385 protein-coding genes, 11 tRNA genes and 2 pseudogenes (1 of these 398 cut by a window edge) are annotated in these 461,373 nt (G+C 47.9%); 254 read left to right on the top strand and 144 right to left on the bottom strand.

Going from position 1 to position 461,373, the window contains the following annotated elements; translation table 11 throughout:
- The first annotated feature begins 11 nt into the window (after positions 1-11).
- The 10 genes from cysM to ACJJI3_RS00875 all read left to right on the top strand — a co-directional run bounded on the left by cysM (position 12) and on the right by ACJJI3_RS00875 (position 11,450).
- A complete protein-coding gene (cysM, locus tag ACJJI3_RS00830) occupies positions 12-908 on the top strand; it encodes a cysteine synthase CysM (protein ID WP_444941154.1) in 897 nt (298 codons plus the stop codon).
- A 639-nt stretch (positions 909-1,547) separates the two neighbouring features.
- A complete protein-coding gene (gene relA / locus ACJJI3_RS00835; protein WP_444941155.1) occupies positions 1,548-3,794 on the top strand; it encodes a GTP diphosphokinase in 2,247 nt (748 codons plus the stop codon).
- Between the two features lie 19 nt (positions 3,795-3,813).
- Positions 3,814-4,641 (top strand): nucleoside triphosphate pyrophosphohydrolase, encoded by an 828-nt coding sequence (gene mazG, locus ACJJI3_RS00840; RefSeq protein ID WP_444941156.1) that lies wholly within the window; start codon positions 3,814-3,816, stop codon positions 4,639-4,641.
- A gap of 176 nt (positions 4,642-4,817) precedes the next feature.
- The gene (adk, locus tag ACJJI3_RS00845) at positions 4,818-5,471 is read left to right on the top strand and encodes an adenylate kinase (RefSeq protein ID WP_444941157.1); all 654 of its coding nucleotides are present in this window, start codon (positions 4,818-4,820) and stop codon (positions 5,469-5,471) included.
- Between the two features lie 169 nt (positions 5,472-5,640).
- Positions 5,641-6,639: a ferrochelatase gene (gene hemH / locus ACJJI3_RS00850; RefSeq protein WP_444941158.1), complete on the top strand. Its 999-nt coding sequence runs from the start codon at positions 5,641-5,643 to the stop codon at positions 6,637-6,639.
- 266 nt (positions 6,640-6,905) lie between these two features.
- Positions 6,906-7,703, top strand: a complete 798-nt coding sequence (locus ACJJI3_RS00855; protein WP_444941159.1) for a hypothetical protein — start codon at positions 6,906-6,908, stop codon at positions 7,701-7,703.
- Between the two features lie 160 nt (positions 7,704-7,863).
- Complete coding sequence (gene tsaB / locus ACJJI3_RS00860) at positions 7,864-8,562, top strand: tRNA (adenosine(37)-N6)-threonylcarbamoyltransferase complex dimerization subunit type 1 TsaB (RefSeq protein ID WP_413662734.1); 699 nt, start codon at positions 7,864-7,866, stop codon at positions 8,560-8,562.
- Positions 8,563-8,568: 6 nt separating this feature from the next.
- Complete coding sequence (locus tag ACJJI3_RS00865) at positions 8,569-9,366, top strand: undecaprenyl-diphosphate phosphatase (RefSeq protein WP_282931976.1); 798 nt, start codon at positions 8,569-8,571, stop codon at positions 9,364-9,366.
- Between the two features lie 5 nt (positions 9,367-9,371).
- Entirely contained in the window at positions 9,372-10,253 is an 882-nt protein-coding gene (locus ACJJI3_RS00870; protein ID WP_413662732.1) for an NAD(P)-dependent oxidoreductase, read from the top strand.
- 66 nt (positions 10,254-10,319) lie between these two features.
- The gene (locus ACJJI3_RS00875; protein ID WP_444911197.1) at positions 10,320-11,450 is read left to right on the top strand and encodes a tRNA-queuosine alpha-mannosyltransferase domain-containing protein; all 1,131 of its coding nucleotides are present in this window, start codon (positions 10,320-10,322) and stop codon (positions 11,448-11,450) included.
- 105 nt (positions 11,451-11,555) lie between these two features.
- Here the strand turns inward: ACJJI3_RS00875 and ACJJI3_RS00880 are convergent, their stop codons facing one another.
- Positions 11,556-14,579, bottom strand: coding sequence for a cellulose binding domain-containing protein (locus tag ACJJI3_RS00880; protein WP_444941160.1), 3,024 nt, complete (start codon positions 14,577-14,579; stop codon positions 11,556-11,558).
- 757 nt (positions 14,580-15,336) lie between these two features.
- Here ACJJI3_RS00880 and ACJJI3_RS00885 point away from each other — a divergent pair.
- From ACJJI3_RS00885 to ACJJI3_RS00930, 10 genes are all read left to right on the top strand, one after another.
- On the top strand, positions 15,337-17,418 hold the full coding sequence (locus tag ACJJI3_RS00885; RefSeq protein WP_444941161.1) for a neutral/alkaline ceramidase: 2,082 nt from the start codon (positions 15,337-15,339) through the stop codon (positions 17,416-17,418).
- A gap of 857 nt (positions 17,419-18,275) precedes the next feature.
- Positions 18,276-22,268, top strand: coding sequence for a DUF6531 domain-containing protein (locus ACJJI3_RS00890; protein WP_444941162.1), 3,993 nt, complete (start codon positions 18,276-18,278; stop codon positions 22,266-22,268).
- 1,296 nt (positions 22,269-23,564) lie between these two features.
- Complete coding sequence (locus ACJJI3_RS00895; RefSeq protein WP_444941163.1) at positions 23,565-24,536, top strand: GlxA family transcriptional regulator; 972 nt, start codon at positions 23,565-23,567, stop codon at positions 24,534-24,536.
- A gap of 1,082 nt (positions 24,537-25,618) precedes the next feature.
- Positions 25,619-26,104, top strand: coding sequence for a hotdog fold domain-containing protein (locus tag ACJJI3_RS00900; protein ID WP_444941164.1), 486 nt, complete (start codon positions 25,619-25,621; stop codon positions 26,102-26,104).
- A gap of 167 nt (positions 26,105-26,271) precedes the next feature.
- The gene (locus ACJJI3_RS00905; RefSeq protein WP_444941165.1) at positions 26,272-26,739 is read left to right on the top strand and encodes a hypothetical protein; all 468 of its coding nucleotides are present in this window, start codon (positions 26,272-26,274) and stop codon (positions 26,737-26,739) included.
- Between the two features lie 103 nt (positions 26,740-26,842).
- The gene (locus tag ACJJI3_RS00910) at positions 26,843-27,241 is read left to right on the top strand and encodes an MAPEG family protein (RefSeq protein ID WP_444914306.1); all 399 of its coding nucleotides are present in this window, start codon (positions 26,843-26,845) and stop codon (positions 27,239-27,241) included.
- A 215-nt stretch (positions 27,242-27,456) separates the two neighbouring features.
- Positions 27,457-27,855: a BlaI/MecI/CopY family transcriptional regulator gene (locus ACJJI3_RS00915; RefSeq protein WP_444941166.1), complete on the top strand. Its 399-nt coding sequence runs from the start codon at positions 27,457-27,459 to the stop codon at positions 27,853-27,855.
- A 3-nt stretch (positions 27,856-27,858) separates the two neighbouring features.
- A complete protein-coding gene (locus ACJJI3_RS00920; RefSeq protein ID WP_444941167.1) occupies positions 27,859-29,346 on the top strand; it encodes a M56 family metallopeptidase in 1,488 nt (495 codons plus the stop codon).
- Positions 29,347-29,355: 9 nt separating this feature from the next.
- A complete protein-coding gene (locus tag ACJJI3_RS00925) occupies positions 29,356-30,735 on the top strand; it encodes a M23 family metallopeptidase (protein WP_444941168.1) in 1,380 nt (459 codons plus the stop codon).
- 129 nt (positions 30,736-30,864) lie between these two features.
- On the top strand, positions 30,865-31,734 hold the full coding sequence (locus tag ACJJI3_RS00930; protein ID WP_444941169.1) for an alpha/beta hydrolase: 870 nt from the start codon (positions 30,865-30,867) through the stop codon (positions 31,732-31,734).
- 68 nt (positions 31,735-31,802) lie between these two features.
- Here ACJJI3_RS00930 and ACJJI3_RS00935 read toward each other — a convergent pair whose 3' ends face one another.
- The 7 genes from ACJJI3_RS00935 to ACJJI3_RS00965 all read right to left on the bottom strand — a co-directional run bounded on the left by ACJJI3_RS00935 (position 31,803) and on the right by ACJJI3_RS00965 (position 37,663).
- Positions 31,803-32,390, bottom strand: coding sequence for an endonuclease dU (locus ACJJI3_RS00935; RefSeq protein WP_444893254.1), 588 nt, complete (start codon positions 32,388-32,390; stop codon positions 31,803-31,805).
- Positions 32,390-32,950: a DUF1415 domain-containing protein gene (locus tag ACJJI3_RS00940; RefSeq protein WP_413662718.1), complete on the bottom strand. Its 561-nt coding sequence runs from the start codon at positions 32,948-32,950 to the stop codon at positions 32,390-32,392. The genes ACJJI3_RS00935 and ACJJI3_RS00940 overlap by 1 nt, the downstream gene beginning before the upstream one ends.
- Positions 32,951-32,958: 8 nt before the next feature.
- Positions 32,959-33,492, bottom strand: a complete 534-nt coding sequence (locus ACJJI3_RS00945; protein WP_413662717.1) for a DUF2058 domain-containing protein — start codon at positions 33,490-33,492, stop codon at positions 32,959-32,961.
- Positions 33,493-33,626: 134 nt separating this feature from the next.
- The gene (locus tag ACJJI3_RS00950; protein WP_413662716.1) at positions 33,627-34,721 is read right to left on the bottom strand and encodes a PaaI family thioesterase; all 1,095 of its coding nucleotides are present in this window, start codon (positions 34,719-34,721) and stop codon (positions 33,627-33,629) included.
- A 123-nt stretch (positions 34,722-34,844) separates the two neighbouring features.
- Entirely contained in the window at positions 34,845-36,314 is a 1,470-nt protein-coding gene (locus ACJJI3_RS00955) for an alpha/beta fold hydrolase (RefSeq protein ID WP_444941170.1), read from the bottom strand.
- 813 nt (positions 36,315-37,127) lie between these two features.
- Positions 37,128-37,568, bottom strand: a complete 441-nt coding sequence (locus ACJJI3_RS00960; RefSeq protein WP_444942532.1) for an alpha/beta hydrolase-fold protein — start codon at positions 37,566-37,568, stop codon at positions 37,128-37,130.
- Positions 37,487-37,663 carry a hypothetical protein gene (locus tag ACJJI3_RS00965; protein ID WP_444941171.1) on the bottom strand — a complete coding sequence of 59 codons (177 nt, stop codon included), beginning with the start codon at positions 37,661-37,663 and terminating at the stop codon, positions 37,487-37,489. Before ACJJI3_RS00965 ends, ACJJI3_RS00960 begins: the two co-directional genes overlap by 82 nt.
- A 968-nt stretch (positions 37,664-38,631) precedes the next feature.
- Here ACJJI3_RS00965 and ACJJI3_RS00970 point away from each other — a divergent pair.
- The 3 genes from ACJJI3_RS00970 to gnd all read left to right on the top strand — a co-directional run bounded on the left by ACJJI3_RS00970 (position 38,632) and on the right by gnd (position 45,247).
- The gene (locus tag ACJJI3_RS00970; protein WP_444907717.1) at positions 38,632-39,147 is read left to right on the top strand and encodes an RNA polymerase sigma factor; all 516 of its coding nucleotides are present in this window, start codon (positions 38,632-38,634) and stop codon (positions 39,145-39,147) included.
- Between the two features lie 318 nt (positions 39,148-39,465).
- A complete protein-coding gene (locus ACJJI3_RS00975; protein WP_444941172.1) occupies positions 39,466-42,453 on the top strand; it encodes a TonB-dependent receptor in 2,988 nt (995 codons plus the stop codon).
- 1,273 nt (positions 42,454-43,726) lie between these two features.
- Complete coding sequence (gnd, locus tag ACJJI3_RS00980; protein WP_444941173.1) at positions 43,727-45,247, top strand: NADP-dependent phosphogluconate dehydrogenase; 1,521 nt, start codon at positions 43,727-43,729, stop codon at positions 45,245-45,247.
- 60 nt (positions 45,248-45,307) lie between these two features.
- On the opposite strand, the gene rdgC is transcribed toward gnd, so the two are convergent.
- From rdgC to ACJJI3_RS01015, 7 genes are all read right to left on the bottom strand, one after another.
- Positions 45,308-46,300: a recombination-associated protein RdgC gene (rdgC, locus tag ACJJI3_RS00985; RefSeq protein WP_444941174.1), complete on the bottom strand. Its 993-nt coding sequence runs from the start codon at positions 46,298-46,300 to the stop codon at positions 45,308-45,310.
- Between the two features lie 186 nt (positions 46,301-46,486).
- Positions 46,487-47,611 (bottom strand): alkaline phosphatase family protein, encoded by a 1,125-nt coding sequence (locus ACJJI3_RS00990; RefSeq protein ID WP_444941175.1) that lies wholly within the window; start codon positions 47,609-47,611, stop codon positions 46,487-46,489.
- A gap of 172 nt (positions 47,612-47,783) precedes the next feature.
- Positions 47,784-50,141, bottom strand: coding sequence for a TonB-dependent receptor domain-containing protein (locus tag ACJJI3_RS00995; protein ID WP_444941176.1), 2,358 nt, complete (start codon positions 50,139-50,141; stop codon positions 47,784-47,786).
- A gap of 283 nt (positions 50,142-50,424) precedes the next feature.
- Positions 50,425-50,763, bottom strand: a complete 339-nt coding sequence (locus ACJJI3_RS01000) for a hypothetical protein (protein WP_413662708.1) — start codon at positions 50,761-50,763, stop codon at positions 50,425-50,427.
- Positions 50,764-50,773: 10 nt separating this feature from the next.
- The gene (locus tag ACJJI3_RS01005) at positions 50,774-51,199 is read right to left on the bottom strand and encodes a hypothetical protein (protein WP_444941177.1); all 426 of its coding nucleotides are present in this window, start codon (positions 51,197-51,199) and stop codon (positions 50,774-50,776) included.
- A 185-nt stretch (positions 51,200-51,384) separates the two neighbouring features.
- The gene (locus ACJJI3_RS01010; protein ID WP_444914295.1) at positions 51,385-52,479 is read right to left on the bottom strand and encodes an alpha/beta hydrolase family protein; all 1,095 of its coding nucleotides are present in this window, start codon (positions 52,477-52,479) and stop codon (positions 51,385-51,387) included.
- Between the two features lie 435 nt (positions 52,480-52,914).
- Positions 52,915-53,313, bottom strand: a complete 399-nt coding sequence (locus tag ACJJI3_RS01015) for a VOC family protein (protein ID WP_444941178.1) — start codon at positions 53,311-53,313, stop codon at positions 52,915-52,917.
- 406 nt (positions 53,314-53,719) lie between these two features.
- Here ACJJI3_RS01015 and ACJJI3_RS01020 point away from each other — a divergent pair, with 406 nt between their 5' ends.
- Genes ACJJI3_RS01020 through ACJJI3_RS01030 form a run of 3 tightly spaced genes read left to right on the top strand, consistent with a single transcriptional unit; the run spans position 53,720 to position 56,557 of the window.
- A complete protein-coding gene (locus tag ACJJI3_RS01020) occupies positions 53,720-54,754 on the top strand; it encodes a bile salt hydrolase (protein ID WP_444941179.1) in 1,035 nt (344 codons plus the stop codon).
- Between the two features lie 31 nt (positions 54,755-54,785).
- Positions 54,786-55,658 (top strand): GNAT family N-acetyltransferase, encoded by an 873-nt coding sequence (locus ACJJI3_RS01025; protein ID WP_444941180.1) that lies wholly within the window; start codon positions 54,786-54,788, stop codon positions 55,656-55,658.
- Positions 55,658-56,557 carry a polysaccharide deacetylase family protein gene (locus ACJJI3_RS01030; protein WP_444941181.1) on the top strand — a complete coding sequence of 300 codons (900 nt, stop codon included), beginning with the start codon at positions 55,658-55,660 and terminating at the stop codon, positions 56,555-56,557. The genes ACJJI3_RS01025 and ACJJI3_RS01030 overlap by 1 nt, the downstream gene beginning before the upstream one ends.
- On the opposite strand, the gene ACJJI3_RS01035 is transcribed toward ACJJI3_RS01030, so the two are convergent.
- From ACJJI3_RS01035 to ACJJI3_RS01045, 3 genes are all read right to left on the bottom strand, one after another.
- On the bottom strand, positions 56,550-57,347 hold the full coding sequence (locus ACJJI3_RS01035) for a class I SAM-dependent methyltransferase (protein ID WP_444941182.1): 798 nt from the start codon (positions 57,345-57,347) through the stop codon (positions 56,550-56,552). The genes ACJJI3_RS01030 and ACJJI3_RS01035 overlap by 8 nt on opposite strands.
- Before the next feature lie 159 nt (positions 57,348-57,506).
- The gene (locus ACJJI3_RS01040; protein ID WP_444941183.1) at positions 57,507-58,979 is read right to left on the bottom strand and encodes an aminoacyl-histidine dipeptidase; all 1,473 of its coding nucleotides are present in this window, start codon (positions 58,977-58,979) and stop codon (positions 57,507-57,509) included.
- A 124-nt stretch (positions 58,980-59,103) separates the two neighbouring features.
- The gene (locus ACJJI3_RS01045; RefSeq protein ID WP_444941184.1) at positions 59,104-61,071 is read right to left on the bottom strand and encodes a VacB/RNase II family 3'-5' exoribonuclease; all 1,968 of its coding nucleotides are present in this window, start codon (positions 61,069-61,071) and stop codon (positions 59,104-59,106) included.
- Between the two features lie 519 nt (positions 61,072-61,590).
- On the opposite strand from ACJJI3_RS01045, the gene ACJJI3_RS01050 reads away from it, so the two are divergent.
- Both ACJJI3_RS01050 and ACJJI3_RS01055 read left to right on the top strand, forming a co-directional pair.
- Entirely contained in the window at positions 61,591-62,679 is a 1,089-nt protein-coding gene (locus tag ACJJI3_RS01050; protein ID WP_413662699.1) for a Glu/Leu/Phe/Val dehydrogenase dimerization domain-containing protein, read from the top strand.
- A 218-nt stretch (positions 62,680-62,897) separates the two neighbouring features.
- Complete coding sequence (locus tag ACJJI3_RS01055) at positions 62,898-65,714, top strand: M16 family metallopeptidase (RefSeq protein ID WP_444941185.1); 2,817 nt, start codon at positions 62,898-62,900, stop codon at positions 65,712-65,714.
- 41 nt (positions 65,715-65,755) lie between these two features.
- Here the strand turns inward: ACJJI3_RS01055 and ACJJI3_RS01060 are convergent, their stop codons facing one another.
- Complete coding sequence (locus tag ACJJI3_RS01060) at positions 65,756-66,367, bottom strand: glutathione S-transferase family protein (protein ID WP_444941186.1); 612 nt, start codon at positions 66,365-66,367, stop codon at positions 65,756-65,758.
- Between the two features lie 90 nt (positions 66,368-66,457).
- Between ACJJI3_RS01060 and ACJJI3_RS01065 the strand changes: the two genes are divergently transcribed.
- Entirely contained in the window at positions 66,458-67,822 is a 1,365-nt protein-coding gene (locus tag ACJJI3_RS01065; RefSeq protein WP_444941187.1) for a metal-dependent hydrolase family protein, read from the top strand.
- 184 nt (positions 67,823-68,006) lie between these two features.
- On the opposite strand, the gene ACJJI3_RS01070 is transcribed toward ACJJI3_RS01065, so the two are convergent.
- Together ACJJI3_RS01070 and ACJJI3_RS01075 are read right to left on the bottom strand one after the other, a co-directional pair.
- On the bottom strand, positions 68,007-68,717 hold the full coding sequence (locus ACJJI3_RS01070) for an SIMPL domain-containing protein (protein WP_282932019.1): 711 nt from the start codon (positions 68,715-68,717) through the stop codon (positions 68,007-68,009).
- 161 nt (positions 68,718-68,878) lie between these two features.
- Positions 68,879-70,045, bottom strand: a complete 1,167-nt coding sequence (locus ACJJI3_RS01075) for an aminotransferase class V-fold PLP-dependent enzyme (protein WP_444941188.1) — start codon at positions 70,043-70,045, stop codon at positions 68,879-68,881.
- 75 nt (positions 70,046-70,120) lie between these two features.
- Between ACJJI3_RS01075 and ACJJI3_RS01080 the strand changes: the two genes are divergently transcribed.
- From ACJJI3_RS01080 to ACJJI3_RS01115, 8 genes are all read left to right on the top strand, one after another.
- Positions 70,121-70,561 (top strand): VOC family protein, encoded by a 441-nt coding sequence (locus ACJJI3_RS01080; protein WP_444941189.1) that lies wholly within the window; start codon positions 70,121-70,123, stop codon positions 70,559-70,561.
- A 56-nt stretch (positions 70,562-70,617) separates the two neighbouring features.
- Positions 70,618-71,721, top strand: coding sequence for a hypothetical protein (locus tag ACJJI3_RS01085; RefSeq protein ID WP_444941190.1), 1,104 nt, complete (start codon positions 70,618-70,620; stop codon positions 71,719-71,721).
- A gap of 2 nt (positions 71,722-71,723) precedes the next feature.
- A complete protein-coding gene (locus ACJJI3_RS01090) occupies positions 71,724-72,389 on the top strand; it encodes a GntR family transcriptional regulator (RefSeq protein ID WP_444941191.1) in 666 nt (221 codons plus the stop codon).
- 210 nt (positions 72,390-72,599) lie between these two features.
- Positions 72,600-73,949 carry an aspartate aminotransferase family protein gene (locus ACJJI3_RS01095; RefSeq protein WP_444941192.1) on the top strand — a complete coding sequence of 450 codons (1,350 nt, stop codon included), beginning with the start codon at positions 72,600-72,602 and terminating at the stop codon, positions 73,947-73,949.
- 116 nt (positions 73,950-74,065) lie between these two features.
- Entirely contained in the window at positions 74,066-75,451 is a 1,386-nt protein-coding gene (locus ACJJI3_RS01100; RefSeq protein ID WP_444941193.1) for a glutamine synthetase family protein, read from the top strand.
- 462 nt (positions 75,452-75,913) lie between these two features.
- Positions 75,914-77,290: a glycosyltransferase family 4 protein gene (locus ACJJI3_RS01105; protein WP_444941194.1), complete on the top strand. Its 1,377-nt coding sequence runs from the start codon at positions 75,914-75,916 to the stop codon at positions 77,288-77,290.
- Positions 77,290-78,051, top strand: coding sequence for a class I SAM-dependent methyltransferase (locus ACJJI3_RS01110; RefSeq protein WP_444941195.1), 762 nt, complete (start codon positions 77,290-77,292; stop codon positions 78,049-78,051). Before ACJJI3_RS01105 ends, ACJJI3_RS01110 begins: the two co-directional genes overlap by 1 nt.
- Positions 78,048-79,160 (top strand): prenyltransferase/squalene oxidase repeat-containing protein, encoded by a 1,113-nt coding sequence (locus tag ACJJI3_RS01115; protein WP_444941196.1) that lies wholly within the window; start codon positions 78,048-78,050, stop codon positions 79,158-79,160. Before ACJJI3_RS01110 ends, ACJJI3_RS01115 begins: the two co-directional genes overlap by 4 nt.
- Here ACJJI3_RS01115 and ACJJI3_RS01120 read toward each other — a convergent pair.
- A complete protein-coding gene (locus ACJJI3_RS01120) occupies positions 79,089-79,706 on the bottom strand; it encodes a class I SAM-dependent methyltransferase (protein ID WP_282932028.1) in 618 nt (205 codons plus the stop codon). The two genes, ACJJI3_RS01115 and ACJJI3_RS01120, sit on opposite strands and share 72 nt — an antisense overlap.
- Before the next feature lie 116 nt (positions 79,707-79,822).
- Between ACJJI3_RS01120 and ACJJI3_RS01125 the strand changes: the two genes are divergently transcribed.
- Together ACJJI3_RS01125 and ACJJI3_RS01130 are read left to right on the top strand one after the other, a co-directional pair.
- Complete coding sequence (locus ACJJI3_RS01125; protein WP_444941197.1) at positions 79,823-80,545, top strand: acyltransferase; 723 nt, start codon at positions 79,823-79,825, stop codon at positions 80,543-80,545.
- Between the two features lie 19 nt (positions 80,546-80,564).
- Entirely contained in the window at positions 80,565-81,080 is a 516-nt protein-coding gene (locus ACJJI3_RS01130) for a shikimate kinase (RefSeq protein ID WP_444907744.1), read from the top strand.
- A 63-nt stretch (positions 81,081-81,143) separates the two neighbouring features.
- Here ACJJI3_RS01130 and ACJJI3_RS01135 read toward each other — a convergent pair whose 3' ends face one another.
- The gene (locus ACJJI3_RS01135; protein ID WP_020413378.1) at positions 81,144-81,614 is read right to left on the bottom strand and encodes an Lrp/AsnC family transcriptional regulator; all 471 of its coding nucleotides are present in this window, start codon (positions 81,612-81,614) and stop codon (positions 81,144-81,146) included.
- A 277-nt stretch (positions 81,615-81,891) separates the two neighbouring features.
- Between ACJJI3_RS01135 and ACJJI3_RS01140 the strand changes: the two genes are divergently transcribed.
- A complete protein-coding gene (locus ACJJI3_RS01140; RefSeq protein ID WP_444941198.1) occupies positions 81,892-85,449 on the top strand; it encodes an indolepyruvate ferredoxin oxidoreductase family protein in 3,558 nt (1,185 codons plus the stop codon).
- Between the two features lie 53 nt (positions 85,450-85,502).
- Here the strand turns inward: ACJJI3_RS01140 and ACJJI3_RS01145 are convergent, their stop codons facing one another.
- Together ACJJI3_RS01145 and ACJJI3_RS01150 are read right to left on the bottom strand one after the other, a co-directional pair.
- Positions 85,503-86,777, bottom strand: a complete 1,275-nt coding sequence (locus ACJJI3_RS01145; RefSeq protein ID WP_444911172.1) for an OprO/OprP family phosphate-selective porin — start codon at positions 86,775-86,777, stop codon at positions 85,503-85,505.
- Between the two features lie 135 nt (positions 86,778-86,912).
- Positions 86,913-87,803: a TraB/GumN family protein gene (locus ACJJI3_RS01150; protein ID WP_444941199.1), complete on the bottom strand. Its 891-nt coding sequence runs from the start codon at positions 87,801-87,803 to the stop codon at positions 86,913-86,915.
- Between the two features lie 170 nt (positions 87,804-87,973).
- Between ACJJI3_RS01150 and ACJJI3_RS01155 the strand changes: the two genes are divergently transcribed.
- Positions 87,974-89,071 (top strand): glycosyltransferase, encoded by a 1,098-nt coding sequence (locus tag ACJJI3_RS01155; protein ID WP_444941200.1) that lies wholly within the window; start codon positions 87,974-87,976, stop codon positions 89,069-89,071.
- 54 nt (positions 89,072-89,125) lie between these two features.
- Here ACJJI3_RS01155 and ACJJI3_RS01160 read toward each other — a convergent pair whose 3' ends face one another.
- The 3 genes from ACJJI3_RS01160 to ACJJI3_RS01170 form a co-directional block, all read right to left on the bottom strand.
- Positions 89,126-89,563, bottom strand: coding sequence for an acyloxyacyl hydrolase (locus tag ACJJI3_RS01160; protein WP_444941201.1), 438 nt, complete (start codon positions 89,561-89,563; stop codon positions 89,126-89,128).
- A 246-nt stretch (positions 89,564-89,809) separates the two neighbouring features.
- On the bottom strand, positions 89,810-90,958 hold the full coding sequence (locus tag ACJJI3_RS01165) for a sigma-70 family RNA polymerase sigma factor (RefSeq protein ID WP_444941202.1): 1,149 nt from the start codon (positions 90,956-90,958) through the stop codon (positions 89,810-89,812).
- Between the two features lie 209 nt (positions 90,959-91,167).
- A complete protein-coding gene (locus ACJJI3_RS01170; RefSeq protein ID WP_444914271.1) occupies positions 91,168-91,590 on the bottom strand; it encodes a hypothetical protein in 423 nt (140 codons plus the stop codon).
- A 239-nt stretch (positions 91,591-91,829) separates the two neighbouring features.
- Here ACJJI3_RS01170 and ACJJI3_RS01175 point away from each other — a divergent pair, with 239 nt between their 5' ends.
- Positions 91,830-92,138, top strand: coding sequence for a hypothetical protein (locus tag ACJJI3_RS01175; RefSeq protein WP_444941203.1), 309 nt, complete (start codon positions 91,830-91,832; stop codon positions 92,136-92,138).
- An 82-nt stretch (positions 92,139-92,220) separates the two neighbouring features.
- On the opposite strand, the gene ACJJI3_RS01180 is transcribed toward ACJJI3_RS01175, so the two are convergent.
- The 4 genes from ACJJI3_RS01180 to ACJJI3_RS01195 form a co-directional block, all read right to left on the bottom strand.
- A complete protein-coding gene (locus ACJJI3_RS01180) occupies positions 92,221-92,979 on the bottom strand; it encodes a YciK family oxidoreductase (RefSeq protein WP_444941204.1) in 759 nt (252 codons plus the stop codon).
- A 52-nt stretch (positions 92,980-93,031) separates the two neighbouring features.
- Entirely contained in the window at positions 93,032-93,691 is a 660-nt protein-coding gene (locus tag ACJJI3_RS01185; protein WP_413662676.1) for an HAD family hydrolase, read from the bottom strand.
- 12 nt (positions 93,692-93,703) lie between these two features.
- Positions 93,704-94,405, bottom strand: a complete 702-nt coding sequence (ubiG, locus tag ACJJI3_RS01190) for a bifunctional 2-polyprenyl-6-hydroxyphenol methylase/3-demethylubiquinol 3-O-methyltransferase UbiG (protein ID WP_444893285.1) — start codon at positions 94,403-94,405, stop codon at positions 93,704-93,706.
- Between the two features lie 66 nt (positions 94,406-94,471).
- The gene (locus tag ACJJI3_RS01195) at positions 94,472-95,797 is read right to left on the bottom strand and encodes a TRZ/ATZ family hydrolase (RefSeq protein WP_444941205.1); all 1,326 of its coding nucleotides are present in this window, start codon (positions 95,795-95,797) and stop codon (positions 94,472-94,474) included.
- A 192-nt stretch (positions 95,798-95,989) separates the two neighbouring features.
- Here ACJJI3_RS01195 and gyrA point away from each other — a divergent pair, with 192 nt between their 5' ends.
- From gyrA to ACJJI3_RS01260, 13 genes are all read left to right on the top strand, one after another.
- Positions 95,990-98,551, top strand: coding sequence for a DNA gyrase subunit A (gyrA, locus tag ACJJI3_RS01200; RefSeq protein WP_108733855.1), 2,562 nt, complete (start codon positions 95,990-95,992; stop codon positions 98,549-98,551).
- Between the two features lie 167 nt (positions 98,552-98,718).
- Complete coding sequence (serC, locus tag ACJJI3_RS01205) at positions 98,719-99,798, top strand: 3-phosphoserine/phosphohydroxythreonine transaminase (protein ID WP_444941206.1); 1,080 nt, start codon at positions 98,719-98,721, stop codon at positions 99,796-99,798.
- A 46-nt stretch (positions 99,799-99,844) separates the two neighbouring features.
- The gene (pheA, locus tag ACJJI3_RS01210; protein WP_444941207.1) at positions 99,845-100,948 is read left to right on the top strand and encodes a prephenate dehydratase; all 1,104 of its coding nucleotides are present in this window, start codon (positions 99,845-99,847) and stop codon (positions 100,946-100,948) included.
- Positions 100,948-103,179, top strand: a complete 2,232-nt coding sequence (locus tag ACJJI3_RS01215) for a bifunctional prephenate dehydrogenase/3-phosphoshikimate 1-carboxyvinyltransferase (protein WP_444941208.1) — start codon at positions 100,948-100,950, stop codon at positions 103,177-103,179. Before pheA ends, ACJJI3_RS01215 begins: the two co-directional genes overlap by 1 nt.
- Positions 103,180-103,253: 74 nt before the next feature.
- A complete protein-coding gene (cmk, locus tag ACJJI3_RS01220; RefSeq protein WP_444941209.1) occupies positions 103,254-103,943 on the top strand; it encodes a (d)CMP kinase in 690 nt (229 codons plus the stop codon).
- Between the two features lie 168 nt (positions 103,944-104,111).
- Complete coding sequence (gene rpsA, locus ACJJI3_RS01225) at positions 104,112-105,791, top strand: 30S ribosomal protein S1 (protein ID WP_444914264.1); 1,680 nt, start codon at positions 104,112-104,114, stop codon at positions 105,789-105,791.
- Between the two features lie 141 nt (positions 105,792-105,932).
- A complete protein-coding gene (gene ihfB, locus ACJJI3_RS01230; protein WP_282932044.1) occupies positions 105,933-106,241 on the top strand; it encodes an integration host factor subunit beta in 309 nt (102 codons plus the stop codon).
- Positions 106,242-106,326: 85 nt separating this feature from the next.
- A complete protein-coding gene (locus tag ACJJI3_RS01235; protein ID WP_413662669.1) occupies positions 106,327-106,635 on the top strand; it encodes a lipopolysaccharide assembly protein LapA domain-containing protein in 309 nt (102 codons plus the stop codon).
- 1 nt (position 106,636) lies between these two features.
- Positions 106,637-107,830 carry a lipopolysaccharide assembly protein LapB gene (gene lapB, locus ACJJI3_RS01240; protein ID WP_444907757.1) on the top strand — a complete coding sequence of 398 codons (1,194 nt, stop codon included), beginning with the start codon at positions 106,637-106,639 and terminating at the stop codon, positions 107,828-107,830.
- Positions 107,831-107,900: 70 nt separating this feature from the next.
- Entirely contained in the window at positions 107,901-108,608 is a 708-nt protein-coding gene (gene pyrF / locus ACJJI3_RS01245) for an orotidine-5'-phosphate decarboxylase (protein WP_444936272.1), read from the top strand.
- Positions 108,609-108,749: 141 nt separating this feature from the next.
- Positions 108,750-109,058, top strand: a complete 309-nt coding sequence (locus tag ACJJI3_RS01250) for a ComEA family DNA-binding protein (protein WP_444907759.1) — start codon at positions 108,750-108,752, stop codon at positions 109,056-109,058.
- Positions 109,059-109,415: 357 nt separating this feature from the next.
- Positions 109,416-110,297: an MraY family glycosyltransferase gene (locus ACJJI3_RS01255; protein ID WP_444942533.1), complete on the top strand. Its 882-nt coding sequence runs from the start codon at positions 109,416-109,418 to the stop codon at positions 110,295-110,297.
- Positions 110,298-110,350: 53 nt separating this feature from the next.
- Entirely contained in the window at positions 110,351-112,303 is a 1,953-nt protein-coding gene (locus tag ACJJI3_RS01260; RefSeq protein ID WP_444941210.1) for a polysaccharide biosynthesis protein, read from the top strand.
- 116 nt (positions 112,304-112,419) lie between these two features.
- Here ACJJI3_RS01260 and ACJJI3_RS01265 read toward each other — a convergent pair.
- A tRNA-Asn gene (locus tag ACJJI3_RS01265) sits at positions 112,420-112,495 on the bottom strand.
- 46 nt (positions 112,496-112,541) lie between these two features.
- Positions 112,542-112,617: transfer RNA gene (locus tag ACJJI3_RS01270), tRNA-Asn, on the bottom strand.
- 241 nt (positions 112,618-112,858) lie between these two features.
- On the opposite strand from ACJJI3_RS01270, the gene uvrB reads away from it, so the two are divergent.
- From uvrB to ACJJI3_RS01325, 11 genes are all read left to right on the top strand, one after another.
- Positions 112,859-114,868 carry an excinuclease ABC subunit UvrB gene (gene uvrB, locus ACJJI3_RS01275; protein ID WP_444941211.1) on the top strand — a complete coding sequence of 670 codons (2,010 nt, stop codon included), beginning with the start codon at positions 112,859-112,861 and terminating at the stop codon, positions 114,866-114,868.
- A gap of 176 nt (positions 114,869-115,044) precedes the next feature.
- Positions 115,045-115,121: transfer RNA gene (locus ACJJI3_RS01280), tRNA-Val, on the top strand.
- Between the two features lie 110 nt (positions 115,122-115,231).
- Complete coding sequence (gene thrS / locus ACJJI3_RS01285; RefSeq protein ID WP_444941212.1) at positions 115,232-117,160, top strand: threonine--tRNA ligase; 1,929 nt, start codon at positions 115,232-115,234, stop codon at positions 117,158-117,160.
- A gap of 27 nt (positions 117,161-117,187) precedes the next feature.
- On the top strand, positions 117,188-117,727 hold the full coding sequence (infC, locus tag ACJJI3_RS01290; RefSeq protein ID WP_282934667.1) for a translation initiation factor IF-3: 540 nt from the start codon (positions 117,188-117,190) through the stop codon (positions 117,725-117,727).
- Between the two features lie 146 nt (positions 117,728-117,873).
- Positions 117,874-118,068, top strand: coding sequence for a 50S ribosomal protein L35 (gene rpmI / locus ACJJI3_RS01295; protein WP_020413351.1), 195 nt, complete (start codon positions 117,874-117,876; stop codon positions 118,066-118,068).
- Between the two features lie 36 nt (positions 118,069-118,104).
- Positions 118,105-118,464 carry a 50S ribosomal protein L20 gene (rplT, locus tag ACJJI3_RS01300; RefSeq protein WP_108733840.1) on the top strand — a complete coding sequence of 120 codons (360 nt, stop codon included), beginning with the start codon at positions 118,105-118,107 and terminating at the stop codon, positions 118,462-118,464.
- A 193-nt stretch (positions 118,465-118,657) separates the two neighbouring features.
- The gene (gene pheS / locus ACJJI3_RS01305; protein WP_282932052.1) at positions 118,658-119,671 is read left to right on the top strand and encodes a phenylalanine--tRNA ligase subunit alpha; all 1,014 of its coding nucleotides are present in this window, start codon (positions 118,658-118,660) and stop codon (positions 119,669-119,671) included.
- A gap of 129 nt (positions 119,672-119,800) precedes the next feature.
- Positions 119,801-122,176: a phenylalanine--tRNA ligase subunit beta gene (gene pheT, locus ACJJI3_RS01310; RefSeq protein ID WP_444941213.1), complete on the top strand. Its 2,376-nt coding sequence runs from the start codon at positions 119,801-119,803 to the stop codon at positions 122,174-122,176.
- 129 nt (positions 122,177-122,305) lie between these two features.
- Positions 122,306-122,611, top strand: coding sequence for an integration host factor subunit alpha (gene ihfA, locus ACJJI3_RS01315; protein ID WP_108733837.1), 306 nt, complete (start codon positions 122,306-122,308; stop codon positions 122,609-122,611).
- Positions 122,592-122,960, top strand: coding sequence for a MerR family transcriptional regulator (locus ACJJI3_RS01320; RefSeq protein ID WP_108733836.1), 369 nt, complete (start codon positions 122,592-122,594; stop codon positions 122,958-122,960). Before ihfA ends, ACJJI3_RS01320 begins: the two co-directional genes overlap by 20 nt.
- 114 nt (positions 122,961-123,074) lie before the next feature.
- Positions 123,075-123,151 (top strand) — tRNA-Pro (locus tag ACJJI3_RS01325).
- A 99-nt stretch (positions 123,152-123,250) separates the two neighbouring features.
- Here the strand turns inward: ACJJI3_RS01325 and ACJJI3_RS01330 are convergent.
- The 11 genes from ACJJI3_RS01330 to ACJJI3_RS01380 form a co-directional block, all read right to left on the bottom strand.
- On the bottom strand, positions 123,251-124,468 hold the full coding sequence (locus tag ACJJI3_RS01330; protein ID WP_444897931.1) for a site-specific integrase: 1,218 nt from the start codon (positions 124,466-124,468) through the stop codon (positions 123,251-123,253).
- 14 nt (positions 124,469-124,482) lie between these two features.
- On the bottom strand, positions 124,483-124,767 hold the full coding sequence (locus ACJJI3_RS01335; RefSeq protein ID WP_444941214.1) for a hypothetical protein: 285 nt from the start codon (positions 124,765-124,767) through the stop codon (positions 124,483-124,485).
- Between the two features lie 8 nt (positions 124,768-124,775).
- Positions 124,776-125,390: a hypothetical protein gene (locus ACJJI3_RS01340; protein ID WP_444901213.1), complete on the bottom strand. Its 615-nt coding sequence runs from the start codon at positions 125,388-125,390 to the stop codon at positions 124,776-124,778.
- A 271-nt stretch (positions 125,391-125,661) separates the two neighbouring features.
- Positions 125,662-125,886 (bottom strand): hypothetical protein, encoded by a 225-nt coding sequence (locus ACJJI3_RS01345; protein ID WP_444941215.1) that lies wholly within the window; start codon positions 125,884-125,886, stop codon positions 125,662-125,664.
- 406 nt (positions 125,887-126,292) lie between these two features.
- Positions 126,293-126,811 (bottom strand): single-stranded DNA-binding protein, encoded by a 519-nt coding sequence (ssb, locus tag ACJJI3_RS01350; RefSeq protein WP_444941216.1) that lies wholly within the window; start codon positions 126,809-126,811, stop codon positions 126,293-126,295.
- Positions 126,811-127,050, bottom strand: coding sequence for a hypothetical protein (locus tag ACJJI3_RS01355; RefSeq protein WP_444941217.1), 240 nt, complete (start codon positions 127,048-127,050; stop codon positions 126,811-126,813). The genes ssb and ACJJI3_RS01355 overlap by 1 nt, the downstream gene beginning before the upstream one ends.
- Positions 127,051-127,052: 2 nt before the next feature.
- Positions 127,053-127,208: a hypothetical protein gene (locus ACJJI3_RS01360; protein WP_444941218.1), complete on the bottom strand. Its 156-nt coding sequence runs from the start codon at positions 127,206-127,208 to the stop codon at positions 127,053-127,055.
- Positions 127,209-127,290: 82 nt separating this feature from the next.
- On the bottom strand, positions 127,291-127,974 hold the full coding sequence (locus ACJJI3_RS01365) for a hypothetical protein (RefSeq protein ID WP_444941219.1): 684 nt from the start codon (positions 127,972-127,974) through the stop codon (positions 127,291-127,293).
- A 19-nt stretch (positions 127,975-127,993) separates the two neighbouring features.
- Positions 127,994-128,494, bottom strand: a complete 501-nt coding sequence (locus tag ACJJI3_RS01370; RefSeq protein ID WP_444941220.1) for a siphovirus Gp157 family protein — start codon at positions 128,492-128,494, stop codon at positions 127,994-127,996.
- Entirely contained in the window at positions 128,494-129,234 is a 741-nt protein-coding gene (locus tag ACJJI3_RS01375) for a hypothetical protein (RefSeq protein ID WP_444941221.1), read from the bottom strand. The genes ACJJI3_RS01370 and ACJJI3_RS01375 overlap by 1 nt, the downstream gene beginning before the upstream one ends.
- Positions 129,235-129,280: 46 nt before the next feature.
- Positions 129,281-129,985 carry a hypothetical protein gene (locus ACJJI3_RS01380; protein WP_444941222.1) on the bottom strand — a complete coding sequence of 235 codons (705 nt, stop codon included), beginning with the start codon at positions 129,983-129,985 and terminating at the stop codon, positions 129,281-129,283.
- Positions 129,986-130,167: 182 nt separating this feature from the next.
- Here ACJJI3_RS01380 and ACJJI3_RS01385 point away from each other — a divergent pair, with 182 nt between their 5' ends.
- The gene (locus ACJJI3_RS01385; RefSeq protein ID WP_444941223.1) at positions 130,168-130,791 is read left to right on the top strand and encodes a hypothetical protein; all 624 of its coding nucleotides are present in this window, start codon (positions 130,168-130,170) and stop codon (positions 130,789-130,791) included.
- Positions 130,792-130,803: 12 nt separating this feature from the next.
- On the opposite strand, the gene ACJJI3_RS01390 is transcribed toward ACJJI3_RS01385, so the two are convergent.
- Positions 130,804-131,511 (bottom strand): LexA family protein, encoded by a 708-nt coding sequence (locus tag ACJJI3_RS01390; RefSeq protein WP_444941224.1) that lies wholly within the window; start codon positions 131,509-131,511, stop codon positions 130,804-130,806.
- Between the two features lie 74 nt (positions 131,512-131,585).
- Between ACJJI3_RS01390 and ACJJI3_RS01395 the strand changes: the two genes are divergently transcribed.
- From ACJJI3_RS01395 to ACJJI3_RS01585, 39 genes are all read left to right on the top strand, one after another.
- Positions 131,586-131,885 carry a transcriptional regulator gene (locus ACJJI3_RS01395; RefSeq protein ID WP_444941225.1) on the top strand — a complete coding sequence of 100 codons (300 nt, stop codon included), beginning with the start codon at positions 131,586-131,588 and terminating at the stop codon, positions 131,883-131,885.
- A gap of 343 nt (positions 131,886-132,228) precedes the next feature.
- Complete coding sequence (locus tag ACJJI3_RS01400; RefSeq protein ID WP_444941226.1) at positions 132,229-132,438, top strand: hypothetical protein; 210 nt, start codon at positions 132,229-132,231, stop codon at positions 132,436-132,438.
- A gap of 2 nt (positions 132,439-132,440) precedes the next feature.
- Positions 132,441-133,154, top strand: coding sequence for a helix-turn-helix domain-containing protein (locus ACJJI3_RS01405; RefSeq protein WP_444941227.1), 714 nt, complete (start codon positions 132,441-132,443; stop codon positions 133,152-133,154).
- Between the two features lie 27 nt (positions 133,155-133,181).
- Positions 133,182-133,427, top strand: a complete 246-nt coding sequence (locus ACJJI3_RS01410; RefSeq protein ID WP_444941228.1) for a hypothetical protein — start codon at positions 133,182-133,184, stop codon at positions 133,425-133,427.
- A gap of 113 nt (positions 133,428-133,540) precedes the next feature.
- On the top strand, positions 133,541-134,038 hold the full coding sequence (locus tag ACJJI3_RS01415) for a hypothetical protein (RefSeq protein ID WP_444941229.1): 498 nt from the start codon (positions 133,541-133,543) through the stop codon (positions 134,036-134,038).
- The gene (locus tag ACJJI3_RS01420) at positions 134,031-134,480 is read left to right on the top strand and encodes a NinB/YbcN family protein (protein WP_444941230.1); all 450 of its coding nucleotides are present in this window, start codon (positions 134,031-134,033) and stop codon (positions 134,478-134,480) included. Before ACJJI3_RS01415 ends, ACJJI3_RS01420 begins: the two co-directional genes overlap by 8 nt.
- Positions 134,477-134,764 carry a nuclease domain-containing protein gene (locus ACJJI3_RS01425; protein ID WP_444941231.1) on the top strand — a complete coding sequence of 96 codons (288 nt, stop codon included), beginning with the start codon at positions 134,477-134,479 and terminating at the stop codon, positions 134,762-134,764. Before ACJJI3_RS01420 ends, ACJJI3_RS01425 begins: the two co-directional genes overlap by 4 nt.
- 3 nt (positions 134,765-134,767) lie before the next feature.
- Positions 134,768-134,983, top strand: a complete 216-nt coding sequence (locus ACJJI3_RS01430) for a hypothetical protein (protein ID WP_444941232.1) — start codon at positions 134,768-134,770, stop codon at positions 134,981-134,983.
- Positions 134,980-135,615: a hypothetical protein gene (locus ACJJI3_RS01435; RefSeq protein WP_444941233.1), complete on the top strand. Its 636-nt coding sequence runs from the start codon at positions 134,980-134,982 to the stop codon at positions 135,613-135,615. The genes ACJJI3_RS01430 and ACJJI3_RS01435 overlap by 4 nt, the downstream gene beginning before the upstream one ends.
- Positions 135,616-135,826: 211 nt before the next feature.
- A complete protein-coding gene (locus tag ACJJI3_RS01440; protein WP_444941234.1) occupies positions 135,827-136,891 on the top strand; it encodes a nucleoid-associated protein in 1,065 nt (354 codons plus the stop codon).
- 27 nt (positions 136,892-136,918) lie between these two features.
- Positions 136,919-138,136, top strand: coding sequence for a hypothetical protein (locus tag ACJJI3_RS01445; RefSeq protein ID WP_444941235.1), 1,218 nt, complete (start codon positions 136,919-136,921; stop codon positions 138,134-138,136).
- A 307-nt stretch (positions 138,137-138,443) separates the two neighbouring features.
- Positions 138,444-138,932 carry a signal peptidase I gene (gene lepB, locus ACJJI3_RS01450; RefSeq protein ID WP_444941236.1) on the top strand — a complete coding sequence of 163 codons (489 nt, stop codon included), beginning with the start codon at positions 138,444-138,446 and terminating at the stop codon, positions 138,930-138,932.
- 395 nt (positions 138,933-139,327) lie between these two features.
- Positions 139,328-139,705 (top strand): D-Ala-D-Ala carboxypeptidase family metallohydrolase, encoded by a 378-nt coding sequence (locus ACJJI3_RS01455; RefSeq protein ID WP_444941237.1) that lies wholly within the window; start codon positions 139,328-139,330, stop codon positions 139,703-139,705.
- Positions 139,705-140,073, top strand: a complete 369-nt coding sequence (locus ACJJI3_RS01460) for a 3TM-type holin (protein WP_444941238.1) — start codon at positions 139,705-139,707, stop codon at positions 140,071-140,073. Before ACJJI3_RS01455 ends, ACJJI3_RS01460 begins: the two co-directional genes overlap by 1 nt.
- Positions 140,070-140,333, top strand: a complete 264-nt coding sequence (locus ACJJI3_RS01465) for a hypothetical protein (RefSeq protein ID WP_252472118.1) — start codon at positions 140,070-140,072, stop codon at positions 140,331-140,333. The genes ACJJI3_RS01460 and ACJJI3_RS01465 overlap by 4 nt, the downstream gene beginning before the upstream one ends.
- Entirely contained in the window at positions 140,333-140,791 is a 459-nt protein-coding gene (locus ACJJI3_RS01470) for a hypothetical protein (RefSeq protein WP_444941239.1), read from the top strand. The genes ACJJI3_RS01465 and ACJJI3_RS01470 overlap by 1 nt, the downstream gene beginning before the upstream one ends.
- Positions 140,775-142,076: a terminase large subunit domain-containing protein gene (locus ACJJI3_RS01475; protein ID WP_444941240.1), complete on the top strand. Its 1,302-nt coding sequence runs from the start codon at positions 140,775-140,777 to the stop codon at positions 142,074-142,076. The genes ACJJI3_RS01470 and ACJJI3_RS01475 overlap by 17 nt, the downstream gene beginning before the upstream one ends.
- Complete coding sequence (locus ACJJI3_RS01480) at positions 142,076-143,497, top strand: DUF4055 domain-containing protein (RefSeq protein ID WP_444941241.1); 1,422 nt, start codon at positions 142,076-142,078, stop codon at positions 143,495-143,497. The genes ACJJI3_RS01475 and ACJJI3_RS01480 overlap by 1 nt, the downstream gene beginning before the upstream one ends.
- Complete coding sequence (locus tag ACJJI3_RS01485) at positions 143,490-144,554, top strand: minor capsid protein (protein WP_444941242.1); 1,065 nt, start codon at positions 143,490-143,492, stop codon at positions 144,552-144,554. The genes ACJJI3_RS01480 and ACJJI3_RS01485 overlap by 8 nt, the downstream gene beginning before the upstream one ends.
- A gap of 87 nt (positions 144,555-144,641) precedes the next feature.
- Complete coding sequence (locus tag ACJJI3_RS01490; RefSeq protein WP_444941243.1) at positions 144,642-145,316, top strand: hypothetical protein; 675 nt, start codon at positions 144,642-144,644, stop codon at positions 145,314-145,316.
- Between the two features lie 12 nt (positions 145,317-145,328).
- Complete coding sequence (locus ACJJI3_RS01495; RefSeq protein WP_444941244.1) at positions 145,329-146,294, top strand: major capsid protein; 966 nt, start codon at positions 145,329-145,331, stop codon at positions 146,292-146,294.
- A gap of 46 nt (positions 146,295-146,340) precedes the next feature.
- Positions 146,341-146,481 (top strand): hypothetical protein, encoded by a 141-nt coding sequence (locus ACJJI3_RS01500; RefSeq protein ID WP_444941245.1) that lies wholly within the window; start codon positions 146,341-146,343, stop codon positions 146,479-146,481.
- Between the two features lie 8 nt (positions 146,482-146,489).
- Positions 146,490-147,008: a DnaT-like ssDNA-binding protein gene (locus ACJJI3_RS01505; RefSeq protein ID WP_444941246.1), complete on the top strand. Its 519-nt coding sequence runs from the start codon at positions 146,490-146,492 to the stop codon at positions 147,006-147,008.
- 3 nt (positions 147,009-147,011) lie between these two features.
- Positions 147,012-147,392 (top strand): hypothetical protein, encoded by a 381-nt coding sequence (locus ACJJI3_RS01510; protein WP_444941247.1) that lies wholly within the window; start codon positions 147,012-147,014, stop codon positions 147,390-147,392.
- Positions 147,389-147,769, top strand: a complete 381-nt coding sequence (locus ACJJI3_RS01515) for a hypothetical protein (RefSeq protein ID WP_444941248.1) — start codon at positions 147,389-147,391, stop codon at positions 147,767-147,769. The genes ACJJI3_RS01510 and ACJJI3_RS01515 overlap by 4 nt, the downstream gene beginning before the upstream one ends.
- A gap of 3 nt (positions 147,770-147,772) precedes the next feature.
- Positions 147,773-148,177 carry a phage tail terminator-like protein gene (locus tag ACJJI3_RS01520; protein WP_444941249.1) on the top strand — a complete coding sequence of 135 codons (405 nt, stop codon included), beginning with the start codon at positions 147,773-147,775 and terminating at the stop codon, positions 148,175-148,177.
- Between the two features lie 12 nt (positions 148,178-148,189).
- Complete coding sequence (locus ACJJI3_RS01525) at positions 148,190-149,101, top strand: phage tail tube protein (protein ID WP_444941250.1); 912 nt, start codon at positions 148,190-148,192, stop codon at positions 149,099-149,101.
- Positions 149,101-149,583, top strand: a complete 483-nt coding sequence (locus ACJJI3_RS01530) for a phage tail assembly chaperone (RefSeq protein ID WP_444941251.1) — start codon at positions 149,101-149,103, stop codon at positions 149,581-149,583. The genes ACJJI3_RS01525 and ACJJI3_RS01530 overlap by 1 nt, the downstream gene beginning before the upstream one ends.
- 38 nt (positions 149,584-149,621) lie before the next feature.
- On the top strand, positions 149,622-149,789 hold the full coding sequence (locus ACJJI3_RS01535) for a phage tail assembly chaperone (RefSeq protein WP_444942534.1): 168 nt from the start codon (positions 149,622-149,624) through the stop codon (positions 149,787-149,789).
- Positions 149,779-152,403: a tape measure protein gene (locus tag ACJJI3_RS01540; protein ID WP_444941252.1), complete on the top strand. Its 2,625-nt coding sequence runs from the start codon at positions 149,779-149,781 to the stop codon at positions 152,401-152,403. Before ACJJI3_RS01535 ends, ACJJI3_RS01540 begins: the two co-directional genes overlap by 11 nt.
- A gap of 5 nt (positions 152,404-152,408) precedes the next feature.
- Positions 152,409-152,789 (top strand): hypothetical protein, encoded by a 381-nt coding sequence (locus ACJJI3_RS01545; protein WP_444941253.1) that lies wholly within the window; start codon positions 152,409-152,411, stop codon positions 152,787-152,789.
- 1 nt (position 152,790) lies between these two features.
- Positions 152,791-157,815, top strand: coding sequence for a hypothetical protein (locus ACJJI3_RS01550; RefSeq protein ID WP_444941254.1), 5,025 nt, complete (start codon positions 152,791-152,793; stop codon positions 157,813-157,815).
- Positions 157,816-157,827: 12 nt separating this feature from the next.
- Positions 157,828-158,211, top strand: a complete 384-nt coding sequence (locus ACJJI3_RS01555; RefSeq protein WP_444941255.1) for a hypothetical protein — start codon at positions 157,828-157,830, stop codon at positions 158,209-158,211.
- Positions 158,212-158,668: 457 nt separating this feature from the next.
- Positions 158,669-159,406, top strand: a complete 738-nt coding sequence (locus ACJJI3_RS01560) for a hypothetical protein (protein WP_444941256.1) — start codon at positions 158,669-158,671, stop codon at positions 159,404-159,406.
- 73 nt (positions 159,407-159,479) lie between these two features.
- A complete protein-coding gene (locus ACJJI3_RS01565) occupies positions 159,480-160,220 on the top strand; it encodes a hypothetical protein (RefSeq protein ID WP_444941257.1) in 741 nt (246 codons plus the stop codon).
- Between the two features lie 560 nt (positions 160,221-160,780).
- Positions 160,781-161,431 carry a hypothetical protein gene (locus ACJJI3_RS01570; RefSeq protein WP_444941258.1) on the top strand — a complete coding sequence of 217 codons (651 nt, stop codon included), beginning with the start codon at positions 160,781-160,783 and terminating at the stop codon, positions 161,429-161,431.
- 638 nt (positions 161,432-162,069) lie between these two features.
- Entirely contained in the window at positions 162,070-162,246 is a 177-nt protein-coding gene (locus tag ACJJI3_RS01575; protein WP_444941259.1) for a hypothetical protein, read from the top strand.
- Between the two features lie 278 nt (positions 162,247-162,524).
- The gene (locus tag ACJJI3_RS01580; protein ID WP_444941260.1) at positions 162,525-162,806 is read left to right on the top strand and encodes a hypothetical protein; all 282 of its coding nucleotides are present in this window, start codon (positions 162,525-162,527) and stop codon (positions 162,804-162,806) included.
- 98 nt (positions 162,807-162,904) lie between these two features.
- Entirely contained in the window at positions 162,905-163,450 is a 546-nt protein-coding gene (locus ACJJI3_RS01585; protein WP_444941261.1) for an HNH endonuclease family protein, read from the top strand.
- 29 nt (positions 163,451-163,479) lie between these two features.
- Here the strand turns inward: ACJJI3_RS01585 and ACJJI3_RS01590 are convergent, their stop codons facing one another.
- Together ACJJI3_RS01590 and ACJJI3_RS01595 are read right to left on the bottom strand one after the other, a co-directional pair.
- Complete coding sequence (locus ACJJI3_RS01590; RefSeq protein WP_444941262.1) at positions 163,480-164,058, bottom strand: hypothetical protein; 579 nt, start codon at positions 164,056-164,058, stop codon at positions 163,480-163,482.
- Positions 164,058-164,777 (bottom strand): AHH domain-containing protein, encoded by a 720-nt coding sequence (locus ACJJI3_RS01595; RefSeq protein ID WP_444941263.1) that lies wholly within the window; start codon positions 164,775-164,777, stop codon positions 164,058-164,060. Before ACJJI3_RS01595 ends, ACJJI3_RS01590 begins: the two co-directional genes overlap by 1 nt.
- A gap of 339 nt (positions 164,778-165,116) precedes the next feature.
- Between ACJJI3_RS01595 and ACJJI3_RS01600 the strand changes: the two genes are divergently transcribed.
- The gene (locus tag ACJJI3_RS01600) at positions 165,117-165,314 is read left to right on the top strand and encodes a hypothetical protein (protein WP_444941264.1); all 198 of its coding nucleotides are present in this window, start codon (positions 165,117-165,119) and stop codon (positions 165,312-165,314) included.
- Between the two features lie 6 nt (positions 165,315-165,320).
- Positions 165,321-165,710: a LexA family protein gene (locus tag ACJJI3_RS01605; protein ID WP_444941265.1), complete on the top strand. Its 390-nt coding sequence runs from the start codon at positions 165,321-165,323 to the stop codon at positions 165,708-165,710.
- A 345-nt stretch (positions 165,711-166,055) separates the two neighbouring features.
- On the opposite strand, the gene ACJJI3_RS01610 is transcribed toward ACJJI3_RS01605, so the two are convergent.
- Positions 166,056-166,187, bottom strand: coding sequence for a hypothetical protein (locus ACJJI3_RS01610; protein ID WP_444941266.1), 132 nt, complete (start codon positions 166,185-166,187; stop codon positions 166,056-166,058).
- On the opposite strand from ACJJI3_RS01610, the gene ACJJI3_RS01615 reads away from it, so the two are divergent.
- Both ACJJI3_RS01615 and ACJJI3_RS01620 read left to right on the top strand, forming a co-directional pair.
- Positions 166,186-168,375 (top strand): ATP-dependent nuclease, encoded by a 2,190-nt coding sequence (locus tag ACJJI3_RS01615; RefSeq protein WP_444941267.1) that lies wholly within the window; start codon positions 166,186-166,188, stop codon positions 168,373-168,375. The genes ACJJI3_RS01610 and ACJJI3_RS01615 overlap by 2 nt on opposite strands.
- Before the next feature lies 1 nt (position 168,376).
- Positions 168,377-170,176, top strand: a complete 1,800-nt coding sequence (locus ACJJI3_RS01620; RefSeq protein ID WP_444941268.1) for a UvrD-helicase domain-containing protein — start codon at positions 168,377-168,379, stop codon at positions 170,174-170,176.
- A 758-nt stretch (positions 170,177-170,934) separates the two neighbouring features.
- Here the strand turns inward: ACJJI3_RS01620 and ACJJI3_RS01625 are convergent.
- From ACJJI3_RS01625 to ACJJI3_RS01635, 3 genes are all read right to left on the bottom strand, one after another.
- A complete protein-coding gene (locus ACJJI3_RS01625; protein ID WP_444941269.1) occupies positions 170,935-171,921 on the bottom strand; it encodes a transposase in 987 nt (328 codons plus the stop codon).
- A 192-nt stretch (positions 171,922-172,113) separates the two neighbouring features.
- Positions 172,114-172,437, bottom strand: coding sequence for a hypothetical protein (locus ACJJI3_RS01630; RefSeq protein ID WP_413662658.1), 324 nt, complete (start codon positions 172,435-172,437; stop codon positions 172,114-172,116).
- A 136-nt stretch (positions 172,438-172,573) separates the two neighbouring features.
- Complete coding sequence (locus ACJJI3_RS01635; protein WP_444941270.1) at positions 172,574-172,708, bottom strand: hypothetical protein; 135 nt, start codon at positions 172,706-172,708, stop codon at positions 172,574-172,576.
- 217 nt (positions 172,709-172,925) lie between these two features.
- Between ACJJI3_RS01635 and ACJJI3_RS01640 the strand changes: the two genes are divergently transcribed.
- From ACJJI3_RS01640 to ACJJI3_RS01665, 6 genes are all read left to right on the top strand, one after another.
- The gene (locus ACJJI3_RS01640) at positions 172,926-173,549 is read left to right on the top strand and encodes an IQM protein middle domain-containing protein (protein ID WP_444925421.1); all 624 of its coding nucleotides are present in this window, start codon (positions 172,926-172,928) and stop codon (positions 173,547-173,549) included.
- Positions 173,550-174,903: 1,354 nt separating this feature from the next.
- A complete protein-coding gene (gene csrA, locus ACJJI3_RS01645; RefSeq protein ID WP_444941271.1) occupies positions 174,904-175,083 on the top strand; it encodes a carbon storage regulator CsrA in 180 nt (59 codons plus the stop codon).
- Between the two features lie 2,021 nt (positions 175,084-177,104).
- Positions 177,105-177,512: a hypothetical protein gene (locus tag ACJJI3_RS01650; RefSeq protein ID WP_444941272.1), complete on the top strand. Its 408-nt coding sequence runs from the start codon at positions 177,105-177,107 to the stop codon at positions 177,510-177,512.
- Positions 177,513-178,858: 1,346 nt separating this feature from the next.
- Entirely contained in the window at positions 178,859-179,389 is a 531-nt protein-coding gene (locus tag ACJJI3_RS01655) for a DUF6882 domain-containing protein (RefSeq protein ID WP_444941273.1), read from the top strand.
- Between the two features lie 97 nt (positions 179,390-179,486).
- Positions 179,487-179,933: a GNAT family N-acetyltransferase gene (locus ACJJI3_RS01660; RefSeq protein WP_444941274.1), complete on the top strand. Its 447-nt coding sequence runs from the start codon at positions 179,487-179,489 to the stop codon at positions 179,931-179,933.
- A 101-nt stretch (positions 179,934-180,034) separates the two neighbouring features.
- Positions 180,035-180,379: a hypothetical protein gene (locus tag ACJJI3_RS01665; protein ID WP_444941275.1), complete on the top strand. Its 345-nt coding sequence runs from the start codon at positions 180,035-180,037 to the stop codon at positions 180,377-180,379.
- A gap of 550 nt (positions 180,380-180,929) precedes the next feature.
- On the opposite strand, the gene ACJJI3_RS01670 is transcribed toward ACJJI3_RS01665, so the two are convergent.
- Positions 180,930-181,802, bottom strand: a complete 873-nt coding sequence (locus ACJJI3_RS01670; RefSeq protein ID WP_444941276.1) for a LysR family transcriptional regulator — start codon at positions 181,800-181,802, stop codon at positions 180,930-180,932.
- A 175-nt stretch (positions 181,803-181,977) separates the two neighbouring features.
- On the opposite strand from ACJJI3_RS01670, the gene ACJJI3_RS01675 reads away from it, so the two are divergent.
- The 4 genes from ACJJI3_RS01675 (at position 181,978) to ACJJI3_RS01690 (ending at position 186,722) form a co-directional block, all read left to right on the top strand.
- Complete coding sequence (locus tag ACJJI3_RS01675; protein WP_444941277.1) at positions 181,978-183,399, top strand: aromatic amino acid lyase; 1,422 nt, start codon at positions 181,978-181,980, stop codon at positions 183,397-183,399.
- Complete coding sequence (locus ACJJI3_RS01680) at positions 183,396-184,253, top strand: TauD/TfdA dioxygenase family protein (protein WP_444941278.1); 858 nt, start codon at positions 183,396-183,398, stop codon at positions 184,251-184,253. Before ACJJI3_RS01675 ends, ACJJI3_RS01680 begins: the two co-directional genes overlap by 4 nt.
- 19 nt (positions 184,254-184,272) lie before the next feature.
- The gene (locus tag ACJJI3_RS01685) at positions 184,273-185,595 is read left to right on the top strand and encodes a phenylacetate--CoA ligase family protein (protein WP_444941279.1); all 1,323 of its coding nucleotides are present in this window, start codon (positions 184,273-184,275) and stop codon (positions 185,593-185,595) included.
- Positions 185,596-185,852: 257 nt separating this feature from the next.
- Positions 185,853-186,722 carry a hypothetical protein gene (locus tag ACJJI3_RS01690; RefSeq protein WP_444941280.1) on the top strand — a complete coding sequence of 290 codons (870 nt, stop codon included), beginning with the start codon at positions 185,853-185,855 and terminating at the stop codon, positions 186,720-186,722.
- A 539-nt stretch (positions 186,723-187,261) separates the two neighbouring features.
- Here the strand turns inward: ACJJI3_RS01690 and ACJJI3_RS01695 are convergent.
- Positions 187,262-187,849 (bottom strand): hypothetical protein, encoded by a 588-nt coding sequence (locus ACJJI3_RS01695; RefSeq protein ID WP_444941281.1) that lies wholly within the window; start codon positions 187,847-187,849, stop codon positions 187,262-187,264.
- Positions 187,850-188,881: 1,032 nt separating this feature from the next.
- On the opposite strand from ACJJI3_RS01695, the gene ACJJI3_RS01700 reads away from it, so the two are divergent.
- The gene (locus ACJJI3_RS01700) at positions 188,882-189,997 is read left to right on the top strand and encodes a manganese-dependent inorganic pyrophosphatase (protein ID WP_444941282.1); all 1,116 of its coding nucleotides are present in this window, start codon (positions 188,882-188,884) and stop codon (positions 189,995-189,997) included.
- 361 nt (positions 189,998-190,358) lie between these two features.
- On the opposite strand, the gene ACJJI3_RS01705 is transcribed toward ACJJI3_RS01700, so the two are convergent.
- The 3 genes from ACJJI3_RS01705 to ACJJI3_RS01715 all read right to left on the bottom strand — a co-directional run bounded on the left by ACJJI3_RS01705 (position 190,359) and on the right by ACJJI3_RS01715 (position 194,011).
- Entirely contained in the window at positions 190,359-190,580 is a 222-nt protein-coding gene (locus tag ACJJI3_RS01705) for a hypothetical protein (protein WP_444911163.1), read from the bottom strand.
- Between the two features lie 104 nt (positions 190,581-190,684).
- Positions 190,685-191,662, bottom strand: a complete 978-nt coding sequence (locus ACJJI3_RS01710; protein ID WP_444911162.1) for a trypsin-like serine peptidase — start codon at positions 191,660-191,662, stop codon at positions 190,685-190,687.
- 771 nt (positions 191,663-192,433) lie between these two features.
- The gene (locus ACJJI3_RS01715) at positions 192,434-194,011 is read right to left on the bottom strand and encodes a phytoene desaturase family protein (RefSeq protein WP_444941283.1); all 1,578 of its coding nucleotides are present in this window, start codon (positions 194,009-194,011) and stop codon (positions 192,434-192,436) included.
- Between the two features lie 573 nt (positions 194,012-194,584).
- Here ACJJI3_RS01715 and ACJJI3_RS01720 point away from each other — a divergent pair.
- Positions 194,585-195,721, top strand: a complete 1,137-nt coding sequence (locus ACJJI3_RS01720; protein ID WP_444941284.1) for a serine hydrolase domain-containing protein — start codon at positions 194,585-194,587, stop codon at positions 195,719-195,721.
- 127 nt (positions 195,722-195,848) lie between these two features.
- On the opposite strand, the gene ACJJI3_RS01725 is transcribed toward ACJJI3_RS01720, so the two are convergent.
- Positions 195,849-196,958 (bottom strand): oxidoreductase, encoded by a 1,110-nt coding sequence (locus tag ACJJI3_RS01725; RefSeq protein WP_444941285.1) that lies wholly within the window; start codon positions 196,956-196,958, stop codon positions 195,849-195,851.
- A gap of 100 nt (positions 196,959-197,058) precedes the next feature.
- Here ACJJI3_RS01725 and ACJJI3_RS01730 point away from each other — a divergent pair, with 100 nt between their 5' ends.
- The gene (locus tag ACJJI3_RS01730; protein WP_444941286.1) at positions 197,059-197,955 is read left to right on the top strand and encodes a LysR family transcriptional regulator; all 897 of its coding nucleotides are present in this window, start codon (positions 197,059-197,061) and stop codon (positions 197,953-197,955) included.
- Positions 197,956-198,063: 108 nt separating this feature from the next.
- Here the strand turns inward: ACJJI3_RS01730 and ACJJI3_RS01735 are convergent, their stop codons facing one another.
- Genes ACJJI3_RS01735 through ACJJI3_RS01750 form a run of 4 tightly spaced genes read right to left on the bottom strand, consistent with a single transcriptional unit; the run spans position 198,064 to position 200,679 of the window.
- Positions 198,064-198,672, bottom strand: a complete 609-nt coding sequence (locus tag ACJJI3_RS01735; protein WP_444941287.1) for a DNA-3-methyladenine glycosylase I — start codon at positions 198,670-198,672, stop codon at positions 198,064-198,066.
- A 9-nt stretch (positions 198,673-198,681) separates the two neighbouring features.
- Positions 198,682-198,984, bottom strand: coding sequence for a YciI family protein (locus ACJJI3_RS01740; protein ID WP_444941288.1), 303 nt, complete (start codon positions 198,982-198,984; stop codon positions 198,682-198,684).
- A gap of 26 nt (positions 198,985-199,010) precedes the next feature.
- Positions 199,011-199,583, bottom strand: coding sequence for a TetR/AcrR family transcriptional regulator (locus ACJJI3_RS01745; protein ID WP_444925391.1), 573 nt, complete (start codon positions 199,581-199,583; stop codon positions 199,011-199,013).
- Between the two features lie 10 nt (positions 199,584-199,593).
- The gene (locus tag ACJJI3_RS01750; protein WP_444941289.1) at positions 199,594-200,679 is read right to left on the bottom strand and encodes an alkene reductase; all 1,086 of its coding nucleotides are present in this window, start codon (positions 200,677-200,679) and stop codon (positions 199,594-199,596) included.
- A 174-nt stretch (positions 200,680-200,853) separates the two neighbouring features.
- Here ACJJI3_RS01750 and ACJJI3_RS01755 point away from each other — a divergent pair, with 174 nt between their 5' ends.
- Positions 200,854-201,561: an alpha/beta hydrolase gene (locus ACJJI3_RS01755; RefSeq protein WP_444941290.1), complete on the top strand. Its 708-nt coding sequence runs from the start codon at positions 200,854-200,856 to the stop codon at positions 201,559-201,561.
- A 739-nt stretch (positions 201,562-202,300) separates the two neighbouring features.
- Positions 202,301-203,785 carry an APC family permease gene (locus tag ACJJI3_RS01760; RefSeq protein ID WP_444941291.1) on the top strand — a complete coding sequence of 495 codons (1,485 nt, stop codon included), beginning with the start codon at positions 202,301-202,303 and terminating at the stop codon, positions 203,783-203,785.
- Positions 203,786-204,186: 401 nt separating this feature from the next.
- Here ACJJI3_RS01760 and ACJJI3_RS01765 read toward each other — a convergent pair whose 3' ends face one another.
- The 8 genes from ACJJI3_RS01765 to ACJJI3_RS01800 all read right to left on the bottom strand — a co-directional run bounded on the left by ACJJI3_RS01765 (position 204,187) and on the right by ACJJI3_RS01800 (position 210,971).
- Complete coding sequence (locus ACJJI3_RS01765; RefSeq protein WP_444941292.1) at positions 204,187-204,834, bottom strand: MOSC domain-containing protein; 648 nt, start codon at positions 204,832-204,834, stop codon at positions 204,187-204,189.
- Between the two features lie 584 nt (positions 204,835-205,418).
- On the bottom strand, positions 205,419-206,579 hold the full coding sequence (locus ACJJI3_RS01770; protein ID WP_444941293.1) for a patatin-like phospholipase family protein: 1,161 nt from the start codon (positions 206,577-206,579) through the stop codon (positions 205,419-205,421).
- A 621-nt stretch (positions 206,580-207,200) separates the two neighbouring features.
- Positions 207,201-207,743 carry a hypothetical protein gene (locus tag ACJJI3_RS01775; RefSeq protein ID WP_413662627.1) on the bottom strand — a complete coding sequence of 181 codons (543 nt, stop codon included), beginning with the start codon at positions 207,741-207,743 and terminating at the stop codon, positions 207,201-207,203.
- Complete coding sequence (locus ACJJI3_RS01780; RefSeq protein ID WP_413662626.1) at positions 207,743-208,057, bottom strand: hypothetical protein; 315 nt, start codon at positions 208,055-208,057, stop codon at positions 207,743-207,745. Before ACJJI3_RS01780 ends, ACJJI3_RS01775 begins: the two co-directional genes overlap by 1 nt.
- 157 nt (positions 208,058-208,214) lie before the next feature.
- Entirely contained in the window at positions 208,215-209,198 is a 984-nt protein-coding gene (locus ACJJI3_RS01785) for a right-handed parallel beta-helix repeat-containing protein (RefSeq protein ID WP_444941294.1), read from the bottom strand.
- A gap of 119 nt (positions 209,199-209,317) precedes the next feature.
- Positions 209,318-209,394: transfer RNA gene (locus ACJJI3_RS01790), tRNA-Arg, on the bottom strand.
- Between the two features lie 190 nt (positions 209,395-209,584).
- Positions 209,585-210,103: a hypothetical protein gene (locus ACJJI3_RS01795; RefSeq protein ID WP_444941295.1), complete on the bottom strand. Its 519-nt coding sequence runs from the start codon at positions 210,101-210,103 to the stop codon at positions 209,585-209,587.
- Between the two features lie 70 nt (positions 210,104-210,173).
- Positions 210,174-210,971, bottom strand: coding sequence for a potassium channel family protein (locus tag ACJJI3_RS01800; protein ID WP_444941296.1), 798 nt, complete (start codon positions 210,969-210,971; stop codon positions 210,174-210,176).
- A gap of 333 nt (positions 210,972-211,304) precedes the next feature.
- On the opposite strand from ACJJI3_RS01800, the gene ACJJI3_RS01805 reads away from it, so the two are divergent.
- On the top strand, positions 211,305-211,499 hold the full coding sequence (locus ACJJI3_RS01805) for a hypothetical protein (RefSeq protein ID WP_444897850.1): 195 nt from the start codon (positions 211,305-211,307) through the stop codon (positions 211,497-211,499).
- A 274-nt stretch (positions 211,500-211,773) separates the two neighbouring features.
- Here ACJJI3_RS01805 and ACJJI3_RS01810 read toward each other — a convergent pair.
- From ACJJI3_RS01810 to ACJJI3_RS01850, 9 genes are all read right to left on the bottom strand, one after another.
- Positions 211,774-211,850 (bottom strand) — tRNA-Arg (locus ACJJI3_RS01810).
- A 311-nt stretch (positions 211,851-212,161) separates the two neighbouring features.
- On the bottom strand, positions 212,162-212,803 hold the full coding sequence (locus ACJJI3_RS01815; protein WP_444941297.1) for an outer membrane beta-barrel protein: 642 nt from the start codon (positions 212,801-212,803) through the stop codon (positions 212,162-212,164).
- 303 nt (positions 212,804-213,106) lie between these two features.
- Positions 213,107-213,748, bottom strand: a complete 642-nt coding sequence (locus ACJJI3_RS01820) for an outer membrane beta-barrel protein (RefSeq protein ID WP_444941298.1) — start codon at positions 213,746-213,748, stop codon at positions 213,107-213,109.
- A gap of 300 nt (positions 213,749-214,048) precedes the next feature.
- Positions 214,049-214,546 (bottom strand): DUF1993 family protein, encoded by a 498-nt coding sequence (locus ACJJI3_RS01825; RefSeq protein WP_444941299.1) that lies wholly within the window; start codon positions 214,544-214,546, stop codon positions 214,049-214,051.
- Between the two features lie 61 nt (positions 214,547-214,607).
- Complete coding sequence (locus ACJJI3_RS01830; protein ID WP_444941300.1) at positions 214,608-216,827, bottom strand: ATP-dependent helicase; 2,220 nt, start codon at positions 216,825-216,827, stop codon at positions 214,608-214,610.
- 66 nt (positions 216,828-216,893) lie between these two features.
- The gene (locus ACJJI3_RS01835) at positions 216,894-218,624 is read right to left on the bottom strand and encodes a SulP family inorganic anion transporter (protein ID WP_444941301.1); all 1,731 of its coding nucleotides are present in this window, start codon (positions 218,622-218,624) and stop codon (positions 216,894-216,896) included.
- A gap of 95 nt (positions 218,625-218,719) precedes the next feature.
- Positions 218,720-219,154 carry a DUF6691 family protein gene (locus ACJJI3_RS01840; protein ID WP_444941302.1) on the bottom strand — a complete coding sequence of 145 codons (435 nt, stop codon included), beginning with the start codon at positions 219,152-219,154 and terminating at the stop codon, positions 218,720-218,722.
- Positions 219,154-219,597: a YeeE/YedE family protein gene (locus tag ACJJI3_RS01845; protein WP_444941303.1), complete on the bottom strand. Its 444-nt coding sequence runs from the start codon at positions 219,595-219,597 to the stop codon at positions 219,154-219,156. The genes ACJJI3_RS01840 and ACJJI3_RS01845 overlap by 1 nt, the downstream gene beginning before the upstream one ends.
- 4 nt (positions 219,598-219,601) lie before the next feature.
- Positions 219,602-219,916: an ArsR/SmtB family transcription factor gene (locus ACJJI3_RS01850; protein WP_282932131.1), complete on the bottom strand. Its 315-nt coding sequence runs from the start codon at positions 219,914-219,916 to the stop codon at positions 219,602-219,604.
- 92 nt (positions 219,917-220,008) lie between these two features.
- Between ACJJI3_RS01850 and ACJJI3_RS01855 the strand changes: the two genes are divergently transcribed.
- From ACJJI3_RS01855 to ACJJI3_RS01910, 12 genes are all read left to right on the top strand, one after another.
- A complete protein-coding gene (locus tag ACJJI3_RS01855; protein WP_282932132.1) occupies positions 220,009-220,887 on the top strand; it encodes an MBL fold metallo-hydrolase in 879 nt (292 codons plus the stop codon).
- Between the two features lie 55 nt (positions 220,888-220,942).
- Entirely contained in the window at positions 220,943-221,356 is a 414-nt protein-coding gene (locus ACJJI3_RS01860; RefSeq protein WP_444941304.1) for a protein tyrosine phosphatase family protein, read from the top strand.
- A 97-nt stretch (positions 221,357-221,453) separates the two neighbouring features.
- Entirely contained in the window at positions 221,454-223,181 is a 1,728-nt protein-coding gene (locus ACJJI3_RS01865) for a SulP family inorganic anion transporter (protein ID WP_444942535.1), read from the top strand.
- A gap of 319 nt (positions 223,182-223,500) precedes the next feature.
- Positions 223,501-224,520 carry a hypothetical protein gene (locus ACJJI3_RS01870; RefSeq protein ID WP_444941305.1) on the top strand — a complete coding sequence of 340 codons (1,020 nt, stop codon included), beginning with the start codon at positions 223,501-223,503 and terminating at the stop codon, positions 224,518-224,520.
- An 88-nt stretch (positions 224,521-224,608) separates the two neighbouring features.
- On the top strand, positions 224,609-224,923 hold the full coding sequence (locus ACJJI3_RS01875) for a hypothetical protein (RefSeq protein ID WP_444941306.1): 315 nt from the start codon (positions 224,609-224,611) through the stop codon (positions 224,921-224,923).
- 497 nt (positions 224,924-225,420) lie between these two features.
- Complete coding sequence (locus tag ACJJI3_RS01880; protein ID WP_444941307.1) at positions 225,421-225,933, top strand: hypothetical protein; 513 nt, start codon at positions 225,421-225,423, stop codon at positions 225,931-225,933.
- Between the two features lie 97 nt (positions 225,934-226,030).
- Positions 226,031-226,486, top strand: coding sequence for a hypothetical protein (locus ACJJI3_RS01885; RefSeq protein ID WP_444941308.1), 456 nt, complete (start codon positions 226,031-226,033; stop codon positions 226,484-226,486).
- A 1,518-nt stretch (positions 226,487-228,004) separates the two neighbouring features.
- Entirely contained in the window at positions 228,005-228,631 is a 627-nt protein-coding gene (locus ACJJI3_RS01890) for a hypothetical protein (RefSeq protein WP_444941309.1), read from the top strand.
- A 558-nt stretch (positions 228,632-229,189) separates the two neighbouring features.
- Positions 229,190-229,678, top strand: coding sequence for a hypothetical protein (locus ACJJI3_RS01895; protein WP_413662605.1), 489 nt, complete (start codon positions 229,190-229,192; stop codon positions 229,676-229,678).
- A gap of 357 nt (positions 229,679-230,035) precedes the next feature.
- Entirely contained in the window at positions 230,036-230,578 is a 543-nt protein-coding gene (locus ACJJI3_RS01900; RefSeq protein WP_444933713.1) for a hypothetical protein, read from the top strand.
- A gap of 732 nt (positions 230,579-231,310) precedes the next feature.
- Positions 231,311-231,679 carry a hypothetical protein gene (locus ACJJI3_RS01905; protein ID WP_444941310.1) on the top strand — a complete coding sequence of 123 codons (369 nt, stop codon included), beginning with the start codon at positions 231,311-231,313 and terminating at the stop codon, positions 231,677-231,679.
- 58 nt (positions 231,680-231,737) lie between these two features.
- Entirely contained in the window at positions 231,738-232,154 is a 417-nt protein-coding gene (locus ACJJI3_RS01910) for a hypothetical protein (RefSeq protein ID WP_444941311.1), read from the top strand.
- A 472-nt stretch (positions 232,155-232,626) separates the two neighbouring features.
- Here the strand turns inward: ACJJI3_RS01910 and ACJJI3_RS01915 are convergent, their stop codons facing one another.
- Complete coding sequence (locus ACJJI3_RS01915; RefSeq protein ID WP_444941312.1) at positions 232,627-233,868, bottom strand: patatin-like phospholipase family protein; 1,242 nt, start codon at positions 233,866-233,868, stop codon at positions 232,627-232,629.
- A 320-nt stretch (positions 233,869-234,188) separates the two neighbouring features.
- Here ACJJI3_RS01915 and ACJJI3_RS01920 point away from each other — a divergent pair, with 320 nt between their 5' ends.
- On the top strand, positions 234,189-234,509 hold the full coding sequence (locus ACJJI3_RS01920) for an SDR family NAD(P)-dependent oxidoreductase (RefSeq protein ID WP_444942536.1): 321 nt from the start codon (positions 234,189-234,191) through the stop codon (positions 234,507-234,509).
- Positions 234,510-234,676: 167 nt separating this feature from the next.
- On the opposite strand, the gene ACJJI3_RS01925 is transcribed toward ACJJI3_RS01920, so the two are convergent.
- From ACJJI3_RS01925 to ahpC (ACJJI3_RS01975), 11 genes are all read right to left on the bottom strand, one after another.
- Entirely contained in the window at positions 234,677-235,960 is a 1,284-nt protein-coding gene (locus tag ACJJI3_RS01925) for a condensation domain-containing protein (RefSeq protein WP_444941313.1), read from the bottom strand.
- Between the two features lie 117 nt (positions 235,961-236,077).
- Positions 236,078-236,581, bottom strand: a complete 504-nt coding sequence (locus tag ACJJI3_RS01930; RefSeq protein WP_444941314.1) for an ester cyclase — start codon at positions 236,579-236,581, stop codon at positions 236,078-236,080.
- A 282-nt stretch (positions 236,582-236,863) separates the two neighbouring features.
- Positions 236,864-237,580 carry a LytR/AlgR family response regulator transcription factor gene (locus tag ACJJI3_RS01935; RefSeq protein ID WP_444941315.1) on the bottom strand — a complete coding sequence of 239 codons (717 nt, stop codon included), beginning with the start codon at positions 237,578-237,580 and terminating at the stop codon, positions 236,864-236,866.
- A gap of 3 nt (positions 237,581-237,583) precedes the next feature.
- Positions 237,584-238,690: a sensor histidine kinase gene (locus ACJJI3_RS01940; protein WP_444941316.1), complete on the bottom strand. Its 1,107-nt coding sequence runs from the start codon at positions 238,688-238,690 to the stop codon at positions 237,584-237,586.
- A 65-nt stretch (positions 238,691-238,755) separates the two neighbouring features.
- Positions 238,756-240,174: an alpha/beta hydrolase family protein gene (locus tag ACJJI3_RS01945; RefSeq protein ID WP_444941317.1), complete on the bottom strand. Its 1,419-nt coding sequence runs from the start codon at positions 240,172-240,174 to the stop codon at positions 238,756-238,758.
- A gap of 389 nt (positions 240,175-240,563) precedes the next feature.
- A complete protein-coding gene (locus ACJJI3_RS01950; RefSeq protein WP_444941318.1) occupies positions 240,564-241,496 on the bottom strand; it encodes a hypothetical protein in 933 nt (310 codons plus the stop codon).
- A 354-nt stretch (positions 241,497-241,850) separates the two neighbouring features.
- Positions 241,851-242,804 (bottom strand): right-handed parallel beta-helix repeat-containing protein, encoded by a 954-nt coding sequence (locus ACJJI3_RS01955; protein WP_444941319.1) that lies wholly within the window; start codon positions 242,802-242,804, stop codon positions 241,851-241,853.
- A 500-nt stretch (positions 242,805-243,304) separates the two neighbouring features.
- Positions 243,305-244,282, bottom strand: a complete 978-nt coding sequence (locus tag ACJJI3_RS01960) for a right-handed parallel beta-helix repeat-containing protein (protein ID WP_444936217.1) — start codon at positions 244,280-244,282, stop codon at positions 243,305-243,307.
- A 301-nt stretch (positions 244,283-244,583) separates the two neighbouring features.
- Complete coding sequence (ahpF, locus tag ACJJI3_RS01965) at positions 244,584-246,134, bottom strand: alkyl hydroperoxide reductase subunit F (protein WP_444933702.1); 1,551 nt, start codon at positions 246,132-246,134, stop codon at positions 244,584-244,586.
- Positions 246,135-246,210: 76 nt separating this feature from the next.
- Positions 246,211-246,777 (bottom strand): alkyl hydroperoxide reductase subunit C, encoded by a 567-nt coding sequence (ahpC, locus tag ACJJI3_RS01970; protein WP_444884410.1) that lies wholly within the window; start codon positions 246,775-246,777, stop codon positions 246,211-246,213.
- Positions 246,778-247,108: 331 nt separating this feature from the next.
- Positions 247,109-247,675: an alkyl hydroperoxide reductase subunit C gene (gene ahpC, locus ACJJI3_RS01975; protein WP_444941320.1), complete on the bottom strand. Its 567-nt coding sequence runs from the start codon at positions 247,673-247,675 to the stop codon at positions 247,109-247,111.
- 243 nt (positions 247,676-247,918) lie between these two features.
- Between ahpC (ACJJI3_RS01975) and ACJJI3_RS01980 the strand changes: the two genes are divergently transcribed.
- From ACJJI3_RS01980 to ACJJI3_RS01990, 3 genes are read left to right on the top strand one after another with little or no spacing between them, the layout of a single operon-like run.
- A complete protein-coding gene (locus ACJJI3_RS01980; protein ID WP_444941321.1) occupies positions 247,919-249,235 on the top strand; it encodes a DUF2157 domain-containing protein in 1,317 nt (438 codons plus the stop codon).
- Positions 249,232-249,759, top strand: coding sequence for a GDYXXLXY domain-containing protein (locus tag ACJJI3_RS01985; RefSeq protein WP_444941322.1), 528 nt, complete (start codon positions 249,232-249,234; stop codon positions 249,757-249,759). The genes ACJJI3_RS01980 and ACJJI3_RS01985 overlap by 4 nt, the downstream gene beginning before the upstream one ends.
- Positions 249,760-249,778: 19 nt before the next feature.
- On the top strand, positions 249,779-250,390 hold the full coding sequence (locus ACJJI3_RS01990) for a CPBP family intramembrane glutamic endopeptidase (protein ID WP_444941323.1): 612 nt from the start codon (positions 249,779-249,781) through the stop codon (positions 250,388-250,390).
- Between the two features lie 162 nt (positions 250,391-250,552).
- Here the strand turns inward: ACJJI3_RS01990 and ACJJI3_RS01995 are convergent, their stop codons facing one another.
- Positions 250,553-251,137, bottom strand: coding sequence for an exopolysaccharide biosynthesis protein (locus tag ACJJI3_RS01995; protein ID WP_282932146.1), 585 nt, complete (start codon positions 251,135-251,137; stop codon positions 250,553-250,555).
- A gap of 382 nt (positions 251,138-251,519) precedes the next feature.
- Here ACJJI3_RS01995 and ACJJI3_RS02000 point away from each other — a divergent pair, with 382 nt between their 5' ends.
- Positions 251,520-252,119 (top strand): CPBP family intramembrane glutamic endopeptidase, encoded by a 600-nt coding sequence (locus ACJJI3_RS02000; protein WP_444941324.1) that lies wholly within the window; start codon positions 251,520-251,522, stop codon positions 252,117-252,119.
- 109 nt (positions 252,120-252,228) lie between these two features.
- Here the strand turns inward: ACJJI3_RS02000 and ACJJI3_RS02005 are convergent, their stop codons facing one another.
- Together ACJJI3_RS02005 and ACJJI3_RS02010 are read right to left on the bottom strand one after the other, a co-directional pair.
- Entirely contained in the window at positions 252,229-252,876 is a 648-nt protein-coding gene (locus ACJJI3_RS02005; RefSeq protein WP_444897822.1) for an oxidoreductase, read from the bottom strand.
- A 217-nt stretch (positions 252,877-253,093) separates the two neighbouring features.
- Positions 253,094-253,522 carry a DUF4174 domain-containing protein gene (locus tag ACJJI3_RS02010; RefSeq protein ID WP_444916751.1) on the bottom strand — a complete coding sequence of 143 codons (429 nt, stop codon included), beginning with the start codon at positions 253,520-253,522 and terminating at the stop codon, positions 253,094-253,096.
- Between the two features lie 279 nt (positions 253,523-253,801).
- Here ACJJI3_RS02010 and ACJJI3_RS02015 point away from each other — a divergent pair, with 279 nt between their 5' ends.
- The 14 genes from ACJJI3_RS02015 to ACJJI3_RS02080 all read left to right on the top strand — a co-directional run bounded on the left by ACJJI3_RS02015 (position 253,802) and on the right by ACJJI3_RS02080 (position 287,625).
- Positions 253,802-255,196 (top strand): MFS transporter, encoded by a 1,395-nt coding sequence (locus tag ACJJI3_RS02015; protein ID WP_444941325.1) that lies wholly within the window; start codon positions 253,802-253,804, stop codon positions 255,194-255,196.
- Positions 255,197-255,440: 244 nt separating this feature from the next.
- Positions 255,441-255,950: a hypothetical protein gene (locus tag ACJJI3_RS02020; RefSeq protein WP_282932151.1), complete on the top strand. Its 510-nt coding sequence runs from the start codon at positions 255,441-255,443 to the stop codon at positions 255,948-255,950.
- A gap of 2 nt (positions 255,951-255,952) precedes the next feature.
- Positions 255,953-257,983: a tetratricopeptide repeat protein gene (locus tag ACJJI3_RS02025; RefSeq protein ID WP_444941326.1), complete on the top strand. Its 2,031-nt coding sequence runs from the start codon at positions 255,953-255,955 to the stop codon at positions 257,981-257,983.
- Positions 257,980-261,114, top strand: coding sequence for a tetratricopeptide repeat protein (locus ACJJI3_RS02030; RefSeq protein WP_444941327.1), 3,135 nt, complete (start codon positions 257,980-257,982; stop codon positions 261,112-261,114). The genes ACJJI3_RS02025 and ACJJI3_RS02030 overlap by 4 nt, the downstream gene beginning before the upstream one ends.
- Positions 261,115-261,146: 32 nt before the next feature.
- Positions 261,147-261,731, top strand: a complete 585-nt coding sequence (locus ACJJI3_RS02035) for a tetratricopeptide repeat protein (protein WP_413662567.1) — start codon at positions 261,147-261,149, stop codon at positions 261,729-261,731.
- Positions 261,728-262,048, top strand: a complete 321-nt coding sequence (locus ACJJI3_RS02040) for a hypothetical protein (protein ID WP_444941328.1) — start codon at positions 261,728-261,730, stop codon at positions 262,046-262,048. Before ACJJI3_RS02035 ends, ACJJI3_RS02040 begins: the two co-directional genes overlap by 4 nt.
- A gap of 69 nt (positions 262,049-262,117) precedes the next feature.
- Entirely contained in the window at positions 262,118-262,849 is a 732-nt protein-coding gene (locus ACJJI3_RS02045) for a MotA/TolQ/ExbB proton channel family protein (protein ID WP_413662566.1), read from the top strand.
- Positions 262,849-263,439 (top strand): ExbD/TolR family protein, encoded by a 591-nt coding sequence (locus ACJJI3_RS02050; protein WP_444941329.1) that lies wholly within the window; start codon positions 262,849-262,851, stop codon positions 263,437-263,439. Before ACJJI3_RS02045 ends, ACJJI3_RS02050 begins: the two co-directional genes overlap by 1 nt.
- A complete protein-coding gene (locus ACJJI3_RS02055) occupies positions 263,436-263,975 on the top strand; it encodes an ExbD/TolR family protein (protein ID WP_444941330.1) in 540 nt (179 codons plus the stop codon). Before ACJJI3_RS02050 ends, ACJJI3_RS02055 begins: the two co-directional genes overlap by 4 nt.
- Before the next feature lie 9 nt (positions 263,976-263,984).
- A complete protein-coding gene (locus ACJJI3_RS02060) occupies positions 263,985-265,364 on the top strand; it encodes an AgmX/PglI C-terminal domain-containing protein (protein ID WP_444941331.1) in 1,380 nt (459 codons plus the stop codon).
- 305 nt (positions 265,365-265,669) lie between these two features.
- Entirely contained in the window at positions 265,670-278,719 is a 13,050-nt protein-coding gene (locus tag ACJJI3_RS02065; RefSeq protein WP_444941332.1) for an isopeptide-forming domain-containing fimbrial protein, read from the top strand.
- Entirely contained in the window at positions 278,719-283,911 is a 5,193-nt protein-coding gene (locus ACJJI3_RS02070; RefSeq protein ID WP_444941333.1) for an OmpA family protein, read from the top strand. Before ACJJI3_RS02065 ends, ACJJI3_RS02070 begins: the two co-directional genes overlap by 1 nt.
- Positions 283,912-284,226: 315 nt before the next feature.
- Positions 284,227-285,600 carry an MFS transporter gene (locus ACJJI3_RS02075; RefSeq protein WP_444941334.1) on the top strand — a complete coding sequence of 458 codons (1,374 nt, stop codon included), beginning with the start codon at positions 284,227-284,229 and terminating at the stop codon, positions 285,598-285,600.
- Between the two features lie 246 nt (positions 285,601-285,846).
- Complete coding sequence (locus ACJJI3_RS02080; RefSeq protein WP_444941335.1) at positions 285,847-287,625, top strand: sulfatase-like hydrolase/transferase; 1,779 nt, start codon at positions 285,847-285,849, stop codon at positions 287,623-287,625.
- Between the two features lie 180 nt (positions 287,626-287,805).
- On the opposite strand, the gene ACJJI3_RS02085 is transcribed toward ACJJI3_RS02080, so the two are convergent.
- The 3 genes from ACJJI3_RS02085 to ACJJI3_RS02095 all read right to left on the bottom strand — a co-directional run bounded on the left by ACJJI3_RS02085 (position 287,806) and on the right by ACJJI3_RS02095 (position 291,156).
- The gene (locus ACJJI3_RS02085; protein ID WP_444941336.1) at positions 287,806-289,032 is read right to left on the bottom strand and encodes a hypothetical protein; all 1,227 of its coding nucleotides are present in this window, start codon (positions 289,030-289,032) and stop codon (positions 287,806-287,808) included.
- Positions 289,033-289,381: 349 nt separating this feature from the next.
- Entirely contained in the window at positions 289,382-290,605 is a 1,224-nt protein-coding gene (locus ACJJI3_RS02090) for a hypothetical protein (protein ID WP_444897801.1), read from the bottom strand.
- A 197-nt stretch (positions 290,606-290,802) separates the two neighbouring features.
- The gene (locus ACJJI3_RS02095) at positions 290,803-291,156 is read right to left on the bottom strand and encodes a hypothetical protein (protein WP_444941337.1); all 354 of its coding nucleotides are present in this window, start codon (positions 291,154-291,156) and stop codon (positions 290,803-290,805) included.
- Positions 291,157-291,472: 316 nt separating this feature from the next.
- Between ACJJI3_RS02095 and ACJJI3_RS02100 the strand changes: the two genes are divergently transcribed.
- Genes ACJJI3_RS02100 through ACJJI3_RS02110 form a run of 3 tightly spaced genes read left to right on the top strand, consistent with a single transcriptional unit; the run spans position 291,473 to position 295,710 of the window.
- The gene (locus ACJJI3_RS02100) at positions 291,473-292,858 is read left to right on the top strand and encodes an MFS transporter (RefSeq protein ID WP_444941338.1); all 1,386 of its coding nucleotides are present in this window, start codon (positions 291,473-291,475) and stop codon (positions 292,856-292,858) included.
- Positions 292,859-292,898: 40 nt separating this feature from the next.
- Positions 292,899-294,278: an MFS transporter gene (locus ACJJI3_RS02105; protein WP_413662552.1), complete on the top strand. Its 1,380-nt coding sequence runs from the start codon at positions 292,899-292,901 to the stop codon at positions 294,276-294,278.
- Positions 294,279-294,330: 52 nt separating this feature from the next.
- Positions 294,331-295,710: an MFS transporter gene (locus tag ACJJI3_RS02110; RefSeq protein ID WP_444941339.1), complete on the top strand. Its 1,380-nt coding sequence runs from the start codon at positions 294,331-294,333 to the stop codon at positions 295,708-295,710.
- 10 nt (positions 295,711-295,720) lie between these two features.
- Here the strand turns inward: ACJJI3_RS02110 and ACJJI3_RS02115 are convergent, their stop codons facing one another.
- Both ACJJI3_RS02115 and acnB read right to left on the bottom strand, forming a co-directional pair.
- Positions 295,721-297,532, bottom strand: coding sequence for an alginate lyase family protein (locus tag ACJJI3_RS02115; RefSeq protein ID WP_444941340.1), 1,812 nt, complete (start codon positions 297,530-297,532; stop codon positions 295,721-295,723).
- A 610-nt stretch (positions 297,533-298,142) separates the two neighbouring features.
- Complete coding sequence (acnB, locus tag ACJJI3_RS02120; RefSeq protein ID WP_444907834.1) at positions 298,143-300,758, bottom strand: bifunctional aconitate hydratase 2/2-methylisocitrate dehydratase; 2,616 nt, start codon at positions 300,756-300,758, stop codon at positions 298,143-298,145.
- Between the two features lie 304 nt (positions 300,759-301,062).
- Between acnB and ACJJI3_RS02125 the strand changes: the two genes are divergently transcribed.
- Positions 301,063-301,512 (top strand): DUF1289 domain-containing protein, encoded by a 450-nt coding sequence (locus ACJJI3_RS02125; RefSeq protein WP_413662547.1) that lies wholly within the window; start codon positions 301,063-301,065, stop codon positions 301,510-301,512.
- A gap of 44 nt (positions 301,513-301,556) precedes the next feature.
- Here ACJJI3_RS02125 and ACJJI3_RS02130 read toward each other — a convergent pair whose 3' ends face one another.
- Positions 301,557-302,492: a hypothetical protein gene (locus ACJJI3_RS02130; protein WP_444941341.1), complete on the bottom strand. Its 936-nt coding sequence runs from the start codon at positions 302,490-302,492 to the stop codon at positions 301,557-301,559.
- 220 nt (positions 302,493-302,712) lie between these two features.
- Between ACJJI3_RS02130 and ACJJI3_RS02135 the strand changes: the two genes are divergently transcribed.
- Positions 302,713-303,339 (top strand): MiaE family protein, encoded by a 627-nt coding sequence (locus ACJJI3_RS02135; protein WP_444893381.1) that lies wholly within the window; start codon positions 302,713-302,715, stop codon positions 303,337-303,339.
- Between the two features lie 2,314 nt (positions 303,340-305,653).
- A complete protein-coding gene (locus ACJJI3_RS02140; RefSeq protein ID WP_444941342.1) occupies positions 305,654-305,872 on the top strand; it encodes a hypothetical protein in 219 nt (72 codons plus the stop codon).
- A 301-nt stretch (positions 305,873-306,173) separates the two neighbouring features.
- Here the strand turns inward: ACJJI3_RS02140 and ACJJI3_RS02145 are convergent, their stop codons facing one another.
- On the bottom strand, positions 306,174-306,434 hold the full coding sequence (locus ACJJI3_RS02145; protein ID WP_444941343.1) for a DUF3081 family protein: 261 nt from the start codon (positions 306,432-306,434) through the stop codon (positions 306,174-306,176).
- Between the two features lie 70 nt (positions 306,435-306,504).
- Between ACJJI3_RS02145 and ACJJI3_RS02150 the strand changes: the two genes are divergently transcribed.
- The 3 genes from ACJJI3_RS02150 to ACJJI3_RS02160 all read left to right on the top strand — a co-directional run bounded on the left by ACJJI3_RS02150 (position 306,505) and on the right by ACJJI3_RS02160 (position 308,708).
- The gene (locus ACJJI3_RS02150) at positions 306,505-306,969 is read left to right on the top strand and encodes a DUF3429 domain-containing protein (RefSeq protein WP_444917663.1); all 465 of its coding nucleotides are present in this window, start codon (positions 306,505-306,507) and stop codon (positions 306,967-306,969) included.
- A 54-nt stretch (positions 306,970-307,023) separates the two neighbouring features.
- Positions 307,024-307,653: a malonic semialdehyde reductase gene (locus ACJJI3_RS02155; RefSeq protein WP_444941344.1), complete on the top strand. Its 630-nt coding sequence runs from the start codon at positions 307,024-307,026 to the stop codon at positions 307,651-307,653.
- Positions 307,654-307,727: 74 nt separating this feature from the next.
- Positions 307,728-308,708: a hypothetical protein gene (locus ACJJI3_RS02160; RefSeq protein WP_444907840.1), complete on the top strand. Its 981-nt coding sequence runs from the start codon at positions 307,728-307,730 to the stop codon at positions 308,706-308,708.
- Between the two features lie 17 nt (positions 308,709-308,725).
- Here ACJJI3_RS02160 and ACJJI3_RS02165 read toward each other — a convergent pair whose 3' ends face one another.
- A complete protein-coding gene (locus tag ACJJI3_RS02165) occupies positions 308,726-309,181 on the bottom strand; it encodes a DUF2269 family protein (RefSeq protein WP_444933666.1) in 456 nt (151 codons plus the stop codon).
- A gap of 129 nt (positions 309,182-309,310) precedes the next feature.
- Between ACJJI3_RS02165 and ACJJI3_RS02170 the strand changes: the two genes are divergently transcribed.
- Complete coding sequence (locus tag ACJJI3_RS02170; protein WP_444941345.1) at positions 309,311-309,781, top strand: YpsA SLOG family protein; 471 nt, start codon at positions 309,311-309,313, stop codon at positions 309,779-309,781.
- Between the two features lie 2 nt (positions 309,782-309,783).
- On the opposite strand, the gene adiC is transcribed toward ACJJI3_RS02170, so the two are convergent.
- From adiC to ACJJI3_RS02195, 5 genes are all read right to left on the bottom strand, one after another.
- Positions 309,784-311,277, bottom strand: a complete 1,494-nt coding sequence (gene adiC / locus ACJJI3_RS02175; RefSeq protein WP_444942537.1) for an arginine/agmatine antiporter — start codon at positions 311,275-311,277, stop codon at positions 309,784-309,786.
- A complete protein-coding gene (locus ACJJI3_RS02180; RefSeq protein ID WP_444941346.1) occupies positions 311,274-313,577 on the bottom strand; it encodes an Orn/Lys/Arg family decarboxylase in 2,304 nt (767 codons plus the stop codon). Before ACJJI3_RS02180 ends, adiC begins: the two co-directional genes overlap by 4 nt.
- Positions 313,578-313,618: 41 nt before the next feature.
- Positions 313,619-315,331 (bottom strand): thiamine pyrophosphate-dependent enzyme, encoded by a 1,713-nt coding sequence (locus ACJJI3_RS02185; RefSeq protein WP_444911097.1) that lies wholly within the window; start codon positions 315,329-315,331, stop codon positions 313,619-313,621.
- 25 nt (positions 315,332-315,356) lie between these two features.
- Positions 315,357-317,039: an FMN-binding glutamate synthase family protein gene (locus tag ACJJI3_RS02190; protein ID WP_282932184.1), complete on the bottom strand. Its 1,683-nt coding sequence runs from the start codon at positions 317,037-317,039 to the stop codon at positions 315,357-315,359.
- Between the two features lie 98 nt (positions 317,040-317,137).
- On the bottom strand, positions 317,138-318,298 hold the full coding sequence (locus tag ACJJI3_RS02195; protein ID WP_444941347.1) for a saccharopine dehydrogenase family protein: 1,161 nt from the start codon (positions 318,296-318,298) through the stop codon (positions 317,138-317,140).
- Between the two features lie 210 nt (positions 318,299-318,508).
- Between ACJJI3_RS02195 and ACJJI3_RS02200 the strand changes: the two genes are divergently transcribed.
- Genes ACJJI3_RS02200 through ACJJI3_RS02210 form a run of 3 tightly spaced genes read left to right on the top strand, consistent with a single transcriptional unit; the run spans position 318,509 to position 321,614 of the window.
- Positions 318,509-319,813 (top strand): condensation domain-containing protein, encoded by a 1,305-nt coding sequence (locus ACJJI3_RS02200; protein ID WP_444941348.1) that lies wholly within the window; start codon positions 318,509-318,511, stop codon positions 319,811-319,813.
- Between the two features lie 34 nt (positions 319,814-319,847).
- Positions 319,848-320,648, top strand: a complete 801-nt coding sequence (locus tag ACJJI3_RS02205; RefSeq protein WP_444941349.1) for a glycosyltransferase — start codon at positions 319,848-319,850, stop codon at positions 320,646-320,648.
- Positions 320,649-320,672: 24 nt separating this feature from the next.
- Positions 320,673-321,614 (top strand): NAD-dependent epimerase/dehydratase family protein, encoded by a 942-nt coding sequence (locus ACJJI3_RS02210; RefSeq protein WP_444925332.1) that lies wholly within the window; start codon positions 320,673-320,675, stop codon positions 321,612-321,614.
- Here the strand turns inward: ACJJI3_RS02210 and ACJJI3_RS02215 are convergent.
- Together ACJJI3_RS02215 and ACJJI3_RS02220 are read right to left on the bottom strand one after the other, a co-directional pair.
- On the bottom strand, positions 321,611-322,336 hold the full coding sequence (locus ACJJI3_RS02215) for a UDP-2,3-diacylglucosamine diphosphatase (RefSeq protein ID WP_444941350.1): 726 nt from the start codon (positions 322,334-322,336) through the stop codon (positions 321,611-321,613). The two genes, ACJJI3_RS02210 and ACJJI3_RS02215, sit on opposite strands and share 4 nt — an antisense overlap.
- 35 nt (positions 322,337-322,371) lie before the next feature.
- Positions 322,372-322,881, bottom strand: coding sequence for a peptidylprolyl isomerase (locus ACJJI3_RS02220; RefSeq protein ID WP_108733726.1), 510 nt, complete (start codon positions 322,879-322,881; stop codon positions 322,372-322,374).
- Between the two features lie 213 nt (positions 322,882-323,094).
- Between ACJJI3_RS02220 and ACJJI3_RS02225 the strand changes: the two genes are divergently transcribed.
- The 11 genes from ACJJI3_RS02225 to ACJJI3_RS02275 all read left to right on the top strand — a co-directional run bounded on the left by ACJJI3_RS02225 (position 323,095) and on the right by ACJJI3_RS02275 (position 336,346).
- Positions 323,095-324,768, top strand: a complete 1,674-nt coding sequence (locus tag ACJJI3_RS02225) for a glutamine--tRNA ligase/YqeY domain fusion protein (protein WP_444941351.1) — start codon at positions 323,095-323,097, stop codon at positions 324,766-324,768.
- Positions 324,769-324,855: 87 nt separating this feature from the next.
- The gene (cysS, locus tag ACJJI3_RS02230) at positions 324,856-326,232 is read left to right on the top strand and encodes a cysteine--tRNA ligase (protein ID WP_444893395.1); all 1,377 of its coding nucleotides are present in this window, start codon (positions 324,856-324,858) and stop codon (positions 326,230-326,232) included.
- A 114-nt stretch (positions 326,233-326,346) separates the two neighbouring features.
- Positions 326,347-326,535, top strand: a complete 189-nt coding sequence (locus ACJJI3_RS02235) for a DUF3012 domain-containing protein (RefSeq protein ID WP_108733723.1) — start codon at positions 326,347-326,349, stop codon at positions 326,533-326,535.
- Positions 326,536-326,550: 15 nt separating this feature from the next.
- Complete coding sequence (locus ACJJI3_RS02240) at positions 326,551-327,978, top strand: Wadjet anti-phage system protein JetA family protein (protein ID WP_444941352.1); 1,428 nt, start codon at positions 326,551-326,553, stop codon at positions 327,976-327,978.
- Complete coding sequence (locus tag ACJJI3_RS02245; protein ID WP_444941353.1) at positions 327,971-328,735, top strand: DUF4194 domain-containing protein; 765 nt, start codon at positions 327,971-327,973, stop codon at positions 328,733-328,735. The genes ACJJI3_RS02240 and ACJJI3_RS02245 overlap by 8 nt, the downstream gene beginning before the upstream one ends.
- Positions 328,736-328,890: 155 nt before the next feature.
- Positions 328,891-332,538 (top strand): ATP-binding protein, encoded by a 3,648-nt coding sequence (locus tag ACJJI3_RS02250; protein WP_444941354.1) that lies wholly within the window; start codon positions 328,891-328,893, stop codon positions 332,536-332,538.
- Between the two features lie 42 nt (positions 332,539-332,580).
- Positions 332,581-333,783, top strand: coding sequence for a Wadjet anti-phage system protein JetD domain-containing protein (locus tag ACJJI3_RS02255; RefSeq protein ID WP_444941355.1), 1,203 nt, complete (start codon positions 332,581-332,583; stop codon positions 333,781-333,783).
- A gap of 168 nt (positions 333,784-333,951) precedes the next feature.
- Entirely contained in the window at positions 333,952-334,413 is a 462-nt protein-coding gene (locus ACJJI3_RS02260; RefSeq protein WP_108735279.1) for a hypothetical protein, read from the top strand.
- 131 nt (positions 334,414-334,544) lie between these two features.
- Positions 334,545-335,018 carry a free L-methionine (R)-S-oxide reductase MsrC gene (gene msrC / locus ACJJI3_RS02265; RefSeq protein ID WP_413662523.1) on the top strand — a complete coding sequence of 158 codons (474 nt, stop codon included), beginning with the start codon at positions 334,545-334,547 and terminating at the stop codon, positions 335,016-335,018.
- Complete coding sequence (locus tag ACJJI3_RS02270; RefSeq protein ID WP_413662522.1) at positions 335,018-335,764, top strand: spermidine synthase; 747 nt, start codon at positions 335,018-335,020, stop codon at positions 335,762-335,764. Before msrC ends, ACJJI3_RS02270 begins: the two co-directional genes overlap by 1 nt.
- Before the next feature lie 126 nt (positions 335,765-335,890).
- Positions 335,891-336,346 (top strand): hypothetical protein, encoded by a 456-nt coding sequence (locus ACJJI3_RS02275; protein ID WP_282932198.1) that lies wholly within the window; start codon positions 335,891-335,893, stop codon positions 336,344-336,346.
- Between the two features lie 49 nt (positions 336,347-336,395).
- Here ACJJI3_RS02275 and ACJJI3_RS02280 read toward each other — a convergent pair whose 3' ends face one another.
- The 3 genes from ACJJI3_RS02280 to folD are packed head-to-tail and all read right to left on the bottom strand — an operon-like array spanning position 336,396 to position 338,963.
- Positions 336,396-337,412 carry a class I SAM-dependent methyltransferase gene (locus tag ACJJI3_RS02280; RefSeq protein ID WP_444941356.1) on the bottom strand — a complete coding sequence of 339 codons (1,017 nt, stop codon included), beginning with the start codon at positions 337,410-337,412 and terminating at the stop codon, positions 336,396-336,398.
- A gap of 8 nt (positions 337,413-337,420) precedes the next feature.
- On the bottom strand, positions 337,421-338,125 hold the full coding sequence (gene rsuA / locus ACJJI3_RS02285; RefSeq protein WP_444941357.1) for a 16S rRNA pseudouridine(516) synthase RsuA: 705 nt from the start codon (positions 338,123-338,125) through the stop codon (positions 337,421-337,423).
- A complete protein-coding gene (folD, locus tag ACJJI3_RS02290) occupies positions 338,118-338,963 on the bottom strand; it encodes a bifunctional methylenetetrahydrofolate dehydrogenase/methenyltetrahydrofolate cyclohydrolase FolD (protein ID WP_108733712.1) in 846 nt (281 codons plus the stop codon). The genes rsuA and folD overlap by 8 nt, the downstream gene beginning before the upstream one ends.
- Positions 338,964-339,303: 340 nt before the next feature.
- Here folD and ACJJI3_RS02295 point away from each other — a divergent pair.
- The 3 genes from ACJJI3_RS02295 to ACJJI3_RS02305 all read left to right on the top strand — a co-directional run bounded on the left by ACJJI3_RS02295 (position 339,304) and on the right by ACJJI3_RS02305 (position 339,666).
- Positions 339,304-339,380 (top strand) — tRNA-Pro (locus ACJJI3_RS02295).
- Between the two features lie 18 nt (positions 339,381-339,398).
- A tRNA-Arg gene (locus tag ACJJI3_RS02300) sits at positions 339,399-339,475 on the top strand.
- A 115-nt stretch (positions 339,476-339,590) separates the two neighbouring features.
- Positions 339,591-339,666 (top strand) — tRNA-His (locus ACJJI3_RS02305).
- Between the two features lie 347 nt (positions 339,667-340,013).
- Here the strand turns inward: ACJJI3_RS02305 and ACJJI3_RS02310 are convergent.
- Entirely contained in the window at positions 340,014-340,604 is a 591-nt protein-coding gene (locus ACJJI3_RS02310) for a hypothetical protein (RefSeq protein ID WP_444941358.1), read from the bottom strand.
- 86 nt (positions 340,605-340,690) lie between these two features.
- Here ACJJI3_RS02310 and ACJJI3_RS02315 point away from each other — a divergent pair, with 86 nt between their 5' ends.
- The 5 genes from ACJJI3_RS02315 to ACJJI3_RS02335 all read left to right on the top strand — a co-directional run bounded on the left by ACJJI3_RS02315 (position 340,691) and on the right by ACJJI3_RS02335 (position 343,822).
- Positions 340,691-341,053, top strand: a complete 363-nt coding sequence (locus tag ACJJI3_RS02315) for a DUF2190 family protein (RefSeq protein WP_444941359.1) — start codon at positions 340,691-340,693, stop codon at positions 341,051-341,053.
- Positions 341,054-341,453: 400 nt separating this feature from the next.
- Positions 341,454-342,170 (top strand): abortive infection system antitoxin AbiGi family protein, encoded by a 717-nt coding sequence (locus ACJJI3_RS02320; RefSeq protein WP_444941360.1) that lies wholly within the window; start codon positions 341,454-341,456, stop codon positions 342,168-342,170.
- A 31-nt stretch (positions 342,171-342,201) separates the two neighbouring features.
- The gene (locus tag ACJJI3_RS02325) at positions 342,202-342,669 is read left to right on the top strand and encodes a hypothetical protein (RefSeq protein WP_444941361.1); all 468 of its coding nucleotides are present in this window, start codon (positions 342,202-342,204) and stop codon (positions 342,667-342,669) included.
- Positions 342,670-342,764: 95 nt separating this feature from the next.
- Positions 342,765-342,941 carry a hypothetical protein gene (locus ACJJI3_RS02330; RefSeq protein WP_444941362.1) on the top strand — a complete coding sequence of 59 codons (177 nt, stop codon included), beginning with the start codon at positions 342,765-342,767 and terminating at the stop codon, positions 342,939-342,941.
- A gap of 218 nt (positions 342,942-343,159) precedes the next feature.
- Positions 343,160-343,822 (top strand): hypothetical protein, encoded by a 663-nt coding sequence (locus ACJJI3_RS02335; RefSeq protein ID WP_444941363.1) that lies wholly within the window; start codon positions 343,160-343,162, stop codon positions 343,820-343,822.
- 174 nt (positions 343,823-343,996) lie between these two features.
- On the opposite strand, the gene ACJJI3_RS02340 is transcribed toward ACJJI3_RS02335, so the two are convergent.
- Positions 343,997-344,674, bottom strand: a complete 678-nt coding sequence (locus ACJJI3_RS02340; protein WP_444941364.1) for an outer membrane beta-barrel protein — start codon at positions 344,672-344,674, stop codon at positions 343,997-343,999.
- Between the two features lie 587 nt (positions 344,675-345,261).
- On the opposite strand from ACJJI3_RS02340, the gene ACJJI3_RS02345 reads away from it, so the two are divergent.
- The 11 genes from ACJJI3_RS02345 (at position 345,262) to ACJJI3_RS02395 (ending at position 353,991) form a co-directional block, all read left to right on the top strand.
- On the top strand, positions 345,262-345,438 hold the full coding sequence (locus ACJJI3_RS02345) for a hypothetical protein (RefSeq protein ID WP_444941365.1): 177 nt from the start codon (positions 345,262-345,264) through the stop codon (positions 345,436-345,438).
- Between the two features lie 357 nt (positions 345,439-345,795).
- Complete coding sequence (locus tag ACJJI3_RS02350; protein ID WP_444941366.1) at positions 345,796-346,320, top strand: hypothetical protein; 525 nt, start codon at positions 345,796-345,798, stop codon at positions 346,318-346,320.
- Positions 346,321-346,703: 383 nt separating this feature from the next.
- The gene (locus ACJJI3_RS02355; RefSeq protein WP_444941367.1) at positions 346,704-347,531 is read left to right on the top strand and encodes a hypothetical protein; all 828 of its coding nucleotides are present in this window, start codon (positions 346,704-346,706) and stop codon (positions 347,529-347,531) included.
- A gap of 991 nt (positions 347,532-348,522) precedes the next feature.
- Complete coding sequence (locus ACJJI3_RS02360) at positions 348,523-348,966, top strand: hypothetical protein (RefSeq protein ID WP_444941368.1); 444 nt, start codon at positions 348,523-348,525, stop codon at positions 348,964-348,966.
- A gap of 1,377 nt (positions 348,967-350,343) precedes the next feature.
- On the top strand, positions 350,344-350,598 hold the full coding sequence (locus ACJJI3_RS02365) for a hypothetical protein (RefSeq protein WP_444941369.1): 255 nt from the start codon (positions 350,344-350,346) through the stop codon (positions 350,596-350,598).
- Positions 350,599-351,136: 538 nt separating this feature from the next.
- Complete coding sequence (locus ACJJI3_RS02370) at positions 351,137-351,745, top strand: hypothetical protein (RefSeq protein WP_444941370.1); 609 nt, start codon at positions 351,137-351,139, stop codon at positions 351,743-351,745.
- Entirely contained in the window at positions 351,709-352,089 is a 381-nt protein-coding gene (locus ACJJI3_RS02375; protein ID WP_444941371.1) for an exonuclease/endonuclease/phosphatase family protein, read from the top strand. The genes ACJJI3_RS02370 and ACJJI3_RS02375 overlap by 37 nt, the downstream gene beginning before the upstream one ends.
- Positions 352,090-352,389: 300 nt before the next feature.
- Positions 352,390-352,713 (top strand): hypothetical protein, encoded by a 324-nt coding sequence (locus ACJJI3_RS02380; protein ID WP_444941372.1) that lies wholly within the window; start codon positions 352,390-352,392, stop codon positions 352,711-352,713.
- Between the two features lie 181 nt (positions 352,714-352,894).
- Positions 352,895-353,017 (top strand): hypothetical protein, encoded by a 123-nt coding sequence (locus ACJJI3_RS02385; protein WP_444941373.1) that lies wholly within the window; start codon positions 352,895-352,897, stop codon positions 353,015-353,017.
- A 270-nt stretch (positions 353,018-353,287) separates the two neighbouring features.
- Entirely contained in the window at positions 353,288-353,689 is a 402-nt protein-coding gene (locus ACJJI3_RS02390; protein WP_444941374.1) for a hypothetical protein, read from the top strand.
- A gap of 122 nt (positions 353,690-353,811) precedes the next feature.
- Entirely contained in the window at positions 353,812-353,991 is a 180-nt protein-coding gene (locus tag ACJJI3_RS02395; protein ID WP_444941375.1) for a hypothetical protein, read from the top strand.
- Positions 353,992-354,716: 725 nt separating this feature from the next.
- Here the strand turns inward: ACJJI3_RS02395 and ACJJI3_RS02400 are convergent.
- On the bottom strand, positions 354,717-354,995 hold the full coding sequence (locus tag ACJJI3_RS02400) for a hypothetical protein (protein WP_444941376.1): 279 nt from the start codon (positions 354,993-354,995) through the stop codon (positions 354,717-354,719).
- Between the two features lie 931 nt (positions 354,996-355,926).
- Between ACJJI3_RS02400 and ACJJI3_RS02405 the strand changes: the two are divergent.
- Positions 355,927-356,621: pseudogene (locus ACJJI3_RS02405) on the top strand (glycerophosphodiester phosphodiesterase family protein).
- Positions 356,622-357,841: 1,220 nt separating this feature from the next.
- Entirely contained in the window at positions 357,842-358,237 is a 396-nt protein-coding gene (locus ACJJI3_RS02410) for a universal stress protein (RefSeq protein ID WP_444941377.1), read from the top strand.
- A gap of 55 nt (positions 358,238-358,292) precedes the next feature.
- Here the strand turns inward: ACJJI3_RS02410 and nhaA are convergent, their stop codons facing one another.
- A complete protein-coding gene (gene nhaA / locus ACJJI3_RS02415) occupies positions 358,293-359,723 on the bottom strand; it encodes a Na+/H+ antiporter NhaA (protein WP_444941378.1) in 1,431 nt (476 codons plus the stop codon).
- A gap of 1,032 nt (positions 359,724-360,755) precedes the next feature.
- Here nhaA and cysC point away from each other — a divergent pair.
- The 13 genes from cysC to ACJJI3_RS02480 all read left to right on the top strand — a co-directional run bounded on the left by cysC (position 360,756) and on the right by ACJJI3_RS02480 (position 377,056).
- Positions 360,756-361,385, top strand: coding sequence for an adenylyl-sulfate kinase (gene cysC, locus ACJJI3_RS02420; protein WP_282932285.1), 630 nt, complete (start codon positions 360,756-360,758; stop codon positions 361,383-361,385).
- 197 nt (positions 361,386-361,582) lie between these two features.
- Positions 361,583-363,949 (top strand): DUF6351 family protein, encoded by a 2,367-nt coding sequence (locus ACJJI3_RS02425; RefSeq protein ID WP_444941379.1) that lies wholly within the window; start codon positions 361,583-361,585, stop codon positions 363,947-363,949.
- Between the two features lie 100 nt (positions 363,950-364,049).
- Positions 364,050-364,125 (top strand) — tRNA-Val (locus ACJJI3_RS02430).
- Between the two features lie 27 nt (positions 364,126-364,152).
- Positions 364,153-364,229, top strand: a tRNA-Asp gene (locus ACJJI3_RS02435).
- A 302-nt stretch (positions 364,230-364,531) separates the two neighbouring features.
- A complete protein-coding gene (locus ACJJI3_RS02440) occupies positions 364,532-365,515 on the top strand; it encodes a 1-aminocyclopropane-1-carboxylate deaminase/D-cysteine desulfhydrase (protein WP_444941380.1) in 984 nt (327 codons plus the stop codon).
- Between the two features lie 178 nt (positions 365,516-365,693).
- Positions 365,694-366,566, top strand: a complete 873-nt coding sequence (locus ACJJI3_RS02445; protein WP_444941381.1) for an NAD(+) kinase — start codon at positions 365,694-365,696, stop codon at positions 366,564-366,566.
- A gap of 20 nt (positions 366,567-366,586) precedes the next feature.
- Positions 366,587-367,996 carry a mannose-1-phosphate guanylyltransferase/mannose-6-phosphate isomerase gene (locus tag ACJJI3_RS02450; protein WP_444941382.1) on the top strand — a complete coding sequence of 470 codons (1,410 nt, stop codon included), beginning with the start codon at positions 366,587-366,589 and terminating at the stop codon, positions 367,994-367,996.
- A gap of 125 nt (positions 367,997-368,121) precedes the next feature.
- Positions 368,122-368,907 carry an ABC transporter permease gene (locus ACJJI3_RS02455; protein WP_444941383.1) on the top strand — a complete coding sequence of 262 codons (786 nt, stop codon included), beginning with the start codon at positions 368,122-368,124 and terminating at the stop codon, positions 368,905-368,907.
- The gene (locus ACJJI3_RS02460) at positions 368,904-370,127 is read left to right on the top strand and encodes an ABC transporter ATP-binding protein (RefSeq protein ID WP_444941384.1); all 1,224 of its coding nucleotides are present in this window, start codon (positions 368,904-368,906) and stop codon (positions 370,125-370,127) included. The genes ACJJI3_RS02455 and ACJJI3_RS02460 overlap by 4 nt, the downstream gene beginning before the upstream one ends.
- Positions 370,127-372,484: an FkbM family methyltransferase gene (locus tag ACJJI3_RS02465; protein ID WP_444941385.1), complete on the top strand. Its 2,358-nt coding sequence runs from the start codon at positions 370,127-370,129 to the stop codon at positions 372,482-372,484. Before ACJJI3_RS02460 ends, ACJJI3_RS02465 begins: the two co-directional genes overlap by 1 nt.
- The gene (locus ACJJI3_RS02470; RefSeq protein WP_444941386.1) at positions 372,481-374,805 is read left to right on the top strand and encodes a sulfatase-like hydrolase/transferase; all 2,325 of its coding nucleotides are present in this window, start codon (positions 372,481-372,483) and stop codon (positions 374,803-374,805) included. The genes ACJJI3_RS02465 and ACJJI3_RS02470 overlap by 4 nt, the downstream gene beginning before the upstream one ends.
- A 36-nt stretch (positions 374,806-374,841) precedes the next feature.
- Positions 374,842-375,969: a glycosyltransferase gene (locus ACJJI3_RS02475; protein ID WP_444941387.1), complete on the top strand. Its 1,128-nt coding sequence runs from the start codon at positions 374,842-374,844 to the stop codon at positions 375,967-375,969.
- Positions 375,962-377,056: a glycosyltransferase family 4 protein gene (locus tag ACJJI3_RS02480; protein ID WP_444941388.1), complete on the top strand. Its 1,095-nt coding sequence runs from the start codon at positions 375,962-375,964 to the stop codon at positions 377,054-377,056. Before ACJJI3_RS02475 ends, ACJJI3_RS02480 begins: the two co-directional genes overlap by 8 nt.
- 622 nt (positions 377,057-377,678) lie before the next feature.
- Here the strand turns inward: ACJJI3_RS02480 and ACJJI3_RS02485 are convergent.
- Positions 377,679-378,682: pseudogene (locus tag ACJJI3_RS02485) on the bottom strand (IS3 family transposase).
- A 329-nt stretch (positions 378,683-379,011) separates the two neighbouring features.
- Entirely contained in the window at positions 379,012-379,257 is a 246-nt protein-coding gene (locus ACJJI3_RS02490) for a hypothetical protein (RefSeq protein ID WP_444941389.1), read from the bottom strand.
- A 1,268-nt stretch (positions 379,258-380,525) separates the two neighbouring features.
- Between ACJJI3_RS02490 and ACJJI3_RS02495 the strand changes: the two genes are divergently transcribed.
- The 4 genes from ACJJI3_RS02495 to ACJJI3_RS02510 all read left to right on the top strand — a co-directional run bounded on the left by ACJJI3_RS02495 (position 380,526) and on the right by ACJJI3_RS02510 (position 384,405).
- Positions 380,526-381,395 carry a glycosyltransferase family 2 protein gene (locus ACJJI3_RS02495; protein WP_444941390.1) on the top strand — a complete coding sequence of 290 codons (870 nt, stop codon included), beginning with the start codon at positions 380,526-380,528 and terminating at the stop codon, positions 381,393-381,395.
- Positions 381,396-381,477: 82 nt separating this feature from the next.
- Positions 381,478-382,593 (top strand): GDP-mannose 4,6-dehydratase, encoded by a 1,116-nt coding sequence (gene gmd, locus ACJJI3_RS02500; protein ID WP_444941391.1) that lies wholly within the window; start codon positions 381,478-381,480, stop codon positions 382,591-382,593.
- A 3-nt stretch (positions 382,594-382,596) separates the two neighbouring features.
- Positions 382,597-383,553, top strand: a complete 957-nt coding sequence (locus ACJJI3_RS02505; RefSeq protein ID WP_444941392.1) for a GDP-L-fucose synthase family protein — start codon at positions 382,597-382,599, stop codon at positions 383,551-383,553.
- 81 nt (positions 383,554-383,634) lie between these two features.
- Positions 383,635-384,405 carry a glycosyltransferase family 2 protein gene (locus ACJJI3_RS02510; protein ID WP_444897711.1) on the top strand — a complete coding sequence of 257 codons (771 nt, stop codon included), beginning with the start codon at positions 383,635-383,637 and terminating at the stop codon, positions 384,403-384,405.
- 38 nt (positions 384,406-384,443) lie between these two features.
- Here the strand turns inward: ACJJI3_RS02510 and ACJJI3_RS02515 are convergent, their stop codons facing one another.
- From ACJJI3_RS02515 to ACJJI3_RS02540, 6 genes are all read right to left on the bottom strand, one after another.
- Positions 384,444-386,213 carry a BatD family protein gene (locus ACJJI3_RS02515; protein WP_444941393.1) on the bottom strand — a complete coding sequence of 590 codons (1,770 nt, stop codon included), beginning with the start codon at positions 386,211-386,213 and terminating at the stop codon, positions 384,444-384,446.
- Positions 386,207-388,090 carry a VWA domain-containing protein gene (locus ACJJI3_RS02520; RefSeq protein WP_444913393.1) on the bottom strand — a complete coding sequence of 628 codons (1,884 nt, stop codon included), beginning with the start codon at positions 388,088-388,090 and terminating at the stop codon, positions 386,207-386,209. The genes ACJJI3_RS02515 and ACJJI3_RS02520 overlap by 7 nt, the downstream gene beginning before the upstream one ends.
- Positions 388,091-388,092: 2 nt before the next feature.
- Positions 388,093-389,133, bottom strand: coding sequence for a vWA domain-containing protein (locus tag ACJJI3_RS02525; RefSeq protein ID WP_444941394.1), 1,041 nt, complete (start codon positions 389,131-389,133; stop codon positions 388,093-388,095).
- Complete coding sequence (locus ACJJI3_RS02530) at positions 389,126-389,671, bottom strand: DUF4381 domain-containing protein (protein WP_444941395.1); 546 nt, start codon at positions 389,669-389,671, stop codon at positions 389,126-389,128. Before ACJJI3_RS02530 ends, ACJJI3_RS02525 begins: the two co-directional genes overlap by 8 nt.
- A 127-nt stretch (positions 389,672-389,798) precedes the next feature.
- The gene (locus ACJJI3_RS02535; protein WP_444941396.1) at positions 389,799-390,776 is read right to left on the bottom strand and encodes a DUF58 domain-containing protein; all 978 of its coding nucleotides are present in this window, start codon (positions 390,774-390,776) and stop codon (positions 389,799-389,801) included.
- Positions 390,776-391,747, bottom strand: a complete 972-nt coding sequence (locus tag ACJJI3_RS02540; protein WP_444897706.1) for an AAA family ATPase — start codon at positions 391,745-391,747, stop codon at positions 390,776-390,778. Before ACJJI3_RS02540 ends, ACJJI3_RS02535 begins: the two co-directional genes overlap by 1 nt.
- Positions 391,748-392,062: 315 nt before the next feature.
- On the opposite strand from ACJJI3_RS02540, the gene ACJJI3_RS02545 reads away from it, so the two are divergent.
- Together ACJJI3_RS02545 and ACJJI3_RS02550 are read left to right on the top strand one after the other, a co-directional pair.
- A complete protein-coding gene (locus ACJJI3_RS02545; protein WP_444942538.1) occupies positions 392,063-396,952 on the top strand; it encodes an NAD-glutamate dehydrogenase in 4,890 nt (1,629 codons plus the stop codon).
- Positions 396,953-397,056: 104 nt separating this feature from the next.
- Positions 397,057-398,094 carry a quinone-dependent dihydroorotate dehydrogenase gene (locus ACJJI3_RS02550; protein ID WP_413662444.1) on the top strand — a complete coding sequence of 346 codons (1,038 nt, stop codon included), beginning with the start codon at positions 397,057-397,059 and terminating at the stop codon, positions 398,092-398,094.
- A 63-nt stretch (positions 398,095-398,157) separates the two neighbouring features.
- Here the strand turns inward: ACJJI3_RS02550 and rmf are convergent, their stop codons facing one another.
- Complete coding sequence (rmf, locus tag ACJJI3_RS02555) at positions 398,158-398,409, bottom strand: ribosome modulation factor (protein ID WP_444941397.1); 252 nt, start codon at positions 398,407-398,409, stop codon at positions 398,158-398,160.
- A gap of 434 nt (positions 398,410-398,843) precedes the next feature.
- On the opposite strand from rmf, the gene rlmKL reads away from it, so the two are divergent.
- A complete protein-coding gene (gene rlmKL, locus ACJJI3_RS02560) occupies positions 398,844-401,042 on the top strand; it encodes a bifunctional 23S rRNA (guanine(2069)-N(7))-methyltransferase RlmK/23S rRNA (guanine(2445)-N(2))-methyltransferase RlmL (RefSeq protein WP_444941398.1) in 2,199 nt (732 codons plus the stop codon).
- A 152-nt stretch (positions 401,043-401,194) separates the two neighbouring features.
- On the opposite strand, the gene ACJJI3_RS02565 is transcribed toward rlmKL, so the two are convergent.
- Genes ACJJI3_RS02565 through ACJJI3_RS02575 form a run of 3 tightly spaced genes read right to left on the bottom strand, consistent with a single transcriptional unit; the run spans position 401,195 to position 404,960 of the window.
- Complete coding sequence (locus ACJJI3_RS02565) at positions 401,195-401,608, bottom strand: hypothetical protein (RefSeq protein WP_444914130.1); 414 nt, start codon at positions 401,606-401,608, stop codon at positions 401,195-401,197.
- 26 nt (positions 401,609-401,634) lie between these two features.
- Positions 401,635-404,025 carry a bifunctional serine/threonine-protein kinase/formylglycine-generating enzyme family protein gene (locus tag ACJJI3_RS02570; protein WP_444941399.1) on the bottom strand — a complete coding sequence of 797 codons (2,391 nt, stop codon included), beginning with the start codon at positions 404,023-404,025 and terminating at the stop codon, positions 401,635-401,637.
- Positions 404,026-404,042: 17 nt separating this feature from the next.
- Complete coding sequence (locus tag ACJJI3_RS02575) at positions 404,043-404,960, bottom strand: PP2C family protein-serine/threonine phosphatase (RefSeq protein WP_444941400.1); 918 nt, start codon at positions 404,958-404,960, stop codon at positions 404,043-404,045.
- A 319-nt stretch (positions 404,961-405,279) separates the two neighbouring features.
- On the opposite strand from ACJJI3_RS02575, the gene ACJJI3_RS02580 reads away from it, so the two are divergent.
- Together ACJJI3_RS02580 and ACJJI3_RS02585 are read left to right on the top strand one after the other, a co-directional pair.
- A complete protein-coding gene (locus ACJJI3_RS02580) occupies positions 405,280-406,140 on the top strand; it encodes an FHA domain-containing protein (protein ID WP_444941401.1) in 861 nt (286 codons plus the stop codon).
- The gene (locus ACJJI3_RS02585; protein WP_444941402.1) at positions 406,137-406,391 is read left to right on the top strand and encodes a glutaredoxin family protein; all 255 of its coding nucleotides are present in this window, start codon (positions 406,137-406,139) and stop codon (positions 406,389-406,391) included. The genes ACJJI3_RS02580 and ACJJI3_RS02585 overlap by 4 nt, the downstream gene beginning before the upstream one ends.
- A 1-nt stretch (position 406,392) precedes the next feature.
- On the opposite strand, the gene ACJJI3_RS02590 is transcribed toward ACJJI3_RS02585, so the two are convergent.
- Positions 406,393-408,399 (bottom strand): transglycosylase SLT domain-containing protein, encoded by a 2,007-nt coding sequence (locus ACJJI3_RS02590; RefSeq protein WP_444941403.1) that lies wholly within the window; start codon positions 408,397-408,399, stop codon positions 406,393-406,395.
- Positions 408,400-408,555: 156 nt separating this feature from the next.
- Here ACJJI3_RS02590 and ACJJI3_RS02595 point away from each other — a divergent pair, with 156 nt between their 5' ends.
- The gene (locus tag ACJJI3_RS02595) at positions 408,556-410,421 is read left to right on the top strand and encodes an ATP-binding cassette domain-containing protein (protein ID WP_444941404.1); all 1,866 of its coding nucleotides are present in this window, start codon (positions 408,556-408,558) and stop codon (positions 410,419-410,421) included.
- 53 nt (positions 410,422-410,474) lie between these two features.
- Here ACJJI3_RS02595 and ACJJI3_RS02600 read toward each other — a convergent pair whose 3' ends face one another.
- Positions 410,475-410,918 (bottom strand): universal stress protein, encoded by a 444-nt coding sequence (locus ACJJI3_RS02600; RefSeq protein ID WP_282932316.1) that lies wholly within the window; start codon positions 410,916-410,918, stop codon positions 410,475-410,477.
- A 144-nt stretch (positions 410,919-411,062) separates the two neighbouring features.
- Between ACJJI3_RS02600 and ACJJI3_RS02605 the strand changes: the two genes are divergently transcribed.
- The 4 genes from ACJJI3_RS02605 to ACJJI3_RS02620 all read left to right on the top strand — a co-directional run bounded on the left by ACJJI3_RS02605 (position 411,063) and on the right by ACJJI3_RS02620 (position 415,595).
- Entirely contained in the window at positions 411,063-411,593 is a 531-nt protein-coding gene (locus ACJJI3_RS02605) for a hypothetical protein (protein ID WP_444941405.1), read from the top strand.
- Positions 411,594-411,800: 207 nt separating this feature from the next.
- Positions 411,801-414,488, top strand: a complete 2,688-nt coding sequence (gene topA, locus ACJJI3_RS02610; RefSeq protein WP_282932318.1) for a type I DNA topoisomerase — start codon at positions 411,801-411,803, stop codon at positions 414,486-414,488.
- Between the two features lie 3 nt (positions 414,489-414,491).
- A complete protein-coding gene (locus tag ACJJI3_RS02615; protein WP_444911030.1) occupies positions 414,492-414,983 on the top strand; it encodes a DUF6586 family protein in 492 nt (163 codons plus the stop codon).
- A 354-nt stretch (positions 414,984-415,337) separates the two neighbouring features.
- Entirely contained in the window at positions 415,338-415,595 is a 258-nt protein-coding gene (locus tag ACJJI3_RS02620) for a hypothetical protein (RefSeq protein WP_282932320.1), read from the top strand.
- Between the two features lie 63 nt (positions 415,596-415,658).
- Here ACJJI3_RS02620 and lexA read toward each other — a convergent pair whose 3' ends face one another.
- The gene (lexA, locus tag ACJJI3_RS02625) at positions 415,659-416,264 is read right to left on the bottom strand and encodes a transcriptional repressor LexA (protein WP_413662434.1); all 606 of its coding nucleotides are present in this window, start codon (positions 416,262-416,264) and stop codon (positions 415,659-415,661) included.
- 160 nt (positions 416,265-416,424) lie between these two features.
- On the opposite strand from lexA, the gene ACJJI3_RS02630 reads away from it, so the two are divergent.
- The 5 genes from ACJJI3_RS02630 to ACJJI3_RS02650 all read left to right on the top strand — a co-directional run bounded on the left by ACJJI3_RS02630 (position 416,425) and on the right by ACJJI3_RS02650 (position 420,730).
- Positions 416,425-417,063 (top strand): LOG family protein, encoded by a 639-nt coding sequence (locus tag ACJJI3_RS02630; protein ID WP_282932322.1) that lies wholly within the window; start codon positions 416,425-416,427, stop codon positions 417,061-417,063.
- Between the two features lie 284 nt (positions 417,064-417,347).
- Positions 417,348-417,977 (top strand): TetR/AcrR family transcriptional regulator, encoded by a 630-nt coding sequence (locus ACJJI3_RS02635; protein WP_282932323.1) that lies wholly within the window; start codon positions 417,348-417,350, stop codon positions 417,975-417,977.
- Between the two features lie 33 nt (positions 417,978-418,010).
- Positions 418,011-419,027 carry a beta-N-acetylhexosaminidase gene (gene nagZ / locus ACJJI3_RS02640; RefSeq protein WP_444941406.1) on the top strand — a complete coding sequence of 339 codons (1,017 nt, stop codon included), beginning with the start codon at positions 418,011-418,013 and terminating at the stop codon, positions 419,025-419,027.
- Between the two features lie 81 nt (positions 419,028-419,108).
- On the top strand, positions 419,109-420,215 hold the full coding sequence (locus tag ACJJI3_RS02645; protein WP_413662432.1) for a mechanosensitive ion channel family protein: 1,107 nt from the start codon (positions 419,109-419,111) through the stop codon (positions 420,213-420,215).
- 299 nt (positions 420,216-420,514) lie between these two features.
- The gene (locus ACJJI3_RS02650) at positions 420,515-420,730 is read left to right on the top strand and encodes a cold-shock protein (RefSeq protein ID WP_020413094.1); all 216 of its coding nucleotides are present in this window, start codon (positions 420,515-420,517) and stop codon (positions 420,728-420,730) included.
- A 510-nt stretch (positions 420,731-421,240) separates the two neighbouring features.
- On the opposite strand, the gene ACJJI3_RS02655 is transcribed toward ACJJI3_RS02650, so the two are convergent.
- Complete coding sequence (locus tag ACJJI3_RS02655) at positions 421,241-422,236, bottom strand: CsiV family protein (protein ID WP_444941407.1); 996 nt, start codon at positions 422,234-422,236, stop codon at positions 421,241-421,243.
- 123 nt (positions 422,237-422,359) lie between these two features.
- Positions 422,360-425,839, bottom strand: a complete 3,480-nt coding sequence (mfd, locus tag ACJJI3_RS02660) for a transcription-repair coupling factor (RefSeq protein WP_444941408.1) — start codon at positions 425,837-425,839, stop codon at positions 422,360-422,362.
- A gap of 304 nt (positions 425,840-426,143) precedes the next feature.
- Between mfd and ACJJI3_RS02665 the strand changes: the two genes are divergently transcribed.
- From ACJJI3_RS02665 to ACJJI3_RS02730, 14 genes are all read left to right on the top strand, one after another.
- Positions 426,144-427,604: a glyceraldehyde-3-phosphate dehydrogenase gene (locus ACJJI3_RS02665; protein WP_444894742.1), complete on the top strand. Its 1,461-nt coding sequence runs from the start codon at positions 426,144-426,146 to the stop codon at positions 427,602-427,604.
- Positions 427,605-427,978: 374 nt separating this feature from the next.
- Entirely contained in the window at positions 427,979-429,319 is a 1,341-nt protein-coding gene (locus ACJJI3_RS02670) for a Na(+)-translocating NADH-quinone reductase subunit A (RefSeq protein ID WP_444941409.1), read from the top strand.
- A 2-nt stretch (positions 429,320-429,321) separates the two neighbouring features.
- Positions 429,322-430,533 (top strand): NADH:ubiquinone reductase (Na(+)-transporting) subunit B, encoded by a 1,212-nt coding sequence (locus ACJJI3_RS02675; RefSeq protein ID WP_108733655.1) that lies wholly within the window; start codon positions 429,322-429,324, stop codon positions 430,531-430,533.
- A complete protein-coding gene (locus tag ACJJI3_RS02680; protein WP_282932330.1) occupies positions 430,526-431,308 on the top strand; it encodes a Na(+)-translocating NADH-quinone reductase subunit C in 783 nt (260 codons plus the stop codon). Before ACJJI3_RS02675 ends, ACJJI3_RS02680 begins: the two co-directional genes overlap by 8 nt.
- Positions 431,309-431,310: 2 nt before the next feature.
- Positions 431,311-431,967 (top strand): NADH:ubiquinone reductase (Na(+)-transporting) subunit D, encoded by a 657-nt coding sequence (locus ACJJI3_RS02685; protein ID WP_282932331.1) that lies wholly within the window; start codon positions 431,311-431,313, stop codon positions 431,965-431,967.
- Positions 431,968-431,970: 3 nt separating this feature from the next.
- The gene (nqrE, locus tag ACJJI3_RS02690; RefSeq protein ID WP_020413086.1) at positions 431,971-432,579 is read left to right on the top strand and encodes an NADH:ubiquinone reductase (Na(+)-transporting) subunit E; all 609 of its coding nucleotides are present in this window, start codon (positions 431,971-431,973) and stop codon (positions 432,577-432,579) included.
- Positions 432,580-432,596: 17 nt separating this feature from the next.
- Positions 432,597-433,820, top strand: a complete 1,224-nt coding sequence (nqrF, locus tag ACJJI3_RS02695) for an NADH:ubiquinone reductase (Na(+)-transporting) subunit F (protein WP_108733652.1) — start codon at positions 432,597-432,599, stop codon at positions 433,818-433,820.
- A gap of 14 nt (positions 433,821-433,834) precedes the next feature.
- Complete coding sequence (locus tag ACJJI3_RS02700) at positions 433,835-434,896, top strand: FAD:protein FMN transferase (RefSeq protein ID WP_444933530.1); 1,062 nt, start codon at positions 433,835-433,837, stop codon at positions 434,894-434,896.
- Complete coding sequence (gene nqrM / locus ACJJI3_RS02705) at positions 434,893-435,135, top strand: (Na+)-NQR maturation NqrM (protein ID WP_282932334.1); 243 nt, start codon at positions 434,893-434,895, stop codon at positions 435,133-435,135. Before ACJJI3_RS02700 ends, nqrM begins: the two co-directional genes overlap by 4 nt.
- A 147-nt stretch (positions 435,136-435,282) precedes the next feature.
- Positions 435,283-436,680 (top strand): Si-specific NAD(P)(+) transhydrogenase, encoded by a 1,398-nt coding sequence (sthA, locus tag ACJJI3_RS02710; protein ID WP_108733649.1) that lies wholly within the window; start codon positions 435,283-435,285, stop codon positions 436,678-436,680.
- Positions 436,677-437,141, top strand: coding sequence for a thioesterase family protein (locus ACJJI3_RS02715; RefSeq protein WP_282932335.1), 465 nt, complete (start codon positions 436,677-436,679; stop codon positions 437,139-437,141). Before sthA ends, ACJJI3_RS02715 begins: the two co-directional genes overlap by 4 nt.
- A gap of 96 nt (positions 437,142-437,237) precedes the next feature.
- Positions 437,238-437,876 carry a LysE family translocator gene (locus ACJJI3_RS02720; RefSeq protein ID WP_444941410.1) on the top strand — a complete coding sequence of 213 codons (639 nt, stop codon included), beginning with the start codon at positions 437,238-437,240 and terminating at the stop codon, positions 437,874-437,876.
- Positions 437,877-438,621: 745 nt separating this feature from the next.
- Positions 438,622-439,323 carry a YopT-type cysteine protease domain-containing protein gene (locus ACJJI3_RS02725; RefSeq protein WP_444941411.1) on the top strand — a complete coding sequence of 234 codons (702 nt, stop codon included), beginning with the start codon at positions 438,622-438,624 and terminating at the stop codon, positions 439,321-439,323.
- A 660-nt stretch (positions 439,324-439,983) separates the two neighbouring features.
- On the top strand, positions 439,984-441,567 hold the full coding sequence (locus tag ACJJI3_RS02730; protein ID WP_444941412.1) for a bifunctional AfsR/SARP family transcriptional regulator/alpha/beta hydrolase: 1,584 nt from the start codon (positions 439,984-439,986) through the stop codon (positions 441,565-441,567).
- Between the two features lie 99 nt (positions 441,568-441,666).
- Here ACJJI3_RS02730 and ACJJI3_RS02735 read toward each other — a convergent pair whose 3' ends face one another.
- Positions 441,667-442,002: a hypothetical protein gene (locus ACJJI3_RS02735; RefSeq protein WP_444917555.1), complete on the bottom strand. Its 336-nt coding sequence runs from the start codon at positions 442,000-442,002 to the stop codon at positions 441,667-441,669.
- A 1,046-nt stretch (positions 442,003-443,048) separates the two neighbouring features.
- Here ACJJI3_RS02735 and ACJJI3_RS02740 point away from each other — a divergent pair.
- Together ACJJI3_RS02740 and ACJJI3_RS02745 are read left to right on the top strand one after the other, a co-directional pair.
- Complete coding sequence (locus ACJJI3_RS02740; RefSeq protein ID WP_444941413.1) at positions 443,049-444,002, top strand: helix-turn-helix transcriptional regulator; 954 nt, start codon at positions 443,049-443,051, stop codon at positions 444,000-444,002.
- Between the two features lie 125 nt (positions 444,003-444,127).
- Entirely contained in the window at positions 444,128-444,577 is a 450-nt protein-coding gene (locus ACJJI3_RS02745) for a GyrI-like domain-containing protein (protein WP_413662422.1), read from the top strand.
- Between the two features lie 32 nt (positions 444,578-444,609).
- Here ACJJI3_RS02745 and ACJJI3_RS02750 read toward each other — a convergent pair whose 3' ends face one another.
- Complete coding sequence (locus ACJJI3_RS02750; protein WP_444941414.1) at positions 444,610-446,577, bottom strand: DUF3604 domain-containing protein; 1,968 nt, start codon at positions 446,575-446,577, stop codon at positions 444,610-444,612.
- Between the two features lie 282 nt (positions 446,578-446,859).
- Here ACJJI3_RS02750 and ACJJI3_RS02755 point away from each other — a divergent pair, with 282 nt between their 5' ends.
- Complete coding sequence (locus ACJJI3_RS02755; protein ID WP_444941415.1) at positions 446,860-448,539, top strand: NAD-dependent malic enzyme; 1,680 nt, start codon at positions 446,860-446,862, stop codon at positions 448,537-448,539.
- Positions 448,540-448,583: 44 nt separating this feature from the next.
- Here the strand turns inward: ACJJI3_RS02755 and ACJJI3_RS02760 are convergent, their stop codons facing one another.
- From ACJJI3_RS02760 to ACJJI3_RS02785, 6 genes are all read right to left on the bottom strand, one after another.
- Positions 448,584-449,888, bottom strand: a complete 1,305-nt coding sequence (locus ACJJI3_RS02760; RefSeq protein WP_444893513.1) for a patatin-like phospholipase family protein — start codon at positions 449,886-449,888, stop codon at positions 448,584-448,586.
- A 520-nt stretch (positions 449,889-450,408) separates the two neighbouring features.
- Positions 450,409-451,029, bottom strand: a complete 621-nt coding sequence (locus ACJJI3_RS02765; protein ID WP_444941416.1) for an NHL repeat-containing protein — start codon at positions 451,027-451,029, stop codon at positions 450,409-450,411.
- Between the two features lie 673 nt (positions 451,030-451,702).
- Complete coding sequence (locus ACJJI3_RS02770; RefSeq protein WP_444941417.1) at positions 451,703-451,891, bottom strand: hypothetical protein; 189 nt, start codon at positions 451,889-451,891, stop codon at positions 451,703-451,705.
- Positions 451,892-451,993: 102 nt separating this feature from the next.
- The gene (locus tag ACJJI3_RS02775) at positions 451,994-454,129 is read right to left on the bottom strand and encodes an acylphosphatase (RefSeq protein WP_444941418.1); all 2,136 of its coding nucleotides are present in this window, start codon (positions 454,127-454,129) and stop codon (positions 451,994-451,996) included.
- A 526-nt stretch (positions 454,130-454,655) separates the two neighbouring features.
- Positions 454,656-455,249 (bottom strand): hypothetical protein, encoded by a 594-nt coding sequence (locus ACJJI3_RS02780; protein WP_444941419.1) that lies wholly within the window; start codon positions 455,247-455,249, stop codon positions 454,656-454,658.
- A gap of 97 nt (positions 455,250-455,346) precedes the next feature.
- Positions 455,347-455,592 carry a hypothetical protein gene (locus tag ACJJI3_RS02785; protein WP_444917548.1) on the bottom strand — a complete coding sequence of 82 codons (246 nt, stop codon included), beginning with the start codon at positions 455,590-455,592 and terminating at the stop codon, positions 455,347-455,349.
- A gap of 392 nt (positions 455,593-455,984) precedes the next feature.
- Here ACJJI3_RS02785 and ACJJI3_RS02790 point away from each other — a divergent pair, with 392 nt between their 5' ends.
- Positions 455,985-456,554 (top strand): hypothetical protein, encoded by a 570-nt coding sequence (locus ACJJI3_RS02790; protein WP_444941420.1) that lies wholly within the window; start codon positions 455,985-455,987, stop codon positions 456,552-456,554.
- A gap of 46 nt (positions 456,555-456,600) precedes the next feature.
- Here the strand turns inward: ACJJI3_RS02790 and ACJJI3_RS02795 are convergent, their stop codons facing one another.
- From ACJJI3_RS02795 to ACJJI3_RS02805, 3 genes are all read right to left on the bottom strand, one after another.
- Positions 456,601-457,347: a siderophore-interacting protein gene (locus ACJJI3_RS02795; RefSeq protein ID WP_444941421.1), complete on the bottom strand. Its 747-nt coding sequence runs from the start codon at positions 457,345-457,347 to the stop codon at positions 456,601-456,603.
- Positions 457,348-457,352: 5 nt separating this feature from the next.
- Positions 457,353-457,802 (bottom strand): MarR family winged helix-turn-helix transcriptional regulator, encoded by a 450-nt coding sequence (locus ACJJI3_RS02800; RefSeq protein WP_444941422.1) that lies wholly within the window; start codon positions 457,800-457,802, stop codon positions 457,353-457,355.
- Positions 457,803-457,970: 168 nt separating this feature from the next.
- The gene (locus ACJJI3_RS02805) at positions 457,971-459,695 is read right to left on the bottom strand and encodes a hypothetical protein (RefSeq protein ID WP_444941423.1); all 1,725 of its coding nucleotides are present in this window, start codon (positions 459,693-459,695) and stop codon (positions 457,971-457,973) included.
- A 438-nt stretch (positions 459,696-460,133) separates the two neighbouring features.
- Here ACJJI3_RS02805 and ACJJI3_RS02810 point away from each other — a divergent pair, with 438 nt between their 5' ends.
- Positions 460,134-460,526 (top strand): hypothetical protein, encoded by a 393-nt coding sequence (locus ACJJI3_RS02810; RefSeq protein ID WP_444941424.1) that lies wholly within the window; start codon positions 460,134-460,136, stop codon positions 460,524-460,526.
- A 185-nt stretch (positions 460,527-460,711) separates the two neighbouring features.
- Positions 460,712-461,373 carry the 5' portion of a type 1 glutamine amidotransferase domain-containing protein gene (locus ACJJI3_RS02815; RefSeq protein WP_444941425.1) on the top strand. Its footprint extends 112 nt past the window's final position, so the window shows 662 of its 774 coding nt (coding positions 1-662); the start codon lies at positions 460,712-460,714; its stop codon lies beyond the right edge, outside the window.

Here is a 461,373-nt window from a genome sequence, read left to right on the forward strand (position 1 = left end):
TTTATTGCATTATGGATTATCCAACAATTGCTGACTGCGTAGGCAATACCCCGCTGGTTAAACTACAGCGCCTGCCAGGTGATACCAGTAATACTGTTTTGCTCAAGCTGGAAGGCAATAACCCTGCGGGTTCGGTAAAAGACCGCCCGGCACTTTCAATGATCAACCATGCGGAAGCTGCAGGATATATTTCTCCAGGAGATATCCTGATTGAAGCGACCAGCGGTAATACGGGAATTGCCCTGGCAATGGCTGCAGCGATTAAGGGCTATCAAATGATATTGATTATGCCCGACAGTGCTACCGAGGAGCGCAAGGCTTCAATGACAGCTTATGGCGCTGAGTTGATATTGGTTAGCGCTGAAGAAGGTATGGAGGGTGCGCGGGACTTAGCTTTGCAAATGCAAGAGGATAAAAAAGGATTGGTACTGAACCAGTTTGCCAATAGCGATAATCCCCTGGCTCACTATGAGGGAACCGGTCCGGAGATTTGGCAGCAGACCTCTGGAACGGTGACTCACTTTGTCTCCTCAATGGGTACAACCGGTACCATTATGGGATGCGGGCGTTACTTGAAGGAGCAAAACCCCGATATTCAAATCGTTGGATTGCAGCCAACTGAAGGCTCCAGTATTCCGGGGATTCGCCGTTGGCCGGAGGCATACTTACCTAAGATTTTTGTTCCTGAGCAAGTGGATATGGTCATGGATATGGACCAGCGAGAAGCTGAGGATATGACTCGCAGGCTGGCGAAAGAAGAGGGTATTTTTTGTGGCGTTTCCTCTGGAGGGGCGGTAGCCGGTGCTTTAAGGCTGTCTGCGCAGCTAGAAAATGCGACGATTGTTGCAATTGTCTGTGATCGTGGAGATCGTTATTTATCTTCAGGACTTTTTGCCTCCCTAAAATAGCTCTTACTTTTATTCTCTAATTTATCTTATTTTATTGGTCAATGCTGGAAATAAAGTGCTTTAACTCCAGCATTGTGCCTGATATCTACTAGCAAAAACTTTGTGAGATTCGCAGCTTTGTAAAGTGATTCGCCAATCAATTTACAATCATCTCTTTTGCCCCTTTTTTTGGGGGGAGCCTCTAATCCTCCTGCTATATGTGTATTGCCAGTTAAAAAAGCAATAACTAAGCCGGTAAATACAAAAAAACTGATAGTTTGTAAAGTTCGGTAAAGCCTTGTTTTGTGTTCATGTAGAGGTGGAGAAATTCACTTTTAAATAACAAATGCAACCTGTTCACTTCTCTCGATATTCCCCAATATCACAATTTTAGTTTTCTATAGGCATTGGTTTTGCAGGTTTACTGTTGGTTAAAAGGTCAACAAGCTGGACAAGACTTATACCCTCCCATTCAAATTGGTACGAAAAACTGCTGAATTTCGCGCAGCTTATTGAAATGTATACAGAAAATCATGGACTTTGGTGAGTTCAAACCTATGATAGAGAAGCGCTTAATCCAGCATGAGCACTGAGTAAATGTGCTGCTAAGCCAGGTAACGACAAAATTATGCCAATAACACAAATGACTCTTGTTAAAAGATGGTTCAAGTAAGAAAGCATCATTCCTTTGGTGGAGAAGGTGAACTCGACCTTGAATCCTGGTTGCGCCATGTACAGAAGCTCGCGGGCCTGGATGGTTCTGCGATAGTAACTTTGCGGCGCGCAGCTGAGATGAGTGCCGAAGCAGAACAGCGCGCAATTGAGGCGGAAAATATCTGGGCTGAGGGCGCTAGCAGTTTTGCCACAGGCCTTGAGATGGCTGAGATTCTCGCCGACTTACAAATAGACTCAGAAGCACTTGTCGCGGCGGTGCTGTACCGTGCCGTACGTGAAAAACGCCTGCCACTGCAAGCTGTGGAAAAAGAATTTGGCGAGCGAGTTGCCAAGTTGATTCGTGGTGTTTTGCGTATGGCTGCGATTCGCAGTCGCAGCGCAGATACCGGAGAAGAAAGCCCGAGTGGTGCGGTAGAGGAACATTCAGAGAATATCCGTCGTATGCTGGTAGCATTGGTCGACGACGTGCGAGTCGCTTTGATCAAACTCGCTGAACGTACCTGTGCCATTCGTGCTGCAAAAAACTCAGAGCCGGCTAAACGCCAGAGAGTTGCTCGTGAAGTGGCCGATGTTTATGCACCCCTTGCCCACCGCCTGGGAATTGGTCATATCAAATGGGAATTGGAAGACCTATCTTTTCGTTATCTTGAGCCGGAAGATTACAAGCAGATTGCTCGCTTGCTGGATGAGAAAAGACTGGCTCGGCAGCAGTATATCGACGAGGTATTGGAGCTATTGCGCTCTGAACTCGAGCGCGCCCATATTGAAGGTGATGTCTACGGGCGAGCAAAGCATATCTATAGTATCTGGCGGAAAATGCGCCGGAAAAATATCGGCTTCTCCCAGGTTTATGATATTCGCGCAGTGCGTATTCTTGTCCCAACTGTAAGGGATTGCTATGCGGTTCTGGGTATAGTGCACAACCTCTGGCGCAACATACCGAATGAATTCGATGATTATATCGCCTCCCCCAAAGAAAACGGTTATCGCTCTCTGCACACGGCTGTAATTGGCCCCGAGCGAAAGGTGCTCGAGGTTCAGATCCGAACTTTTGCTATGCATGAAGAGGCGGAATACGGTGTTTGTGCTCACTGGCGTTACAAGGGCACTGATCTTAAGAGCGAGAGTAAAGATAGCTATGAGCAAAAAATATCCTGGTTGCGTCAGGTGCTCGACTGGCATGAAGAGGTGGGGGGGAACCCACTACAAGATGATTTGCGCTCCAGTGAGGCAGATTCACGTATTTATGTATTTACCCCCGGCGGTCATGTTGTAGACCTGCCTCGGGGTGCAACTCCATTAGATTTTGCCTACAAGATCCATACAGAAATTGGTCACCGTTGTCGCGGGGCTAAAGTAGATGGCCGAATCGTGCCGCTCAACCACCGGTTGGAGACAGCCAATCAGGTTGAAATCCTTACAGGAAAACTCGAAGCGCCGAGTCGCGATTGGCTCTCTTCGGGCATGGCCTATATCACTACCTCCCGTGCCCGAGCCAAGATTATTCACTGGTTTAAGCAGCAGGCTCGGGATCAGAATATCGCCGATGGCCGCAGTATTCTCGACCGGGAATTTAAGCAGCTGGCGCTGAGTGATTTCGATTTCGATAAGTTGGCAGCCAAGCTCAACATGCATTCCCTAGAGGACCTCTATGCGGCAGTGGGTGCCGGTGATATAGGCGTGGGTCAGGTTCTCAACGCAGCCCAGCGAATGGTGAAGGTCGACAATGTGCCTCGGGTACCATCGCTGACGGCTCCAGTTGCCCGGGGAGAAGGCAAGGCAGATGTCTATATCGACGGAGTGGGTAATTTGCTCACCCACATTGCCGGCTGTTGTAACCCCGTTCCAGGCGATGAAATTATGGGGTATATCACCCTTGGGCGCGGGGTTTCTATACATCGTAAAGACTGCGCAAATATGCTGCGTATGCAGGTTGAGGAGTCTGAAAGGGTACTCCAGGTAAGTTGGGCGGAAAAACCCCGTGAACTTTACGCCGTTGAAATTATGATCGAAGCCTACGATCGCCAGGGCCTGTTGCGGGATGTCACGGTGATGCTGGACAGTCAGAAAATTAATATTACCGCTATGCAAACCCGCTCTAATAAGAACAAGCATACGGTAGAAATGATCGTGACTGCTGAGATCCACAACTTTGAAGAGTTGAGCCAAGTTTTACATCGGATCAATCAACTGCCCAATGTGGCAGCGGCAAAGCGGCGAATTCTGCGCTGAACGTTGAGTAAGGAATAACGTGGAAAAGAATTACTCTGTGGAGGACCTCCTTCACTTGATGGCTCAGCTTCGCAGCCCTGAGGGCGGTTGCCCTTGGGACCTGAAACAGGACTTTGCCAGTATTGTCCCCTCTACGATTGAAGAGGCCTATGAGGTAGCAGAGGCTATTGAGCGGGAAGACTTTGAGCACCTGCACGAAGAGCTCGGAGATCTGCTCTTCCAAGTCATTTTTTATGCCCAGTTAGGGCGTGAGAAAGACCACTTTGATTTCCCCCAGATTGTTGACACTTTGGTACGCAAACTGGTGCGCAGGCATCCCCATGTCTTTCCAAGTGGAACCCTCTACGGCGACCGCTCTGTCGAAGGTCTTGATGAAGCTGAAGTAAAGAGGAATTGGGAGGCGATTAAAGAGGCCGAACGCACTGCCAAAGGGGATGCAGGAACCCTGGCAGGAGTAGCTGTGGGTCTTCCGGCTTTGACGCGTGCGGCCAAATTACAGAAGCGCGCCTCCCGTGTCGGTTTTGACTGGCCCAATATTGATGGTGTCCTCGATAAGATTGAGGAAGAGGTTGCAGAGTTGCGGGAGGCTGTGACAAATGGGGATACGGAGCATGCAAAGGAGGAGCTGGGGGATCTGCTTTTCTCTTGTGTGAATGCATCCCGCCACCTGAAGGTTGATCCTGAGGCAGCTTTGCGGGGGTGTAGCAGGAAATTTGAGCGGCGTTTTGGTTATGTTGAGTTCAGTTTACACAGTGAAGGTCGGCAAGTATCAGAGGCAACGCTGGAGGAACTGGACAGGCTTTGGGACAAGGCCAAAGTTCAGCGGAAGCCCGGTGCTGATAGCTAGGGATCTTAACAGGCTTACATAGAGCGGAGCTTTGTGCCCCTTTTAGTACTCTGTGGTTTGTATGGATTGTGGGGGTATCGGTAGCAATCTTGCCCAATCTGAGGTGTGAGTGTAAGGTAGCGCTCTTTTAGCGCGGCGGCTTTTGGCTCGTCGATAGTATTGGAGGCTTACTGAACATGCGAATTATTCTCTTGGGCGCGCCGGGAGCCGGCAAGGGCACTCAGGCTCAATTCATAACAGAGAAGTTCGGCATTCCGCAGATCTCCACCGGCGATATGCTTCGCGCTGCGGTGAAGGCGGGTACCCCTCTTGGCCTACAGGCCAAGGATGTTATGGACGCGGGAAAATTGGTTTCTGATGACCTGATCATTGCGTTAGTTAAAGAGCGCATTGCCCAGGAAGACTGCGCTAAAGGGTTCCTATTCGATGGCTTCCCTCGCACCATTCCCCAGGCTGAAGCCCTTCTGGAAGCCGATGTACATATCGATCATGTTCTGGAAATCGCTGTTGACGATGAAGAAATCGTAAAGCGTCTCTCGGGCCGCCGGGTTCATGAAAATTCTGGTCGCGTCTATCACATCGTATACAACCCGCCCAAGGCTGAGGGTGTCGATGATGTGACTGGCGAGGCACTGATCCAGCGTACAGATGATACTGAAGAAACTGTTCGCAACCGTTTGGCGGTTTATCACGAGCAGACGGCACCACTGGTAGGCTTCTACCGCGAGCTGGAAGTACGCTCTCCTGAAGCGGCTCCCAAGTACAGCAAGGTAATGGGTGTTGGCGGTATGGATGAGATTCGCGAGAAAGTGTTGGAAGCACTCAGCTGAGATCATCGCTAACATTTTTTAAAAGCCCCCACTTGGGGGCTTTTTTGTATCTCCAGAAGTGATATTGAGCGAGTTGATCACGGCGGTATTGGCCTGGCAGTATGCGCTCTTCCCTGCCTGATAACTGGCAGGATTTCTTGAAGGGATAAGATTTCTAACGGGGCGGTTTATGTCTACGGCAATAATTTTGATGAATTTGGGTACTCCAGCTGAGCCCACACCTACAGCAGTAAGAAGTTTTTTGCGGGAATTCCTTTCAGATCCGAGGGTTGTCGAGATACCGCGGCCAATCTGGCTGACCATATTGAACTGCTTGGTACTGCCTTTTCGTCCACAGCGTATTGCCCCTGCCTATGCGGAAATATGGAATAGCAGTGCTGATGAAACAAAAGTGGAAGGATCGCCGCTTCTCTACTATACGCAGAAGCAAGCAGAGCTGTTGCAGCAGCGTTTAAAAGCAAAAGGTTGCGATGTCGCTGTTGAATATGCCATGACTTATGGTGAGCCCCGCCTCGACAACACCATAGAAACTCTGCGCGAGAAAGGTTTTGAGTCTTTTATAGTGCTTCCCCTATATCCCCAATATTCGGCTACCACAACTGCAGCAATTTATGATCAGGTGGCGCAAATTTTTCGCAATAGTCGCGATATTCCGGATATTTCTCTGATTCGAGATTATTACCAAAATCCGCTCTACATAAAATCCCTGGCCAATTCAGTAAAAGAACACTGGGAAAAAGCAGGGCCAGCGGAAAAATTGTTACTTTCATTTCACGGTATCCCAAAAGCCAGTGTTGATAAGGGGGACCCCTATTATCGCCATTGCATGGAAACCGCACGGTTATTAGCGGATGAACTAGAAATCAGTGAGGATAAGTGGCAAGTCACATTTCAATCGCGCTTTGGTAAGGCAGAGTGGCTACAGCCATACACCGATAAGACCCTTATTGAATGGGGTAAAACAGGAGTTAGTAGTGTCGATGTAATTTGCCCGGCTTTTTCTGCGGATTGCCTGGAAACATTGGAAGAAATTTCGGTAGAGAATCGCGCTAATTTTATTGATGCTGGGGGCAGTGACTACCGATATATTCCTGCATTAAATTTGCGTGAGGATCATATAGAGGCGCTTGCGGAAATTGTGCAAACTAAGCTCAATGGGACAAAATAATTTCTACCAAAGTGCTAAAACGGGACCCAAAAGTGAAAATTGATAAGAAAAATATACTTTTTTTATAAAAAGTTTCTCATTTTTCGCTTTTTTACTTGCAATGCCGGGTATTTTTATTAACTTTGATAAAGTTGTATCGAAATAGGCGGTGCGGCGCTCTGCATAAGTAATAAAAACGGCCGATTCCAGTTTTTATTCGATAGCTAAAAGGCAATGCTGCCGGCACACTTTTGGATGTACTTCTTCTTTCAGTGAGGAGACAAGGGATGGCAAGAGTAGTAAAAAAAGGTACACGCGCGAAACGAGTAACTAGTGCGACCGCAGCGTCGCCAGCGGTCGTGAAAGCGCAGAAGGCGGTAGATTCAGCGACCAAATCGCTGGATGCGCAAATGGACCGTGTTGCTAAGGCTAAGGCTCGAGCGCAGAAAAGTAATGCGGCAACAGCGAAAACTTCGCTGGCCAGTGCCAATAGTAAGGCAAAGGATTTGCGCGCCAAACTGGCAGCGGCAAAGATGGATCTTGCCAAAGCTAAGGCTATGGATGCCGTACATATGGCTGAAGCTGCTGCAAAAGAAAAGGTGGAAAGTCTCTCTAAGAGCCTCTCCAGCAAAGCAGATAAAGAGTTAGCTGTCGCACTCAAGGCATTTGAAACACGCTGGGTAAAAACCAAAGAAAAGGCTCATGCCAAGAAATTGAAGGCTGCTGAGAAGAAGGCTGAAGCTAAGGTTAAAGCAGCTGCAAAGAAAGCTGCCGCTAAAGTTAAAGAGTTAGAGAAGAAGGCTAAAGCCAAATTAAAAGCCGAAACTCAAAAGGCCAAGAAGAAACCTGCAGCCAAGGCCACAGCAGCGAAAAAGCCCGGACGCCCCAAGAAGGCCGCTACAGCGACGGCGAAAAAAGCCGGCCGTCCAAAGAAGGCAACTTCAGCGGCTAAGCCAGCAAAAAGAGTCGGACGACCCAAGAAAGCGACTGCGACAGCAGCTGCTAAGAAGGCTCCAGCCCGTCGCGGCCGTCCACCGAAGGCTGGTGCTGCCCGTCGAGGTCGGCCACCGAAAAAGGCCGCCTAGGGTCATATATATGGGCTCAACGATGTGAACTTTGGCAGGCTCCTCATAAACCCCGGTTAGTCCGGGGTTTTTTAGTTGCGGGTTGCGATATTGGGCATGACTCCCCTCCGCTCCCGTGCCACAATTCCCTCCCTTTTTTATGACCAGGATTAAGAACGCTGTGAAAATACTTGCCCTGGATACAACGTCGGGCGCCTGTTCTGTTGCTCTCATATCTGATGGCCAGCTGATTGAGCGTTTTGTACAGGCAGAGCGCGATCACACCCGTCGCCTTTTGCCAATGGTGGATGACGTTCTCGCAGAAGCCGGCATAAAGCTGGCAGGCCTGGATGCTCTTGCTGTCAGCCGCGGGCCGGGGTCATTTACTGGTCTCCGTATAGCAATTAGTAGTGTGCAGGGGTTGGCTTATGCTGCAGATCTACCGGTGGTTCCGGTTTCCAGCCTCGCAGCCCTAGCACTTGGAGCTCGGCGATCGCACCCGGACTGGGGAAAGTCACCCGTCGTGGCAATGCTGGATGCTCGTATGCAACAAGTATATTGGGGGGTTTACTCCAGTGACTCTCCCTGCGATAGCTTGATCCCGGAGGCGGTACAGAACCCGGAGGAGGTTCTGCTGTCTCTAGAGAAATCGGAGATTTGTACTCCGATCTATGGGGCGGGCCCGGGATTACATTATGAGGCTTTTGAAGGGGCGTCATTGGCTGCCGTTGATCAAGCCAGCCTCATTCACGCTCGGGATATAGCGCAGCTGGCAGTACCACTATGGGAGCAGGGTCATACAGTGACCGCTGAAGAGCTTGAGCCTGTTTATTTGCGCAATGAAGTGACTTGGAAGAAAAGACAAAAAATCCGATCTTAATAACACATGGAAACATTTCAGATTGTAATTTTGGCCCTGATACAGGGGCTGACAGAGTTTCTGCCCATCTCCAGTTCCGCGCACTTGATCTTACCTTCTGAGGTATTGGGTTGGCAGGACCAGGGGCTGGCCTTCGATGTTGCTGTTCATTTTGGCTCTTTACTGGCAGTAGTTTTCTATTTCCGCAAAGATATTTGGGTGCTGATTAGGGATGGTCTAGGAGGATTTACGGATAAACAATTTACCGATGAGGGGCGGCTGGCCTGGTTAATTGTTCTCGCTACTATACCTGTGGGACTGATAGGCCTGGTATTCAAAGGGTTCATAGAAACTCACCTGCGTTCAGCCGGTGTTATCGCTGCTACGACTATTGGCTTTGGTATTTTACTCTGGTGGGCTGATGCAAAGGGGCGCAGGGTCGAATCTCTAGCCCAGTTAAATTGGAAAAAAGCACTTCTGATTGGCTTATCACAGGTGTTGGCGCTAATCCCTGGCACCTCCCGCTCTGGTATCACAATGACTGCTGGTTTGATGCTTGGCATGAAGAGAGAGGCTGCAGCGCGCTTTTCGTTCCTGATGTCTATTCCTGTTATTGCCCTCAGCGCTATTTTGTTAACGATTGAATTACTTGCACTGGAAAGTGTTCCATGGAATGACTTGCTGCTTGGTACCGTTTTATCTTGTATTAGTGCTTATTTGTGTATTCATTTTTTCCTTCAATTTATTAGCCGCATTGGGATGGCTCCATTCGCGATTTATCGCTTGGTTCTCGGTGTAATACTTATTTGGATGGTATGGGGGTAGAGGAAATGGCAACAGTTGCATTTATTGGCTTGGGGGTGATGGGATATCCCATGGCGGGGCATCTTTCTAATGCTGGCCACATGGTGCGAATTTACAATCGCACTGTTAGCCGTGCGGATCAATGGCTACAAGAATATGATGGAGAGAGCTTTGCAACGCCCGCTGAAGCCGCAAAGGGCGCGGAGGTTGTTTTTGCCTGTGTAGGCAATGACAACGATCTCCGCCAAGTGGTGACAGGAGAGCAGGGGGCATTCACGAGTATGGATGACGGGGCTTTGTTTGTAGATCATACAACAGCCTCTGCCGATGTTGCTCGGGAATTGGCAGTTGCAGCTGGCGAAAAGGGAATCGGTTTTCTGGATGCCCCTGTCTCTGGAGGCCAGGCCGGCGCTGAGAATGGTGCTTTAACGGTTATGTTTGGGGGAGATAAGGCAGACTTTGATAAAGTGCAACCTCTTATCGACTGTTATGCGCGGGCGAGCAACCTGATGGGGCCAGTAGGTAGCGGCCAGCTGTGTAAAATGGTCAATCAAATTTGTATCGCGGGTGTCGTTCAGGGGCTTGCTGAAGGTTTACATTTTGCCAAGGCAGCTGGCCTCGATGGAGAGCAGGTTGTCAATGTGATATCCAAGGGGGCGGCACAGAGCTGGCAAATGGAAAACCGCTCAAAAACTATGTTAGCTGGCGAGTATGACCACGGTTTTGCTGTGGACTGGATGCGTAAGGATTTGGCTATAGTCCTTCAAGAGGCACAACATAACGGAGCTTTACTGCCCGTAACTGCCCTGGTAGACCAGTTTTATAGTGAGGTACAAGCTATTGGTGGTGCTCGTTGGGATACTTCCAGCTTGTTTGCACGATTAATGAATGTGCGCTCTTTCGATTAATCCCTCCAATCAATAGCTACCGGGGTTAAGTTTGATCCCGGTGCCGCTTCTTCTTGTTACTATTTAATGAAAGTTTTATTACTCTCCGCTTATGATGCGGACAGTCACAAGCGATGGCGTAAAGGGCTGGTAGCGGCATTTTCTGATTGGCAATGGACCGTACTAACCTTACCACCGCGATACTTTAGCTGGCGAATTCGCGGTAATAGCCTTTCCTGGGGCCGTGGGGAAACTGCGCAAATATTGAAGCAGCGTTGGGACCTTATTGTTACAACCTCAATGACCGATCTAAGTGCCTTGTGCGGTTTAGTTCCTGAAATCGTTAGGGTGCCTACAGTTGTATATTTTCATGAGAATCAATTTGCTTACCCAGTGAGCTCTGATGCGTTTCGATCGGTAGAACCCCAGTTGTTGAATATTTACACGGCCTTGTCCGGTGATCTGGTCTTGTTCAACTCTGAATACAACCGCAGTACCTTGTTAGGAGGAGTAAAGAAATTACTCAAGCGCTTTCCTGATTGTGTTCCTCCCGGAATTTGTGAGGAGATTGAGGAAAAGTCGCGAGTTCTTCCTGTGCCAATAGAAGACATCGTTTTTGATAGTGCGAAAACTGAAGAGGCCTTTTCCTGGAGCTCCTGCGCAGAGAGCATTTATGGGGGCGAGATAGGTCAAGATACTTTGATTATCAGTTGGGCGGCCCGTTGGGAATATGACAAAGGCGCGGACCGATTGCTGGATATCCTTCGGGGCTTGAAAGCCAGAAATGTTAAGTTTCTTGTTAATCTAATGGGGCAGTCATTTCGTAATAGCCCTGCTGAGTTTGCTCAAATACAAGAAGAGTTTGCCGACCATTTATTGGTACTCGGGTATCTCGAAAGCGCTAAAGACTATCGTCAAGTACTGCGACATAGCCATATATTCCTTTCTACGGCTTACCATGAATTCCAGGGGCTGGCGGTGATGGAAGCAGCTATTCTCGGTGCGACTCCACTGGTGCCAGATGAACAGTGCTACCCAGAGTTCTATTCCGAAAACTTCTGTTATTCAGACTGTAATGATGCAGTAAAAAAGCTGGAATCAATGTTTTTGTCAATTCTATCGGGTTCAAAATTAAAAAAAGTTGATTTAAGTAATTTCTCAGGGAAAGTGATTTGGGCAGAATATAGGAAGCAGTTCTTAAATCTGGTTCAGAGTTAGGCCGGCTACTATAGAAGGCGGGTTTATAAAGGCTCCCAAAGTTATTGGTGAGTAAAAGCAGCGCCCTGAAAATTTCTAATCAGGGCCTGTTAAGCGAAATCCTAGCTAATTGGATACATGATCTATTGCTTTCAATAGCCCTTTATCTGGGATGTTACTGGGAAGAATGCAAGAAGGAATATCTGAATGGCCAAGATTTTTACCATAAAGTAAGTTGCAAGCCATAATCTTGTGGCCCTCAGTTGTAGGGTGTACCGGGTCTCCAGTTGGGACAATATTTTCTTGGTCTGCTAAGAAAATATTTTTGGTATTGGAGGCCTCTGATAGTGACTTCCTGATTTTTTGATTATAAAAGTCCGTACAGTAATTTTTCGGATCTTGTCCGTCTAAATCACTTCGACGAGGGATAGTTGAAATTACGAATGCAATTTTCTCTGTTGGAATATCTATGCTCTCAAAGTAATTTTGTATTCTATCTGTTATTGATATGCCTTGAATATTATTGGGTGATGATATTATCTTACTAACGACCATATTTAGCTTCTGGGCGGATTCACTATTTTCTTCTATAGGAAGGCTACAATCAATCGCATTATTCATGCTAAGGAAGGTGATGTCGTTAGTCCCGAGCTGTATAGGTATAACAACGCTATCCTCAGAGGTTATATCCCGCGTTAAATTGCAGGCTTGACTAGTGAGCCAGCCAGAACTAGTTTCGCCCTCCATGCACATTTCGCTGAGAAATTGATTGAAGTTCTTGATGGAATTGAGGCAGTTGGTGAAATTGTAGCCAAGGGTGATTTGATGGCCTATCGGATCAAGGTAGCAAAGTAAATCGCTGGTTGTAGCTCCAGGTATCCCAGAGTGCCAGTAATTCTTGGTCTGTTGAGACATATCATCAGGGCCTGTTGGTCCAGTGATAGTGCCAATCGTTTCTAGTTGTTTTCCATTGTATTTTAGAATTAGCTGCTCACTGGTAGATTCTTGATCTATAGGAAAGATTGAGTTGCCATCGGCTGCTTTGGCAAGATAGTCCCAGATCTGGCTACGAAATCCGTTTGAATTATAAGGGAGTGTTGTCATGCCGTAAGTAATCGAATCACCAATAAACCATAGCTTAATACTGCTATTATCTGAATGTTCATTGGGCTGATTGGGGGGCTGACTAGGTTGTGAAGGTTCAGTTGTGAGTGTACCCGTGCAGTTGCCAATTATAATTGGTGGGATGTTTTCTCCAGAGTAATCTGCATTAAACCCAAAAGCCTGGGCCTCTCCTGGCGGAATAGATGATTCACTAGTAACAGTTATTGTCCCGTTACTTTCTGCGATTTGTGCATTCCAGAAGTGTGTGATTGATTGGTTACCTTGCCAGTTCCACTGTAGCTGCCATTTATCAAGAGAAGTCTTTCCTTTATTATAAATAACCACATTTGCCATAAAGCCACTTCCCCAATCGTTTTGCACTGCATATTCCACATTACACTGGCCTGAAGGTTCACTGGGTTCTTCCGGTATAGTAGGCGGAGTGTCAGGTTTGGGTTGTTTTGGTGGGATTTTCGATGATTCAAACCATTTTAAGGCATAGGTTCGAAATTCACTTTCTGACGGAAGGGAGGAGTTTTCCATATAATAGTTATCTAAGAATGCTCTCGCATCCTTATAGTACTCTTGGTGAGTCTTATAAATCTCCTTTTTATTACCATCCTTGTCAATCAGCCAGTAGCCAGTGAATTCATTGATCCAGCTATCATATTCATTGTCATACATTTGCCAGTACAAAATAAATGGAGCACCCCACTGGAGCGCCGTTTTTATTACATTGCGTGATAGCAAATCCTGGGCTTCGCCAGAGCGGGCTCCCCAATCCTTAAACCAGGACTCTCCGTAACCATATTCGCCAATGAAAACCCGCTTTTCAAATGGCAGCCCAGATTTTTTGGGAAGATTTGAGTTGATAAATTCTAGAGCTGAAGTCAACTCACTATGTAGAGTGGCAAAATCTGAATGCTTTTCTTTGGTAGTGAGATCGTAAGCTGAATAAGACACTAAATCTACATTAGTATGGGGAAGTACGGCATTGGTTATCCGTTCTTTGCCCTGTATTGCAGATTCAACCCTATTGACCTCAATATAGTGATATAAGTTAACGTCAGAGTGGGTGATATTTGCTTTGGCATCGTCAATGGCTTTTTGTCGAATATTGATCCAGTCAATTAGACCCTGTAAACGCTTAGGAGGGATAGTTTCCTGACTGTCATCTCTAGTACCATCAGTTTTTTGAACCAGGTTCCAATCGCCTTCCCAATGCCCGATCATGAATGTCTTACCGGAGCCGTTATATTCAGTTAGTAAATATTCAGCCAACGAATAAATTTTGTCATATTGCCAGTTTAGCTCTTCTTCACTCATTCCTTTGTTATCCATCCAGGAACCGGAGTCCTCAACCCAAAACATGTAGATGGAGAAATCCATTTCCAAGACTTGCTGAAATTCTGGTATTTCTTTCAGTATTCGCTTGAATTGATAGTCGAGTCCAGAGTTACTTAGCTCGCTATATAGGCTCGGAGAAAGGGCAATCTTGAGTAAGTTAGAGCCCATTGAGTAAATGGCTTCAGCACTTTCAACAAGTGATCCCTTATCTGTAAATGTATACCTAGGGTTTATCGTTTGAGTGCCTAAAATTAAATTGTATTGTGAAAGGGGGTCTAACAGGTCTCGTGAAGGTGGGGTCGGATCTGGTTTATTGATGGTGTTGTTGCAACTAGCGTTAATATGAGCAGGCTTCTGTTTACCACCCGAGTAGCGAATATTAAAACCAAAAGATTGGGCTTGGCCAATGGGTACTCCTATAAAGCCTTGTTTTCCAACTACAGAGATCAGGTTTTCATCCTGCGCCGAAGTAGCATTCCATATATGCATGACTTCTTGGTCTGAAGGCCATTGCCATGAAAGTTCCCAATCACTTATTGGCTCGGTACCTGTATTACGTACAACCACTGAAGCCATATATCCGTCTTCCCATTCACTCTGTATCGTCATTTGTATATCGCACTTTTGACCGGCCAGGGATGGCAGGGATAAGAGGATCAATATGGAAAAAGTTGAGAGGGGGAGAAGTTTAGCGTGCATTATTTATGTATCTATATGGATTACTGCAGAACAGTCAGATATTGATAGCTACGTAAAGTTCACATATTTATAGTCAGGGGCATCAAATGCTAAAAGGGCCGATTATTAATGTTATTCAACTTCCACCTTATTTCCTGTCAAGACAACTTTGAATGTTAAGTACAGGTGTTTGCCTAATTAATTGCTAATTTAATTGTTTTTGTGAACAAGGGGTCAATCTATGGAATATAATTGGAAACTGATTGAGTGCTAATTTTGAATGGCGAAAGTTTTTTACATTTCCTCTCTAAACGTAATTCAATTCCCCTAATCTATCCTTTCTTTACACTCATTTTTAGATTGTACTTGCTTGAATTGTAAATATTTAGGTTTGCCGTAGTTCAGAAAATCTTCGCATATTTAAAATTATTTAATTTTCGACTCTAAATTAACGGATTTATGGCGGGCAATTACTCTGCGGGTGCTACCAAATACAGCCAGTTAGGGTATTCTGAACATGCGTACTAGAGCTGTATTCTCAGTTCCAGTGTTCTGACAGCAAGGAAGTTATGGCTACTATGTGTATTTTTAAAATAATAAAGCCGCTTTTCAGGATGAGATAATAAAAGCCAAGATTACATTGGCTAACTATCTAGAGAGCCGCGTCCGAGTCGATCGGAAGTGGCTTATTCAGGTATCAATTTTCAACGAAAAGGATACGCCTTCACTTCTGTGAACTGGCGAATGTACTCCTGCGTGTATAGATTCTGGAGAAAAAATGAAAAAAATAATTAATGGTTACGTCATTGCTTTAATAGTATTTATTGGAGCTTCTTCCACTGTTAAAGCATCTGACTGGCGTGTTGGTGTTGGTAAGTATGATATAACTGGCCCGGCAGCAGATGTTGGAATGGTAGGATATGGAGAAACGGGGCAGACAACCAAGGGAATTCATACCCGTTTATGGTCCCGCGCATTCATAATTTCTGATAGCTCTGAAAATGAGCGTTTGGTATTCGTATCAGCAGATTTGCAAGGTATTCCGCAGGGCGTGAAGCAGGGTGTCGTAGATAAATTAAAAAATCTCTATGGTAATAGTAAGTACACCGAAAAGAATGTAATGCTGACTGCTACACATACCCATGTAGGTCCTGGGGGGTATGATCATTATGTCATGTTGAATATGAGTGCTCTTGGGTATGCGGAAGATAACTATGACGCTATTGTTGATGGTATTTTTCAGTCAATCGTTGAAGCGGACAGTGGACTAACACCAGGTGACATCTTTATTGAGCAGGGGATCTTGCTCGATACCAGTATCAATCGAAACCCAGACCCTTATTCAGAAAATACTGATACAAGCGACTATCAATACGATACCAATAAAACCATGACCCAACTCAAGTTGGTTGATGCTAACAACAAAGCACTGGGAGTTATTAATTGGTTTGCAGTACACAATGTCTCTTTAGGGACAGGGCAGCGGCAACTTAGCGGGGATAATAAGGGGGCGGCGAGTCAATTGCTGGAGTCTTGGGCTGCCGAGCAGGGTGCTGCAAGTCAATTTACTGCGGCATTTGCCAATAGTAATTTAGGTGATGTGTCTCCGAATATTTGTGGCCCTAGGGATGGATGCGGAAATTCTGAGTATGAAAGTTTACTTTTATCTGCTGAAAAGCAAGTTGCAAAAGCTCAGTCTCTTTACCAATCAGCTACTGTGAAACTTGAAGGTGGATTAGATTATCGACATCAACATATCTATTTCCCTGGCTATACCGTAGCAGGTGAATTTACCGGTGAGGGGCAAATAGATATTTGTGAAGGTGCTGTCGGCTGGTCATTTACTGCAGGATCAAGTTGGGACGGTCCCAGCAATATTGATGGTATTTTTGAGGGAATGTCTGTTGAAAATGAGGGGGTGGATTGGGATAGAGATGTGGGACTATTCGAATCGGCGATTAATGGTTACCCCCTTTTTGGCCTGATGAGTGCATTCTCTGCAGCCGCTGTATATGAGGATACTGAGGATGACCCCTGCCAGTACCCCAAACCTACATTTGTAGAGCGTGAGGTAATAGGTCAAGCACTTTATACCCCTTACCTACCTTTCCAAATGTTTCGCATAGGCTCACTTACTTTGGTCGCCGCGCCGGGTGAAATGACGACCATGGCAGGCCGACGTCTTGAAGCAGAAGTCTTGTCAGCTTTTGAAGGAAGCGGTGTAAATACTGTGGTGATTGCCGGTTTGGCAAATGCCTATTCCGGTTACATAACCACTCCTGAAGAGTTTGATAGGCAGCACTATGAGGGAGCACATACCATATACGGCCCTAATACCCTTGCTGCCTATAGACAGATTTATACCGAAATGACATATGCTATGGTCAATGGCGTAGATATTACTGCAGGGCCCACTCCGGAAGATCTATCTGATGACCAAATCATTAATGTAATCGGGGTTGTTTATGATGATAAACGCCTGTGGGAGACTTTTGGTCAAGTCTGGGATGATGTAGGTACTAGCTACAGTGCTGGCGATACTGTATCTGTCACTTTCCGTTCTGGCCATCCCCGTAATGACCTGAAGACTGAGAGTACGTTCATTGAGGTACAGCGTAAAGTTAATGGTAGTTGGGAAACTTATCTTACCGATGATGATTTGGATACACGCTTTATTTGGACGCGAGATACAGCTATTGATTGTATGGCCTGTTCTTTTGCTGAAGGACAGTGGATCATTGGAGAGGATACGCCATCAGGCACTTACCGAATAAAGCACTTCGGTAACTGGAAGAGTGGTTGGACTGGAAAGATTTCCAGCTATTCAGGTAAGTCGAGTAGTTTTACTGTTAGCAATTAGTGCTCATTACAGATCGGTTGGATAATCCAGCCGATCTATTATGTCTATACCCATAACAGACGTACCTTTATATATAAATATTCGACTGCTGAATCGTTATCAATTTTGTATTATATTATTTGAGCGAATACTATAATTTACGCTGACAATTTAATGGGACTCAAGTGCTCTCTTTGAGATTATTTTACCATCCATAACTTTAAACTATATTTAATGTCGCTAAATGGTACTTTTTTGTCAGAATATGCTGCCATATATCGCTTGACTGTGATTTTCTTTCTTTGACCCTAGTCAAATTTAATTGCACTATATGCAGTGTACTCTCCTGTAATCGTTTTTTCCTATCGCAACAATACAAATTAAGTTAGCTTTCACCTAATTTCTAGTTACTCCGAAAGATGGTGGTATGTTAGGTATCTTGGAGGATTGGCTTAGTAGCTATTAGATAGGGATTATAACTATTTCGTTTAGATCATTTGAAAAGTCTTTAGATGTGGATGAATTATGGTTTTCCTATTGGTATAGCCTTTGATGTTGCTATTTTGACTTTTAATATTTTGCTTGTGATAGTGAAGACTTGAATGTGAATCGAGAGCTTATTGTTCCCGGCTTTGAAACACGCACTACTAAACTTCACACTCATTGTCAAAATTTTGGACGTAGAAACTATTCTTGGTTCAGCCGATTTTTTAAAACCGATGTAAGAAGGCTGAAATATATTTCTTTGTCCTTTGAAAGAAAAATCGTCCCAGTAGAAATGATTATGTCGAAGTTGAGCACCTAGTTTAGGTGCTTTGAATGGATTCGTTTTTTGATGACCGCAGAATAGTCGGTCAGCGGTTGATAGGATTTAACTTTTGATACAGCTCTATATCGAAAACTCTCAGGGCTCTCGTTATGCGGTGCGGCCTGGATGGATATGCCAGACGGGTCCCTCTAGAAAGATTGATGCTGCTGAATTATTGAGGATGTTCGATACTAACACTCTTCAGTTAGTATATGACCAGTACCTTGGCTTATACACAACCTTTGCGCCAGATATAGACCCTGAGCAAGAGCGTCCCCCATCTCAATCGCGATTAAGTAATGTGCCTGGCTATCTTAATGAGCGGGATAAAGCCATTTATCGGGCATTGGCTCAGAATCAACTGATTATTGAAGAGGCCCCATTGCCATATTCGGCATTGGGGGATCTACAAACAGAGTTGGTTGCTAAGATTCGTATGGGCTTGCAGAAAATTATTACGCAGGAAGTTGCAGATAAGGCTTTTATTAGCCAGCAAACTGATTGGAGTTGGGTGAAGCGTGTAACAACTGCAAAAAAGAAAGTAAAAGAAACTGACAGCTCTGTGTGGCGCTTATCGATTTGGTCAAAGAGTGCTGTTGATGTTGAGAAGATAGTAAGTCCAGCACGTCAATCATTTGAGTTTAGCTCTGCAGCAATCAATTATGTCTTATATGAAGAAACTCCAGAAGAAGAAGCTGATGAATGTGTAACCTCCCTGTATCGAGGTGTGATTGATGTACTAGGCTTTAATCCCAGTTCTGTTTCAAAAAAGCAGCTCCGCTTGAGTTTCAACATAGCCGAGGTTATTTATAGTGACCCAACTCTTCGGGGAGCAGTTTTTCATTTTGCCCAGGACTACATCAAAACACAACATAGCTTGCAGCACACAAACTTAACTGCAAGTGGTACTTTTGAGATCATTTTGACTATAGCACTTGCGGCATTGACTGAGGGAGATGTAGCTATAACATCCTTAACTAAGAATAAGCGCTTAGTGAATGCTTTCCGTAATATTGGCGATTTAATGTTTGATTTTGCCAGGACAAAAAAGCAAAGGAAAATACTTGCTAAAAATTCAGGATATCCGACAGTAGGCAAAAGCACTGCTGTATCCGCAAAGAAAACCCCCAAAATAGCTGCATCCCGAAAAAATAGTCGAAATTTAGTGCAAGTCAAAGTGGGTAACGAGCTGCGAGAAAATAAAAGGGGTAGTGAACAAGCTTTCACAGTGTCCCATGATGTAAAGTCTGAATTTTATAAGATAAATTGTGTCAGGGATTATTCATATGATACTGATAACCACATTAGCGAAGTAGGTGAAAATTATAACTCCGATATATGTCAGAGCGATAATGTTACTGGTGAAGTAACTAGGTCTGTAAATCTAAAAACTGGAGAGGTTCAGTTTACTTTAGAAGATTTGGTATTGGAGGGGGCACTACCCTTATCGGTAACTCGTACCTATCGCAGTAGTAATTCAAGAAATTTCGGATTGGGTTGTGGCTGGACTCATACATTTAGCGAGCGCTTGGTTTGGCGTCCAGGCAAACCCATTCTCTTCTTTGATTCTGAAGGTAGAATAATTAGCTTGCCAGCTCCCGGAAATAGCTCGCGCAGTCATAATATTTATGAGAGATTAACTCTCACGCGAGTAAACGATGAGCATTGGATCATTACGACATATGGAATTTCCAATGGAGTACAAAGACATTTTAAAGCTACTGGTGAAACTGGTGCGTTAAAGCTCGCTGAGATTCGGGATGATAACGATAACTTTTATTTATTCAACTACTCAGGGGAGTATTTAAGATCGGTCGAGAGTAGTTCCGGTGAAATTTTATACATTAGCTCGCTTGATGAATCTCCTGAAAGTCACCTTATAAATACTTTGACAAAAGAAAATAATTCGGGAAGTTCTGAAGTAGTAGCTCAATATGTCTTTGATAGTGAAAATAATCTGACTGAAGCTGTAGACAGTGTTGGCAATAATGAAAAGTATGTTTATCACAAAGGCCTTATTAAACAAAGAACTTTAAAAACTGGTTATAGTTTTTATTTTCAGTGGGATGCTGAGGGTAGTTCAGCGCATTGTATACGGCAGTGGGGGGACCCTATTGGCGAAAAAGCTGCTTACAGTTATCAATTTATCTGGGAGGAAAGTGGTCACGGAGCAACGATGTGTGACACGAGAGGCGGGCGGCAACGTTTTCACTTCAATAATCGCGGATTACTCACGTTCCATCAAGATGCTGAAGGTGGAGAAACGTGGTATGAATACAGCGATCTAGGTCACGTTACAAAAGTACGGCTACCCAGTACTGATGGGACTATACGTGAGGAGTTATTCCGATATGACAATCAGGGTCGCTTGACCGAGAAGATAGATGTGGCCGGTAATAATTATCAAATTGAATATAACAATGAAGGTCTCGCCACAAAGTATACTGATCCATCAGATAGCAGTTGGCAGTATAGTTACAACAAAAAAAGACAGCTGGTGCTAGCTGAAGACCCGCTCGGCAACCAAGTGAAATATGACTATACCTCTGCTGGCATGATTAATTCTATTAGTGACTCATTAGGTAATGTTACGAGTTATCTGTGGGGAAGCAGCAATAAGCTATTAAGAATAAGTTGCCCCTTCGGACGATCTATTGATTGTAGATATGATGTTGATATTCGCACGGAATTGTTAACGCCTGCTGAGACGAAAGAGGCTTCTTGCAAGAATGAGGATCAGGGTCGGATCAATGTTAAGGTTGCTCAAAAAGATACAGATATTCAGTGCAGATTTAACCAGCATGGATTAGTTTCAGAAATATTAGATAAGGATGGGAATTATACGCGTTATTCTTATAACGCACTCCATCAAATAAAGAGCAAGACTAGTTCCAGTGGCAGTCAATTAGAATATCATTATGATGGAGAGGGCAATTTAATTTGCCTTATAAATGAAAAGGGTGAGTGTTATCGGCTGAAATATGATCTCAATAACCGATTAATAGAAGAGGAGGATTTCTATGGTCGTGTTACCCACTATGCATATAATGTCGCTGGCCACTTAGTAAATTCTACGGAAGTAATTGCTTCTCAATCAGGTATTGGTACCGATATCTACTTTGAACGTGATTTGCTGGGCCAGTTAATAGAAGAAACTACGCTAGAGGGCGTTAATAGCTTTAGATATAATTGCCTAGGGCAACTGATCGAAGCTAAAAATAATTACTGTAGTCTGAAGTGGGAATATGATGCTAGTGGTCGTATTGTAGCGGAATGGCAAGATGATAGTAAGCTCAGTTATAAGTATGATATTTTAGGTAATCTTACGGCAACTTCACTATCCAGAAAAGAAGATGTTAAATTTATCTTTGATCATTCTGTGGAATCTGAGAATTCACCCTTCTCCTCAGTAAATGGAAATTTCAATTCTTTGTTGATAAAAACAACCGAAGGGTTGAAACCTCTGGACAATTATGATCCTCAGGTTTATGTGCAAGGCTTTATTGTCAGTAAGTTTGAAAGGCCAATTGATACAGTTACAAATATTTTGAATTTATTGCCGAATAGTAGCTGTTCACTTGCCAGAGTTAATCATTCCGGCAAGGTTAATAAAAATATCTTTAATGTTCATAACTTTTGTAAGAGTGATTCAGATCAGTTTCTTGCCTTCTTAATTTATGACCCCGCTGATAGTCTCCTAGGTAAGCTTAACTCGACGAGTAAGCTTGATAGTCAGATTCCTGGCAAAGAAGTTATTGAGAATAGAATCGTTGATAATGGCAATATATCCCGTGGTTATACCTCTTCTACAGGTCGTGTTGAAGAAGTTGGAGGGGAGGGGGCACAGAGGATTCGATACCATTATAATTGTCAGCAAAAGTTGATAAAAATAGAAAATCTAAAAGTAGAAAAAGGTGTAGAGAAATTTCAGGATGTGATTCGGTATCAATACGACCCCTTGGGGCGATGTGTAAGAAAAGAAAATTATGATGGTTGTGTCAGATTCTTTTGGTCTGGTGATACGCTTATTCAACAGCTTAAGAATGACGATCAAAGTAAATGAAGTATTATTTCGTAAAGGCTTATAAGTTGTCTGTGATATAGGGGGTTAACTCGAAAGCTTGAATACGTTAATTTGCGTAAGTTTTTACAGCAGTATTGCATTTTGAGATAAATCATATTCAGTGCTTCTTTACATGAAGACAAGTTGCTGTCCTTTTTAGCTTATATAAGTCTATGCGGGTTAAATTGCTAGATAGGGCTTTCGGCAACATAAAGGGCAATAGCTTTAGTGTGTTATTTTCCATAAATAATGAAAACTCACTTTCTGAAGTCTTGGCTATCCTGCCAAGGTTGTCGGTAGTCATTGCTTATCCGCCCTGGAAGTAGCAGATTACCATGCGTAGCCTGAAACCTATCTATATTTAATAACCCTCGAAAGTCCCAGCTATGGGGCTCAGCACCCAACCGACTGTAACAATATGTTAGAGAGCTTACTAAGCCTGAGGTTATTTGAGTCGATAAATTATTTAAATTTCTATGAGATTATCAATATTTTGATGCTCATATGAGCGAATAAGTAAGTGGTACGGCGGTGCACTTCTTGCGGGCTTTTAGGTCGTTATACGATAGAGCGAAGGCTTTAGGCGATAAATGTGAGTTTCTTTTGTTTCTTGCCTTGAATCAATTCATATTAGCTGAGATGAATAGGACTTTAGATATTTACAGCTCCTTTTATTAGGAATGATTATCTTTTTCCTTTAATGGCGTTAGGTCTTTGAAGTGGCTCTTCTGTTGATGTGGCTGGGTAGTGTTTCTTTGTTGTAATTATTGGCCGCAATCAAAGTTTATTTGGCAGGATGCAAGGCTGTTTCATATACGACTATATATTCCGAAAAAAAATATCGTTATTACTTTACAGAATAGAAAAAGCTGGTACCTTAGGGGCAGGATTGCTTAATAATACAGGATTAACAGTTTGTGATATTGGTTCTGAAGGTGCCTTATTAAATAGCATTTCTATGTATATGGATGATGAGAGTGTGGCTGATGGATAGTGTGTTTGCCTGTAGTCTCTAATTGGGGTTAGAATCATCGTGTGATCAATTCTCACTATTGGGTAGTAGCCACCTGGTATATTACTCAGATCAAGTGAAGAATTAACTTATTAGTAGTGTTTCCAGTTAATCTGGATTTTATTTAGGTTTTATTCAGCTTCCGCTATGGCGTTTTTTCACCTTCCTCTGAGGTGGTTGGGCTACCCAAGATAGTATTCCTGAAGTTTCTTTTAATAAGTTAGTAATCCGCACAGTGATTTTTGAGTTTGGTATATAGTTTTACGCTTATTCTGCAATTTAAAATGAACTGTAAAAAGAAAGTATCTATCGTATTTTACCCTGGGGCACACTCATTAGATGTAATGGGGCCCGCAGAAGTGTTTTCGCTGGCAAATCAGCAGCTAAAGGATAGGGGCTTTAGTTGTAATGATCAGTATGAGGTTGAATTCTTAGCCGAAGATGGAGATACCAAGGAAATCTCATCAGGTTTAAGGATATGCTCAGATAGATGTTTTACTGATTCAAGAGGAATTCATACTCTCCTTGTGAGCGGTAATCTTAATGCTGCTGATGATTTGAATATCAGTGAATGTTTGAATAGATGGCTTTCTCTTCAGTCTGGTTTAGTTAAGCGTATAGGCTCTATTGGCAATGGAGCTCTGATTCTCGCAAAAGTAGGTTTGCTAAATGGTCGGCGTGCCACTACCCATTGGAGATATATTGATCAGCTGAAGAGATTCCCAGAAGTGGATGTCGATTCAGAATCTGTATTTGTCAAAGATGATCATATATATACTTCTGCAGGTGTTAGTGCGGGGGTTGATATGGCTTTGGCAATGGTAGAGGATGATTTTGGTCGGGGTATTGCTTTAGCTGTTGCTCAATTAATGGTCTTATATCTCAAGAGAGATGGAGATCATAAACAGAGTAGCACTTATCTTATGAGCCAGTTAAAGAGTGATCGTTTTTTAGAGCTGGTGCAATGGATTCATAGTAATTTGGATAAAACTTTATGCGTTAATAGTCTCGCGGAAAAGACATCTATGAGTCCGAGAAACTTTGCTCGCTGCTTTACTCGGGATATGGGAGTAACTCCAGGTCGATTCGTTGAGAAAATTCGCATTGAAAAGGTTTGCCAGCTTTTAGCAACTCAAGCGTTAACTCAGGAGCGTATTGCTACTATCTGTGGTTTTAAGTCTCAAGAGCAGCTTAGAAGGGCATTTCGCCGAAATAAGGGTATGTTGCCGAGGGAATACCGTCGAAAGTTGTCGTGAGATAATTTATGGGACAGTCTATTCGGTAGGGCTGTCTCATTTTCAGAAAAGATATTTTTATCCTTGGATGCAAATATAGATAACATTTTCTGCTAGAGATTTTTGTTCTTCTTACCTAATGCTTGTTTTGTCTTTCCTTTTGTAGATACCTCCACTAGATTTGCATTTGGGAGAAAATCTTTTCGCTGACTTTTATTCTTACACCAAAGCTTGGTTCTCTCCATTATGGTTCATTGCTAGGGCTGATTGAGTCGGTCCCATGAATAGGAATTAATTTGTTGTGTTAACTAGAATCTCTAATTTTCGCGGGTAGAGTGCGAGCTTCTCGGTCTCTATTAGGAACAGGCCGGTAGTAATTGGCAAGTGATATAGCCTTAAAATTATATCCAGATATCTATATATGTGTGGCGAAAAAATAGTGATAGATTTGTGGCCTAATAAAATTAGGCTCATGAAAGGGATCCCTTTAGAGGTGTAAATATTCTGGGAATCTAATATTGTTGGTGCGTTGTGGGGGCGCGACCATACCCTTTGCAATATTAAATTTCTGACAGATTTATAATGTACCCTTAATTATGGTGGATATATTGAAAGTTAGATGTCTTAGAAATGGATAAAGCAGGTACCGCAGCGAGAAGTATAGTTAGAATTTAATCTAAGATTTTCTGGTCTGGCAATTTTCGATATCTAATCTTCAGTATTAATTGACATATAATTAGATACTCAATCTAAGCTTTTTTGTAAAAGATTGTCTGAGTGAATTTTTTGGACATCAAAAACAATCTTTCAATGTGCGCAGTAGCGATTGCCATTTAGTATGCCTCTCAGCTTGCAGATATACTTACTTTACCTATTAATGGATATGCTTTTAGGGAATACAAATTATTAGCTTTAGCCCTATTAGTTGCACTCGCTTATGAACCAAACCTCCTCTTGGGCATTTCTGCGCTTGGAATAGCCCATGTCAATAAAACTGATAGATCTGATTATCCTGGACTACCGGAAGTTGATATATAGTGGCCTAAATAGCTTAAGACCGCCCATATAGAGTGGCGGTTCGATGTATAGGATGGAGAGGTAAGATGGACTATCAATCTTCTAAAAGCCCAGTACTTAATCTTTGGGGGCGATTTGGCGGCTCGGCATTGGGCCGCTGGCTGGTGTCTAAATTAGTGGCACTTAAGGCACCGTATTTTCGTTCAATCAAGCCACGTTTCCTGGAATTATCACCGGGTAAAGTGGAGGTTTTACTGAATAAGCGTTGGAGCGTGACAAATCATATCGGTACTGTACATGCTATCGCTATGTGTAACGCCGCTGAATTAGCTGGCGGTGTTTGTTTGGATGTGTCTTTGGATCGACGCTTTCGCTGGATACCAGTAGGGATGGAAGTCAAGTACTTAAAGATGGCGAAGACTAATCTGCGAGCCGTTTGTGAGTATCCAGGGTTTAAAACCATTGAGACTGGCGATGTTGTTATGCCTGTGAGCGTTATTGATACTAATGGAGAGGAAGTATTTCATGCCGATATTACCATGCGTGTATCAGAGCGCCCCAACGCGAAGTAGTAGAGTTGTCATTTGAGGTCAACTCTTGGTGTATTTTCAAGGGGAATTGCCTTACTTTGAGCTTGAATATGGAGAAGAGTATGCAGGCTGGGAGGGGATGAAGTGTGCTCTACTCATAAATCTCGTAGAATATTTCTTTGTTCAGTCTTGATGTATTTGGAGGGTTTATGAGATTGGCTTGGCAGATAGAAAAGTCGACATGCCTCTTTGGTGGTGAAAATAAAACTGCTACGGAGCATGAGTTACACCGATCGGAAAGTACTGCCTTGGCGAATAATGATATTTATCAGGACCTTTCCGAGGTATTACAGCTCGCAATTTCCAAGCTTGATGAAAATGTAAGTGATACTTCTCTGTACTTCCTGATTAGTTGGGAGTCTGTATCTGCTTCTATGACTGTATCTGTAGTTGATGATAGTCGGAGCAATGACTCTAAAGTAGTTGTGCACTGTCACTTTGCTGGACTGGCTTCCCAATATGATGCTGAGCCGAAGAGGCAGGAAGCTTTGGTTAAATGGTCGGATGAACTTAGGTTTTGGTGTAAAGAGTATTTATCTACTGATCAAGGTTTTTCACAGTTTTCTCTGGTTGCATTGTTCGCGGCAGGCTCCAGAGATACTGCTGTGATTCTTTAAAATGTAGCTGAAAATGATGCTTATATAGTGTGAACAACTAGGGCGGGGAGGCGAGGCTTAAAATGCCTTCCCTGTACAAATAACATAGAAAATGGAGATTTCTATGAATGTTTACTATTTGTGTATTGGGCTCTTAGCGGCATTATCCCTTCTGCTCGGCGCCTTGGTTACTGTTGGGCGCGGTAAGTATGAGGTTTTAGTTGGGCATTCTTTCGACCCCGATAATACCCTGCACAAATGGGTAAGGGCCCATGCAAATACAGCAGAATATGCTCCCCTTTTGATGGTACTTATTTACTTAGTGAGCTTAGGGCAGTCTTCTACCTGGGTTTGGTGGTTTGTTATTCTGCTGACCGCTTGTCGATTTCTTTTTGTTGCAGGCATCTTATTTCCCTCCACTATGGCAAAGCCTAACCCAATGCGCTTCTTGGGTGCCGTAGGCACTTATATCTTTGGATTGGGGCTTTGCTTGGCGCTGGTGCAGCAAGCCCTGAGGCTTTGAGTTGGTTGCAAGCGCTTTCAAACCTTATATTGGTTGGTGCTTAAACTGATCAAAATCGATTGGTCTATCGATAGCTTTTAACTTTTTGCCAGCCGGCAAGAACTGTTTACGATCTTGGCTGTATAAAAAACAACCTTACAAGTTTCCCTGCAGGGTGGTTGACCGAATGCGACACTTGTCGCACACTAGCCCTGACTGTCACACGGGAAGATAAAATGAAAAAGGTAAAACCGTCCCCATCAGAACTTGCGCTGTTGAAAGCCCTTTGGAGGCGAGAACCGCTGAGTGCCAGAGAGTTACATGATCGGGTGGGACCTGAATTGGGTTGGTCATACTCCTCTACTCGAAAGACACTAGATCGGATGCGGGATAAGTCGTTTGTGGCTCAATCTGAGATCCATGGAATCCATGTTTATAGCCCTGCGATTGAGAAGGTGGAAACTTTGGCGTCATATGCAAGAGATTTCGCTGAAAGAGTATTAGAGCTTGATGGTCCCTTTCCTGTGTCGATGTTTGCCAGCAGTAAGTTAATGAGTGATAAAGATATCGAGGAGCTTCAGGCAGTACTCGATTCCTGGCCTGACTCTGAGCCGGTCAGCAAGGATGGTGAATAGGCTATGGCCGAGATAGTCTCTACAGTTCTACCATTTGCACTGGATTTTCTAGCTACTTCTTTCTTCTCAATATTGTGGGCGGGGTTGGTTTTTATTGTTATTTGGCTGGCAACAGCTAGAAATAAAGACAGCTTTAATGCGATATACCATTGGCGAAGTTTCTGGTTGTGTGCAATGGTTGCTGCCGGTTCCCCATTTTTTCTTGCGCAATTGAGCGACCAGTTAACGTTGGGTATTGCTCCGGATCTGAATTTTGAATTACCGCCAGCTTATGAGGCTACCTCTATACCACCAATTAACATAGTTCTGCATGAGTATGTATCGACCTCTTTGAGTTCTGTTGAATTACTGGCTTTTCTTTGGTTGCTTATATATCTGTCCGGGGTGTTTTTTACCTTATCTAAAGTGGTAGTGAGTCAGTTTTTCTATGGCAAGAAATTGCGTTTAATAGCAAATAATAAGCTTTCTGTTGTTAAATTTGACCAGTTTTTTACTTCATCTCAAAGTGATTTTCTAATCGGAAGTAAGACTCAGGTGTTTATAACACACTCAACGATTACACCATTTGTGATGCAGCTATTCAGTCGTAAATTGGTGCTTCCCTCCTATATTTTATCAATGAATGAAACGGAGCGTCATCTAATCATTGAGCATGAAATTATGCACTTGAAAAGGCTTGACCCCTTGTTGATTCTGATTGTGCATATATTTACTTGCATCCTATGGTTCAATCCCTTCTTAGGTTGGATGAAGTCTCGATTCAGCTGGGCGATAGAGTTGGGGTGCGATCGCGAAGTTCTAAAGTCATGTAAGCGAGAATTGCACCGTGTTTATGCACAAGCAATGATTGACGCTCTTCGACGGAACTCTTCACAAAGAACAAGTGACTGGGTTGTAGCTTTCTCTTTCTCTGGTGGTACGAGTCAGGCTCCTTTTTTCCGACGCAGACTTTTGAATATTATGGAAGCCTCAAGGGCGGGGTCTAATAATGGCGAATTAGGTGTCTATTTACGCGCTATGCTGTTCTGCAGTTTTTCAACCATTTTAATACTCGGAGGGCTACTGTTAAAACCGGGATTAACAATGGCTTCAGTGGAGATTACCAAATTGACAGTCCCGGTTGAGAGTGCCCGTATTAGTAGCCCTTTTGGTGATTTCAGTAAAATTCGCAAAAAACCCCATGAAGGTACTGACTTTGCGGCACCGATTGGTACTCCGGTGGTATCAGCTGAAAGTGGTGTTGTAATAGTCTCTACTGATGATTATAAGCATAAAAATTATGGGAAAATCATAATTATTGACCATGGTAATAATACGAAAACTCTGTACTCCCATTTAAATCAGCGGGAGGTTGAGGCAGGGCAGTCAGTACGTGCCGGCCAAGCGATAGGAACTGTGGGTATATCAGGGCGTGTAACAGGACCACATCTTCACTTTGAACTTATCAAAGAAGGCAAGCGAATCAACCCAGACACTTTGCTTGCGAAGTAAGGGGGGAGTGTGATTTATTACTTAAGAAAAGTAGGGTTACCTGTGAGGCGATTAACTATTTTCTTTCTGATCGATATCTGGAGGATGGCTTTGTTGCTGGTTCTTTTATCGATTCAATCACTGGCGATAGCAGGGCCGTTATTGGAAAACCATTCCAATGTTAAATCGGTACAATATGATTTATCTTTTACATTGCCCCTACTCAATGATCTATCCTTGGTACATCAAGATGAAGGGATGCAGCGTAGGGAGGTGGCCCCTCCATATAGAGTTGAGGAAGAATATCTAGAGCGCACAAAAAAAGTTCAACTAGCTAAAAACCAAGGGGTTTTATCACTATTGGTGGATAGTGGAGTCGATCGTGCAGAAGCGTATAAAATAATTCAGGCTTTGTCGGAACATGTCAATGTCAGTATCCTACCAGTTGGTAAGGAATTTAACTTAACAATAGATACCACTGGAAAGCTTAATAAGCTTACCTTGGTTGTTGGCTTTGCAGAGAGTTTGGAGTTGGTTAGACATGGAGACAATTATAGAACTAGTCAATTTGAATCTCCTGTCGATGCCAGGAAATACTACGTTAAAGGTGAAATTTCGGGCAGTTTATACCAAAGTGGAAAAGAGTCTGGCCTATCTAATTCTGTGCTCACAAAACTAAATGAAATATTTAGTTATTCCGTAGATTTTCAACGGCAGATTCGAGCAGGTGATCAATTCTCTGTTTTCTATGATACCTTGTTCAATAGCCAAACTGGAAAGGAAAAACTAAATAGAATTTTATTTGCTGAGCTTATTCTTAGTGGAGAAAAGATAAGTTTATATCGGTTTTCTACTGAGGGACCTCAGGGGGTGGATTATTTTTACCCTGATGGCCAAGGCTCTAGAGGGTTTCTAATGCGTACTCCGTTAGAGAATGCAAGGTTGTCATCTTATTTTGGGCGCCGCAAGCACCCAGTCCTAGGGTATACCCGAGTACATAAAGGTTTGGACTTTGGAGCCCCTTTGGGCACGCCGATATTGGCTGCAGGTGATGGTATTATTGAGCGAGCTTCTTATTTTGGTAGTTTCGGCAACTATATTCGTATTCGCCATGGCTCCGGGATAAAGACTGTTTATGCGCACCTTAAGGGGTACGCGAAAGGAATTAGTAAAGGGGGAAGAGTAAAACAGGGGCAGGTAATCGGTTACCTTGGCGCTACAGGTCGTGTGCAGGGGCGTCACTTGCACTATGAGATTCATAAAAATGGTACGGCTGTTGATCCATTAAGGCTTGACCTCCCTATTAGTAAGGGGCTGGTAGGAGATTCTTTAAATCAATTTTCTCAACAGGTTCAAAAGATTCAAGATGAATTGATAAAGTACGCTCAACCAAATCAGTTTGATTCATAATTAGGCTTTTCTTTATCTTTTTTATTTCTCTCTCTCCTTATTATATTCAGGGTTTAACTGACTTACATTTTGTTGGTAGCGAATTTTTTCTTAAAGCAATATTGAGTATAAAATTAAACTAGGTTAAATATGATTAGAGCTATTCTGCTGATAGCCATTCTGGTGCTGTCTAATTCACTAATTGCAAAGCCCCTCATTACCAAGGTTTCTGAATCTTTTGAGTTAAGTGGATCTAAAATATACACAGTTGACTCTGATATTCTCAAACGCAAATACGACTTGTACGTGAAGTTACCATCAGGTTACTCGAACGATGACAATAAAAATAAGACCTACCCGATAATTTACCTTAATGATGGGCCTCATACATTTAAGGTTGCCTCGGGTGTTACACACTTTAAGGATATGGATAAAGCCATCGTAGTCGCTATTTCATTCGCTCACGGAGAAAACGGGCAGTATAGTCGAGTTCGAGATCTCACGCCCGTAGTCGATAGTGGGTGGAAGCGTTATACAACTGGTGGAGCCAGTAAGTACTTACAGTTTATTGAAAAAGAAGTAATGCCCTTTATTGAGGTGAGCTTTAGGGGGGATCCCACACGTAGGATTCTTTCAGGTCATTCATTGGGTGGATCTTTTGGTGCTTGGGTATTACTTACCAATCCACAGTTGTTTTCCACTTATATCCTGACAAGTCCCTCTCTTTGGTTTAAGGATGAAATGATCTTTGATTTGGAGGATAAATATGCAAGCCATAACAACACACTGCCTGTAAACGTCTATATTGCCACTGGCGCTTTGGAGACAATACAAAAGAGCCACATGCGTAATGATATGGTAGATGGGCATAAGAGATTTCTTGCTAAATTACAGTCGCGTAATTATCGTGGATTAAAGCTTAGTGGAGAGGTGGTGAGCGGTACGGACCACTATTCCACTTTCCCGGTGGGGTTGACAAAAGGTTTAAGGTGGGTATATCAGGATTTGTGGGCAATATAATAATTTTCGCGGTAAAAGAAGAGCTATAGCTGCCCGCGACAAATGGTAGATCTATTATGCTATTGGAATTATGCGCGTTTGCCACTTTGTCCGGTCATTACTGCCGCGCCAATCATATGGGCTAAACGTAGAGCTTCAGGGACATACCCAGTGTCAGTGGTTTGCTCTAACACCTGGGCGGCAATCTCCGGTTCACATCCCTGCACTTGAAAATGGAAGTTATTGTAGTTATGGATACTCCCAGCTTTCATCAGGGTTTCTTTACGCAGTAGATAGTCAGGAAAATTTTGCAGCGCTTTATCAATGGCTTGAATGTCTGGTGGTTTTCGCATTAAGGCGATACAAGGGCGCTGTAAGATATCGGCCAGCTTGGGTAGATCAATAATATTGAAACCACCCACTGCTACTCCATCGGTCAATACGACATTTACCTGGCTGTAGAATTTACTTTCTTTCAGCAGTGTGGCAAGTGTTTCTGTAGCTTCCATCCCATCTTTGCTTACCTGCCCCCAAAGCATTCCCTCAAAGCGAGTTTTGGTGCAGACAATACCGCTTACTTTTACCGGCGCGCCCCTTCGTTTTTCAAAAGGGGCGTCATCAAAACCGATAACTCGGATCTGCTTCCTTAATCGTAATAATTCTGCCAGAGGCTTCATTATTTCTTGTTGCCCTGAAGAAATAAGTAGGGAAATAACTTTAGTTTTTCCTCATGGCTTAATGATTCCATACGACGGATATTATTTTCTGGAATACTCTCTGGATCTGGATATAGATCTATCATTTTTTCCAGGTTTTCTTCTCTCAGCAGGTGTAAGATAGGATAGGGTGCGCGATTAGTTAGGTTTTCCGCATCGGCGGCTGCAGTGCCAGCAAATTGATAATCTGGGTGGAAGCTGGCTAATTGATAGGTGCCTACATAGTCGTTGCGTTCCAGTAACCACTCTGCTAAATCCAGGAACTGGTTGTAGTCGCTGAATTTCCCTAGGTGATTAGGGATAATCAATAAGGTGGTAAGCAATTCAGATTCCGAAGTGGTATCGAGCCGACGTAATTCCGACAATAGATCACTGAGTAGCGCCTCGTCTCCTGTGGCAGGACTCACCTTGAGTCGAATTTGCCCTGCACGCAGAGGTTTGCGTGCGAAAGGGCAGAGGTTGAGACCGACAACCACATCAGTAAGCCATTGTTCTACCGCCTGAGTAACAGCTTTTTCCATTTGACTGCTTACCACATAAGATCATCGGGGATCTGAAAGTCTGCATAGGGATCATCTTCATCTACCACTGCTGAACTTTCAGCAGGCCTGATTACGATATCGCTATTGCGCTCCGCAATTTTCTCGGCAATAACCCGTGGAACCAACTCAAATTGTTCTCCCTGGACAACAATCATCAGGCGCCCCGCAATTAAGTGATCCCTTAATTCTTCGCTGACATAGATGGTTTTGATTTTTTTGTCGAAAGTGAAGTTATAAGTAATTTCACCAGAATAAGGTTGGCGATTTTTTTCCACCAATTGCTTGATTTGCGCGGCAATAGCTTTCTGCTGTGCAGCCGCATCGCGCTCAGCATTGAGGGCGCGATCACGAGCGGCTTTCTCTGCTTGAGCCTTTTGTGCTGCTAGCTTTGTTTCATCAATCTGGGGTTGTGAAGACTTCTTCGCAACTTTCTGTTGCTTCCGTTTATCTTTGCTGATTTGTTTGGCTTTCTTTTTATCGACAAGTCCTGCTTGGAGTAGTTGGTCTTGCAATGAGGCCATAGTCTCTTCCCCGTGAAAGTCTAAAGTTTCGGCAGCCTTTACAGGTATGCCTGATCAAATTTTCACCAACCATATGGGTTGATAGTTTGTGAGGGTATTTTACCTGAAGACGGTCCAACTACCGCTAAAGATTTTTATGGTGTCCAAGGCTTACCGGAGGTAGCAGTTGCGATGATTTCATCGGGTTCCTTGCCGTCACTCAGCATTTGAGCACCCCCTGGAATTACCAGGGCTGAGCCAGTAGCAATAGCCACCCGCTTGCCACTGGGAGTATCAATGTTACAAGAGGATACCCTCAGCTGCCGGCCGCGGTGGAGTACCTGTGCCTCCAGAATCAAGTCGCCACTGTTGAGCTTGGCTGGGCGAGCAAAGCGGATATGCATGTCCAGAGTAGCGAATATAGATCCTGCAGGCAGTGTGGAGTAGACCGCGCCTCCCATGGTGAAATCTGCGGCCCATGCCAAAAGTCCACCATATATAGAAAGGGTCCCATTGGAGAACCAGGGAGAGGAGGGCATAGTCGAGATACAGCGACCATTTTCAACCTCTATAGCGCGGTAACCTGTGAGCATCCAGATAGGGTGAGTTCGCCCCTCACTAATCGTGGTTCTCTGCAATTCGATAGGGACTTGCTCCGGTAAGTGTGCCATGTCGCAAAAGAACGTTTTTGGAGGAGGGCGAAGATAAGGGTCAGGTGTATCTGTTGGTCCTAGGTCGGGAATTGGAAGCTCCTGATCTGGGTTGACTGGAAAGTCGGCAATAAGGCAGCGAGTGCTACCGAAAGCGAGGGTTCTCCCCTCCTGATCGTTAATCTGAATACTTGAGAGCCCCACCTGGTTGCCTGAATGAACGGTCGTAGCTCTACCAACAATATTTTGTGTACTGCTAGTGATGGGTCGAATAAAGCACATATTTAATTCTGATGTGCTCAAGACTTTACCAGCGGGCAAGGTTGTCCATATTGCGGAGGCCAAGGGGGCGTCTGCAAACATGGCATAGATCCCCCCCCAATAGATCCCGGTCCCATCAGCTAGCCACGGCGTAATAGGCATAGAATAGGTGGCCTTACCAAGGCCGGCCTCGGTGGGAGTCATACCCGTTAGTCGCCAAAAAGGGGGCCCGGGTAAGCTGCCGCGAATGTAACGTTTAAAGGTGTCGAGACCAGGTTGCTGCAACGCCCTGAGGTCACAGATGGCACCACGATGGACTTCGTCGGTGATATTGGTCATCCCCCAGCCTCCAGTTGCTTCTAGGACAAGGGTAATGTGAGGGTTTGTTGGATGCGAAAAAGGGAGAAAGCTGCGGAAGAGTCTTCTACCCTAACAGCGCAGCTATCGATCGGCGGATACTGGTTATGGAGCTAAGTTGGGTAGTTTGGCTACGATATGGGTATTCGGGATAGGCTGCCCTTCCATGAATAGGTTTATCGCATCCTGGACTTCAGGGGAAGCCATTAATAAATTATGCCCTGCATTTTCGACTGTTATTTTAGTGGCGTTTTTGAACCCTGAAATGGCTTCATATTGACCTTCCAGGTAAGTTCTTCCGTCCAAGGTCCCGCTAAATAGTAATACCGGAATATTGCTGACTGGCTTTTCCCGAAATTTATCCCCAAGATCCAACTCTGGCGCTAAATTATCGTAGTGCAGAGAGAAATTTAGGTAGTCTTTCAGTAGAGATTTTTGTGCCTGTTCTACAACCTGTGCTTTACGCTTCATATCAATTCCAGAGGCTATATCCATCGCCGTAGGCATCGGGCGCAGGGATATGGGTATGCCTGGTTGCAGAAATTCATCGGGGAAGTAACGTCTGGGCACCTTGTCGAAACTTAATGTAGCTCCTTGGTCCAAATCGCGATAAAACCTGAGTAGATGGCTGACACTTTTAGGGTCCGCAATGAATGCCGAGGCTAGTTGTTGCATATCCCTACGCTGTAGGAGGGATTCGACTTCCCTGCCATCCCGTTGAGGGATTTTAATTTTCAATGGTTGTGACTCAAGTTTTTTATGGACTCGGCTTATAAGTGCTTTAATATCTGGATAGGCTTTTTTTGCTGCGGGTTGCTGATTGACTGCCTGTTGTAGACGGTTTAGATAGTAATCTGTTCGGGCGGGCAGCTTGATGGTTTGGTCCAAACCCTCTGCACTGGATAAAATTAGCTTACCAATAGAACCTTCGATCTCCTTTACCGCTGCCAAAGAGAGATGGCTTCCATAAGATGTTCCCCACAATACTATTTTCTCTGCACCCAAATGGCTCCGTATGGCATCAAGATCTCGGGCATTTTCGAGAGTATTATAGGCATTTAGGTTTACACCACTAAGTTCCCAAAAATGTAAGCACTCTTTTAGGGCTTTGCGGTGGTAGTTGATATACTGGGTATCGGTGATTGGTTCAAGGGAAGGTACAATTTGCTTGGATTCACAATTGGGAAGGTCATTGGAACGGCCGCTACCACGTTGATCTAATGCGATAACATCACCAAATTGTCGCAACTCCATAAACATATCAAAGCGATAGTTAACGGCCGTAATTCCTGAGCCACCAGGGCCGCCTGCTAGGTAGATTATTGGTGGGCCCACTTTCTTTCCTGTTGCAGGAAACCTTACATATTGGAGGGTGATATTACGGCTATCTTTCTTAGTGCGATCTTCTGGTACCTCAATAAAGCCTTGATAGCCCTCTGCAGTTTGTTTGCTCCATGTAGTAAAGGTGTGCGGTTTTTCATTGTTAATGGACTTTGCTGATCCGCTGACAGGGCTCAGTGATAGCATTATTATTAGCGGAGCGAAAAGATGTGCTTTTTTGGCATTATTTTTCATTGTTTCGATACTTCCTTATTGTCGAACTTAGGCGAATGTTATTGTTTTAGATTGGGCTCTTATTTTCAAGTGGATAAAAAGTTTATTCGAGAGCTCATGGGGCTTTTCTCGATATAGATACCCCGTGAATATCGGTAATATAAGCTATTAACCTCTCACTAGGGATTTCGGTTTAATTAGGCTGTCAGACAGAAGTCCGAAAAATAGTAGGTGGATGTTTAAACCCCAGTACTAATGGGCTTATGGGGTCCGTGCAAGGTTATAATCAATGACAGGCAATATTGCAACTCTATGAAAGCTAGCTTTCCTTAAATTCACTATTTAGCAATTAAGCTCTTGCTCTAAAATAACTAAAAAATGGTTCTACGCCTGGGGTGGCAAGTGTTCAGGTATTATGGGTTGTTATATAAAATCATTATGCTCAGATTCATGGGGCGCCTCTGATGTAGATATTTTACCTGAAGTAGGGTGTCTGAGAGCGAATCGTATGGCGATTTGAAATTCATCATCCCTAGATAATAGCTTTGGTAAAGTGAGGCTATAGTGTCAATGAAAAAATGCCAGCTATAACAATAAGGATAGCCTTTTTATCTTTGGTTTGTTCATCACGCCTATGAGATTTTTATAAATTTTAGTGGTTGTATATCGTTGATATAAAAGACCTTTGTATTGATAAAACTGTCATCTAGTAGTTCATATTATTATTGCTCTTACATTCTCGTTCTGTATAGCAAGCCAAGTCCTAAATGGCAGTAGTTGGAAATGAAGTGCCATGATTTGCTTCTGGAATAATGAGCAGTCGGGGGCTTATCTCTAGCCTTCTTCAATGACTAATTTTCTTTGGGGCTGCCTCGCTCCCCTTACCATGTCGTTGCGAATTTGGCTTTTTTCTGGAGTTTCTATGGCACCAACTCCAATAAACACCTTTCGGTGATTAGAGCTGAAAGTAGCTTTCATATTAAAGATTCTTGCACGATCGTGCCACACCGATAGACTGCTGAGTATATAGTTATCAAAGCTGCTTAGCCTGGTAAGCAACATATATATGCCAAATAGCCCGCCTAGAGAGTGCCCTATAAACGTGTGTCCACTGTCAGATAGGCGATGTGATCTTGCTAGGAGGGGCAAAATGACGTCATGAATAAAAGTGGCATACTCATAGGCCTTGCCAGTTAAATATTTCCAGTTTTTATCGCTGATGGGGGTAAAGTCCCGAATACGGCTGGCATGATTTTTGACCCTTTTGAGTAAGATAGTCCAACTAAAATGACTTCCTGCAATTTGCCAAAATCCATCGGCACTTGAGTTGTACCTGAAGTGGCCTGAAAGGCTGAGTCTGCATCTGTCATAAGCACTAAAGGATATCGTTAGTCGAGGGTACTTTCGTAACTCTTAGGTAACTTAACGTAAAGTGAATAGGACCTAGTACTGATAGGATCTTTAACTCCAGGCTGCTGCTTCGAGGAATTTGGAACGGTGAGATGTCTGCGTTCACTGAAAGTGAAGGGGCTGAACAAAGGCTGAGAGTGCAAAACAAGGTTGCTTAGGGCCCTCTCAGGGCTTTAGCACGGGTAAAACGCTTGTACTTTTTGTATAGTGGCTTGACAGGCTCTATAAACGAAAGTGTCATTTTCTTTCCCAGTTGCGACTATGCCGGCGTGAACAAAAAGTCAGGAAAGTACTCTAGCATATAGAAATGATTCATCTTGAAAACTGTTCGCATAAGATTTATTCAAAAGATAGCAATTTTTTTTGTAATAAGATAAAGAGTATGAAGCTCTCAATGTTTCTGTGGAAGTGTAAAAATCTACTTTACTACTACAAAAACGGAAGAAGTAAGTAATTCTATTTTTATATTTCGTAATGTAACTTTTTCATATCTACAATTATCCAAGTACTTGTTCCATTTTCCCCTCTTTTATTTTCCCTCCTTTTGAAGGTTAATAGTCTACGATTTGATTAGCCTTTAGGCGCTGAAGTTCATAGTAATACCTCTCTATGCTTGTAATTTAGGCGTTACTTTTTTCCAGTCACTGGAGGTGGTCGTTTATCGTATGTTTTTTGTCTACTCTCTGTGTTTTTAGGGGAAGTTAACTTTAGTAAAACTAAAGACTTATATTGGTTTAGCTAGTTGATACTCGATTTTGAAAATAAGGCTGGTTTTGTACTACAAAAATAATTTGACCAAAAAATAATTGATCGATGGTTTGTTTTGTTCATTGTCTCTAGAGAGCCTCTGTAAGTTGTACTAAGTATTGCAAAATTTTCCAGAAGCTCAGGGAAACCGGTCGGTCACACGAGATGGTTTACTAGAAAAATGGAAAACTTTTATCAGGATGATGTGACGCAGTGGGTTGGTGAGTATGGATTGGATTTGAAACGTTACTTTTCTTCCCGAGTTAATCTATCTGATGTTGATGATCTAGTTCAGGAGGTTTTTATTCAGTTATATATTCGTATCAAAAAGTATGGAGGGCAAATCGAAAACCCAAGAATTTACATTTATGCCATGGCAAGAAATCTTTTGATTAGTCATGGTAGGCGTCAAAAGTCTAGGTGTGGAGGGTTACATGACTCTATTGATCACAAAGTCGATATCCCTTACATGATTAGTCCGGAACGGACGGTGATGGGAATACAGGCTTATACCCGAGTTCTGGAAGCTATTTTAGGATTGCCGCCAAGAGCTGGTACAGCTTTTCGCTATCATCGCTTTGAGGGAATGACTTATCAAGCAATTGCGGAGCAAATGGGAATCTCTAAGGATTCGGTTAAAGAGTTAATACAGCGTGCTTTGACCAAGGTTAGGCAGGTGGCAGAGGAAGCTCCTTGATGGCGCAAAATAGGTCATATTGTGCTGTAGGTTGTGACCTTTTTTCGAGTAGATGTCTAACGAGACAACAAGCTCAACTAGAAATTTTTTGGTGAGTGATTCTGCTAGCGCTACGCCAGAGGTTTGGCTTTTTAGTTCTAACTGTTGCGGATTTCGAAATATTTAGCTAATAATTCTGCTTTAACCCTCAAAAAATCAAGTTTATTTTTTATCCCCCCTTTCTTTTAGCTCTCGCGTCTTAAATGTTGTTGAGCCTGAAATAGGTTTATATCAGGTCAATAACCCAATAATACCGACAATAAAGAGAGACGTAGTGTGATGATGAAACCTGTCAAAAAGAAAACATTGATTGCACAAGCGATTTACCAATCTGGATATTCATGCCAAATTACTCCCTGGTACAGCGCCATTGTTGCCTCCTTGGCATTTGCAGTTGTTCCTACCATTTCCAGTGCCCAGGAGAGTGAAGAAGGTAAACACTCAAGACAGGTGATTGAGGAGATCACGGTTACTGCGCAGAAGATTGAAGAGAGTATTCAAGATGTGCCCATTGCAGTATCTGCACTCAGTGGTGACAGTATGGATGACCTTAAAATTGAGCGGGGGGAAGAGTTGCTACGAGCTGTCCCAAATGCCAATTTTTCTAAATCCAACTTCAGCACTTATAACTTCTCTATTCGCGGTATAGGCACTAAAGCTGTTTCTGCTGCTTCAGACCCGGCGGTTGCTGTGAGCTTCAACAATACTCCTTTAATTCGCAATCGATTATTTGAGCAAGAGTTCTTTGATGTGCAACGGGTTGAAGTCTTGCGTGGTCCCCAAGGTACACTTTATGGCCGCAACGCGACAGCTGGCGTAGTTAATATGTTGCCAATTATGCCTGGAGATGAGTTTGCCTCTGAGATCAAGGCGGAGGTGGGCAATTATAATACTAAGCGCGCCAGCGGAATGCTTAACATGCCATTGGGGGAGACCATGGCGTTGCGTTTCTCCGGAGCCATGACAAAGCGTGATGGTTTTGATTACAACACTTATACCGGTAACGATGTTAATGACCGCGATCTATATTCTACTCGTGCAATCTTTGAGTGGGAGCCCAGTGAATCCTTTAGTGCCAATTTAATATGGCAGCACTTTGAAGAAGATGATCGACGCTCGCGCACGGGTAAGCAACTTTGTACAAAAGATCCGGGCCGAACACATATTGGTGATACTGAACTAACAGGCTTTACGCCAGTGTTTTTTAGTCAGGGTTGTCTGCCCAGCTCGATTTATAGTGATGACGCTTACAGCGCACCCAATGCCCAGGGTTTTGCGAGCGTTTTGGCTACCGGGTTAATTGTCACGAGCTATGGCCAGGTTATTGACTGGTTTACTGACCCTTATGCGAATTCAACGCAGTCACGTGATCTTCGTAAAATTGAAACCAGTTATGATCCGGTATTCCGCGCAGAGAATGACTTAGTGCAACTGAACTTCGAATGGGGCCTGACAGACTCTATCACATTTTACTCTCAGTCGACTTATGCTAAGGACGATTACTATTCATCCCAAGATTATAATCGTTATGTTTCAGATCCCATCTTTAATGATGGGGGTAATTTAGAACCTACACCGGGGGGAGTTTTTACTGATCCACAGTTGGGACCCTCTGAAGGACTGTTGGCGGTTGATATTAGTCGATCAGATAATAAACAGTGGAGCCAGGAATTCCGATTGCAGACATCCTTCGATGGTCCTTGGAATTTTTCAGTGGGCACAAACTATTTAGACTTTAAAACCCAAGATGACTATTTTGTATTCAATAATATATTTAGTATGGTGGCGCAATATCTATATAATGCCGACCGCGATGAAAATTTCAACTTACTATTTCAAAACTGTACTGATCCAGAAGTAAATGTTGGTTCAGATTGTATTTATGTTGACCCTAATTCGATAGAAAACATTGATGAGGAAGGACATAACTATTTCTTGAGCCGAAATTTGGTGGAAGTTAATTCTTGGGCATTATTTGGTGAAACTTATTGGCAAATTAATGATGATGTAAAGCTAACTACTGGCCTTCGCTATACAAATGATCGCAAGCGCTCTACTCCAGTACCCAGTCAGCTGTTGTTAGGTACTTTTTATGATCCGGTAACGGGGGAAGTCTCCTCCGGTGAAGTCTCCGGGGGGCTTGTCCATCGAGGCTATCCGGAAGGTGATCCGGCTACTCAGAACTGGAAGGAGTACACCGGGCGTGCAGTTTTGGACTGGAGAACGGATCTGCCCTTTACGGATGAAACTATGCTCTATATGTCCTTTGCCCACGGCTATAAAGGTGGTGGTACTAACCCTCCCCGAGCCGAGGTTGATCCAGCAATAGTACAGTTTCAGCCCCTGGAAGATTCTTTTGAGCCGGAGTTTGTCAACGCAATTGAGTTTGGCAGTAAGAACATTCTTTTCGATGGTAGCTTATCGCTTAATGCTAGTGCCTTTTACTACGATTATACCGACTATCAAGTCTCTCAAATTGTTGACAGAATTTCTCTCAATGAGAATTTTGATGCGGAAACTATGGGGCTTGAGCTTGAGCTGGCTTGGCAGCTTACAGATGCAACACGAATAGATATGAATTTAGGGTACCTTAAAACCCGAATTGCAGATGGAGAGGAATCTGTTGACGTGATGGATCGTACTCAGGGCAATGAAGATTGGGTACTGGTTCGTCCTAGCATCCAGGTGCCGTCTAACTGTATTGCACCTGTGGATTTAGTTGAAGCGGTTATGGCTGCGCCTAATATTTTCGCTATTTGGTCGCTTTGTGCGGGCTCCGCCCAGTATGGTTCATTCTCTCCAGAAATCGAAGTCTCGGATGCATTGCGCCATGATATCAATTATGGAGTTGATCCCTACAACCCGCTAACCGATGCACCTAATGGGGGGCGTGGTTTTGCTGCTGATTTAAGTGGAAATGAGTTGCCCAACGCACCACGTTTCACCGTTAATTTCGGAGTGGAACATACGATTCCTATTGAGAATTGGGATTTAACTCTACGAGCAGATTACTACCGCCAGTCGGAAAGTTATGCTCGTGTATATAATACTGAGTATGATCGTTTGAAGGCTTGGAGTAATCTCAATGCTTCAGTTAGCCTCAGCAATCCTGACTCTGATCTATATATGCAGCTCTACGTGAAGAATATTTTTGATGATGCGCCTATCACTGATATGTTCACTAATAGTGATGATTCAGGTCTTACTACTAATGTGTTTACATTAGAGCCTCGTATTGTTGGCTTAAGTGTTAGTAAAGGGTTTTGATTAATCCGGTGAAATCTGTGATTCATTGTTTAGATTTGATTGAATGAATATGTAGGTTGGTGAGAGGATTTCTTGCCAACCTTTTTTTTGCATTTTTATAGATGTCTTCTGAAGTCTAGCGGTCTTGGCTTTAGGGGCGCTGCCAGTTTTCGTACTGCATATGAGTTTTGGGTTACAAAAATAGTCATTGATTATTGTTGGCAGGTATATAAATTAACTGTTTCCGTAATGCTAGTGTTGTTAGCATCTAGGGCTATTAATTAAGGCGGGATAGACTTGGAGGCTGTATAGGTGAAATGAGAGCTTGTTGAAATTACACTATTAATTTCCCTCTAGCTGTCTGAACCTGCGCTGGGAGTTTTGGCGCTGTTGAAGGTAGTTTATCCATTGGCTGATTCAATGATCTTATGAGGTCTCCAGCATATTCACCGGCTGTCGTCTTAATAAGTCTATTTTTAATGAATATGGTATTGCTCATGCACTTATAGGATAAATCGTGAGGTTCCATCTTGCTGAAAAACTCAATTTATTTTCATCGTTTACTTCTTGCTTTCAGTAAGGTTAAGAGCTTTTATTTTGCGCTTTGCTGTAGTGAAGCGAATGTTGAAATTCCAGTATCTAGGTATCGGCGATAAATCCTGGAAGGCCAAATAATGGATTGATTGTATTTTATGGTTTATTTTATTGTTGGCTTTCATTTGTTAGTAAGCTCAGTTAAGTAGGGTGTCCAAGGTCATCCCTCTCAGTCAAATTTCCAAAGAATATGGGTTTTGCTTTATTAAAATTCACTTGCCTTTATTTAGTTAAAAATTCAATTTAATCGATAAAATGGATTTATAGGCAGATTAAGTAGTTGTGATGGAGAATTGTGGGTTAGTAAAGATAGTGCCACTTACGGTGCATGGGAAACCGGTTGCGTTATTGTGAGGAAGCTCAGTCTCATCGGAAGCGATTTCCCCAATTAGAGTATTGAGCGGATATGTTCTTACTCTTCCAGTTCGTTATAAGTTTTTTTGTAAAGCGTCAGAGACTTGAAATAACTTATGGAGCTCTGGTGTCGAGGCAATTGAATTGCCGGCTGGCACCAAAAGATAAAGCGCGCAGGTCGGGAGTATTTGCCCATAGCGGACTACCTGCTATCGGCTTCTACACCTTGTAGGCTGTATTTGCTGCCCTCTGGGCAATTTTGTTTGGTTTTTGCTCTCCCTGCTCCAGATTCATATTGCTATACTCCGCGCCCTTGAAAGCCCCCTGTCTTTATATGGAGAACTTGATGTCTGATTCACAGTGCGATATTGGCTTTATCGGCGCCGGTGTGATGGGTAAGAACCTGATCCTGAACCTGGCCGACAATGGCTATAGGGTCTGTGCCTTTGATTTGGATCACAACCGGCTGAATGCGCTGCTGGAGCAGGACAAGAAAGAGCGTGGAGACCTGCCTGCGCGTGTTGAAGCCTGCAACTCATACACAGAGCTGTTGGCGAAGGTTAAAGCCCCGCACTTGATTATTCTCTCGGTTCCGGCTGGAGCCCCCGTTGATGACGTATGCAGCAAGCTGCTCGATGCGGGCTTGAAGGCTGACGACATCGTTGTTGATACTGGTAACAGCCTGTGGACCGACTCTGTAGAGCGGGCTAAACGGTATGAAGGCAAATTGATTTTCTTCACCACCGCAGTATCCGGTGGCGAAGTGGGTGCTCGTTTTGGGCCATCCCTTATGCCCAGCGGCGACCGTTATGCCTGGAGTCGTATTGAGCCAGTTTGGCATGCTATTGCCGCCAAAGTGGATAAAGCCAGCGGCCAGCCGATTGAGCGCTTTGAGCCTGGCAACCCGGTTCGCGAAGGTGAGCCCTGTGCGGCTTATATCGGCCCGATAGGCTCAGGCCACTATGTGAAGATGGTGCATAACGGTATTGAATATGCCGATATGCAGATGATCTGTGAGGCCTACCATGTGATGCGCACGGCGCTGGGTATGGCCCCAGAGGAAATTGCAGAGGTATTCCGCGAGTGGAATCGAGGCCCGCTGAACAGCTATCTGATCAATATCAGTGCGGAAGTGCTCTCTACCTTGGACTCCGTGACAGAACAACCGCTGGTAGATGTTATCCTCGACCGAGCAGGGCAAAAAGGTACTGGTCTCTGGACAGCCATGAGCAGTCTGGAAGTGGGCTGTCCGGCTCCGAGTATTGCCGAAGCGGTTTACGCCCGTTCATTATCTACCCGGAAGGTATTGCGCACCCGCGCAGCGAAGAAGCTGCAAGGGCCTGAGTTGACACCAGTGGCTTCAGAGCAGCGGGAAGAGGTGATTGCACAGCTACACGACGCTCTCTACTGCGCAAAAATCTGTGTTTACGCCCAGGGCTTCGATTTGATGAAGCTGGCTGCGCGGGAGCAGGGATGGCAGTTGAACTTCTCTGAAATTGCCAGAATTTGGCGTGCAGGCTGCATCATTCGAGCAGTGTTCCTGCAATCTATTAGTGATGCTTACGATCGAGATTCCAAGCTTTCCAACTTGCTGCTGGATGATTTCTTCACCCAGCAGATTGCCGATCACCAGGCCAACTGGCGCCAAGCGGTGGCGAGCGCCACTCTGAATGGTATTCCGGTACCGGCCCTGTCATCGGCGCTCAATTACTACGATGCCTTCCGCACCGAGTCGCTGCCGGCGAACCTGCTACAAGGACAGCGGGATTTCTTTGGAGCCCATACCTTTGCGCGTGTGGACCAACCTGAGCAGCGCAAGTACCACGTTCAGTGGACCGAACCAGGCCGCCCAATGGTTGAGATCTGATTGATGGGGTAGGGGGGAGGTGATACGTGCCTTTCAGGTACGTATCACTATCTGAGTTCCCTAAAGAACAACCTCTTCTACCTCTTTGGCCAGGGCCTCCACCTCTTGGCGGCTGGCTTTGGCCACCAGTTCCTCTACGCTAGCTGACTCGGTGTTTACGCCACCGAAGGCAGAGAGCAAGTCCTTGGTCAGGGCTGAGATTTCCAGAGTCATCACCGCAAAATCTGCATCAAATCGCTGGGCTGCACTTTCTGCATCGGCACTATCGGCCTTCTCCAGAAGCTCGTCACTGAATTTGATGCGCTTTAGGGACAGCTGATCATCTACCAGGAATTCAACGCCCCCACGCCAGGTCAGTCCCAGCTTGTGCACTTGTAGTCCCGCCACCAAGTGATTATGAATTTCCTCGGCACAGAGGTCCTGGTTTTTACAGCGGATAACACTGCCGCTGTCTTTGGGATCGCGCAACTCGCATTCGTGGCCAAAATCAAATTGAAGCGGTGCTTCAGGGGCACTGAGCCAGTGGGTCATCGTTTGCTGAGGCAGGTTCTTAGCGGAGAGTGGTACCACGGCAAGGCTACTGATAGCCTCGCGGAGGTTCTCCAGCAGTTCCTCGGCGGCGGAGGCAGAAGAGGCGTCAACCACTACCCAGCCATCCTGAGGTGCAATATAGGCATATTGCAGACGGGAGCGAGCGAATGCCTTGGGGCGCATTTCAAGGAGAATCTCGTCTTTAAGGTTTTGCCGCTCCTTGCGACCTACCTGCCTGGCTTCTTTTTCAGAAATAGCTTGTGCCAGCTCTTCAACTTTCTCATTGACTACCGCAGCAGGAATCACTTTTTCTTGCTTCTTAGCACAGACCATTAGGTAGCCATTCGTTGCGTGCACCAACTGGCTGCCGTGGCGCCCTAGTGGAGGCACCCACCCATAGCGAGTGCTGTCCTGACTGCCACAGGGAACAAATGCATGGGGCTCCAGCAATTCGTTCAATTTTTCAGCATCCAGGGAAAATTCTTTCGTCAAACGATAAATACGGAGGTTTTTAAACCACATACATCAGGCCATCTGTTTTCAGTTGCGAGTGCGGCCTGCATTATGCGGAAACCGGGGCGGGGCAGCTAGAGCCTGTTAACACTAAATTGATGGGTTCTTTAAGTTGTTATCAGGCTCCAGAATATTATTGCCTAAGGTGGTGAAAATTTGTTCAGCCGAACTTGTCAGGCCTGGCTGAACAAAGGTTTATTTGAGAATACTGTCTATTGCTTTGCCACTATCCTGCGAGAACTCTTCTGACTTATGGCCGAGCAGTTGTAGTGCGGTTGCGGCTATCTGATCCTGAAAAATGGCTTCTCCCCTGGATACTTCCCCCAAGGCCTTAATGTCTGGGCCCAGTGCGGCAATCCAGATTTCATTGGAGCCGGGTATACCCGCTTTGTGGGGGTGGTCTTCTTTACCGAAGTATTGGGTCAGTGCAGGGCCACTGGCGTGGTGCGGCCAGGATTCAGCGGTGTTGCCACGCCCGTGGTCAACGGTAATGAGTAGGTTGGTATTGTCTCGGTATTGATCAAGAGATTGCAGTGTCTGCCAGAGTTTGGCGAGTATCATGTCGCTCCGATGTGCGGAGTGGAGATACTGGTGATATTCCTCATCGTGGGCAAAATCGTCAGTTTCACCCAGGGCAATGTACATTACCTTGGGCTTTTTGCTAATTAAGTACTCTTTTGCAAATCCATAGGTAAATGCATCGGGCCGCACGTTTTCCCAGAAAACCGGCAGTTGCCCCTGCAAGTCATTGAGAAACTCTGCTCTTTGGCTCAATTTTGGCCAATCGGCAGCTTCCAGGCCCGCGTTAATGTAAATACCACTGCGATCACGATTAAGTATCGAGGAGAATACTCCCCAGCTACCGAATGCAGCGATTTGGTCTTTGTACTCAGATTTGCTGTTTAGCCACTCGAGAAAGGTGGTATTGGCATTGGGAGTTGGGTCGTTACTATTGATTTTGGGGTCGGCAGAGCCGGTTAAAATCTCATTGTAACCGGGATAGGAAAACCACCAGCTATTGGTAACTTGTGTTTTAGACCCCTTGTCGCGATTGCCAATTAAAACCCCTTCTTTAGCCACTGTTTGCCAGATAAAAGGCAATAATTTTTGACGTTTTTCGATGAGTGAATCGCCGTGAAAGTGATTGATAAGGTCTTGTTTATTTTCAGTGAACTCTGTGTGGTTGAGAAGTTCAGGGTCATAACCGGAGAACACTTCCTGCCAGCGCAAGCCGTCGATAGTAACTAATACGAGGTTGTCTGCGGCAAGGGATTGAGTAGAAAGAAACAGGGTCAGGATTGCTGTAGTCAATCTGTTCATTGAAAGAGCTCTTTGCATATTTTTGGATTATTTATATTTGTCGCAAATAATCAAAATTATTTTTCGACTATATTTATTATTTATTGCACTTTATTTTTGAATCTACTGCTTGACTAAACATACGCACAATCGGCTAGCATTTCCAGCCGATTGTGTGGCTGCCAAAAAAATCTTAGAAATCAATAGTTGCAGAGAGTGAGGCTGTCCGTGGAGCACCTATCCAGGCACCGCCAGAAACGACAGTTCCTAAGTAATCCTCATCCAGTAAATTATTTATCACTAAATTCAGGTTGGCTCCCCGTAGTGCCGGGCTAAATTCTCCCAGATTCATGCCCAGGTAGGCATCGACAACTACATAGGAGTCAGCTGTCCAGCTATTGTCTAAGTCGACAAAGCGATCTCCGGTAAACTTACTGGAGATGCCACCGTAAAATATTTCAGAATTCCAATCCAGGCCAATCACATAGAGTTGATCAGCTTTTCCGACTACGTCATTCCCTGGTGTTATTCCTTGAGTTTCATCTACTGCTGAGTTTCCTGAGCCAATATAGGTAGTGTCCAGCAGGGTATAGGATGTATAGAGATTTAGAGTTTCTGATAAATCGTAGTCCAGGAAAAGTTCCAGACCATCAGATTCGATTCCGCCGGCATTAAAATAGGTCCCATTGGTACCTATCAAATAGTTATTACCTGCGGAAGTATTGTTATCCAGGAAAATGATCCGGTTTTCAAAATCATTTTGAAAATAGGTGGCAGTTGCCGAGAAATTATCGGCGGTATAGCGAAGCCCTAGCTCTGTGGTCTCTGAGGTTTCCGGTTCGATATTGTCGAGATCTGAATCGGGCCGCTCTAATACGCTGTCTCCAATCGCCTTAAAGTTTTCAGCGTAGCCTGCGAACAGCTCTGCACCTTCCAGGGGTGTTTCCCAAATCAAACCGGCGGAGAGCAGGATATCTGAATCAGAGTCAACACTTGCATCGGAAGACTCCTGAAACAGATCTTCCCTTTCAACATCGACAAAGAACTGCTTGGCGCCCAGTGTCAAAGTGAGAGTGTCGATGGTCAGGGAGTTCTGTAAATACCACTTTGTGCTGCTGGAGGGGTAACTGCGGTCGTATTGCACCCAATAGGGTGTTGAATTGAAACTGGCACCTTGAGTTGCATCAATGATTTTGTGCCAATCGCGGTGTTCGTCACGGGTGGAGTCTTCATACCAGAGGCCGCCTCGTAGCTCATTGTCTAACCCGGCGATGGTGGTAGCGTATGTAAAGTCTAGAGTCAGTCCGGCACGCTCTTTCTCATAGTGAGTGTGCCGATAAGACATCGTGGGTATAGCACCCTCTGCATAGCAATCTGGATTGTAGGCCGGTCCTGAATCGCCATAGATATTGGTGACTGACGCTGTACATGTTTCATTGTAAGTAAGGGCATTGCCATTAGCATCAACAAAATAAATGATGCCCGACTGGCTACCGCCATAGGCAGTTGAGCCGCCGAGGAACTCGGACTCGCCCTGTTCGCTGTCATCTGTAATATCAACCAGGTAAGGGGGAACCCAGTCCCCACGGCCTTCGTTGCTGTGGTAATAGAGTCCGGCCTGTAGATTGAATGAGTCTGTCAGGTCAAAATCGAACTGGGTGTAGGCCAGCAGGTTCTCACGCAAGGTAGACCAGCCACGGCGATAGAGTTGATCGATATAGGGAATACCGGACCAGTTACCGGTAAGGAAATCGTTTTCAGGGTACTCTTCAAATTGGGCGTCCGAATAGACTCGTTGATAATTATCTTCGTGGATATCGTCGTAAGATATGTAGGCCTTGATGGTACCAGCTTCCAAGCTGGTCACTAGTTTTGCCGCGATGTGCTCTCGTTCATTCTCAGCAGTTTCAGTAATCCAGTCGGTCGCTTCCTGGTTAGAGTATGAGATCCAGGCTTTGCTGTTCCCGGCAAAAATACCAGTGTCATAGCGAAAATATACTCTCTGTGCATCAAATTCGCCTGTGGACAGTTCTATTCGACTGCGCTGTGTGTCCAAAGGATCATCAGTGCGATAATCAATAGTGCCTCCCAGGGCTTCGTGGGAACGTGAAGCGATATCTGAAGTACCCTGTGATACTTCTACTGAACCGATATTACCCGGATCAACAAAGCGGTTTGCTTTTGAGCCTCCACCGTAATTCGAACCGCCATTGGGAATATCATCGATGGTGGTGCCAATTTGCTGTTCATCTAAGCTGTTAGTAAATCCGCGAATACTGATATTGGTTGACCAGTCGTCAAAGCCGTAAGTATCTCCTTCATTGACTGAGACACCGGGGAGGTTATCGATCAATGCATTAACGCTGGTGATAGAGGACTGTTGCTTGCGCATTGCCTCAGATACTTCGCTGCTGTTAAAAGTGCTACCGGAGCCCAGAACCATTACTTCTTCAATTTGTGCGTTGCTGAGGTCTTCAGCGGTCACGGGACTGGCACTCATTATTGTGGCCACTGAAATGGCGGCTGCCAGGTAGGTCTTTTTAGTATTCATCGGGATACCCCAGTTTGTAGTGATTCAGCAAGTGTTAACCAGCCTGGTTAGTGGCTTGGGTTATTTGCGCGCGTACATTGACGCGTCTTGATGAATAATTCTTTACAGGGGGGTTAAACTCTTTTTACCCGTTGGTGAATGCTCAATAAATCCTGAGAGCCAGAAACATGAGCTGTTTCAGACTGACTGAATAGTGTCCTTAGTAGTGGGGGTGATCCGGTGAGTAATCTTGATTGAGTGTAGGGGGGAGGGCTGAGTTACCCCAGCCCAATTTAAACAGAAATCAGATAGCAGCTTTCAAGGAAATGCCGGTGCAAGCTTCAATTGTTCCCCAAAGAACTCCCAGAACTGCATTCCAGACTTTCTCAATGGTGACTAACAGGAGTCCACGTAAAGTGTTGGCGAAGTTCTTGGCCATATCCTCCAGGGAGTCGAGAAAGTAATCTTGCAGGTCGCCAGATATTTCATCAGATGCAATTGCTTTAGCAATCATTTTTGTTTGCTGGGCCATTGCGGATAACTGGCGCTCGGAAAATCCCCTGAGTTCAGAAATATCACTGTTAATTACCGCAGAAGCTGCCCCTTTGATATCGGCAACGAGTTGGTTAACGTCAATAGACATAGTAATTTCCTCAGCGATTCAGAAAAGACTCATAGGTGAGTGCTTGGTCCATGGAAACAACAATTTCATTTTTGAATAGAGAAACAGCGGTTGCGTTTAGGCCCTTATCTTCATCTACCGTGCGCATCATGTTCAAACTCTCTGAAATTTTCTCCAGTGACGCAACACTGGGGGGTTCCCGCTCAAAGCTAATATTCCTGCCAGAGGATTCCAAATAGTTGTTAATCTTTTTGAGTAGTTTACTTTCAGGCGCAGGGCGGGTTTTCGATTGCATTGCCAGCGCATCTACTTTGCCGATCAATGCATGGTATCTCTCATCTCTTTTTGAGTAAGAATCTTTGTTGGTTCCACTGGAAACTGAAGAGAAAAATTCCATTATCTCTACATTGACAGTGGTTAAATCTGAGTATAGCGCGGCATCATAGCGCGGCGCCATTTGTGAGCATCCGCTAACTAGAATGGTAAGAAAGGCTAAAACTGCAAAGATTGCTTTTGGCTGCCTTATCATGACAACTCCCCCTTTAATTTTCATTTTAATAGTTCAATTCGGCTCTTTTCAGCCGCCTAAGGGGTGGCTGAGAGATATTCAGTTATTTCCAATTTTCTCGTCTGGGTACCCATTTATACTGGTTCCAATATCTCGTGCGAGGTCGGCGAAATACTGGGATCATTTTTCTTTTCAAAGTAAGTCAGCAGTAAGCGAACAGCCTCCTGATTATCGAAATATCGGGAGTGAACTCGAGCTGCCAGTTTGTCCGGAAAAGTACCGTAAGACCCGATAATTCTCTCATAACAGTGGTGGCGTGCTGGGACCGCAGAACCACTAGCAAACCAGTCTGAGTGAGACTTGATATCAATCCACTCGATTAGATCTTTTCTTTGTGACAGTTGTTCTACTTCATTCTGCAGCCAAGGAGCTTGCTTACCCAGAACTTCGATTAGGGACCCCATTGTTAGGATACGGATAGGTTTACCGATTGGCGGAAGATCGGCAAAAAGGTCTACAGTAACAACACTGCCAAAACTGTGTCCGACGATAGTTACGGAATCGTAGTCGTATAGTTTAATACTGTTTTCGAGCTGTTCCCTGACCCGTCGGATAATCTCAAAGCGGACTGCAGGCTTGCCCTTGGCGGCCGGCTCGTTGGTGAGATAGCGCTTACAAAAGTCAGAAATATCTACTAGTAAGGCAACCGGCATCACGGCAACTACGGCAGTCGCAATCAGCCAGATCCGCCAACCCCCGATATACTCAACACCTTGCTTGAGCTGTTGTACTGCGGGATAAAAGGGACTATCGCTGGTGGGCTCAACAGCTTCGACAAATAAGATAATGGTACCTATGTACCAAACAATAAAGGCTAATGCTGAAAGGGTAAGACCAAATGTCAGGTACTTTCGTTTAAGCACTCCTTTCCAAATATGGAGGTTGGCCAGCCAGAACCAGATTAGGGAGAAGCCTCGGGCTAAGCGGACTTTCAGACTCTGCTGCGTGATACTGGGAACCAAGTCGTTCCAGTAAGCTTCAGCCAGGTCAAGCTCCTGTTTATCGTTGACCCTCAGGCGGTTGATGCCGGCAGGGACGGTAGGATCAGAAATCTGAGTGAGAGGCATACGCTCACTGGCTGCGATCATTCCCTCGGTGAACTCTGACAGTTGGGCGGTGCTGGTGACTCGCGTCAATCCGGGCACCAGCATAATTAAGCTTCTTTTCATTGTTATTCCAATTGGCTCTACTCTGGAGATATAACCTTCTGCCAAGGTTTGCTCCTGCCTTTGTTTTTTCTGTGTGAAAATGGTTTCAGTAAGTGAGTATTTCCATATATAAGTACGCGAGCCAGTAGCTAGCTGTGGTGTATCTCAGTGGTGAAATTTTGTGCGGTAGTCAGCTTTACACTAATCGAAGGACATTGGACATAGAGATATGTCAACTGAGTGTTACTCGATTTATATGTGATACAAAGCGAGATGTAAATATAGAAAAGAAAAAGATTTATTGATTGGAGGGGGAAAAGCCGCTTCGTGGCTCTTTTCTTAAATTGCTTACCGGAAGTTATCCCATCGCGGCTAAGGGGGGAGACTAGCGAAGGTGAAGAACTGTCGCTGCTTACACCGCACTCTATGGGGGAATCAGAAGCGACAGGTTAAAATTTACTCTACGGTTTCTTTTTGTAGTTCAACTAAAATAAATTCGTTGCCGTAGAGATCTTCAAAGTGGGCAAACTCTGCACCCCCTTCAGAAGTGGGTGGCTTGCTGAAGTGAACGCCATTTTTTGCAAGTTTTTTATATTCTCTGTCAAAATTATCTGTATAAATAACGGCACAAGGCTGCCCTGCAGTTTGTGCTCCCACTTTCTTTTGCTGGTTTTCAGAAGTTGCCTGAAGTAGCCATATACCCATATCTTTTTGTTCCGGAAGTCGAATATGAACAAATCGATGCGGTGCTGCTTGAGAGTCAATAAATACTTCAAACCCCAATTTGTCACGATAAAAGGCAATAGCTTCTTCATAGTTGTTGACTAGGATTACCAGTCTGCCAATTGAGTTCATTAGGGGCTCCGTGATTGGCCTTATTGCTACTTCGAAAAGAGGGATTAATTCTTTTTGGTTAATAGGTGTACAGTTTTTCAAATAGTTTTTATTTGAGTAGCCTATATCAAAATGAATGCTTTTAGCGTGAAGCTGATTAGCTGTAAAAGTTTACTGAAGTTACAAGATATTTGAACTGTACATGTTGAAAGCGGTGTCAGTTTCTGGACCTTTACGCCAAGGTTGCCAAGTATTGGAATGAAAGACAGTCTCACCATTGTTGGCCATCTATGATGGAAGCCGGACTTTCTATTGTTTATAGCCGATTATAGTGACTGTAAACGATCAGTATATTAATTAATGATTTCGAGGGATGGTTGGCAAAGTGAAAAGGATTTCATGTTTTTCTAAAGCTATAAACTCCGTTATGGTTTTTGTTGTTGTAGTGCTGTGCCTACTCGAGCCCAGGTCTTCGATTGCTTGTACCCGAATACTCTATGAAACTGGTGATAAGACCTATATTACTGCCCGTAGCATGGACTGGAGTGATACAGATGCAGCTATGGCATTTTGGGTTTTCCCTCAGGGGATGGAGCGCAATGGTGGCTTGGGCCCAAAATCTATTACTTGGACATCGAAGTTTGGCTCAATTGTTATCAGTATTTACGATGCGGCTACAACTGATGGGCTCAATGAAAAGGGCCTCGTAGGCAACCTTTTATACTTGGCTGAGGCAGATTATGGGAGTTCTGCCGATAGGGGTAAGCCGACTATCTCTGTTGGGGCCTGGTTGCAATACATCCTGGATAACTACGCAACGGTTGATGCTGCGGTAAAGGGGTTAAAGAGTGATCCATTCACGGTGGTTGGCGCAGATCTTCCCAATGGGAGACCGGCAAGTACACATATTGCAATTTCAGATCCCAGTGGTGATTCCGCTATTTTTGAATATCTTGATGGTGTGCTAAAGATCCATCACGGTAAGCAGTTTGCGGTAATGACTAATTCACCTCCTTATGATCAGCAGCTGGCAATCAACTCCTATTGGAATTCAATTGGAGGCCAAAACTTTTTACCGGGTACAATTAGTGCTGCGGACAGGTTTGTACGGGCGAGTTATGCTTTAAAAACATCGCCAGAATATAAAAAGTATCGCGATGCATTAGCATCCGCATTCTCCCAAATTCGTGCTGTCAGCGTGCCGCTGGGAATGGATGATCCAGATAAACCCAATATAGCCTCAACATTGTGGCGGTCGGTTATTGATCAAAAAAGTAGCCGCTACTATTTCGACTCTGTTATTAATCCATCAGTAATTTGGTTGGATATGGATAGTGTTTCTATTGAGCCGGGATCTAAAGTAATGACAATGAAATTAGATACTCCAATGGATACTGGTGGGGAAGTGGCATCTAAGTTGAGTCCTTCAGAACCCTTTAAGTTCCTCGCTCCAGGTAGCTGAATAAATACGATAACGAGAAGAGTCTAAGTCAATGCATGAATCATTTACTGTTCGGGAGATGACACGTAAAGAAGTGGATTTACTGGTTGACTGGGCTGCACTTGAAGGCTGGAATCCGGGGTTGCACGATGCAGAAATTTTCTGGAAAACAGATCCAGAAGCCTACATTGCGGCGGAAGTTCGGGGTGACTTGATCGGTGGAGGGGCAATTACTGCGTACGGTGATGATTTCGGTTTTATGGGATTCTTTATCGTTAGGCCTGAATTCAGGGGTCATGGGTTTGGTAACAGGCTTTGGTATATCCGACGGGACCGATTAAAAACCCGGTTGAGACCTGATGCAAGCATCGGTATGGATGGGGTATTTGCGATGCAGGATTACTATGCCCGCGGCGGTTTTAACTTCTCCCATCGTAATCTCCGTTATCGAGTCGAGCTTTCTGCTTTTGAGGGTGTGAGTACTCAATGCCCTGATGAAGTTATCCCGCTTAGTGAAGTTTCTTTCGATCAAATAATTGCTTACGACAGGACCTGCTTTCCCGCAAGTAGACGGGTATTTCTGAAAGCATGGTTTTCCCAGCCAGAGGCTCTGAGTTTGGGCTATGTCCAATTTGGAAGTCTTTGTGGTTATGGTGTAATCAGACGTTGCCGCAATGGATGTAAAGTCGGTCCTCTGTTTGCAAATAGCTATAAAGTGGCAGATATGTTGCTGAAGCGACTGGTCTCATTTGCAGATGATGGGCCTATCTTTCTGGATGTGCCGGAAAATAATCCTGCGGCTATGTCGCTGGCCAAGCACTATGGAATGGAGGAAGTTTTTGGGTGCGCAAGAATGTACCTGGGACCAATGCCGGATATTGCGCGGGATCGAATTTTTGGTGTAACGACATTTGAGCTGGGTTGATGCACAAGAGAAATCTGGAGGGTTACGCTGGGCGTCCGCCTCATCCCCGCTGGCCTGATCAGGCCCGCATTGCAATTCAGTTTGTCTTGAATTTAGAGGAGGGGTCAGAATCCACCAAGCTAAACGGCGATACCCAATCTGAATCTTACCTGCATGAACTTCCTGGCAGGCCTGCACGGGTTGGAGGGCGGGATTTCAGTGTAGAGAGTATGTATGAGTATGGTTCTCGCGCTGGTGTCTGGCGGCTTCTCGATATCTTTAATACTTACAACGTACCTTTAACAGTTTTTGCTACCGGTCAGGCGTTAGAGCTTAATCCGAATTTAGCGCTGGCCCTGGTTGAAGCGGGACATGAGATTGCTGGCCATGGATACCGGTGGATTGATTATAAAGATACTCCTAAGAGTCGGGAGAAACACGATATTCAGCTCACTGTTAAGATAATCGAACAATTAACGGCTAGGACTCCGTTTGGGTGGTATACAGGTCGGGTAAGCTCCCATACTAGATCACTGGTACGAGAAATTGATGGATTACTGTATACGTCAGATTCCTACAGTGATGATTTACCATTTTGGGAACAGAAATCAGATTCATTGTTGGTGATTCCCTACACCTTAGTGAATAACGATATTCAGTACCTGCTGCCCAGTGGGTGCACGACTGCCGATGATTTCTTTTTGTTGCTAAAAGGTGCTTTCGATCAGCTTTGGCGGGAAGGGAGCGTGAGTCCTAAGTTGATGAGTGTTGGACTACATGGGCGAGTCAGCGGCCACCCTGCCAGGGCTGCTGGAGTTTATCGTTTCTTGAAATATATCCAGGGATTCGAACCCATTTGGCTTTGTCGCCGCAACGAGGTAGCGCAACATTGGGTCTCCAATTTCTCTACCGCTAGATAACTTGGGCGGTAGCTTTCCAAAGCGTTTGTGTGTGGAAAGTGTATGCGGTAACTATACCGGCCTCTTGTTGTGCAGATTTCCATTCTTCAGGGGTGATTTTTCTCTGTGCAATTAACTCTTCGGATACAGGCTCTATAAGTCCAATGATATTTTCTAGTAAGTTTTTACACCTAATCCCGTCACTTTTTCCATTGGCATTGATCACATGGGGTGAAACTACAACTTCGCTGATCTTTAGGGAGGATAGTACTGGAAAAAGATTAACGGCTATTTCAGGAGAACCGCGCCCATTGCCGTAGGCCAGCGTATTACGTGCACGGAAGCATTTCATTAGGTTGAACTTGTCGGGGCCGGTGTAATAGGTTGCGTCGTAAGGCTCGTGAATAATAAGTCTTCCACCGGGGCGTACAACGCGAATCATTTCTTGCAGCATGGTTTTTGGGTTTGGAAGATGTATCAAAACCAAGCGTGTAAAAGCTGCATCTACCGATGAATCTGCTAACCCTGATTTTTCTGCATTACAGAGCTTAAATTCTGTGTTGCAAAGCCCCAACATTTGGGCTGTTTGCTCGGCTTTGTTTAACTGGGCAGGCTGGATATCGAGGCCAATATAACTACCAGCGGATACCTCTTGCGCAATCCAGAGATTGGCGCCTGCACCACAACCAAACTCTGCTATTTGATAGTTTGAAGGAAAATGTATGTCTTCTGTATCCCCGTAGATTTTCCTCTGTAACAGCAGGCGTTTCTGCTCTGAGGTTTTTGCACCAAGTGAATAACTCTCCTTCATTTTCCCAGGGCACCTGCGGAGTTAAGAAATATTAAAATAGCCCAGTGGCTCTCTAACAATAGCTAGAAAGCAGTTTTTAGTGTGATTGATAGTAATTGGAGGGCGGAGTGGAAAGGCAAGGTGTCGGGCCTCGGGGAAAGCCGAGGCCCGATTGGGCGATTAGTCGCGAGTGGGAATTGCCTGGACCACTTTAATAAAGTAATCCCAGAAATTGGCGACACTCTGGATATGAACCTTCTCTTCAGGAGAGTGAGCGCGGCGAATAGTTGGGCCAAAGGAAACCATATCCCAGTTGGGGTAGGGTTTGGCCAGCAATCCGCATTCCAGGCCGGCGTGAATGACTTTTACTTCAGCTTCCTCGCCAGTCATATCTTTATAGACATCCTTCATCATCGCCAGCAGCGGCGAATCGGGATTTGGTGTCCAGCCAGGGTAGTCGTTGTCCAGTGTTGTTTCTGCACCTGCCAGCTGGAAGGTGGCGGCGACATTGAGGCCGTGTTGGTCGCGGGCAGTATCAGAGAGGCTGCGTACAAGACATTGGATTTTTACTCGATGCTCACCGTTTTCCTCCATTGTTACAACACGGGCCAGATTGTTGGATGATTCAGCAATGCCTTCGAGAGCAGTGCTCATTCGCTCAACACCATTGGGGCAGCAGCGGATTGCGCGAATAAGGGTCAATTGGCTATCTGCGTCCAGGGTGTTGGCTGGAGTTTCGGTAGCTTCCAGGGTGATGTCCAGTGCCGCTTCATTGTCCAGTTCACGGGCAATTTGAGCGCTTTCGCTTTTTACAATTTCCTGTACTTTATCGACCGCTACTGAAGGCACGACCAGGGTTGTGAAGGATTCGCGGGGAATCGCATTGCGCAGGCTACCGCCATCCAGACTGGCAATACGCAGCTCAGGGACCTGGGTTAGAGCGGCGTGGATAATGCGGTTTGCGATCTTGTTGGCATTGCCTCGGTCTTTGTCGATATCCAAGCCTGAATGCCCGCCACGGAGGCCGCGAACAGAGAGTTTTACTGCTTCGGCACTGGGCAGGACCGCTTCTGGCGTATAGGGCAGGCTGACATTGACGTCGACACCGCCGGCACAGCCGATATACAGCTCGCCTTCATCTTCAGTATCCAGGTTGAGGAGCAGGTCAGCTTCAAAATAGCCAGGCTTAAGATTCTTGGCGCCGGTCATGCCCGCTTCTTCGTCAATTGTCAGCAGGGCTTCCAAGGCGGGGTGGGGAATATCAGTAGATTCCATCAGGGCCAGGATTGCGGCAACACCAATACCATTGTCTGCGCCGAGCGTGGTGCCTTCCGCAGTTACCCAGTCTCCATCCACGTAGGGTTTGATTGAGTCGGTGAGAAAGTCGTGCTCAGTGTCGGCATTCTTCTGTGGCACCATATCCACATGGCTCTGCAGGGCCAGTGTCTTGCGGTTCTCCATACCTGGAGTGGCCGGCTTCTTGATAACAATATTGCCGATTTCATCCAGCTGAACACCTAGGCCGCGTGCTTTAGCGAAGTTAACGATATGCTCCACTACGCGGTCTTCATGCTTGGATGGGCGTGGAATTTCACAGAGCTTGGAAAAGTGTGCCCACAGTGGAGTTGGGTTCAATTCAGCAATGTTGCTCATGAGTGGCCTCGATTTATTCTATTGGTGCCGGAGCTGTAAGCTAGCTGGCCGATCAAAGGCGGTGGGCTTTGGCCCCCGGCAGGAAAGCCCGGCGAGCGCCGGGCTTGGGTAAATGTGCAGGAATTTATTTTTGAGCCGCGTCGGCAGCCTCAGTTTTTTCAGCGCTCAGTTCAAAGGCGATGCGTCGTTTGTCTACATCGACAGACGCTACTTTAACTGAAACTTCCTGTTCTAGGTGGAAGCGTTTTTCATTGTGCGTAAGAACCAGGTGCTTGCCATCGAAGGTGGGCAGATTCTTCTTATCGCCATTCATGCGCACAAAGCCGTCAATACCAAAGTCGTCGAGTCGCACGCCGATGCCTGCGCCGTTTACCAGGGTAATTTTCCCTGTAAATTCCTGGCCAACTTTCTTCTCGATAAATTGAGCGTAGAGCCATTGCTCCAGGGCTCGGTTGGCCTGACGACCGCGAATCAGGCTTTCCTGCAGGGATTCAATTTTATCATCGGCCAGGGTGGAGGCTTTCTCTCCCTGCGCAGCAGCGCGCAGAACACGGTGGTTGTGCAGGTCGTTGTACTTGCGTATTGGAGAGGTGACGGTGGCGTAGGCCTCGAGGCCCAGTCCCAGGTGAGCCCCTACCTTGTTATCGAGCTGGCCCGGGCGCAGCATACGCTTGAGCACGGCGAGCAGGTTGTTCATCTGCGGCTCTTCATGGTTTTCCAGGTGCTTAACCAGTGCAAGGTAATGCTCCAGTTGCCCCAGATCGGCCTCTGCATGCTCAGGCAGCAGTTCTTTCAGCAGGCTGCGAACTTCTCCCATGCGCTCTTCGCGGAAGCCCAAGTGAACAGAGAAGCAGCCCTGCTCAATCTCGGCGAGTTTGCCACCCATGCTGATATTGGTAGCGAGCATGGCTTCCTCGACCATTCGCTGAGCGATATTGCGTTCCTGCTTTTCGATACGCTCGATCTTGCGCTGATCGTTCAAGCGGATTTCATAGTCCGGGCGATCTTCCATTGCCAGTGAGTGGCTGGCACGGTATGCGGCGCGCGCTTCGTAGATCGCCGCCAAATTACGCAGACTGTCCTGTTGCTCCTGGGGCACGGCGGAGTCGTCACCCTCAATAAAGCGGCTGACTTGTTCATAGCTCAGTTTGTGCTGGGAGCGAATAGCGGCAAATTCATAGCGGCTATTGCCAATGGTGCCATCGTTATCGATATCGATATGGATAACCAGGGCGGGGCGCAGCTCGCCGGGAACCAGGGAGAACAGGTTCTCACACAGGTTGCGGGGCAGCATGGGTAGGGTTTCGCCCGGTAAATACTGGCTGTGGGCCCGATTAAACGCCTCTTTATCCAGGGGGCTGTTCTCATCAATTAGCGACGATGGGTCTGCAATAGCAATGTGCAGGGTCCAGCCCCCGTCACGGCTGCTTACGGCCAGAGCGTCGTCCATATCGCGAGTGGTTTCCGCATCGATAGTTGCGAAGCCCAGCTCGGAAAGTTCGGTGCGCTCACCGGTAACTGTTGTCAGTTTCTCCGCAATTGTGTCCGCCTGCTTTTGTGTAGCGGCACCAAATTGCTCAGGCAGCTTGAATTGGGCGACAACATAGGCGTGTTCGATACCGGGCATATCGGGCTTGCCGATAACGGTTTCCACCTTGGCCTGGGCTCTGCCGTCTTTAAATGGATGGCGGTTTACTTTGCAGGCAATAAACTCTCCCGGCTGGGCCTTGCCGCGAGCCTTGGGGGGGAGAAAAATCCAGCGGGACAGGCCATTTTGCGTGGGCTGGATAAAGTGGCCCTGGCCGCGCTGTACATACTGGCCAACAAGGTAGTCGAGCTGGCTGTCGATCAATGCATCGAGCTCCGCCGCGAGTTTACCCTTGTTCTCCTCTGAGAGACTTACTCGAACCCGGTCACCGGGAAATACACGCTCCATTTCATTGGGAGGCAGGAAGGCTTCCCTCCCGTCATCCAACTCAACGAAGCCAAACTTGCCGTTACTGCCGCGAACCCGGCCTTCGGCAAACTCCTTACTGGAGCGAATATCTGTTTTCAGTTGCGAAAGTTGTTTTAGAGCGTCGGCATTCAGCATCGAGTTTATCTCTATGGGTCGATTTGGGCGCGGATTCTACCAGACCATACGCAGAGGATGTAACGCGCTTAGGCGGTGGAAATGATCTTAGTTGTCAGTGTTGTGAGGTTTTCAAAAATTTTTGAAAAAGTAGACATATTAAGGAAGGCTTCAAAAGGTGGTTCTTTGCCAGAAGATTTATACAGGAATCGTGTTCTCTTGAGGGGCAGTTATAGGAAATTTATAAGAGGGCCGCCAGCGGTAGGAGAGGGCCCGGTATTCAATGCCAATTGATGAAGAAATAAGAGCGTAGAGCCAGCCGCCTAGATTAATGACTGGGTGGCCCAAGTTATTCCAGGGCAAACGAATATCCTAAAAATAATATTTTGGTGTGATGTTTTAGCTATTCTAATGCTCATGTGTGCAAAATATGCAAACTTTGTCTGTGGGAGCTGGATATAATCTTATTCCAGATAAAAACAGATAAGGGCTGTGGTTGTTCCCCAGCTGTAGAACCGGCCTTCCGGAGAGGAACAGTTAATGAGTATTTTTTCCCATTCCGCCTACGATAAACACGAACAAGTGGCGTTTTACCAAGATGCAAAGAGTGGCTTGAAGGCCATTATCGCGGTACACAATACGAATTTGGGTCCCTCACTGGGTGGCTGCCGTATGTGGCCCTACGCCGACGATGGCGAGGCCCTGAATGATGTTCTCCGTCTTTCCCGGGGTATGACTTACAAGTCCGCAATGGCCGGCCTCAAGCTGGGTGGTGGCAAGTCCGTAATTATTGGTGACCCGCGCAAGGAAAAGACTCCTGAGTTGCTGCGCGCTATGGGTGAATTTATTAATACCTTGGGCGGCCGTTATATCACTGCTGAAGATTCTGGCACGAGCGTGGCGGATATGAGTGTTATCGGTGAGACAACCGAGTTTGTCTCCGGCCTGTTTGCGGGCTCCGAGTATGGTGGTGATCCTTCCCCTTCGACTGCTTACGGTGTGTTTGTCGGCCTGAAAGCTGCGGTAGAACACCGCTGGGGCAAGACTGACCTGACCGGCTTAAAAGTCTCTATTCAAGGCGTAGGCAACGTCGGTTTCCGCCTGGGTAAACTATTGAAGGATGCCGGTGCGGAACTGTTTGTCACCGATATTTTCCAAGACAATATCGATCGCGCGGTTACAGAGCTGGGTGCCATAGCCGTAACTGCCGACGAAATCTTTGACCTGGACGTAGATCTGTTTGCCCCCTGTGCGATGGGTGCAATTCTCAACGATGACACCATCAGCCGTTTGAAGGTTCAGGCGATCGCTGGCGCGGCCAACAACCAGTTGGCGGAAGAGCGCCATGCTGAAGTGCTTCGCGAGAAAGGTATTTTGTACGCACCGGACTATGTCATTAATGCTGGCGGTATTATCGATGTTTACTACCAGCAGAAAGGCGATTACGACGCTGCAGAAGTGCGCGCTCATATCGAAGAGATTGGCAACACTATGAAAGAAGTGTTCGAGCGTGCCGATGAAACCGGCCAGACTACCGCTCACGTAGCGGACCGGGTTGCCGAGGAGCGCTTTGGTCACCATACGGTTGTAGGCGAGGCCGAAGATAAGTCTGGTACTGTGGCAGCGTAATGTTTTCAGCGCAGGAGTAGAGCTGGTGACCTGATTCCTTGGGCGATTGTCATCTCGCTTCTCTCTGTGATGTATTGATTTGGGCACTTCGGTGCCCATTTTTTTGCCTGGAATATTTGCTAAATTGCGGTTGGTAAAAGGTTTTGCTGACACTCTGGAGGAAAGCTGGCCTAAACTTGCCATCCTGAAATTGCGGTTTTTTAAAAGGGAGTGACAATATGGACTTGCGTCCGCTACTTATCAGCGTTGCCATCGCTATTACTGGCCTTACCGCTTGCGGAAAGTCTACCGATGATACGCCTCATGCGCTTTCGGTGGATAAGGAAGCAGCAGCCAGTAGTAAGGCTGCTGCATCCGATAAAGAGGCGTATGTCCCGCCACCCAAGTTGGAGATTCCTTTCCATAAGGAAGTATTGCCCAATGGCCTGACGGTGATTGTGCATGAAGACCACAAAGCCCCCGTTGTTTCTACCAATCTTTGGTACAAAGTAGGCTCTAAGGACGAGCCGCCAGGTAAAACCGGATTTGCTCATTTATTTGAGCACTTGATGTTTAACGGTAGCGAAAACTTCCCAGGGGAATATTTCGAACCCTTCCAGCGCTCTGGGGCCACCGATATGAATGGCACCACCAGCAATGACCGCACCAATTATTTTGTCACCGTGCCCAAAGGCGCCCTGGATATGGCGCTGTGGATGGAGTCCGACCGAATGGGGCATTTTAAAGGTGCAATTACCCAGGAGGTTTTGGATGAGCAGCGGGGTGTTGTAAAGAATGAAAAGCGCCAGGGGGAGAATGCACCTTATGGCAAAGCGTTCGATATTATTGCCAAGAGCACCTTCCCCAAAGGACACCCCTATTCGTGGACGCCGATTGGCTCGATGGAGGACCTGGACAACGCCAGTCTTGCAGATGTCAAAAAATGGTTTGAGGACCATTATCAGCCCGCTAATGCAGTTTTGGTAATTGCGGGTGATGTTACGGTCAAAGATGCGATGGCCAAGGTACGCAAGTATTTTGGTGATATCCCTAGCACTGGTGTACAACCGCGCATTAAGAACTGGGAATTACCCACCCAAGTGAAAAAGAGGGAGGTGGTTTACGATCAGGTGCCCCAAACTCGAATCTACAAGGTTTGGAATGTGCCTGCAGTGGGTAGTGAAGTGGAAGATGCGCTGGAATTAATGACTTCCCTTCTCGCCAATAGAAAAAACTCTCTTCTTTACCGCCGTTTAGTTCGCGATGAGCAAGTGGCCACCAGTGTCAGCGCTTTTTATTACGGCCGTCAGCTTGCAGGGCAGTTGATGATTATCGTCGACGTGAAACCTGGGCAGTCTGTAGAAAAAGTTGAAGACTTACTGAATAAAGAATTAAAGCAATTCGCAAAAAATGGTGTGAATGCGGATGAGCTGCGCCGGGTTAAACAGAGTGAGTTTGCCGGGCTGGTAAAGGGATTGGAAAAAACCGGTGGTTTTGGTGGTAAGAGTGACATCCTTGCCCAGTCGGAGTTTTATTTTGGCGATCCCGGAGCCTTGATAGAAGGCGTGGAGGATTATGCAAAAGTATCCGCTCTCGAAGTTCAAGAAGTGGCTGAGCAGTGGTTGAAAGAGGACTCCTACACCTTAATTATGGAGCCGAAGCAGAAGTATACGGCAGCGGCGGAGGGTGCTGACCGCAGCAAGCTCCCCGAGGTAGACAAAAATGTAGAGTTGGAACTGCCAAAACAAAAAGAATTTACCCTCAAAAATGGATTAAAGGTTGTTCTGGCTGAACGCCATGACACTCCCGTGGTACTGATGAATCTGCAATTTCGCAGTGGTGCCTCCGCAGATAAAAATAAACCGGGTCTGGCTTCAGTTGCGGCGCAAATGCTGAACGAAGGTGCGGGTGATCTGGATAGTCTGGAATTTAGCTCTCGCTCAGAAGAGCTTGGCGTAAACATTGGTGGTGGTAGCGGCCTTGATTATAACAATATCAGCATGAGTGCCCTTAAGACTCAGCTGGAGCCATCGCTGGAGCTATTTGAGAAAGTGGTTACTGAACCTCGTTTCCCTGAGTCCGATCTGGAGCGGGTTAAGTCCAATCGCCTGGATGCAATAGCCCAGGAAAAAGCCCAGCCTCAGGGCTTGGCTATGCGTGAACTGCCGCCGCTGCTATTTGGAGAAAACCACCCTTATGGCTCTCCCTTGACGGGATCGGGTACTCCCGAGGGTATTAAGTCCATAACCCGTGAGGATCTGGTTAACTTCCAGAAAACCTGGGTGCGTCCGGATAATGCAACCCTGACGATCGTGGGGGATGTTACTGAAAAAGAAATAGAGCCTCTGCTGAATGAAACACTCGGAAAGTGGACTGCTCCTAAATCAGAGCTTCCCAAAATTGAAGTTGCCAAGGTGCCCCGTCCGGAAAAAGCTCGAGTTTATTTGCTTGACCGCCCCGGCGCACAACAGAGTTATATCATGGCGGGTTTGCTGATGCCGCCTTGGCAGCCGCAGGGAGCTGAAGCTTTTGATGCGATGACAAATATTATTGCCGGAAAGTTCACTTCCCGGGTCAATATGAATCTTCGTGAGAACAAGCATTGGTCCTATGGTGCCCGCGCGGTTTCCCTCGATACAGAAGGGCAGCGTCCTTATATCCTCTTTGCTCCTGTGCAAACTGATAAAACAGCTCCAGCGATTAAGGAATTGGTAAAAGAGTATGAGGAATACTTAGGAGAGCGTCCTATTACTGCAAAAGAGCTTGAGGACTACCAGAATGATGAAGTCCTAAAGCAAAGTGCTCGATTCCAGACCAAAGGGCAATTGCTTTCCAGTATTAATTGGCAGGTGGAGAAGGGGCTTCCAGAGGATTACATTGCCGAATATCCACAGCGGGTTTCAGCACTGAATAAGGAAAAAGTGGAGGCCTCCGCGAAGGAGTATCTTGCGCCAGATCAATTCACCTGGGTGATTGTTGGGGATCTGAGTAAGATTAAAGGCGAGGTTGAAGCCTTGGATATTGGCCCCGTTGAGGTGCTTCCTGCAAAGGACTGATTGAAATTATTTCCCCGCCCTGTTGGGCGGGGAAATAGGGTTTAAGCTTTAAAACTGGGGCGCTCTTTAAGTTGTTCACGCCACCTGATTAGGTGAGAGTGCTTGGACGGATCGGGTCGAAGGTTTTGAACTTTGCCGAAATCCAGTCCGCAAACCATGCTGATATCGGCCACTGAAAAATAGTCACCAACCAGGTATTCATGGTCTGAAAAGTGATTGTCGAGGGTATCCATAAACTTCAGGGCTCGTTTGCCTGAATCCTCACCAAATTCGGGGTAAACATTCATCCGATCCTTAAAGAAACCGGAAACGTGCTGGAAACACATCCCGACAGGAAACATAAGGTTAAAGTCGGCACGGCGATTCCACATTTCCACCAGTGCTTTTTCCTTGGGGGTGCGGCCGAAGAGTGGTGGCTCTGGGTGTAGCTCCTCAAAATAACGCTGAATGGCCACTGATTCCGCAATGTAAGTGCCGTCATCCAGCTCCATTACGGGTACTTTTTTATTGATATCTTTGCTTCGAAACTCTGAGCTAAGATTTTCCCCTTTTGTAATATCTATTCCGACATATTCTGCATCTAACCCCTTTTCTGCCATAAACATGCGAACACGTCGACAGTTTGGTGCTGCTGAGAACTCATAGATTTTCATAGAGGCTTCCTCTCGCCTGGGTAATTGCGTAGATTGTGCGATCTTGGTAAAGGACGTTAAGAATCTAAAAGAGATCTACTGGGGACGACAATGACAACAAAGACCAACCGAAGCTACTTTGTCAACCGCGCAGCCGCCGTGGCTTTGTCGGTATTTGCCGGGCTTTTTAGTTTACAGGCTGGGGCGGAGAGCACCGCAATTTACGCTGGCAAATTATTTGATAGCAGTAATGGAAAATTATTGGAAGACCGCACCATTCATATTGTCGATGGACGGGTTGAGTCCGTGCAGAAAGGGTTTGCCAAGCGCGATCGAGAGCGCTTGGTCGACTTGAGAGAATATACGGTATTACCGGGTTTGATGGATATGCACAGCCATCTCACTTACGAGTTTGGGCCGCGTGCTTATATGGAGTCTTTCAGTTGGAATACTGCCGATTTTACCTTGCGCGGCGTGGATGCTGCTCATCGCACTCTGCAGGCTGGATTTACCACGATTCGAAATCTTGGTGATCACGACAATGTGACTGTGAGTTTACGTAATGCAATCAACAAAGGCCTGGTGGAAGGTCCGCGTATTTATACGGCGGCAAAGACAATCGCAACTACCGGTGGGCACGCTGACCCCACTAATGGGCTCAGGCAGGACTTGATGGGGAACCCTGGTCCGGTGGATGGTGTTATTGATGGGCCTATCAGCGCGCGCAAAGCGATTCGTCAGCGCTATAAGGACGGCGCTGATCTGATCAAGATCACAGCGACTGGTGGGGTCTTGAGTGTGGCAAAGAGCGGCCAGAACCCTCAATTTATGCAGGATGAGCTGGAGGCAATTGTTGAGGCTGCTAAGGACTATGGTTTCACAGTTGCAGTACATGCCCACGGTAAGGAGGGAATGATTCGCGCAATTCGCGCTGGAGTGGACTCCATTGAACACGGCACCTATATGGATAATGAAGTGATGGACCTGATGCGCCGTAACAACACCTGGTTTGTGCCGACTCTAATGGCTGGCGAGTGGGTGACAGAAAAATCGGCGATCGAAGGCTTCCTGCCGGACCTGGTGCGCCCGAAAGCTGCGACAATGGGGCCTTTAATGCAGGACACTTTTAGTCGCGCTCACAAGCGCGGAGTAAAAATTGCATTTGGAACCGATACCGGTGTTACCCGTCATGGCGATAATGCCCGTGAATTCTTATTGATGGTGCAGGGTGGAATGAGCCCGGCCGATGCACTGCGTTCAGCGACTTGGAACGCGGCCCAACTACTGCAAGTACAGGATGAGCTGGGTAGCATTAGCGAGGGCAAGATAGCTGATATTATTGCTGTGGCTGGAAATCCCTTGGAAGATATTTCGGAAATGCAACGGGTTCTGTTTGTAATGAAAGAAGGCGTTATTTACAAAGAATCCAGCGAGCTGCCAAACGATGTGTTTCTTGAGCAAGATATTAGCGGTTAGCCAGTAGGGAAGAACGGCAGTGAAACAGCAAGGCTGTTGGTGCTGTTTCACTGCTGACAAGACATTAGCTATTACGGGGCAGCAGGGAAGAATCGAAATGCACTGTGAATATATTCAAGTTCCGAATGGCCCCAAGCGCCGTGTATCCTTCCTGCCTTCGTATGTGAGTAGCTATTGCTCCGTATTAGTCTTCGAGTTCATATACCAGATCCAGATTGACGGTAAGAGTGGTTTCTCCCGGCGATATAGGGGTGGAAGCGCTGTCTGCCATCCTGGCCTTTTCAGCGAACATCATGGGGCGTGGCATACCGCCGTTGCCATTTTCTGAAATACTGACAATGCGACGCACTTTTGTACCCAGCGCTTTGGCGTACATTTCTGCACGTTCCTGGGCGTCTTCAAGGGCTTTTTCCCGGGCTTTGGCTTGAACTGGAGCAGGTTCACCAATTTCGAAGCTCGGACCGTTGATCTGGTTGGCGCCAGCGGCAGTAAGATTGTCCAAGACCTTGCCGAGTTCATCCAATTTGCGAACCTTCACGCTGACGGTATTTCGCGCGGTGTAACCAGTGATTCGGGGTTTTTTGTTTTGCTGGTACTGGTAGCGCGGAGACAGGTTAACGCCTGTGGTTTGAATATCTTTCTTGTTGATACCCGATTTTTTGATGGCGGCCATTAAAGACTCCATCTGATTGGCGTTATCGCGCATTGCCTGTTTGCTGTCCTCTGACTCGGTTACCACTCCGACAGAAATTTTTGCGATATCAGGAACCTGGCTTGCCTCCCCCCGTGCAGCGATGGATACCATGGTCCCCCGGTCTTCTGGAGCCCGCTCGTTACCACAGGCGGTGGCGAGCAGGGCGAGAAGGGAAATTACTGAAATTTTTACTGCTTTCATAACGCTTCCTTATCCATTGAGTGCTGATTGTTGCGACGAAAATGGCGCCATTATTTTATAGATTGAATTCTGAACCGCAGCTGAGCCGGTGTGCCTTTTAGGTGTTAAATATGCTCTAGCGGCGGTGGTAAAAATCACTCTGTCCTCTTAGCCCTGAAGCTTTAAGAGTTAAAAACCTGCTGGTAAGTTTCATCCTTATCGTGATAGATGGCGAATCCCAGCCTGAGAAACTGTTGTCGGCGATCACACAGAACTGCTCGAGCCTTGAGTTCTTCCTGAACCCTCTGTGAGATTTCTGGTTGTGAGCAGTTAAATGTGAAAAAGTGGCCGTGACCTTCTTCCAGATCATGACAAATCAAGTTGTTGCGATTCAAGATGGAATGGTCTGAGTTATCCATGCTATTCAGGAATCGGGTTTGCGCATTGAGAACATAGCTGTGTATTTTCTCGATGGTAATGCCTTCGCGATGGAATAAATCGAAAATAGCCAGGGCTTTGTAGAGTGTTGAATAGTCCATGGTCGCCCCGGCAAAGCGCAGCCAATTGTCGCTATATCCGACTTCTCCCGAGCGATTCTCCAGCTCAGCCATTTCTGCGAACCAGCCGGTATTTACAGGGCGCAGTGTACAGTTCGCAGGAATTGTCATAAAGCACAGGCCTTCGCCGGCGCCTAGGTACTTGTATGATCCTGCTGTAAAAAAAACCTTGTCTGCAACGGTTGAAAGATCGATTGGGCGAGCAAAAAAACCGTGATATCCGTCGATAACGAATTGTGTGTCATGCGGTTTCTGTGCCGCAACCTCCAGCAGCCGAGGAAATACCACACCGGAGTCAAAAAATACCAGGCTGGCATAGGCCAGATGGTATTCATTTTTATGTAGCTCGGTCTCAAATCTCTCTGCCAGGGTGGCGTAGGGTTCTTTAGCAACTCTCGTTACCTCTACTTGAGGAAGCTCTTCCAGACGTTGTAATTGGCGAGTAAAACTGTAGAACTCTCCGTCTGTAGTGAGAATGCGCAATGGTTTACTGGGATCGAATGAACTCAGTAGCCGATACACTAGTTCATGGGTATTTGGGGCTATAGCGATCAAGTCTGCCCTGGGTAGGTTGAGGGATTTTGCGATCGCCGCTTGCCATGAGGGTATCTTCTCCTCAAAAATTGGCCCCCATTTTTCATCGGCCAGAAGTGCTGAATCGCGCCAGTACTGCTGTACTGCATCAAGGGTAACATCGGGCCAGTAGTGGTGGGAGTGGCAAGCCATGTGCAGCATGGAAGAGGGACTGCCACTGGGCGCCTGAAGGAACTCGCGATAGAATTTTTTATACATATGCGTTTAGCTTTAAAAAGCCGATTTATTTGTTATGGGCTGATTGTAGAGCTTGGCAACAAGAAGGAGTAGAGGGTGAAGTACTTACATACCATGGTTCGCGTAACCAATCTGGATGAATCTCTGGCGTTTTACTGTGAAAAGCTGGGCCTGCAGGTCGTTAGTCGAAATGATTATGATAAAGGGCGTTTCACCCTAGTGTATCTCGCAGCCCCCGAGGATCTTGAAGCGGCCAGGGAGAATAAGGCCCCGACACTGGAACTCACTTACAATTGGGACCCGGAAAGCTACACTGGCGGGCGGAACTTCGGACACCTGGCATATCGGGTAAATGATATTTACGAGGTGTGCCAACGCATGATGGATCAGGGAGTGGTTATCAATAGACCCCCGAGAGACGGCCATATGGCATTTCTTCGCTCCCCAGATGGGATTTCCATTGAGTTGCTGCAAAGTGGAGAGCCTCTCCCACCACAGGAGCCCTGGATGTCTATGGAAAATCAGGGTGAGTGGTAGTCCGGGATAGTTGAAACCTGAGATAAATTCTGACGGCCAAGAAAAAGAGAAAGTGAGTGAAAAATACCAGTTGTATTCTACTGGCCGGAGAGACGGCTGCGCGGCGCATACGTGAAGAGGGATTGTCCCAGAGGCAATTTTCGACGCTGGTCGGCGCTTCCGGCGGTCCCAAGTGGCTGGTGATTAGCCAGTTGGATCGGGTATTGATGGGGGAGTTCTTCAACGGGCGGAGCGAACCAATTGTCACCTTGGGATCATCTATCGGTAGTTTTCGCAACATGTGTTACGCAATGGCAGAGCCGCTGTCAGCACTTGAGCGATTAGAGCATCACTACATTTACCAAACCTATTCAGACAAACCTTCCCCTGAGGAGATTACTGCCGGCGGTCGCAAGATGCTACAGGCAGTGTTGGGTGCTGAAGGTGCTCGCGAGGTAGTGGAAAATCCCATTTGGCACAGCCACTTTGTGGCGGTCAGGGGCAGGGGGCCACTGGCCAGTGAAAACAAGGCACTGTTGGCGCCGGCATTACTCGCCTCGGCACTGGCAAATGCTGTATCCCGCAACAGCCTGAGCGCTTTTTGGGAGCGGGTGGTTTTTCATTCGCAAGAGTCGGCAGGCATTCACTTCCAGAACCTGAGCACCGAAAATATTCCGCTGACCGAGCAGAATACCTGTGCTGCTGTACTGGCCAGTGGCTGTATCCCTTTGGTTATGACAGGGGTGCAGACACCGGAGGGAGCTCCACAGGGTAATTATCGCGATGGCGGTATCACCGATTACCACTTTGATCTGCGCTTCCGCCACCCCCAGGGCCTAGTGCTCTACCCGCACTTTTTCCACTATATGGTGCCCGGCTGGTTTGATAAAGGGCTCTCCTGGCGACGGGTTCGCGGAGATGCCATGCAATCCACTCTGGTTGTGGCTCCTTCGCCCAAATTCGTTGCCTCCTTGCCCTATGGCAAAATTCCAGACCGCAATGATTTCTACAAGCTCGACCGTGAAGACCGTTTGAAGTACTGGGGGCGGGTGGTTGATCTCAGTCGCCGGGTGGCAGATGATTTTTATGAAATTTGGCAAAGTGGCCGGGCAACTGAACATCTAATTGAGGTGGGTGCGGAGGATGTCCCTCATATGTTGGAGCAGGTCAGGGCAGCATAGGTATGGTGCAGGAATTTAACAGTCCCCAGGAAGAGTACCGCACAACTCAGGAGAGGGTTTATTTTCAGGTGCGGGATGCCATTCTGCGGGGAAAGTTTTTGCCGGGTAGGGCGATTACTATTCGGGGCCTGGCCTCGGAGCTTAATTGCAGTCCAATGCCGGTTCGCGAAGCGTTGCGTCGCCTGACCTCGGAGCGGGCCCTTGAGCTGTCAGATACCCGCCGGGTCAGGGTGCCGACAATGACCCCGGAAAAACTGGCAGAGATTTGTGCCGCTCGCGTGGCCCTGGAGTGTCAGGCCGCTGAACAGGCACTGCCATTGGTGGGGGATGTTGAATTAGCGCAACTTCGGGAGTTGGATGAGCGTGTAACTGAAGCTCTCTCCCAGAAAGACATCGAGCGCTATGTAACCACCAACCTGGAATTTCACTTTACCCTTTATCGCCTGGGGCAGCCCCATATCATCCTGTCCCTGATCGAGAGCCTGTGGCTACAGACTGCTCCACTCCAGCATCTGGTTTTCCAGCGCTTTGGCGTGCAGGAGTTGCCGGATCGGCATCAGGATCTGCTTGAAGCCATTGCCAGTAAAGATGAGTTGAAGGTGCGCAAAGCCATTCAGCAGGATATTGAAGAGGGGCTCGGCTCTATCTCTGCAGAGGAGCTGCTGTAGCGGCTCCTCCCCCCCAGTTGACCATTTAGTTTCCACTTTTTCTCCTCGCACTGGCGCAATTCGACCTTATGTTTTCGGTAAGGGCAGATAGACCTTGCGCTTCTGTCGATGGCCCCACTAGAATGTGATCACAAATTAGTGGTAACGATTTGGCCTTTTGAGCCCGATTGGTGGGCGCTGAGCAAGGCCTGTGAAAGCCAGGAGAGAAATATGAACAAGACTGAGCTGCAGCAACACGACCGTGAGCACCTGCTACACCCATTTACTGACTTCCATGACTTGGGCCAGCAGGGGACCCGTGTGATTACCAGCGCCGAGGGCGCTTACATCACCGATATTGATGGCAACAAAATGCTTGATGGTATGTCAGGCCTCTGGTGTTGCAACCTCGGCTACAGCCGCAAAGAAATCAGCAATGCGATCTACGAGCAGCTGAATACCCTGCCTTTCTATAACAGCTTCTTCCAGTGCACTACGGTGCCCTCGATTGAACTGGCCGACGCCCTGGCTGAAGTGACCCCGGCGCATATGAACAATGTGTTCTTCACGGGTTCCGGTTCCGAGGCAAATGATACTAACCTGCGCCTCATCCGCCGTTTCTGGGATATCCAGGAAAAGCCGGAGAAGCGCATCGTTATTTCCCGTAAGAATGGCTATCACGGCTCTACCATTGCCGGTGCCAGCCTGGGTGGTATGAGCGGTATGCACAAGCAATTCCAGCCGCTCGACTACATTGAGTACGTACAGCAGCCCTACTGGTTTGGTGAGGGCGGCGATATGTCTCCGGAGGAGTTTGGTATCCAAGCGGCTCGCAGCCTGGATGAGAAAATTCAGGAGCTGGGCCCGGATAATGTTGCGGCGTTTATCGCTGAGCCAATCCAGGGGGCTGGTGGCGTAATTATCCCGCCGGAAACCTACTGGCCGGAAGTCAAGAAGGTGCTGGACCAGTACGACATTCTGCTGGTGATGGATGAAGTGATTTTTGGTTTCGGTCGTACCGGTGAGTGGTTCGGTGCCGACTATTACGGCATGAAGCCCGACCTGATGACTTTCGCCAAAGCAGTAACCAACGGTTACTTCCCCCTGGGCGGTACCATGGTGAGTGATCGTGTCGCTGAGGTGATCAAAACCAAAGGTGGCGAGTTTACCCACGGTTACACCTACTCCGCGCATCCGGCTGCCTGTATGGCAGGTCTGGCAACTATCAATATTCTGCGCAACGAGAAGATTATCGAGAATGTCCGCGATGTAACCGGCCCCTACCTGTCCAAGCGCTGGGCTGAACTGGCGGAGCATCCGATCGTTGGCGAAACCCGCAGTTTGGGTATGGTCGGTGCCTTGGAGCTGGTAAAAGATAAGGCTAGCCGCGCTCGTTTTGATGATGACTGCACCGCTGGTGCGGTATGTCGTGACCTGAGTATCAAGCACGGTTTAGTGATGCGCGCCGTTGGCGATGCCATGGTTATCGCACCACCGCTGATTATGTCCACTGAACAGGTCGATGAGCTAGTAGAAAAAGCGCACCGCGCCCTGGACGACACTGCTAAAGCACTGGCGTAACATAGCGGCAAGATACTCTGTTGCAGAGGCGGTCTGATACCCCGTTTTTCATGATTTGAATGGAAAAGGGATGCCGGGCCGTCTCTGCGTTTAGATTGGATCACCCCAGGCACCTTATGTCTCAAGAAAAAGAATTCACTGCCCAGCCCGATCTGCTGGAGCAGTCGCAAAAATTCCTGGCAGAGCACTCGGACCTAAAGTGGATCGAAGGCTTTATGTTCGATATCAATGGCGTGCCGCGAGGGAAGTGGTTGCCGGCAGAAGCTGCGGAGAAATTGCTCAAGGGCAGTCTGCAAATGCCGCGTAGCGCGGTCTGTCTCGACATCTGGGGGCGGGATATCGAAGACAGTCCGCTGGTATTTGCCAGTGGAGACAGCGATGGCGTTTGTCTGCCGGTTTCGCCTATTAGCCTGGCGCCCTGGCATCGCGAGTCCACCGCCCAGCTGCATATGCAGTTGCATGAGGCAGATGGCTCCTCTCTCTATGCCGATCCCCGCAGCCAGTTGCAACGTGTGGTAGAGCGTCTCGGCAAACTGGGTTATACGGCCGTGTGTGCGACCGAGCTGGAATTCTATCTGCTCCGCGATGAGGTGGATCATCTGGCGCGTCCGCGCCCGGTTAGTGATAACGACGCCGAGCTGGTGCCTTCCACCGACGTTTACGATCTGTCCGAGCTCAATGCACAGCGACACTTCTTTGCCGATGTGCGAGCTGCCTGCGAGGCACAGGGTATTCCCGCAGATTCAGTATTGTCGGAGTGTGCGCCGGGACAGTTTGAAATCAACCTGTTGCACAGTGCCGATCCCGTTAAAGTGGCCGACCAAACATTACTGTTTAAGCGCTTGTTAAAAGGGGTGGCGCGCAGTCACGGCTTCCGCGTGAGTACCATGGCCAAGCCTTTCGGGGATCAGGCGGGTAACGGAATGCACGTGCATATGAGTTTGATCGACGCCAATGGGAAGAACGTTTTTGATGACGGTTCTGACACTGGCTCCGATTTACTGCGTTATGCCGCAGCAGGAATGTTGGCGACTGCCAACGATGCGATGGCGTTTTTCGCACCTCACAGCAACTCCTATCGCCGCTTCCAGGAGAGTTCTCACGCACCGCTGAATCTCTGCTGGGGCTACGATAATCGCACTACAACTTTGCGAGTGCCCGCCAGTGATCCTGTGGCGCGGCGTATCGAGCACCGTATTGCCGGGGCGGATGTAAACCCCTATCTGGTGTTAGCTGCGATTCTCACTGGTGTGTGTCATGGCATTGAGAATCAGATGGAAGCGCCTGCACCCGTGGAAGGCGATGCCTATCAGGTGGAGAGTGAGAAGTTGATCAATACCTGGAGTGGTGCACTGGAGCGCTTTGAGCAGAGCCCTTTGTGGCGCGAGTATCTTGATCCGCGCTTTGTGGAATTGTTCTCTCTGTTGAAAAGACAGGAGCAAGCAGAGATAGCTGCTCGCGTTACCGATGTTGAATACCAGAGTTATCTGCATCGGGTATAAAGATTGGCGGTGTGCTTTAGCGCCGATTGCCGTTTTAGTGAACGGCTTTCACGACAGGAGAGTTAGTGGGGGTATTTCCTCTGCTATACCTAAATTTAAGTGCGTAATGTGCTTGAAACTCTCCTCCTGAAAGTGTGTTCGAGAAATCTGGCCCGTCTTTTGGCGGGCATTTTTTTATTCTCGATTGACTTATTTCCACTTCCTGTTCGTATTAATCCCTTCTTTTAAAGTCGCCATGGCTTGAGTGTATCGAATGACACGGTGTGCGGTTGCTGGGCTTTTGTTGCTATTTTGGCTTGCGAGCACACATCCTTGGGCCAGGATACCAAGAGTGTGGACCGCTTCCGCCTAGCAGTCATTTCTCCGCCAGTGTATTCTTCCGCTTTACCAGCGAGACACCCCAGACGGTCGGCTCTTAGACGTTGGCATTCGCAGAATGTCTGTGCGAGAGCGGATAATGTTATGGGGTATAAGAATATTGCAGATGGGGAAACTATGACCGCCTTGGGAAATTGTGCAGACGGTCCAACGGCTGGCGAGACGCAGCCACTAAAAATATGCCTTTTGGGGTATCGCAGCAATCCACACAGTGGTGGTCAGGGCATCTACCTGCGCTACCTGAGTAAAGCACTGGTTGATGCTGGTCACTCCGTGGATGTTATTTCTGGTCAGCCCTACCCAGAACTCGATGAGCGCGTAAAACTCATCAAAATGCCAGGGTTGAATCTCTATGAAGTTGAGCGTCCGGCGCGGGCCTTGAAACCTCGCCACCTGCTGTCGTGGGCGGATTTTTTTGAATGGTGGAGTAAGCTTACCGGCGGTTTTGCCGAGCCTTATACCTTTGGCCGTCGGGTAAATAAATACCTGCGCAAGCACGGCAAACAATACGACATTGTTCACGATAACCAATCACTGTGCTACGGCTTGCTGGATATCGAGAAAAATGGATTGCCTGTTGTCGCGACAATTCATCACCCCATTACCCGGGATCGCCAACTGGCATTAGATGCCGCCCCCGATTGGCGTTTTCGTTTGCTGGTACGTCGCTGGCATAATTTTTTGAATATGCAGATTAAAGTATCGCGGAAGCTTCGCCATATCGTGACAGTTTCCAAGCAATCTGAGCGGGATATTATCGAGCAGTTTGGCGTAGCTCCCGAGCAGATTCACCTGATTTACAACGGTATTGATACCGAATTATTCAATCCAGGGGCAGAAAATAAGCGCTTGCCTCTGCGAATTATGACCACCGCATCGGCAGACCAGCCCCTCAAAGGTCTGCGCTTTTTATTACAGGCGTTGGCGGAATTGCGCCAGGAATATGAAAACATAGAGTTGTTGGTGGTTGGCAAATTACGCGAAGGTGGCGCCACGGAACGCTTGCTTCACGATCTGGATCTTCAGGATAGGGTTCAGTTTGTCTCCGGTATTTCTAACGAAGAACTGGTCGATAATTACCGCAAGACTACAGCGGTAGTTTGCCCATCGCTCTACGAAGGATTTGGTTTACCTGCCGGAGAGGCAATGGCATGTGGTGCTCCGGTAGTATCCAGTGACGGGGGTGCTTTGCCTGAGGTGGTTGGGGATGCAGGAATCGTGGTCCCTGCAGGAAATCACGAAGCTTTGGCCAATGCCCTGCGCCAGGTTTTATCCAGCGAAGCGCTGCGAATAGAACTCAGTGAGAAAGGTCGCCAGCGCATTGAAAATAAATTTTCCTGGAAAATCGCTGCAGAGAGTTTGGTGAAATATTACCGGGAAATTCTCGGACATACATTGGCGGAACAGCCCAGTAGTCATGAAATAGAAACTCCGAATATGCGCAGTGCGGAGGCGGCTTGATGATTACTGTAGATCCGCAGCATTTAAATCTTCGCCCTGGCCAAAAAGTCCTCGACTTGGGGTGCGGTGAAGGGCGCCATTCCATCCACTTGATGATCACCGATGAGGTTGATGTTTACGGCATTGACCTGTGTTTTGATGATGTGCGCACTGCCAGTGAGCGAGCGGAACCTTTCCGCTCTCCCGAGCATTCAAAGGGTCGCTTGCAGTTCGGAGTTGCCAATGGCCTGCAACTACCATTTGCCGATGGGAGTTTTGATGTGGTTATCTGCTCAGAGGTACTTGAGCATATCCCCGATTACAAGTCTGTCCTGGCTGAGATTAACCGGGTATTAAAGCCCTCTGGTATTTTTGCCGCGACAGTACCGTCATTTTTTCCCGAGTGGGTGTGCTGGAAACTCAGCGATGAATACCACCAGGTTGAGGGTGGGCATATCCGAATATTCCGCGAGCGCGAGCTGCGAGAGGATATTGAAAAACTGGGACACCATTATTTTGCCCGGCATAAGGCCCATGCGTTACATGCACCTTACTGGTGGTTAAAGTGTTTGTTTTGGGACAAGCCCGATTCCCGTTTGGTCTCTGCCTATCATCGCCTGTTGGTGTGGGATCTGATGAAGAAACCAGCCTTTACCCGGATTCTCGAAAAACTATTGAACCCGCTGTTGGGAAAAAGTATCGCTCTCTATTTTGTGAAACCTGCTGGTTCGACACAACGAGTAGATACGCCTCTCTCCCTGCCTGAGGGAGCTGAAGCATGAGTAAAGTTTCTGTGCCGGCAAAAGCTTCTGGTTTTTTCCCTGAAGGATTTATCCATGATAGCGCCGCCTATATTCTCTCCCAACAGCTCCCCGATGGTTCAATTCCCTGGTTTAAAGGGGGCTATGCCGACCCCTGGGATCATGTTGAAGCTGCTATGGGACTCGCCATTGCCGGAGAGTTCAGTGCTGCTGAAAATGCTTATTGCTGGTTGGCTGAGATTCAGCTGGAAGACGGCAGCTGGTGGGCCGCTTATAAAGATGGCGATATTGACAACCGGGAGCGCCGTGAAACCAATTTTGTTGCCTATGTGGCAACAGGAATTTGGCAATACTTTCTGGTTAGTAGAGACACGCTGTTTTTACAGCGCTATTGGCCGATGGTGGAGCGTGCAATCGAGTTTGTATTGCGCTTGCAAACGGAATTTGGCGAAATTCATTGGGCGGTAGATTCAGAGGACGCCCCTATGAAAGATGCCCTGATCACCGGTTGCTCTTCCATCTATAAAAGTCTGGAATGCGCAATTAATATTGCCCACCAGCTAGGGGTTGCTCGCCCTCAATGGATACTTGCCCGGGAAGCTCTGGGCGATGCGCTGCGCAATAAACCGGAGCGCTTTGATCGCACCTGGGAAAGCAAGGCGCGCTTTTCAATGGACTGGTTTTATCCCGTATTAACCGGTGCCTTTTCTGGTGAGGCAGCGCAGTTGCGTCTTCAGCAGCGCTGGGATGAGTTTGTCGTGGCCGGTTTGGGTTGTCGTTGCGTTAGTGATGAGCCCTGGGTGACGGTGGCTGAATCCTGCGAACTCACCATGTCCCTAATCGCTGCTGGCCAGCGTTCGCGGGCGGAAATTTTGTATCGCGGCTTGCACCGCTGGCAGGATAAAGATGGGGGCTACTGGACCGGTTATGTCTACCGGGATGAGGCCATCTGGCCGGAGGAAAAAACCACCTGGACTGTAGGAGCCATGCTTCTGGCTGCCGATGCACTCGCCGGATTAACGCCAGCGAGCGAGCTGTTTACATCGGTGTGCCTGCCCTCAAATACGGCGCAGGATTCCCAGGGTGTCGACAGTTTCGACGAGCTCGAATTGAGCGGAAGCCAGGGCTAGCTTATAAATATCGTAGGGCGCCTGGCCGCCATCGGCGGGGTCCGGGAAAATGTCGTGGATAGCCAGGTAGCCGCCGGGCACGATATGGCGGGACCAGCTGCGATAGTCGGTCATGGCCGCTTCCAGGGAGTGGCCGCCGTCAATAAATACGAGACCCAAAGGGGTATTCCAGCAGCGTGCAGCTGTTGCGGAGGGGGCGACGACGGGAACAACCCAGTCATCCAATTCAGCCGCGCGAATATTCGCGCGGAAAGTGCGAAAACTGTCCATTAAATTGGCTTGGCCATCAAACAGTTCGGGATCGTGATACTCCTCTCCTGGCTGGTGCTCTTCAGATCCACGATGGTGGTCTACGGCGAACAGGACGTTATCGGTCAGCTTACAGGCACTGGCCAGGTAAATTGATGATTTGCCGCAGTAGCTGCCCACTTCAAGACAGGGACCCAGTGAGCTGGCTTCAGCTGCCAGGTGGTAGAGAGCTTCCCCTTCATGGGCAGCGAGGAAACCTTTAATTGCTCGAATATCAATAGGTAGATTTAGGGACATGGGTAAACGCTTGCTATTTTTCGTGGCCGAAACACTAAACTGCCGCTAATACAAAAGCAATTGGGTTTTTACTCAAGGCTCCGAAAGTCCCAGAGAATATAAGTAGAAATTAAAATATGCGTAAGGATCACAGGCCCTATTGGCTCAAGCGACTGCAGCTGCGTTGGCGCAAATGGCGAACAGAGTATTTCCTTCTGCCGCAATTCGATGCGGTTGGGGTTGAGCCGGAAGTTATGGACCCGGGTTCTGTCCATGTTTTTGGCGGAAATGTTCGGCTCGGAAATTACCCTCACTTAATCTCCAATAACGAGAAATGTATTCGCTTTACCACTTTTGGACACAAGGGGGGAGAGGCATTTATTACTATTGGGGATTTCGTATTGATCTCTCCAGGGGTACGTATTTCTGCGGCTCAATCTATTGAAATTGGCGATGCCTGTATGGTCGCAGCCAATGTGTATATTTCCGATTCTGATTGGCATGGGCTCTACAATCGCACGCGGCCCTTCCGTTGTACCTCCCCGGTGCGCCTGGGTAACAATGTTTGGATTGGAGATAGTGCAACCATCTGCAAAGGTGTCACTATCGGTGATAATTCTGTAGTGGGAGCCGGCAGTATCGTCACCAAGGATGTCCCCGCAAATACGGTTGTTGCAGGCAATCCGGCAAAACCCATTAAATCAATTAATCCCAAGCGGCGAATGATTACCCGCGAGGCATTATTTGCCGATGCCTTTCGCCAAGCGCATAATCTGGATGAATTGGATAAGATGATGTTGGGTGGGAACACCTTATTGGGCTGGTTGCGCTCGGTATTCTTTCCCCGCCGTAGCGATTGAATGTGCAAGTATTAATAAAATGAAAAAAAGAAAAAGTATTGTCCTGATTGGAATGCCCGGCGCCGGTAAAAGTACGCTGGGGGTGTTGTTGGCAAAGGAGCTGGCACTGGGGTTTACAGATACCGATGTTCTGATCCAGTCCAGAGAGGGCAAGACTTTGCAGCAAATTATGGCTGAAAGTGACTATCTTAATCTCCGCGCCATTGAAGGGGAGGTATTAGCTGAGGCCACCCTCCCCAGTGATGTTATTGCCACTGGCGGAAGCGCAGTCTATAGCGATGAGGGTATGGCGAATCTACGCAGTCAGGGTGTGGTAGTTTTTCTTCAGTGTTCAGCGGAGGAACTGCGCCGGCGTATCCACAATTATGAAAGCCGTGGCATAGCGAAGGCGCCCGGGCAGTCTTTTGCGGACTTATTTGAAGAGCGACAGGCCCTTTACCGGCAATATGCAGAAATAACGGTGGATTGTGACAGTAAATCACTGCAGGAAACGCTTGATCATTTACTTAATGCGCTGCGGGAGCTTGCAGAGTAACCGAAATTTTCTCAGTAAGCCCCATGCGTTAAAGCAAGGGGCTTTACTTTTCACACTTTTGGCTTAAAGTGGCAGCTGGGTGGTGTACTTCACCTGCTTGAGGGCAAAAGTGGAGTTGACTGAGGCCACGTTTGGCAGGTGTACCAGGGAGCGTTTCAGTAATTGCTCATAGTGCTCCACGCTATCCACTACAACGCGCAGGACATAGTCTTTGTCTCCGCTGGTGGAATAGCACTCTACCACCTCCTGGACATCCTGAACTGCTGATTCAAAGTTGTTCAGGGATTCCTCATCGTGATTGTGGATGGTAACGTAGCAGTATACCGTGACACCCAGATCCAATTTGCGTGGGTCCAGCAAGGTAACACGGCCACGGATAATACCTTCGGCTTCCAACCGCTTGATTCTACGCCAGCAGGGAGTGTGCGAAAGACCGACTTTGTCGCCCAGCTCTGCCATGGAGTAATCTGCGTTCTCCTGCAGCGCTCGCAGAATCTTACGGTCAAAATCATCCAGGTCTGTCGAACGCTTCATAAAGACTCCTATCCTATAAAAATTATCTAAATCGAAACTTCCATCACAAATTTACGCATATTTGCGTGAATAAAGCAATGCTCTATTGCGCTTAACGAACTAGTATGACCTGACTAAACCGTTTCGGGATAGGTGCAGTGTGCCCTCAGCCGCTCTGGGACTTTGCGGCAAATATAAAAACAGGCGCATCTGACCACAGAAAACGGACTATTCGGAAGAATAATGACTAATAACTCGAACCGGGTTTCGAGAAGAATAATTAACCGGAAGTAGGTGTATGACTGAAAAAGTAACCAGTCCTCAAAGTACGGCGGATTCCCAAGTAAAAAAACAGGTTTCATTGGACGACCGCTACACCATGCTCAAGGGCCGTGTGCTCCTTTCAGGTATCCAGGCCCTTGTGCGCTTACCCATAGACCAGATGCGAATGGACCGGGATCGCGGCCTCAATACCGCGACGTTTATCTCCGGTTATCGTGGGTCGCCCTTGGGTGGCTACGACCTGCAGTTATCCAGGGCGAAAAAACTGCTGGGAGAGTACAACATCCGTTTCCAGCCTGGCGTCAATGAAGAGTTGGCGGCTACGGCAGTTTGGGGGTCCCAGCAGGTGGGCTTGTTCCAGGGCGCAGAAGTGGATGGCGTCTGCGGGATTTGGTACGGCAAGACACCGGGTGTCGATCGCTCCTGCGATGCATTTCGCCATGCCAACGCCGCTGGCTCCTCTCCCAAAGGTGGCGCACTGATCGTTGCTGGCGATGACCACGGTTGTAAGTCATCCTCCTATCCAGGGCAGTCTGAATTTGCCTTTGTGGATATGCATATTCCAGTACTTAACCCCGCCACCGTGCAGGAAGTGTTGGATTATGGTCACTACGGGCTGGAGCTGTCTCGCTTTAGCGGCTGCTGGGTGGCAATGATCACCCTGGCGGAAAATATGGATAGCTCTGCGACCGTGGAAGTGGAACCTGAGCGGGTCAAATTCCACTACCCGGATATTGAACGTCCCGAGGGCGGCCTGAATATTCGCAAGCAGGATAACCCTCTCGAGCAGGAAGAGCGCCTGTGGCGCTACAAGCGCCCTGCTGCGCTGGCTTTTGCCCGCGCCAATAAGCTCAACAAGGTTGTACTGGAAAATCCTGAGGCGAGCCTCGGCATCGTCACCACCGGTAAGGCCCATCTGGACTTGATGCAGGCCTTCGAAGACATGGGTATCGATGAGCAGAAGGCCAAGCAGCTCGGTATCCGAATTCTTAAAGTGGGTATGACTTACCCGTTGGATGTACCGGGTATCCAGGAGTTTGCTCGTGGCTTGGACACGTTGCTGGTGCTTGAGGAAAAACGCAGTTTGATGGAAGTACAGCTGAAAGAAGAGCTGTACAACGTCCACGTGAAGGACCCAAATTTCCCGCGTATTCTCGGTAAAGTGGACGATAGTGATCAGCCGCTGATGCCCGCTTATGGCGAGCTGTCGCCAGCGATTATTGCCCAGGTATTGGGTTTTGTTTTGGGTGAGGACAAGTTGGATGAAGGCGGCAAGCACCGCTTGATGCGCCTCAATGCCCTGGCTGAACGTATTTCCCAGCAGACGGGCTCAAGTGTGTCTCGCTTGCCCATGTTCTGTGCCGGCTGCCCCCACAACCGTTCCACCAAGGTGCCAGAAGGAAGCAGAGCCTTAGCAGGTATTGGTTGTCACTATATGGCTCAGTGGTTGGATAGGGAGACTTATACCTTCACCCAAATGGGTGCCGAAGGGGTCAACTGGGTAGGGCAGGCGCCGTTTACCAGTGAAAAGCATGTCTTTGTAAACCTGGGTGATGGTACCTATTTCCACTCCGGTATTTTGGCGATTCGCGCTTCCGTGGCTGCCAAGGTCAATATCACTTACAAGATCCTGTTTAACGATGCAGTCGCCATGACCGGCGGCCAGCCCCACGATGGTGAGTTGGCTCCGGATATGATCTGTCGCCAAGTTTTGGCGGAAGGGGTGCAGAAAGTTGTCCTGGTGATGGATAACCCGGATAAATACAAGGGTGCACTGTCCTTCCCTAGTGAAGTTGAAATTCATCACCGGGATTACTTGCCCGTTGTAATGGATGAGCTGCGTGAGGTTGAAGGTTGTACCGTTATTATTTACGACCAGACCTGTGCCACCGAACTGCGCCGCAAGCGCAAGCGCGGGCTACTGCCTAAAGCCGAGGGGCGCCCCTTTATCAACGAGCTGGTGTGTGAAGGCTGTGGGGACTGCGTCCAGCAGTCGAGCTGTATCGCTGTTGAGAAAGTGGAAACGGCGCTGGGAGATAAACGCAGGGTGAACCAAACCGGCTGCAACCAGGATATGTCCTGCGTTAACGGCTTCTGCCCCTCATTTGTCACTGTGAAGGGTGGCAATATTGCCAAGGGCGCCGGGGTAGGTGACGTGTTGCGAACTGAAGCGGCCAAGCTGCCCTCGCCACAGCTTCCGGGCTTACAGCAGCCGTATAACTTCCTGGTTACCGGCGTTGGCGGTACGGGTGTAGTGACCATTGGCGCCTTGCTAGCGATGGCGGCACATATCGAGGACAAAGCGTGCAGCACCCTTGATCAGACCGGATTGGCTCAGAAGGGCGGTGCGGTTTACTCCCATATTCGCTTTGCGGCTGCGCCCGAGGCTTTGCAGGCGGTACGTATTTCCGACGGTCGTGCCGATGCCCTAATGGCCTGCGATCTGATTGCAGCCGGCAATGTAGCAGCTTGTTTGGTTAAACTGGATAAATCGCACAGTCGCGCGGTAGTGAATACCCACTTGAGCCCAACGGCGGCAACGGTTCTCGGGCGTGAGGATGTCCATTCACCGCAAGCGGTATTGGATACGGTGAGTGGCGCGGTTAATGAGCTCAGCTCTGTAGAAGCGCATCGCCTGACCAAAGCAGCTCTGGGTGATACGCTCGCCGCCAACATTTTTATGCTCGGCTACGCCTGGCAGAAAGGGTTGATTCCGCTAACTGAAGCCTCCCTACTGGAAGCGATCCGCTTAAACGGTGTCGCTGTGGAAGGTAATCTGCAGGGATTTGCTGCAGGGCGGTTGGCGGCAGAAAATCGCAACGCTCTGGACAAACTGTTAACCCACGAAAAAGTTGCAGTAGAAGTACCACAAACTCTTGAAGCGATCGTGGCTCACCGGGTGGGGCACCTCACCGGTTATCAAAATGCGGACCTCGCCGAGCGTTACCGCAGTTTGGTCGATACGGTGAAATCTGCTGAGATCTTAAAAGTGCCCGGGAACGTGCAGTTGGCTGAGGTGGTTGCGCGCAATTATGCAAAGTTGCTTGCCTATAAGGATGAGTACGAGGTGGCCCGCTTATACACCGATAGCCGCTTTATCGAATCGCTAAAAGAGAACTTCAGTGGTGACTTTACCCTGGAGTTCAATTTGGCTCCCCCGTTATTGGCGCGCTTCGATAAAGGCTTGGGGCGTCCCCGCAAAATGAAATTTGGCGGTTGGATGTACAAGGCATTTGGTGTTTTGGCGAAGCTGAAGTTCTTGCGCGGATCGGCGCTTGATATTTTTGGCTATACAGCTGAGCGAAAAATGGAGAGGGCACTGATTAGCGAATATGAAGAATTGGTTAAGAAAGTTCTGGGCCAATTAAATTCGCAGAATCACGCTGCTGCTGTTGAGCTACTTCAATACCCGGATATCATCCGGGGCTACGGCCCGGTGAAGGAGGCCAATATTGAGAAAGCGAAAGAACAGCGAAATATCGCATTAAATCGATTTGAAAACCCGGTTCGGGATATAAAACTATCAGCGGAGGTTGAGGTTTTTGACCCAGCTAAGGCACAGCAAGTAGGTTAATTGCCCGTTTGGTAAAGTGGCTCAAGGACTGTCTTGAGCCACTTTATAATCCCCTACCAAACCCCTTGTAGTCGTATGGCGAATTGGTTGGTTTTGTCTCCAGTAAAATCGTTGTCGCCTAGGGTGATGTTCATCATCACCCGAACTTTGGGGTTGAAGTAATAGTTTACCCCTAACGTAAGGTTACTTGCTCGAAGCTGGTGGAAATCGCGATTTTCGATGGTTTGGTATCTTGCGGCAACTTCCCATGCGCCTTCTGGGGGGGATGGTTTAATTGACTTAAAAACCCCTTTCTTGTCGTCATATGGCTTGTGCTGCCCGGTAATTGCCCAGCTTCCCAAAATGTACCAGGAGTGGACATCCTGTCCGCCAATAAAGCACCCGGTGATAGGATCACAGAAAAAATTCGGAGGCAAACCGAAAAACTCTTCATAGACCAATTCTGAGAGATATATTTTTCCTGAAAAGTGCCCGTAGGCGTATTCCGCCTGACCAAATAAGGGACCGTAGGTTGCAGCCAGCTCGAAACCGGTAATATTGACCCGCCCCCCACCGTCGCCGAGAAAAAATTCATCGTCACCAAAATCGCCAAAAAAATTAATTGATCCACCAGGTGAGATGGCTATAAGTTGCTCTGGCCCTCGCCGGCCCGCATAGGCGACCTCAGCAATAATATCAGGTGTATCTTGGTTAGCTTTTTCGTAACTACGGGATACGCCCAGGTGAACGGTTGATATGGAGTCGCTGATTGGAGCCCAGGTTAATCGAGTTGCGGCGCCAAACCCCGAATTGCGTGGGTCACCGGGGTTTCGCAAGTTGAACAGGGTAAAACCGAAGGTATGGCAGCACCATTGTTTATCCCATTTGATCCCCTGTAAGTAGCCTCGTCCGTCGTAAATACCTGCAGAGCTGGTAAATGCTCGCTCCATAAGTACGAGGTCGTTTGAGCTGGTTAGTTGACTCATTGATCGACTGGGTTTGAAATTGCCAATAGTCAACTTTCCTGTATAGAACTTTGTACTTAAATAAACGTCACGCAACCCTGCGGTTCCACTGGTGGCAAAGTCTCTCTGAAGTTTGTATTCCCACTCCCAGATTTTGCCCCTCATTGTCAATCTAACCCGACGGAAGTCGGTTGTATTGACCGGATCTTCTAGGTCTTTGTCAAAAATGTATGTATCGAAGTGAATCCTTCCGCCGAGTTGTGCGGAGAAATCCCCATCGTCAGAGACAATTTTCAGTCCGCCTTTTGTCTCGGCTTCATCAGCAATAGCCGGGAAGCTAAATAAAAGAATTGATATGGCACAGTATGCTCCCCAGCATTTCATCGGACGCCTCTAGTTGAGAGTTGTCATTGGTCACGGGAAAAGTGCTATTCGAGTTTAGCAATAGAAAAGACTTTGGACGGGGAGGGGGGATGGGACGGCGCAGAAAATCTGCGCCGGGGGTTACTGGACAGTTGATTAAAGGCGTTCTAATTTGTAACCAGTGTCGCCTAGAAACTCGATAACACTGCGTTCGCCCACCAAGTGGCCAGCGCCGACAATGACAAACAGAGACTGGTAGTTTGGCCCCTTAAGGGCAATTTTCTCAGCCATCCTTTCATTGCGATTAAAAAAAAGTGTGTCATAGAGCGGCTTATATTCAGGGTTTTCAGTTAGGCCGTCGAGGATAATAAGGCGATTCAAAGCTTCTTCATCTCCTCGCTTCCATGCACTGGTAAGTTTGGGTAAAAAGGTTGAAATATCCCCAATTTGCTCAAGGGTTTGCTGGAAGAGGAGCGCAGGGTTGTCCAGGTCATTTAACATCTTGAATTGTTGCAAGACACCTTCTAGCTCCAGAACGGATTTCCCATCCTTTTTTGCTTTTTGTAAAAAGTGCCTATCAATGCCTAGTTCTGGGTTGAGGCCGTGGGCCTGCATCTCAATCATACTCATAGAGATCATGGCTATGGCGGGACGCTGCCGGATAAACATAGCCTCGGGCATACTACGCTTGTGCATCCACGACTTCAGTTGGCTGTATATCGCGGGTGGAAGTTCGTCTTTTAAAGTTCGTTCACCTTGGTAGATAGACTCCATCATGATTCGCTGCTGTAACAGGCTGTCGCCTTCTGCAGCGAGAATGTCAGCCTCGACGGCAATGGCATCACTATTGGAGTAGGCCTGTTCAATTTTTGGTCTAAGAGGGTAAAAGTCCTCAGTTGCCAAGTGAACCGAGCCTAATAAGTAAACGGTTTTATCATCTTTAGTTGCTTTCCAGAAAATGCCTTTATCGCTCTCAGCGGCTGAAGCTCCTATTGTTAGTAGAAGCAGTGTAAAGGCGAGAAAGTAACTTATTTGTCGCTGAAGCATTGTCGGGTCCCTGAGTAATTTGCCTTTGCAAATACTATCACTAACACCTTCAGGTACCAGAGGGGCTTTTAGGCATCAAGTCACTGACTTGTAAATTAGTGATGATTTACTGGGAAATTATCTTATTGGAAGTCAAAATAGACCTTTTGGTCTGTTTCACGGAAGTCAAATTGAAAGTTGTACAGTTTTTGCCCAGTCTAGAGCCTGGGATCACAGCAACTCTTGCGCTTGAGTTTGCAAATGAACTGGTCAAAAAAGGCCACGAATCCCTGGTAATTTCTACTGGTGGACCATTGGAGGCGCGGTTTCGTTTGCACGGTAGTGACTTTATTAGCTTTCCAAAAATCAGTGAGTCAATTTGGTCTTTGCGGCACAAATCCCGCCTGCGTAAGATTCTCGCAAGGTTGCAACCGGATATTGTCCATACCTATGGTCGCTCAACGGCTTTTCTAGCTTGGCGCGCCTTAAAGAGTGAGTCAGCTACAAGTCGCCCTAAGCTGGTGCCCCTCGTGGATCAAGATTTCCCCGACAGTTATTTTAATAAAGGTATGCTGTCAGGAGATGGAATTATCGCAAGCTCCCGAGGGGTTGCAGAGAACCTGAAGAAGTTCTCCCCCAAAATTGCAGAAGACTCGATAGAGGTTATTTATCACGGTATCAATATTCGCGAGTTTGATCGTGAAAAACCGGTAGCGAGCCAGTGGCAACTGAAGCTTTTAAATAGTTATCCCCAGCTGGAAGGGAAAAACTGGTGGTTAATGCCGGGAGAGATCTCTGCAAGTGGGGGCCAGGAGGAGTTTTTACACCTGTTGGCCCAGGCGGCGGCACAAAGCGATGATTTTCACGGAGTGATTATAGGAGCTTTGGCTGAAGATAATTTACGTTATCTGAAAAAACTTGAAGGGCTCGCACAAGATTTGGATCTCGGTAGTAAGGTTACATTCCTCGGTGAACGCCGTGATATGCGTGAACTGTACGCAACTTCTCAGCTGGTTTTTCAACTCGCCAGCGAGAAAGACGGGAACGCAAAGTATTCCAAGGAGGCATTGGCGATGGGGCGCCCGGTAATTGCTTATTCCGAAGGTTGTACGGGGGAGGTTTTGCAGAAACATTTTCCTGAAGGGCTGGTGGAGAAAGGTGATCTGAAATCTTTAATGGAAGCGAGTTTGAATTTGGTGAGCAAGCCAAATAACCCGAATCCACAAGAGTTTAGCTATGCAGTTTCAGCTGGAAAAACCATAGACTTTTTTCAGAGCTTGCTTAATTAAATTAAAAGCAATCTTAGTCGTTAGCAACCTGGAAAGTATTAAAAGGTTGAATTTCTAAAAGTTAAGGTGCCCGTTCAAAGAGGCGAAATCAAAACCGGGATTGGGTGTATTGGTTCTGGCGTTTGAAAAATGACTGTATCTTAAAGAAAGGACGTGGCCTCTGGAAAAACGGTACCCGAAAGCAAAGTGCAGGGCAAAATTTAGTTTGGTGCTCAATCCGATATCACCGAAGTTCTTTTGGCTTAAGTAGGATGCTCCTGCGCCTGCTTCAGCAAAGCCGCCCCGTAATTCACCTCGGGGGTACCAGCGTAGAATAGGTTTAATTTCGAGAATATTTTGTTGCTGTTTCTCGCTGTGGTGTTCAATTCGCATATGGGAGTAGCTGCCTTGACCCCACCATTGAAGTGAATTGTCGCCAAGGCTAAATGAAGACAGTAGATAGGAGTAGCTGAATCCAGCCATTTCTGAGGCCGAAATGGAGCGATACTGCATTAACTCATTTCCTAACCCTTTACCTGCGCTTGCAATGAGCTCGGATTCTGCTTGGGTCGGTGGGGCTAGAAGTAGTCCGCCGACAAAAAAATAGGTACAGCATTTAAAGGCACAGTATTTTTCGTTGAAGACCGCTAACTTACGCATAACTTCGCAGTACTAACTGATAGAACTGTTTTAAAGACTAGTGGGAAAGGGTTCGATGGCAAGCTCTAAGGAGAGGCTTGCCATCGACTTCCTCCTTTTCTAGCGCCACTGCCGCTTCAGTTGTCGAAGTGCGTCAGAATGAAGTTGTCGCGCGCGCTCCTGGCTAAGCCCCAATTGCTCGCCAATAACTCGAAAAGAGCAGTCTTTGTCAGAAATTAATCCATACCGCAAGTTGAGGACTGTCCTTTGTCGTGCGGGGAGGCGGGCAACAGCTTCACGGAGGCGTTGAGCTAGCTCCTGGTTGGTTACAAGCTCATCCGTATTGTAAAGTTCATCAGCAGGTGCGTAGTCCAGTCGGGTACTGCTCTGGTCGTCTGCGACTGGGTCATCAAGGGACCCTGTTGGTCCTGGGAGTTTTAATAAGCTCTGGATTCTCTCAATATCTAGTCCTGTGTGGCGGGCCAGATTGTCATCGGATGCAGGTTGCCCCTGAGCGCGTACTTCACCAATGGCTCTGTAAATCGCTCTTAAGTCATCCTGGACATTGGCTGGTTGTCGGACAAGATCTTCGTTGCGCCTTAAAGCTAATTGAATTTCTTGCTGAATCCACCAGTAGGCATAGGTGGAAAAGCGGTATCCCATTTGTGGTTTGAATCGCTCAATGGCTTTCATTAATCCAACATTGCCTTCTTGAATTAAATCGATAAAGGGAACTGATGGGTTGCGAAAGCGTTTTGCGATGGCAATAACTAGGCGCAGATTACATTGGATCAATTTTTTCCGCTGTTGTTGAAAGCGCTGTAGGAGTCCGGTTAGCCTGCTGCGGCCGCGCCTATCCAGGAACTTGCTGGCAAGTAGGATTTCAGTGTGGGCAATTATAAGCCCATGGTCGTAGGCGCCTGTGCTTCCACGCTGCTCCACTCCTTCGCTGCGAAGCTGGACCAACTCGGTGCCGCTTTCCTGAAGGTTGGAAATGAGCTTCTCTTCCAGGTCGCGTAATAGACAGGTGGTACTGTGCTCTTCCTCCGGAGTTAATAGCTCAAGCCTGTAAAGGTGCTTGAGATAGCTCTGCATTGGGGTGGTGCCGCTCTCGGAGAGGGTATCACCCGCTGCGTGAATCTCTTCTGTGTCAGGGTCTCGCTCGACCTGGGGGTCGGGTTCGCTGGCACCCTGGCAGGAGTCAGAGAGTGGTTCGCCTGTATCCTTCAGCCATTCTTCATCCCTTGAGTAAAAATGTTCTCGGGACAAGTGCTTAAACCTTCTGTTGGCTGTGTAAGTACTACACGCTGATTAGTCTCTCAGGCGCTTTTGGCGCCTATTCCTTTCTCACTATAGAAGAGTGTGTAGAAATCTGCTGGAGATGGAAGTGGCTAATAGGTCACTATAATTGAGGTGGGAGAGGCAGGTGGGACGGGTGCATGAGGGCACCCGTGGAGGCTATGTGGAGGCTATAAAGATTATTTAATACGTTTTACACGGAGTTTTCGGCTGCCGTCGGCTGGCTTCATAAAGAATGAGCCCAGCAAGGCCCTTTCAACAATTACAGAATCACCAACGTTCCAAAATACTCTACTTGAGTCATTTTGCTTCCACACTTGACCGTTATCAAGGGTAATGAATCGCTTGTTATAAGCACCCATTTGAATAGCCGTTATCTTGGCGTCAATTTTTTCAGGTGCTTCCTCGCTTGCAAGTTTCTGTTCGCGGCCGAAGTCTCTAACCGCATGTTGCTCCAAAGAAGCGGCGATCTGATCATAGCATGAGAGACGCTTATCCTGCGGCTTGGTCTCGGAACAAGACTTGATTTGGCTGGCGACTGATTGTGCGAAGATTGATGGGGAAATGAGTACGAGCATGCTGAAAATAAGTGCTGTTTTCATGATTCAGGACACTGGCTTATTTGCTAACTATGAGTTCATTCTGCCTGACAAGATTAGGCTGGACAAATAAATTTGAGAAGATGTTCACACATTTGGGGGAAACAACATGAAAGAATTTATGGGGTTAATTGTGTAGGCTTGGGTGTCGTGGTATTGGACGTGCCGTGCTGAGACAGAAAGATGACTAAAACCTGCCGATACAAGCAAAACTATAAGGCTAATTATCCGGGGGCGGAAAAATGAAGGGGTTGCTAACACCTGCAGCACTGTTTGCTGTTGTGGTTGGGTACGTGTCTTGCGAAGGGATAAGCCTTGCGGTATCTGATCGATCTGCAGCTTATGCTGTGGGGGTCGCGCTTAGTGAGCGGGATGATCAGTCCGTTGACTACAACCAGTACTCGGGAGATGCTCAAGATGTAGAGCTGTTTGATGGCTCCAACATGATGGAGTTTGAAGGCGATGTATTTGCCGATGCTCCCGAGCATATGCCTCCAATTGGAGAGGGGGCGGACTCAAAAGACAGTGATGAAAAGGGCTTCGGTGAGTAGCTATCAAGTGCAATGCCAATAGGACTTACATGGACAAGTACCCGAGATCGAAGCCCGGATTCTTGTCCAGGAGACAGGGTAACTATTTCTTCTGAGCGCTAAAATGCTTCCCACTAACTCCGTTACTGTCTCTACCCATTAAATAGAGGTAGGTGGGCATAATATCTTCTGCAGAGGTTACCGACTGTGGGTTTTCTGCTGGGTAGGCAGTTGCTCGCATTGTTGTACGGGTTGCCCCTGGGTTTAGGGAGTTGACCCGGGTATTGGAAACCCCTTCCAGTTCATCGGCGAGTACCTGCATCAGTCCTTCAGTGGCAAACTTCGATACTGAATAGGCCCCCCAGTAGGCTCTCCCTTTAACCCCAACGCTGGAGCTTGTAAAGACAACAGAGCCTGCTTCTGATTCCTCTAGCAGGGGCAGCATTGCCTTTGTTAGTCCAAACGCTGCATTAACATTCACCTGCATTACTTGTTGCCAAGTGTTGAAATTGTAATTGCCGATAGGGGTGCGTTGCCCGAGTAGGCCGGCATTGTGCAGGAGTCCATCCAGGCGACCAAACTCGTTGCGAATAGCTTCTGCGAGGCTCTCGAAATCCTCTATTTTTGCCGCACCCAGGTCCATGGGGAAAATAGCCGGCTGTGGTCCGCCGGCAGCCTCGATTTCGTCATAGACCGCTTCTAGCTTGGGGGTTGTACGGCCTAGCAAAATTACTGTCGCCCCGTGAGCAGCAAAAGTCTTTGCTGCAGTTTTACCTATGCCGTCTCCGGCACCGGTGATAAGAATAATTTTGCTCTTTAATAGGTCGGAGGGCGCTTGATAGTCGCCAACAAAGTCTGACATGAAATATCCCGATACTGTCACCGGGCTTGGGTGCCCGGTATTACTTCAAGTTTCAAAAATAGTGTTGTTCTAGAAGGGGCCAAATTTCATTGGCGGAATTTACCAGGTGGTCTGCCCCCCAATTGGCGGGGTTATCTGTAGAGTCAATATAACCATACCCGCAAGCGATAGTTGGCATACCAGCCTTTTGGCCGGCGATGATATCGCGCTTGTGGTCGCCGATATAAATTGCTTCAGCGGGCGCGCAGCCAATCTGGCTGCAGGCTAAAAATAGGGGCTCGGGGTCTGGCTTGGATTTGCTGACGTGGTCAGGGCAAACAATTGCAGAGGCCGGTGGTAAATGGGTAAAGGCTTCCATCAGAGGAGTGGTGTAGGCCTCCGGTTTATTGGTGACAATCCCCCAGGGAAGGTTTTTTTCAACCAGGTTGTCGAGCAGGTTGTCGATACCGGGGAAAGTAGTCGTCTTCTCTGCAAGATGTGCCAGGTAGAGGTCCAGTAACCTTTGCAGTAATCCTGGGAAGGCGGGGTCACCTTCTTCTTTGTTAAACCCCAATGTGACCAGCGCCCTGGAACCATTGGATACAGTTCCCCGGATCGTCTCGTCAGGCAGTGGAGGTAACTGTTCCTGTTGGCGCAGTTGATTTAATACAACAATAAAATCTGGCGCTGTATCAAGCAGGGTACCATCCAGGTCAAATAAAACGGCTTTCATTTTGCAGTTCACTTATTCTGGTTTGCTGGCATACATCAAATAATTGACGTCGACATCCCGGGGGTTCAATTTGTAGCTTCGGGTAACCGGGTTATAAGTCATACCGGTTATATCGTGCGCTTCCAGGGACTCATCGCGCAGCCAGGCGCCCATTTCTGAGGGGCGGATAAACTTACTGTATTCATGAGTGCCCTTGGGCAGTAAGCGTAGGACATATTCTGCTCCGACTACGGCAAACAGCCACCCTTTAGGGGTGCGGTTGATCGTAGAGAAAAATAGCTTGCCGCCAGGTTTTACAAGTTTTGCGCAGGCGCGAATGACAGAAGAGGGGTCTGGTACATGCTCAAGCATCTCCAGGCAGGTAACAATATCAAAGCTCTCGGGAGCTTCTTCTGCCAGTTCCTCTACTGCCACTTTGCGATAATTGACGCTGACGCCACTTTCGAGGGCGTGGAGTTTGGCGACATTGAGTGGGGCTTCCCCTAGATCGATACCAGTGACATCGGCTCCCCTCTGCGCCATGGCCTCAGCCAGGATACCGCCACCGCAGCCCACATCGAGGAGCTTCTTACCGGCAACCGGAGCATACCCGTCAATGTAATTTGCACGCAGTGGATTGATTTCGTGTAGTGGTTTGAACTCGCCTTCCTTGTCCCACCAGCGGCTGGCAAGTTGCTCAAATTTGGCGATTTCTGAGGGATCTACATTGCTCATGAACTTCTCTGCAAACTCCGTCGCTCGTAACCGGCACTTTTCAGTGATTGGGCCGGAATCAGTTATCTAGCGTAAATTTCCGCTGATTCTATCACGCCATATTTGCGCCCGCTGGATAACCTCAGTTTCGTTTAAGGTTTGTAGCTGGCGCTCCTTTAAAAGTTGTCGCCCGGCAACCCAGACATCACTGACATTGTGTCCTCCGTTGGCATAAATCAACTGGGACACTGGGTCATGCAAAGGCTGCTGTTCTAGACCGCCGAGATTGATAGCTGCAATGTCTGCGCTTTTACCTACCTCCAGGCTTCCGGTTATATCTTCAATTCCCAGTGCTTTGGCTCCGTTGATGGTTGCCATGCTCAGTGTCTGATGCGCGGGTAGGGCTGTTGCGTTCCCGCTAACAGCTTTTGCCAGTAGTGCGGCTGTGTTGGCTTCGGAGAACAGGTCTTGGGTGTTATTGCTCGCAGCGCCATCGGTGCCAAGGGATACGTTGATACCGGCTTCCAGCATGTCATAGGTCGGGCAAAAGCCTGAGGCGAGCTTGAGGTTGGATGATGGGCAGTGAGAAACATGGGCGCCACTTGAACTCACTAGCTCAATGTCTCGTTGATTAGTGGCCACCATATGTACGCAAAGTGTCTGGGGTCCTAGCAGTCCAAGGCGGAATAGTCGCTCGGTGGGCCGCTCTCCATTAGCGTTCAGGGCGCTTTCAACTTCAGCGTGGGTCTCGTGGAGGTGCATTTGCATGGGGATCTGCGCTTCGGCAGAGCAGACTGCAATTTTCTCTAGTGTTTTATCCCCTACGGTGTAGGGGGCGTGGGGTGCAAATACCACCTCAATCCGATCGTGCGCACGGTAATCATCGCGTAACGCCAATCCTTTGTGCAGGGCCTCGTCGCTATTGCGGCTCCAGGGGGTTGGGGCATCCAGCACGGGGAAGGCGATATGGGCCCTGATTCCGCTTTCCCGCGCAGCAATGGCGACAGCTTCCGGGAAGAAGTACTGATCAGAAAAAGTAGTAGTACCAGAGCGCAGCATCTCGGCAATCGCTTGCCGGCTGCCGTCAGCTACAAATTGCGGACCAACCCAGCGTTGCTCTGTCGGCCAGATGTGCTGCTCAAGCCACTCTTTAAGGGGGCGGTCATCAGCGTAGCCGCGCAATAGCGTCATGGGCGCATGGTTGTGAGTATTAATTAACCCTGGAATTAGTGCGTGTTGCCCCAGGTCGACTTCATCTGTTGCCTTAAAACGAATTGAGGCCTCAGCTGTGGGTACCAGGGCAGAGATTTTGCCCCTTTCTATTGCGAGTGAACAATTTTCGTACACTTTTTTCTCGGGTACGACGGGTATGATCCAGCGTGCGTGGATCAGGGTATCGACAGCTTGTTGCATGAGGAGTTATCTGGTGGCTGCTGTGGGGGTGTTTTACTGTAGCCGCAGTCAATGGGGGCGACAACTGTGGTTTGTGCCGCAGTTGTATATCTCCGAGTCCTGCAGCTCCAAACATCTCAAACTATGGTAGAATCGCCCGCTTATCCCGGGCACAGTACGTACGCCCGCGCTATAAAAGGAACGCCGTAAGCCATGGGCGAATTAGCCAAAGAAATCTCTCCGATTAATATCGAAGAAGAACTCAAGCAGTCTTATCTCGACTATGCCATGAGCGTGATTGTCGGGCGCGCACTGCCGGATGTACGCGATGGCCTCAAGCCGGTACACCGCCGCGTGCTCTACGCGATGAGCGAGCTTAAAAACGACTGGAATAAACCTTACAAGAAATCAGCGCGTGTCGTTGGTGATGTAATCGGTAAATATCACCCGCACGGAGACACTGCGGTCTACGACACTATTGTGCGTATGGCGCAGCCGTTTTCTATGCGTTACACCTTGGTAGATGGCCAGGGTAACTTCGGTTCTATCGATGGTGACAGTCCAGCTGCCATGCGATACACCGAGATTCGTATGGATAAGTTGGCCCACGAGCTGCTGTCCGACCTCGATAAAGAAACTGTTAATTTTGTCGATAACTACGATGGTTCTGAGCAAATGCCGGAGGTATTGCCTTCGCGTGTGCCGAACCTCTTGGTCAATGGTTCCTCCGGTATTGCGGTGGGCATGGCCACCAATATCCCTCCCCATAACCTGGGTGAGGTGATCAAGGCTTGTCTGGCTCTGATCAATAATTCCGAGTTGACCGTCGACGACCTGATGGAGTACATCCCCGGGCCGGACTTCCCCACCGGCGCCATCATCAATGGCCGCGCCGGTATCCTGCTGGCCTACCGCACTGGCCGTGGGCGCATTTATGTGCGTGCCAAAGCAGATGTGATCCGCGATGACAAGACCAATCGCGAAACCATCATCATTACTGAGATCCCCTTCCAGCTGAATAAGGCGCGCTTGATTGAGCGTATAGCTGAGCTGGTGAAAGAGAAAAAGATCGAGGGTATCTCTGAGCTGCGCGACGAGTCCGACAAAGACGGCTTGCGCGTAGTGATTGAGCTTAAGCGGGGAGAGCTGGGTGATGTGGTTCTGAATAACCTCTATTCCCAGACCCAGCTGGAAAGCGTCTTCGGTATCAATATGGTGGCCCTGGTCGATGGCCAGCCCAAGGTATTGAACCTCAAAGAGCTGCTCGAGCACTTTATTCGCCACCGCCAGGAAGTCGTTACCCGCCGTACGGTCTACCTGTTGCGCAAAGCCCGCGAGCGCGGTCATATTCTGGAAGGTCTGGCGATTGCCATCGCCAATATCGATCCGGTAATCGAGCTGATCAAATCTTCCGCCACACCGGCAGATGCCCGCGAGGCGTTGCTGGCTAAAGGCTGGCCTGTGGGCAATGTACAGCAGTTCCTGGAGCGGGCTGGTGCTGATGCCTGCCGTCCAGATGATCTGCCGCAAGAATTTGGTTTGCGCGACGATTCTTACTACTTGTCCCCGGCCCAGGCTCAGGCAATTCTCGAATTGCGCCTGCACCGCCTGACGGGCATGGAGCACGACAAGCTACTGGCAGAATACCAGGATCGACTGGAGCAGATTGCTGAATATCTGCATATCCTCGGCAGCTTCGAGCGTCTGATGGAAGTGATCCGCGAAGAGTTAGAGCAGCTGTCAAAGGACTTTAACGATGAGCGTCGTACCGATATCGTTGCGTCTCGCCAGGATCTGACTGTTGAAGACCTGATTACCCCGGAAGACAAGGTAGTAACTATCTCCCACGGTGGTTACGCCAAGAGCCAGCCTCTGACCGATTACCAGGCCCAGCGCCGTGGCGGTATGGGTAAATCCGCGACCCAGGTAAAAGACGAGGACTTCGTTGAGCATCTATTGATCGCCAACTCCCATGACACCCTTTTGTGCTTCTCCAATAAGGGCAAGGTGTACTGGTTGAAAGTCTACGAAGTGCCTACCGCTGGCCGAGCCTCCCGTGGTCGCCCAATGGTTAATATGCTGCCCCTGGAAGAGGGCGAGCGTATCAGTAGCATGATGCCGGTGTCCGAGTACGACGAAAATCACTTTATCTTCTTCACCACTGCCAATGGCACCGTGAAGAAAACCCCCCTCACCGCTTTTGCCCGCCCCCGCAGTGTTGGTTTGCGTGCAATTGAGCTGGAGGAGGGCGATCGCCTGGTAGCCACTGCGATTACCGATGGTGAGCGCGATGTAGCGCTGTTTACCAGCGCCGGTAAGGCAGCGCGCTTCTCCGAGTCCAATGTGCGCTCTATGGGCCGTGTTTCCCGTGGTGTTCGCGGTATTCGTATGCAGGAAGGTCAGCAGGTTATCGCTATGGTTATCCCTGAAGAGGGTGGCTCTGTGATGATGGCTACTGAGAATGGTTACGGTAAGCGCACAGCTATCAGCGAATTCCCCACCAAGGGACGCGGTACCCAGGGTGTTATTGCGATCGCGGAAAGTGAACGTAACGGTGCCTTGGTTGGGGCCTGTCAGGTGCACCCAGGTGAGGAGATGATGTTGATCTCCGACCAGGGCACTCTGGTGCGTACCCGTGTTGATGAAGTGTCTGTACTTGGGCGCAACACGCAGGGGGTGCGAGTGATTCGCCTGAAGACTGGCGAGAAGCTGGTTGGTCTCGGTCGCATTGAAGAGACCGAAGATGACGGTGAAGAAAATGGTGGGGAAGAGTGACCCACCGCTCCAGACCACTAAGAAAGGCTGCGTTTATCGCGGCCTTTCTTGCCTTTGGCTCCCACGAAAAACGCTAAAGGCGCGATATCTATCCCTCTGAATGGCAATTTGTGCGTAGACACATCTAGTTGTATTTGAAACCTTTTTTGTATTGTGGAAATCAGCTCATGAGGAAGTTTAATTTCTGTGCAGGCCCTGCCGCTTTACCGCAGCCCGTACTGGAGCAGGCGCAAAGGGAGTTGCTCAATTGGCAAGGGCTCGGTTGCTCTGTAATGGAAGTCAGCCACCGCTCTCCAGAGTTTGTTGAGGTAGCTGAGCGGGCCGAACAGGATCTCCGCGATCTGCTCAGTGTGCCGAGCAACTACAAAGTATTGTTTCTTCAGGGTGGGGCAACTGGGCAGTTCAGTGCTGTGCCCTGGAATCTTCTCGGTGCCGGCTCTACCAAAGCCGAATTCATTCATTCCGGTAGCTGGGCGGCCAAGGCGATTAAAGAAGCTCGCCGCTACGGTGAAGTAAATGTGGTCGCCTCCAGTGAAGATCGCAACTTCAGCTATGCACCTGCAGCAGACAGCTGGCAGTCGAGCGGGGATGCGGCTTATTTCCACTATACCCCCAACGAGACGATTGGCGGTGTTGAGTTTGGCTATGTGCCGGAAGTGGAGTGCCCGTTAGTGGCGGATATGTCCTCAACTATTTTGTCTCAACCGATTGAGGTGGAAAAGTTCGGCGTTATCTATGCCGGTGCGCAGAAAAATATTGGCCCCTCAGGTATCGCTGTAGCCTTGGTTCGGGATGATTTACTCGATCGCTCACTGGAAAATATTCCTCGCAGTTTGAGCTGGAAGGTGGCTGCAGAAGCGGGCTCTATGGATAACACGCCACCTACTTTCGCTTGGTACTTATCTGGTCTTGTCTTCCAGTGGTTGAAAGATCAGGGGGGGGTTGATGCGATGGCTAAGCAGGCCGATGCTAAATCCAAAATGCTGTACGACTTCCTCGATAGCAGTGACTTTTTCTCCAGTCCGGTTGAGGAGGGAAGTCGCTCCCGCATGAATGTGCCCTTTGTATTGGCTGACGATCGCCTGGATAAGCAGTTTTTGATTGAGTCAGAAGAAGCGGGTTTGTTGAGCTTAAAGGGGCACCGCTCTGTGGGTGGTATGCGCGCGTCGCTATATAACGCCGTTCCCATGGAGGCAGTGGAAGCGCTTGTGGCATTTATGGCGGATTTTGAAGCGCGTAAAGCTTAGGTGGTTAATTCAATTTTGATGATTTCTAGAGAAAGTAGATAGACGAATGGCAGAGGAAACTGTGAGTGGCGACCAGCGACTGCTGGAGCTGCGCAATCAGATCGACAGTATTGATGGAGAGATTGCTCGCTTAATTAGTGAGCGGGCTCGCTGTGCCCTGGAGGTTGCAGAGGTTAAGAAAGCTACTGGCGAGGATGCTCTCTATTATCGGCCGGAGCGTGAAGCACAAGTGCTGCGCAAGGCTATGGAGCGCAATAATGGCCCGCTGACTGATGAAGAAATGGCGCGACTGTTTCGCGAAATTATGTCGGCCTGCCTGGCCTTGGAAGAGCCCGTCAAAGTGGCCTACCTGGGCCCTGAGGGTACCTTTACCCAGCAGGCGGCATTAAAGCACTTCGGCAACTCTGCCCAGAGCCGGCCGCTGGCGGCAATTGATGAAGTTTTCCGTGAGGTAGAAGCAGGGGCCGTCAGTTACGGTGTTGTGCCGGTAGAAAACTCTACCGAAGGGGTGATCAACCACACCCTGGACAACTTTATGCACTCCAACCTGAGTATCTGCGGTGAGGTGGAGCTGCGTATCCATCATCACTTGATGATCTCAGATGTAACGCGCCCAGAGTCAATCACTCGTATTTATTCCCATGCGCAGAGCCTGGCGCAGTGCCGCAAGTGGCTTGATGCCCATTATCCCAATGTGGAGCGTGTGGCGGTTGCCAGCAATGCGGATGCGGCCAAGCGCGTTAAGGGTGAGTGGAATGCTGCGGCGATAGCTGGCGATATGGCAGCGGAACTCTACGGGCTGAAGGTGCTGTCGGAGAAAATAGAAGATCGCCCGGATAATTCCACCCGCTTCTTGATTATTGGTACCCAGCAAGTGCCTGCGAGTGGGGATGATAAGACCTCATTGATGGTATCAATGCGCAATGAGCCAGGTGCTCTGCACGATCTCCTGGAGCCGTTTCGTCGCTACAGTGTCGATTTGACTCGGGTAGAGACCCGGCCATCGCAGTCTGGCAATTGGACCTATGTGTTCTTTATCGATTTCAGCGGTCACCGCGATACCAAGGGAATTGCTGAGGCGCTAAAAGAGGTTGGAGGCTGTGCCTCAGATCTGAAAGTGCTGGGGTCCTACCCTCGCGGAGTGCTGTGATGGCGCAAGCTCAAATTGGCCGACTGCTGGTTGTTGGGATCGGTTTAATTGGGGGGAGTTTTGCCCTTGCACTGAAAGCTGCCAGGGCTTGCCGAGAGGTTATCGGGGTCGCTTTGGAAGAGAGTGTCTGCGATGAAGCTAGGGCGCTCGGTATTGTTGATCGGGCCAGCACCAGTCTCGAGCTGGTATTGCCGCAGCTGGAGCCGGGCGATTTGGTGTTTGTGGCTGTGCCGACACTGGCGATTGAGTCTGTATTCGCGCAGCTGAAAGAACACCTGCCGGCGGGAGTCACTGTGACAGATGGCGCCAGCGTAAAAGGTAGCGTGGTGACAGCGGCAGAAAAAGTGTGGGGGAGTGCTCCAGATTTTTTGGTGCCAGGGCATCCAATTGCTGGTTCTGAAAAAAGTGGTGTTACCGCGGCGAGAGATGACCTCTATAGGGATCACCGCATTATCCTGACGCCGCTTGCGAATACAGGAGCTGCTCATTTGCAGCTCGTGGAGCGAGCATGGCAGGCTGTGGGAGCTGAGCCCCTGACAATGTCAGTGGAGGAGCACGACGAGGTTCTGGCTGCTACGAGCCATCTTCCCCATGTCATCGCTTTTAGCCTTGTGGACACTTTGGCCCACGATGCGGAAAACGAAAATATCTTCCGCTATGCGGCGGGAGGCTTCCGTGACTTTACTCGTATAGCTTCCAGTGACCCGGTTATGTGGCGAGATATTATGCTCGCCAATCGGGATGCCATCTTAAAGGCCATCGACCTATACAGCCTCAACCTTTCTTCCCTGCGCGACGCTATTGCCTCCGGTGATAGCGCTGCCCTGATGGGGGTTTTTACTCGCGCTAAAGCGGCACGGGATCACTTCACCAAAATGTTGGCAAAACAAGCGTATTCGGAACCTATGCAAGAACAAGAGATTACTTTTATCGTGCAGCCGGGCGAGGCTGTAAATGGCAAGCTCAGGGTGCCGGGAGACAAATCCATGTCGCACCGCTCAATTATGCTGGGCTCCCTGGCCGAGGGAGTTACAGAAGTTGAGGGTTTCCTGGAGGGTGAGGATGCACTGGCAACCCTGCAGGCTTTCCGCGATATGGGGGTCGTGATTGAGGGGCCGGACAATGGTCGGGTTGTAATTCATGGTGTGGGCCTTAATGGCTTGCAGGCACCGCCCGGACCGCTATATCTCGGTAATTCCGGGACCTCCATGCGCCTGTTGGCTGGATTGCTTGCTGGGCAGGATTTCGACGTAACACTCACTGGCGATGAGTCCCTGTCAAAGCGCCCGATGAATCGCGTGGCTAATCCCCTGCGTGAGATGGGTGCAGATATTGAGACTGGCCCGGAAGGCCGTCCGCCGCTTTTGATTAAGGGTGGTAGTGCATTGAAAGGGATCGATTACCCGCTGCCGATGGCCAGTGCCCAGGTGAAATCAGCGGTATTGCTGGCTGGGCTCTATAGTGAGGGTCAAACGTCTACCGTTGAGCCAGCGCCCACAAGAGACCATACCGAGCGCATGCTGCAGGGCTTTGGTTATAAGGTGGAGCGGGATGGTGCCCAGGCTAAGTTAGCGGGCGGCGGCTCACTGAAATCCTGTCGCATCGATGTGCCTGCCGATATTTCTTCAGCCGCATTCTTTATGGTTGCTGCCGCTATCTCTCCCGGTTCTGATGTTGTACTGGAGCATGTGGGGATCAATCCGACCCGCGATGGGGTTATCAATATCCTCCGTGCAATGGGCGGCAATGTTGAATTGCTGAATATGCGCGAAGTGGGGGGTGAGCCGGTGGCGGATATTCGTGTTCGCTATGCGCCCTTGAAGGGAATTCGCATCCCTGAGGATCAGGTACCCCTGGCGATTGATGAGTTTCCCGCATTGTTTGTTGCGGCAGCTTGTGCAGAAGGTGAGACCGTCCTGACTGGTGCGGAGGAGTTGCGGGTCAAAGAGAGTGACCGGATTCAGACGATGGCAAATGGCTTGATTGCACTTGGGGTGAAAGCTGAGCCAACACCCGACGGTATCGTGATCCAGGGCTGCAAAGAGGGTGCGGTATTTTCTGGCGGCACCGTCGATAGCTTGGGGGATCACCGTATTGCTATGGCGTTTGCAGTGTCATCGCTGCGCGCAAAGGATACAATCCGCATCCTTCACTGCGCCAATGTGGCGACCTCATTCCCGAACTTTGCCGAACTGGCAACGGGCGCGGGTCTCAAGTTGCAGTTGGCGTGACACGGGCATTCAGGTTTGGGCGGTTGTGGTTCGCTTGAGTGCATCCGCCAGAGATGTTGAGTTGTAAAGAAAATATGAGTGATACAAACGGGTTGCCACCAGTAGTTACCATTGATGGTCCCAGTGGTTCGGGTAAGGGGACCATTGCAAAGCTTTTGGCTGATCGCCTGAGCTTTTCCTTGTTGGACTCCGGGGCCCTTTATCGGGCTGCAGCTTTGGCCGCAGTTAATAAGGAAGTTGACCTCTCCAATGACAAGTTGCTGACCGAATTGGCGAAAGATCTCGATGTGCGCTTTACCGTGAGTGCCGGTCAGTTGCAGGTGTGGCTGGAAGAGAGTGACGTCACCGCAGATATCCGTATGGAGCGGGTAAGCATGGCTGCTTCCAAGGTTGCGGCAATTCCCGGTGTGCGGGCAGCGCTACTGCAGCGCCAGCGGGACTTCCGCCAGGCCCCCGGCTTGGTTGCCGATGGTCGGGATATGGGCACTACCGTGTTTCCCGACGCGCCGGTCAAGGTTTACCTAACCGCCAGCGCCGAGGAGCGCGCTAACAGGCGTTTCGCTCAGTTGCAGGAGAAGGGGGTTTCTGTTAGCCTCCGCGACCTGCTGGAGGACATCCGTGCCCGAGATGCACAGGATATGAATAGAAAAGCCTCCCCCCTGGCTCCCGCTGAGGATGCGGTTGAGCTGGATAGTACGGGGGTGAGTATCGATGAAGTCCTCGGAAAAGTGCTCGATTTGGTTCAGGACCGCATTTTATCCTGAAGTTCGGGCAGTAAATAGTTTTCTAACGACAGCGGCCGGGATCAGCCAGAATCGCCCGGCCGTTATCGTAATCCGACCCGCGTGCTGGCAGCGCGGTTGGGGTCGCGGCTGGCGGTTGACTAGACTTAACAGTTACCAACGGCTGGACCCAGCACTATAGGTAATGTAATGAGCGAGAGCTTTGCTGATCTATTTGAAGAGAGCCTGAAAAGCGTTGAAATGGCACCGGGCGCAATTGTTACTGGTGTTGTAATCGACGTAGATAAAGACTGGGTTACCGTTCACGCGGGCCTGAAGTCTGAAGGCGTTATCCCTGCTGCACAATTCGCCAACGATAAAGGTGAAGTTGAGCTGCAGGTGGGCGACGAAGTACAGGTTGCCCTGGAAGCTGTAGAAGACGGTTTCGGTGAAACCCGTCTGTCCCGCGAAAAAGCCAAGCGCGCTGAAGCCTGGAAAATCCTCGACGCAGCTCACGCAGCTGACGAAGTGGTTAAAGGCGTTATCAGCGGTAAGGTTAAAGGTGGCTTTACTGTTGATGTTGCCAATATCCGTGCGTTCCTGCCCGGCTCTCTGGTTGACGTTCGTCCGGTTCGCGACACCGCGCACCTGGAAGGTAAAGAGCTCGAGTTCAAAGTTATCAAGCTGGACTCCAAGCGCAACAACGTAGTTGTTTCCCGCCGCGCCGTTATGGAAGCTGCCACCTCCGAAGAGCGTGAAGCTCTACTGGAAAGCCTGCAGGAAGGCATGAGCGTCAAGGGTATCGTGAAGAACCTGACCGACTACGGTGCTTTCGTAGACCTGGGCGGCATCGACGGCCTGCTGCACATCACCGATATGGCTTGGAAGCGCATCAAGCACCCGAGCGAGATCGTGAACGTTGGCGACGAGATCGAAGTAAAAGTACTGAAGTTCGACCGCGAGCGCAGCCGTGTATCCCTGGGCCTGAAGCAGTTGGGCGAAGATCCTTGGGTATCCATCAAGCAGCGTTACCCAGAGAACAGCCGCGTGAAGGCGGTTGTAACCAACCTGACCGACTACGGCTGCTTTGCCGAGCTGGAAGAAGGTGTGGAAGGTCTGGTACACGTTTCCGAAATGGATTGGACCAACAAGAACATTCACCCGTCCAAAGTTGTCCAGGTTGGCGACGAGGTAGAGGTGATGATCCTGGATATCGACGAAGAGCGTCGTCGTATCTCCCTGGGTATCAAGCAGTGCCAGGAAAATCCGTGGGATGCCTTCGCGCGTAAATTCGCTAAGGGCGACAAGATTTCCGGTAAGATCAAGTCCATCACTGACTTCGGTATCTTCATTGGTCTCGACGGCAGCATCGACGGTCTGGTTCACCTGTCCGACATCTCCTGGAACGAAGCTGGCGAAGAAGCTGTTCGCAAGTTCAAGAAAGGCGACGAAATCGAGACTGTTATCCTGGGTATCGATTCCGAGCGTGAGCGCATCTCCCTGGGTGTCAAGCAGTTGGAGTCCGATCCGTTCTCCGACTACGTTACCACCAGCGATCGCGGCAGCATCGTTGTAGGTACTGTTAAGGAAGTTGACGCTAAGCAAGCAGTAATCATCCTGGCGGACGAAGTAGAAGGCGTACTGCGCGCTTCTGAAATCAGCCGCGACAAGGTTGAAGATGCTCGCAACGTTCTGAAAGAAGGCGAAGAAGTAGAAGCTAAGATCACCAGCGTGGATCGCAAGAACCGCGTGATCAGCCTGTCTATCAAAGCCAAAGACCAGGACGACGAGAAGCAAGCTATCAAGGATCACAGCAAGAAGCAGTCTGAACAAGTTCAGCCCGCTACTATCGGTGACCTGATCAAGGCTCAAATGAATAACAAAGACTAATCGTCTTTGAGTGTTCATAGCTCCAAATGGATCATTTGGAGCGACCCGAAAGCCGGACTGGGGTTGCCCAGTCCGGCTTTCTATTAGATGATTGGTGCTCTACTCCAGAATAATCAATGACTTACAAAGGTTGCGGAGCGCATGACCAAGTCCGAACTGATCGAAAGGATTGCGTTGAGGTTGGATCAGCTGCCAGTTAAGGATGTAGAGCTGGCGGTGAAAGTGGTGCTCGACACCATGTCAGATGCCCTGTCCCAGGGTGAGCGTATAGAGATACGCGGCTTTGGTAGCTTTTCTCTTCACTATCGAGCCCCGCGTACGGGCCGGAACCCCAAAACTGGGGATGCGGTTGATCTCGCCGGGAAATATGTCCCGCATTTCAAGCCTGGCAAAGAGTTGCGCGACAGAGTGAATCGAAGTATGCACGATGAGGCGAGTATCGAAGTATGATTAGATTCCCTGGCAGCAGTATAAATACTGCCATTAGAGCTTCGTCGTTAATCGATAAAGTTTTTTGTGGAACGTGGAGGTTCCCTTGTCATTTTTGCGTTGGCTGACACGCATCGTCTATGGGGTCGTCGCCCTGCTTTGCATCGCCTTGGGGATTTATTTCGCAGTTGCCAATCCGGAGACTATCAAACCAAATATTGTGGGCTATCAACTGCCGGCGGGAAGTGTAGGCTTTTGGTTGATTGGTTTCTTGTTGCTGGGGTTGTTGCTGGGTTTTGTCGTTAGTCTGCAGCCTGTTTATGCCAAGCGTCGCCAAGTGCGGTCGCTCGAGAAGCAATTGAAGAAAATGGAGCGGGAATTACACACCGCCCACCGCAAGGCTTCTGGAGACTGATTTGCTCGATTTTACCTATTTCTTTTTCCTGCTTGCGGCAATCGCGATCGGCTGGGTGCTGGGGCGAGGCAGCGCCAAAAAGAAAGTGGCGGATTATAGTGAGCAAGAGCATGCGCTGGTGAGGTCTTACGCCCAGGGCTTAAACTATTTATTGAGTGAGCGCCACGACGATACCATCGATAAATTTATTGACTCTCTGGAAGTAAGTCAGGCTACTTTTGACACCCACCTGGCTCTTGGAAGTCTGTTGCGCCGAAGAGGAGAGTACGATCAGGCGATTCGAGTCCATCAAAATTTACTCGGGCGCCCGAGCTTGTCCAGGGTTAGTCAAAACAAAGCTCAACTTGAACTTGCCTGTGACTATATTTCTGCTGGCTGGCTGGATAGAGCTGAACGTCTGCTACAAGAGCTGGTTGAGACCTCTCAGGAGTTAAAGGCTGTTAGCCTGGAGCGTCTGATTGAAGTCTACCGGGATGAAAGGGAATGGGCTAAAGCGATTCATGCTGTAAACCTATTGCATGGCCGACGGTTCAAGCGCCTCTCGGCTGACTGGGCCCCGGTTCAAGCTCATTTTTGTTGCGAATTGGCAGAGGAGTCAATAGCGGCAAAGGATTACCTAAGTGCGAGGAAGCATATCGATTCTGCCTTGAGTTATGAGCGCAGCTCAGTGCGGGCAAATTTGCTGTGGGGTCGCCTCGAATATCTGCTTGGCAAGCCGAGAGAGGCCATTAAGGTTTTACAGCGGATCCCCAAGCAGAGTCCGGACTATATTCCTGAAATCCTTGAGTTGTTGATTACTTGTTATGGGGATTTAGGGGATGGCAAGGGGTTGGATCGCTATCTTGAATCCCTTTTGAAAGAGCACCCCTCTAATAGCGTATTGATTGCCCTGGCTGAGCGTATTCAGCAGCAGGATAGCGAGGCTGCAGCGGCCGCATTTATGGGGAAGCAGCTGGCGCTGCGCCCGTCTTTGAGGGGGTTGGGACGCTTTCTCGACCTCCATATTGATAGTACAGAGGGTAGGGCGAGAGAGAATCTCTCTCTGCTCAAGACGCTAATCGATCAGCTAATAGCGAGCCGCCCTCACTACCGGTGTAGCAATTGTGGGTTTTCGGGCAATCAGTTGCACTGGTTGTGCCCGAGCTGCAAGCACTGGGATTCGGTACGCTCCGTTAAGGGGATTGAGGGCGAGTAAAGTAATGACTGTCCTATTCACCGGGCTGGCGGCCTGGTCGGGACGGCTTTTGAAATAAATGAGGTTTTTCTTGCAGTCTAAAGTTTCTTCTCCGGTTATCGTTGCTCTGGATTACGACAATGCTGAGTCTGCACTGGCAATGGCAGATCAGCTCGATCCGTCACTGTGTCGGGTTAAAGTTGGTAAGGAGCTGTTTACTGCTGCTGGTCCAGACCTGGTGAAAACGCTGGTTGACCGGGGCTTCCAGGTATTTCTGGATCTTAAATTTCACGATATCCCCAATACTGTTGCGAAGGCTGTTAAAGCTTCTGCGAAATTGGGTGTATGGATGGTTAATGTTCACGCAAGTGGTGGTGAGCGGATGATGTCGGCTGCTGCCGAGGCTCTGCGGGAATTTGGCGAAGATAGGCCTCTATTAATTGCGGTTACCGTACTTACCAGCACAACTGAAGAGGAGCTGGCTGCAGTTGGTGTGGCTGCTCCGCTGGAAAAGCAGGTGTTGCACCTGGCCTCTCAAGCTAAATCCTGCGGTCTCGACGGTGTAGTCTGCTCCGCACGGGAGGCCCAACTGCTGCGAAGTGAATGCGGAGCCGATTTCTCCCTGGTGACGCCAGGAATTCGTCCCGCGGGCTCTGATGCCGGGGATCAGCGACGCACTTTGACGCCTGCTGAAGCTTTGGCGCAAGGTTCTGACTATTTGGTTGTGGGTCGTCCCATCACCGCGGCTTCTGAACCCCTAGCGGCCCTAAAGTCAGTACTGGCTGAAGTGGCAGATTAGGATGGTTATCTTGCTTCGCAGTTTGTAATGATGTGTAATTAGGCCTGAGCCGACAGAAAGTCGCCTGTTGATATCATGGCGTTGCTTAGGGGAGGTAATTGCAGTCCCAAAGTGAAACTGATAATTCACTGGGAGTTGACCATGAAATTGACCTACCGATTGTTTTCTGTTGTTTTTGCACTAGCTGTTTCGCTCTTTCTAAACCCCTCTACATATGCGGAGGAGTTGGAGAGTGTTGATGCCAAGGAAGTTGTGCTGTCAGTCAATGTTAATAGTGCTTCAGCCATTGAGCTTGCTGAGAAATTGGATGGTATTGGCGAGGCGCGAGCGCAACTGATTGTTGAGTATCGAGAAGAGCACGGCCCGTTCACATCTGTAGAGCAGTTGTTGAATGTTAAAGGTGTAGGTGCAGCAACCCTGGACAAGAACAGGGGTATAATTCGGCTCTGAAGATTTACGGGTCCCGACTGGTAGGTCCATAGTTGCCTCCGGTCGGGGTTTTGAGTTGATAGACAAGAGAGTCGCGATAGATGAGCCCCCTTGGTACCGTTCAACTGCTTCCCCCGGTAAGATGTAATTCTTGGATTACATTAGTCACAAAGCTTCGTAATTTATTGTGTTCTGTCCCCCGCTCTGATCTTCCTTTAATCATTAGCGAATGTTCTCTGCTTGGACGACCTCTAGGGTTTTCCTTTAGGGGTGTGTAGAAAGTTGTAATTGCTTGCGGTGCAAATATTTGTCTGTGTTAAGAGTGGCTGGAGGGATTGGCTTGCGTGAAAGTGATAAGGGGTTGGTTGGTTGAGTAGTGTGGCTTGGGAGTGGGTAATTCCACTGTTGCTTGCTGTGGTTACAAGCTATGGCGCTACATCGGTGTTTATTGTAAGAATGCGCAATTTTGCGCTCGACATACCAAATAATCGCTCGATGCACTCGGTGCCGGTTCCTCGTACAGGTGGGTGGGCTTTCCTGCTTGGCTGCTTGGTCGCGGTAGTTGCTAGCCCACTTGATTTGTCCCCGCTGGTTTTGGGGGCGTTTGCGTTACTGTTAGCTGTGTCCGCCCTGGATGACTTGAGGAGTGTGGCTATACATTTTCGCTTTTCAGCTCATCTTCTGGCGGTAGCCTTGCTGTTAATTGCGCTACCGGGAAGGTTGGACTGGTGGCTCTACCCAATATTCATTTTGGCTGGAGCCTGGGCTATCAACCTCTATAACTTTATGGATGGGATGGATGGCTTGGCGGGGTCAATGACGCTTATCGGCTTTTCTTCTCTGGGGTTGGTTTGCGCTTTAAATGGAGATGCTGAGCTAGCTTGGCTCTGTGCACTGCTGGCTGTATGTGCGTCTGTTTTTTTGGTCTTCAATTGGCCTTCGGCGAAGATTTTTTTGGGTGATGCCGGTTCAACAGGTATAGGTTTGGCGGTGGTTGCTCTCAGTTTGTATGGCTGGCAACGGGGAGCGTTTGAGCTTTGGATGCCGGTGCTAATATTTGCACCTTTTTGGCTGGATGCTACTTATACGTTATTAAAGCGAATGTTGGGCGGTCAGCGTTGGTGGGAGGCTCATCGCGAGCACTTTTATCAAAGATATGCGATTCGGGTTGGAGCAAAAAAAGCGCTCGTTGTGCAGTTGGGCGTGATGGTGCTCTTCTCTTCAGTGGCATTAGCAGTTGCCGTACTTGAGAAGGTCTGAGTAGCCTCTGTAGAGGATGGTTTTTTGTTTGTAGGTAGATTCCGGGGAGTCATGTGACAAGGGTTTGGCGAGGCGTAAAGAGAATCCAAAAGCCGGTATTGATGTTGGCATTTGATATGCTGATGTTAAGTTTGGCCTTTCTGTTGGCTATGGCAATCCGGCTCAATGGTGTCGCACAATTTCTTGAGTGGCGAATGTTTGCCTGCCTGGGTTTAACGTTAGCCGCTACTAGTTTTATTTTTCTTCGGCTAGGTTTGTACCGGACAATTATCCGGTACATGGGGCAAAAAGCTATTATTGCGGTTCTGCAAGGGGTAACCCTTTCTGCAGTGATGCTGGCGCTCTTTTCCTACTTGACTACTGCAGGGGTTCCTCGTTCTGTCCCTGTGATCTATTGGTGCTTTGCATTTATTGCCGTGGGTGGGTCCCGCTGGTTGGTCCGCCTTTACTATCAGACAGCGCTCGAAATTCATAAAACCCGGGTGGCCATTTATGGTGCTGGTACTGCGGGTCTGCAAATGTATAAGGCGTTGGTTCACGGGCAGCTATATAAGCCCGTTGCTTTTTTTGATGATAACGCCTCCAAGCAAAAGACATTTATTGATGGGTTGTTGGTGTATAACCCTGCAGACATTCTTGAAGTGGTTGCAGGTAAAGATATAGCAGAAGTTATTTTGGCTATGCCCGGAGTACCTAGGCGTCGCCGCAGGGAGATAACCAAGGCACTCAGAGAACGAGGTCTGGTGGTAAAGGCGATTCCTGGAGTGGAGGAGCTGCTCGACGGTGTGGGGCGGGCAGAGGATGTTTCGCAGACCTATGAAAATATCCTGGGGCGCGCTCCTGTTGAGCCGCAAAAGGAGCTAGTTTCTGGCTCCATCAGTGGCAAGGTGGTTTTGGTTACTGGTGCTGGTGGGTCCATCGGGTCAGAATTGTGCAGGCAGATATCGCAATGGAAGCCTGCCAGGCTGGTTGTTGTTGAGTCCTCTGAATATGCTCTCTATCAGATAGAGCGCGAGCTGCGACAGCAGCATCAGGATGACGGGGTCCAGTTTGAAGTAACCGCGCTGCTTGGCGATGTGCGTAACACTGAGCGTATGGCGGAAATCATTCAGGGCTTCTCCGTGCATACAATTTACCATGCGGCCGCATACAAGCATGTGCCCTTGGTTGAGCAGAACGTTGTTATTGGTGCCGACAATAATGTTCTGGGCACTCTCTCTGTACTTGAGGCTGCGGAGCAGTGTGGGGTTGAGCAGTTTGTGCTTATCTCTACTGATAAGGCTGTCCGGCCAACCAATGTTATGGGGGCCACTAAAAGATTTGCTGAGCTGATTTGCCAGGATTTTGGTCGCCGCTTCAACAAGATGCGTGTGTGTATGGTCAGGTTTGGTAATGTTATCGGCTCTTCCGGCTCGGTAATTCCCTTGTTCACGGATCAGATCAATGCCGGTGGTCCGGTAACTGTGACCCACTCAAAAGTAACCCGTTACTTTATGACAATTCCCGAAGCGGCTCAGCTGGTATTGCAGGCTGGGAGTATGGGGCGCAATGGGGATGTATTTGTTCTCGATATGGGTGAGCCGGTGCGCATCTACGATCTGGCTGAGCGCTTGATTCGTTTGATGGGGCACACGGTAAGGGATGAAGAAAACCCTGATGGTGATATTGAGATTCAGCTCACTGGACTGCGTCCCGGGGAGAAGTTGTACGAAGAACTGTTGTTGGGGGATAACGTGCTGGGCACGGACCATCCAATGATTATGCGCGCTGAAGAGGAACGTCTCGATAGCGAGGCTTTGCAGCTCCTGGTTTCGGAGCTCAGGGATGCGTGCGGCTCTCATGATTGCGAGCAGGTCCGCAGGATTCTATGTCGGGCAGTAAAAGGCTATTCACCCAAGCAGGGGCTGGTCGATGTTGTCTGGTCGAGGCAGGGGCAGGTGCGAAAACCAAGTGGAGGAGCGACGGTAGAGAGGTTGCCGTTAGCTGGGGAGGCTGGCTCCCGCTAGCTGGTTATTTTGAGCGGCTAACCAGTACGGCTGGCCGCTAGCTCTATGCAGATTAAAAAACATTTGAGCAGAAAAGAAAAAAGCCCGGATAGATGGAATCTATCCGGGCTTTTGTTTGGCTCCGCCTGCTGGGCTCGAACCAGCGACCCAATGATTAACAGTCATTTGCTCTACCAACTGAGCTAAGGCGGAATTTAATCTAATTTATAGAGCGCAAATTAAGCTGCGCTTTGAAATTTGGCTCCGCCTGCTGGGCTCGAACCAGCGACCCAATGATTAACAGTCATTTGCTCTACCAACTGAGCTAAGGCGGAATATCTTTTCGGCTGTGCCGTTGAGATGGCGCGTATATTATAGAGCACTTCCGAACAGGTCAACCCCTTTTTTCATCTTTAACTAATTGATTTGTCAGGAAATTATTTTTTGGGGTCATGCGCAAAATGCCGCAGGTCAGAGTTAGGAAGGGTAGGACGCTATTCTCTTGTAATTGTGGGTCGTATGACGACAGCCTACAATCCTGTGTTGCATGAATGATTAAGCGGTTGGGGGAAGTGTATGGAGTCGCGACCTTTTAAGGTGGAATCCAAGTATCAGCCAGCGGGCGATCAGCCTCTGGCGATAGAGCAGTTGTCAGAAGGGATTGATGATGGTCTGAGCCATCAAACGCTGCTGGGTGTTACCGGTTCGGGTAAGACCTTCACTATGGCGAATATTATTGAGCGCCTGCAGCGGCCGGCCATTGTGATGGCCCACAATAAGACACTGGCGGCTCAGCTCTACGGGGAGTTTAAAGAGTTTTTCCCCAAGAACGCGGTGGAGTATTTTGTCTCTTACTACGACTACTACCAGCCGGAAGCTTACGTTCCCTCTTCGGACACCTTTATCGAAAAGGATGCATCCGTAAACGAGCATATCGAGCAGATGCGCCTCTCGGCCACCAAGGCACTTATTGAACGGCGCGACGTGGTTGTGGTCGCCACAGTTTCGGCAATTTACGGCTTGGGTGACCCCGACAAATACTTGAAGATGGTACTGCATTTGGATCGCGGTGATCTCGTTGATCAGCGCACTATCCTCAGGCGCCTGGCAGAGCTGCAATATACCCGCAATGATGCGGATTTCCGTCGCGCTACTTACCGGGTGCGCGGCGATATTATCGATATCTACCCGGCAGACTCCGATTTGGAAGCGGTGCGCTTGTCTCTTTTTGATGAAGAGATCGAAGAGATCACCATATTTGACCCGCTCACCGGAGAGCAGCTCAGGAAGGTGCCCCGGGTGACCATCTTCCCCAAGAGCCACTATGTGACGCCGCGAGAGACCATCGTCAGTGCCATCGATGAAATCAAAGATGAGCTGCGAGGGCGACTCGAGCAACTGCGTGGCAACAACAAGCTGGTCGAAGCGCAAAGGTTGGATCAGCGCACCCGCTACGATGTGGAAATGATGCAGGAGTTGGGTTACTGCAACGGGGTGGAGAACTATTCCCGCTATCTCTCTGGTCGTGAATCTGGCCAGCCGCCGCCCACGCTATTCGATTACTTGCCCAGCGATGCGTTGCTGTTTATCGATGAAAGCCATGTAACGGTGCCGCAAATCGGCGGAATGTATCGCGGAGACCGATCGCGCAAGGAAACCCTGGTGGAGTATGGCTTCCGCCTTCCATCGGCCCTGGATAATCGCCCCCTCAAATTTGAGGAGTGGGAAGGCTTGGCACCCCAGACGGTTTTTGTGTCCGCAACCCCAGGGGCCTATGAGCAAGAGAATGCGGGGCAAGTGGTCGAGCAGGTGGTTCGCCCGACAGGGTTGGTGGACCCGGAAGTCGAAGTTCGCCCAGCATTGACCCAGGTAGATGATGCCCTGTCTGAAATTCACCGTTGTGTGGATGCCGATCAGCGAGTACTGATTACCGTATTGACCAAGCGGATGGCGGAAGACCTGACTGAATATCTCTCCGAAAGTGGTGTTCGTGTCCGCTACTTACACTCCGACATTGATACTGTCGAGAGGGTGGAAATTATCCGGGACCTGCGTATCGGCGAGTTTGACGTGCTAGTTGGCATTAACTTGCTGCGAGAAGGCCTGGATATGCCGGAAGTTGCCCTGGTGGCAATTTTCGATGCCGATAAAGAGGGCTTCCTCCGTTCCGATCGTTCGCTGATCCAGACCATCGGACGGGCTGCGCGAAATCTGGAGGGGAGGGCGATTCTCTACGCGGACAAAGTCACCGGCTCTATGGAGCGAGCTCTCGAAGAGACTCGTCGCCGCCGCGAGAAGCAGCTGGCCTTTAACGAGGAGCACGGCATTACTCCAAAAGGTATCCGCAAGAGTGTGGCGGATATTCTGGAGGGAGCGGTGGCCCCCGGCGTGCCCAAGAAGGGGCGCCGCAAAGTTGCCGAGGGTAAAGGCGAATACAAGGTGGATGTTGAGGCCCTTACCGATAAGCAGCGCTGGGCCCGAATTGCCGAGCTGGAAGAGCAAATGTACCAGCATGCGAAAAACCTGGAATTTGAAGCAGCAGCAAAATTGCGCGATGAGATTACCCACTTAAAAGGTGTGGAATAATCCTTGCTGGAGGGCGGGACTTGGATCTACATTTTGATAGTCCCGCACTGCCTTGTTGGTGCTTGGTAGCTCTTAAAAAATTTCACACAAAAGTTCAGTAAGTTGTTGAAAACACTGAAAAGCGGTGCTAAAGTTCGCGCTCTTCACAGCACAGGGTTCCCCCGCTGTAGAGCTTTAGACCCGTAGCTCAGTTGGTTAGAGCGCTGCCTTGACATGGCAGAGGTCGGCGGTTCAAATCCGCCCGGGTCTACCACCTTTCAAAAGGATGGATTGCCCATCCCGATCAAGAGTTCCATGAATAAATTCATGGATAGTTTCATGCGGTCTTTGGTAGGGATCGCCACTGAGAACAAAGGATAAACAATGCCCGTTGTTACTCTCCCCGATGGTTCCCGTCGAGAATTTTCTGCTCCGGTTTCCGTACACGATGTAGCCGCTGATATCGGCCCTGGTTTGGCAAAAGCCGCACTTGCTGGCGTTGTAGACGGCAAGGAAGTCGATACCAGTTACGTTATTGATACCGACGTAAATCTGGCAATTATTACTGATCGTCAGCCCGAAGGCCTGGAAGTGATCCGTCACTCCACAGCCCACTTGCTAGCACAAGCAGTTAAACAACTGTACCCGACAGCCCAGGTCACCATTGGCCCGGTTATCGATGATGGCTTCTACTACGACTTCGCCTACGAGCGCCAGTTTACGCCAGAAGATCTCGAGAAGATCGAAGAGCGTATGGAAGTGCTAGCCAAAGAAGATATCACTGTCAGCCGCCGCCTGATGCCGCGCAAAGAAGCGGTTAAGTACTTCCGCGAAATGGGTGAAGAGTACAAGGCTGAGATTATCGACAGCATCCCCAGCGATGAAGATATTTCTCTCTACCGCCAGGGCGACTTTGAAGACCTGTGTCGCGGTCCCCACGTACCCTCCACAGGCAGATTGAAAGCGTTCAAGCTGACCAAAGTGGCCGGTGCCTACTGGCGCGGTGACTCCAGCAATGAAATGTTGACCCGTGTTTACGGCACTGCCTGGGCCAACAAAAAAGAACTGAAAGCTTACCTGCGTCGCATCGAAGAGGCAGAGAAGCGCGATCACCGCAAGCTGGCGAAGAAATTTGACCTTTTCCATATCCAGGAAGAGGCCCCCGGCATGGTGTTCTGGCACCCGAACGGCTGGACCATTTACAGCACTATCGAGCAGTACATGCGTCGCCGTCAGCGCGAATTTGGTTACAAAGAAATCAAGACCCCGCAGCTGGTAGATTTCAGCCTGTGGCGCAAGTCCGGTCACGCCGATAAGTTTGGCGATGACATGTTTACCCTAACCAGTGAAGAGCGTCAGTTCGCCATCAAGCCGATGAACTGCCCCTGTCACGTACAGGTATTCAACCAGGGCCTGCGCAGCTACCGCGACCTGCCGTTGCGTCTGGCGGAGTTTGGTTCTTGCCACCGCAGTGAGCCTTCCGGTTCCCTGCACGGCCTGATGCGTGTGCGCGGCTTTGTACAGGACGATGGCCATATATTCTGTAGCGAAGACCAGATCCAGTCAGAGGTTTCTGACTTTATGGATCTGCTGCACTCCGTTTATAAGGATTTCGGCTTCCAGGACGTTATCTACCGTCTCTCCACTCGCCCGGAGAAGCGCGTAGGTTCCGATGAAAGCTGGGACAAGGCTGAGAAAGCCCTGGCCGACGCACTGGATGCCGCTGGCCTGCCCTGGGAAGAGTTGCCGGGCGAAGGCGCCTTCTACGGACCCAAGATCGAATTCTCCCTGAAAGACTGTCTCGGCCGTGTATGGCAGTGCGGTACTATTCAGGTGGATTTCTCCATGCCGGGCCGTCTGGATGCCCAGTTTGTAGCGGAAGATGGCTCGCGCCAGTCCCCGGTAATGCTGCACCGTGCAGCCCTGGGTTCCTTCGAGCGCTTTATCGGAATCCTGATCGAGCACTACGAAGGCGCGTTCCCCACCTGGCTCGCGCCGCAGCAGGTGGCGATCATGAATATCACCGATCGCCAGGCCGAATATTGTCGCAATTTGCAAGATCGTTTGGGTGAGCTGCAATACCGCGCCACAGCTGACTTGAGAAACGAGAAGATCGGCTTTAAAATCCGCGAGCACACGCTTCAGCGTGTTCCTTATCTATTGGTAATTGGCGATAAGGAAGTAGAAAGTCAGACCGTGGCAGTACGTACCCGTAGCGGTGAAGATCTTGGTACAATGACGTATGAGTCATTCCTCGAGATCCTCGAGCAAGACGTAAATCGTCGCGGCCGTTTGACAGAAGATAATGCATAACAACTTGGCAACTGGGAGACCATAGCTATTAAACGAGACACTAAGGGACGGTCCAAAAAGGCCCGCATAAACGATCAGATTGAAGCGTCAGAACTCCGCCTGATAGGCGCTGATGGCGAACAGGTAGGCATTGTCTCCCTGGATGAAGCGCTGGAAGCTGCACAGAAAGCTAGCTTGGATCTCGTTGAAATTGCCTCGGACTCCACGCCGATAGTCTGTAAGATCATGGACTACGGCAAGCACGTATTCGAAGCTAAAAAAGCTAAGAATGCCGCCAAGAAGAAGCAGAAGCAGCAGCAGATCAAGGAAATGAAATTCCGCCCGGGCACCGATGTCGGTGACTACCAGATCAAGCTGCGCAACCTGGCCCGCTTCCTGGAAGCGGGTGACAAGGCCAAAGTATCCCTGCGTTTCCGTGGCCGCGAAATGGCTCACCAAGAGCTGGGCATGGAAATGATGCAGCGCATCGAAAAGGACCTTGAAGAGCTGGGCACCGTAGAGCAGCGACCGAAAATGGAAGGTCGTCAAATGCTGATGGTGATTGCTCCGCTCAAAAAGAAAAAGTGAGGTTTGGGGAAGTCATTCCCGGGATCTCCTTTGAGAAGTGGTTGGGCGACGGCTGCCTCCCCACTCTCGCAGTGCCGGTAACTTCGGTTGTCGGCAGTTACTAAAGGTGCCTGTTTTACAGGCGAATATTAACTTTGGAGTACAAAATGCCGAAAGCAAAGACTCACAGTGGCGCTGCCAAGCGCTTCAAGAAGACGGCTGCGGGCTACAAGCACAAGCACGCTAACAAGAGCCACATCCTCACCAAGATGACCACCAAGCGCAAGCGTCAGCTGCGTGGCACCCAGACTATGAACAAGTCTGATGCTGGTCTGGTCGATCGTATGCTGCGCGCCAAGTAATTGGCCCAAATCGCAAAGGTTTAAGAGGATAGAAGTATGGCCCGTGTAAAACGTGGTGTAGAGGCGCGTCGTCGTCACAAGAAGATTCTGAAGCAGGCTAAAGGTTACTACGGTGCGCGTTCACGCGTATTCCGCGTTGCCAAGCAGGCAGTAATTAAAGCTGGTCAGTACGCATACCGTGACCGTCGCGTTAAAAAGCGTAACTTCCGCGCTCTGTGGATTACTCGTATTAACGCCCAGTCCCGTGCTGAAGGCCTGAGCTACAGCCGCCTGATCGCAGGTCTGAAAAAAGCGGACATCGCACTGGATCGCCGTGTACTGGCTGATCTGGCTGTTTACGATAAAGTCGCTTTTGCTGCCGTAGTTGAAAAAGCTAAGGCAGCCCTGGCAGCGTAAGCTGTCACTTCAGTTGTAAAACTGAATACTCAAAATAGGGAAGGGCTGTAGTGGCCCTTCCCTATTTTTTTATGGAGTTTCCGCTATTTTTTACCGGTGGCGGTGCCTGGGGAAATTCCCTCCGGTACAGAGAGTACCGGCCGAACAAAGCAGAAAAAATTAATCGAAGTTGGATTCAAACGGGAACAGTTCGATGCAAGATTTGCAGTCCCTCACCGAGCAGGCTATGGAGCTGGTGGAGAAGGCCGATGGCCTCGCCGCACTGGATCAGGTGCGTGTTGATTACCTGGGCAAAAAGGGCCAGCTGACGGCACTGCTGAAAGGCCTTGGCAAGCTGTCGGCTGAGGAGCGTCCGGCGGCGGGTGCCAAGATCAACGAAGCCAAGCAGCAGGTTCAGGAAAAAATTAACGCGCGCCGCACTATGCTGGAGCAGGCCGCTATCAACGCGAAGTTGGCCGAAGAGACCATTGATGTCACTCTGCCGGGGCGGGGCGAAGAGCAGGGCAATGCCCACCCCATTACGCGCACCTTAAAGCGCGTGGAAGAATTCTTTGCGAGCATTGGCTTCTCCGTTGAAAACGGCCCGGAAGTCGAACAGGACTACTACAACTTCGAAGCGTTGAATATTCCCGCGCACCACCCCGCGCGCGCGATGCACGACACCTTCTACGTGGACCCCACCACCGTACTGAGAACCCACACCTCCTCAGTGCAGATCCGCACCATGGAGAAAAAGTCTCCACCGCTGCGTATTATCTGCCCGGGCCGCGTATACCGCTGCGACTCCGATGTCACCCACTCGCCCATGTTCCACCAGGTAGAAGGCCTGGTAATCGGCGAGAACATCAGCTTCGCCCACCTGAAAGGCACCATCGACCAATTCCTGCGCGCCTTCTTCGAAGCGGAAGTACCGGTGCGTTTCCGTCCGTCTTACTTCCCGTTCACCGAGCCTTCCGCAGAAGCGGACATCCAGTGTACCGCCTGTTCCGGTGAAGGCTGCCGCGTATGTTCCGGCACCGGCTGGCTGGAAATTCTCGGCTGCGGCATGGTGCACCCGAATGTCTTCGCCGCCTGCGATATCGACAGCGAAAAATACTCCGGCTTTGCCTTCGGTATCGGTATCGAGCGCCTCGCCATGCTGCGCTACGGCGTCAACGACCTGCGCTTGTTCTTCGATAACGATCTGCGCTTCTTGAAACAGTTCTAAGCCAAGTGACAGCGCGAATGGCAATGGCCCTTCGCAACAGCAGTCGAATTGTGGAGGCCTGGGAGGCGAAATAGCCCCAGGCGAAATGCGCACCAAGTTGCGCTGACGGAATACAGAAAGAGATCAACTATGAAAATCAGCAACTCCTGGTTGCGGGAATGGGTAAACCCGGAACTCACCACGCAGGAACTGGCCGATCAAATCACCATGGCCGGCCTGGAAGTGGATGGTATAGAAAAAGTTGCGGGCGATTTCTCCGGAGTGGTTGTCGGTGAGATTGTCGCCTGTGAGCAGCACCCGGATGCGGACAAGCTGCGCGTGTGCAAAGTCGCTGGCCACCCCGACGGTGAAATGCAAGTTGTGTGCGGTGCTCCCAATGCGCGCACCGGAATCAAAATTCCTTTTGCCCTGGTAGGCGCCAAGCTGCCGGGCGATTTTAAAATCAAGAAAGCCAAGCTCCGTGGTGTAGAGAGCTTCGGTATGCTCTGCGCACAGACCGAACTGGAACTGGGCGAAGACAATGACGGTATCTGGGAACTGCCAGAAGACGCACCCACCGGTACCGATCTGCGCGAATACTTGCAGCTGGACGATGAGACCATCGAAGTGGATCTCACCCCGAACCGTTCCGACTGCCTCGGTGTTGCCGGTATTGCTCGCGAAGTGGGTGTATTGAATCGCTGCGCCGTTCAGGGCCCGGAAGTTGCTCCGGTACCCCAGCAGATCGACGAGAGCATGCCCGTATCCCTGCTGGCCGAAGCCGCTTGCCCGCGCTACGTAGGTCGTGTTATTCGCAATATCGATATCAAAGCGGTAACACCTCTATGGATGCAAGAGCGCCTGCGTCGCAGCGGCCTGCGCAGTATCGACCCGGTAGTAGATGTTACCAACTATGTTTTGCTGGAACTGGGCCAGCCCATGCACGCCTTCGACCTGGAGAAACTCTCCGGCGGCATCAAAGTGCGTATGGCGGAAGCCGGTGAAGAGCTGACCCTGCTGGACGGCCAGGAAGTCAAACTGAAAGAGGGCACTCTGGTAATTGCCGATGAGGAAAAACCTCTGGCGATGGCCGGCATAATGGGTGGCCTGGATTCCTCCGTGACCGCAGGCACCCAGCATATCTTCCTGGAGAGCGCCTTCTTTAGCCCGCTGGCCATTGCCGGTAAGGCTCGCTCTTACGGCCTGCACACCGATTCCTCCCACCGTTTCGAGCGCGGCGTGGACTACCACCTGCAAGAGAAAGCGGTGGAGCGCGCTACTCAGTTGCTGCTGGATATCGTCGGCGGTGAACCCGGCCCGGTACACGTGCGTGAGCTGACTGAAATTATGCCCGCCGAGCGCCACATTACCCTGCGCCGTGCGAAAGTAGAATTAGGCCTGGGCATCAAGCTGGCCGATGACGAAATCGTCGATATTCTCACCCGCCTGGGCCTGGAAAAAATCGACCAGAACGACGAAGGCTGGACCTTCCTCGCCCCCAGCTTCCGTTTCGATATCGCCATCGAAGCAGACCTGCTGGAAGAGCTGGCCCGTGTATACGGCTACAACCGTATCCCCAGCGAAAGCTTTACTGCCGAACTGGAAATCGCCCCGCGCCCGGAGAGCACCATTGCCCAGGACAACCTGGAGCAAACCCTGCTGAGCCGCGGTTACTACGAAGCGATTACCTTCAGCTTTATCGATAGCGACAGCGCCGCGCTGTTTGATCCGGAAGCCGACCCGGTGGCCCTGCAAAACCCGATCAGCGCCGAGCTGGCGGTTATGCGCACTACCTTGCTGCCAGGCCTGTGCAAAGCGTTGCAGTACAACCTGAATCGCCAGCAAAACCGCGTGCGCCTGTTTGAAACCGGCCTGCGCTTTGTGCCGGGTGCAGAATTGCACCAGGAGCAAATGATTGCCGGGCTTGCCTACGGCAGCCGTTACGCAGAAAACTGGACTGGCAGCAAAGACGCCGTGGACTTCTTCGACGTGAAAGCCGATGTAGAAGCCCTGTTGGCTCGCACTGGTGTAGCCGATGAATTCCGCTTTGTCGCTGGCCAACACCCCGCGCTGCACCCCGGCCAAACCGCCAAGATTATGCGCGGCGACTGCGAAGTGGGGGTTATCGGAGCCCTGCACCCGCAGTTGCAGAAGAAGTTGGACCTGTCCAAGCCCGCGTTCGTATTTGAACTGAGCCTGGAAGCGATCGGCGAGGGCAAAACCCCCGCATTCCGTCCGCTGTCCAAGTTCCCGGAAGTGCGCCGCGATCTGGCCCTGCTGATTGATGCAGAGGTTCCTGCCGCCAGCCTGGTGGAAACTGCTGTCGAAGTTGCAGGTGAAACCTTGACGGACCTCAAGATATTTGATGTCTACCAGGGCAAAGGTATTGATTTAAATAGAAAAAGTGTCGCTTTGGGGTTGACGTTTCAGCATTCGTCACGCACCCTTAATGACGACGAAATCAATGCCGCTGTAGATGCGGTGGTCGGAAAACTAGAAGAAAAATATAACGCTAGTCTGCGCTAGTAGAGCATGATGCTCTCGGGTGCAGGCTGAATTGCACCCCGAGAGCGTCTGCTACCGGGTTGAAAGCCGCCGCGGTTTGGGCCGCTTCCGATCTGGAGTCGACGCCTCTGAATCAATTGGTAGGATCCAATGACAGAGGCACTGACCAAGGCCGGGCTCGCCGAGAAACTGTACGAAGAGCTGGGCTTTAACAAGCGCGAAGCGAAAGAGATCGTCGAATATTTCTTCGAGGAGATCCGCAATGCGTTGGAAAGTAACGAGCAGGTCAAGCTCTCCGGCTTTGGCAATTTCGACCTGCGCGATAAAAGCCAGCGTCCCGGTCGCAATCCCAAGACAGGTGAGGAAATCCCCATCTCGGCCCGCAGGGTAGTCACTTTTAAACCCGGGCAAAAACTCAAGACACGAGTAGAAGAGCATGCTGGAACCGAGCAATAACGCTCAGCTGCCTGCAATCCCCGGTAAGCGCTATTTCACCATTGGTGAGGTGAGTGAACTGTGCGCCGTTAAACCCCATGTCCTGCGTTATTGGGAGCAGGAATTCCCCCAGCTGAAACCCGTCAAACGTCGCGGCAACCGCCGTTACTACCAGCACCAAGATGTCATCATGATCCGCCAGATTCGTGCGCTCCTGTACGAAGAGGGCTATACCATTGGTGGAGCCCGCCAGCAGATCGAAACCGGCAGCGAGCGGGCAGAGGTGGTACAGCTACAGCAAGTACTGCCAGAAGTGATCGCAGAACTAAAGGACGTGGTGGCCCTGTTGGAGGGGAAAAATAATTTATAAAAAACTGTAAACCTGGGCTTGCAATCCAGCCGCACTCAGGTATGATTCACGCCACATCGAGACACGATGTCTTTAAAAATCAATCACTTAGCGAAGTGAACGATTTTTTAAAATCGGAGCGTAGCGCAGCCTGGTAGCGCACCACACTGGGGGTGTGGTGGTCGTCGGTTCAAATCCGGCCGCTCCGACCATCTTTCTTCATATCTCATGCGGCTTTCAGCCACTTTTCCCGATTGAGCGTACAAAAACCAATTCTCAAGCGTACAAAAACCCCGTACAAAAACTCTCAATCACTTCCGCATCAGTAATTTCGGGTCGATACTGATACCCACTTCTTTGTATTCTCGCTCATGCCCTCCGAGATAAAACTTCTCAGTAATTTCCGCATCCGTATGGGCGCATATTTCTGCAATCTCTTCCGGGCTGTGACCGGATTTCTTGAGCAGGTGAGAGGCTAGGGCGCGCACCTCGTGAAATGTCGGCCTGGCACTGCTGGGTAAGTCCTGGCGAACCTCTGCGGCGTCTCGTGCATCTTTAAATTGATTTGATAGCCTTGCTGGCATCAATCTACACCAATGCTCATCTTGCTTCGCTCGGGGTTGTCTTTTCTTTGGTTGATATGAAACTGCAAAAGGGCATCGGTAGTTTTGTAGGGAGAGCTGTCGGGCTTGGTTAATTACTTGACGTAATCCAGGGTGATGATTGTAAGACCAACGCAAATATGTAGCCCTTTCTTCGCCGCGTTGATTAATTGATTTCTCTACACCTTTATCAATCCCTGCATCGGTTACATGCTTGTCCAGCCTTAAGCTGCACACATCACCGCGGCGCATAGTTGTAAGCAGTGATAAATCCATAGCAATTTGCAGACCTGTATAACCCAGCTCGCCAGCTGCGTCGTGTATGCGCCAAAAATCTTGCAGGGTAAGCCGTTGACGTACTTTTTCCGGTCGTTGCCTTGGAATTAATTTAGGGGCTTCGTCACTGGTGTTAAATGGATTAAATGTAAGTTTTGGAACCGAGCCCTCCAGCATTAAATAATTAATAAAGCTGCGCAGGGCAGCACGGCTATTTCGTTGGGGATGATAATCTTGCGATTCCCACCAGTCGCGAACCATTGTCAGCGTTAGCTCATGTGGCATAGGGTTTTTAAGCTGTTCGCACATACGCTCAACATAGCGGCGCTTTTGGCTCCAGCGTGCAGCTGTGGCCTGTTTGGGGTGGTTTAGTTCCATCCAGGCAACCCAGTCGCTGTAGCGGTCCAGCAGGCTTCCTGCTCGCGCAGTCCAAACGGTATCCGTTGTTGCTGGCTGACGCTCATAGAGGTCGCGCTGCCGGTTGGCTTGTTTTGCCTGACGAATCGCTTCGGCTGTTGTGCCGTGGAATGTGAGACTAGAGCCATCTGGGCGTAAATAGCGCCAATAGTTTGCCCGCTTTTTGGGGTCGGTATAAAGGTTTTCTGGCAACTCCAGACCGTCTACATATCTAGGTTTTTTTGGTCTAGCCATTATTTTCTTCCGTGTTATCTGCGTGCGAGTAGCGGTGAGATTGGCTCTGCTTCTACCGCTGTCCGCTCTTCCGTGCGTATTGTGTAAGGGTCATGAAACCCATTTCGGTAAATATATAATCTATCGCCTAACCAGCGCCCAGCAACTTCACCAGTTGAAACCCACTTTATAACGGTCTCGCGTGCGGGCTGAGTTCCGGCAAAGCTCTCTCTAACCCAATCTTTCCAGTACATCAGTTGATTGATGCTTTGGGGCGCCCTTTGCTGGCCGCCCTCAACAACTCCGGTTTGTGCTTTCATACCGTCACCTATGATATGGTTGAGTTGGATTCCGCAGGATTGCAATCAGGGCAGGGCTCCGAATATCCACATGGATGTTCTTGTGTTATTCCACCGATTTCACCACGCCCGCAGCATGTACTGCATGAGCCATTATTTATTTCATAAAGTGGGGTGAGGTCCGTTAAATGGCCATCATCGCGTGACATCGATTCAATGCTTGCAGTCTGCTCTGCTTCCTCTTTTGAGGGAAAATATCTATATGACGCTCTTCTGGTGCCGGTATCTCTCATGCGCCAGACAGCTAAGTTATATTCTGTGGGTCTGTTTCCAGTTGATTCAGTGGCCACCTGAAACTGCGAAAACATCCAATGCAGGAATTCATTAAATTCTGGGTCGTAGAAGGTGAACCCTTCGCTGGTTCCGGCTATTTCCGTGGCTTTTTGCTTCCACCGCTCCAGGAGGTTTTCAAATCTAACGGGGGCGACAGAGAGTTGAGCTTGTAATTCCTTGCACTTGCTCTCCCAAAGCTCTGCTCTTTGGTCTTCCCATCCTGAAACGGCCGCCCAGCCCTCGGGGTCTTCGTTTGAAAATGCAGGCTCTAGGGGTCTTGGCCCTATTTTTTCTATGATTTCCTGTTCCATTGCATATCCCTCGATATTGTCTTTCACCCGCAAAACCCGCACTGGGCGGGCTGGGGGAGTTATTTGGAGCTTGCAAATTTGTTGGTTCGCTTACTCAGATCAACTCTAGGGGCGTTACCCCTTCGTTATCATTTTCTTACCCTCGGTTGAGTTGAATTATTAATTGGTTAAATGGGCTAGGCCCTGCACCTACCTAGCCCCAATTAAGGGGCTCAGTAAGAGTTGAAATTAGTTCAGGCTGCAAACGGGTAGATATCGACCCCCTCAACACTCAGCACATCGGGGGGGGGGTAATCTCCTTTGCGGATGCGGCCCCTTTTTTCTGTCTTCGCAATTCGGCAACTATTGCGCGTTGAACCATTTTGAATTTATCGGTATCAACTGCCACGCCTGTGGGTTTTCTGTTCTTTATCCTTTCGAATGCGGAAACAAACTTTTTAACTTCTGCTATTACTGCTGATGCTTGTTTATTTAGAGGAAACTTTGAAATTTCCATTTGAACCCCCTTGGGGGCCCTGAACTAGCGGCCCAGATTGGTGTGATTATTTACGAGCAGCTTCAACAGCCTCTTCCATGGTTGGGTGTCGCTCATACATTCGGCCCGTCCTGCTTCCTCGGAAGTGAAGGACTAGCCTTAGCAAGCCTGGGCCACTTGGTTCAATTGCAAATCTGATTGCTCGGTCATGAGCCATTACAACCGCGCGAGTAAGATGGTTGAAATCAAAGGTCGCGAGTCTATTGTGAGTAGGTTCATTTATCTCGATTCCGCTGCCGCAAGGCTTTACTTTGTTCCTTATATGGTGAGGGCCACCAAACAAGTCGCAGAGCATTTCAAAGCACTTCCATTGCCCACCCGACATCCATGAATAGTGCTTTCTCCAAAAGTCATCCATAGCTATCTCCTAAAAGGGAATGTCGTCATCAAAATTCTGGTTAAAATCATTCCTTCCACCCATGGAGTTAGGTGGCTGCTGTCTGTTTGGGTGTGCCCCCTGACCTTGCGCCGGTCTTTGTTGCGGTTGGTTTTGCGGGGCCATAGGGGAGGGCGGCTGAAATCCCTGGCCCTGCTGAACGCCATTCTGCTGACCATCAAGCATCTGCATTTCAGCTGCGACAATTTCTGTAGTGAAGCGGTCCTGACCACTGTTTTTGTCTTGCCACTTCCGTGTGCGCAGTGAGCCCTCGACATAAACCTTCGCCCCTTTGCGGAGGTATTCACCGGCTATTTCTGCAAGGCGATTGAAAAAGACTACGCGGTGCCATTCGGTGCGCTCTTGCTGTTGGCCGGTTTGCTTATCCTTCCAGCTTTCACTAGTGGCTAGGCTGATATTGGTTACCGCTCCACCACTGGGCATATATTTGGTCTCTGGGTCATTGCCTAGATTGCCAATCAATATGACTTTATTAATACCTCTTGCCATCACTTGCACTCCTGTTCCTTCAGCTCACCATCGACTATGGTGTAGGTGGTAAGCTCATCAGCTTTCTTGTCAAAGATTTGCACCCACTGCTTAAACACTTCTGTCTTGGCGATTTGCTTCGCTACTTTATGGGCGGCTTCCAGTGTTTCTACTGACTCACGAAAATCCTTAGCCCCACCCATTAACAGGTTGTAAGTGCCGCAAAATATGGCGAATCTCTTCATTTTTTGGATTTCCATAGTTAATTCCACTTAGCCCGCTTACGCCTTGCCTTTTGACTTAGTTTGTTTGCTTTTCCTGCATAATGATTCGGTTCTGACTGAATAATGCTGTTCCATTCTCTGCTGATAAGGCTTAGTTGCAGTGCAGCCAGCGATAAACCTCTTCCTGAAAACATATCTTTCTCCCTAAAAATGCGCCCCGTACCAGCGGCGCTAGCCTCGCGCGTCAACGTATCTGTGGTGCAGGTTTAGCTTCCGCTAATTGCAATCAAGATAAATAGACTCGTCGTAGATCTCTTCTAGGTCCGTTATCATTGTTCTGCGGGCATACAGCTTGAAAAGTTCACCGGGAAGCCCGTAATTAACTGTGTGGGCCTGCACTCCTCTTCTAAAGTTTTTGCCATCCTCTCGGATAATCGAGATGTAGTGATGCTCTTCATCGCGATCTTTATAAAGTGAAATCTCAATATTATTGAATGAATATTCACCATGGAGGATTGTTACACATGTGAAATATTCGGATCGCTCCCACTCCAGTATTATTTCTTCATGCCCATTATGAAGGTGCTCCTCTTGCCATTCCTTTTTAATGAGCTCCAAGAACTCTTTAGATGTCATTACGGATGGAACAGGTTTTAGAGCCTTATCAAGTAGTGGTTTTAAATGTGCGCCTGCTTGCTCATGGAGAGCTTTGATGTACAGCTCACCGATCATGTCGGTAATATATTTGTTGTACTCGGGCAGGGTTATTTGGTTTGTACAGATAGAGATTTTATCTTCAATAGCCTTTTTTAAAGACTGTCCAAAATCGCTGTACTCTCTAAGTACTGAATCCAGAATTCCAACAATGGTTGCTTCAACTTTCGAATCGATTGATTCTTCCAGTTTTCCACTATCAATGTATCTGCCAAGACTTTCGGTGACGAGTTTCTGTAGTTCCATTTTCCTATCCTTGAGAGTTCTAGCGAATTTGTAGTGCTGGTTTAGCTTCAGCTAATCGAGCCCCTGGAATTTCTTGACCTTCTTTAAGGGCGGACAAAATGGCTTTCTTGTCGGGTGTGAATGTATTTTTCACAGTGACGTATTCGCCGGGCAGGGCGTCTTCGTTTTCAATCTCAACTTTGGCTATTGGCTTTTTCAGGGAGATGGTGAACACCGGGCATTCGATTTTCTTTATGCCGCACTCCTGCATATTTGAGCGGAGATATTCGGTGATTGAATTGCGGCGGTTTTGCAGAGCTTTTTTCTTGGCTTGCAACCGCTTAATTTCATCATCAAGTCCCTTTTCGAAGGGGGTGAAGTTCATGAGAAGGTTGCCTATTTGAATAGCCTTCTCATTGAATTCAAGCTCGATACCTTCCAGCGTGTCGGCAATATCCGCTGGGGTTAAATCGTTATCTTCGGCCAGTTGCTTCAGATCGCGGGCTTGGTCGGTGATTTCGTACAGCTTTAATGCGGTCATTATGCAGCTCCTTGGAGTTGTTCCTTTTGTGCTTCGTAGGTTTGGGTTAGGGCGGTAATTCCTTTATTGGCAACGTCAGTTAGGTGCGGCATATTTCTTTGCCGCTCAAGATGCTTGATTGAGGTTTTAAATATCCCGGCGGCTTCATGCAGGCGGCGGGAACTTTTCAATGTTTTCAGGTGTTTCTGTACGTACTCAGTAAGCTCTTTGGTTTGTTTGTCTCGGGCGGAGTCTTTGTCTTCCGCTTTGTCGATCTGGCTTTCCAACTGGCGCTCTTGACGGTACTCGGGGTCATCCCATTCACCGCTGTAAATATCTGCGGAGAAGCCGAGGAATGAAAAGCACTTTTTTAAAGCGTCAGAAAGTGATTTCTTGGCCGCCTCTTTATCTTCGACAAAATACTTGTTTTTATGTGACCAATAGATGCGGGGTGTGTGGCCATAGTTCTCTATGTGGCCGCGCTCTCCGTCAATTTTGTACCAGAGGCGCAGCCTGATTGTGTGGGTGAGGTTACGGCCAATTTCCTGGCCTTCAAGAATTACCGGCGCGCCCTGGTCGTCTCGTTCTTCAATAATTTCATAACCCCAGCCAATTCCAATTGGCCCCCATATTTCGGTAGCTTTCTCAACCATGGCGATGTGGTTAATGCTTGCAGTTTTGCGGCCATCTACAGTTGACTCTTTTACAAAGCGAGCGTCAGTTTTCTTTACTCGCTGCCAGATGCTTAGATTCTCAGACATTTTTCTCGCTCCTGTGATTAGAGGGGGCTTAGTAATTTTGAGTTATTTAAGAACTTGGCAACTCAAGGTAACCAGCATCACGGGCAGCGTGCGCGAATCGCCAGAAATATTTTTCAGCAATAAATCTCACAGTTTCCATCGCTATGGAGTGATATTGGTAACCCGCCTCTGTGTGGTCGCCGCCGATGGCAATTTCAGCAATTTTTCCGTTTCCGGTTGAATCACAATCTTCAGCGTATTTTTCGAGAAACTTTCCAATGTGCTTATCAAGTAGATTCCGAGCTAGCGCCGACTCATTGCTGAGTGCTCCCGTTTCGCGGAATAGGTGCATCTCAATGAAAAATACGGTGTTTTCAATTTCGTCTTGTGTGGGCTTTCGGCGGGAAAGTGGGTGGCCTTCGATGTGCCCCTCTTCTGCTGCGCGCGGTTCAAGTTCCTCGCGGTACTCCCTGGCCAGCTTTAATGCACAGCTCCGAGAGAATTTCTCGTTTGCGGTCGCGCACTGGAGGATGTCCTTTAACTGGAACTTGTCGAGTTCATCGAGAGCGATCTCAAGAAAGCGGCGGCGATACATGGCTTCAATGAGTGGGCGACCGTTATCACCAGAGAGAATGCACTCCAGGACGTATTCAGCAATGCCAGCCTCAACGCGCCCTACATCAGCTGCGGTTTCGTCCGGCAGAGAGTCTTGGTGATTCTCATGGGCGTTGAGAGCGTCTTCGGCGGGGGCGGTTGAGCTGCTTCCAAACATGGGGGTTCTCCCTAAGTTGTTAAAGCAAATGTAAAGCAATGCTTTATATAAAGCAACGGCAATGCCTTATTTTTGGCGTCATTTACCTTATCTGGAGCTTTATTTGATTAGAGGGGGGCTTTCTTTCTTGCGAGGAAGGCAACTGGTACTCTCAGTGTTTTAAAAGCGTAAGGGATTACAGAATGAAAATGATAAGTTATTGCTTATTGGTCTTCTTGGCAGTAATGGCGCTGAGCGGGTGCACAGGAATGGCAGATGCGATGTCTAAGATGGGCGGGCAGGGCGTAGTTACTGAGAAAGTTTCCACTTTCGATGGCGCAAAAGTCGTAGAGGTTACACCGCAATTCCTCTATAACCCTAAACGACTAATGGGGAACTCATATAAGCTTGGTGCTCGCTGGAACAGTTTGTCTCCAGGGTATTTGGCCCTAATTATGGAGTATAGCTCTAGCAGTTCTATGGACTCTGCACACGTAAATCTAACTGGGCTAGAGGTAAATATCTCTGGAAGTATCTACTCATTCAAGACAGCTGAACTCACGGACCATTCGAACAGTGGATGGAATAGTGTTTCTAGGACAATTTACACCACAAGCACTAACTCAGTTGCCGTGCCTATTGGGCTGCTGGAAGAAATGTTAGCCGCTGAAGATGTGCGGATAAGAATCCATAGCGGAGATGGCTACGAGGACTCCGTTTTTTCAGAAGAGCGCATTCCTGGGGGGCAACCAACAGCATTACTCTCTTTGAGGGAGTTTATGGCCCGAGTGCAGGCGATAAAAGCTGGTGCCCCTATTTCAGGTTAACCTTCTTTAGCGTTAAAGGTCATACTCTACCTTTTTGGCTACTCCAACAATTTGGCAGTTGCCATTTATAGGTATTGGAGAATAAGCAGGGTTTAGTGGTTTAAGGTATTTGTTTGGGCCATCTACGACCAGCTTCTTTAGTGTCGCTTCCTGAACGTCCATCAATTTGGCAACTACAATTGACCCGTTACAGTAAGCGGCATCAGGGTCAACAATCACTATTGACCCGTGGGGTATGCTAACGCCTGCTAAGGATGTCATTGAATCACCCACAACGCGGAGCGCAAATGCGTTTGGACCTACATTAGCAGTTGTTTCACGCCACTCTTCGGCATCGCCCGGTTGGAAATTGTCTATTACTTCCATCCACTTGCCGGCCTGAACGGTTGAGATTAGCGGAACCTTCCCCCTTATCGGAGGGCCCTCCCGCAAATTCAAATCGTAGGGGCCGCGTTCTTCACCAATATTGGTTTGGCTTTTTGAGCCTGAAGTAGGGTAGCCAAGCGGGGCTTTGGTTAGCCCCCAATGTTCCGGGCTAACATCCTTACCGAAGTAAGCAATGAGCTCTAAAAGTGTTGATTTCTTTATTCGGCCAGTTTTCACCCAGCCTTGAACAGACTGGCTCGAGACCCCGAACTGGCGTGCCAGTTCTGCCTTATTAATGCCCTTGATTTTCCGGGCCTCTTCTATAGCTCTTCCGAGCTTTTCACCTTCAAGCATTGCCTGATTTAAGTGGATAACATGCCTGAAAGGCAATGCTTGATAAAAGTAAAGCATTGCCTTATATTTGAGTTATGAAAACGCACAAAGCTCATAACAGCGTCAACCTAGAAGCCCTGGAGAGGGCTGTTGCAATTGTGGGTAGCAAATCAGGTCTGGCGAGGAGTATCGGAGTTAAGCCACCTGTAATAACCCAATGGTTTAAAAATGTGAGACCAATCCCTCCAGGTCGATGTCGCCCTATTGAAGCGGCCACAGGCGGTGCAGTCACTCGATATGAGCTACGCCCGGATATTTATGGTGCCTCTTCACTCCCAGAAAAATACTTTCGACCTACAGAGAGTGTAAGTGAAAACCCTGAAGGTGAAAGCTAGCCGAAGAGCTGAAAACAACGTTAACTCAAGGATGGTTTAGGTAATAGCAATGGAGACCAGCTTAAGAAAGTGCAATTTAAGAATTAAGCAGTCGGACTTCGATCAACTTAAGTCCAGGGCGACGGAGCTGGGTATCGGCCATGAACAGCTTTTACGAATCATGGTTGAAGCATGTTTACCTGTTTACGTTGCTCAGACTCCGGCAGATTTAAAAGAAGCCCTTACGAGTATGGCGGTCCTCTCCAAAGTCCGCGCGTTTTAGAAAGATCTAAATTCCCTGCTGTAGAAGTGCCATAAAAAATAAAACGGTTCACACATCAAGAGCAAAAGAAAGGGGCATTGTATGTCTGATAAAACTTCTAATGCGCTAACTCAAAATGAGCCGCGTAAAACAATTCCTGCCCAGCTGCCGAAAAATTACAGTGAATTACAAACTGACGAGAGCCGGCGCCAGCAGATAGCTGAGCTGTGTGGTGATGTTGTCGACTCAGTTTTTAATCCTCAGAGAGCCTCAGAGACTCCCTCTGACTTTATTGAAGTGAAGGAGAGTTAGCCGTGAGCGCTGAGGCCACTTTCTGGGCATGGCAGCAGGGCGTGAAGTCTACGCACAAGTTAGTGCTGCTATCTCTTGCCAATTGCCACAATGAGGCAAACGGGCAGTGCAATCCATCCATTGCGTACATTGCTCAAGCTACTGGCCTCAACCGCAAAACTGTAATTTCTGCAATGGAGCAGTTGGAAGAATCTAGCCTGATTATTCGCCTCAAATCGAGCGGCTCCAGCAATCAATTCACTTTGAATTTTGGCCAAATCACCAGTACCAAAAACGGTACTAGTCCCAAAAACGGACCAGGCCCAAAAACGGACAAAACCAGTACCAAAAACGGAACTGGACCAGTACCAAAAACGGACCACGAATCTAAAAAGAATCTAAAAGAACCTAAAAATATTAATAGGGGATTAGATTTTTCATCTTGGCCAACTGAGCCAGGGAAGGAAGTTCTGGAGGATTGGAAAAAAGTTCGCAAGGCGCCGCTCACTCAAACCGCTGTCAACCAGATTGCTAAGCAGTTTCATCTAGCCAGCCAACACGGCTACAGCGTTGACCACTGTCTTGCCATTTGCTGTGAGCGCGGTTGGCGAGGATTCCAATTCCAGTGGCTGCTAAATCACGAGAACCAAGGACAGCAGCCGCACGCTCAATCCATGCAGCAGGGGCGGACCCGAGACCGATCTGTGACCGAAATACTCACTGATACCAACTGGTAAACCTAGAACCATCAAGGAGTGATACCCATGACCGTAGCCACCATTCCAGAAGCCCTTCAGCGAATCTCAACCACTGAGCCCTGCAGCCCGCTAGCAGTATTCCGCACTAAGCGAGACGACCAAGTGGATGTGATGTTTGCAAACACCATCCGCACCCAGCAGCGCATCGAGTGGGGCGATATCAACTACCTGGGTAGCTTTCACAAGGAGAGCTTGAGCGAGGCTCGCCAGCGGCTTCAAGAATACTCAGAAAGTATGCGAGAAGTCGCGTGAGGAATGAGCCAGTCCCAACCAAAGCAGTTTTCTTTCTGGAGCTCTTTCTCTGGATGGTGGCGGTTGGCTCAGGTGTTTGGTTTTTGATTGGGCTGGAGTAGGGGGGAGAGTGGATGGCTGAGCAAGTTACTACACATGCAGAGCTAGTTAATCGCGCAGAGCATTGGCTCAAGTCTCAAGGGTGCGGAGTTGTCTTCCGTGATGAATTTCGGGCGACTACTTATACCGGCGAGCAACCTGACGCAATTGGTTGGCGTGATGGTTTGTCGCTGCTTATTGAGTGCAAAGCTAGCCGTTCTGACTTCCTTGCTGATAAGCGTAAAAAATTCCGGCAAGACCCAGCACAAGGTATGGGTGATTGGCGGTTTTACATGTGTCCACCTGACGTAATTCGCGAGGAGGACTTGCCAGAGGGTTGGGGACTTCTATACGCATTGCCGAGGCAGATTAAAAAAGTCCACGGTTGTCCAGGAAATTGTGACTGGTGGAACAAAAAGCCATTTGAGGGTCACAAGCGAGCAGAGACGCAAATGATGTATTCAGCTCTGCGCCGAATGGAGGTACGAGGGCACCTTAAGGGAATATATGAAGGAGATCCAAGGTATGCCTAGCGAAGAGTTGGTTCGTGATGAATTCAGTAAGTCACGCTTGATTCAGTTCATTGAGAGCTTGGACTTGGAAGGTAGGCCTTGGCTGTTCAAGTGGCATCAGCACAACCCCAACAGCTGGCCCATGAAGAAAACTTGGCGCATGTGGATGAGCGAAACAGCCGAATGGATGGCAGCGAGAGGTGCAACCATGCCTCTCTGCATGAAAGGAGGTAAGCCGTATGGGCAGCGCCCATTCAATGCTCAAGACGCGCACGAGTTATTTGTCAGTCAGCATGTAGGGCTTGATGCAAATGGTGAGCGCTACAAGACCGCCAGTGGTGACAAGGGAGTGATGCTCCAGATGATGGACCAGCACCTAGCCTGGGCAACCGAGCGGGGATTATTTCTAACCGTGCCAGGGGAAGGTGAATTCATGAAGCTAATGCAGAGGGGGGAGCAATGAACAAAATTCGCAAGTCTGCCAGAGGCGAAGATTGCACCTTGAGGTTGTTTCCTCACTGCAACAGCAATCCTGAAACGGTGGTGCTTTGCCATCTGCCTAGCAATGCAGGTCTAGCCCGCAAGTCTCCTGATTGGTGGGGTGTATATGGCTGTAGCAATTGCCATGACGTTATTGATGGTCGGAGCAAGACGGACATCTCAAAGGCTGAGGTGGAGCGCAGCAAGCTTAGAGCGCTATACGAAACCCAAAGCAAGATGCGGGAAAAGGGATTGATAAAGGAGTAACCAATGCCTAGCTGGGGAAATACAGAACTAACTCGCAACCAGCAGAGTGCCTTGTTCGAGCCATCTCCGTGCGATGCGTGTAAGCAAAGGGACAGGTGTGCAGTAGAAGAGCTCGCTTGCAGTGATTACCTGCGCTGGCAAGACACAGGCAAGGCCAGGTATCGAGACAGAGAGCCCACATCAAAGATATTCCAGAAAATCTTCAAGGTGAATCAATGAATTTTCACTCAGCTCGACAGGCTTGGCATGATGCGTTCGATACGGCCACTCAGCAATCTGATTATGCGGCAATGCTCGGTGGGCAGACGGTACGGAGCCGGGGGCCGAAGCATTATGTTGATGAAATTCGGGATGAGAATGGAAAAGTTACTGCACGTTTGGCAGGTCAGACTGTTTATGCAACTGAAACCAGAGTAGGGAAGGGCAGTAGCGGGCGAATAATGGATGCTTGTGAAAAGGGGTTGGTGCAGCATGCTATTGCAAAGCTGAGAGAAACTGATGAGCTTGCTTACTGCTGGGGTATGGCTGCCTATGCGCCGCCTGGGAATCGGTATAAGGAACGGGCTTATCTACTCAGCTATATGATGGAACGTTTCAGAACCTGGGGTGAGTCGCATGATCCTTTGAAGGTTGGGCAGCTGGCCCTATTTTGTATTCACTCATTCGTAATTCGTGATGTGACGGGGAGGAGAATTGATCTTCGGCAGGCGCGACGATTATTGGATTGCAATAAGGTGCGGTGGGATGGAGATTGGCGCAGAGTATGGGTTCGACTGGAAAGGTTAATTGACCCTCTTCCTTTTCGTGCGCTCAGGTGTGTAAGTGAAATTATTGTTTGCGACAATATGTAATATTTTATTACTGAACACTAGTGCTAGATGTGAAAAGAAATTACCAAAGAATTTTTCAATAGAAGCGCAAGCTTGCTTCTTTTTGGTATTTTGGTTGCTTTTTAGTCGGTTTCTGCATAAGCAGTATATACGTTCTATACATACTTATTTAAAACATTTATAAAGAGTAAAATGGATTTGTAAGTAATATTTTGGGGATGAGGACCGGGAATTGGATATTTTACACTCAATAATTCATGCCGTAATTAAAGAAAAAGATACTCATGGTCCTGATTGTGTTCAGGTTAAATCTAGAGATAAGCTTTTGCCCGTTGATGAGCGGTTGAATAAGTTAGGTCTTGACATATTAAAGCTGTATGGAAGCCTAAGTAATGGGTATGGAATGTTGGGTAAGGATTTTGCCCAACATCGTTTTCCTAGGTTTCTGTCAGAATTTAATGGTGATGATGAGAGTTTCGTAGATTTATCTGAAAAAACAATTTCTCTTATTGCTGAAGCTATGTCTGGGCAACGGTTTGCTACAACAAGTTATCCAGTGTTCATAAGGTATACACGTCAGGGTCGAGAGTGGCTCTTAATTGCCGTTCTAAAATTAAAGGAAGGTGTGGGGCTTGATGAGAGTACGCTTGACTTGAATGATTCACTCTCCTTTGATGTTACTAATCTTCGGGAAGCGGCTAGAATTGACATTCAAAAGTGGGTGAATGATGAGCAGCCTTATTTATCTTTTATAAAAAGAGGTTCTGGATCAGATGCTGAATCATCAAGATATTTTAGAAGCGCGCTCTCCTGTCTAGAGTATACAGATGCAAAGTTCAATACAGATGCAACCTTACGAGCTATGGGTGATTATTGTGAAAGTCAGAAGTATGATGCTGGAAGGAAGCAAGTAGTTCGTTCTGCTGTGTATGATTACCTTAAAGATAAAAAGGTATCAGGGGAGCCTGCGAACTTAACATCCTTGTCGGCATATTTTGATGACCAAAACCCAGAATCTTTTGTTAATTTTGTAAGGGAGGGTAACTATGGGGTGAATGAGACATTTTCACCTCACCCTGCAAGTTATAGACGACTTCAACGCTTACGTAGAAAATTTAGAACAATTAGCCTAGGGTTTGATGTGGCGGAGCTTTACTCTGAACAGGTTGCGTACGATTCTGAGCTTCAAGCAATTTTGTTGAAGGAGCCACCAGAGGACTTAATTACCGAAATTAGAAGCCTGCAGGAGGTTCAGGAAGAAGAGCAGGAAGAAACGCAGGAAGAAGTTGCGTTGTAAACATAGGAATGTAAATAGATTCTTGTTATGGATAGGTTAAAGCTTGCAATAGACGTATTTAAGTGCTTATCTGATAAGGAAATAGTTTCTCGCCAAGTATCTGGTATTTTGCCGGCGGACCGATTTTTAAATTTTAAGAGTGAGCTTGATAGTGCTGGGTTACTTTTTAGTAGTCATGATGAAGCGTACAAGGTTGATTTCCATCTGCCTTCGGAGCCAAATGAAGTTTTTGCTTTAAGCATCAACGAACTTCTACAGGCATCTAAAAGGAAGCTCAACCCTCCAGCCAGATTTTATTTGGCTGATGAGGATTATTTGTATGAAGGGGTGTGTCCAGAACTACCTGAATTTATACGAGGTTACCTGGATGTGTCTTTGCTGGCAAGATGCTTTCTTAGCTTGGCTGATCACGATGTGCCTTCTATTCCAAAAGCAATTTTTCTCCATGGTGAAAAATTAGAGCTCGTTCTTAAATATCAACAATGCGACTTAAAGCCTTTGGTTGGTTTGGCTGGTTTTGTATCTGAGTTTGTAAACGCTGAGATACATAAGGACCAAAAAATAACCATTATAAAGAGTGTCCTTTTTGAGATGCTCAAAAGTAATGAAATTGATCGTTTCAATTTAGCATCGTTGGTAGGCAGATTTTCTGAATTTTTAGAGAGGATTCATTCTAGTTACCAGCTGTATGTTTCAGAGTTTTCTTTTGATAAGGTTAAAGCTCAAATTGAGCATGAAAAATTTGAATTTACAATTAAACTAAATACGGTCTTCTCGAGTATTCAGAATCAACTACTTGCAATTCCTGTGGCATTGGTTTTAGTTGGTGGTCAGATGAAGATGTCAAGTGATGTCACATTGAAAAATGTATCTATTTGGCTTGGGTCCATTGTTTTCGCTTTACTTATGTCTCTATTAATTAGAAATCAGAGAAGTAATCTTGAGGCAATTAAGTTAGAGGTAGATTCTCAGTGGGCAAATATCAAAGATAAACATCAGCTAGTTGTTAGTCAGCTATCTTTACACTATGGTCAGATCCAGCAAAGGTACACTGCACAATACAGATTTTTAAGTGTTGTGAGTTTTATTGTTGCCGCCTCAGTGGTTGGTAGTACGGCGTTGCTTTTATATAATTCGTCGATTTTTAATTTATTTTCTGAGGTTCTCATATGTGGTGGTCTTGGAGCATATGTATTATGGTTAATTGTAAAAGCCCTTGACTTTTTCTCTATTAGAACTGTATAAAAACCCTATACTGTGATAACCGCGTAGATTTTCCATTCCCCCCGAAGCCTGCCTTATGCAGGCTTTTTTATGCCCGTCCTTTGATTGAAGTCAGGGGGCGTTATGGTAGGCCAATGATTATGAATCCCGGCTACCACTGCATGGCTATAATGTCAGGTTTAGCGTAAGCGTGATGCAGACTACAAGTCAGGCTATTAATATGAGTTGGCAGAGGGTAATGCAGACGAATTGCTTCCCAGCCAGCAATCAGGATAATAGTGATTAGGGTAACCACTATATAAATGTTAACTCCTCATATGGGCGAATCATGAAATACAAAATGATCTTTCTAGTTTTAACGATAATGCTTGGAGCAGCATCTAGCGATGCCTTATCTTGGGGTGATAAGTACAAAGCGTTAACGGAAAGCATGGTCCCCGCAATTCCGGTCGGGTCGAGCGTAATAGTTGACGATAAGGCATACATCGATGCAGAGGTTGCGAGAGGAGATATTGTAGTTTTTACACCACTGTATTATGAAACAACTTTCATAATTATGAGGGTTGTGGGGTTGCCTGGGGAAACGATTGAGATAAAGGGAGAGCGTGTGTATATCGATGGCTCCGAATTAAAAGAAGATTACGCCTATTATGAGAATGCTCGCCCTTCAGTTTTCAGTGATGTAGGTCCAAGCCGTATTAAGTCCGATAGTTATTATTTGATGGGTGATAACCGATACAATAGTCTTGATAGTAGAAATTTCGGTACTATTTCAAAAACACACATTGTTGGGAAAGTCACAAAGATAGTCGAGTAAAGTTTCAGATATAGGGGTGTAGAGTTAACCTAATCATGAAGGTCCTTCTTTGAACGCTAGGTTTTCAGAAAGCTGGCAATGTACATCCACCATGTTGGAAAGTTGAAAACCCTTGACTTTCTCTGTGTCAGAACTGTATAAAAACCCCATGCTGGGATAAATATGCAGATTCCTAGCGAAACGCCCTAAAGCCCGCTCAATGTGGGCTTTTTTGTGCCAGATTGACTGAATGGCGCACAAATTAGTGTAACTGTATATATATACAGCTGTATATATTGACAGTATTTGTGCCCGAGAGTAGTATGTTCACAGCTGCTTTGGTTTTCATGCAGCGACCATCCTTTCTTAAGCCGGCCCCCAAGCCGGTTTTTTTATGCCTGAAATTTGAGACTCCTATGTTCCAAAACGACTACTTCAAAGAGTCGGAGTTGGCCTGTCGTTGTTGTGGCAAAAATCATTTTAAAGATGAAACGTTAAAGCGCCTGATTAGAGTTAGAGAGCGCTTCGGCAAGCCAATGGTCATCAATTCCGGTTACCGCTGCCCAGCACACAACGCTCGACTGAATGCCACCATGACCCACGCCACCGGGCAGGCTGTTGATGTTCAAGTGGCCTTGGGTCGAGCCTATCGGTTAATTCAAATCGCCCAAGAGGAAGGGTTTACCGGCATAGGAGTAAAGCAGAAGGGGTCATTCAAAAGGCGATTCCTCCACCTGGATGACCTTGAATCAATACCCGGTGAGCGCACCCGCCCCACAGTGTGGAGTTACTAATGATTTCAGCCATATCAAATCTACTCGGCAAGGTCATAGACAAAGCATTCCCAGATAAGACAGAAGCCAACCGCCTAAAAGCTCAGGTTGATTCTCAGCTGATTTCAATGGATCTGGAAGAGCTAAAAGCGGCAACCCAGGTAATCACGGCAGAAGCCTCGGGGGAGTCATGGCTACAGAGAAACTGGCGGCCAGTAACAATGCTCACGTTCGTCGGGTTGATTGTATTTCATTGGCTAGGCTGGACAGCTCCAAATCTGAGCGAGGAGCAAACCCTGGCCCTGCTGGAGATAGTAAAAATCGGCCTCGGTGGTTATGTCGTGGGGCGCAGCGCTGAGAAAGCGATGAAGGCTTGGAAGCAATCATGACCCAACAAACAGAACACTGGCACCTCAGCAAAAGCATCTCTATCACTCAGATAGCTAGCATCATACTTTTAGCTGCTGGCTTATTTACCTGGGGCTCAGATGTAGAAAAACGGGTAGGGGAGAACGCACAAGCAATTAAGCACGAATCAGCTATGCGCGCCCTGGAGCAAAAACACATAGCTGAATTCAAAGACGAAATCAGAACCCGGCTCCAGCGTATTGATAGCAAGCTGGAGCGGTTGATAGAGCGGGGGGAATAGTGGCAAGGCTGACCAGCTATAGACAAGAGTTTGCGGAGCAGGCCGAAAAGCTTTGCAAACTTGGACTTACAGACAAAGAGTTAGGCGAATTTTTTGAGGTAACAGAGCAAACAATCAACAATTGGAAGAATAAGCATCCCGAATTTTTTGAGTCCATAAAAAAGGGCAAAACTTTAGCTGATGCCAACGTGGTCGAGAGTCTTTACCGAAGAGCCTGCGGCTACAGCCATGAAGCTGTAAAGATCATGCAGCACAACGGCAGTCCTATTGTTCAGGGGTACACCGAACACTACCCACCAGACACTACAGCGTGTCTAGCCTGGCTTCATAACCGGCAAAGAGAAAAATGGCAACGAAACCCTGACCCAGCCGGTGGCGGTGCCGACATACCACCGACAAAAGTCGTATTCGAGGTCAAGGATGCAAGAACGCGGGAGGGAAGTGAGAGCGGCACTTAATGTTCCGCAAAGTCGGTTTCTTAATTTACCGCACAAGTACAGGGCCTATGTCGCGGGGTTTGGGTCTGGGAAAACCTGGGTTGGCTGTTCAGGACAGCTGGCCCACTTCTACGAGCATCCCAAGATTAATCAGGGCTACTTTGCTCCAACCTATCCACTAATTAGGGATATTTACTACCCCACAATCGGCGAAGTTGCTGAGACTATGGGGCTGCGGGTTAAGGTCAAGCGAGGTGACCACGAAGTTGAGGTATACAGCGGTAGTCGTTATCGAGGCTCTGTAATCTGCCGGTCGATAGATGACCCGGCTAATATTGTTGGATTCAAAATCGGCCACGCTCTGGTTGATGAGCTGGACTTGCTTGCTGAGAAGAAAGCAGAGCAGGCTTGGCGGAAAATCATGGCGCGCATGCGCTACAAGGTCCACGGTGTCAAAAATGGCATCGATGTAACGACCACTCCGGAAGGGTTTAAGTTTGTCTACCGCCAGTTCGTAAAGGCACTTCGGGATAAACCAAAGCTTCGCGAGCGATACGGGTTAATTCAGGCCTCGACCTTCGACAATGAGTCGAACTTGCCTGATGACTATATCGATTCAATGCTTGAGGCCTATACGCCCGAGCTTATCCGGGCATATCTCAATGGTCAGTTTGTAAACCTACTGACCGGAACGGTCTATCACCAGTTCGACCGTAAGCTAAACCACTGCAATGACTCAGTGATACCCGGTGAGCCTTTATTCATCGGCATGGACTTCAATGTCGGGAAGATGGCGGCAATTACTCATGTGAAGCGAGAGAGTAAACCCCGGGCTGTTGATGAAATTCTTGATGGTTACGATACCCCGGACATGATTCGGAGAATCAAAGAGCGATACTGGGAATACCGAGACGGGGACTATCGCAAGTCTTGCGAGGTTCGTATTTACCCGGATGCCTCTGGTGATTCTCGCAAGTCTGTGAACGCCAGCACCACGGATTTAGCCTTGCTAAGAAATGCTGGGTTTTCGGTACACGCTCCGAAAGCCAATCCCCCGGTGAAAGACCGGGTCAATGCAATGAACGCGATGTTCTGCAATGCCAAGGGTGAGCGTCGATATCTCGTGAATACAGATAAGTGCCCGGGTTATTCCGATTGTCTCGAGCAGCAACCCTGGGCAGAAAATGGCGAGCCGGACAAAAGCGGCGGCCTCGACCATGCTCCAGACGCTGGTGGTTATTTTATCCATCACGATTACCCACTTATCAAACCAGCATTAACCATCAACATGGGAATGGCCTACTAATGGCAAATGACGTTACCTATCAGCGCGACGACTTCGCCAAGGCGCTGCCAGACTGGACTCTGGTTGATGATATCTGTGCGGGTGAGCGGGTTATTAAGGCTAAGGGCACTACCTACCTGCCCATGCCCAACCCAAAAGACCAGAGTGAAGCAAATAGAGCTCGTTATCAGCAGTACACAGACAGGGCAGTTTTCTATAACGCAACCGGTCGCACATTGCAGGGCCTGGTTGGTGCCGTATTTCGCCGAGCGCCTACGGTAGATATCCCGGCAGGTCTGGAATACCTGACTTCAGATGCTAATGGCAATGGGGTAAGCATTTATCAACAGTCTCAGTCTGTTGTTGCTGCGGTGCTTAAGTCTGGCCGGCGCGGCCTACTGGTGGATTATCCAAAAACAGAGGGGCAAACCTCTAAGGCTGAACAGCAAGCCGGCCTACTACGCGCATCGATAGTGAGCTATTCCGCGAATCAGATTATCAATTGGCGGACCATCAAGGTTGGCGGTGTTCACCGGCTGGGGCTGGTTGTTATCCGTGAGAGCTATGAAGAAACCACCTCAGATGGTTTTGGCATAGAGGAGAAAACTCAGTACCGCGCACTCAAGCTGATTGATGGTCGCTACACAGTGGAGATATGGCGCAGTGGAAACACTGGCACCTGGGTTATTCACGATACTTACACACCGTTAGATGGAGTAGGGAAGGCCTGGGACATTATCCCGTTTACCTTTGTTGGTGCCGAGAACAATGATTCGAGTATCGATCGGTCACCATTGTTAGACCTGGCAAACCTCAACAAAGCTCATTACCGCAACTCAGCAGACTATGAGGATTCAGCGTTTTTCGTCGGTCAGGCTCAGCCTTGGATTTCAGGATTGACTGAGAACTGGCGTGACCATATGGAGAAGCAGGGCATTTATATTGGTTCCCGCTCTCCAATTTTGCTCCCCGATGGCGGAGCCTTTGGATTTGCTCAAGTTGAACCTAATACCCTGGTCAAAGAAGCAATGGACCAGAAAGAAAAACAAATGGTTGCCTTGGGTGCTCGATTGATTGAGCGGGGTTCAGCAGTAAAGACGGCCACTGAAGCCCAAGCCGAAAACGAATCAGAGCACTCTGTTCTATCCCTAGTCGCCGAGAACGTCAGCGAGGCTTTCACCCAGGCTATTCAATGGGTGGCCCAGTTCCAGAGTGTACAGGCTGATACCGAGTACAAACTCAATCAGGACTTTGCTGAATCCAATCTTGATGCGCAGATGCTTATCGCCCTGGTGCAGGCCTGGCAATCTGGTCGCTTACCGAGTTCTGACCTCTGGGCGAACCTGCGGAAGCATGGCGTTATTAATGCTGAGAAGACTGACGAGCTAATTCGCGAAGAGTTGGATAGCGAGGAGCCTGAGCCGGGGTTAAACGATGAGTGAAGCTCTCGCCACCTCAAGCACTCGCCATGCTGTCTACCTGGAGCGATTAAAGTCTGGAGAGGTAAATCAGTTTGCGGCATTCCTGCAGCAGATAGACCGCTCCATAAAGCAACGCCTATCAAGCCACGATTTAACTGAGTTCTCCCGGGCAAGGCTGGAGCGGTTGCTTTCCGTTGTTGATAGCGATCTATCCGAGATATTCAGCAAGTATTACGACCAGCTTGCTGGCCACCTGCTGGACCTAGCCGAGTATGAATCGGAATTTGAGGTCCGAAACCTGCAGGCTGCATTGATTGCCGGGGTAGAGACTGTAATTCCTGCACCGGCTCAAGTTCGCGCGGCTGTTCTGTCCACTCCACTCTCTGTACGTGGTCCCGATGGCGGGCAGTTGATTGAGCCATTTATCAAGGATTGGACTAGCAGCGAGAGAAAGCGGGTTACCGGGGCAATCCGGCAGGGTTTCTTCGAGGGGCAAACTACTCATCAGATTATTCGTAACATTCGGGGGTCCAAGGCGAATAAATACCGCGACGGGATTCTGGCGATAACCCAGCGTAATGCCGATGCGCTAGTTCGAACAGCGATTGCCCACACGGCCACCACGGCGCGGATGGAGACGCTGCAGAATAACTCAGATTTACTTGAGGGGCTGCGCTGGGTTTCGACTTTGGATAGCCGTACATCGATTCAATGCCGAAGCCTGGATAATGAAGTTTTTCCCCTCGATAAGGGGCCGCGCCCACCGGTTCACATACGCTGCCGCAGCACAGTTATTGCGGTCCTGAAGGAAAAGTATCAGGCACTAAGTGAAGGGGCTACTAGGGCTAGCAAGGATGGTTATGTCGATGCTGGCCTGACTTATTACCAGTGGCTACAAAAGCAGCCATTGAGCTTCATACAAGATGCTATTGGTCCAACTCGGGCAAAGCTCCTCCTTAACGGGGGGCTATCGGCAGAACGATTTGCAGCTTTGAATCTGGGGCGTAACTTCAAACCTCTCACTCTGGCAGAAATGAAACTGAAAGAGCCCATCGCATTTGAGCGAGCAGGGCTCTAGCTACCACTCAAATTAATTAACAGGCTCGCTTCGGCGGGCCTTTTTTATATCTGCCGGAAATCCCGGCGAAATGTCTCAGGAGACACCATGCTGAAATACAGGCTCAAAACCCTGGAGGGTTTAGATGAGGCCGTCGCCGCGATGTATGAGAAGGATGGCGATGGATACAAGCTGAAAGTTGATGGCATCCCGCAAGGGGAGGGAGTGGCTGAATTAAAAGCACAGGTTGCCTCCTTGTTGGAAGAGAAAAGGGCCGAAGCCAAAAAGGCTAAGGATGCAGCGGAAGAGGCTGCCCGCAAGAATGGGGATGTAGAAGCTCTTGAAAACTCTTGGAAGGAAAAGCTAGCCAATCGTGAGGCTGAACTGCAAGGACAAATCGACACCTTGAACGGCAGCATTACCACAATGACCGTGGATAACGTTGCTGTGTCCATGGCCAACGAGATAGCGGTTCAAGGGAGCGCCGATATCTTGGTTCCCCATATCAAGGCCCGCTTGGCTGCTGAGCAACGTGACGGTCAGTTCGTAACGGTGGTTAAAGATGGCCAAGGTAAGCCCTCAGCGGCAAGCCTGGACGATCTTAAAACTGAATTTGCCAACAATCCCGCATTCGCCCCGGTGATTCTTGGTAGCAAAGCTTCTGGTGGTGGTGCTGGTGGAGGTGGCCAAGGTGGTGGCGGGGCTGCAACCGGAAACATGGGCGGCTCTCGGTCGGAGCGCACAGCGGCCATCTCGGCCAAATTCCCTGATTTAAACAGCTAAAGGTAAATAGCCATGCTTTCGCATATGGAAGTTTTTAATAAGTACATCATGCCTGCCACAATCGAAACATTGGCGGTAATGGTGCAGAAGTTTAACGCGGCCTCTAATGGGGCTATCCGATTGACCACGGAGGGTTTCGAGGGTGACTTCTTGCAAGAGTCATTCTTTGCTGCCATTCACGGAGCACAGCGTCGGGTGAATCGATATGGAGCCAACGGTAGCCAAGCTCCGACTGACCTGACCCAACTCAAGCGCAGCTCTGTAAAAGTGGCCGGTGGGTTTGGTCCCATCCTGTTTGAACCGGGCCAAATGACCTGGTTAAACAAACCTACTGCAGAGGGTGTAGAGGTTGCGTCCCGCAACTTTGCCGAAGCACTTTTGCAGGACCAGCTTTTCACTGCAATTGCTGCGCTGGTGGCAGCCATCGAAAACAACACCTCGGTGGTCAATGATGTGTCTGCAACTGCGGGTATCAGCTATACCGCTCTCAATAGTGCTCACGCTAAGTTTGGTGACCACTCCGGAAGTCTGATTGCCAATGTGATGACCGGGGAAGTAATGCACAAGCTGATTGGCCAGAACCTTACCAATGCCACCCGTTTGTTTGAAGCTCAAAACGTCAATGTAGTGGATATCCTCGGTAAAGCAGTAATTGTTACCGACGCACCGGCACTCTTTGAGTCAGGTAGCCCAAATAAGCAAAAGGTTTTGGGGCTGGTGGATAGCGCCGCTGTTGTGCATGACGGTGGCGACCTGATTTCGAATATCCAGACCTCCAACGGTAAGGAGCGTATCGAAACCACTATGCAGGTCGACTACACCTTTGGATTGGGACTGAAGGGTTACACCTGGGATGAGGGCAATGGCGGTAAGTCTCCCACCGATGCCGACCTGGCTACCGGTGCCAACTGGGACAAGGTGATGACCTCAGATAAACACACTGCCGGCGTTATCGCGGTTGGTGATTCCACTAAGTAAATTATTGGCGGCTTTGGCCGCCAGTGCATGACAAGCAGGTGATAGCATGTCCGCTAAAATTAAATATGTAAAACATCCCATCTCACGGGAAGAGAAAAAGAAGTTGCGCGAACAGGGTTTTAAAATCGTTGATGCACGATTTGACCCTGAGCCTAAAAAGGCAGAAGCCCCTAAAGGCGATAAGTAGGCGACACCATGGCCCTGACGATAGAAGACGGCACCGGCTCTAATTCGAGTGCCAACAGCTATGCCAGCGTGCAGGACTTGCGCGACTATGCGGGTGCCCGTGGGGTAGACCTGTCTGCACTATCGGATGAGCAGTGCGAGCCGCTTCTTATCAGGGCTATGGATTTCTTGGAAGGCAAGCGAGATCGGTACAAGGGGTACATTTCAACGCAAGGCCAGCCCTTACAGTGGCCCCGGGCTGATGCCTGGGGAATTTCCTATCCGGATGCACTTTTCCCAAGCAATGAGATTCCGCGTGAATTGGTGTACGCGCAGTTGGCCCTGGCAATTGAGGCGAGAGAGAATGACCTTCAGCCCAACCGGTTACCAACCGACACAGGGCCGATAACCAAAGAGCGCGTTGAAGGTGCTATTGATGTCACGTATGCGGCACCCACTCAACAACAGTTCACCCCTGCATTTGCCAAAGCGGATGCTCTGCTTGCTCCACTTCTGAAAAACAACGGACTTTTTCTAGTCCGGACATAATCTATGAGCGACTTCTATAACCGTATGGCCGCTACGGCCTTGCGGCTTATTGCGCGCTTTGGTTCTGAGCAAACGCTACACGATGTCATTCAAGGTGTTGATGACCCGGTTGCAGGAAAACGCTCAGGCGATACGCCAGTAAGCCAAACTGTTCGGGTAATCCTGCAAGACTACAACCTCAAAGAATCTGGTCTGATGTACGCAGAGGGTAAAAGTGTTCAGCGAGGTGATAAAAAACTCACTATTGCAGCGGCTGGGCTCGAATGGGCTCCAACTCTCACCACTCATGCTGAAATCAATGGGGCAAAGTGGCAAGTGGTCAATATTAAAGAGGTTAATCCGGCTGGCACTCCACTAGTTTACTTCTGTCAGGTGCGCAAATGAAATTCTCAGCGAGTTTAAAACAGTTCAATGAGGATGCTTTGGCAGAGGCTGACAGAGTTTATCGAGCGACCAATATCGAACTGTTTAACTCCGTTATCCGCGATACACCGGTTGATACTGGCCGGGCTCGCGGAAACTGGCAGACGACTGTCGGCACTCCTGCCCAGAGCTCAAGTTTGCGATTGGACCGTTCAGGTACTGAGTCTCAGGCAGAGGTGATTCAGAATGTTAGGGGGTTGGACAAAGTGAATTATTTAATTAATAACCTGCCGTATATCCAGCCTCTCGAATACGGTCACTCTAAACAGGCCCCTGCGGGTATGGTTCGCCGCAACGTCCTCCGTATCAAATCAATTATTCGACGAATAACCAGATAACACATGTACAGCAAAATCTATTCGGCCCTGGTACAGCACTATGTATCGGGTGGGTTCGGCTTGCCTACTGGTTATGAGAATGACGGGTTTGAACCAAATACCGGGACTCCTTACGCCACCGTCTACAACCTTCCAGCCGATAGTCACCAGGACACGGTCGGCGATATTGGTTGGGATGAATGGGAAGGAATATTTCAGGTCAGTATTTTCTACCCGGTGGGGAAGGGGCGTGGAGATGCCTTGACTCTCGCAGACCAAATTCTCACACATTTTAAGGCGGGCTCAACCCCTGAGTATTCCGGGCAAATCGTAACTATTCAATCTTCAACCATCTCACCTGGAAGAGTAGAGGGTGGTTGGTATCAACTCGATATAAGTGTGGCCTGGGCCGCATCAACTCTACGCTAGGAGCAGATAAAAATGGCAGACGGTAGCCAACACTCAATGGCCTATACGGCAGAGTCCACTTATGGAGTAACACCGGGCTCACCTTCGTTCAAGGCGATCAGAAATAAAGGGACCACTCTCGGTCAGGATATAGAGGGGTCAATCGACGAGGAGCTGCGCGATGACCGGCAAATCGTTGACTACGATTGCACGGGCAAAAATCTCGGCGGCGATATCAATATCAACTTTTCCTACGGCTCTTTCGATGACTTCCTCGAAGCGGTCACTATGGGCACTTGGGAAAATGACAAATTAACTACCGGGAAAACTCGGCGGAGCTTCACGATAGAGCGGAGATTTGGAGATATCACTGATAAGGCGTATCACCGCTACCGTGGGTGTGAAATTAATGCTTTGAACCTTTCGATAGCTCCACGGGCGCGTGTGACTGGTAGTCTCACCGTCTTAAGTAAGGATTTGACCCTTGGAGTTTCATCGCTGCCAGGCTCGACCTATACCGCTGCAACAACTTCAGAAGTGTTTAAGTCGTTTAGAGGCGTAGTTCAGGAAGGCTCTACTGATCTCGCAGTAGCGACCGAGATAACCTTCAGCCTGAATAATAACCTGGAACCTCGGTGGGTTATCGGCAGTGAGACCACAGATGAGCCTGGCGTAGGGCGCTCGAATGTTAGCGGCCAGATGTCTGTTTACTTCAAAAACTCAACTCTGCTCGAGAAATTCTTAAACCAAGAAGCCTCTAGCCTGAAATTCAGTCTCGTCGATGCTGCGGGAAATACCTATGTTTTCACACTACCGCGCATTAAGTATACGGGCGGTAAGGTAGATGTTTCTGGTGAGGGCGCAATCATATTGCCTCTTCCATTCCAGGCTACCTACGACCCCACCGAAGGAACCAATTTAACGATTGAAAGGATAACAGCCTAATGAAAGCCAGTGATTTTTATACGCGGGAAAAAGGTAACAAGGGGGTGAAATTCCCACTGTACACTCCTGATAGCAAAGCCACAGAGCATTACTTGGAAATCCTCAGTGTCGACTCAGATGCGTTCCAAATGGCTCAGTCAGAACTGCAACGGGATTTAGCTGCGGCCAACCTGGAGGAGGACAAGTTGGCACGTTTCGAGTTGGTGCGCGAGGCTAAAAATAAAGCAGCTGCGGCGCTGGTTGTTGGGTGGTCCCTGGAAGATGAGTTTACGGATTCAGCATTGAAGGAGTTGTTGCGCGAGGCCCCGCAATTGCTCGACCAAATTGACAGGGCTTCTAGCAATCGCGCGCTTTTTTTCGCCAGCGGCAGCAAGCCTTCATCGACTGGGCTTGCTGTCAGTACAAACTCGACAAAGTCCCGAAAGGGTGTAAAGAAACGCTCCGCCAGCAGCTCCAGCAAGTCGAAGAAACAACCGGCATAACGCCTGCCGAACTGAAGACACAACAGCCTCCAGAAGGACTGGATTACCTCCTCTGCTATTACCGCGAAATTCGCGGAACCGAACCCCTAACTTTCACCGAGATTCATAACTGGAGCCATCTTACACGCCGCGATGTGTCCGCGTGGGAGGTCTCCGTGATTCGTGCGCTCGATATTAATTTCTGGGCTATTCAAAATGCCGATTGATCAAATTGCTCGCCTAGGCATCCGTGTGGAAGCTGAGGGACCGGACGCTGCGCGGCGTAAGCTGGATGCTATGGAGCGATCCGGTTCAAAAGCTGAGCGAACTGTAGAAAGCCTTGGGCGCAGCAGCGATAAAGCAACCGGTCGCATTCAGACCATGGCCACGAGTAGTAACTTGCTAGCCGGTGCTCTCGCGGCTGTCGGTGCTGCTTTATCCATTCGGGAGATTGTTCAGTACACAGACACCTGGACCAATCTCACTAACCGTTTAAGGCTAGTGACTGATACCTCTCAGGAATTGGTAGATGTCCAGCAGAGCCTCGTAGAAATTGCTTTCGAGACTCGTGGCTCTTTAGATTCCACTGCAGTTCTGTATCAGCGTTTGGCGCAATCGGCTGGTGAACTGTTTGATGGCCAGGAAGATATTCTCGCGGTCACCAAGACCATTAGCCAAGCCATGCTCGTATCTGGAGCTTCAGCACAAGAAAGCGCTGGAGCTTTACGCCAGCTGGCACAGGGCCTTGCTTCTGGGGTTCTCCGTGGGGATGAGTTCAACTCAGTAATGGAGAACGCCCCAAGGCTGCAACAAGCCTTGATAGACCACCTCAACCTAACCAGTGATGCTGCCGGTTCCGCTGCGGGTAAGCTGAGGGATATGGCTGGGGAAGGGGAGTTAAGTGCAAGGACATTAGTTGAAGCGTTTCAGGCTGCGGCTACTGATATCGATGCCGAGGCATTAAAGCTCAGCACATCAATGGGGCAAAGCCTGGAGCAGCTGAATTCCGGTATCACCGCCACGATTGGTCAGTTAGATGGTGTGTCTGGTGCATCAGAGTCGGTCGCTGGATCAATTTCTAGTCTCGCTCAAGTGCTCATTGATTTTTCAACTGATGCGGATGCCGTGCGTGATGTTGCTAATGGTATGGAATTCGCATTTACCGCTGTTGCTGCAATTCTAGCCGGAAAGTTTGCTGGCGCTATTGGTAAGCAAGTTACCCAAATGGGCCTGCTAAATGCGGCCACCTACAAAACCACGATTCAAACCAATTCACTGGGTCAGGTAATTAGCCGGACTACTGTAGCAACTAAGGCGGCCACGGTGGCAGCTGCAGGATTGCGTACCGCTTTCGCCTTCCTCGGTGGTCCCGTTGGGGTGATTACATTAGCTGTGACTTCTTTGATTGCCTGGAATGCTGCGCAGCCGACAACAGAAGAGAAGGCGGAAAGCCTCAAGGGAAAAATAGATGAGCTAGCTGAAAGTTGGCATGGACTTACCGAAGCCCAGAGAATTAACCGGGAGGAGGATGCTCTAGCCAAGCGCGACGATATCAAAAAAGAGCTAGAAGAACTGACGAAAGCGCGTGACCTCCTGAGGGATGGAGGAGTCAAGCCAGGCACACGCTTTGGTTTCCAAGCCCCCTTGGGTAGTCAAGATTCGCGAGTGAAAGACCTCACTGATGAGATTGATTCATTAAATCAGGAACTGATTAATGTCGATCGGAGAATATCAGAACTTGGCAAACCTAAATCACTTACTGATGGCGGTGAGCCGCTGTCTCTAGGAGCTGTAAGTGGAAACCCTGGCGCAAACTCTGCCGATATCCAAGACGACCTTCCAGCCCTAGAGCAGGCTCTGCAAGAGCACTTCGAGCGTGTAGCTCAGAGCCGCCTGGATACTGTCGAGAACCTACGCCAAAGCCTTCTATCGGAGGAGGAAGCTCTCACCGAGAGCTACCGGCGCCGCAATCGAATCATTGAAGAAAATGTTCAAGACCCTGCAAAACGGGAAGAGCTTCTACAGCGAAATCAGGATCAATTTAATGAGGAGATCGACGCTCGCCTTCAGGGCTTAAGAGAGTCTTGGTTGAGTGAAAGAGAGATATTACTTCTCCGCCAAGATGAGGAGATGGAAACCCTCGACCAAGGGTATATCTCGAAGCGGGAAATTCTGGCCGAGCATCTCGAAGCTGTCAGGGCAACAGAGGAAGAATCTCGGCAAGCAAGTCTGGCCTTGGAAGGGGAGTATCAGAGAAACCTTACCGCGCTGGAGGCGAAGCACGCTAAACAGCGCGAGAAGCTAGACGATATCAGTAATAAAAACCGCTGGAAATCGCTCTCAAGCGCATTCGATATGATGCTTGGGATTTCCTCTACCAACAGTGAAAAACTGTTCAAAATCCAGAAATCCCTAAGCCTGGCTAAAGCTGTTGCTACTTTGCCTTCGGCGATCATCGAGTCTTACAACAACTCCGGCGGATACCCCTGGGGCATTCCCGCAGCTATCGCAATGGCAGCAGCGGGTGCTGCGCAAATATCTCAGATTCAGAGCGCGAGCTTCTCAAGTGGTAGCGCCTCTGCTGGCAGTGTCGGTGGTGGAGTCTCAACTTCGGCTCCTGCTGGTGGTTTGACCTCGCCATCCACACCGCTAGCCACAAGTGACCCGACATCAACTAGCGCTGAGCAACAAGCGGGAACCCAAGTGGTTTTCAATATTGCCGGTGATGTGAACGGTGATAACGCCGAACGAGTTTTAGAGCAGATCAAAGAGTTAATCAATGAGCAGGACGTAGTGTTTATTGATTCCAACTCCCGCCAAGCCCAAGAACTAGCAGCCTAAAAATTATGCCAAATGTTAATTACACCCCGACGAGAGATTTGGTGGGAGGCTCACTTGGGTCTATCACCTTTTCAGTTACTAGATGTGATCGAGCCCCAAAGAGTGTTGGCAAAGAGCATACATCGCTATCTGGAAACACTGAGAGCGTTCTATTCCGGCGCGATATCGAGTGGCAAATAACCATATCCCCCTTCTCCGACGAGCAGCTTCAATACTGGCGTGAATTCGAAGCGAGCTGCACTAATGGCGAGATATTTGAACTCGATACCTCAGATATTCCGGGAGGAAAAGCTAACTCCTCATTCCGGCTTAAAAGAAACTCCTTTCGCGAGCGAAGGCATGGACCACTCGATCACTACGTGTCATTTACGGCGATAGAGGCTTAGCGTGCATAACAATTCAGAAATATTCGATATACATAACCGAGCTTCACAGCGTGAGCTGCGCCTAGTGATCGAAATCGGTTATGACCTTCCTCTGTATATCACTAGTCATACTGATATTCCGGGCCTTCCTGTTAATGCGATTCTCGGGGTTTTAAAGAAATGCAGTGCTACCAGTCAGCGACTATTGCCAGAGCAGGGACGCGCCGAAATTGGGGCAATTAATTTTGAAGTGGTGGATGTCGCCGGCCAATTGTCTTACGCATTACGCGATGAATTAGAGCAGGGTAACGGCATTAAGGGCCGCACCGTTCGCCTGTATCAAGGGTTTGCCGGGCTCGATTGGAGTGATTTCAGATTAGAGCAAACCCAGACCGCAGAAGATTCTCTCTCCTACGCGGAAGGTGTCTATAAAGTGAGATGTCGAGATATTCAGCGAGAGTTGCGCACGGATATCTTCACGCTCAATGCTACGCGCCTGGCTGCAGACTTCTCTAAATCTGACGATACGCTACAGGTTTATGATGCAAGCAGCTTTGAACCAAACCCGCACACCTCGGCTTATGGTGACGCGCCGAATCAATCAGTCTACTACCTGAAAATTAAATACCAGGATGGTTTTGAAATTGTACGGGCAACCGGGAAAACCGATACCAGCTTTACCGAATGCTCGCGGGGTTGCTTCGGCACCTATGCCCGCGACCATACGTTGCCAGAGGATAGTGACGAAGAGAATGGGGTGGAGGTAGAGGAGTTTGTCTATTTGGAGGGCCCCGGCCCGCAGTTAGCTTACGCATTGCTCACGGGGGTGATTCTCGGCACTGATGATGTGCTGCCAAGTAATTGGCATTTAGGAATTGCCCCAAACTATGCGGTCCTTGATGAGTTCGAAAACATTGGCTCGGACTGGTATAAGCCCGGCGATCACACCAAAGGCAAAATCCTACGTTTCGATGGTCTTGAGAAAACCGATGGTAAGAAGTTTATAGAAACCGAGATTAACCTGCTCCTCGGCGCCTACATGCCCGTTAATGCGGAGGGTCAGCTCGGCTTTCGTCGGATGGCCGGTGTGCTAGCAGAAGCCGGCACAGTAGCGACGATTGGCCCTGATGACGTGGCTAAACTTGGCGAATTGAAATACAACTTGGCCGGGGTACGCAACGCATTTTCTATTCAGTGGAGTTGGTTTGAACAGCCGGGCTTCGATGGAAAGTTTCTGCGTTCCAATAATCTCGTCGATGCGGACTCGATAGCTGTTCATGGTGAGGCTAAGTCGCACACACTTAAGTTTCGTGGCCTGCACAACTCTCGACATACCTATACCACAATCAAAAACACGTTCGACGCATTGCGGGATAGATCAGCAGGTCCACCTCTAAGTTTGCGCCTTGGCCTATTGCCCAGCAACAACGATCTTGAAGTAGGGGACATAGTGCGGGTAAGTCTACCGCAGGTCAGAGAACACTCTATCAACGGCGGCAGGGCTTACGATTTCAGCTTCTCCAGTGGCGATGAAGGTTGGGGTGTGCCTTCTGGTTCTGTTACTGCCGATACCGACAGAGGGACTTTTAATGTAACTGTGAGCGATGAAAACCCGTGGATTAGTCGCACCTTCTCCCCCACATTTTCAGGTGATGATTTACCGTTTATCAAAATACGGGTGCGCCGTACTAGTGACGAACCCATTGCGCCCGGCACAGGGAGTAAATTGTTTTTCAGGTTGTCTGGTGGCTCTGGTTATCTGTCAGCCGGCGCCGACGAAATGCTGGACTTTATCGACCGACTGAACGCGGCTCAAAATGAGTGGCAAGAGTTGGTCTTGGACCTGTCAGGCAACAGCGACTGGACCGAGGGCCAAATAGAATTGGTTCGCTTCGATATTGGCCACGATCACAGTGCAGACTATAGCTATGAGGTGGACTATATCCGCTTCTTGCCGACGCTAGGATTGGATGAATACAGCCTCGACAGAGCTATGGAGATACAGCGCATCAGCGTCGATCAGGTGAGCGGTAGCGTCACCGTGGACCTGTTCAGCAGCTATCAGCCAGCCGGAATGATTGCGGATCAACTCGAAAGTACAAACGCAGAGCTTCCTGATGAGTGGTATGAGGCTGAGGGCACTGCAATGACGGATGCTGGCCTCAGCATCGACGGTAGTGGCTTCTTAATCGCAGATGGCACGCTCACAGGCAATCCCGATAGCCGGGAAATTTTCTACCACCTGGGTGACCTAACAATCCCGGCCGGGCAAACGCTATCAGTTAGCGACAATGTAGAGCTACGTGTACGCGGAGTTTTACAAATCGAAGGTACGCTTCAGGGTATACCCAGCAACTACGGCGTTGGCTTTTTGGGTTCCTGTCGTGGTGGCTCCGGCATACTGTCCGGACAAAGCCAACACTCAAACCGTATTGCCGAGGCAGCACGCGGAGAAGTGGTCACAGGTAGAAATGCCGTGATGCCACAACTGAGCATCGAAAATGCCGGTGGTGAGCTACTAGGGATTCCAGACGACCTACGTGGTAGTGGTGGGGCCAGAGGTGGGAATTCATTTTTCTACCTGCGGAACGATGCAAGCTATGAACTCAGTGGCTTTGGTGGCTCTGGAGGAGGGGGTGGTGCAGGGGTTTCCGTTATTGCGCGAGGTATCGCCATTGGTGTTAGCGGCGTAATTGAAAATTCTGGTGGTGACGGCGCACCAGGTAGCGGAACCCAAACCCAGCCAGGTGAGCCCGGTGGCAGTGGGGGCGGCGGTGCGCCAGGTGGGATTCTGCTGCTGGTAGACGGCACACAAAACCCAATGCCGGTGCTGACCAATAGCAAAATTATTGCTTGTTATGGAGTAAGTCCTGATAGCCCTGGCCGAGCGGGGGAAGGGGGTGCATGCTTAGGTACTAATGCTGTGCGCCTGATGTTTGTGCCCAAATCCAGGCTACCTTATCCCGATCACCAAGACCCAGCACTCGACCCAGATATTCAAGCGGCACTGGATGCGGCGGCAGAAGCCCAGGCCTATGCCGACCAGGCTTTAGGGGAGCTTCAAAACATCGGCGCTGACGGAAAGCTACATGCTAACGAAAAGTTTCGTGTAGTGCGCGAATATTTGCAGATAACCCAAGAGCAGGCAGGCATCGAAAGCCAGGCGACAGCACTCGGAATTACCACTGAAAAAACCAACTACAGCGATCTAATCGATACACTAACCAGTTACCTGGAGGGACTAGACCCTGCTTGGGATGATGCGGCTGCGAGCACCAGCATTAGCCGGACAATTTGGGATATAAATTGGCAGAATGTGTATCAAGCGCGCCAAGCGCTATTGGATAAGTTTGTCGCCGTACTCAGGCAAAGAGTCGAGACGGCGGATGATGCCGCTGCCAATGCCCAAAAGGCCGCAGAAGAAGCCCAGGCAGATGCAGTTATTGCTCTGCAAGAGACTCTCGATATATCCGCGGATGGTAAGTTGCATCCCTCTGAAAAGGTGGGGGAGATTCGCAAATACAATGAACTGATAGCGGAGCAAGCGGATATCGAGGCTCAAGCAGACAGGTTTAGTATTACTACTGAAAAAAATAACTATATCGCTAATCTCAATTTACTGACCAGCTATCTAGAAGACTTGGACCCACCTTGGGATGATTTAGAAAATACCACACCGATTGCGCGAGGGACTTGGAATACTCGCTGGACGGCAGTAGGTAGTGCAAAGAGTGCACTGCTGAGGGCTGTTGCCGATCAGGCCATAGTCGTGGCTGAGGCGACAGGTGATAAGATCGCGAAACTCGCCTCCGGCGATAACTTGGTCCAAGGTGATTTCTCCGATGATGAGCTGTACTGGAGCAAAGGGGAGGTTTTTACTAATACCGCAGATTACTCTTACCTCCCCGAGGGGATGAAAGTTTTAAAGGTTTCCGACCGTGGCAGCTATGCGAGATATTGGTTTCCTGTAAAGGAAGGTGACCGCTTCTATATCTCCGCCGATATTTACACGGGCTCGAGCACCGGAGGGAATGTCAATATTGGTTTACATTATTCCGACATTTCCGAGTTTGGAACCGGTATTGCCATCAGCACTAATCGAGTTTGGTTGAAGGGTGGGTTTATCTCGCGAACCCCTAACCAGGGCTATGGATTTGTAGAAGCCTTGATAATTGTCCCTGCTGGTTGGGCAATGGCGAAAGGGTATATCCAGATCAATGCCGATGAAGGACAAACCGGCTCGGCATTCGTCCATAACCTCAAAATCAGAAAGATCGTTCAGAACCAACTGGAGTTACCACAAAATATCAGCTCCATTGCTAGCTTACCGACTAGTAGTGATGTGTTGTCAGCTTCGGATAATGGTTCTTCGGCAAAGATATCTATAGCGGCACACACGATCCAATATGGACGGTTTGCCCGCAGTTATAATTCTGGTTCTATCACCGGGCTAAATTTCTCGACAAGATATTACGTTTACGTGGATGACCCTTTCTATACGGGCGGCGGTGTCACCTACTACGCAACCACTGAAATTTGGCAACTATCAGCCGGTGACGATCGACGGCAAGTAGGGGCTATCACCACTCCGGCCGATGGCGGGGATACCACAATCCCCGATCTACCGTACTGTGTTGACTATGACACAGTGTTGCCAGATGGCCGTTTTGTGCGAGATCTGCAACTAGGCGATTTAGTTGACTGTATTGATGTTCGAACCGGCGAGCGCGGAGAATTTCCACTCCGCGCAATGAGTGAAGGGGAGGAGGAGTGCTACAGCCTGCACACACCTGAAGGTGCCGAGATATGGCAGTCAAAGTCCACCCCAATGGACCTACCAGATGGATCAATCGCATATACCCCTGACATGCTAGATAAACCTGCTTATGTACTGTGCGAGGGCTCCCCAAAAATATCTATGATCTCACAGCTCCACAGAATTGGTGTGAGGCGAGTACTAAAGCCTGACTTCGGCAACCGCATGTTTTTCGCAGGGCGCATGCCTGAGTTGACTATTGCAACCCATAACGGTGTTATCAAGCCATAAAGGAGGGTGCTAATGCCCAGCTTTTCCCCGATAACCGTGCCGGACCTAGAGGCCTGGCAGTTTGCCTACACCATCGACGATGGCCATAGTGCCGGCACGATTGTGCGGGCTTCAGTTACGCAAAATACCGAGCCGACAAGCGTTGATGCCCAAGCGGTAGCGGTGCTCAAGTGTGTTATCGCTGTGATTGACGATCAGAACAGCGTGCAGACCGATGCTGCCGGAGATCCAATGGATAGGGTCTACGTAACAACGAAAACACTTACCACAGATGCAGGGCAGCCGGTCAATGTGGTTGATGAGGCAGCCGGCCTTGTTTCTGAATGCATAGGTGAAGTGGCGAACCGCCTCGCGGTACATAGCTCGATTGCGGCTATGGCGATTCCGAGTGGGTGAGGGAGGGCAGCGGTTGGCAGATCGCGAGCTGTCCCGCGATATTGCCTGGGGTTACTGGGGATACGGACAGTGATTTAGCTGAGTTTGTTGGGCAAATGTTGGCGGCTTCCATAGAATTTATTGAGATAACCACGCGGCCCAACTTGCTTTTTTTGTTAAGGATCAAAAGCAGCTTCGTATATCTACCTCCCCCCAAAAAAAACAGCTAATACATTGACCTTTAAGGGCTTTTCAAAGTGGTATATAGCAGCGAAAATACAGGGGTATAAATCGGCTGCAATATATCCACTTGTGTACGATGGTACCAATCATGGTAAATTAATGTTTCCTTAAGCCTTTTCTTTAATTGGTGGCGAGAGAAGTCTGAGGATATAGAGAAGGGTGATATATTACAGCTGCTTTTAAATACTCTTCCAGAGAAAAATTTTCAATAAAGTGGATAAGATGGAATAAGTTAATGAAAGATGTAGTGGACGCAATTGATTCAAGAATAAAATCACCATATTTTGGCTATGCTTTTCTAGCATTCATTACGCTTAATTGGCGTGGTATATTTTTGCTGGTTGTGTCATCAGGCACACCTACTGAAAGACTTGCTTTATTTGATGAGGAAACCAATTACTGGACTCTTGTAGTATTACCTTTAATTGTCGGAGCACTGGTTGCAGCATCTACTCATTGGATAAAATACTACTTTTTACTAATAGCAAGGACACCGGTGGATCGTATAGACGCTTCTCATCTCCAAGCCGAGCATAGAAAAGCTATTCTGCAGGGGGAACTTGAACAAAAACGTGCTGATTTAGCTGCAAGGAAAGAAAAAGAGCTTATCGAAAGAGCAAAAATAGATGAATCAATTTCAGAAATATCCGATGAGTCAAAAAAGAAAGAGCTGGAAGTAGAAATAGGAAAAATTAGAAAACAAAGGGACTTTAATCTGACGAGTACAGCCATAGATCTACTAACAGCAGCGGCTGCTGACGAAAAAGGAATAATTATGGTTCGGGAAGTAATGGGAGGGCAAAGTATACAGGCGGGAAATAGATCCTTCGGTAAAGATTCTAAAAGGAGTTACGCCAAATGTAGGTCAGCTCTACAGGAGCTAATTAAAGAAAGCTTTGTGGCGGCTTCTGACACCACTGGAAATAACTTTGGATTAACTCATGAGGGTTGGCAGCTCGTGGATTCTCTCTAACAATGAAATCAAGCGCGATGGCTTGCTGTCGCTGCTTATTTAGGCGTTGTATTTCTCGAAAGAGTAATGTGGTTTGTTAAAGCTGTTTTTAAAGACATTACCCCAACGTATCACTATTTCAGTGGTCGTGGCATTGGTCATCGTTATTTTGAAAGTAATTTGGTGGAATAACGTTTCAGAATTTTTTTCTTTTGGTCATGAGCTGGGGGTAGTATTTGAGCCTTTATTAGTATCATTCATAGCAAGTTATATTTTTTACCTTTTCGTAGTTCATTACAGGGAAGTAAAGGAGCAATATGATTTTTATCCATATGCTTTAAGGTTTTCAAAAATTATAACGAATACCTGCAAAGTAGAGCTGTCTCATTTCTCCTCAGCATCTGGGGTTGAGTTAAAATTTGAATCGCTAAAGACTGAAGATTTGAAAAGGGCTTTTGGAAAGATTGATCCTAATCAGAAGAATGCTCCTATTCATTTCCCTGTTCCAAATGGCTTTGAGGCCGGAAATTGGATCGACTACCTAAAATCAAATTGTGAAAAAATTATTCATAATGTCTCGAAGATAGTTGATTCAAGGGCGCATATCGACCTTGAGTGGTTAAAACTGCTTGTCGAAATAGAGGAGTCAGCGTTCGTTGGTTTTGTCAGAAGACTATACAAATCAAATTTACCGGGACATATGCCCGGCTCACCTTTCCAGGATGAAGGCGATATGTATTTTGATTACTACCAAAAATGTTTGGCGCTAAGTAAATATATAGAAAAGATAGAGTTATCATTGACCAGCCGAAGTGTACCTAGTAGCTCCAGGTAAAGCTTGCTGGCTATCTGATTTAAACGTTATCTCTAGGGGGCAACGTGTAAAAAGGGTTAACAATGGACTGTTAAGCTAGTCACTTTTTGTGCGCTTCACTGTGTAGATAAATCAGTTTTATCGCTGACTCTTCCAATCACACCATACCGGCAACAACTCTGCCAGGATTCGCTGAACCCCAGTTTCCATTCTTGAAATCTGCGAGGGCGCAAGCCCTCGACCTCAGCTGTGCCCCTGCAATCCTTTGTGTACTAAATTAATAATATTGAATTCAAAAGTGTATATTTTGACTATTTGGGGCGCTGATATGGTTTATTGGGATTTCTAGGGCGCCTAACTCGCTTTGCATATAAAGGATCAAAAGCAGCATCGTATATGCATCTGTGTACGATGGCGTTAACTGTGGATAACTTAATGTTTCCTTAGGCCTTTTCTTTAATGGGGAGTAGGGGCGTCTGGGGATATAGTGAAGTATGATATATTGCGGCTGCTGTTGAGTACACTGTTAGCCAACCGAGTTACCCCGCTAATTGTATAAGATATGAATAACGGAGGCTGTAATGAGGTTTTATAATCTTGATGACGCTAGAACTATGTATGGATTGGTGAATAGCACTAATTTTAGTGGAGGAGATGGGCGATTTACAGTTAAAAATGATGGATGTAGGTTTTGTGGTCAACCTGCGGCTATGCATGTTTTACACTCTACATTGAATGATAGTTCCGGCATTGAGGGAACGTTTAAAAAGGCTAATGATTTATATGACAAGTTAATAGAATTATTGAAAGGAAAAAATAGCAGTAAATTTAAGTCTCCAAAGGAGAAAATGATTGGGGTGCTCAAGTGCCGAAATACTAATATTGTTTTCGCTAGTCACTCCGGCAAGTTTATTGATGGCCTGTTCGCAGCCGCATGTGAGGAGCTTAATTTCGAATATTCTCCAGCATTTCTTCCAGGTACTGTCAAAAATAGAAATAATGCACTTGTCAAAGATGACGGAATACAAGATTTTGATTACCAGTGTGCAGCACCCAGACTTATACAGCATGCAATATATAGCGGTTGGTTCCCAATGGAGATGACGGAGATGTGCTTTAAGGGAAATACTCCAAGGAGAGTTGCAGGAAGTTGCGGGAGATGCCGAATGACTATCCCAGCCATGTTGTGCCCAACCCCCCCAGATCATGAGCGGCTGAGAAGGAGGATTTAGCTCCTGTAGTGAACAATTTAGCCATCTGACACATACAGCAACGTGCCACAAGTATTATTACCTTCCCTACCATAGGAAAAAAGGTGCTCTCGATCACCCGGTGAATATGTCGGCGAAACCCCTGTAGTAGTTTTGCATAAAATCTGGAAACTGACGGCGGAAAGGGAACTTGCGAAAAATGGTGCAAGTTCTCGGCCTCTTACGTCTTTGCAAAGGCATCGCCTGCACTTTTGTTGGATAAAGTCGGTGAACTTCACAGTCAAGGAGTTATGGAGATTATATAAAAAAACCTCGGCCCGAAGCGCGAGGTTTTGTATCTCACAGGATGCGCGGTTAGGCGGCTTTCTTTTCTTTTGCTTGGGCCTCTAATCTATGTTGATTGCCCCGCCCCTAGGGTAATCAAGCCAAAACGAAAACTTCTCGCCAATGGCGCCCCAATCATCTAGATTTGGTTTACTATGGACGTGAGAGCAAGGTAGATACTGGGTGGTCAGGGAAATCTGTGTAATTTTAAGGGTCAATTCTGGCACGAAAAGCAACCCAAACTGCTCTTAGGTGTGTAAACTCCGTGTCGATGTCAGCATACAGTCGGGTCAGCATGTACCTGTATGCGCCAAGGGAAAAACAGGGAGGTTAATATGGCTACTACATCTTTTGATAAGGCATTTGTGGTCACCAACCCAGAGGACATAAGAAGATTTAAAGAGGCTCTCTCAAACGACGACGGGCCAGAGATAAAATTAAGGGATAGAGATATACACGCTGAATCCAAGGAAGGAGTCAAGCAATTACTACAGAAGTTCTCATTTCGTTAAGGGATCTAATTGATATCCCAGGCGAAGGGCGGGCGGCTGCTGAAGCCGTCCTGCAAAGCTTTTCCTGCCAGAGAAATTCTGATGTAGAAGAATTCCTCCGTAAGAAGTCTATAAGGTTTGAAGAATCACACCATTCACGCACCTATCTTTTTCTGGATATAGAAGATAAAGAGCCCGTCTTGCATGGGTATTTCTCTCTTTCTTTCATGGAGGTTAGTCTCGCCGAAGTGAGTGTTTCGCGTAGCCAGATGCGCGCCATTTCGGGCGGAATGCCGGATGTGGAAAGTGTGCGAGGCTTTCTAATAGGGCAGTTGGCAAAGAATGAAAGAGTTCCTTCCACTCCGATAAATCTAGAAAGAATCCTCCAGGAGATATTTTTTGTTCTCAGAGGAGCTCAGCAGGCTATAGGGGGGCGGCTAATCTTGCTGGAATGCGAAGATATAAATGGATTAGTGGGATACTACGAGAAGCATGGATTTAGGGTGCTCACTAGGGACCCTGACGGGATGTTGGTAATGTACATGATATTTAAACCATCCATCGCTGGTAAGGCCGCCTAGCGTATACTCGGCGCCTGCTCATATCGGCGAAACTCTCTGTATTTGTTCCCCGAACCAGCCTCAGGTACGATTCCTTAAAATAATTTTGAGAGGTCGTCATGCGCCTTATTTTACCAATTATCCTATCCACCGCTCTGTCTGGTTGTTTTGAGGCTGTAGCCAACACCAACGAATACGACCGTCACGAATGGCTTCCAGGCTGGTCTGATACCGATCGAGACTGCCAGAGCACACGCCATGAGCTTCTGGTTCAATTCTCCCTGGCTCCAGTAACCTTCACCAATGACAAGCAGTGCACGGTAGATACGGGTCTCTGGCTGGACCCATACACGGGCCAGTTTTTCAATCTGGCCTCTGACCTGGATGTTGAACATATCGTGCCGCTGTCCTGGGCGCACGGGCACGGTGGTGCCAACTGGACTGTAGAGCTGAAGCGTCAATTTGCAGAAGACCCTGAGAATCTATGGCTGGTCGATGATGGCCGGAACCAAAGCAAGGGTGACAAAGGCCCCGATGAGTGGATGCCACCTTATGAGCCTGTCCAGGCCATCTATGTGCAGCGCTTTATGGCGATAGTAGAGAAGTATGGGTTGGAGTTCTCACGGGAAGAATCAGCCCAGATTCTGGCACTATTAGAGGAATAGGGGAGGCTTTGCCTCCCATTTGCTGTTCTTCAGCCAAACTGCTCAACTAGGTTCTCATCAAAGCTAATGCCAGTTAGCTCAAATTTCTCTACAGCACATTTAAACTGCTCATTGCAGAATACAGTCGCGCAGTTTTCAAATTTGGATTTAAAGGTTGCTAGCTTTTCGGCATCACCGGTAAAAGCTAAAGCTTTTAAAGAAATAGGGGTATCACCAAGGTATTCATGCTGGGAAACATCTAAATCTTCCTGACCAAAAGTGCGGCAATTGAAGAGATAGTAGACTTCACCTTCTGCTTCAACGGGTAGCAGCTCCCCATAGCTTTCCAGTAAATCCCCAAGGTAACGTTTGGCCTTTGGGGACAGTACCAGCGTGGCACCCAGGCCAGATGATATATCTGGAATAGGGGACCCCTCAAACCCTTCATTGCTTAAAAAGTGTGCGCCCATAGGGGGCCACCAAGCAGCCATCGCAGTATTGCGCAGGCTAAAATCTAGGATTGAGTCTGGATCGGAGTCATCTGGTGCGTGCCTGGCAATATCCAGAATACTTAAGTCTAGGTTTTTAAACCGAAAGCCGTCGTCACGAATTGCGTAAATTGCAGGCATCAGATAACTCCGTTTTTAATTTCGGTAATAGCGGTATCGGGTTCATTTTCTTGGAGTATTCTCCCGATTACCTGAAGTTGAGTTTTGATCGTATCCATATCGCGAAACCCTTGTATACGTCGAGCGACCCATCGCTCATACTCATGGGTATGATATGTTAAGTGGCCTGTCGATTCTGGCATAGACCAGTGTGGAGTATCATCATCTCTTCTGACTAGATAAACTCCATTCGCTGGGTCATTTATACGGATCCCATGACGATGGAGGTGCATTCGGGCTCTACCTGTGACGACTGGTAGCTTTCCTTTACCTGGCACAATGTGGTGCGCAGTATGTAGTGGACTCGGCTTGGGCACTCCCTCGGCTCGCATGTACTTTTCTAGCGTATCGGTGGGGTGGTGTTTTTCTTTCTCCATTACCTGAAGAGTATCCGCCCTTTCCTTTAGTGTACCGCTAAGGGCTCCTTCACCTACCGCTCGATACTTAGCAAGCTGTTCTTGAACGTCCATCATGGCTTCAATGGTTCTGCGCTCTTGATCCAAATATTTCAGAGCCTTTTCCCTTTCTGCCTTCCTCTCTTTATCTAGGGAGTTTACCGCATTGCCCCCGCTGTAGAATTTTTCTGCCTTTTGTTCGTAGTCTTGAATCATCGACTCCAGATGAGACAATTCATGTTTGTGCTTGGTTATTCTCTTTCCGTTCTGGTACTTAATTTCCATTTACTGACTAGTCCTTTTACAGCGTCCAAGAATTGTTCATGATTATCATCTATGGTTTGTGTGGCTCAGTATAAAATAGCGCTAGATGTAGAAATTATGCTGTAAGTCCATGAAATGAGAGGCGCCTCCCTAATAGAGTCGAATTAATTTAACTAACTCTATCTAAAGCCTCCGTCTACCAATCACCCAAAGAGCCACTCAGCACCCATAAAAACCTGTATATCCTGACCCTCTAAGCCCGCTAGCGTGGGCGCCATCTTCTTTTTACTATCGATACTGTATATACATACAGTATTTTGATAGATTGCCCCTGTGTCGACGGAAAGAAGGAGTTGGACCATGACATTCATAGAGGTTGAAGCCGAGATACGCGCTTGCTTGAACACTATTGATATGACCGCAGACACTGCCGACCCGAAGCTTAGGGACATGCTGAAGGTGCAGGTGAACAATCTGGATGCGGCAACCAATGCCCTTGTAGATGAGCTGAACACCCTGAACGAGAAGCAGGCCCAGCTCAAAGAACTGTTAAAGTAACAAGCTATGAAACTATCCCCTCTATACAGCAACGGCGTCAGCTGTGGCTTTCCCTCCCCAGCAGATGACCACAAAGAACAGCCGTTAAGCCTAGATGAACACTTAATAACCAATCCTCCGGCTACATTCATGGCCAGGGCCAACGGAGACTCCATGCAGGGCTTGGGCATCTTTGACCGTGATGTGCTCATTGTTGACCGCTCACTGACACCTATGAATGGTGATGTGGTAGTTGTCGCCCTGGATGGTCAGCTGACGTGCAAAATCTTGGACTTGAAGCGGAGCCGGCTATTGTCGGCCAATGGCAATTACAGGCCGATACCGGTCTGGGAGGGCCAAGAGTTGATAGTTGAGGGGGTGGTTAAGGCGTCAATCCGGTATCACCGTACCGCTTAGCAAAGTAGTGTATGCCTGTACAGTTTCGTCACTATTTTCGACGCTGTTTTCATAGGCATCCATTTCAACTATAAAATCGTTTAAAATCAATAGGTTAGGTTTTTGTACCAGTGCTTCTGGGGGTGTGGTGGTCGTCGGTTCAAATCCGGCCGCTCCGACCATATATATCGTTGCATAGCAACGGCCAAGAAACCCGCTTTTTAGCGGGTTTTTTTGTGTCTGAAATTTAAGTCCGTATTAAGTCCATCTTCTCAGTCTCCCTGCCATGACTGGGCGACTAATCGCCTGGGCTCGCGCAACACATCGGGTGTTATTTCGGCTCCGGTCGAGGCAGTCCCTCGGTTTTTACTGGGTGTAGTCTGTAACCAGATCTTCCAGTTGCAGCCAGTAAGTCTTGAGCTTGAAACTCAAGATTGTGGCTTTGTCGTGGTGTAAGTTGTGAACTTCGTCGAGCGCGACTGGATCATGGTGTAACATGACGAATCCAAAAAACAAAAAATTTTATCAGCCTCAAGGAGATGAGGTTCAAATGCATATTTCCAAACTTTGCTTAGTTAATTATCGGAATTTCGCTAACACTAAGCTCTTGTTTAACAAGGGTATAAACACTGTTATTGGTGAAAATGGCTCTGGGAAAACAAATTTATTCAGAGCAATTCGTCTTTTACTAGACGATAACATGATTAGATCTGCATATCGTCTAAATGAAGCGGACTTCAATAGGTCTCTATCGAGCTGGAAGGGGCATTGGATAATTTTAAGCTTGGAATTCGAGGAAATTTCTGCTGATGAAGAGGTGCAAGCGCTATTTGTTCACGGTACAGGAATCCATGATGAGGGAGGGGTAGACAGGGCTACATATAATTTGATTTTTCGCCCAAAAAAAGATGTGAGGAAGGCTCTGTCCGAACTAGAAGTGGGTGATCATGTAGGGTTGGAGGAAATTCTAGCCGATGTAACTATCGACGATTACGAAACTATATTTACTGGGCGCAGTGATGTCGATTTTAACAACCTAGAAATTTACAAGCAGATAGTCGGTGATTTTGAGACTGTACGCTTCAACGCAGAACTTGAGCACCCAGAGATTGGGGTTAAGATCCCTGCTGTATTATCGATTTCCAAAGAAATATCATTTACTTTTGTCCAGGCATTGAGGGATGTTGTTTCAGAGTTTCATAATAATAGAACAAACCCGCTTCTCTCGCTTCTGCAAAGTAAAAGCGGTGAAATCGACCCTGTGGCATTTGGAACAATAACCGATCAGGTTAGGGAGTTGAATGGTTCCATTGAAGGATTGTCCGATGTTCAAGTTGTGCGTGGTGATATTCGGGATACAATTAAAGCCACTGCAGGAGAGGCTTATTCTCCATCTTCGTTAGCGATTAAATCTGAACTTTCAGAAGAGGCGGAAAAGTTATTTCAGTCATTGAAGTTGTTTGTAGGTGAATCGGAAGATGAGCATGAGGGGCCGATTCATGAAATGAGTCTGGGCGGGGCCAACCTAATATTTTTGACGCTGAAGTTGCTAGAGTTCAAATATCGTAAGGCAAGCCAATCGTTTGCAAACTTTCTACTGATTGAAGAGCCAGAAGCCCACATACATACCCATATTCAGAAAACCTTATTTGACAAGTTAAATTACCACGATACCCAAATCATATACTCTACACACTCGGCGCATATTTCCGAAGTTAGTAATATTGAGAATATTAATATTCTAGGGCGCACATTGAATAAGTGCGAGGCGTTCCAGCCTTCCAGTGGCCTAAGTCAGGATGTTATTGGGAATGTTCAGCGCTATCTTGATGCTGTCAGGAGCAGCTTGCTATTTGCCAAAAGTGTTATATTAGTCGAAGGGGATGCTGAGGAAATTCTTATACCAATATTGATTAGGAATGTCCTTGGCGTAAGTCTGGATGAGCTTGGGATCAGTCTCGTAAACATCCGTAGTACAGGGTTTCTAAACGTCGCATCTCTTTTTCACGATTCTCGAATTCGAAAGCGGTGCGCAATTGTAACAGATCTTGACGAATCTTTTATCGATACCACGCCAAGCGATGGAGATTCAGAGTCTCAAGCAAAGTTGAAAAGGAAGTTTCGGAAATCCCAAAAGCTTGGATTATCGCGTAAGGCGACGCTTGAGGAATTTTGTGAGGGAAATCAGTGGTTGCATACATTTTTTTCGGATCACACGTTTGAGGTTGATTTTGCGAGAGCAGGAAATTTAGAGAAATTTATGGGTTTAGTTCCTGAGATTTACTCTCAGGCGGCAACAATAACTAGATCCCTTGAGGAGCTGCAGTCTGATAACATAGCTGAGTTTGGTATTAGAGTTTTGAAGATGGCTGCGAATGACGGTAAAGGTTGGTTTGCCATTCGCCTTGGAGGAAGTATAGATTACAAAACCAAAATACCGGGTTATCTATTAAAAGCGATTGTCTTCGCTCACCCTGATATATCTTGTGATGTCTGGAGTAGGATTTTTAAATATCGACTTTCCTGTCTGAAAAGTGAGGGTTCTATTCCTCATGAATCAGTCGAACAGTATGAGAGGTTAGTCGAAGATTTTTCCAGAGGTGATAAGGATCTTGATGATGTAAAGTTTTTTACTTTCCCTCCATCTATTGATGAGCAGCTCTCCACTATATTGGAGAATTTCTAATATGTTTGTGTGGGGGGAGGGAGAGTTAAACTCCGAACAGAGTCAAGCCATATTAGATCCCCGTAGTGTATTCCTTGTGGCTTGTCCAGGGAGTGGGAAGACGAGAACGTTAACTTACAAAATTGCCTATGAGCTTGCTCGATTGCGTGAATCGAAAAAGTTTGTTGTTGCAATCACCTATACAAATAGGGCTGCTGATGAAATTAACGAGAGGATTGAAGCTCTTGGAATTAGTACCGATAGGCTTTGGATTGGGACCATTCATTCCTTTTGTCTAGAATGGATACTTAAGCCCTATGGCATTTATCATGACTATCTGACTCGAGGGTACAGCGTAATTGATTCTCACGAGTCGGAGCTTATCCTAACCGAGTTGTGTGCAAAATATGCCCATCAAAGGCCGCGGGTAACATTTTGGGATTGTGGCTATTATTTTGTCCCTGAAGGGTATGTCCGCTCATGTAATGAATCCTCAAAATTCGATGTTATTGATCGAGTTCTGTCTGAATATTTTGAAATCTTAAAGAGTCGTAGGCAAATCGACTACGAGTTAATTTTACTTTTTTCTTTCCAGTTGATGGAGTCTAAGTCTGAAATTAGCTCAGTTCTTTCTGCCATGTTTTCATATATTTTAGTTGATGAATATCAAGATACAAAGAAAATTCAATATTCAATAATTTCTTCGATTCTACGAGCGGGTGAAGGCTCTACAAGAACGTTCATAGTTGGGGATCCGAATCAAGCAATTTTTCAATCTCTTGGTGGTTTTGCCATCGATGTGAACGATTTTAGGTCGCTGACGGGGGTTGAGATTTCTGAGCGGGAGCTCTCTAGAAATTATCGCTCGTCTAGACGTATAGTCGACTATTTTTCTCATTTCAAAGTGTTTGATTCAGATATTGTTTCTGCTTTAGAAGGTGATGAGCAAGGTAGTGTCATTTCATATGAAAATGCTATCCATAAGGATGACCTTGAAGATGAGTTGATAAGGCTGATTAGATTTAATATCGAAGATCGGGGAGTGCCACAGACTGAGTTGTGTATTCTCGCTCCTCAATGGCCTTATCTCGCTAGTATGACAAGAAAGCTGGTCAGTAGCTTGCCAGAATATCAGTTTAATGGTCCTGGTATGGTTCCATTCTCTCGAGATATAGAGAATTTTTGGTTTAAGCTATCAAAGATTGCTTTAACTAGATCATCTCCTGATATATATGTGAGACGACTTAGGTGGGCATCGGAAGTGTTGCGGGATATTGAGCTCGCAGGCGTCAACGTTGATTCTATTACACCAAAGTATATTCTAAGGACTTCCAACACCATAGAGATTGATGAAGAAAATGGGTTGCATTTTTTGGATAAGTTTTTTCATGCTCTATTCGAATTGTTGGGAATAGATGCTATGAGCTTCCCCATGTTGAAAGTTCACTATGAGGCTTTTTTTGAAAGCTCAGCGAGTCGGATAGAACGTTTGGAGCGGGAAGGGGCAGCATTCATAAGCCATATAGATACTTTCAAAAAAGTATTCCAGCCGAGACAGGGAATAACTATTTCCACTATCCATGGCGTAAAGGGGGCGGAATTTGATTCTGTTATAGCTTACGCTCTGCTCGAAGGGATGGTTCCGCACTTTAGCGATCCTTACGGGGAAGAAAGTGCTAAAAAGCTACTTTATGTTATCGGTTCACGCGCGCGGAAAAACTTGCACTTAGTGTCAGAGCTTGGCCGTATTCGATTCAGAAGGGAAGAATATCGTCCAACAACAGTATTGAGTTCATACAGCTTTGATTACGATAACCTTTGATCTGTAAACCCTCTTATTGATTTCAATTTAGTTTGGATGATTACGATCCAGGACACCCAAAGACTGGAGAGAAATGTCAGTTACGTGGCAAGTATCAGCTTTGGTGGCTTTTCCTCTTTGATTTAGGGGTAAAGGTGGTGAAATGCTGGGGTTTTGTGTTCAGGCTTTAAGTCGCGCCATTTTTGGATATAAAATCGGCAATCGTGCAGAAAGTAATCCAGGACACCCAAAGATTGGAGGGTAGTGTCAGTTACGTGGCAAGCACCAGCTCTGGTAGCTTTTTCTCTCTAATTTAGGGAAAAAAAGGGGGGAATGCAGAGGGTCTGTGTTCAGTCTATAGGTAGCGCAATTTTTGGATATAAAACCGGCAATCGTGCTATCGAATGTCTGGAGTAGGGCTAGATTAGTGGGGGGTAGCTGAGAGGAAGGGGTAATCCAGGACACCCAAAGATTGGAGAGGTGTTCAGTCTATAGGTAGCGCAATTTTTGGATATAAAACCGGCAATCGTGCTATCGAATGTCTGGAGTAGGGCTAGATTAGTGGGGGGTAGCTGAGAGGAAGGGGTAATCCAGGACACCCAAAGATTGGAGAGTAGCGTCAGTTACGTGGCAAGCATCAGCTCTGGTGGTTCTTCCTCTCTGATTTAGGGAAAAAAAGGGGGGGGGAATGCAGAGGGTCTGTGTTCAGGCTGTAGGTAGCGCAATTTTTGGATATAAAACCGGCAATCATGCTATTGAGTGTTTGGAGTAGGGCTAGATTAGTGGGAAGTAGCTGAGAGGAAGCGCCGGCAGTCACCAATACCGTGTACCCAGCGTTTATTGAGCTGGCTACAGGCTTGCTGTACCACCTTCACTGATCCTACCAAGCCTTTAAAGCGACTTTCAAAATTTCGGTTGAGATAGAGCCAGTGCTTGGGTGAGATACCAAGCCGCTCCAGGATGGGAGGTGTGTTTTCGGCAATACAGCCTCGTTTTCTGGGATCTAAATGTCGGCCACTCCAGTCTACTAGCTCCAAATAGTGATCCAGCTGAAAAGGTAGCCCTTTCGGCATACTCAAACGCTCACCGCCGACAAACGGAAGTAGACTTTTGGGCTGCTTGCCTGAGACTCCGGCACGAATACGCTGTTGAATCGAAGTGTAATCGGAGTCTTCAGGGGTCTTGGCAATATTGGCACGGATCGGGTTGAGGTCTACATAGGCCATGCAGGCAGCAAGGGCTCTTTCATCTAGTAAGGCTTGGGACTTAAAACGGCCCTCCCAAAAGTGGCCTGTACAGTTGTCCTCAGCGTTGGCCTGGCGAGCGATAGATTCGTTTAAGCAGCGCATAAACCAGCTGATATCCATTAGACGCCCCCGCCATAGAGAAACGACTTCTTTTAGCCTAGTTACCTCACAGTGATCGAGGGTATCGCCCTGAAGATAGCGCTGAGCCAAGCTGGAAGCTTTGAACAGTTTTTGCCAGCGAGTAATTACCTCTTTGAGAGACCACTTGCTAGCAGCTTCTCTGTCGATATAGAGCACTATATGGTAGTGATTACTCATTACTGCATAGGCGGCAATATCTAACGCAAACACCTCGGCCAATTTATACATACGGCTTTCAATCCACTCGCGCCGATATTCGTAATCTTTTCCGGATTTACTATCTCTGCCACAGAGAAATGCACGGCGTACACAGCGGGAAACGCAGTGATAATAAGGTGTTGAATCCAGAGATATCTGGGTGCTTCGGGGTAGAGTCATCGGCGGCACGTGTATTGTATTGTATGAATATACAGTATCCTGAAGGGTTTCATCCTTTTGTCAATAGGGCTGGCGGTTTATACTTTCTATTTGGTGGGTGTCCAGAAATACCCTTGAGACCTGAATGCCCCTCCCAAAAGTGGCGACCCTACCTCTCCTCATAGCAGTTAGGCGGAAGTTTGTTATAAAACTCTACTCACTATGGTATTTGCCATAGCCCTCTGACCACTCTTGCTGATAGCCTTGCTTTTTGAAGTAACCTCTAAATATATGAAGTGCTTTTTCTAGCCAAGACTGAATATCTGAAATACCCTCAATCATCTTGCAATCTTTTTCGTCATCAACCGCTTGATCCGTCATTTTCCAGAAAAAGTAAGCCAAAGACTCTGCCTCCTCTTTACTATCTAAATTGGAGTTTCCAGAAACAACCGATCGAGCGATTTCAGAGTTTAGTTGTTTCGCATAATACAGAACCAATGTCTTTGCTGGTTGATTATATTCATTGAAATTTATCATGCTTTATAGGTCTCTAGTGGCAAGTCATTCATTATGGCCACTCTTTAAGCTCATGGAGCTTTTCTATTTCGCTAGAATCGAGAGTGTTCCCTTGAAGATAGCGCTGAATTAGTACGGAAGTTCTTAAAAGACCTCATCAGGGAGTAAGGATCTCGGTATCGGACCAAGTTTTGGCGGCTTCTGCGCTGATATAGAACACAGTATAGTAGTGGTTGCTCACCACAGCATAGGCTGCAACATCGAACGCAAAGATGGCGACTAGCTTTTGCATTCTACCCTCAATACACTGATGCCGACTCTCAAAATCCTCTCCGGGTTGGGTATCTTTCCCACAAAGAAAGGCCCTGCGTATGTAACCAGAAGCGCAATGATTTACATTGGAGTCAAACTTACGAATGGAGATAGAAATACTCTTGAAATAGTTATCAATATGACTAGCTATTATTGATGGCTACCTATTAAGCGCATTTATAAAGGAGATAACTGCCATGCCATACAAAGAACTTGGAATGCTAAAAGATAGCGGTTTAAGTAAAGATACTTATAGTGGAGTTGTTGTGCCCTATATGAGTGAAGCTGAACGAGAAGAATATCAGGTTACGATACAAGGTGGGCTTCTGTTTTGGCGCGGAGAGAGACTTAATACCAATCCTGGCGGATCTTGGGCATTCGTTATGGATAAGAATGGGCGTATCTTTTGTGGTAACAAAAATGGTGACATTCAGCACCATTCAGCATTTTTCTCGGGGCGACCAGTTGCTGCGGCTGGGCATATCTCGGTGGTAGGTGGAATAATAGAGCATATTAATAATTTCAGTGGCCACTACCAGCCCACTAGCGATTATATGGAGCAGTTTAAAGAAGAACTGGAAAAAAATAATGTTGACTTAAGTGAAACTGAAATGGATTTTGGGATTTCGTCAAAAACCTGTAAGTTGCGCTTAAAAAATTTTCAAGATCATAATTATAGAGGCAAATGGTATCAACGTTTTCGCGGTACTGTTGTTAAAGAGACTGTCGATGGGAGCGAGGATACTTATACCGGCCGTACACATATTCAAGGGCAAAGGTTAAGGCTTTATCCTGATGGCCCCAGATGGCAGTGGCTCTGATGTAAATAGCCATGAGAGCTTTCTGCAGACTCTCCATCTCTGACATAGAGGCAGGGGAAGTGGAGCACCAGAAATTGACGTTCAGGTTTTGGGGAAGGCTGATTTTGGGGGTAGGCCAGATTGTAAGGAACGCTGAGAGGAAGCTACTGGCAGTCACCTACAGACTTTAATCTGCTTTCAAAATATGGTTGCTACATAGCCAGTGGATAGGTGAGGTATCAAGTATCTCGGATAGGAGGGCTGATATAGCACATCCTACCTCGTTTTTAAGGATCTAAATACCGGCCACTCCAGTCACTGGCTCGAAATAGTGTTCCAACTGAAAAGGGAGTGCTTTAGGTCCTTTTAAGCGCTCACTACCAGTAATAAAGTAGAGCTTTGGGTTGCTCACTAGATACGACCGTGCGAATGCGCTGTTGAGTACAAGTGTAATCAGAGTCTTCAATATCTTGGCAATACTGGTAAGAATAGAGCTAAGCCTGGAATTTAAAATGACCTTACCAGCGGCTACTTGTACGATTGTTTTTAACCCAAAATAGCCAAGCAATAGCACTAATGTGGAGAGGTGACTTGCAAGATGGTAACTCCATGCTGATCTCAATATTTACCCCTACAACGGAATCCTGCTCTTCCAGTATTTAGCAAAGGAGTGTGGATACGAGTATAAAACTAATGAGCCAATTTAATTATTAGTGAACTTTCACATTCCCCGGCTTTGCCTTTAGTTAGCTGTATGATTGAGAGCATTACTCTTTAATCTTTTAAGGAAAGTATGGAGTGCATTTCAATATGAATTGAGTTTTCCAATGGTTGATTGAGATTTCCTTAACCGAAAATAACCAAAAATATAGGCGCGAAAATAATCCTATTGAAATTTATTCAGTTTGTTTCAATCTCAAAGCTGCGTAAAATCGATAGACATTTTTGGTATTTTGGCCGTAATTGAGCGAGCCGATTAAAAAGGCTTCAGAAGTTTGAATAGTTTTGAAAGCTTCGAGAGAGTCGAGAATTTTCTAAAAGACCCATCCCTCAAAGGAGAACGGTAGCGTGACGTAAGAGTAAGTAAAAGGCGCTGACCCAAGGTGCTAGGAACACCCGGGGCCAGCTGACCAAATTGATAACCTAAGTATCAAAATGGCTATATGGATAATACGCTAGAAACCCGCTCGTCTTCAATAAAGTGGAGTACATTCAGCGGCTTGGGGCCTGTTCCCAAGCTCTGGAAGCCTAGCGCCCGCCTTTTCCTCTTCTCTGCCTACCGCCCCCGAGCGCCACCCCACATTTCCTCCAAACGTTAAGCCCAAGCTTCCCCACCCTGGAAGCGCCCAAACTTTGACCATCGAAGGAAATAAGTATGTTGATCTTAAAGCGACGGACAGGTGAACTTCTAAGGATTGGAGCAAATGTCTCAGTCACAGTGCTGGAGGTGAAAGGCAATCAAGTGAAGATAGGCATAAGCGCACCTAAGTCACTCCCCATCCACCGTGAAGAAATCTATGTGCGGATCAAAAAGCAGCAGAAAGTGAAGGCCTGAATATGCTTGAAGGTAGGGCAACTTGAGGCACCCAATAATTGAAAGAGGGATTCCAAGAAGAATCATTGCGCCTCTGTTCGGTAGGCGATATACGCGCTCTGATTCGAATGCCTTTTGGATGCCAAAGGTGACTAGCTAGCGAACTCGGAGTGGCCGTGCTGATGTCTTGGAGGTGTTTAACAAGCAGACCTTCTTATCCGACAGGAAGAGAGGGTAAGCAAGCCTTGCCAGCGCCACAAGAGGTGTACTTAATGCTTGGCTTGCTATACACAGATCCTCCAGATGAATGTCGCCGAGCCCACCAGCTGCTTCAAGCAGCCTTCAGGATTGGGCTAAAGACAGAGCCTACGCTAAGTGAAGATGCCTAGCCTTTTGATGAAGGAGGAATATTCCCAACAATGCTCCCTAGCTCTTGTGTGCTGAGTCAGTGATTAATCCAGCTCCAGCAGATGAGGTTCCACTTTTGACGGAATCTATGCTTTGGTTTTTCTGTTCCTCGCCTAACATACAAGGTGTCCCTCCACATCGCTAGATTTCAATTCGTCACGCTCTTCCGAACCTGTATAGTCAGCCCCGCAGAATCGTTACCGCCACGTATAAGAATGGTAGCAACGGAGAACCTGTTGACGCCGTGTGACAAAAATCAGGATATCAATAAGGTCAAGGAAGAGGGGATCGACCAGTGTTTACAACACAGTGAAGTTTAGGCTTACAGCTTGGATGGGAGGCTATGCCTGATGATATGGAGCATACCGCGTGCAAACACATATCAGTGATGGGGTTGCTTAGACGGCACAAGTGGCTAGCAAGCCATAACCCTCAGATTATCAGTTTTGGGCCATGTAAATTAGTTGGCGCTGATCGAAAAGTGTACAACTGTACTTTCAATAACAAAAGCCAGCAGAAGCTGCACCTACTTCTAGTTGAAACTCAGTAACTCATTGATACTTAAAGGGTGCCAAAGGTGATGTAAAGCTGAGAAAATACAGAATTATAAAGGCGCTGCTTTGTATATATTCTTGCGTATTTACACAAAAATAAGGTAACTTATTGATTTTATTGAGATTTGAAAGGAAATCGGGCGTAGAAATATAAAGCAGGGTGATATAAAGAAGCTTCTTTTGAATTAACTGTTATGCTTTCTAGTCCAAAATTTTAAATCCTAATGAAATATTTTGTAGGTTTTGTTGTTACTGCATTTGTCTATGTATATGGCCTCATGAGGTTATATGATCATAGTCATTACTGGCCGAGAACTGATGCTGTAGTTGATCCTGTAGAAATGTTACTTTGGACGATATCAAGTCTGTTTGTGGTGGTTATTATTCACTCTATAATTTGGAGCTTACATTCAATTTATCAGCTGAAGCTAATGAGTTTTAAGCCATCTTATAGGGGGCTTTTGTGTTCGGTAAATTTCTGTTTTATTTTATTTTTATGGGTGTTACCAGTATTAATATGAACGCAAGCATAACAAACTGTCGTGGCGGGCCAAAGTAAGCGTGGTTCGCTTTCGCTCACTTTACCACGATTACTTTGGCCACTTAACAGGGCGTTATGAGAAATGGTATGAGGTATACATTCAATTTTTTGAATTTGGACGTAGAGTTTGAAGTCCTTTCAAAAAACAACACAATGGCTATATTCAGAAGTAATGGAAAACAGTGGGTTGAGGTCCTAGAGACTAAACTTTCGAAAAAAAGTAGGTTAGATTCATTCTTTTTCACATCCGATTCAATGGGCCAACTACCCAATATCGTGTTTCGCCAGCTATTCTTTGAATAGAAAATTAGTACTTATAAAGCGTAAAGATGAATATGTCACCTGCTTTCTGGTTACCTGGCGAATACCCTTTACATTTTCAGTGAGCTGGCCAATGTCGGTTCGCAAGTCATTAGTAGATAGTTTTATCGGGGAGCTGCGTGAGGGAAATTCATAACAAACTAATTAACTTTACGCGCGAAGGACGCGTGCCGGAGAGTCTGCGCTCCGGCTGCCGGTTTTAGAGTGTTAACTTTATCATGAATATCGAACAGCTTCGCCGAATTCGAAACAAGAATACTGAACAACAAAATGAACTCTCGTTCCTTGAAATGAAAGAGTGCGTGGACAAATTTATAAATGATGAAAGTATGTACCCATGGTTGACCTTGCTGTTGTCCCAAAAGGGGATGTCCGCGAATGAGGGAATTCTATTGAATTGTTCCGAAATCTTTGAGCAGTATGGAACTCAATGGATGGGCACATGGCTAACGAAGAAAAAAGAGTTCTACGAGTTTGATGTAATGACAGATCGAGCCAATAAAGAGTTATTGGAAATTGATGGTTGGTCTAGAGTTTACCATGAAGTGTCTGCTCATTCTAAAGGCATTGGGAAAACGCCTGCTTTTATAGCTCTGGAACTGTTATCGGAATATGGTCAAAGTTAACAAATACAAGCAGGTTGTTAAGGGGCTTTGGCCCTTCGCGGGACTGCCTACACTACGCAGCAGCCCCCGTTGTAGTTGTTATATATCTAGGTAGAGGTTGATAGAATTAATGTTCTTAGTGATTGGTATCATCCTACAGATAGTGTTTCTAGGTCCGTCATTACTGATCTGGGCTTTATGCAAGAAGTTCTGGCCAAATATCTTTTCTATCAATCCGTATCTTGCCACATTCATATGTTTAGTTTTGGCTGTCATTAGTGCATTTGCCCTAAACGTTGAATTTGAGGGTGGTTTAATAACAGGGGTAATAGTGTTTGGTATTTTCTCGTTTATTTACAGTGCTGCTCTCAGTGCAATAATATTTACCTACAAATCAATAAAGGCGCGTATAAATACATAATAGAGCACTGTTGTCACAGCCTTTGGCTACTGGGGCGGCTCACTGCGTGGCCCACCCCTAAACTTAGTGTTATGTGTTCCAATGAAGAGATATGAATTTTGAGTAAGTGGCTTTATCTTTTAGTTATTTTTGTACTGGCCGGTCTTCTTTATCCGGTAATCTACCTCCTCGGCCTGGAAAGGTTAGGGGGCGGAGCTTTACTGAGGGTTCCGGAGTTCATCATATATAGCGTACTGATAGGATTCTTCTTGTATCCGTTCATAGAGGGCTATAGACGCTATAAGACAGGTAGTCGCTCATTGGCTGCTATTTTTTTCATTTTCGGAATAATTTTACCAGTTATAAGTGGCGCTTTTTTAATACTTTTATTTGAATCTATGTTGAAGACTAGAAGCCATGGATAACAAAGCTACACATAATCAGGCCGGACGAGCTTGTCCAGCTATGTACATGTCATAGGCCTGCTGTTTTCATGTGTTATGTGGGTATGGTAGCTACTGCCGCCTTTTGGTAGGCGATTCGGTACTATGCCTAACTAGTAAAAGCACCGGACGCACTGGCGTGCGCTCGGTATATTTACCCCCAATACTCTAAATAGTTGATAAGATAAATGAGAAAATCATCGCCTGAAGCTTTACTTACAATCGGCACTATCATTCTGTTGACATTACTTCCACTTCTAGTTGGATGGCTGCTGGTAAAAACCTACAGACTTATAAAACCAATTCAAGAGAAAGAGCTTACGGGCCTTGCAAGTATAGGGGCGCCAAGGCGGGATAGTTTTTTCAAATTTGCAGTCGCAGGGTGGGCTGTTTGCGGTCCAATTTACTATTGGGTTTTCAGTTCTGGGATTCTTGCTTAGCTCTGCGTTTGACAATCACAATCCTTTAGCTGCTCTAATTCAGCTCAAAAACCAGTCGTTAAGGCAATCAAGTATCAGAGAGTTATGAAAAATTTAGTATCAGTTATATTTGTACTATTCATATCAATTAACACGCATGCTGGAGGTTACTCTGTGGAGGTCGAAAAGTTTATTGAAGGGAGCATTGAAGGTTTAAGAATTCAAACTGATGCTCACGATAAGACATGGGGTCTGGGGTCTGCTAAAACATGGAATGTCGACCAAGACAAAGGCATTATATTTTGGTCGCTTGAGGATGGTCGGATCGCTGTAGCTCCAGTTCAAATAATAGGTACTTACAATCCGAAGGATAGAAGCTTTCTATGGGGGTGGGATCACCCTTCAGTGCTAAAACCTCTTCAGCAACATTCACGTTTAGTTAAAGAGTATGGTGAAAAGCACGGAGTAAAGCTCTTTACCTCAAGAAAGGTCCATGTTTCCGAAGATCAAGCATGGGAATTTTCAGCCGTTGCCAGCCGTTTGGCTGCAGCAAATGGAGCTTACAGAGCTGATGCGGGTGGATCTCTTGTTTATATGATATTTGGTGAAATTGAGCTAAGAAATCAGCAGCCCTAACAATCGGATGCTGTCAGGTGTAAAAGTTCCAGCCAAAAGCGGCCTTCGCTTTTGGTTAACGCAGAGCCGAACATTATGCATAAACCTAGGTAGCGATATGAACATTTCCTTCAGCGAAGGCACGATAGAAGATGTCATACAGATCAATTCTGAGATTCCAGAGTTCGACGCTAAAAATAGCAAAGATAAAATAGAGAAGAGGTTAGAGGGGCGCCTTTACCTATTACTGGTAGCTTCAGTTGGTAATAAGAAAGTAGGCTACAAAATTGGTTATAAAGTATCCGAAACAGAGTTTTATAGTTGGTCTGGTGCAGTCCTCCCAGATTACCGAGGCCGAGGCATAGGAAAGTCTCTGCTTGAGCTTCAAGAGCAGTGGGTGATGAACAAAGGGTTTAAGTCTATTAGCGTTAAATCGATGAATAGATTTCCTTCAATGCTGCATCTTCTTATCTCTCACGAATATCAAGTGTGTGGGTATGAAAATAAAGGCAACCCCCTGCAAAGTAAAATAATTTTTATAAAGAAAATAGCTGAAAATACATAACAAATTGTTGCACAATGTTTTGGACTTCGGCTTCCAGCGGATCCCGTCAAGCTTCGTTTGTCGTGGCCGTTGTACCTGATGCTATGTGTGGTAGATGAGCAATGAGTATTAATATACGAAAGTTTCCTGTAAGTGAAGTCTATAAAGAAAACATTGAAGAAATTCGTACATTGTACCCAGGCAAAAGTGAGTTTCGCGTGAGTCCGTACGAGTATGATGCCGGTAGCAAATTTTCAGGCTCTTCTGAAAATTGCATATGCTTTATTATATCTGGTAGCTGTGAATTAACATTTTCTAATATGGAACCAGTGGTTGTAAAACACGGAGATGTGTTCGAGTGGCCTCGTGGGCGGTATTGGGTTAAGGCTGATGATCCTGCCGGGGTAAAATATGTCAATGTGTGGAACTTGAAAGAGATAATTAAGCGAAGAGCTAAAAATACATAATAGTTATCGCGCCTGATGTTTTGGTCTACGCTCCGTTTTGTCATGGCTGCGCCACCTTACGTTAAAGTTCTAATAGTACCAAAATACTGCTGACTAAGCCGTTATATGTATGAAGTTTGAAAGATTAGATAGTAAGTCAATATTAGTAGGCTGGGGAATGATAACGTCCACATTAAACTAGAAGCATATCCAAAATGCCTAGAGGTAGGTGCCAATCTACAGGTTCGAGAAGGCTCAAGAGTAGTTGGTTATACTGAGATACAGGAAAAATATAATGAGTAATTACGTAAAGGCAGCTAACAATCACAGGCACGTTGCTACTTCCATTCGGACGGCCTAGGCTACCCTCTGGCTGCTCGTGTTGTGGCTTGGGATGATTAATATCATCTCGGGAATATCTCACTCGCGAGCGTAAACTAATCTTGTGTTAAATGGATAAAGATCTTGATATTTTTACAATTGAAAGGCCGCTTAAATTACATGAATTTTAACCAGTAGTGCTCTGCAGCTCAAAATATTATTGATAATTTTATGGTTTTTGAGTTTTATTTTAATTGTATCTAATAGAAATTTTTTCATAGTTGGTAAGTTTAAATTCTTCAATTAATTTCTTTGCACCCATGCTATGAGTTATCTCGCGCCGATATACCAGACATATTTCATCTTTAAAGCCTGGTTGGTCTTTACTAACCCATTCGAGCTGATTTCTTCCATGTGTCTGTGCAACTCGACCAGGAATAATACCAACCCCAAATCCCTCTAATGTCATTTTTGTGATTAGCTCGTGACTTGAAGACCTTATATATTGCTTATATCTATTGCTTTCAGATATGGTTTTCAGCAGCCAGTTCGTCTGCATCAGTGCTGGATCATATATTAGTACGTCTCTAGATTGAATTTTCTTAGGATTATGCCAAAAACTAACCACATCGTGACAAAGGTGCTTGATTACTAAATCAGGATGAGATACAGGATTTACGACAATACCGATATCGATTTTCCAGCTGATCACGGCCTCTACAATCTCGCGAGAAAGTGCATGCTGGAAGCTCAATTCAATACCTGGGTTTTGTGCGATAAAAGCAGGAAGGCTATCAGGTAGCATATGTAGTGAAATCGAGCTGTGACATCCAATGGTGAAATGACCAACGGCCTCTTTATTTTCTCGCAGCGCAGAATACTTAACCTCATCCCAATCATCTAATAGCTGCTGAGCGCTCTTTAGCAGCCTAAGACCAGCACGTGAAAGCTGAACACCAGTTTTTTCTCGTATTATTATTTCAGTACCTAGCTGTCTTTCTAGCCTCTTGATAGCAGCACTCAGACTCGGCTGCCTAATCCCCAATCTTTCTGCTGCCCTGGATATGTTTTTTGTTTTTGCAACTTCAATAAAGTAATTAAGTTCATCAGCGTGTGGGAACATAGAGCCTAACTTATTTAGCGACTTAATTTAAAAGCAGCTATCGAGTCTACATCGACATACTCTTGGTTGCCATAGATATTGTCTATGGCAACCAGCGCCGACTTCTATTTTTCATGTTTTTATACTCATGTTAATTTCTTTACTCCCTATTTATTCAAAAAGTTTTGGAGTTAGAGTGTCTACGTCATCTCTCAGCTATCCAGTACCAGCGAATAGTAATGCAGTATCCTCTGAAGCTAATTTTAGTTTAGCTTTAACTTTTCCTTTGCAGACTTGGTATGAGTGGGGATATCTACACAACCCAATTCTCGCGAGTGACAAAGACATTTCCAGAGTTAAACGCTCCTATGCATTACTTCAAGATCAGATCGATGATACTGATAACCCCATTTATGGGCTACACACTAGCTATGGTGAGAATGAGCGAAATACCCTAGATCCAAATCAATGGAAAAATACCCAAGTCAACCTATTGGAATATTTACAAGTTGGTATCGGTACTCCTCTGCCGAAGTCGGTTGTCAGACGCGCTTTGAAACTACAAGCTCGGAAAACGGCCCATGGCTTATCTGGCATCCATCCTTCTACTTATCAAGCACTTCTTAACCTGGCAAACAGTGAAACTCTTCCCAGAGTTCCCCGAAAAGGTAGCTTGGGAGCCAGTGGTGACTTAATTTCTATGGCCCATGCCATATCTCCTCTATTCGAGGATGGACCAAAGGGCCCTCGCGACGTAATTGGTCTAGTAAATACCAATGCCATGATGGCTTCATGGGCTATCGAACATGATTATCAATTAAGGAAGGTATTAAGGGATTGTTTTAAATCTGTTGCGCTTATGTCCCTGGCGATAGGCACCGGAGATGAACATTTCTCGGAAGGTTTGCATTATGGGGAGGTACATACCAGCTACGCTCGGGCAGGTAACCTGCTGACACAACTACGACGTGACTATTTAAAATCGCCGAAGATTGTCGAAGGCAAGAAAACTTTGTTACAAGCTCGTTATTCTGTTCGCTGTGCTCCTCAGATACTTGGGCACTGCCTTGATTTATTGGATTACTCCGAAGCTAAAATTCGTTCCGAAGCTCTAGCTGTCGCTGACAACCCCCTAATTCTTGAGTCTGGTCCCTGGCATGGCGGACTCTTTTATGCGATTGGGCTGGCAGCTTCCGCTGAATTTATGCTGGAAATTATCCATCGTCTATCTGAAATGCTTGATCGACAAATATTGATTTTAATGGATCATCGCCTTAACGGAGGCTTGCCAGATAATTTAAGTGTTGAATCTTTCAATCACTGTAAAGGAATTCACCAGTTAACGTCGGCTTTGTTCCAGGAAATAAAGGCCAGGTCGACACCGGTGCGTCAGATGAGTTTCTCATGTGAAGGCAATAATCAGGACCTCGTGCCTTGTGGAATGGCCGCTCTTAACAATGTTAACGATCAGCTGGATACGTTAAAAGAAATTGTTCGCGCAGCAACTTTTTGTTCAGCTAGAGCCGCAATGATGCGCTCAACGGGTGGTTTACCCGAAGCATTAAAATTGTCGAACTGGTCACAATTCACAACAACTGAGATCGAGAGCATTTTATGAATTTTAACTATTTAACTGGTAATTTCGGGATTGAGATTCCAGCTAAAGAGCTGGCGGATTTGGATCAAAGTACAGGACTAACATTGCAAAACCTATGGCATGAGCATGAGCTATTGGTTATCAGGGATATGAACCTGGATACAAAAGCATTTGTCAATTTCTGCGGCTTATTTGGAGAACTTCAAAAAAATTATTTCTTCTTTCAAGGTCACTCTGAGGAGTACCCACAAGTTGCTAGGATTATCAAAGAGATCGGTGAAAAGAAAAATACTGGTGGGATCTGGCATCATGATCAGGGATATTATTCCAAGCCGGTAAAAGGTATAGCTTTGTATGGTATTGATATTCCCAACAGAGGAGGCGATACCCTTTTTACAAGTTCAACACTTGCTTACGAGAGCCTTTCAACTGCAATGCAGCAAGTAGTTAAATCCCTCAATGTGATACATACCACAGAGCTAATGCTCAAGAAACAACCATTATCAAAGTTAATGGAAAGTTCAGGTGAGAGTAGCTCTGGTATAGAGCGGGCACTAAAATTAATGCCACTGGAATCTGTAGTACACCCGGCAGTTTGTAGAAACCCTGTAACTGGTAAGCCTTTTCTCTACTTGAATCGGACTACGACCTCGCATTTTGATGGTATGACACTTGATGAAAGTTCGGGGCTGCTAAATTATCTATTTAAACACATCGAAAAACCTGAGTTTAATTGCCGAGTGCAATGGCGTCCCGGTACCCTCGTGCTTTGGAATAATCACCAAGTCTTACACTATGCAGTAAATGACTACAATCAACGACGGGAATTACATCGTGTGCATTTTTCTGCAGAACGACCAATTAAATATCTATAAATAGATTACTAGTGTATTTATGAACTATAGTGAACTACTGGCAGATTTTTTGCGCCAAAACAGTCAGTCAAGAACTGAAAAGCAGGCATTTAAAAATAATCAACTCAGGTGGCTGCTCAGTGAGGCTTTTGCAAAGTCTAAATACTATCGTGAATTACTTAAACAAAATAAAGTTGATATGGAGGCAATTCAAAGCTATAAAGATTTACAACAACTGCCGATTATAAGCTCAGAAATATTTTTAAAGCCTATGCCGACAGTGAGTATGGCTTTTGACGATATCATACGCTACTGCCACACATCGGGTAGCACTGGTACTCCCAAACATGTACCTTATACCCGCAAAGATAATAATAATGCAATAATCTCACAAGCACGCAGTTTCCTATTTACAGGTGTCGAGCCGTCCAATAAGTGTTTGTGCGCAATGACTTATGGTCCCTGGCCCAGTGGTATGATTTGTCATGCTGCCGCTGAAATATTTGGCCTCACTATTCCTGCAGATTCATTTCTTGGGGTAGACCATCAGCTACAGAGCCTACAAAGGTATCAGCTGGATTATATGGTCTGCCTTCCCTCTTTATTACCTAGGCTCGAACGCCACTGCCAGGAGAAGGATATATCTTTAGCGTCCTTAAATATACGCAATATATTTATGGTGGGTGAACTATTCTCTGAAGAATTTCGGAGCCACTATGAGATGCTATTCAACGCCAGGTTGATTAATATGTATGCAAACACTGAGCTTGGGCTGATAGCAAGTGAATGCCAACATCATAATTTACATGTGTGGGAAGACTTCTTTCATGCAGAAGTTATTGACCCTGATACAGGAAAACCATGTGAAGATGGTGCTACTGGAGAATTAGTTATAACCGCTCTGCAACGTGAAGCCCTTCCACTGATTCGCTATAACACTCATGATCTGGTGGAGATGCACAAAGGCCCTTGCGAATGCGGCCACCCCGGAACCTATTTGGGTCCCATTAAGGGGCGTATTGATAATATGTTCACAATCAATGGTGGGAATGTCTATCCAATTGCGCTAGAAAAAGCTATCACTGCCGTCACGGGTCTTAGCTCATTTTACCACTGTATTATCGAAAAAGTTGATGGACACGATCATTTGGCATTTGAAATTGAAGCAAGAGAATCTGTCGATAATCGAGATAAAGATCATTTATCACGACAGTGTTATAAGAATCTCACCAGTTCAGATGTAACCCTTCGTATGATTTTCCTTGGACTCGAAGCAGCTTCAAGAATCAATATAGAAATTTTACAACCTGGGGAAATAAGTAACAAATCTGGTAAAGTAAAAAAAATTATTGATCGTAGATAGTTATTTCAACTACTGAACGAGGCTTGTAGGTGGTTATTGCGACTCCTATTAGTTTAACTAATTGTGCTTGTGGGAGTTGTATAAATGTCTATATTTTTATTGCTGGCCTATTGAGGGGTGAAAGGAATTCGTGTCCCACTATGCCGATAAAAAAATAGCATTACTTTGAATGATATTTGAATAGAAATAAATGGGGAATATTAGAAGTATTAAAAGTTACTGTGGAAGAAGTATAAGTTCAATTAAAAAGGATGATTATGAAACTTGATACGATTTGTAGCCAACTTAAACTTCCAGAGAAGGCGCTTGACTACGCAGCGCTTCGCTTGGGGATAAATAGGGAAAAACATATAACACGTTCTGATCTTGACAGAATCTCCTCTTTCTTAGAGGTATATGGAGGTTATTCTAAGGCTGGTCTAGAGGCCATAAGATATTTCTTCAATATTGGAGATGTATTCTGGGATAGGGTTAATGAAGCTAAACAAACAGACAACAGTGAGATAAAAAGCATTCGTATCTCAACCTCTGGGTTCTCTTATCGAGTAGCCGGTGTGAAATATTTTAAAGCAACAACAAATGACGGAAATAGATTTACTTTAGAAGCAAGAGACGAGCAGAGCGATGAATATGGAATTGGGGTGTACTGGCTTCCTTACGAAGCTAATAAAGTCACGCATACAAATCGCAGAGTTTATGAGTCTTTACCGGATGTCAACTTCTTTTTAACCATGGAGCTTTCCGGGTGCCGATTCACTATGACTGATCAATCTGTATGCCATGTTGCTTTCGATGCAGGAACGTCAATGTATCAAACTCCAACCCCTAGCACGCGAGATATTGCAGAGAATTCTGTGTTAACAAATAATAGCGATAAAAAATTGAAAATACGCAGATTATCTATAGGAGGAGATGATAACAATTCATATGGTTACGCTTACTTTGGTTATGAAAGAAATAGAGCTACAGTGATTGGTGTGCGGCAAAGTAATCAAAAATGGGTATACAAAGCCTTTATCTACCATCGCGATTCACATTTGCCTAAAAATACTACTAAGGCCCTTGTACACATTCTTGATAATGTAAAATATTCAAGTAACAACTATTGGGCAGAAAATTTTTTATAAAGGATATTTAATTAAGCAGTTCCTGCTCATTACCAAATACAGATGCAGAGATGATTCAGAACAGCCAAAGACTGAAGGGAGAAGTTAGTTATGCGACAAGAATCACTTCTGTTGAATCTTTACTCTAATTTGGAATCAAGGAGTGTAGAATAATCAGAGTTTGTGCTCAGATTCTGGAAAACTTTGTTGTTGGATGGAAATAAGGCGATTGTGGCGTGAAGTGTTTGGAGTAGGGCTAGAATAGTGAGAGGAAGCGCCGAAATTCGTCTTTGCTGTACACCCCAAATATATTGATTTGGAGCTTGTTAAGACCGAAAGTGTTTCGCTAAGACTATAGTTTACAGAGGCTACTTTACGTCTATGAACTAAAAGTCTCGGATGCTGGACGAGCCCAACTCAAAATTAGAATCTAGCACTATGGCAGCAGGCGATCCGCTTTCCAGATCGCCTGGAGAAATACAAAAGCCTATAGGTGTTTGGCTGATACAGAGTTTTGAACACCCTTGCAGGTGTCTACAGTAACCTTTGGCTAGTAACTATTAAGAAAAGGTCACCGCACGCTCATTCAAATCATAATACTTGGTATTAACCTTAATCTTGACAGAGCTGCCAGTAGCATCAAACCAACCAAGGTACCCAGTAACCTCTAGGCTTGTATGGGTAGTGGCCATCGCCTCACGTAAACGCTGCGCCCAGGGCCTTAACCTCTCACCGTCATAACCTGACCCACAAGCACAGAGATGCAGGTCCACAAAACTACCAGGCAAACCTTCTTTAACCAGGGTAGCTGCTAGCTGCGTCGGAGTATAGGTTTTCCATTCTCCACCCTGCCACGACTCTACGCCCCTCTCGAAAACTTTGGTTTGTTTATTCTTACCGTTATTGCGCTGAGCACCAATTTGCTCGCCGTCACCAGCGCCAGTACCATGAGAAACAATATAAAGAGTATCACCAGATTTGAGGCTACTGAGACACTTATCTATCCAGCGGTACATAGACTTACCAATACCGGATGTCACCTTGTTGGCAAGAATATGATTCTTCGGAATACTCCATGCGCTCGCCATATTTTCCGCAAACTCTAGCATTTCTTCACTGTTTACGGGGAGGTAAATATACTTTGCCATTTTTACACCTTGTTATTATCACAATACGAAAATTATAACACTAAGCGCCTTTCAGAAAGAATTATTAAGGACATCCAAAGATTTGAGTGAGGTATTAGCACTGGACAGGCATAAGTCATGAAGGCTATCCATCTCCGATTTGGTTGTTAGGGCCATGAAATACCGGTAAGCGGCTCCACATTCGTTTCAAACTTTAAGGTCCAAGCTGCTAGCACCAATGGTGTTCAAATTTTGATCATTTAAGAAAGCGAGCATGTTGGTTTTAAAGTGATGGGCAGGAGAAAACTTGAGAAGTGGTACTGAAGTCTCATCCGTAATGCTGAGGGTTAAGGAGAGCCAAGTTATGATAAGTTTAAGCGTACCCAATTCATGGTGTAGAACCTTATACATGAGTCAAAAGTCACCGAAAGAGAAAGTCTGAATATGCTAAGAGAGCGCAACAACTCTGAGTTTCGGTAGTAAAAAGTCAGATTTTAAACAAGAGTATTTTTGCCCTTTTAAAATAGATGACTTTAGATAGAGGCGGCGCGATAGCGAGATATGTAATTTTTTGCTGATCAGAAGGTCATTCAGACATGTTGCATCAAGAGATGTCTGGGCGTTTCATGGTAGGTTTTTCGTCAATTATATTTATTTGCATAATTACCTAACGTTCAGCAAGATTCTGATCCTTTGTCAATAGGACTGACGGCTTATACTTTATATTCATAGGTAACTGATGTCCTTAGCGCGTATTTAGTTAAAAGTAGAGTTGAATTATTAGGCAAAGCTTGCGAAGGAATATGCTTAGTTGTAGCCGCATGCGACAAATTGCATCGGTATAGCAGGCATATAGCTGGCCCGTCCGTTAAATACTTGCACCTTGTCTATATTACGAACTGCCTACCTGTTTATTTAGAAAGGATTAATAATTTTACGATCCACTTAATATGTAGCCGGGTGAGGAAATGGTATGGCTGGAGGCTGGTTGCAACACCGGCTATCTATCAAAGTTTCTATTTCACTGCCGGTAGATGACTGTGGAGGATGTCAATGGAATTTTTGATTTTATGTCTGGCAACATTAGGTAAGCACGGACAAAAGGATTTTCCCAATCTGCTTTTGAGAGTCATATTTTCACTTAGCTTAGCTGTGGGTGTCACATCAAACGCGCAGGAATCCAGTTCCTCAGAACTGGATGGCGATAAGTTATCTACTGCTGACTATTTGAGGAAGGAGTTAAAAAGCAGCCAGAATTTAGTTTGGATCGGGCATAAAGTCCCCGATACTGATTCTGTTAGCGGGAGCTTACTAGCAGCCTTTATTTATGGTGGTAAGCCTGGAACACCCAGTAAAGTTAATCCTGAAACTCGCTTTGCTATTGATCAATGCGGTGCTGATGAGCCAAAAATAATCGAAAATTTTTCAGGAAAGACTGTTGGCTTAGTTGATTTTAATCAAAGCACACAATTGCCAACTGGAATTGATCCAGACTCGATTGTAGCAATAATCGACCATCATGCGATTGGCGGATCACCAATTAATATTCCGAATGTAATTAGTATAGAGATAAGGCCCTGGGGATCGACCGCCACGATTTTGACTGACCATGCACGCATGTTTGACATTGAACTGCCGATTCATTTGGCGTGTATGGGGTTGGCCGCAGTTCTTTCGGATACGGTTAACCTGACATCACCTACCACAACTGAATACGATAGAGCTTATGTTCAAATACTGGCCAAGAGAGCTGGCATAGATGATATCAATAAATTCGCAGAGCGTATGTTGATGGCAAAATCTGATTTGGGTGGATTTTCGGCTAAGGATATCATTTTACTTGACTACAAGGATTTTGAATTTGGGGGAAAAGAAGTTGGCATCGGTGTTGCTGAAACACTGATAGCCCAGCCGTTAATTAATAGGAGATACGAGCTGCAATCTGCTATGGGCGAGATAAAGAAAGAGAAAGGTATCGATCATTTGATCTTCGCAATCGTTGACACTCGTGAAAATCGATCTTATCTGCTTTGGAGTGATGACCAAGATAAGGCTGTTGTTATCTCGGCATTTGGAGATCATGTAGTCGATGACATGGTTGTTGCTGAGGGAATGATCTCACGGAAACGCCAAATTGGTCCTGCGATTCAACGAGCCCTAGAGAAGTAAAAAGGGAGATAAGAGAAATGAGAGTGGCTGGGCCTATGCCTGTTGCGCGGCTTCACTACTATCCCTCCTAAAAGAGCTATAGCAACCAGTAGGGACTATCACTTGACCGGACGATCTCGGGTTAGTGTTTCGAGCTGCATATGCTCCTATTACTAGCTGAGGAGTAGATTTCTGTTTAAAGCTCATTATTCCTTGATTGGTGGAGCACTGCTATGGTCGGAAAAATCCTGAGCTAGAATAATAAGGAGGAAAGGTCGTTAGATTAATTTCGGTGTTTTGGAACTATAATCTGCTGTGGCGGGTTTTTACTATTAACACGAACCTATAAAAAATTATCATTCGCGCGTAGGTAAAGAGAAAACTAGCGAGATGAACTATATTTATTTGACAGGGACTTCAGCTTCTCGGCTGTCTCAAAATCGGAACTAAACCATATCTGTAATGGATAGGACTCAAGAATAACCACATCTTTTACCTTTCCTAATTCTTCCAGACGCTGTACTTCCTGTAAAACTGGATCAGGTGTTTTTAGGCTGCCTCTCACCATTATTCGCTGCCATTCGGGTTCATCATCTGCCATCATTCCACATGCACTTAGAAAAAATATTAAAGAAATTAGCGTTCTCATACTTTTAAAAAAGGCGCCCAAGGGCGCCTTATCCGAAATTTGGGTGAAGTAATTTTACTTTATGGGTAATTCTCAATCCAATCCTGCAAAGTGTTATAGACGGAGCTGGTTATACGCGTTCCACAGTTTTGCGAGGATGATCCAGTTGTGTGGATTCCGCGAACACTGTTGGACGTGTCTTTAATCCCACTGCCACTCTGACCGCCAGCTGTATCTAATGTGTAACACACTCTGTATGTACTTGAAGACGTGCTACCGGAATCTGTCCACATAGTAGCAAATGGCTTATCTCCTGGGTATCCAGTAACACTATGAGTGCCGCCAGAATAGACACCCCATCCGGAATATCCATTGTGTGGTGGTTCCGCTAACACAATAATTGCATAGTCATAGTTCGTATCTGAATTATTATGCCAAGCACTGGTAGTCACAGCATTTGTCCAGGATTCACTCCCCCAGGGCTCATAATTACCAGATTGAGCCACTGTAAAATCAAGAGAACTATACCAGTTGCCGGAGCCATCAGAAACACAATGTCCTGCTGTTAGCACATGCTTTGCGGTAATCAATGTACCGGTACAGCCTACATCAATGCGGCCATTGTACCAGTGAGGATTTTGCACGGTATTAGTAATTTGAACTCTGTCGTCGGTACCAATTACAACTGTGGGGAGCAGTTGTTCCTCACCACGAATCATGGTGGGCGCCTGTCCTTTTGATGAAAAAATCCTTGAATCCAAACCATGAGATTCAATAATTGCTATCGCTTGCTCCAATAGCGATAAGGATTCTTGATCTACTTCTGCAGTATATTGCCTACCGTCTGGAGTAACCGAAACAGCTCTTAAAGAAGCGGTGCGTTCCATTAACGTATATTCTTTACTTACTGCGGCATCATTGACTACCGGTTGTTTTGCGACATTATGACCGCTTATAAAACTTGCGGTTTGGTCTATCTCAACAAAGTTATAAAGGGGGGCTGCATGGGATGCCCCTGAGAGCACTACCAATGAAAGAAAAATATGACTTCTGTTCATATCTGATCCCTCTAAATTAATAGGTTTTAAGTAGTGGTACAGCCATTTTTGTTTTCGCACTTAATTTATGTGCGGGCGCATAATATAGTACCGCCGTACATGTTTACAACTCGATGATAGTTAATTAGAAAATAACCGGCGCCAGTTTTTATGTGAGAGAAAGCAGAAAATATTTGCCTAAAAGATTATATTAATTGCTTTAGGTGTTGAGGGTTTTGTGGTTGCTAATATTTGTTAAAGTATTGAGTGGATAAGCTAAGATTTTTTAGTATGCGAACATTAAATTAATTGGTTCATAGTGAGGTCTATGTCATTTGTCCAATGTTTCTCGCAGCTGAAGATTATCACTTGCTCAGCTTATGGCTGCATATTATCTTGGTTATTATTTAAATAGGAAGTGTTTATGTAAGAGATATAGAGCTCGGAAGTGTAGGAATCAGCAAGATAAATAAACTGTTATAGAAGTGCTATTTTCTAAATCAGCTGCGGCGACAGATACCCATTAAAGTCGTGAAGAACCTTGATGGCTATAAATGGAAGAGGGCTATAATCAAAATAAAGGTTTTTGTGGCGCTGGGCACTAGATATTCAATCATCCTCAAAGGAAATAAATGTTTGGCACTCATATATTTTGAAGCGCCAGAGGGATCTGTGAAGTGTTCGAAATAGGTACTCCAACTATTTAAAATAGCAGATTCTTTAGAGCTACTAGTTGGAATCAAGACTAATTGGTAGTAAAGCGGTAAAGGGCCCGCATACTGCAGGCCACTCTTATCTATCTCTGAGAATCTCCATAGCAGCATTATGCCCAGGTACTCCAGTAACTCCGCCTCCCGGGTGGCTACCCGAGCCACAGAGATACAGATCCTGTATCGGTGTGCGGTAATCTGCAAAGCCCATAAAGGGGCGATTACTCCATAGTTGGTCCAGTCCTAGGGCACCATGGAATATATCACCTCCCATGAGGCCAAATTTGCGCTCTAAATCTAGCGGTGAGTGAATTTGTTGGGCGATTACCGCATCACGAAAATTGGGAGCATAGTTTGTGACAGTATCGATAATTGTTTTTGCAGCTTGGTCACGATAGTCGTCCCAGCTTTTTCCTTGCGGAAGTTCTGGAGCGAATTGCTGGCAAAATAGGCTGGCGACATGTTTGCCTTCTGGAGCAAGAGTAGGATCGATGGTGGAGGGAATCAATATTTCTACAATGGGGTGTGTTGACCAGCCGTATTGAGTTGCATCGACAAAGGCCTGCTCCAAGTAGGTCATTGTTGGACCAATGACTATCCCAGATTGATGATGCTGTTGTAGGTGAGTTCCAGGCTTACAGATGAAGTCTGGGAGTTCAGACAGTGCTACATTCATACGGAAAGTACCGGAACCTACCCTGAATCCACGTACGCGGCGGCGGAACTCTGGCCCTAGGTGTTGTTCGTCAATCATCCGGGAGTAAAGCAGCTTGGGACCGACATTGGCGATTACTTTGTCAGCCGTAATAGTTTTTCCACTGCTAAGTCGTACGCCGTTGGCACGACTACGGTCTACCAGAACTTCTTTGACTTCCGCATCTGTACGAATATTGACCCCAAGGCGCTCAGCTTCTTTTCGCATGGCTTGAGTGATAGCGCCCATACCGCCCATAGCGTGTCCCCAAGCGCCTTTCTCACCGTTAGCCTCGCCAAATACATGGTGTAACAGCACGTAGGCAGAGCCAGGAGTGCTGGGAGCTGCATAATTTCCGACTATAGAGTCGAAAGCAAATGCAGCTTTGACATGGTCATTTTCAAACCAGGCATCCAATACACTTGAAGCACTCTTGGTGAACAGGTCAAGTGCATCGCGACGAGATGACATACTTAACTTTTTCGCTCTTAAGCCAAAGCCCCCAGCACGAACTAAATCCACAAAGCCTCCGCCCACATTAGGGGGAGAGCGGAGTAATTCCTCGCGCAAAATATCTGCTACGGTTTCCAGCATGGCATAAAAGTCAGGTAAGGTAGCTGCATCCTTTTCTGAGAAACGTGCAATCTCAGCTTGTGTATCCAAGATATTTTTATGGAAAGAGAGACTTTCACTATTTGAAAGTGGAAAGAAGTTAGCTTGTGGCCGTAACTTGATTTCCAAGCCATGTTCACGGAGATTGAGATCTTCGATGATTTTCGGGTTGAGTAAACTTACTGTGTAGCTTGCTACAGAATTTCTAAATCCCGGGTAGAATTCTTCAGTAACTGCTGCCCCCCCGACTATAGACCGGCGTTCAAGGATCGTTACTTTTTTCCCCGCTTTTGCTAAATAACAAGCGCAGACCAAGCCGTTATGACCACCACCAATAATCACATAATCCTTCATTATTATTCTCTATATGGATAAGGACTAGTATGAATATTTACAGAAAACTATCAAAAGATAAAGAGTGTTTTTTTGGTTTCAGTTTTGGAGCGATAACTTTAGTCATTACTTATCTGTTTTAGGGTATTGGGGAAGCGGAATTCAAATGCCCTAACTCCAGATAATGTGGTGTAAGTAAGTCTAAAGTAACCAGAGCTGAAGAAAAAATAACTGCTGAAGTTATTTAGATGTAAATTAAAATACAACATGCTTCTGAGTATTGGTAGGGCGCCAGATGTTGAGGTTTATCTAATCTTGATCAGATAAAGACAATATCGCAGGTTGCAGTCATTTGGTGCTTTTGATTTTCGCCAACGACTACCTATATACGGATGGAGAATTATGTTCCTTAAATTCAAAACTGTTCATGTATGTTCTTATCAATCCTGCAATATATCAATAATTGAGTTGAGTTATGAAAGAGATGTAGTTCAGTTGATGGTTATTTTTTAATTGTCTGGGTTATGTTTGAGTGATAAAGTCAATTAGTAAATGTCTTTATTTAGTATGTGAAGGTTAAAAGGATTTAATAATATGTACAAACGTATAAGTTTAAGTGCTGTACTTTCTTTATGTTCGGTATTTCTGGCTGAAAATTCAGTAGCGCACACAGGTGACTTGGATAGTCTTTTTATAAATACGGTTTCTGAGGAGTCTGTGCCTGGGATTAGCGTGGCTGTAGGGGAAAATGGGCGTGTTCGATGGGCAAGAGGTTATGGTTTTGCTGACCTCGAATCTCATGTTCCAATGACTAGAAGAACCAAATTGAGAATCGCCAGTGTTTCGAAAGTTATCACAGCAGCTGCTCTCATGAGGTTGAAAGAACAGGGGATTATTGAGCTGGATACCAATGTCTCTTCGCTGGTAGAGGCTTGGCCTGATTCACACGCTGATATTAGCTTAAGACAGATAACAAATCATACTTCAGGGATTCGCCACTACCAATCTTTGGGGGAATTTCTTTACAATGTGGAGTATAGTTCCACAATAGATGCATTAGATCTTTTTAAGGATGACGATTTACTTTTCTACCCCGGGACAGACTCTAATTACTCGACCTATGCTTGGACATTGCTCGCTGCCGCAATGGAGTCTGCATCAGGAACTGAATTTAAGAAGTTAGTTCAAGAGGAAGTATTTGATCCTTTGAACCTCAAAAATAGTACTTTTGATGAAAACTCTCCCATAATTTCCCACAGGCAAAGAGCTTATTCTTACTGGGGAGGAAGTCTAATCAACTCTCCAGAAGTAAATAGTAGCTATAAATATGCTGGCGGAGGTATGCTCTCTACACCAAGTGACCTGGTTAGGTTTGCTATGTCACATCTTGATAGTGGCTATCTGAGTGATGAATCGCTTTCTGAACTTTTTAGCCCAGGAACTTTAACAAGTGGTGAGGAAGTAAGCTACGGAATTGGTTGGATTGTTGACTTTGTCAGTTTAAGCGATTGGTATGATCCGGAGGAGGATGCGGAGCTGATTAGAATTATCGAGGAGCATCCAAACATTAAATTGATGAGTGGTGAAGGAGTTGGCGGAAGTACCATGCTAATGCTTTGCCCTGATCATGCCCGCTCTATAAGCGTTGTCAAGAATGTAGATAGTGATCAAACGGCTGACTTGGTAGAGCTATCTCTGAAAACATTAGATATTTTCCATAATAAAAACTAATCAATTTAAGGTGTCAGAAAGCTAAAGTTGCTAATTTTAAGATTACCCTTCACTCGCTTAGAGCCATTGTCTGGTCTACAAGGAGGGGAAGGGTAATTGAATTCCTCTGCTGTCCCCAAGTAACTATTTAGTTGTTTCTTTGAAAATAATCACGAGCACATTCCAGTGTCGCATGGGGTGAAAGCATATCAAAAGTGAAGTTCTTTGGGGGCTGATTTCGTTTTATGGTATTGGGCCAGTCCTGATTGGCTAGGGCCGTTTTACCAAGCGAGATAATATCTGCTTCATTGTTTTCTAAGACCTGAGCTGCGAGTTTTGGGTCTGTAATTCCGCCGTTGGCAATAACCGGTAGAGTACTATATTTCCTTGCCAGACTTGCTAATGAGTTACTGTTTTCAAAGGCGGGAGTGTCTATTTTTGGTTCGGTGGTATGAATATAGTCGGCACCACATTGCTTCATTAGCTCGAAAACTTCGGCAGCTCCAGCTTCGCCTTCAGGCCAAATATAGTTGGTATCATTCACTTTTTTCTGAGAGAAACGAACGCCCACTACAAAGTCCTTTCCGACCGCTGCCCTTACTGATTCAAGTGTTTCCTTGTAAATACGTAAACGGTTAGTGAGTACTCCTCCATAACAGTCTTTTCGTTTGTTGGTATAGGTGGTTAAAAATTGGTCTAACAAGTAGCCATTGGCACCGTGTATCTCAACACCGTCAAAGCCGGCAAGTTGTGCCATGCGGGCAGCCTGAGCGAAGCCCTCAACAACCATTGCAATATCTCGCTGTGTCATGGCTTCCGGCATGGGATAGGGGCCTTCACCATAGTAGAAGGGCATTTGACTTCCCTGGGGGCGAACCTTAGAGGGGCCAGCACTTTGATCGGTATAGGGGTTATATTGCGAAAGGGTGCCGGCATGCATCAATTGGGCATATATCCGGGCTCCTTGCTTATGAACTCTTGTGATAATCGGCTTCAAGCTCTGTGCATGATCGTGATTGGCCATACCGGGTTGATACTTGTAACCCTGACTGTAAAGTCTATCTGTATATAATCCCTTGGTAATAATCAGCCCAAACCCTCCATGGGCAAATCCCTCATAGTACTCCTCCATCAATGGACCAATGCGACCATCTAGCCCGGCGCTGACCCGTGTCATAGGTGCGACTGCGAGCCTGTTGGGAATACGTAAGTTTCCGATTTCAATGGTGTTGAATAGATTGTGATATTTGGTAGCCATAAATATTTCTTACCCATTAAGATTTTCCATATTTTGACAATTAACAAATTGTTATGTAAATCAGATACAAGGTAATTACAGTTTCAACTATTTATTGAATATGGCAGGAATTAATCAATTAGAGAGCTTGAGGGTTTTCAGTACGGTCGTGGAGTGTGGAAGCTTTACCAGCGCTGCAAAACGTTTAGGTGTATCTGCAGCTTGGGTTTCTAAGTCGGTAGAGCGATTGGAATCTCGCCTGGGAACCACGCTTTTGCGCCGCAGTACTCGGCATATGCAGGTGACTATCTCCGGGGAACGGTGTTACATGCGGGCACTTGAAGTGCTCAGCAAGTGGGATGCTTTAGAGGATGACTTATGTGAATCCAATGAAAGCCCTAGGGGAAAGTTACGGATTGGCGTCTCGATGTCTTGGGGGTTATCCAAGTTCGGTTCCATCTTGAATATGTTTATGGATCGGTACCCGGAAATCCTTCTAGATATTCAAATGGGAGATCATTATGTGAATGTGCTAGAAGAGAAGTTTGATCTTGTGCTACGGCTAACTAATGAGCTAGCTGACAGCGCCTTGTTATGCCGAAAAATTACCAGTTACCATCGAGTTGCCTGTGCGGCGCCTGAGTACCTTAAACAATATGGGGAGCCAGACCACCCCCGTGAGTTAAATGACCATCACTGTTTGGTATATACCCTACCGGGTAAACCCAGCGTGTGGCAGTTTAAAGATAAAGGTAAATGGCTCGATATTTATCTGGAACCTAGGTTGACTTCTAATAACAGTAAATTACTCCATTGTGCTTTGTTAGAGGGGAAGGGCATTGCACTGATCCCCCATTTTATCATTGAAGATGATCTTAGTGAGGGGCGATTAGTCCCGATTTTGACAGGCTTCCAAACTGCTGAGCTAAACCTTTATTCACTTAGGCCTGGGGACCGTATGTCCTCCTATCGGTTAAAATTACTATACAATTTTATATGTGAGCAGCTTGGTGAATAAGATAGGGGATGTATCAGAGGTAATATCTTTTACCTTGGGTGCATCCCCTATCAAGTTCTACCCTTTTATAGATTACCTATGATCGTGCGGGTTGGTTCTAGTCAAGCATCAGGGTTTTACAAACTTATTTCTTGCACTCTCTACCTTAGATCGCGTGACACATCCTTCTAGATGGTCATTAATTAATCCCATTGCTTGCATAAAGGCATAGACAGTTGTTGGCCCTACAAATTTCCAGCCTAACTTTTTCAAATCTTTCGATAATATGATCGATTCATTTGAGGTAGACATGGACTGAGGCTTGCCAAGCCTCACTTTTTTAGGTTCGTATCTCCAGAGAAATGATGCGAGAGATCCTTCTTTCTTTACGATTTCCCTGGCACATTTGGCATTATTAATGACGGCTTCGATTTTACCACGGTGTCGGACTATTCCTTCATTTGATAGCAGTTTTTCCACATTTGTATTGGTAAAACGGGCTATTTTATTAAAGTTAAATCCATAAAAAGCTTCCCGAAAGTTTTCTCTTTTTGCAAGAATTGTACGCCAGCTTAAACCAGACTGAAAACCTTCCAGGCATAGCTTTTCAAATAGGCGAAAATCGTCACTAACTGGAAAGCCCCATTCTTTGTCATGGTACTCCAGGAAATCTGGTGCAGAAGCGCACCAGTTACAACGGTATTTACCATCATGGCTTTGAATAAGTTGCGCGGCCATACCAATTACCTAACCGTTTGCCTCGGGTCTTAATAAGAATTCAAGCTGCGGACTAGCTTTGGATGAATCAATTTCTATGACATCGGCACTAACCACTTTTTCAGATACGAAAGGGTCTTGTTCGACGCGTATTAGCAATTCTTCATAAGTGGTGTTAAATGCTAGGATACCTCCACCAATTCCAGGTTTTATACTTCCAGACAGTATAAAAACTCCATCATCGAAGCCTTTCTGTAACCACTCCTTATGGCCAGTCATATATTTTGCTGCTTGTGATTTTTTTTCTGAAAATTTTAACAAAATAATAAACATATACTCACAGTTCCTTGTAAATAGCGCTAAGCTTTTTCCTTGTATGTGTCAACCCAAGAGCACATTTTATTGACTTCGTACTCAACATAGTCCTTGTCCTGAAAAGCATTTGCTAAGGTTGCAACACCCTGGCTCCAAGAGAGAACCTGTAGAGCTAGTTTATCGGCATCAGTGTTGGGATTTAGTTGTGTAAATTGTGTTTTTAGCCATTCCCGAAACAGACTGAAAATTTTATTGGCATCCTCTCGCCCTACATGGTTCAACTTGGCAAGTTCATTGGAGAGAGTACCTACGGGACAGCCGAAATCTCTGATCTTATCCCAGTTGGTAATGACAATACAGATATAACATTTTATCCGTTGCTCAGATGTATTCCCTTGTGCTTCCCATTCTTCCAGCATTGCTTGGGTTTTTTGCAATCTTCTCTCTATAACACCAGATAGAATTTGATCTTTAGTCTTGAAATGGTGGTAGAAGTTTCCGCGAGAAATATTTAAAAGATTAGCGATATCCTTGAATGAGGTATGCTCAAAACCCTGTTGATAAAATAAGTCATCTGCTATTGCGATGATTCGGTCGCGGGTGTCTAGTTTTTCCATATCGATTACTTTACTGAATTTCTATTTGGGTTGAGGCAAATGGGTAGTCAGTGTAGCCTTTTTCATCTCCACCGTAAAAAGTTGAGTGATCGGCTTGATTGAGTGATATGCCTTGTTTGAGTCGGTAAACTAAATCAGGGTTGGCTAAAAATGGTGTTCCAAATGCAATTAGATCGGCATTATTACTTTTCAGGGATTTTTGGGCCAGTTCGAGATTATAGCCATTATTCGCGATATACACACCCTTAAAGCATTCGCGTAAAGCTGGATAATTTACGGTTCTCTCTTTTTTCATCATATCGCCTTCCAGAATATGAACGTAGGCAATATTCCGGTTACTTAGCTGCTCTAAAACATACTCGAAATTTTCTTGTGGGTTAGAGTCAGACATTGAGTTAAAACTATTCTCTGGTGTTAGACGCACGCCTATACGGTTTGAAGGCCAAGTTTCCATCACGGAATCAATTATTTCGTTTAAAAGACGCATGCGATTCTCTATATTTCCACCATAGAGGTCGTTGCGATGATTAGTCCCGTCACGCAGAAATTGATCAATCAGATACCCGTTAGCGCCGTGAACTTCAACTCCATCAAAGCCAGCCTCTTTAGCCATTTTTGCAGCAAAGCCAAATTGCTCCACGATTTTTGGAATCTCACTAGTTTCTAGTGCACGAGGAAGAGCAAAGTCCTTATGCCCCTCGTAGGTAACCGCTTGCCCAATTGGTTTAATTGCAGATGCGCTCACGGGAGCCTTTTTATCTGGTTGTAGGTCAGGATGGGAAATGCGCCCGCAATGTTGCAGCTGTATAAAAATTTTCCCACCAGCTTGATGCACTGCATGGGTTAACTTCCTCCAACCATCAACTTGATCAGCGGTGTATATACCTGGGGTGTAAGGGTATCCCACACCTTGCGTAGAGATAGGAGATGATTCAGCGATAATTAGGCCAGCGCTTGCCCGCTGTTGGTAGTGCGTAACCATCATAGGCGTTACGACTCCATTTTTGTGCGCTCGATTTCGCGTCATCGGCGCCATAACCATGCGGTTTGTAAGTCGAAGACCTGATAAATCGAAGGATTGAAATAGATTTGCCATGCTGTACTTCCTCTTTAACTAGCATTACAGGGTCTAGGGCGCTTGACCTAGAATCAATAATGCTAGGTCAGGCGTCCTATCCCTGTCAACCGTTTATCATTTGGGATGGGGCTGGAAGCTAAAAGTGGCGATAATTCATACAGGTGGAGTGCCTGGTCGTGGGGTTAAGTTTTTATGGCAACATTTGTTCTGGTACACGGTGCTTGGCAGGGAGGCTGGTGTTGGAAGCGGGTATCAGCGTTTCTTAGGCGGTACGGCCATGAGGTTTATAGCCCAACTCTGACGGGGCTCGGAGAAAGGGCGCACCTTTTAGATGACACAATCAACCTGGATACGCATATACAAGACATTTTGGGTGTTATCGCATGTGAAGAGTTAACGGATGTTGTCTTGTGTGGCCACAGTTATGGTGGGGTGGTAATAACCGGTGTGGCTGATAAGGTGCACCAGCATATACGATCCCTTGTCTATCTTGATGCCTTAGTTCCAGAGGATGGGCAAAACGTCTTAGATCTTTTGCCTGTAGAGGTCGGGTTGAGTTTTCAGGATATTGCCAGAACTCAGGGTGATGGATTTCGCGTAGCGCCAAGTCCTGCAATAGATTTCGGGGTTAACATTCAAGATCAGGCATGGGTGGATCGGCGCTGTGTCGACCATCCTCTGGGATCATTTGAGCAACCGATTCAACTACAGGGCTTATGGAAGCAAGTAGCTCGGCACCGATACATCTATGCGTCGGGGTGGGCACCAGGAATTGGTAGGCCGTTCTTTGAGAGAGCCCAGAGAGAACTTGGTTGGGAGACGATAAACCTTCCCTGTGGTCATGATGTGATGCTAGATATGCCCAAAGAACTTACCCAAATTTTGATAGCCTCGATATAGCGATAGCCGCGCTACTTTAGCAACTTATATGGCCCCCCCCTTATGGATGCTCCAATGAGAGATGGGTCAAGTATGTCTCTGTATAATTAAAGTGCGTGTCGATATAAAAATAATTGATCTATTGAATCCAAGTTTTGCGTTGACTACGCCTAATTACATAGTGAAGAAATCAAAGAGAAAAAATATTTCCTCGATTGCGGGTGGGTGGCATAAATCTAGGGGAGCAAGATAAGCCATGGTTGGTACTGCATCACGGTGGCGTGACTGATGATGCGGCTACGGCTTACCTTTTAGTTGTTCCTGGATGTAAGGCTTCTATATCTTTTGCGACTAACTATGTGCCAGAAAAATTCTGGCGGATGCGGGGACGTATGACGTCAATCTTGAAAGAATAACTTGATGTTGAAAGATGCAACCGCTGGGATTTCCTTCAGCCCTCTGTATAGTTGCGTTAACTTTTCTGTATTTTCATTGCTGCATACGTTGAGCGTGCCTCCCTGCAGACAGCCTTTAGCTTTTGGAAAGGCGGGTTGATGCTCATGTCAAATTTCGATAGGGACTTTAAAGGCTTCTATACAATATCTCCATTTTTAATTTTGACTTATACCTGAAGTAGAAAGAGATAACTTACTGTTTTTGGTTGAAATGAACTGGGCTGGCTAAACTAAAGATACTAGTAGCAGGAGCTATCAGATTAAATAGAGAAGACGCCTGCATAACACTATAGAAAACAGTCGATATGGGTTGTGCCAAAGGCGGAAAAAAACGCGTTTCTCTGTTGAGTGCTACGCTGCTTAGTGCCACCTGTATGATAGGTTCGGGCTGGTTGTTTAGTGCGCAGCTTACGGCAAACTATGCAGGTAATTGGGCTTTTGGAGCCTGGATATTAGCGGCGCTTTTGGTCTTGATGGTTGGCTTGTGCCTAAGCCGTGTCGTTGCATTCTACCCAGTCCGAGGAGCCCTCGCTCAATCCAGTGCATTGTCGCACAATAGTATTTTTGGAATGCCATTTGCGTTTGCTAACTGGTTTGGCACATTAATGGTTGTTGCGACCGAGGCGCAGGCAACTACCCAATATCTCTCATCTGCTATAGATTCCTCTTTGTTAATTGACAATCACACCTTGACCCCGTGGGGGAAGGTTCTCGCGTTAAGTATTCTTTTTGTATATTTGCTGATTAACTATTATGGAATACGGTTTCTTGCCAAGATCAATAATGTTGTCACTGTTCTAAAGATATTTACTCCCACCTTTGCAATAGTTGTATTGCTTATAGTTGTATTTAGTAGTGATACAAGTGGGTCAAATTTTTCAATTGACTCTAATCAGGAGTTTGGGTTTGGAAGCGCTTTTTCCGCTGTTATTGGGGCAGGTCTAATATATTCGTTTAATGGCTTTCAGATCAGTGTTGCCTTTGCCAGTGAGATAAAACATCCCAAGCGTAATATTCCTTTGGCCGTTACTTTATCAATTACAATAATGACGCTTGTTTATCTTGCATTGCAATATGCTTTTATGGCCTCAGTGCCGAACGATCTTCTGGTGGAAAATGGTGGTTGGCAAGGGATTAATTTTGACTCGCCGCTTTTGGACTTGGCGACACTGCTTGGCTTGCACTTCCTTGCAATGATACTACTTGCAGACAGTGTGATAAGTCCCTCGGCATCTGGATATACTTATTTGGGGGCCTCGTCAAGAATTCTATTTGCAATGGCCTCTGTAGGGCAAATGCCGCGATGGTTAGCTGTTTTAGATCCTGTACATAATTTATCAAGGCGCTCGATGCTTACTAATTGGTTGATAGCAGCAGTTGTACTTGCTCATGCTGATAGTTGGGCAGCACTTATGGTGATCGTATCTGGCTATCATATAGTTGGATATATGGCCGCCCCCATTAGCATGGGAGCACTTGAACCTGGCACGAGATACTTTGGGGCTGCTGTTTTTGCTGTACTGGGGGTGCTCATGATTACCATAACTTCATCATCCCTTTTGTTGGTGTGCGCCTCTTTGTCAGTACTTATCTGTATTTATGCATCGTTGCATATTGCCAGTATTGGGGTTAAGAAATTATCTGTGTTAGTTCTGCCGTTTATTATATATTTATGGATTTTATATTTTATTCAGTACGCTGGGGCGGTAATTATTTTTTCAGTTGCTTTTTATTTGTTAATATCTTCGAAGCCCTATGTTAAATTTTGCAGGTTGTATAATAAGCTGTAGCTTGATGTAAGGTTTTAAATGGTTGGTGTCTGTGATGTTAGCAAAAGATTCTTGGGTGTTGGGCGCATCCAAGTATATGAATAAACCCTTTTGCCAAGGCCAATTCTGACAGGATCCGTTTAAGTTATTGAATGCTTGATAATAGCTATCATTTTATCCGCAAATATATTGGTAGATGGCAATAGGGGGTGTTCGAGCATAGCTCGCGCAGTAATATCAACTTGAGGAAGCCTATTAATTCTTGTCTGTTTAATAAGTTAGTACTTTTCGCTAAAAAACTACGATTAACACATTTAAATCCGGGGTAATGCCGGGTTTTAACTTTTACTATATAGCCCTCCTGGAGGCTCACTTTCGGAGGGAACATAGTTAGTAGGCTGATGTGATAAATTACTCAATTGTCAGAGTTTAGAGAGCCGCCTTACAGCTTTCTCTCTCCATTCTTTGGATAAGGGTTGTAGCTGACTTGCAGCCTGGAGTACTTGCTTGGTATTGGGAAATTGCTTATCAAAAAAAGCTCTGAACATAGATCGTATGTCGATTGAGTTTGGAGCTTTAGCTATCTTACAAATCGAATCCCCTTCTTTTATATGCCCCTCTTTAACAACCCTAAAATATACACCGCAATTAAAGCTGCTAGTGAGAATCTTGGCTGCAGCGTCATTATCTAGGGCCATGCTTAGCTTAAAGCAGGGTATTCTGGGTTGACTTACCTCAAGGATACAACTGCCTATGCGGAATTGGTCTCCAACAAAGATATTTTCTTCTCGAAGCCCTTCTACCGTTAGATTCTCACCAAATGCGCCATACTTAAGGCCCTTTCTGCCTAACAGGTCCTCCCAGCAAGGGTAGTGGTCATTAGAAAACGCATATATGGCCATATCTTTGCCGCCATGATTTTTTAAGTCTGCCTGCTCATCTCCTTCCAAATTATTCTTACCAACAAAAACTTTTCCTTGGGCTGGTTTCTTGAAGATCCCCGTTGTTACAGTCTTACCTTTGTATTCATAATCTACTTTTTTGGATACGTTTATAGAAAGGAGTTTCATATTTTCTTATTGGTAGATAATTTATGCAGGACCTGGATCTTAGCAAAATATACGCTTATTGCACAGCTATCCAATGTTGTCTTGATATCCTATAGGACGGCTAACACATATCTGCTTATTGGTTAATGGTTGGAAGATTCATCTCGATACCAGCGCCAGCGATCTTCTTCGTATTCATAGCATATATTATCGCAGTGGATCTTCTTCTCTACGCACAAGTCTTGATTTTCATTATCTCTAATGCAGTCATAGTAGCTATTCTTACAGGTTTTTATACACCTGTTTCGAGCTTCACGATCATGAAGTTCTCCAGCTCTAACATTCACAAAGAGGCAAGAGGTCAGTGTAATTAGAATTGTGATTAGATAGCGAAGCTTTGGCATGGTTAAACGCCGTTTGATTTTGCTTCTGAAGAGTAATGTCACTAACGATAAATCAGTAAAATATTTGTTGGTTGGTTTGCTGGCATGCGGGTGAGCGGATGATGGGTGCTAAGCGTGTATTTTTTGATAGAGTGAATGCCTCTGTCCTTAGGCTAGGCGGCAACTTTTTTTGAGTTGCCGCCTTAGATTGTGATGAGCTTTTTATCCGTTGGCAGTGGCCAATTGGTCAATTACCTGTTGTATTTTCTGTTTATTGTTCTTAATGAGTCGATCTGAGTGAATCTTGAGTGAGTCGATATTGTCGTATTCGAATAGACCGACATGGGGTTCAGTTACCTCTACATTGAGATAGTCATATTTGATCTTTACATTGTTGGAGAGTAATGAAGCAATTTCCAGGGCGTGCAATTGTTGCTCATCCATTGATCTTTGAACACTTGAGATAGCATCTCGTGCCCACTGTAGTATGCCCCAGTTTTTCAGGTCTTTATATTTCACCTGCGAACTGTTTAGCGGGGAGGTGCCGGACCCGAGAATCAGCACATAGTAGTTCTTGTGAGGGAACTCTTTGATGATATCCAGGAGCGCAACACTTGCAGGGTTGTTGGCAGAAATACCTGCGTCTGCAAAGTACTTGTGGCCCACTTCTTTGCTTTCAGCCATAAAGCCAACTGGGGGAAACAGTGAAACTCCGCTAACTGCAGCTGTGACCAGTTGGTATAGGCTGTTGGTAGGAAGCTCACTGGTATCTCCTCCTCGGTTTTTGAAGAGGTGAAGTTCACCAGTATTTACACTGAGTGAGGGGATAATCACATAATTTTTCAAATCGGTGAAGTTAAGCTCTGGTGTATAGTGCTTCTCCATCACTTTGTGAAGACGGCGACCCAAATATTTTGGAGAAAAAAGACCGGATGCCGTAAGCAGTTTATGATACCAAGGGGTTGAAAACAGATAATTACTTTTCGACTTGTATAAGTTAATAAGCAAGTCTGTTTTTGAATCGACATTGGCATAGTTTTTAGCCAGGTGAGATGAGCGGACATTCAACCCGGTAACAATGACAGCGCCCGTCGAGACACCACTAAACACATCGAAAAGCTCGTCAACTGGTTGCCCCAGTGCTTTTTCCAAGTGCTTAATGACATATAGCGGTATGAGTCCACGAATACCACCACCGTCAATGACAAGTATATTGATCGTATCTTTATCATTGAGGTGATTGCGTATCGCAGTCTCATCCTCTTGCACTGGTGAGCGATAAAATGTTGCGCTTGCTGTAAGGATATAGTTGTACAGATAGGCGCAGGCAGTGAAAATCACGATAATCACTGTACATATAATAAGGAAATAACTGAGTTCCATTTCTGCACCTATAAGGTATTTACGTCGCAAGGATATAGACACCGAATCTTTGATATTGACTAAATGGAGAGAGCGGGTTTTGCCGGGCAAGAACGGGGGCGGAAAAAACGTATGATATTACTTTTTATGGGTTGAACGGTCCGTAGTTTTTTCTCGGTTTTAAGGGCTTTCGGTGAGAAAAAAGTGCGATTTATAGATCTGTGCGTCTTATTTTCAGTTTTCTGGTAATGATTATTTCGTATATCGACTTTTTCGAAATTATCGATATATCGACGATGACCGAATGGTTTAATATAAGATGAAGATGACTATTTAGTTAAATGTCAATAGTTTGATGCTGGATGGAGTGCTGTCCTAATTTAGGATAATACACGTTCCAAAAAATAAGTATATTCCTGTATTAACTCATTAATTTTTCAGTGCTTTTTGCTTGACTGGAAATTCCGTCTTTAGTGATTTTTTACGCATAGAATCTTGAGTGTCCACAGAGTCCAGCCTTATTGGCTGACTCCCAGCAGGATTGATATCAGCGCTTGGCGTACTGGCTGGTATCAAAGTTTGCCCTTGATAGCGCTTGCCATGCAAATAGCCAAAAAGCTCTCGGTGGCTGAAAAGAGGGGCTCAGCAAGGAGAAGAATGCTTTTTAAAGGTATTGAGCAGGGTTTTGGCTTCTTTAAGGCTTAGCAAATGTGCCCTGAATGAATTGGCCCCGGCATTTACTCCCAGAGAGATCAATTTCATCACTACATTGAAAGCGAGTTCTGATTTTAGGTAGGGGGTAAATGCCAGAAAGGCATTAAATATAGACTGATGAACTCTGTTTAGTAACTCTTGTATATCTGGATTGCTGGTTGATATCTTCTCGGCCTTTTTCTCAAAGGCTTTTAGCTGATTGACATACTCTGAAAATAACCTGAGATTAAACACAACCGTTCTGTGCTCTTTATATCCGGCAATGATGGTGCTGAGTGCATCATTGATCTTGCGTAAGGCTATGTAATCATTTCTTGATAGGTCGGTATAAGAATCGGAGAGATAGCCGATCGTATCTCTCCGTAGCTGACAAAACTCAAATAAGTGTTGATCATGCTTCTTTACTTCCAGAAGCTGATATATTTTCGCGAAAATGAAGACAAGAGCAATTGCCGGCAATAGATAGAGCACTACTCAAACTCCTTTTCATTAATTGGCTTCTTGGGCGCGTTTTTCCTAGTGGGAGGTGAATAAGAGAAGGCGTTGTCCATCAACTTTAAAAACCTGTCCCTATATTCTTTATTATCTGCTGCAAGCCGGTCAATTTCAACTTGTCGGTCCTTCAGGCGCCCACTGTACATCCAGAAGAGGAGGTAATGCGCAAAGATGAAAAATATGACAAAGAGGCCATTCTTAAGCCCCACATTCTGTACGAACTGAAGTATATCTTTGAGGATATCAGTCATGTAGTCCCTTACTTCTGATTTTGACAGCTCCTCATGCATTTTTAACTATTGAGACTCTTGATTCAACTTGGTTTAACTTTGAACAGTAATTTTGGTACTTGAGTCTTATTTGCTTCTGTTTAAACCCCGGATATAGCCTTCGTGAGACTGGAGGTGTCCGGCCTTGCAGCGCAAGCCACTTCTCTAGTTTGGGTAGTTAGTCTAAGCATGTGGGGTCTGAAGTAGTGAACTGGTTTCCACTCCAAAGATTTCTTTCATTGCAGTCGGGGTCAAAGGGATCTGCGAGGTCAAATTGCTGATTGCCGTTTAGGGTATTCCCGGTAATCCGGTTGTTTAAGCTATTTGAGTCAGTAACGATAATACCGCCATTGCTTGATAGTATCGATAGCCCATTATTGGATACCGTGTTGCTTGCAATCGAATTGCTTGAGCCGCCACTTAGATTAATGCCCACCTGCCCATTATCCGCCACATTGTTACTTGCTATGTTGTTAAAATTACCGTTTATCAGGATTCCAGCTTCACCGTTATTCTCAATGATGCTGTTAGATACAAATGTGAAGTTGCCGTCAATCTCGAAGCCGTCCTCGCTAAACCCAGAAACGGTAGTAAAGGAGATATTGTTATAGTCTCCCAGGATTTCAATGCCTTCGTCTCCGCCTCCTAGTACCGTACTGCGACTAATGGTGTTGTAATCGCCAAAAACCTCAATACCATCAGAGATGGTTGAAGTAGCAGGACCTGTAATATCGACGTTGGTGATGGTATTGCCGTTGCCGAATAGCAAAATTGCATTTCTTACAGCGCTATTTATTTCCATATTGGAGATGGAGTGGAAGCCTGAGCTGGAGGTGATGACACCATTGGTGCAGTTGGTTAGTTGGCCGTTGCTGAGATATGCTGCGGTGCCCTGTAGGTCTATTGCGTAGAAATCTGTTTGGGTTGGGTCCAGCGATACGCAGCTAAGCTCAAACTCCGCCATATTCAGGCTCCCTGATGGGCCTACAATGGTGAGTGCTACAGGATTGGCGATACTCAACTCGCAATTCAGGTCCTGAGATAGAGTGGTGGGCTCAGATATAGTGTCGCCGCATTCAATGGCCAGTGCGGCCGTAGATAGGGTAAAGACTGCGGCTAACAAACCTAGCTGCTTAAGTACATCCAGAGTCGTGATATCCATGGCGCTACCCCCTGAAAACTTCTCCTTGTTTCCATAATCCAAAGCCTAGCTGTGTTTTGGTGTTGAGGTTGTCGCAATAAAAAAGGGGCTTACGTCAAAAAACGTAAGCCCCTTGAAAATGGCGCGCTCGGGAGGATTCGAACCTCCGACCGCCTGGTTCGTAGCCAGGTACTCTATCCAGCTGAGCTACGAGCGCGTCGAGGAGGCGCACAATATAGATTGGTGTAGGTAGAGTCAAGCATTTTTTTCATATGAAGTGCTTTTTTGGTGTTTGGTGACCGTGAAACCTGTTTGTCTGTTTCTGCTTTCTCACAAAGGGATTTGGCTCAGGAGCCGTGGGTAGGGCTTTCTAGAGGTTACAAGAGGCTTGTGAGGCTCTGCGGCGACTACTGACTGATCGTTCCGCTATTGGTTGTTCCCAGCTGGGTTACATTGGCAAGTTTTGAGGTTCCACTTTGGTTAGCTGTGAGGCTGTTCAGGGTCCCGTTTTGAAGGGATATTAAAGTGTGGTTCATTCCGCTCTGATTCGACATTAAAGAGTTCTCCATGCCGCTTTGGGTGGTCCATGAGCTAATTTGTGAGCCTGTCTGAAACAGTGTTTGTGAATTTTGCATGCCTTGTTGGCTTATATTTAATTGGCTAAAGGAACTATTGGATTGATTGGCTGACACGGTATTTAGCTCACCAACTTGATCTCCAATAGCAAAATTATTACCGCCTGCACTCTGACCAAGGCTGGACATATTTCCAGTGCCAAATTGTGTAGAGCTAGCAAAATCAGAAATGCTTAAGCTGTGAGATAATCCACTCTCATTTTGATCCCCGATTTGTAAAATTTGAACGGTACTCAGGGAGCTTTCAATCTGTATAGATACTCCGACATTGTTAGTGCCATCCTGAGTCATATTTATGAAATCATCGGTGCTATCTATTTGGGTGAGCAGGGTAGTATTAGAATCACCTTTTGGTGGTCTGTTAGCTTTGGTTAACGTGCGACTCTAGTGAATTGATATAACCCATATATATGTCTCGGTCACGCCTGCCTCCATTTGCATCAACTCCTGCCATAATGTCATTGATTAGATTGAATAGAGTTTCTGACAAGGTCTCTGATGCTTCACTCACAGCTTCAAGTCGGACAGACTGGCTTATATGGGTATAGAAGAAGTCCAATAGCCTTGTATCGTGGAGATTTATCGTTGAGCAAGCCAGTTCTATTTGTCGGGCATATATTTTGTATTCCGTCATGACCACTGCTCTGAACTTGTAGTCGTGAGGGAGGGCTTCCTTAAGGATATTTGCATTTCTATTATTATTGTTCTCCAAATATTCTCTAAAACCCATCATGTCATAGGATGATGGGGCTTGTTCTTTGTGGGTTATAGTGCTGATAGCCGCGGCACAAAAGTCGGCCATATGAACTCGAAAATAATGGTATGCATTTTTTAATTGTTCGACTCTTTTTTCTTGTCTTAATTTTTCTTGTCGGTTTGATTGGTATTTTGTAAATTCATTCAAAAGTAACCCAAATGTTGCAATTCCCGTCAGTGTTTCAATGGAGGTTAGTAGATAGCCGAGTTCATTGATAGGGTGAATTTCTCCATAGCCCAAAGTTGTAATTGTTACAATGCTGAAGTAGATGCTTTTTGTGAAGTCGAGATTTTCATTTATACAGGAGTCACATCCACTATATATGGCAGCAAAGATGAAGATTACTGAAAAATAGCCGACAAGTATTTTTTTCCATGTCAGAAAAGATAGGAAACGTGTCATGTTCTGTGCTCATTAACTATAAGCGATATAATTTACGCCTGCGTCACTCCTTTTGGGGTAATTACGATCGCGCCTGCAAGTGTAAAAGGGGACTGCTTACAATCAGCCAATATGAATTATGGTGACTGTTTTGATCTTACGTTCCTATTAGCATAGTAACGTTAGCTAAGTTGTGAATTATTGAGTCGACACTATACGGTGTATTACTTATGGGGTGGTGGTGTTGAGAGTATCATTTGCATTCATGAGTTGATGTGGAGGGGTAGGTTATATCATCGAGAAACTCGCCCCTCAATTTATCTAGCATCTAAAATGGTCTGTACGCGAGGGGGTATGATTATTGCTCTTCAGCAGAGAGTGCTGATGCGTAATTCTATTACACCTGATAATGGCTTTTCGTTGGCTATTTGTCGACTGGGGTTCGCCCACTTACTTGTTGCTAGTGGAGCTCAGTTAAAATCTAGTGCTTACCCAATCGCTGGCTTTCTTCTTGGGAAAGAGGAACTGGCTCAGCCCGTGCTTGTATAAATTTATCTGTATCACCGGCAATTTATGTTTCTGGCAGTGAACCGCCAATTCCATCACTAGCTCCCAGCAATGGGTTCAGGGTGAGGAATACTTCCTAGAAGTTCTTGTGTTACGGCCCGGTGACGGATGCCTAGTGGTGGAGTTCTGGGGGAGTTGATGGCGGTGGGGCCGGCTCAGGCATAAAGGTAGTGCTGGCGGTGATATATGCATGCGGGTTTTACCGCACTATAACAAAAAAGGGCTTACGCTGTTAAGCATAAGCCCTTCGTTTGTATGGCGCGCTCGGGAGGATTCGAACCTCCGACCGCCTGGTTCGTAGCCAGGTACTCTATCCAGCTGAGCTACGAGCGCGTTACGGATGCGGATACTATAGATGCGGTGGGGGTAAGTCAACCTTAAGAGTAAAAAAATCCTTAAAAAACATTATGTTGGATAAAAGTTAGGCACTTTGAGTGAGTGTTGACTAGTTACAGATTCGCTGCCAGGGCTAGCGGGTTAAGAGGATGAAAAGGCACCACCATCAAGAGCAGACAAGTGGTTTTACAGAGTGAGGTGGCAAGGCCCGCTTGCGGGGCTTTTGGAGGCTCTTGAAAGGAAATGTACCGATCAGTGACAGAGCAGGGGTCAATCTCATCCAACTTATCAGGTTTCGATCTCAACGCCTAAAAGCGCGTCTCCAATGACAGGTCAAATCCGCTTATCCTCAGGGTATCGTTATCAATTGTTTTCCATTGGAGCCTGCAAGCAAAGTTATCAGTGAAAGAATACTTTACTCCAATGCCGTAGACTAAGTCCGTTTCATTTTTGCTTTGGGAGTAGGTTGGGCTTAATGGGCTATCTGGTATCCAGCTGGATCTTGGTATGAACTCGCTGTCGATTTTGGTATGGGAGAGGCCAACAAGAGCATTTACAGTCGTCTTGTTAAGGATTGGATATTGGGCAATAACATGCAGATGATAACTTTCTACTGTAACCGTTTCATCATCGGTGATATAGGCATCGCGATATTCATCAATTTCTCTGTCATAGAAACTAACTAATGCAACAAATTCATCATAGGTGTTACCGAAGTGGTCATACCCGAGTTCAACGGAAAGAAACTGATTGAATTGGTACCCAGCGTGAATGTTGACATTGTTGGCGTGATCGCCAAAGCGTTGAGAGCTTATATAGGGTTCTGGAAGTTTGTTCTGGCCCTTAAAGTCAAAGTATCCATATCCTATTCCGGCGTAGATTGACATCTCTGCCGCGATAGAAGCATTTGCAAAGGTTAATAGTAATATGGCTAGTCTAGTGTATTTCATTTTGGCCCCATTTATTCCATTAAATGAGCGGTTTTATCTCTTTGATAGGTTGTAAATCGCTAGTTACCGTTGCGCTATATTCGCTTTCAAGTAAAGTTAGGACCTTTTGCCCGATCAATTCAATCTATTTTTGGCTTGGCCCATTAAGCGTCTATAAACTACTCAGTGAGCTAACTATGGAAGTGTAGGGTATTAGCAATAAAATGAAAGCTGGAAGTTTAGGGGCTTAGAATATGAGGCCAGTTTCGTGAGGGTAAAAATAAAGGCAGTTTTTACCCTCGGATATTCATTTTATAGATGTCCTTAGAAATGGGTTTCTATAGACAAATGTATGCCGCTGATATCTACGACATCATTATCGATGTTTTTCCATTGCAGTTTGCCGCTGAACCGGTTGGTAAAGTCGTATCTGACGCCGATACCGTAAGTTAGGTCAAAATCATTCTCGCTGGACTTGAAAGATTTATTGCCTTCATAATTTCCATCAATATCCGCGATGCTCATGTAGGCGGTATAAGTACTATCTATTTTAGTGTAAGAAAGGCCAAGGTAGGCGCTGATAGTGACATTATCTAGCATTGGGTATTCGAAGACAGAATTTATTTGTACGCTGTCAATATCCAAGCTTTCCTTGTCATTAATGATGTTATAGTCAAGTTGAGCTATTACTGCACTATGATGAATATAGGTGTCGGATGCTTTACCAAAATGGCTGTATCCTGCCTCTACAGAGAAGAATTGATTTAGTTGGTAGCCAGCGTAAATATCAAAGGAGCTGGAGGTATCTTTAAAATTATTATTTACATAATAATCTGTAGGTTCTTGTTGCCCATCAAAATCCTGAGTCCCGTATCCAATTCCAGCGTAGAAAGGGGTTTCTTTTGCAAATGCTGAATTGTAGTTGGCTAATAGAGGGATCAATAGAAATATTTTTGAAATTTTCATATTGGTCTTCTGAGGTGTAAAAGTAACGAAATGCTCAAGCGTCAAAATAGATGACACCTATATTGCTTTTGTCTGAATAATTCAGTCAAGTTGTTTAATTAGAGCAGGATGGTTTTGAGGCGTGATTGTGCGTTGAAGGGGTATTTCATCTGATTTGGTTGCCAATCTGTCTTCTTTTGATTTGTCAAAGTGTCAGTCTGCACGCCTTTTTTGTCTGAGTTTATTTGTGGCAGGTTTTTTGAGGAGCTTTTTGTAGTTTTTCTAACTTGCCACTGTAGTACATATGGAATTGTGTCATTTTTAAAACCCATCTATAAAGATAAAATTGTCAGGGTACTTATGTAACCCATCAAAATCTCCCTTGCTCAAATATACATTGTTATTTCGGGCTACTGCATAAACCATGCTTATATGGAATAGTAAGTTTGGAATTATATATTGATGGATATATTGTGGCTGTGGGAGATCCACGGTTGTAAAACCTGCTTTATCATTGATTCTTCTACTACTGTCCAGATCGGTTACTTCGGGTAAAGAATCTAAATAATTTAGTGTTTTCTGGATGGTTCTCAGAATACCCTCCTTTGTACTGCCATCCTCTTCAAATGTTACAATTTTTTGGTCAACGAGTGGGCAGTATCCACGAAGAGAAAAATTGGCCGTAATTTTTGCATTCTCGGCTAAGCTGAACATGTTAGATGCCAGCTGCTTGTGAAATATTTCCTGCGGAATTTTAGTCACAATTGAAAGTAGTTGGGAAAGATAATTATGAAGAAGGCTCTTGATAGATATTTGCATTAGGTAACCTGATAATAGCGGAGTGAATTAATTTTTTTGGTACACACGTTCCTGGGTATTGCTACATCAGATATTGTGACAAAGTCTCCCAATCAAACCGCCGAGCTTTTCCATCGCTAAATAAAACCTCGATACGCTTGTCCTCCCATCCCAAAACCCTTCCATAGCCAAGTTTTCGATGCCGCAGTCCCTCTCCAGGTTCGGGTTTTCGCATGGGGGCCCGGGGTGCACTGATAGTGGGGTTGTAATCGCAAGCTTCTAAATAGTGGAGCGCTTGGCGTGAAACCGGTACATCGGTGTCGATTTTTTCCGGACGCTCCTTTAAGGAGTCTGCCATTAATTTACTTAAAGGAAGCTGCATTTCATTAATAAATAATGAAGGCTGCGAAGCCTCTGGATCATTCTTTTTGGAGTCTTCTGCAGGGGCCAACAAGAAGAGTTTTGACTTGGCTCGGGTCATCGCCACATACATTAAGCGGCGTTCGCTCTCCAGTGACGCGGGTGTGCTGAAGTCCCGTTGAGGTTGATAGGGCATATTGTGCTGGGTGAGGGTGGGGATAATTACTTGTTCCCACTCCAAACCTTTAGCTTGGTGCATAGTCGTTATTTGTATAGCATCCGCTTCGGTTTGTTCGCCCTCCCGGTGTTGGCGTTGAAGCTCTTGTAGATGTGCCAGGGCTTCAGTGGGCGGCTGCTTCAGTGTGTCCGGGTATTTGCAGAAAGCGAGGATGGTTTGCTGCCTCTCCTCCCCTTGTTGGCGGGTGAAGGCGTCGTCAGCGATTCCGCTGAGAAGTTCCAGTTCACCGATATGGCGACGCAGTAGCTCTCCAGCGTGACCGCGCCAGCTCTCGATCTGGGTAAGCAGGTCTGCCCGTTGGCGCAAGCGTTTGGTCTGGGGCTTGCTCAGGTTTTCAGGTAGTAGGGCAACCAGCTTCTTACCCCAGCCCTTGTCCAACGCTGCCAGAGAGGAACAGATGGGCTCAAGGACTTTGCGAGGAATACGCACATGGGGAGAGGTCAGCCATTCGTAAAGTCCCTGCTGGCGACGCTTGGGAGGAAGTTCGGCGAATCGACCGGAGGCAATATTTAAGCTCCAAAATAAGGGGCGCAGCTCCCGGCGCGAAAGGACGGTGTTGCGGCTTGCTGAGCGGTAAGGAATATTATTGGCCAGCAGTGCCAGTTCAATAGGAGCGGCGATAGACCACAGCCGCACCAATACGGCGACATCCCTGAGTGACTGGCCTTGCTTTTGACATCGGCGCAGGTGCTCCACAAGCCAGCGTCCCTCCTTATCGGTTTTTACCAACTCGATTTCTGTTTGCTGATCTTCATTGGCTGAAACACAGAATATATCGGCGCGATCGCGATTGTTCTCAATAAAGTGATTGGCGGCCAAGGATAGCTGGTGGCCGTAACGGAAAGTACGGCTCAGGTGATAAATATTCGAAGGGGGAAAATCCCCATCGAAAAATGTGAGCAGGAAATCCGGTTTGGAGCCTCGCCATTCGTAAATTGTTTGGTCTGGGTCGCCAATCGCGATGACGTTGCCAGATTTTCCGTAGAGAACTCGCAGTAAAAAGTGCTGTATCTCATTGATATCCTGGTATTCGTCCACCAGGATATCTTCGTAATAGCTGCCGTACTCCTCGGCCATTTCCTCATCCATGCTGAGCAGCATGGCTGGGTCATAAATCAGATCGGCGTAGGTGACCGCATTTTGGCTGCGACGCCAAGCTTCAAAAGTGCGAAATACTTGCAGAAAATACATGTATTCATCGCCGAGCTTCAGTTCCTGAAATGCGCTGAGATCTCCCGATAAAATTGTTTTGGTGTAGTCGATAAAAAATTCAGCGGCCTCAATCTCAGATTGCTTCCGTGCTCTAATCTCTTCGAGTTCGTGGGTAGGCGCGCATTCTTCAATGGCCTTCCAGATTTGTAATTGGATTGTGGATTGAGGCAGGGGGGATAGGTTGGCGGCAGCGATATGATCATTGGCGATCATGCGTTGGTATAAACGATACCCAACACTGTGAAAGGTATGTACCGCTGGTATCGAGCCTTCAGTCAGCTGCCGTAAGCGGCGGTCGAAGTCCTCCCGAGCACTGCGGTTGTACATTAATACCAGCAGTCGATCGGGGGCGATACCTGCATCAAGGCGGTTCTTTATGTAGTGCAACAGAGCAGTGGTTTTGCCAGAGCCGGCAACGGCAATGATCTTGGCGTGACCACCGGCATGATCTGCAATTGCCTGCTGTTCAGAGGTAAGGTTATTTCCGCCCATCGCACTCTTTGCTCAAATACTGGATATTTTGCCAGTGATTGATGCTGTCTTACAAGTCGCGCAACCTTATTCGGATGGTTTGTCGCTATCGGAGATTTGATGGTGGCGCAGGGCAAGCTCAGCGATGTAGGGGGAGAGGAAGACGCGGCCGCTCAATTCCTGCAGTAGCTTGGAGTGGCCCAGGCGATCCAGTACAGCCCCCTTTACCTCAGCCAGATGCAGCTGGATATTCCGATTCTGTAAATCCCGGTTTACTTGTAACAGACGCTCTATTGCTGTGCTGTCGATCCGGTTAACAGACGATAAGATCAGCACCATATGGCGGGTATTGCGATGTCGCTTTATCTCTACAAAAAGTCGCTCCTCAATCGCATTGATGTTGCTAAAAAACAGGTTCTCATCAATACGCAGGAACAAAATTTCAGAGTCGGTTTTCACTGTATAGCGAAGCACATTGCGGAATTGCTCGGTACCCGGTACACGCCCCACGACAGCGATATGTGGCCGGCTGGCTCGCCAGATCAATGTGGCGAATGAGAGCCCGACGCCCAGGGCAATCCCGGTTTCCACGCCAAAAAACACTACCCCGAGAAATGTGCCGGCCATAGCCAGTCCATCGGTGCGATCGTAGCGCCAGTGGTGGGCCATACCCTGGAAGTTGATCAGGTTTGCGGCTGCAACAATGATGGTGGCGGCTAGCACGCAGATTGGCAGTTCGGTAAAGACTTTAGTGGCATACAGAAGTAGCAGGGCAATTAGCACTGCGGCTATCACGCCGCTGAGGGGGGTTTTTGCTCCACTCTCATCATTAACGGCTGTCCGTGCAAAGCTGCCGGTTACCGCAAACCCTCCTGAAAATGCGCTGAGAAGGTTGGAGGCACCCAGCCCCCGCAGTTCCGCATTAGTGTTGAGCTTCTCGCCGCGCCGCTGGGCGATAGAGTGAGCAATAGATAAGCTTTCGACAAAGCCGAGCAGGGCAATAATCAGGGCGGGCAAAAGCAATTTGTAAATCAGCCCCGGGTTAATAGAGGGGATACTTAGGTTTGGTAGGCCAGCGGGAATAACTCCCACAACGGGTAATTCCTTCTCCCAGTGAAAAATAGTGGTAAGCACAATGGCAATCACCACGATAAGCATGGGCGCCAACCGTGAAAGCAATTTGGATCGTGCTGGGCCGACCCCGATTTTCCTGAGCAGGAAGGGCAAACCTAGACGGGCGGCAATTAAGCTGGCCAGTGCAATGAGCCCTAGCAGAGCTGCTTCCCGATCGGTTTCGGGTAGGTGGTTAAAGGTGCTGATCAATATCTCGAGAACCGTATCCCCATTGCTTGATATTCCCAGCAAGGGGGCAATCTGCCCGGCAATAATCAGCAGCGCGGCGCCGGAGACAAAACCGTCAACAACCGGAAGACTCAAGAGGTTGGCGAGGCTACCTAGGCCAAGAAACCCCATTATTAGCAGGATTACTCCACTCAAGAGTGCTAATAATATGGCGCCGGAAATGTACTCGGGACTGCCCGGTGTAGCTATGGGGGTGAGAGCTGAAGCGGTCATTAGGGCGAGCACGGCCACCGGGCCGACGGACAGCACTGAGCTGGAGCCAAACAGTGCGTATCCTACTAATGGGAGCAGCCCAGCGTAGAGCCCTAGATATGGGGGCAGGCCGGCAAGTGCGGCATAGGCGAGGGCCTGTGGGATCAGCATCATGCTGGCCAGGAGGGCGGCAACACTATCTCCCACCAGCCACTTGGGCTGGTAGCGTCGAAGCCATGGAGGGATTAGGTGGAGTAGCCGCATCCTTACGCTTGTTTCTGCTCTCTTCCTGCCGCAATTGTGTGAACTGCTCAAACAAGATAGACGGCGGCTGCCTCACCGTAGTGCTTGGGCGCAAGTTACTCCATTGCGGCAGTGCGCTTGACTTCGAAGAGTTGAAATATCCCCATACCTGTGAGCATGGCGAGCATAAAAATTACCGCTTTTAGCTCTCCCGCCCCGGTAGCGACAATCGCCGGTCCGGGGCAAAACCCCGCCAGTCCCCAGCCGGCGCCAAATAGAAGGCTGCCCAATACCAATCGGCGATCAACCTGGTCACTTGCCGGCAGGTGAAGCGGTTGCTTCCAGATAGACTGTCCCCGCCGTCTGATGAAATGGAATAGTGGCAGGCCCACGGCGATAGCGCCAAACATCACCAGTCCCAGAGAGGGGTCCCAGGCGCCGGCTAAATCGAGGAAGCCGAGAACTTTCTCCGGGTTGGCCATACCGGAGAGCAATAACCCCAGGCCGAAAGTGAGCCCGGCCAAAAGTGCGCTGATATTGGTTTTCATCATCATTGCCCCAGCTGGCCGATCAGGAGGTGTCGCATTAGAAATACTGTTGCGAAGCCCGCGGCCATAAATATCAGGGTGGCGGTTAGCGAGCGAGTGGAGAGTCGGGACAAGCCGCAAACACCATGGCCACTGGTACAACCGGAAGCCATCCGCGTGCCCAGGCCCACCAGTAATCCCGCTGCAATTAAGGTGGGATAACCTGCCTGGATATCAATGTCGGGCACTGTTGCAAAGATTTTCCAGGCAAGAGGGCTTATCAATAGCCCCCCGATAAAGGCCAGGCGCCATAGGGAGCCCTGGATTTGGTCAAGCAGTCCGCCAATGATGCCGGAGATACCTGCGATACGACCGTTGAAGGCGAGTAAAGCGGCACTGGCGAGGCCAATCAGCAGCCCCCCGGCGAGTGCAGTGCTCGGGGTGAAAGCGGTCCAATCGATGGTCATGGGATTACTCCGCACAGTAGAGCTGGTAAAGGGTTTGCAGCAGGGCGAGTACTCGCGGGTCTGCAACCCGGTAGAAGACGTTTTTTCCCTCGCGGCGTGTTTCGACCAGGCCTTCGCGACGGAGGACACCCAGTTGTTGGGACAGGCTTGGTTGATGAATACCCAGGCGCTCTTCCAATTCGCCTACATTTAACTCTTCCTGGCTGAGCTGACATAGAAGTAGCAAGCGGTCCTGATTGGCCAGGGAGCGCAGCATCGCTGCCGCCTGGCCAGCGGAATCGCGCATTTTGTTGAGATCGAGATGTTCAGTATCAGGCATAGGAACTAAATCAATTTACACAATTACAATATATTGTTTTATATAATATCACATTGTATATTGTTGGTGTAGTGAATACGGGAGAGCAGAAGATGGCTCATGAAGAACACTGTGCCCGGGTACAGCCGTTCCTGGATCGGGATACAGAAACCTGGAGCTATGTGGTGTACGACAGGGAAGGGGGTTCCGCCGCTATTGTGGACTCTGTGCTGAATTTTGATTCAGCCTCGGGTCGCACCAGTAGCCGAGGTGCTGAGGAGCTGGTGTCATTTATTCAAGAGAAAGACCTGACTCTGGAGTGGATACTGGAGACTCATGCCCATGCTGACCACTTATCAGCGGCACCGTTTTTACGCCAGCAATTGGGTGGGCGTATCGGGATCGGTGAACACATTTGCCAGGTGCAGAAAATCTTCCGCGATGTATTTAACCTTGAGCGGGAGTTCCTGGCAGATGGCAGTCAGTTTGATCATCTCTTTAAGGATGGTGAAACTTTCCAGGTGGGTAAGCTGACAGCGAAAGTGATTTACAGTCCCGGTCACACCCCCGCAGATATGGCCTGGCTAATCGGCGATGCGCTTTTTGTTGGCGATACCTTATTTATGCCGGATGTTGGCAGTGCGCGATGTGACTTCCCCGGCGGCGATGCGTCAGAGCTGTATCGCTCAGTGCGTAAGATCTTGTCCCTTCCCGACCAAACTCGCATGTTTATGTGTCACGACTACCCGCCTAAAGGTAAGCGGGGCTATCAGTGTGAGACCAGTGTGGGAGAGCAACGCAGGGAGAATATTCATTTGCGCGATGGGGTTGCCGAGGACGATTTTGTCGCGGTGCGCCGCAAGCGCGATGCCACTTTATCTGTGCCGCGGCTGATAGTACCGTCTGTGCAGGTGAATATTCGTGCGGGGCAAATGCCCCCGGCAGAATCGAATGGTACGGTATATTTGAAAGTGCCGCTTAATCAGCTTTAGACGAAATTATTGATCGATATATTTATTCAGTTGAATGCATAGAACTGAGGTGATAATGAATATTAAACAATTAGATGAACAGGTGAGCGTTTCTGAGCATATAGCCTGTGAAAGTATGGCGCCATTGGTTCAGAGTGGGGTACAAGTTGTAGTATGCAATTGCCCGGAAGGTGAGAGTGAGACTCACCCTTCCTATGTGGAAATGGAGCAGGCCGCATTAGCGGTGGGCATTAAATTTGTGGCTATACCTTTTACTCGCGGACGTATGATGCGAAATCACTGCGAGGCATTTCGTGATGTTTTGCAAGAAGGAGACAAAGTGCACGCGTTTTGCCGGACGGGAAATCGTTCCAGCCAGGTATGGGCCGGTGCCAAGATCCTGATGGGGGCAGATAAAAAGCAGCTCAATTCCCAGGCCCAGGCCGCAGGATTTGATATTGGCGCTGTGCTGATATCGATTGAACCCTAGCTCTAAAGTGCAGCACTTTCGGTGCTGCAATTCAAACCCTTCTTCTAAGGCGATAGAACTCAGGCCGTAAGGCCAGAACGGAAAACAGATCATGGCGATGCAGCATCTCACCAGATGGTTTCCCATTCTGGCTACTATTCACTCCTATAATCGGCAGCTGCTAACCCAGGACCTACTGGCGGCTTCAATTGTTACCGTGCTCCTTATTCCCCAGTCCCTTGCTTACGCTTTGCTTGCCGGATTGCCACCTGAGGTGGGCCTCTATGCGAGTATTGTTCCGCTGCTAGTCTATGGCCTGTTAGGCAGCAGTCGAACACTATCCGTAGGGCCTGTAGCGGTAATCTCCTTAATGAGCGCCGCTGCCCTTGGAAAGGTAACAGCGAGCGGTGAGGTGGACTACCTCACTGCAGCAGCGATATTGGCGCTCTTATCTGGAGGAATTCTCACAGTATTAGGTATATTAAAGTTAGGTTTTCTCGCTAACTTTTTATCACACCCGGTAATCTCCGGCTTTGTAACTGCTTCTGCATTATTAATTGCACTTAATCAGATTACCCAATTGCTGGGGCTATCGGTCCATGGAGATACAATATTAGAGCTGTTGCCTGGCTTGTTTGAAAACTTGGGTGGCTATAATCAGTTGACCTTGTTAGTCGGTTTGGGGGTGGTGTTATTTCTATACCTATCTAGAGCTTGTGCGGCAAAACTATTGCAAAGATTAGGAATCAGAGCTGATACCGCTAATCTTCTGTCTAAGTCATCCCCCGCAGTAGCAGTGCTGATAACCGTGTACTTCTCATATACTTTTAACCTTGAAGCATGGGGAGTAGCCCTTGTTGGCAGTGTTCCTTCGGGGCTGCCTCAATTTAGCTTGCCAAAGCTGTCGCTTTCCCTATTTGAGTCACTTGCGTTACCTGCGCTAATGATTGCTATCATCGGCTATGTAGAATCGATATCCGTGGCAAAGACTTTAGCCGCAAAACGTAGACAAAGAATTGATTCCAACCAAGAACTGGTGGCTCTAGGGTTGGCGAATGTTGGGGCAGGTTTTTCTGGTGGATTTCCGGTAAGTGGTGGCTTCTCACGCTCAGTTGTAAATGCTGACGCGGGAGCACAAACACAGTTTGCCAGCCTATTTACCGCAATAGGCATTGGATTCACGGCTCTTTTTCTAACGTCACCACTATATTTTCTTCCGAAAGCTACTCTTGCTGCCACTATTATTGTTGCAGTACTTTCACTGGTAGATTTTTCTATCTTGCGTAAAACTTGGCAATTTTCCAAGGCGGATTTTCTTGCTGTAGCGGTGACAATCTTCGTTACTCTATTATTTGGCGTTGAGTCGGGCGTGCTCTGTGGAGTGGGTGCATCGCTATTATTATTCATTTGGCGTGCATCAAAGCCTCATATTGCAGAGGTAGGATTAATCGAAGGCACTGAGCATTTCCGCAATATAGATCGACACTCAGTTAAAACTGCTTCTGAAATTCTTACTTTTAGAGTGGATGGCCGTCTGATGTTCTCTAATATAAGTACATTGGAAGAGCGTATTTATAGCCGTCTAGCAGGTAATTCCCAGGTCAAGCATATTATATTGATGTGTAGTGCCGTTAATGAAATTGATTGGAGTGCCTTGGAAGTACTGGAAAGTATAAACAGTATCTTACTTAATAGAGGTGTTCGACTTCATCTTTCAGAAGTTAAAGGTCCGGTGATGGATCGTTTGGAGAGGAGTAGTTTTCTGCAGGTGCTGTCTGGTCGGGTTTTTTTGACCCAGTATCAAGCTTTCTCTTCGATTTCAGTTGTTAATGATAGTGCTGAGTAGACCTAATCGATTTTGAAAAAGTATTATCTGATTTGAGATTCTTGGGGATTATTTTAAATATTTAGATGGGGGTTAAGCTGATCTCTTTACTTGCTTTAATTGTACCAATTATTCATCTTTCTTGTTGGTATATATTTAAGTGGGCTGCTGTGGTTAAGTTCATCTTTAAATCTTATAAAAGTTAAAATCAAGCTTATATATGAAATACACAATAGGCAGGTTTTTAGATGGTTCGTTATTTATTTTAAGTTGCTTCAAGTGAACATTTCCTTAGAATGCCGATTAAATAATTTTATTTATATTGGGTCTTGGCGGAGTTATGAAGCTTCTAGTGGGAATCCTTTTAGCCATTTCATTTTTTTCGGTTAACGCAAATGCAGTTACATCGCCATCAATTGATAAGGATGGGCAATTTACTGTCAGTTGGATTTTGCCGCTTGGTCATGAGGATCCAGTTGTACGAGAGTACAAAAATGGTGTGTTTCTGGGAACAACGTCAGTAGGGCCGGTAGGGCCGACCCAAACCTCCGTAACTGTTTCGGGTCGATCTGATGGAATTTGGAAATACTCGATTGCTGCGCATAGCACTATTGGCGATGGAGGGCTTCCTCAGCCTTTACCGGAGCCAGGCCAGCCTGATTCCTCCTCTACGGGAATTGTTACCCTGGGGACCACCACTACAGAAGTTTTACTTTCACCGGGTGTGCCCGGTGGTTTTACTGCACCTACCTCGGTACAAGAGGGTTCCTACCAAATTTCGTGGAGCAACGCTTCTGATTCTGTAGACAGGTACGAGTTACAAGAGAAAAAGAATAATGATGGTTGGGCCCGTGTCAGCAACTCATCAAGTAAATCAGTAAACATCAGTGGGCGTGATAATGGTATTTACCAGTATCGGGCCAGAGCTTGTAATGACAGTGCATTTTCTAGTGCAATTTCTTGTGGTAGTTGGACAGGTATAAAGACCGTTACTGTTATTTTCCGGCCATCATCAATCGCAACACCTGCAAGCGATAACAATGGAGTCTATAGCATCAGCTGGCAATCTGTTAGTGGTGTTGAAGAGTATGAGCTGCGAGAAAAGCTCAATAACGATAGTTATAAAACAATATACACGGGGAGTGCTACAGAAATCCCCCTCTCTGGAAAAATTACCGGAAAATACCAATATGCCGTAAGGGCAAAGCTTGCAGGTAAGTATAGTGCCTGGCGATATTCCGGGGGCTTTTATGTCAGTGTGCGGCCGGGATCCATAACATTTCCCTCGGGAGTTGATACCGATGGTAGTTTCTCGATCAGCTGGGATAATGTCTCTGGAGCTAACAACTATTATTTTTAAAAGTGGCGTTGTTACCGTTAACGGGCAAAAGCAATTAGATTTCCTTAATTCTGCGGTAATATCAGTGGTTAATGATTTGGAGTGAGCTGTGGGAAAAGTTAAAAGACACGTTTTGGCAAGGATCGAGTTGTGCAATGATGTGGATAGTCCAAAGACGAATGGTGTTAGGAGTGGATATAATCCCCATCATAAATTTGACGGTATAAGTTTTTTAGTTAGCGGTATGCATTCATATGGGGATGATGAAAAGCATTTCCCAGGCGAGGTGATCAATGCAAATATAAATTTTGCTAGCTGGGAACATATAAAAGAAGATGTGAAAGTTGGTGACGTATTTTTAATACAGGAGTTGGATAGGGTTGTGGGAAAGGGTGTCATTCTAGAGATTGATGAGGGTGAGTAAGAGTAAAGTATGATTCTCACCTTTTCGAATTTTGGGAGCGGAATTGAGTGTAGGTATAGTTATCACTTTCACCCGATGCTTTACCTCATTCCTAGAAAGAGAGCCGCTAACCCAAAAGGTGTAGCTGGTTGAGAATGCTTAGCCTTAAAACTCAGGGCATATAAACCCCAAAAAAAGCCCCGGCAGAGAGATCTGCCGGGGCTTTGTCGTTATGTTTTATCAAGCCTGTTTCTTCAGCTTGGCATTATCGAGCCGCTTACAGCGGCCGGTATCGTCGGCGGTGCGGCAAAGTTAACCGAAAAAGTGCCTTGGGGGTTGTGACCTGATAATCTGGGGTTCGCCTTGGCGCGAGTGCTCTTTAAGTCCTTGATTGCATTGGGGCTGTAGCGGAAATAGCGGCGGGTTCGCGTCGGAACAACTCTTCTGGGCAGAGTGGAGCGACATCTCAAAGTACTTTGATCAGCTGGGAAGGAGTAAAAATAAACCTTTGGTCACATATGACTGAAATGGATCAGAGGAAGGCATGGGGAGAGGTGCTAAATGCTGTTGGTGGTGTTGAGAGAAAGGAGATTGGGAGTTCTCATGAAGAGGTCGCAGAGTTTTTAGCAAAGCACCTAGCTGGGATTGGTAAGAAATATCAATTTGAGATTGCTGCTGATATCGTTAAATCTGGTAGTCACTGGGGGTTCAAGAACCTAAGAAGCGAGTTTAGAAGGCAATCCGTTTCAGATTCCAATGCGGCTATTGGGTGGCACAACCACCCTAGGGGAACAACCTTTAGCGGCTACATTAGTGCGATTGATGGTAAATTATCTGGTGATATAGCGAATGCATTAGGGGCGAAATTAAAAATCCAGTATATTGCCCGGTCCTCAACTTTAATGGAGAGGTTTGATCCGAGTAAATTTGTAAATGCAACAAAAGGCTGGAGTTATGATAGGGCAGTAGGGCACAAGCGTGAAGTAATACTTAATGGAGGGCGACCATATGTCGATACCTTTGAATTCTAAATATTATATCCCCCTGTATAGATATATGCTTTCATGGTCCAGGTTTAGAAGAGTGCTACCGATAGATTTGTTGATCTACGTTATGGTCTTTTCTCTCATGAATTTCTCGACTGCCAAAGTAATAGCCAGTGAAGAATTGAGCGATCTCGATGGTTTTATTATGGAGGTTGGCCGATCCTTTGATTCACATGTCATTTTTAGAGTTGTGAAATGCGAACAAAAGCGGACCTTACTTATAAAGGTGTTTCCAAATCAGGCTGTAAATCAAGAGGGCCCTGATGCAAAAAGCTACCGGGTATCTTTGTCTAATGAAGAGTTGTCAGAATTTTTGAACTATTTAGATGCGCTTTCTGTTATCCCTACTTCTGATAATTATGAGGTGATAGATGGCTCAACCTGGACCTACAAATTTGAAAATGAAGGACAGATATGGCGTTACCACTCCCCTTTCACAAAATCTAGTCAAAGGGAGCTAGAACCGTTGGTGAATTTCGCCAATTTTTTGTGGAAAATTGCAGATAAAAATAAAATTGATTTAGGTGAGGCTTACTAGAGTTGTTTGAATCAAAAGCTATTTTGTAGCTATTCAGTTCCCTGGTGGGCAGAGTGCTGAAAGTCACAATGATCCAAGCATTTCAACAGCAACAACAAATTACTCGGAGCTTTCTAAGGAAAAACGATTAGCCTTTAATATGGATTTAATTAATGGGTGGAATAACAATGAGTTATTGAGAGGCTTCGACTCCCAAGCAGATGCGGCAGAGGCTAATGTAATTAACCCAATATCGATGAAGCATGACCTTGAAGTTTGTTCAAATATATATTTTCTGAGGAAGCTAGTAAGTATTTTCTCGTTGGCCTTGCTACTACTTACCAGCAAAATACTATAAAGAATGCTGCATTTGACTCCATTAGAGCGCCTTCTTTGAAATACGAATTAAAAGCCTATATCCATACTCACTCAGGGGTAGGTGGAGATTCAGAGTCTTTTCCCGGTGGCTCAAATCGCTGGAGCGAAGGGTATCAAGGTTGGAGGAAAGACTTAGGGATAGCTGTTCGAAGAGGAGTCGACGCTTATATCGCCACACCAGGTGGTAGACTTAAACATTTTAGTTTTAGAGCGTATTATAACGACTATAGATCTAACAGGCCGTTTAAAACTTATGTTTCTACAATTAGTTCGGATATTAACACCTGGAGCAGTCCATGAATTTCAAGAATCTCATAATTGGTTTATATGTAATAACTTTTTTAACTGTTTCCTTCATTTCAAATAAAGCACTAGCCAAAGGTGATCTCTGTCAAAATGACAAATGCTTCGTATCAATTGTTAACTTAATCGCAAATAAAGGCGCTTATCACGGAAATAAAATTATAGTCCAAGGCGTTTTTTTTCAGAGGGTAAAGATGCAGCCATTTACTTTGATAAAGGGTCGGCAGAGTTTCTCATCGATCAAAACGGGGTTTATCTTCACCTAAAAGATAGTGAGAAAGATATGAGCTTCTTAAATGGAAAATATGTAATTGTGGAGGGAGTTTTCAATGCTCGGGAGAGAGGTGTTTCAGGTGCTTTTAGTGGGAGACTTGAATCCATAAAGCGAATTCACCCATAAATAATGTTGAATGCTGGACAGTAATAGGTTGAATGGTAGACAAAAAGAGGCTGAAGATCATATTTCTACTGGTTTGTAGTTAAGATCAGCTGTCTTAGGCAATATCCAATCTAGGGGTAAGCTGGTTCGCCCACAGTCAAAGCGGGATAATTTTCTCTAAAGCGGTAAGATATAACGGCGGTAACTTTTCTAACCTGAGAGTTGCTTTCCACTCAGGTGGTAATAATAGGTGGCCAACCAGTGGGATATTGAGAAACACTGGCGTTACAAACTTAGGTTATTAAGACCACCCTTACGACCCAGTGCCAAGTATCGGTGGATTAAACAAGCTGAATCCAATAAGGATTCTTGGTTCACTAGGGCAACTAGATAATGTAGCTTATAGTGGATCACAAAATAGCCCGCATACGTTACCTTACACTAAGGATAAATATGAAAATAGTGAAAGGAGCATCAGAGTGTCCAATATTTTAAAATTATTTATGGCGTATTTAACTTTAGTTAGCGGAGCCGTGATGGCCGAAAGCTCTAATTGGAATGAATCCAATGTAAAAATTGGAAGGCAGAGCTTTCATATCAAGCTGCCACCAAATGAAAGTAAAGACTTTCCTACCACAGAGTCGCTACAGTTTGTAAACTTGACTGATGAAAGGCTGGATGTTGGTGCCCAATCAATAACTGCCATTAAGAAGTATTGGGATTTTAGTGGCGGACTATTACAAGGGGTTCAGGGGGCATTGAATATAAAGGTGAGAGTGAGGAAGGTTCCATCAAGTTTTGAAGGCAGCATCTTCAATGATGCCGACTTAGAGATGTTATTGATGGAAAGGATAAGTAATTCGGGGGTTGACCTTCCATCTCAATGTGTCTACGAAACCATTAACGGTGCCAAATGGCTCTCATATAAGCTTACGGGTAACCTGAATTCTACTGATTACGTATTCCCATTAACTGAGAATATCTATATTCAAGTGCAGGCTGATTTTATTACCAACAGTAAAGAAATTAACCCAAAGTGGCTTAACAAAGCACAAAAAATGCTGGTAGATATAGCTTCATCAATGGTGGTAGTCAAAAACGATTGATAAAACGGTAATGGGTAGAGTGGTAAATCTTCTGAAGGTGATACATTTTCCGAGCCACCTGAAATCTCCAATGAGGTAGAGTGGAACAGTATAGTTGCGGAACATATACGGGTTGAGACAAAAGAAAATCGTACCCTAATCGAATTAAATGTCGACCCAGTAAGCCTTTTGAATCCAAATGAGCCTGAATCAGTTTTTGTTGAAACTTTGGAGCGGATATCTAAAGGGTGGAATGTTACTAGGGTGGATGAGAGTGGTCATCAATATACAATGAAGCTAGATTTCAAAGAAGGTGGTGCCGTATATTATGTTACTCAAGGAATGAGATTTCAGGGGCCGCCTGGCATAGCTACTGGTGCACCTGATGGTGTATTTGTGATTAGGTACTCAAAGGATAAGTTTTGGCGCTACCCGACAACCCCAGCACATGAATTTGGGCACTACCTAGGGTTCAGACATCAGCCGAACCCCACAAATTCCATAATGAGTTACAGCGAAGGTCGCCACGTTAAAGCAAGTGACTTATCGCGACTAGCTAATGCATATAAGCAATAAACAATGATTAATAAAATTTTTTTTAGTGTAATCTTGGTCTTAAGTTCTGTTTTTGCTCAGAGTGACGAAGTGGTAAATCAATTTGATAAAAAAGAGTTTATTTCTCACTTAAATGAGGATATGGATAGGTTGTATAGTTTGTCTCAATCAAAGACGTACGACAAAAATTCTTCGTGTAAAGAAGCTGAGATACTGCGTAAATATCTTTTGAAAGACCCTGTTGTAGAAGCGAATAATGCAATAGATAAAGGTGAGCTAAAATACTTGGTTGTCAGTGGACCGCAGTTAGAGATAGTTGCGGATGGGATGCCAGAGACGATAAGTCGGCAGTTAATAAATAGTGGAAAATTTGAAGTTATTGAGGGAGTTGCCGATAGTGTCTCTTGTGGTGAACAGCTTTATCTAACGAGATATACTCATTGGTATATCTATGTATATAACTCGGTTTTGTATATTAATTCTGTGAGTGCTATTCAAGATACACGCAGATAGGGAGATATGAAACACACTCGGGATATCCGGTGCACAGAGATATCCCGGAAAAAAGGAAAGACTTGGGCTTTCTTCAAATAGTAATCTTACTGAACCGAAAGAAAGCCCCGGTAGAGCAATCTCCCGGGGCTTTTATTATTATCCGGTACGTGTCTAGCGCCGGGCCTCATACTTCACAATCTGCCTTCCAGCAGCTCGCGGATAATCAAGCGAAGAAGTGCCTTGGGGGTTGTGACCTGATAATCTGGTGTTCGCCTTGGTGCGAGTGCTCTTTAACTCTTTGATTGCATTGGGGTTGTAGCGGAGATAGCGACGGGTTCGCGTCGGAACAACTCTTCTGGCCAGAGTGGCGATAGTTTGTCTGTCGGAGCGAAAAATTCAAGAACTCCACTGGCGAAACAAAAGAGTGGGTACGGTTGGACAGAAATAGACGGCCACCATGTTGCATATTTTGGTGAAGATGTAGTTTCTGATGGGATTGCTGACTTAAAAGCTATAAATGATTTACGCAGCTTGCCGTATCGGAGTGGTGAGGAATTACTGGTTTATAGACTAGATTCAGATGGAGAGCCATATATATCAACAGTGCTCAGCTCTGATGGTGATCAGGTCGACGGAAATGTCTCTAGCTCAGACCCGATGATAGCAATTGCTCATACCCATCCCTTATATTCACGAAGAGATATAGGTCGTTCATATAGAACTCAAAATAGGTTGAATGAAAATTTCGGTCCGGGAGATCACCACAACATTATTAGCAATCAAAAGCCAAATTATTTACGGACCCAGTCGGGTATTATAAAAGTATTGGAAGCAAGATCTGGGAGAATAACTGTGAGAACACTTACTGGTGATGAAGCAGGTAATATTGAACTTTGGGTTAGGCGCAGAGATCAGTAGGGCGAGGTAGAGAATGAAAATTATTTATTTAATATCATTTTTATCCTTAGTCTCAGTTAGTTTTTTTCGCAGGAAATGCGTGCCAGATCTCCAGATGATCGAATATTATTAATTAAGGTGGGTTCTATTTCACAGTTTAGATTTGAGGGGGATCGCTCTATTCCTAGTTGGGTTAACGAAGCACTGTCACCATTACTGTGTGGGCAAGAGGTGTATTTTTCTACAGTGATAGCTAGCGGAGAGCAGCTTAAAAATGTGAAGATTAATGCATTTTTGGATGAGTTTTGCGTTTCTCATAAGGACATTTTATTGAGGCCTTCCATTTACTTGGTGAGGCTCGAGAAGTAATTAGATGGGTTATGGTTGAAAAAATCTAGTCCGATAATTCATAAAGATAAAAATGTAATTTATGTTGATTCACCTGGTTGGCTTTTGTCTATTGAGCAGAATTTAATTTCCGAGGTTGTCTGTACAGATAAAGCTTATAAGCTTGAAGGGATTAGATTTTATGAAATTATGGAATCGATCAAAAACTTCGTAGATTGAAAGAGAACCTGAAGAGCAATAGTTTAAGGTGTTTATGGATTGGGCAGAGTGGGAGTCCTGGATCAAAAACCGAGTTTTCTCCTGGTCTTAAAGATGTCTCTTTCTGGCTCGATGGGGCAAGGTTATTCAGAAGATAGGTACGGTTGGCATCTCTATGATGTTGATGCGGAAGTATGTTCGGCCCAAATGTCGTGTACAGAGACTGAAATGAAAGATCAACATTCGAGGTTTGTGGTTCCTGGACAAGATCCCTCCAGGCCAGTGGAAGATGGCAATATCTATAAGGTATATGACCCGAGGATTGATATTCGACTGGCTGATAGCGGTTATCGATGGAAGTTTTATGCTGGAAAAGTATTAACCAGTGTAAGCGAGGATGGGTTATCCATTACTAATACGACACTTGCAGGACATGTTCTCTATGACGGTGAAATTAACCGACAGCTATATAGGGCTGAGAGTGGGGCGTGGCATGTTAGGACTACTGGTTATGGAAACAATCTAATTCCATTTACGGACGACGTTAACATCTGGCAAGATGAGAAAATTTTTTAGTATGTTGATCAGCAAATGAAGGCCAATATACGAAAGCATCACGGATTGGAGAGTTAAGATGATAAGTAGCAATCCCAAAAGTTGGTTGATGGGGCTCATTGTTTCAGAGGCTTTTCTAGCTTACGGATATTCGGCTATAGCTTATAAAGATGATGATATTGAAGAGCCCATTTATAAAATAACGTTCAAGATCTCCCCTGATACCAGGAGTGATCGGATAGAGACCTTTGCTGATTCGAACGCGTTCGCAATTAGAAGTGCGCCTACAAGGCCAAATTCAAGTAGTTCTCTGACTCAGTTTTGGCGTGAAGATATTAAGATAATTGGCGTGAACCCATTTGATCCAAATATCTATAAGTTTCGTTTCTATAAGAATGATGATGCCCCTGTAGTGCCGGAATCCTTAAAGCAACTTGTTCGGGAGATTAAAGGCGTTGCGAAAAACTTAGAAGGAGCCAGTTTCGAGGAAAAATGACAGTGATACTACTGTACCTCCTTTGGGCAGAGTAGTGAAGGTAATATATCTGCTTCTAGTCAATTTCATTTTTCTGGTTGTGGAAAAATCTATCAGTGTCAAAGCCAGGTAGGAGATTTATTTGTAACTTTTGGTGTGGTGCAATTAGGTACACTAGATACTTCACAATTAAAACAAAATTTACCTGATCCAAAGCTGAGTGGATTGCCAGGTTGAAAAACTTCTATGGTTACTATGTAGGAGGCCTGAAAATATCGTGACAAATCTCGGAGGTATAATAATCGCCAAAGCAGTTAAGATATCTAGAAACTGATGTTGCAGCAGAAGTAACTCGATTTCAATTCGTAAAAACCTTAATTAGTGCTAAATACCTCTAGTAATTTATGCTAAGAGAATGATTTTTCTCCTCATATTGATAGATATTATTGTTTTGTAAAGTTCGATTCTCGAAAGTTAATTTAGGAATTTTCTGTCAAGATTTTCCGCTTGATTTTTTAATGCTTTCACTTTTTAAATGGTCGATAATTAGATCGATTTGGGCCTGATTGTCTTTGATTAGTTGGTCCGAATAGTCCTTTAACTTTGGGAGCTTCTTATGCTCAAATATGCCGATAAAAGGCTCTCGAATTTCGATATTTAGATAGTCGTATTCTATCCTCCCTTCTTCAGATAAAGATTTTGCAATTTCCAGTGTATGGAGCTGGTGTGTATCCATTGAGCGCTGCATATTTGTTAATGCATCTCGAAACCAGTTTATTTGTCCCCAGTTTTTCAATGTGTCGTAGTTTGTTGTTGAGCTAAGGAGTCGAGGGCTGCCAGCACCTAATACCAGGATGTAATAATTTTTATCGGGAAATTCGTTGATAACATCTCGAAGAATCATACTGGCCGGGTTGTTCATAGCTATAGCTGCATCTGCAAACACACATTGGGATTCGTTTTCCGACTCTGCAAATTCAGGCTCACAATGCTGGATACCTTCATCTTCTGAATAATTGAATACGACAGGCGGAAAAGCAGTTTCAGCACTTACCGCAGCTGTCATTAATTGATAAAGCCGATCGGTGGGGAGATAATTAACCGTCTCACCTTTGTTCTTGAAAAGATGTATCTGTCCGTCCTTTAAGTTTAAAGAAGGAATGATTACGTAGTTCTCAAGTTCAGTAAAGTTAAGGTCTTTAGTATAATGTTTTTCCATTACCTCATGTAATCGGCTGCCAAAGTAAGAGGGTGAAAACAGACCGCCTGCGGTTAGGAACTTGTGATACCAAGGGGGAGAGAAAAGGTAATTTACTTCGTTCTCATAGATATCAACCAGATAGTCGAGATGGGATAGCTTTTGCCCGTTTCTGCTGGGAATAGCTTCATCAGGAATATTGAGGCCTGTTGCGATAATGGCTCCAGTGGAAACCCCTGAAAAAACGTCGAACACCTGATCAAGGGGCTTCCCTAATTTGTCTTCAATATACTGCAGTACATGTAGAGGAATTAAGCCTCTGACTCCTCCGCCTGCTACGACGAGGATATTAATCGTGTCTTTTTGCTGGAGATAATCGGTATTGTGAGTAAGATCATACGTGACCGACTCTCGGGGGAATGTGGTTGTTTGCGTAAAAAAATTGTTATAAACGTAGGCGAAAAAAGCATAACCAGCAGCAAGATACACAAGTGCAATAATAGTCTTTTTGAAAGAGGCGTTGAACTTACTTGCCATGTTGTACCCAAAACCATCTATTCCTTATGGGTTTTGCCTTTTTAAAGACAAACTCCCAAAGGTATATTAACTTTTATTTTATATCTTCAAAGACTGAATGGTAATAAAACAAAATCTATAAGAAATATAGTAAGGAGTTTACGCGGAGCTTAAGTAGAAAGTGTAATTGTTCTAGGTGGTGGTGACTTGTCTCGAAATCCGACGCTGGTAAGCTCCGCCTTTCTATTGATATAGCATATGCAATGATATCTAGCGGAAGTAATGCAGCTAGATTATGTATCTTGGTTTTTGAAATTAATGTGTTTGGATTGTAACAACTAATTCATGCGGTCTTGCAGCAAATGAAACAGCGTGGTAGTGGAGCTATTGTCCAGATATCAAGTATTTTGGGGGAATTCGTATTACCTTTTCTTGGCTCATATAATACTACCAAGCACGCAATAGAGGGAATCGGAGAAAACTACCGCGTGGAGCTGGCTCAATTTGGCATTCAGTCTCTGATTGTTCAGCCTGATAAACATTCATTTAGAACAACTGTTGATGGTACAGGATTAAATTCCATGATTGGGAAAATTAACAAGGCCACAGAAGAGCCGATGCAAGAAATTTATTCAGCTTATGGGATGAGCAATATGTTCTAGATTAAGTAGCTTTGCTAATATAAATAATTGCTTGGCACTTCAAAGAGCAAGTTGATTTTTAGCGGGTTTGTGAGGTGCTTATTTGTATAAGAGTTAATTTTTTAATGGCTGCTTTCAGGGTTTCCATTTTAGGGTTGTTTGCTTAAAGTATTTGCTTGCATGGAATGCTATTCCGAAATAAGGCCATTTAATATACGCATATATTCATTAACAAATAAATCAATACTATGTCTGCTAATCAATGGTTCACAATACCCAAAAACAAAGACCGAATTACGGTAAGTGGTAAAGGTAGCAGCCATTAATGGGTTAATACCGTTAGTTAGAGTGATCATCGGCATCTGAATTTCAAAATACTCCATTTCATCGGCTAAAAGAGGTATGCTGCCTGCGTTGGATACAATAATCCCTGCTGGAAAGGACTTTTGTTGGGCTGTTATCTCTGAAGCCATATGAGTTATATCGCTCATCGTATAGTCTGAGCTGAGATTTTTTGTCATAGGCCTCTGCTTGAGCAGTACCGAAAAGATTTGCTTTTGTAGCATTTTGGCAACATCAATAACATTGGCAGACTCTATATTGGGGGGGAGCTTCAAGCTAGCGGTTTCGGAAAAGGCTCCAATATGCCCTATGGGAATGTTCGGGGAGCATAGCCCTCTGGCATCCATCGATAAAATTACTTCTGTTAATTTTTTGTCAATAGGTACTGCTCGTGCAGCAATAGATGCAATGGCACAGTAGATTGCAGTAATTTTTATGCCGTTACTCTTGCCCCAATTAGCGAGTTTTTTAGTTCTTTCTGGCGACATAAGATATGAAATTGCACAGGACTTGCGCTCATTGGGAGCGGCTTGCTTTTCTACCAGCCAGATGAAATCGTCAATGTTCTTATGTTCAACTCCCTTTTCTCCAAAATATCCAGCTGACTCTAGCTGGCTCGCAATGCTTTCTTGTAGTGGAAGTGACTTGGCTTGTTTAAGTGTTTCGTTAGATTGCAGGAATTTGTCTAAATCTGAAAATATAGTCATTACTGATCTGCCATCAAATGCCGCATGAATATTGATGACAGAAATCCACTCTACGAGACCTTCTTTATTGAGGTATAGCTTTATGCTGTATACATATTTTTCACTGTCCAGGCAGTTTATGCCGTGAACTTTAAACTCATCCTCTAAATTGAGAGTGTCACTAACTTGGCTTATATTTAATGGGATATCATTAAAGTCAACGTCGCAAATCCAGCGAAGTTTTTCCCCTCTTTGGATACGAGCGCGTAGAAGAGGGTGGCGTTTGTGTAGGTACTCTAATCCTGTGCGTAAAGTGTCAACACTTAACGATTTGCAGACTCTAATGAAAGAAACAAATTGTAAGCCACCATAGGAGAGTCTTGTCATCTCTATAAATAAGGCCTCTTGTGGGCCAAGTTCTCGAGATGGAGTTTCTAAACTCATAAAAGACACCGATCAAAATATCGACGATCTTGATTATTTGGGGTCAGAGCAGCATGAATGCCGCATTCGGGAATGTATCCTGACTTGCTGTCAAGGATAGTATTACTCCGCAATTGACTACTTCAGTGCACCGAGCTGCTTTAGGAATCCATATTTGTCCCAAGTGACCCAAGCCTCGACTATTTTGCCGTCCTGAATCTTGGAGAATTCCACGGCATCCCAGGTGATTGTTTTTTTGGTTGGAGTTTCCCCCATAAACGAGCCGACATGATTAGCGCTGACTGTAACATGGGTTGCGACTAGATCTCCTTCAGCTACTTGCTTGGTACTGACTGCCTTGATGTCTTTGAATGCTTTGTGAAACTTAGTCACTTCTTCTTCAAATTGTTTGAGGTTACGCTTTTGTGGGCCTGCGCTATCCGTTGTCGCAGAATCCAGGTTGTTTATATAGTTAGGAGATAAAATTGTCTTGGGATCTATCTTATTGCCGCTTAGCCACAACCCCACAGCTTGCATTGCGAGTTTTTTATTCTCTTCTAAGTTATTTGGCTGTGCCGCCACCAAATTGGTGATACTGAATAAAAGGGCTGTTAAAACCAAACAGGAAGCTCGTTTGAACATTTGATAGATTCCTTTCTACATAAATTAGGGTGTGTTTCAGGACGTCTTGTAAACGACATTAAAAATGAGTAAAGAATTGTGTCATCTCCTATTATGGACACATATTCCATAAGCTGAATCGATATTCAGGTAGTTTGGCAAGCTGTCCATCTTTAGACTTTACTGGATTAAAAGTATGCCGCTAAAATTGATGTTTCAGATTAGCAGCAGAGTATTTATACGAGGTGAGTAATAGAGATGCTGCTGCCAGCATGGTACCTGGCAGCAGGTTATACGGCCGATCTACAAACTTAGCATTTCCCGTAAGCGAGTAGCGGGGCGTCTTGCAGCCTCTATTTCTTTTCCATCGGCCATTGTTATTAGTAGTCCACTATTGACCCATGGTTGAATATCCTGAATAAAATTCAGGTTTATGATTTGCTGGCGGTTGGCGCGAAAGAAAACCTCAGGATTTAAACGCTGTTCAATTTTAGATAATGATTTATAAATAAAGGGCTTGTTGTTATCAAAGAATACTTGGGCATGATTTCCACAGTTTTCAAAATAACGGATATTTCCTATTTCTATTAGCCAGCAGCGCTCTCCGTCCTTGATAAAGATCTTGTTGTTGGTGTCTAGGTAGTTCGATAAGTGATTATTATCCTGTAAGGAAGAATCACTTAGTGTTTTGTTAAGGGCTCGCTTTAATTTTTCCGGGTTGATAGGCTTGAGGAGATAGTCTAATGCGTTGACTTCGAATGCTTGTATGGCGTATTCATCATAAGCCGTTGTGAAAATAACCTGGGGTGCAGCTTCAAGCTGTTCTAGTATGTCGAAGCCAGTCCCGTCCGGTAGATTTATGTCTAAAAAAAGTAAGTCTGGTTGTTCTTTTAGAATCAGAGAAACTGCCTGCTCACAATCTTTTGCCTCTGCAACTAAATTTATATTTTTGTGAGGCTTTAACAGCTCTCTCAATTCATTGCGAGCGAGTCTGGAATCTTCAATAATAATGGCTTTCACTTATTATACCGCCAGCTGTAGAGATGAAGTAGGAATATGGCATTGGGCAATAACTTGCTGCCCCTGTTGCTTTATCTGGAAGGATGTGTTGTTACCATATTGAAGAGTCAATCGTTTTTTTATATTAGCTAGCCCCAATCCGGTATTTTCATTTTTCTTTTTGCTGGGCTTTGTTTCTAGAGGTGCGTTTAGTTCTAAGGTCCCTGGGTTAGCTACCGTGATGACTAGGTGTTCCTCTTCATGGGATACTCTGATGGTTACTTCACCGCCATGCTTGGACTTTTCAATTCCGTGGCGTATCGCATTTTCTGTAAGCAGTTGGATAATAAGAGGAGGGATTCGTTCTCCCATCAATTCTGGATCAGTTATCAACTTGAAAGTCAAACGATCTTCATATTGTATTTTGAGGAGGTCGATATATTGACAAACAATTTCCAGCTCATCTCTGAGTGGCACGGTTTTCTGTTTATGTGCCATCAATGTATATCTCAGTAGATCAGAGAGGTTTGTCAGCATCGTTCTTGATTTAGTAGCATCCTCGAGAATTAAGGCCCGAATATTGTTTAGTCCATTGAATAGAAAGTGTGGGTTAAGCTGCCCCATAAGTGCTGCCATTTTAACCTCATTGAGCTGTAGGTTAAGTTGAATGGCTTCCTGTTCAGCCTTGAGTAAACGGTCTTGATTAACTGCTGTAACATAAATTAGGGTCCAGCTTACTAATAAAATTGTCATGATAAGCCAGTTGCCAAGTACGTTATGCCAAATTGATTCGGGAGTGGTATATCCCATTAAATTGTAATATGAGAATAGAAAAATAACTGAAATATAAGCACATAAAAATGCGAGTGAGATTGAGGATAGAAAGAAGTAGGGCCACTGTTGCCTCCAGTTTTTATCTAAGAGGTCAAAGCGATAAATCATTTCTCTGATGATTAGTGTTAAAGCTCCGCAGGTTAATATCAGGGTGAGTGCATGTATGGCGAGTTGCTCAAAATTTTCATCGGTAAGTAACCCGCGAGAAATGGAGTTCACTAGGGCGAATATTAGCCAGCCGCCAAAATGATACACTAAGAATTTTGTCGTAGGTGCGGGGGACTTCAGTAACTTCATAAATTAATACATGTTAATAAAATGGCCCCTTATTCTGGGGCCACAGAGTTTAGTTGAAAATAAAATCAGAATCTCTCGTTCAGCCAGGTTGATATCGTCTCAAGGGCAATAGGGGAAAAGGTTTCCTCTATTTCCGCATACTCGGCATAGCTACCAGTCTCGGCTGTTTGAAAGAGATGATTCATTTTATCGAGTTCAATAATTTCATAATCCTTATGATTGGATTTACCCAACACCTTTTCTATATTGCCTAAGTTCATTTCCGCATCAACTTGAAAATCCAGTGAGCCGTTAAGAGCCAAAATAGGACATTTTGTACCCTCTAAATAGGGCTCAGGGTTGAAGCTCAATGCATAACGAAACCAAGGGGTGGAATACTGTTTTTTAAGTACCTCAACTTGAGCTTCCAGTTGGCCTCCTTCCAAGCCTTCGAGTTCAACAGTCTTATAGAGATATTGGTGCAACTCATCACTGATAGCTCCCCCAATGGGAAGATGAGCAAATTGTTCAAAAATAATTTTATCAAGCTTGCGTAACTCTTGTAGGTTTTTCTCAGTCACACCGCTGTGCTTTCTATCCCTGTGCCACTGGTCGAAAAAGAGCTCTTGTAGTTTAACCCCTGGACCGCCGAGAAGAATTGTAAACGCAATATCATCACGATTGCTGGCTACCATGGGGGCAATCATCCCCCCCTCGCTGTGCCCAATCAAGCCCGTTTTACCCTTGGGGAGATCGTTACGACTGTTCAGATAATCCACAATTGCACTGGTATCATTGGCAAAATCTTCGGTAGTTGCCGTGGAGAAACTCCCGGTAGAGTCACCAATTCCTCGTTCATCATAACGCAATACCGCGTACCCTTGCCGAGTTAAATAGTCGGCAATTACCGCAAATGCTTTATGGCCAAATGCGGTTTCATCCCGGTCTTGCGGCCCCGAACCACTAATCAGGATCGCGGTGGCTTTTATCCTTGAGTTTGGTTTGGTTAGTGTCCCAGAGATTATATTATTTGTGATTGTACTTTTAAAACTTACCTCTTCAATAGTATAGGGGTAGGGGCCTGTTGGTGTCTGTGGACGATTCTCCGGCTGAACAGTATTTATCTTTCTGAAGTTAAGAGACAGTGACTTCCCTTGAGTAAATGAACCGAACATAAGCTCAACTACTGGGTTGTACGCCCCCTCGTAACTGAGTCCTAAGTTCTCAATTTCGAAGGATATATTGTTGCCGATAACTTCCAGTGATGACATCTCTATGCCATAGGTCTTTTGTGAGGGGCTATCCAGTACCCCCGCCCATTTGCCGTTGTCCTGATCAATATGGAGGACAATCGGAAGCACCTTGTCACTCTCTGTTTGAATAGTGGCCTTCCATTCCCCATCGATGCCACTAGCACTTGCTGTAGTAGAAAACAGGCCGGCGGCTACGAAGAGCGCCTTTAACTTTGCGTTGGTCTTTGAATATCTAGTTTGAATATATCGCATAACTATTCTCTCTGTGTTCACCTGCTGAATGCTTGCCATCTTAGAGCTATCTTTTTCTTCTGGATAAAAATTAGGATAAGTGGCGAATAGGGCTGCTGAACGGCGAGGAAGTCTTGGCTATCCTTTGTCTAGTTAGGCGTGGGGGTACGTTATAAGATAGAGGCGACTTATCCTGATAGATGGGACGGAGAGACTAACTAACGGTGCGGATTGTACCTATGACGAACACGAAATCGCTTATATAAGTTGGTAAAGAACTTGGGTTATTGCTAGGTATGTGGATGTAAGGGATGAGTTATTTCGGAAATAACTCTTTGGAAGATGGTCTTTCGGTGCCAATGAGTCCATGGGTGCTGCCCATTTATGGGCAGCACAGCGAGATGAAGCGTTTACTGTAGAATCACACCTACGTTTGCGTTTCCGGTTTGATTGGCAAAAGCAGATTGCGCATCGCCAATTTGTGTTGTTGTTTGGGCGTTACCCACACCATTTTGGTAAGTTTGAGCGGAAGAACCAATACCTGTAGCCGTAATGTTGGCAAAGTTAGAAGTTCCGAGCTGCTCAGTCAGTGCGTAGTGATCTGAACCCGTCTGGTTATGAATGGCCACATTGTTGTCGCCAATTTGCCAGAGACTGCTCTCGTGATCATCGTTGGTTTGAATCACATTAAGGGTATTGGTAGTACCGTCCTGATATGAGGAGGAGTAGTTGGAGTCTCCATTGACTTGATTGTGGGTCGCCAGGTTGGAGTCGCCGAGCTGATCTACATAGACTTCACTGTTTGACGTCAGTGTTTGGGTAACAAATGCGGTTTGGTTTACCCCAGCTTGAGTCACCACAATAACATCATCGGTACTATTGGTTTGAGTTAAGGTTGCACTGTGGCCATCCCCATCTTGGGTAATGGACATGGTGCTACCGTCAACAAATGACTGGAGAGTGAAGACGTACTGATTGTTGTCTCCCTGATTGATCTCGATATAGGCGCCTACAGAGTTATCCTGATAGGACTCGGCGGTATTCATATCGCCAGTTTGGTTATGAATGATCGTGCCACCATCACTGTTAGCGGATTGCTCCGCATAGCTGGTGTTGTTATCACCGATCTGAGTTTGATCGATGGTATTGTTTGTGGCGGTTGGATCACTTTGATCAGCTGTTGCAGTGTTCCCAAGACCTTCTTGGTATACCGTAGCGGTATTGGTGTCGGCGATAGCGCCCTGGCTAATGATTGCCAGGGCAATACTGGCGGCTAGAGGTGCAATATTCTTCATCATAAACTCCTTTAGTGATGAGACTGTACGACCAATGTCGTTTTCCATTGCATTTTCAAGGTTGAGGTCGTATCAATCACCGTTCACTAGCCTAATCGTCGGAACTTGGCCGACAATCTGGCACGTACTCCTTGTGAATGGGGTTGATACAAGTATGAGTTTGATAGATGGCCTAGATAGGCGCTATGAGAGGTAAGTGCTGATTTAGTGGGACATTAGTTTAATGGGAGGTTTTACTTATTTTTGTTAAAAAACTGATAAATAAATAGTGATGCTGTTGATAAAGGCGTAGCATTCCAATTCAATGTAAATCCTAAAGTTGCGTTGGTAATTATGTAAGAAGACGATATGGAGCTTTATTATCGTCTTCAAACTAAACCTTCGATTGAGTAATCTTTTCGCTCAATTCAGGCATGAAGGGTCGCTGGTAACAAAAGTATTACCTAACCAAGTATTGGCGGTGCAGCTTGGATCATCGGGGGAGTAAAGGTCAAAAATCCCATTGTTTAGCGATGAGTTAGATAAAATGTTATTGCCACTAGCATTTGCATCCTCAATAGATATTCCATAATCCGTATTATCGCTAACGCTATTTATAGTGACTGTATTGCTATCTGCATTATCAATCGCGATGCCGGTTAGACTGTTTGTTACTACATTTTGAGATATAAGGTTTGAATCTGATTCAAATGTTAATATGCCTTCACCTGCACTCTGATCGATAATGTTTGATGTAACTATGTTGGAGCTGCCAGGAGGTTCAATAGATATACCAACACCAGAGCCATTAGTGTCAGAGGTGTTGGTGATTATATTGCCAGAAACACTATTTGAAGACCCCTCTATTTGCACGCCAACGTTATCCATACCATCAACAGTATTTCCGAAAACCTGGTTGAAATCATTGTTTTCAATTCGTATACCAAAGTTAGAGTCTGGGACGTTCGACTGTATCTGAACACCGGAGATAAAGTTGTGATCGCTTCTAACAAATAATGCAGTTGAGGTAGGGTTAACAATATCAATGTCGATAACCTGGTGGGATCCATCCCCTAATAATGTAATGCTATTATTACAATTTTCAACAGTCCCAGAGCTTATGCTTGCAGAAAAGCCACGAAGTTGTATGCCATTATTTGCTGTGAGTGGGCATGTAACGGTAAAGCCATTCATATTAAGGCCGCCTAATGGGCCCTCAATTAGGAATGCAAAATTTGTAGTGCAATTTAAATCTTCAGTTAGTGTTTCCTGTGTAGTGATAACGCCTCCGCAGGTAACGGCATAGCTATTAAGAGAGGTTGATATTGCGGCGGTTGTTAAAAGGATGTAACAAAGGGCTATTGTTAGTTTTCTCATAGGGTTTGTACCATGTCAGTAATTATTGCGGATACCTTAGATAGGCAGTTTTTTAGTCCGGGTGAATCTCGTGAGGATAGATCAGTGTTCCCCCTGTAATATTTAGTTGTTTTAATGATTTTTAATAATACTTAATTTAAATGATAGAGGAGGGCTTAAGGGCTATTTCTAATAATGAATTTATTATTACGCATTTAAGTGGGATGTTTGTCTGTTCTAGGGCGCTATTTATTGTTGGGGTTGTTTAGGTATAGACAGGCAGGATGGTTGAAGTTTTTATCTCTTGACATACAAAGCGATTCACACTTCGCGTTGCGACTTCTTGAAAGGTCTAGACATCCCTACGCAACAACGCCTTGATTGTTGACCGCTCTGCATGGCAAGAGGCATCACGGAGCTATTCAGAGGCTCCCTGATTATTTATGCTATTTGTCAGCCAGCGATATACTACTCAGCTATTGCTTGTACATTAGGGAGTGTGAATGTAATCGAGTGAATATTTAGTCCAGACAGTTGGGATCGTTGGTTGTAGAGATGTTGCCAATCCAGTTGTTCGAAGATGTGCAGTTCGGATCATCAGGGGAGTAAAGGTCGAATATACCATTGTCATTGGCTGTATTAGATAAAATGTTATTGAATTCTGCGCTAGTTCCCTCGATCACTATGCCATAGTCAATGTTATTGTCAGCTTCATTGCTGCTTACTGTATTGCTGTCACTGTTATTGATTCTGATTCCAGTGGTGCTGTTCGATATACTGTTTTGGGATATGAGATTTGAATCTGAACTTACAGATATTCCCACATCTCCATCGCCATTGAGAGTGTTGAGTATTCTCGCTTTACTGTCACTGATTATAGTGTTAAGTAGGATTAAGTTGCTCCCTCCATCAGAATCAAGAGCTATGCCAAAATCACCAGGGTTAAGAATTTCATTTCCGGTGACTGTATTGCTTCGCCCCTCTATATATATTCCTGAAAATCCCGGGAACTCTAGAAAATTTCCAGTGATCTGATTGAGGCTTGCGGGATTAGCTGTTTCTATGCCTATTGCATATTGCGTACCATTAAAAGGTATCACGATGCCGGTAACAAAATTACTGTTACTTTCAATACGTACGCCCACACCTACAAGATTGTTAATCTCAATATCACTGACAAAATGAACACCATCTTCCGTAAGTGCTATTGAGTCATTGCAATTGTCTATTACGCCGTTAAACAGGCTTGCAGCCAGCCCTGTTAGATAGATGCCCTCATGTAATGGTTCTATACAGGTAACAGTAAACCCATTTAAGTTCAGCCCGCCACCGGGGCCGTCAATTGTGAGGGCTGGATTGGTTTCGCAGGAGAGGTCTTCTGTGAGGGATTCCTGGGTAGTAATCGTGTCACCACAGCTCACAGCAAAACTGTTTGAGGCTAAAGGTAATCCAAAGGTTGGTAGCAGGGTTAAAAATAGCGTTAGGCTTGGCTTCTTCATGGGGGGCTCCCAAGATAATGAGTCTATTATTTACTCTAAAGTTTTCTTTCGATTAGTAATTGATAGGTGATGCCAAGTGGTATTTTATAGGGTTTAATCAGTTTGTTTTTGGTTTGTTAATAATATATATAAATTAAAGGTGCGGATTTAGTGTCCATTATAAATATAGGTTTATAAATGGCGCATGATATTTTATGTGGGCTCAGGTCTTAGCTTGAAATCTGTTCTCCTATATTGTCCATGCTTAAAGTGAATATAAAAAAGGGCCAGTCAATGACTGGCCCTTTTTAACGCTTTGGTGTTATTCAACCGAAGACCTAATCAAGTAGTCAAATGCGCCCAGCGAAGCAGTTGCACCTGCACCCATAGAGATCACTATCTGTTTGTAGGGGACAGTGGTCGCATCGCCGGCGGCGTAAACGCCGGGGACTGAAGTTGCGCCGCGCTCGTCGATCACGATTTCGCCCATGCGATTCATCTCTATATCGGTTTCGTTAAGGAACTCCGTATTGGGTACCAGGCCAATCTGTACGAAGACGCCTGCCAGGTCGAGTTGCTTGTTTTCACCACTCTCTCGATCGGTATAGGCCAGGCCGTTAACTTTGTTGCCGTCGCCGAGTACTTCGGTGGTTTGCGCATTGACGATAATATCAATGTTATCCATTAACTGAGCCTTGCGTACCAGCACCTCGTCTGCACGCAGTTTATCGGCGAACTCCAGTACGGTGACGTGCTCGACGATTCCGGCGAGGTCGATCGCTGCTTCGATGCCCGAGTTGCCGCCACCGATAACAGCTACGCGCTTACCTTTAAAGAAGGGGCCGTCGCAATGGGGGCAGTAGGCTACGCCCTTGGTGCGGTACTCCGCTTCGCCAGGTACCCCCAGTTCTCTCCAGCGGGCACCGGTAGCCAATACTACAGAGCGGCTGGATAGGGTAGCACCGCTTTGTAGTTTGATATCTACCATTTCGTTGCGTCGCAAGTTGGCTGCGCGTTGATCGGTAATGATATCAACACCATACTCTTTTACGTGTTGCTCAAGGCTGGCTGCGAGCTTGGGGCCCTCGGTATAAGGTACAGAGATAAAGTTCTCGATGCCTACGGTATCCATTACCTGGCCGCCGAAGCGTTCTGCCACTATGCCAGTGCGAATGCCTTTGCGAGCGGCATAAATAGCAGCCGCTGCGCCCGCTGGGCCACCCCCTACCACTAAAAGATCGTAGGGTGCTTTTTCATTCAGTTCTTCAGCTTTACGCTCGGCTGCGCCAGTATCCAGTTTTCCAACAATCTCTTCGAGGGACATCCTGCCTTGGCCGAAGTGTTCACCATTGAGGTAAACCGCAGGTACAGCCATAACATTGCGCTTTTCAACTTCCTCCTGGAACAGGCCACCGTCGATCATTTCGTGGGTGATGTTTGGGTTGAGGGTTGCCATCAGGTTCAGCGCTTGGACAACATCCGGGCAGTTTTGGCAAGAGAGGGAGATATAGGTTTCAAAGTGGAATTCACCCTTCAGGTTTCGTACCTGCTCCAGTAGCTCCGGGTCTGCTTTTGAGGGATGGCCCCCCGCTTGCAATAGTGCCAGTACGAGTGAGGTAAATTCATGTCCCAGGGGAATACCGGCAAAGCTAACCCGGGGTTCCTCTCCGGCAGGGGCGATGGCCATACTCGGCGTGCGCTTGGCTTGACTCTGCTGTGCAGTAATTTTGTTGGAGAGTCCGGAGATTTCATCTACCAGCGCCTCCAGCTCTTTGGATTTTTCACTGTTATCTGTGGACACACGAATCTCGATCGGTTTGACGATATTCTGCAGGTAAGTGTCCAGTTGTTTTTTCAGGTTTGCGTCCAACATCGGTGTGTCCTTTCTCTAACAATTTAAGGCTTGGTTGTGGCCCACCTTTTGATGGGCCGGGTCAGAGGTATTTGGGTTAAATCTTTCCTACCAGATCTAGGGAGGGGGCTAAGGTCTCTTCGCCTTCTTTCCACTTGGCCGGGCAGACTTCACCGGGATGAGCGGCGATGTACTGGGCAGCTTTGATCTTGCGCAACAGCTCGCTGGCATCGCGGCCGATTCCGCCGGCAGTGATCTCGACAATTTGGATACGGCCTTCCGGGTCGATTACAAAGGTGCCGCGATCGGCGATGCCTTCTTCCTCGATCATCACACCGAAGTTGCGGGTGATGGTGCCGGTGGGGTCGCCGATCATCGGGTATTGGATTTTGCCGATGGTGTCGGAAGAGTCGTGCCAGGCTTTGTGGGTGAAGTGGGTATCGGTAGATACGGAGTAGATCTCAACGCCCAACTTCTTGAACTCTTCATAGTTGTCGGCGAGATCGCCCAGCTCAGTGGGGCAGACAAAGGTGAAGTCCGCGGGGTAGAAGAAGAATACGGCCCACTTGCCTTTAACGTCGGCGTCGCTGATATCGAAGAAGTCGCCGTTTTGATAAGCCTTGGCGTTAAAGGGTTTCAGCTGGGATTCGATGTAACGTGACATGGATAGCTCCTTATTCATCACTGTCTTGTCGGTCGTTGTCTGGGAACGGGATTTATACTATCGATTAATTGCCTTTAATAAAAATTACCAATATCTATATGTTTGATAGTATTTGGTAATTACAGATTAAATTTCGATAGCTTTTTATTTATTGATGACTTGAGAGGCGGGGGTGGTAGATACACTGAGCTGTGCCGCCGTAAGCCTCCCTCAATGGATTATTTTGCTGATAGCTGTTGGGAATTAAGGGGGGGGCCAGGTAGCAAAAACGACAATGCCCGCCAAAAGGGCGGGCAAGGCCAGTTCCAATCCTGTGAGGGCTTGGGAAGTCTTAAATTTTGCCTACCAGGTCGAGAGAGGGGGCCAGGGTTTCCTCTCCTTCCTTCCATTTTGCTGGACAAACTTCACCGGGGTGAGCAGCGATGTACTGAGCAGCTTTGATCTTGCGCAGCAGCTCACTGGCATCGCGGCCGATACCGCCAGCAGTAATTTCCACAATTTGAATACGGCCTTCCGGGTCGATTACGAAAGTACCGCGGTCGGCAATGCCTTCTTCCTCAATCATTACACCGAAGTTACGGGTAATGGTACCGGTAGGATCACCGATCATCGGGTACTGGATCTTACCGATTGTGTCAGAGGAATCGTGCCAGGCCTTGTGGGTGAAGTGAGTGTCTGTGGAGACTGAGTAGATCTCTACACCCAGCTTCTTAAACTCCTCATAGTTGTCTGCCAGATCGCCTAATTCAGTGGGGCATACAAAGGTGAAGTCGGCGGGGTAAAAGAAGAATACGGCCCATTCACCTTTGACGTCAGAGTCACTTACATCGTGAAATTCGCCATTTTGGTAGGCTTTGGCGTTAAACGGCTTGAGTTCGGATTCGATATAGCGGGACATGGTTAGCTCCTTATTGGGTGCCTGGCTCTTAACTTTGATGCTGCTTATACTATTGGCTGGCAACCAATAATAGAAATTAACAATTTAAATATCTGAGATAGTTTTCTGCTATCTAGGCATCCTGGCGATAATTTAGTCTGCAATCCGTACCAATTTGAGGTCGCTGGTTACATCGGGGATACTCGGGACCAAAGTATTAATACCCATCCGTAGGGTAAGGGTAATTTTTCACAAGGCGCATCTATGCGATTGATTCGGTTGCTTAAGCATGACCTGGCCCGCGAGGCCGGAGATTGGGTTGAAGACGGTGTGATCAGTGAAGCTCAGGCTGAGCAGATCTGTGCCCGCTATGAAGTGGATTACCACCGGGCGCAGGAAAGAACACTTGGATATCGTATTTTGATTGGGTTGGCCTATCTCTTTATCGGGCTGGCGGTGATTACACTGATTGGGGCCAATTGGGAGGAAATCCCCAGAGCGCTGCGAATGGGGGGACTGATCGCTTTGACCTTGGTGACCCAGGGAGTGGCGTTTAAGGTTTACCTATCTGGAGACAGAAAAGCCGGAGAGGGCTTGTTCTTGTTGGGCAACCTGTTTTTTGGTGCGGCGATTATTTTGATCGCACAGGTATACCATTTAGGCGAGCATATGCCAGATGGTATTTTCTGGTGGGCACTGGGTAGTTTGCCATTTGCTTTAATTACCCGCAGCCCGTGGATTGCAGAGCAGTCCTTGCTATTGGCTTTGCTTTGGTTCTTCCTGGAGTCGAGTTTAGGCTTTTACCCCGCCCTGTTCCCAATTTTCTTGCTGGGGGCCCTCTATATTCTGTTAAGTGGTCGTGCGAGCGTGATTCTCTTGCTGACCTTTATCTTTGGCTTAGGTTTTTGGCTGGAATTTTCCCTATCGGAATTTTGGCGTTTGCAGGATGGGAAATTTAGTGCGGATATTTATCCAGAGAACCTTGCTGTTGCAGTCTCGCTCTTTATCCTGATGTATTGCTTTGCCCATTGGTTGGCAACTCGCCCGTCGGCGGTAGCCAAGGACTACGCAGCAGTAATCTCTATTTGGTGCCTTCGGTTTACTTTAATTGGCTTACTGATTTTTAGCTTTGAATATCCCTGGGAGGAGATTATAGAAGCCCCCTGGAGTCACCTACCTTCTATGTGGGCGGTAGTGGGGACTATGTCTGCTGTGTCGATAGTGTTGGCGCTGCTGTCTCAGAGGTTGCTATTCGGACTGGGGTTGTGCGGTGTTTTTGCGGCAGTACTTGCGTTCGTAACGAATGCCAGCTCCAGTGACTACGCAGTTTGGTTACAAATTTTCACAAACTTCGCCCTGATTGCCTGTGGAATCTGGTTGATCTTCAGGGGTATTCACGATGGTATCTCGCACTACTTCTTCCTCGGAGTTCTGGCGGTCCTGTTGACGGCTCTGCTGCGCTATATTGACTTGATTGGCGACTATATAGGAGCTGCTCTCCTGTTTATTCTCTTCGCAGTTTTATTGCTGGCAGCAGCCAAGTATTGGAAATATCACCAGGCGGGGGGAAGTTTGCGATGAAACGTAGAGTTGTGATTGGCCTGGTTGCCGCCATTGGCGTGCAGCTTTTTATACTGTTAGGAATGTATATTAAGGCTCAAATGCCGCTGTGGACGGGCCAGCCTGTTTCAGTGAAAACTGTTCCTGTAGACCCGCGCTCATTGTTTCGCGGTAACTATGCCCAATTAAATTACCCCTTTTCCACTTTAGATAAAGCCTTGTTTAAAGGGCAGGGACGGCTGCGTCAGGGAGAGGTGGTTTATGTAGGCTTAGAAAAAGGGCCATCCGGATTGTATGAACGCGCCTCTGTCAGCCTTGAACAACCACAGGGCGGAGTCTTTATTCGAGGGCGGGTAGCAGGCCAGGATTTTTGGAATTCATCAGATAGCTACCGGATTCGCTACGGTATTGAAGCCTACTTTGCTCCGAAGGAAAAAGCCCTGGATCTGGAAAAACAACTGCGGGATGGTGGCGTGGCCGAATTGATGATTTCTGCGGATGGGCGAGCGAGCTTGAAGGTTGTCAGAGGCTCAGGAAATCAATAGGCAAAGGGAAAAATCAGGAATGGAAGCGATTGGTCCGGCACGGCGCAGCCTGCCGGTTTTCTTTTTTTTAATGGATATTCAACTGGGCTGTCTATTGCTTGCGGCTCTGGGTCTCTACCTTGTGCCAATGGAAGTTTCATTTATTGGTGATACGGTTTGGCTGCAACTGATGTTGGGATTGTTAGGCGCTATTGTCACATTTGCGGTAGTACTGACATTAGCTCGTTCTGAGACGCTATTTGGGAAAATGCTGCGGCTCCACTGTACTCAATTGACCCCTCTGTTTTCCAAGTTGTCCCCATCACAGATGGTATGGGTTGCTTTAGCTGCAGGTGTTTGTGAGGAGCTGTTGTTTCGTGGTTTTCTACAGTCTTGGCTTTCCCAGCTCAGTACGCCATTCCTCGGTTTATTGGGTGCATCACTGATATTCGCATTACTGCACTGTGTTTCCTGGGTGTACTTCTTCCTTACCTTTATGATTGGGCTCATTTTAGGCATTTTCTACCAAATGTCCGGGGGCTTGGTGGGAGCGATTGTTTGGCATGCGGTATACGACCTTTTGGCAATTTTCGCCATAGTGCACTTTCCCCATTTGCTCGGATTAAAAAATCAAGTCTTAAAGCGAGGGTAAGTAGCCAGCTTTGGTCTGGAGACCCGCAGAGATATTATGGAGTTACTCGCGGGCCCCTAGGCGTTGCGACTTCTTGAAAGGTCTAGACATTCCTGCGAAGCCGCGCCTTGATTGTGAACCGCTCTGCAAGCCAGAGGTATCACGGAGTTATTCAGAGGCTCCCTAGATCACGGCAACGATCACCACTAGTACTAGGGAGGCCGTTAGGATAAAAGCAATAAGCGCTAAGAGTCCGTCTCGAGCTGCCAGCGATAGCCCAAAAATGGTGAGAGCGAGACCAGCAGTTGAGGCAGAGAAGGGGATTACTTCCATTATTGGCAGGGTCAATGCAATAAAAATGCAGGTTCCAGCAATAGCGTAGGTGCCATATCGGCGCACGATAAAATCCATCCGTGGCTGAATCCAGCGGTCGGCAAACCGGGCGGGCTTTTCCATCCAGTGCAGGGCATCCATCAGCTTCTCGCTGGATATGGAGCGGTTGATTAACCACTGAGGAAGCCAGATATAGTTGCGCTTCATCAGCAGTTGTAGGGCAAACAGTAGTAGCAATACGCCCATCGCGGTAGACATTCCGGGAATACCGCTTAGAGGGGAAAACAGGATCAACCCGATAAGGATAAGGAATGGGGCAAAGGATCGAAGCCCCACAGCCTCAATAACATGCTGGATGGAGATTTTCTCCTGCCCCTGACTTTTCTCCTCAATATCCTTCAGCAGCTGGCCCAGTCCTATGATTTCTTGTGTCATGGTTGGAATTAGTTGCTGTGTAGTTTCTTTGCAAGACAATCTACTGATAAGAGGGCTGGAAACCGGGTAGTCTCTACGAGCTATCCGGTTCCAGAGATATTGTCGAGCATAGCACTGTGACTGGCTTTTCGGCTAAAGTCAGGCAGTTTTTCAAAGGGGATAAGCTGTCTGGCGTCAAAATAAACGGATAGAGATAGGTTGTTGGCGGAGGATTATGCCTGTCATCATTTTCTGTTAGATTATTGCCGATGGTGGGTGTGCTTATTTCGGCTGATTGAATTTCGATGTGGTTTCTAGTTGATACGGAATCCTAAGGCAGTCTATTTAGGTACTGAGCCACTCGACTACCTCGATAAACTACTAATAAAAAGGACGGTCACAAATGGAAGCTGTTGACCAAACAAAAGGGAATCCACCAGTTTTTCTTTTATTAATTGGCACTCAGGTTGTTTGCTTGTTGCTGGCCTTTCTGGGCTTTTATCTGGCTTCACCCAAGGTAGTGATCATTGGTGATAGCGTAGGGTTACAAGTAATAATTGGCATCATTGGAGCGATGGCTACCTATGGTGTGATGTTGTCGTTAACTCGCTCAGAAACGACCCTCGGCATGTCAATGCGGCGTCAATCGATCGCCCTGATTCCACTATTTTCACGATTGTCTTTCTTTCAACTGCTGTTGGTTTCTGTTGTAGTCGGAATTTGTGAAGAGCTTTTGTTTCGGGGGTTTTTGCAGTCCTGGTTGTCAGAACTTAGCTCGCCATTGTTGGGGTTACTAATTTCCGCAATTGCATTTGCGCTACTTCATTTCTCATCGTGGACCAATTTCTTTCTGACTTTGGGAATTGGTGTGGTTTTAGGTGTGGTTTACCAAGTGTCCGGAAGTTTATTGGGAGTAATAATCTGGCACGCAGTCTACGATGCAATTGTCCTTATTATTTTGACTCAATATCCGCATTGGCTAGGGATTAAAATAAAAGAATAACCGCAATATTCGGGAGCGTTTTACTTGTTTTAAGCTCCCGAATTTAACCTTTGGGGTTTAAGGAGCCTCCCAGATTCGCCGAGACATTACGGAATTATTCAGAGGCTCCTTAAGTATTGAATAGCTCATCCAAACGCAGGGTCTCAACCCCTGTTCGTTCTTGTCGACTTAAATAAACCATTTTTTTGGCTACTTCACGCCCCTCAATGGGCCTATAACGTCTCAGCCCCGGCAGCATACAAATTACTGGTAGGAGGATGCCTCCGATTTTCTCACCGGGGCGGGCATTTGCACGATCTCCGAGAAGTAGGGAGGGTTGCAGAATACTGATGCGCTTAAATGGAAGTTTCTTGATTTTCTCTTCCAGCTCACCCTTCATACGTAAGTAAGCACTGGCGCTATTGGCATTGGCCCCGCTGGATGAAACCAGTACGTAATGGCTGACCCCTGCCTCCGCTGCCAATTGGGCCGCTTTGTATTGATATTCAACGTCAACCTTATACTGGGCGGCTAGGCTGCCGGCTTGCTTGCGAGTGGTTCCCAGGCAGGAAAATAGAGTATTTCCCTGAAAAAGAGGGGCAGCCTCCTCCAATCGATCAAAATCGACAATATGATTGTGTATTTTTTGACTTGCAGTGGCTTTGGGGCGTCGAGTGAGGGTAAGTACTTCATCAAAGACTTCTTCACCAGCCAGTTGCTCTGTGAGATGGCCACCGATAAGGCCCGTAGCTCCGAGGATAATGGCTCTTTTGGTCATTGGAGGTCGATTTCCATTGATTATAAGTTCGCAAGGCTAATAGCGTACTTTAGCGCAAAGATGTCTATGTTTGTTAAAAGTTGCCAGCTGGAAAGGGTGTCTGGTGAGCAAAGAAGGCCGAAGCGTAATTAATTGAGGGAAATCTAACTCTGGGATTCCTCAGTAATACTGGGGGATACAAAAATTCTCTATCAGATTGTGGATGTTCAATAATTGTTCACTGTGCAGATCCTTGCTGCATCTCATTGCGTCGCATGGGCATGCTGTCGATACGTTGGAAAACTTCGACGGCTGAGAATTTATTGGCTTTATACTTTACTTCCCCATCCTTTCCTATAAGAAGTACTTGCATTGCTGGTCCTTGCAGATATTTTTCCCGTACATTTTTAGCAAAATTGTCTGTGACTTTACCGGGGAAGTTAGTCTCAAGGGTGCCGTTAGAGAACAGGAACCATATTAAGTTTCTCTCTGCAAACTGCGGCGCTAACTTGAGTAATTCATTGATTGTGCTATTGGGATCTTCCGGGATATTCAGTAATAGAATGCGGTTTTTCCACTGGAAATCTTTTAGGTCGTTCACCGTAGATCCCTGGGCGAATGTAGAAGAAGTCAACAGAACCAAGACAAGCACAATGAACTTATGCATTTACTAATCTCATCTATTAGCGTGATCTTAGGGGGCTCAGTAGGCTATCCAATCACTAATTCAATTTTCCGGCGCTTGGATGCCCTTTAAGCATAAGATATGAGCTGCCAGTTACAAGGCAGATGATGATCGGTATCGACAGTGAAAACTGACTAGTCAAAAGGCGTGTAAATTAGCGAGTGGTCTAGGCTCTAGGCGGGAGTATTAAAAATATATCGCAAGCTAATTAGGTTCTGAAGGATTACCTGAGCGGCTCGGGTGTCGAGTGAATTACGCAGTATGGCTAAACAGAGCGGCAAAATTACACGAGATCAGTACTTGGGGTTGGCTGCATTAGTTCTCGCGGCCTTCCTTATTAGTAATGACTATACCGCTTTTGCCCCCGCACTACCTGCCATCGAAAGAGAATTCAATGCAGACATAACTAGCTCCCAGTGGATCATTAACGGCTACGCCTTGGTTTTTGGTGTTTTCATCATAACCGGTGGCCGCTTGGCGGATATCTATGGCCGCCGCAGAGTATTTATGATTGGAGCGGGAATATTCGTTTTCTTTGCCGTGCTGGGTGGCCTGGCAATGGATATGTGGATGTTATTGATATCCCGCGCATTGATGGGAGTGGGTGCGGCATTGATGTGGCCGTCCACTTTGGCAATGACTTTTAACTTGTTGACCTATGAAAGGTCAGGGTTGGCGGGTGGTATCCTGATGGCCACCTGTGGGTTAGCGAATGCAGCTGGACCAGTTTTGGGTGGGGTGCTCGCAGATTTTTTCAGTTGGCGATGGATTTTCTTCGTTAATATTCTCCTCACCCTGGCAACAATGCTGGCTTGCTGGTGGGCAGTGCCCCCGGATAAACCTCGTGACACCGAGGAAAAAATAGACTTCTTCGGTGTGCTACTACTATGCACCTCGCTATTTTGTTTGCTTTTTGCACTGGATGTCTCTGCGGAAATTGGTTTCAAGCATCCTGTGGTTATCAGCCTGATTGTTGTGTTCCTGGTGTTGCTCTGCCTATTTACCATCGTGGAGTATCGAGTTGGTAAAGATGCCCTGATTCCCCCTGATATTGCAAAGAACCGGAAGTTCCTAGCGGTAGGTGTTACAACACTTCTAATCTCCGTAGTATTCCTATCGGCAATTCTCTATGTCCCCCAGTTTTTGGCGAATTTTCGTGGTTACTCAGCATTTCAGGCCGGTTTATCTTTGGTTCCTTTAATGGTTATATCGGGGCTGGTTGCTATTATCTCCGGCCGCTTCTATGAAGTAGCTGGACCAAAATTACTCGTCTCATTAGGTATTTTGGGGATGAGTGTTGGAATGTTCATGCTCTCGAACCTGACTTCGGACACGGGTTTTTTGGATATGTGTCCGGGCTTGGTCGTGTTGGGAGTGGGTATTGGGCTGTTCAATCCATCCAGTACGACTGCGGGTATTACGGTGGTGGAACCTCACCGTGCCAGCTTGGCAGGCGCAATCCTCTATATGTTTAAAATTGGTGGGGGTGCGGTTGGTTTGGGTATGAATGCTACAATCATCGCCTTCGCTCCAGATATACCTACGGGAATAGATAGAGCTTTTACAGTAAATGCTTACCTAGCCTTGGTTGGTTTGATTGTTTGCATGTTCTTTGTGATCGGTAGGCCAGAGAGCCAAAGCGGAGAGCTTTCTTGATTGCAAGTGAAGTACGTCTCACTTCTTTTGTGTCATAGATCTCTTTTATCTAATTGAAGTGCTTTTTTCAAAATTTATCCATTCTTTGAGTTTTTGTGAGATTTGAATTTCCTCACATCTGATTAGCCCTCTATTCAATACAATGCCGCAGCTCAAGGCCCTGTTGTGCCTGGGTTTATTGTGGTCCTGTTCCAGGTTCTCTGGCAGGAATTGATAGTTTAGGGTTGGGTCGGAGGTAGGCCACATGTTCAGAATTCTTCAGATTGTACTTTTCTTTCTGTTGGCCAGTACTGGGCATGCTCAGACTATTGATAGAGATGATATCCGTGGCCTGGATGAGCAGATCCAGGATGTTAAGAAAGATGTAATTGATCTCACTGCTGAGTTGTCACAGCTGGAGGAAAAGCTCTTATTTCCCTCTAATACGCAGGTAGCTCTTTTTGTCTCAGTGGCTGATGAAAAGCCCTTCGAGCTGGAGTCGGTTGAGGTCACATTGAATGGCAAATTAGTTGCCCATCATCTCTATACTTACCGGGAAATTGAGTCCCTGCAAAAAGGTGGGGTACAAAAAATATACACTGGCAATGTGCAAGTGGGTGGGCATCCATTAGAGGTTAGTTTTCTCGGTAAAACCCCATCAGGAAAAGAGTATCGGGCTACAGCTTCCTACACCGTGGAGAAAGCAGTGGGTCCTAAATTTGTCGAGATTAAGGTTCTGGGAACCGAGTCCACGATAAACTTCAAGGACTGGTAATCATGCTCAGGTCCCTGGTAAATGTGTTGTCCTGTCAAACCAGGATGATGCTTGGTGCTCTATCCCTTTGTTCTTTGACTGCTCTCCCCGCTGCAGCGGCGACTGAACCGCAGGAAGAACTTAAAGACCTGTTTTTCGGTGCGGCAATGTTTCATGCCCATCAGGAAAGTTATTTTGATGCGATTGTGGCACTGGACACAGAACTTGCTCAGTATCACCGCTTAGATCAGCCTGAACTCGATCCTTTCAGTGCGCACTTGGGGCAAGCTGAGTTTTCGGTGGGTGACTTGGAATTGTCCTATCGAATGCACAGGGAGGCTGGGCGGGCTATTGAGGCTGTACTGCAGGGAAATGTTTCCCAGCCGGTGCGCAATGAAGCTGCGTATCGACTGGCAAAAATTCACTATCACAAACAACAGCCGCGCAACGCCTTACATGCCCTGGAAATGATTGATGGGCGGGTTCCCGAGAGGGTCCGTGCAGATGAGCAGTTTTTGCGTGCTCGAGTCTATATGCAGCTCGGTCGATTTGAGGAGGCCGTAGAACTGCTGCAAGACCTGAAGGGTGAAGAGTCATTAGAGGGCTTTGTTTCCTTCAATTTGGGTATTGCACAACTGAAGGCGGGAGAAGAGGAACGCGGTGTTCTGGAGTTGACTGCGCTTGGAAGAAAGCGCAGTTCGGAGGCTGCGCTGCAGGCCCTTTACGATAAAACCAACCTCTTATTGGGCTCCCATTTAATGGAGCTGGGCAAGCTGGATATGGCGCGCCCCTATTTTGATCGTGTAAACCTCGATGGCCCTTTTTCAAATAGGGCGCTGCTGGGTGCTGGCTGGGTAGAGGCCCGCGCGGGTCGCTATGACCGGGCACTGGTGCCCTGGAAACTGTTGCAAGACCGCAAAGGCACCAGTGAGCCAGTGCAAGAGGTCATGTTGGCGGTGCCCTATGCCTACGGCAAATTGGATGTCCACAGTACCGCTGCAATTAATTACGGCCGCGCATTAGACGCGTTCGGGCGCGAGATTGATACCCTCACTCAGTCCATTCATAGTATTCGCAAAGGTAAGTTCCTTGAGGCGTTGCGTCGTAAAGAGGCTACCCAGGTACAGAACTGGGTAGTGGCCTTGCGCAATTTACCGGAAGCCCCCGAGACCCATTACTTACTCGACCTGATGGCGTCCAATGACTATCAGGAATTTTTACGCAACTATCGCGATCTCAACGATTTATATGAGCGCAATGAAGAGTGGCTAAAAAGCCTGACAGCCTACGAAGATATTATTCGTATTCGCCGCAACTATTACGAGCCCCTGTTGCCGGAGCTGGACAGGCAATTCCGGGAACTCGACGCCCGTATCAAACTGCGGATGGAGCAGCGCGATCAGTTTGCCAGTCGTATAGAGCAGATGCTGATCTCCCGCCGCCCAGAATACCTGGCAACGGCCGAAGAGCAGGAAGCGCGATTGAAGCTCCTGGAACTTAGCGGAAAAATTGCTGAGCATCCCCAGGGCTTTACTGAAACTACTTTGAAGCGGGTACAGCGGCTCAAAGGTGTATTGGACCTGCGTCTTTCCTTTGAGTACGACCAGCGTTTGACCGAGGCCTACAAACACCTGGCGGAATTAAACCAGGAGATCGAAAGTCTCCAGTCTGTTTACGATTCCTTTGTGCGCAGTCGCCAGGCGGCAACTCACAGCTATACCGGTTACGACCGCGATATTACTCGTTTGCGCGCGCGTATCCAGCAAACCCAGCGGCGACTGAAAACCCTGATGGCGCGCCAGGGCACCATGCTTGAAGCATTGGCAATTGCTGAGTTGGAACGCCGTCGCGCACAGTTGGAAAGTTATCAAATTAAAGCCCGCTTCGCCCTGGCAGACAGCTATGACCGTGCTAATGAGCTGCAGGAGCAGCGTGAAGATGAATTCAAGGTAGAGCAGCACAAAGCACTGTTGGAAGAGCAAATCCCTGAGGACAATCCAGCGGAGATGGAGCCGGTGGAGGAAGAAGAATCAGCAGAGGGAGGTGATTCGTGAGTAAGTTGCTCAAATCTAAATCTCGAGCTGGTAAATCTCTCAATCGCGCCGCCGGTCTTCTCTCTGCACTTATAGTGCTAGGGGGTTGTGCGGGAAACAGCGGCAAGACCATCGGCAGTCTTCAAAATGTCGAAGTAGAAATCAAGGAAGAGCATATTGATGGGAGTCTGGAGAAGGCACTGGCCAGCTACCAGAAGTACTTGCAGGAAACCCCTGAATCCAAGCTGACCCCCGAGGCGATGCGCAGGATTGCCGACCTGAAAATCAAGCAGGCACACCGCGCTGAAGATGCAGAATTCGATAACCTTGCTGGAGTAGCTGCTGGAAGCGGGGCGGTGATCTCTGTCGATGCGTCAGAAGCTATGGCTGAAAATACCCTGGATGCTCCAGAGACGTCAGCGCCGGTGGCGAAGGTAGAGTCGGTAGTGACTGAGGCGCAGGCCCCTGGAGTTGTCGAGTCTGATGAGGAGTTTGAAACCCGGGCTAGTGGCAGCATAGAAATAGCTGCAGATGAAACCCCGCTTGAAGCGCCGGGCGTTGATTCTGAAGAGATGATGTCAGCCAATGCCCGCGAGGCCATCGATCTCTATATTAAATTGCTGCAAAAGTACCCCCTGTATCACCGCAACGACCAGGTGATGTATCAGTTATCCCGGGCTTATGAAGAGGCGGGAGAGATTGATGCAGCGGTGGATGTATTGCGCCAGCTGGTGGCCAACTATCCGGACTCGCGACATATCGATGAATCCTGGTTCCGGTTGGGCGAATACTATTTTACCCGCAAGAAGTTTCTCGATGCGGAAGAGTCCTACGGAAAAGTTATCGATATTGGTGTGATATCCAGTTTCTACGAGCTTGCCCTGTATAAACGCGGTTGGGCGCTGTTTAAGCAGGATATGTATGAAATGGCCCTGGATGACTATATCGCTATGCTGGATTACAAAGTCTCCCAGGGCTATGACTTCGACCAGCAAAACAATAAGGGCGAGCGCAAGCATATTGACGATACTTTCCGTGTGGTCAGCTTGAGCTTTTCTTACCTGGAAGGCCCTGATTCGGTTGTCGATTACTTCACCCGCAAGGGCAATAGAGATTACGAATTCCGGGTATACAGCCAGCTGGGTGAATATTATTTGGAGAAGCGTCGCTACCAGGATGCGGCAAAATCCTATATTGCGTTTGTTGATCGAAACCAGTTGCACAGAGTATCTGCGGATTTCTCAATTCGTGTTATTGAAATCTACAGTAAAGGCGGCTTCCCCAAACTGGTGCTGGAAGCGAAGAAGGATTTCGCCACTACTTATGCACTTAATGCCGATTACTGGACTGTCTTCGATATTAATGAATACGGAGAGGTGGTTGCCTTCCTGCAGACCAACCTGATCGACCTCGCGGGGCACTACCATGCGGCTTACCAGAATAAGAAGTTAAAAGATAAGAAGGCTGAGAATTATCGCGAGGCGATTCACTGGTATCGCAGTTATCTCGATTCCTTCCGGGAAACTGAGCGCGCACCGGAAATCAATTATCAGCTTGCCGGATTGATGTTGGAAAACCGGGATTTCCATGGTGCAGCTCTGGAGTATGAGCGCACGGCCTATGAATATCCTGCGCATAAGGATTCCAGCGAAGCAGGCTACGCAGCGGTTTACGCTTATCGCGAACATCTGGCCAATAACTTAAAAGATGCAACGGATGAGCAGCGTGCACCACTATTGCGGGAAATTATCCGTTCATCGCTGACATTTGCAGCCACATTCCCTGAGCATGCCAAAGCCCCTCAGATCATGCTCGGAGCGGTGGAGGATCTCTACGGGTTAAAAGACTATGCCCCGACCATCGCCAATGGTCGTTCACTGTTGGAGCAGTTCCCCGCTGCGGAGCAGGAGATTAGACGTTCTGCCTGGCTGCTGGTAGCTCACGCTTCTTTCGATACTGCGGCCTTTGCGGATGCAGAAATCGCTTACGGTGAAACTTTGATGCTGACTGCCCAGGATGCAAAGGATAGGGCGGGTCTGGTAGATAACCTGGCGGCTTCTATCTACCAGCAGGGTGATATGGCCCGTAAACAGGAGGATCATGCAGCCGCAGCGAGCCATTTCCTGCGTATTCGAGGCGCTGCACCCGGTGCGACCATTTTGGCTACGGCGGAGTACGATGCTGCCGCATCATTGATTGTGCTTAAGGATTGGGTACAAGCGGCAACGGTATTAAATAACTTCCGCAGTCACTTCCCGGAGCATGAGCTGGCAAAAGATGTCACTAAGAAGTTGGCAGTGGTTTACCAGGAGAGCGGTGAGCTGTTGTTGGCAGCTGCGGAATTTGAGCGTATTGAGCGGGAATCCGAGGACGATGAAATACGCCGTGAGGCCTTAACCCAGGCGGCAGATCTTTATGCAGCGGCAGAAGATAGCGCTAAAGCGCTGTCTGTTTTGCGTCGCTACGTCGATTATTTCCCCGAACCCATGGAGCCGGCGCTGGAGACCCGCCAGAAAATTGCCGATATCTACAAAGTGTCCGGGAGTCAAAAGCTTTATATGGCAGAGCTTCGTGAACTGGTGAAAGTTGAGTCCCGCGGTGGTTCCCAGCGCAGCGACCGCACCCGTTATCTCGCAGGTAATGCGGCCCTGCTATTGGCTGAACCCAGTTTTGAGGCTTTCACCCAGGTGGATTTGGTTGCGCCTATCGAGAAAAGCCTCAACCTCAAGCGCAAGCGTATGAAAGCAGCCACCCGTGCATTTACTGACCTGATTGATTATCAGGTGGCCGATGTAACCGCTGCGGCAACCTTTTACCTGGCTGAAATTTATCTCCACTTTAGCGTGGCCCTGAAGGACTCTGAACGTCCAACCAACCTGAATGCCCTGGAGCTGGAAGAGTATGAGTTGGCATTGGAGGAGCAGATTTATCCCTTCGAGGAAAAAGCCATTTCTGTTCACCAGAAGAATGTCGAGTTGCTAGGCGTCGGTATTTATAACCCCTGGATTGATAAAAGTATTGGCAAGCTTGCCAATTTAATGCCCGCTCGCTATGCACGGGCGGAAGAGGCTGGTGAGTATCTCCAGACTATTGTGCCCCTGCCGCCAGAGCCGGAATTGCCTTCAGCGGGATCAGCAGTTTCGGGTCAGTAATAACAGGCATTTGCCTTTTGGAGTGGAAAGTTATGCAAAAACAAATGCGTTTGTTTTTTCTGGTGGGCTTAGCCTTGTTGTTAGCAGCTTGCGCCAGCACCCAAACCAAGTCTGGAAAAATCTCTGATTATTCTTCGGTGCGGGTATCGGGCAGTGTGAGTCGGGACTTTGAGCGATCCCTGGAATATCTTGCCGAGCAGGATTATGCGAGTGCTATTGAACTTCTGCAGTCAGTGGTGGAGCGCGAGCAGCGCCTTCCGGCACCCTATATCAATCTGGGTATTGCCCACTACAAAAGTGGCAATGAGGCAAAAGCGGAAGAGGCTTTTTTAAAGGCATTGGCGCTGGACGAAAAGCATCCGGTGGCAACTAATGAGTTGGCCGTTCTCTACCGAAAGCAAGGGCGCTTTGCCGAGGCACGGAAAATATATGTGAATGCTTTGGCAGAAAATCCAGAATATCTACCTTTGATAAAAAATCTGGGCATATTGTGTGATCTGTATCTGCAAGATCTCCAGTGTGCTCTGGCACAATTCGAACAATATGTTCAATTGGAACCAGAGGACCGGGATGTCACTATCTGGTTAGCTGATATTCAACGGAGGGCTGGTAAATGATTAAACTTCGTTGGGCTTTGCCATTCGTGGCCAGCTTTATGGTTTTTCCTTATGCCTTGGCTCAGTCTGAGGGAGAGGAGAAAAAAGAATCCGCCGATAAAAAGGTGGATTCAAAAATTAAGGAGTTGTCGGGTATTTCTATTATCGGTAACAAGGAAGCCCCTAAGTCTCTCTATATTGTCCCCTGGAAAAGTTCCGAAGTGGGTGTCGAAAGCGACCTTGTCTCCAGCTTGATGGACGACAAACTCAAACCGCTCGACAAGGAAGTTTTCATGCGTGAGTTGGAGTTCTATCAACTCAGCCTGTCCGGCGATTAACGCCATATTGATTCTGGCTGTCGCCGGATTAGCACCAAGTTTTAGCTGTATTTCTCAAGAGGGTTTGTAATGGACTTTTTCAATAACGTCATCGAGTTTTTCCAGACGGGCGGTACTTTCATGTACCCGATTCTCGTGGTTGCCGCACTGGGTGGTGCTGTGGCTATCGAGCGCTTTATCCGCCTGCATTTGGAGCGCCGCAGCAACCGCAATATGTGGGATAAGCTGCAGCCGGTATTAGCTTCAGGAGACTTCGATCGCGCTCGCAACCTGGTAAAACAGGACGAGTCCAGTGTGAGTAAATTACTGTCTATGGGGCTGGCCCGGCAGGGAGCTGTTCGCCGTCGTGAAGATATCGAAATCGCGATGGAAGAGAGCATGATGGAGATCACTCCACAACTGGAAAAGCGCACCCCTTACGTCGCTTTGTTTTCCAATATCGCAACTTTGCTCGGGCTTCTGGGAACCATTATGGGTCTGATCGAAGCCTTTACAGCGGTAGCCAATGCCAACCCGGCAGAAAAGGCAGACCTACTCTCCGCCAGTATTTCCGTGGCGATGAACACCACCGCCTTCGGTCTGATGACTGGTATCCCGTTGTTGATCGTCCACGCACTGCTGAACTCACTCACCGGTGAAATTATCGATAGCCTGGAGATGGTCTCTGTAAAAGCATCCAACCTGATTGATGGTGCAACCCGTCGCCGCTTTGAAGTGGAGCCCGCAAAATCCAAGCCGTCTAGTGAAAAAACTGCCCCAGCTAAAACCAATCCAGTAGCACAGCAAGCGGAAACTGCGTAATGAGAAGGCGGCGCCACGGGCGGGATAAAGAAGCTCCTGAGCTGGATATCACTGCTTTCTTGAATTTGATGGTGGTATTGGTGCCTTTTCTATTGGTATCGGCGGTATTTTCGCGGGTGACAATTCTCGAACTGAATATGCCGAGTGGTGCCGGTGGTGGAGCACCGGATGATCCCACGGTTACGGTGGAGGTAGTTGTGCGAGAACAGGCCGTGGAAATCAGTGATGGTGAAAAGGTTATCGCACGTTTCCCCAACCTGAATATCGATGGCGAGGGTGAAAATGCTCTTATTGAGGCTCCCGTTGGAGCAGATACAGAACAGACTGAGATTCTCGCTGTGCTGCCCACAGCAGAAGTGTATGACCTAAAGAAGCTCACGCAGTTTTTGTTGGAAGTTAAGGCCAGTTATCCGGAAAAAACTGATTCCATCATCCTGATGGAGCCCACAATCGCCTATGAGCATTTGGTGGGCATTATGGATACTGTGCGCGGAGCTGAAGTACGGATTGAGGGGAGTGATCCCAGTGATCTGGATGCGGTGGAAAAGGTGGTTTTATTTCCTGATATTTCCATAGGAGATGCGCCATGAGAAATGAAAGCCGACGCATGAAGCGTATGGCGCGAAGCCATAAGCGCAAGAAAACCTCGGGCATGAACCTGACTTCCCTGATGGATGTTTTTACGATCCTGGTGTTTTTCCTGCTGACTAATACCTCCAGCAATGAAGCGCTGGAGCCTCCCAAGGTGATTACCTTGCCGGACTCAGTGGTGGAAACCAAGCCCCGGGAAACGGTGACCTTGATGGTGACCAATGATGAAATCCTGGTGGAGTCCAACTCGATAATTGCCACCGCCGAAGTGTTGGAAAGTGAGGAAACCATTATTGCGGCCATTAAGGAAGCGATGGTTGCAGAGCTGGCCAAGGCAATTGGAGTTGCACAGGCCTCAGCAGATTCAGGTGAGGGTGATGTCGAGGGGGGGCAGGATCCAGAACCACCGGAGGTTAATATTCTCGCGGACAGAGGCATTCCGTTCAGTTTGCTGAAAAAGGTGATGTCCAGCTGTACAGACGCTGGTTATACCAAAGTTTCACTGGCGGTTATTCAGAAAGCATCTCAGGGTTAATGGAAGTTTGTGAGTAATTTTCTTCAACAACAGCGGGCGGTAGGTGAGGCGCTTGAGGCGGTTCACCATCGCATGCAGCTGCTCGAGGATGAGCGGCACCAGATCGAAGAGAAGCTGGCTGAATTACAGGACCAGGGGTCCAAGTACCAGTTGCTCGACGAGATTTCCGAACGCCTGCGCAAGCTTGAAGAAGCGGGCGCGGGAGAAATGTTCTGGGCGGAAGATTATCGGGAGAATGCTTCTGCGCAGGTTATCGAGCGGATCGGTCAGTCGACGCGCAGTTTCAACCAGAGCCTGGAGCAGCTGCGCGATGAGCGCAGTGCTATACAGAACAGCATAAGCGAGTGCCAGGAAGAGGTCTTTGCGCTGGATGAGCGCGCGGATGAGCTGCGCCGCGAGGAGGAAGAGTCAAAGTTCGAGTTCGAGATAACACGGGAATTCGAACAGCCCAAGTTCCGCCCTATGGTGATGCCATGGCACAAGCAGGGCGAGGACGAGAAGCGTTTTCGCCGCAGTGTCTTTGCCTCACTGTTTATCGCTGCCTTGCTGGGCTACCTGATTCCTCTGTATACGGTGCCCCAGCCCGAGTCTCAAATAGTGGAAATTCCCGAGCGTTTGGCCAAGCTGGTTATTGAGAAGAAAACCAAGCCCAAGCCACCGCCGGAGCCAGAAAAAGCCAAGCCTAAGAAAGAGGAGAAAAAGCCAGAGAAGAAGCCTGAGCAGAAGGTAGCCAAGCAGGACCCGAAACCCTCCAAGGCGGAGAAAAAGCAGGCGCGTAAAAAAGCTGAGCGATCCGGTGTTCTCGCCTTTAAGGATAACTTCCAGGACCTGATACAAGATGATCTGGATAACCGCCTCGGCCAGCAAACCCAGCTGAGCACGGCCGGTAAAAAAGAGAACCGCAGTCAGCGCTCACTGATCACTGCAGCATCTACCGCGGGTAGTGGTGGTATCAATACGGCAGAGCTGAGTCGCAATGTGGGTGGATCTGGTTCGGACTTGGGTGGCGTTGCCTTTGCGCGAGTGGAAAGTTCTATCGGTACTGAAGGTGACTTTGCCGGTGAGGACCGTCCTCTCAGTGATGGTGCTGGTCCGTCGCGGACAGATGAGGAAATCCAGATTGTTTTCGATCGCTACAAGGCCACCTTGTACCGTATCTACAATCGTGAGCTGCGTAATAATCCCGCGCTGCAAGGTAAGATGGTGTTGAAGATTACTATTGAACCCAGCGGATCGGTTTCTGCCGTGAGTGTAGATTCCAGTGATGTGGATTCTCCGTCACTCAATGCGAAAATTGTGGCTAGGGTCAAACGATTTAACTTTGGTGAAAAGGCCGGAGTGCCGACTATTACCATCCTTTATCCGATTGACTTCTTCCCGCCAACCTAGACTGATAATTGGCCGGAACCCGCTGAATAGTGGGTTCCGGTCGTTTCAAACTGATGAAATTTTCGTCATACCTGTTCAGTTATTATTTGTCCGTTCTGGACAAAAATTTTCCCTTACTGAGGGTCCGCCTGAGAACCACTTGGCAATCCCTACAAAAGTTCCACTTGTCAGCTGGCTAATTATGACTTGTTTCACGGCTACCTAAGTGGGTTGTAATTAAAGTTCGCCCACCGTGGAGTGTCTGGTGTAAATGCCCGATTTATCTCCAAACATCTGTATTAGAAAGTGGCGGCCGTTAAGTGATAATGAAGTCGGAATTTGTTGAGCAAAAATCCTGCAAGTCTGTGATTATTGGATTTTTATTGGTCTGTGCGGTGGTCCTTCTAACTGCACCGCAGGCACTTGCTCAATCTAACTGTCCTTCTATTACCGATGATCCTGCAGGGTTCAATATTCTCAGTCACCGCTCCAGCGACAGTTGGTGTGTTTTATGTGGTGATGGTCAGGTAACCATCGAAGTTGATGTACCCAGTATTTTCAGTGGCCTATCGGGTACCCAGTCTATTCAGGATATCGTTATTACGGAGAACCTGGGGTCTTCCGGTCTCGAGTATGTGACTGGCTCTACTTCAGTGAGTTCCGGGGTTGTTCTGGCTGAGCCCACGATTAGCGGTACCACTATTACCTGGGATCAAAATGATCTGTCTGCACTCGCAGAGCGTGACGAAAATACAACCCTGACTATCACCTTTAATGTGCGCAGCCAGGATGACGAAGAGGAAGAATTGGTTGTTAATAATCGCACCTTAAATGCGACCGCAACTTTCGATTACTGCAGTTACCCGACCACTACAGATACTCACAGTATGGAGCTGTCTATCCGTGAGCCAGAACCCTCCATGGACAAGCGCGGCCGTAATATTGATGCGGCGCAAACGAACTACACCAATAATGTCTATGGCAATATTGAAGATGATGTGATCTGGCGTATTCGTATCTCCAATGATGGTGACGCGGATATGCAGGATGCGCGTTTTGATGATTTGATGTCCAACCCCAATATGGATATCAATTACGCTTGTCCGAGTGAAAGTGCCGCTGAAGCTGTTGCCAATAATAATGGTGTTGCGCCCGGTGGCAGTAGCTGCGTTTCTGCAAGTAATTCTATTAATAACTTTGAGCTGGATGGTAACTTTTCCAATGGCTCAGGGCGCACTGACGTTCCGTCTGGTGGCAATCTGGATATTTATTTAGTAGGTAAAGTAAATACTTCCTGTAGCAATGGCACTAATACAGTGTCAGATTTACAGTGGGGTTGTGAGATTGATGGTGATACGGGTGTTGGCGGTATTTCCAGTCCCGCAGAAGCCTCAGCTCCGGGCTCTGATACTTCGGCAATGCGTGTTGAGGTTTTATCAGACCTCACTATTACCCAGGAGATTACTGGTACCAACTTGAATCAACCGCTCGGTGCTTCCGGTTACGTTACTATAACGGTAAATAACCGGACAGGTGGCTCGGTAAGAGATATCCAGTTTGTCAGCGATCTGCCCGACGAATATGTGGTTGATACCACCTTTACACCGGAAATTACCCGCGAGCGTCGCGGTATTGATAGCCACGGCGCTAACTATAGCTCAACCTACGATGGCAAAGTCGATACGCTGGAATGGCGTGTGGGTTCTAACTGGAATCAATGGGATACAAATCCACTTAATAACAACCGACCGGAATTCCGCTTGCTGAGTAGTACAGTTCACTCAGTATACTCAGACCAAGAGCATATGATGCGGTATGGGGATGAAATTCAAATTCGTTTCCGCATCGTTACGATCGAGCCGGACTTCTATGACTTGGATGCTGACCTGGATATAGAGGAAGAGTCTTCCACTACCGGTACCGATCCAAATAGCAATATCGCCCTTGCAAACAATGTCCTCACTATTGATTACGAGGATTTCTGTTCTTCAACCACTCCTGCTACTCAGGTAGAAGCCCAGTCGGTTACTCCCGACCCCGAAGATCTGGACGTCAGCACGGTTCATCCACTTTATATTGTTCGCGATAGTGGCACTTCAGAATTGACGGTGGATATCACCAATAACGGTGGCCACGACGCGGATGATTATTCCGTGTATGTCACCTTCGGTGAGGCGATGACGGTCCTGTCCAATGACCGCAGCTGTACGGCCCTGGGAAATCCCAATCTGGGCACAGTGCCAGGACACCCACTTTGGAACCAGCCTGATTATTTGCCAGATTCCTCCAGGGTGTACCTGTGTGACAGTGGTGATTTGGGGGGTGAAATTGGACCTGGTGATACAGAGCGAGTGGTTTTTGTGGTTGAAAAGAATCACTCGGCCACTGATGACGACCTGACGTTCCGTGCAGATGTCGTAGGTGAAATCACCTTATATGATGGTACCGCGCTAAGTTTCCCCAGTCCTGCATCTCTAACGGATACGACACCAAACCAGCAATTGGCTAATAATTACACCCTTGATGGTATGCGCGCACGGGTAATGGGTTTTAACCTGGTCAAGGACCGTTCCGATGAATGTACCGAGCTGACCAGTGAAACTGCTTTCCCAAATAGCAGTGTATTGATTGGTGAAGAGTGTAGTTTTGAAATTCAAGCCGGTGGTTGGTTTGGATTCGATACACCGGGATTTACTTTGATAGAAGTGAAGGACATTGATGTTATCGATGACCTTCCCGACGGCCAGGGCTATATTGCGGATTCACCGCTAAATTGTTCAGACGTCAGCCTTCCTGATCCCACCTCTCAGGCAAATTGTGTGGTGATTTCGAGCAGTGATATTGTTGAGGGCGGTGGTCTGAATAACTCTCTGAGTGAGACAGATTTACGGTGGGATATTACTACCAATATTACAGCGAAAGACCGCTGGTTCCTTGCGGATATGACAACCCGCTTGTTGAATGACCCAGTGGATACAGAAAACACTGATCCGAACCAACACGCAAATGACAGTATCGATTACGCCCGCGCCCAGTTTACTGCGGTTTTTGATACTGAAACGATTATCGTAGATAACTACAATACCAGTGGAACCCTGACCAATATTGATGGTGTTCCAACCACGGTCCCCGGTTTCCCAGATATTACTGAATGGTCGGAATCTGTCACTGTTACTGAACCCTCGATAGAAGTCGATAAAAAAGTCTGTAATGAAAATCTCTACGGCACTGGAACAAGCTGTAGCAATTTTGTGGACTTTACTGATGAAGGGCACCGGGACCAGACTTATATCTTCCGTCTCACGGTGACTAACCGGGCTGCGGATAGCGGTGTTGATCGCGCTCCCGCATACGATGTTGTAGTAACTGATACCCTGGATTCTTCCGGCCAGATGTGTGTGCAGGCAATGGATTCCGATAGCCTGGATAACGATGCTGATGGCAGTTCGGAAACTGTCAGTGGCGACGATGGCTTGGTGGGAATTACCTCCGGTGCAAATAACTATTCGGAAGCTACCCACTGTAGTGATGGTGGCACTCCGGCTATTATTACTTTTTCCTATGAGCATTCCACTGCCCTTGAGCGAATTAACCCGGGTGACTCCGTAACTCTGTATTACCGTGTGAAACCACATCAGTCAGTGGCACCACTGCAGCTGTTTACCAATACTTTCTTCGCTCGCTATGACAGTTTGGAAGGCGATTTTGGTAATCAGACTTCTCCGCAAATTGACAGTGACACGGACAATGATGGTGTCGGTGACGGCACTCCTGCAGCCGGTCGGGCGCGCCACTACCAGTCCGACGATGCCGAAGCACAGATGAGGATTATTGAAGTACAGGCAGAGCCGAAGGAAGCCCTTGAGTTCTCCAACGGCACGGCCAGTGGAACCAGCAGTGACACAGCGGTTGTCGGTGAAGAGGTACGTTACGAACTGACAGCACAGATTCCGGCAGCGAAACTGCGAGATTTTGTGATTCGTGATGAATTGCCGGCAGGTATGCGCTGTATCGAAGGGGAGACCATCGATTTAAGTGCCTCCCCATACGATGCCGCTGGCTTTGTACCGGGAGGAACTTTTAATGCTACCTGTACCAGCACAGGTACTGCAGATTACGTTGAGTGGAATTTTGGTGATCAGGAACTCACCACCGTATCCGGTAGCCTGTTTGATTTTCCGGTAGAGTTTATTGCCCGTATTGAAAACAGCAGTAACACCAATGACGGTGATGTTTTGGGTAATGGCGGTAGCTATACCACTGCGCAAGTTACCTATGTGGATGAGTCCGGTGCGGCGGTGGCGGTGCCATTTGATGCCCATGAAATAACAGTACTCGAACCACAAATACAGCTGACCAAATCCTTTGCTGTTACCAATAGTGATGCTGACGATATTTTGACAGTCACGGTTACAGCAGAAAATATTGGCAGTGCCGATGCCTACAACTTGCAGGTGCTCGACGATCTCACCGGTAGCAATCTTATTTATCTGGGCAATGTGGGCGGCAACGATCCCCCGAATAATGTCGATGTCACTACGGTGGGCACCAATGCCCCCATCTTTAGCTGGAATCGCAGCAATAGCGATTACACTATTGCGGTTGGCAATACAAAATCATTCACTTTTGAAGTCCAGGTAGAGCAGGGCGTTGAGCCCCATGAAATTCTGGACAACACCGTTGAAGCCCGCTGGCAGTCCCTGCCGGGCTCGGATGTTGCACTTAACAGTGGCAATTCTATTGGCATTGATGGTGCCGCTGATGGCATGCGTATTGGTGTTTTGCCTAATGTCGGCGATCCCATCAACGATTATGAAACCAATGCCAGCGCCCAGACCGAAGTGCCGTCATTAGCAATGACTAAAACGGATTTGGACACCTCGGTAGTTCCCACCATTGGTGCCCATAAAAAATTCCAACTGGAAATCAGTTTGCCGGAAGGTATCAGTGAAAATGTAGTTATCACTGATCAGCTGGGTAGCCCAGAAGGTTATGTGCTCTCTCACAATACTGACTACGATATTACTTACGATTTTGTCGGTATTGAAACTATTAATGGCAGCGCGCCATCTGAATCGGCCTTTAACAGTTTTCCGGGGGATAATACTTCCGGAAATGCTACCTGGGATATCGGCACCGTCGATACCAGCAGTGAAAATGACACGGCCGGAAGCACAATTGCTCCGCTGATTCGAATTACCTATTTTGCCCGCATCGAAAATGATCTCGCCACTAATGATGGTGACAATCGCCAAAATAGTGCCGCGCTTACTTACAGCAATGGGGAAAGTGGCAGCACAGAAAATATCAACGACAGCACAACCAGTGTAACGGTAGTAGAGCCGTTACTCGAGATTAATAAGACAGTGAGTAATGCCACCAACCCCGGCAATCTGCCGGTGGGTGGTGATGTGCTGGAATATGTTATTACCGTGGAGCATGATGCGGGCTCCAGTGCCGCAGCTTATGAGCTGAATTTAGTCGATACGCTGCCTTCAGAGTTGACCTTTGATAGCAGTTTTACACCTACCGCAGAAATAGGCGGTACCGCAGTATCCGGCTTTGTCGCCACACCAGCGGCAGCTCCAGCAGGTCCACTCGTATGGGGTCGTGACAATGGCGATAACAGTCTGGATTTAGCGCTGGGTCAAACTCTGGTGCTCACCTACCGAACCCAGGTTACAGGCGTTTTTGGTTCGCCTATCAGCAACAGTGTGATGCTGGACTGGACCTCCCTGGACGATGGCAGTATCAATGACCAGGCCTATGAGCGCGACGGTGCTGGATGCCCCAGTATTTCCGCACCTGATGATTACTGTGTTGGTCCTGCAGAAGCCAGTATTAATACGGTAGACAATACTAGCATTACAAAAGCAGTAATTGCCGATACAGATACCGCAACTGCAGTGGGTACCCTGCGTGTTGGCGATACTGTCACTTACCAGCTCACCCTGAATTTACAGGCGGGAACAACACCTGCAGTCACTATTGATGATGTGCTGCCCAGTGGTTTGGAGTTTGACACTGTTGTCAGCGTAAACGGGGACACAGCTGCTCCCTACAGCGATAGTCTGAATGACTTTACCTATTCAGCGATTTCGGTTCCCACTGCCGGTGATACTGGCACGGTGACCTGGGATCTAGGGGATATCACCAGTAATTTCGGTAATACCAATAACTTTGTTATTGAGTACACCGCTAAAGTAGTGGCGGGTTCGGGAATCACCGCACCTACCGCAACCCTGACCAATACGGCCCAGCTAAATTACACCGGTGCCGCCAGTACCTTGCAGGACAGCGCCGATATTACTGTACTGCAACCGGTGATCGACAATCTCACCAAGACCGATGCTACCTGGCCCAGCTCCCATATGAATGTGGACCCGGCCAACGATATTATGCAGTTTACCCTGCAGGCCTGTAACTCGGGTCTTGCCCCCGCCTACAACCTATCGCTAACTGACGATTTAGCGACGCAAATGGATGAGAGTTCCATTGCCAATCTCCAGGTGAGCCTCGACGGCGCTGTACTGACACAGGGAACAGACTACACCTATAGTGCGCCGGCAACACGGGGTGCTGATATGGGCTTCGATTTCCTGGTACCGGTCGAAGCGGGTACCTGTTTGGAAATCAGTTATGAGATCGGTTTCTATACAGATATTAGTGGCGGTGAAAGCTGGGTTAATACTTTTACCGTCGATGAATTTTGGTCGCTGGAAGCTAGCAATGGCGAACAGTACTCTGCAGTTACTTTGGGCACTCCCTATCCGATGGGCACTGTTGCGACCAGTGTGACTGCTCCGCAAAAAACACTGCAAACAGCGACTACTGCCGCTGTCGGTGACGAGGTCGTATACCAGATACAGGTCCCCGGTAGCGGCACCACCTCGGCCATTTACGATATTGAAATTTCCGATGTATTAGACCCCAGCTTAGAGCTGGTGCAATTGCAGGAAATTAATGGGCTTACTTACACCGATAATACCAGTGGCAATAATATCGATCTGGCAATCGATATTATCCCAGCCGGTACCGTGGCAATTTTTGAAGTTCGCGCCCGGGTTGCCAACAATGCCACAGCCCAGGCTGCTCACAGCTTTGAAAATGAGGTGACTTATTCTTATGCCGCGACTGATGGCGGCACTTCTCAGTCCGGAGGCACCGGCACTGCAGCGACACTCACCATCGTCGAGCCAGAGATAAGTGCAATTGCCTCTGTCGCAAATCAAACCAATCCCGGTAACGATCCGGATGCGGGCGATGTACTGCGTTTTACCCTGGACCTCAGTGCTGCGGGTAATGCGGAAAATTCTGCAGCTTACGATCTCTCAGTTAACGAGCTGTTATCCCTGGGGCTTGAGTTTGTACCGGGCACCGTGACTTTTGCCGGAGCCTCCCAGGCAGATCCCACCGTAACTGGTGACGGAATTACTACTGCGCAAAACCTGGTTTGGGATCGGGCCAATAGTGATCTGGATATCGCCGCAGGTGATAACAGTGAACTGGTCTTCGATGTGGTGGTACTCGATAGCGTACAGCCGGCGGCGGCGCTGTCCGCAACTGCCAGTGTGGAATGGACCAGTCTCGATGAAGATAACAGCAGTATTTATGAACGTAACGGTGCTGATGGCAGCGGTGGCCTGAATGATTACTTACTGGAAAATATTGCCGCTCAGCTAGATGCTGCCAATGACAGCACAATTAGCAAAATTCGTTCAGATGACAGTTATGGTAGCGCTGACGAGCAATTGCGAGTGGGCGACTTGGTTGAATACCAGATTACCCTCTCCCTACCAGAGGGCACGGCCTCCAATGGGCTTATTGTCGATACTTTGCCCCAGGGAATGGTGTTTGTAAGCACACTTTCAATTAATGGCCAGACTTCTGCACCATTTACTGCTGCGGCGCCCTTTACCCACACCGATATCGCAGAACCAGTGCAGTCTGGTGATCCTTCTACTGGTGCCACTACGGTTACCTGGAGTATTCCCGACCTGGTCAACACGGGTGATAACGATACCAGCAACGATGAATTTATTGTGCGTTACCTTGTGCGGGTTCTCAATGAGGATTCCCACCCCTGGCCAGCAACGAACACCGCGCTGACCAATACTGCAGAGTTTGGTTTTGATGCTGCCACAGGAGCCGAAACCCGCAGTGATAGCGAAACACTGGACCTGTTACAGCCGGACCTCGCCGTAGCTATTAGCTCAACTCCCGCAGATGGCAGCACGCTTTCCGCCGGCGATACCATTGAATATACCGTTACGATTACCAACAACGGTTCTTCACCAGCCTATGATCCGGTATTCCGCGATGTGATTCCTTTAGGTCTGCGCCAAGGGGGAGTCAGTGTCCAGTCCCTCACGGTAAATGGTGCCGCAGCAACAGTGGTTGCGCCTACTTTCGATAGTAGTAATGGCGAAGCCGTTTGGGATTTTGCCGCAGGTACGGGTTACGGAATCAACGCTGGTGAGTCCATGGAAATGGTATATCGCGTTGAAGCGGATTCTAATTTAGGGGCTGGACTTAGTCTGCAAAATGCGGCCTATGTTGAAGTTTATTATTCGCTTGATGATAACGATTTGCCGTCTCTGAATTCCGTGGCGGTCACTGACGATTTACGTGAGGATTATGGCCCGACTTCTCCGGTGAGTGTCCAATTTAATACTCCTAATGCCGCGCCACTGTTGATTGAAGTTACCCAATTAACAGCTTCCATTGGCGAGCCGTTTAACTATCGCATTACCATCCCGGAAACGGTGCAGACCACAGCGCTTCACGATGTCACTGTGCTGATGGATCTGACTGCGTCTGCTGCGGATCTGGAATTTGTCAGTGCCAGTAAAGTATCTGGCAGTGCATCTTTCACTCCGGAAAATAACGGCAGCTCCACCAGTCTCAGTATTGCAGATAGCACTAACGGAATTGATGTGCCCGCCGGCGAGCAAGTCGTTATTGATGTAACACTGCGACTGCTGGATATGGACCCACCGAATGTGGACGGTTTGAATTTTGCCGCCAGTGCCAGCTACAGCTACAACTACGATAATGATAATTCCTCTGCGGGGCAGGGTGCGGGTAGCGGCAATACTACGGCGGACATGACAGTAGTAGAGCCCACGGCTATTACGCTGACTAAATCTGGCCCCACCAGTGTTCAGTCCGGTGTAGGCGGTACCTTTACTTTAGATTTGCACAATACCGGTACGGGCCCGGCCTGGGATATTAGTGTTACCGATATTTTGCCGGATAATAATCCCGGTGGAATGTGTGAAACGGCCTCGGCCAATTTCACCGCGCAAATTACTGACAGCGCCGGCACCACGACGGCCACCCTGGCAGAGGGTTCCGACTTTAGCGCGGTATTCGATAACGCAACTTGTACCCTCACAATTACCTCCATTGGCTCAGTGGCAATGCTGGATGCGGATTATCATCTGCTGATTGGTTACGATGCCTACTTGGATACCGACACCGTCGATGGGGATACGCTGACGAATATTGCTGGTGTTACTCAGTGGCACAGCTGGGATAGCAGCCTCACTGAAGTTCGCCAGTACACCCGTGCGGCGCCCACCGATGGCACTCCCGGTGTATTAGATCATGAGGACGCTTATTCGGTTAGCGCCTCTGTGCCGACAGTGACTTTCTACAAAGCTGTGGAAAATATCAGCCGTGGAGAAAATCCGGCCACTGCCGCCAGTCCCACGGAAGTTTTACGTTACACATTGACTCTGACCAATACGAGTGGTGTTGATGTGAGCGGAGTCGAGATTACCGATGACCTGGGTCGATTAAATAATTCTGCGCTGTTTGAATCGGGCACTTTACAGTTGGTAAGTGCTCCGACTGGCAGTGACAGCAGTTCTATCGATGCCTCTGCCGGTACCTGGAATAGTGGCTATCTGGAAGTCAGTAATCTGGATCTTACGGCGAGCGGTACTGCGGGAGATTCTATCCAGATTGTTTATGAAGTTACCCTGGCAGCAGTTATTGATAGTGGGACTCAAGTCTTCAACCAGGCCCAGGTTCAGCTTCCCGGGCAATTACTGCAAGACAGTGATGATCCCAATATCAACGGTACTGATGACCCGGATACGGCGGGTGATGAAGATCCCACAGAAGTACTGATTGAGTCAGAGCCATTACTGGTGGTAGCAAAAACGTCGGCAGATATGACTGATGATGCAGACCTGCTGATGGTTGGCGATACCCTGCGATATACCATTACCGTGGAAAATGCCGGTAATGAAAATGCGATCAATGCTCTGATATTGGATCAGATCCCATCTAATACAACTTATGTCAGTGGTTCTACCACCCTGAACGGCTCCACATTGTCTGATGTCAGCGGCACCTCTCCTCTGGCTGCAGGTATGAGCATTAATACCGATGGCGAAGCCGATGGTTTTATCAGCGCAACGGCCAATGGTGCAGCCGCAGTGGTCATCACCTTTGATGTCACCATTAATGACGTTAATGATGGCACCGTTATTTCAAACCAAGCGTTCGTAAATGGTGAAGGTGCGGGTAGCGGTACTTTTGATGAAGTGCCCTCTGATGACCCGAATACCGATGCTCCCAATGATCCAACGATCGATATTGTTGGCGATGTACCCCTGTTAATTGCCCACAAGACTGTGGAGATTGCCGAAGACTATATTTCCGCAGGGATTGTCGATCCGGGTGATGTACTTCGGTATACCATCGCAATCACCAATATGGGTGGTGTAGATGCTCTCGAAGTAGCGCTTACCGATCAGGTACCAAATGACACTACTTATGTTGCTGGCAGCACCACTTTGAATGGTGAAGTGGTAGCGGATAACGGTGGTGGTAATTCACAGTTGGATTCTGCCTTGCCGGTTTCATCCGATGACCTGACACCGCCGCTACCAGGAGCCAATGAAGGCATTATTACCTCGGGTCAAACTGCCACTGTCACATTTGAGGTAATGGTGAATGCTGGCACTCCGACAGGCACAGTTATCAGTAACCAGGGTAGTGTCGAAGCAGATGAGTTGGCACTTACCCTGACCGACGCAGATGGCAACCCAGCCAATGGTGCACAGCCAACTGACGTTGTCGTGGGTGATGCCCAGTTGCTCTCCATTGTGAAAGAAGTTGCTGTTGTCGGTGGCGGTGCCGCAGAAGCGGGTGCGGTATTGGAATACCTGGTAACCGTCGAAAATATCAGCGGTGTCCCAGCAACTTATATTGAGATCACCGATGACCTGGCTATAGCTGGAGATGGAGTTCTTACTTATATCGCTGATTCGGCCATGCTCAACGGGCAGACTGACGGAATAATGGTTGTCGACACGCTAATCACTGCAGACTACGCCACAACTTACGGTGATTTGGAACCGGGAGAGATGGTTACTCTGCGTTTCCAGGCGCAGATGTCAGAAAACCTGGATTATGGTTTTACTGTAGTAAACACCGCAGAAGTACAGTGGAATGATCCGGCTTCCAGCGCTCAGGCTAGTGTTGCCATTGACGTTGGCGGTACCCCGGGCATTGCCAACCTGGCTGGTTATCTGTGGCACGATGTGAATTTCAATGATGCCTTGGATACGGATGAGAGCCTGCTGCTTAATTGGGCGGTAGACCTGTATTTCAATGACGAATTGATGGAAACAGCTCAGTCTGATGAAAATGGTTACTTCCAGTTCCAGGGGCTGGTACCGAATAGCTATGGTGGCCTTAGCTATGAAATGCGCTACACCGCACCAGATGCTACGGAAAGTACAGCTTCATTGGGTAACTCTGTTTCTGATTTCACCAACGGCCCACAGTCCATTAGTGAGATTTATGTAGACTCGGGAGCGAATCCGCAGGATTTAAACTTGCCTCTAACACCCAATGGCGTGGTTTACGATTCAGTAACCCGCTCCGCCATTGAGGGTGCCACCCTCACTATGTTGAGGGTGAGTTCCGGTCAGGAATTGCCTGCGCGTTGTTTTGATGATGAGAAACAACAAGGGCAGGTAACCCAGTCTGGGGGTTACTACAAGTTTGATATCAACTTCAGCGATGCAGCCTGTCCATCCAACGCGGACTACCTGATTCAGGTGGATATCGCGGATGAGGATTATGTGGGTGGTGAATCACTGGTAATTCCTTCTCAGACAAACAGCGAAACTGCCGGTTTTGATGTGGCCGGTTGCCTGGGCAGCAACGCCGATATGGTTCCTGCGACCGCAAATCATTGTGAGGTTCAGGAATCGTTCTCTCACCCCTCTCTTGATGTCGAGGCGCGGGATGCGGCAACGGACTACTACCTGCGAATGACTTTGGATGATGGTCAGATTCCAGGGGAAAGCCAGCTGTTCAACAACCATGTCGCCATGGACCCGGAGTTGGAAGGGGCGCTATCCATCACCAAAACCGCGGCCATGCTCAACGTAACCCGCAGTCAGTTGGTTCCTTACACCATTACTTTTGGCAATACGCTGCCAATTCCACTGACAGATCTACAGCTAGTAGATTACTTCCCGGCAGGCTTCAAATATGTCGCGGGCTCGGCGCGCCTTGATGGAGAAGCGGTTGAGCCTGAAAGCGAAGGCCTGCAATTGAGGTGGTCAGACCTGCGCGTGGAAGCGGAAGAAACCCGTGTATTGAAATTGCTATTGGTTGTGGGTTCCGGCGTGGGCGAGGGCAAATATGTGAACCGCGCCCGTATGTTTAATCAGCTCTCTGGGCAGGCTGCCTCTGGTGAGGCCTCTGCCACTGTGCGCGTGGTGCCCGATCCCACCTTCGACTGCACCGATGTTATCGGCAAAGTGTTTGACGATAAAAATATGAATGGCTACCAGGATGAAGGAGAGGGTGGTTTACCGGGTGCTCGAGTGGTGACTGCTACCGGCCTGAATGCTACAGCGGACTCCCACGGTCGATTCCATATTACCTGCGCAGTGGTGCCGAATGGGGATCGAGGTTCCAATTTTGTGCTCAAGCTCGACGATCGCAGCTTGCCAAGCGGGTATCGTCTCACCACTGAAAACCCGCGTGTGCTGCGAGCCACCCGAGGCAAGATGCTGAAGTTCAACTTTGGAGCCAGCTTGCACCGGGTAGTGCGCCTGGATATTGCCGAAGCGGTATTTGAACCGGGCACAACAGAATTGCGCCCGCAATGGCATTCCCGAATGGATTTATTGTTGGAAAAACTCAGTGAAGCTCCCTCTGTTTTACGCCTTGCCTATCTTGGGGAGAATGAAGATCCGGATCTGGTGGGCGAGCGTCTGCAGGCAATTAAAGATCAGGTCGCCCAGGACTGGGAGAGCCGTGAAGGTGACTACGATTTGACCATAGAAACTGAAGTTTTCTGGCGCCGTGGAGCGCCTCCTGGTAAAGGAGGTTTGGAGTGATGTCCTTTGCAAAACGGAATCGTGATCAGCGAGCTTGCTCGATAAATACTGCCGCGAAGACGACCCGCTTTTTCCCTCGGCGGGACTGCCGTCTCGCCACCGCGATCGCGTTGGCATTAACATTTCCAGCGCAGGCCCAGGAAGCGAGAGCGCAAGTAGATGAGCCTAGTTGGTGGCAGGTCTGGCAAAATATTCCAAGCCTGAGTTCTGAAGAAAGTGGAGCTCAATCCGAACTCGAAGAGCAGTCGATAGGCAGTAATACTGAAGGTATGCTGCTGCGCGCACCTACAAATCAATGGTTGCAGGATGCGACTCAATTTGTTGCACCGCTGGACCCGATTGTGGTGGAAGATTTTATCGACCCAATCCTGTTCTATGGCGTTGAGGATGAAATACCTCTGGAGGCAGTGGAGTTACTGCGCCAGAGCTTGAATGACTTGGGTGAGACGCCCAACTTTAAGTTGCACTTTATTGGCCATACAGATTCCGATCCCCTTACCGGGGAACAGATAGCAGACTTTGCCAGCAAAGAAGAATTTACTTTGGCGCGGGCCCAGTTCGTGGCGGACTTCCTTCAGGAGGCCCTTGAACTGCCTGAGCAAATGATTGTTGTTGAAGGGCGTGGGGATATAGAACCCACAGCGGATAATATTACTACCGCAGGTCGTGAAGAGAACCGCCGAGTACAGGTAAAAGTAACCTATGACGCCCTGGATGAAAAAGCCATGGCGGACCGTGCCCGTGCGGAGGCATTGTTGCTCAACCGGGTGAAAGTATGCCGCCAGGAAACGGTATGCAGGCTTACTTATGCCGCAGGCAGTGAACAGCGGGCACGCCTTAGAAACCTAGTGACGCCACTGAGGATGGAGCCCGGGCAAACAGAATTGCCGGAAGCCTTTATTCGCCGTATCCGCGAGGTTCGATCCAACCTTGCGGATAAAAATAATCTGGTTATTCACTTTATTGGTCATACCGACGCCCGCCCCCTGGACGTGAGTGAAAATCCGGAAGCCCAACAGAGTGCTTATCAGGAGCGATCCTATAGCGAAGCCCGCCGTGTCGCTCAGGCCCTGGGTTCTGCACTGAATTTGCCTGCGGCCATGGTCACCAGCAGTGGCAAGGGGGCAAGTCAACCAATAGCGGCCAACGATACGCCGAAAGGCCGAGCCCTCAACCGTCGCGTAGAAGTGGAATTTTGGTATGACGACCCATTGGAAGTCGCTACAGATTCTGTTCAGGCCTGTCCGGAAGCTGCCGCTGCGGAAACTCTCACCATTGCCTATGAGTCTGCCGGTGGAAAACTGTCGCCGATTCGTTTTGATAATGGCGATCCGATTATCAGTCAGGCACAGCTAACACAAATACGTGCGGCCATGGCTGAAATTTCCAATAAAGCGAATGTTCGTCTGAGCTTTATTGGCTACAGCAATAACCAGCGTATGGATCGCCGCGAAGCGATGGTTTACGGCGATGACCAGGGACTGTCCGGTGCCCGCGCTCAGCGCGCTATGGCACAGGTACAGGAGTTGCTCAACCTCGAAGATACCCAGGTGGAATTTGAAGGGCGCGGCTACGTCCAGTCCGCAGATGTAGTGAGCAATGGCTTTGAGCAGCGGGATGGCGCCAGGGTTGAGGTCGAAATCCTGTACGATGAACTGGCAATTCTCACTGAAAGTGATCGCCTGGAAATCGAGCGCATTAATCGTGAAGCCATAGCCAATAATCCCTATGCACTTAACTTGATGCGTATTACTGTCGACGGCAGCCCGGAATACGACCCCTATAAAAACTCGGCGGACTTACAGCGCTGTACTGATGTGGCCTTGCAAGAAGCGAATATTCAATTTCGCTTCGACAATAAAAAAATGCAACCGCGCCTGAATGTGACAGCATGGCCCAATACCATCCGTTACGCAGATAACCCGGATACCGACCTGGCAGAGAACCGGGTATTTTTCAGTAGCTATACCAACTATCCCTCTTTTATTAAAAGTACCGAAGTGCGATTGTTCGAAGAGGGACAGTCTCTGCGCGATACACCTCTGGCAATTGTACCGCTGGATCACTTTGGCAAAGGGGAATGGCATGCAGAATTTTCTGAATTCCAGGCGCCTTTAAAAAAATTACACTACGTACTGCGTGCCTATGACAACAAGGGCCGCTATGACGAGACCACGGAACAGACCCTGTGGTTGGTAGATCAAATTGAAGAGTCTTCAGAAAATGAAGATATTGGTAGGGAATTATTAGTAGGCTATGGTGAGAACCGCTTAGCGCAGCGGAACATCCCTCTGGATGGTAACAGTGTATTGGTCAATGGCACTCAGGTGCCGTCCGGGCACACCGTATGGTTAGCGGGCAATCCGGTACCGGTCGATAGTCAAGGCCAGTTTATCGCCGAGCAAATTTTTGAGCCGGGTATGCATACGGTTGAAGTGGCGATACTCGATGATGAGGGTAATGGCGAACTTTTCCTGCGGGATTTGGATTTTGCCAAAAACGACTGGTTTACTGTAGGTATTGCCGACCTTACTGTGGGTTACGATAAAACCAATGGCCCTGCGGCCCTGGTTACTGGTGATGAAACTCATTATGACAATTCAGTAAGCTACGATGGCCGTCTGGCGTTTTACACCAACGGCGGTTTCGGGGAAGGTTGGCGTCTGTCGGCCAGTGCAGATACCGAAGAGGGCCCGGTAGAGGATCTGTTTTCCAACTTTATGGAAAAGTCTCCCGATGCCTTGTTCCGCCGCCTGGATAGTGATTTGTATTACCCGACGTTTGGCGATGACTCCACCGTAGTTGAAGACGCCCCCACGTCAGGCAAGTTTTATGTGAAATTGTCCAAGTACGATGACTACGGTCTCTGGGGTAATTTCAAAGCCAACTACGCCGATAATGAGCTCGCTCAAATTGACCGAACGCTCTACGGCGGTAGTGGTCACTTTGAAACCGATGCGATGACCAGCTTTGGTGAGAAGCGCTTTCAAATAGATGCCTTTGGAGCAGAGCCGGGGACCATTGCCGGGCGCGATGAGTATCGTGGAACCGGCGGTTCCCTGTATTACCTCCGTCACCAGGACATTTCCAGCGGTTCGGAAAGTTTACGAGTAGAAGTTCGGGATAAAGATTCCGGGCTGGTGCTCGCAGTTAAGACCCTTACCGCAGTAGTTGATTACGACATCGACTATATCCAAGGGCGTATCCTGCTTAACAGCCCCTTATCTTCCCTGGCAAATGATGAACTGCTCATTGAAGATGGCGCTTACAACGGCAATCCCCAATACCTGGTAGCACGCTACGAATACACACCAGGTTTTGAAGAAATGGACACCTTGGCTGTTGGTGGGCGTGCCCACTACTGGTTGGGCGATCACGTCAAATTGGGCTTCAGCAGTATTCAGCAAGACGAAGATGAAAATGAAAGTTCCTTGCAGGGTATTGACCTGACTTTGCGTAAAAGCGCCAGTAGTTGGGTGAAAATTGAAATGGCCGATAGCGAGGGCAGCAATCTCGATAGCGTCAGTTCGCTCGATGGCGGCTACACCTTTGATGATGAAAGCCTGGATTCCACGGTTGCTGCGAGTGCAACCAAAGTGGAAGGCGTTTTACAGCTGGGAGATTTCTTCGAGAGTTTGCGTGGCTCTGGTAGTTTTTACCATCAAGAGCGTGAAGCTGGTTTTTCCGGTCCAGGCCAATTTGTGGATGGCGATACCATCCAATATGGCGGTGGCGTTAACCTGCCGATCGGCGAAAGTTTTGATGTAAGAATCAAAGCCGACACCAAAGAGGAAGAGCAGGGGTTGCAAACCAATGCCATGGACTTGATGCTCGGCTACCGTATCAATGATCACTGGCGACTCACCTCCGCAGTTCGCAATGATAGCCGTGAAGATGAATCCGAAGTTGTCGCCGCTACCCAGACAGAAGGGGATCGCACAGATGTTGCTGTCGAGGCGAGCTATGATTCCGGTGAGAGTTGGAGCGCCTTTGGTTTTGTTCAGAATACGATGGAAGTGACCGGTACCCGCGAAGAGAACAATCGCATCGGCCTCGGTGGCGCTTATCGGGTAAGTGACCGTTTGACAATGGACAGTGAAGTTTCCGGTGGTGATACTGGCACAGCTGCCCGACTCGGTACGGACTTTCTGGTGACTGACAGAACCAGCCTATATATGAATTATGCGCTGGATAATGAGCGCAGCGATACCGGTGTGCGTGCACGCAAGGGCAATATGAGTACCGGCTTCCGCAGTCGCTATTCTGATACGCTAAATATTTACGGTGAGGAGCGCTACAGTCACGGTGATGTTTCCACTGGCCTGACCCACGCCCTGGGTATGGATCTGGCCCCCAATGACCGTTGGACCTATGGCACTACCCTGGAGGCGGGCACACTCGAAGACCCGGATACAGGAGCCAAGACCGAGCGCAATGCCATGGGCTTTAATGTGGGCTATGGCTTGGATGCTATACGTATCGCATCCGCGCTGGAATACCGTACGGATATATCGGAAACGGTATCGGGCGAAAATGTTGTATCGGAAACCGAGCGCGATACCTGGCTATTAAAAAATACCTTCAACTACCAGTTCACCCCGGACTGGCGCTTGGTTGGCAAACTCAACTATTCAGACAGCAAAAGTTCGGAAGGTGAATTCTACGATGGTAAATTCACCGAAGCGGTAATGGGTTATGCCTACCGCCCGGTAAACAATGACCGGCTGAATACCCTGATGAAGTACACCTATTTCTATAATGTGCCGACTCAGGATCAGGTTACTGTTGAAAATACCTCCACTGAATTTATCCAGAAGAGTCATATCTTTTCGATAGATGCCAGTTACGACCTCAATCGACAGTGGACTTTGGGTGGCAAGTACGCCTATCGTCTAGGCCAGTTGAGCATGGATACGGAAGACCCAGAGTTTTTCGATAGCCGTGCGAGTCTCTATGTACTGCGTGCCGATTGGCATTTTATCAAGCGCTGGGACCTCCTCTTGGAAGCACGTCTGCTCGATTTACCCGATGCCCAGGATAGCAAGAGCGGCGCCTTAATCGGCTTGTATCGCCATGTTGGCGACCACCTTAAGTTGGGGGTGGGCTACAACTTTACCGACTTCTCTGATGACCTCACCCAGCTGGACTATGACAGTCATGGGGTGTTTATTAATATTATTGGCAAGTTGTGATTCTAGGGCCCGGTACAAGCTGGGCCTTAATTCTTATCCCTTTCGTTTGAGCTTCAAACAATAATGTGGAGTTATTAAAACGGAAAAGAGTCGGGTTTTTTAATCCCACTATTTAACTCCACTTTTAAGTAAAGAGTAAATGACGTTATTAGCCGTCACTAGACGGATTCAGCCAGTAAGCCTCCCAATCTACTTGTCTACGTATCAACCGTCGCCAGATGCAATATATGGAGCTATACAAGCTATGAGACTCTTCCTCTGACCCCATGGACTAGAGTGTCACTAAGTAGGGCCTTAGAGAGCTTGTATCGAAAAATGACAAAAATGAAGAGTATCTCAGAGGGGCAAATCTGGGGACTGTTTGTTCTCTTTTTATCAGTATTTTTGATCGCCAGCGATTTCACCGCCTTTTCACCAGCTCTCCCCGCTATCGCCAAAGACTTTTCTGTCCGCATCTCATTTGTGCACTGGGTAGTGAATGCCTATGCCTTGGCCTATGGAGTCATTATTGTGACCAGTGGGCGTTTGGCGGATATCTATGGGCGTGAAACTGTTTTCTTAATTGGTGTTGGTATATTTTCTTGCTCATCGCTATTGGGAGGGTTTGCGAGTGAGGTAGGGGTGCTGTTAATCGCCAGGGTATTGATGGGGTTGGGAGGTGCATTGGCCTGGTCGGCAATGCTGGGGATGGCTTACACAATGTTGCCATCTGATCGCGCAGGATTTGTTGGGGGCTTTGTTTTGGCCGCATTAGGTGTATCTACTGCTTGCGGGCCTGTTATTGGAGGAGTGCTGTCAGATTTTTTGAGCTGGCGCTGGATTTTATTTTTAAATATCCCCATTGCTATCTTTGTGGTCGTTTTTTACGTATTGAAGTACCCGTCAGAGCGCTTTGAGAAAAAAGACGAACGAATTGATTACTTGGGCGTGTTAACTCTCTCCGTATCCCTTTTCCTCTTTTTGTTGGCTCTTGATTTAATGACTCAGACAGGTATTTCTCGACTCTTGGTTTTCTGTCTTCTGGCAATATCTTTATTGGCTGCGATAACTTTTGCTTTTGTTGAAGCTAGAATGGCAGATGATGCTCTTATTCCAGTGAGCTTGGTGAGAAATCGTGTGTTTATGGCATCAGGAGTTAGTGTGTTTTTTGTCGCTATAGCCTTCTTTGCAACCCTTGTCTATATCCCTTTGCTTTTTATTAGCGTGCATCATTATTCTGCATTTCAGGCCGGATTGGCTTTGTTGCCAGCTATGGTCTCTTCTGGCGTTTTTGCATTTGTATCTGGAGCAATTCATGAGCGGTTTGGCCCCAAATTACTGCTCTGTTCAGGCGCCCTGGTGATGAGTCTGGGGCTTTTTATGCTTTCGGTTCACGGTAATCATATTGTCTACCCAGTCTTTGTGCCGGGCATGTTATTGATTGGCATTGGATTAGGTATATTTAGCCCTGCCGCTGTGACTGCCGCAATAACTTCTGTGGAGGCCAGTAAATCCAGTTTATCTGGTGCTGTTGTCTATATGTTCCGTTTTTTAGGTGGCGCTGTGGGTTTGGGGATCAATTCAGCCATATTGGCCTCCGCACCGGATATTGCTACCGGCGTTAATCGGGCGTTACTGGTAGATGGATTTATTGTCTTTATAGGGTTCTTGATTGCACTTTTCTTCTTCCAGGAGCCCCAGAGAAAGTAATTGACGCGCTGTTTGGATTCCTCTTAGGCAATACGGTTTCTTATCGGTCTTTAGGAGCGTGTTTCCTATTTTCATTCTCTCTAAATGTTGACTGCAAGGGATAAGGCGAGTGGTCGGGGCTATCCTTCAACAAGCATTAGCGATGTTAACTCGTATGGGTTGTTAGCCGTTTAATATTGGCGGCTCAGGAAGGGCTGAGTTCTTAGAGATTGCTAATAGTAAATTTATACGAAATGGATCTCGGATATGAAATTGTCTTGGTTGCGGTTCTTGGCTGATAATTCTTTTGTTGTATCTCTTGTTGTAATCTTGATGGTGTCAGGCCCCATTGCTCTGGCAGAGAATTTACGGGGAAGTACTACGGGGCCAACTTCTGCACCAGGATACAGCCATCCGGATCAATTTTTGCATTTAAAGCCTGTAAAGCTGGCTGACAATATGTATCCCGTAATCCAGCATCCGCAGGAAGAAAAGCAAGCTAGAAAGAAGCTGACACTTCTGGAAGAAAGGTTTGGCAAGAAACCTAACATACTGATATTTCTACTCGATGATGTGGGCTGGATGGATGTTGGTTTTAACGGAGGAGGAATTGCTGTCGGCAATGCTACACCCACCATGGATAAGTTGGCGAATGAGGGGCTTATCTTAACCTCTGCCTATTCAACACCTTCATGCTCGCCAACACGGGCTACGATTCATACCGGCCAAAATCCGCTACACCATGGAATCCTACGCCCCCCAATGTACGGTGAGGCTGGCGGCTTGGACGGAGCAGTAACCATGCCGGCGGTACTCAAAAAGTTAGGCTACGTGACCCAGGGGGTCGGTAAATGGCATATGGGAGAGAATAAGGGCTCACTACCGCAGAATGTTGGTTATGACGATTACCGAGGGTTTCTCGGTGTATCAGATATGTATACGGAATGGCGGGACGTTTATTTCAATCCAGAAGTGGCGCTGTCTCCAGAGCGCTTTGCCATGATGCAGAAGGAGCCATTTAGTCATAGTGAGGTTCATTGCACGCCGCAGGACACGGAGCGGTGTGAAGATCTCCATCTGATTGACCTGGACACTATCAAGGTGCTCGATGACCAGTGGATGGATTACAGTGTAAATTTCATTAGGCAAATGAAAAGCTCTGAAAAGCCATTCTTTTTGTATCACGCCCCCCGAGGTTGTCACTTTGATAATTATCCATCTGATAAATGGGCAGGGAAATCGCGAGCTCGTACAGTATATAGCGACTGTATGGTGCATATGGATTATGTACTTGCGCAGCTATTTAGTGCTTTGCAGGAGACAAACCAGCTGGATAACACCCTGATTTTCTTCACCTCGGATAATGGCCCCGAGTGCGAGGTTCCCCCTTATGGCCGAACCCCATTCCGGGGTTGTAAAGGTACGAGCTGGGAGGGTGGAGTAAGAGTGCCGACATTTGCCTATTGGAAGGGGATGATAAAGCCGCGCCGAACTGAAGGGTTGTTTGATCTGGCTGATCTCTTTAACACAGCCATTTCAATAGCGGGCAAGCCCGGTAGGGAGGTGGCAAGTTTTGTTAATGAAGATCGATATATCGATGGTATCGATCAAACGGGAATGCTGTTGGCGGATAATGGCCAGTCTGCACGCCGTAGTCGGCCCTATACGATGAATCAGTATTTTTCTGCCATGCGTATTGATGAGTTCAAATATGTATGGACGGCAGAAATCGAAAATGGTGTCGTACAGAGGGGAAACTGGGGCGGGTTCAGTGGTCCCATTTTTGTTGAGAGTGGCGGGGCAATATTATTTAACCTTTATTCCAATCCTCAGGAAGATGTCAGTATCGGTGTGCGTCATTTGCCAATGCTTGTACCAGTGATGACATCGGCGGGAGACTATATGAAAGAACTCATTAAGTATCCCCCACAATTCAAGATCGGTTTTATATCCAATAATCCGCCAATCTATGACCTTTTACCTCAGGCTAAAGAGAAGTTGGAGCAGTTTGAGAAAGAGGGTACTGGTAAGTATCCCTGGCCTTAGAGTTGAATCTTGAAATACAACTTTAACTCTATGAGTGGATTTATGCTTGAGCCGTATAAGTATGTAATATTTTGACGGCTATTAAATAGGGTGGCGGGAGTCTTTCTCTTGAGATACAGGCCTCGATAGATCAAACAAAATGGCCGGCCTCGCTCGTGTTTCTGGAGGCCGGCCTGTGGACTACTGCAAGATTGTGCCGGTGTTACTGGTTCCCACTTGCGTAGCGGTTGCAGAGTTCCCAGATGTTGCCTGGGTGGTATCATGGGTGTTTGTTGTGCCCATTTGCATAATGTTGGCGGTATTCATTGTCATTGATTGGTTAATCGTAACCGTATTGGAATCTCCAATCTGTTCCACATCGGCAACCAGTAAATCTCCAAGCTGGAATAGCGTAGAGGAATTGCTTAAGCCATCCTGTTCGATCTCAGCATCGTTACTGTCACCAAATTGAATGGCAAAAACCATATTGGTTGTACCCAGTTGTTCGGCAAAAAGGTTATTACCGAGGCCGTCCTGCTGCCCAAGATCAGCATCGTTTGAATCGCCATCCTGTATTAGCTCAGCAGTACCACCGGTAGATGTAAATTGTGTTATGAGTGAGGTATTACCTGTCCCTAACTGGATTGTGCTCTGAATATTCCCCGATCCGTTGGCGACCTGAAAAAAGGTAGCCATATTTGATGTTCCATCCTGAAATATGGTGGCGGTGCTAGAAGTTTCACTTGACTGGGTACCGCCTACGTCATTAGTCGTTCCCAGTTGGATGACAACAAGTCCATTCCCCGAAGAGTTTGATTGAATAATAGAGCCGGTGTTTGAATCACCATTCTGGGTGATTGTGGCAGTATCGAGGGAGGAATTGAGTTGTGTTGTGGTGAATTGGTTGGAAGTGCCAATTTGTGTGGTTGTCGAAGTTACCGATGTGGTATTGGTTTGAGTGGCATCGAATAAATTAGTTTGACCACTTTGGAGTACAGTAATTGTCGATGTGGTCGCATTATCTTGCTCAATCGTCGAAACGGTATTGTTGTCGCCAATTTGGGTACTGTTGATAACACTATTTGTAGAGTTGGTTATCTGTGATGTGGTTGATGAATTGTTGTCGCCGGTTTGAGTGAATATCGCGAAGTTGCCCGACGTGGTGGGGTCAGCTTGGTTGGCTGTTGCTGTATTTCCGGTGCCATTTTGATTGACAATCGTGGTATTGGCGACAGCATGCGCGCTGATTGCTAAAGCAAGTGCCGAAGCAATATAGGTGTAAGCTTTCATATCTACTTCCTTACAAATCAACATATTAATCTTTATCAAGCGGATTACCGCCTGTTTGTCGATTTGGGACTCTGCGGAACATCTGGTTAGGCAAAGACGGCTCTCAAATCCCTGGGTAATTACTTGAATTATTCCCATCCAAAGTTACTGCTCACACCCAAGATACTATCGTTAAAATGATATTGGGTAATGATGTAGGATGACCTAACGATTTTCGGTCAGGTGAGCAGTATTTTCCTTGGGATTTAACTATCAATCTACTGAGAAGAAATCCCTAAAGAGGTAGTTGCAGGCCTGTATTGCAGTTTGTCTTGCATAAAAAAGAAGTGACTAATGACGTTAGTCATTTCTTTTATGCATTTAAAATAGGGGAGGGTAAAGCTTGGAAGCTTTAATTGTTGAAAGATTTACTATAGCAAATTAAATGTCACTATATCATTAGGTATGGCCGGCTCCAGATTGAGTTTCACAGGAGCCGGCCGATAAATTACTGCAAGATGGTACCTGTATTACTGGTACCTAGCTGGGTAGCAGTTGCTGAGTTTCCACTTGTTGCCTGGGTGGTGTCATGGGTGTTGGCGAAACCCATCTGCATAGTACTGGCATTATTGTTGGTTGATGTTTGGGTAATTGTTGCAGTATTCGAAGTCTGGATTTGTTCTATATAGGCTACGAGCAAGTCGCCATCCTGTGATAGATCTGCTGAGTTACTTAATCCATCCTGGAGAATTTCACCATCGTTACCCGCACCAGTTTGAAAGGTCATGACCGTATTGGTGGTGCCTAGTTGTTCAGCGTAGAGACTATTGCCCGCGCCTAAATCTTGTTCAATATCTGCATCGTTTGAATCACCTTCCTGTATTAATTCAGCAGAATCTCCGACACTGGTAAATTGAAGAACTAATGAGGTGTTACTCGTTCCCACCTGGGTTGTACTTTGAGTATTCCCTGTTCCGAGAGATTGTGTACTTCCCGACATATTTGATGTGCCATCTTGAAGTACCGTGATGGTGCCGGAAGTCTCAGTTGATTGAGCTGCTCCTGCGGTATTAGTTGTTCCAAGCTGGGTAATAAAAAGCCCATTCCCAGAGGAGGATGACTGAACCATGGAACCCATGTTGGAGTCACCATTCTGGGTGATTACGGTGTTATCCAAAGATGAGTTAGTTTGTACGGTGGTATATTGATTGGAGGTGCCAGTTTGTGTCGTTGTTGAAGTGCTTGAAGTAGTGCTAATTTGAAGCGCATTAAACAAATTGGTTTGGCCATTTTGCAGTACGGTAACAGTTGATGTAGTAGCGTCGCTTTGATCAATCGATGAAACAGTGTTGTTGTCGCCAAGTTGAGTGCTGTTAATAACACTATTCGTAGTGTTGACTACCTGAGATGTGGTCGATGAGTTGTTGTCACCGATTTGTGTGAATATCGCAAAGTTACCTGACGTGGATGGGTCAACCTGGTTGGACAGGGCTGAATTCCCGACGCCATTTTGATTGACAATGGTAGTATTGGCGGCAGCGTGCCCACTGATGGCTATAGCGACTGCCGCAGCAATGGAGGCGTAAGTTTTCATATCTATTTCCTTACAAATCAACATATTAAGTTCTATCAAGCGGATTACTGCCTGTTTGTCGATTTGGGACTCTGCTGAATAGCTGGTTAGGCAAAGACGGCTCTCAAATCCCTGGGTAATTACTTGAATTATTTTCACCCAAAGCTACCACTGACATCCAAAGCACTATCGTTAAAATGATATTGGATGACGTTATAGGATGACCCTCCGATTTTTGATTATGGGCCGGGTGTTTTCCCTGGGAATTAACTATCAATATTCTGAGAAGAAATTCCCAAAGGTGATCGGAGGCTCTTAATTCTTCGTCTGAGGGAGGGGGGAAGAGGCAGGTTCCTTTAAGCGCTCTTTACATCTTTGCCAGATTTTTCAACAAAATAATGGCATAAAAAGGCAATGGGAATTGAGTATAAAGCGATAATAAATGCGAGACCGAAGAAACCTGATTCTGTTGTTGCTATTCCTGCACAGCAAAGGAGAATGCTTGGAAGAGCACCACCCAACATCATAGAAACTCGGTTGTATCTCTGCATCTTTAACAGGAAGTGCTCAATAAGCTTCCCGTAGGTTAGGGTGGCGATTAAAGATATCAGGGTGGTCATCAGATAGAATGTCAGCATGGGGACTGTGCCACTAAGAATCTGAATTCCGGAAGTACCTGGCAAGGAAAAAACCGCAATAATAGTTGGCAATACGACACAGGTTAGCGCAGTAGCTTTAAGGGCAATAAGGAAGGATATAGTTTTGGGCGAAGGAGTGGTTTTACTTTCCAGGTTGGCCTTAGGCGCTTTGTAATAATTTGTAGGCATGTACTTATTGATGAGGCTCGTTTAAATCTGTTTTTTCAAGTGGAATGTAGCTTAATTAATGGTAATCATTAGCTGTTGTCATGTAAATGTGATAGTGGCTCGAATTATATTGATTTTTGATTACGAATTGAGGCTTTGCTGGGGTGGGTGTTGGAACAAATACACCATACTGGATATAAAGTACCTGTAGATTTAATCGATGGCATCCAATGAAAGCTCTTTAACTCCCACTCACTACTGGGGGCTCTTTGCCCTGCTACTGGCGGCATTTCTTCTTGCCAATGATTATACGGCATTTTCGCCGGCACTCCCGGCAATTCAAAAGACATTCAATGTCGATATCACCACCATTCATTGGGTCGTTAATGCCTATACCCTGGTGTATGGCGTTTTGATTGTGTCTACTGGCAGGATGGCTGATATCTATGGTCGCCGGCGAATGTTTATTACCGGCATCTATATCTTTACTGCATCTTCCCTTGTTGGTGGGTTTGCGGAAAATATAGGGACGTTATTATTCGCCCGTGCTGGGATGGGGTTGGGAGGCGCCTTGGCCTGGGCTGCGATCCTGGGCATGGTCTTTTCCCTCTTGCCCAGGGAAAAGGCCGGGCTGGCCGGAGGATTGATTCTCACTACAACGGGGTTGGCCAATGCCAGTGGCCCAGTGATTGGTGGCCTGTTGGCTGATTTTGTTAGCTGGCGCTGGATATTATTTATCAATATTCCCATTGCTCTGCTGGTTATTCTTCTGTGCTTGAGAAAATATCCTCCAGCTAATACGCAGAGAAGCACTAAGAAAATTGATTATTGGGGTGTTATTACCCTCTGTGGGTCTTTATTTAGTTTCCTCCTGGCTATGGATCTGGTGGTTCAGTATGGCTTGTCCCACATCTATGTGTGGGGTCTATTAGTACTTTCCATATTTCTCATGATAGTTTTTGCTGTTGTTGAAACTGTTGATCCGAATAACGCACTAATTCCCGGTGAGTTGATAAAGAATAGAGGCTTTATCGCCGCTGGACTCAGTATGTTCTTTGTTGCTATCGCATTCTTTGCAACCCTGGTTTATATCCCGCAGCTATTTATCAAGGTGAAGGGCTTTTCTGCCTTTGGGGCTGGGTTGGCTTTGTTACCATTAATGGTCAGCTCTGGTGTTGTCGCCTATATTTCTGGCACTTTATACGAGCGATTGGGCGCCAAGATTTTGATTTGTTCTGGCGCTTTGGGTATGTGTATAGGGCTGTTTCTACTGTCGGCTATGAAGCCCCAAGTATCTTATATTTTTTTCGTTCCTGGGCTTTTGATAGTAGGCAGCAGTATTGGCATATATAGCCCTACGATTGTCACCGCGGCAATTAGTGTAGTTGAGCCCAGTGACTCCAGTTTGGCAGGGTCGATTATCTATATGTTTAAGTTTGTGGGTGGTGCACTTGGGCTGGGGGTTAATGCGACTTTACTGGCAATGGCTCCAAATATATCTGTTGGGATTGAGCGGGCCTTTGTGGTTGATGCTTATCTGGCACTACTTGGGTTCTTGATTTCCTTGGTTTTCTTTTCTGGTTTTTCTACAAAAACGATTCGTTAATGGCAGCTATTTTCACTGAGAACAAGCCGAGTTTTTAGGTATGGTTGATAAAAAGGCCTCGGTGAAAAGTAATCTATATCTTGGTCTAGGCGCGCTGTCCCTGGCCATCTTTCTTGTGGCCAATGATTTCACTGCATTTTCGCCGGCATTGCCTGTGGTTGAACAAGAGTTCCAGTCAGATCTTACTACGAGTCAATGGGTAATTAGTGCTTACGCATTGGTTTGCGGTGTGTTGATAGTTTCAGGAGGTCGTCTAGCTGATATGTATGGTAGGAGGCGAACATTTATTGTCGGGTTATTAATTTTCATGTTTTTCTCGTTTTTGGGCGGAATTGCTGGAAGTATGGGAATGCTATTGGTTTCCCGTGCATTTATGGGGGCGGGGAGTGCGCTGATTTGGCCGTCTGTTTTGGGGATGATGTACAGTCTGATGACACCGAAGAATGCAGGGTTGGCCGGTGGACTGATTATTACGATATGCGGTATAGCAAATTCTGTAGGGCCATTAGTGGGAGGTTTCCTGGCTGACTATATCAGCTGGAGATGGATTCTATTTATTAATTTACCACTTTCTCTAGTGGTTCTTTATCTTTGCTTCAGAGTGATTCCACCAGATTCGTTAAATGTGCCTAAAGATAAGTTAGATTATCGAGGAGTTGCTCTACTGTCATCGGCACTATTCTCTCTTCTGCTTGCTTTCGACTTTGTAGTCGATGTGGGGTTTAAAAACTATCTGGTGTTTGGACTGTTTATGGCTTTTTTTCTCTTGTTTTGCCTCTTTATATTGGTTGAGGGGAGAGCAGCTGAGGGGGCATTAATCCCTCCAGATGTAGCAGGAAATAAGTCTTTTGTCACTGCAGCCTGTGTCGCTTTGTTAATTGCCCAGTTCTTCTATGCGGGGTTCTTTTTTATCCCGCAATATTTAAGTAAAGTCCATGGAGCTTCTGCAACAATAGCAGGTCTGGGATTGGTTCCACTTATGTTGGCATTTAGTGTATTTGGTTTTGTTGCTGGTAATGTCTATAAGGTGCTGGGAGCCAAGCTAATTGTCTCCATAGCAACACTATTAATGGCTTTAGGTTTATATATGCTGTCTCATATCTATCAGGACGGTCAATATATTCGCTTGGTTCCCGGGTTGTTAATTTTGGGGGCGGGTATTGGCTTATTCAATTCTACTATAATCACGTTTGCAATATCGGTTGTTGATCCGCGCCGAGCAAGTTTGGCCGGAGCAATAATCTTTATGATTCAAATAGCGGGTGGTGCAGTGGGGTTGGGCCTGAATACCACAATAGTCGCAATGGCTGGTGATATATCTTATGGGATTAGTCAGGCATTTACATTAAACGCATACTTGGCGATGTTATCTTTTATTATTTGCGTTTTATTTATAGGGTCTAAGGAAGAAAAAGCTTAACGTCATTTTGTATGTCAATTGGTTTATGTATATGTAAGTACAGGTTTACGCAATGGAAAGACAAGAGGGTCTCTTAGATAAGAATTTATACCTTGGAATGTTGGCTCTGTCTCTTGCCATTTTCCTTGTCGCCAATGATTTTACGGCCTTTTCTCCCGCGCTGCCGGCAATGGAGCACGAGTTCCACTCTGACCTTACAACGACCCAGTGGGTCATTAATGGTTACGCCTTAGTCTTTGGAGTACTGATTATTTCAGGTGGTCGCCTTGCCGATATGTATGGCAGGAGGAGGGTATTCTTTATTGGAACCCTGCTATTTATGGCGTTCTCACTTATCGGTGGGATTGCAGTTAATATGGGAATGTTATTGATATCCCGGGCACTGATGGGGATTGGGGGGGCTATGATGTGGCCGTCGATCCTGGGTATGACCTATGGCCTGATGACTGAAAAGCGAGCGGGTTTGGCTGGAGGGCTGGTGATTACTGTTTGCGGTATTGCCAATTCAGTTGGACCACTGTTGGGTGGTGCGCTGGCAGATTATGCCAGTTGGAGATGGATTTTCTTTATTAACCTGCCGGTATCAGCAGTTGCCTTATATGTTTGCTGGAGAGTGATTCCTGATGACTCTCCAGAATCTTGTGATGAACGTATTGACTATGCCGGAATCACTTCGCTGTCGATGGCTCTATTTGCCTTGCTGCTGGCGTTTGATCTTGTGGTTGATGTCGGTTTCAAAAGCCCATTGGTCCTCGGCCTTATCGCTGCCTTTTTCTTACTTATATGCTTGTTTAGTGTCGTTGAGAAGCGAGTTGGGGCTCAGGCGTTGATTCCGCCGGATGTGGCTGGGAATAAACGGTTTGTCTTCGCCTCTATTGCTACGTTATTGATTTCAGCGCTTTTCTTTGCTGGATTGTTTTTTATTCCACAGTTCCTAACCAATGTTCGTGATACCTCGGCAATGAAGGCGGGGATGGGGCTGATCCCTATGATGCTCTCCTTTAGCGTTTTCGGCTTTCTGGCAGGGAAGCTATATGATGTGATTGGAGCAAAGAAGATAGTATCGGCAGCTACTTTATTGATGACGCTGGGAATGTATCTTCTATCTCATGTCCACAAAGATACTCAATATATGTCTTTGGTTCCCGGGCTTGTGATATTGGGTGCTGGTATTGGCTTGTTCAATTCCACCATTACAACTGTAGCTATAACGGTTGTTGATAGCAGTAGGGCAAGTTTAGCGGGTGCAATCATTTTTATGTTTCAAATAGCGGGTGGTGCCGTAGGGTTAGGGTTGAATACAACGATAGTGGCGATGGCCGCTGACATGCCATCGGGTATTGAATATGCATTTACTGTAAATGCATATCTCGCCATGTTTGCTTTTATTATTTGCATTTTATTTGTCGGGGATAAAAAGCCTGAAGTTTGATTTTAATAATCTATCCGTTGTCTATTACTTCCGTTTCAGTTGTTAATTGATCGGCAGCCTTTAAAGGTAAAGTCTGTGCTTCTTTATCGAGGTTCCAAAATGGGGAAATCCCTGTTTCAATTGGGAAAACAGGTATGCATTGGCTGATTGGTACGGCATTAAGTTTTGTTTTTAGCTCTCCATAATAGTGTCTGTAGGTATAGGCTATTGGGGTCAGCCTCTGCCGGTCGAAATACTTGGCGCCCTTGTTGCTTTCGAATACTTGTAGAAACTTATCTATTCCCTGCTGGATGCCAGCCCCATTTCTTGCTGTGAAGTTCCAGATATTTTCATCAATTGTTTCTGCGAGACTGGCAAGATAAATCCATAATTGAAGATTTAGGCATTCATAATGAACACTATTTTTACTCTTGATTTTCGATACTTGGTTATCAGAGTGATCAAACTGCTCTAATATTCGGAAGCGGGAGTCCCTGAGAGTTTTTCTGGCAGTTTGTATTTGATTGAGATAGAGCGCTAAAGCTACAACTTGCAAATCATACTGTGTGCCAAGATGCCCAAGTTTTGGACGCATTGATTGCCCGCGATGACTGTCTATTAACCAGCTAAGATATTGCTCTAGATGGTGATCTAATCGCTCAACTCCTACTAAACAAATCTGCTGTTCTTGTTTCAGTTCCTTTAAAGTGCAGAGGGTGTGGGCCAATAGGCTGGAATTTACAGATTGTAATTGTTTACTGTATTTCGTTTCATGTTTGTTGGGGAATAGCTTGATGAGGCTATTGTCGATAAATTGAATGAATTGTGGCTTCGAGCAGTGGGATTGCGCAAGGGCGACAATGGTCAAGTCCTGAAGCAGGCTGTTAATCGAACTGGGCCATGCCCTCTGTTTTGCTTTTACCGATCTTTGCGTGGCCTCTCTTAATAGCATGAGATAGGAAAGGTCGCACCTGTTTGCTGCGGCCAACTTGCTGCCAGGGGCGCTTGTATTGGCGGGAAAGCTGGAATCATCGAGTTGATCCAGCATGGCAAGGATAGCTTCAGAGCGAGTTGTTCCTCGCTCTCGGCTGGACTGCTGATCTGTTCGCTCCAGATGCGGCTTTCCCGAAAATAGTCTGGCTACCCAGCCTCCCTGAGTATAGTGACCTGCGGCTTCCGAGTAATCCGGGCAGGGGAGATCCCATGGGAAAATTGCCCACTCATCCCATTTTCCCGATACGCCTAGCCGCCATAAAAGTTCTACCTTGGGGCGCCTGCCGTAGCAGTAGCGGCTATCAAAAATCTCTCTGCTATCAGATCGAAATACTATTTGTGGTTCTTCAGTGGGGGTTGGTTCGAAGTCTTCACTCAGAACAGATTGATTATCCAGCAGTCTTGCCATTGGAATAACATGGTAGGGGTAAGCATTGTTGTTGAGTACCTGTTGCTTTATTGCTCGCCAGGCTTTTTGGGTTACAAAGCAGTTGCCATCCCAAGGTAAAATCCAGTCGGCTTTTGATTTACCGTCCTGGAGGGCGAGATTTCTGGCCCCATTATTGTTCATCACATAATTGTTTTTATGGCGGTAAAGGCTCAGCTCTGCCTGAACCGCTAAGTCCTGGCGTAATCGTAGCCCTTTTAATTTATAGGGGGCATAGCTGATGGGGTGGTCGAGAATATTCCACTCTATTTTTCGGTAGTCGTCCCAGCTAAAGGGGATTCTGAGAAAGGTTTTTTGGTAGTCATTGAGTAGTTTAATGATGGCTGCTTCTTCATTAGGGTCAACTATTCGATTGAGGATAAATACTTTTTCGCAGTCGTCGAGTTCAGGCTCATGCTTCAAAATAAATTCGAGATTCTTGCGGGACTGTCCCACACTATGCCGGGGAGCCAAGTCGTTGCCGATGACTCTGTAGAGAATAAAGGTCTGGGTTCTATTTGTTGTGGCTTTATGAGATTTGACTGGCGTAGTTTTGGGGTAGGGGGAACGACTGCTCGGATAGTGGAAATTGGGAAAATGGCGATACCTTCGCATAATAATATTGGCTAGGCGCCTGGCATATTTTAGGGTTTTTCTTTTTAGCTTTTGAGAAAAAAATATACAGCGATCTCGCCACCTTAGCCAAAAAGTGTGCTCACGGAGTGATGTTGTTTCCTGTTCGGAAGCTAGCTGTTTTACGGGCGTTGGCATGGAAGCGTATTCTTATAGTTAGATATAGAGAAATCTAGTGAGTGCTCATTGATTGCTGACGGAAAGCCGGCAATCAAATTTTTCTCGTGATTCGGAGTTAATTATAGTCGGCTAGATTCTAGAGCTTGGTGTAGAGCCATGTAGACGTAAAGTGCGCCAGCTTAAAAGTTATTTTTTTATGCTGGGGCAAGCTGAGATCTTTCCTATAGGCAAAAAAAACCCCGCTAGTTAGCGGGGCTTTTCGTCTGGATCAGGCTGTCACTTAGACATTCACTTCCTGGATCTCAGTCGCGGCGATACGCTTGCCTTCTTCGGCAGACTTCTGGAAGTCTTCAATCTGATCGAAGTTCAGGTAGCGGTAGATCTCGCTGGACATGGAGTCCAGGTTCTGTGCGTATTCCTGGTACTCAGCCGGAGTCGGCAGTTTACCCAGGATGGCGCCTACAGAAGCCAGCTCAGCGGAGGTCAGGTACACGTTGGCACCATCGCCCAGACGGTTGGGGAAGTTACGGGTAGAGGTGGACAGTACGGTGGCGTTCGGTGCCACACGTGCCTGGTTACCCATACACAGGGAACATCCGGGCATCTCGGTGCGGGCACCGGCAGAACCGTAGATGTTGTAGTAACCCTCTTCCATCAACTGGTGCTCGTCCATCTTGGTGGGCGGGGAGATCCACATGCGAGTGGAGATGCCACCTTTGTGTTCTTGCAGCAGTTTACCGGCAGCGCGGAAGTGACCGATGTTGGTCATACAGGAGCCGATAAAGACTTCGTCTACCTTGTCGCCAGCAACGTCGGACAGCAGGCGAGCGTCGTCCGGGTCGTTCGGAGCACATACGATCGGCTCTTTGATCTCGGCCAGATCGATCTCGATCACTTCCAGGTACTCGGCGTCCGCGTCCGCTTCCATCAGTTTCGGGTTGGCCAGCCACTCTTCCATGGCGCGCGCGCGGCGCTCCAGGGTACGCTTGGAGCCGTAACCTTCAGCGATCATCCAGCGCAACAGGGTTACGTTGGAGCGCAGGTACTCAGACATGGTGTCTTCGGACAGCTTGATGGTACAGCCAGCAGCGGAGCGCTCGGCGGAGGCGTCGGACAGCTCGAATGCCTGCTCTACAGTCAGGTCTTCCAGGCCTTCGATCTCGAGGATGCGGCCGGAGAAGATGTTCTTCTTGCCTTTCTTCTCAACGGTCAGCAGGCCTTGCTTGATGGCGTAGAGAGGAATGGAGTGCACCAGGTCGCGCAGGGTAATGCCGGGTTGCATTTTGCCCTTGAAGCGCACCAGTACGGACTCAGGCATATCCAGCGGCATAACACCGGTAGCGGCGGCGAAAGCTACCAGACCGGAACCTGCCGGGAAGGAGATACCCATAGGAAAGCGGGTGTGGGAGTCACCACCGGTACCTACGGTGTCCGGCAGCAGCATGCGGTTCAGCCAGCTGTGGATGATGCCGTCAGCCGGGCGCAGGGAAACACCGCCACGGTTCATGATGAAGTCCGGCAGGGTGTGCTGGGTGCTGATATCAACGGGCTTGGGATAGGCCGCAGTGTGACAGAAAGACTGCATGACTAGGTCGGCGGAGAAGCCGAGGCAGGCCAGGTCTTTCAGTTCGTCACGGGTCATGGGGCCAGTGGTGTCCTGGGAGCCCACAGTGGTCATTTTCGGCTCGCAGTAGGTGCCCGGACGGATACCTTCAACGCCACAAGCTTTACCAACCATCTTCTGCGCCAAAGTGTAACCTTTGCCGGTATCGGCAGGTTGCTCAGGCTTGCGGAACAGCTCGGAAGGCGCCAGGCCCAGGGCTTCACGGGCTTTGCCGGTCAGGCCGCGACCGATGATCAGGTTGATACGACCGCCAGCCTGAACTTCGTCCAGCAGTACGTCGGACTTCAGTTGGAATTCAGACAGGACTTTGCCGTCTTCAGCCAGGATCTTGCCGTCGTAAGGGCGGATCTCGATAACGTCGCCCATGCCCAGTTCGTCAACGGGGGCTTCGAATACCAGTGCGCCGGCATCTTCCATGGTGTTGTAGAAGATCGGGGCAACTTTACCGCCGATACAAATACCGCCACCTTTCTTGTTGGGCACGCCAGGCATTTCTTCACCGAAGTACCACAGCACGGAGTTGGTGGCGGACTTACGGGAGGAACCGGTACCTACTACGTCGCCAACGAAAGCAACGGGCAGGCCCTTGGCTTTAACTTCTTCGATCTGCTTCAGCGGACCGGTAACACCTGCTTCTTCTGGCTCCAGGCCGTCGCGCTTCATTTTATACATGGCCAGCGCGTGCAGGGGAATGTCCGGGCGAGACCAGGCATCCGGTGCCGGAGACAGGTCGTCGGTGTTGGTTTCGCCAGTTACCTTGAATACGGCAACTTTGATGCTCTCGGGTACTTTGTTGCGCTTGGTGAACCACTCGGCGTCTGCCCAGGATTGCATTACCGCTTTGGCGAATTCGTTGCCGGCTTTGGCTTTCTCTTCCACATCGTGGAAGGCGTCAAACATCAGCAGAGTGCCTTTCAGCTGCTCGGCAGCCAGTTCGGCCAGATCTTTGTCGTCCAGCAGCTCGACCAGGGTGGAGATGTTGTAACCGCCCAGCATTTGGCCCAGCAGTTCTACAGCGTGTTTGCGATCGATCAGCGGGGATTCTGCTTCACCTTTGATAATGGCGGACAGGAAACCTGCTTTAACATAAGCGGCTTCGTCAACGCCCGGCGGAACGCGTTGGGTGAGCAGGTCAACCAGTTCCTGTTCTTCGCCTTTAGGCGGGTTTTTCAGCAATTCAACCAGGCCGGCGACTTGCTCGGCGTCCAATGGCTTTGGCGGAATGCCTTGTTCGGCGCGCTCGGCGACGTGTTTGCGATAGGCTTCAAGCACTGATAAGTCCCTCTTGGTGTGTGGGGTGGCACCTACAGCGGGTGGAATTCCCGGTCTATTAACTGTCAGCCGGGATTTTTTTTTCGAGGCCGCTGATGGCGGGGGGCGAATACTACAGGAAAGCCCTACTGCTGTTAAGTTTATCGAAAAATCAATAATTTAAGTGAATTATGACTATTTGCTAGGTGAATTTTAGTGGTTTGGCAGCTGGTACTTCCCCCCTTTTCTTGGCGGCGGAAACAAAATAGGCTACGCGCAATTTGAAGGCCGCGCGGGCGGCATAAATAGGTTGGTCGGATAGTTAATGTATAAGAAGGTTCGCACGCCCTGTATCGGTGTTTGCTCCACGGGAATTGGCGATGATGTTTGCCGTGGCTGCAAGCGCTTTGCACATGAGGTTATTGATTGGAATGCCTATAGTGAAGAGCAGCGCCGGGTAATTGCCGAGCGCCGAGAAGGGTATTTGGTGAACGCAGTGCGCAGCCAGTTGGAGATCGTGGATCGCGAGCTGCTATTGGAGCAGCTTCATCACCAGCGGGTCCGTTTTGATGAAAGTCAAAATCCCTACTGTTGGGTGTTCGAACTGTTGAGGGCAGGGGCCAGCCAGATATCAGACCTCAAGGCTTTTGGGTTGCAACTCACCGCACAGGCGCGCGGCGTCCCACTGGTGGAAATTCGCCGCCTTATTGATGAGGATTTTTACGCACTGTCTGTCGCCTATTACCAGCGCTATGTGGCGCCTGGTATTACCTAGGACGGTTCAAAAATTGATGGCAGCTCCATTTGGGGGGCTTGGATTTAGCGCTGCTGGCGCAAAAATACTCTGAGCGCCGGTATAAAGGGTTCGCTGGCGATTGCCAGATCCCGTCGTTGGCGCCGCCGGCTCAAGCTCGGCTGGTGGTCGACTCGGGTGAATTCAGGCAGCTGCCCAGCCTCATTGGCCTCTACCAGAATCGGCATGGAGGAATAGCCGACCTGATGATATTCCTCTTCCTCACCTAGCTCGTGCCCATAGAAGATTTCCGCTACCTGGAGATTAGGGCGACTCTGTACCTGCACCTGGCGTAAATCCTCCTGCTGGCTTTTGTGTAGCCCGGCGAGTAGCTGGCGCTGATATTGGATACCGGGATCGGACCCTTGAGGGTCGAGCTGCACCAACTTCTTTTCACACCATTTCACCGTGACCTTGCGAATAGATTTACGCGCCTTGATCCATGAAAGGGTGATGGCATCCGGCCGCTTCGGGCACATCAACACTAGGCGATAGCATTGGCGTAGATGTGCGCGGGGGTACCCAGCATCCGCAAGGGTTTCCCGCACAGTGCGATCCTGCTCTGCTACTGGCCGCTCCGCCAGGGCGCTGCGAAGTTCGGCGATAGCCTTGGCAAAGATCTCTTTGTGGTTATTGAGTTGTTGAGCAAACTCAAGGGCTTTGGTCGGCACCGCCAATAAACCCGGTACCTGTAAAGTAGCGCGGGCATCTCCTCCGGCACTAATGGGCTCCAGGTAGTCGAGTTGAGAGTATAGAGCGCCTGATAGTGAATAGGGGCGCTCAAAGCTCTGATTGAGACTGAGTGCGGCATCCTGTGCGAAAGGGGGCTGAAGTAGATAGTGCTGCCAGGGTTTCTCGGCATTTTGCAGCAATTCCAGGGATTCTCTCAGGGCTTGGGCGGCACCATGGACATTTTCTAATAGCGGTGGGATAGCTTTTGCCTGGGTTCTGTAGTCATTCATCAGATATGCCGGATAAAAAGTGATTTTTATATTAATGCACTTAATAAATCGTTATCAAGTTGAGTGTATTTATCACTAGGGACCTTCCTGGATAATTGCAGCCCCGGTTTGTCAGTCGGGAGAGTAGTGCCCGCTGGTGGTTTAAAAGCGGGCGTTTGTGGCTTGGGGCCGCTATAATCCCGCGCCAAGTTATTTTGCTCCGGTTAAGTTTGTTCGCCCTATGAATGCTCAAGTCCCAGATCTGTCCGCTATCAATGAATTCCTGCTGTGTCCTACGCCCGATGCCTGGGTGGAGGCGGCATTGAAGGAGCCGGAAATGATGCTGATCGATCATGCCAACTGCGAGAAAAAAGCGGCGGGTACTGCCTTGAACCTGATGTTTCGCTATCTGAATGACTTTGAGCTGCTGAACAAAATGTCGCGTCTGGCTCGCGAAGAGTTACGCCACTTTGAGCAGGTGCTGGCGATTATGGAGAAACGCGGTATCGCCTATCCCCACGTTAGTGCCTCCCGCTACGCGGCCGGTCTTCGTGCCGAAGTGCGCAGCGCAGAACCGGGGCGTTTGATTGATACGCTGATTTGTGGCGCTATTATCGAGGCGCGCTCCTGCGAGCGCTTTGCACGGATTGCGCCTCAGTTAGATGATGAGTTGCAGAAATTTTATCTCTCCCTGCTCAAATCTGAGGCACGTCACTTCCGCGATTACCTACACCTTGCCCAGAAGGCTTCCGATGAAGATATTCAACCCAGGGTTCAGGCACTGCTGGAGAAAGAAAAGGAATTAGTGGAAGGCAGTGATGGACAGTTCCGCTTTCACAGTGGTGTGCCGGAGAGTGCCGGGCAGTAATTCTCGCTTGGTCTGCTAAGGTGGGTCAGATTTACAGGAAGCTTTTGCATTGACGTTTATTGGCTCCAAGCTTCCTGATTCTATGGGCCCCTTTTAGAGGTAACTCCAGAATATTGACCGTCAAACCCCACTAAATTGGGTCATACCGGCAGTAGCTCTAATCGTTGGCTATGGCGTTATCGTAGGACTGCTTGGTAGTTCTGTTACCGTTACCCGACCCTACGTTTGTGCTCTAAAATTCGGCACAGGTCTCTTTGGGATCTCGTTAGTGCAAGTCGATATCGGCTGATCAAACGCTATGAGTAAGCGGGGGAGCAGTAATAAACTAATAGCTAAAGGGTATTTGTAAAAGCTGTACTATCGTAAGCAAGCTAGAAGATCAAACTCGTACACTAGGGGCTGTTCAGCAATACCCTGTTGGCCACAATCTTGAAAAAGATATGTACTGCACAATGGACTTCTCCTGACCATCCTTCCGTTAAAATGACGACTTAGGTCTGGCATAGCGTTACTGTGTGGGAATAGAGTTTTTTGAACACCATCTTTTGAAAGTTTAAGTACCGTTTCTTAATCAGCTTTTTATTTTTAATCAGTTATTTTGTAATCAGAAAGCATATATTGTATGTGAAACGTGAAATGAGTATTTCTAATAGTACGTAATCGGCATCTATACCCAAGGTATAGTATTACTTAAGCAGATGCCGTAATTCTTTTGTACTGATTCGATTACTTCGAACTCTCTAAAAGAAGTAGATTGTGAATTATTGAGTTCTCCAAAAAACTACACGAACTTGTTCGGGCTAGTGCCAAAAAAAGTCTAGCTGGTTTTTGGCTATAATTTTCGACTGAAAACCAGCTAGAAAACTCTATTTAACTAAGCATGGGGCAAGTTGCTAGGGAAGGGTAGGGCCTGAATCCAGATTGTTAAAATAGGGATGCTTGAGACTTTCAGGGTGCTTATACATCACGGGATATGACGGCGCTGAGAATTGATAAGCCCGCTAACCTTCAATGGCCAGCAGTGCTCAGTGCAATTGGGTTAGATCGGCGATGGTTTTCCCCTCTCTCTTTTTTTAAATTGTGCAAATGTGCCAATTTCGTTCAGATTCAGGTGAATACTAAATCGGAAGTTTCTTTGTGTTCCAGGAGACTACTGATTAATTACTGAGAGAGGCATTGTGGCCGATAGAGTTGCACCAAGTTTATCTGGTTGGGGAAGCAAGGTGAATGTGGCAATATCTCAGTTCTTCCTAGGTAACAGTATACTGTGTCCGCAGGCTTGATCGAGCCGACGACTTAACATAGCTCACGCCGAAAGTAGCCACGTAAAAACATTCCCATTAGACACTAGTTTTGCTAGCTTTGGAGGTGCGTCGGCGGCCTTAAATGTAAATCCAAGATGTATCGTATTTGTGGTTCTTAGCGAACAATTAATGACTAGGTGTAGATTTGTAGAAAGTTTTTGATCAATATCAATGGCTTATGGTCATTTTCATCAGAGTGATTCAAAAAAGGAGAAAGTGGCTCGTTAGGTGCTTTTGTAGTGGATTAAGGGCTAATGAAACTGCTTAGCGACATATAAGAAAGATACTAGGCAATGGGCTGTTTCTGGAAGTTTTTAAGCTACCTGGAAAATACACTCAAACAGGAAAGCCTAGGACGGTATACCTGTTTGTGTTCCTACAGGGGCCGCATCCAGCGACCTTGGATTACTGAAGATTGAGGGGTGCATAGTGATCAGCCAGGATGGCTGTCATGGTGAGTTTGTACCAGATAGCCCGGTATTTCTCCCCTCCTCCCCTCAAAAAAAGTAAGTAATGGAAAAGCTATATTAAAGGGAGATTGGGGATATGCTGTTATTTGGGGTTGGTGTCTGATGAAGTATCTGGTTATGGATAACCAATTATTGGATTTTTTAAACACAATTCTCCATGTTGGCAGGTGGTGATCCTCTGCTTTTAGACGTGGCAGAAAAGTACTAGGCGCGTATCCCTGTGATAACACTGAACCTTTTGGAGGTGTTGATGCCTTTTAGGTTTCAGGGGGGGGTGAATATGATCCGGAAGATATTGGCAACCGCAAGTTCAATCTTGCTGGCTACTTTGTCCCATCAGGGAGTTATGCCCAGGCTGATTTCGCTGGTGTTATTTCGTTCTTGGAAGCTAATAAGGTTTCATGTGAGATTTTAAGTTTAATCAAATAGGTTTGAAGGCTTTTCAAATATCCATTAATGTGGGTATTCCAAAAATAGGGAGGTTTTTGGAGGGTGGGAAGATAGGAAGATGGAAAACTTGATCAATTAGGAGGAATGTTAATGAAAGTTATATATAAATTGTTTTTTATGGTCTTAACTATCAGCGTATGTTTTGCTGGCTCAATACATGAGGATGTGGTTCACACTCAGATATCTGAAGAAGGGAAAACCTTTTCAGAAAACATGTTAGTGGCTGAAAGTGGTGTATCTGGCGCAGTGACGGATAGTGTTGGTTATATTCTTGGGGCAATAATTAAAATTCTACTAGGAAAGGCTTAATATTTAGCCCAGCGGACTTTGGGTGAAATGATGGGTCAACGTTTCGCTGGGCTTCAAAACTCTGTGCCAGCCGCATAAGTCCATAAGGTGATCTATTTATCTGGAAGATAGCTGCGGTAGTATTAGACTGTAATTTTAATACCGATGCGTTCTGTTTCTGAGCTTTTTAAGCTTGGTGGCGGATAGTGTCTCCATTTGTGCTTACGGTGCTCTTTTAGTGAATATCGAAAAGTTGCTCTCAACGTGTCTCCTTTTGGTGTTTAACATTTACTTCTGCTTGAAGTTCCTAGGCTCTTTTCTCTTATCCTGAATCAAGCTTTTTCAATAGCCGAATAAACTCTTCAAGCTCTTTACTGCTGGTGGAATCCACAGAAAATTTATTGTGAAAAAATATGGTGAGTTTCACTTTGGGGGAGTTGATAAAAACCGTATAGCCGTCAAAGTCAGTGCTGACTGCCAGTCCCTGGTAATGCCATTCGTTACCTTCCTTGAGCCCCTCCTTTGTCGCCCTATCAAACACCCGCAGCGCCTGTTTGACGTCAATCTTCTGTTCGGCATCCATTGCTGCTTGCTCCTGCCGCTAAGCTTGTTGTTTGAGACGAAACTGTCTTTGACTTGGAAGCTTAGACGACATGGACACTGACATCCATCACTACCCACCAGTAGATACGCGGCTGTTTGACTGGCTGGCTTACCTTGGTTTGATTCCATTTGTCGCAGGAATCATTATGCAGTGGTTAGGGTTTTCTCTTTGGGGAGTGACTCCGCGCCTGCTGTTCACCGCCTATAGCGCCGTGATTCTGAGTTTTCTCTGCGGTGTTTGGTGGGGCGCTGCACTCAATCAAGTGGGGCATCCGCACAGGATGATTTTAGCGCTACTGAGTAACCTGGTGACGTTGGTGGGGTGGGTGGCGCTGCTGATGTTTCGCACCACTTGGGCGCTACCGGTATTACTAGTTGCTTTCGGTTTTGTGGTCTGGGCCGAGGCCCGGTTGAATCCCAATCTGCCCGGGCGGGATCAGTATTTCCGTACCCGCAGCATCGTGACCTACCTAGTGATGGCCTGCCATCTTCTTATGATTCTGCTGCTCCTTTGAAATGTCTGGCGCAAACTAAACTGTTACCAGCGAAGATATTTTGGGGTAGCTCTTATGCAACCTGTTTCCTCTGAGGTGCTCGACCAGCTATTCAACAAGGCCCGAACCCATAGTCATTGGCAAGATAAGCCGGTTTCAAAAGAGGTTTTGGAACAGCTTTACGACTTGGTCAAATTCGGACCCACCAGTGCTAATTGTTGCCCGATGCGATTGGTGTTTGTTGTAAGTAAGGAGGCTAAGGAGCGGCTCAAGCCAGCGCTTAATGAAGGAAACATTGAAAAAACTATGCGGGCTCCGGTGACTGCCATTGTTGCTTACGATATGCACTTTTATGAACACCTTCCGAGGCTCTACCCCCAGACCCCTGCGCGGGAATGGTTTGCCGATAGCCCCGAATACGCCGAGGTTACAGCATTTCGCAATGGTCCCTTGCAAGGAGGCTACTTTATTTTAGCGGCGAGGGCCCTGGGGCTCGATTGCGGCCCAATGTCGGGGTTTGATAACGCATTGGTTGATGAGGAATTCTTCAGTGACAAATGCTCAGCACCGGCTTTTCTGCCGGAGCACTTCCCCGATTGTCATATTAAGTCCAATTTCTTGTGCAATCTTGGCTATGGTGAAACCGACAAATTATATCCGCGCAACCCTCGATTGGATTTCGATGAAGTGTGCAGAACTCTGTAAATTGTTGTGTTTAACATAATTCGTATTTTTTAATACGGGTTAATGGCAGTGGATCAAGAATTAGGTGTGATTAAGTGGTTCTTAAACGATCTCAGCGGTTGATTGACCCGGAAGAATATTTTTTACCTCGGCAAGAGGACGCGCTTTATGAGTTGTTTGGCCGGGACATAAGCCGGGCTGTGGTTGAGCGATTTTTGTCGATGCAAGATGAGGAATACTTCCGCTGTGTCAGTTCGGGAAATTTCGGTATCTATGCCGCAGACCAACTGCTGATAGATTGCTACGCAAAGAAAATAAATGAGCAGGCGATTCTCGATGAAAAGTTGTTGTTTAGTCGAGAAGAGCTGGAGCCGATTATTCAGGCATATAGAGCGGAAACACTTTATATGAACCTGGCAATGGACAACGCAGCGCTGCCACACGATGTAATTACCACCGAGGAATTTGTCTTACATCTACAGGCGACCATTCTTAAGGCGTTGGAGAAAAAGCGGGATGCTGATGATTTTATCGTGGTTATCCCGACCACCAGCTACAAAGGGGAACTCATTCCCAAAGCCATTTGCAGTAAAGCCAAGTTGAATGATGAAACCTTTGAGCGTCAATTCCAGTTGGGGCTTGTTCGCAATCAGCACCTGCAATATGTCTTAAGTAAGTCCTACTTGTGGACCCTGGCACATGCCTGGCCCTTTATTACGGGTTCGGAAGTTGGGGAGGGGCTGTTTAAAGGGGTGGTATTTCGGCAGTTTGATCTAGGTTTTGGCACCATAGCCTCGGACCTGGACAGTGATACCAATGTATTTGTGATTACAGATGCAAGTTGTACCGGTGGTGAGGCAGAGCATATTCGCAGCCGTCTGTTGAGAATGGACCGACATGAACGCTCGGCGATTATTGTTCCACTATGTAAGAAAGAAGCGATACACCGTTTGGATAAAAGCGCGGAAGGTAATGCAGAAATCGTGTCTGGGGTCGTCCTGGATGACTTCAAGCGGCAATGGAAAGATATTGGCCATCGAGCGAGCTATAAGACCCTCAGGGGGGCGAAGAGGTAATGGCCAGGCATGAGTCCTTATAGTGCCGGCTTAGACACCATCAGATAGACAATGACAACGGTTATGGGAAATGCGATAGCCCCGAGCAGGGACCAAGCCATCATTAGCTTGCGCATTTTGTCTATATTACCGTCTTCTTTGGCATGTTTACGCAGCTGGTACTGAAGGTAAACAACCGGCAGCCACAACAAGAACACGGTTGCGCTGAGACCGGCGGCTAATTGCAGCCAGGCTTGCAGCATCCAGCTTGGATTAATCAGCAGCATTCCCACCGCGCTACCGAATAGACCAATTACCGCCGATCCGGTAAATATCCAGTCTGCCCGTACCGTCTCCCGGCTGACCCACTGCATAACTTGGGCATTTCCGGACAGCCAGCCCCTCAGGGTGTACCAAGCGATGCCGGTCCCTGTGCCGAGTACGATTATGGCGCAGAGGATATGCAGTGTTTTCAGTATCAGATAGTAATTCACAGCGCTGCCGGCCAGACTAAAGTTGGAGATAAATTAGTGGCTGCGGTCGTTAATTTCAATGCCAATTATCGCTGCCTTGATATCTGCTAGCTCGAGCTAGTAGGACGATAAACGATATGGGGGAGAAAAGTGATCTTCCGACCGGAGAAAATTATCAGTGGTGGTCAGACGGGGGCGGATACCGGTGGCCTGCTGGCGGGGCAGCGCCTGGGAATTGCCACCGGTGGCACAGCACCGCAGGGTTACTGGACTGAGATCGGTGATCGGCCGGGTTTTCTGAAAGGGCTTGGGCTGATTGAAAACACGTCCCCGGATCTGGAAGAGCGTACTCGAGAGAATATCCGCAACTCTGATGCCACTGTTATCTTCACAACCAATCCCAGTAGTGATGGCACCCTGTTTACTATTGAGTTCTGCCAGGCATCGGGGAAACCACACTTGGTAGTCAATCCGACTGATGCCGATCGAGTACAATTGGTGCGTGACTTTATCCTCAAGAATCGTCCGCAGACGCTCAATGTGGCGGGTAACCGTGAATCCAACTCCCAAGGGATTACTGAAATTACCGCGGAAACCATCGAGAGGGCGCTAACCCGCTGAGTCTAGGGTTCAATGTGCCTCTCAAGATGATGACCTGAGGGGTTGGGTGCGCGCAAGCGCAATTCCAGGTCCGGGTATTGCCCCACGGAAAACCAGAAGAACAGGCACAGGGCAGCAATTGTGGCAAAGAGAGTGAAGTAGTGAACCCAGGCTGGTTCTGGCCCACCGGGTAGAAAGTGCTTTTCTTCAACGCTGCGACGGCGATTTAAAATTAGCGCATAAAATATGACTGTCGCAATCACAAAGGTCAGGGACCAGCGGGTTTGTTGCCCATCAGATCCTACCAGGGCCACAAGGCAGTACACCGCTGCAATCAGCAAAATCACAGTAAACAGTCCGTACTGCTGAGGCGGCATTTTGCCGTAGGCCAAAACCCGCAAAGCTACAGCTGAATAGATATAGGGCATCAGCGTCATAATCACAGCGACAGAGGCAATTTTGCCAAACTGCTGGCTGGCCGTTGGCGATATAGTGGTAAGTATCAATACAGACATCAGCACGGCCACCAGGGTTAATCCGCCGGTAGGCACGCCTTTGTTATTGGTGCGGGCAAATAGCGCCGCAAACAGGCCATCATCTGCCGCCGCCTTGGCAGACTGCCCCACCAACAGTATCCAGCCGCCCAATGAACCGATACAGCCAATAGCGGCGCACAGGGCTACGATATTGGCCGCAGTATTTCCCAGTGCCAGGCGAGCAGCATCGGCAAAGGGAGCGGAGGAGCTGATTAATTCCTGGTTCGGCAGCATCCCCATAATGACCGATGAGCTGAGTACATAGGCAATAGAAGCCAGGATAACTCCCCCAACCGTTGCAATTGGGACGTTCTTGGTAGGGTCTTTTACCACTGCGGCGGATACAGAAGCTGTTTCCACTCCAATAAAAGCCCAGAGCGTGAAGGTCAGGCTGGCCATAATGGCACTGGGGTCGCTCTTGCCTGAAACATTCCAGCTGCTGGTAAAGTTTTGCTGGTCGAACCAGAACCAGCCAAAAATAGCGGTGCCGAGGATTGGAAGCAAAACCAGGCCGGTGGTGAGGGATTGGATGCGACCAACGGTGCGCGGGCCCAGTACATTGGCGTAAGTCAGCAGCCAGACCATAGCAACCTGGGCCATGGCAAAAGTCAGTGGGTCTTTTAACGGTGGAAAAAAATGGGTCAGATAGCCCAGGCCTGCAGTAATCAGCGCAACATTACCGATTACATTGGCCAGCCAGTAAACCAGATTGGTTTGGTAGCCAATGTAATCGCCAAAAGCGCGGCGGGCATAGGCGTAAGGGCCGCCGGCTGCGGGATAGATAGCGGCGAGCTTGGCAAATACCAGGGCCAGGGAGATAGCGCCGACAATGGTTATCAACCAACCGATCAGGGAAATACTGCCGACTGCGGCGAGATTGGCGGGGAGCATAAAAACCCCGGAGCCCATCATATTGCCTGCAACCATCAGGGTTGCGGGGACCAGGCCTATTTTATGCTCCTCTTTGATAGGCGAGCCTATGGCGAGTCTCCCCGCAGGGCGTAAATATGATAGTGGCCGTCCCTCACCTCTACTCCGTGGTTATCGTGGGTAAAGCCTGGAAATTGCTGGTCGAAGGCTTCCAGAGTTCTCAAGTAAATCAATGCCGGACTATCTTCATCGCCAAAATTTTCGCCGGGCATTAACAGAGGAATACCTGGAGGGTAGGGTACAACGCCTGTGGCTGCGGTACGTCCCGGTAACTTGCTTAGCGGAAGCATTTCCACATCGCCGCGAACCAGGGTTTCATAAGCTTGTACCGGACTGCAGTCAGCTCTAGGTAAGGCTGAAAATCCTGCAGACATTTGCACTGTGGTTTGCAATTTTTTCATGGAAGCAAACATATTGTCTGCAAGGTCGCGCAGCCCGATATTGTGATAGGCTGGGGACCTTTTTATAAGGTTTGGCAGGCATTCACTTAAGGGCCGGTTGGCATCGAAGTCGCGCTTAAAGGCCAGTAAAGCATTTATGAGAGTGCCCCACTTACCCTTGGTAATACCGATAGAAAACAGGAACAAAATCGTAAAATCGGTAGTTTTCTCCACGATAATGCCGAGGTTGTCCAGGTATTTACTGACGATGTTGGCAGGTATTCCAGATGCAGACAGTTTGCCATTAGGGTTTATCCCCGGGGTGGTAATCGATACTTTAATCGGGTCCAACATGCAGTAATCTGGCTCAATATCACCAAATCCATGCCATGACTCGCCGGGGTCTAATAACCAGCAGCTGGGCTCATGACACAGGAGTTCTGCTGGGGCGCTGTGAAAGGCGTAGTTGTGCCCGTTATTGGGATCGGTGACATGCTCAGGCTGCCAACCTCCAAAGAACCACTCTTCTTTATCGCGATACTCCTGTTGCAAACGGGCCAATACTTGTCGGAACGCTACGGCCTCAGCAATTGACTCCTCTGTTAATGCTTTTCCACCCGGTCCATCCATCATTGCTGCGCTCACATCATTGGAGGCCATGATGGAATAAAGTGGGGAGGTTGAGGCATGCATCATAAAGGCTTCATTAAAGCGCCCATGCTCAATGGGTTTACGCCCATCGCGAATGTGAATCATCGATGCCTGGGACAATGCAGCAAGTAATTTATGCGTTGACTGAGTGGAAAATTTGCTCGGGCCATTTTTCGCGTCGGCTTCTCCCAAATCGTACATTGCGAAGCGATCTCGATAGATAGGATTAAATCGAGCGTATGAGTACCAGGCTTCGTCAAAGTGCAGGCGATCAACGGACTCGCCGAGAAGTTCTTCCACTCTGCGCACGTTGTAACAGAGACCGTCGTAGGTGGAATTAGTAATGACTGCGTGAACGGCACGGGAATTTTTGGCGTGCTTGGACAAAGGGTTTTGCCGAATAGCATTGGCAACAGAGCTGGCCGTCAACTGTTGGGGAGGGACTGGGCCTATGAGGCCGTAGTTGTTGCGTAGGGGAATCAGGTAGGTTGGAACTGCACCTGACATGGTGATAGCGTGTTCAACGGATTTATGGCAGTTTCGATCGCACAGAGCCAGTTGCCCCCGGGTAACCGATGCCATCAATATCACCCTATTCGATGTCGAAGAGCCATTGGTTACATAGTAAGTGCGATCCGCACCAAATACTTTTGCTGCATATTGCTCTCCCTTGGCAATGGGGCCCGAGTGATCCAAAAGCGATCCCAACTCTGTTACAGAAACAGACAGGTCCGAGCGCAACATATTTTCCCCAAAGAAATCGTAAAAAGCGCGACCCGCAGGGGATTTGAGAAAAGCTGTTCCCCCAGTGTGGCCGGGTGTGTGCCAAGAATATTCATGGACCCGGGCAAAGTGGGTCAGGGCGCGAAACATGGGGGGAAGAATGGCGTGGCGGTATCTTTCAATCGCGCTCTGGATGCGACCGCCGATAAAGGTCGGGGTATCTTCCAGCATCCAGATAAAATCGTTGGCTAATTCCAGGGCCCGTCGCGGCATGGTGCTGACAGTCTGCTGATCTGCCAGAAGGAATACCGGCATTTGGGGATTGTGGGCGCGAAGTTCTTCCAATACAACCAGGGCGGGGCATTCCGATTCACCGGGCAGGGTCCAATTAATCAGCAGGCATTGGATCGCGGTGTTAGTACTCAGTATGGCGCAGGCATCACTACCGCTGGTGGTTGTTATTACGTCAATTTTTCGCTCTGATAACTCTGCTTGTAGCCTCATGGCGGCGCGGCCGGGAGCGCTGTTGTCGTCGACTTCACTGCTGGCGATCAGGGCCAGCATGCTGTTATGGCGTTGCTGTCCGAAATGATGCATGAGTGCCGCACAAACCTTTTGTTGTGGCCTGCTAAAAAGTCTCAGCGCAGGAAATTGTCTCGCAAAAGATCTACCACCTCATCTGCGCGGCCGTTGAGTATTGCCTTAAGTCCGAACAGTGCGGTGGAGGTGACTTGCTGCGCCGTAACTTCCGGCGGCATCACCAGCTCCACGCGGTTCGTCGGTACGCTGAGTAGTGCCGGCCCGTCAGTGGCGAGCCAGCGCTTCATGCTGTCCTCAAGCTGATCCGCACTCTCGATACTGGCACCGCTGATGCCACAAGCTTCGGCAACGCGGCCGAAGTCCGGGTTGTGTAAGTCGGTATAGCTGTCGAGTAGCCCCTCAATACGCTGCTCCATCTCTACGAAGCCGAGGGAATTGTTGTTAAATACCAGGACTTTTAATGGGATTTTTTCTTGCACCAGTGTCAACAGGTCTCCCATTAACATGGTCATACCACCGTCGCCGCACATAGCGATGACCTGGCGCCCGGGATAGGCTTTGGCCATGCCCAGGGCTTGGGGGTAGGCGTTGGCCATGGTGCCATGGGAAAGGCTGGTGAGAAATGAGCGTTTGCCGTTGGCAGTGAGGTCGCGGAGCATCCAAACCATACAGGCGCCGCCATCAGCGGTGAATACGGCATCCTCATCGGCCAGCTTGTTGAGCGTCTGGGCGACAAATTGAGGGTGAATCAGGCTGGGGTCTTTCTCTTTGCCGCGGCTTTTCATCTCTTCCCGATCTTTTTTGTATCGTTCGAGCAGGTCATCGAGGAAGGTACTGTCGGTGCGGGCCTTTAATCGGGGCAAGAGGGCTTCAATGGTTGGACCCACATGCCCTACCAGGCCCATATCCACAGGAGCGCGCCGCCCCAGGTGCGGCGCTTCCGCATCAATTTGAATAATGGTGGCTTTTTCCGGGTAGAACTGGGTGTAGGCAAAATCGGTACCCAGGCACAGTAACAGGTCACAAGTCTCCATGGCCCGGTAGCCTGCGGGATTGCCGAGAATCCCGGTCATGCCCACATGGCAGGGGTTGTCGTATTCGAGAAACTCTTTCGACTTGGTGGTGTGGGCAATAGGAGCGGCTAGGTGTTGTCCCAATTTTACTACTTCATCGTGAGCGTGACGGCAGCCGATACCGCCGTAAATAGTGATATTTTTTGCGGCGTTGATTTTCTTTGCCAGGGCGTCGAGCTCAGAGTCAGACGGACGCGCTAGCCATTCAGGGCGATGTACCGACCAGGGCAGACTGTCTTTGCTTTTCTCCTTGAACAAGTCGCCGCTAATTTGCACCACCGCGACTCCACCGCGAGTAAGCGCAGTTTGAGCAGCCTGCACAATCATTCGACGGGCTTGTTCCGGGTGAGTCATGGTTTCACAGAAGACTGAACACTGTTCGTAGAGCTTTTGCTGGTCCACTTCCTGTGGATAGCCGAATCCCTGTTCCGCACGGTCGATTCGAGAGGCAATCAGTACCACCGGGGCGCCATTGCGATGGCTTTCAAAAATGCCGTTGATAAAGTGCAGGCTGCCGGGTCCGGCAGTTCCGGCGCAGACGCTCAACTCACCGGTAAGGTAAGACTCACCCCCAGCGGCGAAAGCGCCCACTTCCTCATGGCGCACATGTATCCACTCCAAATCGGAAGTGCGCACCGCTGATGTGAAGTGATTGATGGTATCGCCGACAATGCCGTAACACCGCTTGGCGCCGGCCTTGACCAGTGTATCGACAATAATTTCTGAAACGGTCTGCATAGCAGTCTCCACAGATTGGGTGGGGCTAGCGGTTAATAGCGCGGCGGATTGACGCGTACTTGCCTTCTTCGAGCTTGATCGCAGGCTGAAAACTGTCTGCCTGTGCGGCCAGCCACCAGTGCCAGTAGGGCGTATCTTCCGGTGCGTCGATTAGGGAGTTGGTGTCGAGAAAATGCCAGATACGATCTATCGGCCTGGATTCTGCGCCATTAATTCGGTGAACCAGGTGATAGGGTTTCAGGTCCCGGGGATCGGTAAGCCCTGCGCCGGCCACTATATCCCCCAGTGCTTCGAGAGTTTTTGCCTGGAAAGCAGCCGCCCTTTTACTCTGCACATCCACCACCAGCCCGCGCTGGCGCCGAGGATCCTGGGTGGTAACACCAGTTGGGCAGGTATCCGTATGGCAGCGCTGGGACTGGATACAGCCCACGGAAAACATAAATGCCCGCGCCGCATTGCACCAGTCAGCGCCAATGGCCAGGCACTGTGCCAGGCCGGACGCGGAATAAACCTTGCCGCTGGCAGCCAACTTCACTTTGTCTTTCAGGCCCGCCCCCACCAGGGCATTGCGCACGATAATCAACCCTTCCAGTAGCGGCATGCCCACGTGGTTGGACAGCTCCAGCGGCGCTGCGCCGGTGCCTCCTTCGGCGCCGTCCACAACAATAAAGTCCACCAGTTTCCCGGTCTCGTGCATGGCCTTCATAATGGCCATCACTTCGTAGATGTGCCCTACACAAAGTTTTATGCCTACCGGTTTGCCGCCGGAGAGTTCGCGCATCTGCTCGGCGAATTCAAGCATTTCAATGGGGGTGGAGAACATGGAGTGCGCGCGAGGGGAGACGCAGTTCTGCCCGGGTGTAACCTTGCGGGTGGAAGCGATCTCCTGGGTAACTTTGGCGCCGGGTAAAACCCCACCGTGCCCGGGTTTGGCGCCTTGGCTCAATTTAATTTCCGTCATTTTGACCTGATCGTTGCAGGCCTCGCGAAATAGATCCGGGTTAAAGCTGCCGTCATCGTTGCGCGCACCGAAATAACCGGTACCCAATTCCCACACTAGGTCGCCGCCATGCTTGCGGTGATAGGGGCTGATACCTCCCTCACCGGTATCGTGATAGAAGCCGCCAATTGAGGCTCCCTTATTCAAGGCCTCTACTGCAGCGGCGGAGAGAGCGCCAAAGCTCATGGCGGAGATATTTAACAGGGCGGCGGAGTAGGGCTGCTTGCAGCGGCCCGTGCCTACTTCAGTACGACAGGAAGTGTCTGCATTTTTTTCGGGCTTCACCGAGTGAGTGAGCCAGGTATATTCCTCACTCTGCACATCCTTTTCAGTGCCGAACGGATGCATATCGGAAAAACCTTCAGAGCGGGCATACACCAGTCGTCGGGCTTCAATGCTGTAAGGGCGCCCCTCCTCATCACCCTCGACCATATAGGCGCGGAAATAGGGACGCAGATTCAGGAATATCCAGCGAATGCGGCCGGCAACCGGGAAGTTTCGCGTAATGCTCCAGTGGGGTTGGAGCATATCGTAGATTCCCAGTAGTACCAGTGAAACGCTAATCAGTAGAGCCACCAGCCACCAGGCGCTATCTGTAAACGTGAGCACCAAGAAGAATGGGGTCAGGATAAGAGCGGTAATGGGGATAATTGCGCGCTTTATACCATTCCGGCCGGAATAGGCGCACCAGGGGTTGGAGCTACTCATAAAATCAGGTTCAGCATCGTTACATAAAGTTCCGATACTGAACCTAGATCATTTGTAAGGGTTCTGCCTTGATAAGGTCAACTAAAGGGCTTTTTCCCCTAGCTCGCCGCCAACGCAGGCAGTGAATTTTGCTCTGCAGGTAAAAACTCGATGGCAGTGACGATGGAGTAATCCTTCAGTTCATCCAGAATTTCATCCAGCTTCAATAGTTGCCAGCATGCGCGCGCGCCACTGTCTGAAATCTCACCGCGAAGGAATTTTCTCGCTAAAGCCACTGCGGGTGCTGCAGGAATCCAGACGCCATCGCCATCCATTCCAAGTATTTGCCACTGCCTACCAGCTGTCCTACCGTCAGCATCTTCACCCAGTGCGCGGACAATCATGCCGCCGTGAGAGCTGCCACCAGGCCAGCGGGCACTCAATTTATGGGCAATCTGTGCGATGCGGGAGCTTGTAGCGGGCAAATTTAGGCGCGAGAGTTGGGCGCACAAAGACAGGCCGGCCTGGAGAATCAGGGGCTCTGTCCCCGTGGAAAATAGTGCTGTGTTTAAATCTGGCAGGTATCTTGGGCACAACTCCAGGTCGGGTACTTCAAAATCGCACAGCCAGCGTTTTCCCACTGGATGGGCAAGAGTTACCGAGCGCAGGTGATTGCCGGCAAATGATTCTCTCCAGCGCCCATCCCGCAATTGGGGGAAGCTCTCCCCCAGCGCTTCAAAGCCAGAGCGCACGGTGGCGAGGCCGCGCTCTACCTTGTGTGCCGGAGCAATTGCCGCCTGCACGGAGCGAATGACCGGCAGCTCTTTCTGGATCTCAGCTATGGCTGCTGAGCTGAGGCCGGGCAGGCTGCTGGCACCGGATACCATGGCGATACCGGCGGCCTCGGCAGCCGGGGAGAGACGGTGAAAATCACATACAAAGCGGCGCGCATCTGAAATATCGATGTAGGGTGTGCGGGCTTCAATGCAGGCTTTGGCCACCCGGTAATCGGTTTCTCTCTGGTAGGGGCCAGCGCAGTGGATTAATAAATCCAGGTGCAAGGCTTTCAGTTGCGCAGTCAAGTTGATGGAGTCCCTCTCCAATCGTAACCCCTCGGCGAGGCCACCGAGTGATTGGGCGCAGCGGTCTGCCCGTGTCTTGTTATGGCCGGCAATAATTAGCTGGATATTGGTCTCAGAACTCAGCATTTGTGCAATACGTGCACCGAAATTGCCGTAGCCGCCGAGAATCAATACGCGTTTATTCAGGTTATTGATCACCTGGATGGAACTCCTGCCCCTTATAGTTTGTAGAGATCATGCATCGTGCCGGTGACTTAAATCAAGAAAATCTTGTCTGCGGCTTCAGCATGCCGCCGTTGTCATTTCACTGTTTTGTATATTCTAAAAGTAACGTTCCCGATGATCTTGTGCAGTTTTATCAGACTCATTAGTGATCTTGTGTCGGGCAAATGATTTTTGGAGACCAGAATGGCCGGTTGGAGTTTATCGACTCAGGTCCCCCTATCGATCACTGAGCAGCGTATTTATGATTTGCATCACCGCAAGGATCTGGTCGACCTGATTACCCGCGCCATGGTTTTCAAAGGAGAATTCGATGTTGAACTGTTTAAGAAGTCTATTTCAGAGGTGGTAAACACCTATCCGATTTTTCGCTGTCGTTATAGCGGGGAACCGGCTGTTCGCTCCTTTGTAGATATTGAACTGGACTATATCGACATCCGCCACTTAAGTGATGCTCACTTCGAGAGCTTTTTGCGTCAATTTGGTAGCTCGCCAATGGATTTGACGCAGGACCAATTGTTGGGACTCAGTGTTCTTCGCAGTGGAGAAGATGAATACATTTTCTTGACCAAGTGTCACCACATCATTGCCGATGGGATTAGCTTGTCACTCCTCTGGTCTGAATCCTTGACTCACTATTTGGATAGTGTGAAGGGTAAGGATTATCAACCTAGGGTGGAAACTGCAGACTTTGCTGATTATGTGAATTATGAAAATACCTATCTGAGATCGCCGAGGGGGGATAAGGCGCGAAATCTTTGGCAGCAAAAGTTGCAATCCCAAAAAGATGAGATAGAGCAGTTGCCCCAACCGGAAGAGACCTCGGTTATTTGTAGTGAAGTAATCCAGCACATAGATGAGATTGAGCTGGGGCAGATAAAGGCATTGGCCAGCTCGGAGAATGTGAGTCTCTTCGCCTATCTGACAGCCGCATTTCAGCAGGTTTTATGTGAATTCATACCTCACTCTTTTTGGATGAATGGCAATTTATCCCTTCGGCTTAAGAGGGAGTATCGGGAAGTGTTTGGCCCTATGTGCCGGTATGTCAACCTGATGGTTTGTAGGGATGAATCCTGGCAGGAGAAGCTCACGCGCCTGTCTGCGGAGATAAAGTATGCCATGCGCACGGTTTATGCTGCTGATGCAATTGGGCCCCACGGCCTGATTGGCCATCACCTCGATGCATCCCATTGCTACTTGGTGACTTTCCTGCAAACAGAGGAGCATCGGGAAGGTTTTTTTGCGGTTTATACCGGTGAAACTTCTGACTGGGTCAAATTGGATGACCACTTGAAGATTCGCATTGTCCCTCTGGCGACGCGCTTAACGCCATATGGCATCTATCTATCTATTACCGTCTTTGGGAAGCAGTTGCGCTCGAGCTTTATCTACAATGAAAATTGCTTTGAACAAAAACAAGTAGAAGCAATGGTAAGTCGCTGGTGTGACAGATTATTGTGCGGACCTGAAGATATTCTACCGCCGCTGTAAATAACGCTGTATAGGGACTGTAGAGCCAATTGTTATGTCAAGATGTGCCTTTGTGACCCTGGTTAATAGTCCTGATTATGTGATAGGTGCGCAGGCACTGAAACACTCATTGGATCGTACGGCCAGTGCCTATCCGTTAATTTGTATGGTGCCACCGAACAGTTGTAATCCAGCGCCATTGGAAGCGGCGGGCTGCAAGATAAAAGAAGTTTATACGCCTCGTTTTTCCGATGAGTTTATCCGCCGCCATAAACGCGATTCTTTGCACCGGCGCGCGCCCTTTGACAAGGGTAGTAAGCCCGCTTTCCATGACCCACTGAATAACTTTTGCAAATTGGCACTGTGGCAATTGACCCAATTCGATAAGCTTGTTTTCCTGGATGCGGACACCCTGGTATTGCGCAATATTGACCACTTGATGAATTACCCGGAATTTTGCGCAGCTCCCAATCTTTACGAAGACTTGGATGGATTTCATCGTATGAATTCGGGATTGTTTACTGCGGTACCGAGTGAAGCGATTTACCAAAAAATGCTTGAGCAACTGGATCGACCAGGGGTTTTCTGGCGACGCACAGACCAGACATTTTTGCAGTCCTTTTTTCCTCGTTGGCACGGCCTGCCTTATATCTATAACGCCTTGCAATACCTCTACCTGAATTTACCGCAGCTGTGGCAGTGGGACAGTATTCATGTCATTCACTACCAATATGAAAAACCCTGGCAAAAACAGCACTCAAAAGTTGAAAAGCTCAAGCCCCTGATCGACTTGTGGTGGGCGGTTTACGAAGGGCGAGATATCGCCGTTGATCTGGATGAGTTAGCCCGTGCTTAGAAAATAAAATCGAGAGAGGGAATTGTGAGAATAGGGATAACTGGTGCGAGTGGCTATGTGGGGCAATTTCTAGTCAGGCATTTTTTACGGCAGGGCTGTGAAGTGCGAGCATTACTGCGCAGGGAGGAAAGTGCAGCTCTTTTTCGCAGTATTGCTTCACCCAGATTGGCGTGGAGCGTCGGGGATATTACTTCTGATACAACACTACAGACATTCGCCAGCAATCTGGATGTGGTGGTGCATGCGGCTTTCGAGCATCTTCCCGGGCGCTATCGAAATGGGGAAGGGGAAGATCTTGAGGGTTTTTTACATGTAAACCTCAATCAAACCCTGGCATTAATCCGATTCGCCTATGCAGCGAAGGTAAAAAAATTTGTGTTTATTTCCAGTCGTGCCGTTTATGCCACTGGAAAGTTGAGCGGCTCTTTACGCGAGGAGCAGGTTGTTCAGCCGGATACTTTCTACGGCGGCTATAAAGCGGCTGTGGAAGCCATGCTGTCTGCTTGGGCGTATCAGCGTGGCTGGCATGCGGTTTCATTGCGCTTAACTGGAGTTTACGGGCTGGTGAGTCCGTTAAGTCGTAGCAAGTGGTATGACATCGCTCGAGCAGTGATATCTGGGGAAGCCTATTTAAATTCCCGGCTTTCAACGGAAGTGCACGGAGAAGATGTGGCGCGGGCGGTAGAGCTTTTACTGGACCACGAAGATGCCCGGGGGCGGGCAGTAAACTGTAGTGATTGCCTGGTTAGCAGTCGCGAGTTGGTGAAGATTCTAAGATCGATATCCGGACAGCAGGGACCGCTACCTCCCCAGCCACAAGTGAAACCGCCGGCAGTGATGGATTGCGCTTATTTACAGGGGAAAGGTTTTCAATTTGGGGGTGTGCAGCGTCTGCGGGAGACGCTTGGGGAATTGGTAGAGGCTGTGCAGCAACAGCAGAGCCTCATCCAAAACGCCGGCTCCTAGCCGATTGGCCAGTGAATCAACTCCAGTGAGTCGTTGTCCGCTTTCAGGCACCAGGCATTCTTATCCCAGTCTCCCAGCACAATACGCTCCGCCGGTTCACCGTTGATCGTCAACCCGTGGCGGGCGGGCCGATGGGTGTGGCCGTGGATCAGTCGAAGCACATTGTGCTCAAGCATTACCCGCTCCACTTCTTCCTGGGTCACATCCATGATGTCTTCGGCCTTGCGGCTGTTCATACTCTTGGATGCCATACGAATCTGCGCGGCAATAGCGCGGCGTTCCTGTAGGGACTTGGTCAATAGCTCTTGTTGCCACTTGGGGTCCCGGGCCTGGCGGCGGAACGCCATATACTCTTTGTCGAGGGTGCAAAGGCTGTCGCCGTGCATAAGCAACACGCGCTCATTACCGAGGGACAACGCAGTCGGGTCCTGAAGTAAAGTGGCTCCCGCGCGCTGGGCGAAGTCGGTACCCAGCAGGAAATCTCGATTGCCGTGCATCAGGTACAACTCTACGCCGGTACCGCTATAGCGACTTAACTCGCCAATCACTTCGCGGGCCAGCGGGGCATCGTCGTCGTCGCCAACCCACGCCTCAAAAAAGTCGCCGAGAATATATAGCGCCTCAGCACCGGCAGCTCGCCCGTGCAGAAAATCAAAAAACGCCCGGGTAATATCCGGGCGTTTTTCGTCGAGGTGCAAGTCAGAAATAAAATAAGTAGACAATGTCCCCGCCTTAGAGTCGGTACTGACCCGTGGAATTACTTATCGGCGTAGGCGTCAGAGATGCTGATACCAGTGATTTCGATAGTCTCCAGGGGTACGTCCTGGTGGAAGCCTTTGCTGCCGGTTTTAACGTCTTTGATTTTGTTGACCACGTCCATGCCGTCGACAACCTTACCAAATACGCAGTAACCCCAACCCTGAGAGTCTTCGCTACGGAAGTTCAGGAAATCGTTGTCCTTAACATTGATAAAGAACTGGGAGCTGGCGGAATGCGGGTCCATAGTGCGGGCCATGGCCAGAGTGCCAGTGTCGTTCTTCAAGCCGTTGTTGGCTTCGTTTTCGATGGAATCGCGGGTTTCCTTCTGCTGCATGTCTGGAGTCATGCCGCCACCTTGGATCATAAAGTTGTTGATCACCCGGTGGAAGACAGTGCCGGTATAGAAATCGTCACGGCAGTACTGCAAAAAGTTGGCAGCAGTCTTGGGTGCCTTTTCGAAATCCAATTCGATGGCTATATCTCCATGGGTTGTGTGAAGGGTGATCATAAAATGTCCTATGAGGGTTGATTTGGGGCGGCATGATACCTTGTAGTCTGTAGCTGTAAAATGCTGTGTCGGAATATCTGTGTCAATTGCACAAAAATCAAACGCTTGCAGTGAATTTCTATGAAAAGCGTTCCTTCAAATTCGATATTCTGTCTCTCAAGTAGGTTATAATTCGCCGTTTACGTTCGCACAGCTGTAAATTAAGAGAATCCTATGACATCCGAGAGCAAGCCAGCTCACTTTTTACAGAACCTTATCCGTGAAGATCTGACTGAGGGCCGGGTTACGCAGATCGCGACCCGCTTCCCGCCGGAGCCCAACGGCTACCTGCATATCGGCCACGCCAAGTCCATCTGTCTGAATTTTGGTCTGGCGCAGGAATTCGGTGGCACCTGTAATTTACGCTTTGACGACACCAACCCGGCCAAGGAAGAGGAAGAGTTTGTCGATGCGATTAAGCGCGATGTCTCCTGGCTCGGTTTTGAGTGGAATGGCGAGGCGAAGTACTCCTCGGATAATTTTGATCAATTGTACGAGTGGGCTCTGCACCTGATTAAAGATGGCAAGGCCTACGTCTGCGACCTGTCCGCAGAAGAAGCTCGCCACTACCGTGGCACGCTGAAAGAGCCGGGCAAAAATAGCCCTTTCCGGGATCGCTCTGTCGAGGAAAACCTGGCGCTGTTTGAAAAGATGCGCAATGGTGAAATGGAAGAGGGCCAGTGCAGTTTGCGCGCCAAGATCGATATGGCCGCACCGAATATCAACCTGCGTGACCCGATTATCTACCGCATTAAAAAGATGGCTCACCACCAGACCGGTGGTAAGTGGTGCATTTACCCCAGCTACGATTTCGCTCACGGCCAGTGTGATGCGATTGAGGGTATCAGCCACTCCATCTGTACCCTGGAGTTTGAAGATCACAAGCCGCTGTACGACTGGCTGATCGAGAACCTGCCGGTGCCTTCGCGTCCGCGTCAGTACGAATTTGCCCGCCTGCACCTCAACTACACCGTGGTGTCCAAGCGCAAGCTCAAGCAGTTGGTTGACGAAGGCCATGTGGACGGCTGGGATGACCCCCGCATGCCGACCCTGTCCGGTATGCGCCGTCGCGGCTTTACTCCGGCTTCCATTCGCAACTTCTGCGAGATGATCGGTGTAACCCGCTCCGACTCAGTTGTCGATGTGGGCATGCTGGAATACAGCATTCGCGACGATCTGGATAAAAATGCACCGCGCGCCATGTGCGTGATGGAGCCTTTGAAGATCACCCTGAAAAATTACCCGGAAGGCCAGGAAGAGATGCTGTCAGCACCCGGCCACCCGGTGCGCGATGATCTGCCGGCCCGTGAACTTCCTTTTGGCCGCACTCTCTATATTGAGAAAGAGGATTTCCGCGAAGAGGCCAACAAGAAGTACAAGCGTCTGGTGCTGGGCAAAAAAGTTCGCCTGCGCAACGCCTATGTGATCTTTGCTGAAGAAGTCGTGAAGAACGATGCCGGTGAAATTGTTGAGGTGATCTGTTCAGTTGATCTGGACACCCTGGGCAAAGATCCGGCCGACGGCGTTAAACCGAAGGGCGTTATTCACTGGGTATCTGCGGACAACAATGTCGATTGCGAAGTGCGCCTCTACGACCGTCTGTTCAATGATGCGGCGCCGGATGCCGGCGGTAAGAACTTCCTCGACTGCGTAAACCCGGACAACCTGCAAATCCTAAAAGGCTGTAAGGCGGAAATCGGCCTGGCCAAAGCGGAGCCGGAGCAGGGCTACCAGTTCGAGCGCAACGGCTACTTCTGTCGCGACAGCAAGTACGGCAGCGCAGAAGCGCCGGTGTTTAACCGCACCATTGGTCTGCGCGACAGCTGGGCCAAAGAGCAAAACAAATAGCCAAGCGGAGAGCTGCCCGAGCGGCAGTTTTCGCGGCTGGGTCAATGACTGGCCCAGCCACACAGCAAAAAGAATTCGAGAGAAAAGATGTCTCTACAGGTCTACAACACGTTTTCCGGGAAGAAAGAACCCTTCGTACCAATGGTGGAAGATCAGGTGCGCATGTATGTGTGTGGCCCCACCGTGTACAACCGCGTGCATATTGGCAATGCCCGCCCTGTGGTGGTGTTCGACACCCTGTACCGGGTACTGAAAAGAAATTTCAGCGATGTGATTTACGCGCGTAATATCACCGATATTGACGACAAAATCATGAAGACCGCGCGGGATAACGGCGAGGAAATCGGCGTGCTGTCGGCGCGCTATGCCCAGGCCTACTATGAGGATATGGCCGCGCTCAATAACCTGGAGCCGGATATTGTCCCCTACGCCACCCAGCACTTGCCGGAAATGATCGCGATGATCGAAAGCCTGCTGGAGAAAGGCCACGCCTACGCCGCCGAAGGCCATGTGCTGTTCGCCGTGGAGTCCATGCAGGAGTACGGCCAGCTGTCCAAGCGCTCCCTCGACGATATGCTCGCCGGTGCGCGGGTGGAAGTAGCGCCTTACAAAAAGTACGCCGGCGACTTCGTACTGTGGAAGCCGTCCGCCGATGACGAGCCCGGCTGGGACAGCCCCTGGGGCCGTGGACGCCCGGGTTGGCACTTGGAGTGCTCGGCCATGATCAAGAAGCACCTGGGTGACACTATCGATATCCATGGCGGCGGTCGCGATCTGACCTTCCCCCACCACGAGAACGAGCGCGCCCAGAGCTGCTGCGCCAATGGTGTGGATTTTGTGCGCTACTGGATGCACAACGGCTACGTGAATATCAATGGCGAAAAGATGTCCAAATCCCTGGGCAACTTCCGCATGGTCAAAGACCTGCTGAGCCAGTACCCCGGTGAAGTGCTGCGTTTCGCACTGCTGTCTGCTCATTATCGCTCTGAGCTGAATTTCAGTGCTGATTTGCTGGATCAGGCATGGCGCACCCTGGATACTCTCTATGGCGCACTGCGTGAAACGGAAGCGGTTGAGGCTGAAGCGGCAGATCTTAATGACACCGCCTTTATCAAGGCGTTGGAAGACGATCTGAATACGCCGATCGCCATCAGCGAATTGCACCAGATTGCCCGCGACCTGAACAAAGCCGATGAGGCGGATAAGGCGCGCTTGAAAGGCTTGCTGCTGGCCGCTGCAGATATGCTGGGCATTCTCCAGCAAGACCCGGAAGCCTGGTTCAAACAGGCCCGTGGTGGAGATGAAGGTATTTCTGCCGAAGAAGTTGAAGCACTGATCGAAGAGCGCGCACAAAGCAAGAAGAACCGTGACTTTGCCCGCGCCGATGAGATTCGCGAAGAGTTAAAATCCAAAGGTGTGGTGCTTGAGGATAGCCGCGAAGGGACCAAGTGGCGCCGCGAATAGCGCGGTCCCTCCCCGAGACACGGATAGATTTGAGACACCGATAGATTTTCCCCAGTTTGGCACATTGCGGCCGCCGGGGAAGTGAAATTCGAATTTCATTTGTAGAAGCGAACCATGAAAAAAGTATTTGTCCTGACCAGCGCTGTGATCGCCCTTATCGCACTGACCGGCTGTGAGCCCAAACGGGGTTCCGATGCCTGGTGCGAGAAAATGGATGGCATTCCCAAAGGGCAGTGGACTTTTGACGATACCCGCGACTACACAAAATATTGTGTCTTCAACCAAAAGCCGGAAGAGGAATAAGCGGGCCTATAGTCGTTGTTCTTCGTCGATTCCTACCAACACTTCTTCCGCCCGCTGACCGGTAAATACCGCGAGCAGGTGGTTGAGTGCTTGCGTCTTTTGTATGAGCGTCTGTACACCGCCAAGGCTGACTACGGTGAGTCTTTGCTGCGGGAACAGATTCTGGAAATTTTTGCCGAGGCCCTGACCCGCGCGCCCCAACTCGATAGCGAGGACGGAGTGCAGGACCCCGAGGGCCGCTTCCGCAGCCTGCGCGATCAGGCGGTCTGGGTACTGAACAGCCTGGTGGAGTTCGGTTGGCTGGAGAAGCAGGTAGACAGCGCCACGCTCACCGCCACCTATCCGTTTAGCCGCCGGGGCCGCCTTTTCACTCAGCCGCTAGTGGAAGTGAACGGCACCCGCGTGCGCACCCGCCACCGCAATACCCGCAACACCTTAAATGCCCTGGAAGCCTTTGCCAGCCGAGGTGAAATCCACGACTTGATCGATGCCTGGGAATACTCCGAGCGTATCGTGGCGGATTTCACCGATATGATCGCCGAGCTGGAAGAGCGCAAGCGGGAAATGGTGCGGGAAGTGGAGGCCCAATTGCTGGTGCAGCAGGCCACCGATGAGTTTTTCTCCTTTATGGAGAGCCGCTTCCAGCCGGACCTGGCTATCCGACTGTCTGCGGACAGCGTGGAGAAGCACCGCGATTCCATCAACCGGGTAATTGACTGCATTCGCCGCAAGGAGGATATGCAGAAAGCGGAGTGGGAGAAGCGCCTGCGCCAGCTGCTGCCGGAATTGATGCAGCCGGGCCACTCCCTGTTGTGGCTGATGCTCGATACCATCGAGGACCGTATGCGCCGCGCCTGCGAGGTAAAACTGCCCGCCTTGCGCCGCGCGCTACAGGGTTTTACCAAGCGCGCGGATATTATTATTCGCCAGCTCAGTTACCTGCACAGCCAGGCCGAGGGCGAGTTTGCCGACCTGTGCCAGCGCCTCGGCGAGAGCCAGCAAAAAACACAAATTCTCGAACAGCTGGGCGAACAGCTGGGCGGTTTCCAGCTGCGCCTGTTTGACCCCAAGCAAACCCAGCTGTGGCAGCGCAACCGCCGCCAGCCGGTGAATACCCGGGTCGAAGATGAAACCCCCATCGGTGAAGAAAACCGCCGCGAGATCGAGCTGCAACAATTGCTCGACCAGGCGTTTAATTTCAACAACAGTAACCTGCGCGATTATCTGAGTGATGCCCTTGGCACCGGCCGCCAGATCAACAGCCGCAACCTGCCATTGCGCGATGCGCGTGATCTGCTCGCTATGAGCCATGTGATCGAAGCGGCGGCGGTGAATCAGAGCGGCGCTGCCGACTTGCAGGTGAAATTTACCGGTGAAATCGCCAGCAATGACTATTTCACCGAATTTGACGAATATATCCTGGAGTTGAAAAACAGTGATTGAACAGGCTTTGGAAGAGGCCCTGGCGCAGTGTCGCCTGAACCGCAGCGAATTTTCCGAGCTGTTGGTGCGCCTGTTGGATTACGGCGTTATCTGCCGGGATGAAAGCGTTATCGAAACCACGCTTTATGATCGCTTCCAGCGCTGCGAGCAGCTGGTGCGCGAGTGGTTGGCCCCGCTGGGGTTGCGTTTGCAGCACGACAGCCGTTTCCAGTTTATTCGCGTGTATCCGCCCGGTGCCGAAGTACCGGGTCTGCCGGATCAGGAAGAGCCGCACCACGGCGGCTTCCGCGCCCGACTCAGCCAACAGGAAGTGGCCGCGATTCTCGCCCTGCGCGTGGAATACGATAAAGCGCTGCGGGAAGGGCAAGTGGATGAGAGTGGTTGCGCCGCCCTGTCGATGGAAGCCCTGGAACTGGGCATGCGCAACTTGCTGAAAATGTCCCTGCCGGATAAGCACGCCGAGCGTAAAAACCTACTGAAGAAATTGCGCCAGTTGCGCCTGGTGCAGTTCAGCAGCGAAGAAGTGGATACCAGTGCGGAAGTCTGGTTGCGCGTACGCCCGACCATCGCCCACTTTGTCAGCGAGTCGGTATTGCACCAGCTGATCGACAGCGAAGTCTCGCCCGCAGTGGAGAGCGGGGCCACTCAAGCTGATGAAATTAATGAGGCTGAAGAAGCGGAACAAGAGCAAGCGCTCGAACGCATCACTCCAGAAGTCGAAGATAGCAGCCTGTTTGAGAGTGAAGCCGCTTCCTAGATGAAAATAGAGGCCGCAGTAGCGGCTATAAAAAATCGAAAACATTCGACCGCCCGGGTTTGCGTAAATCGCACCCGGGTGCCTCGGAGAGGGGTGTCGGCTTCCCGCCTGCAAAAAGACCCTGCTTTTGAAAAGACCGTTTTTTTGAAAAGACTATGTTCCTAAAAAAACTGATCCTGATTAACTGGGGCAATATCCCGCAGTTGGAATATGATTTCGGCCCGATCAACCTGTTTTCCGGTGGCAACGGTTCCGGAAAAACCACGGCGGCTGATGCTATCCAGACATTGATGACCGCCGCCCACGATACCCTGTTTACCTTTAACCCGGGGCAGGATGAAACCACCCAGCGCGGGCGGGGTGGCAAGCAGGTGCGGACGCTAGCTTCCTATGTACTGGGTTGTGACGATGGCAGTTATGCCCGTGTAGAGCCCACCGACTGTTACATCGCCGGTATTTTCCATCCCACCAGCGGTGAAGACGATGCTGAGCCCTTTACCGCAGTGATGGGTATTCGCGCGCACCTGGATAACAGCAGCAAGCCCGCCCAGGCTCGCCAAAGTGATTTGCGCTTTTTCGTATTCCCCGGCGAACAGTTGGTGATGGGGGATTTTGTTCGGGATTACACCGATGGTAAACACCTGCTGCCGCTGGATAAATTCAACCAGGTCCTGAGCAAGCAGTTCGAAAAAGTAGAGCAGTACGACAAGAAAAAGGCCTACTTGCGCCGCCTTTACGGCGCCCTGCGCGGACGCCGCGATGCGGTCTCCGATCGAGAGGCCATGCACGCTGCGCGCACCTTTGCCAATTTTATGGCCTACAAGCCAGTAAAAAGCATCAACGATTTTGTCGCCCAGGAAGTGTTGGAAAAACGCGATCTGGGTGATGCCATCCGCTCAGTCTCCGAACTGATGAAAACCATTCACAGCATGGAGCAGGAAGCCCGCCAGATTGTGGAGCGGGTCAGTTCCCTGGAGGCCATCGCCCAGTCGGTAGAGCTCTACCGGGAGCAGTGGTTGCAGTTGCGGGTGCAGGAATATTTGTGCGCACGCCACCGCCAGCAGCGGGTGCAAAAGAGTTATCTGAGCGGCAAGAACGACCAGAAAAAACTGCGCAGCGATCTGGACAACAATGAGCGCGAAGTGCGCGTCGCCTCCGAGCGCGTCGAGCAGCTCAATGGTCAGCTGGTAGAGCTTCAAGCCCAGCGCCTGGGTATCGATGCGCTGCGCAATAAGGACGAACTGGAACAGCGTATTAACAATGCCCTGAGCCTTCTGTCCCAGCAGCACACCCCCATGTCTGCCGAAGAGGCCCGCTGGCGCGAGAACCGTGAGGCCGCCGAAGAATTATTAAACCTGCTCAACTCCACCTCCGCCGAGCTGGAAATTCCCGCCTTCGCCGATAAAGCACTGGTGCAGGCGATCAAGCAGGTAGCCCGCGAGGAAGACCTGCCGGATCTGCACAAGTTGTTGGGCAAGGACTGGATTGACCTGGCTGCATTGGAGCCACTGCGCGAGCGCGCTGCCAGCAGTGAGGCCATACAGAACCGCCTCTTCGACCTGCTGGATAGCAGTGGCAAAGCCGGCGCAAGTGATGAGGTTTCCCCCAAAGAGCAGATTGCCCAACAGGCCTCCCGCTGGGAGCAAAAAGTACAGCAACTGCAAAAGCAGCTGCGCACCCAGGAGAGTCGCATTCAGCATCTCCAGGCCAACCGCGTGCGCTACCCCCAATCGGTAGAAGTGGCCCTGGCCGCAATTCGCGAGCAGTGCCCTGAAGCGGAGCCCCGCGTCCTGTGTGATTATGTGGAAGTGCTGGATGAGCGCTGGCAGATGGCGATTGAAGGCTATCTGGGCGGCGCGCGCTTCTCGATTATCGTGGAGCCGGAACACGAGGCCCGCGCAATTCGTATCGTGCGCGGCCTGCCCGGGCGCAACAACCGCGCCCGCGTGATCCAGGGGGATAAAGCCCGCTGCGATGCGGAGCGCCTGGATACGCCGTCGGGCTCTATTATCGAACTGATGGAGTTTACCCATAAAACTGCCGAGCACTATCTGCGCGCCTCATACGGTGCCGTGGTACAGGTGGAGGATGAACACGAGCTGCGCGGCACCCGCCGGGGCCTGACTGCCGACGGTATGGCCAGTGGCAACTACAGCATGTGGCGCTGCGATATGGACGATGCCGAGTTGGTGTTCGGCCAGGGCGCCCGGGCTCGCGCACTGGCGGCGCAGCAGCGCGCTATGGAGCAGTTGCTGGAAGAGGCCGCCCACGTCAACGAGCGCCACCAGCTCTACCGTCGCGTTACCAACGCGGTGCGCGGACTGGCGAATATCAAGCTGTTGTCCATTGTGGATACCGCCCTGGCGGCCCAGCGGGAATGGCGCAGTGCCGAGCGCGCCCTGGAAAACCTGGACCTGAAGGACTTCGAGCAGTTCGAGCAGCAGGTCGATGAACTCAAGGCCCAGCTCAAAGATCAGCAAAAGCAGCTGTCTGACCTCCAGCGCAAACATGGCTCTCTGGAGACCAAGCTAAGAAGCAACGATAAACTCTTATACGCGCTGTCTGGCGAGCTGGAGTCCTTGGACGATGCTGCCAGTGACAGCGAGGAAATGGTAAGGCGTATTACCGCCATCGATCCCACATTCGATGCCGAGCAAGTACTGGTTACTGCCGATGAGCAGGTAGAGCGCGCAGCTGACAACTTCGACTTCTCAGCGGATATCGAAAGTTGGCAGGGACAGCTGGAGAAGTACAGTCGCCAGCTCGATCGCGCGGTGATGGAGTACAACGCTACCTGTGCCAGCGTTGATACCCTGGTGTTTGAGCCAGACTTGAGTGGCGGCCACAAAGACGCCCTGTTCAAGTTGATCAGCGGTCTCGGCGATCAGGTAGAGACCCTGCGCAACCGCCTGAAGAACAACCTGCTGGTGGAGCGCCACGATCAATTGCTGGGATTGAAAAAATCCTTTAACACCACTTTTGTAACCCACTTGTGCCACGCTATTTACCAGTCCATTAACGATGGTAAGCGCGTGTTGGATGATCTGAACAAAGAGCTGGAACATCACCGCTTTGGCGCCGACCGCGAGCGCTTCCGTTTCGACTACCAGTGGGTGGCGGAATTTAAGGAGTACTGGAGCTTCTTTAAGGCGGTAATTGAACTGCCGAATCTGGGTGAAGAGCAGAGCCTGTTCGACACGGACTTGGCGCCCAAGCACCGCAAGGTGCGGGACCGCCTGTTGAGTATGCTGCTGAGTGAAGACGAGCAGGTAGCGCGGCGCGAGCTGGATCGAATCAGCGACTATCGCAACTACCGCAGCTATGAGATCTATAAGGAACCGGAAGGCAAGGAACCGATTGCGCTCAGTCAGTACGGCACCGGTTCCGGCGGTCAGCTGGAAACGCCGGCTTATATTATCCGCTCCGCAGCGGTCACTTCGGCCTTCCGCTTTGGTGAGAGTGGCAGCCATTTGCAGATGGTGCTGGTGGATGAGGCCTTCTCCAAAATGGATGAGTCCCGCTCCAAGGAAGTGATCCGTTACCTGACTGAAACCCTGGGGCTACAGCTGCTGTTTATTATGCCCAGCAGTAAATCCGGGCCTTTCATGGATCTGATCTCGAATCAGTTTGTATTCAGCAAGTGCCCCAGTGCCAAGCCCATCGGTCAGCTGAATACCCGGGTGTATGTCGATCGCAAGGTGTGCAATCAGGAGCGTATCGCCGAACTCTGGGCCAATCACCGCCGCGCGATTCGCCAGCAGGCGTCGCTGGATTTTATGGACCTGGTAGAAGTAGAAGGATAGGTATTTTCGGGGGAAACCCCTCCATTGGCAGGGAGGCAACCGATGGAAAAGATATTGCCCTATTGGGTAGAGGAAAACCCGCTGTTAATCGGCATCCTGAATTTTATTCTGGATCGGCGGGACAGCCAGCTGGAACGCGGCAAGGAAGCCCGCATTAGTTTCAGGTTGGATTTGCGCGCTGGCAGTAAGCGCTGGCTGGAAGTGCTGGAGCCCCTCAGGGACCCCGATCAAGACGAGCAGGAGCTGTGGAATGAATTGCAGCATTTTGCGCGGGAATACCAGTGTTTTACGGTAAAACCGAATCCGAAAAGGCGGCCGGGTATTGCCGAGTGGCAAGGGGCCCAATTGATTTTTCGGGATGCCAGCGAGGAACAGCTGCGCCTGTGGCTCAATCGCCCATCCCCCACCGTTCGCCAATCCGCCTGGACCAGCCTGCTGGAACCCTATGTCGATCGCTTTGAAAATCCCGCCGCTTTTCCCCTCGAAGGCTTGGAACTCCAACCGGGGTTTGATTCCGTCGAAGAAATTATTGCTTGCTGGGTGTCCGTCGGCAAAGAGCTGATCTTTGCCGATAAAATTTCCTGGCGACAATTAGCCGCGCGCTGCTTTAAAGGGGATTCCAAATACCTGGAATTACCCAGCCGTCAATCTCTGGTGCGCAATCTCTATCCTGACCTGAGCCGTAAAATCCAGGAGCGCCAGCTTTTACTTCACGCCTACCTGCCCAGGCAATTTGAGCAGGTCATTTTTATCGAAAACCAGGACACTTTTATTAGCCTGGCGGAGCTGCAACCCAGTCGTGCTGCGCTGGTTTATAGCGAGGGCTACCAGGGCGGTGCAGAACGGATTCGCAATGGGGAGAGAGTGCGCTTCAGCACTATTAATGTGGTTAGTGAAAATATCCGGCAGCAATTCCTTAGCTGGTGGCACGATGGGGAGTCCCGAACGGTTCCAACATTTTTCTGGGGGGATCTGGACTATGAAGGATTGCGGATTGCCGCAGCGCTGAGAAAAAGCTTTCCCGACTTGCAGTGCTGGCGCCCGGGCTACGATCTGTTACTGCATTTTCTGCGCACGGGAAAAGCCCATGCTCCAGAGCAGGCGGAAAAGGTGGGGCAAAAGCTGGTGCAAGCGATTGGTTGCCAATACGCAGATAGCACTCTGCTGCCAGCAATTTCAGGCAGCAATCGCTATGTGGATCAGGAGGCAGTTGAGATTGGGGAGCTGGCTGGGACATTGGTGTAAATATGTCGCTATCCGATAAATTTTAATTGTTCGTTTTTATGGAATGGTGACTATCAAGGCGTCGGCAGGCGTTTGAACTTGTTTTTTATGCGCAATTTCTCGGAAGATAGAAAAAATATGCTGTAAAAATGCCACCCAGAATAACAAGTGCAGTTTCCGGAGTTTGCTATGCGTCAGTTTTCCATCCTGGTCATTTTTGCGTTGGCCTTTGGCGGCGCCGCTGTGATGTACGAAAAGGAAAGCCGTAAAGTAAAAGGCGTGTTGACCCAGATTACTGAACTTCAAGCGCAGATGGGTGATTTACAGGCGGAGATCAACCGCCTAAACAGTGAATTGGAAGCCGTGAAGCTTGCGGAGCGCCGCCGCCCTAATCTCAGTGCTATGGCCAACCGCATTCGCCGCGAAGGTAGCGGCAACTCCGCACAAGTTGCGCCCAAGCCGAAAGTGGAAGACCGCTTTGAAAAGTCGCGCAACCTGATGCAGTCAGACGTTACCAGCGCGCCGCCGGCTATCCAGTCGAACACTCGTAGCAACAATGATGAAAGCGAGTGGTCTCGCCCAACTGTAGATGCCGATGAGTATCGTGGTGAGACCGGTGAAGAACCCGCAGTGGTCGATCCCTACCAGTAATTTTGCACTCTGCATATTGATTCCCTCGCCAAAGCCCGCAAAATACCTGCCTCCCGCAGGATACTGTTTTGCGGGTTTGCCAGTTTTAGCTGACACGATTTGAAATTATAAGTGGGCAAGGGGCGCTAGGTATGTCGCTGAACAAGTTTTACACCACCTTAAATGGGCAGCTGGAAGGATTGCTTTCTGGAGAGCGAGACTGGCTGGCCAACACCGCCAATGCCAGTGCGCTGTTGTTTATGGAGTTGGAAGATATCAACTGGGCCGGTTTCTATTTCCTCTACGGTGATGAATTGCGTTTGGGGCCCTTCCAGGGCAAGCCTGCCTGTACCCGGATTCCAGTGGGCGCCGGTGTTTGCGGCACTGCTGTTTCGACCGGTGAATCCCAATTGGTAGACGATGTGCATCAGTTCCCCGGCCACATCGCCTGCGATGCTGTGTCGGCCTCAGAGGTGGTGGTGCCACTGTATGATGACGCGGGTCGTTGCCTGGGAGTGTTGGATATCGATAGCCCCAGTGTGGCGCGCTTTAGCGAGGAAGACCTGGCGGGCCTACAGGAATTTGCCCGGGTATTGCTCAAGTCCTCAGACCTCCCGGCGAGCTGATGGCGCTGCTTTGGCAAAAGCAGGTTGGCGATACCTGTTACCAGGTGCGCAACCATGGCGCCAGTGTGCGCCTCTACAGCAATGGGGTTTTCCACTCTCAGTGGAATCCCCGCGACCCCCTCAAGGGCTCCCTTTGGGAGTTATTGCTGCTACCGGCATTCTTCCTCCCTGAAGAGCGCTTGAATTCGGTATTGGTACTCGGCGTCGGTGGCGGTGCCCTGATTCGCCTTTTGCAGGCGTTCACCTCGGCCAAGCGTATTGTCGGCGTAGATTTGGACCCGGTGCACCTGGATATTGCCCGTCGCTTTTTTGGCGTACGTGATGTTGAGCTGGTGTGTGCGGATGCCTGTGACTTTGTACGCGACCACTTGAAGCGACCCTCTCACAGCACTTTCGACCTGGTGATCGACGACTTATTTGGGCACTGCGACGGCGTAGCGCAGCGAGCGGTACCCGCCGATAAGTCCTGGTGCTCCAGTCTGATGCGCCTGCTCCATAAGGATGGCGTGCTGGTCAGTAACTTCGGGGATAGGCCCGAGCTACAGAACAGCGCTTGGCGCGACAAAGCTATGCGCGATCGACTCGGCGGTGCCTGGATGGCCTATATGCCCCAGTACGAGAATCATATCCTGGCAGTGAGCAGAGGAACTCTGCGCAAAGGTGAGTTGGCGGCCAGGGCCCCAGAAAAGATCAATCCCGCCAACCCCAACCGGCGCCTAGATTTCCGCATGAGCCAGCTTCGCTGATCTCGACAGCCCCCACAGAGGCCGGCTCCTAAAATCCCTGTCACTTTAATAGTGATATTCATTGGCGCCCTTTGTCACCTCGTGACTATACTCAAGGTGAGCGAAGTGTTCTGCCGGGATCGATTGATGCGGTACAAAACTGTTGAGGAAGTGATTCAGGAAGGAAGGGATTTTCATGCCAAGTTGGCGCTGCAATACGAAGAGTATGAGCAGCTTGCCACCAATGAACGGGTCGAGTTGCTGCTGGATCAGCTGCGACGACGGGAAGATTCCATGAAGCACTCACTGGAAAACTTCCATGCAGACCTGCCCCCTGGAGCCCTACATACCTGGGTGCAATTTGCCCCGGAAGGGCGAGAGAAAGAATTTTTGCAGCGCTTGCGCGGCATTGATATTGAAGACTTGGAGCAGATTGCCAAGTTGGCCATGGATATCGAGATCTACCTGGCCGATCAATATCGGGATCTAGCCCAGGGCGCTGAAACCCCATCGGCACGGGATGCATTCGAACGATTGCGACAACTCGAAGAGTTGGAAGAGCATACGCTGTCGATGAACTTGTTTAATCTGCGCGATTACTAGCCTTTAATCCTGTTTCCAGGCGACTGCTGCCGGTCTGCGCCCCTAGCTCTTAGGGGCGCAGACGGTATACGCAAAATCCTTGCTCTTTAGTGATCAAATCCACCTGGGAAAAATAGCGGGGCCCTTTTTTCGCTAGGGGAATAAATTCATTCACCACAAAAATCGCAGCGCCGGAATCTTTGAGAATCCGCGCACTCTGCTGCAGAAAGCGATCGGTCAAATCTCCCTCCACCTGAAAGCCCTGGTGGAAAGGTGGGTTGCACAGCACCAGATCGGAGATTTCACTTTCCAGTTCAGAGCCTGCATCAGAGGGCACAACGATGCCTTCGACTCCCTGTTCGGTAAAATTCTTGCGGCATGCCAATAGAGCAGCGGCGTTATTATCCGTAGCGGTAAAATGATATTTACCCAAAGCGGCTAATTGCATACTCAGGTAGCCATAACCACAACCGAGATCAACAATACGAGAACCGTCCTGTGGCAACTCCGTCGTTAATTGCTGGGCGAGTAGGGCACTGCCTTTATCGATTTTGTTCCAGCCGAACAATCCCGGCTTGGAGTAGAGGTCGCCAAGCTCGGGCAGCTTTTGTAACTGGGCGTACTGAAGCTCACTGATTGGATTGCCGGTGCCCTCGTGAGCGACAACATTACTGCTCAGGTAGTCGTTGCCATTTTTTTGCAAGTGCTTGGCAATGCCTAGACGCTCGGCCACTTTGGCGGCGTAGCTTTTGATTCCGCTTTGCTTTTCCCCCAGCAGAACCAATTCGCCACCTTCGCCAAGGAAGTGGGGGGCGCAATCAATAATATGGTGAACTATGGCCTTTTCTTTCGAAACGGCGTAGACAATACGGCGGTATTTGCGGTCCAGTTCTTCAAAGTGGAAATCGTTGAAGAAGCTCCGCTTCACCGTATTTTCGGCGAGTTCGGCAATATCCCAGCGGTTACTGATTAAATCCCCGGCAAAATGAAACCCCTCCTGGTGTAAGAGGGGTTTGCTGTTTTCATCGGCGATCCACAGGGTTTCCTCTGGGGCCTGGATAAGTTCCTGATGTAGAAGGGCTGACATATCTTTTTTTAATTGATAGAGGCAATTTCTTCAGGGGTCAGGAGGCGGTAATCACCTTCCTGAAGCTCTTCATCCAAGATGATTTCGCCGATCTTCTCCCGGTGCAACTCCAATACCTTGTTGCCCAGGGCTGCAAACATACGCTTCACCTGATGATAGCGCCCTTCACCGATGGTGATGCGCACTTCGTTGGCAAAGAGGATCTCCAGCTTGGCGGGCTTGGTTCTCTTCTTTTCGTTATTGAGCCAGACACCCTTGGCAAGCTTGGCCACGGCATCTTCCTCAATTTTCTCGGCCAACAGAGCGTAGTAGGTCTTGTCGCAATGGTGGTTGGGGGAGGTCACCTTGTGGGACCACTGGCCGTCATCGGTAAGCAGCACCAGGCCGGTGGTATCAATATCCAGGCGCCCGGCAATATGTAACTTTTCCTTGTTAGGCTCATCAATCAGGTCCAGCACCGTGGGGTGCTCGCCATCTTTGGTGGCACTGACATAGCCCAGGGGCTTGTTCAACATAATGTAGCGGGGCCCCGGCTCGTGCAGGGGCTCATCATCCAGGCACAACTCATCACTGACTTGTATTTTGGTGGCCGCATTGGTGACCACCTCACCATTGACGGTAATGCGCTCCGCCCAGGCGGCGCGCTTTACATCAGTGCGGGAGAGGTCGGTGACCTGGCTGACCGCTTTATCCAGACGAATCAGGTTAGCCAATTTTACGTTCACCGGAATCGACAGATTGATAGATCAGGGTATTGATGGTCATGGGACCAACGCCACCGGGTACCGGGGTGTAAGCTGCAGCGCGTTCGGTCAGTGGGCCCAGCTCGATATCGCCGACACCGCCGGGGTGGTAACCGGCATCCACAACCACAGCGCCATCCTTAATCCACTCGGCCTTGATAAACTCAGGCTTGCCCACGGCGCCCACTACGATATCGGCGCGGCGGATATGCTCGGCCAGGTCTTGGGTGCGGGAGTGGCAGATAGTCACGGTGGCATTGGCATTCAACAACATGGCCGCCATCGGCTTACCCAAAATGGGGCTGCGACCCACAACCACGGCGTGCTTGCCTTCCAATTCAATATTGTAGGCCTCCAACAGGCGCATAATTCCTTTAGGAGTCGCGCAGCCGTAAGCCTCTTCACCCATTGCCATACGGCCAAAGCCCAGGCAGGTTACACCGTCTACATCTTTCTCCAGGCTGATCGCATCAAAACAAGCGCGCTCATCGATCTGCGCCGGTACTGGGTGCTGGAGCAGAATGCCGTGGACGTTGGGGTTGGTGTTGAGTTCTTCGATCTTGGCGAGCAGCTGCTCAGTGGTGGTGGAGGAGGGCAGTTCCACCTGGAGGGAGTCCATGCCGATTCGGCGGCAGGCATTGCCCTTCATCTTTACGTAGGTGGCAGAGGCGGGGTCATCACCTACCAGAATGGTCGCCAGGATTGGCGTTTGGCCACCACTCTTTTCCTTTAGTACGGCTACCCGAGCCGAGAGTTCCTCTTCAGTTTTCTGTGCCAGGGCCTTGCCGTCCAGAACCAGTGCAGACATAGATACTATCTCTAACAGTAAAAAATCGATGGCTAATAGACCGGAATCTGCTTCAGCACCTACTTTATATAGAAGGGCGGAAGCCGGCGATTTTTAAAAACGCTTACTTTTTATCCGGTCGGATTCGCGAAGTGCGCCATTTTCGCACAGGTTGGAAATAATTTCGCCACTTCTGGGCCCAGATAGGCAAAAGGATAAACTTCTTTAAAAATAATAGCTTAGAAGCGTTGACATGGGCCGGGGGTATCATTACTATGCACGCACTTCGCAGCTACAGCGACTTACACAACCACCTACGGGGCGGTTAACAGGGTCAAAGAGGTGCGAATGATTGGAAAAACGGGGCATAGCGCAGTCTGGTAGCGCGCCTGCTTTGGGAGCAGGATGTCGGGGGTTCGAATCCCTCTGCCCCGACCAATTTTCCGGGTTCACCTTGCGCCCGTAGCTCAGCTGGATAGAGCATCCGCCTTCTAAGCGGATGGTCGCAGGTTCGAGTCCTGCCGGGCGCGCCATCTTTAGAGGATGGTGCTGGTTTGGCAAAAAGGACTTAGTCTGAAGCCAGATTGGCTGCAAGAGATATCCGGCAATCAGTACTGCCACAAGGTGCTGAAGTATATCACTTTTATGGTGGCCGTAGCTCAGTTGGTAGAGCACAGGATTGTGGCTCCTGAGGTCGCGGGTTCGATCCCCGTCGGCCACCCCAGATTCTTCCTTGTTTATCAAGGACTTAAAACCCCGCCGAGTGCGGGGTTTTTTAGTTTTGGGCCTTAGAGGGGTAATTCGAGGGGGTAATTTTTACCACAATCGATTTTTTCAGCTCCTCCGATTGGACATTCATCCAGTGTCCTTTGGCGTGTCTTCCTTTCCTCTAATCCTCGCCTTATTAAGAGAAACAACTTTATCGGCGGTGTGGTTGTAGCGCTCCATCATGCTGCGAGTCTTGTGCCCGCTGAATTCCTGCTTGTCGCCTTCGAAATCTGAGATGCCTTTAATCTTTAAATCATGAAACCGGAAGCGAGCGGGTAGGGCACCGGCCTCATTGGCAGCTCTTTATTCTCTGCTCCAGGTGGTGTTGAATCTGTCTCGGGTGAAGTGCTGCCCAGTTCGGCCGCGAATCAGATACATGCTTTGCGACCTGGAAGTGGTGTTGCTTTTAAGTGCCAGCTCAACGGCATCGTGCAATCGGTCCGTCCAGAGCTTCAGTTGCTTCTTGCCGGTCTTTTGTTGGCAAATCAATAAGCCTTCGTCGGTGATGTCTTGCCGCTTCAATGCGAGAACATCTTGTTGGCGTGCGGCGCAAAGGTGGGCAATCTCCATTGCGGCCGCATGGGCAGTATGCCCCTTGGGCTCTAACCAGTTATAGAAAGCTAAATATTCTGAATCTTCGACATACCGCCCAGCCTGCTTTTCCTTGATTGGCTTTTCCTTGATTGGCTTTTCCTTGATTGGCTTGACCGCCCTGGCTGGGTCTTCGATTGATACGAGCCCGCGAGCCTTTCCCCATCGAAAAATAATACTGAGAAATGTGCGCTCTCTGTTTGCTGCGGTAGGGTATTGCTGTCCGCGTGCATCCATATACATTTGAATCACAGGTGATGTGATGGAGTCCGGAACTGCTTGACCAAAGACGGCCTCTATCATTTTGCGCAATACTGCCGAAGTACTCTCTGATGCGCGCCTCAATGGTCATATTTTCTTCAGTTACAAAACCAATCGAGGGAAAGAGAATGGCTACTAATCTTGTGCGAGACGGGCGCATGCTGGATTACATCAGCAGCATTAGCGCGGATATTACCTCTGGTCAGGTTGTGCCAGTCGGTACGGTGCTGGGTGTGGCGATGGATGATATCGCCGTGGGTGAGTCCGGTGTAGTTGGTGTTGATGGTGTATTTACTGTGCCCAGGGTATCTGCCGCAGAGATCAATCAGGGTGAAACTCTCACTTGGGTGGTCGCTTCCAAGTTGTTTGATAACAACGCAGCCGCGGGAGGTATCACCGGCGCAACGGCCTTTGCCGCTGAGGCTGCTGGCGCAGGCGCCGCCAACCTTGCGGGCAAATTCACCGGCGTACCGGGCACCGTTAAATCCTAGGTGGACCATGGATCTGGACCAGAGAGCCGCAGAGCGCGCGTTCCGTAAATGGGGCAGAGCCGCTACCTACGATGAGTGTAGCGGCGGTGGGCCTATTGATTGCCGCGTGATCTTTGAGTAGGAGATTGATGACTTCGATGATGAGGAACGCGTGCGGGTGCCGCGTATTAAGTTGAGTCTGCTGGTGAGTGAGGTGGGGGCCTAAAGCTCAGAGGCGGTGATTACATTTAGTGGTGTGGAGTACACGGTACGAAAAAGGTTGGAGGATGATGGGGTGGTTTGGCGAGCGTTAGTGTATGGCTAGTAGATGCTATTACAAAACCACTTCCATAATTTGTATAAAGTAAAGAAAATACTGAGGTTTAGAATTTTCTCAAGGAGCCCGAAATTGGAAGGATCAATGAAGCCTAAATCAGATAACCTATTCCACTTCACGAAATCTTTAGATGTTTTGCAGCTAATATTAAAAAATGGTATTCAACCTAGATACTGTTTAGAGGACATAGAATGGTTTGGGGCTGAAAGTGATAAGCACATTGCTTTTCCAATGAGCTGTTTTTGCGATATCCCTCTTTCAAGAATTTATGAGCATACTGATTTTTACGGTAATTTTGGGTTGGGGTTGACTAAAAGTTGGGGTTATAAGAATGGATTGAATCCAGTCATATATAGCCCGGAGGGCGGTATTGCTCAAAGTTTGGCAAAATATTTGTTTTATTTTAATAATGTCAGTGATGCAGAGCATCAGCGGTTCAGTGACCATCTTTTTGAATATTGGTCGATTGTAAAACCCGTTAATGGGAAAATGTTAGTTTCAGGTTCTTTTGTAGAAAAGGAATTCTATCAAGAGAATGAGTGGCGTTTTGTTCCGCCCGTTACAGATTTGTTATATCAAGAACAATTCGAAGATAAAAAAGAGCGGGCTAATAAAGAAATTGAGAAATTTGCTTTAGAAATGTCTCCAGGCGACATTAAGTATATATTTGTTCGGTCAGATAGTGACATTCCTCAATTGGTAGATTTTATCAATACAGAGCTAGGTAGGTTTCCTTTGAATGATCTCAAAATACTCCTATCTCGGATTGTTTCTTTAGAGACTTTGAAAAAAGATCTATAATCTAGATGAAAAATAAGGCCGTTCCAAATACATGAAGTTAAAACTCGCATTAGCGGGTTTTTTATGCCCGAAATTCATGGGACGCATCTCAAGGATCCAGCGCATAACAATCCGCGATGTCGTACAAAGCAAGCTGCAAACCTTATCCGGCTACATATTCCTATCTCCTGGCACCATAGAAGAAATTGATACCAAAAAGCTTCCGGCCATTGTCGTGGGCTTTGCAGTTGAGAGCACCGAACACAAAATGCATGGCGGTACTGAGCGGCAACTAGATCTGACAGTTGCTTCTGTAGCGAAAACTAGCGGCGATGTGTATGCCGCGTTAGACCAGGCAGCGGCAGACATTGAAAACGTCTTGCAGGATGCTTCTCTGGAGGACGCCTGTGATTTGTTCCTGCTTAGCCAAACCGAGTTTGCGTTGAATCAGGATCACCCATTAGGTGAAGTACGCTTGGCGTATAGTATCAAGTATTCCACCGAACCCACAGATTTTTAACGAAACAACCTAATGAGGCTATGACTATGGCACAAGGTTATAAAACCAAGTTCTATTGCAGTGGTGGTGGCACTTCCTATTCATAAGTGGCGGGAATGTCGGACCTTGAACCCGGTGAAGAGTCACGAAGTTCTGTTGATATAACTCCCATTGATGGCATCAGTGGCTATATGGACTATGACCTTTCGGTCTTGCGAGATCTTTATTACCTTGATCCGGAAAGAGAGCGACAGCTGTCAACAGGCTCTGCGCTCAGATTACGATTCTCATAACCAAGTCCGCTCACCTTGTGGAGATTGTATTCGCGAATACGGTGGTTACCCAATCCTGGATAAACCAGGGCCACATAAATTACCTGGCACTTATCACCGCGATAATTTGCACGCAGCTGAAAGGCGATTTCAGGATTACTACGAGAGTATGCCGAAGGCTGCTTGATGGGGAGTGTGGTTGGTTTTTGGTTGCTTGAAAATTGCTTGGGGGGCATGACATGAAATTCGAAAGTGCTAGACAAGCGTGGCACGACGCCTTTGATAGCTCCACCGCTGCATTTGATTATGAAGCCATGGGCGGCAGAAGTACGGTTTCCTCGGCTGGGAGAGGGCGAAAGGTTGTAATTCGCGGAGAGGTGCAGGGCAGGGCGAAGCAAGTCATTTGCCGGGTTGCAGCCCCAACACTAGCTGCGAAAGAAACCCCCGGAGCCAAGGACAGCAGCAACCGCATCATGGATGCCTGTGAAAAGGGATTAATCCAAGATGCAGTTGCAAAGTTGAGAGAGTGTGATCCATTGGCATACTGCTGGGGCATGGCCGCCTACGCCCCGCCAGCCTCAAGAGTCAAAGAGCGAGCAACACTACTGAAATACTTGATAAGTGAGTTCGACAAGTGGCAGGAACCGCACCCGCGAGAAAAGGTTAGCCAGCTAGCGCTATTTTGTATTAATGCGTGTGCACTGCGTGATGTGAATGGCCGATTAATAGACCTGGGCCAAGCGCGGACAATTTTAGGGTGTGACAAAAAGCGGTGGGATAGGGAGTGGGTAAAAATTTGGAAACGTTTGCAGCGGCGCTTGGACCCTTTACCCGCAAGAGCTTTAGGGCCTGTTTCTGAGATTGTGCAGGAGTACAGAGGTCGGCTTAAAGCCGCTTGTTGACAGCTTTGTCCTGAGGGGGTATAAATTTCCTAGCGTGCAGTTTTTCTGCTTTGCACAATTAAACCGGCCACTGAGCCGGTTTTTTTGTGCCTGAGTGAGCGAGGGCATCGCCCGATAGATTGGCAAGCTATCACAGGGAAAATCAACAGCCGGCTCGGCTGCTGAAAAATGTCTTTAAAAATTGTAGGTCAGGGCAAGGGAAGAAAGGCTGGGTTTCTTTTTGTCCATGTTAAAAATAGTATGCTCTAAGCTAAGGCTCCAGTTGTTGTAGTTCCATCCAGCGGAAATTCCATAGTAAAGATCTTCATCTTGTGTGCCATCTTTGCCAGAGACTTTATAGCCAGTACCCTCAGTATCTAATACATTTCCATTGTTATCAGCCCAAACATGTTGAATGTTGAGAGAACTTTTATGTTTCAAATCCGCATCCCACGAGTGAAGCCCTGTGCGAATTCCAGCATAAAAATCTTTGGTTATATCTGTGGTTAGTAACATACCCAGCATTTTTGATTTTAAGCTGAGGATTCTTTCCCTGTTTTCTTCACGACGGTAGGTGTAGGGGCCAAAATCATAGTCATATGTATATCCCGTAATGTCAGTGTCACTGCCATTGGCATCCCCTAGATCTGCGTACCCAGCTTCAAGGGAGATGAAGTTGTTCAGGCGATAACCTAAAGCTACGGACCAACCCTTAGGGGTAGAAAGCTCTACACCTAGTGTTTCTTGAGTTTCACGTGAGGAAAAATCTGTGTCTACTTTTCCATAAGAAGATCTAAGATAAAAATTACTTTCCGTTGCCATTACGTTGGATGCAGAAAAGAGAATGGCGGAGGCAAGAATTAGTCTGTTCAAAAAATATCCTTAAATAAATGCAAAAGGGCTGTCTAATTCGAAAGTAGGCGCTGGTAAAACTTCTGTGGTAGTACAGCTGAAACCGCGTAATTTACTGCGGGAAGGTGTCAAGGGATAATTGCTTTAACAGCAGGCAGAACATATCAGCTCCCAAATTTTTGCGCATAATGCAACAGACAAGCACCTCAGTCAAAAATAAATCCAATACCCCAGGCTTGGCTATCTCCACTTTACTGAACGACAACTGGAACTGACGGTTGCTGGGGTAGTGAAAACTAGCGGCGATGTATATGCCGCGTTAGACCAAGCAGCAGATATTGAAAGCGCCTTGCAGGATGCTTCTCTGGAGGACACCTGTGATTTGTTCCTGCTCAGCCAAACCGAGTTTACGTTGGATCAGGATCACCCATTAGGTGAAGTACGCTTGACGTATAGCGTCAAGTATTCCACACGTATAGCGTCAAGTATTCCACCGAACCCACAGACTTGTAACGAAACAACCAAATGAGGTTATGACTATGGCACAAGGTTATAAAACTAAGTTTCATCGCAGTGATGATGGCACTTCCTATTCATAAGTAGCGAGAATGTTGGACCTTGAACCCGGTGAAGAGTCACGAAGTTCTGTTGATATGACTCCCATTGATGGCATCAGTGGCTATATGGACTATGATCTTTCGGTTTTGCGAGATCTCTATTACCTTGATCCGGAAAGAGGGCGACAGCTGTCAAAAGGCTCTGCGCTCAGATTACGATTCACATAACCAAGTCCGCTCACCTTGTGGAGATTGTATTCGCGAATACGGTGGTTACCCAATTCTGGATAAACCAGGGCCACATAAATTACCTGGGCACTTATCACCGCGATAATTTGCACGCAGCTGAAAGGCGATTTCAGGATTACTACGAGAGTATGCCGAAGGCTGCTTGATGGGGAGTGTGGTTGGTTTTTGGTTGCTAGAAAATTGCTTGGGGGGCATGACATGAAATTCGAAAGTGCTAGACAAGCGTGGCACTACGCTTTTGACAGCTCCACCGCTGCATTTGATTATGAAGCCATGGGCGGCAGAAGTACGGTTACCTCAACTGGGCGAGGGTGAAAAGTTGTAATTCGCGGAGAAGTGCAGGGCAGGGCCAACCAAGTTATTTGCCGGGTTGCAGCCCCAACACTAGTTGCGAAAGAAACCCCCGGAGCCAAGGACAGCGGCAACCGCATCATGGACGCCTGTGAAAAGGGATTAATCCAAGATGCAGTCGCAAAGTTGAAAGAGAGTGATCCATTGGCATACTGCTGGGGCATGGCCGCCTACGCCCCGCCAGCCTCAAGAGTCAAAGAGCGAGCGACACTACTGAAATACTTGATGAGTGAGTTCGACAAATGGCAGGAACCGCACCCGCGAGAAAAGGTTAGCCAGCTAGCGCTATTTTGTATCAATGCGTGTGCACTGCGCGATGTAAATGGCCGACTAATAGATCTGGGCCAAGCGCGGACAGTTTTAGGATGTGACAAAAAGCGGTGGGATAGGGAGTGGGTGAAGATTTGGAAGCGTTTGCAACGGCGTTTGGACCCTCTGCCCGCAAGAGCTTTAGGGCCTGTTTCTGAGATTGTGCAGGAGTACAGAGGTCGGCTTAAAGCCGCTTGTTGACAGCTTTGTCCTGAGGGGGTATAAATTTCCTAGCGTGCAGTTTTTCTGCTTTGCAAAATTAAACTGGCCACTGAGCCGGTTTTTTTGTGCCTGGAAGTTGGTCAGCTCAGTAAGTTTCTTCAAGCTTTAATCACACTTTATGTATTTTTTAAATGGCTGTTTTACAAAGTGTGATCAGGCGCTGGGTTTTTGTGCGTTCTGTTTGTATTAATTTGGTGAATGAGAAAGACATTGTTCGTGAAATTTTGAGTTTCTTTATTTGGTAAGATCGTACTGGAAAAGGATGTTAAATTAAGTTCAATATAATTTGCTTGGTTTAAGGTGTGCTGTAAGTTTCACCTCCTCTTTCGTTAGTTAATCAATACATTTTTTGGTGAGTTTTTATGTTTTTAAGAAATACCGTCAAAACAGTAGCTGTTTCTGTGGCCTTGTTGGCCTTCGGCGCGCAAGCTAAAACGTTCCAATACGAACTTCAAGATCTAGGTTCATTTGGTGGTGAACTACAGTACCCCGGTCTAGATTTAGAAGGCGCTAGCTCTGCAACTTTGACTGTTGATCAAAAAGATCAATGGTCCCCCGCTATACTTACTTCGTTGGAAATTAACTTTCCTAATGCGCCCAGTCTGTCAGTAAGCAATTTCCAGGTGGATGACGGAGGTTGGAGACATGAAGCGACCGTCGATGGCGCCTGGGTGTATCGTCAGCTTGATGTTGTAGTAGATGGCTTGGACCTAGAAAGCTTAAATAATACAATGATCAACATTGATGGTTATGTCTCTGAGGCTGAAAATTTTATTGGGGCAGAGCGTTCACTGAACTATGATCAAAGACTATTTACTGTTCATGGGCAGTTGGTTGATGTGACTCCAAGCAAGATTGTTGATGTCGCAACGTTCACAGTTGACGGTAAGCAGGTTGAATTGTCTCTAAGAGATAACCCAACTCTTGATCCAAATTCAAACAATGGTGAAATGGCATTTGTTGTCGAATTACTGTGGTTTGGGGAGGGGAAAGAGGTTTACCATTTTCACGCACCTTTTGGTGATGAATCAAAATTTTATGAAGCATATAAGCTAGAAGTGACAACAACACCTGGTCCTGATGGTGATGAAACAGCCATAAGTGTTAAAATTAAAGACGCGCAAGGTATGGAATCTGAAACTCATCATGTATATCTTGAAGATATGCTGAGAGATGCTTACCAGCACTAATCGCGTCCTTATTTTTGACTTAAGGTTTAAGATGTACTGTGTGTTAGTATCAGTTTAGAAATCTTGGATAGTCGTTCAGTAGCGATACTTATTTCATGATAATTAACCCGCCTTGTGCGGGTTTTTTCGTTTCTGGTACTCCCATGTTTGATAACGATTATTTCACAGAAGCGGAATTGTCTTGTCGCCGCTGTGACAAAAAAATTTCAAAGATAAAACCCTCAGGCGCTTGATTCGAGTCAGAGAGCTTTATGGTATTCCGATGATTATTAATTTCTGTTACCGCTGCACAGGTTATAGCGCCCGGCTAAAGGCCGCTATGCCCCGTAATGCTGGGTAAGCTGTTACACTGGGTAGGGCATGCCGACTTATCCGAATCGCACTTAAAGAGGGTTTCACCGGCATAGGAGTCAAGCAAAAAGGCGCTATGGGTAGGTGATTTTTCCACTTAGACGACTTGGGGTCGTATGTACCTGCCCCACGATTTGGAGCTACTAGCTGACTGAAATTTGACAGGGGTCACAAGTGAGCTAAAAGCCGTCTAAATAAACTAGTGCGGTAAGAAAGTGGTCATTTGGGTATATCTGCGGATGTTAGTGTGGCTTGGCATCAAATGCAATCAGGAAGTGTTGTTTTGATTGCTGTAGCTTTTTTGTGATCAATTGACTCCGCCAATTCATTGGTTGCAATCTTAATTTAAGGTTGCTTCGTGCGCAACATTCTACCCGTAACAATCCTTTCTTAAGCCGGCCCAAATACTAGTTCTTCCATGGAAAATAAGAGGTTTTCTGGAAGGTGTGTCTTATGAAACTTTGTACGATGGTTCTTATTTTTTGATGAAATCATGAAATAAACTGTTGTTTTTTGGTTTTGATGAATATTTCTCATTTTCTATTGAGGGGATATTAGCTTACATAAATAAATTTGTTGACGAGGATGTGTTAATTGTTTAAAAATATTTTTTTGATAATAAAGTACCAATGGATTTTTTATGATTAAGAATTTTTTGTGTTTTTTGGTTTTTATGTGTGTGAGCTTTTCTGTAAGTGCAGCACAAAAAACAGTGTTCGAAGTTGAAGAGTATACAGTTAGTGCATTTTCTGTTGAGGGGCAAGCTCTTATTACTGAGTTGGTCGGAACCTCTTCCGGTTTTGATGCATATGGTGAGTTAGAGGTGCAGGAAAAGCGCTTAGCTAACCCTGTGTCTAAAAGTCAGTCTAAAACTTCTATTATGAGGGTTGATACATCATCTTCAACACCAAATCCTGGCGACACGAGGTGGATAAGTACTCACGCATGCCAGGGAGGTGCCACTTACAAGATATCATGGGAGCAAATGTACATGAAGACCAGTAGTAGCAGTTCATATGACTGGGTTGTGATTTCTTACAAGCAGGAATATTATTCTACTGATTGCAGGCCGCCCGAATGGTAATTCTGCAAGAAGCCGCGCTGACATAGTTTCTTGGTTGATTTATAAAAGTATAACCTAAATGGTAAGTCTATAATTTTGGAGTCAATAATTTAGACTGATTGAATTTTCAGTTTATTAAACTCATGTTTCAGGTTAATTTTAGCCCCGCATTAGGCGGGCTTTTTTATGTGTAAATTTTATTCAGACTTTTTTTCTACAAAACGACTACTTCATAGAGTCTGAGTTGTCTTGCGGCTGCTTTGAAAACTTATCTCAAGATGAAAATCTATGATTCTTGACTCCAGTCAGAGAGTGTTATGAATATTCCATGATTATTGATGCTGGTTGCCGTTGTTCAGTCCATAACGTCAAGTTAAATGCGATCATGATCCATGCAATCAGGCAGGCCATTGATATTCAAGTTGCACTAGATAGGGCGCACCGACTTATCTGAATAGCTCTTGAAGAAAGATGAGACATAGGAATCAAGCAAAAAGGCGCTATAGCTGGACAATTTCTCCACTTAGGCGACTTGGGGGTAGCTCCCCACGAGCGTACCCGCGCTACGATTTGGAGCTGCTAACTGATTTAGGCTCTATAAAAGTTGATAGGAGGTCAAAAGTTAGATTGAAGTTGTCTAGATATAATATTGCCGTAAGAAAATGGCCATTAGGGAAAAGTCAGCAGCCGAACCGGCTACTGAAGAGCGCCTTTAAAAATTGTAAGTCAGTACAGGGGAAGAAAGGCTGGTTTTCTTTTTTTCTATTTAAAATATAGGGTGCTCTAAGCTAAGGCTCCACTTTTGGTAGTTCTATCTAGCAGAAATTCCATAATAAAGATCTTCACCTTGTATACCATCTTTGTCAGAGACTTTATATCTTCTACTCTCAGCATCTAATATACTTCCACTGTTATTAAACTAGGTATGCTGAACGTAGAGAGAATCTTTATGTTTCAAATCCGCATTCAGCGAGTGAAACCTTGTGCGAACTACAACATAAAAATTTTTGGTTATACCTGTGGTTGGTAACATGCTCAACATTTTTGACTTAAAGTTGAGGGTTCTCTTCCTTCCTTCTTCACGGCGGTAGGTGTAGGGGGCAAAATCATAGTCATAGAATATTTCATAATGTCAGTGTCACTGCCATTAGTATCCCCTAGATCAGCATACCCATCGTCAAGGATGATGAAGTTGTTTATGCGGTAACCTAGAGCTACGGAGCAATCCTTAGGGTTGGAAAGTTCTACAACTAGTGTTTCTTGAGTTTCACGTAAAAAAATCTACGTCTACCTTTCCAAAAGAGAATGGCAACTAATTTTGTACGGGACGGGTGCACACTGACACCTGATATTAACTCTGGCTAGATTGTGCCGGTTGGTGTAATGCTGGGGGTAACGATGGATGATATCATCGTGCCCAAGGTGTTCGCTGCAGAGATCAATCAGGGGGAAATTCTCACCAGGGTGGTTGCATTAAGCTCATTCGGTAAAAATGCAGCCACCGCAGCCACCGCAGCCACCGCAGCCACCGCAGCCACCGCAGCCACTGCTGATATCATCGGCGCGACAGCCTTTACCGCTGAGGGTGCGGGTTCCAGTGTTACTAGCCTAGCTGTCAAATTTACCGGCGTAGTGGGCACAGTTCAATCCTAGGTAAACTATGGATCTGGACAATAAAGCCACAGAGCGAGCGTTTCGCAAAATGGGGCAAAGCCGATAGCTATGATGACGGTAGCGGCGGTGAGACTATTGATTGTCGTATGATCTTTGACAGGGTATTGATGGTCTCGATGATGAAGGGCGCGTTCAGGTGCCGCGTGTTGAATTGAATCTACTGGTGAGGTTGGGGGCTTACAACTCAGAGGTGGTGATTACCCCTGGCGGAGTACGCGGTGCGAAAGAGGTTGGCGGGTGATGGGGTCGTTTGGAGGGTGTTGGTTGGTGGTATGTTTTGTACGCTCCTCTAAAAATGTTATAAAGGCTCACCATTAGAATTAATTGTTAGCACGTATGCCTAATTAAGAGAGTGACTGATGGTTGATATTGCTTATAGCTGTTGGGTATGTATCTGGAATTTTGACTGTTGTGATTTCGTTCGTGGTAAAGACTTTTTAACTGAAAGGAAAAATGCCTTGGTATAAGGGTATGCTTTATATTGTTTGATTATGGGTTCATTTGTTAGGTATTTATAGTGAGAAAAACACAAAAACTGCTGGTTTCACTTGTGTTTGTTGTCCTGTCTTTATGGTCAGTTAGTCTCCAAGCGGCAAGTTTTAAGGTGGTTAGCCATAATGTGTGGTCTGGATTTACTTCATTTTATGATTTGAATGTAGATGGGAAGCCCGAAGGCCCATTTAATGTCAGTTGTGCGGATAATTATGATAAGTTTAAGAGGAGAATTGATGCATATTTAGGTTATTTAAGTGGTGAGGTGGGAAAGAATGAGAATTTCATTATTGCTTTCCAAGAGATGGACAACAAAACTAAGCGGACGTGTGGTGGAGATTATTCATTGACCTGGGAGATTGATAAGTATTTTTCACCGGGAGTCGAAAATAGATTTTTTGGCCTAGTGCAAATGGATGGTTGGGAAACTTATAACAACTCTCAATCCCATGCTGCGGTTGCAGGAGTTTATAATGGGAATGCAATTGTTGCAAGTCCAGATATATTGCAAACTATGTATGAACGGGGTGATATAGAAGTAAGAATTGAGGGTAAAAAAATAAATATTTATTTTCTAGAGGATATATTGCTACTCTATTGGAAGTTGAGCCAGGAAAGCAGCTTTGGTTTGTAAATATTCATGCTGATTACCATGAAGTCGATAAGAGTCTGGCAGTTGATGATGTGCGGAAAATGTTGGTTGAAATGAAGGCTGCTTATGAGGAGACGCCAAGGCCGATAATATTTGCTGGAGACTTTAATGTTACATTCCGTACAGAATATTATGACCAACTGATAGATTTGTTTGAAGAGCACTTCGAAGGAACGGTTGAGGCTACGCATGGAGTAGGTGCGACATATCTTAAAAAAGTAAAAGATACCATTAACGGTGGTAATGCTGTGAAGGATAGTCATAGGATAGACTATATTTTTTACTATTCGCCAAATGGGCTAATTAGACAGAATGGCTTCCTGTGAATGTCCCTAATAGTGACATCACTCCTGTTGATGGTGGATACTTTGTTCCTATTTTATCTGCTGGAGCGAGAGATGCCATATGTATTGAAGGGGAATGCTTTCCCGATTATAAGTTAATATACGCCGATTTTTATTGGCCCTAAAATTTATTGGTGGAGCAAATGTAAGTGGAAAAATGTTAGCTTGCAACCTAGTGATGCGGGAATGTAGGGGTATGTTATTACTTATGGTTTCCTGTTGTCAAAGTTGTATTGATGAGTTCTAGTATTGATTGTTGTTGGATGATAAAGAGAGGTTAATGTGAAAAAAATAATATTTGCAGTTGCTGCTTGCCTAGTATCAATTGATGCTATGTCGCTGGGCAATAACGATTATTATAAAGTTGAGCATGTATATTCTTGGAAGAGCGGTGAAGTTCATGTTTGGCTTGAAAAAAATGGTGGGGAGCACCTGTGTGCAGATCAGACTTATCCCACGAGATACCTGATGAGCCGAGAGAGTGTTGTTGAATTTGACCAGAAATTTTCATTATTACTTACCGCTAAAACTACTGGCCAAGGTGTGAAAATGGAATATACATGTGACGAAACGAATAGGCCTTGGATAGACTCAATTCGCTTTTAGACTTCGATGAATTTATTTGTAGCAATACAACTACCTTAACCCGTAAAAGCGGGTTTTTTCATGCCGAAAACTTCTGGTGTATTACCCCATAATCCAGCGCACAGCAATCTGTGACACCTTGCTTAGCGAGAGGAGGCTGCGTTTACTGTAAGGTGATGTTTGAGCGGGATGTAAATTAGGTGTGATGATTGCTATTGGTGTCGTGGAGTATACGTTGGCGGTTGGCGGTTGGCGGTTGGCGGTTGGCGGTTGGCGGTTGGCGGTTGGCGGTTGGCGGATGATGGAGTTGTTTGACAGACACTAGTGGATGGGTAGTGGGCGCGCTTGTCTCAAAAAATTATAAAGAATCTTCCTTGTGTGTGTTAGGTTCACAACAAGTTGCTCGCATGTTTGGCAGTGGTCATGTCTGTTGAAGCTTTTAAGGTTCAAATGTAGTAACTTACCGTGTACATGAAAAGGTTTTTTCTTAGTACAATTTGCTCGTCACTGTCGATTGTAATTATATCCTTGTAACGTATAAGTCGCCTCAAAACAGTAATTTGACTAAATTGAAGATGCCAAAAGATGAAAATTTTTGTACAAATTAGGTGAGTTAAACGAAGAAGGTTGTGCTGTCAATTTTAGAATTGTAAGATCTGAAAACCATTCGGATAGCGAAAATATACATATTCAAGCTAACAAAGGTGTAGCGCTTTATGTGAATATGGTGAGTAAAACAACCTGTAGTGTCACCAGGGCTATGAGCCTAGAGAGTTACAAGTACTATGAAGCATGTGTGCTTCCATTTCAGCATTCTTGTGGCGTTTGCATCAACAATATTACCGATGGTAAGAAGGGCGAAAAGATTGAGATCAAGTATTTTCGTGACGGTTATGTAAGAGAATATAAGTTATCAGTCACAAAAAAGAATGTGGTACGTATAGTCCAGCAAGCTGGGCTAGGACCTCCATCATACAGTTTTATCGCTACATTTTGACTTGCGAGCAAGATGTTAATGTTTGTTATGCAAATACTGACGATTCTGGTGCGAAAGCCTGCGTAATTTATTGCGCATAGGTTGGATATGAGGTGATTTTGCATCCGATGGGGAGGCGTGGTTTGAGTATATCGAACACTTCCCGTTTTGATTCTAATACGCTCTACCGTATCAGGGTTAGAGCATGGGTTCGTAATGAAGGGGATAGAGACAGAAACCTGATTAAAGGGGTTGATGACTACCGGCCTGACGGTGCCCGCTGCAGCCACACAGGAGATGACTCATACAGATATCAGCACTAAGTGACGTGTTCGTTAGTGTCTGAAGCGGAGCGTGATTGATAAGATATTTCCAGGGTAATGCTAAAGCCAGTGCTGAAAAAAATACTGTTGCGCTGCCTACAAAGCTGCATGCTGATGTGCGCCATTTTTCCTTTTTGTGATAGTTAATCATAGTGGTGATAAGGAGGGGCGGGCACAGCTAGGTTATGTTCGCATTATTAAGATTAATCTTGCTGGGAATAGGCTCTACCTAAAAATTAATGACGGTTCGAGTCCTGGAGATGATACGACCCCAGGAGAGGCGTAGCTGTGAGGCCTTGATTCTCGTGGCAGTCTACCTAGCTGGTTTGCCAAGGAGGGTAGCGGAGTGACAGTTTCGGAGATCCAACTGATTTCGCAAACCTCTGGATTTCAGCTGCATTGTTTTTTCATAAGCTTCCCATATTGCTGACAAATATTTAGAGTGGGGATACAGCTCTAGTGAGAGTACTATAAATTGGTAGTTTACGTATAGGTTCGCTTTTCTTGTCATCTCTTTTGGGTTGTATGATAAACTATTTGTGATGATTAATAATTTATTCGTAATGGCCTTAGAAATCTTGTCCGTGTTGAGGAGGTGCAATATCTGCAGCATTAATGCCGATTGGGGTTTGATGGCGAGGTAGCCAGCCTCGCTTCTGATTTACGATGTTGTAAATGATGGCATTGAGCCGCTTAAAGCGGCCTCAATGCCACCTGCATGATATTCAATTAATCTTGATTAGTGCTTTAATCATAGTTTCTGCAGATTGCTTTGGGTATTTATTGGCTTTACTCTCAATCACCTTTTTATCGACAATATGGAAAACTCTTGCCTTGTCGGTTTTCTTATCAAATATCTGGGCCCAGTTAGTAAATGGGTCGATATTGGCAATCTGCCCTATCTCTTTATAGGCGTCCTCTTCATTGTGAAATGATCGCTTAAAGTCCTTTATTCCGCCCATAAGTAGGTTAAATGTACCGGTGAATAATGCGTATCTTTCCATGGGATTCTCCACATTTAGAAATCTGGGCTTCGAGACTGTAGCCCTGGATAGCCGCTGTCGGCTGAGTACGTTGAGGCGCAGTTGGCCAGTTGCTTTGCTAGAAGTATTTCCTATCTTTTAATAAAACTTACATACTAACCAACGACTCAAATTTAACCTTTTTGTTTATGTACAGAAGCTTAACCAGGACTTGTCTTTGAAATTTTGCGTAGCTTTTGTCGCGGCCTACATCATAATTGCATAAGGGTAATAGTCTCAATTATGTCGCACATTGCATTGTTCGATTTATTTCTATTTTTACTTGTCTGTATAGGTGGGAAGAAAGATCTTTTAGATTACCCCTACAGATTTATAATCTTTTTGGGTTGATTTAAGTATTTTATGGTTCGCTTTATAATTGGAATTTATTAGCCCGGGAGGCTGGTGGATATGTCCTTAATTGATAATGGAAATCTTGTCTAGTTAATGAATTAGGCGGCGATCTTTTCTGAATTTGTGCATTGGTACTAAATACTCGAATATATAATGTTGCTTAAGATAGATAGGTGCATTTAGGCTGAGATGTTAGTCAGGCTCAATACTTTAATGGTTAGCTCTGTGAGTATACATAAATGAAGAGAATCTTGAAGACCGTGAGAATTGCTTCTGCATCTCAAGTGGCGTAAATAGGTTAAATGAGCCGGCAGGTACTTTGTGAGTGACTGCAATAGTAGTCCAGACTGTAGTATCTATTTTTTGATTGGCTTTTCGTAATCTTTGAGTAATCGCTTTGCCTTATAGTATAGGAAAATTCTAAATGAACAATGGACTCAAGATTGTTACTTGTCTGGTTTTTTCGATGATGTTTTACAATGAGGTTTGGGCTATTGATATCCTTGCTCACAGAGGAGCATCTGGTGAGTACCCTCAAAGTACCACCCTGGCTTTTGATATGGCATTGGAGCAGGGGGCAGATATTCTAGAGCTGGATATACATTTGTCGAAAGATCAGTTCATTATTGTCAATCACGATGCAGACCTTAAAAAAATGCAGGTGTCTCGGATAAAATAGAAGATTTGACTTTGGGAGAAATAAAAGCATTGGATGCTGGATATGAGTTTACCCTAGACAATGGTGATAGTTACCCATTCCGAAACCAAGGGCTCGTCCTCTTAACATTAAATGAACTATTTGAGCGCTATCCTGATGCCATATTTAACATTGAAATTAAACCAAATGATAAGGTCTTATCAGAAATACTATGGCAAGTAATTGTTGACTACAGAATGGAACAGCAAGTTACTGTGGCTAGCCAGCACAATAGGGCTATGGGGCATTTTCGAGATATCAGTGGAGGAAAGATTAGAACGAGTGCAACAGTCGGTGAACTTATAGAGGCTAGTCTAGCCTGGAGTTCAGGCTTTGGATGGGCTTTCAGACCGGACTTTGAAGTTGCCCAACTGCCATACAGTATTACCACTAAGCCCTATGTTCGCTTTTTTCAGAGTAAAGGTGTAGCCGTCGATCTCTGGACAGTTAACGATATAGATGATATTGAGCGCAGTATATCCCTTGGTGTAGATGGGATTATTGGCGATTTCCCTGGGCGAGTTTATCAACTACTTGAGAGTGCTGGAGAACGGTAATTTTTCTAGATGCGGGTCAGAATTGCTGAGTACAAAAATTTTCTTGTAAAAGAATAATGAGGTTAGTGATAACTTGATAATTTCAACCTTAAAAAGTCAGTGTTTTATTGGCTTTTTAAGGTTCTAGGAGAACGTAATATTGATCTTTATGGGCAAAAGTAGGATGTAAAGAGTTTGTGTTTAGCCTAGAGGCAGAAATCCACATACTTCATTGAGCCTCCCGAAGCTTCAGATTCAACAATTAGAGAGGGTTGGGAAAGGCCTAGCTGCAATCTATTCCGGCATACAAAAAGTGCTGTTGGGGAGGTGTACTCTGATACTCACAGGCCTCCACCTTCTAATACTTACATTGCTAGTTGATCTTGGGTTTGCTGTATGCAATCCGTAGGTGAGGTTGCAATTGTTCCACCTTTAGAGGCTAGCGTTTCCTGCAGGCTGCTGTGTCAACTCCTAGAATTATCCCACTGACGATGACATTGTTTCTAGAAGAAATATGGCTAACCATTTTATTGAACTATTTTCATTCCGTTTTTGTCGTATCTCTGGATCCAATTATTGCAATACTAGGCTACTTAAGTAAGCTAATATTACCGCGTGCATATACAGTCGAGAGGGAGTTGGGAGTGTCTTCTAGTCCATAGGGATATTTGTAACTACCACGTTGAATCTTTTCTACTACCAATGTGCAAGCCAAGAGAGCCCCCTTACTTTCTAGTAAATCTCATTAACGCCTAGACAGCTAACAAAAAGTCATAGCCGCCACATATGAGGCTTTCATGTCAGATTTCTTTCGGCCTTTGAGTAACACCGTGCATTTGTAATGCAAATCCTGTTGGAGAAACAATTGGCTTCTGAAATGAAGCTTTGTTTCGAGTGCAGGGCTGTAAATGAGATGTTAATAGGTATACATTTTTCTGAAGTTGATAGTTCTTCTATTGATATCATCTGCGCGGATAAAGATGTTCATCGTTTAGCATTAATTATTTAGAGCTCGCAGGAGGTTTAGTCAAGAAAATGATAACTTCTGACCTCCTATGGCTGTTTGAGAGTTGTGCCATAATCGAGGCTTTAGTCCGTTCGGGTTGAATAGATAATAGGTGGTATTAGGTTGATTTTTTAATTTTCCCTCTTTGTGCTTCGAACTCTTTTCATTTAAGCTGTGGTGGAATTGGTGCTCGATAAGTTCAGTTGTTATTAGTCAAATATACTGGAGGGGGAATATGTACAATACTATCCTTTGCGCTATAGAAGCGTCTCAAGAAGGGAGGCATGTGTTGTCTAAAGCGGTAGAATTATCTAAGAAATTTGATAGCAAGCTAGTAGTTTTAAATGTACTGCCTTATAGCTTCCTGCCCAAGGATTATCAAAAAGAGCTGAAAGAGAGTGCAATTCCGAAGTTTGAGGAGATTACGGAAGACTTTGGGGTTAGCAAGAGAAATCGGGCCCTTAAAGTGGGAAAGCCTTATGAGGTTATCTGTAAGGAAGCTGAAAAAAGGAAGGTGGATCTGATAGTTTTGGGAACTCACTCCAAGAAAGGTTTGAGTTCCCTGATTGGTTCTACCGCTAATAGCATAGTGAACTATTCACATTGTGATGTAACTTTGGTTCGAATCTAAATTATAGGGACATAGTCGACTCAAAGTTTGCCCGGCCTACTTTGAATGTTGCTGTTTAGTTGGACGTAGCTTGGGCCGGGTAATCTGACCCCTCGCTTTTGGCTTCATTGTCTTCTGAGGCGGGAGCATTACGCAGCACCAAAAAGCCAGCTGTCCCAGCGATAACCGATGCAAGCAGAATGCCGGCTTTCGCCTGAATAAGCAGTTCATTTTGTGAGCTAAATGCTAGTTCTGCGATAAAAATGGACATGGTGAACCCAATACCTGCGAGCAATGCTACACCGACAATATGTTGGAAATTCGCCGCTTTGGGTAATTGGCCCCAGCCCAGCTTCCAACCTACCCAAGTGGCCCCTACAATCCCAAGTAACTTACCGACCACCAAGCCAAAGATAACCCCGAGAGTTACCGGGTTGAGTACTGCTTCGGAGCTGCTGAAGCTGTCGACCGGAATTCCCGCGTTAGCTAGTGCAAAGATAGGTATCACTACAAACCCGACCGGAATATGCAGGCGAGTCTCCATGCGTTGTAGCGGAGATTGGGCTAAGTTCACGCCATTACCCAAGCCCATTACGCGAGCTCGTAAATCGTCGTTAGCGATAATCTTGTCACCTGGGCGGAAGCAGCGGTCAAAGCTGCGAATGATATCTTTTACGAAGGTGCTAAATGCTACAGGATCGTATTTTGGCTTGGCAGGTAATGCCATAGCGGTAATGACACCAGCGAGAGTAGCGTGGACACCGGCTGAGTGAAGTCCGTACCACAATAGACCTCCAACAAAAACATAGGCTGCGGATCGGCGAATACCCGCAGCATTGAGCAGCCCGAGCACAACAACCAGGCCACCTGATGCGATGAGCGCTGTCATGTTTACTTGCTCTGTGTACCAGATGGCAATAACGAGAATTGCCCCTAAGTCATCTACGATCGCCAGTGCGACCAAAAAGGTCACTACTGCTCGTGGTACACGGTTGCCTAGTAGTGCAATACAGCCTACTGCAAAGGCAATGTCTGTTGCCATCGGGATACCCCAGCCTGGACCGGCTTCGGTACCTAAATTAAGGGAGCTGTATAGTAGGGCTGGCACCACCATACCACCGATAGCGGCCATCACAGGTAGTACTGCCTGACGGAGATCTGAGAGCTCTCCCACAAGAAACTCTCGTTTTAATTCCAAGCCGACTAGAAAGAAAAAGATGGCCATTAGGCCGTCATTGATCCAGTGATGTAGGGAAAGGGAAAATGTCCAGTCTCCTGCACCTACCGCAATAGGCATATGAAGTAGATGCTTGTAAGCCTCTTGCAGAGGAGAGTTGGCAACAATCAAAGCGATAAGCGCAGAGAGCATTAGCAATATACCACTGCTGCTTTGGCGATGAATAAATTCCTCAAAAGGAGTAACCAGGCGACCAAATGCCTCTTCTAGCGGGGCTTCAAAAATTTTTCCTTTGCGAATTTTAAATCTATTTAAAACCCCTTTACTCATCGTTGAGCATCCTCCTTTACTGACTATAGACCCTAAGAAATATAGGGCTGTTTTTTCTCGATTCCGGCTCACAGATTACCATGAAACTTGTATTTTTAACTAGATTAAAGCGCGTCACTCGGTAGCCGGCCGCAAATATGATGAATGAGAAAACCTGCGCAGTTGTCGGGGGGTTATTCGCTTCGTGTGAAAAAGTTGAGGGTGTCGATGACTTGAATTTAAATGATGCTTTTTATCGGCAGGTGACAAGTTTAATTCTATTATCATGTAATTTTATTGTATTCGGGCTGTAAGGAATAATAGTTTTTTGTGTTAACTGTAATAATCAATTGTCTATGGATTTGAACGGTCTACTTTAGTTTGCCTAGCTAGTCCAAAAGGGTAGCGGTGCTACTAAGTTTCTTTGCTTGAGGTTAAGGAGAGTAGCATTGCATTGGAGCCTCCTTGCCAAATTTTCCTACCTGTTTTTGGCTCCCCAGCTGATGATTATTCAACGACATATTGTTCATTGGAGCGAGTAAAAGGAGCTGACGGAAGGAGCTTACATCTCCGGTGAGAATTTATAGATTTACAAAATATGTAGATGGGTATTGGTTGCGAGCGTTTGTGACTAGTGATACTTCTTGCTCCATTCTTTATTTCACTCAATAGCTAATAGAAGTACCTAGTTATAGATGGGTTAGTGTAACACTCTGATGTCTTACTCAGCCTTCGCGTAACGAAGGGATGGTAGTGGCAGAATGGTTTAAATGATGCTGCCTGCAGTAGTACCACTGGAGCAGATTTCAAGCAAAAAAGTCCTGTCTATAGCGTTATTTTGCCCATTCTGCCCCACTATTAGAACAATGCCACTTTGTAGCTTATGCACTCAAGACTTTGAATTGAATAGACACGTTATAACAGAGGGCTTTACGCTTACCGCCCAAATACTCGATAATTAGCGCCCATATCACAGGCAGGCATTGGCACAAAGTGCAATGAAATGCTTGATACCTGTGACACTAGGATTGTATTCAAGACTTGGAGTAATCAGTGACAGCTACAGTTGAGCAAAAAGCGACCAATGTCCATTGGCATGAGGGTGATGTGACCCGCGAAAACCGGGCGAGTATCCTCGGCCACAAAGGCGTGACTCTCTGGTTCACCGGCCTTTCGGGCTCTGGTAAGAGCACTGTAGCTGTTGCCGTAGAGAAGGCTCTGGCTGCTCGTGGCGTGCTCAGTTACCGTTTGGATGGCGATAACATCCGCTTGGGCATCAATTCAAACCTCGGTTTCTCTGCAGAGGATCGCCAGGAAAATATCCGTCGCGTAGGCGAAATTTCCAAGTTGTTTGCGGATACTGGCGTGGTTGTTTTATCCAGTTTTATTAGTCCCTACCGTGAAGATCGTGATTTAGTAAGAAAGATGCACGAAGCAGGTGATCTTCCATATATGGAGGTGTTCGTAGACTGTCCGCTGAAAGAGGCTGAGGCACGCGACCCCAAAGGCTTGTATAAGAAAGCTCGCGCAGGTGAGATCAAAGGCTTTACTGGTATTGATGATCCCTATGAGGCACCTGTTTCACCAGAATTGCACCTGAATACTGCTGAAATGACTCTTGAGGAGGAAGTAGAAGTGATTCTCTCCACTCTCCAAGAGAAAGGCATTATCGCTAAAGACTAGGCGGTATTGCTTTCGAAAAGGGGGATCACTAGATCCCCCTTTTTTTGTTTTTGTCCTAAAGATTTTTGCGCTTCTGCGCACCGCTCTACAAGTCCTGCATCTCTTTAAGTCTTCCTCGGCGCCAACTGTCAGTAGCCTGGGGCATCCGTTCATATACTCAAGCTGTACAGAAAGTGATGTTTCCTGTGGAGGCGCTTATGTCCGTTAGGAGAGGCTGGATACTCTCTATTTTGCTCTTGGTGCTAGTGGGCCTGGGGGCAGCAGCTTGGTATGGGTATAACCAGCTGCCAAAAGTCCACGGGAGCGTAGATGCTCCGGTGTTGAAGGTTCCTGAAGGGGTGCTGGACTATCAACCTGCGCCAGCTTATTCCGGCCCTCACCCCCGAATGATGTCCCGCCCGCCTGAATATTTCCCATTTCCTATTGGCTTGGGAGAGGTGGGGCCTGTAGAGACGCTATTTAGTGGCCCAGTCAGGTACCCTCTTTATTGTGGGAAAAACAATATTACAAATAAGCAGCCCCTGGTAGACAACCAGGATGGGGAAGGGGTGCCCATCTTTGCTCTAAATGATAAGGGCAGGAAGACAAAAGAGGTTATTGGGTATAGCCGGGATTGCAGTCACGCTACAGAGGTTACCTATTTTTACCGTAGTACCACTGATGGCCAGTTTCACTATCTGCATGAGGCCAGAAATGATATCGATAAGGTGACGGTAAACGGGAAGCAGGTAGATTTTATTGTTCGTGTAGAGACAGGCACGATCAACCGCCACTTTTATGCAATAGCAGTATTAAGGGGCGAGGGTGAGTCAGCAGGTAGACCAAGTGGTAGTAACTGGAATAAGCGGCTGATCTATCAGTTCCGTGGTGGCGTAGGCATTGGCGGGCGCCAGGGAAAAATCAACAAAGGAGATATCACCACGCGGCGAATGGATGAACTTGCGCGCGGTTATGCGATTGTCTATTCGACCGCCAATCAGACTAGAAACCACTACAATATGTGGCTGGCAGAAGACACTGCTCGTAGGGTGAAAAAGCAATTTGTATCGTTATATGGGGAGCCAATGTACACCGTTGGCATTGGGGGGTCAGGTGGAGCGATCCAGCAGTATCTGTTTGCGCAGAATGCACCGGGCCTCTTAGATGCCGCTATCCCCTTGTATTCCTACCCAGATATGGTATCCCAAACAATCTATGCCTTTGACTGTGAGCCACTGGAGTACTTCTTTGACATTGTGGATAGGCAGAATCAGCGCTGGAAAAAAGCAGAGGAGCGTACGGTTATCCAGGGGTTAGCTGCCAGTGAGAATGGTTCAAGTAAATTTGGAGTGTTGAGCTTATTCGCCGGGATTTTTGATAGCCGCTACCGAGGCAGGATGCAAGGAACCACTGAATGTGTCGAAGGATGGCGAGGCTTAGTGCCGTTGGTTAATAACCCTAATTTTGTTCATTTTGCTAAGAGCTTTTCTGCTGAGGTTATCCCCAAAGTGCATTGGACACACTGGGAAGACCTTCGCCAGTTTTATGGTGCAAATGCATCAGGGTATGCAAATAGCTCTTGGGATAATGAGGGGGTGCAGTACGGCCTGAAAGCCCTGGTGAACGGCGAAATTAATATAGATACATTTTTACGTGTCAATGCTGCTGTAGGTGGCTGGAAAGCGCCAGAAGACCAGAGTCAAGAGCAGTTGTGGTTCATGAATGGGAATATGTTTCCGGTTCGCTTGTCCCTTTGGAGCGAGCAAAACCTCAATATGGGAACACTCCAAAAGCCGGCGAAGCGCAGCCGCGCAAGTCTGGAGGCTATTAATGGAATATATCGTTCCGGGCACGTTTTCCTGGGGGATGTAGAGATCCCCATTATTGATTTGCGGCACTACCTCGATAAAGAGCCTGATATGCACCACAGCTCTGCCTCTTTTTCTGCACGCGAGCGTATTCGGCGTGCCCGTGGACATGCGGAGAATCAACTGATTTGGATGAGTGACAAAGGCTACAACCCGCTGCATGAGGCGCTGGATTTAGTTGACCGTTGGATGCAGAGCATCATAGAAAACCCAGGTAAAGGTGTAGTGGAAAACCGCCCGGATGACGCAAATGATCGATGCTTTGACAAGGAAGGAAATTTGCTAGCGTCTGGAGACAAGGTCTGGAATGGCCCCTGGAATAGCCAGGCTCCCGGGAAGTGTATGAGGGTATACCCGATTCATAGTACATCAAGGCAAGTGGCGGGGGCACCGGTGACCGATGATGTCTTCAAGTGCGCTCTACAGCCGGTTGAGCGGGCGCTGGCGAAGGGGATCTACGGTCCATTCACTGAGGAAATTTCCAGTCGTGTGGCAGATCTAAAGAAAATATTTCCTACCGGAGTGTGTAATTACAACGAGCAAGACTTGGCCCGCCCAAAAGAGCAGCTGATACCGAGGGGGATCCCTGTGAAAATAGCTGGGCATCTGTTAGACCCAGACTATCGGCAGGGTAAGGTCTTGCAGGGGGCAAGTACTGAAGAGGCTGAAATGAGGGGTGTTCCTGTCTCTTTACCAGACGACTCGGATGGAAATTAATCGGATGTGATTATTTGGCGTGAAAATTGTTGACAGGAATCTACAGTCGGGTAATATGCGCCTCGCTCAAGGGGGCAAGGCCTCTATAGCAAAGAGCACCGGGTGGTTAGCTCAGTTGGGAGAGCGACGGCCTTACAAGCCGTAGGTCACAGGTTCGACCCCTGTACCACCCACCAACTTCCCCTGGGGAGGTTTACTACCGAGGACCGGTAGTTCAGTTGGTTAGAATGCCGGCCTGTCACGCCGGAGGTCGCGGGTTCGAGTCCCGTCCGGTCCGCCAGATACAAAAAAGCCCTCACTTTGAGGGCTTTTTTGTATCTGGTAGTTTTGAGTCCTTCACTTTCGCCAAAATTCAATTGGCAACCATTCGAGGAGGGGCTTTTCATGCAGTTTCAATCCTCTTGCATCCACTATGATTCTAAATGGCGGCGCTTGATATGCTTTTGGTGTTTCATATGGCTTTTGCATCTAAGTGCTGCATCCCTAGTTGAACTGAGTTACACGCTATTTTCCTTGGCTGGGTAATGTGGTGTAAGTATGCCTTGCCTGATCCATTTAACCTGTTTTTTATAAGGGGGGCGGGTGTTTCCATCAGTTCTAGATAAATTGGATGTGAATGCTTTCACAAAGGTGGCGCTAAGGGTTCCCTATCAGAGAGTGAATAGTCGGTTCTTCCCCGGTATCCATGTTTGGTTGCGCAGAGATGATTTGCTTGACCCATTAATATCCGGCAATAAAGCTTACAAGCTTCTATTTAATTTGATTGAGGCCAAGCAAAAAGGAGCTGAAGCGATTATTACCTGTGGTGGGGCGTGGTCAAATCATATTCATGCAACGGCGGCAGCTGGCGCACGCTTTAATGTCTCTACCGTAGGTATTATTCGTGGTGAAAGGCCGCCAGTTCTCAGTTCTATGTTGCGAGATTCAGAGCGTTATGGGATGAGGCTGGCTTTTATAGCTAGGGAGGAATACCGACGCAGGAGTGAGCCTGATTTTCTAAAAAAAATTTCTATAGAGAAAAATAATTCAATTTTTATTCCAGAAGGTGGGGCAAATATTGCTGGTGTGAGGGGAGGCCGGCTTTTGGGAAGAGTAATTGGCGAAAGTGCCCCGGTTAAGTTTGATCAAGTTTGGGTTGCTTGTGGTACTGGGTCTACATTTGCGGGTTTGGCCTCTGGTTTGTCAGGTGTCTCTTGTGTAGGGGTTGAGGTGCTAAAGGCCGGTGCCAGCGTTGCCGTTAGCTTTAAGAAATGGTTTGAATTGCTTAAAGGTGAATCCCTGGATTCGTTCGAACATGTTTCTGGCGGCGTGCCGGGAGGGAGTATTGGGGGGTGCCGCACAGAGTTACTATCGGGGTTTCACTGCGGTGGTTATGGTAAGTATCCAGATAGGCTGCAGGAGTTTCATGATAGCTTCGAAGGTGAAACTGGAATTCCCTTAGATCCTGTATATACAAGTAAGTTGTTCTTTGCGTTATCAGAGTGTGCTCGGCAGGAATGGTTGCGTAAGGGAAGTAAAATTTTGTTAGTGCACTCTGGCGGGTTACAGGGGCGTAGAGGTTTCTGACGACTCTGTTCTTACTAAATGGTTCCTTAAATGTATATTCGACTCAACCAAGCGCCTCCGGCATAATAGTCATTTGAGGACTGTTTTACTTGTCCAAAATGTGGCCAGGAATGAGGCGATGTGGTTTCTGTAATTGCATTCTCCGAGATGGAGTTTTACTGATTTCTGCGGGGGAAATGTGCCGGAATTTCAAAATATAGGACTGATAGGTCGAACTGAGAGTGAGAGCGCCGTCAACTCTCTAGAACGTTTAATGGTTTATCTTGAAGAATGCGGTTATCAGGTGGTTCTGGAGAAAGGTACCGCAACTTCAGTTTCTAGCGGTAATGCTAGAGTTTCTGCAAAGGATAAAATGGGAGAGTTGTGTGATCTTGTTATCGTTGTTGGTGGCGATGGAAGTTTACTCGGGGCTGCTCGAGCTCTTGCCCAGTTTAGCGTCCCCCTTTTGGGCATAAATCGCGGTCGGCTAGGCTTTCTTACAGACATTGGCCCTGATGAAATTGAAGAAAAGGTAGGCGAGGTTCTGTCCGGCAAGTATATGGCTGAGAGTCGCTTCTTGCTTGATATGTCTATTACCCGAGAAGGTAGGCAAATTGGAAAGGGGTGCGCACTTAACGACGTCGTGCTTCACCCAGGTGAATTTATACGGATGATTGAGTTTGATTTGTATATTGACGGTCAGTTCGTATATAAGCAGCGATCTGATGGGCTAATAATTTCAACACCTACAGGCTCAACTGCGTATGCTCTATCTGGCGGAGGCCCCATAATGCACCCTAAGTTAGACGCGATTGTGTTGGTGCCTCTCAACCCTCACACTTTAAGTAGCCGGCCAATAGTGGTGGAAGGGAGTAGTGAGTTTAAGATTATTGTAGGAGAGCATAATCCCACTAAGCCATATGTGACATGTGATGGGCATAATCAATTTATTACTCAACCCGGAGACGTGGTTAGAATCCACAAGAAACCTCAACGGTTGACGCTGATCCACCCAATCGATCATAACTTTTATGAAACTTGCCGTTCAAAATTGAATTGGCAGAACAATTAATGTTGAGTAAGTAAATGATAATGGAATCTATAACGCCTGTAGTTTTATGTGGTGGGGCAGGGACGCGGTTGTGGCCGAAATCAAGGCGAATGCTCCCCAAGCAACTGCAAAGCCTTACCGGCGGTCACACTATGTTGCAGCAAACTTTGGAGCGTATTCGAGGATATTCCAAGCCTATTATTGTCTGTAACGAGGACCATAGATTTTTGGTGGCTCAACAGGCACGAGAAATTGGTTTTGAGAAATTAACGATTATCATTGAGCCAGTTGGTAGGAATACGGCACCAGCAATAGCTTATGCTGCATTAGTTGCGCTGCAAGATGGAAGAGATACGAATCTATTAGTTTTACCTGCTGACCATCTTTTAGATGATGTAGGCCAATTTCGATCTGCTGTCGACGAAGGGCTCAAGAGTAGCTCTGCAGGCAGGCTAGTGACTTTTGGGATCGTGCCGACAGCTCCTGAAACAGGTTATGGGTACATAAAGGCAGAAGATACTAAGCAAGGAAGTGCTAAACCCATTACAAAGTTTGTAGAAAAGCCTGTTCTAGCAAAAGCAGAAAGTTACTTAAGAGAAGGTGGGTTTTATTGGAATGCGGGTATGTTTCTTTTTGGCGCAGAAGCATTCCTAGAAGAGCTAACTCTATATTCACCGGCTATTGCAAAGGCAGCAAAAAAAGCAGTGAAAAATGCCTTGATAGAAAGTGATTTTGTTCGTCTTTACCAGGATGATGTTGAAAAAGTTCCTGAAGACAGTATTGATTATGCTGTTATGGAAAAGACTCATGTTGGGGATGTAATTCCTTTAAAGTGTGGGTGGTCTGACGTAGGCTCCTGGTCTTCTTTATGGGAAGCGTTAGAAAAGGACGGCATGGGTAATGCTGCTGTTGGCGACGTGATACTTGAGGATTGTAGTAACTCACTAGTATTGGGGGAGGATCATTTGGTGGCGGCTGTGGGCGTTGATAATTTAATTATTGTCGATACGAAAAACGCAACTTTAGTGGCACCAAAAGATCGAGCCCAGGATGTTAAGGCAATTGTAAATAAATTAAAAATAGCTGGCCGCGACGAACATGAGCTACATCGGGAAGTCGTTCGTCCTTGGGGTAAGTATGACTCTATTGGAAATGGGCCACGCTTCCAGGTGAAGCGAATAACTGTAAATCCTGGGGCCAGTCTTTCTCTACAAATGCATCATCATCGCGCGGAGCACTGGGTGGTTGTCTCTGGTACGGCCATTGTTGAGAGGGATGAAGAGGAGATTATGCTCTCTGAGAACGAAAGTGTCTACATCCCAATTGGCGCCAAGCATCGGTTAAAGAACCCTGGGATTTTACCGATTGAATTAATAGAGGTTCAAAGTGGCAGTTATTTGGGTGAGGATGATATTGTTCGGTTTGAGGATATTTATGGTCGCACCAAGTAATCAGCCTTAATGCTGATTGGTTGAAAAAACAGTAGCAGTGCATGAGATTCATTTTTATGTGTTGCTGCTGTAAAGAAATTTGACTTATTGGAAATTGATATAATTGACCCTGTCGAGAAGTAAACATGTTTAAGGGATTGTGGCGCTATCGTAACTTTGTGCTGAGTGCCATTCAAAATGAGTTTCGGTCGCGATTTATTCGAAGCAAGCTTGGTGGCTTGTGGATGATTTTGAATCCGCTATCTCAAGTAGCGATTTACGCTCTAATTTTATCTAATGTACTGGCTGCAAAATTACCTGGTGTGACGGGGCAATATGCCTACTCGGTCTACCTAATGGCAGGGTTGCTTGCATGGACGCTGTTTAGTGAAATCATAAGTCGCTGCCTAACCTTGTTTGTAGAGCAGGGTAACCTTATTAAGAAGATGAAATTTCCTAGGGTTACATTGCCGGCGATTACTATAGGATCTTGCCTCATCAATAACGCATTTTTAGTAATAGCAATGCTAGGGCTATTTCTTATTTTAGGCGTTAATTTCAGTTTACAAATGCTCTGGCTAATTCCTTTAACGTTGATAGTTGTCTTATTTGCCGCAGGGATTGGTATCTTGCTTGGTGTGATTAATGTCTTTGTGAGAGATTTGGGGCAAGTGATTCCCATACTTTTACAGGTTTGGTTTTGGTTTACACCAATCGTTTATCCTAGAGCGATAATCCCGATAGAGTATCAAGGCTTGCTTACGCTTAACCCGTTTGCATCGATAGTTGGCGCATATCAAGATATTTTGGTTTATGGAAGAACTGAAAACGTCATAGAGCTTCTCCCGATTGCAATTATATCTGTATGCCTGCTAGTCGTAAGCTTGTTTGTATTTCGGCGGGCTAGTGAAGAAATGGTGGATGTACTGTGACATTACTGAGCGTAAGCAAACTCGGAAAATCATTTCGTAGCTACAAGAATGAATGGGTTCGGATGGCCCGCTGGTTTGGGTTGCCATTTAAGCCCATAAATGAAGATTGGGTATTGCGGAATGTGAATTTTGAAATTACTGCTGGCCAGGCTGTAGGAATTATTGGTCAAAATGGGGCCGGTAAAAGCACGTTGCTAAAGCTAATCACTGGAACACTTCAGCCTAGTGAGGGTTCTATAGAGGTTAAAGGGCGTGTTGCTGCAATTCTTGAGTTAGGTATGGGATTTAACCCAGAGTTTACGGGTCGTCAGAATGCAATTCATGTCGCCGGTTTGTTAGGGTTCAACTCTGATGAAGTTCATAGGGTAATGCCTGCGATCGAAGAGTTTGCAGAAGTTGGCGAGTATTTCGATCAGCCTGTGAGAACGTATTCCAGTGGTATGCAAGTGAGGGTAGCTTTCGCCGTTGCTACTGCGTATCGACCAGAAATACTAATTATTGATGAGGCATTATCTGTTGGTGATGTCTACTTTCAGCATAAGAGTTTTGCCCGTATCAGAGAGTTTCAAGAACAAGGAACTACCTTGTTGATAGTTTCCCATGACCGCAATGCTATTCAGGGGCTGTGTCAGCGTACAATTCTTTTAGAAAAGGGAGAGGTGTTGAAGGATGGTAATCCTGAGGAAGTGTTTGATTTTTATAATGCCCTAATCGCAACAAAGGAAAATAGCGATATTGAAGTTAAAAGCGTGGGAGGCGGCAAAGTTCAGACTAGTTCAGGGACTGGGGAGGCCCAAGTTGTCGATATCGGCTTATATAATTGTAATGGTGAATTCGTTGAGCAAGTTGCTGTCGGTGAGCAGCTAGAGATACGAGTTAAGGTTAAAGTGTTTAAACCAATTGATAGTCTTGTGCTCGGGTATGGCATTAAAGATCGCCTTGGGCAAGTGATATATGGAACTAACACTTGGCATACTAAACAGGTCATTAGTAGTCCAGCAGCTGGGGATGAATTTGTATTCTCAATACAGTTTTTAGCGAATTTTGGGGTGGGAAGTTACTCCATACAGATAGCGTTAGTGGACAGGGATACACACCTTACAGCTAACTATGAGTGGCGAGATCTGGCGCTTGTGTTTAGCGTGATTAACATAGATAAGAATCATTTCGTTGGATGTCTTTGGCACGAGCCAAAAATTTGTGTTGAAGAGGTAAACTAATGACTTTCGTTTCATATGCTCAAAATCTGGAAGATGTAATTCTGTGGCGTGCGCTTAAGGATGTAGATAGAGGCTTTTATATAGATGTTGGGGCGAATGATCCGCATCAAGATTCAGTGACTAAGGCCTTCTACGAGAGAGGCTGGAAAGGGATTAATATCGAACCTGTATCACAATGGTTCCTAAAGTTGAAAAAGGAGCGTCCCCTAGATATAAATTTGCAAGTGGCAGCAGGCTCTAGAGAAGGAGAAATTCAACTTTATGAATTGCCAGATACGGGGCTTTCAACCGCAAGTCGGGAGTTTGCAGATAAACATAGGCTGGAGCGTGGCTATAAGTATCTTGAAAGGACCGTATTAGTCCGAACTTTGTCGGAGATATGTAGTAGCTATCATGTTACGCAAATTCATTTTTTAAAAGTGGATGTCGAAGGCGCTGAAAAGCAAGTCCTTGATGGGATGAATTTTTCTTTTTTTAGACCTTGGATTGTAGTTGTTGAGTCAACTTTGCCGAACTCTCAAGTTGAAGATTATGAATCTTGGGAGTCCATACTTACTAATGCAGATTATGATTTTGTCTATTTTGATGGATTAAATCGATACTATTTGGCCGGTGAGCGTCAGAGTCTAAAGCCTAATTTTAGATTACCTCCAAACTGTTTTGATGAATTCACTTTTTCTGGCTCTCAGATTTTTTGCCAAGCTTCTGAGCGTAAAGCAGATAAGATATTCGAAGAAAAAGAAAGGCTGTCAGAAGAGAAGGAAAGGTTGTCAGAAGAGAAGGAAAGGATATTAGAGGAGAAAAGGCAGAGAGAAGGTGAGCTTTCAGAAGCCAGGTTGCAGATCCAGTCTTTGCAAGCTGCTAATGATGAGCGGTCTGAACTAGCGGAGAGATACCAAAATGAATTACATAGTATATATGGGAGTCGCTCTTGGTTAGTTACATGGCCTTTAAGAATTTTTAGCGATTTGCTTAGATACTTGCTCAAAAGTGTGAAGCGAGTGCTTCAAGATTCACTGATGAAATTTATACCTTTGGCTAATCGCTTTCCTGTAGTTAGAAGGTTTATAAGTATATTGCGCAGTAAATTTCCAAGTATCCATCAGCAACTTTCTCAGCTTGTAGGGCGGAGTGGGCAGTTGGTTGATGAGAATGGTGACGATGTCTCTATGAAGGTTATTTTAGATGTAGAGTCAGTGCAAGGAAACTTAACAGGCATAGGTCGATATAGTTACGAATTAGCAGTGCGTTTGCCGAGGGAAGTTAGTGCAGATGTGAGATATTGGAATGGCAGTTCGTTCCAGGAAAATATTTCTTCACAGGAAGATGGGCACAAGCAGTCGTTTGGAAAAAGTGTCGTATTGAGGCTCAGTTATTTCAAGCGTAAATTGGTTAATTTACTGCCAACTCGCCTTAAGGACCTCATCAAGAACACTCTAAGACCTACTCGTATAAGTGTTCCTACTGGTGGGGCAATGGTGGATTCTGATTACATTTTTCATGGGCCTAACTTCTTTTTGCCTGATCATTTAGGAAAAAAAGTAGTTACCATACACGATCTTTCTATTTTTCGTTTTCCTGAGTACCACCCTGAAGAGCGGGTTAAGTTTATGTCTTCAGAGGTTCCGAAAGCTATAGATAAAGCAGATGCGATTATTGCTATTTCGGAGTTTACAAAACAGGAACTGCTTCACTACTTCCCTATTGCCGAAGGAAAGGTGCATGTTGTTCCTAATGGGGCGAATAAGCCAGTAAAAATTGAGTATACAAAGCGAGATTCTGAAGTACTTGAAGGTCTGCTCCTTAGTAAAGGTAATTTTTTCCTGTGCGTAAGTACTATTGAGCCTCGTAAAAATTTGTCACTATTGCTCCATGCCTACCTAAAATTAGCTAATGATATTCGCAAGGAAAATCCTCTTGTCTTAGTTGGGGGAGATGGTTGGAAGTCTGAGCAGTTGATGGAACAGATTCAGTTGGCTCGTGAAGAAAATGTTCATTATTTGGGTTATGTCGATCAACATACTCTTGAGGCTCTTTATAAATCAGCGAAGGCATTTGTTTTTCCTTCACTATATGAGGGGTTTGGCTTGCCTGCGATTGAAGCGATGGGCTATGGCCTTCCTGTTGTCTGCGCGAGCAATACCGCGGTTTCTGAGGTGTGTGCAGGAGATGCATTGGAGTTTTCAGGGTGTTCTGCAGAGGATCTTACTGCCATCCTAGAAAGACTGGCTACCGAAAGTGCATTGAGACAGCGTCTTTCGGAAGCTTCTAAGCAAAGGGCTAACGAATATAGCTGGGAGCGTTGCAGCAGAGAAACTGTTGCAGTGTATAAGTCTGTTTTAGGTCAAACTCAATGATGTTCTACTTAGTTTTCATTGTCGCATTAATAGTTTTTGTAGGCAGTATTTGGCGAGGGTACAAGGTCTATCGACCCATTGCTATTTTAGCTTCTGTGAATTTTATTTTCTTAGCTTTGTACTTTTTTGTGGATGCTTTGAGTGGAAGTGGTTTTGATGAGTCGGTTGTATACCATCTAGCTGTTGGTCTAAAAGGCGCTGGGATATTATCGTTTGCGCAGTTGATCTTTTCTGTTCTGCTAGTGATTGCTAGTTGTATTTTTTGGGCGTTGTATATATCTAGAAAATCCAAAAATATAAGTAGAAGAAGTGGTGCCCCCTACATTCATGCAAGTTTAGGTGCAATCTTTGCGTTCGCCCTAGTGTTTAACCCTATGGTAACTAGTGTCAAAGCACAGTTTCCATTATTAAGAACTGTACTTTTACAGAAAAATAACCTTGAAAGTCAGATATCTGAATTTAATAAATCAAGAGTTGGGCAGCTTCTCCAAACAGAGTCGCCAAGTCATTTAGCGTCAAAGGCTGACAAGGCTAGCAATTCTGGCATGAAGAATATTATCTGGATATATGCTGAGAGCCTTGAAAGGACGTACTTTAGGAATGATCTATTTGGCGATCTTTTGCCCAAACTTTCAGAAAAAGCTAAATTCGCACGAAGATATAACTCAATTAGTCAACCATGGGGGACGGGCTGGACTATCGGTGGGATTGTTGGCTCTCAGTGCGGTGTCCCACTCGTAACATTAGGTGCGAAAAATGCAAATAGTTTAAGTGGGTTACCAGAATTTATGCCTGGGGCAGTCTGCTTGGGCGACTTACTCTCCAATTATGGGTTTTCACTCGAGTTTATAGGGGGGGCATCAAAAGAATTTGCTGGTAAGGGTAATTTTCTTTTAACACATGGCTTTACAAGGGTTCATGATAAGGCAACATTACATGAAATGTATGATGATGGCTCTACCGAAAGAAATGAATGGGGGTATTACGATGATTTTCTGCTTGATGTTGTGAAGCAGCGTGCTTCCACACTTTATTCGGAAGGCAAGCCCTTCTTTTTGAATGCACTAACTCTAGATACACATTCACCGGGTTTTGTTTCGCCTGTCTGCCGTTCGAATGATGAGTTAATGAAACTGAGCTCCATGGGTTCAGCTATTAGGTGTTCTGATTATTTACTTTCGGACTTTATTAGTTGGTTTATGGCGAGCGAGTTATATTCGGATACAGTATTGATTATTTCATCAGATCATTTAGCAATGCCCAATGACCTGTATGAAAATCTGGAAAAATTCTCCTCAGAGAGACAGCTTCTTTTTTGGATGGTAGGTAAAGATATACCGTCAGGTAATATCGATGAACCTGCGTCTACGTTTGATATTGGACCTACAGTTCTTGCACAAGTATTTCCTGGTAATGATTTTTCTATAGGTCTCGGAAGGAATGTCAATGAAGAGCCGAGCCTGTATGGGGTGGAGTTCAGTGATGAGGACTTGGCTGATAATATTTCGGGATTCCAGGCAGTTGCCTGGTTTCATGCAAATGGTGCTCAGACTATTTATGTGGATAGCTCGGTAAAGAAGTTGTCTATAGAGGGGCGCTCATATTCTTTCCCTGTTCTTATAGAGCTTGACAATAGAGGCTTTTCTAATATTAGTTGGGTCGAAAAAGATAAGGGAGAACAATATATTGATCTCATCAGTAATCATGGGTCGTATGTATGGATAGATCGGTGTAGCTGGTTTCCTGAAAACCAATATGTAGGTAGTGACTCTTTCTGTGGGCATGTAGTTGATCGGGGAAGTATAGTCGACTCTGTAGTATTAACCCCAGGTAAGATTACTCCGCTGAATTCCAATAAAATTCAGGAAATGCTAAATGCAATAAGTGAATCAAAGACCCAAGCGCAACAAATAAATCAGACTGAATATGTGTTATCAGTTTCTGGGCCTGGAGCAAGAAGCGGGATTTTTGGAAAGGATCAACTCAGCCTTAATAGGGGGGTCAGCATTCTTGAGAGAAAAAGTAAAGGCTCTGTTTGGTCATTAGCTAAAAATATTGATCTTTGTAGTAAGTCTTTGCATGACTTTACTTTTGATAGTGATCAGATCACACCTGATAGTCAGTTGCTTGTTGTCGTAAAGGATTCGGCGCATTGTGGCAAAGTTGACGGGTTGAGAGCTCTAGAGAAGTCGTTAGGGGTTAAAAAATTATCTTCACTAAAATTTAGGCAGCCATATATTGCATTTTTCAGCTCTAAGGAAAGTTTGCCTGATGAATATATTGGTCAAGAGGGGACTTCTATCGTGGTATCGTTACCATAGCCTAATTGAGTTTTTCTTTGGTGTTGAATGAATCAAATGACTAAAAAAACTGGAGTCGCTCACTGTTACCGCACATTTTATCCGGAGTCTTGGGGGGGGGTTGAGCATGTAGTCCTTGAGATAGCTGCTAATGTGCCATGCTCAGAGGTTTTAACTCTTTCGAAAAATCCTGGTGTCTACTCTGTGGGAAAGGGTAAGGTGGCGGTGAGGGCATGTAAACGCTGGTTTTCTATAGTATCTTGTTGCGTTGGCTTGGGGTTTTTACTGGCCTTGAAACGACATCGAGCTAAGTTACTCCATTTTCATTTTCCTTGGCCATTTGGAGATGTGGCGTATATTTTGGCAGGTCACTCTCGACCGTTGGTAATTACATATCATTCGGATGTTGTGCGCCAGAGGTTTCTTGGTATTTTATATAGACCTCTAATGCGTAATTTTCTAAGAAGAGCTGATCGCATTGTGGCTACATCGAAGAACTATGCTGACAGTAGTGATGTTCTTGGGGATTTTCAAGACAAGGTGGAAGTGATACCAATTGGAATATCGGAAAGTGATTATCCAGTGCTACCCCCGGGGGCGCTACGGTCATATGAATCACGGTTTGGGCGTGATTTCATGTTGTTTGTTGGTGTTCTCCGCTACTATAAAGGCCTTGAATTCCTGATTCGTGCGGCCGCCCAACAGCCATATAAAGTTATTGTCGCTGGTAAGGGGCCTGAGTCTTCACGTCTGAAACAACTTGCGAATGAGTTGGGGGCGGATAATGTTATCTTTCTTGGTTATGTGAGTGACGAAGAAAAAATGGCTCTACTTAAGTTGTGTAGGGCAGTGGTATTCCCTTCTCACCTTAGGTCAGAAGCATTTGGGGTTTCTCTTGTTGAGGGGTTGATGAGCGGTAAGCCACTGATTTCATGTGAAATTGGCACTGGGACTAGCTTTGTAAATTGTGATGGAGAGACTGGACTGGTAGTTGAGCCTGCTAATTATTTGGCATTGCGAGGGGCGATGGATGATTTGTGGAAGCAAAAATCTATGGCGCTTGCTATGGGTAAAGCGGGTCGCCTTCGTTTTGAGAGCTTATTTACGGCAAAGAAAATGGCTAGCGCTTATAAAAAGCTCTATACCGAAGTTCTGCACTCTAGGGACTCAACCAATAATGGCTAAAATTGCTGTGGATGCTCGCCCACTATCAATACGGACAACTGGCATTGGTCGATATACCTTGGCTCTATTAGAGCTTATGCTGGAAAGCGAGCATGAATGGTACCTTTACAGCGATAAACCGTTGTTGAGAAGTTTTGAATCGCTCAATAATGTGAAGGTTAGATCTGGGACCGTTAGCAAGTCGAGCTTAAGTTCAATATTTTCTCAGGTTGTTTTTCCACTATGGGCGTGGAAAGACAAGGTTGATATTTTTTGGTCCCCTCGCCATCACTTGCCGTTGTTTCTCGGTCCATCTGTTGTCAGGGTAGTTACAATTCATGATCTGGTTTGGCAGAGGTTTCCCCAGACCATGTCACGATTTGGCTTGCTTCTAGAGCGCTTGTTAATGCCGCCTTCGCTTATGATGGCCGACTCGGTGATCACTGTATCTCAGAGTGTCTCAAAAGACTTGCAGCAGTCATACCCAAAATGTACGAGGAAGATTAAAGCAATCCATGAGGCGCCTTTTTTAGGTCTCGCAAACCGTCCTGGTCCTTTGGGCAACTATTTTCTCTTTGTAGGTACGATTGAACCTCGGAAAAACCTCAGTAGTTTACTCCAGGCTTACTCCTTATATCGTTCAAGCGTGACAGACCCGCTCCCGCTAAAAATTTGTGGTGGTAAAGGTTGGGGAATGCCTGAGCTGGAAGGGATGGTACGGGCATTGGGCATAGAGAAAGGCGTAGAGATTCTCGGCCATATAGTTGATGATCAATTAGCAAAGCTCTACCAGGAGGCGAGGGCGTTATTGATTCCTTCGTTGTACGAGGGATTTGGCTTGCCAATCGTAGAGGCATTTAGTCAGGGAACTGCCGTTTTAACGGCCAATCGAGGTGCTATGGCTGAAATTGCCGGCGGCGCCGCACTAATAGTTAATCCAGATTCCGTAGAAGAAATTGCACAATCTTTGATCGTGTTGTCAGAGGATCACCTGAAAGTAATGGAATTGCAATGCTCCGCACTAAAAAGGGCGAGTGAATTTTCATGGGATAGGGCGGCAGCTGAGACTCTTTCCTTGATAGAATCTAGTTTTCAGGCCCGGCAATAATAGCGAAAAGGATATACTCTGGATTTGATCTGGCAAGAATGTCTGCGGAAGGGGGGCAATATATTACTAATTATCGGCTGTGGCAGTTTAGACTTAATATGACAGTTACTGGTTTTTAGGAAGCGTTCTGTTCGACTAAATTCAATTTAAAAGTTATCATACTAGGCTTGATTGTCCATTTCAGCGATTACCGTTGGTGTGTTGCCATAATACTTTTCTTGGGTAGCTGTGGTTATTGTTGCAATATACGAGCCATTCGCCTAGGCCCTTCCGGAGGATCTATACTTTGTAACTAGCTAAAGCTCTTGTAGATTGGTTTTATGGTGATTCTCACAAATACCCTTCGTTTTTCGGTATATAGCTTTCATTTTATTGCTCTCTATCTTATTTCTATTTAGATGCAATTGCTAATTATGATACTCCAGTTTGAAATAATATTCAGAGCCAAGGTCCATTAGGATACGTAAAACCGGTGTTCATACATCGAGTCAACTGGCAATAGATGGTCACTAAGAAGGTCTGATTAAGTGCTAGGGGTATTAGTTGCCTACGGTGAGCTTTCAATAGGTAATCTTTACTTAAGCAACGGTGTAGATTTTTTGATAGACACGTGATGTAGTGGTCAACTATTACCGGACAGTAAGTTAAGTTTTTCTTCCGCTTTTACAGGCGGTAATCCGTCATTGTGTTGATGGGGACGCTCCCAGTTGTAGTAAGTCATCAAGTAATGGCCGATGTCTCGGCTCGCTTCTGTGGTAGAGTTGTAACCGAGAGAGGGTATCCATTCACTTTTTTGATTCCGAAACAGTCTTCCCATTGGTGCATTATCCCAGAAATTTCCACGTCGACTCATGCTCTAGGTCATTCGGTAGTACCACAGCCGTTGGCGGAACTGATGACTGGCATACTGCCAGCCTTGATCTGAGTGAAACATTACTCCATCAGGCTTTCCTCGCTGCTCCCAGGCCATTTCCAGTGCTTTTGTAGTTAATGTCGTATCTGGGTGTCCTGAGAGAGCCAATCCAACGATACGGTGAGTATGTAAATCTATAGCGGTAGCTAGGTAACACCAGCTTGAGTCAGCCCAGATATAGTTAATATCGCCACACCAAATTTGATTGGGTTTCTCTACATTAAACTGGCGGTCAAGTTTATTTGGTATATCTAAGTTCTCTACGATTGCTCTCTTATATTTATGAGAACCTAGCTGCTAACATACCAAACCCGCCTTACTTCCTATATTCGTAGTTGCATGATCGAGGTATTTCAAAAGCTTTACAGATCAGTTCCACAGACTCTTGCTCACTTAACTGGTCTATCAGCGCGTACGAATCATCTCGTCGGACATCAAGATAGCGGTAGCCTGTTTTAGTATCTCTTTCTCCCTTTCCAGGTAATTGATACGGCTTCAAGTTCCTTAATTTTCTATTGCTCAGTGGTAAGCGCTTTACTTGCAGGCGTCTGTCCAACACGCTCTGCCTCTAGTTGTTTCACCCAGCGACGGATAGCCGTTGTACCAACATCCAGCGATCGAACCGCTTTAGGGATTGAATAGCCTTGATCTACAACCAAGCGAGCAGCATCTAATTTAAATTGAGGAGAAAAGGATCGACGTTGTCTACTCATTGAACACCTCTATCTTCGGTGGCAACTTTACCCCCTAAATTGGTGTCCGGGTTTAGTAAACCACTACATAAAACACCTTAGTGATCCTAGGTAGAGAGTGTTTTGCAAGTTACCGGTATGCTGAGTGTCAGTTTCACCACGGGCATATATCATTATGCATCTTTCTCTCCCTAGCTGAGTTGTTGGTTCAGTTAGAGGCAGTCCCTACTTAGTACTTTGACCCCAAGCACATTGAATCGTCTAAATAGGTTTATCGGCGTAGGTAGATGCTCTAATACAACCGAGAGACATACCACATCAAATTAACAGAGCCCACGGAAGGATCAGGCTTATCTGTGAGCAGGCCCGATCAATACAGCTTCCTCAAGAGCAGCATCAAGAGAGTACTTGTGGCGGGAGATCTGCTGGCTCTTTTCAAGATAGGCGTTTACGCCACCTCTTGAAGCGGCTTCTTCATGCCCATAGAAAGTGCCTCTCTTTTTGCTAAGACTTACAATCTTTGGAGTTATTTCCGAATTCTTATGCCAATTTTGCAACCCAGTCGTGTTTTTTGTGAATTGAACATTAGTATCCACTATGTAGGGGCTTGCTCTTAGGCTTAGTTCCTCTTAGTAGTTTTACCATCTTAGCGAAGTGTCTGAGAGATTTAGGCCACTATAATATTATTGAGTGTTAGTGAATGAGCATGGATTGACTGCTCAATGAGCCATTAAGGAAATTACTGAGACAGTGCGCGGTTGAGAAAGTTATAAACAGTTGAAGTAAGGAGGGTAGTAGAAAATCTATATACGATAAGGGAGGATATGTTGGCAGTCTTGATAGCCCATGTTGCGCTTTATAACTTATGTGGAGCATATATAATACTGGAGACGTATGCCTGTCGAATTTGATAAATTTCCTGAAATAAGTACCTGGTCGGTGTTGGCCGCAAAAAAACGCGGATGCCGTTTCCAAAGGCCTTTAAGTTGGCCCGTTGAATGATGCTGGCTTAATGTTGATCGTATTTTCTAGTCAGCTCTAGCCAAGCAGATATATACCTAAAACGAATTCTAAGTTGTTGTAATTAATTTCTACTTTGGATCCTTAAATGCTACTGATTTTATATACACGGTTCCGCTAAATAATTTACGCAAAGATTTCTGGTGAGAGATTGTTGTAATTACTTTCCTTTGATATCTTCTGAAATTTCTCTTTAATTCCTTAACAGTAAGGCTAGGGATTTTATCAAGCAAAAAATTTAGCAGCGTGTCTAAAATTGCTGTTTAGAGACTTAGGGGGCTTTTGGAGTAGGTGGGGTATGCCCCAACCGGGGAATTGATAACAATTTCCAGCTTAGAAAATTCAGAAGCTTTATATTCTAGATTCTTTACTTTGCGCATATTCTGATTTATATGCAGGTGTTATTGTTGTTGTGCCCGCTCCAGCTATATTAACAGATGGCCCTATTAAACACAGTTTTAAATTAGTTCTGTATAGGACGTAATCTCCCGTTCTCAATTGTGTTGAGAAAGGCTTGACTCCTAACTTTATGGATTTATTTTGTAAAGCTACTGTGTTGTCGTAATTTACTACGTTGCAGTGGGGCACTCCATAGCTGTACTAGAGGATGGCCGGCAATTGTGTTAAGGGTTAAGTGTTTTTGATTGTAAGGTTTATGTAAATTCTGTGCTGGGTATCCCTCAATCTTGTAATTGAATTTAATTATTTTGCTAAATTATGTAGAAAGTTCTGCCATTTATTAAGTGCGCAACATTGTTGGTTGCTAAATTTGGTTGTTGTGCTAATCATTTAGAAAGTTAGCGAAAACCCAAGTGTCTGGCAACCTTTGCTATTTGGTGCTGAAATGCGAGTTAAATTTTCTATAATTGTTCCAGTTTATCAGCAATGGCACTATATCAAGGGGCTGGCTCAATGTTTGGAGTTGCAGGAGGCTTCAAAGGAGATATTTGAGCTTATTTTGGTGTCAAATGACAATAGTTGTCCGCGTCTTTTTAGAGAGTATAGTTATTGTGTGAAGATAGGGCAATGTTTAAAGCTTGGGGCTTATGCCGCAAGAAATGAAGGCGCACGGCTGGCAGAAGGAGAGTGGCTCGTTTTCACAGATGCAGACTGTTTGCCCGATTTGAAATGGATTTCTGAGATTGAAGCAAAGGTTAACTTTCCTGGAAGTAGGAACAAATTGATTGCCGGTGATATCCAGACACTTACACAGCCAAAATTGTCTAATATCTTCGCAATTTACGATTTTGTAAAGGGTATCCCTCAGGAAGTTTATGTATCTTCTGGAGTGGCCGCGACTGCAAATTTGACAGTAGAAAAAACACTTTTTTTAAATTCTGGTGGCTTCGATGAGGAACTTTATTCAGGTGGGGATTTTGATCTATGTAGGAGGTTGTTTGGTTTGGGGGCGGGGGTTTCATTTTTGAAGTCGGCTTTTGTATACCATCGATTACGAAGCACTTGGGGAGCCGTAGCTGCTAAGGTAAGGCGAGTCAAAGGAGGGCAGTTTATTGCCTGTAGAGATGCTGGGAGAACAAAAATGATTGTGCTCTCCTTTTTGCCCCCGTTAAGAATAATTTATTATCTTTTTAATAAAAGAGATGTCCCAATAGGGTATCGAGCTTTAGCCGTTTTGGTTCAGTTGAGGCTCTGGGGGGTAGAGATTGTGGAGGTAATACGTTTATTACTGGGATCGAAACCAAGGCGATGTTAAGTGAATGTTAAATAGTTTATTTTTGGAACTGCTTTGGTAGTGAATGGTTTGGTGTGCAAAGAACTCTAATAGGCCAAGGTAGATGAAAAAAGCACTGATAACAGGGATTACCGGGCAAGATGGCTCTTATTTAGCTGAATTTTTATTGGCGAAAGGGTACGAGGTTCATGGGGTTAAAAGAAGGTCCTCTTCATTTAATACGAGCCGCATAGATCACTTGTACCAAGGGCCGCAAGATGATAGTAGAAGGTTTTTTCTTCACTATGGCGACCTTACCGATACGAGCAATTTGACCCGAATTCTTCAGGAGGTGCGGCCTGATGAAATCTATAATTTGGGTGCTCAGTCACATGTTGCGGTCAGTTTTGAATGCCCTGAATATACTGCAAATGTGAACGGGCTTGGAACCCTCAGAATACTTGAGGGGATGCGTCTTCTGGGGTTGGATAAAACCAGGTTTTACCAAGCCTCAACATCGGAGCTTTACGGTGCTGCCAAAGCTTCCCCTCAGAATGAAAATACTCCTTTTTACCCTCGTTCTCCATACTCAATTGCAAAATTGTTTGCTTATTGGACTGTGGTCAATTTCCGCGAGGCCTATGGCTTATATGCTTGCAATGGAATCTTATTTAATCACGAGTCATCACGGCGTGGTGAAACTTTTGTTACTCGAAAGATAACCCGGGGTTTGGCAAATGTTGCCCAAGGTTTAGAGCGTTGCTTGTATTTGGGGGAGCTGAATGCACTGAGGGACTGGGGCCATGCTAGGGACTATGTTGAAATGCAATGGTTGATGTTGCAGCAAGAAAGTCCTAGGGATTTTATCATCTCTACAGGGCTGCAATACTCCGTTCGGGATTTTGTTCGTAATTGTGCTCAGGAGCTGGGGATCGCGATAGAGTTTTATGGAGAGGGGCAGAAAGAGGTAGGTGTTGTTGCTTCAATTGTGGGAGAAGATGCTCCAGCAGTTAAGTGTGGAGATGTAATTGTTAAAGTGGACTCTCGTTATCTTCGCCCGACAGAGGTAGTGTCACTAGTAGGTGATGCCTCATTGGCTCGGCAAGAGCTGGGGTGGGCACCTAAAACAACCTTGAAAGATTTAGTTGGGGAGATGGTTAAGTATGATTTGAGGGAAGCGAAGCGGAATTTGTTGTTGGCTGGGAATGGTTATCGCACTGAGCCTATTTTTGAGGAGTAGTTAGTGAAATACTCCCAGAGAGTTTTTGTCGCAGGTCATCGGGGCATGGTTGGTTCGGCATTAATTCAGAGGTTGAGACCGGTAAAAAACTGTGAAGTCATTACTTGCCCTCGAGGTTCGCTGGACTTGACAGATACTGATGCTGTTTCTGATTTTTTTAATTCGGAGTCGATTGATACTGTTTATTTGGCTGCGGCAAAAGTGGGGGGCATATTGGCGAATAGCAAGCTCCCAGCTGATTTTATTTACCAGAATCTGATGATTCAGTGCAATGTAATCCATCAGGCTCACAAGGCCGATATCCAAAATTTACTGTTTATTGGGTCGTCTTGTATTTATCCAAGGGATTCCCCCCAACCGATACGGGAGCAGGACCTGCTTGGGGGCAGGTTGGAGACGACTAACGAGCCTTACGCTATTGCTAAGATTGCCGGAATTAAGTTGTGCGAGTCGTACTCAAGGCAGTATGGACGTAACTATCGCAGTGTTATGCCGACAAACCTTTATGGTCCACATGACAACTTTGACTCTGCAAATTCACACGTTATCCCTGCATTAATATATCGTTTCCATAAGGCCAAAAATGAAGGGCTGCAGAATGTCAGGATTTGGGGGAGTGGTGATGTTCGGCGAGAATTTCTGTATGTAGAGGATATGGTTGATGCGTTGGTGTTTGTAATGGGTTTGGAAGATCGAGTATATCGATCCGTGACAGAGCCTATGTGCTCCCACCTAAATGTGGGTACTGGGGTGGATTGCACTGTTAAGGAGCTGGCTTATTTAATCGCCGAGATCATTGGGTTTGAGGGAAATATTACATTTGACAGGTCAATGCCTGATGGTGTGCCGCGGAAGTTGCTAGACACCTCAAAGCTATCGAAGTTGGGGTGGGATTCCCAGACTTCCTTGGGGGTAGGGTTAAAGAAAACATACGACTGGTATAGAAGTATTTTACGTTGATCGAATGTCAGATATTGTAATTTGTACTAAAGTTCTCAAGAGAGGTTTTACTTTTCACGAAACGATAACTTGAGACTTTTTGTGATAAAAATAAGCCTGATAACGGTTTGTCTAAATAGTGCTGACACCATTCGCGACACAATACTATCCGTGTTGGCTCAAGATTATGCAAATATTGAGCATATAATTATTGATGGTGGCTCTACTGATGGCACGCTAGAGATAATATCTGAGTTTAAAGACCAAGTCGCGGCAGTTGTGTCTGAAAAAGACTCAGGTATTTATGATGCTATGAATAAAGGCATATGCCTGGCGTCTGGCGATATAGTCGGCACAATTAACTCTGATGATGTCTATTCTGATAGTCGTGTAATTTCAAATGTTGTTAATGAATTTTTAGTTTCGGGAGCCCAATCTGTCTATGCAGACCTGGAGATTGTGGCTCGCAATAATTTAAGCCAAAGAGTGCGTTTTTATGGCTCCAGTAAATTTAGGGTGTCTAAATTTCGCTGGGGCTGGATGCCACCCCACCCTACATTTTTTGTACGGCGTGACTGTTATAAAAAGCTAGGTTTATATAAAACCAATTACCGTGTTGCAGCAGATTTTGAATTGCTAGCTCGTTTTCTTCATCGGGATAAAATTAGCTTCAGGCGCTTGCCAAAATGTATTGTGAAAATGCGTGAAGGGGGTGTTAGTTCCCAGGGCGTTTGGGGGCGGATTCATCAAAATCTGGAAATTGTTAGGGCTTGCAAAGAAAATCATATCTACACAAACTTTTTTCTGATTCTATTCAAAGTACCTCTTAAACTGCTCGAATACACAGGAATTGGCCTTACCCATAGGCGGTGAAGGCCAACCTTTCCCTGTTTGATTTGAAGTGGCTCCTGTTAAGAGAAGAGTGAGGGCAGGGCGCTATCCGTTTCACTGGGTTCACTTTCAGGTTTCGCGTTCAGTAATAAGTCGACTATTGCTTTCACCTTATTGATGTCCAAAGGACTAGCCGGTGACTTGTAAATAGCGGCGTCCAGAACTGCTTGGAGCTGATCCAGCTCAGGGATGTTCAGTTGCCTCGCGGTCTCAGCCAAGCTCTTCCCATTTACTTGCGGCCACTTTGCAGCAAGCCACTTTAAAGTGGCTTGCTGGATATGGATGGGGTTCTCACTCTCCAGAGCTTTTTTAAGGGTACGGGTTTCACGTTGTAAATCGGGGGCCTGGGTGTGGTTGCTCGGTATTTGCTGGGCGGGTTTGCGCCTCTGAAAGAAAAAGTACAGCACCCAAAGTAAGTGAGAGGCAATCGCGATAATAGCCAGGTTGCGCCAAAAATGGCTCACAGCACCGACTTGTTCGGTGGGTGTAGCTGACTGAGGTACTTTAGCACTGGTTTCATTGTCGCTGGTTACTGCAGCAGCAGTACCGGAAACTGAGAAGCGGAATGCCGGTAGTTGAGTGGTGCGTTGTCGTTGGCTTTTTGTATCCCACCAGGTCACAGTGACGGGAGGAAGCTCGTAGTCCCCGGGTTGTGTAGCCACAATCGCGGTTGTCTCAATACGGCTTCCGGTAACGCCGTTGGGCCCAACCTGGTCTTCTTGTTGCGGTTGATCGGGGTAAGTTTTAAGGCCATCCACGTTGAGTTTGGGAAGTGGGGGCAACTGTGCGGCCCTGAGCCCTTCGGCACGTACGGTAAGAATTCGAGTAATAGGTTCGCCTACGGCAAAGGTGTCCGGGTCCTGGCTCCAGCTTTGAACAATGCCGAGACTGGCAGCGGGCAGCCATTGGCTGCCAGAGTAGTCAGCGGGTTTTGGCAGCACTTCAATAGACTTCTCCTGGGAGCGAAGTCGAAGCCTTTGGCTGTTGCGATTAAACAGGGAGAAGGGGTCCCTGCGCCCAGCGATGGCCACGTAGGTTAGTGCGGGAATGCTGAGCTTGCCTGAGCTATCTGGGAAAACGGCGTAGGTAACTTCGTAAACCGCATGGCTCACATCATTGAGCTTGCGCTCATATCGCTGCTCATCGACTTTTTCTGCATGAGCGCCGGCAACCTTGAGAGGCTCTGTTGCGATATCGTGTAAGCCGATAGTGGTGTACAGGCGAATTTTTACCAGCAGTTGCTCTTGGACATAGACCTTTTCCTTGTCGAGTGTTACTTCCAGAAAAGCCTGCTTTTCACCGCCGTTAGGTCCACTTTGCGCCTCGGTGACTGTGACGGGAACCGCATCGGAAACCTCTCCTTGATAGTTAAAAGAGGGGATAAACAGTTTGCCTTCCCGTTTGGGGGCTAGCGCCAGTACCCACTCGACAAAACTCTCTGCACGGCCATTGATAACGCGATACTGGTTGGACTGTTGGCGTGAGAGAATATCGAAATCCTGTTCCAACAAGTCAAAGTCCGGTTGTCCACCACTTTTGTCTCCTGAATAGCGCACACGTAAATTGACTGTCTCATCAATTCCAATCTTATCTCTATCGACCGTTGCGCTGAGATCGCTTGCTAAAACCGGTGTCGACAGACAAAGTGCTATTGCAATAAGTAGCAAAGCGAAGGCGTGGCTGAGTGGGAGGCTCCAAAGTTTTATTCGGTTGTTAATGATTGCGTCCATAGGCATTTTTGAAATCAGTGTCCTTGAATCCAGCGACATTGCTCTACTGTTCTTTACCATCTTTGTGTCGCCCCATTTTCCGGTGGCTCCCACTCTCCGCTGCGATAGGCACGGCGCCTTTGCAGGCTCTCGTATTTGAACTTCTCGCGCATCAGGCCGGCTGGATCATCGGGAATTTGACGGAGCCATTGGTCCAGGGCTTGTTGGGTTTCCTGGTCGAGTGGGCTTTCTTCAGCGCCAGTAGGTTGCGATTCCCCTTGCTGCGGCTGTTCTTCACCCTGTTGTTCGCCTTGCTGTTGTTGTTCGCTCTCCTGCTCTTCCTGGCCCTTTTCTTGGGAGCCCTGCTGCTCCTCACCTTGAGGCTGTTGCTCAGAGGACTCTGGTGAACCAGAGGGCTGTTGATTATTGCCCTGTTGTTGCTGTTCGCTGGACTGCTGTTCGTTGTTCTTAGCTTGCTGCTCTTGGTTTTGCTGTTGTTCCTGGCTCTGCTGCTGGCCCTGCTGGTTCTGTTCCTGCTCGCTTTGCTGCTGTTCACCGGACTGCTGTTGGGATTGCTGCTGTTTTTCTTGCAACTCTTTCAGCTTTTCAGCAATTTCCCGATTGTGCTCGGCATCGGCAAACTCGGGCTGCTTTTGCAGGGCTTCATCGTAAGCTTCGATAGCTTTATCGTAGTCCCCCTGTTGCACCAGGCTGTTGCCAAGATTGTACAAGCTCTGTGAATTATTACGTTGGGCGAAATTTTCCTGGGCCTCTGCGTAATTGCCTGCGCGATAGTTGGCAGTGCCTTTCCATTCGGGGTTGTGAAATTCTTGCGCGGCCTCTGACGGCTGTCCCTCTTCTAGTAGGCGCTGGCCCTGCTGGTCTTTGCGTTGCCATAAATCCTGCCACTCAATAGCCTGGCTTTCACTTGAAATTCCAGTTAGCAGTAGTAAGGGCAGTGCGCATGCCAGAGCTCCCCGACGGAAGAGTAGAGCTGCAAAAGGTAGTATTAAAAGGAGTAATAGCGGCCCTTCATCCCGCCATTGGTCGAACTCTCTTTCAGTGAGCTGCGCTTGTTGCGGGCTGTCAGTTTGAGGCAGTAAATAGTCGATATCGCTGTCATTTACCGTAATTTTGGCAAAACGCCCTCCGCTGGACTGGGCGAGCTGGCGAAGCTCACTGGCATCGAAATTGGAGATGACGATGGCCCCTTTACTATCAGTCACAAATCCACCGGTATTCCCCCGTGGGATGGGGCTGCCCTCGCCGCTGCCCACGGCGAGTATGCTCATCTCAACTTTTGCGTTGGACAGAGCTTTGGTGACCTCATCGGCGGCCATTGAGTCTATGCCGTCGGTAACGGCAAGTAATTGTCCGCGTCCTGCGGCTCCATCCTTTAACAGGCGAATCCCGGTATCGACGGCCATTTCGATATTGCTGCCGGGGACTGGCATGATTGAGGGCGATAACGCGGGTACCAGATTGGCGATAGTAGCCGTGTCCTCGGTAAGAGGGGTGACGACATGGGCTTCTCCAGCATAGGCGACGAGTGCGGTGAGGCCGTCTTTTCTCTGGCGCAAAATATCCAAAATTTTAAGGCGGGCGCGGGTTAGTCGATTGGGTGATAGATCTGTCGCCATCATGGACGGTGACAAGTCTAGCAGTATGACCAGGGCATCCTGGTTGCTGTACACCGGGGTTGGCAGCTTGCGCCAGGCAGGGCCGGCCAGAGCGATAATCATCGCGACCAGCAGCGCAAATATTAATGCGAATAACCAGGGTCTTTTACTGCCACCGCGCAGTAGAAGGTGGGGCAGCAGATCTGGGTCTATGACCTTTTGCAGTTGAGCGCTGTTGAGCACCATCTTTGCCAATCCCCAACAGAGTAGTGCTGCGGGAATTAGCAGCCACAGAACCCCAGGGCGCAGGAAGTGGAAGGATTGGATTAGGTCGAGCATATTCACTGGGCTTGACCTCCATTGTTACGACTTATCTCTTCTCGTCTGGCAGGGAGCTGAAAATTGCTCGCCAGGGGAATCAAGGCCCAAATTCCAGCCAGTAGTAGGGCGATACTAAGGGGCAAGGTGAACAGGGACTTCATGGGGCGGTAACTTTCCGCTTCTTGTTCGACAGGCTCTAACTTATCCAGTTCGGCATAGATTTCTGCCAGCTCCTGCGGGTTGTGGGCGCGGAAATAGCGGCCCCCGGTTTTGTCGGCGATTTCCTTGAGTGTCTTGCTGTCGAGGTCTCGCGAAGGGTTAATTCTGCGGCTGCCAAAACGGCTCCCCAGAAGGCCGGGTTGAACCATTTCGTCGGCACCAACACCGATGGTGTAAACGGTAATGCCCGCTTGCTGTGCCAGTTCGGCAGCTTTGAGTGGGGAGACTTCCCCCGCAGTGTTGGCGCCATCGGTGAGGAGTATCAGCACGCGTTGCTCTGCGGGGCGTTGGGTCAGGCGTTTGACCGATAGCCCAATGGCATCGCCGATGGCAGTTCCCTGTCCAGCAAAGCCGATCTGGGCCTCTTTTAGTAGAGTTTCTACCGTCTCTCTGTCGTAGGTAAGTGGGGCTTGCAGGTAGGCGCGAGTACCAAACAGTACCAGCCCCAAACGGTCACCTTTGCGCCGTTCAACAAAGTCACCAACCACTTGTTTTACTGCATTGATACGCATCGCCGGTCGGCCATTAATTACCATATCGGGCGTTTCCATACTGCCTGAAATATCTACGGCAATAAGGAGGTCCCTTGCGCTGCTGGGTTGAGATATCGGCTCCCCATACCACCGGGGGCGGGCTGCGGCGCTAATTAAAAGCAGCCAGATCAGAATCAGCAAAAACAGATTGAGCAGATTGCTTTGTTCACCGCCGCCACGTTGGGATAGCTCCGAATAAAATGGCACCTTCAGGGCGCTGCTCATGGGTTTGGAGCGGGGTAGCAGCCAGCGAGCGAGTAGCGGGAGTGGGGCTAAAAAGAAAACCCATGGCCAGGCGAATTCAAACATGCGCGGCCTCCCCGCCCTGGTGTTGTGGGCTGTTTTTGGTGGGTTGTCCGTGCTGCTTCACCCATAAAATGGCATATTCCTGTAGCACTCGGTTTTTGTCTGGGTCACAGCTGCCGCGATAGAGGTTTTCAATGAGTGCTTGTTGCGCATCAGAGGGGCACTCGAGTGGGGCTGACTTTTTCAGGAATTCGACCCATGCTGTGCCGATAAGATTGCCGCACTCTGTACGGCTATAGGTTGTAACTGCCACTCGCTTAAGTATTTCATTAATTTCTGGTACTGCATCCGCCTCCTCAGTATTTACTGCGGCGAGCAGTGAGGCTGCTTCAACACGATAGCGATTGCGTTCAATTTTTTTGCGCCGCTGCCGCCACCATAAGGCAGCGGCGGCCACACAGACAAGAATTAATACGGCCAACATCCACCAGCCTGGAGCGGGTGGCCACCAATTAACCGCATTGGGCTCTTGTATATCGCGGAGTTGCGATAACAATTCCTGGGCCTCGGGCGAAGGCGCTTGCGGTGTTGGGGATTGCATTTGTTTTGCCAGAAGACTTCCTTTTATCACGACTGGCCCTCAATTAAATTGCCAGTGCGTTTTGCCTTCGCTCCTTGGTTCGCCAAAACATTGGCGACTAGCTTTTTCTGCACTTTCAAACTCATTACTACTTGGGCCTTCTCGTATTTTGCCAGCCATTATTTCTTTGCCGCGAGCCGTAGACGGACATCAGTGCTGGAATAAGCGGTTGGGTGTTATCAAAGTCCAGCAATGGCAGCCGATAACGCCGGCACAGTTGTTCAACCTCGGCGCGGGCGCGGGCTTGCTTTTCGGCAAAATGTTCGTGTACCGGCCGATTGCCGGCATGAAGGAATGTGCGCTGGCGACCGTCAGATATAGTGAGGGATTGGCCGGGCAGATGTTGCTCCAGCGGGTCCGATACCCTCAGTACCTGGAGGTCGGCATGGCGGGATAAAAGATAGAGTGGCTGTGAGCAGCTCTCGTCGAGATCGTGACAATCACTGATTAAAAAGAGCGCACTACCGGGGCGTGCGATTCTTCGCGCTTCCTCCAGCAATGTTTTCAGTGTTTGGTTGCCCTGTTCGGGGATGGGGCTGTTCAGTTCCGCAGCGCGGGCAACCGTACTGTGGATCATCGAAAGTACGGCGTGGTGGCTGCGGCGCGGGCGCACTGTATCTATTTCCCGGTCGGAGAAAAGTAGCGCCCCGATCCGATCACTGTGCTGTAAGCCAGCCCAACCCAGGGCTGCAGCGATGCCGCTTGCCGTCACCGATTTAAATGCCCTTTGGCTGCCAAAAAACATCGGCGAGCGCAAATCCAACAGGATAACTACCGGGCGTTCGCGCTCCTCTTGGTAAAGTTTGGTGTGGGTTTGGCCGGTTCGAGCTGTTACGCGCCAGTCAATGGAGCGCACATCATCGCCTGCCTGGTAGTTCCGCACTTCCTCAAAATTCATGCCGCGGCCGCGATAGCGAGTGAGCAGGCTGCCGGCCTGATCACTGCGGGCCAGGCGCGGTTTGAATAATTGCAGCTGCCGTGCGGCGTAACGCATTTGCACCAGCGGCGTTACTTCAGGGTAAGCCCCGCGCAGTTCGAGCTCAGTTGGGGATGCTTCAGCGGACATCAGATCGCAGGCACCTGTTGAAGTAATCGCTCAATTACCTGGTCGGTAGTAATTCCCGCCGCTTCCGCCTCAAAACTCAACAGGAGTCGGTGGCGTAAAATATCGGGAGCGACATTCATCACATCATCTGGGGTGACGTAGTCGCGCCCGGCGAGCCAGGCGTGAGCGCGCGCGCAGCGATCCAATGCAATTGTTGCTCTCGGACTTGCACCAAAATCTAGCCATGACGCCAGCTCGCTGTCATACTTCGCCGGCTCGCGAGTAGCAATGACAAGTTGGACAGTATAGGTTTCCACGGCCTCAACCATCTGCATTTCCAGAATTTGGTTGCGCGCCTGAAGAATGGTCTCTTGGCTGATAATTTCAGTGGGGCGATTTTCGCCAAGGCTAGCCTCGGATCTGGCCAGGCGCAGGATTTTTGCTTCCGCCTCCGCATTGGGATAGGCAAGATTTACCTGCATTAGGAATCTATCTAATTGTGCCTCTGGCAGAGGATAAGTCCCTTCCTGCTCAATAGGGTTTTGGGTAGCCATTACCAAAAATAACTGGGGAAGGGGATAAGTTTTTCGGCCGACACTGATCTGCCGTTCTGCCATAGCTTCGAGCAGCGCCGACTGAACTTTGGCTGGCGCGCGGTTAATCTCATCGGCCAGTATCAGGTTGTGAAACACTGGACCTGGTTGAAAATGGAACTCTCCGGTTTCCGGCCGGTAAATGTCGGTGCCGGTAATATCCGCCGGAAGCAGATCTGGCGTAAATTGAACGCGATGGAAGTCACCCTCAATAGCTTCGCCCAGTGTTTTAATGGCCTTGGTTTTGGCCAGGCCTGGCGCTCCCTCCACCAAAAGGTGGCCATCGGCCAGCATGGCGATCAGCAATCGGTTAACCAATCTCTCTTGACCGATAATCTGCTTTTCCAACCAATCGCCCAAAGCGGCGATATGATCCCTAATAGTCTGGTTTGCTTCCATAGTATCTCTTCTTCTGAGAATTTAGCCGCCGCACGGACCTGGCTGGCTTTCTACCATCTATATATAGTCGCCGCCGAGAAGGTGGCGACTGATGATTTTAGCGGCACCAAATGAAGAGGCAACTCTTGAGACGTAGGCCTCTGCCGAGCCGACTAGATTCTGAGGTGGAATGGACTTCTCCTCACTGTCTGACTGAAAGTGTAATTTTTAGGACTCGACCCTGCAGCTGCGTATGGGCTGAGATGATGACCTTTTCGGATCTACAGTGTTTGGATTCGATGTGACAAAAATGAGATTGGGAGGTTCCCCGTGAATATGGCGACGGTTATTACCGACAGCCGTGAAGAATTAGTTGCGCAGATTTGCGAGCTGATTCGTGACAAGCTGACCAGCGAAGCCGAACCCGTTGTGGCTTTTGCCCAGCAGTTCCTCAATCAGTACCCATTAGAGGATCTGGCCGGTCGTCGTCTTGTTGACGTCTATGGCTGCATATACACCTGGTGGAACTTTATTCAACAGCGCCCGGGCGGCCTACCCAAGGTGAAGGTCTTTAACCCCCGCCTCGAAGACGATGGTTGGGAGTGCTCGCATACGGTCATTGGTGTGCTGCAGCGGGATATGCCATTTCTGGTGGACTCCATTCGCATGGAGATCAATCGCCGAAATACAGTGACTCATTCGATAAAGAGCACGGTAGTTCGAGTCGAACGTGATGCCAAGGGGAAACTGACTCGCCTGTTGCCGCCAGAGGAAGAGTTGCTGGGTGAAAAGCCACAGGCAAAAGGGAAGCACATTACGAACGAAGCGATGATTTATGTCGAGATTAACCACGATACTTCATCTGAGTTCGCTTCAGGCATGATGACTGGCTTAAAAGACGTACTCGGCGATGTGGAGCTGGTAGTGGACGACTATGTCCCGATGCTGGAAACCTGCAGCGCAATGGAGGGACAGTTACAGGCGGGACTTCCAGACGAAGATACCAACCTATTGGAAGCCAGTGCATTTTTACAATGGATGCGCGACGGTAACTTCACCTTCCTGGGGTATCGCGAATACGAGTTCAGTGTTGTCGGGGATAAAAAAATCCTCAATGAAGTTGAAGACCGCAGGCTCGGTATTTTCAAAAAGCTGGAAGAAGCCGCGCCGATGCTGGAAACCTCTTTTAGTGAGGGCAAGCAGCGTTTCTACCAAGGGCCCAATTACCTGACATTTGCCAAGTCCTCCGTTAAGTCCCGGGTGCACCGCACGGCCTATTCGGACTACGTGATGATTAAGCGCTACAACACCGAGGGCGAGGTGATTGGTGAAGCGGCGTTTATGGGGCTTTATACCTCGCCGGTTTACACCGAGAGCCCGGCGAAAATCCCGATTATTCGCCGCAAGATGGCCTCGATCATCGAGTCTAGCGGTCTCTCCGGGCAGGGGCACGATGGCAAAGCCCTGCGCCGGATTCTCGATACATTCCCAAGGGATGAACTTTTCCAGGGCAGCACCAAAGAGCTGTTTGACGTGGTAATGGGTGTGCTGCAGTTAAATGAGCGGGCTCACCTTCGCCTGTTTATGCGTCGCGACCCCTTTGGTAAATTCGTTACTGCCACGGTATACGTTCCCCGTGAGCTGTTTAACAGTGATGTGCGCGAGGTGATTTGCGCGCATATTGCCAAAGCGATTAATGCGAAGGACTCGGACTTCACCACTTTCTTCTCCGAATCCATTCTTGCGCGGGTTCATTTTGTTTTCCGAGTGTCCCCCGATGAGCCTATTGATTTTGATGTCGCGCTGCTGGAGGCGCAAATTGTGGATATTACCCGCTCCTGGGAAGATGTTTTCCAAAGATCACTAATTGAAAATAGCGGGGAAGAAGAGGGCAGTCGTCTCTATCGTACTTTTGGCCGCGCCTTCCCGGCGGGGTACCGTGAAGACTTTGAGCCTCGTATTGCGGTGCAGGATGTAGCAGCCGTTCAGAGCCTCAGTGAAGATAACCGGGTAGCAATGAGTTTCTACCAGCCGGTGGGGGCCGCTCAGGGCAGCCTGCGGTTCAAGGTATTCAACTGGGGCAGCGGCCTGACGCTCTCCGACGTGATTCCCGTGCTGGAAAATCTGGGTTTGCGGGTTATTGGTGAATTCCCCTATACGATTCGCCCCCGTGGCTATACCGATGTGTGGATGCACGAATTCCATCTGGAATTTGGTCTGCCCACCAAAATTGATGCGCAGGCATCCCGTGGCCTGTTCCAGGATGCGTTCGCGGCGATCTGGAATCACACGGCGGAAAGCGATGCCTTCAATCGCCTAGTGCTGGCCGCCCGCCTTAACTGGCGCGAAGTATCCATGCTTCGTGCCTACGCCCGTTATCTGAAGCAAACCAAGTCCGGTGCCAGCCAGAGCTATATTGCCGCTACCCTGGCCAGCCACGTGGATATCACCCGCAACCTGGTAGCCTTGTTTAGGGCGATGTTCGATCCCCGTTTAAGCACTGGTAAGCAGGAGCAGCCCCGTGTCGAGCGCTTGATCGCTAAAATTCACGATGGTTTGGATACGGTTGATAACCTGAATGAAGATTTGGTTCTGCGCCGTTATTTGGAATTAATCCTGGCGACCCTGCGCACTAACTTCTTCCAGGTGGATGATGAAGGGCAGCCCAAGGATTATATTTCGATCAAATTCAGTCCCCGGGATATTCCCGGCATTCCCGAACCCCGCCCGGAGTTTGAGATTTTTGTTTACTCCCCTCGTGTGGAAGGTGTGCACTTGCGCGGCAGTAAAGTCGCTCGCGGCGGCCTGCGTTGGTCTGACCGACTGGAAGATTTCCGCACAGAAGTTCTGGGCCTGGTAAAAGCCCAAGCGGTGAAAAATGCGGTTATTGTACCCAGTGGTGCAAAAGGTGGATTTGTCGTTCGACGTCCGCCTACCGATGGCAGCCGCGAAGCCATGATGGAAGAGGGAATCTCCTGCTACAAAACCTTTATTCGTGGCCTTTTGGATATCACTGACAATCTAAAAGATGGCGAAGTTGTGCCGCCCAAATACGTTGTTCGTCGGGATGAGGATGACCCCTACCTGGTAGTAGCTGCAGATAAAGGGACGGCGACTTTCTCAGATATTGCCAACGGCATTGCCGGGGAGTATGGCTTCTGGATGGGCGACGCTTTCGCCTCTGGTGGCAGCCAGGGATACGACCATAAGAAAATGGGTATTACAGCCCGTGGAGCCTGGGTATCGGTGCAGCGCCACTTCCGTGAGATGGGGGTGGATGTCCAGAAAGAGAACTTCTCTGTTGTCGGCATTGGCGATATGGGTGGAGATGTTTTTGGTAACGGCATGTTGCTGTCTGAGCATATCTGCCTGAAAGCGGCCTTTAACCACCTGCATATTTTTGTGGACCCCAATCCGGATGCAGAATCCAGCTTTAAAGAGCGCCAGCGTTTGTTCGCGTTGCCCCGGTCGAGCTGGAGAGATTACGAGCGCAAATTAATTTCCAAAGGTGGTGGTATCTTCGAGCGTCGCGCCAAGGCCATTGCTATTACGCCCGAAATGAAAGAAGCGTTTGATATCAAACAGGATCAACTGAACCCCAACGAGCTGATTAGTGCCTTGCTCAGAGCGCCGGTGGATCTGATCTGGAATGGCGGTATTGGCACTTATGTTAAGGCTACTACCGAGACGGACTCCGAAGTTGGTGACAAGTCCAATGATCACTTGCGCGTTGATGGTCGGGAGTTGCGTGCCAAAGTCTTTGGCGAGGGCGGCAACCTGGGTATGACCCAGCGTGGACGTATTGAGTTTGCTCTCAATGGCGGGCGTTGTAACACCGACTTTATCGATAATGCGGCCGGTGTGGATTGTTCTGACCACGAGGTAAATATCAAGATCCTTCTGGATAAAGTCGTTGCTCAGGGTGATTTGACTGAAAAGCAGCGCAATGAGCTACTGGATGGGATGACCGATGCTGTCGGTGAATTGGTACTGCACAATAACTATGAGCAAACTTTTGCCCTCAGTGTGGCGGAATATCAGGTTGCCAAGCGCCTGGACGAGTACCGCAGAACCATCAACACTTTGGAAGACGACGGCCGATTGAACCGCGCGTTGGAGTTTATTCCTGACAACGAGCAGATTTCTGAACGCGAGCACAAAGGGCAGTCCCTGACCCGCCCCGAATTATCGGTTCTAATTTCATACGTTAAGGTCAAGTTGAAAGAAGAGCTGCAAAATGCACAAATCACCGACAATGAGCGGGTGCGTTTTGCGGTTGAGTCTGCATTCCCGGAAAAATTGGTCGAGCGTTATCGCGACCAAGTCTATGACCATCCGCTGTTGCGCCAGATTGTGGCTACCCAGGTTGCCAATGAGATGGTTAACAGTATGGGTATCACCTTCTACAACCGTATCGGTACAGCTACTGGCGCCGATGTGAACGATGTAACTGCTGCTTACGTCAGCGCTCGCGATGTGTACGAGATGCACGACTTCCAGGAGCAGCTGGCTGCGCTGGACTACAAGGTGCCAGCAGAGCTGCAAACAGAACTGCTGAACTCGATGATAGGCCGTGTGCGCCGGGCAACCCGGTGGTTCCTGCGCAATCGCCGCAATGAGTTGGAGCCAGCTACCAACTGCGAGCTGTTCCAGGAGTCGGTACAGCGGGTTATTACAGCGTTGCCGCAGGTCTTAAGTGGCGAGCCCCTTAACGAATGGGAACAGCGCTACCAGAAGCTCCTGGAAGCAGGGGTGCCAGAGGCCCTGGCCCTGCTGTCGGCGTCGCCCACCTACCTCTACTCGGCACTGGGTATTTCCGAGTCGGCGCGAGCTAGCGATACGCCCGTAGAGGAAGTTGCCACGGTTTACTTCAGGCTGTCGGATGAGTTGAACCTGCATTGGTTTGGCAATCTGATCGTCGACTTGCCGGTAGACAGCTTCTGGCAGGCGCAGGCCCGGGAGACCAGTATGGATGACCTGGACAGCCAGTTGTCGACACTGGCGGTGAATATTCTCCGCTTAGGCAAGGCTGAAAATCTTGATGTAGAGGGTGCAATGTCCCGCTGGAGCGCTATCATGGCGCCCGCAATTCAACGCTGGCACAATATGATTGCCGAGTTGAAGTCTACTTCTGTCGGTGACTTTGCCATGTTCACTGTGGCTTTGCGCGAGCTAATGTATCTCGCCCACGCCACTGCGGACCGGGAAACTCTGGCAGAACAGTAGCGGAATAGAGCCCAGGGGCCGCTCAAAGGCCCCTGTAGTATCGTCATCACAAGATAGAGCCCTTCGTTTTTCTGAAGGGTTCGCCTCCCCACGTAAGGAAAGGTATGTATTCAACACTGCGTAAAGCCTTGTTTGCGCTTGACCCTGAGCGGGCCCACCATTTGTCGATTGATGCCATTGGCGCTGCAGAGCGCCTCGGCTTGATGTCCCTGTACAAAAAGTCGGTCCCGGATGATCCGGTCGAGTTGATGGGGCTCACTCTACCCAACCCGGTTGGTTTGGCCGCTGGTCTGGATAAGAATGCGCAGGCCTTTAATGGTTTCGGAGCCCTGGGATTCGGGTTTGTTGAAGTGGGCACCGTGACACCGCGTCCCCAACCCGGCAATCCGCTGCCAAGGCTGTTTAGGGTGGAAGAGGCCGATGCGATTATTAACCGTATGGGTTTTAACAACCTCGGTGTTGACTACCTGATTGAAAGAGTGAAAAAGCGCCGTTATAGCGGTGTTTTGGGGATCAATGTGGGTAAGAACTTTGATACTCCAGTGGAAAAGGCCGCCGATGACTACTGCCTGTGTATGGAGAAGGTGTACCGCTACGCCGACTACATCACTGCCAACGTTTCTTCTCCCAATACCAAAGGGCTACGTGACCTCCAGTTTGGTGACAGTCTCAATCGCTTGCTGGGCAGCATCAAGGACAAGCAGATGGAGCTGGCTCAAAAGAGTGATCGCTACGTCCCTGTTGCCGTCAAGATTGCCCCGGATATGGAAGGCGATGCGGTGGCGCAGATAGCCGAGGCGCTGTGTGAGTACGATATCGATGGGGTGATCGCTACCAATACGACGATCGATAAGTCTTCAGTCGCCAAGCTGCCCCATGGTAGCGAAGAGGGCGGTTTGAGCGGAAAACCCCTGAGAGCGCAATCCACCAAGGTCATCGAGCTGTTATCGAAAGAGTTGAGCAAGCAGATCCCGATTATCGGGGTTGGCGGTATTTTTGATGGTGACAGTGCGGCTGAAAAAATTCGTGCTGGGGCGACTGCCGTACAGATGTACACCGGTTTTATCTATCGGGGGCCTGAATTGATTCGTGAGGCGGCAGAGGCAATTGCTTTGGAGCGTCGCCGAACAGAGCAAGGGTAAGCTGTATCAGTTGCTGACTGCTAGGAAAATGGGGGCTTTTGACGATAAGCCCCCTCGCCATCTCTAAATGGTGCTCCACCCGTCAGGGAATTGGATGTCGGTAGAAACGGCGCCATAAATCTCCAGTTTTTGGGCCTTGGTCACTCTGTCGAAGCCATTCCAGTAATCTTCCCGCCCCTCACGCCAACCATTGATCCACTCCTGATGAGGATCCTCTTCGACAAATGGGCAGCTATCCATAGACTTGTTGTTCAGGGCTGCCAAATAGCCCTTGTAAAATGCCCTGTCGGCGTGATTTCGTTTTTGGCGTTTCATCGTATACGGCACCTCTACTTTGTCGGTCTGTGGACAGTTTGTCGGCAGGTTCGCAAACGGCTCTATTTGGGGGTGTCTCTCAATGAATTTTAGTGAAGGAAATAAGTCTTTGAACGGACCGACCCAATCCACCTTATTAGTAAGAGTAAAGTGGCTGCGTGGGAATCGGAAAACATCTCTAGTTGACAGTATGACTTATGGGGCAGGTAGTAATTAACGGCAGGGCGTATTCTCTTCTGCCACAAAATGGGATAATCGTCCTCTTTTGGGCAAGGCGATAATGCTCAATTTCCCTAGTTGGGGGCGGTAAAGGTTTTGCCTCCAAGTTTTATTTGTGCGTACTGGCGGCGCAGACGTTGCCGGCAGCTTTAAGTGGGCGGTCTTTATTGGCGCACAAAACTTCCTCCACAGGAGGAGCTTAATGAGTAAGTATTTTGACAGATTTACAAACCGAAGAATTTGAGTTTACGGCTACGTGTCCCAAGGGAATAGAGGGACTGCTCGCTAATGAATTACGCGGCCTGGGTGCAGGGTCTGTAAGGGAGCAGCCGGCGGCAGTGTATTTTTCCGGCTCCCTGAAGTTGGCTTACCGCTGCTGTCTGTGGAGTCGCTTGGCAAACCGCATTATGTTGCGTTTGGCGCAGGTGCATGTAGCCACAGCTGAGGACCTGTACCAAGCAGTTGCCGAGCAACCCTGGGAGCTCCACATTCGCCCCTCGGGCAAGCTGTGGATGCAATTCTCTGGGACCAATCGAGAGATCCGCAATAGTCAGTTCGGTGCTCAAAAAGCAAAAGATGCCATTGTCGACCGCCTTCGCCGCCAGTCGGGAGCCCGCCCAAGTATTGATAAACATCATCCAGATTTGACGGTTGCCTTGCGCTTGCACCGGGATAAGTTGGATATTGCCATCGATCTAAGCGGTGATAGTCTACATCGCCGTGGCTACCGAACCCATATCGGTGCAGCCCCACTGAAAGAGAACCTTGCGGCAGCACTGTTGCTGCGAGCCGGCTGGCCAAAGATTGCCGAGCAGGGTGGAGCATTGCTCGACCCGATGTGTGGCTCGGGCACTATTCTGGTGGAGGCGGCGATGATCGCTGCTGATGTAGCACCGGGATTAATGCGGGATAGCTTTGGTTTTGAGCGCTGGCTGAACCATCAAAGCGATATATGGAATGAGCTTCGCGAGGAGGCATTGCAGCGTCAAGGCGTTGGCCTGGCTCGCGAACTGCCAGAGATTCGCGGTTACGATGCCGATGCGAAAGTCTTGTTTGCGGCTGAAGCTAATATTGCCCGGGCCGGTCTGGAGCGCCAGGTGCGAGTGAGTTGCCGTCCAGTAGCAGGGTTTAGGGTACCGAGCCATAGAGAAGTCAAAGCGGGATTGGTTTTGACAAACCCGCCCTACGGTGAGCGCTTGGGTGAGCAGGAAGCTCTGCGGGAGACCTATTTTGAACTGGGGCGGCAGTTAAAGGCGGAGTTCCCGGGCTGGTTAGTCGGTGTGTTTACCGGCAATCCGGAACTGGGTTATGCCACCGGTTTACGCTCTCACAAGCAGTACCAGCTATACAATGGCAGTATCCCCAGTCAGTTGCTGATGTTTGAGGTTCGCGCGCAAAGCGGAGCGGCGGCGAGTGAAGCTACTGGGCCGAAGCTTTCACCCCAGGCGGAGATGGTAGCGAACCGCTTACGCAAAAATCTGCGCACTACGGGTAAATGGGCCGCGAGGAGTGGCGTGGATTGTTATCGCCTCTACGATGCGGATTTGCCTGAATATGCTGCCGCGATCGATATCTATACAACCCTGGATGGCGCCGTGTACGCGCATTTGCAGGAGTATCGTCCGCCGGCCACTATCGAGGAAGAGAAAGCTCGGGGACGCTTGCGCGATTTGTTAAGGGCCCTTCAGTCCGTGCTCGAATTGCCTCGCGCGAATATCAGCATCAAAGAGCGCCGTCGCCACAGCCACAAGGGTGGAGGTAAGGGCGGAAGTCAGTACCAAAAGCAGACGGAGTCCAAGAAGGAACTCTGGGTTGGGGAGTATGGCGCTGAGTTGGCGGTAGACCTGTGGAGCTATCTGGATACGGGGCTTTTCCTGGATCATCGTCCGGTGCGCAAATACCTGCGAGAGATTTCTGCCGGTAAAACATTCCTAAACCTTTTCTGCTATACCGCCAGTGCGACGGTCCAAGCGGCTCTGGGAGGTTGCAAGCAGAGCACTAGTGTCGATATGTCGCGAACCTATCAAAACTGGGCAGGACAAAATTTCCGTGCTAATAACATGGATCCTTATCGCCATCAGTTGGTCGAGGCCGATTGTTTACAGTGGCTTGAATCTGCTCAACAGAACAGGAAAGGCCATTACGATTTAATATTCATGGACCCCCCGAGTTTCTCCAATTCCGCGAAGATGAGCGGGGTATTAGATATTCAGAGGGATCACGGGAAATTGATTCGTCAGTGTATGTCCCTGTTGTCGCCTCAAGGTCGCTTGGTGTTTTCCAACAACTTGCGCAGCTTTAAGATGGACGAGGACGTTTCCAGTGAATATTCGGTAGAGAAGCTGAACCTTTTGGATAAGGACTTTCAGCGCAACCCAAAAATTCACAATGTATGGGAGCTGCGGGTAAAATAAGCTGGCTTGAATAATCTGACTACACTTGCTTTGGCGCTTTAGTTTAAGCGTATTCACAGCAAGTAATATGTAATACCTGCAGTCCCTAAGGTCTGCAGGTATTGCGTCAGTTCTCTAAAAGTATATAAATCAGTCGGCTCATCAGCACAAAGTCAAAATGCGCGATTGGGAGTGTTTGGTGGGTTGTTGGGTTCTTGCTCGTTGTGTTTTGGAATTATATAAGCAAGGCCTTTGCATTCGATAAACTCCAGGCAACTCGCAGAATCTTTTCTATAACAACCTTCGAAAACTATGGCATTGCCGCCCATATCGTGGGTTTTGATTTTTAGTGATTTTTTGATGGATTCCGGTCTGGGCTTATCGTCGGTAAGTAGGGTTTGGCAGCTATTAGCTGATACACTGCCGAGTAATGTTCCGTTGCTCTGATGGATCTCAGCCAGAGAGTATTCCTCTATTAGCGCGGATTTAACTCTGCCGGAAATATATGGGCCAGCGTTTGTTTTAAACTCTATACCGTTACAGCCGGCAAGTAACATTAAAGAAAGGGTGAGAAGTAATCGTTGCACTGAAGTTCCCTCTTGTATTTTAGATTTTATTGATCGAATTCCATCACAACACGTATCCCAACATCCTTGGCGCGCGCTGCTTCATTTAGGCCTTTTCGATAGTCAGAAGAAATCTTGCTAGAGCTGTCTCGCATCGATCCCCCCCTCACGGTGTGAAGTTGACAGCCGCTAATCTTTACTGATTTTGATGTGGTTTTTGCGGGGTTGTAGCCAGCTTGGTAACAGTCTTCCACCCACTCAGCCACGTTCCCTGCAGTGTCAAAAAGGCCAAAAGGATTCGCCTGATAATACCCCACGGGAGCTGTACTGATGCTGAACAGCTTTGTAAATTCGCTAGAGCAACCCCTGCGGCAATTCGCTTTTCCCCGAACGTCGCTGGAAGCCCACCAGTATTGGTGGGTACTGCCTCCCCGGGCTGCGTACTCCCACTCGGCTTCACTGGCCAGCCGATACTGCTTGCCAGACTCCTTTGATAGCCACTTCACATACCTTTGTGCGTCCCGCCAGGTCACATTAATTACCGGTCTATCGCCTCGCCCCCAGCCTGCATCGCTGGGTTTAGCACTACCGGTGGCCTCGGCGAAACGATCGTATTCGGCAAAGGTAACCTCATAGATGGATATAGCAAAGTCCTGCTCTACATTTACCCTGTGCGCAGGGCTGGCCAATCGCCGCTGGTTATTGCCCATGGTAAAGCTGCCTGCTCCCACAGCGACCATTTTCGGGCCCAGGCCACCTGAGGACAATTCAGATTGAAATCGCTTGCCGATAAAGTAGGCAGGTTCCAGCTCGACTGCCACTTCGAGGTTTTGTTCTTCCAGCAAGACCCACTGGCGAACTTTACTGAAGCCCCGCTTACTCACTTCCACATCATATTTGCCTGGGCTCAATTCAAGCCCCGGCTGGTAGCGGGGGGCTATGTTCATAATCCGCACACGGGCATCAGAAGGCTGTGTATTAATCGTTAGGCTGTACAGCTTGGGCTGGTTCTCTGCACTTGGCTCTGCAGGCTCAGGTGTGAGTACTTTTGGGGGCTCAATATTACTCTTGGCAATCAGTGCTTGATTACCACTGAGGGGTAGTTGTTCATCTGCATTGAGCGTGGAGGGTAGATTTAGCTGGGTAACTTGTACCTGTGAATCTAGGGCATCTGCTGCTGATTCTGCTGGTGTAGGCTCTGTATTTGAATTTGGATCAACATTGGCAGGCTGCTCGGCAGTGCCTAGTAGGGTGGCAGCTGTAAAATCGGCAGCGCCGTCCAATATAGGTAGCCCAAGTTGCCAGCCGGCCTTGTGATCAACGATGCTATACAGGCCCCAGGTTGAGGTAAGGCCAAGAGCGATAAAGCTGCTCATAAGCCAGGAGCGCTTGTGTTTTGTTGGCTCAGCGAGGAACTGCCGCAGGCGTACAACAGTATCCTGCTCCTTACGCTCTGGCTTCTCGGGCGTTTCCTTCCGTTTCCAACTGGAAGCAACTCTCCCGAGTTGGTCTGCCACACTGCCATAAATGGTCAGTACAAGTGCTTTTGCCAAGCTGGAAGTTTTTAAAGTTGAATTGTTGAGCTGGCTGATTTGGTTGGCCGGCTTTCCGGCGAGGGCTGCAACCAAATCATCTGCGGCATCGGCGATATCCAGGCCACGTTGAAATCGCTTATCCGGATCTTTGGCCAGGAAGTGATCAAGTAGAGCCTGATAAAGTGCGTAGCGGGCTGGTAGTCGCGGAATTGGGTCGGTGAGGTGCTTTATTGCTATGGCGACGGCTTCGTCTGCCTGATAGGGCACGGCTCCAGTGAGCATTTCATAGAAAACAACTCCCAGGCTATACAGGTCGGCACGACCGTCAACCGCTGCTCCGCGAGCTTGTTCCGGGCTCATATAGTGAGGGGTTCCCACAACCATCCCGCTGTTAGTCATACGGGTGGTTCTCGCGATAGCCCGGGCAACCCCAAAATCACTGAGTACGGCCGATCCGTCTTCACGAAACAGGATATTCTCCGGTTTCAGGTCTCGATGTACATATCCCTTGCTGTGGGAGTGGTCTAGGGCCATGGCTATCTGGCGCACAACATTAAGCGCCTCAAGAGGCTCAAGCCCACCTTTGCTTAAACGCTCTGCAACCGAGCCCCCAGGCATGTAGTCCATGGCGATATAGTTCAGGCTGCGGTAGCGGCCAATATCGTGAATACCGACGATATTTGGGTGTGACAGCTGCCCAACGATATTTGCTTCCCGCTGGAACCGCTCACTGAAGACTGGATCAGCGTTCAATACTGGCGACATAACTTTTAGTGCCACCTGCCGGCCCACACTGCGCTGTATAGCCAGGTAGACTGAGGACATTCCCCCCTGATTGATCTTCTTGAGGATGCGGTAGCCCGGTATCTGCAGTGAAGAGGTGCCGCTATTGACGACTTCCATGAAGTGCTTTCCCTATCTTAAAGCAGAGTTGAAAGTCCGTAGGCAACTGCGGTGGCTAAGGCGACTGTGAAGAGGAGAATGAAGGGGCGATACCTTCTGAGTGTGGAGCTGGGCAGGGTGGGCTCGCTAATTGGGTTGAGGGATGCGGTAGAAGAAGGTTGCGCTGTGGATGGGGCATCTATGACCTGAACAGTGACATTATCTTTGCCTCCTGCATCCAATGCTGCAGCGATTAGAAGTTCTGTTGCTCTGTGTGTATCACTGTTTTCTGTCAATATCTGGTTGATTGAATTTGCTGGTACTTCCGAACTAAGTCCATCGCTGCAGATGAGTAGTCTCTGTCCTGCTGCCCAGCGATAGGAGACTCGGTCCACTTCGAGTTTGGGGTTGGTACTACCGCCGATACATCGGGTAATTACATGCCGGTTGGGGTGAATTGCGGCTTCTTCGGAGTTGATAGCGCCTGAATCCATCAACATCTGTACGTAGGAGTGGTCGCTGGTTAGTTGGGTGAGCTTCCCTGTTGTGCCTTTGGGAGCCCAGAGGTAAGCGCGGCTGTCTCCAACCCAGTAGATATGAAAGTAGTCACCCTCTTCAGCAACAACGACCGCAGTAGAGCCCATATTGGCTGTGGTTTGTTCATCGCCCAGTAAAAGGGCGTGCGCTTTTTGCAAGGCACGCTCGTAGTGCTTGTCAGTTTCCGCTGACTTTTGGATTTCTTCAACAACAGTTTTGCTCGCGAGTTCACCTGCGTGGTGACCGCCAAGGCCATCGGCTACAACCCAGATACCTTTGTCTTCCGCAGCCCAATAGGCATCTTCGTTCTGTTCACGCTTATAGCCGGTATGGGTTGCGCCGGCACTGCGTGTAGCGTCTTTGCTATGCTGAACTATCCCGCTGTGCCGTGATACTTCGCGTACTTTGGCTTCACTCACTGGCGTGCAACTACCTGTAATTTATTTAATCTTTCTAACGGTGATAACCCTCCGGTAATCACACGCCTCTTCCCTGTTGTGCTCTCGGCTTATTCAAGTTGCCGATCACTTTGTAGGTCATCGCTGAATCTGTTAAATACTAGACCTTTGGGCCATTTTAAGCTGCAAACCGAATCACACGCTAATGATATCGCCCATGATAAACTCAACTTTATCAATAAAAGTGAGTGTTTCGGCTGCTTTTTAACATTAGTTAAGCTCACTGTCTTCAATAATTGGCCAATTTCACACGGCCATTTTGGCTTTAGGAGCGATTTCGATGCTCAAACTTTGTGATGTCAATGATCTCAGCCAGAGCGTATGGCTGGTATCGCCGGGAGTAACTGTGGGGCGGGCGCAGAGTAGTGACTTGTGTATTGCCGATGATTCCGTAGCGAAGTCGCACCTTAAAATTGCGGTTAATGGCGATGTTCTGACTTTGCACAATTTGTCGGGCGCGGCCCGTGTCTTGCTTAATGGTCAGCCAACTGGTACACCGTGCCAGTTAAAAATAAACGATCAGGTCAAAGTGGGCAGCCGTTTACTCCAGGTAATCGACCCTAAGGTAACTAAACTCAAGTCTGGCCCCCCTAAGGCTGCTTCGAATCAGGGCGTTGCCTGGGCGCTAAGAGCCAATCACCGGGCTATTGCAGGAAAGGTGTTCCCTGTGAAAGAGAGTGCGGTAATTGGGCGCTCCGATGAGTGTGATATAACTTTTTCGCTTTCTCATCTTTCGCGTAGGCACGCTCGTCTCGAAGTAAGGGAGGGCTTACTGTTCGTTATTGACTTAGGTTCGGCAAATGGGACTTTTGTCAATAATAGAAAGGTTAGTGAGAGTCGAGTGCGCAGGGGCGATGAGCTTCGACTCGACACTTTAAGTTTTTCAATTGTCGGCCCAGCTGACGATAACAACCGCACGGCTGTACGCCCGGCTTTGCCGGAGTTCGAATTGCCCAGTTCTACCTCTGTCTCTGGAGAAGCCGATACAGTCCCCTATGCGGTGCAACCCAGTTTGTCTGAGGAGGTACCTGAGGGAGTCGATAAGCCAAAGGCTAAAAGTAAAACGTGGCTTTTAATAGCGGGGCTTGCGCTAAGTGTTGCGGGATATCTCTGGGGCAGCAGCCAGGGGGTTTTTGGATGAGCGATATAAAAGAGCTATTGCTCTACACCACTTTGGGTTGCGGCCTGTGCGAAAAAGCCAAAATTGAAATTTGGCCTGCGCTGGAAAAATTCAATTTGCGTCTTCGCGAGGTGGATATCGCCGAGGATGAAGCGTTAATGGAGCGCTTTTCTATCCGCATTCCGGTGGTTGGCCTTGGAGACCCCGACGATGTTTGCGGTTGGCCGTTTGACCAGGCGCAATTGCAAGATTGGCTGAAGGAGCGGCTTTAAATTACAGCCGGCTCGCAGCTTCACTCTCCCTTAATAGTTGCAGCTTGGTGCCGCTTCGGTAGGCGTAAATTACCGAATAGGCAAGTACATTTTGCACATAATTACGCGTTTCCCGGAATGGAATGGTTTCAATCCACACATCATAGGGCAGCTGTTTTCGGGTCTCTTTTAGCCATCCCGCTACGCGGGTTGGCCCGGCATTATAGGCGGCCGCTGCCAGAAAACGGTTATTGTCAAAGCGGTTAAGTAAGCTACTTAAGTAAAAGCTGCCGAGTGCAATATTGGTGTTGGGGCTCAATAGGTCCCAGCTGCGTCGATAGCGCACCCCCGCTCTGCGCGCAGTAGCTTTTGCGGTCGATGGGAGCAATTGCATAAGTCCCAGGGCCCCGGAGCTGGATTTTGCATCGTGACTAAAGTGGCTCTCTTGTCGTGCTACAGCGTAAATCAGATAAGGTTCTAGTGCCGAGCTCTGGGCACCGACCTGTTTGCTCACATCGTGAACAATATCGGAAAAGGCGAGTGGGAATCGCAGTTCCAAGTCGTCGAGGTAGTCAGCCGCAAGCACTGACTGGATTGATTTGTGGTACCAGCCCCAGGCGCTAGCTACTTTGCCGGCCGCAAGCAATTCCTGGTGGTCCATAGTTCTTGTGGCATAGCTCCACTCCCTTCGGGCATGGAAGAGTTCGCCTATCGCTTGTAATTCTCGGGCTCTCTGCAGTTCGGGGCGCTTTGCCATCTCCTGCACTTGAATGGGGGTGATTGGTGCCGGCCGGTGCTCAAAGCTGTACTGTTGCCCCAAAGTATCAGCGGCAAGGAAACCGTAGTAACTGCGATTACGGGCGGCTTTGCGGTAAAGGTGGGAGGAGGCTTCAGAACTTCCTGTGCCATAAAGCTCTTCCAGTGAGCGGGCTTTCCAATATATCCACCGGTCGAGTTGTTGTTTCTCCTCAGGCAGGCGATCAATCCAGAACGCGACCTGTTGCCAATTTAATTCACGTAGGGATTGTCTGGCTAGCCACTCGATGGTGCGGCCATCTGTCACTGTGTGATGTTCAACCAGCTGTTGCAAGCGCTGCATATTATCCTGGCGAGCAAATTGACGCGCCAAGTGCTTGAACATGGCTTCTTGTTGGGCATCGGAAAACAAGTAGCTGGCCTGATAGCGGTGCCAGGCAGTTTCAGCTTTGATCGCGTCTTTTTTCGCCAATTGGTGCAATCCGTGCAACACGATATCGCGATATTCCAGTGGGTTGAAGGCGAACTTGGTGTCAGTGAGAAGCATCTGTGGGTTGCGATGGACCGAGCGTAGAAGTTTGGCTTTCTCTGCTTGGGCTGGCGTCATTTTTTTGGCGATATAACGTGCCAAATCGAGATTGCCTTCTTCGACTGCCAGCAGGTGCCGCTTCCAAGCGAGTTCCTGCGTCAAGCCGCCGTTTTTCATCCAGCGGGCAAAAACGGGGTCGCACTCCTCGACTTGGGACCGCCCAACAAGCCAGAGTTCTGATATCAACTGCTGTGTTTCTGCCTGATAGCCGTCTCGGCGCGATAGGGCATCGGCGTAATAGCAGCGGAGGGAGGTGCGACTGTGTTGCGAAGGTTGGTAATAGCGCAGGTAAGTCGAGAACTTTTTTTGACTACCGAGTTGGCGCAACAACCTGACCATCATCCAGTCGCCAATAGCCGTGCCTCTGTTGCTCTCCAGGAATTGATCAACTTCTTTTAAGGGCAGTTGGTGCAGTTTTTCACTGAGCGCCCAATAGTCAATATAAGCAGCGAGGGGATAATCTTTGAGCTCAGCTTTAAGTGCTCGAAGTTGCCGTCGATCCTTGTATTTAATCGCCTGCCGGGCCTGGCGCAGCTTTTCTCTCTGCGCCGCACGATTATCTTCGGATACTTCCGGTGCGATAGTGGTTGCCTGAACAGATTGTGCATTAGTGGGCACGGCTGTGCAGAGACAGGTGATGATTAGGGCAGAAAGAAGCGCGATTCCTTTTGCGTCAGCTGACATCTCAATTACCTCAGTTGGACGTGTGTTTCCAGCTATGACTGACTATACGGTAAAAACGCGTAAAATAGCTGATTTTTCACAGAACCCGAAAGAGCCGACTTCGCTTCTTTCATCAGCGGGATTGAGGTTCGGGTTTGATAATTGTAGTGCCTATTTATGTTGCTTCTATTGGATGGGGTCAGTCTTCGTTACGGGACCCAGGTACTGGCAGACAATGTCAGCGCAAAAGTTGAGCGTGGAGATCGTATATGCCTTGTGGGGCGTAATGGGGAGGGGAAATCCAGCCTGTTGCGCTTGATCGCGGGTCAAGTTGACGCGGATAGCGGCGAGATTGTTCGTGCCAGCGGTATGGTTCAAGCGGTGTTGGAGCAGGAGTTACCTGCCGATTGCCCCGATTCTGTCTACGGGTATGTGGCTATGGGATTGGGCGAAATAGGCGCTGTTTTGTCGGGGTACAGGGACTCCCCCACAGCAGAGCTACAAGCCAAAATCGAAGCGGCTCACGGTTGGGAGCTGCTGCCGAAAGTGGACAGTGTATTAGATCGTTTGGGGCTCGATGCAGACGAAAAGGTTGCCGACCTTTCCGGTGGCTGGCAGCGCCGTGCTGCTCTGGCTCGCGCTTTGGTGGTGGAGCCTGATCTGCTGATACTGGATGAACCAACCAACCACCTGGATATTGCTGCAGTCGAATGGCTTGAGAATTTCCTCGCCAGCTATCGTGGCGCTCTTTTGTTTGTGAGCCATGATCGTGCATTGGCACAACGTTTGGCCACCAGCGTATGGGATTTGGATCGTGGACACCTGCGGACATTTCGCTGCAAGTTCGACCGTTACCAGGAAGAAAAAGAGAAGCTTCTTGAAGAAGAGGCAAAAAATGAAGCTCTTTTCGACAAGAAGTTGGCACAGGAAGAGGCCTGGATTCGCCAGGGCATCAAGGCTCGCCGAACCCGTAATGAGGGGCGGGTAAGAGCGCTCCAAGCACTGCGTCGCCAAAGGGAAGCGCGCCGGTCCCAGCAGGGTATAGCCAAGATGGCCCTGGATAGCGGTGAGATGTCCGGCAAATTGGTCGCTGAGTTGAAGGACGTCACTTTTGCTTATCCCGATGAGCAACCGTTGATTAGGGATTTATCATTCACGCTGATGCGCGGAGACCGCGTTGGCCTAATAGGCCCCAATGGTGTCGGCAAAAGTACCCTGATCAAACTGCTGCTGGGAGAGCTAAAGTCCCAGGGGGGGAGTGTGCGTCTGGGTACCAAGCAGCAAGTGGCCTACTTCGATCAGCGTCGGGATCAGCTGAATCCCGATTTGACTGTGCTCGATAATGTCGCCGAAGGGCGCGACTCAGTGACTATTGGTGGTAAAAGCCGCCACGTAATGTCTTATTTGGCCGATTTTCTTTTTAGTGGTGTTAAAGCCCGTACTAAAGTCAGCGCCTTGAGTGGTGGAGAGCGAAATCGCGCCTTGCTGGCAAAATTGTTTAGCCAGCCCGCCAATATTTTGGTGCTCGACGAGCCCACCAATGACCTGGATGTAGAAACCCTGGAGCTGCTTGAACAGTTACTCCTGGACTTTGGCGGAACGGTTCTGCTGGTGAGCCATGACCGTGCTTTCCTGGATAATGTGGTGGGCTCATGCCTCGCATTTGAGGGGGATGGCCGCATCCGTGAATACGTGGGTGGTTATGGAGATTTTGTGCGCCAAGGTGGCAGCTTTGTCGCTGAGCTGAAAGAAGTTAAGCCAGCTGCTAGTAAACCAAAGGAAAAGCCCCAGTCCCAGGAGGCGGCTCCAGCGAAGAAAAAGAAACTGAGCTATAAGCTTCAAAGAGAACTGGATAGCCTGCCCGCCTTGATTGAGTCTTTGGAAGAAGAGATAGGGGCTATTGAGCAAGAGGTTGCCGACCCCAGTTTTTATCAGCAGGAGCAGGCGTTGGTGCAGGCTAAGCTGAACACCCTGACGGAAAGGCAGGCCCAGCTCGAAGAGGCATTTGAACGCTGGTCAGAGCTGGAGGGGGGAGACGACTAAGTTGAAGGGGAAGCTGCAACTATTGCTGCTTCCCCCTCCCCAATTTTGAAGGATTATTCGTCTTCCATATGTACCCGAATCGCCAGAACATCGCATTTGGCGCCATGGAGAACGCCGTTGGCGGTAGAGCCGAGTAGTAGTGCTAAGCCGTGACGACCGTGGCTGCCAATAATGATTAAGTCAGCTTCGATATCTTTGGCTAAGCGATGAATCTCAGTAGATGGCTGGCCGAGTATTACGTGTTGGCGATCTGCGGGGATATCCAGCCGATCGGCGGCTTTTTGCAATTGCTCCTTGGCCTGGGATTGTAGTTGGTCCTGTACCTCGGAGAGGTCCATTGGGATGTCGCCGCCATAGGCAAAAGTCAGGGGCTCTATGGCGTGAAGTAAGCTTAGCTCTGCACCAAATGCTTCAGCCATATCAGCGGCCCTATCAAGCACCTGAGAAGATTCTTTTGACAGGTCCAAGCCCACGAGGATGTGTCGGTATTTCGCCATAATTTACCTGCTCCTATCCCTTTTATTGACTGTGAAAAACACCCTTGTGACACCTATTTTGAGTCTACCGCAAAAAAACCGATTGACATAGATCACGCGGAACACCGCACAATAGTCACTTTTTTCCACTGATGAGGAGTGGTTATGTCTGATTGGTTGCCGGTGATTATCGTCGGATTTGCCATCGCTTTGGTGCTGGGGCCGGTGATGTGGCTCAAGCCCAATGCCCGTGACAGCCGTCTTGCAGATTTGCGTAGCCGGGCGGCCCAGGCTGGCATTACCGTACAAATCCAAGCGCTGCCTGCGGCGTTGGGTGATGGGACTGCGGCTGTCTATTATCACCGCTGGCAGAACCGCAAAGGCCTGAGTGTGGGGTGGGTTTTGGATAAACAACGGATTGAGCACGAACTGAATTTTTCCGGTGTTTGGGATTGGGCTGATGGCCAGCCAGCTCCGCAAGGGGCATGGAAATATTTGCGCGAGCTACTGGAGAGAATCCCTCGGGACGCCTGTGCGATTACTGCAACACCAGTGGGTCTCGGTATTCAGTGGCCGGAGTCAGGAGGCAATCAAGCCTTCCAGAAACTGATGGCGTCGCTCGATGAGTACACCCCCTTAATAGAAGAAGCTATTCGAAAAGTGAATTCACGCGCGGCGACTGAGGGGCTGTCTTGATTGCCGTATTAGCGGTGTAAAAGAGCGTCTACTGAGTCGCATTTAGGCGGACTGCCCAGTGCCAAATTTGGTGACTGTGAGTGGAAAATTGTCAGCTTTGCTTGACCGCGCTTGAAGTGAGGCTTATATATTCGCGCAGCACAAGCCCGATAAGAGGGCTTGAAAGACTTGCAATAGCAGTAAATTTTCATTTGAAATCAAAGGCTTATGGGTAAATCACTGGTCATCGTCGAATCACCGGCCAAAGCGAAAACCATCAATAAATATCTCGGCAAGGACTTTGTTGTGAAGTCCAGTGTCGGCCATATTCGCGATTTGCCCACAGGTGGGGGCAATAAACAACCGGTTGACGCAAAGGAGCGCGCCCGTCGTGCAGCGGAAACACGCAAGCTTTCCCCCGAGGCGAAAGAGGCTTACAAGCGGAAGAAAAACCGCGATCAGCTGATTAAGCGTATGGGGATCGACCCGGATCACGAGTGGCAAGCCCACTACGAGATACTGCCGGGTAAAGAGAAAGTGGTGAGTGAGTTACAAAAACTCGCCGAAGGCGCCGATCATATCTATCTCGCAACGGACTTGGATCGCGAGGGAGAGGCAATTGCCTGGCATTTGCGTGAAGCAATTGGTGGCGATAACGATCGCTACCGCCGGGTAGTGTTTAATGAAATTACCAAGTCTGCGATTCAGGAGGCCTTTAAAGATCCCGGCCGTCTGAATATTAATCGGGTAAACGCCCAGCAAGCACGCCGTTTCCTCGATCGAATCGTTGGCTATATGGTATCCCCTCTACTGTGGGAAAAAGTGGCCAGAGGCTTGTCTGCGGGGCGTGTGCAATCTGTTGCGGTCCGCCTCGTAGTTGAGCGGGAGCGGGAGATTCGCGCGTTTATCCCGGAAGAGTACTGGACTCTGTTTGCCGATACGGCGACGGCAAAGGCTTCCAAGCTGCGCCTCGAGGTGAAAAAGCAGGCTGGTGAGGCTTTCCGTCCTACCAACGAAGAGCTGGCAATGAGTGCTGCCAAGCAGCTTCAGTCCAGTGAGTTTGTTGTTTCCGCCCGTGACGATAAGCCAACCAGCTCCAAGCCCAGCGCACCATTTATTACTTCCACCTTGCAGCAGGCGGCCAGTAACCGCCTTGGCTTCAGTGTGAAGAAGACCATGACCCTGGCCCAGCGCTTGTATGAAGCCGGTCATATCACCTACATGCGTACAGATTCCACCAATCTCAGTAAAGAGGCTGTGGAATCTGCACGGGATTATATTGCCGAGAATTACGGCGATAAGTATCTTCCAGAAAGCCCAAATAGCTACAGCAGTAAAGAGGGCGCTCAAGAGGCGCACGAAGCGATTCGCCCATCCGATGTTCGTATCGCCCCAAATATGTTGTCCGGTGTTGAGCGGGATGCGGAGAGGTTATACAACCTGATTTGGCAGCAGTTCGTGGCCTGCCAGATGACGCCTGCCCAATTTACCTCCTCTTCGATCGTGGTCAGCGCAGGTGACTTTGAATTGCGTGCGCGGGGTCGAGTAATTCGTTTCGATGGTTTCCTGAAAGTTGCGCCACCGAGCGGCAAAAAAGATGAAGATCTGGTGCTTCCAGATGTGAAGGTAGGCGAAAAGCTATCCCTGCAACAGCTGGATCCCAAGCAGCACTTTACCAAGCCGCCTGCGCGGTTTAGTGAAGCGGCCCTGGTTAAGGAACTGGAGAAGCGCGGTATCGGACGCCCCTCCACCTATGCTTCCATTATTTCCACGATCCAGGATCGTGGTTATGTCCGCCTGGAAAACCGTCGTTTTTACGCTGAGAAAATGGGGGATATTGTTACCGACCGTCTCAGCGAAAGTTTCAAGAACCTGATGGACTACGGATTTACCGCAAACCTGGAGGAATCCCTGGATGCGGTTGCCGACGGCGATAAGGGTTGGAAGCAACTGCTCGATGAGTTTTATCAGGACTTTTCCGGGCGCCTGGAAAAAGCCCAGTCTGCCGATGCAGGTATGCGTCGCAATACGCCGACAGACACGGATATCGAGTGCACCAAATGTGGCCGCCATATGCAGATCCGCACTGGCTCCACCGGTGTATTCCTGGGGTGCTCTGGATATGCACTGCCGCCAAAAGAGCGTTGTACCAATACCATGAACCTGGTTTCTGGTGATGAGGCGGTCGATGCGGATAAGGACGAGGAAGCTGAATCCAGGTTGCTGCGGGAGAAGCGCCGCTGCGGCAAGTGCGGCACGGCTATGGATAGCTACCTGTTAGATGAGCAGCGTAAATTGCATATCTGTGGCAATAACCCGGATTGCAACGGCTACGAGATTGAGCAGGGCACTTTTAAAATTAAAGGCTATGACGGCCCCATTATTGAGTGCGATAAGTGTGGCAGTGATATGCAGTTGAAGTCTGGTCGCTTTGGCAAGTACTTCGGCTGTACCAATGAAGACTGTAAAAACACCCGCAAGCTGCTGAAAAATGGGCAGCCGGCGCCACCGAAAATGGATCCGGTTCCCATGCCGGAATTGGCCTGTATCAAAGTGGAGGATCACTATATCCTACGCGATGGTGCCTCGGGTCTATTCCTGGCTGCCAGCCAGTTCCCGAAAAACCGTGAGACCCGTGCGCCCCTGGTTAAAGAGCTGCTGCCTCACCAGAGTGAGATCGATCCAAAATACAGCTTCCTATTCTCTGCACCGACTCAAGATGACAGTGGGCGGGATACCGTAGTTCGATTTAGCCGCAAAACCCAGGAGCAATATGTTCAATCTGAGGAAGAGGGCAAGGCGACCGGTTGGCGTGCTTTTTATCGCGATGGTGGTTGGAAAGTAGAGGCCTCCACCAAGAGCACTGCTGCCAAGCGCAAGAAACCGGCAGCTAAAAAGACAGCGGCAAAGAAGTAGGTAATGAGTAACTCTTACACGATTCATGTCACTTCGGCTCTACGCAAGAGCCAGCTGTTGCTGCAACAGCCGTGGGACTTGCCTCTCCAGCGCGATGCGCTGGAAGAGGCAGCGTTGATGCAGTTGTGCAAGGCCTATCGGGCTTTTCTTGCAGAGCAGGCCGCCCAGCTTCAGCTGGGATTTGAACCGGAGTCTCCGCAGTTGATCATTGATGCGCTGGGCGTTCAGGGTAGGGCTAGTGCGGAGGCCAATGAGCTGTCCGGCCTGGTCGGCGATCCGCAGAGTTGGTTATCCCATATGCTTTACGCCTGGGAAGAGCAGCAGAAAATATCTGTGGGTGCTGATGAAAAACAGCAACAGGTTAATTTAATCCCGCTACACAACGAAGTTGCCAAGCCCGAGTTTGCACCTTTGTCCAAAGAGTTATTACTTCAGTGGCATCGTTCGCTGAGTGAGTTGGTGGTGAGGCAGCGCGCTCACTTGGATGAGTGTTAACTAATACGCTTACTCGACTTCGCTGAACTTCTGAATAGATTCGTAATATTCCTGCGAATTTTGAAGGTTGTTGATATTAGGCGCACCTCTGCGGGAAAGTCCGTTGTCCTTTGAGTGAGTCACAATAGAGTAGTTGTGGCCCTCTCGACATAACCCGCAACCGGTGCAACGTGCAAAGCAATTCACTCTTCTCTTGTGATCTCTTGAGTGGTTTAGGTAATTCTTTGATATAGCGTACTGGTAATAGACTGCCTCGAAAGTCAGGAGCCAGAAGCCCTCAAATTGGATGAATGAAACTTATCGCAAGCCTGTGGTACACTGGGCGCAAACTGTTGTGCCGTGAAGGAAAAGCGAATGTCCTCCGAAACTTTTGAAATAATTGAGCTGGCTAATGGCGATGTAGCCTTGCGTCGTGCTGGCCACAAAGAGGACCCTTTGGTGAGCATTTCTTTTTCTGCGGAAAGTCTTCAGTTTTTGCGCAAGAACAAGGTTGCTGTGGCAAGGGCTATGTTAGAAGCGGGCATTGAAGCCGTACAAAATCTAGACGATCTTGAGGCTGGTTACTTCGAGGAAGAAGATGATTTAATGCCGGTAAATCATACTATCCACTAACGTGAGCGCTAGTTTGAGTTTTATCAACAGCGGCCAATGGCCGCTGTTGTCGTTTTTAGGGGTTTAAGGCGCTTGGCGAATGACCCCTACGGCTAATCCCTCAATCACAAAGTTCTTATCTCTCATATCGACTTGAATTAACTCAAAGTCATCATTTTCAGGTAGCAACTGAACGGTTGCCTGATTTCCCTTGCGGCGAAAGCGCTTCACAGTGACTTCATCATCGATACGGGCAACGACGATTTGGCCATTGCGTACTTGCTCGGTCTTTTGCACTGCCAGCAAGTCTCCATCGAGAATGCCCGCATCTCGCATACTCATACCATGCACCCTCAACAGATAATCTGCGGGGGGGTGGAAGAAGCTCGCGGGCAAGTCGCAGTAATCTTCAATATGTTCGCTGGCGAGTATGGGATTCCCCGCAGCTACTCTACCCACAATCGGCAAGCCGGATTGGTGATCCGGAATTCGAATGCCTCGGGAAGCGCCGGCAACCATCTCAATGGCGCCTTTTCTGGCGAGCGCTTTTAGGTGTTCCTCGGCGGCATTGGGCGAGCGGAAGCCGAGCTCCTGGGCAATTTCTGCCCGTGTTGGCGGGTAGCCTGTTTCATCCAGGTAGGACTTGATCAGGTCGAGAACCTGGGACTGACGAGCGGTGAGATTGGTCATAGATTTACCTAGTTTTCTGTATTTATATACAGTTGCTGGAATTATATACAGATTTATTGTTCGCGCAATCCTCAGGTTTTAGTCTTTGTGAGCTGCTACATTGATGGAGAAAGCAAGGAGAGAAGAAAGCGTTGAAGGAACTGACAAAGAGGGAAAAATAATGTTGGATGCAAAAATGCCGGAAGCCTGGAGAGTGCTTCGCATTCAGTCTGAATTGGTAGATGGGATAGAGCGGCTGATAGCGTTAGGTGGTGCAGTGACAGTGTTTGGAGGGGCGAGATTTACAGAGGACAGTCCTGAATATCAGCAGGGGGTAAAGTTGGGAGAGTTGCTCGCGGCTGAAGGGATCCCCGTGATTACCGGTGGTGGGCCGGGGCTGATGGAGGCTTGTAACCGAGGGGCTTTCGGGCAGCCCGGCGCATCAATTGGGTTAAACATAGAGCTGCCTTTTGAACAGGCGGCAAATCCATATCAGGACATCAGTTTGAACTTCCGATACTTTTTTGTACGGAAATTTATGTTTGTAAAACACGCACTTGGATTCGTTGGACTTCCCGGTGGCTACGGCACGTTGGATGAGTTGTTTGAAGCTCTTACCTTGGTGCAAACGCAGAAAGTGCGGCGTTTCCCAATTGTGTTGGTAGGTAAGCGTTACTGGAGTGGGCTGTACGATTGGTTGGTAGATACAGTGTTAGAGCGCGATTGTATCGATGCCAGTGATCTAGACCTTTTTCATATCGTTGATAGTGTGGAGGAGGCTGCGGCCCTGATTATGAAATATATGCAGGTGAAAGAATAATTAATCGGGTGATCTTAAAATACCGAAAAAATTTTCAAAGTTATTTTTGTTAAAGCTGCCCCCCGGACTAACAGGCTATGCCGGCTGGTGGGGTGGCGTACTTGCACAAGTTGGCGGGAGATCAACTCCTGCAGTATTGATCTTACCGCCTGACATACATTTCCCTGTTATTTTTACTCTTGTACCTTGCTGAGTGGAGAGCTTAGCTGGCGGGCTCTAGATCAGTGAGAATGTGCTACTCTGGCGTCGATTAAACGTATGTTTTAAATGGTGGTTTGATACTTATGAGCCAGATAGATACGGTCAGCCGGATACTCGATGCAGCGGAAGTGCTGTTTGCTGAACGGGGTTTTCCTGAAACCTCATTGAGAACAATTACGAGCACGGCAGGGGTTAATCTGGCGGCAGTTAACTACCATTTCGGCTCCAAGAAAGAATTGATACAGGCGGTATTTGAACGCTTTCTAACGCCTTTCACTAACGCTCTGGAAGAAGAGCTTGATCGCCGTATTGCCCTGGGGCAGCCCCTGGGGGTGGAGGAGCTGATCGAATGCCTGTATCGAGTTGGGTTGGGAAGCCTTGGGCTGGAGGGAAAGGATCCACAGCGATTTATGCGTCTTTTAGGATTGGCCTATACCCAGTTCCAGGGGCATTTGCGTCGATTTATCGTATCTCGATACGGGGATACTTACCGTCGTTTTGCAGGATTGCTGGCTGAAGCGTTACCGGGCTTGGACCCAGAAACTTTCTATTGGCGCCTCTACTTTATGCTGGGAGCGACCATTTTCACACTGTCGAGCCACGATGCGATTGAGGCTATCCTGCGGGAGGATTTCGGTTCTGACAGTACCCTGACCCAGACTCTTGAGCGATTGGTACCCGCTGCTTCGGCCATGTTGAAGGTAGATAATTAGTGGGCGCACTCTTAAATCGATAAGGAACTTAATATGTCTTTACCACCCGGACCGGTCATGGTGGATATCGAGGGGCTTGAACTCACCGAGGAAGACTGTGAGTTACTTCGGCATCCGATGGTGGGCGGGCTGATCTTTTTTGCGAGAAACTATCGGGATCGCAAGCAGCTTATCCAATTGGTTAACTCCATCCGTGCGGTGCGACCAGAGATCCTGCTAGCGGTAGATCAGGAGGGTGGTAGGGTTCAGCGGTTTCGCGATGACTTTACGCGAATACCCTCAATGCAGGCCCTCAGTGCTGTCGCCAGTAACGAGCAGTTGCAGGATGTGGGGTGGCTGCTGGCCGCAGAGTTGCTGGCTGTAGGAGTGGATTTTAGCTTTGCGCCGGTTTTGGATGCGGATGACAGTCACAGCAGAGTGATCGGCGATCGGAGTTTTTGTCCCGACCCCGCCCAGTTAACCGCACTGGCTCGCCCCTTTATCCAAGGGATGCGCGAAGCGGGAATGGCCACGACAGGCAAGCATTTTCCGGGGCATGGCCACGTGCTGGAAGACAGTCATGTGGAGTTGCCAGAGGATAAGCGCTCGTTGGATCAGGTCTTGGCAACCGATGCACTTCCGTTTATCGATTGTATTGGAACCCAGGAACTTACCGCGGTGATGCCGGCCCATATCCGCTTCATCAACATTGATAGCCAGCCGGTGGGATTCTCCCGCTATTGGCTGCAGGATGTATTGCGGCGACAGCTGGGATTCAATGGAGTGATTTTCAGTGATGATCTGTCTATGGAAGGGGCGGGTGCGGCTGGAGGCTATGGCGATAGGATTCGCGCAGCCCTGGAAGCCGGTTGTGATATGGGTATCGTATGCAACAATCGTGTCGGCGCTTTTGAGGTGCTGGCGGCACTGGATACCTTTGTGCCCAGACCGGAGTCCACTCATCGGTTGTCGGCCATGGGTGGCAGGCCGGTGATCGGCTCCTGGGAGGAGCTTGAGAAGAGTGCGCGTTGGCACAGAACCAGGGAGTGGTTAGCTTCCATAATGCGCTGAGATAAGTTGTTGAGATCCGTCGTCTATTGAGAAGGCGCTATACGGATATTACTGATTGTTGGTTAAAGCGGAGGGGTTCGAGTGGAGTCCGTTGAGAGCGTGCTGTTGTCCTGGCTTGGTGAGAATCGGGTCTGGATAGTTTCTGTTTTCCTGATAGTACTTGCGTCTGGGGTGTTGGCCTGGTTATTTGGCCGGTTTGTGCAGCGCATGGCCATTAAGGCGGAAAAGACGGTTAATCCCTGGGATGATGCTTTGGTTGGGGCGCTCTCCCCTCCAGGGCAGGTACTGGTATGGCTGCTGGGCTTGACTGTCGCTGCCCAGCGAGCGGGGGACGCCACTGGTGCCGAGATATTCTCCCTGGCTGCACCGACGCGGGAAATAGGCTTGATCCTGGTGATGGCCTGGTTTGCCTGGCGATTCTCACACAGCGTGGAACACAATCTGTGCGATCCGCGCTATATGGGCAAGCCGATGGATGCCACTACGGTACGTGCGATCGGCAAGCTGGTCAGGGCCTCAATCGTGATCACGGCGGGAATTGTGGTCATGCAGTTCCTGGGCTATAGCGTCAGCGGTGTTTTGGCGTTTGGTGGTATTGGCGGACTGGCTGTCGGTTTTGCGGCCAAGGACCTGCTGGCAAACTTTTTCGGTGGCCTGATGATCTATCTGGATCGGCCCTTTGCGGTGGGCGACTGGATTCGCTCTCCCGATAAGGAGATTGAGGGGACCGTGGAAGATATCGGTTGGCGCCTGACTAGAATCCGCACTTTTGATATGCGACCCGTCTATGTTCCCAATGGCATCTTCACCCAGATTGCGGTAGAAAATCCTTCCCGTATGTTAAATCGTAGGATTTTTGAAACGATTGGTATTCGTTATGAAGATGCCCATCATATGGCGGCAATCGTAGCGGATGTTAAAAATATGTTACAGGAACATCCGGAAATTGATTCTAATCGTACGCTTATTGTTAATTTTAATAGTTTTGCTTCCTCCTCTTTGGATTTCTTTATATATACGTTTACCCGCACTACCGATTGGGTTCGTTATCATGAAGTAAAACAGGATGTTCTATTAACGATTCTTAAAATAATTGAGGGATATGGGGCATCCTGTGCATTCCCAACCTCAACATTACATATTGCCGATATACCTTCATTAACGCGAGAGGCCGCGTTAGACAGTTGAGGAATGGGAGTGCAATAAGGTACAAATGATTAGTTTCTAATTGAGCACTATTGAAGATTTTGACGGTTAATTACGCATATTGGGAAAAACGTAGTATTTATTTCACATAGAAAACTAGACACTGGCGCTGTTTTATCTAAGAATCAGGGTACGTCCTTTGGGTATATGCTCATCGGATTAAGCAAGATAGCATTCTGCATGGAGCAGTTTGTTAACAATGGGGTGGCGTTTGCCCCTCTTGCCGAATTGAGCAGTGAGGTAAAAGAGGTAGGCGCAATAACAATAATGAGGTTTTCTCAATGAGTGATCGCGTTACAGGTACAGTGAAGTGGTTTAATAACGCACGGGGTTATGGCTTCATCACCTGTGGAGAAGGAACTGAAGATATTTTCGTTCACTATCGCAGCATTCGCGGCGAGGGCTACAAAACCCTTAATGAGGGGCAGGCGGTAGAGTTCGAAATGCAACAAGGTGACAAAGGACTGCTGGCGGAAGATGTTGTTCCCTGTGAGTGATTTATAGATCACTCGTTGAAAGAACTGTTGTCGTGTAGGGTCCTGCGGCTCAATTGACGCCGGCCCTGTCAGCGCCTCTGAAAAGCGGATCTTTATGATCCGCTTTTTTGTTTACTACTTTGCAGTGGATATAGGCTTTTCTTCTTTAAGTTGCATTTGTGTCCCTCTTTGTAGATTTGGTCATATCCCGCCCCGCCTAAAGTCCCCAATGTAATTGTGTGTATGAGTGAGTCTATTGTGCTCAATACCGCTGTGCTAATTATTACTTTAATGCTCCCGGAATATTGCCTCACTGATTGCAATTTTTTGTTGTTGTGGGGTGGCGGTATTTGCTTGTTTGCTGGCTGTATTTTGATTAAAGATAAATTGATTAAATATCGGCTGGGGGGTGTGCTTGCAGTGATGGTGAAATTAATTCGTTTGAGGTGAAGAGTTTTAAAGGTATATTTAAAATAAAAGCCCCGACAAGATTTGCTGGGGCTTTTGGCAAAAGTCGATTATTTAAATAAATTAACTTTCCGTGCGGTTATCTTTTTCTTGGTCGGGATTAAGCGTATCCATCTTTTGCGAATCTTCTTTGGGTTTGGCTACAGTACGCACTTCAATAAGAATTCCAAATGCAGGGTGGTCGATATAATGAAGTTGTCCGCTACGCAAACGTCTCTCGTGTTGCAGTCTCGCAGCATGGGCTACATATAATGGCTCTTCTTTTATAAATTCCGGCTCGCCCAGTGTGAGAGGCTCAGTTGTGTTAATTGCACCCTGACTATTTTCGATATCAAACCCGTTATTTTGTGAATATGAATTTTCAATATCACTGTAATTGCCGGTTAGGATTTGTAGCGGCTTTTCGATTTTATTTTGTGGGCGTTGAGGAAGAAGAATACTGTGTTCCCCGGGTTGCGTATAAAAATCGCTGAGCCACAAATTAGTACTGATATGTAAATAGCGAGCGACACTCAGGGTGATAGATCCCTCAAGCTGGCTGTGGCCGCTGAGCTGGCTGCCGCCATCAATCAGAATGGCCGGAGAGTTTCTCTTGGTTTTTAAAACCTGGCGCCAGGCCTTGTGAAACAGGACCCTGTCACCAGCCCTGGAAATTGCGGCGGCTTTGTTGTCCAGCAGCCTGGGTACAGGTCTTAGCAGCAAGTTTCTTTGTGCTTGCTCAGAGTTCTGCGAACTAGTAGATGCGTCGCCCTCAAGCTCCGATGATTCAATATCGGCTGGGCCGCTCGTTTCTGGGCTCGAGATGATGTCTTCAAGCGATAGCACCTCATCCTCTGTTGGCTGAGTTGGGGTGCGCAGGGTGTCAAAGTCGATCCACTTTGATGGATACTGAAGACGGGGTGCCATCGGCCAGGTCTCTGCGGTTCTTTCCATCCCCTGGGGGCGCTCGAATACGATCATTTCTATTTCGAAAGTATTGCCAGCGTAGTTGACGGCCTGGGCACTGGTTGCTGCCAGCGTGAGCGCCAGGGTTGAGCAGAGGCTAATTATCCTTTTCATGGGTTTACCACTTAAACAATTCTATTTGGGTGCCGAGGGTGTCATTGCCGACAGGCCGTTTAAGCGGGAGTAGGAGGCTTTTTGGTTTTGCCGCCAGTTCCCGCCGCTGCCTGCCGGATGGTATCACTGTGCAAGCTTTTCCAGAACTTCGTTAATTTCCTGGAGCTTGCGATCAGTACCCTCCTCATCGAGACTGAAATTCAGTTGGTTTGCGCCGGCCAGCTGGTAGCGTCCCGGCTGGGTTTGCACCATCTTAACCAAAGTGAGCGGATCTACACGGGTATTCTCCGCAAATTCGATACGCCCTCTTGCCGCAGAGGCCTCAAGTTTGCGGATGCCCATATTCTCGGCCTTTAACTTGATCTCCGTGGTGCGGAACAAGTGTTTTACCGATTCCGGCAGTAGCCCGAAACGGTCGATCATCTCCACTTGGAGTTCTTTCAGTTGCTGCCCGTCGGTGGCATTGGCAATGCGCTTGTACATGATCAGACGGCCGTGGACATCGGGCAGGTAGTCCTCGGGAATCAGTGCAGCAACCCGCAGATTGACGTCCACCGCAGGGGATTCGAGGGGCTCGTCAATGTTCGGTGTACGGCCCTCGCGAATGGCCTTCACTGCCTTGTCGAGCATCTCCATATACAGGTTGAAGCCGACACTCTGAATCTGCCCGCTTTGCTCCTCACCCAGCAGTTCGCCTGCACCGCGAATTTCCAGGTCGTGGGTAGCCAGGGTAAAGCCTGCCCCTAAGTCTTGGGCCTCGCTGATCGCTTCCAGGCGCTTCACGGCGTCACTGGTCATGGAGCGCTTGTTGGGAGTCAGTAGATAGGCGTAGGCCTGGTGGTGCGAGCGCCCCACGCGACCGCGCAACTGGTGAAGCTGGGCCAGGCCGAACTTGTCTGCGCGCTCGATCAGTATCGTGTTGGCTGTGGGGACGTCGATACCGGTTTCGATAATGGTGGTACAGACCAGGACATTAAAGCGCTTGTGATAGAAGTCACTCATTACCTGTTCCAGCTCCCGTTCGCGCATCTGGCCGTGGCCTATGCCGATACGGGCCTCGGGAATCATCTCCTGTAACTCCCGCGCGATTCGCTCAATGCTTTTGACTTCGTTGTGCAGGAAATACACCTGACCGCCGCGCAAGATCTCCCGCAGGATAGCCTCTTTTACTAAGGCATCATCGCGCTCGCGCACGAAGGTTTTCACAGAGAGGCGCCGTGCTGGTGGGGTGGCGATCACCGATAGATCGCGAATACCGGCCATGGCCATATTCAGGGTGCGGGGAATAGGGGTGGCGGTAAGGTTGAGGATATCCACCTCGGAGCGCAGGCTCTTCAGGCGCTCCTTCTGTCGGACGCCAAAGCGGTGTTCTTCGTCGATAATCAGCAGGCCGAGATTTTTAAAGTCCAGATCGCTTTGCAGCAGCTTGTGGGTGCCAACCAGGATATCCACCTTGCCACTGGCAACCTTCTCTTTCACGCTGTCCACTTCCTTGCCGGACCGGAAGCGGGAGATCACCTCGATATTGATCGGCCAATCGGCAAAGCGATCCTGGAAGGACTGATAGTGTTGCTGGGCCAACAGGGTGGTGGGAACCAGCATGGCCACTTGCATACCTGCGTGGGCCGAGACAAATGCAGCCCGCATGGCCACTTCTGTCTTGCCGAATCCCACGTCGCCGCAAACCAGTCGGTCCATCGGCTTATCTGAGAGCATATCCCCCAGAACTGCTTCGATAGCCTGTTGTTGATCCGGTGTTTCCTCGAAGGGGAAACCTGCGGAAAACTCCCGGTAGGCCAATTGAGGGTTATCGAAGGCATGGCCAATACGGGCTTCGCGGCGGGCGTAGATATCCAGCAGCTCCGCAGCTGCATCGCGGACTTTCTCGGCGGCTTTGCGTTTGGCTTTTTGCCACTGTTCACTGCCCATTCTGTGCAGCGGGGCCAGGGCTTCATCGGCACCGGAGTAGCGGCTGATCAAGTGCAGGCTGGCTACCGGTACGTAGAGTTTGGCATCGTCGGCATATTCAAGGGTCAGGAATTCTGCCGGTTGCCCGTCGATCTCCAGGTGCTGTAGGCCGCGATAACGACCTACGCCGTGATCAATGTGAACGACGGGAGTGCCCATGCGCAGTTCAGCCAGGTTTTTAACCGTGTTGTCCGCTTCATCTTTGGCTTTTTTACGGCGGCGTTGCTGCAGTACCCGTTCACCAAATAACTGCGGTTCCGCGATCAAGTTGATTTGCGGGTCCTCAAGCAGCAGCCCTTGATCGATGGGGGCTACGGTAATCCCGATAGTGTCCTTTGCGGCGAGGAAGTCCTGCCAACTTTGGAAACTGGGAGGGCTGAGCCGTATGCCCTTTAATAGCTCCAGCAGTGCCTCGCGGCGCCCGCTACTTTCAGCACAAAAAAGCACCCGACCGGAGTATTCCATCAGGTAGCTTTCCAGTGCAGCCAGGGGTTGTTCGGACTTGCCATCTACTGGCAGTGAGGGGGGGACGGAAGTGTCAAAATTACAGTTGCCCTGGGCTTCCGGAAGACTCTCCGCAGAGAAGATTGCCCGGGGCATGGACTTCAGGGCACCGTTAAGCTCATCAATTTCCAGTAAAATCTGGCGCGGTGGCAATATAGGACGGGTCAGGTCGCCGCAACGACTTTCATAGCGATTGCTGACTTCGCGCCAGAAATTGTCCAGCGGCTGTTGGATATCTCCCTGTAAAAATGCCTGGCTGCCCTCGGGCAGATAGTCGAACAGGCTTGAGCAGTTCCCATCGAAGAACAGGGGCAGGTAGTACTCAATGCCCGCCGGGGCAATTCCTGCACTGATATCCTGGTAAATTGGCACTTGGCTGGGGTCGCTATCGAATTCACCGTGCCAATTTTGCAGGAATCCTGATAGGGCAGCCTTGTGCAAAGGGAATTCCCGCGCAGGTAAAAGGTGAATGGTTTTCACCTTGTCGATGGTGCGTTGGGTTTCCGGGTCAAAGGTGCGCAGGGATTCAATTTCATCGTCGAAAAGATCGATGCGGTAGGGCAGGGGGCTGCCCATTGGAAAAATATCCATCAGTGAGCCGCGCACAGCGAATTCGCCGTGTTCGTAGACGGTGTCTACGCAGTGGTAGCCGGCCTGCTCCAGCAGTCTCCGCTGGATATCGATATCAAACTGCTGCCCCTCCTCCAATATCAGCGCATTGCCAGCAATATAATTGCAGGGCGGTAGCCGGTGCATCAGGGTGCTGACTGGGATTATGACGATCCCAGCCCCCATTTTCGGCAGCTGGTAGAGGGTGGCAAGGCGGTCCGAGATGATGTCTTGGTGGGGAGAGAAAGTGTCGTAGGGGAGAATTTCCCAGTCGGGAAAATGGAAAATTTCCAGCTCCCTGTTTTCCCCCTTATCTCGCCGCGCTTTGTTAAAAAATTTCAATTGCACCTCTAAACGGTGCGCTTCGAGACTGTCCTTTGTGATTAACAGGGTGGGCGCTTTGTTATTGCGTGCCGCGTTGAGGATGGCGAGCGCGGCAGCTGCGCCATGCAGTTGTCCCCAAAATTGTCGGTCACTGGAGGAGCGAAACTTCGGTGGGGTCAGGGGCTGTATTTCTGTCATCTTTCCTTATATATCCGCGCATTCGTTCGAGATGTCTTCGAGGTCGGCTATTGTAGCCGCGAACAGTTTTGCTTGCAGGGAATGTTAACCCTGCCTGTGTTTCCAGTCGGGAACAACTACGCTTTTTTATGGATTGCGCAATGTCGCTCGGGTGGACTACAAAAAGGTAGTTTTACTACATTTTTTTGGCTCTTTTTTGCTCAGTTGCGCAGTGTAAAGCGAACACTATAATGCGCAGCCATGCGGTCCTGAGTGGTTTCAAGGCCGTATTTCTTGCCTACTAAATACATTGCAGAGGTGTCCGATAGTGACTCAGAAGCGACCGAAGCCCGCGGACTTTTTCAAGGACTGGAAACAGCGTGAAGCACTGGCTGAATCCATGATTCCGATGATTGGAAAGCTCAACCGTGAGAGCAACGTCGGTATTTATATGTACGGCCGCAACCTGGTTAATCGCTCAGTGCTGAGCATTATGAAAGCGCACCGTTTCGTGCGTCAGGTTGAGGAAAATGAACTCTCCGAGTTTGAAACCTTCCCTGTATTGGAAGCCATCTGCAAGATGGAGCTGGGTCCCGTACATATCGACCTGGGAACCATGACCAACAAGTACATGCGCGACGATCGCGGCTTGTCTGTGGACGAGTTTGTACGTGAAGAGCTGTCCGACGCAGCGGGTGCCGGCAAGCCTCTGCCCGAATCCAAAGATGTTGTGATCTACGGTTTTGGTCGTATCGGCCGTCTGGTTGCCCGCCTGCTGATCGACAAGGCTGGTAGTGGTGATGTTCTGCGTCTGCGCGCTATCGTATTGCGCAAGGGCAAGGCCCCCAACGATTTGGTGAAGCGCGCTTCTCTGCTGCGTCGCGACTCCGTACATGGCGCCTTCCAGGGCACTATCCGTGTGGACGAGGAGACCAACTCCCTGATCTGTAACGGTAACGAAATCAAGATCATCTACGCCAACTCCCCTCAGGAAGTGGATTACACCCAGCACGGTATCGACGATGCGATTATCGTTGACAGCACCGGTGTATGGCGTGATGAAGAAGGTCTGAGCCAGCACTTGCAGAGCCCAGGCGCTTCCAAGGTGCTGCTGACTGCACCGGGCAAGGGCGATATCAAGAATATCGTTTACGGTATCAACAGCAGCGACATCAAGCCGGAAGACAAGGTACTGTCCGCCGCTTCCTGTACCACTAACGCCATCGTGCCTGTCCTGAAAGCGATGATGGATGGCTACGGCGTTGAGCACGGCCACGTAGAAACCGTACACGCCTACACCAACGACCAGAACCTGATCGACAACTACCACAAAGGTGAGCGTCGCGGTCGCGCAGCAGCGCTGAATATGGTTCTGACTGAAACCGGTGCTGCCAAGGCGGTTGCCAAAGCGCTGCCCGAGCTGAAAGGTAAGCTCACCGGCAACGCAATTCGCGTACCGACTCCTAATGTTTCCATGGCGATCCTGAACCTGAACCTGGGTAAAGAGACCACCAAGGAAGAGCTGAACGAATACATGCGCGATGTGGCACTGCACTCGCCGCTGCGTCAGCAGATCGATTTCACCAACTCCCCGGAAGTGGTGTCCAGCGATTTTGTTGGCTCCCGCGTTGCCTGCGTATTCGATTCCACTGCGACTATCGTGGATGGCAAGAACGCTGTGCTTTACTGCTGGTACGACAACGAGTTCGGCTATAGCTGTCAGGTAGTTCGCTGCCTGGAAGATATGGCTGGTGTTCGTTACAAGTTGTTCCCGCAAGAGGACTAAGGCGTCACGCCTCCTCGCCGCAGTCGGTACCCAGATCCGACTGCGGGGTTTCGGCGACTGTTCCAGTCGCCGCACCATATCTCCCCAAATCCCTGTTTTTTCAACAGAAATTTCCAATCTTAGTGCCACTTAAAGACTTTCCAGACTGGTAATGACTCTGGCCCATCTTTATAATGCGCGCGATTTTGCGGGGCGGCCGTGCGCCGAGAAGTTAGCGCGCACATCCTTTTTAGTTAGCTTCCTTCCTCCCGGTTCACGGGTGATACGGCATAAGCCCTCGCAGCACGGAATTCCACAATAGGACCCGTCATCCCAGGCATGGGACGGTGGGTCCTATTGCAATTTTTTTAAACTAGAAACTTAGGCATAGGCGTATGAGAAAGATCCGTCGGGGATTGGACTTACCCATATCCGGCGCGCCCGAGCAGGTCATTCAAAAAGGACCTGCGATCAAGACCGTTGCTGTTCTCGGCCCCGATTATCACGGGATGAAGCCGACAATGGCAGTGGCTGTAGGGGATCGCGTCAATCTTGGTCAGCTGTTGTTTAGCGACAAAAAAACTGAAGGCGTGCGCTACACAGCGCCTGCTGCCGGTCGTGTTGTTGCGATTAACCGTGGCGCTCGTCGTGTTCTGCAATCCGTCGTGATTGGCATAGACGGCGATGCAGCGGAACAGTTCCAAAGCTACAGCGCAGATAAACTGTCTGGTCTGACTCGCGAACAGGTCGTTGAAAACCTGGTTGAGTCCGGCATGTGGACCGCACTGCGCACCCGCCCGTTCAGCCGCGTTCCCGCCCTGGACGCTGAGCCGGTAGCTGTGTTTATCAATGCGATGGACACCAACCCTCTGGCAGCCAATCCAGAAGTAGTGATTGCTGAGAATCCCAAAGCCTTCTCCCAGGGCGTTGAGATTCTTTCCAAGCTGGCAGAAACCACTTACGTCTGTACTGCTCCGGATGCAGATATTCCGGTACCGAGCGCAGCGAATATTCGTCGCGAAAGCTTTGCTGGCCCTCATCCGGCAGGTCTGTCTGGTACCCATATTCACTACCTGAAGCCAGTTTCTGGCAACCGCAGTGTATTTACCATTAATTACCAGGATGTGATCGCCGTAGGCAAACTGTTTACCACCGGTAAGCTGTTTACCGATCGCGTCGTTTCCCTGGCAGGCCCTCAGGTCAAGCAGCCACGTCTGCTGCGCACCCGTCTCGGTGCCAGTCTGGAAACCCTGACTTCTGATGAGCTGAAAGGCGATAACGATCGCATCATCTCCGGCTCTGTATTCGGTGGCCGCACCGCTGCTGGCCCGATGGCTTACCTGGGTCGCTACCACAACCAGATTTCTGTACTGGAAGAGGGCGATGAGCGTCCGTTCCTGCACTATCTGCGTGCTGGTAATAAGCGTTTCTCTGTATTCCCGATTTATCTGTCGCGCCTGGTGAAGAACAAGCTGTTCAACTTCACCACCAGCACCAACGGTTCTGAGCGTGCCATGGTACCGGTCGGTAGTTATGAGAAAGTCATGCCGCTGGATGTACTGCCCACTCAGTTGCTGCGCTCCCTGATCGTTGGCGATACTGCAATGGCGCAGAAGCTGGGCGCACTGGAGCTGGACGAAGAAGATCTGGCGTTGTGCACCTTTGTGTGTCCGGGCAAGTACGAGTACGGCCCCATTTTGCGGGACAACCTGACCCGTATTGAGAAGGAGGGGTAAGTATGTTGCGTAAATTCCTCGATTCGATCGAACCCAAGTTTCACAAAGGCGGTAAGTTCGAAAAGTTCTACGCCCTGTTTGAAGCGATTGACACCGGTCTGTTCCAGCCGGCAGACAAGACCAAAACCACTGCTCACGTGCGCGACGGTATCGACCTGAAGCGTATTATGATCACCGTTTGGGCTTGTGCCATGATCCCGGCGTTCTACGGTATGTGGAATATCGGTTTCCAGTCCAACACCATTCTGGAAGGTATGACCAACCCGGATCTGTCCGGCTGGCGTCACGCCATTATCGGCGCTCTGACTTCCTACAACCCAGCTAGCCTGTGGGACAACTTTGTCTACGGCGCTATGTACTTCCTGCCTATTTATGCGGTCACTTTTATTGTGGGCGGTATCTGGGAAGTCCTGTTTGCTGCGGTGCGCGGTCACGAAGTCAACGAAGGCTTCTTTGTAACCTCCATCCTGTTCGCATTGACCTGTCCGCCGGATCTGCCTCTGTGGATGGTGGCTATGGGCATCAGCTTCGGTGTGGTTATCGGTAAGGAAGTATTCGGTGGTACCGGCAAGAACTTCCTCAACCCGGCTCTTACCGGCCGTGCCTTCGTATTCTTTGCCTATCCGGCAGCAATGTCTGGAGATGCGGTTTGGACTGCGGTTGACGGTTATACCGGTGCTACTGCGCTGTCTGTTATGGCCAGCGAAGGTATCCAGAACGGTATCGTCAATGCTGCTGTTGGCCAGGTAACCTGGTTCGACGCTTTCTTCGGTCAGATCCATGGTTCCATTGGTGAAACTTCTACCCTGGCTATCCTGATTGCCGGCGTAATCCTGATGGGCATGAAGATCGCCAGCTGGCGCATCGTAGCCGGCACTCTGCTGGGCATGATGGCCACCTCTTTCATGTTTAACATGATTGGTTCCGAGACCAACCCGATGTTCCAGGTACCCTGGTACTGGCACCTGGTAGTGGGCGGTTTTGCCTTCGGTCTGATCTTTATGACTACGGACCCTGTATCCGCTGCGATGACCAACACCGGTCGCTGGTGGTACGGCATCCTGATCGGGGTGATGGTTGTCCTGATTCGTGTGGTGAACCCGGCCTTCCCGGAAGGCATGATGCTGGCGATTCTGTTCGCCAACCTGTTCGCTCCGCTGTTTGACCACTTTGTGGTGCAGTCCAATATCAAACGGAGGTTGGCACGTGGCTAATAAAGATTCCGTAACCGGTACTCTGATTGTCGCGCTGGTAATGTGCCTGGTGTGCTCCGTAGTGGTATCCACCGCTGCGGTAATGCTGAAGCCTGCCCAGCAGGCGAATGCCGAGCTGGACATGAAGCGCAACGTACTGATGGCTGGCGGCCTGTTGAAAGACTCTCACGCTGATAAAGCGGAAGTCGAAAAGGCCTTCGCCGACGTAAAAATCAAATACGTCGACCTGAATACCGGTAAGTTTACCGATCAGGCTCCGGCTGGTGGCAGTGGTCGCGCTGCTGCCAAGATCCCGTCTGACAGTGAAAAACTGCCGGCTGACGAGGACACTGCCAAAATTATCCGCCGGGAAAATACCAAAGAGGTATACCTGGTAGAGAAAGACGGCAAGCTGGACAAGATCATTCTGCCGATTCGCGGTTATGGCCTGTGGGGCACCCTGTACGGCTTCCTCGCTCTGGAGAGCAACCTCGACACCGTAGCGGGCCTCGGCTTCTACGAGCACAAGGAAACTCCGGGACTGGGTGGTGAAGTTGACAACCCCAACTGGAAAGCCCAGTGGATTGGTAAGAAAGTCTTCAACAACCAGGGCGACGTGGATATCGCAGTGATCAAGGGTCAGGTTAACCCCAACAGCCCAGACGCGATTCACGAAGTAGATGGTCTGTCTGGTGCAACTCTGACCAGTAAGGGCGTTAGCAACCTGGTGAACTTCTGGTTGGGTAACCAGGGTTATGGTCCCTTCCTGAAAAACCTGAAAGCAGGGGAGGCATAAGCATGAAAATTAAAGATACTCTGCTAGAGCCGATTTTTAACAACAACCCGATCGCGCTGCAGATCCTGGGTATCTGTTCTGCACTGGCTGTTACCAGCTCGCTGCAGGTTACCCTGGTAATGTGTATCGCACTGACCTCGGTTGTGGCCTGTTCCAACGTTGCGGTATCCCTGATCCGTAAACAGATCCCGAACAGCATCCGTATCATTGTACAGATGACCGTGATTGCCTCTTTGGTAATCCTGGTAGACCAGCTGATCAAGGCCCTGGCTTACGACATCTCCAAGCAGCTGTCTGTATTCGTTGGTCTGATCATTACCAACTGTATCGTAATGGGCCGTGCGGAAGCCTTCGCTATGAAGAACCCGCCGCTGCCCAGCTTCTTCGACGGTCTTGGTAACGGTCTGGGATACAGTGTGATCCTGATCGGTCTCGCGGTGGTTCGTGAACTCTTCGGCGCCGGCAAACTGTTCGGTGTAGATATCCTGACTACCGTGAGCAACGGCGGTTGGTATATCCCCAACGGCCTGCTGCTGTTGCCGCCGAGTGCATTCTTCCTGATCGGCCTGTTCATCTGGGCAATCCGTGCCTGGAAACCGGCACAGGTGGAAGAAGATGAGTTCAAGATTGCGCCTAATTCCCAAGCGCAGGAGGCCTAATCCGTGGAACATTATATTTCTTTGATTATCCGCGCCGTTTTCGTTGAAAACATGGCGCTGGCCTTCTTCCTCGGTATGTGTACCTTCCTGGCGGTATCGAAGAAGATCGAGGCCGCTATTGGCCTGGGTGTTGCGGTTATCGTGGTGCTGACTCTGACAGTACCAGTGAACAACCTGATCTACACCTACCTGCTGAAAGACGGTGCACTGGCCTGGGCCGGTTACCCCGACGTGGACCTGAGCTTCCTCGGCCTGTTGTCCTACATCGGTGTAATTGCGGCACTGGTACAGATCCTGGAGATGTTCCTGGATAAATATGTACCGGCTCTCTACAACGCGCTGGGTGTATTCCTGCCTCTGATTACCGTGAACTGCGCCATCATGGGTGCTTCCTTGTTCATGGTTGAGCGCGAGTACGCGTTTGGCGAGAGTGTTGCCTATGGCTTCGGTGCCGGCCTCGGCTGGGCACTGGCGATTACCGCTCTGGCCGGTATTCGTGAAAAGCTGAAGTACAGTGACGTTCCGGATGGCCTGAAAGGTCTGGGTATCACCTTCGTAACTGTTGGTCTGATGTCCCTGGGCTTCATGTCCTTCGGCGGCATCGATATCTAAGCGGGGAAAACAATAGAATGAGTATTGAAATTATCCTCGGCGTAGCGATGTTTACCGTCATCGTTTTGGCGCTGGTAGCGGTGATCCTTGCGGCCCGCTCGCGCCTGGTAAACACCGGCAACGTCAACATCCTGGTTAACGGTGAGAAGACTCTCACCGTACCGGCCGGCGGCAAGCTGCTGCAAACCCTGGCTGCCAACAACCTGTTCCTGGCCTCCGCCTGTGGCGGCGGCGGCAGCTGTGCGCAGTGTATCTGTAAGGTGAATTCCGGTGGTGGCGATATGCTGCCGACTGAAGCGGCTCACTTTACCCCGCGCGATGCAAAAGAAGGCAAGCGTCTTTCCTGTCAGGTTGCGGTTAAGCAAGACATGGAAATCGAAGTGCCGGAAGAGGTGTTTGGTGTTAAGCAGTGGGAGTGCACTGTGGAATCCAACCCGAACGTGGCCACCTTTATTAAAGAGCTGACCCTGCGTCTGCCCGAAGGTGAAAACGTTGACTTCCGCGCTGGCGGTTACGTACAGCTGGAAGCTCCGGCTCACCATGTTAAGTTTGCTGACTTCGATGTCGAAGAGCAGTACCGTGGCGACTGGGAGCACTTTGGCTTCTTCAAGCTGGAGTCCAAAGTGACCGAGCCTGTGGTTCGCGCTTACTCCATGGCTAACTACCCGGAAGAGAAAGGTGTTGTTAAGTTCAACATCCGTATCGCGACTCCGCCGCCCCGCACTGAGGGCATTCCGCCGGGTCAGATGTCTTCCTACGTATTCAGCCTGAAGGCAGGTGACAAGATTAAGGTGTACGGTCCCTTTGGTGAGTTCTTCGCCAAGGAAACTGACAACGAGATGGTATTTATCGGTGGTGGTGCCGGTATGGCGCCAATGCGTTCACACATCTTTGATCAGCTCAAGCGCCTGAACTCCACCCGTAAGATCAGCTTCTGGTACGGCGCGCGCTCCCTGCGCGAGATGTTCTACGAAGATGACTACAACGGTCTGGCTTCCGAGTTCGATAACTTCCAGTGGCATGTGGCTCTGTCCGATCCTCAGCCGGAAGACAACTGGACCGGTTACACAGGATTCATCCACAACGTGGTATATGAAAACTACCTGAAGGACCACCCGGCTCCGGAAGATTGTGAGTACTACATGTGTGGGCCGCCCATGATGAACGCAGCAGTCATCAATATGCTCAAGGACTTGGGTGTAGAAGATGAAAATATCCTGCTGGATGACTTCGGCGGATAATTGGAGGGCTTAGCTTGCTAAAAGCAATCACAGGCCCGACAAACTCAAAAACAGGGCCCGTCTTTACGGCCCTGTTTTTGCTTTGGGCGGCTGTAATTTTATCGGCTTGTGCTCCTTCGCCGGAGTCCTGGCAGTTGGCTGGCCGCACCATGGGAACCAGCTATCACATCACCGTCGTTCAGGTGCCCTCTGGGCTGGAGCAGGGTGAGTTGCAGCAGTTGATCGACGATGAGTTGCAGCAGGTCAACCAGGAGATGTCGACCTATATCGACGACTCTGAGTTAATGCGCTTTAACCAAAGCCCGGTAGGGCAGGCGATCCCGGTGAGCCAACACTTGGCAGATGTACTGGAAATGTCCCTGGATATTTATCGCCGCAGTGAAGGCGCTTTCGAGGTGACGGTCGGCCCTCTGGTCAACTTGTGGGGTTTTGGTCCCCAGCCCGAACCGGAGCATATCCCCTCAGATAAAGACATTGCCGACCTGCTAACCGTCGTCGGTTCCGATGCGTTAACCCTGACCCGTAAGCCAGACACTGTTATCAAGAGCCGCCCGGTTGAGGTGGATCTTTCAGCGATTGCCAAGGGCCATGGCGTTGATCGGGTTGCGGAGCTATTGGAAGACCTGGGTATTCGAAACTACTTGGTCGAAATTGGCGGTGAACTGCGAACTAAGGGTGTGAATCCAAAGGGTAAGACCTGGGTAATTGGCATTGAAGTACCCAGCGCGGCAGGGCAGATGGTGCAGGAGCCAATCGCGGTGAGTGGGAAGGCAGTAGCTACGAGTGGAGACTATCGCAACTACTACGAAAGGGATGGTGTTCGTTACTCCCATAGCATTGACCCACGCTCCGGGCGGTCCATTAAGCACAAATTGGCATCGGTAACCGTTATTGCCGACACCTGTGCAGAAGCCGATGGTCTGGCTACCGCGATCAATGTCCTCGGTGCTGATGCCGGCATGGCGCTGGCAGAAAGAGATAATCTAGCCGTCTTTATGGTGGTGAAAACTGATTCAGGTTTCGAAGAGCGTTCTAGCTCTGGCTTTAAACCTTATGTAGAGAGGTCTGAGAAGTGACAATTTTCATATTTGCCTTTGTGGCCATGTTGCTCGTTGTTGCCGGTATGGCGATCGGGGCCATGGTTCAGAACAAACCGTTAAAAGGAACTTGTGGCGGGCTCAACAATATCGGCATGAAGCAGGATTGCACAGTCTGCGGTGGCGATGACGATGAGTGTGAAAAGGAACAGGAGAGGCAAAGACAGCAGCAGATGACTGCCGAAGATCTCGCTTACGACGCATCTAAACGCAAGTAAGCTTTCCCTCTCCAACAAGCCCGTGATCAACGGGCTTGTTGTTTTATGTCATTGGCACAAGTGGTGCCGATAACCGTATATTTAGTATTGAGTAAATGGCGTTAGCGCGCTGTGGACTCCGTTTGGAAAATAGAATTAGAGCATTTAATGGCAGAGCAAAAGTTTGACCTGGTAGTAATTGGTTCTGGCCCGGCTGGAGAGGCCGCCGCAATGAGTGCAGCAAAAAAGGGCATGCGCGTTGCGGTTATTGAAAAGCGCCAAGTGGTTGGTGGTAATTGTACTCACAAAGGTACCATTCCCTCCAAGGCGCTGCGCCACTCTGTCAAACAGTTGATGCGTTATAACACCCAGAGCGTTTTTCGCGCATTGGGTGAACCCCGCCGCCTTACTTTCCCCCAGGTAATGCAGACGGTGAATAAAGTCATTTCCTATCAGGTGGAAATGCACACTTCTTTTTATGCCCGCAACCGGGTTGAGCTGATCGTCGGCGAAGCCAAGTTCCGCGATGAACATACTGTCGAGGTGCTTATGCCCGATGGTGCGGCGGAAACTATTACCGCGAAGAAATTTATTATTGCTACTGGCTCACGCCCTTATCGCCCCGCCGATGTAGACTTTGATCACGAACGGGTCTACGACAGCGATATGATCCTGGACATGCAGCACACCCCTCATTCCATTATGATCTATGGTGCTGGTGTTATCGGCTGTGAATACGCGTCTATCTTCGCTGGCCTTGGCGTTAAGGTGGATTTGATTAATACCCGTAACAGCCTGCTGGAATTTCTCGATGATGAGATTTCTGATGCGCTGAGCTATCACCTGCGCGATATGGGCGTGACTGTTCGCCACCAGGAGGAGTACGCGCGGGTACTGCCCAATGAGCAGGGCGTAATTATGGAGATGCAGTCCGGCAAACGTATCCATGCGGATGCACTGCTCTGGTGTAACGGCCGTACTGGTAACACCAGCTCCCTCGGCCTGGAGAATGTCGGTCTGGAAGCGAACCATCGCGGACAATTGAGCGTTGACGATCACTACTGTACCGAAATTGAAAATATTTTTGCGGTAGGTGATGTAATTGGCTGGCCCAGCCTTGCCAGTGCCTCTTATGACCAGGGGCGTGCGGTTGCAGCAGCGATTGCGGGCCGTGGCCATCGAGTAATTGAAGATGCGCCTACCGGGATTTATACCCTTCCAGAGATTTCCTCTGTGGGTAAAACCGAATCAGAGCTCACCGCAGCCAAAGTACCCTACGAAGTGGGCCGTGCACTGTTCAAGCATACTGCGCGGGCGCAGATTTCTGGTGAGCGCGTAGGCATGCTCAAGATTTTGTTCCATATCGAGACTCACGAAATCCTGGGCATTCACTGCTTTGGAGCAGAGGCTGCTGAGATTGTGCATATTGGCCAGGCCATTATGAAACAGCCAGCACCGAATAATTCGATCGATTATTTCGTTAATACCACCTTTAACTACCCCACCATGGCAGAGGCATATCGCAGTGCTGCGCTGGATGGGCTCAACCGGGTTGCCCGCCTATGACAGAACCCTCACCCAGTGAGTTTCAGGCGTTGGTAAAGGAATTTTTTGAGCAGATTCCTTTTAATCAACAAATTGGACTTGAGATGCGCGACCTGGACCTGGAGGCGCTCACACTTTCCGCAGGCTTTGAACTGAACCCACAGTTGATCGGCAATGTGTGGAAGAACATCCTGCACGGTGGCGTAATTGCCACCGCCCTGGATACGGTTGGTGGTTTGACCGCAATGGTCGCCGCCTACCAGCATCTGGGAGATGTGCACTGGAAAGAAAAAGTGGATCGCCTATTAAAGCTGGGTACGGTCGACATGCGTGTAGACTACCTAAAGCCGGGCAGGGGAGAACACTTTCTCTGCCATGGCTCAATTCTGCGCACCGGCAACAAGCTGGTTGTAACGAGAATGGAGTTGATTAACGACACGGATGAATTGATTGCTACCGGTACGGCAACTTACCTGTATTGACCTTAGTCCGAGCCAACTCTTGGCTCGGAGACCTCCTTAGATATACCCCTTAGATGTACCCCTTATCCACTGGCTTTCTTTAAGGTGTTTATTGTTATGAGCGAAATCCTCGCATTTGCTGCAATCTCTCTTTTGTTGGTTATTTCACCAGGGCCGAACAGCGTCCTGATTCTTAAAACAGTAGCTAGTAGGGGGCTGAGGCCGGGAGTAGAGAATATTTTTGGGCTGGTTTCAGCAACATTTGCCCATGGTGCCATTTCAATTTTGGGTTTGTCGGCGATTATATTGCAGTCGTCTGAGGTTTATACAATTATCAAATATCTTGGGGCTGCCTACCTGGTTTATTTGGGTGTGAAAACGATATTAGCCACGCTGTCAAAATCTTCGGTGAAGGATACCGGGGATGAATTGTTACCAATTACAGCAGCTCCTGGGAACTCATACCGAAATTTTGGCGAGGGCTTTCTAACCCAGATTCTTAACCCCAAGGTATCGATGTTTTATCTCGCGGCCTTTCCGCAGTTTATCTCAGTTGGCAGCTCTAGTTACTATGGGGCTTTCCTGCTGGTCTCACTTCACGCATCAATAATATTCCTGTGGTTTCTGGCACTTGCGACTATGTTGTCGAAGTGGAAAGTGGCTTCTATTGGTGGGAATATGCAAAGATGGGTTCAGCGTTTTAGTGGTGGCCTATTGATTGGTTTTGGCAGTTTAGTGGTTCGCCAGGATACTTAAGATAACTGATGTTGTTTACAAGGCTTATTCCTTCCGCCCTAGGTTAAAACTTCCCCTGGCGGGTATGGAGCACAACAATAGCAATATCCCTCCGAGACAAAAAAGAGCCACGATGTAGTGGCTCTTTAGCCTTTTTGATCCAGGTTCATTGATTCTTTCTTCTGATCGTTTGTTTATGTCTCTTTTGAGTACGTTATGCGGTGTAGCGAAAGGTACTGATTGCTGCCTGTTTACCGAGGGTAATTAAGTCAATGTGTTGATTTAAAATTAACTGGGTGTTTAGTTAAATTGCTGTACTGATAAGTATATTTAAAACCAGTCTCTATTTAGTAAACCGAAATACCTTGTTGCCTGTGGTGAATTTTAAATAACAGTAATTATTTTGTGGTTGTTTTGCCTGATGGCGACATTGATCGCTTGTCGTGGACTTGTAGTCTGTAAAAATATAGCATGTTGAAAACGTTATATTTTCGACCATTCAAGCTAATATAGTCATTGCTAAGCTGCGTTTTAATTTTAAGGTTCCCTTAAAGGTGGGTGATACCTCAGTGTTTTGTTTGTCACTTTCTTGTGATGAGTTGATCGGTTGAGGTGCAGTCTTTGAATTTTTGTCGTGGTTTTTAAAGGAAATGTTCGGGTGATATTTTTTCTAATAATAATTAATCACTAAATTTGCACATTGTTTGCATAAAGCCCGGATAATATAAATAAAGCCGAATATTCGGTTGTGATGTGAGGATAAAAAATGCCAAGTTTACTGAATAGTGATGCAAGTGCGTCCAATTACGGCGGGCAGTTAACCTGGAAGTTCAGTCAGGGAAGCTATTCAAAAATCACCAAAAAGCATCCACATACCAAGGGTGGGATTTGTGAGGCTCTATCAGTTAGTTGGATCAGTAAAGCCCTTCAGTCGGGGCTTCAGGATGCGTTAACTACCGGTGGCAGTATTGATGATACGAAGGTAGCTGTGGTTGCTCAGCGATTTGCCTCTATGTATCGGTTTAAGTTTGCAAATGGAAATGAAGGTAGGCCTAGCACATCGTTTGAGATGATTAAGGAAACCAAGCAATATTTGGAATCTCAAGGTTTTCGCAATATTGGTCAGGCGGGCAGTGGTATTGCGTTGAAAAAGCAAAACCCTTCTTTAGAAGATCAGTTTGCTGCGTCTTTTGATGCTCTTGAATCCAAAGATTGCTTCAAACAGCAGTCCAACACTATCCATTGTATGTTGAGAACAGCAGGTAACGGATGGGGACATGCGATGGCATTTCGTATTGAGCCATCTTCTGATAAAGCAAGCTACTTTTTCGACCCCAATAAAGGTGAGTTTAAGTTTCTAAAATATACACAATTTAGAAAGTGGTATGAGCATTATCACAGTGACTCTAAATTGTATAGAACTTCAAGGGCTTTGGGGTTTGATATCTTTGTGCATAGCGACAGATAAGTTGAGGCTTATGGATTAGCGCTTGCGCATTTGAGGAGCGCTTTAGGTGGTAGGGTAGGGTGTCCACTGGTTGTAAACCTAGAGGAGCTGCTCTCCCTTCTACTTTAGGTTCATACAGTTTTTATTGTTGATCTTCCGTTTTTCGAGCGTGTCTTAGCATAAACTTTGAAGGGCCTTTGTGAGCCAAAACTCTGGCTACTCGCCTAATTTATAAGTCTCGCGCTGACATAGTTTTTAAGTTTGTAAAAATAGGTTTTCAGCTCACTTTCAATATGTTCACTTGGCCTCTCAATACTTTTTTCTACTTTTTATAATTGCCGATGATATGTTCGCCTGGCTCAGGGGTATTCAGCCCTTTTCTTGGGTCTATTCTTGGCGTTCTCAGTATCTCTTGAAGAGGCTATCGGATTAGACCAATCTTTCAATTTCAGTCTAGGCCCTCTAAGAAACCTAGTGGATTACGCTTTTGGGGGTAGGGATAAGCCTCACAGCGGGGTTTATACTGCCATTGCCAAGCGGCTTGGAATAAGCGGTTTTGGCAGAGGGTTTCACATCTTTCGCGAGCGGTGTTTGCAGCTAACAATTATCCTTGAGAAAATCACCGGCGCCTTTCTCTGAGAACTGCTAGTACCTTACATTTCAGGGGTTAATAACTTATCAATGGGAATCTCAATCCAAATGCTGGGCGACCTGCTTGTCTCCCGTGATGGCAGCCCAGTTAGTCTACCACCTTCAAGAAAAACTCGATCACTTTTGGCTTTCTTACTATTGGCTGCGAGACCTCACAGGAGAGATCGCTTATGTGAGATATTCTGGGAGCTGCCCGATGATCCGCGTGCCTCCCTGCGCTGGTCTTTGAGTAAAATTCGATCCATTGTCAACGACCCAGAAATAGAGCGCCTCATTGCTGATAGAGAGCGTGTCAGCTTGGATACGGAAGGCATTTGTATTGATGTTGCCGAAATAGCACTTAAGCTTGATTCCCCTGGCGTTCTGGCAGCAGAGCTGGAAGATATCTATCGACAGCTGCAGGAGCCTTTCCTGGATGGGATCGATCTTCCCGATCAAGAACTATTTCAACGGTGGTTGCTGTCTGAACGTCAAGAGATTGTTCAATTGCAAGGGAGGGTACTGTCCCGCTTGTCCTCTCACCCGGGTGTTCCTATACCGGACCAGTTAACTTGGGCCCGCAGCTGGGTGGCATTAGAGCCCTATAACCCAAACGCTGCAACGCAGTTACTGCATTTGTTGAACTCATTGGGATTGAGTAGCGAAGTGGAGTTTGAACGGACAAGGCTTGCTGATAGATTCCGCAAAGCAGGCATTACATGGTCGCCCTGCAGGCTTGGTGAGTCGGTAGTTCAGGAGTCCGGTGATGATTTAGCTACGGGGCGTAAACTGCTAACTCAACAGAAGGTTGAGTTTTGTACGGCCAGCGATGGTGTGCGTATTGCCTATGCCAAGATGGGAGAGGGGCTTCCAATAGTTAAAGCCGCAAACTGGTTGAGTCATTTAGAACATGACTGGGACTCTCCGATATGGAGTCCATTGTTTCGGGAGCTTTCTGTCGACCACCAGTTTATTCGTTACGATGAGCGTGGGAATGGTCTGTCGGATTGGGAAGTTGAAAATATCTCTTTTGAGTCGTTTGTTACAGACCTTGAGACTGTCGTTGATGCCTGTGAAGTTGATAACTTTACTTTGCTAGGTATATCGCAAGGAGCGGCAGTATCTATTGAATATGCAGTAAGACATCCTGAGCGAGTTAGGCAGCTGATTTTGTTTGGCGGTTATCACGCAGGTTGGCGAATAGGTGCCAGTGAGGCCACGGTAAAAGAGCGCGAAGCAGTAATGACCCTGACAGCGACGGGCTGGGGGCAGGATAATCCTGCTTATCGGCAGATTTTTTCCACGACATTTATGCCAAGCGCGAATGCCAGCGAATTAGAGTGGTTTAATGAGTTTCAGCGGCTGACTACTTCGCCGGAAAATGCTGTCCGCTTCCTATCGGTTTTTGGAAGTATTGATGTGCGGGACAAGCTTAAAGAGATTAAAGTGCCCACTTTAGTGATCCATTCACTAGGGGACCAGCGTATTCCTGTTCAAACGGGCTGTGAAATTGCTTCTGCTATACCTGGCGCTCGATTTGTTGGTCTCAATAGCGATGGTCACTTACTCCTGGGGCGTGAGCCTGCTTCCAATGTATTTGTGGAGGAGGTTCGTCAATTTATATCAAAGCATTAATCGCCGATAGTGAGGCCTATAAAAATAATAAGAGGGAGGGCGGTTCTGCAGTGCAGCCACCCTACTCAAAAACCAACAACTAAAGCTCTCGAGGGTTGGCTAGAGGTAAACAGCCAGTTCTTTAGCTGAAAGATAGCGAATAGATGCTTCTGGAAATTTTCGAATGATATCGAGGGCGGCGGAGCGGGCATCGGCCTCATCGGCATATATATTGGGGAGTTTAACATTGGAGGTTGTTCTACCCGATATATAGCGCATTACCACGATATATCGCCCTTTCCATTTGCCCCAAAAAACGTCATTAGGAGCGTTGTTGACTGAGGGCTTTTCAGGAGCTGCTTCTTTCTCTTCCTGGGGCTTAAGCTCCAACTCAGCTTCTTGCTCCCACATAAGTTGGGCAAGCCGATTTAATTCTTTAGAGTAACTAGTTGACATAAATCTCAAAGGCTTAAGAGTTTATTGGTTTAGGGTGTTTTGCTGATTACTAATACTGGCAAATTAAAGAGTTAACAGAAAAGATCTTAATAAATACTAATCTATAATTGAAATATAGAAGTTAAATATTGGTATGATCTTATCCGCTTGCATAGTTTATATATAAAACTTCTCTCAATTTATCAATAAATATTCCACTTGGTTCCATGGCACCTATTTGGTGCAAAGTCCGTCATGACGAGCCGAGGGATATTGTTAAAAGCTATCTTCTCACATTTTAGAAAAAAATCATACCTGGTACAAATCAAATGTTTATTAAGTTTAAAGATAGTTAAGTTAACAGCTGCATTACCCGGCAGTATCTTTGTGATTACCTAGCGGTTTTTGGGTGATTACACCAGAGTGAGGGGCTTAATCAGGCAAATTGTTTGGGTTTTCCATAATTTACAAAGCCAGTAGATAGTTATGGGGCCTGTTTTAGATATCTTTTGCCAAATACCTGAGGTCTCTCATTGCCGAGCTACTAGTGAATACTTAGAGTTTTTAAGTCAGTAATTTTCATATGATGACACTGTTTCTAATAGAATAGGCGATGCTTAAACCTCACAATCCCTCACTCTCAGAGACTCTTCTTGTTTCGTTTAAGGTAGTGTAAATAAATGTAAAGGGTGCATTGGGGTGTCTACTTGCTTTGTCGAGCATGAAGAATAATTGAATTTTTCGGAAGGGCCCGCTAAGTAGTGCAGGATTGTATGCTCCTGTTTATAGGTTAATTTACGAGACTTCCCCCTTATCTTGGCTAATAAAGTTGCCCTTCCCAAAGAGGTTGGCACTTTAGTCCTGCAAATAGTTTCACTGTATCCGCATTTCAAATGATTCTTCAAACGCTCAATTCAACGATTGTGAGTTTTAATGACTGAACTCGAAAGCGGCTTTGTCTCCCGCTTGGTGGCCACGCACCCCGTGCACGGATCTCTTGATGAGTGCTCCCTGGGCACAGTGGAAACAAAAGTGTCGTGATTGGAGCTTGGCTTCAGCTGAGTCAGGTGAAGCGTAAAGATACAGAAGAAGTAAATTTAGTGGTGAATTCCATGATTGCCCCTCGCCAAAAGGATTTGGACACTCACATAAGGCAAAATGTCTTATTTGAAAGTCAGTATTTAGGTGACTTGTTTCGGTTTCAAAAGATACTTGTTTCACCAAATGGAAATGTTTCAATTGGGTTTTCTTCAGATTTTAATCTGACAATGGTGATTTCAGGTGTTGCTGATATCAATAGTGATGCTTGCGAATTCCCTATGGCTCCGGGGGAGATCTGGCTATCGAGTGAAATGAGCCATGCTACAGTTGATAATTTGTCTGAGGGAGAAGACCTAATAATCATCTGTGCGAGTATCAGCCCGGTCATGCTGACACGATTTTATGAGCGACACACTCGCGTACTGATTAAAGCAAAGAATGCTCTTGCATCCAGCGTGACAACGCTCCCCAAAAGCGGGCCTTTTGTTTTTCCAAAGTGTGATCTCACGCGCTTTACTTTGGATTCACTGAGTGCATTTAGCAAGTTAAATGATGAGAGTTTGAATTATTTAAAGCTGGAAGAATTACTTCTCTTAAAGCTGAAGGGTGCTTGCGGTTGTCGCTTAGCTGACGAGCTGCTTCGGCAGGTTAATCCGGTGAACGAGCGTTTCCGTCGATTTATGGAGGAAAATGCTACTCAGCACTGGTCTGTAGCAAATTATGCTAAACAGATTGGGATGAGTCTCACATCATTCAAGAATAAGTTTGGCCAAGTCTTTAAAGCTGAGTCACCAAAGGCTTGGATTAACGAACGTAGGTTACAACATGCTGATATTCAGTTGAAGACTACCAATAAGCGCTTAGTCGATATAGCTCTGGAGAGCGGATTCTCAAGTCAATCTTATTTTACCCAGCTTTATAAATCGATGTATGGGTACCCCCCTTCAGAGGTAAGGCAGAAATCCGTAAAGTCAGCTTGAAAAGGTACTTGTGATTTCTGAAAAGGTACTTGTGATTTCTTGTGACCGTGTGCGCCTGGCCAGTTCCCGGAGAGCTGTTATAGTATTCGGCACTCTACGAATAACTAAATAATTGGTCCATAGAAATGGAAGTTAGAGAATTAGAAGGCCTGGAATTGGTGGGTTTTTATACCCGCACTAAGAACGCCAATGAGTCTGACCCAAAAACAGCAAAGATAACGCCAATGTGGGAGCGCTTCGGCGCAGAGGCTGCCCCCAAATTAAGGGGCAACCCGAAGGTATTTGGTGTTTACTCCAACTACGAATCTGACCATACCGGCTTTTTTGATGTGTATGCATGTTCAGATATGTTGTCGAAGGATATGTCTGAGGATTTCAAGTCGATTCAAATACTGCCCGGCAAATACCTGATGTTTTCCGCTAAAGGGGAAATGCCTCAGGTCGCCATTGATTTGTGGGGCGAGGTTTGGAGTTACTTCGCTGCGGAGGATTGCCCCCATCAGCGAGCTTTCACCACAGATTTTGAACAGTATGTGGATGGAAACGAGGTTCAGATAGCCATATCCATCAAGTAATTGAATCGCGTATATATACGGGCTATTTGACTCTAGGGTGAATACCAAATTGGCGAGCTGAATGCTCGCCCCTGCTGGGTAAGGGGTACTTTTTCATCCATTTCAATACCGAAGCGTACCTTGTCAAATAGAGTCCATCGGGGAGTGGGTATCTCCAGGGCGCGTAGGTAGTAGACGGCTCTTTCCTTGGGGTTAAAGTCGGGATCTTTGAATACCGCGATTAGCTGAGGGGAGCCGATGGAGTTGGTGTATTCCGCCGTCTTCATATCCACAGTAGTCCCAACCGGGGGTAGTTTTCCCTCGGTATCCAGTTTACGGCTTCCAGACCACTTCACATTAAAGATCTTCTCCCGGGTGAGTCCGCTGCTATCCAACCAGCCCTTGATGATTTGAATACGGTCCAGGTTGGCGCCCTCAGGGTCTTTCAGTGCTGCGATAAGGAATGTCGGTGCCTGTCCCTCACTGGCTTGAGGTAGCTTCCCGCCCATTGGCACGCCTTTTTTATAGCCATTGGCGACCAGATCACCGTGAATATCCTCATCGTTATAGTCATAGCCTCCAAAGAAGCGAACTGAGATCCGGGGGCCTGTGGTGGCGAAAGTCTCCTTGCGGTACATCGCATCCCATATTGCCTCCCGGGTATTCTCGTTGGCCCAGACTCCCGTAACGCCTGAGGCAGCTTGTTCCCAGCCGAAGTACTCTCCACCAACCCCCTTGAGCAGGGGAAATGCCCAGCGCTCCTTGTTGCTGGGTTCCAGGGTCTTGAACTTGCCAAAGAAGTTGTCCTGGTCCGGTGTCGAAAGCCCGGTATGGGTGTCGGTGGCTGCGTTTGCGCCTAGCACGAAAGGGTTGGTGCCCAGCTTCTCCTCCAGGCGTAGGCCAGACTTCAGTGCCTCCCTCCAGTACTCGTATTGCAGGGCACCGGGGGGCTTGGGCTTTAAGATCAGGTTGCCTCTATCCCACAGATCCCAGTTGGCAAATTCATCTTCCGGGGAGAGGGCAGGGTGGGACTCACTTTGTCCCTTTACCTGTACCAGCTCATAAAGGGGTTCATAACGGGCGCGCATTTGTGCCCACTCCGGAGTGAGTTCGGAGCCATCAAACTGCCGCTCGATAAACATACGGCCATTAGACATATTGCCGTTGTGGGGAATGGCGAGTACCCGGCCGCCGGTTTTGTCTTCGTAGGCTTTCATCCACTCCCAGAGTTTTACCGGGTTCTCGGTATCAAAGGTGGTTAGGGGGAGCAGGGTCTTAGTGCGGTCTGCGCCATCACGAAAAATAATATTGCGGTGCAGGTTGTCGCCACCATCGGCGTTAACTGTCCACTCAAAGGCGATAAAGGTAGAAAACTCTCCGGGTTTGTAATATTTCTCTGCGGCTTCAACAGTTTTTTCCCAGGCGGATTTCATCCATTTGGGGTCCATTACCTGCTCGGGCAGTTTGCCTTCTGATTGAAGCACGATGACTTCACTTTTTGCTTCATTGGTCGCTTCTTCGCTGCCTGAAATTAATGCCTCGTGCCATTTCTTCAAGGTGGCATTGGACATCATTTCCGGATTGCCATCGACGATCTCGCTGATAACTCCCATACCGTCTGAATGATCGGTGATCATGAACCAGTCGTAAGGGCGGCTGAGCTTGGCTTTCAGTCCGCTGTTGGAGGTAACAGTTTCTCCCAGGGCAAATCGATAGGCGTCATCAGGAGTAAGAATTGCGCCATCCAACCCCGCATCTACCGACCAGCCAGTATGGACATGTGTATCGCCAAAATAGACATTGCGAGCGATGCGTTTATTGCTGTCCCGTTGGGCTTCCAGCTCCGCCTCTATCTCCGGTGCCATCGCCGTGAGCGGCCGTTGTTTTTCTGGAGTGGCGCCCTCTGTCTGTCGGGCGTTTGAATTTGTATTTTTATCTCCGTCGGACTTTTTACTGCAACTATAAAGGCTGAGTACAAGAATAAAGAGGAACAGGGTTAATCCAGCTTTGCTCTTGTGCATCGATGGCGGCTCCATTTCCTGAATGTGTCGGATCGCTTTTTAACGTAAAAGAATTCGTTGCGAAGAGAAGATAAATTACAGCTAGCATAGTTGAGCGACTCTGTTTATTCGCGAATTGGGCCACACTGGGGGCCTTGTTATCTATCGGCACAATAGATAGTCTTCGGCTCCAGTTGAGTTAGCACATTTATGCAACTTCAAGAACATGGTTGGCTAATTCAGTCATATTGAAATATGGCTACGCAATAATCATCGCTTCGGGCGATAGGCAAAAGCAGGCATATGAGTAACAACGAAAAGCGTCCACTTTACATCCCCCATGCAGGCCCCTCCCTACTGGAAATACCACTGCTCAATAAAGGCAGCGCATTTAGCTTGGAAGAACGTCTCGAGTTTAATTTGGTCGGTCTTCTGCCGAATACCGTTGAGACGATTGAAGAGCAGGCCAAGCGCGCTTACCTCCAATTCCAGCAGTGTAAGACTGGCTTGGAAAAACATATCTACCTGAGGGGAATCCAGGACGACAACGAGACGTTGTTCTTCTATCTGATCGAACATCATACGGAAGAGATGCTGCCGATTATCTACACCCCAACTGTAGGTGCAGCTTGTGAAGAGTTTTCCAGTATTTATCGCAACCACCGGGGATTATTTGTCTCCTATCCGGACCGGGAATATATCGACGATATTCTGCGCAGCGCCACTAAAGAGAACGTCAAAGTCATTGTGGTGACCGATGGCGAACGGATACTCGGGTTGGGTGACCAGGGTATCGGCGGCATGGGTATCCCTATTGGCAAGCTCTCTCTGTATACCGCCTGTGGCGGTATCAGCCCGGCTTATACCTTGCCTGTCACCTTGGATGTTGGCACCAATAACCGCACTTTGCTGAATGATCCCATGTATATGGGGTGGCGCCATGAGCGGATTTCTCAGGAAGAGTACGATGAATTCCTGGAGCAATTTATTGAAGCGGTAAAGCGTCGCTGGCCCAAGGTATTGGTTCAGTTTGAGGATTTTGCCCAAACCAATGCCACGCCGTTGTTAGAGCGCTATCGTGACCGCCTGTGCTGTTTTAATGATGATATCCAGGGCACGGCTTCTGTAGCACTGGGTACTATCCTGGCTGCCTGTAAGACCTGGCAAGAAACCCTCGCCGCGCAGAAGGTGACGATAGTGGGTGCCGGTTCAGCAGGGTGTGGTATTGCCGAGCAAATCGTCAGTGCAAAAGTGCAGGCCGGTCTATCCGATGCCGAGGCTCGTGAACAGATCTTTATGTTCGATCGCTACGGGCTTGTGACTTCCGATATGAAAGGCCTACACGACTTCCAAGCGGCTCTGGCCCAGGACCCGAACAAGTACGATGGAGTGTCCAGCTGGAATCTTGAGACTCTGATCGGCAATGTTGAGCCTAGCATCCTGATTGGTGTTTCGGGGCAGGGTGGCTTGTTTACCCAGCCAGTAATCGAAGCTTTGCACAAGGGGCACCGCCGTCCTTTGGTGATGCCACTGTCAAACCCCACTTCCCGTGCTGAAGCGACTCCAACTGAGATATTCAGCTGGACCAAGGGCGAGGCTTTGGTGGCTACCGGCAGCCCCTTTGCAGCGGTAGAAATCGATGGCCATCACTATGCGGTAGCGCAGTGTAACAATGTCTATATATTCCCAGGCATTGGCCTCGGCGTGATTGCTTCCGGTGCTTCGAAAGTGACTGACAGTATGTTGATGGCAGCATCCAACGCCCTGGCAGAGCAGGCGCCGGTGGTGAAAGATGGCGAGGGTGCCTTATTGCCACATCTGAATGATATTCGCGATGTGAGCATGCATATTGCCAGGGCAGTGGCTGCCCAGGCGCAATTGGATGGCGTTGCGCCCAAGGTGAGCCGTGAGCATTTAGAGCGTTTGCTAGAGCGCAACTTCTGGCGTGCAGATTACCGCTCTTACCGTCGTCGCTCTTTCTAAATAAGAGCGCTGGGCCCGTTGCGACTATCGCTTCGGGCCTGCATTTAAGCCAGCTTTTCCCCGGTATAGAAGGAGTCCGGCTGGCGCAATACCAAGTAATCCTCCCAGTGGAATCCCTGATTCAAAAACTCAATTGCTGCATTGACGCCAGATAAGAACAGGTGTTCGCAGTGGTGGTCCGGCATGGAAAAATCCAGCCAGTGCGGGTTTTCTCCGGTATCGGTGGGGTTAATGGGGATTTCTTTTACCAGCGCATGGTATTCCGCGTTCAAGCTCGCGCGCACATGGTTGTCGAGCATATTGCGACAAGTGCTGATCAGCCCCATCGCAAACCTTCCTACCTTATCTGATTTTGGCTGGTACAGGTCCACTTCCAACTTGATCCCAAAGGTTGGCAATTTGGGGGTGCCTATGGGTTTATGGAAGATATCGAAAGGGAAGTTGGAGACAAGGCCGCCGTCAACAAATTCAATATCTTTGGGAAAGCCAGCGCGGAAAAAACGTTTGGGATCACCGATGCCTTTAATGCTGCGCCAATTCTCGGCGACAGTATTGCATTCACTTAATTGGGGGATGCCCTTTACGGTGTAGGGCTTAAAGAAACCGGGTACCGACATGGAGGCACGCACGAACTCTGCCGGATTTACTGCGCTCGGATTATCGAAGTAGAGCGGCGCCTTGGCTGGAAATACCGCGCGGGTCTCTGTAGTGATATCCGCTGCCACCAGGGCAACCTCGCCGCTACCTATCAAGTGATCTGGTGTGCCGCGGTACAGAAGTTGTGGGAACTGGTTAATTCTCTGGTTGAGCTGTGCGGTGTTGGTAATGCCCAGCTGTTTCAACTCCGTTTGTAACCACTGGGTAAAGGTATCTCCCGGATTTAGCCCCTTATGTCTGAGCAGGTGCCGCAAGGTGCGGATAGAATCGAAGGGGTGCAGTGCTAAACTGCTCATCAAGCCTTTGCCCTTGAGCAGGCGCTGTACCGTTTTGCGGGCATAGCGCTCGCCATCTTCAAAACTGGCAAAGTCCGCATTGGCCAGGATACCCAAGAGCTTTTCGCTCTTGCCAGTGCTCGGTGTACCGGCCGCCGCCAAGAAGAGTGCGTTAATGGCGCCCGCTGAGGTTCCTGCAATTTTGCGAAACCGAATTCCCGCCTTTTCCAAAATGTAGGTATATCCCACCAGGGCGATCCCCAGCATACCGCCACCTTCCATCACGATATCGACATACTGAAGGCCCTGGTTGTCCTGTACATCACTGAATACTTTGCCCTCAATGGTGGACTTGGATGCCTGCCAGTGTGCATCCGCTTTTGCGATGGCGTTTTCAACCCATGGCGATTTTTGCATGTCGGCTTTCCGTAGTGTGACAGCGATCTACTTTAGATAACTTATGTGCAGGTTGGTGAAAAAGCCAGGGTATCACCCAGGATCAAATTCGTCATAGTATCTAGTCGTCTTTATTTGCTTTCCCCCTTGAATACTACTTGACTCATTAAACGACGAGATATCTCGCTGTGGCTGTGTTTGGAGATATAGCAGGATTCGTACTTACTGGCATGGTCGATGCAATGGCGTGGTGCTTACCTGATGGAGACTGAAGGTGAGTCGTTCAGGAGGACGATGTCATTTGCGAGAACAGCTTCCCTTCATTGCGAAGTGGGAGGTCCACTTGTCCAGCTCTTGAAACCCACCAAGAGCTTCATTTATTGGTTGGAAAATGGTTTGGTTAGGGGAGTATCTAGTTGTTGGATTATTTACTTGATAAGTACCACGCCCCACCCAAAAAGGCTCAGAGGAGCACTTTGGGTGGGGCAGCCAAATAGCTTGAAAATAATGAATATTTTCCAGCAGATAAAGTTATTGCTTATTAAATTGAGACACCCATATTGCCTTCAGTACCGACACTGTACCCAAATATTTCATGGAAATAGAGACTTTTACATTCAAAATTGGATGCAATATGGAAAGTGTCATTCGGAAATTTGGGGTCGTAGAGTCCCAGGTTCCCCTTGGTTCCCACGCAGTAGATATCACCCCTTGGGTCACCAGGTCTAAAGGCAATCCAATCCAGTTTCCAGCCGCCAAGATCCCCTTGATCATCCCACTTGTTGTCAATTGGGTTCCACTTGCCTACATTGCCCTCAGTGCCAACACACCACATTTCCCCAGTGTTATCGAAGGCAATCATTTTTAGGTCCCAGGGCTTTTCAATGTCTGGTTCCTCCCAGGCTCCAGTGGTGGTATTCCACTTGGCAAGATTACCTTTAGTCCCAACACCCCACATTGCATTTGACTTGTCAAATGCAATCATTTTGGAATCCCAGGATTGGTTGTACTCTTTTTTGTCAACGAGACCAAAAGTTCTTGAATTCCACTTTCCGATATTATTTGAAGTTCCAACGCACCACAGGTTATCTTCTCTATCAAAGGTGACCATATTTAAATGCCACGTTGAGAGAAATCCTCTATCTTTAAAGTTCATTTCCATGATAAACCTCCTTAGGGTTTTTGGATTAGGGCTTTCTGATACCTAGGGGTGTCAAAATTTTAAGGCTTAAAGTGAATTCATTTGAAAGCTAGTAAATAATCCAGTTGGAGTTTTGGTTACATTTTGTTGACAGTTTTCAGACAAAAAGTATGCGCAGCCTTTTGAAAGAAAAGATGTTTTAGATGCGCTTAGCACTTTCCAGCAAAGACCTATATTGTGCTGGCCTATTTATTTTCCATTCGCCGGCTGTGGTCTATCCAATGGCGGCTATTACTGCAAAAAGTGAGATTGTAGCTTTGTGGCTAATTATATTTCTATTCACTAAATGGCTGGGTTAATCAATAGAACTGGCCACTCGGTTTGATAAAAACCTCCTAATCAGTTGTTTCAAGCGATCTTAAAGCAAAGGGCTGTGGTTTAAAATCCTCCTCGACTAAAAGGGCGGGGATTGCTACAGGTGGTTGGTGCCTTTTGGTAGTGGTTAGTAAATATAAGGCCGATTAGAACTACCAAATAGCGTGGGTTAGTTGGATTGATTTTTATAGTTTTTCGCCTTGGCGCGTTTATCAAATAATCCTGGCTTGTGGGATAGAATTTCTGTCAGCTTCTCTCAGTGATTTAGCAGCTTCGAAACACTTAGGTAAACAGCTTCGCTTGAGCGGCGGGTATTTATTTATTGCATTTTCTGAGAGGTTTTATCAGGCAGGAAGCGGGCTGTTACTAAAAGCGGAGAGTGAAAGAAATACACGGCGTTCAAGCTTTCTACTGCTGCTACAGGAACAAGGGGGGCGTTGAGGGTTGTGATGATTTCCTGAGAAGCTAAGTGATGGCGGTCTCCCCGGTTGATTTGAGTCTCGGGCAAGAAGCTCCCAATACGGCGAGGCTACGCGACATAGCGTCGGTCTGAGGCGGATACATACGCCAGCTTCATTGTATTGAGTAGTGGTTGACGGTCATTGGAGCTTCACTCTTTCAACGAAGTTCCAGGATGTGCGACAGAACTTGAGCGATCAACCCGAAAGCCTTGATATTCGGTAATGGGGAGAGGTTCCAGATCGATATCGAAGCTTGGCTTTTCATGTGGGCCATATGCACATTGGTCAAGTAACGCGGCAAGGGCGGTATGAGAGCCCTGCGCCCATATCTCTACGCTTTTGTCAGGTCTATTCAATACCTTTCCGACGATGCCTTTACTAAATGCTGAACGTTGAACCCACTTTCGATATCCAATACCTTGAACTTTTCCTTTGACCCTGATTCTCCAGTGCTGCAACTGAACTATGGTTTGTTCCAACTTGGGAAAGAGTTGCAGTAGCAATGCCGAGGCGACATCGCGCCCAACACCATAAGTGGGAAAGTAATGCCAATCTAGCGAGGGGCTACATGTGATTTGGCTTACCATCCAGTACTGAGATGGTAATGGCCGACTAATGTCTTCTGCGACTATGTCGACTCCCGCAATTAGTGGATTAAATAGCGCCTCTACAGATTGGGTCGCAATTGATGCGAAATCTGCATGCAATATTTCACTGACGTCGCGAAAAAATTCTCCGAAGCGCTGTTGGTGTGTCTCAATGTTATTACTTTCATAATTGCGGATTGGCTCTATCCCTCTTTCCAATGCGGCAACAACCTGTCCGCCAATGGTAAGGGCACGAAATTTTCGGAGCCGAGAAGGCACTTTACCAGGATCATGAGTGGATGAAGTCAAGCTCGTATTGATCCCTGCTTCGTTTAGCCTCTTGTTTCGTAATACACGGTTTAGGCAGGCACGACGCGCAACTTGAGGCACAACATCGGGGGTCGATTGATGAAACAAGACATGTTTGTCGCCGTATACGATACCAGAGATACTGGTGCTGATGTTGTAGGGCTTCAAATCGTATTTATATGCAGCCAAGCTGATCAGCGCGTTTTGTCGGTTTCGGAATCTTGGTGTGTAGAATGGATAGTTCCATGGTGCCGCTAGTCGTATAGGGTGGAGCTCGGGACAATACTGGCCTTTCTCAGCGTGCTGAATGGTGCGGGCTGGCCCGGAGGCACTGAATAGATATTCCAGAAGTAGCCTTGGGAGGTCGATCGGTTTACCAAAATCAGGAAAAACTGGTGTTGAGGTTGCAGAGTTTGTATTGACTTCGATCACATAGGGAGAGCTGGCTGTCTCGGAGGAGTTGTCAGGGACAATAATATCCACTCCAACATAGTAAATCCCAGGAAATGCATTGGCTGCACGCTCTGCAACCTGAATGACCTCATTGTCGAGTCTGTCCAGTAACTGAATACTTTCTCCTCCCGCAGAAATATTTGCTACGCCCGCCAACCAGATGCGTTCTCCTTCAGCAGGCACATATTCACGGGAAATACCATTCACATCCAGCAGTTCTGTTCTGAGTATGTACTCCGAGTCCACACGATACTTTGGATTGCGTTTGCTTTTGTTGTTTTTTTTCTCCGAGATTAGTTCGTTGATATTATGCGTTCCATCTCCAATGACGTTGGGAGCAATTCTCAGGCAAGCAGACACCGCGCATCCCCCGATAACATTCACTCTTAAGTCGCAGCCACTGATATGACGCTCGATGATTATTTTATTTGATTTGGCGCTGGCGGTTTTCCAAGCATCTTGCAATGCATCGACCGATGTGATCCCCGTGGTAATACCTCGGCCATGACTACCCGTAACTGGCTTTATGACCACAGGGTAGTGAAGTGTTGAGAAATAGTCTGTTGCAGCTTTGATATCGTCGAAGACCCGACCTGTTGCCACGGGGACACCATTTCTAGCAAGCAAGTCTTTCGTCAGATGCTTCTGTTGAGCGCAAGCACGGTAGGCCTCAGATACCAGTGCAGAGTTTCCACAAAAGAGTACATATTTTCCTTGATATGTAATCTTGTATAAATCTTTGGAGTAGTAGTCGACCTGCATTCCCATATCTTTGGCTGTTTCAGTAATCAACAGCTGATTAATTTCTCCTTTCATTCCGAAATACTTCGAATCGAGATAACTGTTTTCACACTCAAAGAGGTCGCTTTTTAGCAGGTTATCTAAGGAGAAAGAGGGGTATTGCTTGGCATTGACGTTTTCAAAAATTTGGGTCATGGCTGGACACTATTCACTGCATTGATGGGGTGTTGAACTGAGAAGCGCGATCAAAAAGACAAATATCCTGCCGGGTTAGATCGCTCGTCATAGTATCTGAGGCCACTTCGCAAGAATTGGATGATGGCAAGCTTGCTAACATTTTGGCGTCGATAAGATTGAGCAGCGAAATACAGGATGATTCTTGTGGAGCCTTAGCCAGATTCTCTCAATTGGATATCGGCAGGCGCAGTATGATTGTAGTCAATGGGATGCTGTTGAAAGATCGCTTCTACAATGAGGGGAAAATTGTGGCACTTGGCTCGGAGCTTTTATCCTGCTTGATATGAAAACAAGGTTCAAAAAAATGAAGATGACTACCTTTGCGATACAAAAGCTCAATCTGGTTAGAGTTAGTTGGTTATATACTCGTGTAAGATAGTTCTTTTCTATGGCGGTGAGTAAGAGGGTATTCTTGGTTTATAGGTGCGATTTATTGATCGGCGCCTCTTTTACTGATCGAAGGCTGGAACTTGTCCTTTGTTTACTATGGGGGCGCTGGGAACCTGCCAGATTCAGCTTGCGCTAATTGTCTACGATGTTGATTCAGCTGTCGGATGGTATCAAGGGTTGGGGCGGGCTCGCTAGGGGCCAATTGCTCGTCAATCTTGTAGAAGTGGGGTTCGCAGTTGCCATTGGTGTTATTGGTTATATGAATAATGTCGGTGGCTACAAATAAATAGCTGTAAGTACTGAAGTGCCCATACCTGCCGGGGCCGTGTAGTTCGCCTTTTGCGATAAGAAAATGACTGCTCCAGTCTGCAACCTCAATATCTGGTTGCGAACTGAACCAAATAGATTTGGGTTCGATTACTCTATCAGTTTGAGCTTGTAGAAGCTGGATGTTACAGGGCTCAAAGGTGTTCATTTCTGGCGCTATGACTAAGTTGCCTCTGAAGTACCCAATTAGTTTTCTATCTGTTTGATCAGTACATGTTTCGACGAGGGAAAGGGTGGTAGGAAAGTCCTGGTCTGGGGTGCGCTGGTATTCTAAGCCGCAGTCTCTACTTTTCTCAATAGTCTGTTGCGGTAAGTTATAGCCATCGAGTCGCTCTCCCGCACAGCTGGATAGCAGTGGCATCGCTACTAGAAGTACGCGCCTAAAAATTTCATGTTGAAATACTACCCTAAAGATCATTAGGGTGTATTTAATTGTGGGCACAATTATTTTGTACTGTTTATTCTCCCTTTTTGGCTATTGGCATCCAGCCTAAATAGGTGCGGGCATTTTCATAATGATCCATACCCACTTCCCAGGTGGTATTGGTGTTTCCATTAATAGATCTCGTTGATTTCCATATTACCCGTACATAGCCGCGGCTGGTGGCATCCCCTTTATGGGGCAGGCGTTCGCGGCAACTGATCCACTGTGGGAGTTCTGGAGTGGCCACTTTGTCTGTTATTGAGGGGGAGTGATTGATCAAATGATTACTCCTTTTGAAAACAGGGTTTTTATTGGAATTTTCTAAACCAGCTTTCTAGCTCGGCAGCTTCTGCTCACTGACTAATCGCTTCGGATGAGTATAGTTGCTGTTCGTGATTTCTGCCGCCTGATAAGCTCGGTTACTACGGAAAGTAAAGGTTAGTTTGTAAAGCGCTAGAGGGCGCCATACTAAAGTTGTTAACACCCTTGGATCTGGCACTTGAATAGTGCGGGCGGAACTTACTACTAGGTGGAAGGAAAGAATACACCGCACTCGAGACACGCTGTGAATACATCCCTGTAAGCTCCTAATCGGCATCCATGCCTCATAGGGTCCCAAGCGCGGTGTATTCTTTCCTTCTCCCTTTTTAGTAAGTGGCAGGTAAACCCTTTATGGAACGGACTGGGATGATGTTAAAAGTGGCTGCTCTAGTCGTGAGTATTTTTGCGCTGCTATGGATATTGATCGTTGCGGTTAACTCTGAAGTAAGTAGCGCTGGAGGAGGCAAGCTATCCAGTAATCCCTTTGAATATTGCGCGGCGGTGGTAAATGATGACAACCCAGTTCAGCGCTTTGCCGGACAGGCTATGCTAGAGGAAATCGTTGATGGTATCAGAAGAGCGGCCAATCTCGGTGCAGAAGCGCCTGAAGATTGGATCGCGAGGGGGACCTATTGGCGATGTATGGATGGAAGTGTCTATGCCTGCTTTGTTGGGGTTAATCTCCCCTGTGATGAGAGGGCTGACACCAGTCGGGAGCCGAGTAGTGCCATGCTTTCCTATTGCAAAGATAATCAAAGTTCCGGGATTATCCCTGCGGTAGTGGCTGGCCGTGCCTCTATGTTCGAATGGCGCTGCAAGTTGGGTGCCCCGGAAATTATCAGGCAGATTTCTAAACTCGATGCCCGGGGCTTTTTGTCTAATTACTGGTATCGGTTAGATAGGCCCGTTTCTGTTGAGTAGGGAAAGCCTAAAATCAGAACGCTTTCTCTTCCCGCCTATCTATAAGTTATCCCTGTCCTTCCATCTTTTCATTGTCCATGCGCTTGGCGAGTTTGTGGCCTTCGTCCGACTGTCCGATTTTCCAGTAACTGGAGATATAAATATGGGTTTTGGGGATTACTCTTTCCTGCTTAAAGAATTGCCGTAGGGTGCGCATGCTGTCGAATTCACAGGCGGCCCATACGGAGGCCTGTCCATCGAGCCAGGTTAGTGCCTGTAATTTTTCCAGGAGTTTCTCGCCGGATGGAGCCGGATTGATAATCCATTGGATTTGCAGGCTCTCTGGGTGTTCCAGCTCCTGAATATCAGCTTCACTGGAGACCTCAATTAATGCGTATCCCTTTGCATCCTTGGGTAGCTCCGCAAGGTTTACACTGATAGCTGGCAGTGCAGTCATGTCCCCCAATAGTAAAAACCAGTCTGCCTCGGGATTGGTCATTTTTTTGGGGCCGGGGCCTCGGGTTAAAATCGTATCGCCAGGCTGTGTTTTAAGTGCCCAGCTTAGAGCGGGCCCTTCGTGTTCATGCAGGGCGAAGTCGATATCAATTTCAGTTTCACGCTGGTGTCTGATGGTATAGCTTCGCAATAGCGGACGCTCGCTTCCAGCTTGTGGAAACAGAAATTTGATATAGGCGCTTTCCTGGTTGGGGGCGAGAGTTTTTAGATCATCGCCACCGAGGGTGATGCGCAGCATATTTTCAGTAATTTGTGTCCTGCGAATAACGACCAATTCTCTGGTAGCTTTCTCGGCCATAGGGTTTAGCTCCTTTCGTCAGGGGTGGAGTGTTCTTTCATATTGGCGACCATAACGCTGGCAATGCGGGCGAAGTTTTCTAGCTCTTCAGTACTCAAGTTGCGAGTCATTTGTCTGGCCACTTCAGCTTCTTGTCCGCTCACTTTTTCCAGCGTGCTTATTCCGTCTGTAGTTAGTGTCAAAAACTGGCTGCGCCGGTCATTGGGGTTGTCGGTCTTTTCGATTAACCCTGAGTGCACCAGGTCGTTTAGCACACGTGTTACTTGGGCTTTGTCCAAATTCATCCGCTGGGCAATTGACCGGGCAGTACTCAGTGGAAATTTGAAGATACCTTTGAGTACCCGTATATGGCTCACCGGCAAGCCAATTTGCTGCTCCTGTATGCCAGCTCGCAAACGCCGTTTGTAGGCGTGAATAAGCTGGTGCAGGGATTCATTGATTGCGGTATCTTTCATGGCGCCATGCTAACTGGTTGATAGTGTCAACTTTATTCATATTGGTTGACACTGTCAACTAAGCTCAGATGGAAGGAGGTTGGGTTGATAGCCTGTGGAGGGTAATTTGGATGGGGGTGCAGGGAGGCTGGGAAGGGGGTATCCCCTTCCCGTGAGCTTAATTAGGTGCTACCAAGTTAAGCTGATATCGGTTCCATCAAACTTTACATCTGAATCGTACACATACTTCAAGGTGCCTTTCCAGAAGGAGCCGTGCCATTCCCAGTCGGCATCGTAACTGACTTCATTGAGCACCTTCTGTCTAAAAGCATCAAAGCTCCCGTAGCGCTCTTCACTTCCCATAATGACGACCCAGGTCTGCTCGTTCCAATCACAGGTCACAGTGTTGGAGTCACCATTGCCGCAGGGGTAGCGGACGGCAACGTATCCATCATCTTCCCTACCAAACTTCCAGTTACCGCTGCGAGACTCCTCCTCGAACTCTTCGGGCCACTGTAATGCGACATCGGAGCCACCGGAGTGAAACAGTTCTATCTCCGGGTAGGGGTTGTACTGGATCACGGCGACATTGTTTACCTGCTTTATTTTCGGCAGGTGGTCATTTTGCATGGTGCTATTGCCGTCGCCGACTTTTGCCCAGATAGACTGGGAGCCGGTGGTGGCTATCCAGGGGGTTTGTTGGTAGCCCTGGCGGCCTCCCCAATAATTCTGGATGGAGTGCATCATGACTCCGCCATCTTTGTACATGGAGAAGTTGGCCGAAGAGAGTACAGAACTGCGGCTGAATACAGCCCCCGCCTTGGCGGCCGCAGGGGCGGCTGCTTCGGATAGTCCCAGGAACTGGTCAAATGCTTTGAGCCCCTCATAACCTTCGAGTTGGTATTTGCTGGCGAACCAGGCGGTATCCGCTGCGACATCGGGGTGGAAGTAGGCTCCCTGGCTCCAATAGAAGGGGACGCGCTCTTCCCGGGGGAAGTCTGCATAGATCTCGTTTCTGGCATCCCCCAGTGAATGGCCGACTGAATAATTTATGTTGAGATCTTTACCGAAATATTCGAAAACCTCATTGGTGATTTCCAAACCTGATGTGGCGAGCATTACGCCGGCAGGACTGGGGGTGCGTACTGACTCTTTGCCCAAACCTGTGAGGAGGTAGATAATCCGGTTGATATTCCCTCCGGACCCATTGCGGCGGTAGCCGTCATTACTGCGCCCGGCTGCGGCGAAGTTGATCCCCTGGTCGTTGGTCACCAATAAAATATCTTGCAGCAAGCGATGAGCAGCGCCGATTGCAAGTTCACGGATTTCCTCATCCTCTGCAAAGTCTACGAGGTTTAGCAGTGCCGAGAGGGTATAAGGGTAGTAAACAGGGGAGTAGAACTCATAGAAACCATATTGGTTCTTCACTTCCAGATAACGCTTCAGGCGCTTATAAGTTCTGTCGTCCTCAAATGCCCCATATTTTTCCTGGAGGAGATATTGGGCAGAGGTGTACATGATCATATGGTTTTCTGAAGCAAAGACATGGTCACCCGTCCCGCCTTCTTTAAACCAGAAGTGATAGCCGTCGAGTGCGGCAAAGAGTTCGTCTTTGATTTCAGGGCGGAAGAACAAGATGCGGATTAGGCGGGTGAGAGTGAAGTCAGAATTTTTCTTGCCGCCGTTGCGGAGTACATCCAGGTTCTTATTTAGCGCATCCCAGTTGAGATCATCACCGGTGTATGCCTGAAGTACGACGGCAGTATCGTTGGTAGAGGTGACTCCTTCCTCAATATATTGCAGCTGCCTGTCAATATAGGCGCCCTCATCAAAGGACTGGGCTTGAGACGTCGCTGACTGAATCGCCAATCCTAATAAAATCGGGTACAGCACTCCTGCTGATGGCACTTTCATAAGTACTAGTTCCTATTTGGTTTTAATTGATTTATAAAATAAATACAAGCGTACCACTTATCTATTACATAAATTTGGCGCTTGAGAAGCTAGTTATTTTCTTTCGGGATTAGTTGCAAAAACGATCAGCGGATATTGCTGGTTCTCAAATTGAAAATATTTTTTAAGTAGTCATTCTTGAGAAGTAGGGGGCTAGTGCTTTATCTAATTTTTCTGGTGTTTCTGCTGTGTCTAATTGGTACGCAGACGTACTCAAGATAAATCTGGTTTATGCTCTGTATTATTGGGTAGGTAAAGTAGAAAAGTTACTCAGTCATCTCGGGTGGGGCTGTGATTCGTGCGTTAGGCTATTTTCCGTTGAGTGACGATGGTTCTTCTATATTGTGGTGTGATTCGCGAGTAAATATTGCAGTGTTCCTACAACTCTAGGAGAGGGAGATGAAAAACCTACTGATATTCTTCGCAGCCGGAAGTCTCGGTGCTTTGGCAAACAGTATTGCGGTGTGGCTATTTGGCCAGTTGGGGATTAATGCCGCTTTTGGCGTATCAATTGCTCCTCCTCTATCTCCTGAGTGGCTTTATCCTCGTATTGTTTGGGGTGGCTTGTGGGGACTGCTATTTATTCTTCCGTTCTGGTCATCAAAGTTACTTGTAAAAGGGGCTCTTCTTAGTTTGTTTCCCTCTGCATTTCAATTGTTTGTAGTTTTCCCTGTGATGGCTGGGAAGGGTGTTGCCGGATTTGAGTTGGGGGTCTTAACACCAGTCCTGGTATTGTTTTTCAATTGGATTTGGGGTGTTGTTACTGCCCTAACTATTAAGGCTGCTCGGTAATAGGGTGTTAACTTTGTGGTGGTAGGCTTGGCGCTATAGAAATGTTGGCTGTTGTTACTTTTGGGGTAGTTTGACCTCGCTATATCGCTTTTCTCCTGCAAACTATCGATCTTATGTCAAGGTTGTACGTTACTCATGTAATCTATCTATTTCGTATCAAAGTTATTCGAATGGGGAAGTTGAACGTGGGAAAAACGGCAAAAATTTGTAGCCTTATCTGCTCTATGATAATTCTTGTGATGGGCTTTATTACACCTTCACAAGCAGCTGAGACTAAGCGGATACTAATCGTTGCTTCTAATCTTCAGGATATGGGTGATCCGGAGAAACACGATGCAAGAAATAATTTGTGGGAGTACGCTCCGCCTTACCATATTTTTGTTTCCCATGGGTATGACGTGGACTTTGTTTCGCCAAAAGGTGGGGTGGTCCCGTTTATGATGGATCCACTGGGGATTAGTAGTTACACCATCAAACATGAAGGTTTTTTAGAGCGGGCAAATAGTTCACTAAAGCCTGAGCAAGTAGTTATAGAGAATTATGCAGCTGTTTATATCGGTGGAGGCTATGGAACCTTATTTGATGTGGCATCCAATCGTGAGCTGCTAAATATTGTGGGTGGGATTTACCAGAAAGGGGGAGTTGTGGGCAGCTGTGGCCATGGGGCAGGTGCGTTTGCTGATGTGAAACTGAAAGATGGCCATTATATGGTAAAGGGTAAGAAGGTTGCCGGTTTCCCGAACTCTACAGAAAAAGAGAAGTCATGGGCTAAGCAGGGTACTTTATTACCGTTCTTGGTAGAGGAACGCCTTCGTGAGAATGGAGCCATTATTATTAATAAGGATAA

This window comes from Microbulbifer maximicatervae (SeqCode), from assembly GCF_052466985.1.

Excerpts from the sequence above, each read along its gene's own strand:
- ACJJI3_RS01195 (WP_444941205.1), bottom strand. The coding sequence starts at position 95,797 with ATGCAACAAGCTGTCGATACCCTGATCCACGCACGCTGGATCATACCC.
- ACJJI3_RS01725 (WP_444941285.1), bottom strand. The coding sequence starts at position 196,958 with ATGGCTACCAAATATCACAATCTATTCAACACCATTGAAATCGGAAAC.
- nqrF (WP_108733652.1), top strand. The coding sequence starts at position 432,597 with ATGAGTATTGAAATTATCCTCGGCGTAGCGATGTTTACCGTCATCGTT.
- ACJJI3_RS02310 (WP_444941358.1), bottom strand. The coding sequence starts at position 340,604 with ATGATAGAGGCCGTCTTTGGTCAAGCAGTTCCGGACTCCATCACATCA.
- ACJJI3_RS01130 (WP_444907744.1), top strand. The coding sequence starts at position 80,565 with ATGAAAAAAAGAAAAAGTATTGTCCTGATTGGAATGCCCGGCGCCGGT.
- ACJJI3_RS01865 (WP_444942535.1), top strand. The coding sequence starts at position 221,454 with ATGCAGCATCTCACCAGATGGTTTCCCATTCTGGCTACTATTCACTCC.
- ubiG (WP_444893285.1), bottom strand. The coding sequence starts at position 94,405 with ATGAGCAATGTAGATCCCTCAGAAATCGCCAAATTTGAGCAACTTGCC.
- ACJJI3_RS01045 (WP_444941184.1), bottom strand. The coding sequence starts at position 61,071 with ATGCTGAATGCCGACGCTCTAAAACAACTTTCGCAACTGAAAACAGAT.
- ACJJI3_RS01830 (WP_444941300.1), bottom strand. The coding sequence starts at position 216,827 with ATGGGCGGAAATAACCTTACCTCTGAACAGCAGGCAATTGCAGATCAT.
- ACJJI3_RS01010 (WP_444914295.1), bottom strand. The coding sequence starts at position 52,479 with ATGAAAAGAAGCTTAATTATGCTGGTGCCCGGATTGACGCGAGTCACC.
- ACJJI3_RS01215 (WP_444941208.1), top strand. The coding sequence starts at position 100,948 with ATGGCGCAAGCTCAAATTGGCCGACTGCTGGTTGTTGGGATCGGTTTA.
- ACJJI3_RS02020 (WP_282932151.1), top strand. The coding sequence starts at position 255,441 with ATGTTCAGAATTCTTCAGATTGTACTTTTCTTTCTGTTGGCCAGTACT.
- ACJJI3_RS02080 (WP_444941335.1), top strand. The coding sequence starts at position 285,847 with ATGAAATTGTCTTGGTTGCGGTTCTTGGCTGATAATTCTTTTGTTGTA.
- ACJJI3_RS01940 (WP_444941316.1), bottom strand. The coding sequence starts at position 238,690 with ATGAAGTTACTGAAGTCCCCCGCACCTACGACAAAATTCTTAGTGTAT.
- ACJJI3_RS01660 (WP_444941274.1), top strand. The coding sequence starts at position 179,487 with ATGAACATTTCCTTCAGCGAAGGCACGATAGAAGATGTCATACAGATC.
- ACJJI3_RS01950 (WP_444941318.1), bottom strand. The coding sequence starts at position 241,496 with ATGGAAAACGACATTGGTCGTACAGTCTCATCACTAAAGGAGTTTATG.
- ACJJI3_RS00990 (WP_444941175.1), bottom strand. The coding sequence starts at position 47,611 with ATGAACAGATTGACTACAGCAATCCTGACCCTGTTTCTTTCTACTCAA.
- ACJJI3_RS01495 (WP_444941244.1), top strand. The coding sequence starts at position 145,329 with ATGCTTTCGCATATGGAAGTTTTTAATAAGTACATCATGCCTGCCACA.
- ACJJI3_RS02145 (WP_444941343.1), bottom strand. The coding sequence starts at position 306,434 with ATGGATGCCGAACAGAAGATTGACGTCAAACAGGCGCTGCGGGTGTTT.
- ACJJI3_RS01770 (WP_444941293.1), bottom strand. The coding sequence starts at position 206,579 with ATGGAACTCAGTTATTTCCTTATTATATGTACAGTGATTATCGTGATT.
- ACJJI3_RS01075 (WP_444941188.1), bottom strand. The coding sequence starts at position 70,045 with ATGTATAAAAAATTCTATCGCGAGTTCCTTCAGGCGCCCAGTGGCAGT.
- ACJJI3_RS01895 (WP_413662605.1), top strand. The coding sequence starts at position 229,190 with ATGATTAATAAAATTTTTTTTAGTGTAATCTTGGTCTTAAGTTCTGTT.
- ACJJI3_RS02475 (WP_444941387.1), top strand. The coding sequence starts at position 374,842 with ATGACTAAAAAAACTGGAGTCGCTCACTGTTACCGCACATTTTATCCG.
- ACJJI3_RS01005 (WP_444941177.1), bottom strand. The coding sequence starts at position 51,199 with ATGGCGCCGCGCTATGATGCCGCGCTATACTCAGATTTAACCACTGTC.
- ACJJI3_RS01500 (WP_444941245.1), top strand. The coding sequence starts at position 146,341 with ATGTCCGCTAAAATTAAATATGTAAAACATCCCATCTCACGGGAAGAG.
- ACJJI3_RS01515 (WP_444941248.1), top strand. The coding sequence starts at position 147,389 with ATGAAATTCTCAGCGAGTTTAAAACAGTTCAATGAGGATGCTTTGGCA.
- ACJJI3_RS01430 (WP_444941232.1), top strand. The coding sequence starts at position 134,768 with ATGCCTAGCTGGGGAAATACAGAACTAACTCGCAACCAGCAGAGTGCC.
- ACJJI3_RS01125 (WP_444941197.1), top strand. The coding sequence starts at position 79,823 with ATGCGTAAGGATCACAGGCCCTATTGGCTCAAGCGACTGCAGCTGCGT.
- ACJJI3_RS00970 (WP_444907717.1), top strand. The coding sequence starts at position 38,632 with ATGGAAAACTTTTATCAGGATGATGTGACGCAGTGGGTTGGTGAGTAT.
- ACJJI3_RS01375 (WP_444941221.1), bottom strand. The coding sequence starts at position 129,234 with ATGTCTGAGAATCTAAGCATCTGGCAGCGAGTAAAGAAAACTGACGCT.
- pheA (WP_444941207.1), top strand. The coding sequence starts at position 99,845 with ATGGCAGAGGAAACTGTGAGTGGCGACCAGCGACTGCTGGAGCTGCGC.
- ACJJI3_RS02720 (WP_444941410.1), top strand. The coding sequence starts at position 437,238 with ATGAGCGAAATCCTCGCATTTGCTGCAATCTCTCTTTTGTTGGTTATT.
- ACJJI3_RS01185 (WP_413662676.1), bottom strand. The coding sequence starts at position 93,691 with ATGAAAGCCGTTTTATTTGACCTGGATGGTACCCTGCTTGATACAGCG.
- ACJJI3_RS01700 (WP_444941282.1), top strand. The coding sequence starts at position 188,882 with ATGGAATTTTTGATTTTATGTCTGGCAACATTAGGTAAGCACGGACAA.
- ACJJI3_RS01590 (WP_444941262.1), bottom strand. The coding sequence starts at position 164,058 with ATGCCTGCAATTTACGCAATTCGTGACGACGGCTTTCGGTTTAAAAAC.
- ACJJI3_RS01060 (WP_444941186.1), bottom strand. The coding sequence starts at position 66,367 with ATGAAAATCTATGAGTTCTCAGCAGCACCAAACTGTCGACGTGTTCGC.
- ACJJI3_RS01105 (WP_444941194.1), top strand. The coding sequence starts at position 75,914 with ATGGGGTATAAGAATATTGCAGATGGGGAAACTATGACCGCCTTGGGA.
- ACJJI3_RS01635 (WP_444941270.1), bottom strand. The coding sequence starts at position 172,708 with ATGCAAAAGCTAGTCGCCATCTTTGCGTTCGATGTTGCAGCCTATGCT.
- ACJJI3_RS01960 (WP_444936217.1), bottom strand. The coding sequence starts at position 244,282 with ATGAAGAAGCCAAGCCTAACGCTATTTTTAACCCTGCTACCAACCTTT.
- ACJJI3_RS02650 (WP_020413094.1), top strand. The coding sequence starts at position 420,515 with ATGAGTGATCGCGTTACAGGTACAGTGAAGTGGTTTAATAACGCACGG.
- ACJJI3_RS01885 (WP_444941308.1), top strand. The coding sequence starts at position 226,031 with ATGAATTTCTCGACTGCCAAAGTAATAGCCAGTGAAGAATTGAGCGAT.
- ACJJI3_RS01850 (WP_282932131.1), bottom strand. The coding sequence starts at position 219,916 with ATGCCTGATACTGAACATCTCGATCTCAACAAAATGCGCGATTCCGCT.
- gmd (WP_444941391.1), top strand. The coding sequence starts at position 381,478 with ATGAAAAAAGCACTGATAACAGGGATTACCGGGCAAGATGGCTCTTAT.
- ACJJI3_RS01040 (WP_444941183.1), bottom strand. The coding sequence starts at position 58,979 with ATGAGCAACATTGCTGAATTGAACCCAACTCCACTGTGGGCACACTTT.
- ACJJI3_RS00940 (WP_413662718.1), bottom strand. The coding sequence starts at position 32,950 with ATGGAAAAAGCTGTTACTCAGGCGGTAGAACAATGGCTTACTGATGTG.
- ACJJI3_RS02035 (WP_413662567.1), top strand. The coding sequence starts at position 261,147 with ATGCAAAAACAAATGCGTTTGTTTTTTCTGGTGGGCTTAGCCTTGTTG.
- ACJJI3_RS02530 (WP_444941395.1), bottom strand. The coding sequence starts at position 389,671 with ATGCAATCCCCAACACCGCAAGCGCCTTCGCCCGAGGCCCAGGAATTG.
- ACJJI3_RS01135 (WP_020413378.1), bottom strand. The coding sequence starts at position 81,614 with ATGAAGCGTTCGACAGACCTGGATGATTTTGACCGTAAGATTCTGCGA.
- ACJJI3_RS02755 (WP_444941415.1), top strand. The coding sequence starts at position 446,860 with ATGAGTAACAACGAAAAGCGTCCACTTTACATCCCCCATGCAGGCCCC.
- ACJJI3_RS01435 (WP_444941233.1), top strand. The coding sequence starts at position 134,980 with ATGAATTTTCACTCAGCTCGACAGGCTTGGCATGATGCGTTCGATACG.
- ACJJI3_RS02580 (WP_444941401.1), top strand. The coding sequence starts at position 405,280 with ATGCTCAAACTTTGTGATGTCAATGATCTCAGCCAGAGCGTATGGCTG.
- ACJJI3_RS02545 (WP_444942538.1), top strand. The coding sequence starts at position 392,063 with ATGGCGACGGTTATTACCGACAGCCGTGAAGAATTAGTTGCGCAGATT.
- ACJJI3_RS01490 (WP_444941243.1), top strand. The coding sequence starts at position 144,642 with ATGCTGAAATACAGGCTCAAAACCCTGGAGGGTTTAGATGAGGCCGTC.
- ACJJI3_RS01880 (WP_444941307.1), top strand. The coding sequence starts at position 225,421 with ATGACTGAAATGGATCAGAGGAAGGCATGGGGAGAGGTGCTAAATGCT.
- ACJJI3_RS00895 (WP_444941163.1), top strand. The coding sequence starts at position 23,565 with ATGAACTGTAAAAAGAAAGTATCTATCGTATTTTACCCTGGGGCACAC.
- ACJJI3_RS01400 (WP_444941226.1), top strand. The coding sequence starts at position 132,229 with ATGTCTGATAAAACTTCTAATGCGCTAACTCAAAATGAGCCGCGTAAA.
- ACJJI3_RS02250 (WP_444941354.1), top strand. The coding sequence starts at position 328,891 with ATGTTCCTAAAAAAACTGATCCTGATTAACTGGGGCAATATCCCGCAG.
- ACJJI3_RS01745 (WP_444925391.1), bottom strand. The coding sequence starts at position 199,583 with ATGGAAAAACTAGACACCCGCGACCGAATCATCGCAATAGCAGATGAC.
- ACJJI3_RS02715 (WP_282932335.1), top strand. The coding sequence starts at position 436,677 with ATGACAGAACCCTCACCCAGTGAGTTTCAGGCGTTGGTAAAGGAATTT.
- ACJJI3_RS01150 (WP_444941199.1), bottom strand. The coding sequence starts at position 87,803 with ATGCTTCAGCGACAAATAAGTTACTTTCTCGCCTTTACACTGCTTCTA.
- ACJJI3_RS02130 (WP_444941341.1), bottom strand. The coding sequence starts at position 302,492 with ATGAATGACTACAGAACCCAGGCAAAAGCTATCCCACCGCTATTAGAA.
- ACJJI3_RS01835 (WP_444941301.1), bottom strand. The coding sequence starts at position 218,624 with ATGCGGCTACTCCACCTAATCCCTCCATGGCTTCGACGCTACCAGCCC.
- cysS (WP_444893395.1), top strand. The coding sequence starts at position 324,856 with ATGTCTCTACAGGTCTACAACACGTTTTCCGGGAAGAAAGAACCCTTC.
- ACJJI3_RS01480 (WP_444941241.1), top strand. The coding sequence starts at position 142,076 with ATGGCAAATGACGTTACCTATCAGCGCGACGACTTCGCCAAGGCGCTG.
- ACJJI3_RS01715 (WP_444941283.1), bottom strand. The coding sequence starts at position 194,011 with ATGAAGGATTATGTGATTATTGGTGGTGGTCATAACGGCTTGGTCTGC.
- lexA (WP_413662434.1), bottom strand. The coding sequence starts at position 416,264 with ATGACCAATCTCACCGCTCGTCAGTCCCAGGTTCTCGACCTGATCAAG.
- ACJJI3_RS01370 (WP_444941220.1), bottom strand. The coding sequence starts at position 128,494 with ATGACCGCATTAAAGCTGTACGAAATCACCGACCAAGCCCGCGATCTG.
- ACJJI3_RS02325 (WP_444941361.1), top strand. The coding sequence starts at position 342,202 with ATGAAGTTAAAACTCGCATTAGCGGGTTTTTTATGCCCGAAATTCATG.
- ACJJI3_RS01340 (WP_444901213.1), bottom strand. The coding sequence starts at position 125,390 with ATGGAACAGGAAATCATAGAAAAAATAGGGCCAAGACCCCTAGAGCCT.
- ACJJI3_RS01820 (WP_444941298.1), bottom strand. The coding sequence starts at position 213,748 with ATGAAAATTTCAAAAATATTTCTATTGATCCCTCTATTAGCCAACTAC.
- nhaA (WP_444941378.1), bottom strand. The coding sequence starts at position 359,723 with ATGAGTAAAGGGGTTTTAAATAGATTTAAAATTCGCAAAGGAAAAATT.
- rdgC (WP_444941174.1), bottom strand. The coding sequence starts at position 46,300 with ATGTGGTTTAAAAACCTCCGTATTTATCGTTTGACGAAAGAATTTTCC.
- ACJJI3_RS02535 (WP_444941396.1), bottom strand. The coding sequence starts at position 390,776 with ATGTCCGCTGAAGCATCCCCAACTGAGCTCGAACTGCGCGGGGCTTAC.
- cysM (WP_444941154.1), top strand. The coding sequence starts at position 12 with ATGGATTATCCAACAATTGCTGACTGCGTAGGCAATACCCCGCTGGTT.
- ACJJI3_RS02365 (WP_444941369.1), top strand. The coding sequence starts at position 350,344 with ATGGATGATATCATCGTGCCCAAGGTGTTCGCTGCAGAGATCAATCAG.
- ACJJI3_RS01630 (WP_413662658.1), bottom strand. The coding sequence starts at position 172,437 with ATGATAAATTTCAATGAATATAATCAACCAGCAAAGACATTGGTTCTG.
- ACJJI3_RS00875 (WP_444911197.1), top strand. The coding sequence starts at position 10,320 with ATGAAAGTTTTATTACTCTCCGCTTATGATGCGGACAGTCACAAGCGA.
- ACJJI3_RS02655 (WP_444941407.1), bottom strand. The coding sequence starts at position 422,236 with ATGAAAAGGATAATTAGCCTCTGCTCAACCCTGGCGCTCACGCTGGCA.
- ACJJI3_RS01670 (WP_444941276.1), bottom strand. The coding sequence starts at position 181,802 with ATGTTCCCACACGCTGATGAACTTAATTACTTTATTGAAGTTGCAAAA.
- ACJJI3_RS01335 (WP_444941214.1), bottom strand. The coding sequence starts at position 124,767 with ATGAAAGCACAAACCGGAGTTGTTGAGGGCGGCCAGCAAAGGGCGCCC.
- ACJJI3_RS00905 (WP_444941165.1), top strand. The coding sequence starts at position 26,272 with ATGAGATTGGCTTGGCAGATAGAAAAGTCGACATGCCTCTTTGGTGGT.
- relA (WP_444941155.1), top strand. The coding sequence starts at position 1,548 with ATGGTTCAAGTAAGAAAGCATCATTCCTTTGGTGGAGAAGGTGAACTC.
- ACJJI3_RS01840 (WP_444941302.1), bottom strand. The coding sequence starts at position 219,154 with ATGATGAAAACCAATATCAGCGCACTTTTGGCCGGGCTCACTTTCGGC.
- ACJJI3_RS02600 (WP_282932316.1), bottom strand. The coding sequence starts at position 410,918 with ATGGCGAAATACCGACACATCCTCGTGGGCTTGGACCTGTCAAAAGAA.
- ahpC (WP_444884410.1), bottom strand. The coding sequence starts at position 246,777 with ATGTCACGTTACATCGAATCCCAGCTGAAACCCTTTAACGCCAAGGCT.
- ACJJI3_RS01870 (WP_444941305.1), top strand. The coding sequence starts at position 223,501 with ATGAAGCTTCTAGTGGGAATCCTTTTAGCCATTTCATTTTTTTCGGTT.
- ACJJI3_RS01995 (WP_282932146.1), bottom strand. The coding sequence starts at position 251,137 with ATGACACAAGAAATCATAGGACTGGGCCAGCTGCTGAAGGATATTGAG.
- ACJJI3_RS01065 (WP_444941187.1), top strand. The coding sequence starts at position 66,458 with ATGACAACAAAGACCAACCGAAGCTACTTTGTCAACCGCGCAGCCGCC.
- pheS (WP_282932052.1), top strand. The coding sequence starts at position 118,658 with ATGCAAGATTTGCAGTCCCTCACCGAGCAGGCTATGGAGCTGGTGGAG.
- ACJJI3_RS01020 (WP_444941179.1), top strand. The coding sequence starts at position 53,720 with ATGGTTTTTGTTGTTGTAGTGCTGTGCCTACTCGAGCCCAGGTCTTCG.
- ACJJI3_RS02200 (WP_444941348.1), top strand. The coding sequence starts at position 318,509 with ATGGCCGGTTGGAGTTTATCGACTCAGGTCCCCCTATCGATCACTGAG.
- ACJJI3_RS02005 (WP_444897822.1), bottom strand. The coding sequence starts at position 252,876 with ATGACCAAAAGAGCCATTATCCTCGGAGCTACGGGCCTTATCGGTGGC.
- ACJJI3_RS01905 (WP_444941310.1), top strand. The coding sequence starts at position 231,311 with ATGTCGTGTACAGAGACTGAAATGAAAGATCAACATTCGAGGTTTGTG.
- ACJJI3_RS02805 (WP_444941423.1), bottom strand. The coding sequence starts at position 459,695 with ATGAAAGTGCCATCAGCAGGAGTGCTGTACCCGATTTTATTAGGATTG.
- nagZ (WP_444941406.1), top strand. The coding sequence starts at position 418,011 with ATGTCTTTACCACCCGGACCGGTCATGGTGGATATCGAGGGGCTTGAA.
- ACJJI3_RS01755 (WP_444941290.1), top strand. The coding sequence starts at position 200,854 with ATGGCAACATTTGTTCTGGTACACGGTGCTTGGCAGGGAGGCTGGTGT.
- ACJJI3_RS00955 (WP_444941170.1), bottom strand. The coding sequence starts at position 36,314 with ATGAAAAATAATGCCAAAAAAGCACATCTTTTCGCTCCGCTAATAATA.
- ACJJI3_RS01455 (WP_444941237.1), top strand. The coding sequence starts at position 139,328 with ATGTTCCAAAACGACTACTTCAAAGAGTCGGAGTTGGCCTGTCGTTGT.
- ACJJI3_RS01015 (WP_444941178.1), bottom strand. The coding sequence starts at position 53,313 with ATGAACTCAATTGGCAGACTGGTAATCCTAGTCAACAACTATGAAGAA.
- ACJJI3_RS02525 (WP_444941394.1), bottom strand. The coding sequence starts at position 389,133 with ATGTTTGAATTCGCCTGGCCATGGGTTTTCTTTTTAGCCCCACTCCCG.
- ACJJI3_RS01385 (WP_444941223.1), top strand. The coding sequence starts at position 130,168 with ATGAAAATGATAAGTTATTGCTTATTGGTCTTCTTGGCAGTAATGGCG.
- ACJJI3_RS00945 (WP_413662717.1), bottom strand. The coding sequence starts at position 33,492 with ATGGCCTCATTGCAAGACCAACTACTCCAAGCAGGACTTGTCGATAAA.
- ACJJI3_RS01615 (WP_444941267.1), top strand. The coding sequence starts at position 166,186 with ATGACGAATCCAAAAAACAAAAAATTTTATCAGCCTCAAGGAGATGAG.
- ACJJI3_RS02635 (WP_282932323.1), top strand. The coding sequence starts at position 417,348 with ATGAGCCAGATAGATACGGTCAGCCGGATACTCGATGCAGCGGAAGTG.
- ACJJI3_RS01800 (WP_444941296.1), bottom strand. The coding sequence starts at position 210,971 with ATGACACGTTTCCTATCTTTTCTGACATGGAAAAAAATACTTGTCGGC.
- ACJJI3_RS01160 (WP_444941201.1), bottom strand. The coding sequence starts at position 89,563 with ATGCAGTATCGCTCCATTTCGGCCTCAGAAATGGCTGGATTCAGCTAC.
- ACJJI3_RS02220 (WP_108733726.1), bottom strand. The coding sequence starts at position 322,881 with ATGATCACCCTTCACACAACCCATGGAGATATAGCCATCGAATTGGAT.
- ACJJI3_RS02010 (WP_444916751.1), bottom strand. The coding sequence starts at position 253,522 with ATGCATAAGTTCATTGTGCTTGTCTTGGTTCTGTTGACTTCTTCTACA.
- ACJJI3_RS00880 (WP_444941160.1), bottom strand. The coding sequence starts at position 14,579 with ATGCACGCTAAACTTCTCCCCCTCTCAACTTTTTCCATATTGATCCTC.
- ACJJI3_RS02745 (WP_413662422.1), top strand. The coding sequence starts at position 444,128 with ATGGAAGTTAGAGAATTAGAAGGCCTGGAATTGGTGGGTTTTTATACC.
- ACJJI3_RS01030 (WP_444941181.1), top strand. The coding sequence starts at position 55,658 with ATGCACAAGAGAAATCTGGAGGGTTACGCTGGGCGTCCGCCTCATCCC.
- ACJJI3_RS02255 (WP_444941355.1), top strand. The coding sequence starts at position 332,581 with ATGGAAAAGATATTGCCCTATTGGGTAGAGGAAAACCCGCTGTTAATC.
- ACJJI3_RS00965 (WP_444941171.1), bottom strand. The coding sequence starts at position 37,663 with ATGACAGATGCAGACTCAGCCTTTCAGGCCACTTCAGGTACAACTCAA.
- rpmI (WP_020413351.1), top strand. The coding sequence starts at position 117,874 with ATGCCGAAAGCAAAGACTCACAGTGGCGCTGCCAAGCGCTTCAAGAAG.
- ACJJI3_RS02105 (WP_413662552.1), top strand. The coding sequence starts at position 292,899 with ATGGTTGATAAAAAGGCCTCGGTGAAAAGTAATCTATATCTTGGTCTA.
- ACJJI3_RS02515 (WP_444941393.1), bottom strand. The coding sequence starts at position 386,213 with ATGGTAAAGAACAGTAGAGCAATGTCGCTGGATTCAAGGACACTGATT.
- ACJJI3_RS02075 (WP_444941334.1), top strand. The coding sequence starts at position 284,227 with ATGACAAAAATGAAGAGTATCTCAGAGGGGCAAATCTGGGGACTGTTT.
- ACJJI3_RS02730 (WP_444941412.1), top strand. The coding sequence starts at position 439,984 with ATGGGAATCTCAATCCAAATGCTGGGCGACCTGCTTGTCTCCCGTGAT.
- msrC (WP_413662523.1), top strand. The coding sequence starts at position 334,545 with ATGTCGCTGAACAAGTTTTACACCACCTTAAATGGGCAGCTGGAAGGA.
- ACJJI3_RS02685 (WP_282932331.1), top strand. The coding sequence starts at position 431,311 with ATGAAAATTAAAGATACTCTGCTAGAGCCGATTTTTAACAACAACCCG.
- ACJJI3_RS01115 (WP_444941196.1), top strand. The coding sequence starts at position 78,048 with ATGAGTAAAGTTTCTGTGCCGGCAAAAGCTTCTGGTTTTTTCCCTGAA.
- uvrB (WP_444941211.1), top strand. The coding sequence starts at position 112,859 with ATGGAGTCGCGACCTTTTAAGGTGGAATCCAAGTATCAGCCAGCGGGC.
- ACJJI3_RS01695 (WP_444941281.1), bottom strand. The coding sequence starts at position 187,849 with ATGGCAAAGTATATTTACCTCCCCGTAAACAGTGAAGAAATGCTAGAG.
- ACJJI3_RS02270 (WP_413662522.1), top strand. The coding sequence starts at position 335,018 with ATGGCGCTGCTTTGGCAAAAGCAGGTTGGCGATACCTGTTACCAGGTG.
- ACJJI3_RS01320 (WP_108733836.1), top strand. The coding sequence starts at position 122,592 with ATGCTGGAACCGAGCAATAACGCTCAGCTGCCTGCAATCCCCGGTAAG.
- ACJJI3_RS01610 (WP_444941266.1), bottom strand. The coding sequence starts at position 166,187 with ATGTTACACCATGATCCAGTCGCGCTCGACGAAGTTCACAACTTACAC.
- ACJJI3_RS02000 (WP_444941324.1), top strand. The coding sequence starts at position 251,520 with ATGGAAGCTGTTGACCAAACAAAAGGGAATCCACCAGTTTTTCTTTTA.
- ACJJI3_RS02605 (WP_444941405.1), top strand. The coding sequence starts at position 411,063 with ATGTCTGATTGGTTGCCGGTGATTATCGTCGGATTTGCCATCGCTTTG.
- ACJJI3_RS01555 (WP_444941255.1), top strand. The coding sequence starts at position 157,828 with ATGCCCAGCTTTTCCCCGATAACCGTGCCGGACCTAGAGGCCTGGCAG.
- ACJJI3_RS01330 (WP_444897931.1), bottom strand. The coding sequence starts at position 124,468 with ATGGCTAGACCAAAAAAACCTAGATATGTAGACGGTCTGGAGTTGCCA.
- ACJJI3_RS02180 (WP_444941346.1), bottom strand. The coding sequence starts at position 313,577 with ATGCATCATTTCGGACAGCAACGCCATAACAGCATGCTGGCCCTGATC.
- serC (WP_444941206.1), top strand. The coding sequence starts at position 98,719 with ATGAGGAAGTTTAATTTCTGTGCAGGCCCTGCCGCTTTACCGCAGCCC.
- ACJJI3_RS02135 (WP_444893381.1), top strand. The coding sequence starts at position 302,713 with ATGAATGCTCAAGTCCCAGATCTGTCCGCTATCAATGAATTCCTGCTG.
- ACJJI3_RS01750 (WP_444941289.1), bottom strand. The coding sequence starts at position 200,679 with ATGGCAAATCTATTTCAATCCTTCGATTTATCAGGTCTTCGACTTACA.
- ACJJI3_RS02540 (WP_444897706.1), bottom strand. The coding sequence starts at position 391,747 with ATGGAAGCAAACCAGACTATTAGGGATCATATCGCCGCTTTGGGCGAT.
- cmk (WP_444941209.1), top strand. The coding sequence starts at position 103,254 with ATGAGTGATACAAACGGGTTGCCACCAGTAGTTACCATTGATGGTCCC.
- rplT (WP_108733840.1), top strand. The coding sequence starts at position 118,105 with ATGGCCCGTGTAAAACGTGGTGTAGAGGCGCGTCGTCGTCACAAGAAG.
- ACJJI3_RS02315 (WP_444941359.1), top strand. The coding sequence starts at position 340,691 with ATGGCTACTAATCTTGTGCGAGACGGGCGCATGCTGGATTACATCAGC.
- ACJJI3_RS01345 (WP_444941215.1), bottom strand. The coding sequence starts at position 125,886 with ATGGAAATTTCAAAGTTTCCTCTAAATAAACAAGCATCAGCAGTAATA.
- ACJJI3_RS01795 (WP_444941295.1), bottom strand. The coding sequence starts at position 210,103 with ATGACTCAGGATGGCACTAACAATGTCGGAGTATCTATACAGATTGAA.
- ACJJI3_RS01845 (WP_444941303.1), bottom strand. The coding sequence starts at position 219,597 with ATGACCATCGATTGGACCGCTTTCACCCCGAGCACTGCACTCGCCGGG.
- ACJJI3_RS01505 (WP_444941246.1), top strand. The coding sequence starts at position 146,490 with ATGGCCCTGACGATAGAAGACGGCACCGGCTCTAATTCGAGTGCCAAC.
- gyrA (WP_108733855.1), top strand. The coding sequence starts at position 95,990 with ATGGGCGAATTAGCCAAAGAAATCTCTCCGATTAATATCGAAGAAGAA.
- ACJJI3_RS01980 (WP_444941321.1), top strand. The coding sequence starts at position 247,919 with ATGCGATTGATTCGGTTGCTTAAGCATGACCTGGCCCGCGAGGCCGGA.
- ACJJI3_RS01000 (WP_413662708.1), bottom strand. The coding sequence starts at position 50,763 with ATGTCTATTGACGTTAACCAACTCGTTGCCGATATCAAAGGGGCAGCT.
- topA (WP_282932318.1), top strand. The coding sequence starts at position 411,801 with ATGGGTAAATCACTGGTCATCGTCGAATCACCGGCCAAAGCGAAAACC.
- ACJJI3_RS02155 (WP_444941344.1), top strand. The coding sequence starts at position 307,024 with ATGCAACCTGTTTCCTCTGAGGTGCTCGACCAGCTATTCAACAAGGCC.
- ACJJI3_RS01180 (WP_444941204.1), bottom strand. The coding sequence starts at position 92,979 with ATGTCAGACTTTGTTGGCGACTATCAAGCGCCCTCCGACCTATTAAAG.
- ACJJI3_RS02780 (WP_444941419.1), bottom strand. The coding sequence starts at position 455,249 with ATGCCACTGCTATCCAGCTGTGCGGGAGAGCGACTCGATGGCTATAAC.
- ACJJI3_RS01815 (WP_444941297.1), bottom strand. The coding sequence starts at position 212,803 with ATGAAATACACTAGACTAGCCATATTACTATTAACCTTTGCAAATGCT.
- ACJJI3_RS01530 (WP_444941251.1), top strand. The coding sequence starts at position 149,101 with ATGAAAGCCAGTGATTTTTATACGCGGGAAAAAGGTAACAAGGGGGTG.
- ACJJI3_RS02410 (WP_444941377.1), top strand. The coding sequence starts at position 357,842 with ATGTACAATACTATCCTTTGCGCTATAGAAGCGTCTCAAGAAGGGAGG.
- ACJJI3_RS01825 (WP_444941299.1), bottom strand. The coding sequence starts at position 214,546 with ATGCAAATATCTATCAAGAGCCTTCTTCATAATTATCTTTCCCAACTA.
- ACJJI3_RS00885 (WP_444941161.1), top strand. The coding sequence starts at position 15,337 with ATGAAAAAAATAATTAATGGTTACGTCATTGCTTTAATAGTATTTATT.
- ACJJI3_RS01145 (WP_444911172.1), bottom strand. The coding sequence starts at position 86,777 with ATGAAATGCTGGGGAGCATACTGTGCCATATCAATTCTTTTATTTAGC.
- ACJJI3_RS02040 (WP_444941328.1), top strand. The coding sequence starts at position 261,728 with ATGATTAAACTTCGTTGGGCTTTGCCATTCGTGGCCAGCTTTATGGTT.
- ACJJI3_RS01910 (WP_444941311.1), top strand. The coding sequence starts at position 231,738 with ATGATAAGTAGCAATCCCAAAAGTTGGTTGATGGGGCTCATTGTTTCA.
- ACJJI3_RS01460 (WP_444941238.1), top strand. The coding sequence starts at position 139,705 with ATGATTTCAGCCATATCAAATCTACTCGGCAAGGTCATAGACAAAGCA.
- ACJJI3_RS02620 (WP_282932320.1), top strand. The coding sequence starts at position 415,338 with ATGTCCTCCGAAACTTTTGAAATAATTGAGCTGGCTAATGGCGATGTA.
- ACJJI3_RS01250 (WP_444907759.1), top strand. The coding sequence starts at position 108,750 with ATGAAATTGACCTACCGATTGTTTTCTGTTGTTTTTGCACTAGCTGTT.
- ACJJI3_RS01720 (WP_444941284.1), top strand. The coding sequence starts at position 194,585 with ATGTACAAACGTATAAGTTTAAGTGCTGTACTTTCTTTATGTTCGGTA.
- thrS (WP_444941212.1), top strand. The coding sequence starts at position 115,232 with ATGCCCGTTGTTACTCTCCCCGATGGTTCCCGTCGAGAATTTTCTGCT.
- ACJJI3_RS02140 (WP_444941342.1), top strand. The coding sequence starts at position 305,654 with ATGAAAGTTATATATAAATTGTTTTTTATGGTCTTAACTATCAGCGTA.
- ACJJI3_RS01360 (WP_444941218.1), bottom strand. The coding sequence starts at position 127,208 with ATGTTTTCAGGAAGAGGTTTATCGCTGGCTGCACTGCAACTAAGCCTT.
- ACJJI3_RS02810 (WP_444941424.1), top strand. The coding sequence starts at position 460,134 with ATGAAAAACCTACTGATATTCTTCGCAGCCGGAAGTCTCGGTGCTTTG.
- ACJJI3_RS01650 (WP_444941272.1), top strand. The coding sequence starts at position 177,105 with ATGAATATCGAACAGCTTCGCCGAATTCGAAACAAGAATACTGAACAA.
- gnd (WP_444941173.1), top strand. The coding sequence starts at position 43,727 with ATGTCTGATTCACAGTGCGATATTGGCTTTATCGGCGCCGGTGTGATG.
- ACJJI3_RS02790 (WP_444941420.1), top strand. The coding sequence starts at position 455,985 with ATGGAACGGACTGGGATGATGTTAAAAGTGGCTGCTCTAGTCGTGAGT.
- ACJJI3_RS01620 (WP_444941268.1), top strand. The coding sequence starts at position 168,377 with ATGTTTGTGTGGGGGGAGGGAGAGTTAAACTCCGAACAGAGTCAAGCC.
- ACJJI3_RS02670 (WP_444941409.1), top strand. The coding sequence starts at position 427,979 with ATGAGAAAGATCCGTCGGGGATTGGACTTACCCATATCCGGCGCGCCC.
- ACJJI3_RS01955 (WP_444941319.1), bottom strand. The coding sequence starts at position 242,804 with ATGAGAAAACTAACAATAGCCCTTTGTTACATCCTTTTAACAACCGCC.
- ACJJI3_RS01585 (WP_444941261.1), top strand. The coding sequence starts at position 162,905 with ATGCGCCTTATTTTACCAATTATCCTATCCACCGCTCTGTCTGGTTGT.
- ACJJI3_RS02065 (WP_444941332.1), top strand. The coding sequence starts at position 265,670 with ATGAAGTCGGAATTTGTTGAGCAAAAATCCTGCAAGTCTGTGATTATT.
- ACJJI3_RS02025 (WP_444941326.1), top strand. The coding sequence starts at position 255,953 with ATGCTCAGGTCCCTGGTAAATGTGTTGTCCTGTCAAACCAGGATGATG.
- ACJJI3_RS02550 (WP_413662444.1), top strand. The coding sequence starts at position 397,057 with ATGTATTCAACACTGCGTAAAGCCTTGTTTGCGCTTGACCCTGAGCGG.
- ACJJI3_RS02110 (WP_444941339.1), top strand. The coding sequence starts at position 294,331 with ATGGAAAGACAAGAGGGTCTCTTAGATAAGAATTTATACCTTGGAATG.
- hemH (WP_444941158.1), top strand. The coding sequence starts at position 5,641 with ATGTCTACGGCAATAATTTTGATGAATTTGGGTACTCCAGCTGAGCCC.
- folD (WP_108733712.1), bottom strand. The coding sequence starts at position 338,963 with ATGTCTGCACTGGTTCTGGACGGCAAGGCCCTGGCACAGAAAACTGAA.
- ACJJI3_RS00930 (WP_444941169.1), top strand. The coding sequence starts at position 30,865 with ATGATTAGAGCTATTCTGCTGATAGCCATTCTGGTGCTGTCTAATTCA.
- ACJJI3_RS02450 (WP_444941382.1), top strand. The coding sequence starts at position 366,587 with ATGGAATCTATAACGCCTGTAGTTTTATGTGGTGGGGCAGGGACGCGG.
- ACJJI3_RS02050 (WP_444941329.1), top strand. The coding sequence starts at position 262,849 with ATGAGAAGGCGGCGCCACGGGCGGGATAAAGAAGCTCCTGAGCTGGAT.
- ACJJI3_RS00920 (WP_444941167.1), top strand. The coding sequence starts at position 27,859 with ATGGCCGAGATAGTCTCTACAGTTCTACCATTTGCACTGGATTTTCTA.
- ACJJI3_RS01485 (WP_444941242.1), top strand. The coding sequence starts at position 143,490 with ATGAGTGAAGCTCTCGCCACCTCAAGCACTCGCCATGCTGTCTACCTG.
- ACJJI3_RS02335 (WP_444941363.1), top strand. The coding sequence starts at position 343,160 with ATGAAATTCGAAAGTGCTAGACAAGCGTGGCACGACGCCTTTGATAGC.
- lepB (WP_444941236.1), top strand. The coding sequence starts at position 138,444 with ATGAAATACAAAATGATCTTTCTAGTTTTAACGATAATGCTTGGAGCA.
- ACJJI3_RS01600 (WP_444941264.1), top strand. The coding sequence starts at position 165,117 with ATGACATTCATAGAGGTTGAAGCCGAGATACGCGCTTGCTTGAACACT.
- ACJJI3_RS02455 (WP_444941383.1), top strand. The coding sequence starts at position 368,122 with ATGTTTAAGGGATTGTGGCGCTATCGTAACTTTGTGCTGAGTGCCATT.
- ACJJI3_RS02425 (WP_444941379.1), top strand. The coding sequence starts at position 361,583 with ATGTCCGTTAGGAGAGGCTGGATACTCTCTATTTTGCTCTTGGTGCTA.
- ACJJI3_RS00900 (WP_444941164.1), top strand. The coding sequence starts at position 25,619 with ATGGACTATCAATCTTCTAAAAGCCCAGTACTTAATCTTTGGGGGCGA.
- ACJJI3_RS00855 (WP_444941159.1), top strand. The coding sequence starts at position 6,906 with ATGGCAAGAGTAGTAAAAAAAGGTACACGCGCGAAACGAGTAACTAGT.
- ACJJI3_RS01990 (WP_444941323.1), top strand. The coding sequence starts at position 249,779 with ATGGAAGCGATTGGTCCGGCACGGCGCAGCCTGCCGGTTTTCTTTTTT.
- ACJJI3_RS01445 (WP_444941235.1), top strand. The coding sequence starts at position 136,919 with ATGGATAGGTTAAAGCTTGCAATAGACGTATTTAAGTGCTTATCTGAT.
- ACJJI3_RS00995 (WP_444941176.1), bottom strand. The coding sequence starts at position 50,141 with ATGAATACTAAAAAGACCTACCTGGCAGCCGCCATTTCAGTGGCCACA.
- ACJJI3_RS01925 (WP_444941313.1), bottom strand. The coding sequence starts at position 235,960 with ATGAGTTTAGAAACTCCATCTCGAGAACTTGGCCCACAAGAGGCCTTA.
- ACJJI3_RS01050 (WP_413662699.1), top strand. The coding sequence starts at position 61,591 with ATGAGTATTTTTTCCCATTCCGCCTACGATAAACACGAACAAGTGGCG.
- ACJJI3_RS01520 (WP_444941249.1), top strand. The coding sequence starts at position 147,773 with ATGTACAGCAAAATCTATTCGGCCCTGGTACAGCACTATGTATCGGGT.
- ACJJI3_RS01785 (WP_444941294.1), bottom strand. The coding sequence starts at position 209,198 with ATGGATATCACGACTCTGGATGTACTTAAGCAGCTAGGTTTGTTAGCC.
- ACJJI3_RS01425 (WP_444941231.1), top strand. The coding sequence starts at position 134,477 with ATGAACAAAATTCGCAAGTCTGCCAGAGGCGAAGATTGCACCTTGAGG.
- ACJJI3_RS01410 (WP_444941228.1), top strand. The coding sequence starts at position 133,182 with ATGACCGTAGCCACCATTCCAGAAGCCCTTCAGCGAATCTCAACCACT.
- ACJJI3_RS02045 (WP_413662566.1), top strand. The coding sequence starts at position 262,118 with ATGGACTTTTTCAATAACGTCATCGAGTTTTTCCAGACGGGCGGTACT.
- ACJJI3_RS02615 (WP_444911030.1), top strand. The coding sequence starts at position 414,492 with ATGAGTAACTCTTACACGATTCATGTCACTTCGGCTCTACGCAAGAGC.
- ACJJI3_RS01860 (WP_444941304.1), top strand. The coding sequence starts at position 220,943 with ATGAATATTAAACAATTAGATGAACAGGTGAGCGTTTCTGAGCATATA.
- ACJJI3_RS02085 (WP_444941336.1), bottom strand. The coding sequence starts at position 289,032 with ATGGGAATAATTCAAGTAATTACCCAGGGATTTGAGAGCCGTCTTTGC.
- ACJJI3_RS00975 (WP_444941172.1), top strand. The coding sequence starts at position 39,466 with ATGATGAAACCTGTCAAAAAGAAAACATTGATTGCACAAGCGATTTAC.
- ACJJI3_RS02585 (WP_444941402.1), top strand. The coding sequence starts at position 406,137 with ATGAGCGATATAAAAGAGCTATTGCTCTACACCACTTTGGGTTGCGGC.
- ACJJI3_RS02330 (WP_444941362.1), top strand. The coding sequence starts at position 342,765 with ATGTCGGACCTTGAACCCGGTGAAGAGTCACGAAGTTCTGTTGATATA.
- ACJJI3_RS02125 (WP_413662547.1), top strand. The coding sequence starts at position 301,063 with ATGTATAAGAAGGTTCGCACGCCCTGTATCGGTGTTTGCTCCACGGGA.
- ACJJI3_RS02520 (WP_444913393.1), bottom strand. The coding sequence starts at position 388,090 with ATGCTCGACCTAATCCAATCCTTCCACTTCCTGCGCCCTGGGGTTCTG.
- csrA (WP_444941271.1), top strand. The coding sequence starts at position 174,904 with ATGTTGATCTTAAAGCGACGGACAGGTGAACTTCTAAGGATTGGAGCA.
- ACJJI3_RS02470 (WP_444941386.1), top strand. The coding sequence starts at position 372,481 with ATGATGTTCTACTTAGTTTTCATTGTCGCATTAATAGTTTTTGTAGGC.
- ACJJI3_RS00950 (WP_413662716.1), bottom strand. The coding sequence starts at position 34,721 with ATGACCAATATCACCGACGAAGTCCATCGTGGTGCCATCTGTGACCTC.
- adk (WP_444941157.1), top strand. The coding sequence starts at position 4,818 with ATGCGAATTATTCTCTTGGGCGCGCCGGGAGCCGGCAAGGGCACTCAG.
- ACJJI3_RS01930 (WP_444941314.1), bottom strand. The coding sequence starts at position 236,581 with ATGTTCAAACGAGCTTCCTGTTTGGTTTTAACAGCCCTTTTATTCAGT.
- ACJJI3_RS01120 (WP_282932028.1), bottom strand. The coding sequence starts at position 79,706 with ATGTCCCTAAATCTACCTATTGATATTCGAGCAATTAAAGGTTTCCTC.
- ACJJI3_RS01740 (WP_444941288.1), bottom strand. The coding sequence starts at position 198,984 with ATGTTTATTATTTTGTTAAAATTTTCAGAAAAAAAATCACAAGCAGCA.
- ACJJI3_RS02185 (WP_444911097.1), bottom strand. The coding sequence starts at position 315,331 with ATGCAGACCGTTTCAGAAATTATTGTCGATACACTGGTCAAGGCCGGC.
- ACJJI3_RS01665 (WP_444941275.1), top strand. The coding sequence starts at position 180,035 with ATGAGTATTAATATACGAAAGTTTCCTGTAAGTGAAGTCTATAAAGAA.
- ACJJI3_RS02480 (WP_444941388.1), top strand. The coding sequence starts at position 375,962 with ATGGCTAAAATTGCTGTGGATGCTCGCCCACTATCAATACGGACAACT.
- ACJJI3_RS01420 (WP_444941230.1), top strand. The coding sequence starts at position 134,031 with ATGCCTAGCGAAGAGTTGGTTCGTGATGAATTCAGTAAGTCACGCTTG.
- ACJJI3_RS02055 (WP_444941330.1), top strand. The coding sequence starts at position 263,436 with ATGAGAAATGAAAGCCGACGCATGAAGCGTATGGCGCGAAGCCATAAG.
- ACJJI3_RS01575 (WP_444941259.1), top strand. The coding sequence starts at position 162,070 with ATGGCTACTACATCTTTTGATAAGGCATTTGTGGTCACCAACCCAGAG.
- ACJJI3_RS01525 (WP_444941250.1), top strand. The coding sequence starts at position 148,190 with ATGGCAGACGGTAGCCAACACTCAATGGCCTATACGGCAGAGTCCACT.
- ACJJI3_RS02465 (WP_444941385.1), top strand. The coding sequence starts at position 370,127 with ATGACTTTCGTTTCATATGCTCAAAATCTGGAAGATGTAATTCTGTGG.
- ACJJI3_RS01680 (WP_444941278.1), top strand. The coding sequence starts at position 183,396 with ATGAATTTTAACTATTTAACTGGTAATTTCGGGATTGAGATTCCAGCT.
- ACJJI3_RS01035 (WP_444941182.1), bottom strand. The coding sequence starts at position 57,347 with ATGAAGGAGAGTTATTCACTTGGTGCAAAAACCTCAGAGCAGAAACGC.
- ACJJI3_RS02795 (WP_444941421.1), bottom strand. The coding sequence starts at position 457,347 with ATGGCCGAGAAAGCTACCAGAGAATTGGTCGTTATTCGCAGGACACAA.
- ACJJI3_RS01640 (WP_444925421.1), top strand. The coding sequence starts at position 172,926 with ATGCCATACAAAGAACTTGGAATGCTAAAAGATAGCGGTTTAAGTAAA.
- ACJJI3_RS01395 (WP_444941225.1), top strand. The coding sequence starts at position 131,586 with ATGAAAACGCACAAAGCTCATAACAGCGTCAACCTAGAAGCCCTGGAG.
- ACJJI3_RS01380 (WP_444941222.1), bottom strand. The coding sequence starts at position 129,985 with ATGTTTGGAAGCAGCTCAACCGCCCCCGCCGAAGACGCTCTCAACGCC.
- ACJJI3_RS02150 (WP_444917663.1), top strand. The coding sequence starts at position 306,505 with ATGGACACTGACATCCATCACTACCCACCAGTAGATACGCGGCTGTTT.
- ihfA (WP_108733837.1), top strand. The coding sequence starts at position 122,306 with ATGACAGAGGCACTGACCAAGGCCGGGCTCGCCGAGAAACTGTACGAA.
- ACJJI3_RS01760 (WP_444941291.1), top strand. The coding sequence starts at position 202,301 with ATGGGTTGTGCCAAAGGCGGAAAAAAACGCGTTTCTCTGTTGAGTGCT.
- ACJJI3_RS02570 (WP_444941399.1), bottom strand. The coding sequence starts at position 404,025 with ATGGAAGTCGTCAATAGCGGCACCTCTTCACTGCAGATACCGGGCTAC.
- ACJJI3_RS02630 (WP_282932322.1), top strand. The coding sequence starts at position 416,425 with ATGTTGGATGCAAAAATGCCGGAAGCCTGGAGAGTGCTTCGCATTCAG.
- ACJJI3_RS01855 (WP_282932132.1), top strand. The coding sequence starts at position 220,009 with ATGGCTCATGAAGAACACTGTGCCCGGGTACAGCCGTTCCTGGATCGG.
- ACJJI3_RS00935 (WP_444893254.1), bottom strand. The coding sequence starts at position 32,390 with ATGAAGCCTCTGGCAGAATTATTACGATTAAGGAAGCAGATCCGAGTT.
- ACJJI3_RS01730 (WP_444941286.1), top strand. The coding sequence starts at position 197,059 with ATGGCAGGAATTAATCAATTAGAGAGCTTGAGGGTTTTCAGTACGGTC.
- ACJJI3_RS02205 (WP_444941349.1), top strand. The coding sequence starts at position 319,848 with ATGTCAAGATGTGCCTTTGTGACCCTGGTTAATAGTCCTGATTATGTG.
- ACJJI3_RS02275 (WP_282932198.1), top strand. The coding sequence starts at position 335,891 with ATGCGGTACAAAACTGTTGAGGAAGTGATTCAGGAAGGAAGGGATTTT.
- ACJJI3_RS01365 (WP_444941219.1), bottom strand. The coding sequence starts at position 127,974 with ATGGAACTACAGAAACTCGTCACCGAAAGTCTTGGCAGATACATTGAT.
- ACJJI3_RS01985 (WP_444941322.1), top strand. The coding sequence starts at position 249,232 with ATGAAACGTAGAGTTGTGATTGGCCTGGTTGCCGCCATTGGCGTGCAG.
- ACJJI3_RS01090 (WP_444941191.1), top strand. The coding sequence starts at position 71,724 with ATGGTGCAGGAATTTAACAGTCCCCAGGAAGAGTACCGCACAACTCAG.
- ACJJI3_RS01595 (WP_444941263.1), bottom strand. The coding sequence starts at position 164,777 with ATGGAAATTAAGTACCAGAACGGAAAGAGAATAACCAAGCACAAACAT.
- ACJJI3_RS02320 (WP_444941360.1), top strand. The coding sequence starts at position 341,454 with ATGAAGCCTAAATCAGATAACCTATTCCACTTCACGAAATCTTTAGAT.
- ACJJI3_RS00910 (WP_444914306.1), top strand. The coding sequence starts at position 26,843 with ATGAATGTTTACTATTTGTGTATTGGGCTCTTAGCGGCATTATCCCTT.
- ACJJI3_RS02800 (WP_444941422.1), bottom strand. The coding sequence starts at position 457,802 with ATGAAAGATACCGCAATCAATGAATCCCTGCACCAGCTTATTCACGCC.
- ACJJI3_RS02675 (WP_108733655.1), top strand. The coding sequence starts at position 429,322 with ATGTTGCGTAAATTCCTCGATTCGATCGAACCCAAGTTTCACAAAGGC.
- ACJJI3_RS01705 (WP_444911163.1), bottom strand. The coding sequence starts at position 190,580 with ATGATGGCAGATGATGAACCCGAATGGCAGCGAATAATGGTGAGAGGC.
- ACJJI3_RS01355 (WP_444941217.1), bottom strand. The coding sequence starts at position 127,050 with ATGGAAATCCAAAAAATGAAGAGATTCGCCATATTTTGCGGCACTTAC.
- ACJJI3_RS01540 (WP_444941252.1), top strand. The coding sequence starts at position 149,779 with ATGCCGATTGATCAAATTGCTCGCCTAGGCATCCGTGTGGAAGCTGAG.
- ACJJI3_RS01655 (WP_444941273.1), top strand. The coding sequence starts at position 178,859 with ATGAAAAATTTAGTATCAGTTATATTTGTACTATTCATATCAATTAAC.
- ACJJI3_RS00865 (WP_282931976.1), top strand. The coding sequence starts at position 8,569 with ATGGAAACATTTCAGATTGTAATTTTGGCCCTGATACAGGGGCTGACA.
- ACJJI3_RS02760 (WP_444893513.1), bottom strand. The coding sequence starts at position 449,888 with ATGCAAAAATCGCCATGGGTTGAAAACGCCATCGCAAAAGCGGATGCA.
- ACJJI3_RS01625 (WP_444941269.1), bottom strand. The coding sequence starts at position 171,921 with ATGACTCTACCCCGAAGCACCCAGATATCTCTGGATTCAACACCTTAT.
- rpsA (WP_444914264.1), top strand. The coding sequence starts at position 104,112 with ATGAGCGAGAGCTTTGCTGATCTATTTGAAGAGAGCCTGAAAAGCGTT.
- ACJJI3_RS01685 (WP_444941279.1), top strand. The coding sequence starts at position 184,273 with ATGAACTATAGTGAACTACTGGCAGATTTTTTGCGCCAAAACAGTCAG.
- ACJJI3_RS02775 (WP_444941418.1), bottom strand. The coding sequence starts at position 454,129 with ATGACCCAAATTTTTGAAAACGTCAATGCCAAGCAATACCCCTCTTTC.
- ssb (WP_444941216.1), bottom strand. The coding sequence starts at position 126,811 with ATGGCAAGAGGTATTAATAAAGTCATATTGATTGGCAATCTAGGCAAT.
- ACJJI3_RS02495 (WP_444941390.1), top strand. The coding sequence starts at position 380,526 with ATGCGAGTTAAATTTTCTATAATTGTTCCAGTTTATCAGCAATGGCAC.
- ACJJI3_RS01805 (WP_444897850.1), top strand. The coding sequence starts at position 211,305 with ATGATTATTGCTCTTCAGCAGAGAGTGCTGATGCGTAATTCTATTACA.
- ACJJI3_RS01570 (WP_444941258.1), top strand. The coding sequence starts at position 160,781 with ATGAGGTTTTATAATCTTGATGACGCTAGAACTATGTATGGATTGGTG.
- rmf (WP_444941397.1), bottom strand. The coding sequence starts at position 398,409 with ATGAAACGCCAAAAACGAAATCACGCCGACAGGGCATTTTACAAGGGC.
- ACJJI3_RS02360 (WP_444941368.1), top strand. The coding sequence starts at position 348,523 with ATGATTAAGAATTTTTTGTGTTTTTTGGTTTTTATGTGTGTGAGCTTT.
- ACJJI3_RS01070 (WP_282932019.1), bottom strand. The coding sequence starts at position 68,717 with ATGAAAGCAGTAAAAATTTCAGTAATTTCCCTTCTCGCCCTGCTCGCC.
- ACJJI3_RS01140 (WP_444941198.1), top strand. The coding sequence starts at position 81,892 with ATGACTGAAAAAGTAACCAGTCCTCAAAGTACGGCGGATTCCCAAGTA.
- ACJJI3_RS01415 (WP_444941229.1), top strand. The coding sequence starts at position 133,541 with ATGGCTGAGCAAGTTACTACACATGCAGAGCTAGTTAATCGCGCAGAG.
- ACJJI3_RS02765 (WP_444941416.1), bottom strand. The coding sequence starts at position 451,029 with ATGGAAATGAACTTTAAAGATAGAGGATTTCTCTCAACGTGGCATTTA.
- ACJJI3_RS02735 (WP_444917555.1), bottom strand. The coding sequence starts at position 442,002 with ATGTCAACTAGTTACTCTAAAGAATTAAATCGGCTTGCCCAACTTATG.
- ACJJI3_RS02260 (WP_108735279.1), top strand. The coding sequence starts at position 333,952 with ATGCGTCAGTTTTCCATCCTGGTCATTTTTGCGTTGGCCTTTGGCGGC.
- ACJJI3_RS02750 (WP_444941414.1), bottom strand. The coding sequence starts at position 446,577 with ATGCACAAGAGCAAAGCTGGATTAACCCTGTTCCTCTTTATTCTTGTA.
- ACJJI3_RS02225 (WP_444941351.1), top strand. The coding sequence starts at position 323,095 with ATGACATCCGAGAGCAAGCCAGCTCACTTTTTACAGAACCTTATCCGT.
- ACJJI3_RS01170 (WP_444914271.1), bottom strand. The coding sequence starts at position 91,590 with ATGAAAACAGCACTTATTTTCAGCATGCTCGTACTCATTTCCCCATCA.
- ACJJI3_RS01110 (WP_444941195.1), top strand. The coding sequence starts at position 77,290 with ATGATTACTGTAGATCCGCAGCATTTAAATCTTCGCCCTGGCCAAAAA.
- ACJJI3_RS01095 (WP_444941192.1), top strand. The coding sequence starts at position 72,600 with ATGAACAAGACTGAGCTGCAGCAACACGACCGTGAGCACCTGCTACAC.
- ahpC (WP_444941320.1), bottom strand. The coding sequence starts at position 247,675 with ATGTCCCGCTATATCGAATCCGAACTCAAGCCGTTTAACGCCAAAGCC.
- ACJJI3_RS01560 (WP_444941256.1), top strand. The coding sequence starts at position 158,669 with ATGAAAGATGTAGTGGACGCAATTGATTCAAGAATAAAATCACCATAT.
- ACJJI3_RS02590 (WP_444941403.1), bottom strand. The coding sequence starts at position 408,399 with ATGTCAGCTGACGCAAAAGGAATCGCGCTTCTTTCTGCCCTAATCATC.
- sthA (WP_108733649.1), top strand. The coding sequence starts at position 435,283 with ATGGCAGAGCAAAAGTTTGACCTGGTAGTAATTGGTTCTGGCCCGGCT.
- ACJJI3_RS01025 (WP_444941180.1), top strand. The coding sequence starts at position 54,786 with ATGCATGAATCATTTACTGTTCGGGAGATGACACGTAAAGAAGTGGAT.
- ACJJI3_RS01055 (WP_444941185.1), top strand. The coding sequence starts at position 62,898 with ATGGACTTGCGTCCGCTACTTATCAGCGTTGCCATCGCTATTACTGGC.
- ACJJI3_RS02725 (WP_444941411.1), top strand. The coding sequence starts at position 438,622 with ATGCCAAGTTTACTGAATAGTGATGCAAGTGCGTCCAATTACGGCGGG.
- ACJJI3_RS00870 (WP_413662732.1), top strand. The coding sequence starts at position 9,372 with ATGGCAACAGTTGCATTTATTGGCTTGGGGGTGATGGGATATCCCATG.
- ACJJI3_RS01510 (WP_444941247.1), top strand. The coding sequence starts at position 147,012 with ATGAGCGACTTCTATAACCGTATGGCCGCTACGGCCTTGCGGCTTATT.
- pheT (WP_444941213.1), top strand. The coding sequence starts at position 119,801 with ATGAAAATCAGCAACTCCTGGTTGCGGGAATGGGTAAACCCGGAACTC.
- ACJJI3_RS02345 (WP_444941365.1), top strand. The coding sequence starts at position 345,262 with ATGTTGGACCTTGAACCCGGTGAAGAGTCACGAAGTTCTGTTGATATG.
- ACJJI3_RS01690 (WP_444941280.1), top strand. The coding sequence starts at position 185,853 with ATGAAACTTGATACGATTTGTAGCCAACTTAAACTTCCAGAGAAGGCG.
- ACJJI3_RS01545 (WP_444941253.1), top strand. The coding sequence starts at position 152,409 with ATGCCAAATGTTAATTACACCCCGACGAGAGATTTGGTGGGAGGCTCA.
- ACJJI3_RS01390 (WP_444941224.1), bottom strand. The coding sequence starts at position 131,511 with ATGCTTGAAGGTGAAAAGCTCGGAAGAGCTATAGAAGAGGCCCGGAAA.
- mfd (WP_444941408.1), bottom strand. The coding sequence starts at position 425,839 with ATGACAGAAATACAGCCCCTGACCCCACCGAAGTTTCGCTCCTCCAGT.
- ACJJI3_RS02595 (WP_444941404.1), top strand. The coding sequence starts at position 408,556 with ATGTTGCTTCTATTGGATGGGGTCAGTCTTCGTTACGGGACCCAGGTA.
- ACJJI3_RS01710 (WP_444911162.1), bottom strand. The coding sequence starts at position 191,662 with ATGAACAGAAGTCATATTTTTCTTTCATTGGTAGTGCTCTCAGGGGCA.
- ihfB (WP_282932044.1), top strand. The coding sequence starts at position 105,933 with ATGACCAAGTCCGAACTGATCGAAAGGATTGCGTTGAGGTTGGATCAG.
- ACJJI3_RS02015 (WP_444941325.1), top strand. The coding sequence starts at position 253,802 with ATGGCTAAACAGAGCGGCAAAATTACACGAGATCAGTACTTGGGGTTG.
- ACJJI3_RS02235 (WP_108733723.1), top strand. The coding sequence starts at position 326,347 with ATGAAAAAAGTATTTGTCCTGACCAGCGCTGTGATCGCCCTTATCGCA.
- ACJJI3_RS01465 (WP_252472118.1), top strand. The coding sequence starts at position 140,070 with ATGACCCAACAAACAGAACACTGGCACCTCAGCAAAAGCATCTCTATC.
- ACJJI3_RS01605 (WP_444941265.1), top strand. The coding sequence starts at position 165,321 with ATGAAACTATCCCCTCTATACAGCAACGGCGTCAGCTGTGGCTTTCCC.
- ahpF (WP_444933702.1), bottom strand. The coding sequence starts at position 246,134 with ATGTTGGACGCAAACCTGAAAAAACAACTGGACACTTACCTGCAGAAT.
- ACJJI3_RS01945 (WP_444941317.1), bottom strand. The coding sequence starts at position 240,174 with ATGCGATATATTCAAACTAGATATTCAAAGACCAACGCAAAGTTAAAG.
- ACJJI3_RS01915 (WP_444941312.1), bottom strand. The coding sequence starts at position 233,868 with ATGGCAAGTAAGTTCAACGCCTCTTTCAAAAAGACTATTATTGCACTT.
- ACJJI3_RS02400 (WP_444941376.1), bottom strand. The coding sequence starts at position 354,995 with ATGGAAAGATACGCATTATTCACCGGTACATTTAACCTACTTATGGGC.
- ACJJI3_RS01780 (WP_413662626.1), bottom strand. The coding sequence starts at position 208,057 with ATGCATGAGGAGCTGTCAAAATCAGAAGTAAGGGACTACATGACTGAT.
- ACJJI3_RS01100 (WP_444941193.1), top strand. The coding sequence starts at position 74,066 with ATGTCTCAAGAAAAAGAATTCACTGCCCAGCCCGATCTGCTGGAGCAG.
- ACJJI3_RS01175 (WP_444941203.1), top strand. The coding sequence starts at position 91,830 with ATGAAGGGGTTGCTAACACCTGCAGCACTGTTTGCTGTTGTGGTTGGG.
- ACJJI3_RS01735 (WP_444941287.1), bottom strand. The coding sequence starts at position 198,672 with ATGGCCGCGCAACTTATTCAAAGCCATGATGGTAAATACCGTTGTAAC.
- ACJJI3_RS02190 (WP_282932184.1), bottom strand. The coding sequence starts at position 317,039 with ATGAGTAGCTCCAACCCCTGGTGCGCCTATTCCGGCCGGAATGGTATA.
- ACJJI3_RS01765 (WP_444941292.1), bottom strand. The coding sequence starts at position 204,834 with ATGAAACTCCTTTCTATAAACGTATCCAAAAAAGTAGATTATGAATAC.
- ACJJI3_RS02355 (WP_444941367.1), top strand. The coding sequence starts at position 346,704 with ATGTTTTTAAGAAATACCGTCAAAACAGTAGCTGTTTCTGTGGCCTTG.
- ACJJI3_RS02280 (WP_444941356.1), bottom strand. The coding sequence starts at position 337,412 with ATGTCAGCCCTTCTACATCAGGAACTTATCCAGGCCCCAGAGGAAACC.
- ACJJI3_RS00915 (WP_444941166.1), top strand. The coding sequence starts at position 27,457 with ATGAAAAAGGTAAAACCGTCCCCATCAGAACTTGCGCTGTTGAAAGCC.
- ACJJI3_RS02100 (WP_444941338.1), top strand. The coding sequence starts at position 291,473 with ATGGCATCCAATGAAAGCTCTTTAACTCCCACTCACTACTGGGGGCTC.
- ACJJI3_RS02070 (WP_444941333.1), top strand. The coding sequence starts at position 278,719 with ATGTCCTTTGCAAAACGGAATCGTGATCAGCGAGCTTGCTCGATAAAT.